Here is a 461,373-nt window from a genome sequence, read left to right on the forward strand (position 1 = left end):
CAATCCGTCGCCAGCTCCACCGCACTCAACGCCCTGGTCGCGATGGCCTCTGCCGCCTCGACCAGCCCCAGTTCATGCGGACGCATCAGCTGCCTCCAGAGCCTCGAGCGCGGCTTGGAAGGGTTTCAGCGGACTGAAGAAGAAACCGCCGTCGAGACGGCCGCACAGCCCCTGCTTGTCCAGCACGCCCAGGCTGATGACCGGCCCCAGCTCCAGGCGACAGACCTGCCGGGCATCCAACCCGGTACGGTACGCCTGCGACTTGAGCAGCCGCGGGTGGGGACACTCGAGCAGCTTGCCCGGGAAGGCCCGACCATGCTCGGAACAGGTTTGCGCCAGGCGCTGCGCGGTAAGCGGGGCGAGGTCACGGGCCATCGCCCCGCTGCCGAAAGCATCGACGATGGCGCTATCGCCAATCGCACCGAGGGCGCGCTGGCGGGTCTGCTCGTCCGCCCCCGGGACCAGCGGCGCATCGGCGGCGGTCACGAACCAACGCCCAGGCATGGCGGAGACCTGGATGCCGAACTGCCTACCGTTGCCGCCGATGGCGGTCACCACGCTGCTATCCGGAACATCTTCCGCGGCGAGGAAGCAGCACTTCACCGCCGCCATCCACAAGTTCAGGAAGAAGGCCGCGGACTGTTCGAGGAAGCGCCTGGCCTCATCATCCAGGCCGTCGGAGCCGGCACGCAGCAGGAGCGCCTGGGCGATCAGCTGGCTGGCGTGCTGTGTCCGGCCGTGGCAATCATCGCCCGCCGCGAGGGCCGCGTCGGCCACCGGCAGCAGGTCGATAGGGCTTCGCGCGACGACGGCCTGGAGCTGCGGCGCCAGATGCCGGTTGATCCAGCGCAGACGCTGCAGGACTTCCTCGCCATATTGCCCGACACGCATGACGGGCCCGTCGCCGCCATTGAGAGTGCTGAAGCCCTGGCGAGACGGGCAGTCTTCATCCTCGATCACCAGCAACTGCATGCTCGGGGAAAGCACATCGGCCAAAGGCACGGCGCAAGCGTGGTCCTGAGCGGCATGCAAGGCCACCTCGGCGGACATCAGCAATTCCTCGGCGCCCTGGCGGTCGGTGGCCCATCCCTCGAACAGGATGGCCATCAGCATCGAGTTCTTCTGCGGCGGCGAGATCAGGCTGCGATCGGTGATCGGTGGCCCGGCATGGAGCAGGTAGCGCCCCTGCAGAGCCACGACATCCTTGGCTGTGGCAATGGCGGTCCAACGCGGCCGACAGCCAAGCATGGCATCGACCGCCAGCGAATCCGCCAGGTGACGGCGCAGGGCAAGGTTCATCACTGGCTCCCCTCTTCCACCCAGGTCTCGGCAAAGGCGAGGAATGCAGAGTTGAGCTTGCCATCGAGGAAGTCGCGCTCCACCACCACACCGTCGAGCCGTTCACCGTTGAGCCGGACCTCGCCCTTTTCCGCCCCCTGGAACAGGCTGTACATCCGGTGCTCGCCGGTTGCGGAAATACCCGGCCCCACGTCCGCGGCGAGGGGGCGCTGCAGCCCCTTCCAGGCCAGCGACAGGCTCACATCGCCGGCCGCAATGGTTTCCACCCATTGGCTCGGGTCCCTGTCGTCGGTGCTGCCGCCGGTTGCCTGCAGCAGCGTGACATGGGGCAGCGCCTCGCGACCGCGGAAGGCGCCGAACTTCGGGACGAAACGGGTCAGCAGGTAATCCATCAGCTCCAGGTTGTCGCCGATGCACAGGTTCCTCGCGGCGGGGTACCCGGCCGCGGCGGTGGGGTCCCCCAGCAGGAGGATGCCGCGACCGCGGCCATGGGCGGACGCGACCACACGGAAATAGAGGGCCAGCACCTGCCAATCGCCCTGGGGATCGGAAGCACTCTTCAGATAGATACCGGGATTCTCCCCCGACCAACTGACGACACCTTTCTGGATGATGGGCATACGTAGACTCCTGATTTCTTGTTATGCGATTTGCAGGGTGTTTTCGAACAGGCCGATCAACACCACATCGTTTTCGACCTTGACCGGATAGCGCCGGGCGCAGGACTTGGCGGGCGCGCAGAGGACCTTGCCGGTTGCGATGTCGAACCGCGCCTGGTGCAGCGGACATTCCACTTCGCCGTTCTCGACCCAGCCCTCGGCCAGCGACGCATCGCCATGGGGGCAACGGTCCGCCAGCGCATGGAAGCAACCACCGAGGTTGAAGACGGCGATCGCCTGATCGCCGATCTGAACTCGCCTGGCCTGCTCGTCGCCGACCTCGTCGACACGACAGGCAACAGCCCAATCCTCTTCGCGCACGGACATCACACGCCCTCCACCACAGACTGCAGCAGTTCGACCCGATAGCCATCCGGGTCGAGTACGAAAGCGATTTCCCGGGTACCGCCCGACATCGGACCGGGCTCGCGCACCACCGGCACGCCGGCGGCGCGCAAGCGCTCCACGAAATCACGCAGCGAACCCACACCGAATGCCAGATGCCCCCAGGCCGTACCCTGTTCGTATGGCTCGGTTCGATCCCAGTTATGCGTCAGCTCCAGGACCGTTCCACACGCCTCCTCTTCGAAACCGATGAAGGTGTTGGTGAAACGGCCGTCGGGATAATCCGTGCTGCGCAGCAGGCGCATCCCCAACTGGCCAACGTAGAAGTCCAGCGAACGCTGCAGGTCCATGACCCGCAGCATCGTGTGCATCAGGCGTACCTGCATGGGTCAGTCCTTCATCGCTTGCAGAACGAGGTTCTGGAACTGATTGGCGCTGTCTTCCCAGTGCGGCGACATCACGCCGCCGTCCTTCATGACCGGGGAACGACGCCCCTCCTGCAGCAACTCGGCAATCCCGTGGTCTTCCTTGTGCACGCTGTACCAGAGGTTGCAGAGGTTCTCCTTGTCGGCGTCGGTGTAGTGCTGCTCGCCCACGCTGTAGAGCACACGGAACTGGCGGGTACGGTCGGCGGAAAGCGGGATGTTCAGGTGCACGCCCGCCTGGTCCGGCAGGTAGATGCCCAGCACGAAGTTGGGGAACAGCGTCAGGTAGCGGGCGCTCATGTCCAGGGCGCTGGATTTCGCGGTGGTTTCCTTCTCCGCTTCCAGGTCGATGGCCGAGCCCAGGCAGCGTCCGTCGATGATGGTGTAGTGGTCCTTGAGCGGCTGGCCCGACGCGGTCTGGTCATGCACGATCGGCACGTGGTAGGGCTCGATGAAGTTCTCCATCAGGAACTTCCAGTTGCACTTCACCTCGCCCAGGTCGATCTTGCCGATCGGCTTGAGCAGCTTCACGTCGAGGATCTTGATCTGCTCGGCGAAGGAGCGGGAGTAGTCTTCGAACGCCTCGGCATCGCCGGACAGGTTGACGAAGATCCAGTCGTTCCACTCCACGTGGCGCACGCGCTTGAGACCATGCTCGGCGCGGGAGAAACCGGGCACGTCCTGCTTGCGGAAACCACCGAAATGCGGGGCGGCTTCCAGCTCGCCGTCCAGCGAATAGGACCAGGCGTGGTAGGGGCAGCTGATCGAGCTCTGGACATTGCAGCGATCGGTTACGAGCTTCAGCCCGCGATGACGGCATATGTTGTGGAAGACGCCGATCTCGCCCTCGTCATTGGAGACGATCAGCAGCGGCTGACCGGCGACCTCGATCGGCGCGCAGGTGCCAGGCTCGACGAACTCGTGGACAAAACCGACGAAGACCCAGCTCTTCGCGAATACCTTGTCCTGTTCGGTGCGATAGAACTCTTCGCTGGTATAGGCCGCCTGGGAAAGGCCCGGAAGAACATTACCGGGCTCATTGGTGCACGACTGCTCACGAATACGGATAACTTCTTCAACGACTGACATGTTTTTATTCCTTCCTGGTCAGGCTGATGGTGAGTTTGATTGACTCGACCTGCATCCTAGAAACGCATTGCCAGGGGAACAAACGATAAGAATTCAACGGCGAATGAGAAAAAATAAAAACCCCCGTCAAATCCCGTTCATGGCCTCGTCACGATTGACGCAACAAGTCTTTTGCTCAACACTCGGAAAGCGCTTAGTGCGTACGTCGATATAGCCTTGCTGCATACAGAACAAGAATCATGACCAATCGACTTCCTCCTCTGAATACCCTGAAGACCTTCGAAGTCGCGGCGCGACACCTCAGCTTCACGCAAGCCTCCCTGGAGCTGAACGTCACGCCCTCGGCGATCAGCCACCAGATCAAGCTGCTCGAGGAAAACCTCGGGGTTCGGCTGTTCCGAAGGGAGAACAACCGCCTGCTGCTCACCGATGCGGGCAGCTACCTGCTACCGGAGTGCAGCCGCTCCTTCGCCCACCTGCTGGAGGTCACCCAGAAGGTCCGCGACCTGGGCAATGGCCGCCCGCTGACCATCGCCTTGCGCCCCTACTTCGCCCAGAAATGGCTGATGCCGCGGGTGTCTTCGTTCTGGCAGCAACACCCCGAGATCGAGCTGAGCCTGCACCACACCATCCAGTTCTCGCCGACCAGCCTCGACACCTGCGACATCGCCATCGCCTGGGCCAGCGGGCACTTTCCGGGCCTCGAATCGCATTTGCTGGTGAATGGCGACCTCACCCCCGTCTGCAGCCCCGCCACCTTGAAAACCCTGGGAAGCCCGCCGACCGCGGCCGCGCTAGCCGGGCAGGTGCTACTGGACGAAGAGGCCCCCGACAACTGGGATCGATGGCTTGAACTGGCCGGGCAACCGCGCCTGAAACCGTTCAAGCGCGTGAGCATCGACGACACCAACGTCAGGCTCCACGCAGCGATCGATGGCCAGGGCCTCATCCTGACGTGCCTGTCGCTGCTGGAGCGGGAGCTGAACGAAGGCACGCTGGTGGCTCCGTTCCCCACGGCGCTGCCGCACTATTCCTACTACCTGCTGTACCGCCCCGACGTCCTGAGCAATCCGCAGGCGCGTATCTTCATCGATTGGCTCAAGGCCCAGGCCGCCTGAGCGGCCTGGGAACTCGGCGACAGCCCCTCCTCCAAAGGCAGAATTGCAGCCGCTTGCACAGCGGCTGCCGCCGGTGAATATGGCTCATCCGGGCCAATGAAAAATTCTCACAGGTGGCCAAGTATTTATACTTCGCGGCCCTGCTGCGAATTGGATACTCTCCTGCCTCATAAATCCAATAATATCCGAGCAGGAGATATGCAGTGCGTGAAACTTCCACTCCCCAGCCGCGCAAAGTTGTAATCACCGGAGGTAGCGGACGTCTCGGTCAATATGTGGTCGAGCAACTTCAAAATAACTTCGAAGTTAAAGTCCTGGATCTTCGCCCGCCCAAACAGAATGTGGAATTCGCAGAGGCGAATGTTCTCGACCTGGATACGCTTCGTAGAGAATTCGTTGGCGCCGACGCGGTAGTTCACCTGGCAGCCATCGACTTCGATCACCAGGCAAAACCCGAGGACTATATTCACGTCAATGTCCAGGGAACCTGGAACGTGCTTCAGGCCGCCAATGAACTGGGCATCAAGCGGGTGGTCCTCTGCTCCAGCGTCTCGGCCTGCGGTCTCTCGGAAGCGAATCCGTCCTTCGTCCCGGAGTACCTTCCGGTCGACGAAGAGCATCCCCATTACCCCGTCCAGGCCTACAGCGTCAGCAAGCAACTGATGGAGAACATGGCCGCCAGCTTCGTGCGCCGCGGCGATATCCAGGTGGTATGCCTGCGCCCGATGATGGTCCTGATCCCCGAAAACATCGCGCCGACCCTCGCCCGCGCCGATGATCGCTCCTCCCGCTGGCTGTTCTACTACATCACGCCCGAGGACTGCGCCCGCGCCTTCGAGGCGGCGCTGCGGGCGACCCACGTCAGCAGCGGCAACTTCTTCATCACCGCCCAGGACAGCTGCCGTGCCGAACCCACCCTGCAATGGGTGGAGCGGGTGCTCGGCAAGCTGCCGGAGATTCGCGACAAGGAGCGCTACGAGCGTGATCCCTACGCTTCGATCTTCTCCGGCGACAAGGCTCGTCAGGAACTCGACTTCGTCGCGGAAAGCCGCTGGCAGGACTTCCTGAAGGCCTGAATTCCCGTTCCGGCCCTCCCGGGCCGGACTCCCCTTCTCTTTCCACGGAGGATTCAGTCCAGTCCGTATATCGACCTACGCGTGCGAAATGACCTTGATCGACGCCGCTCGATAAACGAGCGGGTCGTCGACGAACCCACGAATGAAAACAATTAGAACGGGGTGAATGAAATGACAGTGATCACCGGATCCGGCTCGGCAACGCTCGCTGACTCCTCATCAAGTGCGAACCGTGGTTCCTCCATCATCGACGACAGCCCGATGACCTTCTTCCATTGGCGGCTGCTCTTCCAATCCGCCGGCGGCCCCTTCCTCGACGGTTGGTTGCTGAGCATCATCGGCGTCGCGCTGATCGGCATGACGCCGGCGCTCGGACTGTCCGGCACGGACCTGAGCCTGGCAGGCACGGCGGCGCTCATCGGCATCTTCTTCGGCGGTCTGGTCTTCGGTCGCATGACCGATATCATCGGGCGTCAGCTGATGTACACGATCGACCTCATCGTTCTGGTCGTCGGCTCGGTGCTCTGTGCCTTCGTCGATCACGCCTGGCAGATCATCCTGCTGCGCTTCCTGATCGGCGTCGCCATCGGCGCCGACTACCCCATCGCCACGTCATTGCTCGCCGAATGGCTGCCCACCAAACAGCGCGCGGCGATGCTCGGCTCCCTGGTGGTGGCCTGGTTCCTCGGTGCGACAGTCGCGACCTTCCTCGGTTTCGGCATGGTCGAGTACCTGGGCGAGGACTCCTGGCGCTGGATGTTGGCCAGTTCGGGTGTACCGGGCCTGATCATCCTGCTGATGCGCATCGGTACCCCGGAATCCCCGCGGTGGCTGCTCTCCAAAGGCCGGTTCGAAGAAGCCGAGGCAGTGGTCAGGAAGATCTATGGGCAGGATGCAGACCTTTCTTCCATTCGCGAGGCCGAGTCGGTGCGTCCGAAGCGCCTTGGATACTCGGCGCTTCTCCAGGGCGGGTACCTCAAGCGCACGTTCTTCTGCGGGATGTTCTATCTCTGCGCGGTTACGCCGGTTTTCGCGATCTACACCTTCGGCCCCGTCATGCTTTCGGCATTCGGGCTGAACGAGGGCAACCTCAGCAACATCGGCTACGCGCTGATCAGCCTGCTGTTCCTCCTGGGCTGCCTGCCAGCGCTGCGGCTCTCGGAAACCGTCGGCCGTCGCCCGCTCCTGCTGTGGTCCTTCGCGCTGATGATCCTGCCGTTCCTGGCGCTGGGCATCGCCCCTGAAGCCCCGGTCGCGCTGATCATCTTCTGGTTCTGCCTCTACGCAGTGACCTCGGGTGGCCCGAACATCCTCGAATGGTCCTATCCAAACGAACTGTTCCCCACCGATATCCGCGCCACGGCCATGGGGGTGATCACCGCGGTCAGCCGAATAGGCGCAGCCCTGGGCACCTTCCTGCTGCCGCTCTCGCTGGAGCACTACGGCGACGGCGCCACGATGCTGATCATGGCCGCCATGACGGCGGTGGGCTTCGTGGTCTCGTACTTCCTGGCACCGGAAACCAAGGGACGCTCGCTGTCCGAAGCCAGCGGGGTCTGAGCCTCGGCAAAGTGGCCCTCGGATGATCCGGGGCCACCTTCCTAACCCAGCCCTTGCAGATCGTGGCGGGCACCCTGGCCGGCAGCAATGGATGAGCGATGACCTCCTCGCCCGCGCAGCGTCCCAGGACAAGCACATGCACCTGATCGAGGGCGCCATCACCGACCATCGAATGCGGACTATCTGCCAGGCTCGGTGGAGGCAGGCAGATCGCCTCTTCGTAGGGTCGAGGGGACGCCTGGCTCTTGCTCGTGAATGAGCAGCGCAGTGAAGTGTGTTCGCGAGCAAGCTCGCTCCTGCGAGAAGCCGTGCCCACCCGTATGGCAGGAGCGAACCTTGTCCGCGATGGCCGGAAGCTCCGGCGCGATTCGCGGATGAGATCCGCTACGCTCTCCCGGACAGCATGTAGGAGCGCGCCCTGCGCGCGAAATCGCGGGCAGGGCCCGCTCCTACAGGTTGTGGTGCCGAACTCCCCGAGCATGCCGGGCAGCCCCCTCTCCCGCTTGCGGGAGAGGGCTGGGGAGAGGATGCTCTTCCGCGGCCCTCCACTCCAACCTCAACCTCGGCACGGAACACAGTCCAGTTCCAGGGACACACGAACGTAGCGAGCATGGCTTTTCGTAGGATGGTGTTGAGCGAAGCGATACCCATCAGTGCAACCGCATGGGTTTCGCAAGCTCAACCCATCCTACGGAAAGCGCCTCGGCGCAGACAGTTGTTCCTACAGGTTGGCGCCGACCCCACCGGGCCCGGCCCCACGAAGAACCGATGCCGGAATCAGGGACGTGCGCGATTCACATCGATGAACGGCAGCGTCGAGCCCGGCAGCATGGTTTCCGGCAGCTTGCCGTCCCAGCGTTCGGCCTTGGTCAGTTCGATGAGGTTCTGGTTCGAGGCCAGGGCCTCGGCCTTGGCGCGGATGGCATCGGCCTCGGCCTGGCCGCGCAGGCGGGTGGCCTCGGCGTCGGCCTTGGCCTGGGCCAGCTTGGAGTCGGCCTCGGCTTGCGCCTGGGTGACCTGGATCTGCGCCTGCACCTGCTCGGTGGCGAGGTTCTGCTGGCGGGTCTGGATCGCCACCTCGGCCTTCATGCGCTCCTCGATGGAGCGTTCGTAGGCGTCGGAAAAGTCGATGTTCTCCACCTGCACCCCGTCGATCACCACCGGGCCCTTGACCGCGGCCTTGACCGCGGTGGCCACGTCGGCAACGAACTGCCCCCGGTTCTGCACCGCCTGGATCGCCGTATAGCGGCCGAAGACGTTTTCCACCTGGGTCGGCACCTGGCGGCTGATCAGACGGTCCACCAGCCCCTGCAGGTCACCGTAGCCGGAGTAGACCTTCGCCACCTCGTCCGGCGTCACGTGCCAGGACACCGAGACCACCAGCGCCGCGCTCTGCTGGTCGCGGCTGTAGGCCTGCAGTTGCTCGTAGCGGCTGGTGTGGTTCTGGATCGACAGGGTCTTCACCGTCTCGATGAACGGCACCTTCCAGCCCAGCCCGGGCTCGGCCACGTCCACCAGCTTGCCGTTGCGCAGCACCACGCCGCGCTCCTTCTCGTCGATGGTGTAGAACGAGCCGCCCACGGCGACCAGCACCAGCAGGCCGATCAGGCCGCCGGCGACGAGTTTCAGGGGAAAGGCGCGCGGCAGCGCCTGGGGAATGTTCGCCATGGGGCATCTCCTTGAAAGTGGCGTTCCTGGAGCCCGGCACCTGCGCCGGGAGCGGCAAGCCTAGCGGATTGACCTGGACCGGCACCAGCGTCGAATGTCGCTCGCCTCGAAGGAAGCGAACTCCACCAGCAATCCTTCAGCCCTCGCTCGACAACCTTAACGTCCTGATCAACAGGTTCCGCAGGCTATCCACGGCCTTGGAGCCCTGGGAAGCGCGGCTTCGATAGACGGCGACCTCCATGGGCTCCAGCGGGCCGAGCCCCTGCTCGACGCCCAGTATCTGCAAGTGATCGGGGGCGCTGCATTGCGTCAGCACCGCCACCGCCAGGCCGCTCTCCACCGCGGCGAGCTGCCCGGCGAGGCTGGAGCTGTTGTACACCACCTTGTAGCGCCGGCCCTGCAGCGCCAGGGAGTTGATCGCGCTGCGCCGTGCGAGGCTCGTGCTCTCGTAGACCGCGATCGGCAGCGGGTCGCGCCGCCAAAGCTCGAACTGCGGCGAGCCCACCCAGACCATGGGTTCGTGGAACAGCAGCGTTCCGCGCCGGGAGTGGTCGCGGGAAACCAGGGCCAGGTCCAGATCGCCGCTGGCTACCCGCGGGATGAGCGCCGTCGACTGCTCGCAGTTCAGTTCGATTTCCACGCTGCCATAGCGCTGGGCGAAGCGTTTGAGCACCGGCGTGAGGTACTTGGCCGCGTAGTCGTCGGGCACGCCGAGGCGAACCCGGCCGCTGAGTTCCTCGCCATGGAAGGCGGCCTGGGTTTCGGCGTGCAGGTCGAGCATGCGGCGGGCGAAGCCCAGCAGCGTCTGGCCGTCCGCGGTCAGCTGCAGGCTGCGCGGGCCGCGTACCAGCAGTTGCCGGCCCAGGGCGCTTTCCAGTTTCTTCAGTTGCATGCTGACCGCCGACTGCGAACGATGCACCTCGCCCGCCGCGCTGGACAGCGAGCCCGCATCGACCACGGAAACGAAGCACTTCAGCCAGTCCAGTTGCAGGTCACGCGGCATCATCTTGATCGGCCCTTTAAATTCGTTTATCGAATATTTGCATGCGGCATTATGCGCTTCTCGTTCCAGCGGGCCAGCCCCACACTCGCCGCATGAATACACATGAACAGATAGCGGGGCCGAAGGCATCGGCCGTCAGCCAGCAAACCGCACACGTCCATTCCGACGTCACCGGCGGAACGCTGCCCTTCGTACTGGGCAGCGTCGTCCTGGGCACCATCGGCCTCTTCCTGCACCAGTCCGGCGCCGATCCGCTGACCGCGACCTGGTTCCGCTGCGCCTTCGGCCTGCTGGGGCTGACGCTCTGGGCAGCCTGTCGTCGCCAGTTGCGCGGCCTGCTCCCGGGCAGGAAGGCGACCTTCGCGCTGCTCGCGGCAGGCGGCCTGATGGTGCTGGCCTGGGGCCTGTTCTTCGCCGCCATCGAGCACACCTCCGCAGGCGTGGCCACGGTGCTCTTCCATGTGCAGCCGCTGTGGGTGCTGATCCTGGGTGCCTGGTATCTGAAGGAGCCGATTGCCAAGCGACGCGTGGTATCGGTGCTCGTCGCCATGGCCGGCCTGGTGCTGGCGACCGGCATACTGGAGCACCTTTCGCTGTTCGGCGCGGACCAGGCTTACCCCGCGAGCTACTGGTGGGGCGTGGCGTTCTGCCTGGTCGGCGCCTTCTGCACCGCCTGCGTCACCATCGTCGCCCGGCGGCTACGGCACATGTCGGCCGGCATTCTCGCCTGGTGGCAGTGCGCGATCGGAACGCTGGTCCTGCTGGCGTGGCCCATGCTCCATGGCTGGCCGCAATGGGGCGCGTCCTGGGCCTGGCTCGCGGGCCTGGGGCTGATCCACACCGGGCTCGCCTATTCGCTGATGTACACCGGCATGGCGCGCCTGAACACCGACAGGATCGCGGTCTACCAGTTCATCTACCCGGCCGTGGCCATCGTCATCGACTGGCTGTTCTACGGGCAGCGCCTGGGTGCTCTGCAGTTGACGGGCATCGCGGTGATGGCCGTTGCCATCTGGTTCACCGAGCGCAATGGGGAAAGGGAGCGGACTTGATATCAGCCGATCCTCAATCCCTGGTTTTTGTACCCGCTCTCATGACCCTGCTCACCGCTGCCGAAAACAGAAAGAGCTCTCCGCTTACCGAGGCGGTGAGGTTGCGCGGCGCGCCATAGTTGGCGGTAGTGGTGCTTTCGTACAGCGACAGCAGGTACTTGCGATCGGTGACGTTGTTCAGGTTCAGCGCCGTGCTCCAGTGGCTGTCGATGTCGTAGCTGGCCATCAGGTCCACCAGGGCGTGTAGTAGCCGTTGGCGGCGATGGTGTCGGCGCCGGCCTTGAGGTGCGAGCGGCCGTAGTTGGCGCCGAGGGTCAGCTCGTGCTGGCGGCCGAACAACTCTAAGGGACCGTACAGCTGGTCTTCGCCGATCAGTTGGTGTTCGCGACTGGCGGCGGGAACAAGCGCTCCCGATGAACCGGCAGCAGCAACTCGACAGGGTCGAATAATTCAGGGCCGGTTAGCAGGTTGAAGAAGGCGTAAGCGTCCGTATTCGATGTATACCGACGGGCGCGCTGCTGTTGATGAATGACGGCCTGGCGCCTAGGATTCATCTGGGCTGCTCCTTGGGCTCGGTGTGTTCGCAACCATCACCGTAGACCAAGACCAGCCTTTCATTTCTGAGTCAATTAGTTAGCGCTTAAGTAAGTGCCATTCAAATCCCCTTACGGCCTGCGCCCCCTTCTCACCTCATCAACCAACACCACAAAAAAATAACAAACACCCTTCCCGGCACTTACCACAAACCCCTGCCATAGCCATTAAACGCAAACATCAATAAGTACACACCAAGGGCGAACACCCCAACCAGAATCCTAACTTCCGTTGGATGATCCTTTTCGATCGCCCCTCCAGGCGCCAGATAAATAATTCTATCTGCCAAATAGCAATAAAACCCCCAACCAAAAAAAATCTGACCAGTTACGACCACCCAAAAATTATTCCACTCACCAATAAACCTTAAAGAATTGCCAATACCGCCAAAAACCAACAGAGCAAGCACAGCTAATCTATGCCTCTTCAAAAGTCTTAAAAATCTCATCCAAAGCTATCTCTTCAAAAACCAGAGACGGAAAATTTACACCCGTTATCCTAAGCCCGCCTATTGATAAGACCTAGGTGATAAAATCGAAAAATTAGAAAATCACCTCCTACACTCTAACCCTACATAACCAGTCAGCTTTGATATCAAAATAAATACCCTCCCTTTTGGTCTATAACGAATAGTTTCATCACCACCATGCCCTACCGTAGCCATTAAACGCAAACATCAATAAATATATAAAAAACGCACCTCCACCAACTAACAACCTAACCGCTCCCGGATAGCCTTTCTTGATACCACCTGGAGCCAAACGAATAGTCCTGTTCGCAATGTAACAATAAAATCCCTGGCCAAAAAACGCCTGAACCGTGATAGCAGCCCAAAAATCTTTCCACTCCCCGATAAACCTCAGAGAATTCACAACACTACTTGCCAGCATAAGAAAAAGAATAGCCAGCCTATACTTATAAAGAAAATCAAGCCAAGCCATTTATATAGCTCTCACCCACGCGACACCAAATCCCCATTCCCGCCACAATCACACCTAAAAACTTACTAAAACCTCAAGCGAGCAAAATTCATTTAACATACCAAAATCAACCCGCCAGCCTTATAAAGCAGAAATTAACATTCTTCCTTACACTTACCGCCACTCCCTGCCGTAGCCATTAAATGCGAACATAAATAGATAAATAGATAACGCACCAATTCCAGCCAAAAACCTTATGGACCTTGGATGGTCAGCCTCAATCATTCCTTGAGGACCATAATAAATAGGCTTATTTGCGATATAACAGTAAAACCCTCGACCAAATAGACACTGAGAAGCAACAACACTCCAGAAATTACTCCACTCACCTATAAATCTTAATGAGCTCAATCCACTGCACCCCACCATAACGGCAACAGCAATGAATCCATATCTATACATAAACGCAAGAAATTTCATTTAAATACATCTCTCTCATTTTTAGATTTTTTCATTCCAAGCCCATAACACCTAAAAGAAAAATGGGAAAGTTTTATTTCCTGCACTTTAATTCTGTCCAGCCAACTACTTCTAATAAACATAACAACTTTTTCTATCGAGAGACTCACGACGCCATGAACGTATAATTCCATCAGGAGAAACAAGTATGGAATATCGACAAAACGGCACCGTATAAGTTATATAATAGCGAACTCCTCCACTCTCAATCCTTGAATAGTCGACAGACCTTCTGCTGCTAACCCCCCTAACAAAATAAATTCGCTCTTTTCCCACTAATGACGCGTCAGGATCAAACTTCATTCCGACCAAAGTATCCCTGCTTTTCTCCCAAGCATCATAGGACAGACATCCAGAGAGTCCGGTCAGCATAGAAGAAATTAAGAGCAAACCAGTTATCAACCTACTAATCACCAGAAACATCACGCACACCTTTTATCATCTCCCTGTATTTATCATACAGGGCCCCATAGTTAACCAACATTGCCGGCGGCATACTCCCTAAGTTCTCAATAATACTCATCCCACCTCCCTTAGATGCCTCCAAACTTATCATCCACTGATCATGCAAAGTCGCAAACGCGTTAAAGCCTGGAACTTGATTCAAAGAATTACTTATCGGCGTACCATGACAGATTGAGTAAAAGCTGGAGCATGCAAGATCATCCAGTGGCAGGTTTAACCCAATATTCTTCCCCTCTCGATCAAGAACCATCGGAACAAAACCAGCATCACTATCAAAGGCTGAACCGGTCGGACGATCAACACCAGGCCTTACGTCCGGACTTCGTCCGACCGAGTACTGATACAACTCCATCAACGCCCCTGTAGCAGCAATACTCAGCCACGTATCCTTGTCGCTCCCATTAAGGATGCCTTTTAGTGCAGTATTGGCAGCATAAGCCTTGATCCGGTCTCCATAGCTGATCAGTTTGTAGTTCCCCTCGGCAGTCAACTCCCTACCCCAACCCTCCGTATAGCCAGCGCCGAATCCCGCGATGAGTGCCGCAGCGGCATAACCTTTCAGGCTGCCCTCACTGGTGATGTCCTTGAGTGTTTGCCCCAGATCGCCCTTGTTCCCAACAAAACTGGCAGCCCCAGTTCCAGCGACAGAAGAAATAGCAGTCGCCGCCATCGCGTTCCCCCAACCTGTGGCAGCAGTGCCAACTGCAGCACCAGCCTCAACCATGGCGGCACTACCTGCAGCCGCCATCGTAGTTCCAGAACCGGCCCCAGCTCCTGCAGCCGAACCTATTGCGCCGGTCGCAGCGCCGTAAGTTGCAGCAGCAACGATGATGGCAATGGCAATTGCAGCTCCGGTACCAATGCCCGAACTGCTGTAGCTGAAGGAGTCATGCACCTCCTGCACCCGCCGCCAATCCACATCCCCCCGCGCCTCGGCCTCTTTCAGCCAGGCCAGGTCGGGATCGGCCCGCACCATGGCATCGATGGTCTGCCCGACGCTCTGCTGGTCGATGTGCTTGATATCGATCTTCAGGCCTTCCACGGCCTTGATCGCCAGTTCGCCCTGGGCGATCAGCTGGCTCTGGCGCAGGGTCTCGTCGGTCTGGCCCTTGCCCTTGGCGGACTGCCAGGCTAGGTCGCTCTTGCTCTTCTCGTGGCTTTCCTGGTGCAGGTCCTTGACCGCTTCGAAGGTCACGCTGCCGCCACTGACGATGGCGATGTCGTTGCCGCTTTCCAGCCTGGCGGCCTGGTACTTCTGGTCGCCGCCGCTGAGCAGGGTGATGTCGCCGCCGGCGCTGACCTGGCTGCCCACGGCCTTCACGTCAGTGACTTCGTCGTGCTTGAAGCTCTTGCTACCGAGGCTGCCCTTCTTCTGCTTCTGGTACAGCGAGTGTTCGCTGTCATGACCGGCCAGCAGTTGCAGCTTGTCGCCAGCCACCAGGAAGGCTTCCTTGCCGGCGCCGACCTGGCTCGCTTCGAGGGTCAGGTTCTGGCCAGCGCTGAGGGTGACGTCGCCGGCGGCGTTCAGGGTGGTGCTGCGCTGGCTGACGCGGCTGTCTTCGCTGTCGACCTTCTTGCCGCTGCGCCGGTAGTGGTATTCGCGGCTGCTCTGTTCCTGCGCGGCGCCCAGCAGCAGGTTGCCGGCGGCGGCCAGGTTGGCGTCGCCGCCGGCTTCCAGGTGGCTGGCCAGCACACCGATATCGCGGCCGGCGCTGATCTGCAGGTCACCGCCGGCCTGGACGCCGGCGGCGTGCTGGCGGACCTCGGTCTGTTCCCAGCTATGACGCTTGTCCTGGCGGGCGTTGCTGTCGACGGATTCGACGGCGCCGATCAGCACATCGCGCCCGGCCTGCAGTTGGATGTCGCCCTTGGCCTGCAACTGGCCACCCAGGTTGAGCAGGTCGCGCCCGCTGCTGATCGACAGGTCGCCGCCGGCCTCGATGCGCGCGGCGCTGTCGAGCAGGCTGGTCTGCAGGCTGGCGCCCCTGGCCTGGCCCTGCGCCTGGGTCAGGGTCCGTTCGTTGACGACATCCCCGGTCAGCGCGGCGAGGCTGACATTGCGCCCGCTGATGATGCCGCCGGCGGCGTTACGGATGCTTTGCGTGGCCAGCAGTTGCAGGTGCCGGTTGCTTTCCATCAGGCCGCTGTTGCCGATGTTGGCGGCAGTGGCGCCGAGGTCGTTGCTGGCGCGCAGGGTGCCGGCATTGTTCAGTTCGCCGCCGCTGATCAGCGCCAGATCCTGCCCCTGGATCAGCGCGCCGTTGGGGGCCAGACGATGCTCGGCCTGAGCCAGGTAGAGCACCGGCACCAGCACCTTGCGACCGTTCACCTCGGCCTCTTCCAACCAGACGATGTCGTGGGTCAGCGCCGCCACCTGCTCGGCGCTCAGGGCCACGCCGAGGCTGAGGCCCAGGCGCTCCTTGTAGCCGATGGCGTTGTCCATCAGGTACCTGAACAGCGCTTCGTCGCTGGACAGCCCGGCAATGAAGCGCTGGCCGGTGCGCGCCACCAGCGCCTGGCGGATCAGCCGCTGCTCGTAGAGGCCGTCGCCCAGGCGCTGCTGCGCCTGGGCCGGGTCGTAGCCCAGCTGGGCCAGCAGGTAGTCGGAGCCGAGGAACTGCTTGAGCCCGGCCAGCGCCGGGTTGGTTTCGATCAGGTAGGGGTGGCCGCTGTCCGGGGCGTTGAGCCGGAACAGGCCATGCTCGCCCTGGGGCAGGCGGAAGCCCGGCAGGGTGATGGGGTTGACCGCCTGCTGGGCGAGGTCTGGCGGCAACTGTGGGTTGAGCACCGCGACCAGGGGTTGCGACTGGCCGTCGACCTGAACGGCCTCGATCCGCGCCACCCCACCGTCGTAGGCAATGCCGGGGTGGATGACGCCATTGTCCAGGCGCTCGCCGGCGCTGATCTGCACCGCGCCGGCCGCCTGGATGACGGCATTGGCGGAGGTGGCGCCGCCCGGCCGGTACTCCCAGACATCGCTGAGGAAGCCGAGGTCGTACAGCGCCGACGGCAGTTCCAGCAGGTTGTCCGGGTCGTAGTGGTTGGCCTGGTAGTCCGGCACGTGCATCGGCCGGTGGAGGTTGCCATTGGCGTCGCGGTAGACGTGCAGAAGCAGACCGTTGGCCAGTTCGGTGGGGGTCACCGTGCCCTGGTTGAGCCCGCCGATGAGGTTGTCCCAGTAGCTGAACACCGAGGGATCGGCATTGTTCGCCAGGTTGTAGGGCAGGACGTAATGGCCGACGAAGCGTTCGACGGTGCCGTCGGTGACCCTGCCGCTGTTGAATATCCGCGTGCGGATGCTCTCGCCACCGCTGATGCCCTGGTTGACGAAGCTGCCGGCGCTGATGGCGATGTCGCCACCGGCGGCCAGGGTGCTCGCGGTGTTCTCGAAGTCCTGCGCATCCACCCGCAGGTTGCCGCCGGCCTGGATGAAAGCGGCCGGGGATGCCTCCTGCACCTCGCTGGCATAGACCTCTCGGGCGATGTAGTCGACGTTGTAGTGGTCGCCGGAGCAGTCGTAGCAGCGAACGATGATTTCCCCGGAGATCAGCTTCTGCCCGAGGCGGAAGCTGTCCTGGGTGTTCTTCAGGCTGTCGCTGGCGATCGCCAGGTCGCCCTGCGCCTCCAGGGTGGCCGAACGGTTCTCCACCACACGGGCACGCCCTTGCCGGTCGTCCGCGGCGATGTCCAGGGCGCCCAGGCTGTAGACGTCGGCGTAGCGGTTGACGAAGCGCTCCACGCGCAGCGCCATGTCGCCGCCGCTGAACAGCAGGCCGTTTTCATTGAGCAGGTCCGCGCTCTCGATCCGCAGGTCGGCGGCGCTGCCCAGGGTGCCGGTGTTGTTCAGGCTGGCCGCGCGGGCCAGCAGGTCGCCGGCCGCGGTGATGCGACCGGCGTTGTCCAGGCTGCCGCCAATGCTGATGCGGGTGGCACCACCGCCGATGATGCTGGCGCTGCTATCGAGGGCAAGGCTGGCGGCATCGAGGCCGAGCTCGCCCAGGCTGCTCAGTTGGCCGCTGCCGCTGTAGCGTCCACCCAGGTTCAGCGCCAGGTCGCCGTCGCTGGCGATCAGGCCAGCGTTACGCCAGTCGCCGCCCGTGCCGCGCAGGGCCTGGCTGGCCAGTAGACGTCCCTCGGCCGCTTGTTCCAGTTGGCCGATATCCAGGCTCAGTTCGCGCGCCTGCAGGCTGCTGCGGTTACTCCAACTGGCCGCGCTCAGGCTCAGCGCGGCGTTGGTGACGAAGCTGCCACCCGCAAGGCCCAGTTGCGCCAGATCGATGCCGAACCCGCCATTGCCCAGGTGACGCACGCTGCCGCCGTCGTTGCGCAGATCGCCACTGGCGAGCAGCAGGTCGGCAGCGGCGCTTTCCAGCAGGCCTTCGCGGTTGTCCAGCAGGCCGCCGATGCTCAGGCGCGTGGCGCCCTGCTGGCCGAGGGCGCGCACGCGGCCCTGTGCGTTGGACAGGCCGGCGGCGGTGAGGGTGAGTTGGTTGCCGGCTTCGATCAGGCCGAGGGTGTTGTCCAGCGCGCCGCGCAGGCTGAAGTCGATGTCCCGGGCGCCGACCTGGCCGCCGTGGTTGAGGAAGTCGCCGGCATCCAGGGCCAGGGCCTGGCTGGCGAAGAAGCCGCCGGCGCGGTTGTCGAAGCCGGCGCTGTTCACCCGGGCGTCGCCGTGGGTGGCTGCCAGGTGCCCATCGCTGTTGGCGATGCTGTTGGCGTCGAGCAGCAGCGCGGCGCCCTGGGCGATGCCGGCGCGGTTGTCGAAGTGCCCGGTGGCCAGTTGCAGCAAGCCCCCGGCGCCGCTGAGGATGCCGCCGGCGGAGTTGTCCAGGTTGGCGGTACGCACCTGCACGCCTTGGCCTTCCAGGCGCCCGCCGCGGTTATCCAGGTTGGCGCCGAGGTCCAGCGCCAGTTCGGTCTCGGCGTACAGTTGGCCGCCGCGGTTGTCGAGGCTGTCGCCCTGCAGCTCGACGGCCCGGGCCGTGATGCCGCCCTGCTGGTTGTTCAGGCTGCCGACGCGTCCCGTGAGGCCGCCTTGGCTGCTCAGCAGGCCCTGCTCGCGGTTGTCCAGGCTGGCCAGGTCCAGGCGCAGGCTCTGTTCGGCGGCGAACAGGCCGAGGCGGTTGTCCAGGGCGCCGCCGCTGATATGGATGTGCTGGCCGCCGATCTGGCCGTTGCGGTTATCGAGCACGGCGGCGCGGGCCTGCAGCTGGCGCGTAGCGATCAGGCTGCCGCTGTTGCGCAGGTGCTGCGCATCGATCGCCACGTCGCCGCGGGCGTTGCGGCTGTTGTCGGCATTGACGCCGGCCTCAATCACGCCGCTGTTGCTGAGCTGGTTCGCCGTCAGTTCGATGGTCGAGCCCACCGCCAGGCTCTGCGCATTGCTCAGCGCACCGCTGGCCTGCACGCTGGCACTGCCCCCGGCATAGGCCGGGCCGTTCAGCGCCACGTACTGGCCCTTCAGCGCAAGGTCCCCGCTGGCCGCCACCTGGGCCAGTTCCAGCTTGCCGTTGGCATCGATGCGGATGTCGCCGGCGCTGGCCGCCATGTTGCCGGCCAGTTTCACGCCCACGCCTTGTTCAGTGCCCACCAGGCGAATGGTATTGGCGTACATGCCGCCCAGCGCCGAACTGTCGATGGCCAGTTGCGGTTTGGCGCTGCCGTCGTCGGGCTTAGCGGTGGCGGCCAGGGTCTGCGCGTCCACCGTGTTGCGGCCGGCCACCACGGTGAGCTGCTTGGCGTACAGGTCGGCGTTGAGCTTGGCGCTGCGGGTGATCAGCTCGAACTGGTCGAGGTTGCTGGCGTTGAGTCCGGCGCCTTCGATGGCGATTTCGCCGCCATCCACGTCGTAGCCTTGCAGGCGCTCGCCGGCCAGGATCGGTTTGCCGGTGGTGAGGGTGGCGCGCGGGGTGTTGATGAAGCCGCAGCCGTTGCAGGTGATGCCGTGGGGGTTGGCGACTATGACGTGGGCGCCCTGCCCGGCCACCTCGGTGTAGCCCTTGAGCTGCGAGGGGCCGCCGCCGGTGACTTCGTTGAGGATCTTCTGCGCCGCCTGGTCCTTGAGGTTGGGGTTGCCGATGATGATCCCGCCCAGTTGGGTGCTGGCGGTCTTGCCGGTGGCGTTGTTGAGGATCAGCCCCTGCTGGCCAACGCCGTAGTCGCTGAATTTATTGTGCGAGAGACCGCTGCCGTTGGGCGTGGCGATGTTGACGATGGGCACGCCGTTGCCCGCCGCGCCCAGGCTGGTGTTGCCACCGGCGGCCGCGTCCACCGCCAGTTGCGCGGCGGCTGCGACTATCGGATTGAGGAACAGAAGGCCGGCCAGGGCGCTGGCGATGGCCTGGTGGAGGGGGCGGCGGATGTCCATATCGGGGGGCTCGCGCGGGGTAATCGTTGACCCGGCGGACTCTATTCCCCTACTCGGCGTGAGGCCTTGAGGGTTTCCAGCCCCCTTGCGTAAGCCTTTTCCGAATCAAGCCGCCTGGCGGAACCTCCCGCCCCAGGTGCGCCAGGGCGCACTTCGCATGCGGCTGTGGCGATGGGTATCGCTTCGCTCAACCCATCCTACGGGGCTGGTCGGAACCTACCGCTCGCAATCTACTGAATTCCTGATGGCCTGCGGCCTGGGCAAGCAGAGATGCACTTGCGCGACGCTGTTCGTCGATGCCGGTGATCCCCTCGGCAACGCTTGAGGGTCGGCCAGCGCAAGCTGTCTCAGTTCTTCTCCACCAACCGGGGTGATTGCAATCCCTCAAGGGACAGATGAATCACTCCGGCCCGACTCGGAAAGTTCGTCGCGTCGCCGCTAGTGTTCTCCATCACCGGGATATCTATCAGAACCTGCTCGTTCGCTAGGTTGCTGATCAGCTTGGCGTCCAGCTTTTCGATCGAGCGCCAGCCGCCGGCGCCGATTTTAATGACGTCTAGCAGGCTGTAATGCACCTTGCCTTCTTCGTTTGCATCAGAGGAAAAAGCCGCTAGGTATTGCTGTAGTTGTTACCCAAACCGAAGCCCTCGATGATGAATACCGCCAGGCGACCAACCTGCTCCTCCAGGGACTTTGGAATGGGTTCCGGATTGGCGGCATGGGTCAGGGTGCAAACGAGAAGCAGGCTGGCTGGCAGTAGGCGCAATTTCATGAGGAGGGTCCGCGATATGAGGAAGGCGTTGATCTGTTGGAGAAGTTAGCGGCCGGCGCTGAAATCGATGTAGAAACATTGGCAGTTTCGCAGTGGAGCGCAAGACCATCGGAAGGTACTGCGGGGCCTGACATGATCACTTCCGCAGATATACCCCAGAGGCCGGAAGCGAAGGGACGGAAAAGAGAACCTCATTAGCCGACCTGACCACGTAGACAGCTTTAGAGCAGAAAAAAGTCCGTCTCTTTTTGGCTCACTGGCTCACTGGCTCACTGGCTCACTGGCTCACAATTGCGCGATCACGTTGGCACCCCGGGCAAGAATGAGCCTGCCAAAGTAGAAGGCAATACTCAGTTTCAGCCGAAGGTGCAGACCTAACCATCCTGAGCCATGGGTGCGAGTTACTTCGACACAGTGAGATCAAGCGCTGTCTGCTCTTGAACAGCCAGCACCTTGCAAACCAGTTGGTCTGTTGGCAGTTGGTCGTACCGCTCTTTGAGTACCTCTCGCAGCCTTAGCAGTCGAATGTTCGCAGTATCCACCAAAGAGTCGAAGGTGGTTGCTCTTACGAGACCATAGTCACGACCATTCTCAGCAAGCTTCTTTTCTCTTCCAACACCAGGGGCAATGGACTGCCCGACAACCCACGCTGATATATGTGGAGCGCCTTCCATGAGGCCGCATGACGCTATGTCTTGGACGTAACCATCAGCCTGGAAAACTTCATCCCGTGTGAGCTTGAACCCTCCTTTCTTTAGCTCGATCAGCAGAATGTTCCGCATTTGGATGAGCGTCGTGTCGAAGGGATCGAATGATTCAATCCCGGTCAGTTGAATGGTAGCGTGATCAGGAAGGACAACAATGTCTGGACGGTTCTTCTCGTTGATAAATTGCGCGTCTTTCCGCTGGAACAAGTGCAAGGCAATCGTCTTCAACGTGGCATTCGAACAATACTCCTGCGATTCGTACTCTGGCCCAAATAACCAGCGTGAGCGTAAGATGAGCGGATGCAGGGTATGAAGCTCATCGACCTGAGGATCACTTGCCAGACGGCGAATTGTTTCGATTACGCTAAGCCGATCATCGATTTCGTCTAGCACACGTAGAGCATCCTTGATCGACCACTCTGTGAGGAGGCGATCAAGGCCATCAACGTCATCGGTGTCCAGTGAGGAAAGCTTTAGAAGCAAGGCGGCCCCGCTCTTGGATTTCTCAAGATTGATCACGGCCTTTACGGCAGTGGCGAGAAAATCGGGTGAAATTGTGGGATGAGCTTGAGCAACGGCTTTGGTGAATTCTGCTACTTCTATCCTGGCCCCTTGTCCCAGTGACTTCAACTCGTTTCGGTTCTGAAACAGGGCATCCTCGGATGTTGCTTCGATCACCTCATTCGCCAGATCTAATGCAACTTTGTTAATATGCTCGGCTGCCGCCTCATACAGCTCATCAACTGCTGGCGTTGCATGAAACCCCGTCCAGTCAGCTATCACATGCTGCTCGAAGCCTTCCGTGTCTACAATGATCTTGTATCGCTTGGCAAACCTAGTTCGACCATCAAAGTTGGCTACTGAACCTATGGCCCAAGAAGGATTGCCAACAAGCCTTCTCCCAACCCAGAACGCAATACCCTGGTGAATTGATGAGTGGTTCTGCTTGGTTGAGTCAATAACAATGACAGTTGCCTTGCGACCTCCGCCAAGTATCAGAGTCTGTTCACTCACACGCCCATCAATCACCGCAAAGGTAAGTAGGTTACCGTTTAGCCGAATCTGAAACTCAGGGTCATGAATAAAGCGAGCAGCAAGAACCGTCTGGATTTCTTCCAGATCCGGGAAATGGCGAGATACCGAGACCGTGAGTTTCGTACCAGAGCCGTCACGTTCTCCGAAGGTCTCACTACGTAGTACGAATGGGCTTGGACCAGACTCAGTACCCACTACAAAGGTACTCAGTTGACCGTCTCGCCAAGTATCTACCTGGTACTCATCCGCAAAGCAGAGCAGGCCGTGGCGTCCCACACCGTTCCGCCCATAGGCTTTTCTGGGTCGATGCGCCCGGCCAGTTGGAAACTCAACGTTGGGCCCCTGATGCTTGAGTCGGTCATATCGGAGGGTCATCCAGCGCCGCTTGAAATTCTCCGGGCTCATTCCATGACCATCATCAGTAATGGTGAGAGTGCCTTCGCGCTCTGTCGGCAGGACAATGTCGACTTTCGTCGCCCCTGCATCCCAGGCATTAGCAACAAGCTCTGTCAGCGCAACTTGGGGAACATGTGCCACAGTCCCAAGTTCACGAAGTAGATAGTCCTCTTCAAACAGGGACGTGTGCAGCGGTTGGTCAGACATCGATCCTCTCCCTTGGATCAGTCAACGCTAATAGTTACGCGTAGCGGATCGAAAATACCAGCCGTACGCCGAATGCGATCCTTCCAAAGCATGCCCTGAACGATGTCATAATGACACTTTCTTGTCATCATGCGATTAAGCAACTCACCTTGGCTTTCCTCGACACGATAACCACTCCTGGCCAATTGTTGCCTGTCGTGACCGGCAACAATCGGACGCTTGCAGTAAGCGTATGGCGGCTTCAGGCTCGGCTTGGAGCCACCGCAATCTCGCCATCCTGGCCACCGCCTCGATTCACGCCTACCATACGCCCCATCCCGTATTACCGCGGCTGCTGAACCCGGTATTCACGAGGATATGACCATGGAAAGAACTCGCGCCTGGAGACGCTCGCAGGCCCGTAGACATGCCCCCCAAAAGGCGTTTCGTCCGCCGCGGCCCCGGCCGGAAAAGAACTGGAAGCTGTTATACACCCGTGCCGACAAGCTGTTCAGGGCACGCCAACTTGGCTCGGGTTATCCCATCCGCACTGTCCGACAACTGCTGGATCAAGAGTGACCAACCTGCTTTTCATCTGCAGCCGAAATCAATGGCGCAGCCCTACCGCGGAAGCTATCTGGCGCCGCCGGCCTGGCTTCGATGCCCGTTCGGCAGGCACCAGCCCGAACGCCCGCAAACCCGTCGGCCCGGCGGATATCCGTTGGGCCGATGTGATCTTCGTGATGGAGCGCAAGCACCTGAATCGTCTGCGGGCGGAATATGCCCGTCTGCTTGAACACAAGCGGCTTCACGTTCTGGATATTCCCGATGACTACCGCTTCATGGACCCTGAACTGGTGGACATGCTCGACGATATGGTGACGTCCTGCCTTGCCGTCTGAGGCGCGCACAAAACGAATAGACAGGCTGCCCCCATGTACACCCTCCTCGACTTCAAGGAAGAAGCCCTCGCCGAGTACCTGAACTCGGCGCTGCGCAGGCATGGGCTGGATTCTTATGTCTTCAACACCGGTGTCAGCCCGGAGGGTGAGGCGATGTTTTCCATTGTCTGCCTGAATGCGAGTGAGCTTGGGCAGGCGCGGCATTTGATCTATAGCAGCCAGCAGCTTCTCCGGGACATTCATCCGGAGGCGGCGCGGGAGTTGGTGGAGATACGTCGGCGGAACCGGCAGCTTTTCCTGAGGCTGGTTACGTCCAGGCCGGCTTTTGTGGTGGCGGCTTTGGCCATGACGGCGGCTGTGTTGGGCTACCTCTTCGGCCTGTGACGCGGGCTGCGGATTCACCTGAAATTTCCCACCCACATTCGCCCTTGTGGGCCTACAAAGGCCGTCGCTAGATTCGCTCCCTGTCACGGTCAATCCCGTGACCGGGTGTCGCAGCCCGTCGGATGAATTGCGTGCACGAAGCGCCTCGGCACCTGCAAAGGCGCTTTTTCTTGCCTGCTGCATCGTGCAGTCATGGCGGGTCGTGCGGGGCAGGCCCCGAAGCCTGGCCGGTTCTTTACGCGTTTCGTCCCGGTACTGCGACCCCCGCACGATCCGCCGCCCCTCTTTCCGGGCTGGCGGTTTCTCCCTCCCAGAAGGAGCAACGGAAATGCACTGTCGCTTACATCTTGCTGTGTTCACCTTGCCGTCCCCCCTGCCCTGCGCCCTCGCCCTGGAGGTGTGCCATGGCTGATCCGAAACTGGTGCCACTGCACCATCAGTCCTTCGAGGATGTTCTGTTCGTGAATGCCGGCGCGCCCGCGGCGCATCTGTACGATGCCGCCGCGCGCCGCCTGGCGGCGCTGGAGGACCTGTTGCACGTGCTGGAATGCCACGATGGCGACGACGTGCTGGTGCAGGAAACCTCGCGGTTGGCTTCGGCGCTGGTGCCGCTGGCCGGCGAGGCGCGGCACCTGTACGAGTTGGCCCAGCAACGGGCCGAGCGTAGCGGCGGCTGATCGCGCCGCCTGGATGGCCGAAGGCCGGGGCCTGTGCTTCCTTGTGGAGGCGCGGGCTCCGGCCTTCGGCTTTGATGGGCAATGGGTAGCCGGGTCAGTTCGCTCCGGTGTCGCTCACCAGCCGCTGCTCCACCCGCACCCCCGGCATCATCTGCCGCAGGCCCTCGGCCAGGCGCTCGCCGGCTTCATGCAGGGCCTCCAGCGGCATGGCCGGCAGGCTTTCGAGGATGAACCACATCTGCCGGGCCTCGGCGTCCAGGCGCGTGCGCACGCCCTGGCGCCAGTTCCAGCGGCGGCAGGTGGCGCCCAGGTCGTCGCGCCAGATGACTTCGCCGGGCAGCGGCGGGTCGTTGGCCGGCTGGCCTTCCTTGAAGGTGTCGAACGGCTCGCTGCCGTCGGCGATGGCCAGCCGCGGCGTGCCGACGTAGGCGGCCAGGTTCTCGCCGCCCACCGGCAGCGCGTACCGGATGCTGATGGCGTTGTAGAGGTCCACCAGCGGGTCGATGCTCGGCAGGCTGCCGTCGCGCAGCACGCGCTTGCGCAGGGCTTCCACCGAGCAGGGGGTGCGCTGGGGCTTGGCGCCGAAGCCACGGAACACCTCGGCCCAGGCGGCGATATGCGCCTCGGCCCAGGCCGGGCCGCCGTCGAGCAGCACCCGGCAGGCGTGCTCCACGGCCTGACCGGCCACCTCCGGGCGCAGGATGGGCGCGGCCTCGACCGTCAGGCTCAGGGCGCGGAAGCCGGGGGCCAGGCGGGCGACCTCAGGGTCGATCAGGGGCAGTACGGGTTGCATCGAAGCGTCTCTCTATCGGCGGTCGGAGGGGCTGGCGCGGGCTATTTCTAGCACCGCGGCGGGGCGCACTCCAGATCGACTCCGATGATTTCAGCGAATGCGCGATCAGTTTTCCTAATGCCCGGGGCGTGTGGTTCGCCCGGCTGGCATCGCTGCGGCATGCAGACAGCCAGAAGCGACAGCCCCCTTCCCGCCGAGCTGGCCATTCGGACAAGATAGGCACGCCCCGCCGGGGCGCTTTCGCGCGTGTCCCCTTCCCTTTTCTGCCGGTGCCCCATGCAACCTCGCGATCTCGTCGCCTACCTGTATCTCGCGCTGGCCTGGGGCCTGTCGTTCCTGGTGCTGCTCAAGGCGATAGCCGGCTTCGGCTGGGTGGGCGCGGTGAGCTTCCGCGCGCTGATCGCCAGCCTCACCCTGCTGGCGGCGGCGCGGCTGAGCGGGCGGGCACTGAACTTCCGCGGCCTGTGGCGGCCGCTGTGCGTGCTGGGCGCCACCACGGTGGCCGGCCAACTGATCGGCATGACCTTCGCCACGCCACTGATCGGCACCGCCATGGCGGCGATCTTCGTGGCGGCCATCCCGCTGTTCTCCATGGTCATCGGCCGCCTCTGGGGGCTGGAGCGCATCACCCTGGCCGGAGCCGCCGGGCTGGCCCTGGGGCTGTTGGGCATGCTCCTGCTGGTGGGCTTCCCGGCGGTGCCGGTGACGCCTTCCTTCATGCTCGGCTGCGCGGCCTCGATCTTCGGTGGCGTGTGCGCGGCCTTCGGCAGCAACTACGCGGCGCTGCGCCTGCGCACGGCCGGCCCCTGGGAGGTGACCTGCGGCGCCTTCCTAGTGGGCGGTCTGCTGACCCTCCCATTGCTGTACTGGGTGCCGCCGCCGGGCGTGCCCTCGGCGCTGGACGTGCTCTACCTGCTGCTATGCGGCTGCATGATGAGCGCCTTCAACTACGTGGTGTACTTCCACCTGGTCGCCCGCATCGGCGCCACCCGCACCATCAGCGTGGAGTTCGTGGTGACGGTGGTGGCGGTGCTGGTGGGCGCGCTCTGGCTGCACGAGCCGCTGTCGCTGGTGCAGGGGCTGGGGGCGCTGATCATTCTGGCGGGGTGTGCGTTGGTGCTGGGGTTGGTGCCTGGGGTGAGGCGGCGGGGGGTGGTTTGAGGTTGGGGGTTTGGGCTTTGGGCTTCGGGCTTTGGGCTTCGGGCTTTTGTAGGAGCGAGCTTGCTCGCGAACAGAGTTACCCGGTAGCTGTGGTGCTTCGGATTGACTCCGTACCCTCTCCCCAGCCCTCTCCCTGAAGGGAGAGGGGGCTAGTCCGTGCCGAGAGAGGGAATGGAGTCAGCCGGAAACCTTCGGTGTTGCCGGCTGACTCCAGAACATCCAAACACACCGAACGGTCCCCTCTCCCTTCAGGGAGAGGGTTAGGGAGAGGGCGCTCTTCAGGGCCCACACCATGCCCAATTCGGAGCCCTGTTCGCGAGCAAGCTCACTCCTACAAAAAAGCTCCCCGCCTCAGGACAAACTACGCACCCCCTCCCCCGTCGACGCCACGCCCCTGTCCACCTCTTCCATCTCCAGATACGCCGTCTCGCGCATCACGAACGAACAAACCGCCACCAGCGCCATCGCCGCCGCGCCATACAGCGCCACGTAGACCGGCTGGTGACCACTGGCGATAAGGATCGCAGTAGCCGCGCTGGAAGCAGTCCCACCACCCAGGGCAGCCCCCAGTTGGTAGCTGGCGGAAATACCGGAGTAGCGCATCCGCCGCGGGAACTGTTCGGCGAGGAAGGCCGGGATCGGGCCCTGGGTGGCGCCCATGAAGAAGCCCACGGCCAGGTAGGCCAGCAGGGCCAGCGCCAGGTGGTGGGTGCCCAGCAGCGGGAAGAAGGCGAACAGCCCCAGGGCCATGATGGCCGCGCCGAAGATCATCACCGTGCGGCGGCCATAGCGGTCGGACAGGTGGCCGAAGAACGGCGCCGAGACGACGATGGCGATGGACAGCGCGAAGTCGAACAGCAACGCCTGGCTGCTGCTGTAGCCGATGTCGGTGGCGTAGGCGAGGAAGAAGGTGCTGATGTAGGCCACGGTGATGTAGCCGAAGGCGATGCCGGTGCACAGCAGCAGCTCGCGCGGGTGCTGGCGCAGGGCTTCGAGCAACGGCATGCGCGCCTTGGGCTGGGCCTTGGCCGGTTGCGCCGGCGCCGGGTTCTGCAGGCGCGCGTAGAGGCCGACCAGCACCAGCACGCCGCCGAGCCAGAACGGGATGCGCCAGGCGATGCCGCCCAGGTCGTCGTCGAAGGCCAGGCTGACCAGGGCGAACACCGCGGAGCCGAAGATGCCGCCGATGCCGATGCCCATGCTCGTGAAGCTGCCCCACAGGCCGCGGCGGCCGCGGGGCGCCACCTCGATGCCGAACAGCGCGGCGCCGCCCCACTCCCCGCCCGCGGCGAAGCCCTGCACCAGGCGCAGACCCACCAGCAGGATGGGCGCGGCGATGCCGAGGCTGGCGTAGTCCGGCAAAAAGCCGATCAGCAGGGTGCTCATGCCCATCAGCAGCAGCGTGGCGACCAGCGCCTTCTGCCGCCCGTAGCGGTCGCCCAGGTGGCCGAACACCACGCCGCCCAGGGGCCGGGCGAAGAAGCCGGCGCCGAAGGCGGCGAAGGCCACCAGCACCGCGGTGAGGCGGTCCATGCCGGGGAAGAACAGCTTGGGGAAGACCAGGGCGGCGGCGTAGCCGTAGATGACGAAGTCGTAGAACTCCAGCGCGGTGCCCATGCCGGAGACGCAGAAGGTTTTGAACGCCGAGCGCGAGCCGGGCGTGGGGGTGTGGTCGATCATGGTGGTCTGCTCTTGTTCTTGTGGCAGCAGTGTTCCGCGCGGCGGCCGGGTGGCCGCCGCGGGGGTGGGTCGTTCAGCTCAGAAGCGCAGGAAGCCGTCGCGGGCCAGGGCCTTCGGGTTGCCGGCGTGGTACTCCAGGTTGCAGCCGACGCTGTCCAGGCCGATGGTCAGCAGGGTTTCCCAGCGCTCGGTGTCCGGCTGCGACAGGTCCGGGTGGAAGCACACCACCGCCTGCTCGCCGGCCTCGCCGCAGAAGGCTTCGGCGCGCTGCGCCAGGCCCTCGCGGGCCATGCCCGGGGCCATGGCCGCCAGGTGGTCGAAGCGCGCGTAGGTGGTGGAGACGTCGGCGGTGCGCTCGCCGCGGGCCTGCTGCGGGTCGACGAAGTGGTTGGTGTGCAGCACCCAGCCGTCGGCGCGCGGCGGCACCACGGCGGTGGCCGCCGGGCTCATCTCGATGCTGGCGGCGCGCAGTTCGGCGTCGTCGCGGCTGAAGCAGGTCAGCACGGTGGAGGCGCTGACGCAGGCCGAGCCGACCAGTTCGATGGCCTCGGCCACGCTTGTAGCCTCTTCCAGCACGCGGCGGGCGATGGCGTGCACCGGCACCCCGGCCTCGGCGTTGTCGCCGGCGTGGTGGAGGATGTTGAAGTGCATGCCCAGGCCGGCGCTGTTGACGCCGATCTTGCCGAGCATGCCGAACTCGGTGAACAGCTTGACCGTCAAGCCGCTGCCGGCGGCCAGCTGCAGCAGCAGGCCGTGGGGCACCAGGCTGTCGTGCCAGTCCCAGGTCTGGATGCTCAGCGGCGCGGCGGCGCCGTGGGGCGCGTAGACCGCGGTGGAGCACTCGCCTTCCAGCGGCTGCGCCGGCATCACCGCGAGGATTTCGGTGCGCGCGTTCAGCGCCGCCAGTTGCCACAGCGGCAGTTGCACGCCGGCGGCCAGGCCTTCGACCTCCCGGGCCAGCGCCGGGCACCAGGCGTCCAGCGCGGCCAGGCTGGCCTCGCCGATGCCGCGCACCTGCTCGGCGGGCACGCCCACGCGGGGGAAGAAGTCGAGGTACAGCGCCACGGTGCGATGAATCTGTTCCGCCCACCGCTCTCCAATCTGCCGCCCGCGCTCGAACGGCTCGCGGGTTTCGCTCACGAAGGAATGGATGATCACTGCAAGGCTCCTTTGTCGATTTGGAAAAACGCTGGGCGGGCTTCCCCGCCCGGCTGATCAGCGCTGGGCCGTCAGCGGCCGGCGGTAGACTTCACGGCCGGCGAACCAGGTGGTCAGCACCTGGGTGTCACGCAAGGCTTCGGGTTCCGCGGTGAAGACGTCGCGGTCCAGCACCACCATGTCGGCCTGCTTGCCGGGCTTGAGCGAACCGATGCTGTCTTCCAGGCGGATCATCCGCGCGGCGTTGAGGGTGTAGGCCTGGAACATCACCTGGCGGTCGATGGCTTCGTCGGCGTTGAGCACGCCCTTGGGGCCCTTGCGCGTCACCGCCTGGTAGATGGCCTTCCACGGGTCGGGCGTGGTGATCGGCCAGTCGCTGGCCCCGGCTATCGTGGCGCCGTGCTTGAGCAGGGAATGGGCCGGGTAGGTGTACATGAAGACCATGGCGTCCACGTAGGGTTTGACGAGGTCGATGCTCGATTCATCCGCACTGGCCCAGTAAAGCTGCATGGAGGCGATCACGTCCAACTGCCTGAAGCGCTCGAAGTCCTTGGGGTTGACCATCTGCAGGTGGGTGATGGAGTGCGGGATGCCGCTGTGGCGGTCGCGGCGCGCCTGGGCCATGCCGTTGAGCGACTCGTGGATGGCGCGGTCGCCGATGGCGTGCACGTGCACCAGCCAGCCACGGGCGTCGGCGGCGCTGACCAGTTCGCCGAAGTGCTTGGGGTCGATCAGCAGTTCGCCGAACTTGTGCGAGTTCTTGTAGGGCTCGAGCATGGCCGCGCTCTGCGCCGGCACCTCGGCCACGCCGTCGACGAAAACCTTGATGCCCGGCAGCGTCAGGTTGGGCACGCCGAGGAACTGCTGGCGCACCTTGTCCAGCTCGTCGAGGTCCTTCGGGGTGGCCTTGGAGTCGGCCATCAGCAGTGCGGCGACGTGGGCAGAGAGGTCGCCCTTCTCGGCCAGCGCCTTGTAGATCGGCAGCACGCCGGTGGAGGCGTTGGTGATGTCGGCGCCGGGGATTTCGTTGGCCAGCGGGTCCATCCAGGCGGTGATGCCCAGGCTGTTGTAGTAGCGCAGCGCGGCGTAGGCGCCGCGGGTCAGCTCCTCGGTGCTGGGCAGCGGCAGCAGCGCCTGCAGCGGGTAGAGCCCGGCGTCGACCAGGAAGCCGTTGGGGGTGCCGTCGGCATGGACGCCGATGGTGGCTTTTTCTTCGCCCTCGAGGGTGGCGACTTTCGCCGCGTCCACCTTGGCGAGTTTCAGCATGGCCTGGTTGGCCCAGCCGGTGTGCAGGTCCCAGCCGACGAAGAGGATCGGCACCTGGGTCCATTCGCCCTGGTTGAAGGTCTTCTCCAGCGCCGGGATGTCGCCCCAGTAGGTGGACGGCAGGCCGCCGACGCTGAGGGACTCGCCGCGCTTCGCCTTGCCGTTGTCGCGCCATTCGCGCAGCTTTTTCTCAAGCTCGGGCACCGGCAGCAGCTCGCCGTCGAGGTTGGCCTGGAGCATCTGCAGGCCGCCCTTCACGGTGTGGCTGTGGGAGTCGATGAAGCCGGGCATCAGCACCTTGCCCTGCAGGTCGACGACGCGGGTGCCGGCGGCCTTCAGGCGCAGCACCTGCTCGTCGCTGCCCACCGCCAGGACCTTGCCGTTCTCGATGGCCACCGCCTGCTGCAGGCCCTGGCCGGGCTCGGCGGTGTAGACCTTGCCGCCGTGGAGGATGAGGTCAGCGGCGGCCATACTTTCCGCTGAGGAAAAAACACAGGCCATGGACACCAGCGCCGGAATCAGTATTTTCATGGGTTCGCCCAGGTTCTTGTTGTGTGAACGCAGGTTAACCAAAGCCCGGCACGGCTTTAATGCCGAATTTTTGCACAACTTCTGTGCCTGACAGGAATAGATAAATGGACAAGATGACCGCCCTGACCATGTTCGTCGCCACCGCCGACCACGGCGGCTTCAGCCGCGCCGCCGAACACCTGGGCAAGACGCCCTCGGCGGTGACCAAGGGCGTGGCGCAGCTGGAGGCGGAACTCGGCGCGCGGCTGTTCGAGCGCACCACCCGGCGCATGGCGCTGACCGAGGCCGGGCAGATCTACCTGGAGGGCGCGCGCCAGGCGCTGCTGCACCTGCAGGCGGCCGGCGCGGAAGTGGAGCAGTTGCAGAAGGACCTGCGCGGCACCCTGCGCATCGCCGCCCCGCCCTCCTTCGCCCCGGCCTTCCTCAACCAGGTGTGCGGCGCCTTCCTCGAGGAATACCCGCAGGTGCGCCTGGAGGTGGACCTGCAGGACGAATTCGCCGACCTGGTGGAAGGCGGCTACGACCTGGCCCTGCGCGACGGCCCTGTCGACCTGCCGGGGGTGATCGCCCAGCCGCTGCTGGAGAACCACCTGCTGCTGTGCGCCAGCCCCGCGTACCTGGCGCGCAAGGGCATGAACGTGACCCTGGAGAACTACACCGAGCACGACTGGCTGATCTTCCGCCACCCCATGCTCAATCGGAACTTCTGGTGGGTGAACCGCGACGGCGAGCGCATCCGCCTGAAGCAGCCGGTGCCGCGCCTGGCCAGCGACAACTACGACTTCCTGCTCGCCTGCCTGCTGGCCGGCCGCGGCGTGCAGTTCCTGCCGCAATGGAGCGCCCTGCCCTACCTGGCCCGTGGCGAGCTGGTGGAACAGCTGCCGGACTGCTGGCGCGACCAGAGCGCCTTCGGTGCCACCATCCACGTGCTGTTCCTGCCGCACCGGCGCAACACGCGCAAGGTGCGGGTATTCATCGAGGCCCTGAAGGCGCACCTGCGGGCGCAGGGGTTGGGGTGAGGCTCGGCGCATGACGCTGTTGTAGGAGCGGGCCCTGCCCGCGAATCGCGCGCAGGACGCGCTCCTACAGGGGAACGGCGTAGGTGGGGCAGCGTAGGAGCGGATCTTATCCGCGAACCGCGCCGGGGCATCCGGTTATCGCGGACAAGGTCCGCTTACGGGGGGAGGACTACCGTGCCTGACCTGTAAGCGGGCCCTGCCCGCGAAATCGCGCGCAGGGCGCGCTCCTACAGGGGGCTAAGATAGCGCTGCAGGATCGCCTGGTACTCCCCGCCCTCGACCAGCTCGCGCATCGCCCGGGCATAGCGCTCGACGAACGCCGGCGTGGTGGTGCGCTTGCTGAAGGCGACTTCCGCAGCATCGCTGGAAACCACCACGGCGGTGGGGCCGATGCGTTCGTTCAGGCCCAGTTGCTCCAGCTCGTAGAGGCCGCTGTTCTCGTCGGCGATGATGCCGTCGAGGCGGCCCTTGTCGATCATGTGCCAGAGGTTGCCGCGGCTGGGGTTGAAAAACACTCGGCTGGCGAAGTCATGGTTGGCGAGCAGCTGCTGGTAGGACTCGCCGTAGCTCACGCCGACCTGCGCGCCCAGGCGGAACGAGGTGCCCAACAGGTCCAGCAGGCCATGCAGACCGTCCCGGGCGGGGTCGCCCTTGCGCATGAACAGGATGTTCCGCGAGGGCTGCAGGATGACCCCGGAGAAGTAGGCGTAGACCTCGCGCTCCGGCCGGCGGAAGGCCCCCGGCAATACGTCCAGGCGGCCCAGCTCCAGCTCCTTCAGCGCCCGCGCCCAGGGCAGCTTGACCAGCGTCACCTGGCAGCCCAGGCGCTCCAGGGTGAGCCGGTTGATGTCGACGTTGATGCCGCCGATCTCGCCATTGGGCAGGAGCATGCTGAAGGGCGGGTCGTCGTCCCAGCGCAGGGTCTTGCCGCAGGCCGGCGCCAGGGTCGGCAGCAGCGCGAGGAAGAGCGTCAGGGCCAAGGTCGGGAGTGCACGCGCGAGCGGCGAGGTTCTTGTTACGGCACTGGGCAAGGTCACGACTCGTAGCGATCGGAGCGTAGGACGAGTCTAGAGGCTCGACGGAGCGTCGGCTAGGCAGGCGTATGGCCTTTCCTTCAGCCAATATGACCGGTCCCCTGTTCGCACCAGCCACGGCGATGGGTATCGCTTCGCTCAACCCATCCCACGAGGCTGTTCGCACCGGCCGCGCCGAAGTGCTTTTCGTAGGATGGGTTGAGCCTTGGCGAAACCCATGCGGCCACGGCAATGGGCATCGCCTCGCTGCCTCAGCAGCTCTCCCGCTCCACCACCCGGCACTGCAGCAGGTTCAGGCGCTCCACCGCCCCTTCCGCCGGCTGCGCGCCGATGGCCTGCAGCACCCGCTGCGCGGCGATCTCGCCGATCTCCCGGGCCGGCGGCTTGAGGGTGGTGAGGCTGGGCAGCAGCATGGGCGCGAAGGGGTAGTCGCCGAAGCCGAGCACCGCGCAGTCCTGCGGGATGCGCAGGCCGGCGCGCTGCCCGGCGAGCAGGCCGCCGGCGGCGAGGTTGTCGTTGGCGAAGACGATGGCGTCCGGGCGCTCGCGCCGCGCCATCAGCGCTTCCATCGCCTGCTTGCCGGCCTCGAAGGGGGCGCTGGCGGTGGGCACGAACATCCAGGGTTGCAGGCCCAGGGCGCGCAGAGTGTCGGCGTAGCCGTCGCGGCGGTCCAGGGCGCTGTAGTCGCCCGGCGCGCTGTTCTGCACGAAGGCGATGCGCCGGTAGCCCTTGCCGTGCAGGTAGCGCGCGGCGTCCACGCCCACCTGGTAGTGGGAGAAGCCCACCTGGATGGGCCGGCGCGCCGGCTGGTAGTCCCACATTTCCAATAGCGGGACATCGGCGTCTTCCAGCAGCTTCTCGCAGGTTGGGGTGTGGAAGTGGCTGGTCAGCACCAGGGCCGCCGGGTTCCAGCCGAGGAAGGCGCGCACGGCGCTCTCTTCCTTCTCGCCGTCGAAGTAGCTGGAGGCCAGCAACAGCTGGTAGCCGGCCGCGGCCAGGACGTCGCTGAAGGCCTGGATGGTGTCGGCGAAGATCGGCCCGGAGATGTTCGGTACCACCATGCCGACGATGCGCCCGCGCGCCGAGGCCAGCCCGCCAGCCACCTGGTTGGGCACGTAGCCCAGCGCCGCCACCGCCTCGCCGATGCGCTCGCGCAGCTCCTCGGAAAGGCTCGCCGGCTGGTTGAAGTAGCGCGACACGCTGATGGCCGACACTCCAGCGCGCTCAGCCACGGCGGTGAGGGTGACGCGGCCGGCGCCGCGGCGCTTGCGGGGACTGTCCAGTGACGACCTCCATTTCAGGAATATAAAAGTAATTTTTCAGTATTTGACGCTCTAAAGCGTGATCCGGATACTCGCCGATGTTAGCGCTAACAAACAAGCTTTGCCGCTGACAAAAAGCCTTCTTCATCCATCGGCCACTCGCACGAGCGAGCGCTCGTGAAGTTTTCCGCGAACAGGCGCCGCAGCGGCCCGCACAAGAGGCTGGCGGCGGACCAGGGCAATCCAGGAGTGGCCATGACTCAGCAGTACCGGGCGAACGCCCACGATCAATTCCCCCGGCTCAGCGCCTTGGCGCTGGCCATCGCCACGCTGGTGGGCGGCGTGCAGCTGCCGGCGCAGGCCGCCGATGGCGAGCAGCCCAAGGCCGAGGAAGCGGCCCCCACCCTCAATGCCGTGACCGTCACCGCGACGCGCCGCGAGGAATCGCTGCAGAAGGTGCCGGTGGCGGTCAGCGTGATCAGCGGCGAGCAGCTGCAGCGCGACAACCGCAACAACGTCTCGACCCTCGTCAGCGAAGTGCCGACGCTGAACTACCGCGCCGGCGCCTCGAACAAGGACACCTCGCTGTTCGTCCGCGGCGTGGGCACCATCAGCACCTCGCCGGGCGTCGAGCCGAGCGTTTCCACCGTGGTCGACGGCGTGGTCTACGGCCGCCCCGGCATGGCCACCCTGGACCTGCTCGACCTGGAGCGCATCGAGGTGCTGCGCGGCCCGCAGGGCACGCTGTTCGGCAAGAATGCCTCGGCCGGCGTGCTCAACATCGTCACCCGGGCGGTGCCGGACGAAACCAGCGGCTTCGTCGACTACTCGCACTTCGGCGGCGGCAACGAGAACCGCACCAGCTTCGGCATCGGCGGCACCCTCGTGCCGGGCAAGCTCAAGGCCAGCGTCACTGCCCTGCTGGGCAGCTACGAGGGCAACGTGGAGAACGTTTACAACGGCCACGAGGTCAACGGCTACAACCGCAAGGGCGCGCGCGCCAAGTTCGAGCTGACGCCCAGCGACGATCTGAAGGTGACGCTGATCGCCGACTACATGCAGGCCAACGACGACAGCCCCAGCGGCGTCGTCACCGACACCAGCAGCGCGGCCTTCGCCAATGCCCTGCGCCCGGTGGTGGCCGACAGCGACAACCGCAAGATCAACGCCGACTACCGCACCCATGTCGACGACACCAACAAGGGCCTGTCGGCCCAGTTGGACTGGAGCCTGGGCGACTACACCCTGACCTCGATCAGCGCCTGGCGCGGCTGGGACAACACCCAGTACCAGGACGGCGACCGCCTGTCCCAGGTCAGCGCGGCCTTCCCCAGCTCCCACGACAAGGGCGAGCTGGACTACGACCAGTACTCCCAGGAAATCCGCCTGGCCTCGCCCAAGGGCCGGTTCGCCGAGTACGTCACCGGTCTGTATTACATGCACGCCAAGGACGACGAGACCTACCGCCGCACCCTGACCACCACCGGCTCGGTCGACACCGGCGTGGCCGGCTACGGCACCACCAGCGACAGCTACTCGGCCTTCGGCGAGGCGACGCTGAACTTCACCCCGGCCTTCCGTGGCATCGCCGGCCTGCGCTACACCCACGACGAGCTGGAATACGACCACCGCCGGGTGTCCACCTCGGCCACCGCGGTCACCGGCATCCAGCCGTCCACCCGCAGCTCCGGCTCCACCGACGAAGACGGCTGGTCCGGGCGTTTAGGTGTGCAGTACGACCTGAGCGAGAACCTCACCAGCTACCTGACCTACTCGCGCGGCTACAAGGGCCCGGCCTACAACGTGTTCTTCAACATGCAGCCGCGCGACACCGAGGCGCTCAAGCCGGAAACCTCCAACTCCTGGGAGCTGGGCCTGAAGGCCACCGCCCTGGACAAGCGCCTGAGCGCCAACTTCGCGGTGTTCCACACCGAGTACGACAACTACCAGGCGAACTTCTACGACACCGTGGCCAACCAGGTGGTGACGCGCCTGATCAACGCCGGTTCGGTGAAGACCGAAGGCGCCGAGGCCGACCTGGCCTGGCAGGCCACCCGCCAGTTGAAGCTGTCCGGCTCGGTGGCATACACCCACGCGCGCATCGACGAGTTCAGCTGCCCGCCGGGCGCCGCCGCCAGCTGCAACGTCAACGGCAAGCCGCTGCCCTTCTCGCCGGACTGGAAGAGCTACGTGCGCGCCGACTACGACATCCCGCTGGACAACGGCCTGGATGTGGAGCTGGGCACCGACTACAGCTGGCAGGACAAGGTGCAGTACGACCTGAGCCAGAACCCGGACACCATCCAGGGCGCCTACGGCATCTGGAATGCCAGCGTGGCCCTGGCCGACTACAACGCCGGCTGGCGCGTGGCCTTCCTGGCCAAGAACCTCACCGACAAGTCCTATTCGCCACTGCTGGCCAGCGGCGGGAGCTACGTCTACCGCCTGGTGCCGCGCGACGACGGCCGTTATTTCGGCTTCGAGCTGCGCAAGGACTTCTGAGCCGCGGAACCTGCGCCCCGCCCTCGCCGGCGGGGCGCCAACCAAGAAACCGTCCCGCCCGGCGTGCGCCACCCTTCCGCAGAGGACACCAGCATGACCGCAAGCAACCGCACCCTTTCCCTCGGCGCCTTCCTCATGGCCACCGGGCACCACGTCGCCGCCTGGCGCCACCCGGACGTACCGGCCGACGCCGGGCTGAGCTTCCAGCAGTACAAGCGCCTGGCGCAGATCGCCGAGGCGGCGAAGTTCGATACCCTGTTCGTCGCCGACAGCGTGGCCGCCCCCAGCGCGCCCATCGCCAGCCGCATGGCCCGTTCCGATCACTTCGAACCGCTCACCCTGCTCAGCGCGCTGGCCGCGGTGACCGAGCGCATCGGCCTGATCGCCACCGTCACCACCAGCTACAACGAGCCCTACCACGTGGCGCGCAAGTTCGCCTCGCTGGACCACCTCTCCGGCGGGCGCGCCGGCTGGAACCTGGTGACCTCGGACAACGCCGCCGAGGCGCTGAACTTCAATCGCAGCGAGCACCTCGGCCACGCCGAGCGCTATGCCCGCGCCCGCGAGTTCCACGACGTGGTGAACGGCCTGTGGGACAGCTGGGAGGACGACGCCTTCCTGCGCGACAAGGCCAGCGGCCAATACTACGACCCGGCCAAACTGCACCAGCTCGACCACCAGGGCGAACACTTCCAGGTGCGCGGCCCGCTGAACGTGGCGCGCTCGCCCCAGGGCCGCCCGGTGGTGGTCCAGGCCGGCTCCTCGGAAACCGGCCGCGAGCTGGCCGCGCAGACCGCCGAGGTGGTGTTCACCGCGCAGACCTCGCTGGCCGCCGCCCGCGACTTCTACGCCGACCTCAAGGGCCGCATGGCGCGCCATGGCCGCCGCCCGGACGAACTGAAGGTGATGCCCGGCGTATACGTGGTGGTCGCCGACAGCGAAGCCGAGGCCCAGGAAAAGCAGGAAGCCTTCCAGGAACTGGTGGAGCCGCAAGTGGGTGTCGCCCTGCTCTCGCGCATGCTCGGCAACTTCGACCTGTCCGCCTACCCGCTGGACGGCCCGCTGCCGGAACTGCCGCTGACCGACAGCGGCCAGCGCAGCCGCCAGCTGCTGCTCACCGAACTGGCCGGCAAGGAGAACCTGAGCCTCGCCCAGCTCGGCCGGCGCATCGCCGGCGGGCGCGGCCACTACAGCCTGGTCGGCACCCCGCAACGCATCGCCGACGAGCTGCAGGCCTGGTTCGAACAGGGCGCCGCCGATGGCTTCAATGTGCTGGTGCCGCACCTGCCCGGCGGCCTGGAAGACGTCGCCAACTTGCTGGTGCCGGAGCTGCAGCGGCGCGGGCTGTTCCGTCGCGACTACGCCGGCAGCACCCTGCGCGACCACCTGGGCCTGGCGCGCCCGGCCAACCGATTTGCCTGAACACGGAGTCCCCCATGACCTACCTCGCCACCCCCGAGCGCTACCAGCGCCTTCCCTACCGCCGCGTCGGCCGCAGCGGCCTGGTGCTGCCGGCCCTGTCCCTGGGCCTGTGGCACAACTTCGGCGATGCCACGCCGCTGGACACCCAGCGCGCGCTGCTGCGCACCGCCTTCGACCTGGGCATCAACCACTTCGACCTGGCCAACAACTACGGCCCACCCTACGGCAGCGCCGAGATCAACTTCGGCCGCCTGCTGCGCGAGGACTTCGCCGCCTACCGCGACGAGCTGATCATCTCCACCAAGGCCGGCTGGGACATGTGGCCCGGCCCCTACGGCCAGGGCGGCAGCTCGCGCAAGTACCTGCTGGCCAGCCTGGACCAGAGCCTGCAACGCCTGGGCCTGGACTACGTGGACATCTTCTACTCGCACCGCTTCGACCCGCACACGCCGCTGGAGGAAACCGCCGGCGCCCTGGCCAGCGCCGTGCAGCAGGGCAAGGCGCTGTACGTGGGCATCTCCAGCTACTCCGCAGGCAAGACCCGCGAGCTGGCGGCGCTGCTGCGCGACTGGAAGGTGCCGTTGCTGATCCACCAGCCGGCCTACAACCTGTTCAACCGCTGGGTGGAAAAGGACCTGCTGGCCACCACCGACGAACTCGGCGCCGGCGTCATCGCCTTCACCCCGCTGGCCCAGGGCCTGCTCACCGGCAAGTACCTGAACGGCGTGCCCGAGGACGCGCGGATCAACCGCCCCGGCGGCGCTTCGCTGCGCCCCGAGCACCTGTCCGAGGACAACCTGCGCCGCGCCCGCGCGCTCGACGAGATAGCCGCGCGCCGCGGCCAGAGCCTGGCCCAGCTGGCCCTGGCCTGGACCCTGCGCGATCCGCGGGTGACCTCGGCGCTGATCGGCGCCAGCCACCCGCAGCAGTTGCACGAGAACGTCGCCGCCCTGGACAACCTGGCCTTGAGCGCCGAGGAACTGGCGGAAATCGACCGCCACGCCGTGGAAGGCGGGATCAACCTCTGGGAAAAACCCTCCACCGACTGGCAGGACGCATGACCAAGCACCTGAAGGGCCGCCTGGCGGCCCTGCTCACCCTATTCGCACTGGCCGGCGGCGCCTGGGCCGACGCCCCCGCGCAACTGCGCATCGGCTACCAGAAGGCCTCCACCAGCCAGGTGCTGGCCAAGGAGCACAGGCTGCTGGAGCAGCGCTTCGCGCACACCCGAATCGACTGGGTCGAGTTCCCCGCCGGCCCGCAGATGCTGGAGGCGCTGAACGTGGGTGCCATCGACCTGGGTGGCAGCGGCGACGTCCCGCCGATCTTCGCCCAGGCCGCCGGCGCCGACCTGCTCTACGTGGGCACCGAGCCGGCCAAGCCGCAGGCGGAAACGATCATCGTGCCGCGAGACAGCCCGATCCATGACCTGGCCGGGCTGAAAGGCAGGCGCGTGGCCTTCCAGAAAGGCTCCAGCTCGCACAACACCCTGCTGCGCGCGCTGCAGAAGGCCGGCCTGGGCATCGGCGACATCCAGCCGCTGTACCTGACCCCGGCCGACGCCCGCGCCGCCTTCGAAAGCGGCCAGGTGGATGCCTGGGCCATCTGGGACCCGTGGTATTCGCAACTGGAACTGGAAGGCCGCGCGCGGCTGCTGGCCAACGGCGAGGGCCTGGACCTGTCCGGCCCCTTCTACCTGGCCTCGCGCGCCTTTGCCGAGCGCAACGGCGAGTTCCTGCGCCAGGTGCTGGACACCTTCACCCAGGCCGAAGCCCTGACGCGCAGCGACAAGGCCGGCAGCGTGGCGATCATGGCCCGCGTCACCGGCCTGTCGCCCCAGGTGATCGAACTCACCTTCAGCCACCGCCCGCCGGCCTCGCCGATCCGTCCGCTGAACGACGCCGACGTCGCCGCCCAGCAACGCACCGCCGACCTGTTCTACGCCAACCGCATACTGCCGCGCGCCGTGAGCATCGCCCCGGCGGTCTGGCGGCCGGGGCCGTGAGCGGCGTCAGCCACGGGCATCCGCCACGCCGAGCAGCCGCGCGATCTCCTCGGCCACCAGCGCCGGTTCGCTGAGGATCAGCCCGTGGCCCGAGCGCTCGGCCAGTACGTGGCGGCCCCGGGGCGACTGCCGGGCGCGGTAGGCATGGGCGGCGTTGGCCGCCGCGCGGATGCGCTCGCTCATGCCGAAGTCCGCCAGGGCGCCGGAGATGACTGTCAGTGGGATATCCGGTAGCACCGGCGGTTGGTTGCGATAGGTTTCCAGCGCCGCCACCAGGCCGGCCAGCTCGGCGCCGCGGGTGTGCATCACCGGCATGCTGAAGCCTTCCCGGCGCAGGTCGGCGAGCACGTCCTCGGGCAGTACGGCGATGGCCTTGCGGTAGCAGCGCTCCAGCAAGCCGCAGCGGGCCAGCAGCCAGCTGGCCGCGTGGGCGAACTTCTCCAGGCGGCGGAAGGCCGGGGTGAAGATCAGTTCGCAGGCTTCGTCGGAGACGTCCGCCAGCACCAGGCCGGCGATGCGCTCCGGCCGCGCGGCGGTGGCGGCGCGCACCAGGGGGCCGCCGCCGCTGTGCGCCACCAGCACGAAGGGGCCGGGGCCGAGGTGGTCGAGCAGGTCGTTGAGGTCGTCGGCCATCCGCTGCATGCTGCGCGGCCGGGCGTCCGCCGGGCTGCGGCCGAGGCCGCTGCGGTCGTAGACCACGGCGCGGGTCCACTGCGCCACCAGGGGCTGAACCAGTCCCCAGAAGGAGCGGCTGGCGGCCAGGCCGCTTTCGAACACTACGGTGGGCGCCTGCCCCTCTGCCGGGCCTGGGAGGGCCTGGTAGAACAGCTCGCGGCCGTCGCGGGTGGGGGCTAGGCCGGGGGTGCCCTGGGTGGGTGCGGGGGCTGGGGGCATGGGGTGTCCTGGTGGGGTGTGGCTGTTGGCGAATGATAATCATTATTTGCAGGATGGTGATATGTCGTTGCCTTGGTGTGTCTGGTCGACTCCGCTCCCTCTCCCCAGCCCTCGGCTGCGCGCCCCGCCCTGAAGGGAGAGGGCTGGGGAGAGGGAAAGGCGCCAAACACCGAAGCCACCGGTGAACACAACGCCCCGTAGGATGGCGTTGAGCGAAGCGATACCCATCACCGCCACCGCATGGGTTTCGCAAGCTCAACCCATCCTACGAAAAGCACCTCGGCCCCATCGGTGGAAAGCCCCCTACTTCGCCTTGTTCTCCCGCAACATGCGCCTGGGAATCCCCAGCAGTATGGTCAAGCCCCCCGCGATCAACACCAGCGCAACCGTATACATCCCCCACGACAGGCTCCCCGTCGCCCCACGCACCCAGCCGATGACGATGGGCGCGGTCAGCCCGCCCACCTGCCCCAGGCTGCTGATCAGCGCGATGCCTCCGGCCGCCGCCGTGCCGGACAGGAAGGCAGTGGGAATGGTCCAGAACAGCGCCGTCACCGAGAGATAGCCGACGCACATGATCGACAGCAGGACGATCGACAGCGTCCAGTTCGACGGCAGGTAGCCGATGGCGGCGACGGCCCCGGCCACCACCAGGATGCAGGCCATGAAGTGCCAGCGGCGCTCCACCACCCGGTCGGAGTTCCAGCAGACGATGAGCATGCCGACCGCGCCGACCATCCAGGGCAGCGCGGAGAGCAGGCCGATGTACCAGACGTTGGTCACGCCCGACTGCTTGATCAGCGTGGGGGCCCAGAAGTTCAGCACCGAGCCGGCCCAGGGAATGACGAAGTAGCCGAAGGCGGCGATGTAGACCCAGGGGTTCCGCAGCGCCGCGGAGAAGTCGTGGCCCTTCTCGACGGCGGCCTTGGCGCTGGCGTCCTCGGCCAGGTGCGCCTGGACGATGGCCTTTTCCGTCGGGCTGAGCCACTTCGCCTGCTCCGGCTTGTCGGCCAGGTAGAAGTAGGCGATCACGCCGGCGACGATGGACGGCGAGCCTTCGAGCAGGAACAGCCACTGCCAGGCCTTCAGCCCGTACACGCCGCCCATGTTGTGCATGATCCAGCCGGAGACGATGCCGCCGATGGTGCCGGCCGCGGCGATGCCGAGGATGAACCTGGAGGTGACGCGGGCGCGGCGCCCGGACGGGTACCAGTAGGTCAGGTAGAGAATCACCCCGGGCAGGAAGCCCGCCTCGGCGCAGCCCAGCGCTATGCGCGCGACGTAGAACTGCATGGGGGTCTGCACGAACATCATGCAGGTGGAGATCAGCCCCCAGAGGATCATGATCCGGGAGATGGTGACCCGCGCGCCGAAACGCTGCAGGCACAGGTTGCTCGGCACCTCGAAGAGGATGTAGCCGACGAAGAACAGGCCCACGCCGAAGCCGTAGGCGGCTTCGCTGAGGCCGATGTCGGCGCTGAACTCCAGGTGGGCGAAGCTGATGTTCACCCGGTCGATGAAGCCGAGCACGTAGCAGATGAACAGGAAAGGCAGGATTCTCAGGTTGAGTTTCCGATAGGTCGCGTCGACGTCCGACGGGTTCAGTTCGGCCAGCGTTATTGCGGGGGTTGCTGATTGCATCGTTGTTCTCCACCCGTTGGCTGCCTGCGCAAAGCATGCAAAAGCCCTTGCCCGCTCTTCGCAGAGGGACAGCCGCTATTCGATTGATCGTGCTGGTGAGTGCGGGGTCAGCCTCGCGGCCGGCCCAGGCGCGAAAGACCCGCGGGCAGCCTCAAGGCTCCCGTTCGGCGCCGAATACGCCGCGCTCGGCGAGCGCCTTTATCTGCGCACTGGAAAAGCCACACGCCATGAGCACTTCGTCGCGGTGCTCGTCGAGCCGGGGCGGCCGCCTGCGCAAGGCGCCCGGCGTGCGCGCCAGCTTCACCGGAATGCCCGGGCCGCTGTAGCCCTCCTCGTCCATGACCATCTGGCGATGCAGTGTATGCGGCGCCTGCGCCACCGTCCCGACGTCAAGGATGGCCGCCGCCGGCACGCCCTTGCGCAACAGCTCCTCGCCGAACGCCTCGCCGCGGACCTGCCCGAACAGCCGTTTCAGCTCGACTTCGAGCGCGGCCCGGTTCTCGACGCGCAGCCCGTTGCTGGCGTACCGCGCATCGTCCGCCAGGCCGGGCGCCCCCAGCAGTTGGGCGAGCAGGCGGAACTGCCGGTTGTTCGCCACGGCGACGAATATCGGCGCGCCCGCCGTCTCGAACAGGTCGTAGGGCACGATGTTCGGATGGCCATTGCCGACCGGCTTCGGCGGCACCTTCGAGGCCAGGAAGTTCGCCAGGTACGGGTGCGCCATGCTCACCCCGCTGTCGTACAGGGCAACGTCGGCCATCTGCCCGCGGCCGCTGCCGTTGCGCTCGTGCAGCGCCAGCAGGGCCGCGAGCGCCGCGTTCATGCCGGTGCACATGTCGACGATGGGCGAGCCCAGCCGGACCGGCAGCCGCCCGGGTTCGCCATTGATGCTCATCAGGCCGGAAAGCGCCTGGACCACGGCGTCGTAGCCGGGCAGTTCGCCGAGCGGGCCGTCGTCGCCGAAGCCGGTGATGCGGCAATGCACGAGCCTGGGCAGGCGCCGGGTGATCTCCAGCGGCGACTCGATGCCCCAGGCGCGCAGGGTGCTCACCTTGAAGTTCTCGATGAGCACGTCGGCGCTTTCCAGCAGCGTCCAGAACACCTCGCGGCCGGCCTCGGAGCCCATGTCCAGGGTGATCGCCCGCTTGTTGCGGTTCACCGCGTTGAAATACGCCGCGCTGCCCTCCACGAACGGCGGGCCGAAGCCCCGGCACTCGTCGCCCTCGGGGCCTTCCACCTTGACCACCTCGGCGCCGTGGTCCGCCAGTATCTGCGCGGCGAAGGGCCCGGCGAGAACCCGCGAGGCGTCGATGACGCGCAGTCCTTCCAGTGCGCCGGCCATCACACACCTCCCCCGACATGCCAGGCGAAGCGGCCGTTGGCCAGGTCCTTGTGGGTGACGCTCAGCGCCAGCCGGTGGTTGTGCGCATCGGCGGCGCCTTCCAGCAGGCCGTTCCAGATGTCGAAGACCGCCGGGTGCAGGGCCTGGGCCTGGCCGAACAGCGTCCAGCCGCACTGGCTGATGACGTAGCCGTCGGTGGTTTCCTGCACCCTGACCTCGTCCCCCTGGGCCCGGGCCAGCCTGGCCAGGAAGTCGACGAAGGTGCGCAGCGACTTGTCCTGCGCCACGCCCAGGCGCGCTGCCGTCTCGTGATAACACTGCATGGCGACCTGGCGCGCCGAGAGGCGCAGCACGCTCACCGCCTCGCTGGGGCCAAAGAGGTCGACGGCGGTGGGCAGGGTCGAGCGTACGTATTCCATCGCATAGTTGCGGCTGGCCTTCTCGATGCGCGCCTGCGGCCAATCACTGGAGGGCAGCGTGGGCGCGGCGGCCGGGTCGAAGTCCGGGGCGTCTTCGTGGCGGGCGAAGCGCAGCCGCTCGTGGGGCGCCAGGGGCGCGTCGTATTCGTAGTAGTAGCCTTCGAGGCCGGACTGGCCGTCGGCGGTCTGCTTGGTGCAGACGAAGCCCAGGCGCGGGTTGCCCAGGGTGACGCCGTTCTGCGCATGCCAGCCGCGCAGCATGGCCGCGGAAACCTCCGAGGGGATGCCGCACAGCGCGGTGCCCGACCAGATCCAGCGCGGCGGTGTGTAGCGCACCCAGGCCTTGCGGTCGCTCTCGTACATGTACTCGACGCAGACGCCGCCGATGTTGTTCGACAGGTAGTGATATTGCGCGGCGGCCACCGCGGGCGGGAGCTTGTCGATGCCCAGTTTCGCCAGGCCCTGGAGGAACCGTTCCGAGCGTTGCCGGCAGAACACCTGGTAGACCAGTTCCGCCGCGCGGGATGTGCCTTGCCGGGTCACCGAGGACAGTACCATCCCGGTGAAAAACGAGTGGTACCAGTGCGCTACCGCATGCCATGCCTCGCTGGTTTCTTTATCGACTACCGTATTCATCTCTACTACCTTCTAGTTGTTTTAGGTTTGCCTGAGACCATCTACGACGTAATCCGCAATCTCTTCTGCAACTTTCAGCCGCTGCATATCCGTTTCGCCCGGTTGCCGGCGATACCACATGGTCGTCCAGTTCAATGCCCCCAACAGCGGCTTGACCAACAGGTGCGAATCGACGGACTTGAATATGCCGGCGACGATTCCCTCCTCTATCACTTCGCGAAACAGCGCTTCGTATTCGTCGCGCATGACGATGAGCCGCTGCATCTCGGCGCGCTGGGCATCGGTCAGGCTGCCGGTGAGGTGCATCTCGACGCCCTGCACGGTCACCCGCTGGTAGGACGTGTATTCCATCATCAGCCGGGTATGCTCGACCGCCATCCGCCGCAGCCGCTGGTCCGCGCTCTGGGCTACGTCCGCGGCGATGGGCGCAACGCTTTCCAGGTTCATTTCCATGGCCCGCCGGTGCACGGCGGCGAACAGGTCTCCCTTGCTCCGGTAGTAGTAATAGACACTGCCCTTGGTAGCCTGAATCTGGTCCGCCACGTAATCGATCGAAGTTGCTTCATAACCAACTCTGGAAAACGCCTCTGCCGCGGCATCCAATATCGCCGACTGGCGCAGCGGCATGTTTTCGTAACGGACGGATTTATTGGCCACACTTCATTCCTTCTTGTTCGGGTTTGCACACAACGAATGTTTTACCTGGCGCGCCAGGACCACCCGCTGGATCTCCGAAGTGCCTTCGTAGATTTCGGTGATCCGCTGGTCGCGATAATAACGTTCCATCGCGCTGGGCTTTACGTAGCCCCGGCCACCCAGAATCTGTAGGGCATCGTCCACAATGCGGTGGGAAGATTCGCTGGAGAACAGCTTGGCCATCGCCCCCAGCGCGGTTATGTCCTCGCCACGGTCGTATGCGCGGGCGGCTTCGTAGGTCAGCATGCGGGCCGCGGACAGCGAGGTGACGGCGTCGGCCAGTTTGAAGCCGACGCCCTGGTGGTCGATGATCGGGCGCCCGAAGGTGCTGCGCTCCACAGCATGGGCCGCGGCCTCCTCGAATGCCGCCAGGGCGATGCCGTTGGCCTGGGCGGCGATGACCACGCGGCCCACACCGAGGGTGGCCAGCGCCAGGCCCAGGCCCTTGCCGGCTTCGCCGACGATGGCGTCGTCCTCGACGTAGGTGTCCAGCTTCAGGTTGGTGGTGGTGGTGCCGCGGATGCCCATCTTGTCTTCGTAGTGGTCGATCACCACGCCCTCGGCGTCCCGGGCCACGACGAAGGCGCTGATGGCCTTCCTCCCGGCGTTCTCGCCGGTGGCGGCGAAGACGATGAAGTGCCGGGAGTGGCCGCCGTTGCCCAGCCAGCATTTTTCGCCGCGTATCCGCCAGCCCTTGCCCGTGCGGGTGGCGGTGGTCTGCAGGGCGGCGGGGTCGGAGCCCGCGCCTCGCTCGCTGAGCGCGAAGTTCACCGCGGCCCCGGTTTCGGCGAGCCCGCCCAGCAGCCGGCGCTTCTGCGCGTCGCTGCCGCCGAGCAGCACGGGGAACGCGCCGAGGGACAGGGCCGCCATGATCGCGGCGGTGGAAGCGCAGCCGCGCGCCAGTTCCTCGACCACGGCCACCAGCGCGCACAGCGACGCCCCTTCGCCGCCATGTTCCCGCGGCACGAACATGCCGCTCAGGCGGTTTTCCAGCAGCACGGGCAGGTGTTCCAGCGGGTAGCGCTGGTCGCGGTCGATCTCGGCGGCCAGCGGGCGGAAATGCCGCTCGCCGAGCAGCCGGGCGATCTCCTGCCAGCGGCGCTCGTCAGCGGTCAGCGGTGGGCTCCAGATAATGCTCATGGGAAATACTACCGAGTAGGTTTTCGAAAAGTGACGACGCATCCCGGGCAGGCCGGAATCCCGTCTCGCACTCAACATACTACTCAGTATCTAAAACCGTCATCGCCCCACCGGCAGCCCGCCCCCGCTGCCCGCCAAGCAAGATGCCGCCCCTCTCCACCCCCTTTCCAGCGACGCTTCCCGACCCAGCCTCCACCCCGCAAAGCAGCGCCAACCCTGACGTAGGATGGGTGGAGCAAAGCGATACCCATCACCCTGACAGACACGCCCACCAGGAACACTCCTACAGACATGGATACCGCTTTACCCAGTCCAAACAACCAACGCCCTACCCGTCTATTCCGAGCCTTCCGTCCACCCCGGCGGAACCTTCTGCTATCCTGTGCGTCCTTTCGCTGTCGGTCACTGCCTTGACCGTGCTCCCCGTGACAGCCGCGCCCCGGCGCACCGCATAAGACCAAAGGACCCCTGATGACTACCTCCGCAACCGAACCGCGCAGCCGCGGTGCGGCCCTGGTGCTATTCGCCCTCGCCGTGGGCGGCTTCGCCATCGGCACCACCGAGTTCGCCACCATGAGCCTGCTGCCGCTCTTCGCCCCGGCGCTGGGCATCGATGCGCCCACCGCCGGCCATGTGATCAGCGCCTACGCCTTGGGTGTGGTGGTGGGCGCGCCGCTGCTAGCGGTGCTCGGCGCTCGCCTGCCGCGGCGCACCCTGCTGGTGCTGCTGATGGGGCTGTTCGCCATCGGCAACGGCCTCAGCGCGCTGGCGCCGACCTACCACTGGATGCTGCTGTTCCGCTTCATCAGCGGCCTGCCCCACGGCGCCTATTTCGGCATCGCCGCGCTGGTGGCCGCCTCGCTGGTGCCGCCGCACCGGCGCACGGTGGCGGTCGGGCGGATGTTCCTCGGCCTGACCGTGGCCACCATCGTCGGCGTGCCCCTGGCCAACTGGCTGGGCCAGGCCCTGGGCTGGCGCTGGAGCTTCGCGCTGGTCGCCGCCCTGGGCGTGACCACCATGCTCTGCGTGCGCCTGCTGGCGCCTTACTCGCCGCCCGAGGCCGGCGCCAGCCCGCTGCGCGAGCTGGGCGCGCTCAAGCGCGGCCAGGTGTGGCTGACCCTGGGCATTGGCGCTATCGGCTTCGGCGGCCTGTTCGCGGTGTACACCTACCTGGCCGACATCCTCGGCGCGGTCACCCACGTCTCCCCCGCCGTGGTGCCGCTGGTGCTGGCGGTGTTCGGCGTCGGCATGACCCTCGGCAACATGTTCATCCCGGTGCTCGCCGACCGCGCGCTGATGCCCACCGCCGGCGGCCTGCTGGTGTGGAGCGCGGTGGTGCTGGCGATCTTCCCGTTCACCGCCGGCAACATCTGGAGCATCGCGCTCTGCGTGTTCTTCGTCGGCTTCGGCGGCGCCCTGGGCACGGTGCTGCAGACGCGCCTGATGGACGTGGCCGAGGACGCCCAGGGCCTGGCCGCGGCGCTGAACCACTCGGCCTTCAACTTCGCCAACGCCCTGGGCCCGTTCCTCGGCGGCCTGGCCCTGGCCGCCGGCTACGGCTGGACCTCGCCGGGCTGGGTGGGCAGCCTGCTGGCCATCGGCGGCTTCGTGCTCTGGTCGATCTCTCTGGCCGCCAGCCGCCGCCAGGAAAGGGCCGCCCTGCAGGGCGACTGCTGAGAAAGCGCCGCGCTGCCGTCCGGCTGTGGCCGGCAGCGCCCGCTGCGCGGGGTTGATGCGGATCAAGCCGTCGCCCCCTGCGCGGCGTACAAGTGGTTGCAGTCCACTTCCCCGCCGGCTCCGCCAGGAGGCTTCCATGCGCACGCAACTGCTGCACACCCGCGATGGCCACTGCTACGTCCAGCTCGACCAGTTCCGGGTGCCCTTCCACGACGAAACCCAGGCCCGCGACTACCTGGAGCGCCTGCAGCAGCGCCTGGCGGCGCCCCACGCGCTGGCCGAGGCCCGCCGCCGCGACGCCGAGCAACGGCGCCACGGCAGCTGAGCGCCCACCGTCAGGGACGACGCGCCGTGGGCCCGTCGTCCTTCTGCTGTTCCACCCAGAGCGAGCGCGGGTCGCAGATGATCCGCGACGGGTTGCCGATGGACACCAGGCACACGCGGTTCTCCCAGCGGTCCCAGAGGAACACGTACTGGGCATCGCCGCCGGCGGGGGTGTAGCGCAGCATCATCCAGGCCACCACGGCGATGGCCCAGAGCGACAGCAGCAGGGCGAGGAACGCGACCATCTTCATGGCCGCGCGCCTCAGGGCCGGACCGCGAGAATGCCCGAATGCACCCGGTACAGCGCCTGTTCGGTGGTGCTGCCGATGATCTTCGCCAGGCCCGGGCGGTAGAGGGTGCCCATGACCACCACGTCGAAGCGTTTCTCATTGGCGAATTCGCTGATGACCTGGGTGGCCGCGCCCTTGACCAGGTGCTGGTAGGGCCGGCCGACGCCGAAGCGCTCGCCGATGCGGTCCATGCGCTGGCGCGAACGGCCGCTCATCTGCTCGGCAACCTCCGGCGACCAGGCCACCGGGCCGGCGGCATAGGCCAGGTAGCCGCTGGCCAGGTCATAGGCCTGCAGCAGATGCAGCTCGGCGCCGCATTGCCGGGCCAGGGCCTGCGCCGACTCGACTATATGGTCGTTGAGCTGGTCGACGAGCACGTCGTCCTGGGACAGGTCCAGCGCGGCCAGCACCCGCTGCGGACTCGGGTTGTCGGCGGTGCTGACCAGGTGCAGCGGCACCGGGCAGCGGCGCAGCAGCTGCCAGTCCAGCGGCGTCATGATCGCCCGGCTCAGGGCCGGCTCGTACTGGCTGTCCTTCACCACCAGGTCGATGCCGTGCTGCTCCACCAGGCGCAGCGCCTCCTCCAGCGGGTTCTCGGTCCAGATCGCCTCGACGCCGACCTCGACGCCCTGGGCGCGCAGCTCCACGGCGCGTTCCTCCAGCCAGCGTTCCTGGCGCAGGCGGGTTTCTTCGCGGGCGCGGGTCTGCAGCACGCTGTCGAGCACGCCCAGGCCGACCGGCAGGGCATCCAGGGTGACCATGTGCAACTGGCCGCCACCGGCCAGCGCCAGGGCCTTGGCCCGCGCCATGGCGGCGGAGTCACGGAGCAGGGGATCGCAGATCAGCAGCAGGCGCGTGTAGGCGTTCATGGGGGACCTCCGGAGGGGGACAGGGGTTGTGCCCTAAGCCTGCGCCTTCGCCGTTGCCGGCCCCTTGATGTGCATCAAACGCGCCGCAGCGCCTGCCAACCGGCGGCGAACCCGGCTAGTCGCCGGCCGGCGCCCGGGCGCTGCGCATTTCCCGGGAGACCTGGTTCTGGATGGCGTAGGCCGGGTCTTCCAGGGCGCTGAAGTTGCGCACGTACTGGCGGGCGAAGCCGTCCACGCCCAGCTCGCGGTACTGCTGCACGTGCTTGAGCTCGTGGGCCCAGAGGGCCAGGTTGTGCAGCGCGTCGTCCTCGTTGCGGAACACCACCACGTCGATCAGCGTCACGGCGACCACGTCCTGGTTCTGCAGCATGGCGCTGGCGGCGTCGACGTCCTGGCCCTGGCCGACGCGATAGCGCACCGCCTGCAGCAGGTCGTCCGGGTACCAGGCCTGCAGTTGCACGCGCAGGTCCAGCGGCAGCGGCTGCACGCCGGCGGCCACCATGCGCTCGCGGGACTGGCTGAGCCACTGCGCCAGGGCGGGTGCCGCGACGTTGCGCGCATCTTCCTGGAGCACGCCGAACACCCCATCGGGGTCGGCCACGCAGATGCAGCCGCCCAGGCAGACCTCCGACTGCCCGGCCGGGCAGGCATACAGCGCCGCGCTGGCGCTGAGGCCGGCGGCAAGGAGCAGTGAAAGCAGCGGACGCGACGGACGGGACTTCGACAAGCGGGGCTCCTGGGTTCGGGCAGGCGGGCGAGTATACCCGCCTTGCTTCAGACAACGGCGGCGGGGGGTTAGCTCCCGGGAATGCCCCGGTGGTCAGCGGCGTTTCACGTAGGGCGCATAACGCCTATGGCGTTATCCGCCGTTTGGCCTTGGCTTCCGGCGGCGCCAGGGTTGACCTTGGCGTTGGCTATGGCCCCGGTGTATCGGCGGATAACCGCGAACGGTTATTCGCCCTACGGCTCCATGCAAGTACAGTCGTAGGGCCTTATCCGCGATAACCGGAGCCTCCGGCGCGGATCGCGGATAAGATCCGCTCCTACGCAACCCCACCCACGCCATTCCAATGTAGGAGCGCGCCCTGCGCGCGAATCGCGGGCAGGGCCCGCTCCTACAGGTTGACGCCGAACAGCCCCTCTCCCTCTGGGAGAGGGCTGGGGTGAGGGGTGCTCTAGGTCCCCTCCGGCCGCAACCTCAACGGATCCACCAACCCCGCCGCAATAGCCATCCCCACAAGGTCCGCCAGTGTCTGCGCCTGCATGCGCTTCATCACCCGCGCCCGGTACAGGTCCACGGTCTTCACGCTGATGTCCAGCTGCTCCGCCACCTCGCGGTTGGTGTAGCCGCGCACCAGCGGCAGCAGCACGTCGCGCTCGCGCGGGGTGAGCGCGGCGAGGCGTTCGTCCACCTCGCCCAGGCCGGCCTGCGAGGCGTGCTGGCGGGCGCGGGATTGCAGGGCCTGCTGCACGCTGTCGAGCAACAGTTGCTCGTTGTAGGGCTTCTCGATGAAGTCCAGCGCGCCGGCCTTGAAGGCGCGGATGACGATGGGCACGTCGGCATGGCCGCTGACGAAGATCACCGGCAGCTCCAGGCCGCGCCGGCGCATTTCCTCCTGCACGCTCAGGCCGCCCAGGCCGGGCATGCGCACGTCCAGCAGCACGCAGCCGTGGGCGTCGGCCGGGCAGGCTTCGAGGAAGTCGCGGCCGCTGGTGAAGGGCAGCGCCTTCAGGCCCACCGACTCGAACAGCCAGACGGTGGACTCGAGCATGCCCGGGTCGTCGTCCACCACGTACACCACCGCTTCTTGCGGTACTTCCATGCCCTGCTCCCGTGTTTTTTCCATCATGCCTTGCCCCCTTCGCCGGCCGCCGGCAGCCGGCACTCCAGGCGCAGGCCGTCGGCCGCCGGGCGCGCGTCCAGGGTGCCGCCGAAGCCTTCGACCATGCCGCGGCTCATCGACAGCCCCAGGCCCAGGCCGTCCGGCTTGCTGCTGTAGAAGGGCGTGAACATGCGCCCCAGCGTCTCTTCGTCGGCCCCCGGGCCGTTGTCTTCCACCCACACGCAGAGCCGGCCGTCCGCCTCCAGCGCCGAGCCGATGGCGATGGCCGAAGGCGCGCCGGCGTGGCGCTCGCGGTTGGCCTCGATGGCGTTGCGCAGCAGGTTCAGCAGCACCTGTTGCAGCAATACTCGGTCGGCGTAGACCGGCGGCAGATTCTCCGCCAGCGCCTGGCCGATGGCTACCCCGCCCTGCCCCGCTTCCCAGGCGCACAGGCCGAGGGACTCGCGCACCAGCTCGTTGACGTCCAGCGCCTGCAGGCGGCGCTGGCCCTTGCGCAGGAAGGCGCGCAGGCGGCGGATGACCTCCGAGGCGTGGTTGGCGTGCTCGGTGATGCGCGCCAGGCCCTGGGCCACGCGCTGCGCCGCCTCCGGGTTGCTGCCCAGGGCCGCCAGGTAGCGCTGGCTGGCCCCGGCGTAGTTGACCACCGCGGCCAGCGGCTGGTTGATCTCGTGGGCGATGCCCGAGGCCAGCTCGCCGAGGGTGACCAGGCGCGCGCTGTGGGCCAGTTCGTCCTGGTGGCGGCGCTGCTGGTGCTCGCGCAGTTCGCGCTCGGTCATGTCGCGGGCCACCAGCGAGTAGTAGCGCTCGCCGCCGGCCGCGCGGTGGCCCAGCAGCACCAGCGACACCGGCACCGGCGCACCATCGCCCAGCGGCCGCAACTGGCCCTCGGCGCGCCACACGCCCTGGCTGTCGGCCGCCTTCCAGCCCTCCTCCGCCAGGCGTTGCAGCAGGGCTTCGTCGAACAGCCCGGCAAGGCTTTCCGGCAGGCTATCCTCGCCCAGGTTCAGCGCCTTGCGCGCCGCCGGGTTGGCGTAGTTGGGGCGGGCGCCGGCATCGACGAACAGCACCAGGTCGGCGTTGGCCTCCACCACCTCGGCCAGGCGCCGGCGGTTCTCCTCGGCGCGCACCCGCGCGGTGATGTCGCGGGACACGCTGACCACCTCCACCACGGCACCGGTGTAGGTCTCGCGGATGGCGCGGCTGGCGGTCTCGAACCACAGGTAGTGGCCGTCGCGGTGGCGCAGGCGGTAGGTCAGGGTCGCGTAGCCGTCCTGTTCCAGGGCGTCGCGGGTGTGGCGGGCCACGCGCTTGCGGTCGTCCGGGTGCAGCAGCGGCAGCACCGACTGGCCGCGCATCTCCTCCGGCCAGTAGCCCAGCAGCGGCCAGGACGAGGGCGAGGCGTCGAGAATGACGCCGTCGAGGGTGCGCCGCGAAATCAGGTCGCTGGTGTTCTCGATGATCTGCCGGTACAGCCGCCGCGCCTGGGCCGCCTCGCGCTCGCCCTGGATCTGCGCGCTGGCCTCGCGGCCGCGCACCAGCACCTCGGCCTGGCCGGCGTCGGGGATGAAGCTCCAGAGAAAGTGCCGGCCGCCCTGCTCGCTGGGCGCGTCCTGCACCGCGCGGGCCTGGGCCAGGCAACTGCGCAGCAGCTCGCGGTGGTTGCTCGGCAGCAGCTCGCGCACGTCGTCCAGGCCCAGTTCGGCGGCCAGGCCATGCAGCGCCGGGTTGCCGTCGAGCAACTGCCCGTCGCCATCCAGCAGCAACGCCGGCAGCGGCTCGGCGGCCAGCAGCGGCGCGGTACGGCGTGCGCCGCCGGCCAGGGCCATTACTTCACCCAGCAGCTCGCCGACCCAACCCAGCCAGGGCGTGGCGGCGGCATCCCGCGCGGCCAGCAGCAACAGCCCGGGTTCTCCGCCCAGCGCCAGGTTCAACGCCAGGCCATGGCTCCAGCCGGCGCGGCGCAGGCGCCCGCCCAGCCAGCCGGGCAGCGCCAGCAGTTCGTCCAGGGGCATGTCGCGGCGGCCGGCGAAGGCCGCATGCAGGGCCTCGTCGTTGGCCTGCAGCGGGTCGCCGGCGCCCGGCGGCAGGCGTTCGTCGCCAAGCGCCTCGTAACTGCGCGAACGCGGCCGCCAGGCCAGGTAGAGCGCGCGCTCCAGGGGCGCGCGGGCGCGGCACAGGGCGAGCAGCGCGTCGGCCTGGGCGGCCGCCGGCGCGGGCTCGCGGAGCAGGCGCACCAGGGTGTTGAGTTCAGGCATGGAGGCAGTTCCGGGTGCTTTTATTGGAATATAGTATTTATACCATAAGCATATGGTTGTACTTCCATAACTATCTCGGCATTGCTATAAATCGCCCCATCAGCCGCCCGACCCGCCTGCGGGCAGCCAAGAACAATGAGCTAACAATCAGCCACAGGGTGTCCATATGTCGATCTTCGAACAGGGTCTCGCGCCTGCCTCGGTCAACCATACCGCGCTGACCCCGCTGAGCTTCATCGAACGCACCGCCAGCGTTTACCCCGACCGCACCGCCGTGATCCACGGCAGCCTGCGCCGCACCTGGCGCGAAACCTACCAGCGTTGCCGCCGCCTGGCCTCGGCCCTGGCCTGGCGCGGCATCGGCCGTGGCGACACCGTCGCGGTGATGCTGCCCAACACCCCGCAGATGCTCGAAGCGCACTTCGCCATCCCGATGATCGGCGCGGTGCTCAACACCCTCAACGTGCGCCTGGACGCCGAGGCCATCGCCTTCATGCTGCAGCACGGCGAGGCCAAGGTGCTGATCACCGACCGCGAGTTCCACGACGTGATCCGCGCCGCCCTGGGCATGCTCGACCACCCGCCGCTGGTGATCGACGTCGACGACCCGGAATACGGCGAGGGCGAGCCGGTCAGCAGCCTGGACTACGAGGCCCTGCTGGCCGAGGGCGACCCCGAGTACGCCTGGGCCTGGCCGCGCGACGAGTGGGACGCCATCTCGCTGAACTACACCTCCGGCACCACCGGCAACCCCAAGGGCGTGGTCTACCACCACCGCGGCGCCTACCTGAACTCGCTGGGCAACCAGATGACCTGGTCCATGGGCCAGCACCCGGTGTACCTGTGGACCCTGCCGATGTTCCACTGCAACGGCTGGTGCTACCCCTGGACGGTCACCGCGCTGGCCGGCACCCACGTGTGCCTGCGCCGCGTCGACCCGCAGAAGATTCTCACCCTGATCCGCGAGCACCGCGTCAGCCACATGTGCGGCGCGCCCATTGTGCTCAACGCGCTGATCAACATGCCCGACTCGGCCAAGGCCGCCATCGACCACCCGGTGCACGCCATGGTCGCCGGCGCCGCGCCGCCGGCCAAGGTCATAGGCGCTGTGGAGGAAATGGGCATCCGCGTCACCCACGTCTACGGCCTCACCGAGGTCTACGGCCCGGTCACCGTGTGCGCCTGGCACGAAGAGTGGGACGAACTGCCGCTGGACGAGCGGGCCAGGATCAAGTCGCGCCAGGGCGTGCGCTACCCGACTCTGGAAGGCGTGATGGTCGCCGATCCGAAGACCCTGGAGCCGGTGCCGCGCGACGGCCAGAGCGTCGGCGAGATCTTCATGCGCGGCAACACCGTGATGAAGGGCTACCTGAAGAACCCCAGCGCCACCGAGGAAGCCTTCGCCGGCGGCTGGTTCCACACCGGCGACCTGGCGGTGTGGCACCCCGACGGCTACGTGGAGATCCGCGACCGGCTGAAGGACATCATCATCTCCGGCGGCGAGAACATCTCCACCATCGAGGTCGAGGGCGTGCTGTTCCGCCACCCGGCGGTGCTGGAAGCGGCCGTGGTGGCGCGCCCGGACGAGCGCTGGGGCGAGACGCCGTGCGCCTTCGTCACCCTCAAGGCCGGCCATGCCGACACCGAGGCGGCGCAGGTCATCGCCTTCTGCCGCGAGCACCTGGCCGGCTTCAAGGTGCCCAAGACCGTGGTCTTCACCGAGCTGCCGAAGACCTCCACCGGCAAGGTGCAGAAATTCGTCCTGCGCGACTGGGCCCAGAAGCTCTGACCTCCCCTTCCCACTTGCGATAGCGCCCCGGCCAAACCGGGGCGCCGAGGTACATTCATGCCCGACTACAAGGCTCCGCTGCGCGACATGCGCTTCCTGCTCACCGACGTGTTCGACGCCCCGGCCCTGTGGCGCCGCCTGCCGGCCCTGGCCGAGCGGGTGGACGCCGACACCGCCGAGGCCATCCTCGAAGAAGCGGCGAAGATCACCGGCGGCCTGCTCGCCCCGCTCAACCGCAGCGGCGACGAGCAGGGCGCGCAATGGAAGGACGGCGCGGTGAGCACCCCGGCCGGCTTCCGCGAGGCCTACGCCACCTACGCCGAGGGCGGCTGGGTCGGCCTGGCCGGCAACCCGGACTTCGGCGGCCTGGGCATGCCGAAGATGCTCTCGGTGCAGTTCGAGGAAATGGTCTACGCGGCCAACGCCAGCTTCGCGCTCTACTCCACCCTCTCCGCCGGCGCCTGCCTGGCGCTGGACGCCCACGCCAGCGAGGCGTTGAAGCAGAAGTACCTGCCGGCCATGTACGAAGGCCGCTGGGCCGGCTCCATGTGCCTGACCGAACCCCACGCCGGCACCGACCTGGGGCTGATCCGCACCCGCGCCGAGCCCCAGGCCGACGGCAGCTACAAAATCAGCGGCACCAAGATCTTCATCACCGGCGGCGAGCAGGACCTGACCGAAAACATCATCCACCTGGTGCTGGCCAAGCTGCCCGACGCGCCGGCCGGCTCGCGGGGCATCTCGCTGTTCCTCGTGCCGAAAGTGCTGGTGGGCGACGACGGCTCCCTCGGCGCGCGCAACCCGGTCAGTTGCGGCTCCATCGAGCACAAGATGGGCATCAAGGCCTCGGCCACCTGCGTGATGAACTTCGACGGCGCCACCGGCTGGCTGGTCGGCGAGCCGAACAAGGGCCTGGCGGCGATGTTCACCATGATGAACTACGAGCGCCTGTCCATCGGTATCCAGGGCATCGGCTGCGCCGAGATGTCCTACCAGGCCGCCGTGGGCTACGCCCGCGAGCGCATCCAGAGCCGCGCCCCGACCGGCCCGGTGGCCAAGGACAAGGCGGCCGACCCGATCATCGTCCACCCGGATGTGCGCCGCATGCTGCTGACCATGAAGGCCCTGACCGAGGGCGGCCGCGCCTTCGCCACCTACCTCGGGCAGCAACTGGACATCGCCAAGTACGGCGACGACGCCGCAGAACGCGCCCGCGCCGAAGGCCTGGTGGCGCTGCTCACCCCGGTGGCCAAGGCCTTCTTCACCGACACCGGGCTGGAAAGCTGCGTGTACGGCCAGCAGGTGTTCGGCGGCCACGGCTACATCCGCGAATGGGGCCAGGAACAGCTGGTGCGCGACGTGCGCATCGCGCAGATCTACGAAGGCACCAACGGCATCCAGGCCCTGGACCTGGTCGGGCGCAAGGTGCTGGCCAACGGCGGCGAGCTGCTGGCGCTGTTCGCCGGGGAAATCCGCGCCTTCGCCGAGGCCGCGGCGGATGACGAGTTCAGCGCGCCGCTGCTGGAAGCCCTGGAGCAGTTGGAAGCCCTCACCCGGCAACTCCAGGAGCGCGCCAAGGAAAACCCGCGCGAACCCGGCGCCGCGGCGGTGGACTACCTGCACCTGTTCGGCTACACCGCCTACGCCTACATGTGGGCGCGCATGGCCCGCGCCGCCAGCGGCCACGCCGATGACTTCCACCAGGGCAAGCTGGCCACGGCGCGTTTCTATTTCGCCCGCCTGCTGCCGCGCACCCAGTCCCTGGCCAGCGCGGTGCGGGCTGGCAGTGAAAGCCTTTATGGGCTGGAGGCCGAGCAGTTCTGATTCCCTGTTGAGCGTGTTGCGCGGCCAGTCCTTCGGGGTGTGCCGCGCTTTTTTATTTCGTAGGAGCGAGCTTGCTCGCGAACGGTGTTCTGCCGGTCGTGGGTGGTGCCTGTGCTGAAGAGCACCCTCTCCCTAACCCTCTCCCTGAAGGGAGAGGGGACCGTTCGGCGTGCGTTGGTGTTTCGGCGTTAGCCGGCTAGCACGGAGATTGCCGGTTGAAACCCAGCCTCCTCTCGGCACGGACAAGCCCCCTCTCCCTTCAGGGAGAGGGCTGGGGAGAGGGGACGGCGTTAATCCCGAACACTGTTGTTACCGGCTGGCACCATTCGCGAGCAAGCTCGCTCCTACCCCCCAAACCCCGGCGTAGAATAACCTCCCCAGCGACCCACCGACGCCTCCCATGCCCCTAGACGACCAAACCCTCCGCGACATCTCCCGCCTCACCCTGCAGCACTACCAGGCCACCGCCGAGGCCTTCCGCGAAGGCACCCGCGACCACGACGTCAGCCAGAACATCGCCGCCCTGCTGCGGCACATCCATGGCGAGCCGCCCTTTGCCCTGCTGGATTTCGGCTGCGGCCCCGGCCGCGATCTGTGCACCTTCAAGGCCCTGGGCCATGCGCCGGTGGGCCTGGACGGCTGCCCGAACTTCGTGGAAATGGCCCGCCAGGCCAGCGCTTGCGAGGTGTGGTTGCAGGACTTCCTGGCGCTGGACCTGCCGGCGGCGCGCTTCGATGGCATCTATGCCAACGCCAGCCTGTTCCACGTGCCGCGCCAGGAACTGCCACGGGTACTGGGCGAGTTGCGCGCGGCGCTCAAGCCCGGCGGCGTGCTGTTCGCCTCGAACCCGCGCGGGGACAATGCCGAGGGCTGGAACGGCCCGCGCTACGGTGCCTATCACGACTGGGAAAACTGGAAACAGCTGCTCGAAGCGGCGGGCTTCGAGCAGCTGGAACACTACTACCGGCCCGCCGGGCTGCCACGCGAGCAGCAGCCCTGGCTGGCCAGCGTGTGGCGGCGCGTCGGCTAGCTGCCCTTGGCGGCCCAGGCGTTGAAGCGCAGTTCCAGCTCCTCGCCGTGGTCCACCCAGAAGGCGAAGTCCACCGGCACCGCCTGCTCCAGGTTGGCCGGCGCGGTGTTCAGGCGCTCCACCAGGGCCGGGTCAAGCAGCGCGGTGGTCTTCTTGTTGACCGAGCCATAGCCCAGCTTCACGGTGTGGATCTTCTGCTGCTCCGGGCGCAGCGAGAAGGCGATGAAGTCCTCCGCCGCCTGCTTGTTCGGGCTGCCCTTGGGGATGGCCCAGGAATCGATGGCGTAGAGGCTGTCGTTCCACACCACCTTCATCGGCGCGCCCTCCTCCTGGGCGGCGAACACCCGGCCGTTGTAGACGGTGCTCATCACCACGTCGCCGCTGGCGAGGAACTGCATGGGCTGGGCGCCGGATTCCCACCACTGGATCGACGGCTTGATCTGGTCCAGCTTGCGGAAGGCGCGGTCGACGCCTTCGGGGGTGGCCAGCACCTTGTAGATGTCCTGCCGGGGTACGCCGTCGGCCAGCAGGGCGATCTCCAGGCTGTACTTGGCGCCCTTGCGCAGCGCGCGCTTGCCGGGGAATTTCTGCGTGTCCCAGAAGTCCGCCCAGCCGGTCGGCGCGGTCGTCAGGCGCTTGGCGTCGTAGGCCATGGCCATGGACCACACCAGCAGGCCGGCGCCGCAGTCAGAGATGGTGCCCGGCACATAGTCGGCGACATTGCCCAGGCGCGCCGGGTCCAGTTGTTCGAACAGGCCCTCGTCGCAGCCGCGCAGCAGTTCCGGGCCCTCGACCTGGACCACGTCCCAGTTGACGCTGTGGGTGTCGACCATGGCCTTGATCTTGCCCATCTCGCCGTTGTACTCGCCGGCGATCACCTTGTTGCCGGTGGCCTGCGTGAAGGGCTTGTAGAAGGCTTCGGTCTGCACATCCTTGCTGGTGCCGCCGAAGGAGATCACGCTCAGGTCGGCCGCCATGGCGCCGGACGCCAGGCCCATGAGCAGGGCCGCCGCTATCGGGTTCTTCATTTCCACCTCTTGGCTTTGTTGTTGGCAGATTGCAAGCACGCTAGGCGCCCGGCCTCTGCGGACCGGGACGCACGCAAAAGGGATCAGCTGCGGTAGTCGGCCGCGCCGTCCTCGATCAGGCGCAGGGCCGACTCCCAGGCCAGCAGATGCAGGCCGCCGGCCAGGGCTTCCTCCTCCTGCACGGCGACGCGCTCGCGCACCGCTTCGGGCGGGTAGCGCAGTTGGCGGCCGCCGGCCAGGGCCTGGACCTGGGCCTGGCAGGCGCGTTCGAGGAAGTAGATCTGGTTGAAGGCCTCGGCGATGCAGCGCCCGGTGGCCAGCAGGCCGTGGTTGCGCAGGATCATCGCCATGTGCGGGCCGAGGTCGCGGACCAGGCGCGAGCGCTCGTCCGGGTCCAGGGCGATGCCCTCGTAGTCGTGGTAGCCCAGGCGGTTGTGGTACTTGAGCGCGTGCTGGCTGATCGGCAGCAGGCCCTCTTCCTGGGCCGACACGGCGATGCCGGCGGCGGTGTGGGTGTGGATCACGCAAGCCACGTCCGGGCGCGCGGCGTGCACCGCCGAGTGGATGTTGAAGCCGGCGCGGTTGACGCTGCCCGGGCCGAAGCGCGGGTCGATGACGTCGCCGGCGTGGTCGACCTTGACCAGGTCGGAAGCGCGCATCTCGTGGAACATCACGCCGTAGCGGTTGATCAGGTAGTGCCCCGGCTCGCCCGGTACGCGGGCGGAGATGTGCGTGTCGATGTGGTCGGTCCAGCGGAAGTGCGCAACCAGCCGGTACAGCGCGGCGAGGTCGCAGCGCGCCTGCCACTCTTCGGCGGAAATACTCGCGGGGTCGATGTTGTAAGCTGTGTCGCGCATGGCAATTCCTTGTCATCAGGCTTGCGCGGCTTGGCTGCCGCGTCGTGCCCCGCAGTGTGCTGGGCCGCCCGCCCGGCCGCCATGCACAGGGGCGCTGGAGTGCCTGCAGTGCTGTTATGGCCGCGCGGCCTGTACAGTTTCCGTTTCCCTTCCACCGGACGCTTCGATGCTGTTGCTCGACCCCACTAGCGAAACGCCCCTGGTCACCCAGATCGTCGACGGCATCGCCCAGGCCATCGACGAGCAGCGCCTGCGCCCCGGCGCCAAGCTGCCCTCCATCCGCCGGTTCGCCCAGACCCACGGGGTGAGCCACTTCACCGTGGTCGAGGCCTACGACCGCCTGGTGGCGCGCGGCTGCCTGAACGCCGTGCCCAACGCCGGCTTCTACGTGCGCGGCCCGCTGCCCGGGGAGACGGCCGACGAACAGGCCGCGCCGGAATTCGACTTCGACGCCCACCTGCTGCTGCACAAGGTGTTCCAGCCCCTGGGCATGGAACTGCGCCCCGGCGTCGGCCTGCTGCCCGAGCACTGGCTGGATAGCGAAGGCCTGCTGCGCGGCCTGCGCACCCTGGCCCGGGAGGAACCGGCGCAGTTCGGCAACTACGGGCACAGCAAGGGCAACCCGCGCCTGCGCGGCAAGCTGGCCGACCGCCTGGCCGACGCCGGGGTGGCCGCCAGCCCCGAACAGGTGCTGCTCACCAGCGGCGCCAGCCAGGCCCTGGACCTGGCCGTGCGCTACCTGGTGCAGCGCGGCGACCCGGTGCTGGTGGACGAGCCCGGCTACCACAACCTGTTCCTCAACCTGCGCCTGCAGGGCGCCAACCTGCTGGGCGTGCCGCGCAGCGCCGACGGCCTGGACCTGGAGCGCCTGGAGCAGCTGGTGCGCGAATACCGGCCCAAGGTCTACTTCACCCAGGCGCGGCTGCAAAGCCCCACCGGCGCCAGCCTGTCCCTGGCCGCCAGCCACCGCCTGCTGCAACTGGCGGAGAAGTACGACTTCCTGATCGTCGAGAACGACATCTACGCCGACCTCGACCCCGCCGGCCAGCTGCTGCTGGCCAACCTCGACCAGTTGGCGCGGGTGATCTACATCGGCAGCCTGTCCAAGGTCATCGCCCCGGCGCTGCGGGTGGGCTTCATCGCCGCCCACCCAGAGCTGATCGAGGAACTGCTGCCGCTGAAGATGGTGGCCGGCCTGACCAGCTCGGAACTCACCGAAACCCTGGCCCTGGACATCCTCCTCCAGGGCCGCCAGCGCAAGCACGTGCGCCAACTCCGCGAACAACTCGGCGAGGCCCACGACAGCGTGGCCCGGCGCCTGGAGGCGGCGGGGCTGGAACTGTTCCACGAACCGCGCGCCGGCCTGTTCCTCTGGGCCCGCCACCGCGCGGTGGCCGACGCCACCCAGTTGGCCGAACGGGCCAAGGAAGCGAAGATCCTGCTGTTCCCCGGCCAGTTGTTCATGCCCGACGGCCGCCACGTGCCCTGGCTGCGTTTCAACGTCGCGCACTCCCAGGACGAACGGCTCTACGCCTTCCTCTCCCGCCAGGACGAGCTTTCGTAGGATGGGTTGAGCGGAGCGATACCCATCACCCTGGCCGATGGGTATCGCAAGCTCAACCCATCCTACGAAGAGCGCCCCGGTCCAGCCGCCAAGACACCGGCGGATATCGCCAGGCGCCGCGCCAGCGCTTAGACTTGCCGCCCATCATGAACCAGCCAAGAGAACAGCATGGGCGCCCAGTGGAAAGCCAAACATAAGGAAGCCGCCGCCAACGCCAAGGGCCGCGTCTTCGGCAAACTCGCCAAGGAAATCATGATCGCCGCGCGCAATGGCGCCGATCCGGACATGAACCCGAAACTGCGCCTGGTAGTCGAGCAGGCCAAGAAGGCCTCGATGCCGCGCGACACCCTGGAGCGCGCCATCAAGAAAGGCGCCGGCCTGCTCGACGGCGGCGCCAGCTTCGAGCGCGTGGTCTACGAAGGCTTCGCCCCGCACCGCGTGCCGGTGATCGTCGAATGCCTGACCGACAACGTGAACCGCACCGTGGCGGAAATCCGCGTGCTGTTCCGCAAGGGCCAGCTGGGCGCCTCCGGCTCGGTGGCCTGGGACTTCGACTACCTGGGCCTGGTCGAGGCCACCCCGGCCAGCAGTGACGCCGACGCGGAACTGGCCGCCATCGAGGCCGGCGCCCAGGACTTCGAGCCGGGCGAGGAAGACGGCGACACCCTGTTCCTCACCGACGCCACCGACCTGGACGCCGTCTGCCGCGCCCTGCCTGAGCACGGTTTCACCGTCGCCTCGGCCAAGCTCGGCTACAAGGCGAAGAACCCGGTGAGCCTGTCCGGCGCGGAGCTGGAGGAAGTCGAAGCCTTCCTCGACGCCCTGGACGGCAACGACGACGTGCAGAACCTCTACGTCGGCCTGGCCTGACGCCACACGCCGGGTTCCCGGGGGCGTAGGGCGTATAACCGTTCGCGGTTATACGCCGTTTCACCCTTTTCATCGCCAACGCCATGGCTGAGCCATGGTGATGGGTATCGCTTCGCTCAACCCATCCTACGGGACAAGCGGATCTCATCCGCGAAACGCAGCGCAATGCCCAGGCTCGCCCCCAAGCGGGGTTCGACCAAGGCCAAACGGCGGATAACGCGGAGCGTTATTCGCCCTACGCGCCCCGTCCCATCAGAACCGCCTGGCTCGCCTCGGCCTTCTCGCGGAGGAAGTCCCAGGTGGTGCGCATCCGCGCGATGTCCTTGAGCTCCGTGGGCATCAGCATCCAGAAGGTCCGCACGAACTCGATCTCGCCCGCCAGCACCGGCTGCAGGCTCGGGTCCTCGGCGGCGGCGAACGCCGGCAGGATGGCCAGCCCGGCGCCCTCGGCCACCGCGCGCTGCTGGGCCAGGATGCTGGTGCAGCGCAGGGCCATGTGCAGCGGCCGGCCGATCTCGTCCAGGTACTGCAGCTCCTTGCTGTACAGCAGGTCGTCGACGTAGCCCACCAGCGCGTGCTTGCGCAGGTCGTCGCGGTTGCGGATCGGCCCGCGCTCGGCCAGGTAGTCCCCGGCCGCGTACAGGCGCAGCACGTAGTCGGTCAGCCGGGTGATCAGGTAGGGCCCGCGGCCGGGGCGCTCCAGGGTGATGACGATGTCCGCCTCGTGGCGCGACAGCTGCAGCGCCCGCGGCACCGCCAGCAGGTCCACGCCCAGGTGCGGGTGGCGGCGGTTCAGCTCCACCAGCTGCGAGGTCAGCAGCGTCGAGCCATAGCCTTCTGTGGCGCCGATGCGCACCTTGCCCGAGAGGTTGTCCTCGGCCCCGGCCAGGCGCTTCTCGATCACCTTGCAGGCGCTTTCCATGGCCTCGGCCTGGGGCAGCAGGCCGTGCCCGGCCTCGGTCAGCCGATAGCCGGAGGGCTCGCGCACCAGCAGCTGCGCGCCGATGCTCTTTTCCAGCGCCTGCAGGCGCCGCGCCACCGTGGTGTGGTCCACGCCCAGGCGCCGCGCGGCCACGGTGAGCTTGCCGGCGCGGGAGAGTTCGAGGAAGAAACGCAGGTTGTCCCAGTCCATCGCCGGCTCCGAGTGTGCAAAAACGCAGAGCATGCTTGCACATCACCGCATTGAATTCATCAAAAATGCACTGCTAGGATCAATCCAACCTCCTTGAGGTACGCCCCAAGGCCCATAACAACAAACCGCCGCAGGCTGGGAGTTCCGATGAGTACCACCACTACTGCCGTTCCCACGGTCAAACTCTTCATCGACGGCAAGCCCGTCGAGTCCACCAGCAGCGAATGGCGCGAGGTGATCAACCCCGCCACCCAGGAAGTCCTCGCCCGCGTGCCCTTCGCCACCGCCGAGGAAGTCGAGCGCGCCGTGGCCAGCGCCAAGGCCGCGTTCAAGACCTGGAAGAAAACCCCGATCGGCGCCCGCGCGCGCATCTTCCTCAAGTACCAGCAGCTGATCCGCGAGAACATGAAGGAACTGGCGGCCATCCTCACCGCCGAACAGGGCAAGACCCTGCCCGACGCCGAAGGCGACGTGTTCCGCGGCCTGGAGGTGGTCGAGCACGCCGCGGCCATCGGCAACCTGCAGCTGGGCGAGCTGGCCAACAACGTGGCCGGCGGCGTCGACACCTTCACCCTGCTGCAGCCGCTGGGCGTGTGCGCCGGCATCACCCCGTTCAACTTCCCGGCGATGATCCCGCTGTGGATGTTCCCCATGGCCATCGCCACCGGCAATACCTTCGTCCTCAAGCCCTCCGAGCAGGACCCGATGGTGACCATGCGCCTGGTCGAGCTGGCCCATGAGGCCGGCATCCCGCCGGGTGTGCTCAACGTCATCCACGGCGGCCCGGACGTGGTCAACGCCATCTGCGACCACCCGGACATCAAGGCCGTGTCCTTCGTCGGCTCCACCCGCGTGGGCACCCACGTCTACAACCGCGCCTCGCTGGCCGGCAAGCGCGTGCAGTGCATGATGGGCGCCAAGAACCACGCCGTGATCCTGCCCGACGCCAACAAGGAGCAGACCCTCAACGCCATCGCCGGCGCGGCCTTCGGCGCCGCCGGGCAGCGCTGCATGGCGGTTTCCGTGGCCATCCTGGTGGGCGAGGCCAACGAGTGGATCCCGGACCTGGTGGCCAAGGCCAGGACGCTCAAGGTCAGCGGCGGCACCGAGGCCGGCACCGATGTCGGCCCGCTGGTCTCCTGCGCCGCCCTGGACCGCGTCAGCGGCCTGATCGAGCGCGGCATCCAGGAAGGCGCCAAGCTGGAGCTGGACGGCCGCAACCCGCAGGTGGCCGGCTATCAGAAAGGCAACTTCGTCGCCCCCACCATATTCTCCGGCGTCAGCGCGCAGATGAGCATCTACCGCGAGGAAATCTTCGGCCCGGTGCTCTGCGTGGTCTCGGTGAAGACACTGGACGAGGCCATCGAGCTGATCAACGCCAATCCCAACGGCAACGGCACCGCCATCTTCACCCGCTCCGGCGCCGCCGCGCGGCACTTCAAGGAAGAGATCGACGTCGGCCAGGTGGGCGTCAATGTGCCCATCCCGGTGCCGGTGCCGCTGTTCTCCTTCACCGGCTCGCGCGGCTCCAAGCTGGGCGACCTGGGTCCCTACGGCAAGCAGGTGGTGCAGTTCTACACCCAGACCAAGACGGTCACCGAACGCTGGTTCGACGAGAACGAAGTGGGCGGCGCGGTGAACACCACCATCCACCTCAAGTAAGCCACCCAACCCCGCCCGCGCGCCCCGCCGGCCAGGCCCCCCAGCAGGAAGCAGCGGGGCCACAGGCCACGCGCGGTGCGGGCCCTGTTCCCGACAACGACAACAAGGGGAAACCCCATGCGCATCGGCTTCATCGGACTCGGCAACATGGGCGGCCCCATGGCCGCCAACCTGCTCAAGGCCGGCTTCGACCTGAGCGTCTTCGACCTTTCCAGCGCCGCCGTGCAGGCAGCTGTAGCCCAGGGCGCCAAGGCCGTGGCCTCGCCGGCGGAACTGGCCGGCGCCGACGTGGAAGTGATCATCACCATGCTGCCCGCGGCGGCCCACGTGAAGCAGGTCTACCTCGGCGCTGAGGGCCTGCTGGCCAAGGTGCAGCCCGGCGTGCTGCTGATCGACTCCTCCACCATCGACCCGCACAGCGCCCGCGAGGTCTCGGCGGCGGCCCAGGCCCACGGCAACCCGATGCTCGACGCCCCGGTCTCCGGCGGCACCGCGGGCGCGGCGGCCGGCACCCTGACCTTCATGGTCGGCGGCGAGGCGGCCGACTTCGAACGCGCCAGGCCGGTGCTGGCGGCCATGGGCAAGAACATCGTGCACTGCGGCGGCGCCGGCAACGGCCAGGTGGCCAAGGTGGCGAACAACCTGCTGCTGGGCATCAGCATGATCGGCGTGGCCGAAGCCATGTCCCTGGGCGTGAAGCTGGGCATGGATGCAGAAGTGCTGGCCGGCATCATCAACACCTCCAGCGGCCGCTGCTGGGCCTCGGAAGTGAACAACCCGCTCACCGGCGCCCCGGCGGCGCGCGGCTACAGCGGCGGCTTCGGCACCGACCTGATGCTCAAGGACCTGGGCCTGGCCAGCGAGGCCGCCCGTCAGGTGCGCCAGCCGGTGCTGCTCGGGGCGCTGGCGCAGCAGCTGTTCCAGACGTTCAGCAACCAGGGCAATGGCCAGCTCGACTTCTCGGCGATCGTGAAGCTGTATCAGGAGGGGTGAGATCCTCTGCTCTCGTAGGAGCGAGCTTGCTCGCGAATGGAGTCAACCGGCGGTGGTGGTGCTTTGGGTTGACTCCGCACCCTCTCCCCAGCCCTCGGCTGCGCGCCCCGCCCTGAAGGGAGAGGGGGCTTGTCCGTGCCGAGAGATGGCCTGGTTTCAGCCGGCAATCTCTGCGCTAGCCGGCTGACTCCAGAACATCAACGTCTGCCCAACGGTCCCCTCTCCCTTCAGGGAGAGGGTTAGGGAGAGGGCGCTCTTCAGCCCAGGCACCGCCCCAGCCGGCAAGCACCGTTCGCGAGCAAGCTCGCTCCTACAAAAGCTCCATTCCCCTCCCGCACTCTGCGAAATTTCACACCCGACCTTTCCATTGAGCCCCTACAAAACCAGCCGGTAGGCTCTGCCCGTCACGGTCAATGCCGTGACACGGGTGTAGCAACCCGGATAGCTAAGGCGCGGTAGCGCCAGGCATCTCGATGCGCTGGCGCTTTTTCTCGCTTCTGTGGCGGGCCGCGCGGGGCAGGCTTTGGCCTGGCCGGTTCCTTGGCTCCGGTTTGCTACCCCCGCGCGGCCCGCCTCCCATTCCGGAAGGCGGTTCCTCACCCACTCGAGGAGCAATGGACATGCAATTTCCGGCCATCCGTGTGCATCGCCCTGCTGCCTCTCATCCGGAGGCAGACGATGCCTGACATGATCCCCCTCACCACCCTTTCCCAACCCCACGAGGACGTGCTCTACGTCAACCTGCAGGCCCCGGTGGACCATCTGATGGGCACCGCCGAACGCCGCCTGGAATCCCTCAGCGTGCTGCTGCGCCTGCTGGAAGACAGCGCCGACGAAATGCCCATGCCTTTGGGCGTAGCGCGCCTGTCCGCCAGCCTCGCACCGCTGCTGGAAGAAGCGCGACAGCTGTACGAACTGGCCGAACGCAAGGCCCGGCAGGTACAGACCGGCGCCTGAGCCCACGGCGGAGGGCGCTGCGCCCTCCGCCCCCGCTGCCCCCGGCGGCCATCTCGGCTATGATGCGCGCTCTCCGTGTCCCCGCCTGGAAGCCCGCGCATGATCCTCCGCCCGCAAACCCCGACACTCTGGGTGCTGCTGTTCTCCCTCAAGGGCTCGATCATCCCGGCCATCTGGCGCAAGGTGCTCTACACAGTGCTGCTCAGTTCGCTGGTGGTGGCCACCCACGGTACCCTCTACCACTACAAGGTGGTGATCACCTCCACGCCCTTCACCCTCTGGGGCCTGACCCTGGCGATCTTCCTCGGCTTCCGCAACAACGTGGCCTACCAGCGCTTCTGGGAGGCGCGCACACTCTGGGGCGAACTGCTGGTGGTGTCGCGCAACCTGGCGCGGCAGAGCCTGTCGCTGCTGCCCGGCCTGGACGACGCCGGACGCCGCCTGCTGGCCCAGCGCCTGGCCGCCTTCGCCTACGTGCTGCGCGACCAGTTGCGCGAGCGCCCGCAAAGCGAAGACGCCCGCCGCCTGCTCGGCAGCGAACTGGCCGACGCCCTGGCGCACACGCCCGGCCCGGCCAGCGCCCTGCTCGCCCGCCTGGGCCGCGACTTCGCCGAAGCCGGCCGCCGCGCCAACGCCAGCGACATGCTGCTGGCCAACGTCGACCAGCAGGTCAGCCGCCTGTCCTACGTGCTCGGCGGCTGCGAGCGGATCAAGGGCACGCCCATCCCCTACCCCTACATCCTGATGCTGCACCGCATCGTCCATGTGTACTGCTTCCTGCTGCCGTTCTGCCTGGTCGACAGCATCGGCTGGTTCACCCCGCTGGCGGTGTGCGTGCTGGCCTATACCTTCTTCGGCCTGGATGCCCTCGGCGACCAGATCGCCGACCCGTTCGACACCCAGCCCAACGACCTGCCGCTGGACGCCATGAGCCGCCACCTGGAGATCGCCGTCATGGAGATCCTCGGCGAAAGCGAGCTGCCGGCGCCGCTGGAGCCGGTCGACGGCCTGCTGCTCTGATCCGCGAGGACACTCCATGAACCACCTGCAAGACGTTCCCCTGGCCAAGGCCTACCTGCTGCTCAACCACGGCCCGTCCACGATAGTCACCAGCGAACATGAAGGCGTGGCCAACGTGATGGCCGCGGCCTGGGTGATGCCGCTGGACTTCGACCCGCCCAAGCTGATGCTGGTGCTGGACCGCAACACCTGGTCGCGGCACCTGGTGGAAGGCTCCGGCGCCTTCGTCATCCAGCTGCCCTCGCGGCGCCAGGCCGAACTCACCCTGGCGGTGGGCTCCAGCAACGGCGGCGAACTGGACAAGTTCGCCCGCTACGCCATCGCCACCGGCCGCGCCCGCCAGGTGCAGGCGCCGATCGTCGAAGGCTGCCTGGCCTACCTGGAATGCAAGGTGATCGCCGAGCCGCACAACCAGGAGAAGTACGACCTGTTCATCGCCGAGGTGGTGGCGGCCTATGCGGACGAGCGGGTGTTCTCGAAGGGGCGCTGGCATTTTCCGGACGAGGAGTCGCGGACCATTCATTACCAGGCGGGTGGGGCTTTCTTTGCGACGGGGGAGGCGTTTCAGGTGGTCAAGGCGTGAAGGGCAAGAGCCCCTCACCCCAGCCCTCTCCCAGAGGGAGAGGGGGCCGTTCGGCATGCTCTGATGGCTTGGCTTCAGCCGGTGGTGCAGGAGTGCGCTGATGCTTCAGCAGGCAGAGGACAGCCCCCTCTCCCTTCGGGAGAGGGTTGGGGTGAGGGCAGCCGCGCTCAAACCCCACACCCAGCCCTACCCCCGCACCGCCGCCGAAACCACCCGCCCCCGCAAACTCACCCAGCACCCCGGCGCCCCATCCCCCACGCTCATCGCCAGGTCATGCAACCGCGCCACCGCCGCCACCAGGCTCAGCCCCAGGCCATTGCCCGGCGTATGCCGGCTGCGCTCGGAACGGTAGAAACGCCGCAGCACCGCCTCGCGCTCGTGCTCGGGAATCCCCGGCCCGTTGTCGCGCACCTGCACTTCCACCGAATCCTCGCCCGCTTCCACCCGCACCTCGACACGCCCCTCGGCCGGGGTGAACTTCAGCGCGTTGTCCACCAGGTTGCTCAGGGCGTCGAACAGCAGGTGCGCATCGCCCTGCAGCCAGGCCGGCTGCGCCGGGCCGCTGTAGCTCAGGAGCAGGCCGCGCTCCTCGGCCAGGGGCTCGAACAGCTCGACCACGTCGGCCGCCACCTGGGTCAGGTCCACCGCGACAAAGCCGGTGCGCCGCGCGCTGTCCTCGATCTCGGAGATGCGCAGCAGCGCGCGGAAGGTCAGCAGCAGGCCGTGGGCGTCCTCGATGGCCTGGTCGATGGCCGCGGCATACTCCTCCTTGCTGCAATCGCGCCGCTGGGCGCGCTCCAGGCCGGCGAGCAGGCGCGTCAGGGGCGTGCGCAGGTCGTGGGCGACGTCGTCGCACACGCCCTTCACCTCATGCATCAGCCGCTCGATCTCGTCGAGCATGCGGTTCACCACCACCGCCAGGCGGTCGACGTCGTCGGAGCTGCCGCGCACCGGCAGGCGCTCGCTGAGGTCGCCCTTGACGATGCGCTCGATGGCCCCGGTCACCGCGTCCAGGCGCTGCTGCGAGGTGCGCCCGGCGATGATCGCGCCGGCCAGGCCGAGGATCAGGATCAGCACCCCGCCGGAAGCCATGGCGCTGACCAGCAGTTCGTCGAACTCCAGCAGGTCCTGGATGTCCTGGCCGATCACCAGCACCTCGCCCGAGGGCATGCGGTGGACGATGCCACGCACCCGCCGCTCGCCGCCGGAAAGGCTGCGCCGGCTGAACTCGATGGGCGTGTCCAGCGCCGTGGTCGGCGGCTGCTCGGCGAGGGTGCCGGCCAGGCGCCGGCCGCTGGCGTCGAACAATGCCTGGGGGAAGTGCTGCTCGGGGTCCTTGGCCGCGTGCTCCTGCACCTCGCGCAGCAGTTCGGGCAACTCCAGGCCGGCGCGGTTGTGGATCTGCCGCGTCAGGTTGGCCTGCACCTCGGCGCGCAGGTAGCCGGCGGTGCGCCAGTACACGTAGCCGAACAGCGCCAGCGAGGCCACGCCGAACAGCAGCAGGAACAGCAGCGCCACGCGGAAGCTGGTGGTGCGCGGAATCTCACTCAGGCGCCCGGAGAACATAGCCCGCCCCCCGCACGGTGTGGATCATCGGCGGCTCGCCGTCCACGTCGACCTTGCGCCGCAGGCGGCCGATGTGCACCTCGATGACGTTGGTGCGCTCGTCGTAGCGGTAGTTCCACACCGCCTCGAAGAGCATGGTGCGGGTGACGATCTGCCCGGCGTGGCGCGCCAGGTACTCCAGCAGCTGGTACTCGCGCGGCACCAGGTCGATCGACCGTTCGCCGCGGCGCACCGAACGGCGCAGCAGGTCGATGTCCAGGTTGCCGATCCGCAGGCGGCTGTCGCGCGCCTCGCCACCGCGCGCGGCGCGGCGGGTCAGGGCGTCCAGGCGGGCGGTCAGCTCGATGAACTCGAAGGGCTTGGTCAGGTAGTCGTCGCCGCCGGCGCGCAGGCCGCGCACGCGCTCGTCGAGGTCGGAAAGCGCGCTGAGGATCAGCACCGGCGTCTCCACCCCGGCCGAGCGCAGCGCGGTGAGCATGGCCAGGCCGTCCATGCCGCCGGGCAGCATGCGGTCCAGGACGATCACCGCGAAGCTTTCGCTCAGGGCCCGCACCAGGCCGTCGCGGCCGTTGCCGGCCAGGCTGACCTGGTAGCCGTGGTCGTGCAGCGCGGCGCTGATCTCGGCGGCGGTGGCGGGGTCGTCTTCGACGACGAGAACCTGGGTCATGGGCGCGGTCCGTGGCGGCGGCGGGAGGTGTTCGGCAGTATATTTTGTCTGGCGCGGGCGAACGTCGGCCTCGCGCCAAGATGAACAAAAGTTTAGGTGCAGCCTTGAGAATCCTGGTCATCGAAGACGACCCGCAGGCCGCCGGCTACCTGGTGCGGGGCCTGCGCGAGAGCGGCCACATAGTCGACGCCGCGGGCGATGGCGTCCAGGGCCTGGACCTGGCCCTGGAGAACCTCTACGACGCCCTGGTGGTGGACCGCCGCCTGCCCGGCCTGGACGGCCTGGAACTGGTGCGCCGGCTGCGCGCCGCCGGCTCCGACACCCCGGTGCTGATGCTCAGCGCCCTGGCCTCCACCCACCACCGCGTCGAGGGCCTGCAGGCCGGCTGCGACGACTACCTGGCCAAGCCCTACGCCTTCGTCGAAGCCCACGCCCGCCTGGCCGCCCTGCTGCGCCGCACCGGCCGCCGCCTGCTCGGCGCGCGCCTGCAGGTCGGCGACCTGCAACTGGACTGCGAGGGCCGCGTGGCCCAGCGCCAGGGGCACAGCATCGCGCTGCAGCAGCGCGAGTTCCTGATACTGGAAAAACTCATGCGCCACGCCGACCAGGTGGTGACCCGCGGCATGCTGCTGGAAAGCGCCTGGGACTACGATTTCGACCCGCGCGACAACGTCATCGACAAGCACATCCACCGCCTGCGGCAGAAGGTCGACCAGGGCTTCGGGTGCACGCTGATCCACACGGTCCCCGGCGCCGGCTACATGCTCAGCGAAACGCCGCCGGAACAGGCCGCGCCAAGGCGCTTTTCGTAGAATGGGTTGAGCGAAGCGATACCCATCGCCCCCCCCCCCAACCGAACACCGGCCCTGCCGACGGGATCGCGGACAGAGTCCGCTCGCGCGCCATTCCCATGTAGGAGCGCGCCCTGCGCGCGAATGGCGGGCAGGGCCCCGCTCCTGCAAAAAACACCTCAGCGCAGCTGCAAGCGTGCCTATAAGGACCGCAAGTCCACCACACCTGGCATTCAGGCCGCCCGATTCAATGGCCGAGCCCGCTCTATGCGGGCACGTCGCTCTGGCGAATTCAACGCCGCCCACAGGTCGTTGCGCCGCTGCAGGTTGAGCCAGAACTCCGCGGAGTTGCCGAATACCCGGGCCAGCATCAGGGCGGTATCGGCCGTCACTGCCCTCCGGTCGTTGCACAGTTCGTTGACCAGCTTGCGCTGCACCCCCATCGCTTCGGCGAGGCGGCCTTGGGTCAGGCCTAGCGGATCGAGGAACTCGCTGCTGAGCACCTCGCCGACGCTGACTGGCTTGCGTTCGGTGATGATCACGTTGCACCTCATCGGTACGAATGGTTGTCGAGGTAGACGTCCGAGGCTTCGCCTTTTTCGCCATCCCAATGAAAGACCAGGCGCCATTGGCGATTCACCCGGATCGAGTGGTATGCCCGCAGGCTCCCCTGCAAGCGCTCGAAATGGTTGCTGGGTGGGCTACGCAAGTCCGCGTCCGTGGTGGCGTCGTCGAGCATCTGCAGCTTGCGGAACAGGCGCTCCTGGATATCCGCGGGAATCTGCCGGGGCATCCTGTCCCGCACGAAGAACGCTTCCAGCCACGCATCCCTGAAACTCCCGATCATGGGCCGGCTTCCTTGAAGGGAAATGTACCGCGTCACGGTACAACCGGCAAAGCTCTGGAGTTGTCAGCCAACGGTTAGGCAAAAGCCGCAAAGCCAATCGGAAACCTCCCAAGCGCCACCTAAACTTTTATTCAGCTTGGGAAGAACCGCCCGGTAGCTACCCGGCGCTAGGCTCGTCCATCACAGCAGCCCGCAGCACGCGGGACGCAGAAGGACGAACCCATGCCCCCAACCACCGCCGGCGCCCTGCCCCGGCTGGCCGCCGCCCTTTCCCTGGCCCTGCTCGGGGCCTGTTCGCTGGTGCCGCAGTACCAGCGGCCCACCGTGCCCCTCGCCAGCCGCTGGGACAATGCCGCCGCGCCCGCCGCCCAGATGCCGCAGCAGTGGTGGAAGGACTATGCCAGCGCCGAGCTGGACAGCCTGATCCAGCGCGCCGGCAGCGACAGCCTCACTCTGCAGGCAGCAGTGGCGCGGGTCGACCAGGCCCGGGCCAGCGCCCGCGTCGCCGGGGCCGCGCTGTACCCGGACCTGAGCCTGGGCGGCAGCTACGTCCACGATCACGACAGCAGCAAGAACGCCCACGACCTCTACGCCCAGGCCAGCTACGAGCTGGACTTCTGGGGCCGCAACCGCGCCCTGGCCGATTCCGCCACGGCGCAGGCCCAAGCCACGGCCTACGACCTGGAGACGGCGCGCATCGGCCTGCAGGCGGACATCGCCGACAGCTACTTCCAGGTGCTCTCGCTGGACGAGCGCCTGGCCGTGGCCAAGCGCATCGCCAGCGACGCCGAGAACATCCTGCAACTGGTGCAGACGCAGTCGCGGCTGGGCTCCTCTTCCGACCTGGAAGTGGAGCAGCAACGCAACGCCCTGCAGAACTTCCAGGCCAACGTCAGCGTCCTGGCCCAGCAGCGCGACGCCGCGCTCTACCAGTTGGCGGTGCTGGTGGGCGCCGCGCCCGAGGGCTTCGCTCTGCAGCACAGCGGCCTGGACGGCGTCCAGTTGCCCGAGGCGCGCGCCGGGCTGCCGGCCAGCCTGCTGAGCCAGCGGCCGGATATCCAGGCCGCCGAGGCGCGGCTGGTCTCGGCCAACTTCAATGTCGGCGCGGCGCGCGCGGCCTTCCTGCCGAACATCTCCCTGGGCGCCCTCGCCGGCAGCGACGTGCATACCGGCGGCGGGCTCTGGCAGCTGGCCGCCAGCCTCAGCCAGCCGTTGTTCGACGGCGGCCTGCTGGAAGGCCAGTTGCAGGCCGACCGCGCCCACGCCCGCGAGCTGGTCGCCGACTACCGGCAGAACGTGCTCCAGGCCCTGCAGGACGTGGAGACGCAGCTCAGCGCCAACGCCCGCCTGGCGCAGACCCAGCGCATCGACCAGGCCGCCGTGGACTCGGCGCGCAAGGCCGCCGACCTGGCCCAGGTGCGCTATCGCCTGGGCAGCACCGACTTCCTCACCCTGCTGACCGTGCAGCGCACCCTGTACCAGGCCGAGGACAGCCTGCTGCAGGTGCGCCTGCAACGCCTGCAGGCCTCCGTCGGCCTGAACCGTGCCCTCGGCGGCGGCTTCCAGGCGCCGGCGGGCGCCGAACTGGCCAGTAATCAACCTTCCGCACAGGCGATTCGACCGTGAGCCCGTCCCAGCCCTCCTCCCAACGGCGCTACTGGCGCCTGGCGTTCCTCTTCCTGGCCGTGGCGCTGGCCGTCTTCGCCTGGCGCCACTTCTCCGCCACCACGACGGCCAAGCCGGCCGAGGCGCCGGTGCCCGTGAGCCTGGGCGTGGCCGACCAGCGCGACCTGCCGATCTGGCTGCAAACCATCGGCACGGTGCAGGCGCTGAACGCAGTGGACATCAAGGTGCGGGTGGACGGCGAGCTGCAACAGCTGCACTTCCAGGAGGGCCAGATGGTCAAGGCCGGGCAACTGCTCGCCGAGATCGACCCGCGCCCCTACGCCGCCCAGGTGCTGCAGGCCAAGGCCAACAAGGCGCGCGACGAAGCGCAGCTGGCGGTGGCCAAGGTCAACCTCGAACGCGCCAGCAAGCTGGCCGCCGCCCATGCCGGGCCGAGCCAGGACGTGGACACCCTGCGCGGCCAGGTGGCCTCCCTGCAGGCCACGATCCAGGCCGACCAGGCGGCGCTGGACACCGCCCAGTTGCAGCTCGGCTACACCCGCATCGCCGCGCCCTTCGCCGGGCGCACCGGGCAGCGCCTGGTGGACGCCGGCAGCATCGTCCACGCCAGCGACAACACCGGCCTGCTGACGCTCACCCAGATGGCGCCGATCTCCCTGGCCTTCAGCCTGCCCCAGGAGGACCTGGCCGAAGTGCTGCAGGCCAACGCCGGGCAGGCGCTGCAGGTCGAGGCGCTGAGCCGCGACGGCCGCCAGCACATCGCCACGGGGCGGCTGAGCTTCATCGACAGCCAGGTCTCCAGCGGCAACGGGCAGATCCTGTTCAAGGCCGACTTCGCCAACGCCGACGGCAAGCTCTGGCCCGGCGAACTGCTCAGCGTGCGCCTGCTGCTGCGCACCGAGAAGGCCGCCACCGTGGTGCCGGCCAGCGCCGTGCAGCAGGGCCCGCAAGGCAGCTTCGTGTACGTGGTGGGACGCGACCAGCAGGCCCAGGTGCGTGAGGTGAAGGCCGGCGCGGTGGTCGATGGCCTGCAGTGGATCCACCAGGGCCTGGCGCCCGGCGAAACCGTGGTCACCGGCGGCCAGTACCGCCTGGCCCCTGGGCTGAAGGTCGCGGCCCTGGCAGACGCGCGGCAGACCGCCAGCGCGGAGCAGCATCAATGACACTCTCCGAACCCTTCATCCGCCGCCGGGTGGCGACCACCCTGCTGGCCCTGGGCGTGCTGCTGCTCGGCGCCGCCGCCTACTTCCTGCTACCGGTGGCGCCGCTGCCGCAGGTGGACATGCCGACCATCCAGGTGCAGGCCAAACTGCCCGGCGCCAGTGCCGAGACCATGGCCTCGTCCGTGGCCACGCCGCTGGAGCGGGCCTTCGCCAGCGTTCCCGGGGTCACCCAGATGACCTCCGCCAGTTCCCTCGGGCTGACGCAGATCACCCTGCAGTTCGACCTGGAGCGCAACATCGACGGCGCCGCCCAGGACGTGCAGACGGCGATCAACGCCGCCGGCGGCAACCTGCCGAAGAACCTGCCGGCGCCGCCGACCTTCCATAAGGTCAACCCGGCGGAGTTCACCTTCCTCTCCCTCGCCCTGACCTCGTCCACCCGCACCCTGCCGGAGCTGGACCGCTACGCCGACGACTACCTCGGCCAGCAGCTGTCGCAGATTCCCGGCGTCGGCCTGGTGGACTTCCACGGCGAGCAGCGCCCGGCGGTGCGCGTGCGCATCGACCCGGACGCCCTGGCCGCCCGCGACCTGACCCTCGACGACGTGCGCGAGGTGCTGGGCAACGCCACTGTGGACGCGCCCAAGGGCAACCTCGACGGCGCCGAGCGCGCGGTGACTCTCGACACCACCGACCAGCTCACCCGCGCCGCGCAGTACGGTTCGCTGGTGATCGCCTACCGCAACGGCGTGCCGATCCGCATCAGCGACCTGGGCACGGTGATCGACGGCGCCGAGGACGTGCGCCAGGCCGCCGGCCTGCAGGGCCGGCCGACGGTGATCGTCGACATCCACAAGCAGCCCGGCTACAACGTGCTGGCGGTGACCCAGGCGATCAAGGACCGCCTGCCGGCGCTGCTGGCGCAACTGCCGCGCGACGTGAAAGTCAGCCTGGTGGGCGACCGCACCCAGACCATCGACGCCTCCATCGACGAGGTGCAGTTCAACCTGCTGCTGTCCATCGTCCTGGTGGTGGCGGTGGTCTTCGTATTCCTGCGCAACGTCAGCGCCACTGTGATCCCGGCGCTGACCATCCCGCTGTCGCTGGTGGCCACCTTCGCGGCGATGTACGTGCTGGGCTACAGCCTGGACAACCTGTCGATCATGGCCCTGAGCATCGCCGTGGGCTTCGTGGTGGACGACGCCATCGTGGTGATGGAGAACATCATCCGCCACCTGGAGATGCACAAGCCGCCTCTGCAGGCAGCCATCGAGGGCACTGCCGAGGTGGCCTTCACCATCGTCTCCATGACCGTCTCGCTGGTGGCGGTGTTCATCCCCATCCTGTTCATGGGCGGGGTGATCGGCCGCCTGCTGCGCGAGTTCGCGGTGACCGTGAGCGTGGCGGTGGTGATGTCCGGGGTGGTTTCGCTGACGGTCACGCCGATGCTCTGCGCCTGGTTCATCCGCCACGACCTGCACGGCGTGCAGAACCGCTTCCTGCAATGGAGCGAGCGCACCTTCGACGCCCTGCTCGACGGCTACCGGCGCAGCCTGCGCCGCGTGCTGCGCCACGAACGCCTGACCCTGGCGGTGGCGCTGCTCACCCTGCTGGTCACCGCCGTGCTCTACGTCGAGGTGCCCAAGGGCTTCTTCCCGCAGCAGGACACCGGGGTGATCATGGGCGTGGCCGAGGCCAACGCGGACATTTCCTTCGCCGCGATGCGCGCACGCATGGCCGCGCTCAGCGAGGTGATCCAGCGCGACCCGGACGTGGCCAACGTCTACTACTGGATCGGCCCCAACCCCACCCTCAGCCAGGGCCGGGTGATGATCAACCTCAAGCCCTACGAGCAGCGCGCGGCCAAGGCCGACCAGGTGGTGGCGCGGCTCAAGCGCGAACTCGCCGCGGTTCCGGGCATCGCCCTGTACATGCAGATCCGCCAGGACGTGCAGATCGGCGGGCGGCCGAGCAAGACGCAGTTCCAGTACACCCTGCAGGACCCGGACAGCCATGAGCTGGACCACTGGGCCGCGGTGCTGCTGGCGCGCCTGAAGCAACTGCCGCAACTGCGCGACGTGGCCACCGACCAGCAGCAGGCGGCGCCGCGCGCCACCCTGCACATCGACCGCGACAGCGCCGCGCGCCTGGGCGTGAACGTGCAGGCGATCGACGACGTGCTCTACGACGCCTTCGGCCAGCGCCAGGTGGCGACGCTGTTCACCGCACTGGACCAGTACCACGTGATCCTCGAACTGGACCCGCGCTGGCAGGTGTCGGAGGAAAGCCTCAAGCACCTCTATGCGCGCTCCAGCCTGACCGGCGAGCTGGTGCCGCTGAGCGTGCTCGGCCGCCTGGAGCCGGACCTGGCGCCCATCACCATCAACCACCAGGGGCTGTTCCCGGCGGTCACCCTGTCGTTCAACCTGGCGCCGGGCTACGCCCTGGGCGACGCGGTCGCCGCCATCCAGCAGGCCACCCGCCAGGCCGGCCTGCCGGACAGCGTCAGCGGCACCTTCCAGGGCACCGCCCAGGCCTTCCAGGATTCGCTGCGCAGCCAGCCGTGGCTGATCCTGGCGGCGGTGGTCACGGTGTACATCGTCCTCGGCGTGCTCTACGAGAGCCCGCTGCTGCCGCTGTCGATCCTCTCCACCCTGCCCTCGGCCGGCCTCGGCGCGCTGCTGGCGCTGCTGCTGTGCGGCCAGGACCTGTCGCTGATGGGGATGATCGGCATCATCCTGCTGATCGGCATCGTCAAGAAGAACGCAATCATGATGATCGACTTCGCCCTGGTGGCCGAACGCGGCGGCATGACGCCGGAGCAGGCGACTATCGAGGGCAGCACCCTGCGCTTCCGGCCGATCCTCATGACCACCCTGGCGGCGCTGTTCGGCGCCCTGCCGCTGGCCCTGGGCACCGGCTCCGGCGCCGAGCTGCGCCAGCCGCTGGGCATCGCCATCGTCGGCGGCCTGCTGGTGTCGCAGGTGCTGACGCTGTACACCACGCCAGTGATCTACCTGTGGTTCTCGCGCCTGGCCGCCAGCTTCCGCGCCTGGCGCCAGGTGCGCGGCGGCCTGCTGCTTCCGCCGCAGCGCTGAGCGCCGTTCAGGCGCCCTGCTCGAAGGCCCAGTACGGCTTCGACGAGCCCAGCGCCGCCGCCGGCGAGGCCCACTGCAGCGGCGTGCCTTCCAGCAGCAATGGCGGGCGTAGGCGCTGCGCCGGGCCCCAGGCGGTGGCCTCGATGGCCGGGTCGAGGTCGGCCGGCGCCTCCCCGGCCAGCGCCGGCAAGGCCTCGGCCTGCATCCCCTGCTCCACCAGGAACTGCGCGGTGCGCGCCAGCGACAGGCGCCAGGTGCTGCCGCGCCCGCTGGCCAGGCGCCGGCCCAGGCCGCAGAGCGCGGCGGCGGCCATCAGGTAGCCGGTGGCGTGGTCCAGGGCCTGCACCGGCAGCGGCACCGGCTTGTCGGCCTGGCGCCAGCGCATGCCGGCCTCGGCGATGCCGGTGCTCATCTGCACCAGGCTGTCGAAGCCGCGGCGGTTGCGCCAGGGGCCGCTCCAGCCGTAGGCGTTCAGGCTCACGTCGACCAGCCCCGGCGCCAGGTCCTGGCGCACTTCGGCGTCGAAGCCGAGGTTCTCCAGGGCGTCGCCGCGGTAGCCGTGGATCAGCACGTCGGCGTGACGCAGCAGTTCCTCGAAGCGCTCACGCCCGGGCGGGTCCTTCAGGTCCAGGCGCGCGCAGCGCTTGCCCAGGCAGACCTCGGGAATCACCCCCGGCTCGTCCCAGCCCGGCGGATCGATGCGCAGCACCTCGGCGTCGAGCCCAGCGAGGAAGCGGCTGGCCACCGGCCCGGCGAGCACCCGGGTGAGGTCCAGTACCCGCACGCCGGCCAGCGGCCGCTCCGCCGTCAGGGCCCAGGCCGGCGCGGGGGCGATGGCCTGTTCCTGACACCAGATCAGGTCCTGTTCGGCCAGGGCCTGGCCCTGGGGGTGCGCCTTCCATTCGTCGATGGAGCGCATTTCGGCGGCGCAACCACCGGTAGCCACTACCGCATGCTCCAGTTCGGCCTTGTTCCAGGTGGCGACGCGGGCCGCCGCCTCTTCACGGCTGGCGACCGGGCCCAGCACCCGCACCACGGCGGCACGGTGGTGCGGGGCGTTGGTGTGCAGGCGGATCCAGCCGTCGCGGGTGACGTAGTCGCCGGCGATGTCGCCCCACATGGGCGGCAGCGCCCAGCCCTGGGGCCGCAGCGTCCAGGCGAACCAGAAGGACGCCAGGCGGCGGTCCACCTGCAGCGCCCCCGGCGACTGGCCGGCGCGCTTGAGCAAGGCCGCGGCGGCCAGGCCGGCCGTGGCGATGGAGGCGCCAGCGAGGTCGGTGACGGCGAAGGTCGAGGGCAGCCCGCCCTCGGCCTGGAAGGACAGGGACGCGGGCAGGGCCGCGTTCTCTTCCAGGGCTTGCCACAGGGCCCTGGTCATCTGGCTGGCGAGCATGCTGCACCTCGTCTGAAGAAGTCCGTGAAACGGACCCGCCAGGCAACCTTAGCCCGCCCGCCGCACCGCCGCGAGCCGGCCTTTCGCCGCAGAGGAATCGCGGGCAATAAAAAACCCGCCGATGGCGGGTTCTTTATTGGGGCGCTAGTCCTTTAGCAATGTGCCTACCATCGCCCCACGCGCGTGAAAATTTCGTGAAGAAACTCGGGCTCAGCCGGAATAATCAAGCGCCGTCCAGGCACGGCTGAGGTCGTCGCGGATACGGCAGGCGGACAGGTCGCCGCCCTCCTCGCCCACGCTCAGCAAGCGGGTGGCGCCGGTGCCGTCGTCGTACACCTCGGTCAGCGTCTGCAGGCGGCCGCAGTTGGGCGTGTCGATCACATAGCTGGCCACCATCGCCGAGCGCGAGCGCGGCACGCGGATGGCGTCGCGCACGATGCCGTGTTCCTCCACGCGCTTGCCGTCGGCCACCAGCACCGCCCAGGCCTCGTGGCCGTCGATCACCAGATAGGCGCCATTGGCCTTGGGGCCTTCCGCCGGCGGCTGGGCGCAGCCGCCGAGCAGGGCCAGGAGGGCGAGCACCAGCAGGGCTTTGACTTGCTTCATCACGCGTTCCTCTTCTTTGTCGTCGCCGCGGGGCGGGGCCCGGTTTCGCGGCGGCCATGGATTCTGTGAGCCAGCGAAACCATGGTAGCCACAAAATACTGTTCATGCATACAGTATTTTTCGATTATGCTTCTGTCATCGACGAAAGGCACCCTGGCAACAGGTGGCAGGCAAGGACCCGAACAGGAGCGAAAGCGATGGTGGACATCCGCCAGATGAAATACACCGTGAACCACATGGGCGTGGAGGAAGTCAGCGAAGCGGTCGCCGAGTTGCACCTCGAGGGCCTGGTCACCGAGGGCAAGACGCCCTTCTCGCGCACCCACTTCAACACCTGCTTCGCCGAGATCGAGGCGCTGCTGCAGCGCGCCGGCTACCACCGCCCGCTGGACGTCGTGGGCTACCAGGGCCAGGCCTACGCCATGTTCGACCCCACGCGCTGGGAGGCGGTGCAGGTGCTGCGCTGGCTGAAGGAATACGTGGAGGAGGCCCACAGCGAGGCGGCGGGGGCCTGAGGCCTCCCCCTCCGCGGAGATGGCAAAAGGCCGCAAAGGCTTGCCGCAGAGCGGCCGGACTTGCGCACAAGGGGTTCGGCCACTAATGTCCTTGGGGCAGTTTCGCACCAGCACGCTGAATCAAGGACGAGTCCATGAGCAAGACGCTCCCCAAGGACTGGCTGTGGGCCTACCACAAACTTCGCAGCCTCTCCGTCGGCCGCACCAGTTCCGCCTTCCTCGCCACCCTCTACCACCTGCGCGGCGACACCGGCCCCTTCTACTGCAAGGGCGGGCTGAGCAAGTCGCGCCTGGTGCGCAAGGAGTCCTGAGCCTTCGCGGCACCGAGCCCTTGTAGGAGCGCGCCCTGCGCGCGAATCGCGGACGGAGTCCGCTCCTACACCATCCCACATACCACGCGTGATCGCGATGTAACCCCGTAGGATGGGTTGAGCGAAGCCCATCACCACCACCGCATGGGTTTCGCAAGCTCAACCCATCCTACGAAAAGCATCTCGGCACAGCCGGCAAGACAGTTGTCCTACAGGTAACCCCGCACCCTCCCCCTGTAGGAGCGCGCCCTGCGCGCGAATCGCGGGCAGGGACCGTTCCGGTAGTCCTGCACCGGACCCACTCCGTATGAGCGAACCTGGCTTTTCGTAGGATGGTGTTGAGCGAAGCGATACCCATCACCGCGAGCGCATGGGTTTCGCAAGCTCAACCCATCCTACGAAAAGCATCTCGGCACAGCCGGCAAGACAGTTGTCCTACAGGTAACCCCGCCCCCTCCCCCTGTAGGAGCGCGCCCTGCGCGCGAATCGCGGGCAGGGCCCGCTACGGTAGTCCTGCACCGGGCCCACTCCGTATGAGCGAACCTGGCTTTTCGTAGGATGGTGTTGAGCGAAGCGATACCCATCACCGCGACCGCATGGGTTTCGCAAGCTCAACCCATCCTACGAAAGGCACCTCGGCGCAGCCGGCAACGTAGGAGCGGATTCATCCGCGATCCGGCCGCCAGGCCGGCCACGCCCCGCGAACGCCACACCCTCAGGGATACGACCGCCGCTGCCCGTTCGAACGCGTCGTCCCCGGGGTGACGTCGAACTGCACGCCATTGGGGTATTCGATGCTCTGGCGGATGCCACCGTTGGTGCCACCGCCGCTGTTGTCGATGATCACCCGGCTGGAGCCCTGTTCGTAGCTGCGCGGAACCTGGACGCCACCATAGCCGTCATAGCGCTGCACGCTCGACGAGCTGTCGATGCTGCCGCTGGCACCGGGGCTGACGTAGATGCGCTCGATGCTGCGCACCGGCGGCTGGCCGGCCAGCGCCACCCCGGCCACCAGGCTGGCGAGCAGGCCGCAAAGCGCTCGGCTCTTCATGCGGGTCATGCTGGCTGAACCTCCGGTTAGGCTGGAAATGTTCCCAGTCTAACAACTCCAGTTTCCTACGCACCTGTTCCTTGCCATTCGATTGCCACGATTGGCAGATCGTTTCATATCAGTAAGATGCGACGATTTCTGAAAGAAGTTTCTGATGAATATTCGTCGCCAAGCACTATTCCTCCTGCTCGCGGCCTTGCCCCTGGCCGCCTCCGCCGCCGCCCCGCGCACCTTCCAGGAAGCCAAGAAGATCGGCTGGAAGCTCTATGCCCGCCAGTCGGTGGAGTTCTATTGCGGCTGCCGCTACAAGGGCAACCGCGTCGACCTGGCCAGTTGCGGCTACGTACCGCGCAAGAACGCCAAGCGCGCCGGGCGCATCGAATGGGAGCACATAGTCCCGGCCTGGGTCATCGGCCACCAGCGCCAGTGCTGGCAGAGCGGCGGGCGCAGCAACTGCTCGCGGCACGACCCGGTGTACCAGCGCGCCGAGGCCGACCTGTTCAACCTGGTGCCGAGCATCGGCGAGGTCAACGGCGACCGCAACAACTTCGGCTACGGCTGGCTGCCGCAGCAGGCGCCGCAGTATGGCGCCTGCCCGATGGTCATCGACTTCAAAGCGAAGAAGGCCATGCCGCGCCCGCAGATCCGCGGGATGATCGCCCGCACCTACTTCTACATGAGCGACCGCTACGGCCTGAGGCTGTCCAAGCAGGACCGCCAGCTGTACCAGGCCTGGAGCAAGCAGTACCCGGTGGAAAGCTGGGAGCGCCAGCGCAACCAGATGGTCGGCTGCGTGATGGGCTGGGGCAATCCCTACGTGGGCAAGATCGACCTGCAGGGCTGCGGCAGCGCGGGCAGCGTCGCCGGGCGCTGAAAGCCAGGCGACGGCCGCCGCGCCCGGCAGTAGACTCAGCGGGCGCGCCCTGTCGCGCAGGCCTCATTTTCCCTGTCTGGAGTACCTCGCATGTCCCTGTCGATCTACCAGATTTCCGTTCCGGTGTTCATCCGCATGCTCGGCAACCTCTCGGCCATCCTGGCCAAGGCCGAGGCCCATGCCCAGGCCAGGTCCATCGACCCGACGGTGCTGCTGAACGCCCGCCTGGCCCCGGACATGTTCCCGCTGGCGCGCCAGGTGCAGATCGCCAGCGACGCCGCCAAGGGCTGCGCCGCCCGCCTGGCCGGCGTGGAGATTCCCAGCTACGCCGACGACGAACAGAGCTTCGCCGACCTGCAGGCGCGCATCGCGAAGACCGTCGACTACCTCAAGGGCTTCAAGCCCGAGCAGTTCGAAGGCGCCGAGAACCGCGACATCCACATCAAGACGCCGAGCCGCGAGCTGCAGTTCAAGGGCCTGGACTTCCTGCTCGGCTTCGCCAACGCCAACTTCTACTTCCACGTCACCACCGCCTACGCCATCCTCCGCCACAACGGCGTGGAGCTGGGCAAGATGGACTTCCTCGGCGGCGCCTGAGCCCGCCCGCGGGCGCCGGCCTGGCCGGCGCCCTCCTCCCGTCAGCGTCCCGGCAGCGGCAGGCTGGTGGTCGACTTGATCTCCGACAGCGCGACTATGGAGTTGATCTCCTGGATGCCCGGCACCTGCGACAGGCGCTCGAAGAAGAAGCGCTCGTAGGCCTCGATGTCCTCGGTGACGATGCGCAGCATGAAGTCCACTGCGCCCATCAGCACATGGCATTCCAGCACCTCGGGGAACTCGCGGATGGCCGCGGCGAACTCGGTGAGGTTGTTGCGGCCGTGGGTGTTCAGCTTCACCTGGGCGAAAATCTGCGTGTTGAGGCCGATCTTCTTGCGGTCCAGCAGGGTCACCTGGCGGCGGATCACCCCTTCTTCCTTCAGACGCTGGATACGCCGCCAACACGGGGATTGCGACAGGCCGATGCGCTCGGCGATCTCGGCGGTGGAGAAGGTCGCCTCCTCCTGCAGCAGGGCGAGGATGCGTTTGTCATAGGCATCCAGCTCGATCGGCATGATTTATTCTCCAATCCATAAAATCACGCATAGTCTATTCCCAATCCACTCATCTTGGCGCCCATTTCGCAAAGCAAAACCCGGCCGGGCCACCGACAATGAGCCACCTCCCAGCCTTGCCGGTCACCCGCCATGAACCAAGCCGTTTCCCTGCCCAACAGCACCGCCGCCCTGCCCGCCAGCCTGCTCGACGCCGCCCCCGCCGAGCGCCCCGACGGCTGGACCCGCCGCCCGGCCGATATGGCGCGCCAGGCGCACTTCGCCATCCGCGCCGAAGCCGACGCCGACGTGCTGTGCAAGCTGCTGAACCTGTTCGCCCTGCAGGGCTGGCTGCCGGCCGAGGTGCATGCCGTGCAGGCGGGGGAATGGCTGCAGGTGGACCTGCGCATCGCGGGCATGCCGGAGCAGCGTGGCGAGGTGATGGCCGAGCGCATGCGCTCGCTGGTCAGCGTGGCGGCGGTGGAATTGGCGTTCAGCGGCTGCTGACGGAGCGATCTGTCCGTTCAGCGATACAGGCTGGCTTTCTCGCGTTAGCCGGAAGGCCACCGCGGGCATAGAGTCGGAACCGTCATCCGTCCGTCAGAGGCGGCGACCGCATTCTTCGTACCTTGCCCGAGATGATCGCCATGGCTCGCCCACGTCTGCTCCCCGACAACTTCACCCTGGCTCTGGTCGCCACCGTGGCCATCGCCAGCCTGCTGCCCTGCCAGGGGCAGGTGGCCACCGCCTTCGGCTGGATCACCAACCTGGCCATCGGCCTGCTGTTCTTCCTGCACGGCGCCAAGCTGTCGCGCCAGGCCATCATCGCCGGCGCCACCCACTGGCGCCTGCACCTGCTGGTGTTCGCCTGCACCTTCATCCTCTTCCCGATCCTCGGCCTGGCGCTCAAGCCGGTGCTCTCGCCGCTGGTGACCCCGGACCTGTACCTGGGCCTGCTGTACCTGTGCGCCCTGCCGGCCACCGTGCAGTCGTCCATCGCCTTCACCTCGCTGGCCCGCGGCAACATCCCGGCGGCGGTGTGCAGCGCCTCGGCGTCCAGCCTGATCGGCATCTTCCTCACCCCGCTGCTGGTCCAGCTGCTGCTGGGCGTGCATGGCGACACCGGCGTCTCCACCCTCGATGCCATCGGCAAGATCACCCTGCAACTGCTGGTGCCCTTCATCGCCGGCCAGGCCCTGCGCGGCGTGATCGGCGGCTGGGTGGACCGGCACAAGCCGGTGCTGCGCTACGTCGACCAGGGCTCGATCCTGCTGGTGGTCTACACCGCCTTCAGCGCCGCGGTGATCCAGGGCCTGTGGCACCAGGTGCCGCTGACCGCGCTGGCCGGCCTGGTGGTGGTGTGCTGCATCCTGCTGGCCCTGGCGCTGCTGGCCACCAACCAACTCAGCCGCCGCCTGGGCTTCAACAAGGAGGACGAGATCACCATCGTCTTCTGCGGCTCGAAGAAGAGCCTGGCCACCGGCGTGCCCATGGCCCAGGTGCTGTTCGCCACCGGCAGCATCGGCGTGATCCTGCTGCCGCTGATGCTCTTCCACCAGATCCAGCTGATGGTCTGCGCGGTGCTGGCCCAGCGCTACGCCAAGCGCCAGCAGGAAAGCGCAGCGGCGGCGCAGGTGGCGCAGTCGCGCTGAGCCGAGGCGCTTTTCGCAGGATGGGTTGAGCCTTGGCGAAACCCATGCGGCCACGGCGATGGGTATCGCTTCGCTCAACCCATCCTACGGAGTGCCATATTTGCCTGTAGGAGCGCGCCCTGCGCGCGAATCGCGGGCAGGGTCCGCTCCTCCAGGTTGGTGCCCCGCGAAGTCAGGCCACCGGCGAACGCATGGTGACGAACTCCTCGGCCGCCGTCGGGTGGATGCCGATGGTCTCGTCGAACACGCGCTTGGTGGCCCCGGCCTTGAGCGCCACGGCGATGCCCTGGAGGATCTCGCCGGCCTCCGGGCCGACCATGTGGCAGCCCAGCACCTGGTCGCTGTCGGCGTCGACGATCAGCTTCATCAGGGTCTTTTCCTGGGATTCGGTAAGGGTCAGCTTGAGCGCGCGGAAGCGGCTCTCGAACAGCTTGACGCGGTGCCCGGCGGCGCGCGCCTCGTCCTCGGTGAGGCCGACGGTGCCGATGTTCGGCAGGCTGAACACCGCCGTGGGGATCAGCTTGTAGTCCACCGGCCGGTATTCCTCGGGGCGGAACAGGTGGCGCGCCACGGCCATGCCCTCGGCCAGGGCCACCGGCGTCAGCTGCACGCGGCCGATGACGTCGCCGATGGCGCGGATCGACGGCTCGCTGGTGCGGTAGGCCTCGTCGACCTTGACGAAGCCCTTGTCGTTCAAGGCTACATCGACGTTCTCCAGCCCCAGGCCATCGAGCATCGGCCGGCGGCCGATGGCGTAGAACACGCAGTCGGCCTCCAGCAGGCGACCGTCCTTGAGAGTCGCCAGCAGGCTGCCGTCGGCCTGCTTGTCGATGCGCGCGATGTCGGCGTTGAACTGCAGGTCCAGGCCCTTCTTCGTCAGTTCGTCGCGCAGGTGCTCGCGCACGCTGCGGTCGAAGCCGCGCAGGAACAGTTCGCGGCGGTACAGCAGGCTGGTCTGCGCACCCAGGCCATGGAAGATGGAGGCGAACTCCACGGCGATGTAGCCGCCGCCCACCACCAGCACCCGGCGCGGCAGCTGCGGCAGGAAGAAGGCCTCCTGGGAGGTGATGATGTGTTCCTTGCCGGGGATGTCCGGCACCTGGGGCCAGCCGCCGGTGGCGATGAGGATGTTGGCGGCGCGGAAGCGCTGGCCGTCGACTTCCACGGTGTGGGCGTCGACCAGGCGCGCATGGCCTTCGAGCAGGCTCACCCCGCTGTTCACCAGCAGGTTGCGGTAGATGCCGTTGAGGCGGTGGATCTCGCGGTTCTTGTTGGCGATCAGGGTCGGCCAGTCGAAGCGCGCTTCGCCCAGGCTCCAGCCGAAGCCGGCGGCCTGCTCGAAGTCCTCGTGGAAGTGCGCACCGTACACCAGCAGCTTCTTCGGCACGCAGCCGACGTTCACGCAGGTGCCGCCCAGGTAGCGGCTCTCGGCCACCGCCACGCGCGCGCCGAACCCCGCGGCGAACCGCGCGGCGCGCACGCCGCCGGAACCCGCGCCAATCACGAACAGGTCGAAATCGAAAGCCATCGTCGTTCTCCACTGGCAGATGCCCGGCAGCATACCTCATCGCCGCTGGCCTATCCTGCCAGCAGAGCCCACAGGAGGAAGCCGCCATGCGCCCGACCCTGACTCACCTGGCCCTGCACGTACCGGACCTGGAGGCCTGCATCGCCTTCTACGAACGCTTCTGCGGCATGCGCGTGATCCACCAGCGCGAGGGCAAGGGCTCGCGCATCGTGTGGATGGCCGAGCCGGGCAAGGAGCACCAGTTCATCTTCGTCATCATGCCCGGCGGCGAGGCCCGCCACCTGGCCAGCGACGACTACAGCCACTTCGGCTTCGCGGTGGACAGCCACGAGAAGGTCGACGTCATCGCCGCCGAGGCCGAGCGCGCCGGCTGCCTGATCTGGGCGCCACGCCAGGAGCCCTACCCTGTTGGCTATTACTGTGGCCTCAGGGATCCATCAGGCAATTACGTCGAGTTCAGCTACGGCCAACCCCTGGGGCCGGGCTCGGAAGACATGCCGATCCCTCAGGCGCCATAGCTTTGCAGCGCTTTTTGTAGGAGCGAACTTGCTCGCGAACCGCCCACGCACCGGAAACAGCGTTCGCGAGCAAGAACCAGGCGTCCCCCTCGCTCCTACGAAAAGCGTGTGGATCGTGCGGGCGCCGGAAACGAAGAAGCCACCCGCGGGTGGCTTCTTCGACGAACCGGGAACGCGCTGGGGTTACCAGGCCTTGCCGGTCTTGTAGAGGTTCTCGTAGCAGAAGTTGGTCGCCTCGATGTAGCCCTCGGCGCTACCGCAGTCGAAGCGCTTGCCCTTGAACTTGTAGGCCAGCACGCAGCCATCCTGGGCCTGCTTCATCAGGGCGTCGGTGATCTGGATCTCGCCACCCTTGCCCGGCTCGGTCTGCTCGATCAGCTCGAAGATGTCCGGGGTCAGGATGTAGCGGCCGATGATCGCCAGGTTCGACGGCGCTTCTTCCGGCTTGGGCTTCTCGACCATGTTGTTCACGCGGTAGATGTCGTCGCGGATCATCTCGCCGGCGATCACGCCGTACTTGTTGGTCTCTTCCGGCGGCACTTCCTGGATGGCCACGATGGAGCAGCGGAACTGGTTGTACAGCTTGACCATCTGCTTCAGGACGCTGTCGCCTTCCAGGTTCAGGCAGAGGTCGTCGGCCAGGACCACGGCGAAGGGCTCGTCGCCGATCAGCGGACGGCCGGTGAGGATGGCGTGGCCCAGGCCCTTCATCTCGATCTGACGGGTGTAGGAGAAGGTGCACTCGTCGATCAGGCGGCGGATACCGACCAGGTACTTTTCCTTGTCGGTGTTGCGGATCTGGGTTTCCAGCTCGTAGCTGATGTCGAAATGGTCTTCCAGCGAACGCTTGCCGCGGCCGGTGACGATGCCGATCTCCGACAGCCCGGCTTCCAGCGCCTCTTCGACGCCGTACTGGATCAGCGGCTTGTTGACGATCGGCAGCATTTCCTTGGGCATGGCCTTGGTGGCCGGGAGGAAGCGGGTGCCGTAGCCGGCAGCCGGGAACAGACATTTCTTGATCATGGAAGTCCTTCGACATGAACGAGGGTGTGAATGGCGCGCAGTCTAATGAGCCCGCGTGCGGCTTACAATGCCCACGCTGCGCGCCCGCCAGCGGAGGCGCAGGCCCGTCGGGAGATGGGCAACGGCTAGTCAGACCGCCGCGGCGCCGGCAAGTTCGACCGATACTGGCAAAAAGTCAGCACCGGCTGCCCTCGGCGACCGTCTGTCGGCCTCGACCTACACACTCTGAAGGACACCGCCACGCCCCGGGCTGACCTGGCTCAGCCTTCCGGCGGATCGTCGCAGCGGAGCGATCCGGCCGTATTGACCGGATAGGGACGAGACCGGATACTGTATTTACATACAGTATTCTAGGATTCCATCTTGCGTCGCTTCTGCCTTCCCCACCACCGGTGCCGACCATGGGCCTCGCCGTAGACCTGGGTGCGCTGCTCGACCAGCGACGCGTCTGGAAAGGCCAGGCCGGCACCGCGCCCAGCGCGGCCCAGCCCACCGGCCACGCCCGTCTGGACGCCCTGCTGCCCGGCGGCGGCTGGCCGGAGTCGGCGCTGAGCGAGATTCTCCATGGCGCCGAGGGCATCGGTGAACTGCAGCTGCTCTGGCCGACCCTGGCGCGCTTGAGCCGCGCCGGCGAGCGCGTGGTGCTGGTGGCGCCGCCGCACATCCCCTACCCCCGCGCCTGGCTGGCGGCCGGCGTCGACTTGCAACACCTGGTGTGGGTCGAGGCCAGTGGCCGCGATGCGCTCTGGTCGACCGAGCAATGCCTGCGTTCGGGTTGCTGCGGCGCCGTGCTGTGCTGGCCGCAGCAGGCCGACGACCGTGCCCTGCGCCGCCTGCAGGTGGCGGCGGAAAGCGGCCAGACGCTGGCCTTCGCCTTTCGCCCGCTGCGCGAGGCGCTCAACCCCTCGCCGGCCGCCCTGCGCCTGGCCCTCGAAGCCCGCCCGGCACAGCTGCGGGTGCTCAAGTGCCGTGGCGGCCTCGCCCCGGCCAGCCCCCTGCCGCTGGCTGCCCTGAACTGAGGTCGCCATGCTCTGGGCCTGCATTCTCCTGCCACAGCTGGCCATGGACGCCGCCCTGCGCCAGCGCAGCGATCCCGAGGCGCCCCTCGCCCTGCTCGCCGGCCCGCCGCAGCGGCGCGTGCTGCAGGCAGTCAACCCGGCGGCCCGCCGGCTCGGCCTGCGTCCCGGCCTGTCGCTGACCGCGGCGCGCGCCCTGTGCCGCGATTTCGACTGCGCCGAGTACGACCAGGCGGCCATCCAGCGCAGCCAGGACCTGCTCGCCGCCTGGGCCTACGGCTTCAGCTCCCAGGTCAGCCAGCATTACCCGCGCGCGCTGCTGTTGGAGGTCGCCTCCAGCCTGGCGCTGTTCGGCCCCTGGCCGCGCTTCGAGGCCCGTCTGCGCGAGGAGCTGCGGGCCCTGGGCTTCAGCCACCGCATCGGCGTGGCGCCCAATCCCGCCGCCGCGCGGGTACTGGTCAACGTCGGCGACGGCCTGCTGGTGGAACGGCCGCAAGCCCTGCGCAGCGCCCTCGGCCGCCTGCCCCTGGAGCGCTGCGGGCTGCCCCGGGAAAGCGTGGCCAGCCTGGCGCGCATGGGCCTGCGCAGCCTGCAGCAACTGCTCGCCCTGCCCCGCGATGGCCTGGCCCGGCGCTTTCCGGCGGAACTGCTGCGACAGGTCGACAGCCTGCTCGGCCAGCGGCCGCTGGCCCTGGACTTCTACCGGCCGCCGGAGCGCTTCGAAAGCCGCATCGAGCTGAACTTCGACGTCGAATCGACCCAGGCCCTGCTCTTCCCCCTGCGTCGCCTGACCGGCGACCTCACCGCCTTCCTCGCCGGGCGCGACAGCGGCGTGCAGCGCTTCGAGCTGTATCTGGAGCACCACGGCCGCAGCGACACCTGCATGCCGGTCGGCCTGCTCAGCGCCGAACGCGAGCCGGCCATGCTCTTCGAGCTGAGCCGCGGCCGCCTGGAGCATTTGCAGTTGCCCGCCGCGGTACACGCCGTGCGCCTGCAGGCCGACGACCTGCCACCCTTCGCCCCCGAATGGCGCCAGCTGTTCGACGAGCGCCCCCAGCAGACGCAGCCCTGGGAGCAGTTGCGCGAACGCCTGCGCGCCCGCCTCGGCGACGAGGCCGTGCATGGCCTGGGCGCCCTCGCCGAGCACCGCCCGGAGCAGGCCTGGCAACCTCGGGAAAGCCCGCGCGCCCTGCCCTTGCCGCCCTGCGGGCCGCGTCCCGGGTGGCTGCTGTTGCAGCCACAGGCGCTGCGCGAAAGCCTGCCCAGGGTGCTCGCCGGGCCGGAGCGCATCGAGTCCGGCTGGTGGGACGGCGCCGACCTGCGCCGCGACTACTACCGGGTGCAGACCCGCGCCGGCCAGCAGGCCTGGGTCTACCGCGAGGTCGGCAGCGAGGGGCCGTGGCTGATCCACGGCTGGTTCGCATGACTCCCGCCTACGCCGAGCTGCACTGCCTGTCGAACTTCAGTTTCCAGCGCGGCGCCTCCAGCGCCAGCGAGCTCTTCGAACGCGCCGCGCGCCTGGGCTACCGCGCCCTGGCGATCACCGACGAATGCAGCCTGGCCGGCATCGTCCGCGCCTGGCAGGCGGCGAAGGAATGCAAGCTGGCACTGATCGTCGGCAGCGAAGTACGCATCGAGGCCGGCCCCAAGCTGGTGCTGCTGGCCGAGAACCTCGCCGGCTACCAGAACCTCTGCCGGCTCATCACCCACGCCCGGCGCCGGGCCGAAAAGGGCAGCTACCGCCTGTTGCGCGAAGACCTGGAAGCCGGCCTGGATGGCCTGTTGGCGATCTGGCTGCCCGACGCACCAACGGATACGGACGGAACCTGGCTGCGCGAACGCTTCCCGCAACGCCTCTGGCTAGGCGTCGAGCTGCACCGCGGCGCGGATGACAGCTCCCGCCTGCAAGCCCTGCTGGCCCAGGCCACCCGCCATGGCATCGCCGCCGTGGCCTGCGGCGACGTGCACATGCACAGCCGCGGCCGCCGCGCCCTGCAGGACTGCATGACGGCCATCCGTCAGCACCTGCCGGTCAGCGAAGCCGGCGCCTATCTGTTTCCCAACGGCGAACGCCACCTGCGCCCGCGGGAAGTATTGGCCGAGCTGTATCCGGCGCAGTTGCTGGAGGAGACGTTGCGGATTGCGGGGCGCTGCAGTTTCGATTTCGAACAACTGCGCTACCAGTATCCCCGCGAACTGGTGCCCGAGGGGCACACGCCGAAGTCCTGGCTATGCCAGATGACCTATGCCGGCATCCGCAGGCGCTGGCCAGAGGGGGCGCGGAAAAAGGTGCTCAAACGCATCGGCAAGGAACTGCTGCTGATCGCCGAACTGGAGTACGAGAACTACTTCCTCACGGTCCACGACATTGTCCAGTTCGCCCGCAGCCAGGGCATTCTCTGCCAGGGGCGTGGCTCGGCCGCCAACTCCGCGGTGTGCTTCGCCCTGGGCATCACCGAACTGGACCCATCGCGCAGCAAGCTGCTTTTCGGCCGCTTCATCTCCCGCGAACGCAACGAGCCACCGGACATCGACGTCGACTTCGAGCACGAGCGGCGCGAAGAGGTCATCCAGTACGTCTTCCGTCGCTATGGCCGCCAGCGTGCAGCCCTGACCGCCGTGGTCAGCAGCTACCGCGGCGCAGGCGCCATGCGCGACATAGCCAAGGCCCTGGGCTTGCCGCCCGACCAGGTGGACGCCCTGGCCGGATGCTGCGGGCGCTGGAGCGAGCAAACGCCACCCGAAGAGCAACTGCGCGAAGCGGGCTTCGATCCACAGAGCCCGGTCATGCGCAGGGTGCTGGCGCTCACCGCCGAGCTGATCGGCTTTCCCCGCCACCTGTCGCAACATCCCGGCGGCTTCGTCATCTCCGAGCAGCCATTGACCAGCCTGGTCCCGGTCGAGAACGCGTCCATGCCCGAACGCACCGTGATCCAGTGGGACAAGGACGATATCGACGCAGTGAAGCTGCTCAAGGTCGACGTACTCGCCCTCGGAATGCTCAGTGCCCTGCGCCGCTGTTTCGACCTGGTGCATCGACTGCGCGGCACGCCGATGAGCATTGCCAACATCCCCCCGGAAGACGCGGCCACCTACGAAATGATCAGCCGCGCCGACGCCATAGGCGTGTTCCAGATCGAGTCCCGCGCACAGATGGCCATGCTGCCGCGGCTACGGCCGAAAACCTTCTACGACCTGGTGATCGAGGTCGCCATAGTCCGCCCGGGCCCGATACAGGGCGACATGGTCCACCCCTACCTGCGACGGCGTAATGGAGAGGAGCCGATCACCTATCCCTCGCCGGCCCTGGAACAGGTGTTCCGCCGCACCCTGGGCGTGCCGCTGTTCCAGGAACAGGTCATGGAGGTCGCGGTAGTGGCCGCCGACTACACCGCCGGCGAAGCCGACGACCTGCGCCGCTCCATGGCCGCTTGGAAACGCCACGGCGGCCTGGAAAAACACCGCCTGCGCCTGACCGCAGGCATGTTGAAGAATGGCTATACCGCCGAATTCGCCGCGCGCATCTTCGAACAGATCAAAGGCTTCGGCAGCTATGGCTTCCCCGAGTCCCACGCCGCCAGCTTCGCCCTGCTCACCTATGCCAGCAGCTGGCTGAAATGCCACGAGCCGGCAGCCTTCGCCTGTGCCCTGGTCAACAGCTGGCCGATGGGCTTCTACAGCCCCGACCAGGTCCTGCAGGATGCCCGTCGCCACGGCGTCGAGGTGCGGCCGGTGGACGTACGCTACAGCCACTGGGACTGCAGCCTGGAGGACAAGGGCGAGGCACAGCCGGCGATCCGCCTGGGGCTGCGCATGGTCCGCGGCTTCCGCGAGGAGCTGGCCCTGCGCATCGTCCAGGCCCGCGGGCGACGGGCCTTCGAAAGCGTCGAGGACCTCAGCTACCGGGCCGGCCTGGACGCCGCGGCCCGCGAACGCCTGGCCGACGCCGGCGCCCTGCGCGGCCTGGCCGGGCACCGCCACCGGGCGCGCTGGGCCGTGGCCGGGGTGGAGCCGCAGCTACCGCTGTTCGCCGGCCAGGATCTGATGACGGAGACCGCGGTGAGCCTGCCGCTGCCCAGCCTGGGCGAAGAAATGCTCACCGACTACGCCAGCCTGGGCACCACCCTCGGCCCGCACCCGCTGAACCTGCTGCGCGGCCAGTTGAAGGCGCTGCGCTGCCGCAGCTCCCGCGAGTTGCCCGGCCTGGAGCACGGCCGGCCGGTCAGCGTCGCCGGGCTGGTCATCGGCCGGCAGCGGCCGCAGACCGCCAGCGGCGTTACCTTCGTCACCCTGGAAGACGAGTTCGGCCTGGTCAACGTGGTGGTCTGGCGCGACCTGGCCGAGCGCCAGCGCCGCGTCTTCCTGCAAGCGCAACTGCTGCAGGTGCGCGGCCGGCTGGAAAGCGAGAGCGGCGTGCGCCACGTGATCGCCGAGCAACTGGTCGACCTGACGCCCCTGCTCAGCGGCCTGGACGTGCCCAGCCGCGATTTCCGCTAGTGGCTCAGCTGGCCAGGCGGTGCAGGTTCCAGCGCACCACGCCCCAGATCGCCAGTTCGTCGCCCTCGCCGATGCGGATCGGCGGGTAGCGGTCGTTGGCCGGCAGCAGCGCGTAGCCGCCATCGATGATGTCCAGGCGGCGGATCAGCGGCTCGCCGTTCACCGCGGCCACCACCACCTCGCCGGAGCTGGCCAGGCAGGCGCGGTCCACCACCAGCAGGTCGTTGTCGTGGATGCCGGCGCCGGTCATACCATCGCCATGTGCGCGGACTATGTAGGTATGGGGGGTGTGCAGCTCGAGCAGGTCATCCAGCGACCGCGGCTGCGCCTGAAGGAGCGCCGACGGATCGGCGGCGGCAGGAAGGAAAGCGGTATGAGACATGACGGGGCATCCTCGGAATACTGTACATACATACAGATACCAGAAACAATGTGAACCCGGCAAGCCATTCCCCACTCCATTGACAGCCGCCGGCAAGCGCGCCGGCGTGGTCTATCCTTCGTGTGGGGGCGAGGAGTTTCAGCATGAATCCTGGCACGTTCGTCACACTCATGATTTTCGGCTGGCTGCTGCTGGCGGGCGTCACCCTGTGGGCCTTCCTGCGCGTGCCCATGCGCCGGGCCCGGCTGCATTCGCGCAGCGAGGCCCAGGCCCACCCCCACGAGGCGCCGGCGCCCCAGGCGCAGCCGCAGGCGGCCCCGCGCAGGCGCCATGCCGGCTGGCTAACGTGGAGTCATCGCTGAGGCGGCAGCAGGCCGCCGTCATTCAGGCTTTTCGGAAACCCCGCACAGGCCCCTCCCCCGGCTTTCTCGCCCGACGGGCGAGGCTGGACAGCCCCGGAGCAGGCCGGCTCCCCCGGCTACCCGACCTCAGGCCAGGCGAATGTCCGCGCCGGTGACCTCGTCGCGCAGGGCGCGCAATTCGGCTGCATCCTGGTTCAGGTGGTGGATGGCCTTGAGCAACCGCTGGCGCAGCAGTTCGTCGGGCACTTGCTCCACGGCGCGCATCACTTCGATGGCAGTGGCTTCGTTGTTGCTGGCTACCGAGTCCAGCACCTTGCGGATGTTGCGGGCTGCACGTTGCACGTCAGGTCCTCATGACAAAGTGCGAGCACCCTAGGACAACAATATTTCTCAAAGATTTCAGCGAGTTGCATTCTGACCAATGGTCAAGCGCAGGCCCCGTGCGCAAGCCGGCGGATGACGCGGCGGCAGGCATCGGCGGCGCGGCCGATTGTCACGCTGCCGAATCGGGAAGCTGGGAATGCAGAGGGGGATTCTGGTGCTCGGAGCGGGACTCGAACCCGCAAGACCGTGAGGCCGGCGCATTTTAAGTGCGCTGTGTCTACCAATTTCACCATCCGAGCCGGGCGGGCATTGCCGAGGCCGGAAGAGCGCGGCCACCGGGCAATGTGGAAGGGCCGAGACTATACCGAGTCGACTCGTTGCGGTAAAGCCGGGACCACGGGCGTAAGCGCTTGATGGCACAGCCGATTCCTTTCTTTCCGAGCGCCCTGCACAAGGGACTAGTCGGAATTACCGGCTTTTTGCCATCTCCCCTGTCGCATAAGCTGCCCACCCACGGGGCGGAAGGGAAGCCGACTCCGTCTTGGGCCGCATTACCCCGGATGCGGCCGCTTTTTCTTCCGCCACCTTCCCTGGACAGCCGAGCAGCGTGAACCCAATCACATAACCGTCGAAAAGCCAGCACAGAGCCATCATCGGTACAAGACTTTGACGTTCAGTGGATCACGAAACGCCAAACAGGAGAGGTCCGATGAGGCAACGTATTGCCACCCGCGTGGGCAGGTCCCTGGTCGTCATCGAAACCAAGGACATCACGCATTTCAGCGCGGAAGAAAAGTATGTGACGGCCTTCACCGCCAAGGGACGCATCCATTTCGACGCCACCCTGAAGGCCCTGGAAATCGAGTTCGCGGAGGAGTTCATCCGCATCCATCGCAGCCACCTGGTGCGCCGCAGCCTGGTCAGCAACCTGCGCTGGGACGCCTATTCGGCCAGCATCGGCATCGACGGCACGGAAACCCGCCTGCCCCTGAGCCGCCAGCGCGTCGGCGTGGTCCGCAACCTGCTGCGGGCCCGCGGCGGAGCGACCGTGATCGCCACCCTGGACGGGTCGCTGCCACCTTCCATGCTGGCCAGCCCGCAGACAGCCCCTGCCCTGCGGGCTGGCTGACGAAAGAGCGTATCGCTCGACCGCCTGCAATATCAAAGCAACATCACGCTTCTATACTGCATGAAGGCTGACGGACCGGCCCCCATCGGTAGTACGAAGAAGCCTCGCCTCGCCGCGGGGCTTTTTCCTTTCCGCTATCCATCGTTCGAGTGAAAACTTGCATCAGCTCAAGGTATGAGCGATTCGCATACATGCAATCGAGGATGTATGTTTATTTCGCTGTCGCGTAATGGCAATATGCCTGGCCCTCTTGCTGAGGACATGGCCGGCCGAGCAGGGACGCGACGGCCAGCCACTCGCCCTTCTCAGCGCGCCACCCTGCCGCGCAATCCCCAGAGCAGCAGTCCGATGGCGACGATGATCGCCAGGCCGACGCTGACGAAACCAAGGGTCACCAGCAGCTCCTGCCAGGGCTCCCCGCTATGCCCAGCGGCGGTGACGGGCGACATGGCCGCAGTGCCGAAAACCGCGGCGAGCAACGTAAAGGCCCAATTGGCATAGGCGCCGTAGAGCAATGCGCAGAAAGTGACACCCAGCCACCTGCGCGACAGCGCCACCTCACCCCAGATCGCCCCCAGCGCCAGCAACAGCAGGCCATTGAGGATGCCCTCCAGGTGGGCCGCCAGGACCATGCGCGGATTGCTCAACTGCGCCTCGACCAGCCCGGTGAGCAGGCCGAGCAACAGCAGCAGCAAGCCGTGCCAGAGCAACCGCCGATTCACGCCAGCCATGCCGGGCCCCTCCGCGATCGGGCTTTCCCTTCACTCTAGACGGCGCGGCCTAGCGCAGCGGCAACCAGCCGGGCGCGATGTTTTCGTACGGGAGCAACAGGTAGACCGCCAGATAGCAGGCGATGAAAAGACAGGCGGCGGCCACGACGAGCCATTCGAAGCGCGACATCTCTCATCCTTGAGCAGCGCAATTCCAAAGTGCCAGTATGCCACGGCGAACCATGGATGGCATCCGGCATTCAGCGGCAGGCAAGGAAACGAGCGGCGCAGCGCCGGGCCCGGTAGAATTCCGCCGCCCCGGGAACCGGAACGGCTACGGCCGGTCTGACACCGCCAGCGAATTCACATTGCGGATCGCCCTGCGATCCGGACGCTCCATCGACCATCCCGGGCGGCAAGCCTGCCGCCCTTCATCCCTCGAGGTTAGCAATATGCGCAAAGCACTCCCCGCCCTGGCCCTGAGCCTGCTCTTCGCCCAAGCCGCCATGGCTGGCGGCGGTACCCAGGCAGCCGTCGGCGGTGGCCTGGGTGGCGCCCTGGGCAACGTCGTCGGCCAGCAACTGGGCGGCAGCACCGGTGCCGCGATCGGCGCCGGCGTCGGCGGCGCGGCAGGTAGCGCGGCCACCGCCAAGAAAGGCAGGAAGACCAAGGCCGCCATCGGTGGCGGCCTGGGCGCCGCCGGTGGCTCGCTCATCGGCAACAAGCTCGGCGGCAGCACCGGCGCGGCCATCGGCGCCGGCCTGGGCGGCGCGGCGGGCGGCGCCCTCGGCGGCAAGAAGTAAATCCAGCGCCGCACTGGAATGCCGAAGCCCCGTGGGTGCGAACCCACGGGGCTTTTTCGTGTGCGCCGCAAGGGCAGCACGCCTGCTCCGAGGAGACGAAGCCGTGTTCTCTCCGGTGGCCTGATTTTCTGCATCGATCCCAGTTCGACGAGCGGTAGTGGATCATTTCACCCATCACCCAGGCTCGCCGGAATCATCGTTTTCCTCGTCGACCACATACAACCTGACCTTTGGAACGCCCAGGCTGTCGACCTTGCTGTAAATCTCAGCCCAGTGCTCTTTCGTCAGCGAAGGGCACATCACCGGAGCGTGAAGATACATGCCGTGCTTGCGGATAGCCGGCAGGGCCTGAAGTAGCCTTTTGACCTTATGCGCCACTCGCAGAAATGAGCGACCGTCCTGCACCACCTAACAGGCCCAGGAAAGGATATATAAATAGTTTTTTTGAAGCACAGCTTCGTAATGGCCGCGCTCCCTAGACCCTTATGATTTCAGCGCAAAGAAAGGCGGATGTAGAGCTCGCCTCGTCAGTTCGGGATAATGAAGTTTTATTGTTCATAAGAAATCGCAACTTCTTTTCTGTTCAGACTTGGCCTGACGAGGAGAACAACACTGTAAAATCCAGAGCATCCATTGATGGGCAGCGGTGGCGTTACTGGCGGGGAGACACAGGTTACGACTATCTATTTCAGCAATTCTCAGCGGATGCCTAACAGATACTCAATGACCTAGATAGCCGGAACCCTGATTATTAGCGCGCTGCCCACCAAAGCCCCTTTAGCTCCACCGCCGCCACCACAACCACCCAAAAACGACTGATCAAATAATCAAGGATCGGCCATGTACTTCAAAACAGCCACGTTCATCGATCTAGTCCAGTGGCTATGGGACAACGCGGCTTCAGGCATCTGGAGCACCTTCTGCGTCTGGGCCATAGTCCGCTTACTCCGCAAGGCTCAGTGGATCGCAAAATGGCTCACAAATAGAGCTCCTGCTTTCCTCCGCAAGGTGCGACTTAAGCGCTCGAATTGGATTCGCAATTCTTTCAGGCACCTGAAACTAAGAAACCTTAGGTGGATCCGCAAGCATCGCTTCGACACAGCGTGGATCGGACGTGAAGTCAGCCGAGGCCACACCTCTCAGATTCTGTTTTTACTTTGGCTTGGGCTATGGGTTCTCGCAATGGGACTACGAGACTCATTCATTTTTTCCGATGTGCCGCTCGCACGTACACCAGGGGTAGCCGTGTTGGTTGCATGTCCAATGTACCTGTTCGAGATTGCCTGGATACGCTACTCCGGCCGGGCGGAAGAAATCATAAAGTATCGCCAATCCGTTAAAATCTGGCGATTTAGACACTGAACTCCTGAAACAACTAGGTCCACACTAGGCGCTTCAGGCTCGGGCGCAACGCAAAAGGTTGCAGCGTCATCCGAGCAACTTGTCCCACGGAAGATTCCCAGACAGGTATCCAGCAGCAAGCATGATGCCGATCAGCCAGAGCGCCCAGAAGCGCGGCGGCGACAGCTTGTCAGTCATGATTCGCACCTCGCGAATGATCTTGCTAAGATCCACGAATGTTCTGCTCCTTGGGTCTGACAAGGGGTGGAAATAGAAACCCTCGTGAGCCGGCCAGCTCTCGGGGGTTTGTTTTTTGGCCGGTGAGCAAATCGTGCCGTCACGACCTGCCAGGACAAAACCCTACAGGGGGTGACGCTCATTGCCGTGTACTTCACTTTCGCTTCGGTATGCGCCCAGTGTCTTTTGGAAAGGGCGAAAATTCACTCGCCGAACCTTGTAGCTGTGAGAGCTACAGGGCATAGCTTCTCTCTTGATCCGCAACCCGGCTTTTAATCAGGTTTAAAGAACGTATCGCCAGAAACGACGAAGCCCGCGCTAGGCGGGCTTTTCGTTGGGCTTGGGGTTAGGCCGCTTGTGGGTAGATCAGCCGGAGCTGGCCCGGCAGCCCGAACGCCTGCATGCATCTGACTTCGAAGTCCTTGCGGTCAACCGAGCTATCCGCGATCAGCGTGACCTTGCGGATTTGCTGGTCGAGCCAATCACGGCCTCCGTCGGTCAGCCTGCGCTGTCTACGGCAGTACTTTTCGTACAGAACCTAGGCCCAGAGGTTTGGGCCAAGTGCTGATCCAGCAACCATGCGGGCTTCAGCCGAATTTACCCTGCATTCAGGGCCAGGCAGGCCCAGCCTCTAGCCAAAGGTCTACGCTGAAACCTCTGCCCAGGAGGTTGCCATGGCCGACTCCCCCTCCCCGCCCTACTCTACCGCCTCAACCTGAACATCAACGCCATCGGCTCGGCTGTCGAGGAGCTGGCGATTTGGGTTGAGCAACCAGGCTCAACCGAAACCTCGAACGCCGTGAAGCTCCATCTGGAGACGCTGATCGAGAACGCGGACGCCATGGCAGGCGCCATGGCCGATCTGGCAATCCAGGAAGCCAAATCCGATCCTGAGTAGCTGCACAGAAAGCCAGCATTGAATCTAGTGCCACTATTAGCTACAGTTTGCCATACGCCAATGACGCACGAAGAAACGGATGATCTTCATCGAAACGCCAGTCTTCACGAAGCGGATTCTCGCGCTAGTAGACGATGAGACCTATCGCAAGCTTCAGGAAGACCTAACGCTCCACCCGGACGCCGGAGCAGTCATTGAAGGCACAGGTGGCGTGCGCAAGATTCGCATTGCTGCCAATGGCCACGGGAAAAGAGGCGGCGCCCGGGTCATCTACTACCACTTCACATCCGCCTCTCAAATTGCATTCCTGCTGGTCTATGACAAGACATCGCAGGAGGACCTGACTGCCGATCAGAAAAAGGTACTTCGGCAGATCGTTGAGAACTGGAGATAGCCATGGACAAAGAACTCTTCGCTGAACTGGTCGAAAGCGTGACCCAGATGGACGAGATCGTGCGCGGCGAACGTCAACCTTCCCGCGAATTCCACATCGACGCCGTGAAGGTTCGCGAAATCCGCCGCGCCACTGGCCTGTCCCAGGCCAAATTCGCCCGGAAAATCAATGTTGCTGTCGGCACGCTGCGCAATTGGGAGCAAGGGCGCCGCGATCCCGAGGGGCCTGCTCGCGCGCTGCTCCGAGCCATCGATAATGATCCGGTCCATGTTCTAGCTGCCCTGAATGGCGGCCCGCGAGAAGACTAACTCTTCCGCTGCCCCCGCGCCGGCCTAGTGCCGAGCTTTTCGTTTCTGCCAGCCCTTCCCTCCCGGCTCTGCTCTGAGCTGATGACCGCCCTGCCCCGGCTCTGAATCCGTTGTAGAGCCGGCCATAGCAGCCTCACATTAAATTGTAGTGCCACCTTTGGCCCGTAGTTTGCTCGGGAGAGCCGCATGGCTCGCACGAAGGTTCCTTTCGCCAGGGTGGCGATGCTCAGCCTGGCGCTGAGCATTTCGACCTCGTGCGCCCAGTTGGCAGCAGCCCTCAAATTGGACAGCCAGAAGGCCGGCAAGCAGCATCAGCAACAAGAGCTTGCCCAAAAGGCCAAGATTCGTGAGGACATCAAGCGTGCCATGGCCGCTCTCGGCCAATTGTGCGATAAGTGCCGGATTCGCTGCTCAACGAGCAGCCCTTCACCGAGATCGTGCAGACCTTACGCCAGCTAGAAGAGGCCGTGCCTGCCGATAGCACCCTATCTGGCCTACCCGTGATCGGTGAAGAATACGACGCCCTGCGCCGAAACCTGGCCAAAGTCCGCGCCATGGCTGTTCAGAACGAGATCCTCTTCAACACCCTCCCGGAAGTATTCCAGAGCGATGTCAGCAGCGAAGGGCTCAAGGCCTTGGCTGACCTCGGCACCGAACGTCTATATCGCCTGGTGAGTTGATCACCAGGATGGCGGTCATCGTAGGGTTCAATCCCGAAACCTACACCGAACTCTTCCAGGACGTCCTGAAGGATTATCAGCGACAGGATGTTGAGCACCGGATAGGTGCGTTCGATCTTCCGGCGGAGCCGGATGAAGGACATCCGCGACACACGATACTGACAGCGGCTTACGGTGACGATGGTACGCGACGCAATGGACCTAACCTACCTGACCGGCCAGCGTACTGGGCTGGGCACCTTCATTGATGACCTGCTGGAGCGCCGCAAGTTGGCCGGCATCACGAGTTCACGGTTGATCACCAACCCCGACGGGGTGCGGTTGAGCTACGCCATGTTGCGCAATCGGTGGCAGGAGTCTAGAGCGGCCGCCATGCAGGCTGCGATCGATGCTGGAGACTCTCCCCTCGCCCATCGAATCAAGCAGTTCAGGTTCAGCGATATCCAACCGAAGGCGGCAAGCGAAATCGATGACCTGACCGACGCCAGCAAACTACTCGGGCACTCCAAGGAGCAAATTACGAAGACCGTTTATCGGCGTGTCGGCGAGGTTGTCAGCCCGACACGTTGACGCGCGGATAGTGGAAATGATTCTGAAATAGTGGAAATCGCCGGGCTTACAGCAGGCAAAGAAAAAGCCCCGTAGACCTTGATCTACGGGGCTTTTCTATTGGAGGCTGAGGTCGGAATCGAACCGGCGTTCACGGATTTGCAATCCGCTGCATAACCACTCTGCTACTCAGCCTTTTAACCTGGCAAACCGCGCTGCGGCTTGCTGCAATTCTGTTCGGCCTGGCTTTATTTCAAGCTCTAACCTATTGATTACACAGAGTTTTCATCGCTCTGCGCTTTCGATGGGCGGGATTATGGACTAATGGGACAAGGCTGGCAACACCTGAGATTAAATTTCTTCATTGCCGGCTGCAGGGGCGGAAGCGGGCCCATGAAGGCCACAAACTCGACGCAACCCCGAATAGCTGCGGCAGGCCATCCGGCACCGAGCGCCCACCCTGGCGAAGATGGGCACTCTGCTGGAACAGGATCGAAACGGCGGCAGCTACCCTACCCGCCGCCACAGCAACCTGGCGGTACGCGCCTCGGGGGTGCCCTCCTCCAGGCGTGCGCTGAGCGCCAGGACGTCGCCTTCCAGTTGCGCGATGCGCCGTTGGCTGCCGCCCTCCCAGTTGGGGAACAGGCTGTGGCGCACGTGGTGCAGCACGGTGTCGCCCTGCACTTCGTAGCCGCCTGCGTAGGTCAGGTAGCTGCCGTAGGCGGCGGCCTTCTCCGCGTCGCTGGCCGACCATTGTCCGCCGCTGCGGAACGGCTCGCGGTTCTTCCTGGCGACCACGCAGAACATGCCGTGCGGCCCGTATTCGATGAAGCCCTCCAGTTCCACGCCCATCGGGTGGACCACGCGGCCGTCGTCGTAGAGCTGTTCCCAGGCGAGGATTTCCCAGCGGCCGTGGATGTCTGTTGCGTTCATGCGGTCACTCCGCTGCATTGGTGAGGAAGTCGATCAACAGGCGGGTGAAGTCCCGCGCCCGCTCGATCTGCACCCAGTGCCCGCACTCGCCGAACACGTGCAGTTGCGCATGGGGGATCAGGCGCAGCAGGCGCTCGGAGACCTCCAGCGGTATCACCCGGTCGTCGCGGCCATGGATCAGCAGGGTCTGCTGGGGCAGCTCGCGCAGCGCCGCCTCGGGCAGCGCGAGCATCTCCACGCCCTGCTGGCGCGGCGCGGGGAACAGCCGCGCGAAGCGCGTTTGCACGTCGTCGCGGATGCTCGCCTCGTAGCGCATGCGCACCAGGTCGTCGTTGATCAGCGAATGGTCGTAGGCGAACACGCCCATCAGCTCGCCCATGGCCTGCAGCGAGGGCTGGTAGCCCCAGACCTTCTCCAGGCCCTCGGTGATGGGGAACGAGAGCCCCGCCGAACCCATCAGCACCAGGCGCTTCACCCGCTGCGGGTGGCGCTGGGCCAGGGCCAGGGCGATGGCGCCGCCGAAGGAGTTGCCGACCACCGAGACGCTGGCGATGTCCAGGGCGTCGAGCAGGCCGGTCAGCTGGTTGACCCAGGCTTCGGGGTCCAGCCGGCGGCCGGCCGGGCACTGGGTGTAGCCGAAACCGATCATGTCCGGGGCGATCACCCGGGCGCGCGCGGAGAGTTCGGGGATCACCCCGCGCCAGTTGGCCCAGGCGGTGACGCCCGGGCCGGAGCCGTGGATCAGCAGGATCGGTTCGCCCTTGCCCTGGTCGTGGTAGTTGATGGTGCAGTCGCCGATGCGAAGGCTGTTGGCGATTTCTGGCGATGTCCGGGTAGTCATTGTCTGGCCTTTGCGGTCTGGCTGGTGGTAACGACGGGAGCACGCATGCCCTGCGCGGCCAGGCGCTTGAGAATCTGCCTGGCCTCCTCGCGCTTGTCCGGCGGCAGCCAGGTGCGGTCGTGCCCCCACAGGCTCATGCCCTGCAGTTCTTCCACCTCCCAGTCGGGGCCGATGGTGCGCCCGGCCCAGCCGAGTTCGAACATCCAGCCGTCGGGGTTCTTCAGGTAGAAGGAGGTGACGTGGTCGTTGATGTGCCGGCCGAGGGTGACGCCGATGCACTCGGGGTCGGCCAGCGCCATGTCGTAGGCCCGCCCGAGGTCGTCGAAGTCGTTGTACTCCAGCATCATGTGGTAGATCTTCGCCGGCCCGCCGGTGTGGGCGATGCCCAGGGTGTGGTGGCGCGGGTTGACGTGGAGGAACTCGACGCGGAACGGCGCCCGGGCGCGGTCGCTGACCTTGAAGCCCAGCACCTCCTTGTAGAGGTGGCACATCTGCTCGAAGTGCGCGGTGATCAGCGCCACGTGGCCGATGCCCAGCTCGCCGGTGCGGAAACCGCCCAGCGGGCGCCCCGGCACGAAGGGGCTGGCGGCGTCGGCCAGGCCCCAGGCCACCTCGATGCGCACGCCGTCGGGGTCGCGGAAATGCAGCATCCCGGCGACGCCGCGCAGGGCGTTCTCCTGCGCCGTGCCGCGGGTCACCGGGTAGCCCGCCGCCGTCAACGCCTGGGCGGCCTGCTCCAGTTCCTCCGCGTCCCCGACCTCGAAGCCCATGCCCATGCTGGGTTCGCCTTCGCAGGCTTCGAGCAGCAGGCGCTGGACCTTCTGGTCGGCGCGCAGGCGCACGCAGCGCCCCGGCTCGACCACCTCCACCTGCAGGCCGATGTGTTCCGCCGCCTGCTTCTGCCAGGCCGGCAGGTTGGGTGTGCCGACTATCACGTAGCTCAGTGCCCTGATCATGCTTGCGCCTCTCCTGCGCTGGTCCATGTGTGTGTCATTCCGCCGACATCCCGCCATCGACCGAGAGGGTGGCCCCGGTGACGTAGGAGGCCTGCCCGGAAAGCAGCCACAGCAGCGCCGCGCACACCTCCCCGGGCTGGCCGATGCGCCGCATGGGCACGCCGTCGTCGTACAGGTGGTCGTCGCCGCCGGTGACGCGGTCGAAGCTCGGCGTCTTGATCGGCCCGGGGCAGAGGGCGTTGACGCGGATGCCGCGGGTCGCGTAGTCCAGCGCCGCGGCGCGGGTGGCGCCGACGATGCCGTGCTTGGCGGCCACGTAGGCGGCGGTACGCGGCATCGCCTTGAGGCCGAAGATCGAGGCGTTGTTGACGATGGAGCCGCCGCCGGTGCGCAGCATCGCCTCGGCTTCGAACTTCATCATGTAGAGGACGCCCTTGAGGTTGATGTCGACCACCTCGTCGAGTTCTGCCAGGGGCGTTTCGTGGATGTCGTGGAACGCGCGCTGCAGGCCGGCGTTGTTGAAGGCGCCGTCGAGCCGCCCGTAGCGCTCCACGGCCAGCGCCACCAGCGCGCGGCAGTCGGCGGGGCGGGACACGTCGGTGGCCAGGAACAGCGCCTGGCCGCCGGCCGCCGCGATCTCATCGAGCACTTCCGCCCCCGCCTGCGCATCGCGGTTGCCCAGCACCACCCGGGCCCCCGCCCTGGCGAGCGCCAGGCAGGCCTCGCGGCCGATGCCGCTGCCGCCGCCGGTCACGACTATCACCTTGTTGTCCAGATTCATGCTTGCTCCTCCAGGGAAAGCGGCCGGCGTCAGGCCGGCGGGATGCGCCCGAGCACGGCTTCGAGGGCGATGCCCACGGCCAGCAGGCGGCGGTCCGAGCCAAAGGGCGCGTCCAGTTCCAGGCCCACCGGCAGCCCCGTGCGCGGGCCCAGCCCGATGGGCAGCTGGATGCCCGGCAGGCCGGCGCTGGCGGCCGGCTCGGTGTTCTGGATCAGCCGCTCGAAGAACTCCGGCAGGTTGACCTGGTTGCTGGCCGGCGGCGCCACTATGGGCGTGGTGGGGAACACCAGGGCATCCAGCCGGTATTGCTCGAACAAGTCCTGGTAGTGCTCCTTCAGCGCCGGGCGGGCAGTGTTCCGCGCCGCCTCGTAGAGCGGCGCGACGTCCACCAGCCCGCCCTTCCCCGGCGCCTTGCGCGGCAGCACCCACTGCTCGTAGATGGCGCGCACGTCCGGGCTGTGGATGTCCCGGGCCAGTTCCTCGATGCTGATGCCCGGCCCCTCGTCGCGCAGGTAGGCGACCATCGAGTCGTAGGCCTCGTGGATCACCACCGGGAAGCCGACGGCGCGGTTCAGTTCCTGCAGGCGCGTCCCGGGCAGCTCGACGAGGCTCACGCCATGGCTGGAAAGCTTCGCCAGGGCGGCCTCGGCCACCTCGCGGACGTCGTCGTCGAGGTTGCTCCAGAAGTCCTCGACGATGCCCAGGCGCAGCCCGTCCAGGCTCACCGGCGGCAACGCGTATTCGTCACTGATCAAGGCATCGAGCAGGGCGACGTCGGCCATGCACAGGGCCATGGGCCCCACGGTGTCGCGGCTGCGGGCGATGGGGATCACGCCTTCGCTGGAGTAGCGGCCGGCGCTGGGGCGCAGCGAGGAGCAGCCGTTGAGCGCACAGGGGATGCGCATCGAGCCGCCGGTGTCGGTGCCCAGCGCCGCCAGGGCCATGCGCGCGCCCAGTGCCGCGGCGCTGCCGGAGGACGAGCCGCCGGCGATGCGCTCGCTGTCGTAGGCGTTGCGCACGCCGGGCTGGCTGCCGGTGTTGAAGGCGGCGTTGTAGCCGGTGGCGCCGAAGGCCAGCTCGTGCATGTTGGTCTTGCCCAGCAGGATCGCCCCGGCGTCGCGCAGGCGCTGCAGCGTCGGCGCGTCCTGGCGCGGGACGAAGCCGGCCAGCGCCGGCGTGCCGGCGGTGCATGGCAGGCCCGCGGCGTGGATGTTGTCCTTGACCACGATGGGAATGCCGGACAGCGGCTTCTGCCGCCGCCCCGCGCGGCGCGCGGCGTCGGCGGCCTTGGCCTCGGCCAGCGCGCCGTCGCCGTTGAGGGTGACGTAGACGTTCAGCTCGCGGCCGTCCTCGGCGCGGTCCAGGCAGGCGCAGACCAGTTCGGTGCTGCTCAGTACGCCATCGAGGAACGCCGTGACGGCTTCGGCGATGGTCAGGTCGGCAAGGCTCGGGGAGTCTTGGAAGAGTTTCATGCGGTGGCTCCGTTCAACGGCTGAACGCCTCGTCCTTGAGTCGCTCCGGACTGGGATAGGCAAGCTTGCTGTGGGCGAGGCCGAGGTCGAGCAGCACCTCGCACAGCTTGTAGGCGATGACGCCGGGGTTGAGCACCGGGACGTCCAGGTGCTGGCTGAGGAAGGCGTGGGACTGGTGCATGGTGGTGGAGCCCAGCACTATCACCTCGGCGCCGTCCTCGTGGATGGCCAGCCGGGCGGCGTCCAGCAGCTTGGCGAAGACCACCTCTTCCTTGCCCTGCAGCAGGGCCTCGGTGTCCGGGCGCACGTCGATGGAGCGCAGCGAGGCCAGCCGCGATTCGAGGCCGTACTCCCTGAGCGTCTTGCGGTACAGCGGGAACCACCGCGGCCACATGGTCAGGACGCTGAACTTGTGGCCCAGGGCGCAGGCCAGGTGGAAGGCGCTCTGCCCCGGCGCCAGCACCGGGATCGACAGCCGGGCGCGCAGCGCGGCCAGGCCCGAATCGCTGACGGTGTTGATGCACACGGCATCGAAGCCCTCCTCCTCGGCGCGCATGCCGGCCTCGATCACCGCCAGCTCCATCAGCACCATGTCGTAGTAGCTGTCGGCCAGGGTCGAGACGCTGCCGGCGCCGACGAAGCACACCTCGATGTCCGGGCGTTGCAACGCAGCCGGCAGCTGGGACTCGACCAGGGGCCGGGTCTGCTCGCTCAGCGGCACGGGGAAGATCATTTTCACGCGCTTGCGCATCTGCGTTCTCCCTCAGAGGCCCAGTTGCTGGCGTGGACGGGTCAGGGTATCGATCAGCGCGTAGAGGATCTTGCGCGCGCAGGGCATCAGGTCGGGCACGTAGGTCGCGCCCATGCCGCCCAGGCCCTCGGCCACCGGCAAGGGCGCGCCCTGCGCCGGCCACGGCCAGCCGATGCGCGCGGTGGGCACGCCGTAGCGGCGCAGCGCGGCGCCGTCGGTCTGGCCGCCGAGCCAGTCGGGCGTGCCGTGCGGGCGCCGCTCGATGTGCTCCCAGCCGCGCTTGCACGACTGGACGATCCAGTTCTGCGGGTCGGTGCTGCCGCCGGGCACGGAGCCGTACATGTCCCACTCCAGTTCCAGGTCGGGGCGCCGCGCCTGCAGGTCGCGGACGAATGCGGCGAACTGCGCCTTGACGTCGCCCGGGCTGCTGCGCGGGTTGATGCGCACGTCGAAGAAGATTTCGGTGACCGCCGAGGGGAACGCCGGGCGCTCGACGTCGCCGCCGCGGATGCCGGCGATCCAGCCGTGGGGCTTGACCACCCCGGAGGTGTTGCGCTCGGCGTAGTCGATGATCCATTGCTCCAGCTCGCCGACCACCGCCGCCGCCGGCACCACCGAGCTGCGGAAGCCCGGGGTGCCGCGCGGCACCCCGGCATAGCCGAGGCTGCCGTAGACGCGCAGCTTGAACCAGGCCATGCCCGGCTCCTCGTGGTACACCCAGTTCCACGGCTTCATGATGATGGCGAAGTCCGGCGCGGCGCCGCGGTTGAGCAGATGCAGCACGCCGTTGGACATGCCCGAATGCTGGCGCGCCGAGATGTCCACCGGCATGCCGCCGTCGGCCAGCCCCAGCAGCAGGTCGCCGGTCAGCGGCACCCCGGCCTCGATCAGCGCGGTGGCCACTTCGGTCAGGGTGGCGATCATGCCCTTGGGGTTGGAGGCGCCGAGGCCAAACACCCAGTCGTCGACCTGCTGGGCCTTGGGCAGCATGTCGGCCTGCCCGGCTTCGCCGGTCAGCAGCTTCTCGGCCTCGTCGCATTCCAGGTGGGTGTCCAGCGGCGCGTACAGCATCACGCTGGCGCCGCCGCCGCTGCCGCGCAGTTCGCCCAGCACGTTGCCGCTGGTGAAGCTCATCGGCTGGTAGCGGGCGGGCATGCCGATCTGCTTCAGGTGGGCGGTCATGAACTCGCCCACGGCCCGGGCCGAGCCGGTGGGGCTGTGGATGTCGGTGATGGCGAACAGCAGGTCCTGCAGGCGCCTGGCGTCGAGCCTGGCGCAGGCCTGCTCGTACCATTTCATCTGCTCGGCGGAGAACGGCATGGAGGTGGTGGGTTGCATGCTGGCGCCCTCAGTGGCTAGCGACGAACTGTTCGCTGAAGATGTTTTCGGGGGCGACGCCCAGCTCGATCAGCCGCGCCGTGGCGGCATCGATCATCGGCTGGGGGCCGCACAGGTAGGCCACGCAGTCCGGGCCGCTCACGTCGCCCTCGCGCAGGGCGCTGACCGGGCTGCCGTGGTGCAGGCCCTCGCGCGGCTCGCGGTCCACGCAGATGCGCGCTTCCAGGCTCGGCAGCCACTGCTTGCGCAGCTCGATCTCGCCGAGGCCGAACAGCACTTCCGGGGTGGCGCAGCCGAAGCTCAGGAGCATCGGCGGCTTGCGCCCGCCGAGCTTGTGCAGGGTGTCGATCATCGACAGGATCGGCGCCAGGCCGGTGCCGCCGGCGACGAAGATGTGCGGGGCGCGGCGCTTCTCCTCGCGCAGGAAGAAGGCGCCGTAGGGGCCGCTGAGGGTCAGCACCTCGTCGGGCCTGACCTGCTCTTCCAGGTAGCTGGACATGGCGCCGCCGGGCAGCAGGCGGATGAGGAACTCCAGCTTCGGCAGGTCGGCGGGGGTGCTGGACGGCGAGTAGCTACGCAGCACCTCGAAGCCCGGCACCTGGATCTGCATGAACTGCCCGGGACGGAAGTCCAGGCATTCGCCCTCGGCCAGTTCCAGGCGCAGGCGCACCACGTTGCTGGCGATACGCTCGGCCGAGTCGACGAAGGCATGCACCTCCCCGGCCGCGCCCGAGCCGACCTCGCTGCCGTAGGCCAGCTCGAAGGTGCAGTCCGTTTGTGCCTGGCACAGGCACAGCAGGCGCTGGCCGGCGGCGTACTCGCTGGCCAGCAGGGTGGAGCTGGCGCCGGGGCGGGTGACCGCCTCGCCGTCGGCTAGGTGGGCGATGCAGCTGGAGCAGCTGCCGGAACGGCACTGGTACAGCAGCGGCACCTGCGCCTTCAGGGCGGCGTCGAGGATGCTGGCGTCGGCCGCGACGCTGAAGCTGCGGCTGACGCCGTCGGAGAAGTTCACGGTGACTTGGTGTGTCTGGTCTTTCATGAGTGGGGTCCCACGGGATACGTCGATGGTGCGGTGGCCCGGCGCGCCGGCGGCGGTCCGGCCCGCCGGCTCAGTCCTTGTGGAAGAGCGCCAGCTTGTTGCCGTCCGGATCGCGGAAATAGGCCATGTAGAAACCCGGGAAACGCTCGCCGGGCCGTCCTTCGTCGCTGCCGCCCAGCGCCAGGGCCAGCTCGTGCAGCTGCTCCACCCGCTCGCGGGAGCCGGCCGCCAGGGCGACCATGTTGCCGTTGCCCGGCTGCGCGGCCTGTTCGTCATAGGGCGTGCAGACGCCCAGCATCGGCTGCTCCGGGGTCCGCCCGTAGAGGCTCAGGCGCGGGGACTCCAGCAGCGCGGTGGCGCCCATGGCGCCGAGGAAGGCGCCGTAGAAGGCGCGGGCGCGTTCCAGGTGGTTGCTGCCCAACAGCGTGTATCCAATCATTGCAAGGCCTCCGGAGCAGGCAGGGCGTCTTTCGTTGTCATGGCCCGATCATAGGAACCGGGGGTGGCGCCCACACTCCAATGGGTTCCCCGGTTATCCCGCCAGCGCAAATAAACCCAGCGCCGCAGGAGGAGAAACGGCGGCCCCTCCCGGGCCGCCGTGCGGGCCCGCTAGGCGCTCTGCGCGTGGGCCAGGTCCTGGTAGCGCCCGCGGTGGAACAGCAGCGGCCGCATGTCCGGCTCGGGCGCTGCCATGCGCAGCACGCGGCCGACCAGGATCAGGTGGTCGCCGCCGTCGTAGCGGTGCTCGGTGGCGCACTCGAACACCGTCAGGCAGCCCGGCAGCAAGGGCACGCCGCCCACGCCGGTGCCGACCTCCAGGCCGGCGAACTTGTCCGTCGAGGCCTGGGCGAAGCGGTCGGACAGCGCCCGCTGCCCCTCCCCCAGCACGTGCACGGCGAAGTGCTCGGAACCGGCGAACGCGGGGTAGCTGTAGGCGGACTTGCTGATGCTCCACAGCACCAGCGGCGGCTCCAGCGAAACGGCGTTGAAGCTGTTCGCCGTGACGCCGATGGGCCAGCTCTCGCCGTCCAGGGTGGTGACGATGGTGACGCCGGTGGCGAACTGGCCGAGGGCCTGCCGCAGTTGGGCTCTTTCGATCATGGCAATGCCTCCGCTCAGAACGCCACGCCGTAGCTCACCGACAGCCAGTGCTGGCCCATGTACGGCGAGGTGACCGCATCCGGGCCGGCGCCCTCGCCTTCCACCTTGTCCTTGAAGGAACGGGCGTAGGCCAGGGACAGTTCGTGGCCGCCGGTGAAGCGGTAGGTGCCGCCGAAGGTCACGTGCCTGTGGTTGGCGGCCGGCGCCAGGATGCCCAGGTAGGTGTCGTGGCCATCGAGCAGCTGGTTGGCGTCGTTGTAGCCGGCCCGCAGCGTCAGCCGCTGGTTCAGGTCCCAGGCCGCGCCCACCCGCCAGATGCGCTGGTCGCGCCAGCCGAAGCCAGGCCCGTCGGAGTCCCCGGGGGCGCCCGTGGCGCGGCTCACGCCGGGGTTGCCGAGGGACCTGACGTCGCTCCAGTAGACCTTCTGCATGTCCGCGGCGAGGGTCAGCGGGCCATGCTTCCAGGCCACGCCCAGGGCCCAGTTGGACGGCATGTCGAGGTCGCCGCCATCGGCCAGCAGCTTGTCGAAGCGGTGCATCTTCGACATGTAGCCGCGGGTGGCGTAGCTGGCGCCCAGGCTCCACTCAGGCGTCAGCTGGCCCATCCAGCCCAGCCGCAGGCCGGCGCCATAGGACTCGTCGCGCCCCTGGGGCAGGCCGATGCTGGCGGTGCCGTCGATGTCCAGCACCTGGCGCAGCAGCATCAGGCCCACGCCGACGCTGTGCCGCTCGTTGAGCTTGCGCGCGTAGCTGGCGGTGGCGACCATCTGCTGGAACTGCGAGCCGGGGTTGCGCAGCCCGCCGAAGTCGGCGTCGCGGGCGTAGGCGGTGCCCACGCCGTTGCCGACCACCGAGATGCCCAGGCTGCTGACGTCGTCGAGCATTTTGTTGGCGCCGAACTGCGGGATCACGTACAGGTCCCGGTCCTTGGAGCCGCTGATCGTGGTGCCGGCGAACTCGGCGCCGTTGTCGGCCTTGAGGAAGGCGGCGCCGACGTCCAGGCGGTCGCCGACCGCGACCATCCCGGCCGGGTTGGAGGCGCCGGCCAGCGAGTCCTGCGGCAGGGCGATGACCACCCCGCCCATGCCCTCGGACTTGACGCCGTAGCCATGCGGGAAGGTGCCCTGGGTGGCCCAGGCGGCCTGCAGCGGCAGTAGGCAGGCGACGAGCGCGCCGGCCGCTTTGTTGTGCTGTACGGGCATGGCGGTCACCCTCGCGCGGCGCTGAAGGAGGCGATGAAGCGCTCGGCCTCGGCGCTGTCGTAGTACCAGGGCGCCAGGCTCTTCGGGTCGTCGAAGGCATTGGCCACGGCGGCGGCCAGCGCCGGGTCGGCGGCACAGGCGGTGAACACCTTGAGCACCGATTCCGGCGGCGGCAGCAGGTGGGTGTTGGTGAAGCGCGCGACCCACTGGGCGTAGTCCCAGTAGCGTTCGAAGGTGGCGTTCTTCCAGGCGTCGTCGAAGGGCGCCTGCCCCTGTTCGAGAATGGCGTCCAGGTAGACGCGGGCGCACTTGCTGGCGTTGTTCGAACCCTGCCCGGTGATGGGGTCGTTGAGCACCAGCACGTCGGCCATGCCCAGCACGGTGCGCCCGGACGGCAGGTAGCCGATGGGCTTGCGCACGGTGGGCGTGACGCGCCCGACCAGGATGCCAAGGTCGTCGGTCAGCCGCAGGTTGCGGCAGCGCGGGGCCTCCCAGGGAAAGAAGCGCTCGATCAGCTCCACGGCCAGGGCCAGGTGTTCCGCCGGCGTGCTGACTTCCGCCCAGCGGTCCATCGGGCCGCCCTCGATGCATTCGAGGTTGATGATGTCCCCTGCCCCGCTCAAGGTCAGGCAGGGGAAGTTGACGTATTCGCCGATGCCGGGGTTGATGCTGATGTTCAGCGCGCTGTAGTCCTCGCGGGGCAGCATGCCGTGCACGTAGGTCAGCGAGATGGTGCGCATGGGGCGGTCGAAGGTGCTGCGCTCGGCGTCGCGCTCGAACAGCTTGCCGATCTCGCCCTTGCCGCTGGCGACTATCACCAGGTCTGAGGCGGCAGCGTAGCGCTCCAGGTCCTCCAGCCCCGCCTCCTCGATCAGCAGCCGGCCGCCCAGGCGCTCGAACTCGTGCATCCAGCGCGGCATCTTGATCCGCTGGTCGACCGACTGGCCGGGGGCCTTCATCGGCGCGCGCCAGTCGACCATCAGGCCCTCGGCGTTGCCGGCGCGCATGTGCACGCCCACGGTGGGCGGACAGCTGTCGTCCCAGAAAGCCAGGCCCAGCTCGCGTTCGAAGCCCAGGGCCATGTCGTACATCGACTGGCTGGACAGCACCCGGCCGGCGGCGATGTCCGCGGCGCTGCGGTTGGAGACCAGGGTGACGTCATGGCCTTGCTTGAGCAGGCCGATGCCCAGTTGCAGCCCGGCCTGTCCGGCACCGACGATAGTTATTCTTCTCATGCGGTCCTACTCCATCATCAAGTTTGGCGGTGGCTGCGGGTGCAGCCACGGCCGTCAATGTGGAGCAAGGCGGATACAGCGAATATGCAGGCCCTGCAGCGATCATGCGAATACTGCAAGAAGCTCGCGGGGGCCTCAGGCACGGCCCCGGGCCAGGGTCTGGCGTGGCGTCTCGGCGTAGCGCTGGCGGTACTCGATGGCGAAGCGGCCGAACTGGAAGAAGCCCCAGCGGGCGAGTATCTCGGTCACCCGAGCGGGCTGGCGCGGGTCCTTGAGGTCCTGGTGCACGCGCTCCATGCGCACGTCGCGCAGGTAGCGCATGGGGCTGACGCCGAGGAAGCGCTGGAAGCCGTGGTAGATCGAGCGGCCGCTGACGCCGGCGATGGCCGCCAGCGTCTCCACGCTGATCGGCTGCTCGGCGTGGGCCTGGATGTAGTCGACGGCCCGCTTGACGTGGCGCGGCAGGACCTGGGCCGAGGGCTCGCCGAGCCGCTCGCTCAAGGTATTGGGCTGCCAGGTCAGCAGCGTGGTCATCAGCGTCTGCTCGAACTGCGCCCTGACCAGGGGCATCTCGAACAGCTGCGGGGCACGCTGCAGCACGTCGAACAGCTGCCGCGCCGTCTGTCCCCAGACCGCCCCGGCGGGGTTGCGCAGGTCCATCAGCGGATGGAACGCCAGGGGCTGGCGCAGGTCGTGGTCGAGCAGCGCGCCGGCGTGCCGTTCGAGGGCGCCGCGCTCGATGCGCACCACCAGCTTCTGGCAGTCGCCGCTCCAGTTCATCTCCAGGCTCTCGTCAGGCGCGTGGATGCTGCCGTGCAGGCTATCGCTGAGCAGCTCGCGGCGGCCGATCCGCTGGCGGTCGTGGCCGGCGAAGGGCAGCTGCACCAGGTAGAACGAGCCCAGCTCGCCGGGGCGGATGTGCACCTCGGCGCCGTAGCGCATGCTGCTGAAACTCAGTTGTTCGGTACGCAGGTGCTGGTGCCGGTAGTCCAGGCGCGTCGCCGCCTGGCGCAGCTCCAGGCGGTGCTCGCAGAACACCGAGGCCACCAGCCGGCGCGTCTCGTCGAGGTCCTGCGAATGCAGCAGCGCATCGCGGTTCAGGTGGCAGCTGTCGGGCACTGTCGTCATCTTCGCCTCCCAAGGGAAATCGCCATGCCAGGTTCCCGCTTCGCCGCGCCGGCCCGCACGCGCCTACCCTACCCCGCGAAGCGCCCTGCCCGGTATGGGCTGGAAAAAAATCCCGTGCCCAAGGGCACGGGCAAACCAAGGAGCTACATAAGGAGCTACAGAAAACCGGCGGGCGATGGAACTAGGCGCCCGCCGGCAACAACACGATGCAACCCGAGGTGCGCCGGGCCTCCAGGTCACGGTGCGCGGCGGCGGCCTGCTCCAGCGGATAGCGCTGCATGACCGGAATCCGCACGTCGCCCCGCGCCACCCTGGCGAACAGCTCGTCGCTGAGCGCCTGGGCCCGTTCACGGCTCGACACGTGGTGCCACAGGCCCTGGTAGGTGAGGTACAGCGAACCCTTGCTCACCAGTTGCAGCGGCGCGATGGCCGGCGCGGGGCCGGAAGCGTCGCCATAGGCCACCAGCAGCCCGAACGGCGCCAGGCAGTCGAGGGACTTTTCGAAGGTGTCGCGGCCGACCGAGTCGTACACCACCTTGACGCCGCGCCCGCCGGTGATTTCCCGCACCCGCTCGACGAAGTCCTCGCGGCGGTAGTTGATCGCGTGCGCGGCGCCATGCTCCAGCGCCAGCCGGCACTTCTCGTCGCTGCCGGCGGTGGCGATCAGCTGCAGGCCGAGCGCCCTCGCCCACTGGCAGGCGATCAGGCCCACGCCGCCCGCCGCCGCATGGAACAGCACGCTATCGCCGGGGTGCAGCCCTTCCACCGGGGGCAGCGCGTCAGCAGGTAGCAGGCCGTCCAGCCCTTGAGCATCATCGCCGCGCCGGTCTCGAAGCCGATCGCGTCCGGCAGCCGGCAGACCGTCATCGCCGGCATCAGCCGCACGTCGCAGTACGCGCCCGGCGGGAAGCCGGCGTAGGCCACGCGGTCGCCTGCGCGCAGGTGCTCCACGCCGGCGCCGACCGCCTCGACCACGCCGGCCCCTTCCATGCCGAGCTGCAGCGGGAACGGCAGACCGTACAGGCCCTTGCGCTGGTAGATGTCGAGGAAGTTCACGCCGACGGCGTGGTGGCGGATACGCACCTCGCCCGGGCCGGGCTCGCCGACGGCGACCTCGACCACGCGCAGCGCCTCCGGGCCGCCCGGCTGGTCGATGCGGATGACTCTGCCCGTGTGCAGGCCCATGTCTCTCCTCCCCTTCGAAGGTGGGGCGGACGCTCCCTTGCGGGAACCTCCGCCGGGGTACGTTTCAGCGTTTGCCCAGCGCCGCGGCGATTTCGTCGAGCACCCGCGGGTCGTCGATCGTCGCCGGCACCACGGGCGTCTGGCCATCGGCGAGGGCCCGCATGGTGGAGCGCAGCACCTTGCCCGAGCGCGTCTTCGGCAGGCGCGCGACTATCAGCACGGTCTTGAACGAGGCCACCGCGCCGATCTGCTCGCGCACCCGCGCGATCAGCTCCCGTTCGAGGTCCTCCGCCGGGCGCCGGACGCCGGCCTTGAGCACCACCAGGCCCAGGGGCAACTGCCCCTTGAGCGGGTCGGCGACGCCGATGACCGCGCATTCGGCGACGTCCGCGTGCCCGGCCAGCGCCTCCTCCATCGCCCCGGTCGAGAGGCGGTGGCCGGCCACGTTGATGATGTCGTCGATGCGCGACATGATCCAGGCGTAGCCGTCGGCGTCGAGGTAGCCGGCATCGCCGGTCAGGTAGTAGCCGGGGTAGCGCGCCAGGTAGTTGTCGAGGTAACCCTGCACGTCGTTCCACAGCGTCGGCAGGGTGCCCGGCGGCAACGGCAGCTTCAGCACCAGGTTGCCGATCTGCCCGGCGGCGACCGGCGCGCCCTCGGCGTCGAGCGCCTGCAGGTCGAACCCCGGCACCGGTACGCTGGAGGAGCCCGGCTTGACCGGCAGCGCCTCGATGCCCTGGCAGTTGGCGATGGCCGGCCAGCCCAGTTCGGTCTGCCACCAGTGGTCGACCACCGGCACGCCGAGCAGCGACTGGGCCCAGGCGATGGTGTCGGCGTCGGAACGCTCGCCGGCGAGGAACAGCGCCCGCAGGCAGCCGATGTCGTGGTGCCGCAGCCGCTCGCCCTGGGGGTCTTCCTTCTTGATCGCCCGCAGCGCGGTGGGCGCGGTGAAGAAGGTGCTGACGCGGTGCTGGGCGATCACCCGCCAGAACGCCCCGGCATCCGGCGTGCCCACCGGCTTGCCTTCGTAGAGCAGCGTTGTGCAGCCGAGCAGCAGCGGCGCATAGACGATATAGGAATGGCCGACCACCCAGCCGACGTCGGAGGCGGCCCAGAAGACCTCGCCCGGCTTCGCCGCGTACACCGCGCGCATCGAGTAATGCAGGGCCACGGCATGGCCGCCGTGGTCGCGCACCACGCCCTTGGGCTTGCCGGTGGTGCCGGAGGTGTAGAGCACGTACAGCGGGTCGGTGGCCGCGACCGGCACGCAGTCCACCGGCTGCGCGGCGGCCATGGCCGCCTGCCAGTCGAGGTCCCGCCCGGGAACGAGTTCGGCCCGCAGCTGCGGGCGCTGCAGCAGGATGCAGTGCGCGGGCTTGTGCGCCGACAGCACGATGGCCTGGTCCAGCAGCGGCTTGTAGGCCAGCGTGTGGGTCGGCTCGATGCCGCAGGAGGCCGTCACCACCAGCTTCGGCTGCGCGTCCTCGATGCGCTTGGCCAGCTCCGGCGCGGCGAAGCCGCCGAACACCACCGAATGCACCGCGCCGATCCGCGCACAGGCGAGCATGGCGATCAGCGCCTCGGGCACCATCGGCATGTAGATGACCACGCGGTCCGAGCGCTCCACGCCCAGCGCCCGCAGGCAGCCGGCGAAGCGCGCCACCAGGTCGCGCAGCTCGCGGTAGCTGTAGGTTTCGCAGCGGCCGCTGACCGGGCTGTCGTAGATCAGCGCGGCCTGCTCGGCGCGCCCGCCCTCGACGTGGCGGTCGAGGGCGTTGTAGCAGGTGTTGAACTCGGCCCCGGCGAACCAGCGGTACAGGGGCGCCCGGCTTTCGTCGAGCACTTCGTCCCAGGGGCGGTGCCAGTGCAGGTGCCGCGCCTGCTCGGCCCAGAATGCCCGCGGCTCCGCCAGCGAACGGCGGTGCTCCTGGCGGTAGTGGCTGTCGTCTTTCTGCCCGGCGCTGGGGCACGCATGGATTTCGTTCATTTTGTTGTTCTCTGGGTTGCATCCGGGCCCGTACCCGCCGCGAGAAACACGGCGCCGCAGGCTCAGCCCGATCTTATGAACCGCCCTTGCCCCGCACACTCCCGTGGGCGGGGCCTTTATCCCGGCAGCGCAAGAAAGCGCTCAGATGCCCGGCGGGTGCCTGCGGTGCCAGTCGCTCACCTTCTGCAGCGCCATGCCCGCCCGGCACAGCACGGCCTCGCCGCCCTTGCCGGCGATGAACTGGCACCCCAGCGGCAGGCCTTGCGGGGTGAAGCCGCAGGGCAGGCTCAGGCACGGATGGCCGCTGACGTTGAAGGGCGCGGTGAACTGGATCAGCCGGCGATTGGCCTCCGCGTCCAGCGCCAGGGCCGCCAGTTGCTCGTGGCTCGGCGCCGCGTAGGGCTGCACCGGGGCCAGCAGCAGGTCGACCTGGGTCAGCAGGCTTTCCAGCTCGCCGGTGAAGCGTTGCGCGGCGAGCAGGATGCGCTGGTAGTCCATGCCCGAAAGCGCCCGCCCGCCGTCGATCAGGCGGCTCAGCGCCGGCCCGTATTCCGCTGCGTGCTGCGAGTAGGTGGCGGCATGGGCGACGGCGGTCTGCACGCCGCAATGGGCCTCCCAGTTGGCGCTCACCGCGCGGGTGTCGGGCATGCGCACGCGCAGCAGCTTGCCGCCGCCCTGCAGGACGATCTCCATGACCTGTTGCAGCGCCCGCTGGATCAGCGGGTCGACGCCGTCGCTCAGCCAGGCCTCGTCCACGCCGATGCGCAGGCCCTGGAACGACTCGTCCAGGCCGGGAATCTCCAGGCACACGCTGGGCAGCGAGGTGGGGTCCTGCGGGTCGTGGCCGGCGATGGTCGACAGCAGGAACAGCGCATCGCGCGCGCTGCGGGTGATAGGGCCGATGTGGTCGAGGCTGGCGGCCAGCTCGAAGCAGCCATGCCGGCTGACCCGCCCCCAGGTCGGCTTCAGCCCGGTCAGGCCATTGGCCGCGCAGGGGAAGCGGATCGAACCGCCGGTGTCGCTGCCCAGCGAGGCGTAGCAGAGCCCGGCGGCGGTGGCCACCCCGCAGCCGCTGGAGGACGCGCCCGCCCAATGCCCGGCATGCCAGGGGTTGTTCGGCGCGACCAGGCTCGGGTGGTGGATGGCGAAGGCGCCCTCGGTCATCTGCAGCTTGCCGAGCAGCACCGCGCCGGCCTCGCACAGGCGCGCGACCACGGTGGCGTCCTGCTGCGGCACGCGGCCGCGCAGCAGCGGCATGCCGGCGCAGGTCGGCACCCCGGCGGTGTCGAAGAGGTCCTTCACCGCGATGGGGATGCCATGCAGCGGGCTGCGGCATTCGCCGCGCATCAGCTCGCGCTCCGCCTGGCGGGCCTGTTCCAGGGCCAGTTCGGCGGTGACGCAGGCGTAGCTGTGCAGTTGCGGCTCCAGGCGCTCGATGCGCGCCAGCTGCGCCTCGACCACCTCCACCGGCGACAGCTTGCCGCTGCGGATCAGCCGCGACAGCTCGTACATTTCCAGGTAGTGCAGTTCGCTCGAGGCGTTCATTCGTGCCCTCCGATGAAGGTCAGCGCCAGCGCATTGAACTCGTCCGGCGCCTCGCTCTGCAGGTGGTGCGCCAGGTTGCCCAGCACGTGCAGGCGGGCGTCGGCGAACTGGTTGAGCATCAGCATCGGCACGTCGACGCCGCCGAACCAGTCGTGCAGCCCCCAGCAGATCAGCGTCGGCGCCAGCACCCGGGAGAACACCGGCATCAGGTTCTCCCACTCGCCGAAGGCCCCGGGGGTCTGCAGCAGCGCGATGAAGCCGGGGTTGGCGCTGGCCTCGAAGCGCAGGCGCAGGGTCTCCTCGTCGAGGCGGGCGTCGTCATGCAGTTCGTAGCGGCGCATCAGCGCCGCCATCTTGTCCAGGCTCGGCCCGCCGTCGGCCAGGTAGTAGTCGCTTATCAGCCCGGCGGCGTGCTTGCTGAACAGCGGCAGCGGCTGCATCACCCCACGCTCCACCGGTTGCGAGCCGATCAGCAGCAGGCTGCCGACGCGCTCGGGATGCTCGGCGGCGAAGCGGATCGCCACGCAGCCGCCGAAGGACTGGTTGACCAGGTGCGCCCGGGCGATGCCCAGCGCATCCATGAAGCCCAGCAGCTTGCGCGCGTGCCAGCTGAAGACCGGGCCCTGCACCGGCACCATCGCGGACTGGCCGAACTGCGCCAGGTCGAGGAAATAGCAGCGGTGCCGCGCGCAGAAGGCCGCGGCGCTGAGGCGGAAGTTGCTCCAGGCGGTGCAGCCCGGGCCGCCGCCGTGGGTGAAGATCACCGGCGGGCGGTCGCTGGGGCCCTCGACCAGACGGTAGTGCAGGCGCACGCCGTCCAGCGTGACGAAATGGCTGCTGGAGCCGGGTATCTGCGGCATGGGGGTTCCCCTGGGAAGGTGACCCGGCCTGGAGCGCAGGCCGGGTCGGGCTGGCGGTCAGTCCTTGATCTGCTCGACCTTGTACCCCGGGCGCTTGCCGTCGGCGGTCTGCTTGAAGATCAGGCTGGTGTCCTTGACCGCGCCGGCCACGCCGCGGCCGGGCTTGGCGATGCCGCGGTTCCAGCGCGAGGCCAGCTTGCGCCAGGTGATCGGCGAGACGTCGGTGGCGACCAGTTGTTCCTCGTCCCAGCCGGTGCCGTCGTAGTAGAAGTTCTGCATGGCCTCGCGGGCGTACAGGTCGCAGTCGTTGAAGCCGTGCAGGCACAGCGGCTCGTAGACGCGGTCGAAGCGGTACTGGTGCTTGGTCCGCTCTTCCTCGGTGTTGCACACGCGGACGATGATTTCCCAGTACTCGTGGGTGTCGTCGGTGATGGGCACGTACCACTCGTACTGCGCCATGTGGTCGCCCGGCCAGTTCTCCACCATCAGCACGCCCGGCAGCACCACCGAGGTGCGGTAGAAGCGGCCGTTGACGCCCTCGACCTTCAGGCCCAGTTCCTTGTTCTCCAGCACCGGCGCCCACTTGTCGGTGAACAGCCACTGCATCAGGCCTTTCGGGCCGTTCTCCTCCTCCACCACGCTGATGCAGTCGTCGCCGGTGGGCAGCAGGCCCAGCGGCAGGACCCAGTCCATGGCATGGACGATGGTGTTGTCCTTGTGCACCAGGATGTGCGCGTTGTCGAAGCCGTTCTCGCAGGCGATGCGCCAGTTGCCGAAGCCGGTGCGGTGCATGCCCAGCACCACCGCGTTGTCGTCCAGCAGGCTCGGCGAGGCCGGCCACAGCGGGTGCGGGAACTGCTCGCTGCGCTCGGGGAAGCGGAACGGCAGGTCCTGGGCCAGGGGCGGCACGTCCTCGTCCGGGTAGTCGTCCTCGCGGACGAAGACGAAGATCATGCCGTTGACCTCGTGCACCGGGTAGGTGGTGACGCCGGTGGTGCCGATCAGCTTGTCGTCCGGGTTGGCGACGATGGTCACCAGCTTGCCGCTCTCCAGGTCGAAGGTGAAGCCGTGGTACCAGCAGGAGATGGTGTTCTTGGTGAAGCACATGGGTTTTTCCGAGAGCCGCACGCCACGGTGCAGGCACTGGTCCTTGAGGGCGAACACCTTGCCGTTGGCGCGGCGCAGCACGATGGGGATGCCGCAGATCTGGATGCCCTCGACCTGGTCCTCGACCAGCTCGTGGCTGAACAGCGCCGGGTACCAGTGGTTGATGAAGCCCCAGGCCGCATCCTTGTAGGGCTGGTACTGGCTCTGGGTCTTGGCGTTGTTGACGCGGGCATCGCTGATGCCGGTCTTGACCTGGCGGCGGCGGATGATCGGTTGCTCGGACATGAAGGGACTCCCCATTGGCTGACTGGACAGGCGCCGCGCCATGCGGCGCGCTTGCGGGCCATCCTAGAAAGCCGCTCCCCGGCTGACGCTCCCGCAACCGAGGGCGTTATCCCCGCAGCGCAGAAAAAGCACAGGGGTTACAGGGGCATGGGGAAAGGGGCTGGGCGAGACTCAGGTGCGGGCGGGAAGGCAGTGCGGGGAAGGGGGACGTCCGTGTCCGCGGGGTTCAACGGGCCAGGGTTTCCGAGGGGCTTTCGCCGAAGCGGCGCTTGTAGTCGGTGGTGAAGTGGCCGAGGTGGCTGAACCCCCAGCGGAAGGCCACGGCGGTGACCGTGGTGTTGCCCGGGGACTGGCGCTGCAGCTCCTCCTGGACGTGGCGCAGGCGCACTTCCTTCAGGTACAGCATCGGCGAGGTGTTGCGGTAGCGGCGGAAACCGGTGAACAGCGAGCGGCTGCTGACGCCGGCGTGCTCCGCCATGTCGATGATGGAAATCGGCTCGTGGGCGTGCTCCTCGATGTAGCGCTCGACCTTCTTGACGAAGGACGGGGCGATCACCGGCCCCTCGCTGGCGAGCATTTCCGCGCTGTAGTTGTGCGGCTGGCAGGCCAGCAGTACGTTCACCAGCGACTGCTCGAACTGCGCGGCCAGCAGCGGCGAGGGCTCGCCATCGTCGGCGGAAAGGCTGTCGTAGATCCAGCCGACCGTGCGCATCCAGCAGCGCCCCTGGGGCGTGTCCAGCGGCATGGCCGGCTGGAACTCCAGCTCCTTGCGCAACATGCGCCCCAGGTGCTGCTGGCAGTTGCGCTCCAGCAGGCTGGTGTCGATGCGGATGATCAGTTTTTCGGTGCTGTTGCTGTGGTTGATCCGCGACGGCAGGTGGGCGTTGAGCACCGAGCCCATGTGCACGTTGGAAAGCACGCGCTGGTTGCCGCACTCGATCTGTTCCTGCCCGCAGATCGGCATCTGCACCAGGGTGAAGGTGTCGAGTTCGCCGGGCTCGATGGTGATGTCGCCGCCATAGCTCATGCGCCCCATGCCGATGCTGCCCAGGCGCCGGTAGTAGATGCGGGTGTTGACCGGGCTGCTGGCGTCCAGGCTGGACAGGCGGTTCTCGCAGAATATGCGCTCCCCGCACTTGCGGGCCTCCTCCAGGTCCTGGGTGCGACAGACTTCGTAGCGCGACAGGACGACGTCCGGTGGTACCGCGGGGGAAAAGAACAGGCGTTCCATATAGCACCCTCCTCCGCCCGGGCACGCGACCGGGCAGGCTTTCACGTTTTATTCGGTGCGCGGCGTCGGGGACCGCGCACCATTATTGTTATCGCGACCAGGACCGGCCGACCGCTGCGGCGCAGCCCAAGCGGGGTGCGTCACGCATCGCTGCGGTGCGGCGGGCGGCGCCTGGGCGCCGCCCGGCCGGTACGCGGGGCCAGCAGCGCCGGGGCGCGCTGTCACCGCATCGGGTATCCCGGGCCGTCCTCCCATGCAGATGCAATAAGCACGCCCATCGGCCAGGCCGGGCCATGGAAACGGACGGCCGGGAAAGGTCTTGCAGCTACGCGCCGGGGGCCTTTTCCCAGGGCGCTCTAGGATGATGTTCTCTGGCCCAGGGCAGCGCCCTGGGCCGCTTTCGGCGCACCTCGCCGGACGGGCGCGTCAGCGCCGCGCGCCGACCATCACGAAGAGCATTCGCGCCGCAGTGTTACCGGTGTTACGCCAGGCGTGCCGGGTACCCGACTGGACCACCACATCGCCCTGGCGCAGATGGGTACTGCGCCCCTCGTCGAGTTCCAGGAGCAGCTCCCCTTCCAGCACCACGCCGTAGTCGATGCTGTCGGTGCGATGGAAGCCGGGATGCTCGGCCTCGAAGAGCTCCGCCATGCCCGGCAGCCGCGCGCGCATCTCGTCGAGCGCGGCGGCGGCGTCGACTTCTTCGGCAGGCCCCTCCTGCTGCGGCGGGAAGGTCACCAGCATGACGCTGGTGCCGCCCGGCACCGGCAGCACCGAGGCCACGCCCTGGGCCGGGTCCCCGGGGCTGGCGAGGATCCGCGGCTCGGCGCCGGTCTGCCACACCAGCGCCGCGGAAAAGCCCGGGGAGTGGACGAACGGCTCGGTGCCGGCGAGCGGGCCCTGGCTGTCGATCTGCGAAAGGCCGCGGCTGTCGTGGCCGGTCACGATGCGATTTACCTGCATGGTCGAGTCTTCCCTCGGTCGTTCATTCGTGCGCGATGTGGAAGTTGACGAAGCCGCTGGCCTGCGCCTGGATGTCTTCCAGCGCCTCGTTCAGGCGCTCCAGGGGATAGGCCCGCTCCTCCAGCACGGACAGGTCGAGCACGCCCGAGTCGATCATGCTGGCCATCTCCTCGCCTTCGGCCGGGGTGAACCAGAGCGAGCCGATGTACTGCAGCTGCGCGCACATGAAGGGATGCGGGTCGATGGGGATGGGGCCGGCCACGCCGCCGATCTGCACGATGCGCCCGCCGCGGCCGACCGCCTGCATCGCCTCCACCGAGAGCGACGCCGGAGCCTTGGCGCCGAGGGTGTCGAGCATGGCATCGACGCCGCCGGGAAGCTGTTCCAGCACCTGCTCGTGGACGCTGCGCTCGCCGATGCGGATCGGCACGATACGCTGCGGCGCCAGCGCCCGCAGGCGTTCCAGGGCGGCAACGTCACGCGCGACGACCAGCACCTGCGAGGCGCCGAAGGCCAGGGCCAGGAGCGCCGCGCCGACGCCCAGGGTGCCGGAAGCGCCGAGGACCAGGATGCTCTGCCCCGGGCGCAGGCCGGACTTGCGGATCGCCGAGTAGGCGGTGCCCAGGTAGCCGAAGCGGGTGGCCTGGGGGAAGCTCAGGCGTTGCGGCAGGCGCACCAGGTTGTTCGCCGGCGCGGTCATGTACTGGCCATAGCCGGCATAGGGATAGCGCTCGAAGATCGCCTGCGAGCCGGGGCCGAAGCCGAAGTAGCCGAGGAAGGTGTATGCCGAGCAGCGCGGCGTCTCGCCCTGCCGGCAATGGCGGCATTCGCCGCAGCCGACGCCGGGGTTGACGTAGACGCGGTCGCCCGGCTTGAAGGCGCTGACCGCCGAGCCGACCGCGGCGACCACCCCGGCGGAATCCAGGCCGAAGGTCGCCGGCAACGCCGGCAGCGGCAGGAAGGGATACCACTCGGGGAAGTGGGTGGTGACGTTCTTCAGGTTGGGGATGATCCCGCTGGCCTCGACCTTCACCAGCACGTCATGGGGGCCGGGGGCCGGCCGGGGTAGTTCGTCGATGCGGAATCGTCCGCCGATCTCGTGCAGGCGCGCGGCCTTCATGGTCGACATGCTCGTGTTCTCCGAAGGGCCCGGCGCCGCCGTTGCGGCGCATGGCCCGGGGTGGCAGGAAAAAGGGGGCGGCGTCCGTGCCGCACTGAAACCGTTCCGAGCCCGCCGTCAGCGGCCGGCGGCCTGCAGAGTCTGCAGCGAGAAGTTGCTGGCCTTGGCCGGGAAGTTGGTCTTCCAGCTCGCGGTGTCGATCAGCGAGACCGTGGCGTGGTTGCGCTGGAAGTCGATGATCGCGCTGGCGGTGGTGCGCACGTCGCCGTCGGCGATGTTGGAATAGGAATGGAATTCCATGAACTTCCAGAACTCGCCCTTGCGGTCGTAGGCCTCGACGTAATAGAAGCGCGGGTACTTCACGTCCATGTACAGCACCTTCTTGCTGTAGGGGTGGATGGACGGGGTGATGGCTTCGATCACGTAGACCTCGCGCGGCTCGAAGTTGTTGTTGCTCATGTTCCAGTACGGCGGCTGGTCGTCGAGCACCGAGTACTTCTCGACCGGCGTCTTGCCGTCGGTTTTCCACAGGCCGGTCTTGCTGTTGGCCACGGCGAGCACCCAGCGCGTGCCGAGCAGCTTGTACTGCGGATACCAGCAGGGGCGCGCGTTGAACGCGTCCAGATCGTCCTGCAGCTGGTCGGAGGAGCCGACTGGGTCCATCCAGGCGCCGCCGGACAGGCGGCGGACGCGGCGCACCGCGGGGATATAGGCCCAGACGTCGTTGACCTTGTCCGAGTCGTACATCTGCGTGTAGGTCCCCAGCCCCTTCATGTCCGAGGGCGACTTGAAGTACAGCAGCTGGCGGCCGCGCTCGCTGCCGTCGCCTTCCACCGTCTGCTCGCCGGTCAGGCGGCCCTTCATCGAATAGCGGCTGAACTCGGCCACCGGCTCGGCGTGGATGCCCTTCTTGCCGTCGATCAGCAGCTGGGTGAACTGCGGGACCTGGGAGACGTCGCCCACCAGCTGCCCCAGGTGCCAGTTCCAGACCAGCTTTTCCGCGGCCTGCGGGTCCTTGGCGTCGATGTTCGGGAAGGGCTCGCCGGCGCCCCAGTTGTCCACCCGGCAGGCCTCCTTGTTGATCACCGACTTGCCGGCGTTGGCCTGGGACGCCTTGACCCAGCGCGGGTCGAGCTTGACCTCCTGGGACTTGGCCAGCGGCAGCTTCCAGCCGGTGTTGCGGATCCGCCATTCCATCTTTTCGGTCAGCAGGCTGGCGATGCTGTGGCCTTCGAAGGTGTCGTTCTTCACCTGGTCGAGGTTGGCCGCGGAGATCACCGTCCCCGGCGCCAGTTCGGCCGCGCAGGACAGGAGCGGGGCCAGGCAGGCGATGGCCAGGCCCAGGGTGCGTTGCAAAGCGAGTGGTGCGCGTTTCATGGTCAGGTCTCCACTGCGGATCAGAACAGGTAGGTCAGGCTGGTGTAGAGCTGGTCGCGGTTGTGGAAGTAGCCGAACAGCGTGGCCTTGTCGCAGGTGGCGGCGTTGCCCGGGGTGCACTTGTCGCCGTCGCGCCAGGCGTCGTCCCAGAAGGCGTCGTACTCGACCTTCCAGCGCCACTTGCTGGACAGCTCGAAGGTGACCGAGGGCACCGCGAAGCCGCCGTTGTTGCTCAGGTCGGCGCCCAGCACCAGCTGCGGGTGGATGCGCCCGCTGTCGTAGCTGAGGTCGAAGATGGTGGTCGCCAGGATCGAGTGTTCCTTGACCTTGCCGCCCCAGCCGACGCTGTAGAGCAGTTGGTCGTCGGAGTCGTAGTTCTGCACCCATTTGTCGAACAGCTGGACGGAGAAGAACATCGGCTTCTCGGTGCCCAGCAGGCTCTGGGTGGCGGCGATGTTCTTGTCCATGCGCAGCATCAGCGCGACCACGTTCTTGGTCTGGAAGCCGTCGAAGCCCGGGGCGATGTTCTGGCTGAGCGGGGTCGGCACCGGCAGCGCGATCTGGTACGGCGCGTCCTTGATGTACGCCACCTCGGTGCTGAACACCGCATCGGCCGCGTCGGAATAGCGGCTGGCGGTGAAGCCGTAGATGTTGACGATCGGGTAGATGACCTCGCCGGCCAGGCCCTTGGTCTGCTCGGTGCCGACGGTGTCGGCCCCGGACGGCACATTGGGCAGGCCGAACAGCGCCAGGTTGTTGGAGGCGTTGAGGATCGGCGAGTTGTAGAAGGTGCGCAGGTAGGACAGCGAGTAGTTGGTGTCGCCGAGCATGCCGCTCCAGCGCAGGCCGCCGGTCCAGTGGCGGTAGTCACCTTCGTTGTTCTCGTAGTTGTAGGGGTCGATGTTGCGGAAGTCGACGCCGGCATAGGGCTGGCTCGACCAGCGCGCGCCGTAGATGTCCAGCTCGCTGCCGATGTCCTGCTTGCGGTCCAGCCCCGGCCGCACGAAGGCCTCGATGCCACCGTCGGCCTCGGGCACGTCGACGTTCACCTTGACGATGTTGTTGGTCTTGCGCAGTTCCTCGTTGGCCGGCTCGAGGAAGCTGCGCCAGGTGTAGTCGAAGCCGTGCACCAGGTCGTTGGCGGCGAAGAAGTCGGTCTCGCCCCAGGCGATCTGCTGCTTGCCGATGCGGAAGCGGGTGCGTTCGCCGACCGGGAAGTCGATGTACAGCTCGCGGATTTCCTCCTTGTCGTAGAGGTCCATGATGTCGCCGTGCTCGCCGGAGTGGTAATTGTTGGCGCCCATGTCCTCCAGGTGCTTGAGGAAGTCGGTCTTGACCTCGCGCGAGGCGCGCAGCTTGGCCACCACCGAAACCTGGTCGGTCGCCGCCCAGTCCAGGTTCAGGCGCGCGGTGCTGCGCGCCATGGACAGCTTGCCGCCGTCGCTGTAGCCGGGGGTGTCCTCCCAGTTCTTGGTGTTCCAGGACAGTTCCTCGCGCAGGTAGCCATCGACCTTGAGACTGTCGTCGGCCAGGGCCGGCACGGTCACCGGCACCAAGGCGATGGCCAGGGCGAGCTTGTGAAGTGCAACACGCGGTTGCACGCAGGAGTCGACGCTAGAGTTCACCGGATACCTCCCCAGAGGTTAAGAGCGGCCAGAAGCCATGGTTTTGGTTTTGTTGTTGTGCGTTCGCTTTCACACGGCCTGCAGCGGGGCCGGCTCCAGCGCCTGCAAGGCAGCCGCGTGCGGCTGCCCGGCGAAGATGAAACGGGGACGGAAGACGTAGATCAGCGAGGGCATCACGAACAGCGCGGAGATCGCCGACACGCTCAGCCAGATCGCCATCAGCAGGCCCATTTCGGCCTGGAAGCGCAGCGACGAGGCCCACCACAGCAGGGTGCTGAGGATCAGCACGCTGGCGGTGACGATCACCCCCATGCCCGCGGAGTGCAGGGCCTGGCGGATGGCATGCTCGGGGCTGCTGCCGATGGCGATCTCTTCCTTCACGCGGTCGGCGATGTAGAAGGCGTAATCCACCCCCAGGCCGATGCCCAGGGCCGCCACCGGCACCGTGTTGATGTTCATGCCGATGCCCTTCCAGGCCATGAAGCTGAAGGTCAGCATGTTGGAGATGATCACTGGCACCATGAACAGCATGCCGGCGACCGCCGAGCGATAGACCAGGGTGCAGAGCACGGCCAGCACCAGCAGCGCCAGGGCGATGGCCTCGATCTGGCTGGAAAGGATGATCTCGTTGACCGCGGCCATCACCCCGATCACCCCGCCGGCCAGCTGCCAGTGCCCCTGGCTCAGGGGGTTCTCGGCGATGAACTCCTTGATCCGCGCCACCGCGGTGCGGATGGTCTCGCCCTGGCGGTCGCGGAACATCAGGGTCACCGAGCCGTTGGCGTACTGGGTGTCGGTGAAGCGGTCCATGTCGCCCGGCTCGGACACCGAGTCGAGCATGGCCACCAGGCTGCCGTTGATGGCGTCGTCGTCGCCCAGCTCCAGGTAGCGCGGGTTGCCCTCGCGCAGGCTGCTGTTGACGTGGGGCAGCACGTCGGCCAGCGACAGCGAGCCGCCGATCTCCGGCTGGGCCTCGATGAAGCGCTGGAAGCGGTTCATCGCGTGCAGCGCCTCGTTGCTCTTGATCAGCCCGGGGTGGTCGTCGTCGCCGAGCACGATGAACATCCGGTCGACGCCTTCGAAGCGGCCGTTGATCGCCGCGGAATCGAGGTTGTACTGCGCCTGCGGCCAGAGGATCGGCGAACCCGGGTTGGCGTCGCCGATCTTCAGGTTGAACGCGTACCAGCCGGCGCCCAGCACCAGCAGCAGGCTGCCGCCGAGCACCAGGTAGCGGCCGCGGGACAGCGTCACCGCGACGCTCAGGTCGAGCACCTTGCGCAGCGCCGGCAGGCAGTCAAACGGATGGGCGAAGCTGTGCGGACGGCGGATCCACGACAGCATCACCGGCGTCAGGATCACCGCGCTGACGGTCAGCGTCGAGACCCACACCACCGACAGCACCGTGAGCTTCTGCAGCATCGGGATCGGGCTCAGGGCGACCACCGCCATGCACGCGGCGTCGGCGATCACGCCCAGCATGCCCGGGCGGAACAGGTCGGCCAGGGCCACCCGCGCAGCCAGGCGCGAGACCGCCCCCGGCGGCCCGTCCGCTGGCAGCAAGGCCAGCTCGTCATCGAAACGGTTGACGATCTGCACCGAGTGGGAGACCGCCCGCGAGGTGATGAGCATCGCCACCACGATGACCAGTGGCTCGAAGTTGATCCGCAACAGGTGGCAGATGCCCAGCGCCCAGAGCGCGCTGACCACGCCGGCGAGCAGCGGCAGGAACACCCCGCGCCAGGTGCGCAGCAGGACGAACAGCAGGACCAGGGTCACCGCCACGGCGGCCAGCACCAGGTGCAGGGTTTCCGGCACGTGGTGGTTCACCCAGCCATACAGGATGGGGTCGCCGACCAGGCGGATCTTCACGCTGCCGTCGTCGACCTTGGCGACCAGCGCGCGGATCTGCTCGAAGACCTTGGCGTAGTCCACCTGCTGGTCGATGAAGTCCACGGTGATCAGCGTCGCCTGCAGGTCCTTGGACACGTAGGGCCCGTAGACCAGCGGGTTGCGCAGCACCGCCTGCTTGAGTTCCTCCATGCCCTGGGCGCTGTCCGGCACGTCCGGCCACATCAGCGGGCGGCTCTCGATGCCCTCGGTGGAGGCGCGGACCTCCTTGAGCTTCTTCGAGGCCAGCGAGGTGATCTGGTACTGGTTGACCGCGGACACCTCGCGCAGCCCCAGGGTCACCTGGCGCACCTTCTCCAGCAGCGGGCGCTGGAAGATGTCGCCCTGCTCCACCTCGAACATGATGGTGACCATGTTCGAGCCGCCGAAGGTGTCCTTGAATTTCTCGTGGGTGCGCACGTACTCGTGGCGCGAGGGCAGCATGTCCTCGAATACGGTGCGCACCTCGATGTGCAGGGCGGACCAGCCCAGCAGCAGGGTCAGGGCCATGAGGATGCCCGCCACCCAGGCACGCCGGCGGATGCAGAAATCAGCAATGCGTTCGATCATCTCGTTGTCTCGAAGAAGTGGACGAGGCAGGTCAGGGTTTCAGCGGCGACCAGTGGCGGCCGTCCCAGCGGCCGATGCCGTCGCCGGCAAGCCAGGTCTGCTTGCCGCTGGACAGCGCGCCGGTGTGCCAGGACAGGTCGCGCGCATCCAGCGTGCCGCTGCGCCAGGCGATGTCGCCCGCGCCGACGCTGCCGGCGACCCAGCGGCCGAGGGCGCCGAAGGCCAGCCACTGCTGCTGCGCCGGGTTCCAGATCACGCTGAACAGGTGGTCATGCACGCCGAGCCCGACCGGCTGCCACTGGCGGCCGCCGTCGCGGGTCACCAGCAGCGTCCCTTCCACCCCCACCGCGACGCCATTGGCGGCATCGCGGAAGCGCACGGCCATCAGCGAGCCGGGCACCGGCGCGGGAATCTCCTCCCAGTGCGCCCCGAGGTCCTGGCTGAGCAGGATGCGGCCGAACTCGCCGACCACCACCAGGCGGCCGTCGTCCAGCAGCGCGGCATCGTTCCAGGCGACGTCTTCCTCCTCGCGCAGGCGCTGCCAGTGGGCGCCGAAGTCATGGCTGACCAGCAGCGCGCCCATCTCGCCGACGGCGATCGCCAGCCCCGCCGGGCCCACCCGCACCCGGTTGAGCTTGTTGGCCACCGCCGAGCGCGGCACCGCGTCGGCCAGGCGCCAGTGCCGGCCGGCGTCGTCGCTGTGGAGGATGACGCCGTCGTTGCCGACGGCCACCAGGTGGTTCGCGTCCCAGGCGGCGATGTCCTGCAGGGGCTTGTCGCTGGGCGTTTCCTGGCGGCTGATGCGGCCGTCGGCGGAGATGGCCAAGACCTTGCCGTTGGAGCCGCAGGCCAGGACCGTGCCGTCGGGCAGCTGGGCCAGGCCGTAGAACTGGTCGCGGCGCTCCAGGGGCGGCGGCGTGACGCTGCCGCCGACCGGCTGCGGCTTGATGAACAGGCCCGCCCAGAGCAGGCCGCCGATGATCGCCCAGGGCAGCACCACGGCCAGCGCGTTCAGCGCGCGGCGCGGCAGGCCCGGGCCGCGGGCGCCCTGCTGCGGGGAGGATGCTTCGATGTTGATGAGTTTTGTCATAGCGTTGGATTCGCACACAAGGATGGTCTTCTGGCCGACGACCAAGGCGATTCCACTCTAGGGAAGGGGGTGCCGGGGGGACTATCCCGCCACTGCAGGGGTTATCCGCTGTGCGCAGATTAGTGGCCTGGATCAACTGCGCGCCGCGTGCGCCAGGGCTTCCCGGCAACGCACAAGGCCCGGCTTGCGAGGGCCGGGCCATGGGGGCAACGCGGGAACGGCTAAAGGCGGAAGCGGCTGACCAGGGCGCCCAGGCGCTCCGCCAGCGCCTGCAGGTCATGGCTGCGGCGGCGCACCTGGCCGGCGCTGCGCGAGGCATCGTCGGCGGAGCTGGCGATTGAGGCCAGGCTGTGGGACAGCTGCTCGCTGGTGGAGGCCTGCTGGCCGGTCACGCTGGCGATCTGCTGACTCATGTCGCGCACCTGGCCGATCATCCGGGTTATGCGGTGCAAGGCTTCGCTGGCCTCGCGGGCGCTGGCGACGTTGCCCAGGGAGGTGTTGCGGCTCTTCTCGAGCATGCCGACCACGGTTCGCGTGCGCTCCTGGATCAGCGACACGCTGCGGTGCACCTCCTGGGTCGAGGTGTGCGTGCGCCGCGCCAGGGCCCGCACCTCGTCGGCGACTACGGCGAAGCCGCGCCCCTGCTCGCCGGCCCGGGCCGCCTCGATGGCGGCGTTGAGCGCCAGCAGGTTGGTCTGACCGGCGATGTCGCGGATCACCGCCACCACGGTGCCGATGTCCTCGCTGGCCGATTCCAATTGCCCGGTCAGGGTGCAGATCTGCTCCAGCGTCCGCGCATCCTCGGCGATGGCCTCGTTCAGGCAGGCGACCGTGGCCTGCCCGTGGCCCACGGCCTGGTCGCCCTCGCGCGTGGCCTGGGCGGCCTGGTCGGTGTTGCCGGCCACCTCCTCGATGCCCTGGGACATCTGCCGCATGGCGGTGGCCAGCTGGCCGATCTCGTCGCGCTGGGTGTCCACGCCGCGGCCGGTGACCTGGCTTTCCTCCTGCAGCGCCTGGGCGGCGCCCTGCAGGGCCTGGCTGGTCGCGGTTATCTCCTGCACCAGGGCGGCCATGATGTCGAGGAAACGGTTGAACTCCCGGACCAGCACTGCCAGCTCGTCGCGCCCCTCGAACGGCAGGCGCGAGGACAGGTCGGCCTCCCCCGCCACCAGTTGGCGTATGGCCTTGACCACCGCGTCCAGGGGGCGCGTCATGGCGCGGCCGAGCCAGAAGACCAGGCCGCCGATCAGCACCGCGGCCAGGCCGCCCAGCACCAGCAGCTGAATCGCCAGGGCCTTCACCCCGCCCAGCAGGGCTGCGCTGGGCAAGGCGGCGCCGAACGACCAGGGCGCGCCGGTGGCGCCTATGGCGACCGGCACCGCCAGCATGAACACCTCCTCCCCCATCGCCGGCGAGAGGAAGCGGATCGATAGCGGCTTGCCGTTGCGCACCGCGTCGACCATCGTCTGCAGGTGGTCGCCGAGGAAGTCCGACTCGGTCTCGGCGGTGTGCCGCCCGACGCGCCGGGGATCGGGGTGGGCGACCAGGGTGGTGTCGTTGGCCGTCAGCGCCGCCAGGCCGACGCCCAGCGGCCGCAGCTGGGCCACCTTCGCCTGGAGCATCCCGGCGTCGAGGCCCAGCCCCAGGTGCCCCGCCAGGTGGCCGTTCTGGCGCACCGGCAAGAGCACGGGAATCACCGCCCTGGTCAGGCCGGCCCGCGCCGGCGAGCGGGGCGAGGCCACGCTCTCGCGGTCGCCGGCGGCGCCCCCCAGGGTTTCGAGCACGGCCGCGCACTGCTCGGCCGTCGCCGCCTGCACCGCATGCGCGTCACGCAGCCAGCACAGCGCATCCGCCGCGGCGGCGTGCAGCGGCATCCACCAGGCGATGCTGGCCTGGGGGCTGTCCAGCAACAGCGCCTCCAGCAGCTGCTCGCCGAGCCGACGGTCCGGCAGCGCGCCCTCGACCAGCTCGCGGGCGAGCATGTCCGCGCTCACCCTGCCCGAGTGCATGGCGCCATCGAAATACGAGGAAATCTCCGCGGCCTGCTGCTGCACGATGGCCTGCACGGCCACCTCGGCCAGGGCCTCGGTGGAGGTCTTGCTCGACTGGTAGACCAGCACGACCGTCGCCAGGTAGATCAGCGTCGTCAGCGGCAGGACGGTCAGCAGCAGTTTGCTCTTCAGCGACAGGTTGGCCAGCATGGTGGGGCCCGTATTCAATGTCGACGATCATGTCGTCCCGGCCGCCAGCCCAACGCGACGGCGTGCTTTTCGTAGGATGGGTCGAACCTGCGAAACCCATGCGGGCATGGCGATGGGTATCGCTTCGCTCAACCCATCCTACGGTGGTGTTTCCGCCACGGCGCTCCCGTGTAGGAGCGCGCCCTGCGCGCGAATCGCAGGCAGGGCCTGCTCCTACGGTCGAGGTCGAGGTCAGGCGCGGGCGGCCAGCAGGTCCAGGGCCACGTCGACGATCATGTCTTCCTGGCCGCCGACCATGCGGCGCTTGCCCAGTTCGACGAGGATGTCCACGGCCTTGATGCCGTACTTGGCCGAGGCCACCTCGGCGTGGCGCAGGAAGCTCGAATAGACGCCGGCGTAGCCCAGGGCGAGGGTTTCGCGATCGACACGCACCGGGCGGTCCTGCAGCGGTCGCACCAGATCGTCGGCGGCATCCATCAGCGCATACAGGTCGGTGCCGTGGTGCCAGCCGAGCTTGTCGGCGGCAGCGATGAAGACTTCCAGCGGCGCATTGCCGGCGCCCGCGCCCATGCCGGCCAGGCTGGCATCGATGCGGTTGCAGCCCTCCTCCACCGCGGCGATGGAGTTGGCCACGCCAAGGCTGAGGTTGTGGTGGGCGTGGATACCGGTTTCGGTCTCGGGCTTGAGCACGGCTTTCACGGCACGGAAACGCGCGCGGATATCGTCCATGTTCATGGCGCCGCCGGAGTCGACCACGTAGATGCAGGTGGCGCCGTAGCTCTCCATCAGCTTCGCCTGCTGAGCGAGACCTTCGGGCGTCTGCATATGGCTCATCATCAGGAAACCGACGGTGTCCATGCCGAGTTCGCGGGCGTATTCGATGTGCTGCTTGGACACATCGGCTTCGGTGCAATGGGTGGCCACGCGCACCACCCGGGCGCCTGCGTTGTAGGCGTTCTTCAGGTCATGGATGGTGCCAATGCCGGGCAGCAGCAAGGTGGCGATCTTCGCGTGCTTCACCACGTCGGCCGCCGCTTCGATCCACTCCAGATCGGTGTGGGCGCCGAAGCCATAGTTGAAGGACGAGCCTTGCAGACCATCGCCATGGGCCACTTCGATGGAGTCGACTTTCGCCATATCCAGCGCTGCTGCAATCGCACGCACATCGTCCAGCGAATACTGGTGACGAATCGCATGCATGCCATCGCGCAGCGTCACGTCGGAGATATAGAGTTTCTGGGTCATGCCGAAGCCCCCATTGCCTGCGCCATGCGCTCGGCGGTGGCCAGCGCGGCGGAGGTCATGATGTCGAGGTTGCCGGCGTAGGCCGGCAGGTAGTGGGCGGCGCCTTCGACTTCGAGGAAGACGGAGGTCTTCAGCCCGGAGAAACGGCCATGGCCGGGAATGTTCAGGTCGCGGACTTCGTCGAACTGCACCTTCTGCTTGAGGCGATAGCCCGGCACATAGGCCTGAACCGCAGCAGCCATCTCCTCGATGGAGGCTTCGACCTTGGCTTGATCGACCGCTTCGCTCAGCACGTAGACGGTGTCGCGCATGATCAGCGGCGGCTCCGCCGGATTCATGATGATGATCGCCTTGCCCTTCGCCGCCCCACCGATTACCTCGATGGCCTTGCTGGTGGTCTCGGTGAACTCGTCGATATTGGCGCGAGTGCCAGGACCAGCCGATTTCGAAGCGATGGAAGCAATGATCTCGGCGTAATGCACTTTGGCCACCCGCGAAACCGCCGCCACCATCGGAATGGTCGCCTGCCCACCGCAGGTCACCATATTCACGTTCAGCGCCTGCAGGTGCTGCTCCAGATTGACCACCGGCACGCAATACGGACCGATTGCGGCCGGGGTCAGGTCGATCACGCGAAGGTTGGGCTTGTGGCCCCGCAGAAACGCGTCGTTCTTCACGTGGGCGCCGGCTGAAGTGGCATCGAAGACGAAGTCGATCTCATTGAAGATCGGCAGGCGGGTCAGGCCCTCCACGCCTTCGTGGGTGGTGGCCACGCCCATTCGTGATGCGCGGGCCAGACCGTCGGAGGCCGGGTCGATACCGACCATGGCGGCCATTTCCAGATGCTGCGCATTGCGCAGGACTTTGATCATCAAATCGGTGCCGATATTGCCGGAACCGATGATGGCGACTTTGCGTTTATTGCTCATGGCATTCCTCGGAAAGCGTTCGATTAAGAGCGCTGGAGGCTGGAAGGCTGGACGAAAAAGCACCGACCTCCGCCCTGGCAGGGACTGCTTGTCGTTCAGCCTCCAGCCTCCAGCGCTTTTTTCGGCTTTTAGCTCTGGCTGAAGGTCACACCGACGCGGCCCAGGCCGTCGATCTCGGCATCGAAACGGTCGCCCGCGGCTACCGCCACCATCGGCCCGAGGGCGCCGGTAAGGACGATGTCGCCGGCCTTCAGCGGGTCGTCCAGGCGGGCCAGGGTGCGCGCCAGCCATACTGCCGCGTTGAGCGGGTGGCCCAGGCATTCGGCGCCGCTGCCGGCGGAGGCTTCCTCGCCGTTGCGCGTCATGCGCATGGCCGCACCGCGTAGGTCCAGGCCATCCAGGCGCCGCGCCGGGCCGCCGAGCACGAAGCAGCCGCTGGAGGCGTTGTCGGCCACGGTGTCGGCGAAGCGGATGTTCCAGTTGGCGATGCGGCTGCCGACGATTTCCAGGGCCGGCAGCACCCAGCCGGTGGCGTTCAACACGTCGGCGAAGGTGGTGTCGGCGCTGGGCAGGTCGCGCTCCAGCACCAGGGCGATTTCCGCCTCGATCTTCGGTTGCAGCACGCGGTCGAAGGGCACGGTTTCGTTGTCGCCATAGGCCATGTCGGCGAACAGACAGCCGAAGTCCGGCTGGTCCACGCCCAGTTGGGCCTGCACCTTGGGGTTGGTCAGGCCGACCTTGCGGCCGACCAGGCGGCGGCCGGCGGCCAGGGCGTGGGCGACGTTGAGGCGCTGGATGGCGTAGGCGGCCGCGCCGTTTTCCGCGCCGATGGCGTCACGCAGGGGCGCGATGGCCTCGCCCTGCTGTTCCGCGCGGCGCAGGTCGGCGGCCAGGCGTTCGAGGGTCTCTTGGCTGATGGTCATGGGGCACCTCGGGTTCAGTGCTGGAGGAAGTCCAGCACCAGGCGGTTGAAGGGTTCGGCGTGCTCCCACTGGGCCCAGTGGCCGCAGTTGTTGAACACGTGCAGCGATGAGTTCGGGATGCCGGCGAGCAGGCGCAGGCCGGCGTCCATGGGCACGAAGCGGTCGTTGCGGCCCCAGACGATCAGCGTGGGCGCCTGGATCTCGGCCAGGCGCGAGCCGAAGTCGGGGAACTGCCTGGGGTTGGCGGCCAGGCTTTCGACGAAGTTGTCCAGGTGCTCGTGGCGGCTGAGCATGTTGTCCAGGCGCGTCTGGAACAGTTCCTCGGTGAGGTCGCTGGCGTCGTAGACGAAGACGTTCATCATCTTCTTCAGGTTGTCGATGGTCGGCTCGCGGTACAGGCCGTTGAGCAGCTTGATGCCCTCGGTGGGCATCGGCACGAAGGGGCTGGCGCCGCCGGTGCCGCCGCCCATCAACACCAGCTTGCCGACGCGCCGCGGGTTGGCCAGGGCGAAGGCCACGGCGCTGTGGGCGCCCATGGAATTGCCGAGGATGTGCACGCGCTCCAGGCCCAGCACGTCGAGCAGGCCCTTGAGCGCCGTGGCGTTGAGGTCCGAGCGCGAGCCACGGCAGACGATGGGGTCGCTCTTGCTCCAGCCGGGGCAATCCATCAGGACAACCCGGTAACCGGCGGCCAGCAGCGGTTCGAGGTTGCGGCTGAAGTTGGCCCAGCCGCTGGCGCCGGGGCCGGAGCCATGGAGCATCACCACGGTCTCGGCGCCCTCGCCCAGGTCGTTGTAGTGCAGCTGCAGGTCCAGCCCGCCTTCGCGGATGCGCGCGAAGCGGCTGCTGTCGGCGTCGTTCGGCGCCCTGTTCATGGTGGTCATCGGCGGCCTCCTTCAGTTCGGTTCGGGTTCGGCGCCGAGCGCGCCGAAGCCAGCGATCCACTCGGGAATCGGTCGGTAGTAGCGGTCATGCACGCGGTAGGCGCCGAAGACGGAGAGCGCGGCGAAGGCGGCCACCCAGGCTTTCACCTCGTGGGTCGAGCGGCCGGCGATGCTCGACAACTGCTCGTTGCCCAGGGCATCCAGCTCGCCCAGCCGGTTCTGCGCGAGGATGTCGAGGAACTGCTGGTCCCACTCGGGGTTGAGCGGATGCAGCGAGCCGGGGTCCTCGACGAAAAGCCGCGCCGCGCGGATCACCCGCTGCTGCCGCGCCTCCCGCTCATCGGCCGGCAGGTTGCGCCCGCTGCCCATCAGGCGGTCGGCCATATGGGCATCCACCTGGGCCAGCTGAGGCACCGGCGGCTGGTGCGACAGCCCGCCGGAGCCGAGGAACAGCACGCGCTTGCCGGTGGTACGGGCGAAGCGGCCGATGGCCTCGCCGAGCAGGCGGGCGCGCTGGAAGCTGGGCAACGGCGGCGCGACCGCATTGATGAAGACGGGCAGCACCGGGTAGTTCCCGAGCCCGCCCAGCAATTGCTCCAGCGGCTCGGCGAAGCCGTGGTCCACCTGCATGCGGTAGGACACCGCGGCGTCCACGCCGGCCTCCAGCACCGCCCCGGCACAGGCCTCGGCAAGTTCCCTGGGCACGTTGAGCAGGCCGCTCAGGGTGCCGAAGTCGCCAATGGCGTGCGCGGCGACACCGATGCAGAACGACGGCATCACGTCATAGAAGAAACCGTTGTAGTGGTCCGGGGCGAACAGCACCACCAGCTCCGGAGCGAACGCCGCGATCCGTTTACGCGCCAGGGCCACCACGTCATTGACCTCCTGCAGCACCTCCGGCGCGGGGTCCACGTGCCCGATCAGCGGGGAATGCGAAAGGCATTGGAGAAGGACGCTCATCACCGGCACCCGCGGCAGAGGGTCACGGTCATCAGGGTATTCATGGGCAGGCACTCCAGGGGCTCGGCAAGCGGACAACGCCCCGGTCACGCCCGGAACGGGCCTCTGCGGCCGACACGGACGGGCATCCGGGCAATTCGTCCGAATCATAGGAAGCGCGCCGCCGCCCCGCGCTCCCATGGCCGAGGGGCTTATCCCGATAGCGCAGAAACCCGGCCCTGCCGGCCCGAAGCCGGTTGCCGCGGGGCGGGCCAACTGTTGGCCTGGCGACAGTTAGCCGACAGTACAGTTGCAGGCGCAACAGCAAAGGCCCGGCGCCAGCCCGCGGCCCCCGGAATCACCGAGGCGCCCGGTGGCACGGGGATTGCTTCGGGGGCACCACGACGGATTCCCCCAGCTAGCAACGAGGACAGCAACATGAGTCTGGACGCATTCCGCGCCCCACCACTCTCCAGCGACAGCCACCACCCAAGCCTCCCCCACGGCGAGCGGAAACAGGAGCACGGCGCATGAAGATCATCGACATGCGCTGCCGCCCGGCCTTCCTGCATCCGTTCTTCGGCGCCGTGCCCGGCTCGGCCGAGCACGCCACGGCGCGCTGGCTGAACCGGCGCGTCGGCACCCGCGGCGACGATGCCCACTTCGAGCGCTCGCTGACCCAGGAAGGATTCCTCGCCGAAGTACGCGATGCCGGCCTGCACAAGGCCGTGGTGGTCGGCCGGCATACGCCGGCGCAGCACCTGCCCAACGAGCGGATCCACGCCATCGTGGATGGCCACGCACAATTGCTCGGCATCGGCTCGGTGGACCCGGCGCTGCAGGGCGTGGAAGGCGCGCTCGCGGAGATCGACCATGCGATCGACGACCTGGGCCTGGCCGGCATCGACCTGGAGCCCGGCTTCGGCGAACCGGCGCGGCACCCGGACGACGCGCTGTACTGGCCGATCTACGAACACCTGCAGAAGCGCGCCACCCCGTTGTTCCTGATGAGCGGGCCGACCACGCCCGACCCGGCCTACAACGACCCCGGCCGCCTGGCGGCCGTGGCCCGGGCCTTCCCGGACCTGCGGATCGTCGTCTACCACGGCTTCTGGCCCAACGTGCAGCAGGCCATCGGCCTGGCGTTCCGCTACGAGAACGTCCACCTGGTGCCGGACATGTACCTGTTCCTGCCCGGCAGCGAAGCCTACGTGCAGGCCGCCAACGGCTTCCTCGCCGACCAGTTGCTGTTCGGCTCCTCCTACACCTTCAGGCCCATTCGCCAGAGCATCGAGGACGCCCAGCGCCTGGGCTTGAGCGAACACGCCCTGGAGCGCTTCTTCCATGGCAACGCCGCGCGCCTGTTCGGGCTCGACTGAGTAGCGCGAAGCCCGCCGGGGAGCCCGCTCGGCAGCGGGCCCCCGGCGGGCGACGATAGGAAGGCCGCCAGCCAGGGCCGCGCCGTGGCCCGCCTCAGATCGTGCGCGAGAAACGCTCCTGCTGCTCGCCGCCCAGGTAGGCGTCGAAGGCCATCGCCACGCTGCGCATCATCAGCTGGCCCTGGGGCAGCAGGATCAGCGCGTCGTCGCGCAGCTCCACCAGCCCGTCGTCGACCTGCTCCCGCAACTGCCGCAGCGAGCCTGCGAAATACTCGCTGAAGCGGATGCCATGGCGCGCCTCCAGCGGCGCGTAGTCCACGCGGCCATGGCACATCAGCGCGCCTATCACCTCGCGGCGCAGGCGGTCGTCGTCGGTCAGCCGGTAGCCCTTGTGCACCGGCAGCAGGCCCTCGTCGAGGCGCGCGTAGTACTGCGACAGCTCCTTCACGTTCTGCCCGTAGGTGTCGCCGACCTTGCTGATCGACGACACGCCCAGCGCAATCAGGTCGCAGTCGGCATGCGTCGAATAGCCCTGGAAGTTGCGTTGCAGCGTGCCCCTGGCGCGGGCCACGGTGAGTTCGTCGTCGGGCAGCGCGAAGTGGTCCATGCCGATGTACGCATAGCCCTCCCCCGTCAGCCGCCGGATGGTCAGCTCCAGCAGCTCCAGCTTGCGCTCGGGCGGCGGCATGTCCTCGCGGCGGATCAGCCGCTGCGCGCGCACCCGCTCGGGCAGGTGGGCGTAGCTGTAGGCGGCGATGCGGTCCGGGCGCAGCGCGATGATCTTGCCCAGGGTGGCGTCGAAGCTCTCCACCGTCTGCAGCGGCAGGCCGTAGATCAAGTCCACCGAGACCGACTTGAAGCGCGCCTCGCGGGCGGCCTGGACCAGGTCGAAGATCTGCTGCTCGCTCTGCACGCGGTTGACCGCGGCCTGGACCTTCTCGTCGAAGTCCTGCACGCCGAAGCTGAGGCGGTTGAAGCCCTGGGCGCGCAACTCGGCGATGCGCTCGCGGCTGATGGTGCGCGGGTCGACCTCGATGGAGAACTCGTGGTCGTCGCTCTCGTCCAGGTTGAAGTGCTCGCGCAGGCTGTCCATCAGGTCCGACAACTGTTCGCTGGTCAGGTAGGTCGGCGTACCGCCGCCCAGGTGCAGCTGGGTGAGCTTGCGCGAACCCTCGAACAGCGCCGCCTGCATGGCGATCTCGCGCTTGAGGTAGTCCAGGTACTCCACGGCGCGGTGGGTCTTCTGGGTGATGATCTTGTTGCAGGCGCAGTAGTAGCAGAGGCTCTTGCAGAACGGGATGTGGATGTAGACCGACAGCGGCTTGGCCGGCGCCCGGTTGCTCGACCGGGCGGCCTGGCGATAGTCGTCGGCGGCGAACGCGCCATGGAACTGCGGCGCGGTGGGATAGGAGGTATAGCGCGGGCCGGGGCGATCGTACTTCTCGACCAGCGCGCGGTTGAAACTCATCGACTCAGACATGGCACGGCTCCTCGGACGCTGGCAGTCTGTCGCTGCAAGTCGTCCGTCCAAAGATACACCCATGTGGGCGTTGCGCCTCCTGAGCGGGATCAAGAACTTCCGCCGGGCGCAGCTCGGCTTCGCGTATCCAGGGCGGGCTAGACTGTCCGTGCTGGCGGCGCCAGCGGTTAGCGCAACGTCCTGAGGAGCCTGCACGATGACCAGGAGATTCGAGATCGGCGATCATGTGAGCTGGAACTCCGAGGCGGGCCGCGTGTCGGGGACGATCATCGCCATCCATACCCGCGACTTCGACTACAAGGGCCACCGCCATCACGCCTCGGAAGACGATCCGCAGTACGAGATCAAGAGCGACAGGACCGACCACATCGCGGCGCACAAGGGCAGCGCCCTCACCCTTGTGTGATGCTGGCGGCCCGTGAAGCTTCCGTTCTTCACCATCGGCCACTCCAACCGGAGCCTCGACGCCTTCGTCGAGTTGCTGCGCGGGCCCGACGTCGGGCTGCTCGTGGACATCCGCAAGGTCCCGCGCTCCGCGTCCAACCCGCAGTTCAATGCCGATACGCTTCCCGGGGCGCTGGCCGGCCACGCCATCGCCTACGAGCACCTGGCCGCGCTCGGCGGGCTGCGCGGCAAGGCCCGGGGCCTGCCCGCACAGGTCAATGGCTTCTGGGACAACCGCAGCTTCCACAACTATGCCGACTACGCGCTCTCGGAGCAGTTCCACGAGGGACTGGAACACCTGCTGGAAGCCGGGCGCCAGCGCCGCTGCGCGATCATGTGCTCGGAAGCCGTGTGGTGGCGCTGCCACCGCCGCATCGTCAGCGACTACCTCATCGCCAGGGGCGAGGCGGTCTTCCACATCATGGGGGAAGGCCGCCTGGAGCCGGCCCGGTTGACGCCCGGCGCCGTCGTCCAGGCGGATGGCTCGGTGGTCTATCCCGCGACTGGTTCGCCGCCGGCGTGAGCGGCTAGGTACCGCGCTTCAGCAGCATCCTCTCGATATGCCCGATGGCGGCCCGCGGCTTGAGCTTTTTCGGGCAGAAGGCGATGCAGTTGTAGATCGAGCGGCAACGAAACACGCTGAACGGGTCGTCCAGCGCCGCCAGCCGCGCCTCGGTGGCCGTATCGCGGGAGTCGACGAGGAAGCGATAGGCATTCAACAGGCCCGCCGGGCCGATGAAGCGCTCCGGGTTCCACCACCAGGACGGGCACTGCGTCGAGCAGCAGGCGCACAGGATGCACTCGTACAGCCCATCCAGCCTGGCCCGCTCCTCCGGCGACTGCAGCCGCTCGATGGCCGGTGGCGGCTGGTCGTTGATGAGGTAGGGCTTTATCCGCTCGTACTGCCTGTAGAACGTCCGCATGTCGACGACCAGGTCCCGTATCACCGGCAGGCCGGGCAATGGCCGTATGACGATGTCCACGTCGCCGCGCAACGGCCTGATCGCCTGCCCGGATGGCAGTTGCCCGCCGTGGAGCAGGGTCGAGACGCTGGTGATGCAGGCCAGGCAGTTGGCGCCGTTGATGTTCATGCCGTCGGAGCCGCAGACGCCTTCGCGACAGCTGCGCCGGTAGGTCAGCGTCTGGTCCTGGGTTTTCAGGTGCTCCAGTAGGTCGAGCACCATCATGTCCTCGCCCGGCTGCAGGTCATAGGTGTAGTCCTGCAGGCGCGGCGCTGCATCCTGTTCCGGGAGATAACGGTAGATACGGACTTTCATCTCGCTCGCCTCCAAGCCGATCTCCAGCGTGGACCTTCCAGGCGATCTGGCCAAGCCTCTGTCGGCAGCCCAGGAATTATACGACTCATCGATACGAGCAGCGCCGGCAGCGGCGCCGAGTTGCTGGCCAATGGCAAGCTATGTGATGATTAGTATCGATTCTCATTTACCAAAAGACTCTGATGGCCGCGGGACACCACCCGGCGGCGTGGTGACTGTCTGTGAGCTCATCTGCCTATGCCACTCCCCCATCGCTGGAGACGCTGTACTGCGACCATCACGGCTGGCTGCAGGCATGGCTGCGCAGGCGCCTGGGGCACGCCAGCGATGCCGCGGACCTGGCCCACGACACCTTCCTGCGGCTGATCGGCGGGGCCAGCCAGCCGCGTTTCGCCAGCATGGCCGAAGTGCGCGCCTACCTGCGAACCACCGCCAAGAATCTGTGCATCAACCTGTGGCGGCGCCAGGAAATCGAACGCGCCTGGCTCGACACCTTGGCGGCGCTGCCGGAAGAGCAGTGCCCCTCCGCCGAGCGGCAGGCCGCGGTGCTGCAAGCCCTGGAGGAGATCAGCTGCATGCTGCAGACGCTGTCCGCCAAGGCGGCACGGGCTTTTACCCTCGCCGTGGTGTGCGAGATGACCGACGACGAGGTCGGCGCGCAGCTGGGGGTTTCCGGGCGCATGGTGCGCAAGTACGTGGCCCAGGCCATGCTCGCGTGCCTGACGTTGCGCGCCGGCGAGACGGCTGCCGCGTTGCGCCAGGAGCCGCTCTACTGATGGCGAACCCCGGTCACGAAAGCCCCCTGCCCTCGCACGCCGTGCTGGAGCAGGCGGCCTACTGGTACGCCACCCTGCGTGACGGCCAGGCCAGCGCCCAGCAGCGCGCCCACTGGCAGGCATGGCTGGGCGCGGATCAGATGCACGAGCAGGCCTGGCGTTATGTCGAAGGCGTCAGCCGCAACTTCGAGCCGCTGCGCGGCCGGCCCGACACGCACCTGGCCGCCGATGCGCTGGGTATCGCCGCCGAACGCATGCATTCGCGTCGCCGGCTGCTGACCGCAATGGCGGCCGTCAGCACTGGCACCCTGTGCGGCTGGCTGGGCTGGCGGGAAGCGCTGTTGCCGCCCAGCCTGATGGCCTGGGGCGCCGATTACCGCACCGCCACCGGCGAGCAACGTGAAATAACCCTGGCCGATGGCTCCCGCGCCTGGCTCAACACCGCCAGTGCCATCGACCGGGCGTTCAGTGCCCGGGCTCGCCGCGTCACGCTGGTGCGCGGCGAGGTGTTCATCGCCACCGCCAAGGGCGCGCGCCCCTTCTACGTCGAGACCGGACATGGGCGCCTGCAAGCGCTGGGCACGCGCTTCAACGTGCGCTGCGAGGGTGAGCGAACCTGGCTGGCCGTCTATGAAGGCGCTGTGGAAATACGCACTGCCAAGGGCGCCGTCCGCGTGCTGAAGGCCGGCCAGCAGGCGCATTTCAGCGCCAGCCACATCGGTGACAGCCAGGCCGCCGACGCGGCCCGTGAAGCCTGGACCCAGGGCTCGCTGCTGGCCGACAACATCTCCCTGCGCGAGGTGGTGCAGGAGCTGCGCCGCTATCGCCACGGCCACCTCGGCGTTGCCGATGAGGTGGCCGACCTGCGGGTGTATGGCAACTTCCCCATCCAGGACTCCGAGCGCGTGCTGCGCATGCTGGCCTCGGCGTTGCCGATCCGTATCGAACAGCCCCTGCCCTGGTGGGCGAGCATCGAAGCCCGGCGCTGAGCACGGCGGGCAAAAAAAATCGGAAAAAGGGTTCCGGGTTTCGCCCGCTCGCTGGTTTACCCAGTGAGAAGACGTTAAACATCGCCGCATCGGCGCCTCGAGGGGCCGTATGGCATCGGCGGTTGAGGGTCTTCGCTCATCAACCCTTGTCCCCAGAGGAATGCCGTCCATGTCCCTCCGCTGTCACCCGCGCGCTGCCCACCCGGGTGTTGTCGCACACGCTTTTGCCCTGCGCCCGCTGACCCTGGCGCTTCACCTGGCGCTATCGGGCAGCGCCGTGGGCCTGGCGGCCTGGTCGCCGGTCGCCATGGCCGGGGACGGCGTCGTGGCCAGCGCCGAGCGCAGCTACGACATTCCCGCCGGCCCGCTGGCCAGCGCGCTCACGCGTTTTTCCCGCGAGGCAGGCGTGTATCTGGTCGGTGCCGGCAGCGTGGCCGAGGGCGTGACCAGCCCGGGCCTGCAAGGCAGCTACACGGTGTCGGACGGCCTGGCCGCGCTGCTTTCCGGAACCGGCCTGGAAGCCGTTCGGCAGGCCGATGGCAGCTATGGACTGCAGAAGGCGCCAAGCGCGGAGCCCTATCGCCTCGCTCCCGTCATCGTCAACGCCCAGGCGGTAGCGGACGACCCCGCCGCCTCGGTGGTGACCCGGGAACTGTGGGTCGGCGGCAAGGTGGCGACCAACATCCAGAACACCCCGGCCTCGGTTTCCGTCGTGACCCAGAAGGAAATCGAGCAGCGCAGCGCCAGCACGACCGAGGAAATCCTGCAGTACACCCCGGGGACCATCACCGACTACTACGGCACCGATGACCGCAACGACTACTTCCTGATTCGCGGCTTCCAAGCCACCACCTACCGCGATGGCCTGACCCTGGGCTCGATGCGCGGTGTGCGCGAGGAGCCTTTCGCCTATGAGCGCGTCGAGGTGCTGCGCGGCGCCAACTCCACGCTGTTCGGCCCGGCCGACCCGGGCGGCTCGGTGAACTTCGTGACCAAGCAGCCGCGTTTCAACAGGTTCGGCCAGGTCTATGCGACCTACGGCTCGTTCAACCACATGGAGGCCGGCCTGGATACCGGCGATGCGAACGAAGAGAAGACCCTGGCCTACCGCTTCACCGGCAAGTTCCAGGACAGCGATCGCGAATACGACCACTCCCAGGACGACAACAACTTCCTCATGGGCGGCCTGACCTGGGCGCCGACGGCCTATACCTCCGCCACCCTGGTGGTGGACCACCTGCGCCAGGACAACACGCCCAACAGTGGCGGTTACCCGATGGATAGGGAGTATGACCGCGACAAGTTCTTCGGCGAGCCGAGCTACAACTTCCACGATGTCGAGCGCACCAACGTCAGCGCCAACTTCACCCATGATTTCGACAACGGTTTCACCCTGCGCAGCAACCTGCGCCACAGCGACCTGAGCGATGAATACGGCTATGCCTATATCAGCGACGCTGCCGGGCATACCGGAACCCTGGTCGACCGTGGCTACCTGGGTTCCGACAGCGACGCCGAGCAGTTCAACGGCAACCTGATGCTGCAGTACGACGCGCGCTTCGAGAACATCGACAGCAGCAGCATCGTCGGCGTGGAATATCTCGACTCCTTCGCCAAGAACGTCTCCGTCTACGGCTCCGCCGACCCGATAGACGTTGCCAACCCGGTATACCGCGGCGTTTCGCCGGCCATCGTCTACCAGGACAAGGATCAGGACAGCACCATCAAGTCGGTGTTCCTGCAGCAGAACCTGTCGTTCTTCGAGCGTTTCATCGTCACCGCCGGCATGCGCAACGACTCCATGGACGTTTCCGAAACCGACCACCTCTCCGGCATCAAGTCCTCGGACAATTTCTCGGAAAACTCTTTCCGCGGCGCGTTGACCTATATCGTCAACGACGAGGTTTCCACCTACGTCAGCATGGTGGAGTCGGTTTCCCCGCCCGAGGTCGGCGTCACCCCGGAGCGCGGCACCCAGTACGAAGTGGGTGTGAAGTATTCGCCGCAGGAGATGAACGCGCTGTTCTCCGCTGCCGTCTACCAGCTGACCCAGGACGATGTCGCCACCGCAGTCGTGCAGCCGAACGGCGTCATCGACCAGCAGACCGTAGGCTCGCAGCGCGTGCGTGGCCTGGACCTGGAGGTCAAGGCCGAGCTCACGGAGAACCTGAGCCTGGTTGGCGGCTACTCCTACATGGACACCGAGGTGCTTCGCGGTGCGCTGCAGGTATGGGCCGGGACGGGTTACGAGGTCGTGTCGATCAAGGGCAACCAGCTCGTCTCCGCCCCCAGGCACTCGGCTTCGCTCTGGAGCTATTACAGCGTGCCGGGAACGGACGTCAGCGTCGGCCTGGGCGCCCGTTATACGGGGGCCTACTATTTCGGCGACTTCAACGACACCGGCAAGAGCGACGCCACCACCCTGTTCGATGCCGCGTTCAACTACCAGCTCCTCAAGGACACCGACCTGGCCATCAACGTCAGCAACCTGTTCGACGAGCAGCACGTGGTCGGTCGCGGTAGCGCGGACTACTACAACCCGGGCCGCGAGATCACGGCCAAGGTGAGCTACAACTGGTGAGGCGCGGGACGCGCGAGCCGATCGATTCCGCTCGGGTCGCGCGTCCGGCTGCGCCTTGCGCATGGGCGAGACCGCCAATTGAAAAGACCGCCCAGGGCAACCCGGCGGTCTTTTCTGTCCGGGGCTCGGCGGAAGGGAGGGCTGGGCGGGATGATTTCCAGTAGTTTTCGCTGGAACGAAAAAAGGGCCTTTCGGCCCTTTTTTCAGTGACTTGCAAATGCCAGTGGACATTGGCGGCGATGACTTCGATGAGCACTTTTCCCCGCAGACCAATGTCTATCGCTGCACCTCGCCTCAGATCATCGGCTTGTCGTCGATTCGGTCTCGCGCGGCGCTTGCGGCCAGGGCGTCGAAGGTTTCCGCGCTCAGCGCCTCCTCGCCCTGCTCGTCGAGTAGCCGGCGGAACACCAGGTGTTCCGGGAAGCTGCGGCCGATCAGCGTCAGCAGGCGCACGCCACGCGCGGTCAGCTCGAAGTTGTTGCCGGTGCCGCCATGGTCTCGCGGCCGGTCCTGGATGAAGCCGCCGTCGAACAGCACACCCTCCAGGTCGCCGGCCACGCGCTTGATGTGGTCGACGCTGCCGCCCAGCGGCTCGCCCTGGGCCAGGCGTTCCTCGGCCACCTCCTCGCCGTACTCGCGGGCCTTGTAGGGTTCGTCGGCGCATTGCTGGGCGTGCAGCAGCAGTTGTTCGATCAGGTCCCAGTCGTAGCTCATGGCATGTCTCCCGCGCTGTTCGATGGCTTTGCCGGCGGTTCCGCCGGCCCTGCCTGTTGCGACTGCCCGGCCCGCCATGGGTTCGAACGCACCGAGCAGCGGCGCGCTGTTCCGTTGGGCAATTCTTTCGAACTCGCCGCCGCCACGGCTTCCAAAGCCTGGTGAGTGCCGCGCCGCGAGGCGTGGCCGGCCACTGCGCCCGCGTGGCGCTTCAGCGAAGGAGCCCGATCATGAGTGCGAACCTGCAAGGCAAGAAAGTCCTGATCATCACCGCCAACGCCGGCATCGAGCGCGACGAACTGCTGCGCCCGCTGCAGGCCCTGAAGGATCAGGGCGCCAGCGTCAGCCATGCCAGCATCCAGGGCGGCGAAGCCCAGACCTGGCTCAAGGACAGCGAGAAGGACGTGACGGTGAATTCCGATGCCCGGCTCCAGGACCTGAGCGCCGCGGACTACGACGCCCTGGTGATACCCGGCGGCACGGTCAATGCCGACACCCTGCGCCAGGATGCCGATGCGCAGCGCCTGGTCCGCGAGTTCGCCGAGGCCGGCAAGACGGTCGCGGCGATCTGCCATGGCCCCTGGCTGCTGATCGATGCCGGCGTGGTCTCCGGCAAGACGCTGACCTCCTATTCCAGCGTGCGCACCGACCTGGCCAATGCCGGGGCCGAGTGGGTGGACGCGCAGGTCAAGGTCTGCCCGGCCCAGGGCTGGACGCTGATCACCTCGCGCAACCCCGACGACCTGCCGGCCTTCAACGAGGCCATCGGCCAGGCCCTGGCGGCCTGAGGCCCATCCACCCATGCAGACAGAGGGACAACAGATGAGTGCACAGAATCTGGGCCGCTGGGAGCGGCTGTTCTCGGTGGCCCTGGGCCTGGCCGGGATGCGCAACGGTTTTCGTCGCGGCGGCCTGCAGGGCTGGCTGGAAGTGGGCGCCTCGGCGCTGATGGTCAAGCGCGGCCTGACCGGCCATTGTCGGGTCAAGGCGGCGCTGCTCGGCCACGGGGACGGGCATGCCGAGGCAGCGCCTGGCGTCATCCCTGGGCCGGCTCGCGAAAGCCAGGAAAAGCGCGTGGACAACGCCCTGGAGGAAACCTTTCCGGCCAGCGACCCCATCTCGCCCTGAAGGGGCGCGCAAATGAGCGGCGTCCCGGCGCGGTCGAACGGCTGCGCCGGGTGCAATCAGAGTGGGGAAAAAGAAGCTTCATCCCTGAAGCGAGGCATCTGAACAAAGGAACCGAAGTGATTCTAGGTACAAGCCCAGGGCGCTTCCACATTCATTGAAAATACTGTTGAAACCCTTCACAAGCTCCTGATAAGGCGTGCATTTTGCCATGTAATCCGTGTAATTCGCCTGATATCCACTGGCTATCGCGGCGCTGCCATCGGCAACTTTCCTGCTTATAACCGGCAACTTTAAAAAACCTCGCCAAGGTTATATTCAAAATTTCTTCACGCCGGTTTTCCGCCTTGAAACAGCCCGGGGCTTACCTTAGTTTTCCCTTCCGCAACCTGTCGGCGTCTTGCAGAAATCCAACCCCATATCGTGAAGTCGCCCGATGGAAAGATTGCTCTCCCCGCAACAGCAACAAGAGGCGGTCAACGTCTTTCTGCGCCTGGTGCCCACCCTGGCCAGAGAGATAGAACTTTCACAACTCGCAAGCGACGAGGATCTGGACTCCTATCGACTCAGGAAGGGCTGGGGCGAACTTTGCGCGCAAGCCAAGCATTCGGGGCTGGAGCCCTGGTTGTTCGCCCATATGTTGCTCGGCACGCCGAGCGAAGAATTGGAAAGACTCAAGGCGTTGCGCAGACATATGACCTTCCGCTGAAGCCGCTTCTCCGGTCCCGAAGAAGCCTGTTCAACCTGCTGCTGGTAATCGCTGCCCAGGGAGGTCACCGCCTGCTGGCCGACGATGGCCAGCACCGGCTGGTGCTCCTCGTCGTACAGCCCGTTGAGCAGGTGGATGACGGTGGCCAGGCAGATGCCGACCTCAGCAATGCGCCGAAATGCATCGGCAAGGGCGTGAATGGATGCTTGAAAAAAGCACCCCGTCCCTGGGGCGTGCATATCAAGGGGAGTTCGCAATAACTATTCAGGCAGAGCCTGGCAGGTGGCGCAATCGACATTGAAAAATCGAACCGATAAAGCCGATTCCCGCATATTGCATGAAGGATTGCCGGCCCATGACCGCATCATGCTGATATCCAAATGATGCTATCGCTTCTTCGCGCCCAGTGAATCCGCGGCATACGGCGAATTGCTCGAAATTTGCGCGCAACGTCGTATCCATAATTTCAACTGATGGCCTTTTTCGCTTGAGCCACCGCACTTACAGGCGTACTTTTTCGGGTCTTCTGCTACATATTTCCCTGGATGTTCTCGGGGCCTTTCCCTTCACCAGGCTTTTCCTCCCCTCCTCATGCAAATCCTATTGAACTCCGCGCAGCGGCAGGCTGCCGTGGCGGAGTTTCTTCGCCGCGTTCCTGCCCTGGCCCGGGAGATCGAACTGTCCCGCCTCGAGGAAAACGAAGACGTACAGGCCTACCGCCTGCGCAAGGGCTGGGCCGAGCTGTGCATCCACGCCCGCGCCATGGGCGTCGAGCCCTGGCTGTTTGCCCACCTGCTGATCGGCACCCCGGCCGAACAGGTCGAGCGGTTGAAGAACACGCGCAACCCGCTGCTGCCCGACTGAACCTGCCCTGCCCGGGCCGCTCACTCGCCGTGCTCCGCCGAGCCCGGCGGCTGCGCCATGCCGCGGGGCCCGGCGATGCCCCAGATGGCCAGGCCAACCACCGGGAAGATGGCGATCAGCAGCGCCCACAGGGCCTTGGCGTTCACGCCCTTGTCGCTGCGGAACACGCTGACGATGGCCCACAGGTCCAGCAGCACGATGATCACCGCCACGGCGATCAGCATCAGGGAGACGAACGGGGTCATGGCGCACCTCCTCGGCACAGTCGATGTCTGCGGTGGGCCGGCCCGCGCGGCCAAGGTTCCATCGCCTGGACCGGCGCCGCGGCGGCGTACCGTTCGTCCCGGTGGCTGAACATGGCCGCCGCCCTCCAGTCCTCCGAGAGACCGCCGGGGTCATGCCGGCGGCCAGCCATCGACCTACAGGAGGACCGGCACATGGGTTGGAACGACCATCAGGACGCCGCATTCACCGCCGCGCTGCGGCAGTTGTTCGCCCAGGGCAGCCTGGAACCGGACAGCCGCGAGGAGATCCTCGCCCGCTACATCCTCGAGCACGGTTTCGCCGCGCTGTCCGAGGAGCAGCAGCAACGCTTCCGCGACGAACTGCTGCCGCGGCTCAGGGAAGTCTCCGGCGCCGCCGTCCTGCCGATGGACATCCCCCTGCAGGAAACCACCCCGCCGCCCAACGGCGGCATCAGCGATCCGGGCATCAACGACCCGGGCAACGAAGACCCCGGCTCGCTGCTGGAAAGCGAACTGCCGGACGCCGGTAGCAAGAGCAAGCATTCCCGCTGACAGCCCGGCGCAACGGAAGGAGGCTCATCGATGATCCCGTTCACGACCCTGCTGACCCAACCGAAACACGCCTGGGGCGACCTCAGCGCCAGCGTCGACCGTCACCCGCGGGCCTTCGTGCCGCTGTGGCTGGCCCTGCCGCTGATCCCGGCGATCTGCCTGTTCATCGGCACCACCCAGGTGGGCTGGCGACTGCCGGGCAACGACCAGACGCAGTACCTGAGCGCCAGCAGCGGCGCGCTGCTGGCGCTGTGGTGCTACCTGGGCTTTCTCTGCGGGGTGGTGATCATGGCCTACCTGGTGCGCTGGGTGCTGTTCCGCACCGAGAGCCGGCCGGACATCGGCCGCAGCATGGCCTTCACCACCACCATCGCCGTGCCGCTGATGCTGGCCGGGGTGGTGGCGCTGGTGCCCTCGCGCTGGCTGATGCTGCTCGCCGCCGCGCTGGCCACGGCCTGCTCGGCCTTCCTGCTGTTCAGCGGGCTGCCGGTGTTCATGCACCTGCGCCAGCGCAAGGCGGTGTTCTATGCCGGCTGCATCCTCGGCTTCGGCTTCCTGGCGCTACTGACCACGGCCTTCGCCTTCCTCGAACTCTGGGGGCAGAGCATGGCCGGCAGCGGCGAATACCTGGAGCAGTGAGCCCGGAGGCGGCAGCGGCTCCTCCGGGGGCTGCTGCATGGGCACCTCCTCGGGGAAGTCCTCGGGCACCTGGCTTTCCCGCTCGGGCAGCGTCGGCGGCTGCTCGGGCTGGGGCCGCTGGAGTTCGGTGAACGGGGCCATGGCGTACCTCCTGGGCAAGGGTGGCTGTCACCCTTGCTTTGGACGCGGCGCCTCAGTTTGGTTCGGTTTTTCCGGCCTCGGCCTGCACCTCCACCAGCAGCGCCAGCAACTGCTCGCGGTCGAAGGGCTTGGCCAGGCGCCGCAGCGACGCGGGGCAGCCCTCCAGGCGCGCCGAGTAGCCGCTCATCAACACGCAGCACAGCGCCGGGTGCGTCTGCCGGGCGCGCTGGATCAGCTGCATGCCGTCCAGGTCGGGCATGGCGTAGTCGGTCAGCAGCAGGTCGAACGCATCGCCTTCCTTCTCCAGCAGCTCCAGGGCGTGCTGCGAGGAGTCGGCGCGGCGCACTTCGCAGCCCAGCTCCAGCAGCATGGCCGCGGTGCCGGTCAGCACCAGCGGGTCGTCGTCGACGATGAGCACACGCAGTTCCACCGTTTCCGGCAGCGCCGCCTGGGCCGCCGTGTCCTCGGCGTCGTCCGCTTCGCCGTCCGCCGCCGGGAGCACCGCCGGCAGCCAGATTTCCGCGGTGGTGCCCTGCCCAGGCGCGCTGTGCAATATCAGTGCGCCGCCCTGCTGCTGGGCAAGGCCGTGGACGATGGACAGCCCGAGGCCGGTGCCCTTGCCGGTGGCCTTGGTGGTGTAGAAAGGCTCCGCCGCCCGGCGCAGGGTCTCGGCGTCCATGCCCTGGCCGGTGTCGGAGACCGCCAGGCACACGTAGTCGCCGCCGGCCAGGTTGCTGCGCTGGCCGTCCAGCAGCGTCTCGTTGCGCGCCGAGATGGTGATGGCGCCGCCCTGGGGCATGGCGTCGCGGGCGTTGGTCGCCAGGTTGATGATCGACAGTTCCAGCTGGTTCTGGTCGCTCATCACCCGGTTCAGGTGCAGCGGGAAGCGCGTTTCGATAGTGATGGTCGGCCCCAGCGAGCTGAGCAGCAGCTCGCTCATGTCCTGCAGCAGCGTCGGCAGCTCGATCGGCTGCGGGAACAGCCGCTGCTTGCGGGCGAAGGCGAGCATCCGCTGGGTCAGCTGGGCGCCGCGGCGGGTGGCCTCCAGGGCGTTGCGCCAGATGTCCTGGACGCGCTCGGCGTCGGCCGGCAGGTGCCGGTGCAGCAACTGCAGGCCACCGATGATCACCGTGAGCAGGTTGTTGAAGTCGTGGGCGACGCCGCCGGTGAGCTGGCCCAGGGACTCCATCTTCTGCGACTGGACCAGCTCGTTGCGGGCCCGCTCCAGTTCCTCCTGGGCGTAGCGCTTGTCGGTGATGTCGCGGGTGATCTTGGCGAAGCCCAGCAGAGTGCCGGCCTCGTCGTGGACCGGGTCGATCACCAGGTTGGCCCAGAAGCGGCTGCCGTCCTTGCGCACCTGCAGCCTCTCCTCCTCGTAGCGCCCCTCGGCCAGGGCGATGTTCAGGCTGCGTTCGGGCACGCCGTCGTTGCAATCCTCGACGGTGTAGAAGCAGGAGAAGTGCCGGCCGACGATCTCCTCCGGACGGTAGCCCTTGATCCGCTGCGCCCCGGAGTTCCAGCTGGCCACGCGGCCGTCGGGTTCGAGCATGTACAGCGCGTAGTCGGACACGCCGTTGACCAGCAGGCGGAACTGCTCCTCGCTGCGCCGCAGCGCCTGCTCGGTCTCGTGCTGGGCGGTGCGGTCGCGGGTGATCTTCACGTAGCCCAGCAGCTCGCCGCTGTCGTCGCGCACCGCGTCCATCACCACGTGGGCCCAGAAGGTCGAGCCGTCGCGGTGCAGGCGCCAGCCCTCGCTTTCATAGCGGCCCTCGCGCGCCGCGGTGGCCAGCGCCCGCTCGGGCAGCCCGGCCTCGCGGTCGGCGGGCAGGTAGAAACAGGAGAAATGCCGGCCGATGATCTCGCGCGCCTCGTAGCCCTTGAGCCGCTGCGCCCCGGAACTCCAGCTGCCGACCAGGCCGTTGGGGTCGAGCATGTAGATGGCGTAGTCCGTCACTGCCTCCATCAGCAACCGATAGCGGGCGTCCTCCACCAGTTGCGCATTGCTGGCGATCGTTCCTGACATGGCGTTCCTCCACCGAATCGCTTCAGCAAAGCACAGCTTCGCCGGGCGCACCTCCCTGGCCGCCCAAAGGAGCACCCCGGCGTGCGTCAGCCCAGCACCAGGCGGTTGGCGCGCTCGCCCACCACCATCTCGGTGATCCAGCGCACCAGGATGTCGGTATAGGCGTCCTGGGCCAGCTCGGTGCTCAGGGCGTGATCGGCCTGGTCGATGATCCGGTGGGTCAGCGAGTGGGTCTGCTGGAAGGCGGCCCGGTAGCTGAGGATAGTGGCGCGGGGGATGAAGTCGTCGTGCTCCGACTGCACCAGCAGCACGTCGCCGGTGAAGGCCGCGCAGGCGCGCAGGGCGCGGTTGCTCGCCGCCGGTACGCGGCTGGAGCGGTACGCCATCAGGTCGTCGCGGGGCAGCTCGCGCTTGGGCCGGTCCCAGTCCTCGTCGCGGTACAGCGCCGGCACCCGCAGGGCCAGCCAGCGGATGCGGCGCAGCTCGGTGAGGATGCAGGCGAGGTAGCCGCCATAGCTGGTGCCGACCACGGCAATGGCCTCGGGGTCGATCTGCGGGTGCGCGGCCAGGCGGTCGTAGGCGGCCAGCAGGTCGCGCAGGTTGTGCTCGCGGCTGATCCACTCGCGCTGGCGCTCCTCGGCGCCGTGCCCGCGCAGGTCGAAGGTCAGGCACACGCAGCCCAGGCCGGCGATGCCGCGGGCGCGCTTGAGGTCGCGCTGCTGGCTGCCGCCCCAGCCGTGCACGAAGAGCACGCCGGGCACGTGGGTGCGCGGGCTGAGGAAGTTGCCCTGCAGGCGCAGGGAGTCGACATCGATGTCGACACGCTCGTCATAAGGCGTCATAGGTCCTCCACCATGGCGTATTTCAACAGGAAGTCGCCACGCCGGTCGGGGCCGCGGTAGATCACCCGGGCATTGGCCGGCAGCGCCTTGTCCTCGAATATCTCGAAGGACGAAGCACGCACCGCCTGCAACGCCGGATCGGCTACGAAGGCCTGCAACGCGGCCAGTTCCGCGCCGCTGGCGCCGCCGACGCGCCAGGACTGCTCCAGCACGCCGCTGCGCGCGTGGCCGGCGGCATCCACGCCCTGGGCGACGTCGTAGTTGCGCCGCGAGGCGAAGAAGTGCGGCAGGCACTGGCTGGCGGCCCGGTCGAAGGCCCGGCCCTGCTGGATGGCCAGGCGCACCTCGGCGGCCAGGTCCAGCCCCAGCAGGGCGTCGAAGCCGCCGCGCACCACCAGCAGGTCGGAGCCGCCGTAGACCAGCTCGCCGCGGGCGTTGCGGTTCTGCTGCTGGAAGCCGTGGTAGGACAGCAGCACGCCGCTGACCTGGACCTGGCCGACGCTGTGGGTGCGCACCTCGCCGAGGTCGTCCTCGATGGCCAGGCCGGCCAGGTAGTCCGACTCGTCGTAGGCCGCCAGCGCCGCTTCCAGCTCGTCCGCATCGGCCACCACCCGCTGCCCCAGGCCGCCGCGCGCGCCGGCCGGCTTGAGCCGCTGCGGCCCCCGCGGCAGGCGCGCGCTGGCGCAGCGCCAGGCGTCCTGGCGGCAGAACGCGCTGTGGCCGTCCAGCACCACCGGCGCCACCCGCTCGGCGAAACCGGCCGCCCAGCCCTTGGGCGTCAGCGCGGCCTGCTCGATCAGCGGGTGGACGATGGCCTTGCCGGCCTGGTGGGCCTGCTCGACGTAGCCGCCGAACAGGTCCAGCGGCCCCTGCACGCCCAGCTGGCGGGCCTGCTCGCGGCCCACCAGGGTCTCGCTGGGCACCCAGTAGTAGTGGCGCTGCGGGTCGCGTTCCGCGGGCGGGCCGTCGAAGAACTCCAGCCCCTGGATTTCCGCCAGCCAGCGAGCCAGTTCGCGGTTGCTGCAGGCATCCTCGGGCGCCGGTTCGGCCTGCGGCGAGGTGGCGATGACGATACGGCGGTTCTCGGCGTGGATCATGCGGCCGCTCCCTTCGTGCGTGGCACATGAACACTCGACTGTGCCCGCAGTCAGTGGTTCTACACGCCCGATGAAGCGAGGACAGGACGATGGACCAGGACCGCGAAGCGCAGATACGCCAGATGTCTTGCAGGCCGCGCCGAGGTGCTTTTCGTAGGATGGGTTGAGCTTGCGAAACCCATGCGGTCATGGTGATGGGTATCGCTTCGCTCAACCCATCCTACGGGTGTGTTTGCCGGGGAGGTAGGTGCCGGGGATCAAGAGCACCCTCTCCCCAGCCCTCTCCCGCAAGCGGGAGAGGGGGCCATTCGTGCCACCGGGGTGTCCGGCGTGGCCGGTGAATCCAATCGCGGACAAGGTCCGCTCCTACGCCCGTGCTTCCTGGAACCGCGGATCTTGTCCGCGATTCGGACTTCCAGAGAAACCTCCGCGCACTCCGAAACGCCCCTTCAGCAGGCCGAGCGAAACCCGCGCTCAGGAGGTCATGCGACATGGATGTCGCGAGAGCCCCGATGGGCTACAGGGACGTACCCTCGGGGCGGGCCTCCGTGGCGGGGGAATTCGCGAGGGTAGCCCGGCTCCATCGGGCCCGTATGTCGGGGCAAGCCTTTTTGGTTCCTTTTGTGGCGTTTGACAAAAGGGACTCGCCCGAGGGGGCGAAACAAGACGGTCGGGCAGACTCGGTGCGGCGCAGAACACCCAGGTCGAAGCAACCGGCTCCCACGGACCACAAGCCACTCAGAATGCCCCTCCCCACCACCCCTGCAAAATGCGCGGCACCTCCACCTGGGTCGTGCAACACGCCCGCATCACAACGCCATCAAACCCTCGCTTTACCCTTTCGAATCAACGGCCTACCACAAGCGCACCGCCTGGTACGGAGCCTGCTTTCCGCTCTTGCGCAATAGATAGACCGAAAGAATGGCGATCCCCATGCCCCGCCGGCCTGCCCCGGCAGAAAATCGAAACTTCGCGCCGTGCGTTCCGGTCCCCCGGAAGAGGCCGCCCGCGAAGGCGACCACCCCATGCGGCCGGCAGGACTGCCCGGCCCACTGCAAAGAGGAAGCGGAAGATGCAAAACCTGCTGGCCGATGCGCGCCTGGAAGACCCCTGCCCACCCGAGCTGCCACCGTTTTCCCTCACGGCGGAAGTCGCGCCCAGGCGCCGCAGGCGGATCCTCTTCGTCACATCGGAACTCACCGACTTCGTCAAGGCCGGCGGCCTGGGCGACGTTTCCGCGGCCCTGCCGCGGGCGCTGCTGGCCGAGCACGACATCCGCGTGCTGGTGCCCGGCTACCGCCAGGTGCTCAAGGGCGCGGTGGCCTGCAAGGTGGTCGGCCACCTGCCGGGGCTGGCCGCGCTGCCGCCCTGCGACATCGGCGAACTGCAGCTGGACGACGGCCTGCGCGTCTACGTGGTGATCTGCCCCGAACTCTACGACCGCGAGGGCACCCCCTACGGCGACGACGCCGGCAACGAATGGCCGGACAACCACATCCGCTTCGCCCGCCTGAGCCTGGCCGCCGCCGACCTGGCCGCAGGGCTGGCCACCCCCGGCTGGTGCCCTGAGCTGCTCCACGTCAACGACTGGCCCAGCGCCCTGGCTCCGGCCTACATGGCCTGGCGCGGCCAGGCCACGCCCAGCCTGCTGACCATCCACAACCTTGGCTACCAGGGCGCCTGCCCGCTGGGCTGCTGCGCCGAACTGGGCCTGCCCGAGCACGCCGGGCTGCCGGAGAGCATGGAATTCTACGGCCGGCTGTCGTTCCTCAAGGCCGGCCTCAACCATGCCAGCCACATCACCACCGTCAGCGAGACCTACGCCCGCGAGATCACCGGCGAAACCTTCGGCTGCGGCCTGCAGGGCGTGCTCGCCCAGCGCCACCGCGAGGGCCGCCTCAGCGGCATCACCCACGGCATCGACGCCAGCTGGGACGCGCGCAGCGACCCGCACCTCGTCGCACGCTTCGACGCCCGCCACCTGCAGGGCAAGCGGCGCAACGCCGAGTACGTCGAGCGCAGCTTCGGCCTGCTGCCCGGGCGCGGCCCGCTGTTCGCTGTGGTCTCGCGCCTGGTGCAGCAGAAAGGCATCGACCTGACCCTGGCCATCGCCGACCGCATGATCGAGGCCGGCGGCCGCCTGGTGGCGATCGGCCGCGGCGAGCCGCCGCTGGAACAGGCCATGGCCCAATTGGCCGAGCGCTACCCCGGCCGCGTGGGCGTGCGTATCGGCTTCGACGAAACCCAGGCGCGGCGTATCTACGCCGCCAGCGACTTCCTGCTGATGCCCTCGCGCTACGAACCCTGCGGGCTGAGCCAGATGTACGCCCAGCGCTTCGGCTCGCTGCCCATCGCCCGCTGCACCGGCGGCCTGGCCGACACCATCGTCGACGGCGTCACCGGCCTGCTGTTCCGCGAGGGCGACGCGGACAGCTACTTCGAGGCGGTGCAGCGCGCGCTGAACATCTACCGCTACCCCGAGCTGCTCAACGCCATGCGCTGCAAGGCCATGGAGGCCCCGCCGTACTGGAGCGAGGCGGCCCGTCCCTACACCCGGCTGTACCGCGACCTGCTCGCGGAGCTGCCCGCGAGCGTGCGCCGATGAGCCGCCAACTGCCCCGCGCCGGCGCCCTGCCGCAGCCCGACGGGCTGACGCGCTTCGCCCTCTGGGCGCCGGACGCGCGCCGGGTGGACCTGCAACTGGGCGACGGCAGCCGCTTGCCCATGCAGGCCCTGGACGACGGCTGGTACAGCCTGGAAATCCCCTGCGCGGCCGGCAGCGCCTACCGCTTCTGCATCGACGAGCGCCTGTCGCTGGCCGACCCCGCCTCGCGGGCCCAGGCCGGCGGCGTGGAAGCCGACAGCCTGGTGCTGGACCACACCGCCTACGCCTGGCAGAGCCGCGAGTGGCGCGGCCGGCCCTGGCACGAGACGGTGCTCTACGAACTGCACGTGGGCCTGTTCGACGGCTTCACCGCCCTGCTCGACTTCCTCCCGGGCCTGGTCGAGCTGGGCGTCACCGCCATCGAGCTGATGCCGCTGGGCGCCTTCCCCGGGCGCCGCAACTGGGGCTACGACGGCGTGCTGCCCTACGCCCCGGCCGCGGCCTACGGCACGCCGGAAAACCTCAAGCGGCTGATCGACCAGGCCCACCTGCTGGGCCTGATGGTCTTCGTCGACGTGGTCTACAACCACTTCGGCCCCCAGGGCAACTACCTGGGTGAGTACGCCTCGGGCTTCTTCGGCGAGCAGCCCACGCCCTGGGGCCACGCCATCGACTTCGCCCGCCCGGCGGTGCGTGAGTTCTTCATCGGCAATGCCGAGATGTGGGTGCGCGACTACCGCGTCGACGGCCTGCGCCTGGACGCCGTGCACGCCATCGCCGACAAGGATTTCCTGGTCGAGCTGGCCGGGCGCGCCCGCGCCGCCGCCCAGGGCCGCCACCTGCATCTGGTGCTGGAGAACGAGGACAACCAGGCGAGCCTGCTGCGCAAGGGCTTCGACGCCCAGTGGAACGACGACCTGCACCACGTGCTGCACCACCTGCTGACCGGCGAGCGCGAGGGCTACTACGCCGACTACGCCGAGGCCACCACCGCCAAGCTGTGCGCCTGCCTGGGCGAAGGCTTCGTCTTCCAGGGCCAGCGCGACCATCGCGGGCGGGCGCGCGGCGAGCCCAGCGCGGACCTCTCGCCGCTGGCCTTCGTGGCCTTCCTGCAGAACCACGACCAGGTCGGCAACCGTGCCCTGGGCGAACGCCTGGTCGCCCTGAGCCGCCCCGAGCGCCTGCGCGTGGCGGTGGCCCTGGTGCTGCTGGCGCCCATGGTGCCGATGCTGTTCATGGGCGAGGAATGGGGCGAGCGCAACCCCTTCCTGTACTTCACCGACTACCAGGGCGAGCTGGCCAAGGCGGTCAGCGACGGGCGGCGCCAGGAGTTCGCCGCCTTCGGCCGCTTCTCCGGCGCCATCCCCGAGCCCAACGACTACGAGACCTTCGTCGCCTCGCGGCCGCGCCCGGAGCACGCCGACGGCAACTGGCGCGCCCACTACCGGCGCCTGCTGGAGCTGCGCCACGCCTGGCTCATCCCGCGCCTGGGCGGCACCCGCGCGCTGGGCGCGGTGCCCCTGGGCGAGGCGGCGGTCAGCGCGCGCTGGCGCCTGGGCGATGGCAGCCTGTGGCGCATCGAACTCAACCTGGGCGGCGAGCAAGTCTTCGTCGAAGCGCCGGCGGCGCAGGCGCAGATCCTCTTCTGCGAAGGCCAGGAAGTCGCCGACTACCGCGCCGGCCGGCTCGCCCCCGGCAGCCTGGCCCTGAGCCTGGAGGAAAGCCCATGAGCGATGCGCTGCTGCGCGACCTGGCCGGCGAAGTGGGCCTGAAGCCCGACTGGGTGGACGCCGACAACCGCCCGCAGCAGGCCGGCCCCGACGTGTTGCGCCAGGTGCTGGAGGCCCTGGGGCTGCCGGCGCAGAGCCCCGAACAGCTGCGCCAGAGCCTCGCCCTGGTGCGCCAGGAGCGCGCCGCGCCGCCGTCGCTGCTGACCCTCGACCAGGGCCGGCCGCTGCGGTTGGATCGCCTGGCCAGGCCCAACGAGGCCTTCCGGCTGATCCCCGAGCGCGGCGAAGACATCGAAGGACGCCTGGACGAAGCCACCGCCCTGCCCCCGCTGGCGCAATGCGGCTACTACCGCCTGCAACTGGCCGAGCGCGAACTGACTCTGGCCGTCGCCCCGCCGCGCTGCCCCCAGGTGCCGGAACTGTGCGGCGGGCGCCGGCGCGCCTGGGGCCTGGCGGCGCAGCTGTACGCCCTGCGCGAGCCCGGCGACGGCGGCCTGGGCGACCTCGCCGCGCTGGAGGCCCTGGCCCGCAGCGCCGCCGCCAAGGGCGCCGACGCCCTGGCCATCAGCCCGCTGCACGCCATGTTCGCCGCCGCCCGCCAGGCCTACAGCCCCTACTCGCCGTCCAGCCGGCTGTTCTTCAACGAACTGCACGCCGCGCCGCGCCAGGTGTTCGGCCAGGCCGCGGTGGACCGGGCCATCGCCGAGGCCGGGCTCGCCGGGGAACTGCACGAACTGGAAAGCCTGCCCCTGGTGGACTGGCCAGGCAGCGCCCGGGCCCGCGAACGCCTGCTGCGCCAGCTGCACGCCAGCTTCGCCCGGGCCGACGCCGGCCTGCGCCGCGACTTCCAGCGCTTCCGCCGCGACGGCGGCGAGGCCCTGCTGCAGCACTGCTGTTTCCAGGCCCTGCAACGCCGGCGCGACGAAGCCGGCGACGGCCTGGACTGGCGCCACTGGCCGGCGGCCTATGGCCGCCCGGAGGCCGAGGGCGTGCGCCGGTTCCTGCTCGAACAGCCGGAGGAAATCGACTTCCAGCAGTTCTGCCAGTGGCTGCTGGCGCGCAGCCTGCAATACACCCAGCGGGCCGCGCGCGACGCCGGCATGGGCATCGGCCTGATCGCCGACCTGGCGGTGGGCGCCGACCCGCGCGGCAGCCAGGCCTGGATGCGCCAGGACGAACTGCTGGCCGGGGTCAGCGTCGGCGCCCCGCCCGACGTGCTCAACCGCGCCGGGCAGAACTGGGGCATCTGCGCCTTCTCGCCCCACGGCCTGCGCCTGCACGGCTACCGCGCCTTCATCGAGATGCTGCGGGCCAACCTGCGCTACCCCGGCGGCCTGCGCATCGACCACGTGCTGGGGCTGCGCCGCCTCTGGGTGATCCCCGAGGGCGCGCCGCCGCAGGCCGGCGCCTACCTGGAATACCCGCTGGACGACCTGCTCCGGCTCATCTGCCTGGAAGCCTGGCAGGCGCGGGCGCTGATCGTCGGCGAAGACCTCGGCACCATCCCCGAGGGCCTGCGCGAGCGCCTCGCCGAACACGGCATCCTGGGCATGCGGGTGCTGCTCTTCGAACAGGCCGGCGGCCACTTCCACGCCCCGCGGCAGTGGTCCGCCGAGGCCCTGGCCACCACCAGCACCCACGACCTGCCGAGCCTCGAAGGCTGGCGCCAGGGCCACGACATCGACTGGCGCGAACGCCTGGGCCAGCGCAGCGGGGAGCAGGCCCGGCAGGACCGCGAGGAACGCCAGCGCGAGGTCCAGGGCCTGGCCCGGGCGCTGGACGAGGACGGCATCGGTCGCGAAGCGCTGGATGGCGCCATCGAGTTCGTCGGCCGCACCCCGGCGCCACTGGTGCTGCTGCCCCTTGAGGACGCCCTGGGCAGCGTCGAGCAGCCCAACCTGCCCGGCCCCGGCGACGAGCACCCGAACTGGCGCCGGCGCTACCCGGCGCAGGCCGGGCAGATGCTCGACATCCCCGCGGTGGACACACGCCTGCAGCGGCTGGACCAGGCGCGCCGGGAGGGCGAGCGATGAACGCCATCCGCGCCACCCTGCGCCTGCAGTTCAACCGCGACTTCACCCTGGACGACGCCCTGCCCTGGCTGGACTACTTCGCCGAGCTGGGCATCAGCCACCTCTACGCCTCGCCGCTGCTCACCGCCCAGCCCGGCTCCGGCCACGGCTACGACGTGGTCGACCCCACCCGCATCAACCCCGAGCTGGGCGGCGAGGCGGCCCTGCGCCGGCTGGTCGGCGGCCTGCGCCTGCGCGGCATGGGGCTGATCGTCGACAGCGTGGCCAACCACATGCGCATCGGCCAGGCCAACCCCTGGTGGCAGGACGTGCTCAAGTGGGGCCTGGCCAGCCCCTACGCGCACTTCTTCGACATCCACTGGCGCAGCGACGACCCGCTGCTCGATCGCCAGGTGCTGCTGCCCTGCCTGGGCGGCGACTACCTCGACGAGTTGCAGGCCGGGCGCATCCGCCTGGGCTTCGCCGAGCACGCCGGCTGCTTCCAGCTGCACTATGGCGAGCACTGCTTCCCGGTGTGCCCGGCCACCTACGGCATGATCCTGGTGCACGCCGAAGAGGGCCCGCTGTACGAATTGGCGCCGCGCTTCACCGAGCTGCGCGGCCACCCCCAGGCCCGCGTCCTGGCCACCGCCCTGTGTCGGCGCCTGGCCGCGCTGCTGGGCGATGCGGCCCTGCGCGAACGCCTGCTGGGCTTCTACCGGGTGAACGAAGGCCGGGACTGGCGCCCCCTGCACCGCCTGCTGGAACACCAGCACTACCGCCTGGCCAACTGGCGGGTGGCGGCCGACGACATCAACTGGCGGCGCTTCTTCGACATCAACGAACTGGTCGGCCTGCGCGTGGAGCTGCCGGACGTGTTCGGCGCCTGCCACGCCTACCTCCTGCAACTGATGCAGGAAGGCCTGGTGGATGGCCTGCGCATCGACCACGTCGACGGCCTGGCCGACCCGCGCGGCTACTGCCGGCGCCTGCGCCGCGCCTTTTGCGACGGCGCCGCGCCGCTGTACGTGGAAAAGATCCTCGCCCCCGGCGAACACCTGCCGGCGGACTGGCAGGCGGACGGCACCAGCGGCTACGACTTCATGAACCAGGTGTCGCTGCTGCAGCACGACCCGCGCGGCGAAATCCCCTTGCGCGCGCTCTGGGAGCAGGCCAGCGGCCGCCGCCAGGGCTTCGACGAAGAGCGCCTGGCGGCCCGCGAATGGGTGCTGCGCGGCGCCTTCGCCGGCGACCTCGAAGGCATGGCCCAGCAGCTCTGGCAGCTGGCGCGCACCGACCTGGCCAGCCGCGACCTGCCGCTGGGCTCCATCCGCCGCGCACTGTTCCAGCTGCTGCGGGCCTTTCCGGTGTACCGCAGCTACGCCGGCGCCTGCGGCCGCTCCGCGCAGGACCGGCGCTACTTCGAACAGGCCCGCGCGCTGGCGGCCGAACGGCTGGACGAACACGACCGCCGCACCCTGGCCTGGCTCGACCGGGTGCTGGGCGGCGAGCCGCTGCGCGCGGTGCCGCCCGGGCCGCTGCGGCAGAAGCGCCGGCAGGTGCTGGCGCGCTTCCAGCAGCTGACCCCGCCCATCGCCGCCAAGGCCCTGGAAGACACCGCCTGCTACCGCCACGCCGCAGCCCTGGGGCGCAACGACGTGGGCTTCGACCCGCAGCGCCTGGCGGCCCCGCCGGCGGACTTCCACGCCGCCTGCCAGGCGCGCCTGGCCCAGTTCCCCCGCGCCCTGCTGGCCACCGCCACCCACGACCACAAGCGCGGCGAGGACTGCCGCGCCCGCCTGGCCGCGCTGAGCGAGCGCGCGCCCTGGTTCGCCGAACAGGTGGCGCAGTGGCGGCCCCTGGCCGCGGCCCTGCGCCACCCCGAAACGCCCCACGCGCCCAGCGGCGGCGACGAACTGATCCTCTACCAATGCCTGCTGGCCAGCTGGCCCCACGACCTGGCCGAAGACGACGCCGAGGGGCTGCGCGCCTACCACGCGCGCATCGCCCAATGGCAACTCAAGGCCCTGCGCGAAGCCAAGCTGGAAACCGACTGGAGTGCGCCGGTGCAGGCCTATGAAAGGGCCTGCGCGGACTTCCTCGACGCCCTGCTCCTGCAACCCGCCGGCCAGGCGCTGCGCCAGGCCATTGCCGCGGCGGCCCGGGCGCTGATGCCCGCCGGCGCCCTCAACGGCCTGGCGCAGTGCCTGCTGCGCTGCACCACCCCGGGCGTGCCGGACCTGTACCAGGGCTGCGAGTTCTGGGACTTCAGCCTGGTGGACCCGGACAACCGCCGCACGCCGGACTACGCCCGGCGCCAGGCCGCCCTGCAGGCGCAGCCGGACTGGCCGCAGCTGCTGCAGCACTGGCGCGACGGACGCATCAAGCAGGCCCTGCTGCGCCTGGCCCTGCAACTACGCCGGCGCTGGCCGCAGCTGTTCAGCCACGGCAGCTACCAGCCGCTCGAACTGCACGGCGAGCACGCCGATTGCCTTTTCGGCTTCCTGCGCAGCCAGGCCGGCCGGCACCTGCTGGTGCTGGTGCCGCGGCTGTGCGCGGGCCTGCTGGAAGACAGGCCGCAGGTGCCGCCCGAACGCTGGGACGACACCCGAATGCGCCTGCCCGCCGAACTGGCCGGCCGCCAATGGCAGGGCCTGGCCGCCGGCCATCGGGACGACCACGGCGAACTGGCGGTGGCCGAAGTGCTGGGCGAACTGCCGGTCAACCTGCTGATCAGCGTCGACGAGCACCAGGAGGCAAGCCCATGAAGATCGACGAAGCGCGCGTCCGCGAACTGGCCCACCAGATATGGGAATCCGAGGGCCGCCCCGAAGGCCAGGCCGAGCGCCACTGGCGCATGGCCCGCAGCCTGGCCGAGGCCGAGCAGGCACAGCTCGCCCAGCGCGAGCCTCCTGGCGAGCCGCCGGAGAAACCGGCGCTGCTGCAGAAACCGCCACGGCGCAAGGGCAAGCTGCCCGCCGCCGATCCCGAGCGCCCTGACGAGGGCTGATCCCATGCACTCGCCCCGAACCACCGGCCAGCAGAGGAAACCCCCATGAGCAAACGCTCGCACTCGCGAGTCACCGAGGGCCGCCCCTTCCCCCTGGGCGCCACCTGGGACGGCCTGGGCGTCAACTTCGCCCTGTTCTCGGCCCATGCCACCCGCGTCGAACTGTGCCTGTTCGACGCCAGCGGCAAGCGCGAACTGGAACGCATCGAGCTGCCCGAGTACAGCGACGAGATCTGGCACGGCTACCTGCCCGACGCCCACCCCGGGCAGATCTACGGCTACCGCGTGCACGGCCCCTTCGAACCGGACGCCGGGCACCGCTTCAACCCCAACAAGCTGCTGATCGACCCCTACGCCCGCCAACTGGTGGGCCAGCTGCGCTGGTCCGAGGCGCTGTTCGGCTACACCATCGGCTCGGCCGACGCCGACCTGAGCTTCGACACCCGCGACAGCGCGCCCTTCGTGCCCAGGTGCAAGGTCATCGACCCGGCCTTCACCTGGGGCGAGCAGCAGTTCACCCGCATCCCCTGGGACGAGACGCTGATCTACGAGGCGCACCTGCGCGGCATCAGCATGCGCCACCCGGCGGTGCCCGAGCGCCTGCGCGGCACCTGCGCCGGGCTGATGAACGCCGAGCTGATCAAGCACCTGCGCCACCTGGGCATCAGCAGCCTGGAGCTGCTGCCGGTGCACGGCTTCGTCGACGACAAGCACCTGCTGGAAAAGGGCATGAGCAACTACTGGGGCTACAACAGCATCGCCTTCTTCGCGCCCCACGCCCGCTACCTGGCCAGCGGCCATGTCAACGAGTTCAAGGAGATGGTCGCGCACCTGCACGACGCCGGCATCGAGCTGATCCTCGACGTGGTCTACAACCACACCGCCGAGGGCAACGAACTGGGCCCGACGCTGAGCATGCGCGGCATCGACAACGTCTCCTACTACCGCCTGCAGGCCGACGACCGGCGCTACTACGTCAACGACTCCGGCACCGGCAACACCCTCGACCTCAGTCACCCCTGCGTGCTGCAGATGGTCACCGACTCGCTGCGCTACTGGGCCACGGAAATGCGCGTGGACGGCTTCCGCTTCGACCTGGCGTCCATCCTCGGCCGCTACGCCGAAGGCTTCGACGAGCGCCACAGCTTCCTGGTGGCCTGCCGCCAGGATCCGGTGCTCAGCCACCGCAAGCTGATCGCCGAACCCTGGGACTGCGGCCCCGGCGGCTACCAGGTGGGCCGCTTCCCGCCCGGCTGGGTGGAGTGGAACGACCGCTTCCGCGACACCGTGCGCAGCTACTGGCGCGGCGACGAGGGCCAGCTGCCGGACCTGGCGCGGCGCCTCACCGCCTCCGGCGACCTGTACAACCACCGCGGCCGGCGGCCCTACGCCTCGGTCAACTTCATCACCGCCCACGACGGCTTCACCCTGCGCGACGTGGTGTCCTACGACCACAAGCACAACGAGGCCAACGGCGAGGACAACCGCGACGGCCACGACGACAACCGCTCCTGGAACCACGGCGAGGAAGGCCCCACGGGCGATGCGGCGATCCGCCGGCTGCGCCTGCGGCAGATGTGCAACCTGATGGCCACCCTGCTGCTGTCCCAGGGCACCCCCATGCTGCTGGCGGGCGATGAGTTCAGCCGCACCCAGCAGGGCAACAACAACGTCTACTGCCAGGACAACGAACTGGGCTGGATCGACTGGAACCTCGACGACGAGGGCCGCCAGCTGCTGGCCTTCACCCGCTACCTGATCCGCCTGCGGCGGCGCTACCCGATCCTGCGCCGCGGGCGCTTCCTGGTCGGCGAGTACAACGCCGAGCTGGGGGTGAAGGACGTGACCTGGCTGGCCCCCGACGGCCGCGAGATGACCCAGGAGGACTGGGAAACGCCCCAGGCCCGCTGCCTGGGCATGCTCCTCGACGGCCGCGCGCAGCCCACCGGCATCCGCCGCAGCGGCGCCGATGCCACCCTGCTGCTGTTGCTCAATGCCCACCATGAGGCGCTGCAGTTCCAGCTACCCGGCGTGGCCCAGGGGCGCGACTGGCAGTGCCTGCTGGACACCATGGCCGATCCGCCGGCGCTGGACGACGGGCTGGTGCACGGGTTCGATGCGGCCTTCGAGATGGGGCCGCGGTCGTTGGCGTTGTTCGTGTTGCGCAAGGATGGGGATGGCTGAAGGGGCCGCGAGGGCAGCCCGGAGCGCGCGGAAACGGAAGCTTCGGGTTCGGATCCGGCGCGCCCTATGGCCAAGGCCAGGCGGCGGATAACCGCGAACGGTTATGCGCCCTACGATCACCGGCTGACGCTGCGTTATCCAGCCACGCCGAACGGCCCCCTCTCCCTCCGGGAGAGGGCTGGGGTGAGGGTGCTCTTGACCCCGGCACCTACCTCCGGCAAACACACCCGTAGGATGGGTTGAGCGAAGCGATACCCATCACCGCGGCTTCGTAGAGCGAACGCCGTCTGCGATTGGCCTCCTGGTCCAGCCCGGAGCGCGCGGAAACGGAAGCTTCGGGTTCGGATCCGGCGCGCCCTATGGCCAAGGCCAGGCGGCGGATAACCGCGAACGGTTATGCGCCCTACGATCACCGGCTGACGCTGCGTTATCCAGCCACGCCGAACGGCCCCCTCTCCCTCCGGGAGAGGGCTGGGGTGAGGGTGCTCTTGACCCCGGCACCTACCTCCCCGGCAAACACACCCGTAGGATGGGTTGAGCGAAGCGATACCCATCACCACGGCTTCGTAGAGCGAACGCCGCCTGCGACTGGCCTCCTGGTCCAGCCCGGAGCGCGCGGAAACGGAAGCTTCGGGTTCGGATCCGGCGCGCCCTATGGCCAAGGCCAGGCGGCGGATAACCGCGAACGGTTATGCGCCCTACGATCACCGGCTGACGCTGCATTATTCAGCCACGCCGAACGGCCCCCTCTCCCTCCGGGAGAGGGCTGGGGTGAGGGTGCTCTTGACCCCGGCACCTACCTCCCCGGCAAACACACCCGTAGGATGGGTTGAGCGAAGCGATACCCATCACCATGACCGCATGGGTTTCGCAAGCTCAACCCATCCTACGAAAAGCACTTCGCAAGACACGCCGCGATTGGACTCGCAGGCTGACGCTGCGTTATCCGCCCATTCCACCCCGCCCCCAAACAATCCATGAAATCCGCCTGAACGGTGCCCCCACCGCCCAGTCGGAAGCTATAGGCGTCCGCGAAGGCGCCCCAACCGCAACCGCTACGGAGGACAGCATGAAAATCAGCGAAATCATGACGCGCAACGTCCAGACCACCGCCCCCGACACCCCGCTGCACCAGGCGGCCGCGGCCATGGCGCGGATCGACAGCGGCGCGCTGCTGGTCAACGACGGCGACCGCCTGGTGGGCATGGTCACCGACCGCGACATCGTCATCCGCGCGGTGGCCGCCGGCCTGGGCGTGAATACCCCGGTGGCGCGGGTGATGAGCGGCGACATCCACTACTGCTTCGAGGACGAGGACGTGCAGCACGTGGCCAGCAACATGGCGCAGATCCAGATGCGCCGGCTGCCGGTGCTCAGCCGCGAGAAGCGCCTGGTGGGCGTGGTCTCCCTCGGCAACATCGCCGCCTGCCGCGATGCCAAGGCCAGCGACACCGTGCTGCGCGGCGTGGCCCAGGCCCACTGAGCTTCCCCTGGCCACGGCGCCGCCCGGGCCGTGGCCGGCCGGATAGCGGGGAGAACGACATGAAAGCTGTAGTATTCCACGACGTTGGCGACATCCGCCTGGACGAAGTCCCGGAGCCGACGCTGCGCCAGCCCAACGACGCCATCGTGCGCCTCACCGCCTCGGCGATCTGCGGCACCGACCTGCACTTCGTGCGCGGCAGCGTGGGCGGTATGAAGCCCGGCACCATCCTCGGCCACGAGGGCGTGGGCATAGTCGAGGAGTTGGGCGACGAGGTGCGCAACCTGCAGGTGGGCGACCGGGTGGTGATCCCCTCCACCATCGCCTGCGGCAACTGCGTGTACTGCCGCGCCGGCTACTACGCCCAGTGCGACCTCGCCAACCCCGGCGGCCAGCGCGCCGGCACCGCCTTCTTCGGCGGCCCCGAGGCCAACGGCGCCTTCCACGGGCTGCAGGCCGAGAAGGCGCGCATCCCCTACGCCAACATCGGGCTGATCCGCCTGCCCTCGCAGATCGGCGACGACCAGGCGATCCTGCTCTCGGACATCTTCCCCACCGGCTGGTTCGGCGCCGAGCTGGCCGAGGTGGGCATCGGCGACACCGTGGCGGTGTTCGGCTGCGGCCCGGTGGGCCAGTTCGCCATCGCCAGCGCGCTGCTCAAGGGCGCCGCGCGGGTGTTCGCCGTCGACCGCCACCCCGACCGCCTGCACATGGCCCGCCAGCAGGGCGCGGAGGTCATCGACTTCGAACGCGAGGACCCGGTGCAGGCGCTGCTCTGGCTCACCGACGGCATCGGCGTGGACCGCGCCATCGACGCCGTCGGGGTGGACGCCGAGCGCAGCCACGGCGAAGTCACCCCGGCCCCCGGCGCAGGCCACGAGACGCCCTGGACGCCGGGCAACGCGCCGGCCCAGGTACTCGACTGGGCGGTGGCCGGGCTGGCCAAGGCCGGCACCCTGGGCATCATCGGCGTGTACGGGCCGGACTCGCGGACCTTCCCCATCGGCATTGCGATGAACCGTAACCTGACGCTGAAGATGGGCAACTGCCACCACCGCAAGTACATCCCGCAGCTGATCGAACTGGTGCTCGGCGGGCGCATCGACCCGGCCAAGGTGCTCACCCAGGTCAAGCCCATCAGCGACGCCATCGCCGCCTTCGAGGCTTTCGACCAGCGCCAGACCGGCTGGGTGAAGGTGGAGCTGCAGCCGCAGCGCCAACATGCCGCCGAGGGCGACGAGGAACACGTCCGCCCGCCGGCGCCGCCCACCGCGGAGTGACGCCATGGGTACGGACGGCCTGTACATCGGTATTTCCGGCTGGCGCTACGTTCCCTGGCGCGGCGAGTTCTACCCCAGGGGCCTGCCCCAGCGCGAGGAGCTGCGCTACGCCGCCCATGCCTTCGCCAGCATCGAGCTGAACGGCTCCTTCTACGGCCTGCAGACGCCCGGCCGCTACCGCCAGTGGAAGGCGCAGACGCCCGTGGGCTTTCGCTTCAGCGTCAAGGGCCCGCGCTTCATCACCCACCTGCGGCGCCTGCGCGAGCCGCAGCAGGGGCTGGCCAACTTCTTCGCCTCCGGCCCGCTGGAGCTGGACGACAAGCTCGGCGCCTTCCTCTGGCAGTTGCCGCCCAGCCTGGCCTACGACGGCGAGCTGCTGGAGGCCTTCCTCGCCCTGCTGCCGCGCGACAGCCATGCGGCGGCCGAACTGGCCGGCGCGGCGGACGCGCGCCTGCGCCACGAGGCGCCTTCGCCCGGCCGGCGCTTCGCCCTGCGCCATGCCCTGGAGGTGCGCCACAAGAGCTTCTGCAGCGCCGAGTTCACCGACCAGTTGCGCCGGCACGGCGTGGCCCTGGTGATGGCCGACGCGCCCTCGAAGTGGCCCTACGCGGAGGACCTCACCGCCCCGGATTTCACCTACCTGCGCCTGCACGGCGCCGAGCAGTTGTACGCCAGCGGCTATGGCGAGGCGGCGCTGCGCCGCTGGAGCGAGCGCATCCGCCTGTGGCGCAACGGCCTACAGCCCGCCGACGCCGAGCTGATCGACGCGGACAAGCGCGGCGACCGCCGGCACCGCGAGCTGTACTGCTATTTCGACAACGACATCAAGGTGCGCGCGCCCTTCGATGCCTTCCGCCTCATGCAGCTGCTCGACGTGCGCCTGCCGCAGCAGCAGGTGCCGGGCGAACCGGCGGAGGACTGGACATGAACCAGCCGGCCAACACCGGCGCCGGCCCGGCGCTGGCCAGCGGCACGTCGCTGCGGGTGCTGACGGTGAACACCCACAAGGGCTTCAACGCCTTCAACCGCCGCTTCATCCTCCACGAACTGCGCGAGGCGGTGCGCGGCACCGCGGCCGACCTGGTGTTCCTCCAGGAAGTGCACGGCGAGCACCAGTTGCACGCCGGGCGCCACCCCGGCTGGCCGGCCAAGCCGCACTACGAGTTCCTTGCCGACAGCATGTGGCCGGCCTTCGCCTACGGGCGCAACGCGGTGTACCCCGAGGGCCACCACGGCAACGCCCTGCTCTCGCGCTACCCGATCATCAGCCACGACAACCACGACATCTCCATCGCCGGCAACGAGGAGCGCGGCCTGCTGCACGCCTGCATCGACCTGCCGGGCAGCGCCCCGCTGCATGCCGTGTGCGTGCACCTGGGCCTGCGCGAGGCGCAGCGGCGGCAGCAACTGACGCTGCTCTGCCGCCTGCTGGAAGGCTTCCCCGCCCAGGCGCCGCTGATCGTCGCCGGCGACTTCAACGACTGGCGCTGCCAGGCCGGCGCCCTGCTCGCCGGTTGCGGGCTGGAGCCGGCCTTCGCCGACAAGGCCGGCGCGCCGCGCAGCTTCCCGGCGCGCTGGCCGCTGCTGCGCCTGGACCGCATCTACCTGCGCAACCTGCGGGTGCGCAGCAGCCAGGTGCTGGGCAGCCGCCCCTGGCCGCACCTGTCCGACCATCTGCCGCTGCTCGCCGAGGTGAGCCCATGAACGAGCGCTGGCACGCGGGCAATCGCATCGAACTGCTGGTCAACGGCGAGGCCTTCTACCCGCGGGTGTTCGAGGCCATCGCCCGGGCCCGGCGCGAGGTGCTGCTGGAAACCTTCATCATCTACGAGGACAAGGTCGGCCTGGCCCTGCGCAAGGCGCTGCTGGCGGCGGCCCGGCGCGGCGTGCGCGTCGAGCTGATCGTCGACGGCTACGGCACCGCCGACCTGGGCCGGGACTACGTGCGCGGCCTGCTGGAGGCCGGGGTGCGCCTGCACCTGTTCGACCCGCGCCCGCGCCTGCTGGGCCTGCGCACCAACCTGTTCCGCCGCTTGCACCGCAAGCTGCTGGTAGTGGACGGCGGCACCGCCTTCGTCGGCGGCATCAACTTCAGCGCCGACCACCTGGCCGACTTCGGCGCCATGGCCAAGCAGGACTACGCGGTGCAGGTGCAGGGCCCGGTGGCCCGGGACATCCGCCAGGCCAGCCTGGCCCTGCTGCACGAGTACGGCAGCGCGCCGGCTTGGGTGCCGCCCAGCCTGCCGCCGCTGGCCGGCCAGGCCCGCGCCTGCCTGGTGTTGCGCGACAACGGCCCGCGCAGCACGGCCATCGAGCAGCACTACCTGGCGGCGATCCAGGGCGCGCGGCAACGGCTGACCATCGCCAACGCCTACTTCTTCCCCGGCTACCGCCTGCTGCGGGCGCTGCGCCAGGCCGCGCAGCGTGGGGTGAAGGTGCGCCTGATCCTCCAGGGCCTGCCGGACATGCCGCTGGTGCGCCTGTGCAGCAAGCTGCTCTACGACACCCTGCTGCGCGACGGCGTGGAGATCTACGAGTACTGCGACCGCCCGCTGCACGGCAAGGTGGCGGTGGCCGACGGGCGCTGGGCCACGGTGGGGTCGAGCAACCTGGACCCGCTGAGCCTGTCGCTGAACCTGGAAGGCAACCTGATGATCGACGACGCGCGCTTCGCCGACGAACTGCAGGCGCACCTGGACGCCCTGGCCCGCGACAACTGCCGGCGCATCACCCGCAAGGTGGCGCGCCGCGGCTACTGGTGGCGCGCGCCCCTGGTGTTCCTCAGCTTCCACTTCCTGCGGCATTTCCCGGCCATCGCCGGGCAGTTGCCGGCGCACCGCCAGCGCCTGCGCTCGCCGCGGGGCCTGGAAGGCGAACCGGCGGCGGACGCCCCGCGGGTGCGCCCATGAACGCCGCCGCGCCGCGGGAGAAGCACAGGCGCGCCTGGAAGCTGGCCCGGCGCGGCTTCTCCATCGCCCTGCTGGCGCTGCTGCCGGTGCTGCTGTTCCTGCTGATCCGCGCCACCGACTGGGGGGAAGTATTCCACCTGCTCAGCGAGTACCGCGCCACCACCCTGCTCCTGGGCCTGGGCATCAGCCTGGCCAGCTATGCGGTGTTCAGCAGCTTCGACGTGCTCAGCCGCTACTACATCGGCCACCCGCTGCCGGTGCGGCGGGTGTTTACCGTGGCCTTCGTGTGCAACGCCTTCAACCTCAACCTCAGCTCCTGGGTCGGCGGCGTAGCCCTGCGCTACCGGCTGTACGGCCGCCTGGGCATGAGCGTGGCGGACATCACCCGCATCCTCAGCTTCAGCCTGGTGACCAACTGGTACGGCTACCTGCTGCTGGCCGGCGCGCTGTTCGCCAGCGGCTACCCCGACCTGCCGGACGACTGGTCGGTGGGGCGCAACGGCCTGCGCCTGATCGGCGCGCTGCTGCTGGCCCTGGGCGTGGCCTACCCCCTGGCCTGCCGCTACGCCCGGCGCCGCGCCTGGGGTTGGCGGCAGTTCAGCCTGGCCCTGCCGAGCTGGCGCCTGGCGCTGCTGCAGGGCGCCATGGGGGCGGCCAACTGGTCGCTGATGGCGCTGCTGGTGAGCGTGCTGCTGCCGGACAAGGCCAGCTACACCGAGGTGCTGGCCACCCTGCTGATCAGCAGCATCGCCGGGGTGGTGCTGCACGTGCCGGCGGGCCTGGGCGTGCTGGAGGCGGTGTTCATCGCCATCCTCCACGACCACCTGGGCCGCGGCCCCCTGCTGGCGGCGCTGATCGGTTACCGGGTGCTGTACTTCCTGGTGCCGCTGTTCCTGGCCTGCCTGGTCTACCTGTGGCTGGAGCGCCGGGCACGCCGTCTGCGCCGCCGGCAACGGCGCCTGGCGCGGGCGGGTTGATGGGTATCGCTTCGCTCAACGCCATCCTACGAGGGAATGCCAGGCCTCGCGCAAACCTGTAGGAGCGGGCCCTGCCCGCGATTCGCGCGCAGGGCGCGCTCCTACAGGGGAATGGCGCAGGTGGCGCAGCGTAGCGGATCTTATCCGCGAACCGCGCCGGAAGGTCCGGCTATCGCGGATGAATCCGCTCCTACAAGGGCACGCCGTGCCTCGCGCAAACCTGTAGTAGCTGGCCCTGCCCGCGATTCGCGCGCAGGGCGCGCTCCTACAGGGGAATGGCGTGGGTGGCGCAGCGTAGGGGATCTTATCCGCAAACCGCGCCGGGACGTCCGGCTATCGCGGATGAATCCGCTCCTACAAGGGCACGCCGTGCCTCGCGCAAACCTGTAGGAGCGGGCCCTGCCCGCGATTCGCGCGCAGGGCGCGCTCCTACAGGGGAATGGCGTGGGTGGCGCAGCGTAGGAGCGGATCTTATCCGCGAACCGCGCCGGGACGTCCGGCTATCGCGGATGAATCCGCCAGGACATGCCGTGCCTCGCACAAACCCGTAGGAGCGGGCCCTGCCCGCGAATCGCGCGCAGGGCGCGCTCCTACAGGGGAATGGCGCAGGTGGCGCAGCGTAGGCGGATCTCATCCGCGAACCGCGCCGGAAGGTCCGGCTATCGCGGATGAATCCGCCAGGACATGCCGTGCCTCGCGCAAACCTGTAGGAGCGGGCCCTGCCCGCGATTCGCGCGCAGGGCGCGCTCCTACAGGGGAATGGCGCAGGTGGCGCAGCGTAGGAGCGGATTCATCCGCGATTACGCCAGCAGGGCCGGCGCCGGCTCCAGGACCAGGCTCCCCAGCGGCGGCAGGTCCAGCAGCAGCGAGTACGGCTGGCCGTGGGACGGCTCCGGGAGTGTCTCGCAGCGCTCGCGGCTGCCGGCATCGGAGCCGGCATAGCAGGCGCCGTCGGAGTTCAGCCGCACCTGCCAGGCGCCTTGCAGCGGCACCCCTACCCGATAGCCTTCGCGCGGCAGCGGCGTGAAGTTGTGCACCACCAGCAGCGGCGAGCGCTCGCGGTCCAGGCGCAGCCAGGCGTAGACGCTGTTGCGCTGGTCGTCGCCGATCAGCCAGTGGAAGCCTTCGGCGCTGTCGTCCAACTGGTGCAGCGCCGGCAGTTCGCGGTACAGGCGGTTGAGGTCGCGCACCAGCGTCTGCACGCCCAGGTGCTCGGCGTAGCGCAGCAGATACCAGTCCAGTTGGTCGTCGTGGTCCCACTCGCGCCACTGGCCGAACTCGCAGCCCATGAACAGCAGCTTGCGCCCCGGGTGCGTCCACATCAGGCTCAGGTACAGGCGCAGGTTGGCGAACTGGCGCCAGCGGTCGCCGGGCATCTTGCCCAGCAGCGAGCCCTTGCCGTGCACCACCTCGTCGTGGGAGATGGGCAGGATGAAGCGCTCGGTGAAGGCATAGAGCAGGCCGAAGGTCAGGCGGTGGTGGTGGTAGCCGCGGTACAACGGGTCCTCGCGGATGTAGGCCAGGGTGTCGTGCATCCAGCCCATGTTCCACTTGTGCGAGAAGCCCAGCCCGCCCTCGGCCACCGGCCGGCTGACGCCGGGCCAGGCGGTGGACTCCTCGGCGATCACCAGGGCGTCGGGCACCTCGGCGGCGACCACCTCGTTGAGGTGGCGGAGGAACTCGATGGCCTCCAGGTTCTCGCGCCCGCCGTGGCGGTTGGGGATCCACTCGCCTTCCTTGCGCGAGTAGTCGCGGTAGAGCATCGAGGCCACAGCGTCGACGCGCAGGCCGTCGACGTGGTATTCGCGCAGCCAGTGCAGCGCCGAGGCCAGCAGGAAGCCGTGCACCTCGGTGCGGCCGAGGTTGTAGATGTAGGTGTCCCAGTCCGGGTGGAAGCCCTCGAAGGGATGCGCGTATTCGTACAGCGCGGTGCCGTCGAACTGCCCCAGGCCGTGCGCGTCGGTGGGGAAATGCGCCGGCACCCAGTCGAGGATGACGCCGATCCCGGCCTGGTGGCAGCGTTCGACGAAGGCGGCGAACTGCGCCGGGCTGCCGTAGCGCGCGGTGGGGGCGAACAGCGACAGCGGCTGGTAGCCCCAGGAGCCGCCGAAGGGATGCTCCATGATCGGCATCAGCTCGACGTGGGTGAAGCCCATGTCCTGCAGGTAGGGGATCAGCCGCTCGGCCAGCTCGTCCCAGCTCGGCGGGCGGCCGTCGAGGGTCTGCCAGGAGCCGGCGTGCAGTTCGTAGATCGCCAGCGGGCTTTCCGCGCCCTGGCGGCTGCGCCGCTCGCTCATCCAGCGTTCGTCCCGCCAGTGCCGCGGCGCCGGGTCGGCCACCCGCGAGCCGGTGGCTGGCGGCCGTTCCGTGGCCAGCGCCACAGGGTCGGCCTTGAGCGGCAGCAGGCCGCCGGGGCCGAGGATTTCGTACTTGTAGATTTCCCCGGGTTGCAGGCGCGGCACGAACAGTTCCCACACGCCGCTGGGGTAGCGCAGGCGCATGGCGTGGCGGCGCCCGTCCCAGGCGTTGAAGTCGCCCACCACCGACACGCGCCGGGCATTGGGCGCCCACACGGCGAAGCGCACCCCGGCCACGCCGTCCACGCTCATGGCCTGGGCGCCGAAGCACTGGCCCAGGTGGCGGTGGTTGCCTTCGGCGAACAGGTACAGGTCGGTGTCGCCCAGCAGCGGGCCGAAGGCGTAGGGGTCCTCGGTGATCTGCTCGCCCTCGGGCCAGTGGATGCGCAGCAGGTAGGCCTGGCGCGCATCCAGGTGGGCGCTGAACAGGCCGCTGGCGTCCTGCTGCTCCATGGCCGCGAGGAATTCGCCCTCGCGGCCCAGCAGCTCGCAGGCGAAGGCCCCCGGCAACCAGGCGCGCACGCGCCAGCCGTCGCCCTCCGGGTGCGGGCCGAGGAAGGCGAAGGGATCGCCGTGCTCGGCCCGTTGCAGCCCTTGCAGGTGGTTGCGTTCGTCGTCTTGCGACGCCTGTGTCATGTCCTTCCTCCCAGCAGGTGGAGCGTCAGTTCCAGCATTCCCTGCAGCGGCACGGCGACCCAGTCGGGGCGGTGGCCGCTCTCGTAGACCACTTCGTAGGCCGCCTTCTCCAGGCTGAACAGCGCCAGGGCCGCGCCCTCCCCCTCGCGCCCGCGCCATTCGTGGGGCAGCCCGGCGGCGGCCAGGCGGTAGGCGTCGAGGAAGGCGTCGCGGGCGTCCGCGCGGTAGCGCTGGGCCACGGCGCGGCGCACCCGCACCGCTTCTTCCGAGACGTCGGCGCTCTGCAGGCTGCGCTCGGCCATGGCGGCGGCGTAGTCGAAGGAGCGCAGCACCCCGGCCACGTCCTTCATCGGGCTGTTCAGGGCCCGGCGTTCGGCCAGCGAGCGGTTGGGCTCGCCTTCGAAATCGATCAAGTAGGCATCCTCCTGCACCACCAGCACCTGGCCCAGGTGCAGGTCGCCGTGCACGCGGATCATCAGGCCGCCCTCGGCCAGCCGCGCCAGGTTGCCCACCGCCAGCAGCAGCTCGTCGCGCAGCTCCAGCAGGCGCGCGGCCTGGGCGCGGCCGCGCTCGTCCAGCCCCGGGGCGTCGTCCAGCGCCCGCAGGGCCTGCTCGACCTGGGCGCCGACGCCCTCCTGCCAGGCGCGGCTATCGGCCGGGGCGCTGCGCCGCGGGGCGAAGTCCGGCTCGTCCGCGCCGTCGGCCAGCACCTGGTGCATCTCGCCCAGGCGCCGGCCGAGGGTGGCGGCGAAGCCGCGCAGCTCGTCCAGGGCATCGAATTCCGGAGGCTGCGCGGTGCCGGCGGCCAGGGCCTCGCGGATGGCCCGTTCGAGGTTGTTCTGCGTCCAGGTCCAGGCGTCGCCCTGGTTGCTCAGGTAGCCCTGCAGCAGCATCAGGGTGTGCGTCTGCCCCTGCTCGTCCACCCGGCGCACCTCGCCCAGCAGCGGCGCGACGTTGGCGAAGCCGTGGCGGCTCAGGTAGGCGCCCATTTCCGCCTCCGGGTGCAGGCCGGGCGAGACGCGGCGCAGTACCTTGAGCAGCAGGCCGTCGCCGACCAGCGCCGAGGTGTTCGACTGGTCCGCGGCCAGCACCCGCACCGGGATGTCCTCGGCCAGTTCCAGCTCGGCCAGGCCGGGTTGCGGCAGGAACTGCACCTCGCCGCCGTCGCCGGCCAGGGTCGCGTTCTCGCGCAACAGGCGCAGCACCACGCGGCTAAAGCGCGGCAGGCTCAGGGCGTCGGTCAGCAGGCCGACGCGGCGGCCGCGGCGCAGCCGGGCCAGGGCCAGTTGCTGCGGCAGGTCGTAGCCGCTGCTGCTTTTTTCCGGCGCCGCGGCCAGGGGCAACTGGTAGCGCTCGTGCAGCTCGCCGTCGCGGTATTCCAGCTCCGCCAGCAACGGCGCGGCGTCATCCTCCTCCAGCGGCAGCGCGTAGAGCAGGCGCACGCTGCCGGCCTGCGCGCGGGCATGGGGGAACCAGCGTCGGCGCGGCAGGTAGCGCGGCAGCGAATCCTTCTCCAGCAGCTCGCGCGGGGCGCCGGCCATGATCTCTTCCAGGCGCTGGCCCAGCACCAGGGTCGGCAGTTCCGGCAGGCGTTCTTCCGGCTGGCGGTGCCAGGTGGGCATGCGCTGGGAGTCGGCCAGGTAGAACCAGTAGAAGCCGTAGGGCGGCAGGGTCAGCAGGTAGGTCAGCCGGCCGATCGGCGGGAAGGCCGCGCCGCCGAGCATCTCCAGCGGCACGCGGCCGTCGAACTCGGCCAGCTCCAGTTCCACCGCCTGGGCCGCGCCGGACAGGTTGGCCACGCACAGCAGGCTGTCCTCGCCCTCCTCGCCGCGGTACTGCCGCAGGTAGGCGAGGATGCGCCTGTTGCTCGGCGACAGCAGGGTCATGCTGCCGCGGCCGAAGGCCTTCTGCTGCTTGCGCACGGCGAGCATGCGCCGCGTCCAGTTGAGCAGCGAATGCGGGTCGCGCAGCTGCGCCTCGACGTTGACGCTCTGGTAGCCGTACAGCGGATCGAGGATGGCCGGCAGCACCAGGCTCGCCGGGTCGGCGCGGGAGAAGCCGCCGTTGCGGTCCACCGACCATTGCATGGGGGTGCGCACGCCGTCGCGGTCGCCCAGGTAGATATTGTCGCCCATGCCGATCTCGTCGCCGTAGTACAGCGTCGGCGTGCCGGGCATCGACAGCAGCAGGCTGTTGAGCAGCTCGATGCGCCGCCGGTCGCGCTCCACCAGCGGCGCCAGGCGCCGGCGGATGCCCAGGTTGATGCGCGCGCGGCGGTCGGCGGCGTAGTAGTTCCACAGGTAGTCGCGCTCGTCGTCGGTGACCATCTCCAGGGTCAGCTCGTCGTGGTTGCGCAGGAAGATCGCCCACTGGCAGTTGTCGGGGATGGCCGGGGTCTGGCGCAGGATGTCGCTGATGGGGAAGCGGTCTTCCTGGGCGATGGCCATGTACATGCGCGGCATCAGCGGGAAGTGGAAGGCCATGTGGCATTCGTCGCCGGGGCCGCCGTCGTCCATGCCGCCGAAATACGGGCGGGTGTCCTCCGGCCACTGGTTGGCCTCGGCCAGCAGCATGCGGTCGGGGTAGTGGGCGTCCAGCTCGGCGCGGATGCGCTTGAGCACCGCGTGGGTTTCCGGCAGGTTCTCGCTGCTGGTGCCCTCGCGCTCGATCAGGTAGGGAATGGCGTCCAGGCGCAGGCCGTCCACGCCCAGGTCGAGCCAGAAGCGCATCACCCCCAGCACGGCGCGCAGCACCTGCGGGTTGTCGAAGTTCAGGTCCGGCTGGTGCGAGTAGAAGCGGTGCCAGTAGTACTGCCCGGCCAGCGGGTCCCAGGTCCAGTTGGAGGTCTCGCTGTCGACGAAGATGATGCGGGTGCCGGCGTAGCGCTCGTCGCTGTCGGACCACACGTACCACTCCCGCGCCCGCGAGCCCTTCTTCGCCCGCCGCGCGCGCTGGAACCAGGGGTGCTGGTCGGAGGTGTGGTTGATCACAAGCTCGGTGATCACCCGCAGGTTGCGCGCATGGGCGGCGGCGATGAAGCGGCGCACGTCGGCCAGGCTGCCGTAGTCGGGATGCACGCCGCGGTACATGGCGATGTCGTAGCCGTCGTCGCGCCGCGGCGAGGGGTAGAACGGCAGCAGCCAGAGGGTGTTCACCCCCAGGTCGGCGATGTAGTCGAGCTTCTCGATCAGCCCGGGGAAGTCGCCGATGCCGTCGTTGTTGGCGTCGAAGAAGGACTTCACGTGCAACTGGTAGATGACCGCGTCCTTGTACCAGAGCGGGTCGTGCAGGAAGGGACGGGGCTTTCTCAGGCGTCTGGCCATGGGCGGACTCCTAGCGGCGCTGCGGGTGCAGGCGCCAGATGCCGAAGGGAAGGTGCCAGGGCTCGATGCGCATCCGTTGGCGTTTGCCGTACCAGGTCCACTGGTGGCCGTTCATCAGGTCCTCGCCGCCCATGGCGGCGTCGTCCGCCAGGCCGAACTCCCACAGCGGCAGCTCGAAGTCGGCCTCCTGGGCGTTGTCCGGGTCCAGGCACACGGCGACCAGCACGAAGTTGGCCAGGTCCGCGGTGCGCTTGCCGAAATAGAGGATGTTGTCGTTCCAGGCGTTGTAGGCCTGGAAGCCGAGGTGGCTGTGCAGCGCCGGGTTCTCCCGGCGGATGCGGTTGAGCCGGGTGATCTCGCCGACGATGTTGCCCGGCGCGCGGTAGTCGCGCTGGCGCAGCTGGTACTTCTCGGAGTCGGCGTATTCCTCGCGCCCGGGGATGGCCGCCGCCTCGCACAGCTCGAAGCCCGAATACATCCCCCACAGCCCCGAGCCGGTGGCCGCCAGCACGGCGCGGATGAGGAAGCCCGCGCGCCCGCTGCGCTGCAGGAAGAAGGGGTTGATGTCCGGGGTGTTGACGAAGAAGTTGGGCCGGTAGCAGTCGCGCCAGGGCGGCTGGTTCAGCTCGGCGAGGTATTCCTGCAATTCCTGCTTGGTGTTGCGCCAGGTGAAGTAGGTGTAGCTCTGGCTGAAGCCGAGCTTGCCCAGGCGCGCCATCATCGCCGGGCGGGTGAAGGCCTCGGCCAGGAAGATCACCTCGGGGTGCAGGTGGCGCACCTCGGCGATCAGCCATTCCCAGAACGGCAGCGGCTTGGTGTGCGGGTTGTCGACGCGGAACAGCGTCACGCCCTGGGCCACCCAGCCCAGCACCACCTCCAGCAGCGCCAGCCACAGCGAGGGCACGGCGTCGGCGGCGTAGAAATCGACGTTGACGATGTCCTCGTACTTCTTCGGCGGGTTTTCGGCATGGCGGATGCTGCCGTCGGCGCGCCAGCTGAACCAGCCGGGGTGCCGGCGCAGCCAGGGGTGGTCCGGCGAGCACTGGATGGCGAAGTCCAGGGCCACCTCCAGGCCGTGGGCGCGGGCGTCGGCCACCAGCGCGCGGAAGTCCTCCAGGCTGCCCAGCTGCGGGTGCACGGCCTCGTGGCCGCCCTCCTCGGCGCCGATGGCGTAGGGGCTGCCGGGGTCGTCCGGGCCGGCCTGCAGGCTGTTGTTGGGGCCCTTGCGGTGGGTGCGGCCGATGGGGTGGATGGGCGGGAAATACAGCACGTCGAAGCCCATGGCGGCGATTTCCGGCAGGCGCCGGCGCACGTCCTCGAAGCGCCCGTGCACGCCCGGCTGCGCGCCCTCCGAACGCGGGAACAGCTCGTACCAGCTGGCGAAGCCGGCCAGCGGCCGCTCCACCTCCAGGCTCAGCAGCGGGCTGCGCACGCGGTGCAGGCGCGGCTCCACTCGTTGCATCAGTTCCAGGGTGGCCGGGGCCAGCAGCAGGGCCACGCGGCCGTCGCGGGCCTGCTCGGCGGCGAGCTGGCCCAGCAGGGCGTCCAGTTGCGCGGCGGGTTCGCCCTGGGCGCCCTGCCGCGCCTCGCGCAGCAGTTGCTCGCCTTCGCTGAGTTCCAGCTCGACGGCCTGGCCGGCGGCGTACTTCTTCTCCAGGTCGTGGCGGAAGCTGGCGTAGCGGTCCAGCCAGGCCTGGATGACGAACTGGATGCGCCCCTCGTGGGGCGGCAGCAGCTCGGCGCGCCACAGGTCGTTGCCCTGCCAGACCAGCGGCAGGCTGCGCCAGACCTCTTCCGGCTCCAGGCGCCAGGTCACTTCGGCGCCCAGTTGCTCGTGGCCGTCCATGAAGATGCGCGCGCTGACCGGGCAGCCCCGGCCGGCGATGGCCTTGGCGGCGAAGCGCCCGCCCTCGACCTGGGGCTCGATGCCCTCGATGGCGATGCGCGGCGCCTTGGCCGCGGCGCTGGCGCGCCCCTGCAGGTCCGGATTCATCGCTGCGCCCTCCTCGCCAGGCGATCGCATGTTCGTCGTCGGCCGCAACCTGCGGCCCCATGCTTTCCGAGGCCGGGCCCGCCGGCAAGTTCAGACTTTTCGCCGGCGGGCCGGCTCAGCGCGGGGCGCGCCGCCGGCCGCTGCTCTTGCGCGGCGCCGGCGCCTCTCCGGCCTTGCCCCTGGGCGCCGCTTTGCCGCCGCCCCCGGCGTTGCCGCGCAGGCTGCGCCGCAGCAGGTCGGTGAGGTCGATGATGTCGGCGCCCTCCCCGGTTTCCGACGCCTCGGCGCCGGGCACTTCCTCGAGTTGGCCCTTGGCGGCCTTCTGCTCGACCAGGGCGTGGATCTCGTCGCTGAAGCTGTCCTTGAAGGCCGCGTCGTCCCAGGCCTGGCTCATGTCTTCCACCAGGCGCGTGGCCATCTCGCGCTCGCGCTTGTCCAGGTCGACGTCGTCCAGCTCCAGGCCCAGTTCGTCCACCGAGCGCACCTCGCCCGGCCAGCGCAGCGTCATCAGCAGCAGCGCCTCGCCGTCGGCAAGCAGCGCCGCCAGGTGCTGGCGGCTGTGCAGCACCAGCTGGCACACCGCGACCTTGCCGCTGCGCGCCAGGGTCTCGCGCAGCAGCACGTAGACCTTCTCGCCGCGCCGCTCGGGGCTCAGGTAGTAGGGCGTGTCGAAGTACGCCAGCGGAATCTCGCCGCGCTCGACGAAGCGCAGGATGTCGATGGTCTGGGTGGCCCGTGGGCGCGCCGCGCGGATTTCCGCCTCGCTGAGCACCACGTAGCGGCCCTTCTCGTATTCCACGCCTTTGACTATCTGCTCCTTGGGCACCTCCTTGCCGGTCACCTTGTTCACCCGCTTGTAGCCCACCGGCTCCAGGCTGCGGGCGTCCAGCCAGTCGAAGTCGGTGCCGCCGGAGCGGCTGGCGCTGTTCAGCCCCACGGGGATGTGCACCAGGCCGAAACTGATCGCGCCCTTCCAGATCACGCGCGCCATGCATGCCTCCTACAGTGAGATGCCGTCGTCGAAGCGGACGCGGCCGTCCGCCGAAATGTCGCGGATGCGCGCCAGCATGCGCCGGGCCGCATCCTCGGCCTGGGCCTCGTTGCGGCTGCCGGGGGCGAACACCCAGAGCACCTGCACCGCCGCGCCCTCGCGCTTGGGCTGGTATTCGATCAGCCCGACGTAGGCGCCGCCGCTGCGCATGGCGTCGGTCCAGGCGCTGCTGTCGTCGAATTCACGGAACATGGTGATCCTCCGCGGTCTTGTGCGGCGCCCGCGGCCGCTCGAACAGGCGCGGCAGGCTGTGCAGAACCAGCAGCGCCAGCAGGGTGCCGAGCACCGCGGTGGCGGAATGGCCGCGGCCCACGCAGATGCCGATGGCGGTGCTCAGCCACAGCCCCGCCGCCGTGGTCAGCCCCTTCACCCGCGCGGTGTCGGCGCCGCCCTTGAGGATGGTGCCGGCGCAGAGGAAGCCGATGCCCGCGGCAATGCCCTGGATCACCCGGCTGATGGCGTCGTCGCCGGCGCCGCCCTCGCTCATGGCCATGACGAAGAGCGCGGCGCCCAGGGTGACCAGCATGTGCGTGCGCAGCCCGGCGGCCTTGCCCCGGGCCTCGCGCTCGTAGCCCAGCAGGCCGCCGAGCAGCGCGGCGAGCGCCAGGCGGAAGCAGGCGCGGGTGATCTGCTCCAGCTCGCGCAGGTCGGAAAACTCCGCCAGCAGGGCCGCGGCGATGCGCGACAGGGTCTCCATGGGCTTCTCCGCGAAGGGCCGTTGCAGGTGCAGACTGCCGCGCCGGCCGATGGTTTGAACGATTTCCCCGGCGGTAGCGCCGGCACTACCGCCCGGCGGATCGTCCGCGCATTCGCCCGCCGCGCCTGTCCAACCCCGGCAAGCGTCGAACACCAAAGGAATGCGCCATGAACAGCCGCGACGACAACGACTTCGCCCAGGCCTACGAACAGGCCCTGACCGAAGTGGCCCTGCCCGCCTTCGCCGCCGCCGGCGAGTACGCCCGCGCCCACGGCCTGCTCTGCCACGTGGGCCTGCACCGTGGCGCCGGCGGGCTCTCCGAGCTGGGCCTGCACGCCCGCCGCCCCGGCGAGGGCCTGGACTGCCGCTGCCTGATCAGCGCCGAGCCGCAGAGCGCCAGCCTGGTGCACGAGAACCACTACGGCGGGCGCAGCGAGCCGGAGCGCATCGTCGGCCCGCTGGCCTCGCTCAACCGCATGGTGCTGGACACCCGCCTGCAGGCCTTCTTCCAGACCGGCTTCGGCCTCAGCCCGGACTACCTGGCGCGCCGCCACGGCGGCGGCTTCTGGTAGACCCTAGGCGCCGCCCAGCGGCACCTTCCAGATGTCCTCGGCGTACTCGCGGATGGTGCGGTCGGAAGAGAACCAGCCGACCCGCGCGGTGTTCAGCACCGCCGCCCGCCACCAGCGCGCCGGCTCGCGCCACAGCGCCTCGACGCGCTCCTGGGCCTGCCAGTAGGCCTCGAAGTCGGCGCAGAGCATGAACCTGTCGTCGTGGCGCAGCCCCTCCACCAGGGCCGCGTAGCGGTTGGCGTCGTCCGGCGAGAACACCCCCGAGCCGATGGCCTTCAGGGCTTCCTGCAAGCGCGGCGAGGCGGCGATCTCGCCGGCCATCGACAGCTCGCCGGCGTGCTTGCGGGCCTCCACCTGCTGGGCGGTGAGGCCGAAGATGAACAGGTTCTCCAGGCCGATGCGCTCGGACATCTCGACGTTGGCGCCGTCCAGGGTGCCGATGGTCAGCGCGCCGTTCAAGGCGAACTTCATGTTGCTGGTGCCCGAGGCCTCCAGGCCCGCGGTGGAAATCTGCTCGGACAGGTCCGCCGCCGGGATGATGGCCTCGGCCAGGCTGACGTTGTAGTTGGGGATGAACACCACCTTGAGCAGGCCGCGCACGGTGGGGTCGTCGTTGACGATGCGGGCGACGTCGTTGGCCAGCTTGATGATCAGCTTGGCCTGGTGGTAGCTGGGCGCGGCCTTGCCGGCGAAGATCTTCACCCGCGGCACCCGCGGGGTGGCCGGGTCGTTGCGGATGTCCTGGTACAGCGCCACGGCGTGCAGCAGGTTGAGCAGCTGGCGCTTGTACTCGTGGATGCGCTTGACCTGCACGTCGAACAGCGCCTCGACGTCCAGGCGGATGCCCAGGCGCTCCTCCACCAGCCGCGCCAGGCGTGCCTTGTTGTGCCGCCGCTGCTGGGAGAAGCCGCGCTGCACCGCGGCGTCGCCGGCGTGGGCCTCCAGGGCGCGCAGGCGCGTCTCGGGGTCGTCGAGCAGTTCGCGGCCGAGGAACTCGCAGAGCAGCCCGGTCAGCTCCGGGTTGGTCTGGAACAGCCAGCGGCGGAAGGTCACGCCGTTGGTCTTGTTGCTGATGCGCCCCGGGTACAGGCGGTGCAGGTCGCGGAACACCGTCTCGCGCATCAGTTCGGTGTGCAGCGCGGAGACGCCGTTGACGCTGTGCGAGCCGAGGAACGCCAGGTTGCCCATGCGCACCCGCCGGCCGTTGTCTTCCTCGATCAGCGACACCGCGCGCAGCAGGGCGAAGTCGTGGATGTCCTTGGCGCGCAGCGCGTCGATGTGGAAGGCGTTGATCAGGTAGATGATCTGCATGTGCCGCGGCAGCATGCGCTCCATCAGCCCCACCGGCCAGGACTCCAGGGCCTCGGGCAGCAGCGTGTGGTTGGTGTAGGACAGCGTCGCCACGGTCAGCTCCCAGGCCTGCTCCCACTGCAGGTAATGGTCGTCCAGCAGCAGGCGCATCAGTTCGGCCACGGCGATGGCCGGGTGGGTGTCGTTGAGCTGGATGGCCACCCGCGCCGGCAGGCTGGCCAGCGCCAGGCCCTGGCCCAGGTGGCGCTGCAACAGGTCCTGCAGCGAGGCGCTGACGAAGAAGTATTCCTGGCGCAGGCGCAGCTCCTGGCCGGCCTCGGTGCTGTCCGCCGGGTAGAGCACCCGCGAGATGCTCTCGGCGCGCGCCGTGTCGGCCACCGCGCCGAGGTGGTCGCCGGCGTTGAAGCGGTCGAGCTTGAGGGTTTCCTCGCCGCGGGCGCGCCACAGCCGCAGGGTGTTCACCCCGGCCCGCCGCCAGCCGACGATGGGCATGTCGTAGGCCACCGCGCGCAGGCGTTCCATGGGTTCCCAGTGCTGCCGCGCGCTGCCGTCGCCGCCGTCGATGGCGTACACGCTGCCGCCGAAGCCGATGCTGATGCTGCATTCCGGGCGCTCGAACTCCCAGGGGTTGCCGAAGTCCAGCCAGGTCTCCGGCTGCTCCTGCTGCCAGCCGTCGGCGATGCTCTGGCGGAACAGCCCGTGCTCGTAGCGGATGCCGTAGCCGTAGGCGGGGATGTCGAGGGTCGCCATGCTCTCCATGAAGCACGCCGCCAGGCGGCCCAGGCCGCCGTTGCCCAGGGCCGCGTCGGGCTCGGCCAGGCGCACCTGCTCCAGGTCCACGCCCAGTTGCAGCAGGGCCTCGCGGGCGATCTCCAGCAGGCCGAGGTTGCTCAGGTTGTCGATCAGCAGGCGGCCGATGAGGAACTCCAGCGACAGGTAGTAGACGCGCTTGCGCTGGCCGCGGTCGATGCTGCGGCTGGCCTCGTCCCAGCCGTCGACGATGTAGCGCCGCGCGGCCAGCGCCACGGCCTCGAACCAGTCGTGGGCGTAGGCGTCGGCGGCGTCCTTGCCGACGTCGTAGCGCAGTCGCGTCAGCACTTCCTGCTTGAAGGTTTCCACCTGTTCGGGAACGGGGGTGCTGGAGCCGTGCATGGCGTGTTCTCCGTGGTTCGCCTTGGGAAAAGGGCGGCGCCGGCGGCCGCCTCGTGTATCTAGGCCCGGTGCGCCGGCCAGAGTTCAGGTGTTTTCCCCGCCCGGGGCGGCCGTCCGTCCGAATCGCTGAACACCGCCCGGCGCCGCGGCCTCTCCCGAACGAACCCCGCAGTGAAGCGGCCGCGAAAGGAGAAGAGCGATGCCCCGAGGCAGCAAAGACAAGTACACCGACAAGCAGAAGCGCAAGGCCGAACATATCGAGGAAAGCTACGAGGAGCGTGGCGTGTCCAGGGACGAGGCCGAAGCGCGGGCCTGGGCCACCGTCAACAAGCAGTCCGGCGGCGGCGAGCGCGCCGGCGGCTCGGGCCAGAAGAAGAGCCCAACGGCCAAGGCCGAGTCGCGGCGTTCCTCGGCGCGCCGCGCGGTGGCCACCAAGCACGGCGTGCCGCGCCCCGGCCAGCGCCTGGAGGCGATGAACAAGCAGCAGCTGCTGGAGCGCGCGCGCCGGCAGAACATCCGCGGGCGCTCGTCCATGCGCAAGCAGGAGCTGATCGAGGCCTTGCGCAAGGCCTGATCCCTGGCCCCTGGCGCTGCATTGCGCCAGGGGCCGGGCGTCTCAGCCGTTGACCACGGTTCCGCCGTTGACGTGCAGCACCTGGCCGCTCATGTACGAGGAGTCGGAACAGGCCAGGTAGACGTAGGCCGGGGCCAGTTCGTCGGGCTGGCCAGGCCGCCCCATCGGGGTGTTGCTGCCGAACTCCGCCACCTCCTCGGCGCTGAAGGTCGAGGGGATCAGCGGCGTCCAGATCGGCCCCGGGGCTACGGCGTTGACGCGGATGCCGCGCTGCACCAGGTTCAGCGCCAGGGAACGGGTGAAGGAAGTGATGGCGCCCTTGGTCGAGGAATAGTCGATCAGCCTGGGGTTGCCCTTGTAGGCGGTGATCGAGGTGGTGTTGACGATGGCCGCGCCCTCGCCCATCAGCGGCAGCAGCGCCTTGGTCAGCTGGAACATGCCGAAGATGTTGGTGCGGAAGGTGCGCTCCCACTGTTCCTCGCTGATGTCTTCGAGGGAGTCGGCCGGGTGCTGTTCGCCGGCGTTGTTCACCAGCACGTCCAGCCTGCCCCAGCGCGCCTTCAGGCGCCGCGCCACCTCGGCGCAGAAACCGGCATCGGCGACGTCGCCGGCCAGTTCCAGGCAGTGCCGGCCGCAGACCTCGATCAACTGGCAGGTCTTGGTCGCGTCCTCGGTTTCCTCCAGGTACAGCAGCATCACGTCGGCGCCCTCGCGGGCGAAGGTCAGCGCCACGGCGCGGCCGATGCCGCTGTCGCCGCCGGTGACCACCGCCACCTTGCCCTCCAGCTTGCCGGCGGCGCGGTAGCTTTCCGAGGCGAACTCCGGCGGCGGCTGCATGATCTCCTCGCGGCCGGGCTGCCGGTCCTGGTGCTGGGGCGGTAGTTTCTCGCTCATGGTGGCTGTCCTCCGGTGCGTGGGTCGGTAGCGCGGGCCGTCAGCCGCGCGGCGGCAGGGTCTCGCCGCAATGGCAGTGCGGGTCCTGGCAGTGCTTCTCGCCATCGGGATGGCCGTCCGCGCAGGCCTGGCAGCAATAGGCGCGGCCGTCGGCGAACACGGCCGCCGCGCCCAGGCTGCACTGGCAGCCGGGGCAGGCGCAGGGTTGGTCGCTCATGGCAGGTCTCCTCCGCTTCGTGGCGCGGGGCCGCAGCCCCGCCGGTCACTGGGTTCGGCCGGCTGGGGGCGGCGGAGTTCAGCTTTTCCCGCCAGCGGCCCGCCGGCTGCGCGCATTTCGCTGCTGCTATTCGCCTGCCTGTGGAGCCAGGGAGCTTCGTGGTTGCGCATCATGCCGAGCGATCCCCTCTCCCGCTTGCGGGGGAGGGTTAGGGAGGGGGAGCGGAGTCAGGGTTGGCAGAGGTGTGTCGGCGAAGTCCGTTGCCCTCACCCCAGCCCTCTCCCAGAGGGAGAGGGAGCCGTTCGGCGTGGGCGATGAATTCGCAGTCGTCCTGAGACTTCGTCAGTGACGTAGGGCGAATAACCGTTCGCGGTTATCCGCCGATACACCGAGGTCATGGCCAACGCCCAGATCACCCCGGAGCTGCTGGAAACCAAGGCCAAACGGCGGATAACGCCATAGGCGTTATGCGCCCTACAGCCCGGACGTAGGAGCAACTGTGAAGTGCTTTTCGTAGGATGGGTTGAGCCTTGGCGAAACCCATGCGGTCGTGGCGATGGGTATCGCTTCGCTCAACGCCATCCTACGAAAAGCGTGCTTCCTGGAACCGTAGGAGGACGCCTAAGCTTCCTTCGTCAGTGACGTAGGGCGTATAACCGTTCGCGGTTATCCGCCGATACACCGAGGTCATGGCCAACGCCCAGATCACCCCCGGAGCTGCTGGAAACCAAGGCCAAACGGCGGATAACGCCATAGGCGTTATGCGCCCTACAGCCCGGACGTAGGAGCAACTGTGAAGCGCTTTTCGTAGGATGGGTTGAGCCTTGGCGAAACCCATGCGGTCGTGGCGATGGGTATCGCTTCGCTCAACGCCATCCTACGGATTGTGTTTGCGGACGTAGGAGCGGACTCCGTCCGCGGCCCGGCCGGCCTCAGCGCTCCTCGCCCAACTGCTGCCACATCCGCCGCGTCAGGCGTTGCCGGGTCTCGCCCCAGCTCACCCAGGGGTCATCCTCGCCCTTCAGCGCCAGGCGCTCGTCGATGTTGCCCAGGTTCCAGGCATTGGCGCCGCGCAACGCATCCAGCTCGCCCTCGGCCACCGGCACCGACACCGGCAGGCCTTCGCGGGCGCGGACCGACCAGGCGCACACGGTGCTGGCGCCGCGGCTGTTGCGCAGGTAGTCGACGAAGATCCGCCCGACGCGGTTCTTCGGCCCGGATACGGCACTGAAGCGATCCGGCATCTGCCTGGCCAGGTGGCGGGTGATGGCGTGGGCGAAGTCCTTGACCTCGTCCCAGCCATGGCGGCGCTCCAGCGGCACCAGGATGTGCATGCCCTTGCCGCCGCTGGTCTTGAGGAAGCAGGCCAGGCCCAGTTCGTCGAGCACTGCGAGGGTCAGTCTGGTGGCCTCGATCATCCGCGCCCAGGGCAGGCTGGGGTCGGGGTCCAGGTCGAGGACGAAGCGGTCGGGGTGCTCCAGGTCGTCCACCCGGGCGTTCCAGGTGTGCAGCTCGACCACGCCCATCTGCGCGGCGCCGGCCAGGGCCTTGGCGGTGGCGATGCGCAGCAGCGGCGCGTGGCCCGGGTCCAGGCGCGGGTCCAGCTGTTCCACGCCGGGCATGGCGTTGCGCGAGGCGTGGCGCTGGAAGAACACTTCGCCGCCGACGCCGTCCGGGGCGCGCAGCAGCGACACCGGGCGGTCGCCGAGCCAGGGCAGGATGCGCTCGGCGGCCTTCTCGTAGTAGCGCGCCAGGTCCAGCTTGCGCAGGCCGCTGGCGGCGTCGATCACCCGCTCGGGGTGGGTGATGGCCACGCCGGCCACCTTCGCGTCGTCCTTCGCCGCCTTGCGCGGGCGTTTCGCCGCGGGCTGCGCGCTCTCCCCGGCCGCCGGCTTCGCGCGTTCCTCGACTATCGCCTCGGCGGGCTTGTCGTTGCGCAGGCCGTGGAACACCGCGTGGCGCACCAGGCCCTCACGGGTCATTTCGGCGAAAGCCACTTCGCAGAGCCGCTCGGGGCGCAGCCAGGTCACGCCCTGGAAGGCCTGGCCGCGCGGCGGCGAGGCCAGCGGGCAGGTCTTGCTGGCCAGCGGGCGCAGGTTGTCGTGCACCCGCTTGAGGGTGGCGGCATCGAAGCCGGTGCCCACCTTGCCGGCGTAGCGCAGCTCGCCCTGGTCATCGTGCAGGCCCAGCAGCAGCGCGCCGAAATGCCGGCGGCTGCCCTTGGGCGGGGTCAGGCCGAGGATGACGAATTCCTGGCGGCGCTTGCACTTGAGCTTGATCCAGTCGGTGGAGCGGCGCTCGACATAGACGCTGCCGGCGCGCTTGCCAATCAGCCCTTCCAGGCCCAGGCGGCAAGCGCTGTCGAGGATGCTGCGCGGGTCGTCGGTGAAATCCTCCGAGTAGCGCAGGCGGTCGCTGGCATTGTGCTTCAGCAACCCGGCCAGCATGGCGCGGCGCTGCTCCACGGGCTGCCGGCGCAGGTCCTCGCCGTCCAGCCAGAGCAGGTCGAACAGGGTGTAGCGCACCTCGTCGCTGGCGCCGACGTCGAAGGCGTTCTGCAGGCGCTGGAAGTCCGGGCGGCCCTCCTCGTCCACCACCAGGATCTCGCCGTCGAGCCAGGCGGACTGCAGCGGCAGGGCGCGCAGCGCGGCGCAGATGTCCGGCAGGCGCTCAGCCCAGTCGTGGCCGTTGCGCGTCTGCAGGCGCACCTCGCCCTTTTCCACCCGCGCCAGGATGCGGTAGCCATCGAGCTTCAGCTCGTAGCGCCAGTCGCCCTCCGGGGGCGCATCCAGCAACGTGGCCAATTCCGGGGAGATGCGCTCGGGCATGGCGCCGGCCTTGGCGGCCTTGCGGCGCGGCGCCTTGGCCGCGGCGGCGCGCCTGGGCGGCTCGGCCGGCTTTTGCGCCGGCGCCGCCTCGCCGGGCAGCGTCCGCCCGCTGAGCACGCTCTGCGGCGCCTCGGCGAGGATGTCGTGGCGGGGGAAGTCGCGGGCCTGGTCGTCGCGCCCCTTGACCAGGAACCACTGTGGCTTGCGCCCGGCCATGCGGGTGCGGATGAGGTTCCAGCTGCCGTGCAGCTTGCTGCCTTCCAGGCGGAACTTCAGGTGGCCGTTCTCCAGGCCCTGCCGCGGGTCGCCCAGGGGCTGCCAGCGGCCGTGGTCCCAGACGATGACGTCGCCGGCGCCGTAATGGCCCTCGGGAATGTGGCCCTCGAAGCCGGCGTATTCCAGCGGGTGGTCCTCCACCTCGATGGCCAGGCGCTTCACCGAAGGGTCCAGGCAGGGCCCCTTGGGCACCGCCCAGCTCTTGAGCACGCCATCGAGTTCCAGGCGGAAGTCGTAGTGCAGGTGGCTGGCGTCATGCTTCTGGACGACGAATTCCAGTTCCCCGGCCTGGTGTCCGGGGGCCTCGCCGCGCGGCTCCGGCGTGCCGCTGAAGTCACGGCGGCGGGCGTACTCCTCCAGGCTCGGCGTATCACTGGCCATGGGCGTTTCCTCCGCGGCGGGCCGCTTCAGCGTTCTTCCTCGTCAGTGTCCGGCGGCGACACCTGGTCGGTCCAGGGCTTGCCGTCCAAAGGCGCGGAGCGGCCCAACTCGGCCTCGTCCAGGCCGATGCCGCCGCCGATCTCCTCCTCGCCCACCACCCGCAGTTCGCGGTCCACCGGGGTTTCGTCGGCGGGCTCGAGTTCGGACTCGGTGCCCTCGTCCAGCAGCGTCTCCGGGGCCAGGTCGTCGCTGTCCACGTGGTCCTCGTACTCGCCGTCGACCAGGGTCTCGCCGCCGGTCATGCCCATCTCGGCAGCCCGCTGCGGCGGGAACTCCTCGTTCACTTCGCGGCGCGGACGCTCGTCGCCGATGCGGCCCGCGGCGCGCTCGTCCTCGAAATCCAATTCGCGCACCGAGCCCATGCGGTCCTCGGTGTCGTCGATTTCCTGCGGCTGGCTGTGCTTGCGATCGTCGCTCATGGCCTTCTCCTCTTGCTGAGCGCCGCCCTGTCCGGCCACCTACGGGCCGCGCGCGGCGCATGGGCCTCAGGGGGAAATGGGGTCGCTGGCGGGGAAGGTTTCTTCCAGGGAGTGGTCCAGTTGCCGTTCCTGCGCCTTCTTCAGCTTGCCGCTGTCGGCGCAGGGGCATTCGGGGTCCTTGCACTGGCGGTCCCCGGGGTGGCCCTGGGCGCAGGCCTGGCAGCAGAAATAGCGGTCGCCCTCGCGCACGGCGGCGGCGTCCAGCTCGCAGATGCAGTTGGGGCAGGCACAGATATCGGGTTTCATTTCCAGGCTCCTCCGTGCGTCAGCTCTACCTCGGTTGAGCCGGACGCAAGCGGGGAGTTCAGCTTTTCCCGCGGGCGACGCCGCCGCGCCTCAGGCGGCGGCGTAGGTGCGGATCAGCTCCTGACCCAGGCTTTCCACCTGCTCGGCGGTGCAGAGTTCCTCGCCGCTGATGCCCACCACCGTGGTGGGCGCCCTGCCCTGCGACGGGTGGCGCAGGCTGATGGCGTAGCAGCCATCGAGCTGGCGGCAGCAGTTGAAGCGGAACCCCGGATGGTTGTGCTGCAACAAGGCTTCGATTTCGCCACGAGTGAAATGCGTCATACGGATACCCTCCCCGGGAAAAAGCCCCTCTTTGGGGAAAAGGTAGCGCCGGTCGCCAGCGAAAAAAGGCTGGCAGGACGCCATCCTTTGGCCATGCAGAATGCCTGATCGGCGAAAGCGCTCCACGGGTCATCCACTTAGCGCGGGCCGCGGACCTGCGCGCCGCTTTCTTGTCGCCCAAAAAAGCGTCGAGCCCGACGAGCGGTAGGCGCCATGGGGCGTTACCGGTACCCGGGTACCAACCGCCATCGAGGCCCGGCCGGCAGAGGCGCGCCTGGATTGCATTTCGCCACCACCCGGGCATGCAGTAAGGCGCCGGGCGAGCCCGCCGCTTTGCAATGCGCAAGCATCAAAGGGCCATCTATTCAGCTGAAAGTTCAACGTAAACAGCCGCTTAGGAATAGCGGCACGGGCGGAACGATTGCTGCAAAGGCATCGGCTACCCAACCAACACACAGGGAGTACGTCATGCCTGCCATTTCCAACGCCGCCATCGAATACCTGCAGAACCAGTTCCGCGCCTATGCCCCGCAATTCTCCTACCGCCCCGACGGCTCGGTGCTGATGGACCTGCACGACGCCAACGGCGAGCGCATCGCCCTGCGCGTGCTGCACAAGGAAGAGCAGGAAAACGACGTCCTGCTGAACAATCTGGTGGAGCGCATCCGCCGCGACCTGATCACCGAGCAGGGCCCGCTGCAGCCGGACAACGTCGACTGGTTCCTCAAGCGTATCGAGCTGCGCACCTTCGTCCCGGGCAACTACCGGCACCGGCCACGCAAGATAGTGGTAGCCGGCGAGCGCCTGCGCGCCCTGGCCGAGCGCAACCCGCGCTGGTAACCCCCCTGCCCCGCCGCCGGCATGCGCCGGCGGCGGGGCCTGCGCTCAATGCGGCCGCGCCACCGCCCGCAGCAGGTTGGCGCCCAGCTTGTCGGCGTTGCAGCTGGCGACGTTGGCCAGGGACACCACGCCCACCAGGCGTTTCTGCCGGTTCACCACCGCCAGGCGGCGCTTCTCGATCTGCCCCATGTTCCTGGCCACGTGGTCCAGCTCCTCGTCGTCGAAGCAGTAGCAGACGCCGGGACTCATCACCTCGCTGACCGCCGTGCGCCCGTCCAGGCCATCGGCCAGGCCGCGCACCACCAGGTCGCGGTCGGTGACCACGCCGGTCATGCGCTCGCCCTCGCCGACGATCAGGGCGCCGATGTCCGCCTGGCGCATCAGCAGCGCCGCCTCCTGCAGGGTGGTGGCCGGGTCGATGGTGCGGACTTCGCGGCTCATGACTTCGCTGACTTTCATCGCTGTTCTCCTCAAGGGTGGACTCACCTGTGTGGAAAGTCCGTCGCCGCCAGGGTTCGAAGAATCTGCCCGGGCGTCAGGCGTGCACCGTCCACTGGCAGGTGGAATCGGCGATGGGCATGGCGTCCACCCGCTCGACCAGGCCGCAGGCGATGGCTTCCTGCGCCCCGAGGATGCGCGGGTAGGCCATCAGGTAGCTGGGAATGTCCAGGCGCTCCGCCGCGCCGCGGGTGCGCTCGTCGACGATGTCGGCGTAGAGCTTCAGGTCGTAGTCCAGGCTCATGGCGTATTCCGCCATGCGCGCATGGTCCACCGCGCCGTGCAGCGACCAGTGGAAGGGGTGGAACAGGAACTTGCTGTACAGGCATGCGGTGCGCACCTGGCCGGCGAGGAACAGGATGTTGCCCATGGATTCGACTGTGCCGAGGTTGTGGGTGTCCACCTGCACCGGCAGCGAGAGCAGGTAGTTGTAGAGGGTGAAGCCGTAGCTGCAGTCGCCGCCCATGGTGGCGATGTTCAGCTGCAGGTGGCTGGCGCCCTGCTGCAGAGCGCGGGTGCAGGTGCTGATGAGGTTGCCGCAGGTGGAGGAGTTGATCGGGCCGGTGAAGTGGATGATGTGGGTGGACATGGGGGCTCCTGGGGGCGTGGGTCGCTGGGCTGGACTCTCTGGTGAGTCGCGGGGGTGGGTGGGGGAGCCATTGGGGCGACGAATGGTGGTGAGGTGTAGTTCCGTCCTTCACTTCGTCATTCCCGCGAACGCGGAACCCAGTGGCTTGGGGGCTCGGTGTAGCGCGCCGCTCCGAGTCTGCCCGACCGTCTTGTTTCGCCCCCTCGGGCGAGTCCCTTTTGTCAAACGCCACAAAAGGAACCAAAAAGGCTTGCCCCGCCATACGGGCCCGATGGAGCCGGGCTACCCTCACGAACTCCCCCGCCACGGAGGCCCGCCCCGAGGGTACGTCCCTGTAGCCCATCGGGGCTCTCGCGACATCCATGTCGCATGACCTCCTGAGCGCCGGTTTCGCTCGGCCTGCTGAAGGGGCGTTTCGGAGTGCGCGGATGTTTCGCTGGAAATCCGAATCGCGGACAAGGTCCGCTCGGTTCCAGGAAGCACGGGCGTAGGACCTTGTCCGCGATTGGACTCAACGCCCCCGCCGGACACTCCGGTGGCACGAACGGCCCCCTCTCCCGCTTGCGGGAGAGGGCTGGGGTGAGGGTGCTCTTGACCCCGACCGCCGGCGTTATCCGCCGGATCGCGGACAGAGTCCTCCTACGCTGCCCCACCCGCGCCATTCCCATGTAGGAGCGCGCCCTGCGCGCGATTCGCGGGCAGGGCCCGCTCCTACAGTTCCAGGAAAGCCCCGTAGGATGGGTTGAGCGAAGCGATACCCATCACCACGGCAGCATGGGTATCGCAAGCTCAACCCATCCTACGAAGAGCACCTCGGCGCAAGACAGTTGCTCCTACATCTCCGGCAAACACCACACCCCGTAGGATGGGTTGAGCGAAGCGATACCCATCGCCACCACCGCATGGGTTTCGCAGGCTCAACCCATCCTACGAAAAGCGACTCGGTGCAGCAGGCAAGACGGTTGCGCCTACGGCTCCAGGAAGCACCGGCGTAGGAGCGGACCTTGTCCGCGATTGGACTCGTCGGCTACGCCAACCCCACCGGCGCCTGGCTGTTCTCTTCCAGCAACTCGACCACCACCTCCCGCAACGCCTCATCCACATCGCCGCCACGCGCCAGGTGGCGGCGAAAACTGCGAACCTGCCGCACCGCGCTGCCACCCTCGCGGATCAGCCGGCAGGCATGGGCATAGGCCCATTCGTTGCCGGCACGCGCCGCTGTCCCACACTGCCCCCAAGCCAGCGCCAGCCACCGCGCCAGGTCCACGCAATCCCCATCGGCCAGCAGAAAGCGCGCCCGGCAACCGTGGCGCTGGGCCTGCCAGTAGTTCTCCGCCAGCAGCGCCCGCAGCCGGTGCGGCTCCTCTGCGTCGGCATCGGCCATGGCCTGGGTGAGCAGCGCGCGGAACAGCCCGGCGATGCACAGCGCATCGGCCAGGCGCGGGCAGGCGTCGCTGATGCGCAGTTCCAGGGTCGGGTAGCGTGCCGAGGGCCGGACGAACCACCAGGCGTGGCCCGGCTCGCGCATCAGGCCCCGGGTGTGGAGCAGCTTCAGGTAGGCCTGGTAGGCCGGCTCGTCGTCGAACCAGGGCGGGATGTCCATGCGCGGCCACTGCCCGGACAGCGCCCGGCGGTAGCTCGCCAGCCCGGTGTGGCGGCCCTGCCAGAACGGCGACGAGCAGCTCAGCGCCAGCAGCAGCGGCGCCCAGGGCAGCACCCGGTTCATCAGCGCCACCCGGTCCAGCCCCGGCGGCACTTCCACGTGCACGTGCAGGCCGCACAGCAGGCTGTTGCGGGCCGGCTGCACGTAGTCCTCGAACAGGGCGCGGTAATGCGCCGGCTCGCTGGGCGCAGCGTCGGCGAGGCGGCTGAACGGGTGCGCGCCCACCACCAGGCTGCGCAGGCCGTGGGCCTGGGCCAGCTCGGCCAGCTGCGCGCGGCCGCGGGCGAGGAAGGCCGCGGCCTCGCCCAGCTGGCGGAACACCGGGCTGACCAGTTCCGCCTGGCACTGGAACATCTCCTCGGCGAAGCAGTTTCCCAGCGCCCGGCGGCAGGCCTGCACCCATTCGGGCGGGACCTGCCGGGCCAGGTCGAGGCTGGCGCCGTCGACGAGGAAGGCCTCTTCCTCGATGCCGAAGCGGGCCGGTGGGTGGGCGGGCGTCGCGACCATGGGGATCCCTGCCGGAAGGGTTACAGGATCGACGCCGCGGCCCCGTCCGGGGTTCCGTTTTTCCCACGCGCAGCCGCTGGTGCCGATCGTTGAAACCTTCGCCGCCGGCGCCACTCGCAATGTTCAGGAACTATCGCCAGAGGAGCCGCCCCATGAACCTGCCCTGCACTCCGCCCCGCGAAGAGGCGGTCGATGCCCGTTCGCTGCACAGGGCGCTGCTCCATGCGCCCCTGGAGCACCTGACGGCGGCCGAAACCTTCCTCGACCGGCAGCTGCGCCAGGCGGCCGAGCTGCCCGTCGACCTGCCCGACACCCCGGCGGCCTGGCCGCAGTGGCTGGACGCGCGGGCCGCCCGCACCGCGCGGGACTATGCCCGGTACCTGGCCGAGCGGCATGCCGGCGCGCCGCGGCGCTACTTCCGCAACCGCGCCCACGCGCTGCACTTCCTGCGCGGCGTGGCCCCCACCAAGCTGGTGGACGGCGCCTGGCTGTATGGCGTGCTGGGCCATGCCGGCGACGCCCGCCTGCTGCCCCTGCTGCATACCTACCTGGAGGAACTCGGCCGCGGCGTGGCCGCCAGCAACCACGTGCTGATCTACCGCCACCTGCTGGAAAGCCTGGGCTGCGCCGGCGCGGCCGAGCTGTCCGCCGAGCACTACGTGCAGGGCGCGGTGCAACTGGCGCTGGGCTGCCTGGCCGGGCAGCGCCTGCCCGAGCTGATCGGCTACAACCTGGGCTACGAGCTGCCGCCGCTGCACCTGCTGGTGACCACCTGGGAGCTGCAGGAGCTGGGCATCGACGCCACCTACTTCCGCCTCCACGTGACCATCGACAACGCCAGCTGCGGCCACGCCCGCCGGGCCTTGCAGGCGCTCTACAACCACCTGCCGGACAAACCGCGGCGCCGGGCCTTCCTCGCCCGGGTGCGGGCCGGCATGGGGCTGAACGACGTCGGTCTGTCCAGCACCCAGGTGATCGACGGCTTCGACCTCGACCGCGAGCTGCTGGCCATGCTGGAGCGCAAGCAGCCCTTCGCCCGCCACCTGCACAGCGACCGCACGCGCATCCAGGGCCGCACCCTGAACCAGTGGCTGGCCGCGCCCTGGGGCGTGGCCGCGCTGCTGCGGGCGCTGCAGCAGGAGGGCTGGATCCGTCGCGACGCCGACCCGGCGCACAGCCGCTTCTGGCGCCTGGTCAGCGGCCCCGACGCGGCCATGTTCGGCGTCTTCGATGGCTATGAGCAGCAGCTGCTGCACGACTGGATCGCCGGCAGTTGGTCGCCTCCGCACGCCCCTGGCCGGCGCTCGCCGCAGCCGGTGGCGCTGGAAGCGGCGCCGGCCGACCTCGACGAGGAAGAACGCCGGCTGCGCCGCGAACTGGCCCAGCTGGCGCCGCACCAGCGCCGCCGGCACCTGCTGCCGCTGTTGGCCCCGCAGCGCCACTGGACACCGCTGGGCCTGCTGGCCACCCGCCTGTTCAGCCAGGACCTGGGGGTGGCGCCATGACGCCGCTGCCGCCACGCCTGGAAGCCCTGCTGGCGCTGGGGCAGCGCCTGCGCGGGGAAGGCTACGCCTTCGTCACCGTGAGCCCGGCCACCCACGCGCGGGTCAATGCTCGCGAGGAAAACGCCCTGGCCCGCGACCTGCGCGACATCTTCGGCTGGAGCCGGCCCTTCGCCGAGGACCTGCTCGAGCGCTCGCTGTTCTCCCTGCTGGCGGCCGCCGACCTGTTGCAGTGGGACGGCCGCCACTGGCACAGCAAGGTGCGCTGGTCGAGCCTGGAGGACCAGCTGTTCGCCCATTCGGCCTACCCCACCGAGGCGGCCGAGGCGGTGTTCTTCGGCCCCGACACCTACCGCTTCGCCCGCGCCATCGCCCAGCACCTGCGCACGCTGGACAGCCGCGACATCCATCGCGCGGTGGACATCGGCTGCGGCGCCGGGCCCGGCGCCATCCTCCTCGCCGGGGCCTGCCCGCAGGCGGAGATACATGCGGTGGACATCAACCCCCACGCCCTGGCCTTCACCCGCGTCAACGCGCTGCTGGCCGAGGCGCCGCAATTGCAGGTGCGCCGCAGCGACCTGCTGGAGGGCCTGGCCGGCGACTTCGACCTGATGGTCGCCAACCCGCCCTACATGCTCGACGCGGCCCAGCGCACCTACCGCCACGGCGGCGGTTCCCAGGGCGCGGAGCTGTCGTTGCGCATCCTCGAAAACGCCCTCGGCCGCCTGGCGCCCGGCGGCAGCCTGCTGCTCTACACGGGCGCCGCGGTCATCGACGGCGAGGCGCCGCTGTGGCGCCAGGCGAGCCGGCTGCTGGCGGCCCGCCCCGGCTGGGAATGGCGCTACGAGGAACTGGACCCGGACGTGTTCGGCGAAGAGCTGGAAGTGCCCGCCTACCGCCAGGTGGAACGCATCGCCGCGGTGCTGCTGACCTTGCGGCGCCTGGCCTGAAGACCTCAGGGCCGGCGGTAGTGCCCCGGGGTGGTGTCGCGCTCCTGGCTGCGCTTGACTTGGCTCGCCTGTACCAGCGCCTCTTCGGCATCGAGGTCGCCGTAGGCCACCAGCGCGCGGCCCTCGGCTTCGTTCAAGGCTGCCGGCATGCCCTGCACCTTCTTCACAGCCACGGCTGCACGGGCGGGCTGTGCAGCGCCACGTCGATGGCCAGGCCCAGTTCGTCCAGGCCCACCGGCTTGAGCAGCACGGGGTAGGCCCGGGCGTGCAGCGCGGAGCGCTCAGGGTTCTGCGTCAGCACCAGCACCCGCATCAGCGGGCGCAGCGGCAGGCAGGACTCGATCAGCGCGGCGCCGGTGAGCGGCCCGGCGAAAGGCTCGTCCACCAGCATCAGGTCGATCACCACCGGGGACGACAGGTGTTCCAGCGCCTGTTCCGCATCGCCGGCGCCGAGCACCGCATAGCCGCGGTCCAGCAGCAGTTGCTCCAGGCGCCACAACTGGTCGGCCTGCTCGGCGAGCAGCAGCACCACCTTGTTCGTTTCGCTCATGGCTCGTCTCCGTCGGTGAATGGTCCGACTTCCTGGCGAGCAAGAACCACGCCCACCCGCGCGACGATCCAGGCCCCGGCGCAGAGCGCCCGCGCACAGGGTCATGGCAGGACGACATCAGCAAAATGCGCTGGCGGCTCCGCCGTGCGCTGCAAAATGCCCAGCGCAGCCGCCGGTAAGCTGGCCGGCACCAAGCGGCGCCGCCGCAGTCGCAGCAAAGAGCGGCCAAGCGAAGGTACCCGCCATGACAGAGCATCCCCGCCCCCTCCCGGCCGAGCCCGCGGAGGAGTTCGGCGAACGCAGCCACCCGGTCGCCGAGCACATGGCCGGCCAGCGCCGGGCCTGGCGCCTGGAGCGCCTGGGGCTGGCCGTCCTGCTGGGCATAGTGCTGGTGGCCCTGAGCGGCCTGTTCGCCAGCGGCCCGCTGAGTTCGCGCCAGTTGGCCAGCCAGGATGGCCGGCTGCAGGTGGAGTACGAGCGCTTCGGCCGCATCGGCGCCAGCCACAACCTGCACGTGCGCCTGCGGGGCGCCCCGGGCAGCCCGGCCGAGCTGCGCCTGGGCGGCGACTTCCTCGCCCGCCAGAGCGTGCAGAGCCTGCAGCCGATGCAGCGCGGCGACAGCTGGCGCGGCGGGCTGGCCATCCACGGGCGGCACGACGAGCGCGGCGAGTGGCACCTGTTCCTGACCTTGTTGCCCGACGCGCCGGGCCTGCTCGACTACCGGGTGGAAGGCGCCGGCCAGACCCTGGAATTCAACCAGCTCATCTACCCCTGAGGAGGTGCCCCATGGAGTCGGTCCTGCGCGCCGCGGCCATCTACCTGCTGTTGCTGATCCTCTTCCGCATCGCCGGCAGGCGGTCGCTGGCGGACATCACCACCTTCGACCTGCTGCTGTTGATGATCATCGGCGAAGCCACCCAGCAGGCCCTGCTGGGCAACGACTTCTCGCTGATCAATGCGGCGCTGGTGATAGTCACGCTGATCGTCATCGACGTCGGCCTGTCGCTGCTCAAGCTGCGCCACCCGGCGGTGGACCGGCTGATCGAGGGCTCGCCGACGCTCATCGTCGAGTACGGCCGGCCCTTGCGCGCGCGCCTGGCCGAGGCGCGCCTGCGCGAGGAAGACATCCTCCTCGCCGCGCGCCAGACCCAGGGCCTGGAGCGCATGGAGCAGATCCGCTTCGCCATCCTGGAGAAGAACGGCAAGATCTCCATCATTCCCGAAAGCGGCAAATGAGCGGCTGCGAAGTGTTCTGCATGGATCAGCGCGGCGGCGCGTCGCCTTCGGCCTGCTCCTGGTCGGCCACGCGCTGGGGCGTTTCCCCGGCGCCGGCGCTCTCGCCCATGCGCTGGTAGGTGTCGCGCAGCTTCTGCAGCTGCTCGGCGTCCAGTTCGTCCAGCCCCATCAGGGCGTCGTGGGCCGCGTGGGTGGTGCGCAGCAACTCGTCGATCTTGATGTGCAGGGCGTCGGTGTCGCGGTTCTGGGTGTTCTGGATGAGGAACACCATGAGGAAGGTGACGATGGTGGTCGAGGTGTTGATCACCAATTGCCAGGTGTCGTTGAAGTGGAAGAAGGGCCCGCTGACGGCCCAGGCCACCAGCAGCGCGCAGGCCACGGCGAAGGTCGGCGGGCGCCCGGCCCATAGCGACAGCCACTGGGCGAAGCGGGAAAACGACAGCCCGCCGGGCTTTTCCCGCTCGGCGCCAGCCGCGGCCGGGGGCGCCTCGTCGGCCCCCGGCGCGGCCGCCTTCGCACGCTGCCCCGGCCGCTCAGCCCGGGCGCTTCTCATCGCCGATCCCCTGGATGTCGATGTCCTCCGGCGAATACTCCGCCGTCGAAGCCGGGGGCTTCTGCACGCAACCCTCTCTGCCGTCCTCCTCGGGCGTCTCGATGACCGGGCCGGGCCGGCGCGGCTCGCCCTTGCGCTCGCGCACCGGCGCCTTCGGCGGGTCGTCATGTTCGGCCACGGGGCCAGGGCGGGGTTTCTGCACGATGGTGTTCTTCTCGCTCATCACGTTCTCTCCCGGGGCCGAGCCCCCAAAGCCTCTGGTGTCGCCCTCGGTGGAAAAGCGCCGCGGCCGAGAGTTCAGAAGAACTCGCCGGCGGCAGCGCGAGCTTCGCCGTTTTCCTGAACTTCTGCCGCCTCGCCCCGACCAAAACTACTCATACGCATCGATAAGGGGGAACACCATGGCGTCGCTGAATTCCTGGCTCGACCTCGCCTTCCTCGGCCGCCTGCTGCTGGTGGTGGCCGCCGCCCTCGTGGTCGCCGGGCTGCTGCACCTGCTCATCGGCTCCCTGAGAAAGCGCCTGGCGGCCAGGACCAGCCAGTGGGCCCGCTATGCCTCGGCGATCGCCAACAGGACCAGCAACCTGCTGCTATTCGCCTTCTCGCTGATGCTGGCCCTCAAGCTGGTTGCCCTGCCGGGCAACTGGGAGGCGGCGCTGACCCATGGCTGGTTCGTCATCCTGGCGCTGCAGGTGGCCCTGTGGCTCGACGCCTGCGTGCGCCTGTGGACCGGCGAGCTGGCCCGCTCGCGCTTCGGCGGCATCCGCAACCCGGTGATGGCGACCCTCCTCTCGGTGGTGATCCTGATCGTCGTCTGGGCCGTGATGCTGCTGTCCATCCTGGCCAACCTGGGCGTCGACATCACCGCGCTGATCGCCAGCCTGGGCGTGGGCGGCATCGCCGTGGCGCTGGCCGTGCAGACCATCCTCAGCGACGTGTTCGCGTCCCTCTCGATCGGCTTCGACAAGCCCTTCGAGATCGGCGACTTCGTGGTGTTCGGCGACGTGGCCGGCACCATCGAGCACATCGGCCTGAAGACAACGCGCATCCGCAGCCTCAGCGGCGAGCAGATCGTCTGCTCGAACACCGAGCTGCTCAAGCAGACGCTGCATAACTACAAGCGGATGAACACCCGGCGCATCGTCTTCCAGTTCGGCATCAGCTATCGGACCTCGGCCGAGCAGGCCAAGGCGGTGGCGGAGCTGGTGAAGGAAATCATCGACGCCCAGCGCGAGGCGAAGTTCGACCGCGCCCACTTCCTCTGCTTCGACGAGAGCCGCCTGCTCTACGAGGTCGTCTACATCATGCAGACGGCCGACTACAACCGTTACATGGACGTGCAGCAGCAGATCAACCTGGGGCTGCTGGCCGGGGTGCAGGCGCTGGGCGTCGACTTCGCCTTCCCGGTCCGCGAGCTGCGCAACGTCGAGGCGCCGGGCGATGCCCCGCGCGGCCAGGAACGCCATTTCGCCCGCCCGCCGGCGCAGGACGGCGGCCAGGGCTCCACCAGCCATTGAGCGGGCGCCTCAGTCCTCGGGCGCGGAACGCTCGTAGCGCGCGCTGAACGCCTGGATGAAGGCGTTGCGCAGGATGCCGAGGAAGGCCTGGAACGCGCTGACGTCCCGGTCATGGATGTTGCCGCTGAGCTCGACGCGGGTCGCGAACTGGTCCTTGCGCTGGTTCTTCAGCAGCGTCTCGCCGCCGCCCACCAGCGCCTCCCAGATGGAGCGGAACAGGCCTTTGTCCTTCTCCTCCACGTCCTGCTGCCAGTTGAACACGTCGACGTCGCGCAGCAGCGGCTTGATGTAGCCGCTGAGCCGGCCCTCGTCCGCCCTGGCCTCGATCACCAGGGTGCCGTGGCCCTGGTTGAAATCGAACTTGCCGTAGGCCGCGGCGAAGTCGTTCACCCGCCGCAGCTCCACGTCGCTGGCGCGCAGGCGCAGCTCGAAGTCCTCGAAGTTGGCGAAGGGGTCGAAGGACGCCTGCACTTCCAGCGGCGCCTGGCCGAACAGCTGGGCGTGGCCTTCGAAGCGGGCCACCCGTTCGCCCTTCTCGTCCCTCACGTTGGTCAGGTTGTACAGGCTCGCCTGCACCGCGCTGGCGGTAAGGTGCACCGGCGGCCTGGAGCGGTAGTTGCGGAAGTGGATGCGGCCGTCGTCGATGCGCACCTCGTCCAGGGTGATGGGCAGCAGCTTGTCCAGCTGCTCGCGCCAGTCGGTGCCGGCGCCGCTCTGGGAGTCCTGGCGGTCGCCGCCGTCGACGAAGTTCAGCTGCGGCCGCAGGAACACCACCCGCGCCACGATGCCGTGGTCGTACCAGAGCGCGTGCCAGCTCACCGAGAGGTCGATCACCGGCGCGTCCAGCAGCGGCACCGGCACCTTGCCGTTGACCTTGACGATCTTCAGGCCATTGATCCGGTAGGCCCCGCGCCACAGCGCGAGATCGACGTCGGCGAGCTGGCCGTGGTAGTCGCCCATGCGGTCGAGCTTGCCGTTGAGGTAGTCGCGGATCACGTAGGGCAACGCGACATGCGCGACCAGCAGCAACGCCAGGATCGCCAGGACGCTCGACAGGAGCAGGCTGTAGCGTCTTTTCATCACCGCCTCCGGAGCTTCTCTGGCAGTGGACTGGCGCAGCGGACGGCGAGTTCAGTGCGGTGGCGGCCAGTCCGCGATGGGTGCGGCTAGACGAGTGTGGAGTCAGGGTTGGCAGCGGTGTGTGGGCGAAGTCCGCTGCCCTCACCCCAGCCCTCTCCCAGAGGGAGAGGGGGCTGTCCGTGCCACCGGGGTGTCCGGTGCGCTCGGTGAGTCTAATCGCGGACAAAGTCCGCTCCTACGCCCCCGGCAAACACAACCCGTAGGATGGCGTTGAGCGAAGCGATACCCATCACCACAACCGGCAAGACAGTTGCTCCTACGTCCGTGCCTTCTGGCCGTAGGAGCGTCCCCACGTCACGCCGGCACCGCCCCCACCTGCGCCTCCCTCGCCCAGATACGATGCTGCAGCAATGCGTTCTTCAATCCAGCGAACACATCCCCCGCCGCCGCCCCCATCACCAGGCCGTCATCCGGCTGCAGCCCCAGTTGCCCCGGCAACGCCTGCGCATCGCCGCTGAAGACCAGCGGCTTGAGGTGCTTGTAGGCCTCCAGCAGGTAATGCAGACCACGGCCGTCCCCGCCCAGCGTGACCGCCACCCCGCCCGGCACGTAGACCGCGTCGAAGGCCACCGAGGGCAGGCCGTCCCAGGTGCCCTGGGGCGCCAGGCTGGCACCGCTGTCGGCCTTGACCGGCGCCGCCGTGGGGCCGATCAGCTTGGCGCTGGCGCCCTCCGCGCCCAGGGCCTGGAGCATGTCGCCGATCTCGCTTTCGCTGGCGCCGTCGGCCACCAGGATCGCCACCTTGCGCGAACGGATGTCGCCGGCCAGCAGGTTCACCTGGCTGAGCGCCGGCGATGGCTGCGACGCCGGGCGCTGCGGGGCCTTCGCCGTGACCTGCACGCCGATCTGCGCGGCCACCCGCGCGGCCAGCTGGGCATCGATGTTCACCAGCACCTCGTTGACCTCGCGCTCGCGGATCGCCTGGCGCTCCACCTTGCCCAGCTCGAAGGCGTAAGCGGCCACCACGTGATTCTGCTCGGCCTCGCTCAGGCTGTGCCAGAACAGCGCGGCCTGGCTGAAGTGGTCGGCGAAGGACGCCGCGCGCTCGCGCACCTTGCTGCCGGTCATCGGCTCGTGGTAGCTGACGAAGCCGCCCTGGCGCGCCGCCGGCGGGGTTTCCCGGGGCCAGCCGGCGTCGATGGAGTTGGGCTCGTAGGAGGCCCGCCCGCGGTGCAGGCTGTGCTGGTGGTAGGCGTCGCGCTGGTTGTTGTGGAACGGGCACAGCGGCTGGTTGATCGGGATCTGGTTGAAGTTCGGCCCGCCCAGGCGCAGCAGCTGGGTGTCGGTGTAGGAGAACAGCCGGCCCTGCAGCAGCGGGTCGTTGCTGAAATCGATGCCCGGCACTATGTGGCCGACGTGGAAGGCCACCTGCTCGGTCTCGGCGAAGAAGTTGTCCGGGTTGCGGTCCAGTACCATGCGCCCGAGCAGCTGCACCGGCACCTGTTCCTCGGGCACCAGCTTGGTGGCGTCGAGCAGGTCGAAGTCGAACTTGTCCTGATCGTCCTCGGCGATCACCTGCACGCCCAGCTCCCATTCCGGGTAGTCGCCCTTCTCGATGTCCTCCCAGAGCGTGCGGCGGTTGAAGTCCGGGTCCTTGCCGGCGAGCTTCTGCGCCTCGTCCCAGACCAGCGAGCAGGTGCCGGACTTCGGCCGCCAGTGGAACTTCACCAGGTGACTCTCGCCGTTGGCGTTGACCAGGCGGAAGGTATGCACGCCGAAGCCCTGCATGTTGCGGAAGGCGATGGGGATGGCGCGGTCGGACATCAGCCACATGACCATGTGCGCCGACTCCGGCTGCAGCGAGACGAAGTCCCAGAAGGTGTCGTGGGCCGAGGCGCCGGTGGGGATTTCGTTGTGCGGCTCGGGTTTCACCGCGTGGACGAAGTCGGGGAACTTGATCGCGTCCTGGATGAAGAACACCGGCATGTTGTTGCCCACCAGGTCGAAGTTGCCCTCCTCGGTGTAGAACTTCACCGCGAAGCCGCGCACGTCGCGCACGGTGTCGGCCGAGCCGCGCGGGCCCTGCACGGTGGAGAAGCGCACGAACACCGGGGTGCGCTTGCCGGCCTTGCCCAGGAACGCCGCCTTGGTCAGCGCGCTGCAGTCCTCGTAGGCCTCGAAATAGCCGTGGGCCGCCGAGCCGCGGGCATGCACCACGCGCTCGGGGATGCGCTCGTGGTCGAAGTGGGTGATCTTCTCGCGCAGGATGAAGTCTTCGAGCAGCGAGGGGCCGCGCGGGCCGGCCCTGAGGCTGTTCTGGTTGTCGGCGATGCGCGTGCCGGTATTGGTGGTCAGGGCCTGCCCGGTGGCGTCCTCGCGGTAGCGCTCCAACTGCTCCAGCTTCTCGTTGACGTTGCCGCGGTCGGTGGTCTGGGTCCCCGCCAGTTGGCTCTGCTTGCCGGACTCTTTGTTCTGCGTCATCTGTCCATCTCCTGATCAGGTGGGCGGCGCCCATGGGCGCGCTGGCTCTTGGTTGGGGGCGGGCGCGGCGGCGGAGTTCAGGCTTTTTTCCCGGCGGTAGGCCGGCGGCGCGTTCGGCGCTTGGTTTGAACCTCCGGCCTTGCCCGGCAGTCGGCTGGGAAACGACCTCCGCCGGAGCCGCCATGTCCCACGACCTGCCCACCGGCCTGCTACAGGCCCTCGCCGACTTCGAACTCCCCCGCGACCTCAGCCGCCAGCCCGACACGCTGGGCCGGCGCCTGCGCGAGCTGTGCGCCGCCGGCCTCGACCAGTTGCCCCGCCCCGGCGGCGGCCGCACCCTGCAGCGCTGGCAGGCGCTGGCCACGGTGGCCGGCGCCGACCTGTCGCTGCTCAAGCTGTACGAAGGCCACACCGATGCCCTGGCGATCCTCGCCGAGCTGGTCCCCGAAGTGCCGCGGCGCCCCGGCGTCTGGGCGGTGTGGGCCGCCGACCCGCCAAGCCAGCGGGTACGCATCGAGGCGCGCCGGGGCGACGAGGTGCGCATCAGCGGGGTCAAGCCCTGGTGCTCCGGCGCCGCCCAGGTGGACCAGGCGCTGCTCAGCGTCCGGGACGAGAACCAGCGCCCGCAACTGGTGGCGGTGAGCCTCAGGCAGCCGGGCGTGCAGGTCGCCGAGGGCGGCTGGAACGCGGTGGGCATGGCCGCCACCGCCAGCGTCGAGGTCAGCTTCGAGGCAGCCGGGGCGCGTTGCGTGGGCGGGCCGCTGGCCTACCTGGAACGCCCGGGCTTCTGGCACGGCGCGGCGGGCATCGCCGCCTGCTGGTACGGCGCGGCCAGCCGCCTGGCCAGTTACCTGCACCACGGCCACACCGACGACCCGCACGCCATGGCCCACCTGGGCGCGGTGGACGCCGCCCTGGCCGGCGCCGCCGGCGCGCTGCGCGAATGCGCCGGCTGGATCGACGACAACCCCGACGCCTGCGCCGAACTCGGCGCCCGGCGCGTGCGGGCCCAGGTCGAGGGCGCCGTGGAGGCGGTGCAATGGCACGTCGGCCGCGCCCTGGGCGCCACGCCCTTCTGCCGCGACCAGCATTTCGCCCAGTTGGCCGCCGACCTGCCGGTGTTCCTGCGCCAGAGCCATGGCGAGCGCGACCTGGCCTTCCTCGGCCTGCGCCTGGCCGCCCAGGCCGCCGAGGCCTGGGCGCTATGAGCGCGGCGCAGGACCCGATAGCCGCGGCCGGCGCCGGCACCGACCCGCAGGCCTGGCGCGCCTGCCGGGCGCTGCGGCGCTTGCCGCGGATCACCCCGCAGACGCTGCTGGGCGACGGGCGCCTGGTGCTGGTGGCGCCGCACCCCGACGACGAGGTGCTCGGCTGCGGCGGCCTGCTCGCCAGCCTGGGCGACTGGGCCGGCGAGCTGCTGCTGGTGTCGGTCACCGATGGCGAGGCCAGCCACCCCGGCTCGTCCCGCTGGACGCGCGAACGCCTGCGCGAAGTGCGCCCGCAGGAGAGCCGCGAGGCCCTCGCCCGCCTCGGCCTGGACCTGTCGCGCCTGCACTGGCGGCGCCTGGGCATGGCCGACGGCCAGGTCGCTGCGGCCCCCCTCGACACCGCCCTGCGCGGCCTGCTGCGCCCCGGCGACAGGCTGCTCAGCACCTGGCGCCGCGACGCCCACCCGGACCACGAGCAGGTCGGCCTGGCCTGCGCGGCGGCGGCCACTGCCTGCGGCGCACGCCATTGCGAAGTGCCGATCTGGGCCTGGCACTGGGCCGCCCCCGGCGACCCGCGCCTGCCCTGGGCGCGGGCCCGGCGCCTGGACCTGGACGCGCGCGCCCGGGGGCGCAAGCGCCGGGCCATCGCCGCCCACGCCAGCCAGCTGCAAGCGGACCCCGCCCGCGGCGCCGGCCCCATCCTCGGCCCGCACCTGCTGGAAACCCTCAACCACCCCTTCGAGGTGTACTTCCTGTGAGCCTGCCCGCCAGCCATTTCGAGGCGCTGTACGCCGACGATCCCGATCCCTGGGCCTTCCGCACCCGCTGGTACGAACGGCGCAAGCGCGCACTGCTGCTGGCCTGCCTGCCGCGCCCGCGCTTCGCCCGCGGCTTCGAGCCGGCCTGCGCCAACGGCGAACTGAGCATCGAACTGGCCCAGCGCTGCGACGAACTGCTGTGCAGCGACCCCAGCGCCACCGCCGTGAGCCTGGCACGCCAGCGCCTGGCCAGTTGCGACCACGCCCGCGTGCGCCAGGGCGGCCTGCCCCAGGACTGGCCCGCCGGCCGTTTCGACCTGGTGGTGCTCAGCGAGCTGGGCTACTACCTCGATGCGGAGTCCTGGCGCCTGGCCTGCGAACGCGCCGCCGCCAGCCTGGAGCGCGGCGCCGCGCTGGCGGCCTGCCACTGGCGCCATCCGATCCTGGACTGCGAACTGGCCGGCGACGCTGTCCATGCCCTGCTCGCCGAGGCCATGGGCGCGCCGGCGCGGATCTGCCACCTGGAACCGGACTTCCGCCTGGAGCTGTGGTTCGACGACAACGCCGGGGCCGCCCCGTGATCGGCGTGCTGGTGCCGGCGCACAACGAGGAACAGCGCCTGCGTGGCTGCCTGTTGTCACTGCTGGAAGCGGCGCGCCACCCGGCCCTGAACGGCGAGCCGGTAACCGTGCTGGCAGTGCTCGACAGCTGCACCGACGGCAGCGCGGCCATCGCCGCCGAGCTGGGCGTGGCGGTGCTGCCGGTGAGCGCGCGCAACGTCGGCCAGGCCCGCCGCGCCGGCGCCCAGCACCTGCTGGGCCTGGGCGCGCGCTGGCTGGCCTGCACCGACGCCGACAGCCGCGTCGGCCCCGACTGGCTGGCGCGCCAGCTGGCCTTCGACGCCGAGGCGGTGTGCGGCACGGTGCGCCTGGACGACTGGTCAGCCCATGCCCCCGAGGTGCAGGCGCGCTACCTGCGCCACTACCAGTCCCGCGAGGGCCACCGCCACGTGCACGGCGCCAACCTGGGCATCTGCGCCCTGGCCTATCGCCGCGCCGGCGGCTTCCGCCCGCTACCGACCGACGAGGATGTGCACCTGGTGCGCGACCTGGAACGCTGCGGCGCGCGCATCGTCTGGACGCACCAGACCTGCGTGACCACCAGCGCCCGCCGCGACTACCGCGCCCACGGCGGTTTCGGCGCCTACCTGGAGAGCCTCGCCGAACTGCCGCTGGCGCAGGGCGAATGAGCCATCGCCGGCGCACCCGCGAGCGGCCGATCGCCCTCGACCAGCAGCCAGGGGCTCAGGGCAGCTCGGCCGCGGCGGCGTAGCGGTGCGCGCCGCAGCGCCGGCAGCACTGGTGCAGCAGGCGCTCGTGGCCCACTTCCAGCACCTCCCGGCCTTCCCACTCGCAGCCCCTGAGCAGGCACAACAGGGCGGACTTCATGCCGACGGCTCCCCTGCCCGGGGCGGCTTGCAAGGTTTCATCACGCGCCAGCCTCAGGCCACGCCATCCAGGGCGCCGGCCTGCCAGCCGTCGCCGGGGCCGGGCTCGCCCTCGCAGGGCGTCAGCGGGACGATGCGCAGCTCGGTGATGTCCGCCGGGTTGCTGTCCGAATGCAGGCTTTCCAGCTGGAAGCGCGCCTGGTCGGGGGTCAGGTTGCCGCTGGGGGCATCCACCTCGTGGGAGCAGGGCTGGCCTTCGAGCTCGTAATGGATGCGAAAGCGCGGGGGCTGCGCCATGGTCGTGTTCCTCCGTGGTGCGTGGTCTCCGGCTGACCGGCGCTCCGGGCCAAGGTTCAGCCGCGCTCGCCGACCGGCCTACCGCGCCAAGGACGCCGCGGAGGAACAGGATGGTGTTGAGCTTGCGAAACCCATGCGGTTGCGCCGATGGGTATCGCTTCGCTCAACACCATCCTACGAAAAGCCATGCTCGCTCCTACGCAACCCCACCCGCGCCATTCCCCTGTAGGAGCGCGCCCTGCGCGCGAATCGCGGGCAGGGCCTCCTACAATTCCAGGGAGGTACGGTTTTGCCCCCGCACCGAGGCGCTCTTCGTAGGATGGGTTGAGCTTGCGATACCCATGCGGTTGCGCCGATGGGTATCGCTTCGCTCAACACCATCCTACGAAAAGCCGTGCCCGCTCATGCGCCAGGACGCCGTCCGCGAGTTGAAATCCCCCCTGTATAAGAAGAAGTTATAACGACGCTTCGCCAGCCAGTTACCGTCATTTCCTGACGTCGGCTTTTCGGCGCGAGCGGGGCCAGCGGCCCCCTGCCCTGCGCTTCCAACTCTGCCCGCCGCCGCACTGAAAACCTGAACGCCCGCCCCGCTGCCTTCTCAAACCAGAATGAACCACGGGACGAGGTACGCAGCATGTCCTCCTTCGCCAGCGAAGCCGGGCGCGAACGCCTTTGCCACGCCGCCGAACCGTTGCCGGAGCCGGACGCGGCGGACACCATCCCCTTCGGAGTCCGACGATGAACGCATTCGACGACCGCCGGCACGCCGGCAAGGCCCTGGCCGAGGCGCTGCGCGAACGGCCCATGCACGAACCCCTGCTGCTGGCCCTGCCCCGCGGCGGCGTGCCGGTGGCCTATGAAATCTCCCTGGCCCTGCAATACCCCCTGGAGCTGCTGCTGGTGCGCAAGATAGGCGCGCCCGGCCACGAGGAATACGCCGTGGGCGCGGTGGTGGAAGGCGACCCGCCCAGGTGGGTGAAGGACGAGGACCTGCTGCGCCAGCTGCGCCTGGCGCCCGACTGGTTCGAACGCCGCCTGGCCGAACAGCTGCAGGAAATCGAGCGCCGCCGCGCCCGCTACTGTGGGCAGCAACCGCTGGCGTCACGCCGCGGCCGCGACCTGATCCTGGTGGACGACGGACTGGCCACCGGCAACAGCGTGCGCGCGGCGCTGCAGGCCCTGCGCGAGGACGACCCGCGGCGGATCATCCTCGCCGTGCCCGTGGGGCCGCCGGCCACCGTGGAGAAACTGCGGCCGCTGGTGGACGAGCTGGTGTGCCTGCTGACGCCGGAGGATTTCCACAGTGTCGGCCACTACTACCGGGACTTCCACCAGCTCGACGACCAGGAGGTCATCGACCTGCTCCGCCCCTCGCGGACGCCTTCCGGCGCCTGATCCGACGGTGCTTCAACCACTGGCGAAACTTCTTCGAACCATTGTCCGGCGATGCCTTCCCAGTAACTGTGTGGGCCGACTGGCGGCCCACCCAATGGATGCGATGCATCCGAGGAGCACTTTCATGACTTCCAAAAACACCAACCCCGGCAACTTCGCCAACGATCGCGAAAAAGCCTCCGAGGCAGGGAAGAAAGGCGGTCAGCAAAGCGGCGGCAACTTCGCCAACGACCGTGAGAAAGCCTCCGAAGCCGGCCGCAAGGGCGGGCAGCACAGCCATGGAGGCGGGCGCAGCTAAGCCCTCACCCGGTGGAGCCTTTGGCTCCACCGGGGACCCGGTCGGACCGCGTGCCCGAGCTTTGCGGCAAAAAGCGTTTTGAAGGCAAACAGCAACTTGGCCGTGGACTTTCCAGGCGGTCCATCGCTTCCGCTGGCGCGTCCTGCACGAAACATCCACTACGCCGCGGGCCCTCCCGGGTCATGGCTCATTCCTCCTGAGAGGTTTCGCTCAATGGGCAAGGCCCTGTTCGCGAGCCCGGCACTGTCGACTTTCGAAATGGCACAGCTCTTCCTGACGACGGGCCTCGGAGCAGCCGAGCCTCGTAGCGGCGATCCGCGAGAGCGCCTCCGCCCTGCCCCGTCCCATGGCACTCTCGCTGGCGGCCTGCGCAGGGGACAGGCGGCGGTAGGCCAGGGGCACCTTCCAGCCGCCCAGGGCCTCCACCAGCCGGAAGCCCATGTCCACCAGCCAGGTCGGGTAGCGGTCGCCCTGCCGGAAGGGATAGTGGAAGCGGTGGCGGGTCAGGTGGCCGGGCATCTCGCGCACCAGCTCGGCCCGGCACTGCATCACATCGCGCGTGTAGCGCAGCTTCCGGAGCATGTCGAGCGGGCGGAACGGCATCTGCATACCTCGTTGATTGTCGTTGGACGCCAGGTTGCATCTGCATAAAAAGTGCTGCGCACCTTTGCCGGTGGGCAGCACAAGTGGAGATCGTTAAAGCTCAGCCCGCCGCGCGGCAGGCCGGACCGGTGTTCACTTGAGCACCCCGAGGCGTTGCGCGCCGTCGCTCGAGGCGACGAACTCGGCGATGTTGCCGACGCTCTGGTCGATCAGCCGCTGCATCGCATCGTTGCTGCTCCAGGCCACGTGCGGCGTGAGGATGAAGTTGTCCTGCTCGATCAACTGCAGGATCGGGTTGTCCGGCTGCACCGGCTCGTCCACCAGCACGTCCAGCGCGGCGCCGCCGAGGCGCCCGGCGAGCATCGCCTCGATCAGCGCGGCCTCGTTGACCACGCCGCCGCGGCCGGTGTTGACGATCACCGCGTCGGGCTTCATCCGCGCCAGCTCGGCGGCGCCGACCAGGTCGCGGGTCTCGTCGGTCAGCGGGCAGTTGATCATCAGCACGTCGCTGAGCTGCAGCAGCGTGTCCAGCGGTACGTAGCTGGGCCCGGCGTAGCGGCCGCCGCGGTCATGGAAGACCACGTGCATGCCGATGCCCCTGCCCAGTTCGGCCACGCGCTTGCCGATGGGGCCGTTGCCGACGATGCCGAGCACGCGGCCGCGCAGGTCGCGGATCGGGTAGTCGAAGTAGATGTTCCTGGGCTCGGCGGCGCCGCTGCGCACCCGCTGCATCAGGCGGCTGTAGCTGGAGACCTTGCGGAACAGCTCGAACATCATCGCCACGGCATGCTCGGCCACCGAGTAGGTGGCGTAGCCCGGCACGTTGCTGACCTTGATGCCGTGCGCCCGGCAGTAGTCCAGGTCGACGATATCGGTGCCGGTCAGCGCCAGGGAGATCATCCGCAGGTCGGGCAGCCGGGCCAGGTGTTCCTCGCGCAGCGGCACGCTGCAGGTCAGCGCCACGCTGGCGCCGCGCAGGTGCTCCACCACCTGCTCCGGGCGCGTGTAGCGGTGGCTGACCCAGGTGTGCTCGAAAGGCAGCTTCGGCACGCGGACGTCGGGCCCGATGCCTTCGTCGTCGAGGAAGACGATGCGATGCTTCATTGGAATGCTTTCCTATTTCTTCTGGGCGGGAACGTAGCCGGCGGGGGCCAGCGCGGCGAGCTGCGAGGTCAGGAAGCTGGCGTCCAGGTTGCGGTCCTCCAGGGACTCCTTGCGCACCAGCGCGTCACGCACCAGGTGGGCGCCGATGAAGCGGAACGGCTCCGGCGGGAACAGCTTCATCTTCTGGTTGACCAGGCCGCAGTTGGCCCACTCGTCGTTGGCCTCCTCCACCAGCGACTTGATGATCCGGCTGGCGAACACCGTGGTGCCGACGCCATTGCCGGAGAAGCCGATGCCGAACACGATGTTCGGGTGGCCGCCCAGCTGGCCGAAGTTCGGCAGACCCTTCATGGCGCGGTCGATCGGGCCGGTCCAGCTGCTGACGATGGGCACGTCGCTCAGTTGCGGGTAGAAGCTGCGCATCTCGGCAGCCACCTTCTGCGCCGCCGGCGTCGGGCGCTCGTAGAGGTCGCCGATCCTGCCGGCGAAGGCGAACTGCCCCAGCGGCTTGCCGAAGACGATGCGCCCGTCGGGGGTGTTGCGGTAGTAGTTGAGCACGGTGCGCGAGTCGGTGATGCACTCGCCGCCGCTGAAGCCGATCTGATCCAGGCGTTCCTTGACCGGCGCGGTGGCCACCATGTCGCTGGACATGACCGCGATCATCCGGCGCAGCTCGGGGAACTGCGCGCCCCAGGCGTTCATGGCGACGACCACCTTCTTCGCCCGCACGCTACCCTGCGCGGTATGCACCACCGGCTGCTCGGAGCGCTCCAGGGTGGTCAGCGGCGACTTCTCGTAGATCACCACGCCCAGCTCCAGGGCCACCCGGCGCAGGCCGCGGGCCAGCATCGCCGGCTGCACGGTGGCGGCGTTGGGGTCGAAGATGCCGCCCATCATCCGCGCCGAACCGGTGCGCCGGCGCACCTCCTCGCGGGTGAGGTTGCGGAAGGGGTTGACGCCATGGCGTTCGAGGCTGTCGGTGAGCACCTTCCAGGAGTCCACCTGGCGCTGGTTGCTGGCGGTCCACAGCCAGCCGTCCTTGCGGTACTGCGCGTCGATGCCGTGCTCGCGGCAGAAGCTGCCGATCTCGTCGATGGCCGATTCGGCGGCCTCGCAGATGCGCCGCGCTTCCTTCTCGCCGCAGATGCTCATCACCGACAGGTACTTCGCCCACCAGTTGGTGGCGATGCCGCCGTTGCGGCCGCTGGCGCCGGAGCCGCAGCGGTCGCGCTCGACGATGACGATCCGGCGCTCGGGATGCGCCTGCTTCAGGCGGATCGCCGACCACAGGCCAAGGAAACCTCCGCCGACGATGCAGACGTCGGCCTGCTCATTACCCTTGAGCGAGGGGGCGAGGTGACAATCGCGATCCAGCGCCTGCGCATACCAAAAGCCACGGTACATGTGTATTCACCCACTGCGAATGTGATGGTTAGAACACATGTTGCCGAAGGGGACGGCCGGCCACTATCAGGTTACGGACAGATGCTAGAAGCCCGCTGCCGAGTCAATGCCGTTCGCTTGGGAAAGGATGCCGTTTCTCTGGCTGGGGGAACGGGATTTTCATATGCTCTGAAGGGGCGTTCCGGTGCGCTCGGGTATTTCATCGTAGGGCGCATAACGCCTATGGCGTTATCCGCCGAATCGCGGACAGAGTCCCCTACGCAGCCCCACCCGCACCATTCCCATGTAGGAGCGCGCCCTGCGCGCGAAATCGCGGGCAGGGCCCGCTCCTACAGGTTGCCCCGAGGCACGGCATTCCCCCGTAGCGGACCTTGTCCGCGATGGCCGGACATATCGGCGCGGTTCGCGGATGAGATCCTCCTACGCTGCCCCCCGCGCCATTCCCATGTAGGAGCGCGCCCTGCGCGCGATTCGCGGGCAGGGCCCGCTTACGGTTCCAGGAAGCACGGGCATAGGAGCAACTGTCTTGCCGGCTGCACCGAGATGCGCCTCAACGGATGGGTTGAGCCTTGGCGAAACCCATGCGGCCGTGGTGATGGGTATCGCTTCGCTCAACACCATCCTACGAAAAGCCATGCTCGCTCATGCGGTAGGACCTTGTCCGCGATTGGATTCACCGGCCACGCCGGCAACCCCGCTGGTACGGCCAGCTGTCCGAAATCCCCCGGGGGGCGCCGAAATCTTATAGATTCCGAGAGCGTTGTTATATTTAAGACAGCCGGCCGGGATTAAGCTGCTGCCATCGCAGGGCATCGCGCGTGCGGCGCGGCCCCTGGCGATGCGACCTGGAGCGCCCGGCCCCTGCCGCCAGGGCATGAGGTAGAGGACAACAATAATGAAGATGTCCAGTGTGTACGAACCCGGTGGCGACGACGCCGAAGCCCCGGTGGTGAAGCCCGACCTGCGGGTGGGCTTCATCCTGATGAACCAGTTCACCCTGGTGCCCGTCGCCGGCCTGGTGGACTCGCTGCGCTTCGCCGCCGACAAGTCCTTCCGCAGCCAGCAGATCTTCTGCAAGTGGGACTGGATGACCTGCGACGACCAGCCGGTGACCGCCAGCTGCGGCATGCCGATCTCCCCGACCAAGCCGCTGAGCGTCATCGACCAGTACGACTACGTGGTGCTGGCCGGCGGCCTGCTGAGCGAGACGCGCAACCCGCCCGAATCCCTGCTGCAGCTGCTGCGCGAACTGCGCGCGGCCAAGACGCCGATCATCGGCCTGTGCTCAGGCTCCTTCGTGCTGGGCAAGGCCGGCCTGCTCGACGGCCGCCGCTGCGCCGTGCACTTCACCATCCGCGAGGAGTTCATGCAGCGCTTTCCCGAAGCGGAAGTGCTGGTGGACAAGAGCTACGTCGACGACGACGGCATCATCACCTGTCCCGGCGGCACCGCCATCGACCTGGCGGCCAAGCTGATCAGCCGCCACTGCGGGCTGATCCGCGCGCAGAAGGGCCTGGAATACCTGCTGGTGGACGACGAGGAAATCCAGCGCCAGGCCAGCGACGACAAGGCCCCGGTGACCGAGCTGCACGTCTACAAGAACGCCCTGGTGGAGCGCGCCATCGCCTACATGCGCAACCACATGGACTCGCCCACCTCGCTGCGCGAAGTGGCGGAAAGCATCGGCACCAACGAGCGCCAGCTGCACCGCGCCTTCATGTCCAGCACCAACGAGTCGCCCGCCCAGTACTGGCGCAAGCTGCGCCTGGACGAGGCGCGCAAGATGCTGATGAACACCGAGCTGCACGTCACCCAGATCGCCTACCTGACCGGTTTCTCCGACGCCTCGCACTTCATCCTCTGGTTCCGCAAGCAGTTCGGCGAAACGCCCTGCTCGTTCCGCAAGCGCCGCCACGACGTGGAAAAACTGATAAATTCCGGCCACTGAACGGCCCGCTCGCAGCGCCCTGCCGCCCCGGCGGCAGGCGCACGGCAACCCCGCATCTCATCCGCTCCCCCCACACAACCCCAGGGAAGGCCTTTGACGCCAGGTTCGGCGCCCGCCGAGCCGCGCCCCGCCTCCCGCTTTCCGATCAAGGCACAGCATGACCACCGCCGCAGCGTCGCAACAAACCAAAGGCAACCTCCTGGGCATAGGCGCCATCCTGCTCTGGAGCACCATGGCCTCGCTCATGCGCCTGATGAGCGAGGCCTTCGGCCCCCTCGGCGGCGCCGCGCTGATGTACACGGTGGCCACGCTCTTCCTCGCCCTGCTGCTGGGCTGGCCTTCGCTGCGGCACTTCAGCCTGCGCTACCTGGTGGTGGTCGGGAGCCTGTTCGTCACCTACGAGATCGCCCTGTTCCTGGCGCTGGCCTTCGCCCAGAACCGCGCCCAGGCCATCGAGGTGGCCATGCTCAACCACCTGTGGCCCTGCCTGACCGTCCTGCTGGCCGCGCTGCTGCGGCTGCAGCGGGCCAGTCTCTGGCTGATCCCGGGGATGGCGCTGTCGCTGCTGGGCGTGGGCTGGATCCTCAGCGGCGGCCAGGGCCTGTCGGTGCAGAGCATCGCCCGCAACGCCGTGCAGAACCCCCTGAGCTACGGGCTGGGGGTCGGCTGCGCCTGCGTCTGGGCCCTGTACTGCTGCATCTCCAAGCGCATGGCGCCGACCAAGGACGGCACCGTGCCCTTCTTCGCCATGGCCAGCGCGGTGCTCTGGATCAAGTACGCCTTCAGCGACGAGTCCCTGGCCATGCCCGGCCTCGGCGGGGCCGGGCTGCTGGTGGCCACGGCGCTGGTCATCGCCCTGGGCTACGCGGCCTGGAACCAGGCGCTGCGCACCGGCAACCTGATGATGCTGGCCGCCACCTCCTACACCGCGCCGGTGCTGTCCTCGGCCTTCAGCTCGGTGATCCTCAGCACCGCCCTGGGCCTGAGCTTCTGGCAGGGCACGCTGATGGTGACCCTGGGTTCCCTGGTGTGCTGGTGGGCGTCGCGCAGCGGCTGATGCCCGCGCCCTGCCCGGCCGCCCGGCCGCGCACGTGCGCCAGCAGGGCCTGCAGCGGGTGCGGCAGGGCCTTGCCTTCCATGCGCTTGACCTGGCTGCGGCACGAGTAGCCGTCGGCCAGCAGGTTCGCCTCCACGCCATGCTCCGCGATCAACCGTCCCCAGGACTGCGCGTAGATGGCCCTGGAGGTCTGCAGGTTGCGCGTCTCGTGCCCATAGGTGCCGGACATGCCGCAGCAACCCGTGGCCAGCACCGTGAGCTCCAGCCCCAGCCGCTCGAACACCCGCTGCCACTGGCCGACGCTGGCCGGGGCGTTGGTCTTCTCGGTGCAGTGGGCCAGCAGCCGGTAGCCGGGCCGCTCCGCCCCCGTCGGCGCTTGCGTCGCCGGCAGCACGTCGCACAGCCATTCCTGGATGAGTTGCACGCGGGGCGTGTCCTCGCCCAGCAGCTTGGCGTACTCCTGGCGGTACACCAGGGTCATGGCCGGGTCGAGGCCGACCAGGGGCACGCCGCACGCGGCCAGCGCCGCCAGCGCCCCGCCATTGCGCCGCGCGGCCTTCTCGAAGGCGCCGAGGAAGCCCTGCACGTGCAGCGGCTTGCCGTTGGCGGCGAAGGGCGCCAGGTACACGCGGTAGCCCAGGCGCGAGGCCAGCTCGATCCAGTCGATGGCCACCGCCGTCTCGAAGTAGCGGGTGAAGGCGTCCTGCACGAACACCACGCTGCGCCCGCGTTCGGCCGCCGACAGGCCGGCCAGGCGCCGGGGCGTCGCCAGTTGCACGTCCCAGCGCGCGCAGGCCGCGTCGAAGTCCAGGCGGCTGAGCAGCGGGCTGTCGACCATGCCGGCCACCCGGGCGAGGAACAGGCGCACCGGGGCGAAGCCCATCAAACCGTTGTACAGCCGCGGGAAGCGGGCGAAGAAGGGAATGCTGAATTCCAGCGAGCCGATCAGGTAGTCCTTCAGCGGGCGCCCATAGCGGCCGTGGTACAGCTCCAGGAAGCGCGAGCGGAACTCCGGCACGTTGACCTTCACCGGGCACTGCCCCGCGCAGGACTTGCACGCCAGGCAGCCGGCCATGGCGTCGTACACCTGGTGGGAGAAGTCGCTTTCGCCCAGGCGCCGGGCCAGGGCATTGCGCAAGCGCCACAGCGGCGCCAGCGGCCGCCCGCCCCGTCGGATCGCCGCGCTCTGCGCCAGCACGTCGACGCCCTGCTCACCCTGCAGGCGCAGCCACTCGCGGATCAGCGAGGCGCGCCCCTTGGGCGATTGCGTGCGGTCGCGGGTGGCCTTCCACGACGGGCACATGGCGTCGTCCGGGTCGAAGTTGTAGCAGGCGCCGTTGCCGTTGCACTGCACGGCCGTGTCGTAGCTCTGCCAGACGCGCTCGTCGATGCGGCGGTCCAGTTCGCCGCGCAGGGTCACCTCGTCCACGCCGGTCAGCCGTGCCTCCGGCAGGCTCGCCGGTGTGGCGATCTTCCCGGGGTTGAGCTGGTTCCACGGGTCGAAGGTCGCCTTCAGCGCCTGCAACTCGGGGTACAGCTCGCCGAAGTAGGCCGGCGCGTACTCCGAGCGCAGGCCCTTGCCGTGCTCGCCCCAGAGCAACCCGCCGTACTTGCGCGTCAGGGCCGCCACGCCATCGGAGATGGGGCGGATCAGCGCGGCCTGGCGCGCGTCCTTCATGTCCAGCAGCGGGCGCACGTGCAGCACGCCGGCGTCCACGTGGCCGAACATGCCGTACTGCAGGCCGTGGCCGTCGAGCAGGGCGCGGAACTCGGCGATGAAGTCCGCCAGGTGCTCCGGCGGCACCGCCGTGTCCTCGACGAAGGGCTGCGGCCGGGCCTGGCCCTCGACGTTGCCGAGCAGGCCGACGGCGCGCTTGCGCATGGCGTAGACGCGTTTCACCGCCTCGTCGCCGATCGCCAGGGTGTGCCCCAGGCGCTGCACGGAAGTGTCGCTGCGCAGGTGCTCGACGAAGGCGTGGACGCGCTGCTCCAGCTCGGGCCAGTCGTCGCCGCTGAATTCGATCAGGTTGATGCCGAGGGTCGGCGTATCCGCATCCTCGGGGAAATACTCGGCCACGCCGTGCCAGACGATGTCGCGCATGGCCAGCAGCAGCACCTTGGAATCCACCGTCTCGATGGACAGCGGCCGCAGCGCCATCAGCGCCTTGGCGTCGCGCAGCGCGCTCATGAAGCTGGCGTAGCGCACGTTGACCAGCACCGAATGACGGGGGATCGGCAGCACGTTGAGCTTGGCTTCGACGATGAAGCCCAGGGTGCCTTCGGAACCGCACAGCACGCTGTTGAGGTTGAAGCGCCCGTCGGCCTCGCGCAGGTGCGCCAGGTCGTAGCCGGTCAGGCAGCGGTTGAGCCTGGGAAAGCCGGCGGCGATCAGCTCGGCCTTGCTGTCGGCGATGTCGCGCGCGCAGCGCAGCACCTCGGCGCGCCGGTCGCCGCGGGCGATCTGCGCCTGCAGCGCCGGTTCGTCCATGGCCGCGCTGTGCAGCACTTCGCCGCCCAGCAGCACGCTGTGCAGTTCCAGCACGTGGTCGCGGGTCTTGCCGTAGGTGCAACTGCCCTGCCCGCTGGCGTCGGTGTTGATCATGCCGCCGAGGGTGGCGCGGTTGGAGGTCGACAGCTCAGGGGCGAAGAACAGCCCGTGGGGGCGCAGCGCGGCGTTGAGCTGGTCCTTGACCACCCCGCCCTGCACCCGCACCCAGCGCCGCTCGGGGTCGATCTCGAGAATCCGCGTCAGGTGCCGGGACAGGTCGACGACTATGCCCTCGGTCAGCGACTGGCCGTTGGTGCCGGTGCCGCCGCCGCGCGGGGCCAGCAGCACCTCGCGGAACTCGGCACGGCCGGCCAGCTCGGCCAGGCAGACGACGTCCGCCGTATCCAGCGGGAACACCGCCGCCTGCGGCAGGCGCTGGTAGATGGAGTTGTCGGTGGCGAGCACCGTGCGCGTCGCCTGGTCCGGGGTGATCTCGCCGCGGAAGCCGGCGGCGCGCAAGCGCTCCAGGAACGCGCGATAGACCTGGGCGAGCCGGGGTTCGGCGGGGAGACGGGCGATCATCAGCGCTGCGCCCAGGCCTGGATCTCGATGCGGTAGTCGGGGCTGGCCAGCTGCGCGCCGACGCAGGCGCGGGCCGGCTGCAGCACGCCGCCGACCCAGGCGTCGTAGACCTCGTTCATGGCCGCGAAGTCCTGCATGTCGGCAAGCCAGATCTGCACCCGCAGCAGCCCTTCGCGGCCGACGCCGGCCTTGGCCAGCAGGGCGTCGAGCTGGGCCAGCACGTCGCGGGTCTGCCCGGCGATGCCCGCCGCGCAGTCGTTGGCCACCAGGCCCGAGGTTTCGATCCTGTCGCCGGCGATGACCAGTTTGCTGGCCCGGGGCGATGCGTCAATACGGGTAATCATGCTGCGCCGGCGCCTCAGAAGATCACGTAGGTCTTGCGGAAGGGTTCGCGGATGTCCCACACGCCTTCGCAGTTGGCCGGGAAGAACACCGCGTCGCCGGCGCGCAGCTCCAGCGGCTCGCCGCCGTCGGGGGTGAAGATGCACCAGCCGGAAACGACGTGGCTGAACTCGCGGTTCATGATGTGCCGGCGGAATACCCCCGGGCTGCTTTCCCAGACGCCCACCGAGGCGGAGGACGCCTCCAGGGTGACGTCCTGCCCCAGGCGGGCCTGGGCGACGAGGTCGCCGACCGGCAGCTTGGCCGGGGTCGGTTCGCCCATGGGCGATTGCGCGGCGTTCTTGATCAGGGTCGGTTTGACGGCCATGGGTTCGGTTCCTCTTCAAGGGGTGCCCGGGGCCTGCCCGGGCGGATTCGTAAGGGTTGCGCGCCGTCAGCTTTCCAGGCCGGCGCGGTGCTGGCCCCAGCACAGGCTGGCGTTGACGCCGAGGGACAGGAACGGCTGCGGCGGGTTGCGGCTGGGCCCCGCGCTGGCGAGCAGGAAGTCGATCAGTTCGTTGCGCTGGCCGGCCAGCCAGTCGGCCAGCAACGTGCCGGTGCCGGTGCCGCGGGTGATGCCCAGGCCGTTGCAGCCCAGCGCGCCGTAGACGTTGGGCGCCAGCTCGCCGAAGTGGCCGGCGTGGTTGCGCGTCATGCCCATGGCGCCGCCCCAGGTGTAGTCGAACGCCACGCCCGGCAGCATCGGGAAGCGATGCTCGAAGGAGCGCCGCTGGGCCGCCGCGGCCCGTGCCAGCAGGCGCGCGTCGATCTTGCCGCTGGGGTTGAAGCTGAAGCTGTTGCGCACCAGCAGGCGCTGGTCCGGGGTGCGCCGCAGGGTGCTGCCGAAGGGGTCGGCGGGGATGATCCCCCAGACCGGCTTGCCGCCCAGCCGCGCCTGCTCTTCCTCGCTCAGCGGGCGGGTCATGCTGGCGTAGGTGAACACCGGCAGCAGCCGCCCCTTGAGGAAGCCGAACTGGGTGGCGAAGGCGTTGTTGGCGAGCACCAGCTTGTCGGCGACCACGCTGCCCGCGGCATGGCGCAGGGTGATCGGCCCGCGGTAGTCCACCTCGGTGACGGCGCAGCGCTCGAACAGCGAGACGTTGGCCGGCAGGCTGTCGGCCAGGCCCTTCACCAGGCTCGCCGGCTGCAACAGCAGGGTACCGGGGGTGTACAGCGCGCGGCGGTAGAAGGAAGTGCCCAGGTGCGCGGGCAGCGCGTCGGCCTCGATGATCTGGTAGGCCTGGCCGAGCTTCTCCAGGCCGCTCTTGTAGGCTTCCAGCACCCGCAGGCCCTTGTCCTCCACCGCCGCCTGGTACTTGCCCACCGGCTTGAGCTGGCAGTCGATGCCGTGCCGCGCCACCAGCGAGGTGATCACGCCCTGGGCGAACAGGTTCAGCTTCAGGCTCATCCGCGCAATGGCCGGATCGCCGATGTAGTCGGGCGCGCCTATGTCATGGGGCAGGTCGATGGCGAAACCGGAGTTGCGCCCGGACGAGCCGAAGCCCACCTCCTGGGCCTCCAGCAGCACGACCTCGTCGGCCGGGAAGTTCAACGCCAGTTGGCGCGCGGCGGCAAGCCCGGTCAGGCCCGCCCCGACCACCGCCCAGCGCGCCCGCACCTGGCCGCCGCGGGCGGCTCGCGGGGTGCGCGGGGGGCTGAGGTGGAACCAGCCGCAGCCATTATCGTCAGCAGGGGTTTCTTGTATTTTCACGGTGTTCTGCTCTCACAACGGATGGCGAATTCTGGAGCGCGCGCCAGCCCGGCGCCTATAACGAAAAGGACGATTGCCAGCAGGTTTCCCCTCGCCCGCCCACGCCGGCCGTGCCCTGCTCCCCTGCCCGCCGATCCGGCGGCCGCGAACGTCCTATCACTTGTCCCGGTCGTTATATGGCGAGCCGGCGCGCGGGTGAGATAGTGGACCGATCGAATCGAGAGCCAGGCACGCCGCGCGTGCCGCGGCAAAGGGAGGAATCATGCACAGCCTTGGCATACTGGGCGTCGGCGAGCTGACCGAGAAGGTCGTGCGCGGCCTGCGCCGCAGCGGTTTCGACGGGCGCATCCTGCTGTCGCCGCGCAACCACGAGCGCTCCGCCCAACTGGCCGCGGACTGCCGCGCGCAGGTGATGGACAGCAACCAGGCGGTGGTCGACGCGGCCGAACTGCTGGTCGTCGGCGTGCGCCCCGACGCCCTGGCGGCGCTGGCCGACGAGGTGCGGGTGCCGCCGGGGCGCAAGCTGGTTTCGCTGGTCGCCGGCGTCGGCCTGGCGCAACTGGCCGGGCACTTCCCCGGAGCCCGCTGCGTGCGGGCGATGCTTTCCTATGCGGCGCAGTTCAACCAATCCACCGTGGTGGTCTGCCCGCCGGATGCGGCCACCGAGCGGGCGCTGCGAGCGCTCGGGCACCTGGTGGTGCTGCAGGAGGAAGCCGACTTCGAACTGGCCACCGTGGCCGCCTGCATGAACGGCTGGTTCTACTTCTTCCTCCACGACCTGCAGCAATGGCTGGTGGAAAAGGGCCTGCCCGCCGACAAGGCGCGCAGCCTGGTGCTGGACAACATGCAGGACTGCATCGCCAGCGCCCGCCACCACCCCGGCGTCGACCTCAGGACCCTCGGCCAGGCCATCGCCACGCCCGGCACCTACACCGCCAACGGGCTGGACATGCTCAACCACCTGCAGGCCAACGCCCACTGGGGCGCCGCCTGCGAAGTGGTGCTGGACGCGCTGCTGACCCGCTCGAGCGGGCCCGGCGCCTAGCGCCCCGCCCGCGACCGTTTGGCGCAACGCCGCGCCCTTCGCGCCAGCGGGCCTATGCTCCACCGGGTGGCGCCGCGCCGCCGCCCAACCCTCCACTCCCCGAAATACCGAGGTAGCAAGCAAGATGGCCAAGGCCGCCGATGTGGTTGTGCAATGCCTGGAGAACGAAGGCGTCGAATATGTCTTCGGCATTCCCGGCGAGGAGAACCTCGACCTGCTGGAATCCCTGCGCAAGTCGACGATCAGGCTGGTGCTGACGCGCCACGAGCAGTCCGCCGGCTTCATGGCCGCCACCTACGGCCGCCTGACCGGCAAGACCGGGGTGAGCCTGTCGACCCTCGGCCCCGGCGCCACCAACCTGGTCACCGCCGGCGCCTACGCCTACCTGGGCGGCATGCCGATGCTGATGATCACCGGGCAGAAGCCGATCAAGAAGTCCAAGCAGGGCCGCTTCCAGATCCTCGACGTGGTCGGCATGATGCAGCCGCTGACCAAGTACACCCACCAGCTGGCCTCGGCCGACAACATCCCCTCCCGCGTGCGCGAGGCCTTCCGCCTGGCCGAGGAAGAGAAGCCCGGCGCCGTGCACCTGGAGCTGCCCGAGGACGTCGCCGCCGAGCAGACCGACAGCCTGCCCATCCCGCGCAGCCTGTCGCGCCGCCCGCTGGCCGAGCACAAGTCCATCGAGGCCGCGGTGGAGAAACTGCAGGCCGCGCGCAGCCCGATCCTGGTGATCGGCGCCGGGGCCAACCGCAAGATGACCGCCAAGGTCCTCAAGCAGTTGATCGACAAGACCGGCATCCCCTTCGTCACCACCCAGATGGGCAAGGGCGTGGTGGACGAGCGCCACCCGCGCTTTCTCGGCAATGCCACGCTGTCCTCCGGCGACTTCGTGCACCGCGCGGTGGAGGCCGCCGACCTGATCGTCAACATCGGCCACGACGTGATCGAGAAGCCGCCGTTCTTCATGGTCCGCGGCGGCACCGAGGTGATCCACGTGAACTTCCGCTCGGCCGAGGTGGACCCGGTGTACTTCCCGCAGGTGGAAGTGATCGGCGACATCGCCAACGCCGTGTGGCAGATCGGCGAGGCGCTGCGCGACACCTCGCACTGGGACTTCGGCCGCCTGCTGGCGATCCGCGAGGCCAACGAGGCCCAGGTCGCCGAAGGCGCCGACGACGCGCGCTTCCCGCTGTACCCGCAGCGCCTGGTGGCCGACGTGCGCCGCGCGCTGCCGTCGGACGGCATCGTGGCCCTGGACAACGGCATCTACAAGATCTGGTTCGCCCGCAACTACAAGGCGCACATGCCCAACACCGTGCTGCTGGACAACGCCCTGGCGACCATGGGTGCCGGCCTGCCCTCGGCCATGGCCGCACACCTGGTGTACCCGCAGCGGCGCATCCTCGCGGTATGCGGCGACGGCGGCTTCATGATGAACAGCCAGGAGCTGGAAACCGCGGTGCGCCTGGAGATGAACCTCACGGTCGTCATCCTGCGCGACGACGGCTACGGAATGATCCGCTGGAAGCAGGCGAACATGGGCTTCAGCGACTTCGGCCTGGACTACGGCAACCCGGACTTCGTGCAGTACGCCCGAGCCTACGGCGCCCAGGGCCACCGGGTGGAAAGCGCGGAAGGCTTCCTGCCGCTGCTGGAGCGCTGCCTGAGCACGCCCGGGGTGCATGTCATCGACTGCCCGGTGGACTACTCGGAGAACGACCGCATCCTCAACATCGAGCTCAGAACCCGCAGCTCGGAAGTCTGACCCCCATGGACGCAGCGGCCCGCCCCGGGCCGCTGGCCAGCCTTCGCCCACTCGAATCCACAGGAGCATTGCATGCAACTGAAAGACCCTTCGCTCTTCCGCCAGCAGGCCTACATCGACGGCGCCTGGGTGGACGCCGACAACGGCCAGACCCTGAAGGTCAACAACCCGGCCAGCAACGAGATCATCGGCAGCGTGCCGAAGATGGGCGCCGCCGAGACGCGCCGCGCCATCGAGGCCGCCGACCGCGCCCTGCCGGCCTGGCGCGCGCTGACCGCCAAGGAGCGCGCCAACAAGCTGCGCCGCTGGTTCGAACTGATGATCGAGCACCAGGACGACCTGGGCCGCCTGCTGACCCAGGAACAGGGCAAGCCGCTGGCCGAAGCCAAGGGCGAGATCGCCTATGCCGCGTCCTTCTTCGAATGGTTCGGCGAGGAAGCCAAGCGCGTCTACGGCGACATGATCCCCGGCCACCAGCCGGACAAGCGCCTGATGGTGATCAAGCAGCCCATCGGCGTCACCGCCGCCATCACCCCGTGGAACTTCCCTTCGGCGATGATCACCCGCAAAGCCGGCCCGGCCCTGGCCGCCGGCTGCACCATGGTGCTCAAGCCCGCTTCGCAGACGCCGTATTCCGCCCTGGCCCTGGCCGAGCTAGCCGAGCGCGCCGGCATTCCGAAAGGCGTGTTCAGCGTGGTCACCGGCAGCGCCGGCGAGGTCGGCGGCGAGCTGACCGGCAACCCCATCGTGCGCAAGCTGAGCTTCACCGGCTCCACCGAGATCGGCCGCCAACTGATGGCCGAGTGCGCCCAGGACATCAAGAAGGTCTCCCTGGAGCTGGGCGGCAACGCGCCCTTCATCGTCTTCGACGACGCCGACCTGGATGCCGCCGTGGACGGCGCGCTGATCTCCAAGTACCGCAACAACGGCCAGACCTGCGTCTGCGCCAACCGCCTGTACATCCAGGACGGCGTGTACGACGCCTTCGTCGAGAAACTCAAGGCGGCGGTCGCCAAGCTGAACATCGGCAACGGCCTGGAGAACGGCGTGACCACCGGCCCGCTGATCGACGCCAAGGCCGTGGCCAAGGTCGAAGAACACATCGCCGACGCCGTGGGCAAGGGCGCCAGGGTCGTTGCCGGCGGCAAGCCCCACGCCCTGGGCGGCACCTTCTTCGAGCCGACCATTCTGGTCGACGTACCGAAGGATGCCGCCGTGGCCAAGGAAGAGACCTTCGGCCCGCTGGCACCGCTGTTCCGCTTCAAGGACGAGGCCGAGGTCATCGCCATGGCCAACGACACCGAGTTCGGCCTGGCCGCCTACTTCTACGCCCGCGACCTGGGCCGCGTGTTCCGCGTGGCCGAGGCCCTGGAATACGGCATGGTGGGCATCAACACCGGGCTGATCTCCAACGAGGTGGCGCCCTTCGGCGGCATCAAGGCCTCGGGCCTGGGCCGCGAAGGCTCCAGGTACGGCATCGAGGACTATCTGGAGATCAAATACCTGTGCCTGAATATCCAGTGAGCCTTCGGCACAAGTTCAGCTGACAACTTTCCGCCAGTGGCGCACCGGGAGTCGCCACTGGCGTTTTTTATTTTCGGGCCGCCGTTTTCAATATCGCATTAATTGTCTTTGTTCTTATATCCCGCACTCACGCCTCGCTGAATCATGCCCTCTCCGCCGAACCAACGGCAGACAAACCGAGGAACTTGCCCATGCCCGTAATCCGCGTCACCTGGTTCAATGACAAGAGCGACTCCGTGAAGGCGGAAGTCGCCGCGGAGTTCACCCGCGTACTGGCCGAGAAGACCGGCATGGACAGCCAGTGGATCCACGTCGTCTTCGAGAACGTCAGCCCCTGCGACTGGGCGGTGGCCGGCGAGCTGTTCGCCCGGCCCGGCGAGGATCCGGCCTAGCGGGTTGCGCCGCGGCGCCCGGCGTCGCGGCGCCCTTCCCGCCCCCCTGCAGGCCCCGCCCGGCGCGGCCTGCAGCCCGCGAGCCAGAGCACCCGCGGCCCTCCAGAAGGAATCTCCTATAAGTAGTCAGGCCTGTTATATGGCCGCCAAAGCCCTCGGTGAGATAGTGCTGACCAGGCTGTGGTTCGTATCTGTACGCCAGGAAAAGAAAGGATGCAGGGCCGCGCCGGCAAGCGTCGGCGCGACTTCCCGTGGCCGTGCCGGGCCGATGCACTCGTGCAGATAAAGCCACTGAACAATTCCAACAAGAAACAGCTGTTTGTTCCGCCGGCAAGCCTTGTCCGGCCCCCCATGGACAAGCATGCTGAGCGCTGACGGAGGCTCCATGTCCAACAATCACAAGATTTCATTGGAAGATGCATCGCTGAACAGCTTCCACAAGAAGCTGGCGATCTATTCTTCCGGCGCCCCATTCCTCGACGGCTACATACTGAGCATCATCGGCGTGGTGATGGTGCAACTGAGCCAGGCGCTGCAGCTGAGTTCGTTGCAGGAAGGCATGATCGCCGCGGCCTCGCTGGTGGGCATGTTCTTCGGCGGCTTCGTCGGCGGCCTGTTCACCGACCGGCTCGGGCGCAAGACGCTGTACGTGCTGGTGCTGGTGGTCCTGGCGCTGTTCTCCCTGTGCCAGTTCTGGGTCGCCTCCGCCTGGTCGCTGATCGCCCTGCGCCTGATGCTCGGCGTCGCCATCGGCGCCGACCACCCGCTGGCCACCTCCCTGCTGGCCGAGTTCCTGCCGAAGAAACAGCGCGGCTCCATCCTCGCCAGCCTGGTGATGATGTGGTTCGTCGGCGCCGCCGTGGCCTACATCGCCGGCGAGCTGATCCTGCGCAGCGCCGGCCCGGACGCCTGGCGCTGGGCCCTGGCCAGCGCGGTGGTGCCGGCGGTGCTGTTCCTGGTCATGCGCGCCGGCACCCCCGAGTCGGCCCGCTGGCTGCTGAGCAAGGGCCGCGTGCAGGAGGCCGACCAGGTGATCAAGAAGGTCTATGGCGAGCAGTACTCGGTGCGCAACCTGCCGGAGAAGACACCGGAGCAGCACGTCTCGGTCTGGTCGCTGTTCCACTCCAACTACGGCAAGCGCATCTTCTTCGTCAGCATCTTCTGGACCTGCTCGATCATCCCGCAGTTCGCCATCTACGCCTTCGCCCCGAAAATCCTCAGCACCATGGGCCTGACCGGCGAACTGGCGGCCTGGGGCGCGGTGGCCATCACCGTGATGTTCGTCTTCGGCTGCCTGCTGGGCGTCCGCCTGATCAACCCGCTGGGCCGGCGCAACATGCTCATGCACAGCTTCCTCTGGTCGGGCCTGGCCCTGTTGCTGCTGGGCCTGTGCCCGGACGGCGCGGCCCTGCTCACGCTGGTGCTGTTCGGCAGCTACGCGCTGTTCATCGGCGGCGCCCAGGTGCTGCAGTACGTGTACCCCAACGAGCTGTTCCCCACTGCCATCCGCGGTTCGGCGGTGGGCCTGGCGACCTCGCTGTCGCGCATCGGCGCGGCCGTCGGCACCTACCTGGTGCCCCTGTCACTGGATGGCATCGGCATCGCCAACACCATGTTCGTGGCCTTCGGCGTCTCCATGGTGGGCCTCTTCGTCACCTGGCTGATGGCCCCGGAAACCCGTTCCCTGGACCTGCACCAGGCCAGTTCGCTCAGCTACTGAACCCGACCGACAGGCAGCACGGGCCCGCGCACAGCGGGCCTCCTTGCCGTTGGCCGGAACCTCGACCCCGGGCCCCGCCCGCAGACGTACAGGTGGAAAAGATGGCATTCAAGAGAACGATCCACGCGGTGGACACCCACGCCGGCACGCCCATGCGCGTCATCACCGGCGGCGTCCCGCACATCCCCGGCGACAGCGTCTACGAGAAGATGAAGTGGCTGGAGGAAAACGACGACCAGTTGCGCAAGCTGATGCTGCGCGAGCCGCGGGGCTACCCGGCGCACTGCTGCAACATCATAGTGCCGCCGACGCACCCGGAAGCCGACGCCGGCTACATCATCATGGAGCAGATCGAGTACCCGGTGATGTCCGGCGGCAACACCATCTCGGTGGTGACCGTGCTGCTGGAGATGGGCATGCTGCCGATGCGCGAACCGGTCACCGAACTGGTGCTGGAGGCCCCCGCCGGGCTGATCCGGGTGAAGGCCGAGTGCAAGGACGGCAAGGTCAGGGGCGTCACCTTCCAGAACGTGCCGGCCTTCGCCGCGCACCTGGACGCGACCATCGACGTGCCGCACCTGGGCAAGGTCAGGGTCGACGTGGGCTGGGGCGGGATGTTCTACGTCATCGCCGACGTCCGCCAGTTCAAGGGCCTGGAACTGATCCCGCAGCACGGCGCCGAGATCGCCCGCATCTCCTCGATGATCCGCCAGGCGGCCATCGAGCAACTGCCGGTGGCGCACCCCGACTACCCGGGCATCGGCATCACCATCTCGCAGCTGTCCGGGCCCAGCGACGACCCCAGGGCCGACTGGAAGAACGTGGTGACCATGGCCTCGGGCGAGTTCTCCTGGGACGACCCGGCGACCTGGACCGGCGCGCTGGACCGCTGCCCCTGCGGCACCGGCACCTGCGCCAAGATGGCCACCCTGCACGCCAAGGGCGAACTGCCGCTGGAGCGGGACTTCCGCCACCAGGGCATCGTCGGCAACATCTACACCGGCCGGCTGATCGAGGAAACCCGCATCGGCGAGCGCAAGGCGGTGGTCCCCACCATCACCGGCAAGAGCTGGATCTACGGAATCAACACCTTCGTGCTGGACCACGACGATCCCTTCACCGAGGGCTTCACCATAGGTGACATCTGGGCTTAAGTGCCCCCGTCGTTCATGCTCCACCCCGAGGGCGCCTTCCCAGCCGAAGGCGCCCTCGGCGTTTTTCAGCCAGGCATCCAGGAGGATGGAAGAATGCAAATGATCGACGCCGCGCAGATCCGCGCGCTGCTGGACTGGGAAGGCGTGCTGCAGGCGCTGCAGCAGGCGCACCTGGGCGCGCGCCCCGCCGGCGACAGCTACTTCATCGGCGACGCCGAATACGGCCTGTTCAGCCGCGGCGTGGTGCTGCCCGGCTACGGCGCCGGGGTGAAGGTCTGCTCCATCTACCCCGCCGGCAACGCCGCGACGCCGCCGGTGCCGACCGAGCAGGCGGCCTTCATCGTCATCGACGAGGCCACCAAGGCCATTGCCGCCATCCTCGACGGCCCCGAGATCACCCGCTGGAAAACCGCCGCGGATTCGGCGCTGGCCGCCCGCAAGCTGAGCCGCGAGGACAGCGCCGTGCTGCTGGTCATGGGCGCCGGGCCCATCGCCCAGGCCCTGGCGGACGCCTACCTGCACATCCGCCCATCCCTCCGCGAGGTGCTGCTGTGGAACCGCACGGCCGCGAAGCTCATGGCGACCTGCGCCGAACTCCAGGCCAGGGGCGTGAACGCGCGGATCGTCGACGACCTCGACCCGGCCGTGGCCCGCGCCGACATCATCGCCTCCGCCACCAGCGCCCCCACCCCGCTGATCCGCGGCGAGCTGGTGCGCCCCGGCACCCACCTCGACCTCGTCGGCGGCTACCGCGCGGACATGCGCGAGGCGGACGACCAGGCGGTGGCCAACGCGCGTATCTTCGTCGACGACCGGGGCAGCGCGGCCTGCGCGGGCGACATCCTGGGGCCGCTGCAGGCCGGCGTCATCCAGCCCGGGCAGATCGAGGGCGATCTCTACGACCTGTGCCAGCGCTCCCCCTTCGCCCGCGCCGCCACGGAGCGCACGCTGTACAAGAACGCCGGCGGCGCCCACCTGGACCTGGTCGTCGGCCAGTACGCCCTGGGCCGGCTGAAAGCCCGGGCGAAGGGCCTGGGTGCATAGGGCGGAGTCCGCTCGGTTCCAGGAAGCACGGGCGTAGGAGCAACTGTCTTGCCGACTGCGCCGAGGCGCTCTTCGTACGATGGGTTGAGCCTTGGCGAAACCCATGCGGTGGTGGTGATGGGTATCGCTTCGCTCAACGCCATCCTACGGGGTGGTTTGCCGGCGGGCGTAGGAGCGGACTCTGTCCGCGATTGGACTCACCGGCCACGCCGGTCACCCTGGTGGCACAGCTAACGGCGGATAACCGTGATCAGGATGACTCAGCATTCACCGCCCACTCCGAACGGCCCCCTCTCCCTTTGGGAGAGGGTTGGGGTGAGGGGCGGAGCCAGGATTGGAACGCCTTCGCTGAACCAGGGCAGCGCTTGGATGAACAGCATTACGGGCGCAAAGGGACTTGACCTCCCGAGCAGACTCAGCGCACCGCCGCCACCCCCTGGCTGCGCGGGTTCGGCAACTCCCGCGCATTGACCATGGCCTCCGCCAGCCGGCGGAAGGTCACGGTGCCCAGCGGCTTCCCGCCCGGCGAGACCACCATGACGTCGCCGTCCGGCGCCAGCGCCAGCGTGCGCACCGCCTCCTCCACCGTGGTGCCGGCGGGGATGGTCATCCCGCTCGCAGCGGCGCCCGCGCGCGCCGGCGTCATCACCGCCTCGACGTGCAGCACCCGGCCGCGGTTGACCTCCTTGACGAAGTTCGCCACGTAGTCATCCGCGGGGCGCAGGACGATGTCCTGGCTGCTGCCCTGCTGGATGACCTGGCCGTCGCGCAGGATGGCGATCTGGTCGCCCAGGCGCAGGGCCTCGTCGAGGTCGTGAGTGATGAATACTATGGTCTTCCTGATCTCCTTCTGCAGGTCCAGCAGCACGCTTTGCATGTCCATGCGGATCAGCGGGTCGAGCGCCGAATAGGCCTCGTCCATCAGCAGCACGGGCGCGTCGTTGGCCAGCGCGCGGGCCAGGCCCACGCGCTGCTGCATGCCGCCGGACAACTGGTTGGGGTACTTCTTCTCGAAGCCCTTGAGCCCCACCCGCTCGATCCAGCGCATGGCGATGTCCAGGCTCCGGGCGCGGGGCAACTTCTGGATGTCCAGGCCGTAGACGGTGTTCTCGATCACGTTGCGGTGGGGCAGCAGCGCGAACTTCTGGAACACCATCGCGGTCTGCTGGCGGCGGAACCCGCGCAGCTCGGCCTGGCTCATCTTGACCACGTCCACGCCGTTGACCAGCACCTCGCCCGCGGTCGGGTCGATCAGCCGGTTGATGTGGCGGATCAGCGTGGACTTGCCCGAGCCGGACAGCCCCATGATCACCTGGATGCAGCCCGCCGGCATGTCCAGGTTGATGTCCTTCAGGCCCAGGACGTGGCCGAAGCGCTCCATCAGCTCGGTCTTGCCCATGCCCTGCTTCACCGCCTCGACGTGGGCCGCCGCGTCCGGACCGAAGATCTTGTAGAGATTGCGGATGCTGATGCCGTCGAACTGCCGCTCAGCCATGGACCACCTCCAGGTGTTTCTGCAGCCGCTGCCCGTAGGCCTGGCTGATCCGGTCGAAGATGATGGCGATGCCGACGATCGCCAGGCCGTTGAAGATGCCGAGGGTGAAGTACTGGTTGGCGATCGCCTTCAGTACCGGCTGGCCGAGGCCCTGCACGCCGATCATCGAGGCGATGACCACCATGGCCAGGGCCATCATGATCGTCTGGTTGATGCCGGCCATGATGGTCGGCAGCGCCAGGGGCAGTTGGACGTTCCGCAGCTTCTGCCAGCTGGAGGAACCGAAGGCGTCGGCCGCCTCGAGCACATCCTTGTCCACCAGGCGGATGCCCAGGTTGGTCATGCGGATCATCGGCGGGATGGCATAGATGACCACCGCTATCAGCCCCGGCACCCGGCCGATGCCCAGCAGCATGACCACGGGGATCAGGTAGACGAAGCTGGGCATGGTCTGCATCACGTCGAGCACCGGGTTGACCAGGCGCTGGAGGCGTTCCGAGCGCGCCATCAGGATGCCGATCGGCAAGCCCATGGCGATCGACAGCACGGTGCAGACGAAGATCATCGATACCGTGCGCATGGAGTCGTCCCACATGCCGAAGTAACCGATCGCCAGCAGGGTGGCGAGCGCGCCCAGCACCACCTTCAGGCTGCGGCTGGCGACCCAGGCGATGGCCAGGACGATGAGAACGATGATCGGCCAGGGCGTCTGCGTCATGAAACGCTCGGACAGCAGCAGGAACTTCTGCAGGGGGGCGAAGAAGTTCTCGATGCTATCGCCATGGCCACGGGTGAACGAACGGAAGCCCTCGTCGATGACCTGCTTGAGGCTACGCAGGGAGTCATCGTCCATCTGGGGAAAATCCTGAAACCAGCTCATGTGATTGCCCTTTTCCGATATGCCGGGCTCATTCTTGTTTTCTCCCGGCCGAGAGGGCGCAGCGCAATGGGTACGCACCGCGCCATGCTGCGCATTACAGAGCTGACTTGATCTTCTCGGCAGCGTCAGCGTCGACCCACTTCACCCAGACATCCGGGTTCCTCTTCAGGAACGCCTTGGCGCCGTCTTCACCGGTGGCCTGGTTGTCCGCCATCCAGGCCAGCATCCGGTTGACCAGCGCATTGGGCCAGGAGCGGGTCGAGAGGTACTTGTAGGCGGGGCCGGCGTGCTCCGCGAATGTCCTGGTCACGATGGTGTTGACCTCATCGGCCGGCCATTCATTGGGTTTCGGGTCCGGGCACTTCTCCACCTTGTTGCAACGGCTCCACTCGGCCTCGTCGTAGGGAGCACCCGAGGACAGCCGCACCATTTCATATTTGCCAAGCAGCGAAGTGGGTTCCCAGTAGTAGCCGATCCAGCCCTTCTTGCGCTCGTAGGCATGGATGAGAGAGCCGTCGTGGCCGGCCGCCGAGCCGGTGTCCACCAGGTTGAAGCCGGCGTCCCTGGCCTTGTAGGCCTTGTAGTACTGGCTGGCGATGACGGTGCCGCCCCAGCCCTGCTGCCCCGCGGACCAGGCGCCTTTCGACGGGTCTTCCGGGTCGGGGAAGAGTTCGGGGTGCTTCAAGGCATCGGCGATGGTCTTGATGTCGGGATGGGCATCGACGATGAACCTGGGAATGTAGATGCCCTGCACGCCGCCTTCGGTGAAGGCCTTGCCGGCGATCAGCAGCTTCCCTTCCTGGATGTTCTTCTGCGTGATGGGCGGCCGCAGGCTGGTCCAGGATTCGGGCGCCACGTCCGGCTCGCCCTTCTCCGCCATCGAGGTCAGGGTCGGCACGGTATCGCCCAGCACGATGCTGGCATCGCAGCCATAACCGTTCTGCAGAATGAACTTGTCCACCTCGGCGAGCAGCTCGGCGGAGGCCCAGTTCATGCTCGCGATCGTCACCGTGCCGCACTCCGCCGCCTGGGCAAGCGGCGCGAACCCGGCCAGGCCCAACAATAGCGGCGTGCAGGACAGCAGCGCTTTCATCGCGTGCGCCCCCTTACCTGCGGCACCGGCTCCTTGTGCAAAATCCAGGGTCATTTGTTTTGTTGTTTTCATTTACGACCACCCTCTTCTAGTTTCCGAAAGAGCACTTGGGGAACAACTTCACAAGCCACAGCGCCGGCCGCATTCGCTTGGCGCAAACCAGGCATTCCCGGGCCAAGCACTGATGTAACGGCTGACTTTCGATTGGAGTCCATCGACGGGCCGAGCGACCCGCCCCGCTCACGAAATCCTGACCGGAATCGATTCTGAGGCGGCCAGGGCTACGCGGCCTATAAGGAAAAGGACGATTGCCGGCAGAATTCGCACATTGCACCGTGCTGCAGGCCAGATGCGGGGGGCCTGCGGGCGTCGTGGCGCAGTGGCTGCGGTTTGTATGTAAACCCGCTGGGAAGCTCTACTCGCACGATCATCGGTCGAGCATGACGCTCGAGCATCTTGTTCAGGCAGCTTTCGGCTACACGCTCATTGCGCTTGGCTGGTAGCTACGCTTCGGCCCCTGGTCGACGATGTATCAACGGTTCCGTGATTGGCGAGACGAGGGCACGTTTGACCGAGTACTTGAGCGATTGCAAGTCCGGTCGAATCAGGAAGGTCTGTTTGATCTGGACACCTGGATGATCGACTCCAACGCAGTGCGTGCAACCCGAGCCTCTTCAAACGCCGGAAAAAAAGGGGGGATCGGAAGAGCCGCTAGATCATGCGTTGGGGCGTAGCCGAGGTGGCCTGACCACCAAGATTCACCTGATCTGCAGCGCTCCATGAAGCGCAAACCCAAGCCAGGACCGCCCTGGCTGTTTGATCGCCCGAAATACCGGCAGTTCGTATCCCGCACGGTCATCGCTGGCCTCGACCTGGTGCTCTCCAACGATCACCGCGGCGAGCTGAACACCTTGCTGCTGCATGCACCGGACGGGCGTCTGCGGCTGCGGCACCTGCTTCCGATGCTGACACCGCGCTATGACCTGGTGCTGATCGACGCCCAGGGCGCGCGCAGCGTGACCTTGGAAATGGCCGTGCTCGCCTCCGACCTCGCCCTGCCGCCGGTGACACCGGAAATCCTTGCCGCTCGCGAGTTGCGACGCGGCACCATGCAGTTGCTCGAAGACATCGCACCGTACCGGCACCTGGGAATAGTTCCCCCTCCCTTGCATCTGCTGATCAACCGCGTTCATCCCGTTTCATCCAACGCCAAAGTGATTCAACAAGCATTGAGAGACGTGTTCGATGACCATACCGGTGTGTATGTCCTTAATACTGGTATCCCAGCCATCGAGGTGTATCCACGTGCGTCCACGTTAGGTCTGCCAGTGCATCGCGTTGAGTATCGCCAACCCCTTGGTCGAGTTGCTCCGGCGGCACTGGACACCATGCGCACGCTGGCCGTCGAGCTGTTTCCGCAATGGCGTGAACGTCTTGCGCAGGTGACAGGCAAGCCCACAGCATCCACGGGAGCTCGTCATGACAAACGCGCATAAGCTGTCTCGCGGACACAAGCAACTACGCGCATTGGTCGAGTTCGCCCTTGCAGAAGGCTGGCATGCCAGTCGAACTTCCGGTGGTCACATCAAACTCACCAAGCACGGCTATGCGCCGATCTACACCAGCTCAACGGCAAGTGACCACCGGGCTGGCCTCAATGCACGAGCACAGATAAAGCGCGCAACTCGCGAGGCAAGCGTTTCCGGCACGGAGGATATGGAGGCCCTGGATGGCTGAGATAACCCCTCAGAACATGGCTGAGAAGCTACTCGCAGCGGGTTTCCAGCGCACAGAACCGTCTGCCACGGCCTTGAGCGATCCCATCGCCGATACGCCCATGGTCGTGATCCTGGATCAGTTGCGCCCCTACGACCACGGCCCCAGGAAGAAGCGCAAGCCGGCCTACGAGGAAATCAAGGCGTCCAATGGCTTCCACTCAGACACGACATCGCCTACCAGAATGACTTCGTGCGACGCCCGCCCTTGCCGAATGGGCTTGATTCGCAGGGTACCGTGCAACACGACTGCGGCTTCATCTTGCAACACCGTAAGCCCCGGCAGCTCAAACCGGATGCTGGCATCTCCCAGTGCCAATCGCCCGTACAGGCGACAGGGAACGTCTTCGCCGGGTTTGATCCAGTAGTTCAGCTCGCGAGCCAGGCCTTTTACCGAAATCGGCCCTCGCGGTGCGCTGATGCAGAGAATGTCGAGCAGGGAGTCCGGCGTAAGAGCGGTATCACGGGCGTGGAGAGTAGGCGTTTGCATGGCAGAAAGGCCCTCTCTACGAAGTGGTTTGCGCCTGTCTACATGGCAAAGCGCAGCCTTGGAGACTAGAAGGCACAGGTTGGTGCCGTCTGTGGGACTGCTCCGTAACCATCGCGCGATTGTGCTGCTGAAGTCCGCAAATACCGCTCGCAAGACTCTGCTCGACTCAACGACGAAGCAATCGGGCAAAAACTTGCCCGCACGAGCAAGCTCTTGCCCGTTTTTTATTCTTATGCATCAAAGACTTGAAAACAGGCGAGCAAGAGTTCGCTCGAATTCCCGCTCGAAAAAACACTTACGCGGATTTCCCCTTGTTTCTCTGCCACCGCCAGCACCCCAAAAAAATAACGTAAGCCATTGTCATAAAAGAACTTCTCAGCACCAGGAGGTCGATTGGCACGGGTTCTGCTCAAGCGTCTACGCCACCTATTGGCAACAGGGCTACTTCGCCCTTTTCACTTACACCATCCAAGGACAGAACACCATGCCAACTCCCGCGTACATCAGCATCCAAGGCAAGACCCAGGGCAACATCACCCAGGGCGCCTTCACCTCCGATTCCGTCGGCAACGTCTACGTCGAAGGCCATGAAGACGAAATCCTGGTCCAGGAAATCAAGCACCGCATCGCCACCCCGACCGATCCGCAGAGCGGTCAGCCGTCGGGCCAGCGCGTGCACAAACCCTTCGTATTCACCAGCGCGCTGAACAAAGCCACGCCGCTGATGTACCAGGCCCTGGCCTCGGGTGAAATGCTGCCCAAGGTCGAAGTGAAGTGGTACCGCACCTCCACCGAAGGCAAGCAGGAGCACTTCTTCACCACCCATCTGGAAGACGCCACCATCGTTGACATCGTGACGGCGCTGCCGCACGCCCAGGACGCCACCAAGGCCGAGTACACCCAACTGGTCGAAGTCTCCATGGCCTATCGCAAGATCACCTGGACCCACGCCATCGCCGGCACCGAGGCCTCGGACGACTGGCGCAAGCCGCAGGAAGCCTGATCCCGGCCCCCTGCCTACGGCCGGCGGCATAAGCCGCCGGCCGTATCGCGCTCATCTGCCGCAGGGGATTACCCCCGGCCTGCAAGGAGCACCTAATGCCCAGCCAATCCGACCTGCGTTTCACCTTCACCGTGGGCGAGACCGAGTTCGACGTCATCGAGTTCACCCTCGACGAGGGCCTCAGCGAGAGCTACCAACTGGCGCTGGAGTTGGCCAGCCGCGACCCGGCCATCGACTTCGCCAAGATTCTGGATGCGCCGGCACACTTCATCCTCTGGCAGGGCGAGCAACCGGTACGCCATGTCCATGGCCAGGTCAGCCGCTTCGAGCAAGGCACCACCGGCTTCCGTCGCACCCGCTACCGCGCCCTGGTCGAACCGCCCCTGGCACGGCTCGAGCTGTGCGCCGACTGGCGCATCTTCCAGCAAAAAACCGTGCCGGAAATCCTGAACCTGCTGCTCGCCGAGCACGGCATCGACCCCTACCAACAGAACCTCACCGAAGACCACCTCACCCGCGAGTACTGCGTCCAGGCCGGCGACACCGACCTGGACTTCCTCCTGCGCCTGGCCGCCGAGGAAGGTCTCTTCCACCGCTTCGAGCACCGCCCCGACGGCTGCACCCTGATTCACGGCGACCGCCTCTATATCCAGGGCACCATCGCCGGCGGCCCGGTACCCTACAACCCCACGCCCGGCGGCGACCGGCCCGAACCGGCCCTGCGCACCTTCACCTACGCCGAGCACGTGCGCACCACCCGCCAGACCCAGCGCGACTACACCTTCAAATACCCGCAGCACGATCAGCAGCACAGCGCCGTAGCCGAACGTCCACGCGCGGCCGAGCAGGACTACGAGCACTATGCCTATCCCGGCCGCTACAAGCAGGGAGAAAGTGGCGAAGCCTTCTCCCGTGACCGCCTGCGCGGCCTGCGGGGTGACGCGCAGACCGCCACGGTCGAAGGCGACGACCCGCGCCTGGTCCCCGGCCTGGCCTTCGACCTCATCGGCCATCCCCGCCAGGACTGGAACCACGGCTGGCGCCCGGTGCACATCCGCCATGAGGGCCGCCAGCACACCAGCCAGGCCGAAGAGAGCGCCGGGGCCGAGAGTGGCACCTACTACGGCTATACCGCCCAATTGGTGCCCGACCGCATCGAATGGCGCCCCGCGCCGCGGCCGCGGCCACTCATCCCGGGCCCGCAGGTGGCCACCGTCGTCGGCCCCGAGGGCGAAGAGTTCCACGTCGATGAATTCGGCCGCGTGCGCGTGCAGTTCCCCTGGGACCGCGAAGGCGCGCACAACGAACACAGCTCCTGCTGGATTCGCCCGCTGCACGGCTGGGCCGGCAGCGGCTGGGGGCAAATCACCCTGCCGCGCATCGGCCAGGAGGTCATCGTCGACTTCCTCGATGGCGACCCGGACCAACCCGTGGTCGCGGGCCGCAGCTACCGGGTGGGCAACCGCCCGCCCTACGAACTACCCAGGCACCAGGTGCTCAGCACCCTCAAGAGCAAGGAACACAAGGGCCAGCGCGCCAGCGAGCTGCGCCTGGACGACACCACCAGCGAAATCAGCGCCGCGCTGATGAACGACCATGGCCAAAGCCATCTCCACCTGGGCTACCTCACCCACCCGCGGCCCGACGGCGGCCAGCCGCGCGGCGAAGGCTTCGAGCTGCGCACCGACCTGCACGGCGCCTTGCGTGCGGCGCAGGGCATGCTGCTCAGCACCGAGGCACAAGCCAACGCCAACGGCGGCCTGCTCGACCGCGCGCAACTGGTCAGCACCCTGGAGGCGGCGCTGGAGCTGGCCAGGACCCTGGGCGACTACGCCGGTGAACACCAGGGCCTGGCCCACCAGGCCAAGCCCCAGGAAAACCTGACCGAGGCCGTGCGCGCCATGGGCCATGGCGCCAACGACCAGGCCGACGGCGGCGGCAATGGCAGTGAACCGGTCATCGCCCTCTCCGCCCCGGCCGGCATCGCCCTGGCCAGCCCGCGCAGCATCGCCCTGGGCGCCGGCGAGCACATCGATGCCGTCGCGCGCGAGCAGGTGCAACTGACCGCCGGCGAACAGATGCTGCTCAACGCCGGCCAGGGCCTGGGTGCCTTTGCCCAGAGCGGCGACATGCGCCACATCGCTCACCAGGGCCAGTTGCTCCTGCAGGCGCAGCACAACAGCGTTCGTCTGGAGGCCGACCAGAGCGTGGAGGTCTCGGCCAGTCAGCAACATATAGTCGCCACAGCCAAGACGCACCTCACCCTGCTGTGCGGTGGCGCCTACGTGAAGATCGCCGACGGCAATATTGAGATGGGCATGCCGGGCAACTTCACCGTCAAAGCAGCCAAGCACAGTCTTGTTGGACCTGCGAATGCTGATTCCAGCCTGCCGTTGTTCAAATCCCCGTCTACAGGGGAGTTCGAGGGGCGCTACCGCTTACGGAAAACTGATGAGCGTGCCTTCCAGGGCTATCGCTATAAGTTGATGAGCGGCGGTCAGCTGTTAGCAGAAGGCTGGACCAGTGACGAGGGCGAAACCGAACTCATTGAGACCGGAGCGCCGCGCGCTATTCAAGCCTACAAAACCGTCATGCGGGACGACCAACGTATTACTGAAGATTGGGCTTCGCAGCTTGCTACTGTCGACGATGCGCGTCCACACAAGGACTCGCCTTCGCCTTTCGATGACGAGTTCATGGACGAATACCTGCCGGAGGAAGCCTGATGCCTGCTCCCATCGCTGCTGCCCTCATCTGGGGTTATCGTGCCTATCGGATTCATCAGGCGTATGAGGCTGCACAGACAGCCAAGGAAGTCGCGCGAATGGCCAGCGATATCGCCAAGCGCCGGGAAGAGGTCAAGCGTGTCCTCAAAAGCGTCATAGAAAGCTTCTCGAAGGAGATTCACGAGAAAAGTTCAACTTTTGCAAAGGTGGATGCTGGTGGCCGCAGTACCGTTTCACGTCGTGGTGCTGAAGGTGCAACCTACAAGGAATACATCGAACGAAAAATCCCGTTCCGGCCTGCCATCAGCGTTGCGTGCAATTGGGCGCTGTCTTCTCCTCTCAAAGTGCCTCGGCGGATACGCAAGAAGATTCCCGGAAGTGTCATAGAAACGACCATCGAAGTGGCGCTCAAGCAGACCACTGCATCACTGGTATTCGAAGCTATCGACAATGCGCTGGATTGGAAAAGCCCGCTGAAGGCTGAGCCAAACTATCTGAACGGCCAACCACTGTTGGGTGAGCCGGCGACGAAGCCCAAGCGCACCAGTGAGATTTTTCCGTTCTGGCCGCGACCGCGTGGCAGCCTTGCTCCGGATTTGGTGATTGTCGAATATCGGCAGCAGCCGTTCCACGTGCCCAACGTGTTTGTGGTCGTGGAGATTAAATTTCCGAATGATTGGGTTAAACAAAAACAGCTGAGTGAGTACGCAGATCTAATGCAGAAGAACAAAAGAAAAGTCGCTCTTCTGCGAGTGCCAGAGGACTGTACTGGTTACACAGCTTCAGAGGATGGAAAGGGTGGGAGAACATCAGGACAGGCCGGGGGAAAGGGAAGGAGATAAAAATGAATACAACTTATAGATTGTTCTCCCAGGAAATTCTGGACGATTTCATGGCCATGCTTAGAGAGTGGCCAAATTCGTACTATGAAATAGACGGAGCTGAATACGCCATTAGTCCTTTTGTGACGTTCTATTTTAAATACGAATCAGAGCGTTATTTGAATGTTTCGGAGACAATGATCAAAGTGCATGAGGATTTCGAGCGTCTGCTTGGTTATCCGTACAAGGTTGCTACGCATCCGGACTCGGAGCGACCGCACCCTTATGATTCAAAGCGACTCGGGGACCTGCGTCAGTGGGCACAAAAAACTCAATGTGGCAAGAGCTTCGAATTTAACTTTACTGATGAAAATAACCATCGGAGTTCTCCGGCAACCGCTGGTTATTTCTGGCGAGATGCCTCTCGCGCCTGGAGCGAAGACAACTATTCATACTTGCAGTTTTATTACCGTTGGCAGTGGTGGCTAGATAATCAGGATGTATGGCGCCGCTTTGTATGCGACACCATCGAACGACTGGGGCCTGAACAGGTATACAGTGGATTTGCCATGGCTAACCCCCTGGAGTTCGGTGCCCGTTCCGAGGTGGCCGTGTGGGATAGGGCGCTGACACCTTATTTTTATGGGTTAGATACCGACTATCCCTTCGGAATGAATCTAACTCCGGACTTGCCTTCCGGGCTTCGACCTCCAACATGGGGGTTCTTCCTGTCTGACCTCTGGCGTGAAAAGCTCTCGCTGGAACGTGACGCTGTGCGTGCAGTGCTGGTTGATCCCCGCATTCGTATTGACGACCTGAATTGCGGCCAGTGGATCGAATTAGGCGCCCAGCCCGAACTGTATCCGGTAGAAGATGGTGTACCCGAACTCCCGATTCTACTGAACCAATTGCTGCGCCCATTGCGGCATTCTAAGTTGGACTTGCTCGGTTTCGGAGAGTGGGATGGCGACCCCAACGAGCGCTTCACCTTGGCCGACAACCAGCGCTGGCTAGCCCGTTTCGATGAGGATAGCGATTGGCCTACGCCCCAGATTCGCGGGCGAGCACCAGATGCGCCACGCATAGAACCCGCAGCTTCGCATGTCATAGGCGGCGAACCTTGCCCACTCACTGGTTGGTGGCGTACTACAGCTAAGCACGATACCCGAGAGCATTTTGACCAGGGCGAAGTCATGCCTTCGTTCCACACGGACACACTCCATGGTTTAACGCTCTGGCAGTGGGATACGGATCAGCGCGAACCCTCCGCGATGCCACAGGAGCCTGCGCGTATAGCCAACAGTGGCGATCCGGCGCCTCGTACCGGGCAATGGCAGGAGGTCGGTAATCCCAGCGTGCTGTTCTGTGCGCATGACCTTGGTGACCCCTTGCCTGTGCATCAAGAACGTTCGGTGTCATGGCAGTGGATCGAGGCGCCCACGCCGGGCCTGCGTGCCAACTCCGGCCAACCTTGCCCCTATCCGGGCGTGTGGAGTTGCGAAGACTGGCCGACCGGGGAACAGACTTTCATGCATGGTGTGTCTATGCCACAGGTCGGGGGACGTAGTGTGACCTGGAAGTTGGTGCGAGGGATTTGACATGTTATAGGGAGCTATATCGGTTATATCGAGTGACATGAAAATGACCAAGGGAACGGCCCCATGCTCTAGTTGGTCTGATTTCACCAAAGAGTGGCGATAGGAAGAGTTCAAACACCGCGCGCGACGGCACCGTGAAGGCGTGGGAGGGGCCGACCGCCATGCAGCGCATGGGTGGGGACGACTATCTGGAAGGTGGCTTTGACCAAATCGTCATGCACCCCTGGGAGAGCGTGCGCAACATGAAGGGAGACAACCTGGTGGAAGACATCAATTTCCCGGACATGGTCGAAGGCAGCACGCTGCCAAAGCCGGGAAAAATCCGCGTTTCCCCCACCGATTCACGAATCGACGGTCCCCACCCGACAGGCTGGGGATTCAAGGACTTTGTCGATCAGCATGAGCTGATCGGCCTGCCCAATCCCAACAGGTAACTCCCCATGCCCTACCCGCTCATGTTCCGAGACCTGAACACGGAAGCGTATCTTTGGTACACCATCACTTCCCCGGAGTTCGTTGATCAGTCGCTGGTCGGGCTGAAGAAGTTCATCGCCTTCCAGGATGAACTGACCGAAAAGAACACGATAGGGCAGCGCTTTGGCCCAGCCCTGTATTTAAGCCGCGTCCTGGCCGAACTGTTGGATACATACCCGAACGCGCGTGCCCTGCTGGTGCAGGGCGAGTTCGAAGCCATGCTGGAGTGGGGCACCAAGCTGGGCGATATTGGTCGGGAATTAACCGAGTCGGCCCGCTGGATGGACATGGATGAATTCCTGCGCCTTCGCGAAATTCATAATGAAACTTTTCGACCTGTAGCGACCTTCAATGCAGCAACTGAAATAACTCGCGTCTTTTCCGATATAGACTTCACTGGCGGACAGCGACACTGGTCGGAAATACCTGAGGATATGTCTTATCGCGGGGCAAATATTCTACGAAAGCTACAAACATCTCCGGAGTTGTTCAATACATTGGAAACTGTCCCCGAATACCATCCGGATACCTCGGTAACTTGCCATACCGGACTCATCGTACCCTGTACGGGCGTTTGGGTCCCTGCGGGGGGAATGGGGACCACCGCCCTGGCCTTTGCACGACAAGGGCAGGTGATGCAGCCGATGTACCCCGTCACCCACGAGAATGAAAACCGCTACGAATACACCCAGGCCGTGGAAACAGACTGGTATCTGCTCCGATCTACGGGGCGGAAGGTCCCGCTTGCCAGCGCGGAAGCCCGTGTCTCTGTTCGTTTATGCGGGTGAGCCATGCCCCCGCGCGGGGTATTGGCTTACCCACGCCAAACACGACTCACGTCGCCTGTTCGAGTTAGGTGAAGTCTTCCCCGCCATCCCCAGCGACGTCACCCAGGGCCTGACACTGTGGCAATGGGACGATGTCCCGTCGGGCAATGCCGCCGTACTCACCGAAGAGCAGCGTGCTGCGGTGGCGGTCCCCGTCGAGCCATCGCATGAGGCTGAAAGCCTGCAACTGGCGCCGCGAGCTGGGCTCTGGTTGCAGACCGAACATCCGGAAGTGCGCTGCCGCGTCGCCGAAGGCGAGCCGCTGCCTCTGATCGATGGCCTGTCCGTGCACAGGCAATGGGCCGAGCAACCGCCACCCGGCATGCGCGCCACCAGCGGCCAGCCTTGCCCCTATCCGGGCATCTGGTACTGCGAAGACCTGCCCACCGGCCCGCATGCCTTCCTGCACGGCGTGCCTCTGCCGCAGGTGCAGGGCCGCGATGTCACCTGGTTCCTGGTCAGAACGCAATGAGCGCTGGACAGGCCATTGAGTTTCTACCCGAGACAATGCCGAAGGCGACGACCCACGCCTGGTCCCCGGCCTGGCCTTAGACCTCATCGGCCATCCCCGCCAGGACTGGAACCATGGCTGGCGCCCGGTGCACATCCGCCATGAAGGCCGCCAGCACACCAGCCAGGCCGAAGAGAGCGCAGGGGCGCAGAGCGGCACCCACTACCAGTACACCGCCCAACTGGTGCCCGACCGCATCGAATGGCGCGCCGCGCCGCGGCCGCGGCCGCTCATCCCGGGCCCGCAGGTGGCCACCGTCGTCGGCCCCGAGAGCGCGGCTGGGGGCAAATCACCCTGCCGCGCATCGGCCAGGAGGTCATCGTCGACTTCCTCGATGGCGACCCGGACCAACCCGTGGTCACCGGGCGCAGCTACCGCGTGGGCAACCGCCCGCCCTACGAAGGCCCAGGCACCAGGTGCTCAGCACCCTCAAGAGCGCGGCGAAGGCTTCGAGCTGCGCACCGACCTGCACGGCGCCTTGCGCGCGGCGCAGGGCATGCTGCTCAGCACCGAGGCACAAGCCAACGCCAACGGCGGCCTGCTCGACCGCGCCCAACTGGTTAGCACTCTGGAAGCGGCGCTGGAACTGGTCGAGAGCCTGGGAAATTACGCTGGCCAGCACCAGGGCCTGGCGCATGACGCATGACGCAGGGCCAAGGAAGACCCTGACCGACACCGTGCGCGCCATGGGCCATGGCGCCAACGACCAGAAAGAAGGCACGGGCCCCGGCAATGAACCGATCATTGCCCTCTCCGCGCCGGCCGGCATCGCCCTGGCCAGCCCGCGCAGCATCGCCCTGGGCGCCGGCGAGCAGATGCTGCTCAACGCCGGCCAGGGCCTGGGCACCTTTGCCCAGAGCGGCGACATGCGCCACATCGCTCACCAGGGCCAATTGCTCCTGCAGGCGCAGCACAACAGCGCACGCCTGGAAGCCGACCAAAGCGTAGAGATCAGTGCGAGCCAACAGCACGTCCTATTCGCCGCAAAGCAGCACATCACCCTGCTGTGTGGCGGTGCCTACGTGAAGATTGCTGACGGCAACATCGAGTTTGGCATGCCGGGCGACTTCATCGTCAAGGCAGCTAAGCACAGCAATGTAAGTGGAGCCTCCATGAGTCCGCAGCTGGCCAATTGGACTCTCGGTTCGCTGACATTGCCCCGCGCCTTGGAGTTGCGCTACGCCTACAGCGATCTCAAGCCGGTAGCCAACGCTCCGTACCTCATCCAGTTCGAGGACGGCTCACAACAGCAAGGCACGCTCGACGCGCAAGGCTACGCCCGAATCGATAACCCGCCCGCCCCCGGCACCGTGTTCTTCGGCTTCGACCAACGCGAAGCCTTTCCCACGCAGGAACTACCGGCCAACCCCTTCTTCGGCCAACCGGCACAATCCCCCGAACAGGCCAAGGAGCAGCTGGAGCGATACCGCCAACTGGACAAGGAATATTTGGAGGACAACTACTTCCCCGACGAGATAGAGGCACTGGCAGACTCGGACTACGAGGATCTCAGTAACGACTACCTGTACGACAGTGAGCTGGGCGATCACGATCACGACGATGACGACGAAGGCCCTTCTGGAGACCACCAGGAACTAACGCTTACGGACGATGACGAGGCCCACACCGCATGACTGACTACATCGCCAAGGCCGAACAAGACACACTGGCCGAAATCCTCACCTGGGTTCAAGAAGTCGTTGAAGGTCGAGGTCAGTCCATTTCGCAACTGATAATCACGGTAGTGCTAGGCTGCGTGCCAGGTGTGGGCCAAGCCCTGGACGTTTACAACATCCTGCGCGCGCTCTACCAACTCACGCGTAACAACGAAAAATCCGATAACTGGATGGAACTGGCGCTCTGCCTGATTGCCCTGGTTCCAGGCTTTGGTGACGCGCTCAAGAATGTGTTCCGCATGCTGTGCAGCGGCAAGTCCATGGGCCGAATCCTGGACAGCCTATCCACCAAGGTGCGCGGGGAGATCGAAAAATGGTTTCGCCAACTCAACTGGGCGGCCTATACCGCGGAACTCATCGGCCACGCTAACCGAATCCTCGACGGGCTTATCGACCTGCTTGGCGGCCGCGTGGCCCGCTGGGTGCTCGATACCAAAGGTCTGCAACGCCTGATTGCCCAACTCAAAGTACTCAAAGGCAAGGCCAGCCAGAAAATCACCGAGGCGATGGACTCGCTCAAGCATGCACACCAGCAAGCCATGATGCAGCCACTGCCCAACACCACCGCCCACGTACCGGCACGCCCCAGTGCGCCGCCGAGGCCCGCACCAGGCTCAAAGGCACCTGCCCCCGCACCTGCCCCCAAGCCCGCGCCGAGCCCACCCAAACCTTCCACAGGGCCGACCTCCCCCACCCCATCGACCAAACCTGCACAGGCGCCTCACACCACTCCCAGCACCCCGGCCAAGAAACCCGCGGATACGCCCTCCAATCGCAGCTTGCCTGCCAATACCGGAGGCACCGCAACGCCGCGCCAGGGCCAGGCAACCGGGCAGCAACGGCAAAGCCAGCGCTCCAACTACAGCCGACACAAAGTAGGCGTGCAGGGCGAGCACATCGCCGACTACTACTTTGTAAAAAACAAGAAAACACGAGAGAAGATTAACAACAAGGGCGTGCTCTATGAAGGGCGCCAACCTGGCCACCAAGGCATTGACCACGTCTGGTTCAGCAAGACTAACGGCAACACCTACCGTATAAGCGATACTAAGGGCACCAATGAGCCCATTTTCAAGAAGCTGAAAAGCATAGTTGATGTCAAGAATGCCTTGATAGATGGTTTAGAACTTATTGTCGAAGACAAGGACGAAGCCAAAGTTCGTAACTCAGTGGGGAAAACAAAAAGTGATGGGCGCCAGATGAGCCACCTTTGGATTTCTCGCAAGATTGGGAGCGCCAGCTTGGTCGCGGAGCACAGTATGAAGCTCCTCCCAAAAATAAGGGCATGGGAAGGAGATCTTGAAGAGACCGATCCTGCAGCATGCCCTTACGAGCGAAGTTTGATTACCGTTGTTGGCTCCAACTTCATCCAACACGACGGCAATGCCAAATCAAAAAATGCGAATAGCACTCCCCCGGCCGGGAAATGCAGAAAGAATGCAACAAGACATCAAATTGCAACTAAATTCTTAATTCCAGAAAACATTTTAGCGAAGTGAATTAAATGATTGACAGTCCTAACTGGGAACAATGGAAGAATCAAATAGTTCTTGCCTCTAATTTTGAAAAGCGACGAGAGCCGTATCTGCGCCATGCGACGTACAGCGCGCTTTTTCATGAAATTTTCAATCGCATAGAGTCAATCACAAAAAATCTCAAAGACCCATTAAAAAATCCAAATCTAACTCAACTCATGAGAGCGACGCGCCGTCGCCTTTGTGACACATTGGATGGGCTAAGCCTGCAGTATTCTGCGGGAGCGTCCGTGGAACTCTTTTCTGAGGCATTTCCATATGTAATCGCTTGGGCTGAAGAGTTTGCCACTCATAACCAGGCCTACGACAATTCGCCTGATGCCGGTGGTCATACGACGCCACATGCAGCCTTGCGCACGGAAGATTTCTGGCTGATCGCGCTGCGCCTGACTTGTTATGGCTTGCTCACTGGTAATGCCGAACAGATGCCACGGGTCATGCACTTCCTGGACTACTGCAATGAAGACATGGGCGTGCGTGATGGCCTGCTCGAACGCTTGGTCGCTCCCTTCGTTCCCGGCCGCGGCACACCACCGGACACTGCCACCCGCCATCTCCCCTATCGCAAGCTCTTCAAGGTATTCGACGCCGCCCCGGAGAAGCGCCCAGCGCTGATGGCCAAGTACCTGGACGAGTGGTATCACGCGAGTAGGCGCGAACCCTATATCGACCAGCACGGTGAAGGCGATATCAGCTTCTACGGCTACTGGTCATGGGAGGCCGCCGCCGTCACCTGGCTGCTAAACATCGACGACAGCAGCTACCGCGACAAGCCGTTCTACCCGCGTGACCTGGTGGACCTTGCCCGGCGCACACCCAACGATGCCGCCCCGCCGTCGGCACCACCGCCCCAGGTAGCCGGTACGACCTGCTCACAGGCCGGCTTCTGGTCCACTTCGGCACGACATGGTTCCCGCCGGTACTTTGTACAAGGCGAACTCTTCCCCGCCATTCCCAGCGATACGACCGTCGGTGTCACTCAGTGGGACTGGGACCCGGACCAAAGCGAGCCCATCGTGGCAACGATAGAACCAGCACGCGCCGCTGATAGCGGTGAACCCGCCCCACGTGCCGGACTCTGGCTGCAGGCGGGTAATCCGCAAGTACGTTGCCGTATGACACAAGGGCAGCCTATGCCCGAGGTGGACGGTCAGACGGTAGCCTGGACCTGGACCGAACAACCTCCACCCGGTGCCCGCGCGGCCAGTGGCCAGCCGTGCCCCTACCCGGGTATCTGGCACTGCGAGGATCAGCCCATCGGTCCAAAGAAATTCAGGCACAACGAGGTACTTCCTTCACTGCATGGCCGTGACGTTACTTGGTTCCTCGTGCAAGCTTTTTAAACCATCGGCCCGCACAAATTAACGGATAAAACAGTGAGCACGGCATGCAACATCGGTGAGCCAGACTGGGGGAAATGGGCAAGCTTAAAAATATCTGAGTCCCAATTTGAAAAGCGGCGCGAACCATACCTGCGTTATGAAACCTACGCGCATAGAAGTAAAGACATGCTCAACGGCATTAAGTTGGTAGGGGACAGAGTCAGTGACCCGTCACTAAGTCTTTCCTTAGCAGGCTTGATGGCGTCGATGCGGCGGCGCCTATGGTTCACAATGAATTGGTTGAGCCTGCAATACTCTGCTGGTGTGACCGTAGAGTTGTTCGCAGATATATGGCCATACGCAATAAACTGGGCTGAAGAGTTCGCCAAAAATAACGAGGCATACGACAATTCACCTGAAGCCGGCAACCACATGACTCCTCATGCGGCCTTACGCACGGAAGACTACTGGACGGTTGCTCTACGCCTGACCTGCTTCGGACTACTCAGTGGCAACGCTGCAGAAATGCCACGGGTCATACACTTCCTGGACTACTGCAACGAAGACATGGGTGTGCGTGATGGCCTGCTCGAACGCCTGGTCGCTCCCTTCATTCCCGGTCGTGGCACACCACCGGACACCGCTACTCGTCATCTCCCCTATCGCAAGCTCTTCAAGGTATTCGACGCCGCCCCGGAGAAGCGCCCAGCGCTGATAGCCAAGTACCTGGACGAGTGGTATCACGCAAGTAGGCGCGAACCCTATATCGACCAGCACGCACTGGAAAATCGAACCGACCACTATTTCTACGGCTACTGGTCATGGGAAGCCGCCGCCGTCACCTGGCTGCTAAACATCGACGACAGCAGCTACCGCGACAAGCCGTTCTACCCGCGTGACCTGGTGGACTTTGCCCGGCGCACACCCAACGATGCCGCCCCGCCGTCGGTACCACCGCTCTAGCTAGACCACCAGCACCACTCCAGGAAGGCCAGTCGCGCTTATCGAAGCCACGCAGAGCCAGCACGCGCCGCCGGCAGCGGTCGCGCCGCGCACTGGACTTCCGCGTTGCGATATCACACGGCACTCAATGAGCCTGCCAGGCCGCCAGCCGCCCCACCCTGCGGGCGGGGTCGTTACGCATGCACCGAACCTTTGGGGCCGCTGGCAATCAGACTGGCGCCACAGGCGGTCTTCATGCCGTTCAGTGCTACCGGAACACCGTCCACATCATAGCTGCTGCTACCCTCGGTAATGGGGAACACGCCCTTGCACAACGGGCAGGCCACCATGTGCCCTACCCCTGCCATGGGGCGACCATTGAGGTTCGTTTGCTCGAAGCCCTCCAGCACCGTCCCGCCGTGGTCGGTGCTGTCTCCCTTGCGAATGATGTCCATTGAGACCTCCTTGGCGCGCTATCGAATCAGCGGCCTGCCAGTTCTTCAGCATGAGTGGATGGGGGAGTGTTCTGCACAGCCTTGCGCGCACCATCCATCAACAACGTACGCGGCAGGGCAAAGCCACGGAACAGCTGCTGGGTGAAGGGGTTCTCGCGCTTGTCGGCGGTAATCCGGTAACGCATCCCGCCATCGCTGGCGGTGAAGCTCAGATCAACCTCCGTGTCGGTAGCGCCATTCAGGCGGGCCTGGCTGAGCAACCGGAACATTGACCAGGGCCCGCGGTAGACCAGCCCGCTGCTGTTGCCGCCGCTGTTGACCAAGGTGATCCGGCTTTCCCCGCTACCCGTCGCACCACTGAGTGTGTTGGGCCAGATCAGTGGCGTGCTGATGCTAGCGCCATGACTGTAGCTGATCAGTTGGCCGTCAATGTTCAGTACGCTGCTGCGGCGCGTGGGCGTCAACCCAACGGGCTCCACTGCGAACTGCAGACCAAGATTGCCGCGGCTGTTGAAGAAGGCATCACGAATACGGTCGGCGGCCTGCAGTTGCGCCATCACGTCGGTACGCAACAGGTAACCACCCCGCCGCTCCGAGTACAGCGCCTCCAGATTGTCTTCCAAGAAGACCTTCAGATACTGGTCCTTGAATTGCTGCAGCTTGCCCTGCGGGCCGAAGAAGGCAGCAAAGTCATCCAGCGAGACTTCTTGTCGACTACTGGGGTTGAACGGATAGCGACCGACCAGGCGCTCGTTGTAGAAACGGTAGACATCCGCATCCCAGCGCCGCTCCAGTTCAGCCAGTGCTTCAATCAGCAGCACCTGGGAGGACTCGTCGGCCAGCTTCTTGACCTGCTGGTTCAGGGGTTGTGGCAAGCCCGAGGCAATGCGCTGCAGGTTGCCGATGGGGTCGGGGCCTTTCAGGGCGAAGCGGTCCAGAACGACGCCCAGCGCGGCCTTGCCGCGGTTGGGGCTATCGTGCACGCCTTTAACCTGGTCCTGCACACTCCCAATAGCCAGCATGGTTTCGTCCAGGTAGGGCGCCTTGTCACCCTTGGCCACCAGCAGATCGGTGAGTGGCGCGAACGCACGCACGATGCTGCCAACCTGCTGCCCGACCGGATCGGCCTCGACGCTGGCGATGACTTTGTCGTCGGCCTTATCCGACGACTTACCCGAGGCGGCTTCGTTGTTCTTGCCGGTATTGGCCACCACGCCCAGCTCGGTGTTTTCGCGGACGGTTTCCACCAGGCGGCGTAACGGCGCAGCCGGGCTGGTCACGCTACCCAGTACGTTGACCGCCTGGGTAATGTCTTCAAAATCGCGCACCTCCAGATGGTTGAGGTTGCGTTGCCAGGTATCGATGTAGTCGCGGGTATAGATGGCCCGAATGCGCTCGGTCAACGCATCCTTGTCCTCCTGGGAATAGTCGATGCTGCTCCGCTCGCCCAACGCCCATTGGTCGATGATCGCCAGATCCGCCAGGTCCTTGCTGTTCGGCTCGAAATAGCCGCGATAGCCCTTGGCGGTCAGCAACGCATCGATCTTGCCATTGGCCTCTGGTATGGCGCCTTGCTCGACCATTCCCGGTGGTTGGTAAACAATGTCGAAGGCCGGGCCGATTTCACTACGCAGCTCCAGGGGAGTACGTAAGGCCTGGCCGGCCTCGCGACGCATGGTCGTGTAGACGCGCTGAGGCATGGGGATCAGCCGTAGCTCACGCTGTATGTCCGCCACTCGCCCGCGGTACTGGGGCAGTTCGGTATCGGCATACTCCATGGCGTAGTCCAGATGGCGCCTCAGGGCCAACTGCACATTGTTCTCGCCGGGGAAAGCAGCCTGCCACCGCTTGGCCATCCACTCTTGGACGATGGGTGAACGACGGTTCGGCCGCTCCTCGATCATGCGATAGACCCGTAGGGCAGCCAGTTGCTCATCGCTGTCGACTTGCGGTGCCTCCATGGTGGCCATGACGCCTCCCGCCAGTTGCGGGAGGAAGCGCTGGGACAGCAGCGTCAAGTAAGCCTCATCGACCTTGGGACCTATCTGCCGCCCTGGATAGAGCCCCATGTCCGACACTGCCGGCCATGCATCTCGGTAGTTGCCAAACACCGCAACCGCGCTACGAATCTGATCGAGCGGCGCCAGCAGATTACGCCCAGTAGGATCGGCACGCCCGTCGATGGCGTGCGTATTGAACCCGCGGCTGCGCTCCAACACGGTCATCGCTTTGTCGCGATTCACCGTGTAGTAGTGATACCACCCAGCCACAACCATCAGGCCCCCAAGCGTGGCCACGCCCGCGCTCAGCGCCAACGCCCGTTTCTTGCTCGCCAGCACCTTGAGATTATCGCTGGCCAGGCCCGCTTCGGGGTAGATGACGCGCTGGAACAGTTGCTGCGCAAAGTACACCACCGATTGCCCGCTGGGCAGCGCATCGGCGACAGAGGGCGCAATGCGATAGGTCTGCGAGGCGTTGCTGACAAAAGCATTGCTGATCAGGCCTTGCTGGTATACGGACGAGAAGTAGAGTCCTCGTGGCAACGCTGGCGTAATGTATCGATCGCAGCCCAGGACATCAGCCATGAAACTGAGCAGCAGTTGGCGCATGCCGGCCAACTGTCGGACCAAGGAAAACAGCGCTTCACGCTCCTCCAGCGACAAGGCGGTGCTGAGCGCATCGAAGGTCCGCTCGTTGAGGCGACTGACCAGCTCGTCGTAGCGCTCGCCCAGTTCCTTCAACCAGGCATCGTAGTCCTGCACCGAGTCCAGGGTGAAGGTGAAACCGAAAATGTCCTCCTTGACTGATTTTGGCAGCCGGGCGAAGAACGTCTCGAACCCCTCAAGCAAGTCGAATTTGCTCAACACCACGTACAGCGGTGGGCGTGTGCCCAGTTGGCGGCTGAGCTCGGCCAAGCGCGAGCGCAGCAGAACGGCCAACGCTTTGCGGTCACTGGCGGGCTGCCCCAGCAATGTCACCAGATCAACCATCAACACCACACCGTTGAGCGGACGGCGGCTGCGGTTACGTGCCAGCCAATCGATGAGATGCGTCCATAGCCGGGCATGGGTTCCCATCGGCATGGCGCCCTGGGGCCTTTCCGATGCCGCTTGTGCCTGCGCTTGATGCTCAGCCGGCGCCTGTTCGACCTCTGCTTCAGTGGGCGCTTCCTTGGGCTGGCTGACGAACTCACCAGGCGGGTCAATCAACACCGCCTCGTTGCCCATCCACCAATCGACGGTATAGGCCAAATCGGGATCGTCCAGCGCATGACCGCTGCCGGCCTTGATCTCGCCGGTCAGGGAGAAGCTCTGGTTGCTGCGATTGATGAAACTGGTCTTGCCCGTATTTTCCTGTCCCAACACCAGATACCAGGGCAGTTGGTACAGGGCGTTGCGACCGTCGAGGTTGCTGCGCAACACCGCCAGGCTACGGTCGAGAGCCCGCTCCTGGGCTTGCACGAAGCGTAGGCAGGGATCTTGCTGCCGCTCGACATCCTGCTGTCGCTCGCTCTCCAGTCGACGATTGCGGCTACGCAGTCGCAGCGCCCAGACCAGTATGGGGATCATGAGCAGGATCACGGTTGCCAACACGCGCGCCGTCAGGCTGCCCAAGGGCTGGTAATCGCGCCAGATCCATTGCGGGCCCACCCACCAGATGGCAACCAACAAGAACGCCAGGGCAAGGACCAACAGCAAGGGGGTTCCTTGCTTGGCCCACCGCAGCAGGGGCTGACCAAAGCGCTTCACGAAAGACCAAATCTTCCACATAGTGAGATTCCTTGCTTAAACCTGTTGTCCCTGCTCACCAGGCACGGTGTTGCCGTCCTTGCGCTTGGCGAGGTGATTGAAAAGTGCCGGCTCCCATCGCTCGATGGTGGAGTCGCTCATGAGATTGAAAGCGGTCTGGTACAACCCGCCGGCGAGCCAGGGGAAACCTCGAGCGCCAAGCAGATCGGCAGCAATGGTCATGACGTGGCACTGATCACGTAGATCACTGGCTGCGCCCTGCAGGGATTCCAGCTGCTGTAGCAGCCGTTCTACTCCACCGCTGTCCAGGTGCGCCGCCAACTCGGTGCGCAGGGAGTCGTATTCCCGGCTCTCGACCGCTGGGCTTTGCGGTTCGTCTACACCGCTGAGCCAGGCCAGGGTCTCCTCATCGACAAAGGGCCGACCGTCCATGAACTGCAGGCTACGTAGGCCCGGGATACGAGCGATAAAGCGCTCAGCCGCCAATCGAATGGCCGCAGCGACCTCCGCCATTTCCAGGCGCTGGGCAATGCTTGCGGCAATGAAACTGCCACGTATCCAGTACGGCGAACTGGTCACGCTTTTTTCCACGCGCTGTAGCAGCACGGGGCTCACGTTGTTCGCAACCAAGGCTTCCTGATAGCTCTCTGCGACATCGGCCGGCACTCCCATCAACTCCGTGCGCTGTTCACGCCGTGTTGCCGGGGCGGCATTCAGGTGCGCCCACAGGGCAAACCGACGCAGCAGGTACCCTGTCGGGTCGTAAGCATTCTGTTGGTTGATGAGTTCAGCTACGGCCAACAGCGAGCGCTTGGTTTCTCGCTCATCGCCCAGCTTCAGGCTCGACTCACCGCTGAAGTACGCTTCGCTTATCGCTGGCCCACCTGCAGGCTGGCGAGATGCCTTGGCCGGTGTGGCGGACGGAAAGCGCGTGTCCTCCACCCTGCGCTGGAACTGGGCCTCCAACCGCGTCAGCATCGGCACATCGAGTTCGGCGGCCGCGGCACATCCCTGCAACCTGTCGATGGCATGGTGCGCCCGTTCCTGATGGGACTTGGCCAAGTCGTCGGGGCCAAGTGCAGGCAAGGCTTCGGACAATCGCTCCACCAACAGAGCGACTTGCCGGCGCTTGGCGGGATAGCCCTTCGGGCCCGGTTTGGGATAGCTCGCCTCCCAGTAGTGCTCGACCATTCCAGCCAGCAGAGCAGCAGCATCCGCCCAGCTACCCCAGCTGCAGTCTCGCAACCGCGCGGCGATGAGATGCCCGGCAATGCGGAAGTGCTTGCACTGCTTGACGAGATACTGACTTGAGGCTTCCTCGATGTAACCCCAGTCCATCGCCGCTTCGTGCAGCCCGCCCAACTTGACCATCTCGTGGTCGATGGCTTGAAACGTCTCGTTCTCCTCATCGAAGACACCTGCTGGCTGCTGGGTGTCCACGGGCGCAAGAAGGACCTCGAGATCCAAGGTTTGAGCACTCACCAGTGACATGCCTTGCGTTGCTGAGTAATCAGTCGGTGCAGGTCGGAAGCCTCGAACTTCAGGCCATCCACCTGCGCGGAGTCGCTCTCTATCCGCAACTGGCTGCCCGCTTGCGCCAATTGACGCAACTGGTCGATGGCGACCAGGCCACGTCCGGCGTCCACTACCTGGCCATCGTCCAGCACCTGCCAGGGGCGCGCATCTCCCAACGGCCGGCCATCCAACAGCAGACGGATGTTCATGCGATCAGCCGCTATCGGGCTATCAGCAACCAATTGCAGCCGGGAAATGTTCGACAAGCAGCTGATGACCAGATGGGCCTGCGACGTTACAGCTCCCAGCGCAGGCGCTGATACCACAACGCGAGTCTGTCCTGGCATCGCATCCGCCTCCTGCAGAAGACGGAATCCACCCTGGCCCTGAATGCGACCGGCCTCGGCGCGACGCATCAGCGCGATGATCTCCGGCTCTGGAGCAGGCTCTGGCGCAGTAGCGACGACGTTCTCTTCCGCCTGGGGCTCGTGCAGGATGGGAGGCGTACCGGCTTGTGCGTCGAAGCAGGCGAGCCGCTCCATCGCCGAGACAATGCGGACGCAATCCTGCGATGCTCCTGCCGCCGCTACCGGCAGGCCCGAGTCACACCCCACCACCGCCAGGGCAAAGAACACAATCAGACCCTTGGATCTCATGTCGTCGAGTCCTCCATATCAATTCGATGGACGTGGCATTTGTGCGCCAGCGTGCGCTTGGGAATGCCCAGGCTTTCGGCAGCCAGGCGGCGGGAGCCTTGGACCTGGCGGAGCCGTTCGCTTAGAAGGTGTCGCTCGAACATGGCCACGGCTTCAGGCAAGTTGTCTGTCCGCCAAAGCTCGCTCAACAGCCCCTGCTCCTCTTCGGCAGATACCTGCTCACCCGACGGCTGTTGCAGCTCTGCCAGCGTTCGGGAACTGATCCACGCACCGGAAGCGGTACGTTCGGCGGCCACCAGTATCAGGCTGCGCAGTTCACGCACGTTGCCCGGAAAGGAGTGTCCTTGCAGTTGCTTCAAGGCCCGCTCGGACAGGCCCATGATGTTGCTCTGTTGCTCACGGTTGAACTTCATGAGGATGTGCGCCACCAACGCGGGAATGTCTTCCTTGCGCTCACGTAGGGGCGGCAGGTGCAGCAGTTGCTGGCGAATTCGGAAATACAAGTCCTCGCGGAACTGCCCGCTATGCACCAGCTCCTGCAGTGGCCGATGGGTCGCACAGATCAGGCGGAAATCTGAACTCTGCTCACGGGTTGCCCCCAGCGGCCTGAACCTCTTCTCGTTGAGCAGACGCAACAAGGTGCCCTGCAATGCCATTGGCATATCGCCGATCTCATCGAGAAACAACGTACCGCCATGGGCTGCTGCGACCAGCCCATCGCGAGCCTGGGTGGCTCCGGTGTACGCTCCACGCACGACACCGAACAGTTCGGATTCGATCAGATCCTTGGGAATCGCCGCACAGTTGACGGGGACGAACTTGCCTTCGCGCGAGGAGGCCTGGTGGATCAGCCAAGCCGCGTGATCCTTGCCAACCCCAGTCTCTCCGGTAACCAACAGCGACAACGACGAGTCTGCCAAGCGCAGCAGGTCGTTGCGCAGGGTCTTGGCAATCGCGCTCACACCGATGAAATCAGCAGCCAACAAGCGTGCAGCACGCACCCGCCCCCGCTCGGTTTCACGCGATGGCTCTACATGCTTTCCTGCCGTCGCGTCACTCTTCTCCTGCAGTCGCGCCAATAACTGTTCATAGGCTTGCAGCAGGTACTGCCAGGTCTTTGATGCCTGCCATGCTTTCAGGGCCTCACGGCTCCCTGCCACGACAAGAACACCACCGGGCCTCTGGCGGACATCGCGCAGGGGGTTGATGTGTATTGCCTCACACACCGGCAAGCAGGCTCGTAGGCGCTCGAAGCTCTCCCCAACATCCACCAGAGCATCCACACGCTCTATCCAGCAAGGCTGGGTAGCCAACACGCTGTAGACCAACGGATTGTCCACCTCGTCCATCGCCATATCCGGGATGGTCTGGGCGTTGTGCAACGTGTCAGCCAACGGCAGCAGCACTTGCCCCCCGGCGTCACGCCAGTAGCACAGTCCCACACTCAGACCGTAAGCCCCCACCGCGCCACGCAAGAACACCGCGGCCAGTTCCACCGGGGACTTGGCCACGCACATATCTCGAATCAGGCAGGCCAGTTCGATGGATTCCGCGTGTTCCTCGCGACTCATTCGAGACTGGCGGCAAAACGGCCGCCCTCCCACACCAACCGGGCATGGTCGAATGCGTCGCCGGACGCGAGACGTTGCAGTACCGCCAACGACAGCGGCGGCAACAGTTCCCCATCCAGGCAGGCATCCAACATACGGGCGCCGTTGAGGTGGCGCGTGCAGCGCGCTCGCAACTCGTCGCGGGCACAATCACCAATGGTCAGGGCCGCATCGTAACGCCGGGAGAATTGCCGCTGCAGGCGCTGCAAACGGCTATCGACAATCTCGGCCAGCACCGCTTCGTCCAGATAGCGATAGGGAACCAATTGCATCCGCGCCAACAACGCAGGCTTGAAGAAGGTCATCAAGCGTTCGCGCAGGGTCTCGGCATCCAAGTCCGACAGGTCATCGTCCCCTTGGTCGAACCCCAGGTTGGAGGTGAGGAAAAACAGGATGTTTCGGCAATCGATGCGGCGCCCCTCGCCATCTGCCAGTTCGCCCTTGTCAAAGGCTTGATAGAAGATGTTGAGCACCTCGGGGTGCGCCTTCTCCACCTCATCCAGCAACACGACCGAGTAGGGCTGCTTGCGAATCGCTTCGGTCAGCACCCCACCCTCGCCATAGCCAACGTAGCCTGGCGGCGCGCCCAACAGTCGCGAAACGGTGTGCCGTTCCTGGTACTCGGACATGTTGATGGTGGTCAGGAACTGCTCGCCGCCAAATAGGGCATCTGCTACCGCCAACGCCGTTTCAGTCTTGCCAACGCCGCTGGGTCCCACCAACAGGAACGCTCCCAGTGGTGTGCCCGGCCGCCGCAAATCCGCCATCGCGGTCAGCAAGTGCCGATGCACCTGCTCAAGCGCCACGTCCTGTCCCTTGACCCGTTCTCGCAAGGTACTGGGTAGGTTTTCCAGACGAGTCATCTGGTCGCTGCTGATAGTGGTGGCCGGAATCCCCGTCCAGTCAGCGATGATCTGAGCGATTTGTTCGGCCCCGACATCCGCGTGCAACAGCGCATCCTCTCGCTGCAATTCCGTCAGCTGCGCGACCTTCTCCGCAATCCTTGCACCGTGCTCGCCCTGTTCGCCACGCAATGCAATGATCTCGTCAATCAATGCCTTCTGCTGCTCCCAGGCCTCACCCAGCGAGACTATCTCGCCTTCCACCTGCTGCTTGTCCGTCTCAAGGCTCTCCAGGCGCTTTGGATCGACCTTGCGCCCAGCCCGTGCGTCCCGAGCCAGGTGCTCGGCCTCAGCGTCAATCTGCCTCCGTCGGTTCTCCAGGGTGGACAAGCGACGTGGCGGCTCTGCCAGAGCGGTCGCAACCCGAGCGCACGCAGTGTCCAGCACATCGATAGCCTTATCCGGCAACTGTCGCCCAGATAGGTAGCGTGCCGACAAAGCAGCTGCGGCCTGCAAAGCATCTTCACCGATGTAGACCTGATGCGCCTTTTCGTAGACAGGCCGTAGGCCGCGCAGGATATGCACCGTCTGTTCGGCCGTAGGCTCTTCAAGCTTGACCAGTTGGAAGCGGCGCGTCAGGGCCGGGTCCTTTTCGAAGTACTTCTTGTATTCGGACCAGGTAGTGGCAGCGATGGTCCGCAGTTCGCCGCGTGCCAGAGCCGGCTTGAGCAGATTGGCTGCATCGCTGCCACCAGCAGCATTGCCGGCACCGATCAGCGTATGGGCTTCATCGATGAACAAGATGATGGGCTCCGGCGAGGCCTTCACCTCGTCGATCACTGCCTTCAGCCGCTTCTCAAATTCACCTTTGACAGAGGCGCCTGCCTGCAGCGCCCCCATGTCCAACCCCCACAGTTGGATGGTACGCAGTGGTTGAGGCACCTGACCCTGGACGATGCGCAACGCCAGTCCTTCGACCATCGCGCTCTTGCCTACGCCGGCGTCCCCCACCACGATGGGGTTGTTCTTTCGTCGACGAGACAGGATATCGATCATCAGGTCGATCTCCGAATCCCGGCATAGCACTGGATCGATCCGGCCCTCACGGGCCTGGGCAGTGAAGTCGTGACCATACTTTTGCAGCGCGGACTCCGACACAGGAGCACTGGCCTGCCGCCCCTCCCCCGTTTCGGTCCCTGGTGTCTCCGCTGAGGTCGCCAACAGCTCGCCGAATCGCTTGCGCAATGCTTCTCGGTTGATGCCATCCAGTAGCTGAATAACGGCGAGCGGCAGATAACGCGCCGGCTTGAGCAAAGCCGCCAGCAGCACAGCCCCACTGCGAATGTTTGCCTGCGCCAGCTCTACTGAACTCAAGAGCCACGCTTCCTGAAGCAACTCGATCAGCAGCGGGGAGAAGGAGGGATAGCTGGCGTTTCCACCGTCATGAGTGGGCAGCACCGGCATCAGCGCTCGTCGTACATCCTCAATGACCAACCCAGCATTCGACAGAGTAATGCGCACATCACACTGAGGTTGCTCAAGCAACTTCACGAGCCAATGCGCGACCGTAACTTCATCACCCCGCTGACTCATGCACAGAGCGCCCGCCTCTTCCAGCGCCTGCCGACAGAACGGATTCAAACGCTCAATTAGTGCAGATATATCAACCACGACCATGACACCTAGTTCCTCTGAGAATTGTGACTTCCATGTAATTCACATTGCGCTCCTGTTCGACAGCGAACAACAATAAACCCAAACGAGGCAACTCTATCCGTATTCCCTGAAACAACAACACCCCTTACGCAGGTAAGAAAACTCCGAAAAATAAGCCGACGCATCTTTCTCTGTATGAATCCTCCAGGTTCGTGATGTAAATTCATCAATGCAATCGGAAAGATCCCACACGAAAACCCCAAGCCACTGTGTGGCGCAAACATGCATGACATGGCTTGATATTTATAGTTCCCATCAGCCTCAAACTGCTTGTAGTCACATCACAAGGTCAGCCCATAACAACTTTTCCAGCAACAACACAACGCTAAGGAGTAAGTCATGGCGCAAAAGGAAGGATCTGTCGCACCGAAAGAACGCATCAACATCAAGTACGTTCCAGCGACTGGCGGACAACAGGAGGAGATCGAACTTCCCCTGAAGTTAATGGTTACCGGCGACTTCAAGGGGCACGAAGAAGCAACTCCCTTGGAAGACCGCGCAGCCGTGCGCATAGACAAGGACAACTTCAACGACGTAATGGAGAAGGCCGGGCTTGCCCTGACCATGGACGTGCCATCGGTGCTTGAGGGAAGCGAAGGCGACACGCTCAAGGTCGATCTTATGTTCTCGAACATCAAGGACTTCAGCCCCGATGCCATCGCCCGACAGGTTCCGGAGTTGAATAAGTTGCTAGAGCTGCGCGAGGCCCTGGTCGCCCTGAAGGGACCGATGGGCAACATCCCAGCTTTCCGTAAGCAACTGCAAACACTTCTTGGCGATGAGGCTGCACGAAGCAAGTTGAGCGAGGAGTTGGAAGTACTTCTCGGAGCGTCCGAATCCTGAAAGCTCCTGCTCTTCCATCCCCTCCCCGCCTTGGTTAGAAGGAATTTAACAGCATGAAAGCGCAATCCGCAGAAAGTACTGCCGTTACGCATCAACCCGACAGTCTACTCGCCAACATCATGGCGCAAACCCGACTTGAACCAAATCAGGAAGGCTATGCCATCGCCGAACGTGGTGTAGCCACCTTCATCACCGAGATGCTGAAGAGCAACGATCGCGAGCAGCCCATCAACAAGCTGCTCGTGGACGGCATGATTGCCGAACTAGATCGCAAACTCAGCAAACAGATGGATGCCATCCTCCATCAACCGGAACTTCAGAATCTGGAGTCCGCCTGGCGTGGGCTCAAACATCTGGTCGATAACACCGACTTCCGCGAAAACATTGAAATTGAAGTGCTCCATGTCACCAAAGCAGAAATGCTGGAGGACTTCGAGAGCGCAGGAGATATCACCCGCAGCGGTCTCTACAAGCACGTCTACACCGCAGGCTACGGGCAGTTCGGCGGTAAGCCCATCGGGTGCATGGTCAGCAACTACACCTTCGGCCCCTCGGCTCCCGACATCAAGCTGCTCAGCTATGTCGCAGCAGTCGGTGCCATGGCCCACGCCCCGTTCCTGGGAGCCGCCGGCCCGGAAATGCTGAACATCGACTCGTTCCAGGAACTGCCCAACCTGAAAGAGATCAAGGACATCTTCGAAGGGCCGCGCTTCGCTAAATGGCGAGGGCTGCGCGAGTCAGAAGACGCCCGCTATCTTGGTCTGACGATGCCACGCTTCCTGCTGCGCTCCCCCTATGACCCACTCGAGAACCCGGTGCGCAGCTTCTGCTACAAGGAAAGCATCGACGGCAATCATGCGAACTACCTTTGGGGCAACACCTCGTACCTGCTCGCCGGCCGCATCACCGACAGCTTCGCCAAATACCGGTGGTGCCCGAACATCATCGGTCCGCAGTCCGGTGGTACCGTCAACGACCTACCAGTCCACCTGTACGAGTCCCTGGGCCAGTTGCAGGCCAAAATCCCGACCGAGATCCTGGTCTCCGACCGTCGCGAGTTCGAACTTTCCGGTGAGGGCTTCATTCCCCTGACCATGCGCAAGGACAGCGACAACGCGGCCTTCTTCTCGGCCAACTCGCTGCAGAAGCCCAAGATGTTCGCCAAGACGCCCGAAGGTGAGGCGGCCCAGACCAACTACATGCTGGGCACTCAACTGCCCTACATGTTCATCATCAATCGCCTGGCGCACTACATCAAAGTGCTGCAGCGCGAGCAGATTGGTAGTTGGAAGGAGCGTCAGGACCTGGAGCGCGAGCTGAACAATTGGCTACGCCAGTACATCGCCGACCAGGAAAACCCTTCGGCTGACGTACGCAGCCGCCGTCCGCTGCGTGCAGCCCGCGTGGTCGTGCAAGACGTGGCAGGCAATCCGGGCTGGTATCAGGTGTCGATGTCGGTGCGCCCACACTTCAAGTACATGGGCGCCAACTTCGAACTGTCGCTGGTTGGACGATTGGACAAGGAGTAGTCCTCCGGGAGCAGCTATGCCACGTATCCCCGGCCGGGGCAGCCTGTTTGAACGGCTGGAACCGGATGTGCAGCCATACCGGTCGCGTTCCCAAAGCGATCTGGCAACGGAGCGCATTACGGCGGTCAAACGGCATCTGGAGTGGATTCTCAACACCCGTCGGGGCAGCGCACCTAGCTGCCCCGACTTGGGGCTTCCGGATTTCAATGACGCCGCCATCGGTAGCGAAGACCTCCGCCTGAATGTCTGTGAAGCCATTCGTCAACTCGTGGCTCGTTACGAACCACGTGTGCGACAGGTCGAAGTGCAACCCCGTCCGGATGCTCAAGGCCTGCCGTTGCTGCAGTTTCGTATCCATTGTGTGCTTCCCGTGAACAACGTGGATGAGCAGGTCGAAATCGACCTGCTCATCCACGGTCAAGACCAGTTCGCAAAAGTAACCTGACGCACCCGCCAGGAGGGCGCGATGCCGCTAAGAACAAAATTCCGCGAGGAAATGGAGTTCCTGCACCGGATAGGAAGGGAGTTCGCGCACGAGAACCCGCAGCTGGCGCACTTCCTCGGAGAAGAAGCAAACGATCCGGACGTCCAGCGGCTACTGGAAGGCGTTGCTTTCCTGACCGCCAAGATGAGCCTGAAGATCGAAGACGACCTTCCCGAGCTCACCCACTCCCTGCTGCAACTGCTATGGCCGAACTACCTGCGTCCGCTGCCCAGCGTCACGATGATGCGGTTCGAGCCCATGGAAAACGAAGTCACCACGTGCAAGCAGGTCCCCAAAGGCACGCCATTGCTGTCTCGACGCGTGGAAGGTGTGCAGTGCCAATTCCGCACCTGCAAAGAGGTGGAGGTTTACCCGCTACGGATCGATGAAGTCAGCGATGCCCATTCCCAGGAGAAGTCGATCATGCGCATCGACTTGGCGCCGACGAGCCTGGATTTTGTCCTCAGCGACATGGATTGTGACCGACTCGACTTTCACCTCAGCGGCGACGACACGACCGCACGCACCTTGTACCTATGGCTTGCCCGCTACCTTGAACATGTCAGGGTGGAGATCGACGGCACCACCAGGCTTCTTCGTCCGAATGCGTTGGAGTTCCCCGGCTTCAGCCCGGAAGAAGCGCTGTTGCCCTACCCGAAGAACGTCTTCGACGGCTACCGCATCCTGCAGGAGTACTTCCTCTTTCCCCAACGCTTCCACTTTTTCACGCTCAACCAGTTGCGTGCCCTGTGGCCCAACCACAAGGCGAGTCAGATTCGACTGGAGTTTCACTTCACCCGCCCTATGCCTGTCGGCATTCGATTGCGCACTACCGATGTGTCGCTCTACTGCACCCCGGCGGTAAACCTCTTCGAGCAAGGCGCCGAGCCAATCGATCTCAACGGGCGAACCATCGACCATCGCCTCCTTCCAATGGGCCTGCGCCCGGATGCCTACGAGGTATTCAGCGTCGATGAGGTCAGCGGTTGGCAACGCGAAGCCGATGGCAAGCGAGGACGCTGGCTGCGCACCTATCATCCTTTCGAGTCTCTACAGCATGAGATTGAGCATAGCCACGGGCGCACTGCACTCTATTACCGCACCCGCCTGGAGCCTGCGCATAGCGCCGAAGGTGTCCAGCATCGAATCGCCTTCATCAGGGCAGACGAGACTGATTACGCTGGCGAGAGCGAAACAGTTTCCCTATCGCTGACCTGTACCAATCGCGATTTGCCCCTATCGCTCGGTGTCGGCGACATCTGCTTTGGGACCGTGGGTGCCATTAGCACACCCAACTTCGTACGCTTCCGCAACATTAGCGTACCTACGCCGTCCTATCGCCCGGTACTGGACGGCGAGTTGCAATGGAATCTTATCTCCAACCTCTCGCTCAACTATCTCTCACTGCTTTCGATTGAGCCACTGCGCGCCGTCATCCGCGCCTATGACTTCGCTGCCTTGCATGATATTCGCCAAGCCAGGACCAGCCGAAAGCGCGTTGAGGCAATCCTTGAAGCCCAGACGGCCCCTGCCGACCGCTTGGTCCGTGGCTTACCTGTTCGCGGAATGCGGACGCGCCTCAAGATGGACCAGTCCGGTTTTCTCTGCGAGGGCGACCTCTACCTGTTCTGTACGGTGCTGAGCCACTTCTTCTCCCTCTACGCCAGCATCAACTCCTTTCACGTGCTGGAAGCTGTCAATGCCAGCAACAACGAGCATTACTCATGGCCAATGCAGATCGGCAAACAGCCGCTGATTTAGCTGACGCCGTACTGGCCGACGCCAACAACTTCAACTTCTTCAGTCTGGTGGAACACCTGCATCGACTGCACGAAGATGACCTTGAAGCGCAGGACCGAACGCGTCCGCAGAGGCAACGGGTACGTCTGTCCGCCTATGCAGGCCTGGGTTTCCCCGCAGCAGACGTCTCATTTGCGCAAAGGCTACCTCCACAGTCGGCCAGCGACTATCTGGTTCAGGCCACCTTCTTCGGCCTGCACGGCCCAGACTCCCCCCTGCCCGGCCACTATCTTGACCGCCTGGCTTACGAGGCAGGCCAAGGCGTAGGCATACGTCCAGCCTTCCTCGACGTCCTGCACCACCGCTTGCTGCTTCTGCTGCATCAAGCCTGGCGAAAATATCGCTACTACGTGCGGTTCCGTCAGGGCGCGCACGACCATTTCTCCCGCTATGTGTTCGCTTTGATCGGCCTGAGCGATAGCCGTCTACGCGGGGAAACGCCCATTGCCTGGAGCCGCCTGCTCAGCTTTGCCGGGGCAGTCGCTGGGCGCAGTCGTTCTCCTAGCATGGTGGCCGGCATCATCGCCCACTGCTTCGACCTGAAATCGGTCCATATCCGCCAGTTCGAGTTGCGCTACACCGATGTCCCCGACGACCAGCGCAACGCCATGGGCCTGCGAAACTGCACCATGGCCCAGGACTTCGTGCTCGGGCGACGGGTCAGGAGCCGCCACAGCAAATTCACCATCTGCATCGCCGGCCTGAGCCAAGCACGCTTCCGTGATTTCCTGCCTAGCGGGGAAGACTTTCCTCGGTTGCGCAAACTCATCGAATTCCTGCTGCGCGACCCGCATGCCTACGACTTGGAGCTGGGCCTGTACATAGACGAAGTACAACCGTTCAACATGGCAAGTGGTATCGGCAGCCATTTGGGATGGACCAGTTTCCTCAAACAACCGGACAACCATCGTCCACCGACGGTTCGAGTCAAGGTGCGCCAATGAAGCCCATTGTCTATACCCGTGTGGCGCTGATCGTCACCAACCCACAGGCACTGCGACTGGGTAGCCTGCCACGTCACCATTTCAACCAGGCTGGCGGAATCATCGGTACCCAAGACGCCGACTGGCCTCTGGACGATGGCCACCAAGGGATAAAGCCCTCGCATTGCCAGATTGTCTGGGACGACGGTGCTTTCTGCCTGGTCGAGCGTAATGGCGACACACGCATAAACGGCAATCAAGCACCGCTCGGCAGAGATGTCAGCGTCAGGCTCAACCAGGGCGATCGCATTCGTATCAGCTCACTTTGCATCGATGTGCACCTGGAGCAGGAACACCACAACCTGCCTGACCCTGAACGCCATCTCGCCGAACACACCGTCGAAGAGCTATTGAACGCCGAGCATACCGATGCTGGTGACCTGCAGAACCTGCCCGCACCACGTGGGTTTGACGTGGGCATACCCGAGCCAGCCGAGCCTTCGGCAGCGCTGCAAACGCTGATGCAGCCTCTGGAACAGACCTCACTCGACCCTCTCCAGGCCTTGGACGCGGCCCAGGCGCAACGAGCGCCCCAGACACCGCCTATCTCGCTTGATCCCAAACACTACGGCCTGTCCGAAGCCCCGACTCCAATGGACCTGGCCAGCACCCGCTTTGAAGCTATTTCCGGCTCACGCTCATCTTCTGGAGAAGACCGAATGTCGCAACACGATACTCCGTCCTACGAATCTGTATCCCCGGCTCCACTGCACAGCACCAGCACACTGCCTGCTGAGCCCCTGCTCGAAGGCTTGGGGGCCTCAGTAGGCAACCTCGACGCCGCGGCGAGCTATCGGCTGATGCTCGAGTCGGGCCAGACAATCCGAGCCTTCATCCAAGGGCTGCTGGCCCTGCGTAATACCACGCATGGACACCAGCGACTCAGCCTGCAAAGCCGCACCCTGCAGCCCATCGAAGACAATCCCTTGCACCTGGGCCAAAGCTACGAGGACACCCTGCGCGCCCTTTTCTCCACTGAGCGCAGTCGCGTTCATCTGTCCCCCAAGGCTGCCGTCGAGGAAAGCCTGGCTGAGCTAAGTCGACATCAGCACGCCCTGCTACAAGGCATCGAGGCCGGGCTATCAGCTCTGCTACAAGCCTTTTCGCCCGCGCAGTTGACGCAGCGCTTCCAGCGCTACGACCCCGATCAGACTAAAGCCGAACAGGCAGGGGACTGGGCCTGGCAGATGTACAACCACTACTACAACGAGCTCAAATCCGATCGCCAACGGGGCTTCGAGAAACTGTTCTGGGAAGTCTTCGAGCAGCACTACGACCGAGCCTTGCGTGCGGAGGCGTGATGAAGCGTACCCTTGGCGTGCTGCTCGCTACTTTGCTGATCGGCGGATGCAGCACGGTTGGCAATGTATTCAAGAAGACGGGGCAAATCCTGATGGACCCGTCCATTCAGATCGGCTCGGCTGCGGACCAGCCAACGCAGATCGCTCTGAGCCTATATGCCGGTTACGACGTCAATCCCAACCCAGAAAGTGCTACCCCCGACATGGCGCCCTCGGAAAAGGCGTGGCCGGCACCCGCGCTGACGGAAGACGAACTGGACGGGCCCTACGCCATTCGTTTGAACAGCGCGAGCCGGGTGGAATTGCTTGAGAGCCTGCGCGCACTTCTCGATCACCTGCAAGGAACTCCCTCATCACCCGGAGTAGCCATCCCCGGTGGTAAGCCCAAGCTCCAAGCGCCACCCGCCACGCCGCTTCCTGCGTTCCCCGGCCTGTATCTTCCCGAGCCGTTTAGGTTGGCGTCTGACGCATCGTTGACATCCACACGGCCTACGCCGCCCTCACCGACTCAGGCCACCTCGGTTGCATCCAGCACACCCTTGCCTGTGGCTGCCGTTCAGGGGCAGAGAGAGGTTCGTGGCTTGGCGCCCGGCCAGTATCAAGCTGGAGCCACCCTGCCGGATGCACCGGTGGCACCACCAGCCTCCAGCGGCACGGCCACACCAATCGCCTTCAAGGTACTGCAGCTCAAGGATGACTCCATGTTCCTCAACGCCGATCCCGAGCAGCTCTGGTACAAAACGAAGAAAGCGCTCGGTAGCACCTACCTGAGCGTTGACGACTACATCCTGCTCCCTGGGCAGTTCAAGTTCATCAACTTCCGCCGTATCGATGAAGACGCCAACTACGTTGCGGTGGTTGCCGACTTCCGTGATCCGAATATCGCCACCTGGAAACAAGTGCTGCGGGTCGACCCGCGCGGGCAGAAATACAACCTGCTGGTCAGCTTCCTGGGCAACCGCGTCTCCATTACTGATGAGCGCTATCCCCCCGCACAGCCATCGCAGTCGAGTAAGCAACCATGAGCAGTAAGAATCCCATCGTTCTCAGCGAAGGCACATTTTTCGAGCCACAGCACTTCCAGCAACTCGTGCGCGTGCTGGAACACCAGATCAACAGCCGCGTCGACAGCATCGGTCCGCATCCCTATGGCTTCACCGATCTGCAAATCAACCAGGAATATCTCGCCTTCGGCAAGATTGCCATTACTCACGCCAAGGGCGTGATGCCGGATGGCACCGTATTCAACATCCCCAACGATCAGCCGCCTCCGGAACCGTTGGTGATAGGCGACAGTGCTGCCGATAACCAGGTGGTCTACCTGACATTGCCGCACCGCTCCGATGGCGTGCTGGAAATCCGTTGGCCCGAGGCGTACGCCAATCATCGCTACATCATGCGTGCCGAAGAACTGCGCGACACCCACAGCCAGATTGGCGACTACCGGCCCATCGATCTGGCCGTCGCCAATCTTCAACTGGCGTTGGAACGCGAGGACCGAAGCGCCTATGCCTGCCTGCCCTTCGCCCGTATTCGCGGGCGTCGCGCAGATGGCAGCTTGCTGCTGGATGACAGTTTCTACCCCACCAGCCTCTCGCTCCAGGCGATTCCACCATTGGGTCGTTTCCTCGGGGAAGTCACCTCGCTCATGCGCGAGCGGGCCCGCACTATCGCCGAGCGGATCGGTAGTCCTGGGCAAGCCGGGGTCGCCGACGTCACCGACTTCCAGCTGCTGCAGTCGCTCAATCGTCTTTACGCCGAACTCTTGCAGCAGTCGCGTCAACCGATGACTCATCCGGTCGACCTGTACCGCGCCTTCCTCATGGCTGCCAGCGAACTGGCGACCTTCATGGAACACGGACGCCTGGCTCCGGAGCTACCCGCCTATCGTCACGAAGACCTGGCGACAAGTTTCCAACCACTGGAAGCCACCCTGCGTCGCTACCTCAGCAACGTGCTTCAACCACGCGCGGTATCCCTCCCCATAGTCACGCAGCAGTATGGGATACGGACCGCATCCGTGGCCGACAGCACCTTGCTGGAGCAGGCGGACTTCGTTCTCGCTGTGTCCGCCCAAATGCCGGTGGAGCGTTTGCGCCAGCTGTTCCTGCAACAGGTCAAGGTCGCTTCCATGGAGCGACTCGGCGAATTGGTCAGCCGCCAGTTGCCCGGGATTCCCCTGGCCCCGCTGCCCGTGGCGCCCCGCCACCTGCCATACCACGCCGGCTTCACCTACTTCCAACTTGATCGGAACCATCCGACCTGGCAGCAGATGATGAAAAACACCGCCGGCTTCGGTTTCCACATCACTGGCGACTACCCCGGACTTGAACTGCAGTTCTGGGCGATCAGAGAGGCAACGCGATGAGCACAACCGTCAACATCAACCACGAGAGTGATTTCCATCGGGAGCAGCCAACCCCGGCAGTGGGCCGCAAGGACGACATCACCTTCGATACCGTCGCCCAGTTGGACCACGACGCCGACCTGGCCTTTCAACTTCGTGGGCACAGCATCAATCCGCTAGTGGACGCGGCCATGCCGTTGTTCGGCCTGGTCATCCGCCTACGCAAGCTGGAATCGTACAGTCAGGTCAACGAACTCCACACGATTGTGCGCGACCAGATCAAAGCCGTGGACGAGGAAGTGCTGCGCCATGGCTACGACAGAGCGGTGCATATGGCCTACCGGTATGCGCTGTGCAGCTTCGTCGATGATGCGGTCATGGCCACGCCTTGGGGCTCCAACTCGCCCTGGGCCGAACGCTCGCTGCTCAGCATCTTCCACAACGAGACATGGGGCGGAGAAAAATTCTTCACCGTGCTCTCGCGCATGCAGATGGAGCCCGAACACTACCGTGACGTGCTTGAGTTCAAGTACCTGTGTCTGTGCCTGGGCTTCAAGGGCAAGTATGGCGTTCAACACAACCAGGCCGAATCGCTCAACAACCTCATCGTCAAACTGCACCGAGTACTCCGCCCGCTACGCGGCGAGCCGCCAGAGAAGCTGACTGACGCCCATTCCAACATAGTCTCCCGGCGCTACCGCATCAGCCATCAGTGGCCCATCTGGATGCCTTGGGCCATCGCACTCGCCGTGCTGGCCGGCATCTATGCGCTCTTCGCCGTCAACCTGGGTAGCACCACCGAATTGGTCCTGCGCTCGTTGGACAACATCCTAAAGCCCTGACTCGGCCCGATACTCACCAGACGAGAGGCATGTCATGCCCAGCCAATCCAATCTGCGCTTCACCTTCACCGTAGGCGAGACCGAGTTCGAGGTCATCGAGTTCACCCTCGACGAGGGCCTCAGCGAGAGCTACCAACTGGCGCTGGAGCTGGCCAGCCGCGACCCGGCCATCGACTTCGCCAAGATTCTGGATGCGCCGGCACACTTCATCCTCTGGCACGGCGAGCAACCGGTACGCCATGTCCATGGCCAGGTCAGCCGCTTCGAGCAAGGCACCACCGGCTTCCGCCGCACCCGCTACCGCGCCCTGGTCGAACCGCCCCTGGCACGGCTCGAGCTGTGCGCCGACTGGCGCATCTTCCAGCAAAAAACCGTGCCCGAAATTCTGAACCTGCTGCTCGCCGAGCACGGCATCGCCCCCTACCAACAGAACCTCACCGAGGACCACCTCACCCGCGAGTACTGCGTCCAGGCCGGCGACACCGACCTGGACTTCCTCCTGCGCCTGGCCGCCGAGGAAGGTCTCTTCCACCGCTTCGACCACCGCCCCGACGGCTGCACCCTGATTCACGGTGACCGCCTCTACATCCAGGGCGCCATCGCCGGCGGCCCGGTGCGCTACAACCCCGCCCCCGGCGGCGACCGGCCCGAACCGGCCCTGCGCACCTTCACCTACGCCGAGCACGTGCGCACCACCCGCCAGACCCAGCGCGACTACACCTTCAAGTACCCGCGCTACGAGCAGGAACACTCCGAAGCCGTCGAACGGCCGGCCGCGGCCGAGCGGGACTACGAGCACTACGCCTACCCCGGCCGCTACAAGCAGGGAGAAACGGGTGAGGCCTTCACCCGCGACCGCCTGCGTGGCCTGCGTGGCGATGCACAAACCGCCACGGTCGAAGGCGACGACCCGCGCCTGGTCCCCGGCCTGGCCTTCGACCTCATCGGCCATCCCCGCCAGGACTGGAACCACGGCTGGCGCCCGGTGCACATCCGCCATGAAGGCCGCCAGCACACCAGCCAGGCCGAAGAGAGCGCCGGGGCGCAGAGCGGCACCCACTACCAGTACACCGCCCAGCTGGTGCCCGACCGCATCGAATGGCGGCCCGTGCCGCGGCCGCGGCCGCTCATCCCGGGTCCGCAGGTGGCCACCGTCGTCGGCCCCGAGGGCGAAGAGTTCCACGTCGATGAATTCGGCCGCGTGCGCGTGCAGTTCCCCTGGGACCGCGAAGGCGCGCACAACGAACACAGCTCCTGCTGGATTCGTCCGCTGCACGGCTGGGCCGGCAGCGGCTGGGGGCAAATCACCCTGCCGCGCATCGGCCAGGAGGTCATCGTCGACTTCCTCGATGGCGACCCGGACCAACCCGTGGTCACGGGCCGCAGCTACCGGGTGGGCAACCGCTCGCCCTACGAACTGCCCAAGCACCAGGTGCTCAGCACCCTCAAGAGCAAGGAACACAAAGGCCAGCGCGCCAGCGAGCTGCGCCTGGACGACACCACCAGCGAAATCAGCGCCGCGCTGATGAACGACCATGGCCAAAGCCATCTCCACCTGGGCTACCTCACCCACCCGCGGCCCGACGGCGGCCAGCCGCGCGGCGAAGGCTTCGAGCTGCGCACCGACCTGCACGGCGCCTTGCGTGCGGCGCAGGGCATGCTGCTCAGCACCGAGGCACAAGCCAACGCCAACGGCGGCCTGCTCGACCGCGCGCAACTGGTCAGCACCCTGGAGGCGGCGCTGGAGCTGGCCAGGACCCTGGGCGACTACGCCGGTGAACACCAGGGCCTGGCCCACCAGGCCAAGCCCCAGGAAAACCTGACCGAGGCCGTGCGCGCCATGGGCCATGGCGCCAACGACCAGGCCGACGGCGGCGGCAATGGCAGTGAACCGGTCATCGCCCTCTCCGCCCCGGCCGGCATCGCCCTGGCCAGCCCGCGCAGCATCGCCCTGGGCGCCGGCGAGCACATCGATGCCGCCGCGCGCGAGCAGGTGCAACTGACCGCCGGCGAGCAGATGCTGCTCAACGCCGGCCAGGGCCTGGGTACCTTTGCCCAGAGCGGCGACATGCGCCACATCGCTCACCAGGGCCAGTTGCTCCTGCAGGCGCAGCACAACAGCGCACGCCTGGAGGCCGACCAAAGCGTGGAGATCAGCGCCAGCAACGAGCACATCCTGGTCAAAGCCCAAGAGCACATCACCCTGCTGTGCGGCGGCGCCTATCTAAAGATGCAAGGTGGGAACATCGAGTTGGGAATGCCCGGCAACTTTACCGCCAAGGCAGCGAACCATCAGTTCATCGCCCCCAGCAGCGCCTCAGAAGCTTTCAATGCTTGGGATCGAGCGCCATTCGACGAGCGCATTCAGCTCAAGCGCAATGGCCGTTCCCTACCGAATTATCGCTATGAAATTGTGCGGAGCGACGGCACCCGCATTCCAGGTGTGACCGACAGCGAAGGCTGGGCTGATCTTCAGCGCAGCCTTACAACGGAAGGTTACGAAATCCAGTTGCTGGGGCCGGCCTGAAAGCGATCGAGCCTTGAATGTTAGGGAAAGGAATTCACCCATGACCGACACCACTCGCCCTATTCCAACGGAAATTGGCCCGGATGGCCGGGTAAGGGCCAGAGTTAGCATGACACCGTCCTCCAACACCCAGCGCGTGGAGGTAGAAGTCCCCCCGGATCAGGCCATTCCCATCGTGTTCGTACCGGGCATCATGGGCAGCCCGTTGCTGGCGACAGGGGAAAACCTTGGCATGGTGCAAGAGAGCCGTTGGGCATGGTTTCCAGACAAAAAGTGGTGGGTCGTAGGGATGGGCAAAAGTTATCGCGCCCTTTCTCCCGAAGAACGAAAAATAGTCTTGTCGCCTGCAGAAACCCGTGCATTCTCAACCCCCGAGGATGCTGATCGTGAAACCGTCGCTAAGTACAGCTCCACGCTCTATGTCGAGGAGGCCCTGCAGCGTGGCTGGGGTTCGGTGATGCTCAACTCATATGGCGGCATCCTCAACTTTCTCGAAGCGCAACTGCGCTACATCCTCACGCCCCAGGGCCAGCCCTACCCAGGTATCCAGGGCACAATGCCCCGCGATCCCGCCTCTTGGGGAGAACTCGAGGGGTACGTGCCGTTGGACCTGAAGAGCCTGCGACAAGCGGCAGAGTTTCGTTACCCAGTCTATGCGGTGGGCTACAACTGGCTGAACTCCAATGCCCAAGCCGCCGCCTATCTAGCCGAACGCATCCGCGCCATCCTTGAACGCTGTCAACGGGACATGCGCGTCAAGTGCCGGCACGGAGTAATTCTGGTCACCCACTCCATGGGCGGGTTGGTAGCACGCCTGTGCGCCAAGCGCTATCCGGAGCTGATCCAGGGCGTCGTGCATGGCGTACAACCGGCCACAGGTGCGGCCACCGCTTACCGACGGGTCCGCGCAGGCTGGGAGGATTGGAAAGGCGCTCTCGGCCTCGGTGGTACCGGGCGCAAGATCATGCCGGTTTTCGCCAATGCCGCCGGCCCACTGGAGCTACTACCCAGTCAGCGCTATGGCGCGGGTTGGCTACGGGTGACTTGCAATGGCAAGGCGGTGTTTCAGTTGCCGAATCCCACCCCCAATGGCGTCGATCCTTACACGCAGATCTATATGAAGAAGCGGGCATGGTGGCGCTTGATGGACCCCGCGTGGGTCGATCCAAGCGAGAGCGATGAGAAGAAAAGCAGTGAAGGATGGAGCAACTACGAGAGCATGCTCAAGAAGGCAAAGTCCTTCCATATGGAACTAGGCGATTACTACCATCCCAATAGCTACGTGCATTACGGCGCAGATGCGGACTACCCGTCTTTCCGTCGCGTCACCTGGGATTTGACAGGTGGATTCATCTCCTCCCAGGTACAGGGGCGTCCTGGAACGAGAGTACTCCCTCCTGCCCCCAAACAAGCCAGCACCCTAAGATTGACAGCAGACAATCACGAAGGGCGCGTCTGGTTGGTCAACGACCATAGCGAGAAGCAGTGGATCAATCAGCATGGTGTAGGCGTGATCCACGACACTCGCGGCGATAGCTATTCAGCTGAATTGCAAGGCCCGGACCAGGGCGGCGATGCCACCGTACCGGCCCATTCGGCCGAGGATGCGGGCAAGCATGCAGTTTTCTCCGCCCGTATGCGGGGGTACGAACACCAAGACTCCTATGACGACACAAGGGTCCAGCGCCTCACGCTCTATTGCGTGCTGAGTATCGGCGCCAGAGCACAGGAATTACCCTCACAATGAGCCGTAAACCTCTCCTCCTTATCCTGGTAGCGACAGTAGTCCTATTCGCCGCCTGCACCTATGGCTGGCGCCAATGGCGCCTGACCCATCCCGACCGGAGCCATGAGATGACCGTTCTGACCCAGAACATGCGTACCCACTGCGTGGGTCGCCTGCTGATCGACCTGCCCGAGGGTAGCGCTTGGGAGCCCAATGCCAGTGGAGCAACCATCGGTAATATCAAATTATCTGTCGTGACGGATACCAGCCTCGAACAGTTTCAAGATCTGGTGGAACAGCGCTGGAAGGAAGTCCGCGAAACAAAAAAAGACGACTACGGCAACCCATATCGAAGTCCTTCCGAAAGTTTTGGAAACTTGGAAAGGGGATTTGTTTTTGCTTATCAGCATGAAACAGTAGATGGCTTGGCTGACGATGACGAAACCGTCATCAAACGAATTTTCCATACTGCCGAAGGTTACTACTGGGACGCTGGCACGCTATTCAAACTAGGCCCCGTACTCAACGGCAAGCAAGGTATCACCGACCTGTTACCCCGCCTGCATGCCCGTAAGCCCGATGAAACGCCCCTACAACCGGGACTATGCCTGAACGGTGCCTTCGTGTCGGGTTACTACGACTTCAATGAAAGCGAACAGGTCAGTTGGAGCTTTTCCCTTCCCCGCAACATAGGCATAACGATACGACACACCAAGGTCTCCGCGCCTGCCACTTCATTGTTCCAGCGTGAGCTCGAGTCACGAGGCGAGGCTGAGGCTTATATCGCTGCTTTTCTAAAGCCAGGCGATACCTTTGAAGAGCATCTGTTTCGTAAAGCAATACGTCAGGTGGGAGAGCTACCCGGCGAGGAATTGGTTGCTGGTAGTGTCGAGAATACTGGAGTCGATAAATATGAAACATTCATAGGAGCCACTTGGGGATATCCAGGGCAAGGCAGTCCATCGTTGCTGCCAAAAATCGAGCTTAGTTCGGGAACGCCAAGGTTCCTGACTACCTACATCCCATCTCCTGCAGGTGGTTTCCCCAGACCTGAGGACACGCCAGATGGTCCAACCGAAGCAGAATTCTTCGAAGTCTGGGATGCTGTAGTAGGCAACATTCGATTCCGCCCCGACGCCCTCATATCGTCACCACCGCCGCCACCCAGCGCACCTCTCCCAATCTCTCGCAAGCAAGCCGAGGAGGATCAGAGAGCGTTGGACGACTTCATTGCCAGTCACCCCAATCAACCCAAGCCTTAGGCATGGTGTTAAAAAAATGAAAGAGCAAGCTGAGGTGCCAAGTCCCGCGCCCAAGGACCTAACCACCACTGCCGCTCCACTGTCCTTTCGAGAAGGAGCGCGCCTCCGCATCAGCGGAGGCGCCAAGCGCGACACATTCGAGCTACTGACGTTGGTATTGCGTGCCTCATTGGCGCTAGGTGGCAAGCCGGTGATCTGCTCGGAGTTACTGCCTGGCGTATCTCTCTGGCTGTCGGTGGGAACCTTGCAGGCAAATGACGAAGCGGAGATAGCGCGCGTTGCCGAGGACATCTGGAGTGCCGTGCGATCCAGCCTGATCGACTGGCTGCGCCTATCGCCCATCCGCCCAGGCATCGCCATGGAATTGAAGGGTGGCACCCGCCTTGAGTTTGTATGGACAGGTATTCGCCCACTACGGCCTGGCCACCTGCAAATCGATGTTGCTCACGACAAGTCCTTCGTCGTCCGCTATATCAAGCACCGCAAGCGGCGCCCCTTGGTCGAATCGGCCGAGCCAGTAGAAGATTCGACTCTTCAGTCCTTCACCGTACTCCGTCGCTCCTTGCTCGACGCCATTGAGAAGAGCATCCAAACCAATCAGGCAAAGTACGCGCGTCTCCCTGCTCCCGTACGTTATCGATTAACCGGCGCCCTCTCGGCCTGGCGCAACTTCCACCAACAGGTGGATGCCACGCTCGCCGACTTATCGATTTCGGCAGCACTGGTTCACGCCCCTCTCAAACGAGTTATCACATCCCTCAACCAGATGACCCTGACGTTGCATCCCGATGGAGCGGCGCCCCACTCTGCCAACGAGTTGTCACTACACGCCTCACATAGTGCCGTTTGGCAAGCATTCGATGCACGTGAGGGCATATTCTACGAACCCAGTGCCGCCTTGCATCGATTGCTCGACAGCACATATATCGCCGATAACGTCCCCATTGGGGTGGTTCAACTTCCCACCGACACACTCTGCATTATTCCTGAACCCTCTCGCTGGAAGACCGGTGGCTACGAGAGCATCGTCTTGTTCAAGCAGGCTCATTCATTGTGTTTCGTCACCTGGGCACACCGTCCAGATACGGAGCGCAGCGTCGTGATGGACGTTCTGACACTTTCCACCGAAGAATCGGACCGTACCATCCGCGACTTGCTAGACGAGGCGTTCCAAACCCCTCAGCCAGGTGACGACCAGATCCGCCAACACTGGCGCAATTCACTCGACTACGCCATCAAAATGCTCCTGTACATGGCCGTACGTGATGCGCATGTCACTCGAGACCTCGCCCGTACCCAAGCCGCCAAGAGCCTCCCCTCTGGCCTGGGACGCCGAAAACGTGAGGCGTACCAGGTACAAGTTGACCACTTGTACGATCGCCATATCGTTGGCCCGGCCATCCTCGACGAGGAACCGGAGACCAAGACGACAGCCAGCGGCGGACGGGAGGTCTCCAGCCATTGGCGCCGCCCCTATTTCAAGATGCAGCACTACGGGCCTGGCGCAGCTCTACGCAAAGTGGTGTTCTTCGGTCCTGCCATCGTGCGTGCCGACCGGCTCTGAGAACAAGGACCGGTTTGGTACGGCCTCTCATGGGCATGGTGGAACAAGGGCATACGAAGGAGGGGCTTTGCTCCCTCCTTCGATGATTGCTGGCGCTAAGCGAGTCCGTTCGACATAAGCGCTGAAGGCGGATAGGAAGGCAAGCTATCGTTCCGAGGCAAATATTGCGACCGCCACAGGATAGATTCGGTGGCGTGTATCCCGGCATCCCACTGGTCAACTAGGTTTGCCCATTTCTGCATCATCGCCCGCCTCTGCTCGACATACTGGGCATGGTTGTAGGCTTTACGCACTGGATTCTTATCGGCATGGGACAGCTGCGCCTCAATCCATTCTCCGGGATAACCCAACTCGTTGAGAGCCGTGGAAATCGTGCCGCGAATGCCGTGGCCAGTGAGCTCATTCTGAAAGCCCATGCGATGCAACGCGTTATTCAGCGTGTTCTCACTGATACCCCGCTTCGGATCGCTCCGATGGGCCAACAGGTACCGCTGAGCCGGCAACATTTCAGCAATCAGGTCCGTGACGATCGCCAAGGCCTGCTGTGACAAGGGAACGATATACGGCGGAATCTCCCGTACATCCTTGCTTGCACGCCGCTGCAACTGCTTTACATTTTCCGGCGGGATGCTCCAAAGGCCACGCTTGAGATCAAATTGTTCCGGTACAGCTTTCCTCAGCTCCCCTGTCCTTACCCCGGTCAACAGCAGCAGGCGCAATCCTTTGCGGGTTTTCGGCTCCCCTTTGTAACTGTTCAATTTGCTCAGAAACGCTGGCAACCGCTTCATTGTCAGATGCGGATTATGCGTTACAGGTGGTTTGGGCATGGCCACAATGTCCAAATCACTCGCAGGATTCCTGTCCAACCCGGCCTCAACCATGGCATAGCGGAAAAACTTGTTGAGCCAGCCCCGGACCTTTTCGGCCGCGGTCATTGCCCCGCGCCGCTCGATACCACGCAACACGTCCAACAGGTCGTGCCGTGTTATCTCCGTGATGACGCGATGCCTCAGCGACGGAAGAACATCCTTCTTGAAGATTCGGTCAATCTGGCTGAGGGTACTCTGGCGCCCCTCCTTAAGCGTGAGGGCACGGAAGGCACGCCAGCGCATGAAGAGTGTTTCAAAGGTGTTGTCAGAGGCATGTTGCGCCAGCATGCGCTCATGCCGCCGCTGGACGCGGGGATCGATCCCTTTGGCAAGCCAACTGCGAGCGGTGTCACGCTGCCCCCGGGCCTCCCTGAGGCTGATTTCCGGGTAACTGCCAAGAGAGAGCCGCTGCTGCTTGCCGAACCAAGAAAAGCGGAAGTGCCAACTTTTTGAGCCCTTGGCACTCACGAAGAGCGCGAGCCCATCCAGATCGTTGAGCACATAGGGTTTACCGGAAGGCTTGGCTTGCCGGACTGCGGTGTCCGTTAAAGGCATGGTGCATCTCCAGTCTCGTCAGGCTGATGAGAGGAGATGACCCTTTTCGATGGGGAGCTTCCACCAAGAAACCGCTCCGCAACCTACCCCGATTGATGTACTAGTTGATGTACTAAAAAATCGTGGCTGGCAGTGAACGGCAGTGGAAGTCAATGGACGAAAAAAGGGACCAAAGGTCCCTAGTTTCAACCAGTTACGGAGTTCTATAGATGACTATGGACTTCCGTAAACCGAAAATTGGAGCGGGAAACGAGACTCGAACTCGCGACCCCGACCTTGGCAAGGTCGTGCTCTACCAACTGAGCTATTCCCGCGTCGTGTTGACGGGCGCCATTCTATCTTTTTCTGGAGCCTCGTCAACCCTTTGATTCAAAAAAAGTTATTTCTCTTTCGGGGTGGTGCTCAGGTGCGGCCAGGCGGCCAGCAGGTAGTGCAGCATGGACCACAGCGTCAGGGCCGCGGCGACGATCAGCAGCCCGTAGCCCAGCAGCACCCAGAAGGTGAACACCGGGGCGTTGGCCAGCAGGATCACCAGCGCGGCCATCTGCGCGGCGGTCTTCCACTTGCCCAGGTTGGATACCGCGACGTGGGCGCGGGCGCCCAGTTCGGCCATCCATTCGCGCAGCGCCGAGACCACGATCTCGCGGCCGATGATGATCACCGCCGGCAGCGTCAGCCAGAGGTTGGCGTGCTCTTCCACCAGCAGCACCAGCGCCACCGCCACCATCAGCTTGTCCGCCACCGGGTCGAGGAAGGCGCCGAAGGGCGTGCTCTGGCCCAGTTTGCGCGCCAGATAACCATCCAGCCAGTCGGTCGCTGCGGCCAGGGCGAATACCGCGCTGGAGGCCAGGTGGCTGCCCGGGAACGGCATGTAGAACAGCAGGATGAAGATCGGGATGAGCAGGACGCGTAGCAGTGTGAGCAGGTTCGGAATATTCATCGGGACCACTGGCCGGTGAGTTGAGCCCGGCATTCTACTCGCTGTGCAGGGCAGCATAAATCTGCTCGGCCAGCTTTTTGCTGATGCCTGGGGCCTTGGCGATCTCATCGATACTGGCGCGGCCCAGTTCCTGCAACCCACCGAAATGCTTGAGCAGCTCGCGGCGGCGCTTGGGCCCTACCCCAGGCACCTCTTCCAGGGTCGAGGTGCGCCGGGCCTTGCCGCGACGGGCGCGGTGGCCGGTGATGGCGAAGCGGTGCGATTCGTCGCGGATCTGCTGGATCAGGTGCAGCGCCGGGGAATTCGCCGGCAGGGTGAATTCGTGCTCGGCATCGTTGAGGTAGAGGGTCTCCAGGCCCGGCTTGCGCGTCACGCCCTTGGCCACGCCGAGCAGGATCAGCCCGCTCACCGCCAGCTCCTGGAGCACTTCCCGGGCCATGGCCAGTTGGCCCTTGCCGCCGTCCACCAGGAGGATGTCGGGCATCTTGCCCTCCCCCTCCTTCAGGCGGCTGAAGCGCCGCGTCAGGGCCTGGTGCATGGCGGCGTAGTCGTCGCCGCCGGTGATGCCCTCGATGTTGAAGCGGCGGTAGTCGGACTTCAGCGGCCCCTCGGGGCCGAACACCACGCAGGAGGCCACCGTGGCCTCGCCACTGGAATGGCTGATGTCGAAGCACTCCAGGCGTTGCGGCGGCTCGTCCAGGTCCAGCGCCTCGGCCAGGGCCTCGAAGCGCGCGGCGACGTGCTGGCGGTTGGCCAGGCGCGCGGCCAGGGCCTGCTCGGCGTTGGTGATCGCCAGCTGCTGCCAGCGCGCGCGGGTGCCGCGCACCCGGTGGCTGATCTCCAGTTCGCGGCCACGGGCGCTGGCGATGGCCTCGATCAGCACCGGGAAGTCCTCGTGCACGGCGTTGACGATCAGTTCAGCCGGCAGCTCGCGCTCGTGGTGGCTCAGGTAGTACTGGCCGAGGAAGGCCAGCAGCACCTCGTCGACCTCCTCTTCTATGCCCACCTGGGGGAAGAAGTTCTTGCTGCCCAGCACGCGCCCGCCGCGCACGCTGATCAGGTGCACGCAGGCGCCGCCGGGGTTGACCATGGCGGCGATGACGTCGACGTCGCCGTTGCCGCCCTCCATGCTCTGCTGGTCCTGCACGCGGCGCAGGATGGCCACCTGGTCGCGCAGCTCGGCGGCGCGCTCGAACTCCAGGCGCATGGCCGCCTGCTCCATGTCGGCGCTCAGCTCATCGGCCAGCTGGTTGCTGCGGCCTTCGAGGAACATCACCGAGTGGCGCACGTCCTGGGCGTATTCCTCGGGGCCGACCAGACCGACGCAGGGTCCTTTGCAGCGCTTGATCTGGTACTGCAGGCAGGGCCGGGTGCGGTTGCGGAAGTAGCTGTCCTCGCACTGCCGCACCAGGAAGGCCTTCTGCAGCAGGGCCAGGCTCTCGCGGATGGCGCCGGCGCTCGGGTAGGGCCCGAAGTAGCGGCCCTTGGCCTTCTTGGCGCCGCGGTGCAGGGCCAGGCGCGGGTATTCGTCCTCGCTGGACAGGTAGACGTAGGGGTAGGACTTGTCGTCGCGCAGGAGGATGTTGTACGGCGGCCGCCATTCCTTGATCAGCGTCTGCTCCAGCAGCAGCGCCTCGGTCTCGTTGGCGGTGATGGTGGTCTCGACCTGGGCGATGCGCGCCACCAGGGCGGCGGTCTTCGGCGCCAGGCCGGTCTTGCGGAAGTAGCTGGCCAGGCGCTTCTTGAGGTTCTTCGCCTTGCCGACGTAGAGCAGCTTGGCGTCCGCATCGAACATCCGGTAGACACCGGGGCGGCCGCTGCAGGTGGCGAGGAAGGCCGCCGGATCGAACACCGCGCTCATCTAGTTGCTGGCATCCACCATGCCGTGGCGCACCGCCAGCAGCGCCAGCTCGACGTCGCTGGTGATGGAGAGCTTCTCGTAGATGCGGTAGCGGTAGGTGTTCACCGTCTTGGGCGACAGGCAGAGCTTGTCGGAGATGCTCTGCACCTTGTGGCAGTTGGCGATCATCAGGGCGATCTGGATTTCGCGCTCGGACAGCGAGTCGAACGGCGAACCGCCCTTCTCCGGCTCGAAGGACTTCAGCGCCAGGCTCTGGGCGATCTGCGGGCTGATGTAGCGCTGCCCGGCGAAGACCTGGCGGATGGCCTGGACCATTTCCTCAAGCGCCGCGCCCTTGGTCAGGTAGCCGGAGGCGCCGGCCTGCATGAGGCGGGTGGGGAACGGGTCTTCCTCGCAGACGGTCACGGCCAGCACGCGCACGTCCGGCTGGCTGCGCATCAGCTTGCGGGTGGCTTCGAGGCCGCCGATGCCGGGCATCTTCACGTCCATCAGGACGACGTCGGGCTTGAGTTCCCGGGCCAGGCGCAGGGCGTCCTCGCCGGATTCGGCCTGGCCCACCACCTGCAGGCCCTCGATGTCGGCCAGCATGCGGGTAATTCCGGTGCGCACCAGATCGTGGTCATCGACCACCAGCACCTTGATCACACAGCACCTCATGCATAACTAGAGTGGAATCCGGCGCTGTGCGCGCCATCGAATCCGCGAACCTTAACAGAAAGCGATGCCCTGACCTAGCTTGGAACACAGCCGTCAAATTGCAAGCGCCAACGAACCAGCAAGCACCCCCGAAGCGCCCGCGCCAAGCTGACCAGGCGCCGAGCGAAGCGTCAAGGATGGGCATCACGACCATTCTTTCGGCTGAGACCGGTTGTCGCGGGGCGAAGCGGAGCTGACAGTGCCAACCCAGGCATCGACGCACGCCGCCGCGGCCACGGCACATCCCCGGCGCCGCCCTGACGAACGTCCGCCCGCGTTACAAAAGTGCCCGCCGTGCATCAACATGACGCACGACGAGCGCCGGACGTTACCGTTCGATGCCCACCCAGCCCCCGCCGCCCGCCCCCATCCCAACCAAATCGCCAGCGAATCAACGGCTTGTGTCTCGATCACCGATCCTGGCACGGCATCTGCTTAATTGCACTTATGGATAATTGGATACAAAAATCCAAAAGGAGCGCCCCATGCGCCTGGTACCCAACTACGACCGCCAACCCGTGACCGCCGAGGAAGAGGCCTACAGCTACCTGCTGGACGCCATCTGCAAGGGCCAGTACCGCACCGGCGACCGCCTGATCGCCGAAGACATCGCCAACGACATCGGCATGAGCCGCATGCCGGTGCGCGAAGCCTTCCGCCGCCTGGCCGCCGAGGGCCTGGTGACGCTGCGGCCGAACCGCGGCGCCATCGTCAGCGGGCTGAACATCGAGGAGATGCGCGAAGTCTTCGAGATGCGCAGCGCCCTGGAAGGCCTGGCCATCCGCCTCGCCGTGCCGAAGCTGGGCGAACGCCAGCTGGCGCGCCTGGAACGCCTGCTCGACGAGATGGACGACTACCGCGACGACAGCACCGAGTGGGTCAGCCGCCACCGCGTCTTCCACGAATACCTCTGCAGCCTCGCCGAGCGCCCGCGCCTGCTGCGCCAGATCAACGCCCTGTACTCGGTGATCGAGCCGCACATGCGCCTGTGGCTGCAGCACGTCGACAAGCCCATGAGCGCCCGCGAGGAGCACGCGGTGATCCTCGACGCCCTGCGCAGCGGCGACGCCCGCGAAGCCGAGCGGGTTCTCTGCGAGCACATCGAGGGCACGGTGCCCTCGCTGCTGAAGTTCCTCGAAGCAAAGGGCGCCTGAGACCCACGCATCGCCTGTCCCGTTGAACTGCCCCGGCAACCTCGCCCACTGGAGCTGAACATGTTCGTACGCAGGATCCCGCAATGCCTTCTCGCCCTCTGCCTGGCCGCCCCGCTGGCCCACGCCGACGCGGTGAAAATCCCCGACCGCCTGAAAACCGCCGACAAGGTGGTGTTCTGCGGCGGCATGGACTCCCCGCCCATGGGCTTCTACGACGCCTCGCAGAAGCTCACCGGGGTCACCGTCGACCTCGGCGAGGCCATCGCCAAGCGCCTGGGCGACAAGAAGATCGAATGGCGGGTGACGCCCTTCTCCGGGCTGATCCCGGCGCTGCTGGCCCGGCAGTGCGACATGCTGGTGGACCAGCTGTTCGACAAGCCCGAGCGGCGCGAAGTGATCGACATGGTCAACTACATGTACTCCAGCCAGGCCGTGGTGGTCGCCAAGGGCAACCCCAAGGGCATCCACACCCTCGACGACCTGTCCGGGAAGAAGGTGGCGGTGCTCAACGGCTCGACCATCCGCACCCTGCTCGACGCCCACAACGAGAAGCTGCAGCAGGCCGGCAAGGCGCCGATGAAAGTCGTCGTCTACAACACCGACACCGACGCCTTCCAGGCCCTGCGCATCCAGCAGGCCGACGCCTACGGCACCACCGTGGAAACCGCCGGCTACTACCAGGGCATGGCCCCGGACCTGTTCGAGACCGGCGTGCCGGCCTTCGCCCGCATCCTCACCGGCCTGGGCATCCGCAAGGAAGACAAGCAGCTCAGCGCGGCGGTGCAGCAGATCATCCAGGACATGCAGGCCGACGGCAGCTACCAGGCGCTGCTCGCCAAGTGGCACATCGAAGGCGACAAGCTCGACTGAGCCGAGGTGACCGACCATGAACTTCAGTTGGGACGTGTTCTGGCAATACCTGCTCAAGCCGAGCGACATCTACCTGTACGGGCTCTGGCTGACCTGCGTGATCGCCGTCAGCGCCATGCTCCTGGGCTGCGTGCTCGGGCTGCTGGCGGCGCTGATGCGGCTGTCGTCCAACCCGCTGCTGCAATACCCGGTGCGCTTCTACGTATGGCTGATGCGCGGCACGCCGCTGCTGGTGCAGATCGTCTTCCTCTACACGGCGCTGGCCGCCGGCGGGGTGTTCCGCTTCGAGGACCTGGACCTGGGGCTGTTCGTCCTGCCCGGCAACATCCAGGCGGCGATCATCGCCCTGGGCCTCAACGAGGGCGCCTATATGGCTGAGATCATCCGCGCCGGCATCGGCGCGGTGGACAAGGGCCAGTACGAGGCCGGCAAGTCCCTGGGCATGACCTTCGCCAAGCTGATGCGGCGCATCGTCCTGCCCCAGGCCTTCCGCGTCATCGTCCCGCCGCTGGGCAACGAGTTCAACGTGATGCTGAAGAACACCACCCTGGTCAGCGTGATCGGCGTGCAGGAACTGCTGCTGAGCACCCAGATGGTCACCTCGGCGACCTTCCGCGTGTTCGAGCTGTACCTGGTGGTGGCCATCTACTTCCTGCTGCTGACCACCCTCTGGGGCTTCTTCCAGCGCTGGCTGGAGAAACGCTTCGGCAAGTCCGAAGGCAACACCCCGGCGGCGCCGAGCCGGATGTTCGGCCAGCAGGCCATGAAACTGCTGAGGGGGCGCTGAGATGATCCCGACCGCGAAAGACGTGGTGATCCAGGCCCGCGACGTGCACAAGGCCTTCGGCGAACTGGAGATCCTCAAGGGCGTGTCCCTGGACGTGCACCGCGGCGAGGTGGTGGTGCTGATCGGCGCCTCCGGCTCGGGCAAGACCACCTTCATCCGCTGCATCAACCACCTGGAAGACATCCAGGGCGGCAGCATCCGCGTCAACGGCGCGCTGATGGGCTACCGCGAGCGCGCCGACGGCAAGCGGGTGCGCGACTCGGAAAGCAACATCGCCCGCCGCCGCCGCGATATCGGCATGGTGTTCCAGCGCTTCAACCTGTTCCCGCACATGACGGTGCTGGAGAACATCATCGAAGCGCCGGTGCAGGTGCTCGGCGTGCCCCGCGGCGAAGCCCTCGAACAGGCGCGCCGCCTGCTCGCCCGGGTGCGCCTGGCGGACAAGGCCGAGCACTACCCGGCGCAGCTCTCCGGCGGCCAGCAGCAGCGCGTGGCCATCGCCCGCGCCCTGGCGATGAAGCCCCAGGCGATGCTCTTCGACGAACCCACCAGCGCGCTGGACCCGGAAACCGTGGGCGAAGTGCTGCAGGTGATGAAGGAACTGGCCGAGGAAGGCATGACCATGGTGGTGGTGACCCACGAGATGGGCTTCGCCCGCGAAGTGGCCGACCGCGTGGTGGTGCTGCACCAGGGCGAGCTCATCGAAGAAGGCCCGCCGGCCCAGGTGTTCGGCAACCCCCATCACCCGCGCACGCGGGAATTCCTCAGCCGCGTACTCTGATTCAAGGACGCCCTCCATGCTGCGTTTCTCCGCCCACGAATACCCCTACGCCTCCCAGCGCCAGAGCGTCTTCGCCCGCAACGGCATGGTCGCCGCCTCGCAGCCGCTGGCCGCCGAAGCCGGCATCGCCATGCTGCGCGCCGGCGGCAACGCCATCGACGCGGCCATCGCCACCGCGGCGGCGCTGACGGTGGTCGAGCCCACCGGCTGCGCCATCGGCGGCGACGCCTTCGCCCTGGTCTGGGTCAAGGACCAGCTGCACGGCCTGGACGCCAGCGGCCATGCCCCCGCCTCGCTGTCCATCGACGCGGTGAAGGCCGCCGGCCACGGGAAGATGCCGGTGCACGGCTGGCTGCCGGTCACGGTGCCGGGCATTCCCTCGGCCTGGGCCGAGCTGTCCGCGCGCTTCGGCAAGCTGCCCTTCGCCGAGCTGCTGCAACCGGCCATCGCCCTGGCCCGCGACGGCTTCCCGGTGTCGCCGGTGGTGGCTCACCAGTGGGAAATCGCCCGCCGCGAATACCAGGCCAGCCGCGCCGCTGAACCGGTGCTGGAAACCTGGTTCGACACCTTCACCCTCGACGGCGAAGCGCCGCGCGCCGGCCAGCTGTTCCGCAACCCGGCCCAGGCGCGGACGCTGGCCGAACTGGCCGAGACCAAGTGCGAGAGCTTCTACCGCGGCGCCATCGCCCAGCGCCTGGCGGCGCACGCCGCGGCCAGCGGCGGCCACCTGGGCGCGGCGGACCTGGCCGGCTACCGGCCGAAATGGGTCGAGCCGATCAAGGCCAACTACCGCGGCTACGACGTCTGGGAAATCCCGCCCAGCGGCCAGGGCCTGATCGCCCTGATGACGCTGAACATCCTCCAGGGCTTCGACTTCGACCAGCGCGACAGCCAGCTCACCTGGCACCGCCAGCTGGAAGCGATGAAGAAGGCCTACGCCGACGGCCTGCACTACATCACCGACCCCGAGCACATGCGCGTGGCCGCTAGCGCCCTGCTGAGCGAAGACTACGCCGCGCGCCGCCGCGCCGAGATCGGCGAGCGCGCCCAGGCGCCGCAACACGGCGACCCGCACGCCAGCGGCACCGTGTACATCGCTACCGCCGACGGCGAAGGCAACATGGTCTCCTTCATCCAGAGCGCCTACCACGGCTTCGGCTCCGGCGTGGTGCTGCCCGACAGCGGCATCGCCTTGCAGAACCGCGGCTCGGAATTCAGCCTCGACCCCGGCCACGCCAACGCCCTGGCCCCGGGCAAGCAGACCTTCCACACCATCATCCCCGGCTTCCTCAGCAAAGACGGCGTGGCGGTCGGCCCCTTCGGCGTGATGGGCGGCTACATGCAGCCCCAGGGTCACGTGCAAGTGGTGATGAACCTGGTGGACTTCGGCCTCAACCCGCAAGCCGCGCTGGACGCCCCGCGCTGGCAGTGGCTGGGCGGGATGAAGGTGGGCATAGAGCAGAGCGCCCCGCGCGACCTCGCCTTCGCCCTGGCCCGCCGCGGCCACGAGGTGGAAGTGGCCTGCGACCTGACCGACTACGGCCGCGGCCAGATCATCGTCCGCGACCCGCAGACCGGCGTGCTCTGCGGCGGCACCGAACCGCGGGCGGACTCGCATATCGCGGTGTGCTGATCGCGGACGGAGTCCGCTCCTACGCGCCATGCCATTCCCATGTAGGGGATTTATCCGCGATTTCGCCGGCAAGGCCGGCGCTCGGTCATTCCCGTAGGATGGGTTGAGCGAAGCGATACCCATCACCGCCACCACATGGATTTCGCAAGCTCAACCCATCCTACGAAAGGCACCTCGGCGCAAGCCGGAACACCGCGCCCCAAAACCGCCCATCCCCCGCCGACCGATCAGAAATTTCCATTGCCCGAATCAGCGGTTTCAAATGGAACGCTGCCTTCCCCCCTGCGTATCCTGCGCGCCGCGCCGGCTGGCGCCGTTCTTGCTTATTTTTTGTGACAAATTCATGACAAGCGTTGTCTGCTATTACAGATGTATGTGGCAAGCAGTATCAGGGGGTGCCCATGGGTAGTGCGATCAAGGAACGGGCGACAGTGATCTGCCGTCAGGACGACAAGATCCTTTTCGTGCGCAAGGCTCGGCGCAAATGGAACCTGCCCGGCGGCCGCATCGAGGCCAACGAGGCGCCGCGCCAGGCGGCCCAGCGCGAGCTGGCCGAAGAAACCGGTCTGCAGGTGGAGGCCATGGCCTACCTCGCTCCGCTGGAGCTGTACCAGACCCTCCACTACGTGTTCGAAACGGCCCTGCCCGAGCCGCAGAACCCTCAGCCGCAGAACGAAATCGCCGACTGCCGCTGGTTCTCCCTGGACGAACTGGCCAAGCGCAACGTCAACAAGGCCATCAAGCGCCTGCTCAAGGACTGCCAGCGCCCGCCGCAGTGAGGCGGCGGGCCCCTCCGCTCAGAATGGCAGCGTCAGTTTCAGCCAATAGGCGTCACCCTGGGCGCGGTTGCGCACGTCGGTTTCCTTCGACCACTTGGCGGTGACGAACCAGCCGTCCTTGCCGCTGTACTTCAGCGACGGGCCGATGGCGAAGCTGCGGCCCTTGTTGTCCTCGATGCGCTCGCCGTCCTGGCGGTCATCGGTGGTCTGCCGGTAATAGTAGCCGCCCACCCCGGCCACCCAGCCGTTGCCGAAGCCCCAGCCCACCGCGTAGTCGACGTGGAATTCCTGCCCGGAGCGGTAGTCGGTGTCGGGGTTCTTGCGGTTAAAGTCGTACATCACCTTGGCATCCAGGTTCGGCCCGTTCGGGTCGACGTAGCTCATCGCGTACACCGGCTCGAACACCCAGTAATTGCGCCCGGGGTTGGCCAGGTCGTCCTTATCGTAGCGGCCGGTGGGGGCGATCATGTCGAAGGCCAGGATGCTGTGTAACTTCTCGCTGTGATGGAAGCCCAGCGCCGGGCCGAAGATCATGTCGCCCAGGCCGCGGTTGTGCTGCGACTGGCCGTTGAGGTCGACCTTCAGGTCCACCAGCGGGACTATCGCGTGCAGCGCGAAGCTGCCGCCGAGCAAGCTGTAGTCGCTCACCCAGATCAGCCGGGGAACGATGGCGTTGGCGCGCACGCGGAAGTCCACCGGCAGCTTGCGGCCGTCGTTGCCACGAAGGTTGTCGGCCTCGTAGTGGTTGACGAACAGTTGGCCGTAGAAGCCCGGCGGCGGCATGGCGCCGGACATGTAATTCTCCGCGCCCAACGGGTAGGAAGTACCGCCACCCTCGGTGGCGCGGGACAGGTTGGCGACGCCGAACAGCAGGGCGCAGGCGGCGAAGCGGAGCAGGTACGCAAGGGGCTTTTTCATCGGGGCAACCTTTGTTGTTGTTATCGGTCGGGCGCACCCCGGCCCCCGCGCAGGAGCGAGGTGCCGGGCAGCAAGGTTTCAGATGCGCTTGAACAGGGCCGAGCGCTGGCCCTCGGCGGCACCGTCGGCGGCGCTGTAGAAACGCTCCATGAAGATGTCGCGCTCGAACAGTCGGCCCTGCATCAGACAGGTGATGGCCGCGTCGATCATCGGCGGCGGGCCGCACAGGTAGGCCTTGTGGCCGCCGAAGCGACCATCGAAGTGCTTCTTCGCCGCGTCGTGGACGTAGCCGCGAAAGCCGCTCCACTGGCCGTCCTCGGCGGCCTGGCTGAGCGCCGGCACATAGGTGAAGTTGGCGTATCGCGTGGCCAGTTCCTCGAACAGCTCGCGGTTGTACAGCTCGGCGCGGGTGCGCGCGCCCTGGAACAGGGTGATGCGCCGGGCATCGCCCTGCTCCAGCAGGTCGAGGATCATCGATTGCGGGCTGGACAGTCCCGAGCCGCCGGCGATGAAGATCAGGTCGCCGGCCTGGGAGCCGCGCACGAAGAACTGCCCGTAGGGACCGGAGACTTCCACCGCGTCGCCCTCGCGCAGGCCGTCGTGGATGAAGCCGGTGGCGGCGCCGCCCTCGACCAGGCGCACATGCAGCTCGACCTCATCGGGGCGGCTCGGCGGATTGGCCAGGGAAAAGGCACGGGTGCCCTCAATGCCCGGCAGTTGCAGGTTGACGTACTGCCCAGCCTGGAAGGCCATGGGCCGGTCCAGCTTCAGGTGCACGCCCTTGATGGTCGGCGACAGGTCCACCAGGCGGCTGACCACCGCGTGGTAGTCGCGCACCGGGTGGCCGGCAAAGTCGGGGTCGACGTCGATGTCGGCCTCGATCACCAAGTCGCTCTGCGGAATGGCGCAGCAGGCCAGGACCTTGCCCTCGTCGCGCTCCATGTCCATCAGCGCGAAGGACGAGGCGGCGCCCAGGTCCACCTCGCCTTCCAGTACCTGGCATTTGCAGGTGGCGCAGGTGCCATGGCCGCAGGCGAAGGGCAGCCACACGCCCTGGCGCAGGGCGGCCTGGAGGATGGTCTGGCCCTCCTCCACCTCGATCTGCTCGCCGGTGGGTTCGATGGTCACTTGATAGCTCATGGCGGCGCCCTCAGTTACGGCTGCCGCCCAGGCCTTCCAGGCCCGGGGTATGCAGGTGCAGCAGGCTCTTGTGGCCCAGGCCGTTGGCGGCCAGGCCGCGGGCCGGGTCGGGTGCGAAAGGCGCATCGTCCAGGCGCCACTGGGCGGCGGCGAAGTCCACCCGGGCGGCGTCCGGATGCAGGGCGATGGCCGGCTTGACCACCTGCTCGACGAACTCGGCGAAGGGCTGCGCCGGGTCCACCGGCAGGGTGAAGGGCGCGCAGAACAGCAGGTGGTGCTCCCAGCACAGGTAGACCAGTTGGGCGCCGTGGAAATTGGCCTGGCGGTCCAGGGGCTCGGAGATATAGGTGCCGATGGCGGTCACGGACATGGTGGTGTTCCTCTTGTTCTTGTCGAGGGGCGCGGCGGGCGCGCCCGCCTTGTGCTTCAACCGGCTTTCTGCGCCTGCCAGCGCTGTTGCTCGGGGGAGCCCTGGTACTCGAAGTTGTCCTGCCCGGGGGCGATGTTGTAGTAGTCGCGCACCACCGCCTCGACGTCGCCGCCGCCGCAGTTGCCCTGGAGAATCTGGTGCACCGGCAGCCAGGCCTGCACGTACTTCTCCGGTTCATGGGCGAAGATGTCGCAGCAGCCGTCGGAGCAGAAGTGATAGCGCTCGCCCCCGTGCACCAGGCTGCGGTGGCTCAGGCGCGTGGCGTCGTCCGGCTCGGTGAAGGCCAGGGGGATCTGGCAGATCTGGCAGAGCATCGGCAGCGTCGGGTTGTAGAAGCGCTCGCCGCGCGCCTGCAGTTCGCGCCAGTGCTCGTAGCGCGGCCGGTAGTACTTGTCGAAGGTCTCCGGGTACTTGGCCGAGAGCCAGTCCAGCTCCTCGTCGGTGGGTATCCAGGTGTGGAAGTTGGTGGCCTGGCTGTACTGGTAGAAGATCGACCAGGCCTGGTGGCTGATGTGCTCCTTGCCGATGGCGGTCTGCTCGACGTATTTGGGCGGGCGGATGCCATAGCGTTCCAGGTCCTTGAACAGCGCGCCGCCGGCCTGCTCGAAGTACACCTCCCAGGCCTCGGCCCAGGACATGACTTTGTTCGGCAGCATGTAGTCCATCATCATCCCGACCAGGGTCAGCAGGCGGTAGCCGCGCCAGAACCACTTGTCGATCCAGCGCTGGACGATGGGCACGTTGTCCTCGTGCTGCTCCAGCAGGAACTTGATCACCTCCAGGCCCAGGGTCATGTGCCGCGCCTCGTCGGACTGCGCCGAGAAGCCGAAGGTGACCGTGGCCATGTCGCCGTTGTAGGCGGCGCCGGACATGAAGGGCACGAACAGCAGGTTGGTCAGCACGTACTCGAAGGAGAACGAGATGGCCGTGAGGAACTCGAACGGGCCGGCGGTGCGGGCGTCCTCGAAGAACGACTTGGGCACTGAGAGGAACCACACGCGGTCGTGCATGTGGGCGAAGTCGTGCAGGCCGTTGAAGTGCTTGTTGTAGTGGCTCATCGCGTGCACCTGGGTCTGCACGTGGCGCAACTCGTCGATCGCCTGCATCTGGCAGGCGACCCGCGCCCCTGCCCCGCCGAAGTGCCGGCCGACCCGCGCGAAGCCCTGGTAGGCCTGGTATTCCAGGGGCGTGACGCCGCACAGGAACAGCTTCAGGGCGTTGACGTAGCGGGCGTCGGAGATGTTCTGGTGGCCGTTGTTCTGGGCGAAGGCGTCGAAGATGGCGTAGAGCTTCTTCTCCTTCTCGGCCTGGTACTTCCAGTAGGCGTCCATGGTCAGGCGGAAGGGGTCCTCCCACTTGTCCCAGTCGGTGATCTTGATCCCCTCGAAGCGCTCGTAGGGGTAGATGTCTTCCTTGCGCTGGTAGCTCGGCTCCCAGCCCAGGTCGCGGGTCAGGCAGCGGTACTTGTCTTTCTGGTTCAGGCGTTTGGCGGCCATGGCGGCTCTCTCCGGATTCTTGTCGTTGTGCGGATCAGTTCCAGTGCAGGGCGAAGCGGTCCTCGTCCTCCTCGACGTTGCCACCGAGGGTGATCACGTCGATCAGCATTTCCTGCACGTCCCACTCGCGACCGAGCTTCTCCTCCACCGTGGCGCGGTGGATGTCCAGGCGGCCTTCGGCCTGCACGCGGATCATCGCCGGCCGGTGCTGGACCTCGGCGTGGGGGTTGTCCTGGACGATGGCTTCGACGATGTAGCGGGCGGCGTCGTTGTCCTGGAAGGCGATGTAGACGAGGGAAGTCATGCTGCTGCTCCACTGAGGCCGAGTTTCTTCAGGCGTGCGCCGAAGGCGCCGTCGACGGCGTCCAGCGCCTCGTGGCCGGGGCCGATCTCGGCCAGCGGCGCCAGGGCCTGCAAGGCGCGCTCGCGCCAGTGGGCGACCCAGCCCTCGACCAGCGCGCGATTGGCGTCGCTCTCGGCGACCACCGTCTTCACCAGCGCGTCGACCCAGCGCTGGCTCTCGGCGAACCACAGACGCATGAACTCGGTGAGCATGCCCACCTGTCCCGCCCCGGCGGCCACCAGTTGGGCGTCGAAACGCTCGAACAGCAGCGGATACAGCAGGCCGTCGCTGACCAGGTTCTGCGCCAGGCTCAACTCGAACCAATCGCGTACCACCAGCGTGTCCTCCACGTAGCGGCGCAGGCCCTGCCAGGCCGGCTCGTCCAGCCAGCACCGCTTGGCCTCGGCCAGCAGCGCCAGGCCGTCGTCCTCCAGCAGCAGGCCGATACGCGACAGGTACTGGGCGATAGCCAGGCGGTCCATGGCCTGGAACATGTGCATCTGGGTGACGCTGGTGCCAAAGGCGTCGGCGGCAATGCCGCTGTTGTTCATGTTCGCGCCCAGTTCGGCGTGGCGCAGCGGCAGCAGAAGCTGGGCGATCAGCGCACGCTTTTCCCCGGGCAGCTGGGCCAGCAGTTCGCGCTTCTCGCAGAAGGCAAAGTCGTGCTCGGCGTTCTCCTGCATCCGCGCCCGGGCCTGCACGTAGGCGCCGTAGTAGTACTGGCGCGGGTCACTGACGGCGTACCAGTCGGCCATGCGCACGGCAGTGCGGGTGGGGTCGTTGAGCAGCTTGTCCGGCTGCCACAGCGGGCGGTAGTGGAAGTTGGTCGCCGCCTCGATGTCGAAGCTGGCCTCCTGGTAGCGGCTGGCCGGCTTGTCGCCGAAGCGCCGGCGGGTGTGGCTGAAGGTCTGGCGGATGGGCTCCACCGTGGCCGTCTTGATCTCGATGCTCATGCAAGGCGTCCCGTAGTTGTTGTTGTGGGGCGACGCAGCGGAAGGCGCGTCAGTCGTCCTGGCCACGGCTTTCGCCGTAGCGCCATTTCTGCATGTCGGCGTCGATGGCGGCGGCCATCTGCGCGTCCATGTGATGCACCCGGTTGCTCCGGCAGAAGCTGGCGAAGGCCGCACGCGGCAACACCAGCTCGACGAAGAGGTCCGGGTAGCCGATGGCGAAGTCGAACTCGACGAAGGCCGCGTCCGGCTCGCTGCGAACCCGCACGTAGCGGGGCATCTGGTCGAAGGGGGTGGCGTTCATGCTCGGGCTCCGGTGGCGTCGAAGGGACTTGAGCAACGCCTGTGCCAGGACCGTGGAAGACGCTCGAAAAATAAATTTAACCAACTGAAACAAAAGGTTTTTTTAGAAATATCGCGACTTGCGAAGAGGCCCGCCGAAGGGTTGCAGCCTGGCCCGGACGGCTACTGCGATTGATCATTTGCTCAAGCCGGCGGGGGCCATTGCAGCAAATGGCGAAGGCCGGGGCCGGATTGACTTTTCCCGCCCCTTCAGGCGATTTGGAAAAAGAGCGACGCCCCTCCGCCTTGCCTGAACCGCGGCGGCGTCGCCGGCGCGAGCCACCCCGCCACAGCCTGGGCGGGACGCGCCACCACCCCGTACAACGACAATTCAGGGGCGCGATCGATGATTACCCAATACAAGGCGCCGGACCCCGCTCCGGCGCTCAAGGACCTTACCGAGCGGGTCCGCTTCCTCGGCACCGAGGGCAAGGTCTGGCTGGACGAACAGCGCATGTTGCTGGTCCAGGCAGCGATGATGGCCAGCATGCGCCGCGAGCTGATCGAGATGCTCGGTGTGGAGCGGGCCAAGGGCTTCTTCCTGCGCATGGGCTACCAGTCCGGGCTGAAGGACGCCGAGCTGGCGCGCAAGCTGCGCCCGCAGGGCAACCCGGTGGAGATGTTCTTCATCGGCCCGCAGCTGCATTCGCTCAAGGGCATGGTCAAGGTGTGCCCGCTGCAGTTGGAGATCGACCTGGACAGCGGCCATTTCTATGCCGACATCGAATGGCAGGACAGCTTCGAGGTGGAGAACTGCCAGGCCGAAAACCTGCACTCCGAGCAACCGGTGTGCTGGATGCTGCTGGGCTACGCGATCAGCTACAGCTCGTTCTTCCTCGGCCGCCAGGTGCTCTACAAGGAAGTCAGCTGCCGTGGCTGCGGCGGTGCGCAGTGCCGCATCGTCGGCAAGCCGGTGGAGCAATGGGAAGACGCCAACGACTTCCTGCGCTACTTCCAGAGCGACCCCATCATCGACGAACTGCAGGCCCTGCAGGTGCAGGTGGCGAACATGCGCCAGCGCCTGCAACTGCAGGCCGGGCAGTTCTACGGCATCGGCCAGGCCCCGGCCTACAAGCGTTGCTGCGCGCTGATCGACAAGGTTGCCCCCGGCAAGGCCTCGGTGCTGCTGCTGGGCGAGACCGGCACCGGCAAGGAAGTCATCGCCCGTAGCCTGCACCTGCGCAGCGAACGCGCCGGCAGCCCCTTCGTGGCGCTGAACTGCGCGACCATCCCACCGGACCTGATCGAGGCCGAGCTGTTCGGCGTCGAGAAAGGCGCCTACACCGGCGCCCAGCAGTCGCGCATGGGCCGCTTCGAGCGGGCCAACGGCGGCACCCTGTTCCTCGACGAGATCGTCGAGCTGACCCCGCGCGCCCAGGCCAGCCTGCTGCGGGTGCTGCAGGAAGAGGAACTGGAGCGCGTCGGCGACAGCCGCACGCGCCAGGTGGACGTGCGCGTCATCGCCGCCACCCACGAGGACCTGGAGCAGGCGGTGAAGCAAGGCCGCTTCCGCGCCGACCTGTTCTACCGGCTGAACGTGTTCCCGGTGCGCATCCCCGCCCTGCGCGAGCGCCGCGAAGACATCCCGCTGCTGATCGAGCACTTCCTCGCGCGCCTGCACGAAAGCTACGGCAAGAAGACCCTCGGCCTCAGCGACCGCGCCCTGCAGGCCTGCCTGCAGTACGACTGGCCGGGCAACGTGCGCGAGTTGGAGAACCTCATGGAGCGCGGCGTGATCATCACCGACGAGAACCAGAGCATCGGCCTGGACGCCCTCTTCCCCCACGCCCCGCCGGAAGCCGAGAGCATCGGCCTGGCCAGCGACGGGCGCCTGGTGGCCAGCGCCGGGCAGGCGCCGTGGGTCGGGCAGATCATCGACAGCGGCATCGGCCTCGACGCGCTGGAGGAAGCACTGATGCAGGAAGCCATGGCCCGCAGCCAGCAGAATGTCTCCGAGGCCGCTCGCCTGCTGGGCATGACCCGCCCGGCGCTGGCCTACCGGCTGAAGAAGTCGCCGGGCGAAGGCGCCCCCGGGCGGGCTTGAGCATTTGGACGAAGGCCGACCGGGCACTTCACCAAATGCTCGACCGGCCTGCCCCTTTCGCCGTCCAGAAAAAACAGAACTCCTTTTATATCAACAAGTTGAAAGATTGGCACCGTCTTTGCTCAGCCACCTTCGCGGTACCTGACGACAAGACCAACAAGGTGAACCCCATGACCGTGAAGATTTCCCGGACTGCCGAAATCCAGACCTTCTTCGAAGAGGCCGCCGGCCTGCGCAACGAACAGGGCAACCCACGCCTGAAACAAATCGTGCTGCGCATCCTGCAGGACACCGCCAGGCTCGTCGAAGACCTGGAAATCACCGACGACGAATTCTGGACCGCCGTCGACTACCTCAACCGCCTGGGCAACCGCGGCGAAGCCGGCCTGCTGGTGGCGGGCCTTGGCATCGAGCATTTCCTCGACCTGCTCAGCGATGCCCGCGACGCCGAAGCCGGCAGGACCGGCGGTACCCCGCGCACCATCGAGGGCCCGCTGTACGTGGCCGGCGCCCCGCTCAGCGAAGGCGAGGCGCGCATGGACGACGGCAGCGACGCCGGCATCCCGATGTTCCTGGCCGGCCGCGTGCTGGACCTGCGCGGCCAGCCCATCGCCGGCGCCACCGTCGACGTGTGGCACGCCAACACCAAGGGCCTTTACTCCTACTTCGACCCGAGCCAGGCCGAGTACAACCTGCGCCGGCGTATCCGCACCGACGCCGAGGGTCGCTACCGCGCCCGCAGCATCGTGCCCAGCGGCTACGGCTGCCCGGCCGACGGCCCGACCCAGCAATGCCTGGACCAGCTCGGCCGCCACGGCCAGCGCCCGGCGCACATCCACTTCTTCATCTCGGCGCCCGGCCATCGCCACCTGACCACCCAGATCAACCTGGCCGGCGACCGGTACCTGTGGGACGACTTCGCCTACGCCACCCGCGACGGGCTGATCGGCGAGGTCAACTTCGTCGAGAATGCCCACGGCATCGCAGGCCGTTGCGCCGAGGTCGTCTTCGACTTCCAGTTGCAGCCCGCCAGCGAAGCCACCGATGAGCGACGCAGCCAACGCCCACGCGCCCTGCAGGTCCAGGGCGCGTAGGGCTCCTTCGTACCCATTGCCGGGCAAGGCACGGCGCGCACCTTGAGGTACGGCATTTCCCGGAGGGACAACTGCCGACAGCGCCGAGGCGCCCATCGCCCCTGCCCGACCGGGCACCGGCCGTCCCACCCGCACCGTGCCCCTGCAGGAGCGAGCCCTGCGTGCGAAATCGCGGGCAGGCCCCGCTACAGGTAGCTGGGATGTATTGAGCAACGGTCTTGCCGGCCGCGCCGGGGTGCTCGCTCCTACGAGAAGCCGTCCGGCTGCAGCCCACGGATCGCGCTGGGCACCAACCCCGTCCAGCGCTTGAACGAGCGGCGGAAGTTGGTAGTGTCGGTGAAGCGCAGGTACTGCGCCACCTCGTCGTTGCCGTAGCCGCGTGACCAGTACAGGTACAGGGCGACGTGCTTGCGCACTTCGTCGTGCAGGGCCTGGAAGTGCGTGTGGTGCTTCTGCAGCTTGCGCTTGCAGGTCGCCGGGCTCATGCCCAGGCGTGCGGCCAGTTGCTCCAGGCTCAGCGGGTCGTGGGCCTCGCGTTGCAGCAGGCGGTACAGGTGTTCGAGGAAGCCCTCGCGCAGACCCAGCGCCTGGCGTTCGCGCTGGGCGTCGCGCCGGGCCGCCTGGCCGGCGGTGGCGGCGGCCCGTGGCCAGGGTTTCACCAGGTATTCGCGGGGGATCAGCATGGCGTCCACGTGGCTGTCGAACTGCAGTTGCAGGCCCAGGTGCGCCTGGTACTGCTCCAGGTAGCCCGGCTGGGCATGGGCGAACAGGTAGCGCCAGGGCAGGTGCTCGCCGGCCAGCCAGCGGCACAGCGCGGTGACGGCCGTCATGCTGCTCTCCACCAGGAAGCGCCGGGTGCCGCCCAGGCCGCAGGCGTCCACCCAGTACAGGCAGGCGTAGCGCTCCTCCAGCAGCAGGCGCGGCGCCAGCAGCGGGCAGAAGCGCGCGCGGTGCTGCAGCAGCAGGTCCAGCGCCTCCTGCAGGTTGCCGGCCAGGGCCAGGGCGCTGCTCGCCGCACCTCTGCCAACCCTAACTCCGCACCCCCTCCCTAACCCTCCCCCGCAAGCGGGAGAGGGAACCGTTCGGCATGATGCGGAATCACGAAGCTCCCTGGCTCAACGCAGCCATGTTGGGTGCATAACACCCCAAGCATCGCGGTCGTAGGAGCAACCGTCTTGCCGGCTGCGCCGAGGTGCTTTTCGTAGGATGGGTTGAGCTTGCGAAAACCATGTGGCCGGGGTGATGGGTATCGCTTCGCTCAACCCATCCTACGGGGCTGAGCACAGCCGGCAAGACAGTCCGTAGGGCGCATAACACTCCAAGCGTTATCCACCCCACCCGCACCCTCCCCATGTAGGAGCGCGCCCTGCGCGCGATTCACGGGCAGGCCCCGCCGCCTCAGGGCGGGGCCCAATACACTCCCTGGCCGCTCAATCCCCGCCCTGGGCGCGGGCCGCGCGGTAGCGTCCGGGGCTCATGCCGGTCCACTGGCGGAAGGCGCGGTGGAACGCGCTGGGCTCCTGGAAGCCGCAGCGCGCGGCGATCTCGGCGATGCTCAGGCTGGCATCATCCAGGCACTCGAAGGCCAGCGCCCGGCGCACCTCGTGCTTGATCATCTGGTAGGAAAAGCCCTCGCGCTCCAACTGGCGGCGGAAGGCCGATTCGCTCAGCGCCAGCTGCGCGGCCATCTGCGCCTGGGACGGCCAGTCGAGGTCGCCGCCGGCCTTCAGGCGGCGGTAGACCTTGGCCGACAGCCCGGAGCGGTTGCGGAAACGCACCACCACGCCCTCCGGGGCCTGGCGCAGGAACTGCTTGAGGCTGGCGAAGTTGCGGATCACCGGCAGCGCCAGTTGCTGGGCGTTGAATTCCAGCTCGGTGTGATCCGAGTCGAAGCGGATCCACGGCCCCCACAGCAGCGGCTCGGCGCCGTGGGGCGGCTGAGGGTGGCCGAAGCGGGCGCGGTCGGGGTTGATGCGCCGCCCCACCAGCCAGCAGGCCACGCCGATGACCATGCTCAGGTAGATTTCCTCTGCCACGCAGCGCAGGGTGGCGTCGTCGATGCGCGTGTGCAGCACGATGGCCGCGCGGTTGCCGCGCAGCTCCAGGTGCGCGCGGATATCGCGCAGGAACAGGTTGAAGCCGGCCAGGCACTGGCGCAGGGCGCGGCCCAGGTCCGGCTCGTGCAGCACGCTGCGGCAGACCATGGCGAAGGCGCCGCGCGGCAGGCCGGCGGAATCGAAGGCGAAGAACTCGTCGCCCAGCTCCTCGGTGAGTAGCAGCCACAGGCGCGTCACCGCCTCCGCCGGCACCCGGTGCAGCGGCTCGTCCAGCCAGTGCGGCTCGATGCCGGCCTGCGCCAGCAGCTCGGCGGCGCGCTGCGGGCGGTCGGCCAGGCGGTGCAGCGCGGCCTTCACGAAATAGGCCGCCACCGAGTCGCGCCGGCGCGGGGCAGCCGTCCGTTCCTCGGGGCCCAGGGCGGGTTTCATCATCCGATATGTCCAAATTCGTCGGCCGGGACTGCGCAATTCTGGCATAGGACGCCGCCGCATCGCCTTCTAGACTGCTCGCCATTCTGCCAGGAGCCCTTCCCATGCACAGACCAGAAGTCTTCGTCGTCAGCGCGGTGCGCACCGCCATCGGTACCTTCGGCGGCACCCTCAAGGACACCCCGCCCGCCCAGCTCGCCACCCTGGTCACCCAGGCCGCGCTGGCCCGCGCCAACTGCGACGCGCAGCGCGTCGAGCACGTGGTGTTCGGCCACGTCATCCCCACCACGCCCAAGGACGCCTACATCAGCCGCGTGGCGGCGCTGCAGGCCGGCATTCCCAAGGAAGCCCCGGCCTTCACCGTCAACCGCCTGTGCGGCTCGGGCCTGCAGGCCATCGTCAGCGCGGCCCAGGGCCTGATGCTGGGCGACTCGCACATCGCCATCGCCGGCGGCGCCGAGTGCATGAGCCAGTCCGGCTACCTGGTGCCCAGCGCCCGCTGGGGCGCGCGCATGGGCGACGTGAAGATGCTCGACTACATGCTCGGCGCCCTGCAGGACCCGCTGCACGGCATCCACATGGGCATCACCGCCGAGAACATCGCCAAGCAGCACGGCATCACCCGCCAGGACCAGGATGCCCTGGCCCTGCAGAGCCAGCAGCGCGCCGCCCGCGCCACCGCCGAAGGGCGCTTCGCCGGGCAGATCGTGCCGGTGGAAATCCGCAGCCGCAAAGGCACCAGCCTGTTCGAGGTGGACGAGCACGTGCGCGCCGAGGCCAGCCTCGAGCAACTGGCCAAGATGAAACCGGCCTTCCTCGAAGACGGCAGCGTCACCGCCGGCAACGCCTCGGGCCTGAACGACGGCGCCAGCGCCCTGCTGCTGGCCAGCGCCGAGGCGGTGAAGAGCGAGAACCTGCAGCCCATCGCGCGGGTGGTGGCCTATGCCCACGCCGGCGTCGAGCCCACCCTGATGGGCCTCGGCCCGATCCCGGCCACCCGCCTGGCCCTGCAACGCGCCGGCCTGAGCGTGGCCGACCTGGACGTGATCGAGTCCAACGAGGCCTTCGCCGCCCAGGCCTGCGCGGTCAGCCGCGAGCTGGGCTTCGACCCGCAGAAGGTCAACCCCAACGGCTCCGGCATCTCCCTGGGCCACCCCATCGGCGCCTCCGGCGCGATCATCGCCACCAAGGCCATCCACGAGCTGCAGCGCATCCAGGGCCGCTACGCGCTGGCCACCATGTGCATCGGCGGCGGCCAGGGCATCGCCGTGATCTTCGAACGCGTCTGATCGGGCCGGCCGGCCCCGGAGGCGCCCAACCCACGAAACGGGCGCACCGCGGCCGGCCGCCCTTTCGGCGCGCCTTCCCGGCAAGCAGCCCGATACGACGCACAGGTGCCCAGATGACCGCCTCCCCCGGCTCGCGTTTCGCGCGCAACCGCCCCAAGGCCCTGGAGCTCTTCGCCCGGCGCGGCTTCGCCCAGGTCAGCCTGCGCGAGCTGGCGCGCCACCTGGAGCTGACCGCGGGCTCGCTCTACAGCCATTGCGCGAGCAAGGAAGAGCTGCTGCTGGAGTTCATCGAGGAACACTACCTGGCGCTGCTTTCGCTGTTCGACCAGCGCCGGCTGCGCGGCTGCCCCAAGGCCGCCCTGCAACGGGTGGTCGAGGGCCTGGTGGCGTTGTACGAAAGCAACCCCCTGCACTTCCAGCTGGCCACCCGCGACGCCGGCTGCCTCAACGACGAACAGCGCCAGTGCGTCGAACGGCTGCGCCGACAGCTCGGCCAGAAGCTCGATGCGCAGCTGGGCGCCGCCGGCTACGCCAGCCCCGGCCAGGCCTGCCAGCCCACCCTGGAGCTGTTCGAACACCTGCCCCTGTGGCTGGCCCGCTACCCGCTGGACCAGCAGCAGCGCTGCGCCGCCCTGCTGCGCTCGCTGACCGCCGCGCTGGCGCCTGGCGCCTGAAGCGGCGGGGCCGGCACGGCGCCGGCCCCGCGGTGGCTCAGAAGCGCACGGCCACCCCGGCGGTGACGTTGAACGGATCGCCCGGGTAGAAGTTGGCCGAGTCCCGGCCCTTGGCGTCGTAGGCGGTGTTGGCCGCGGTGGCGTAGTGCTCGTTGGTCAGGTTGCGCAGGTCGAGGAACACCTCCCAGCGCCGGCCCGGCGCCTGGTAGCCCAGCTTGGCGCCCCACAGCGTGTACGAAGGCGCGCCCAGGCTGTTGGCGTAGTCCACGTAGTAGCTGGAGGCCGCCCGCGCGTTGAGCTCGGCATAGTAGCCGTCGTGCCGCTGGTAGTTCAGCTGCGCCTGGTACACCTGGCGCGGCAGGCTGGGCAGTTCGTTGTCGCCGAAGGTGCTGTCGCCGCGGTAGTGGAAGTCGTTCAGCGTCCAGGCCTGGCGCAGGTCCAGGCGGTCGCCGTTGGCGCCTTCCCAGAGCTGGATGCCCAGCCCCGCCTCGATGCCCTGGTGGATCGTCGGGCTGGCGTTGGAGTTGGCCACCAGCGCATCCGCCGTGGCGGTGGCCTGGCGCACCACCACCGAGAGCAGTTCGTCCTTCACCCAGGAGCGGTACAGCGTCAGGCTGCCGTCCACTACCCCGACGCTGCCGCGGATGCCCACCTCCAGGGTGTCGGCCTTCTGCGGGGTGAGCGGGCGGATGTAGGGCACACTGGTGCTGCCCAGTTGCCAGGTCACCGGCGGGTCGATGGAGCGGCTGGCGTTGCCGAACAGCTGGATGTCCGGCGTCAGCTGGTAGCGCAGGCCGATGCGCGGCGCGGCGTACCACTTGTTGTAGCTGACCGCGCTGGGGAACTCGCTGGTGTTGGCGCTGCTGCTGTACTCGATGCTCACGTCGCGGTCGATGTTGATCGCCGAGAGCCCGCTCACCAGCCACAGGCGCGGGTCCAGCTGCAGCTCGTTGCCGAAGGCGAACACGGTATCCCGCGAGCCGGTGTAGTCGGTGTGCTGCAGCAGCTGGCCGGTGGCGCGGCTGTGGGACTTCACGTCGGCGAACTGCGAGCGGGTGCTGCTGAAGGTCAGGGTGGTGTCGCTGGGCAGGCCGAACAGGCGGTCCTGGCTGCGCAGGTAGCGCAGCGTCAGGTTGGTGTCGGTGGAGCGCCAGTCCTGCGGCGTGGCCGAGTAACGCCAGCCGTTGAGCAGCGGGTAGTCGTTGACGCTCAGGCCCACCTGCAGCCGCGAGTCGTCGTCGAAGCGGTAGGTGGTGGTGCTGCCGACCCAGGTGGAGCCATCCTTCTTGCGCCCGGTGGGCACCTTGTTGGAATTGGAGTCGTGCTTGATCTGCTCGCGGGTCAGGGTGTTGCCCTGGGTCAGCGTCTCCTCGCGGTAGCGCACGATCAGCCGGGTATCCAGGCGCTCGTTGAAGCGGTGGCCGAGATTGGCCACCAGCTCCTGGCCCTTGTTCGGGGTGTCGTGCTGGTAGCCGTCGCGCTCGTTGTGGAAGATCGACACGTAGTAGTCGCTGTCGTCCACCACCCCGCCGGTGCTCAGCTGCTGCTTGCGGTAGCCGAAGCTGCCAGCCTCCAGGCGCAGGTAGTTGCCCGGCGCGGTGTAGCCGCTGTGGGTGACGAAGTTGATGGCGCCGCCCAGGCTGGTGGCCGCGTAGTCGAAGGCGTTGGCACCGTAGAGCACCTCGGTGTGATCGATGCCGTTCATGCTCAGGTAGTCTTCCTGGGTGCCGCCCGGGCCGGTGATGGGCAGGCCGTCGAACAGGTATCTGATGCCCAGCGCGTAGCCCTGGTAGAAGGTGTTCAGGCCCGAGCCGCGGATGGAAATCTTGTTCGCCCCGCTGCCGCTGGTGGCCTGGGCGAAAATCCCCGGCTGCAGCGCGAACACGTCCTCGGCGTTGGTCGCGCGGCCCTTCTCCACTGCCTTGTTGTCCACCACCACGGCCGCGCCGGGCACCTTCTTCAAACGCTCCTCGGCCTTCTGCGCCTCGCTGCGGGCGGCGCCCTCCACCACCACGGTGGCCAGGCGGGTATCGCCATCCTCCGGCTGGGCCGCCCACAGCGGGCCGCCGGCCAGGCACAGGCCGGCGCCGAGGCTCAGCAGCCGGCCCCCCAGGCCGGCGCGGGTTGTACGGGTTATAGGTTTTCTCGAATGCACGGCAAGGCTCCTTAGGTCCTCCAATGAGTGGGCGAGCCTCTATGCGCATAGTCGTGCTCGACAGCGCTTTCGCAGAATCCATGCCAAGCATTAATTCATTACGAATCAACCAGTTGAGAAAAATCACGCTGTACTCGAAGGAACATCTGTTGCCGCGCTGTTGATCGCTTCACAACCCGCCGCCAACCGCCCGCTGCTCAGCCAGCAACAGCGAATCGACAAACTGCCCGCGCAGCAGCGCGGAATCGCGGCGCAACCCCGCTGAAACGGGCCTTCCAGGCCGGGCATGGCTTGTGCAACGCAGCCTGGGCGGCCGCTCCCGGAGCGTACGCCGCCCCGTCTTCCACCTGCAGAAGGCTGCCCACGCTTGAAGCCCAGACGAACACCCCCACAGCCCCTGGCCCTCGCCCTGCCCTTGCTGCTCGCCGCCGCACTCGGCGGCTGCCGCGACGCGCAGGAGCACCAGGCCCACAGCGACACCCCGGTCAGCGGCGGCACCCTCACCTACGCCACCGACCGCGAACCCATCTGCCTCGACCCCCACGTCGCCGGCGACATGCCCCAGGTGTTCCTCGGCCGGCAGTTCCTCGACTCGCTGGTGTCCATGGACGCACAAGGCCGCATCGGCCCCTGGCTGGCGAAAAGCTGGGAAGTCTCCGCCGACGGCCTGAGCTACACCTTCCACCTGCGCGACGACGTGCGCTTCAGCGACGGCACGCCCTTCGACGCCAACGCGGTGAAGGCCAACCTCGACCACATGGTCGACCCGCGCACCCAGTCCAGCACCGCCGGCGGCTACGTGCGCCAGTACCGCGGCACCGACGTGCCCGACGCGCACACCGCGGTAGTGCACCTGGCCACGCCCTACGCGGCCTTCCTCGAAGTGCTGGCCCAGGGCTTCCTCGGCATCCAGTCGCCCACGGCGCTGCGCCGCCCGCGCGACGAGAACTGCGAGAGCCCGGTGGGCAGCGGCCCGTTCAAGGTGGTGCGCTGGGACCGGCAGAGCCAGGTGGTGCTGGAACGCAACCCCGACTACCACTGGGCGCCGCCCACCGCGGGGCACCAGGGGCCGGCGTACCTTGAGCGCATCGTCTGGAAGTTCATCCAGGAACCCTCGGTGCGCTTCGCCTCGCTGCAGGCCGGCGAGGTGGACGTGATCGAGAGCGTGCCGCCGGAATCCCACGCCGCCGCGCGGGCCAACCCGGAGGTGTCGCTGCTGGTCGCCCAGCGCCCCGGCAACCCCACCAACGGCACCCTCAACATGACCCGCGCGCCCTTCGACGATATCCGCGTGCGCGAGGCCTTCATCCGCTCGGCCGACATAGACGCGGCGCTGAAGAGCGTGTACTTCGGCGAATTCCCCCGCGCCGGCGGCCCGCTCAGCCCGGCCACGCCCTTCTACAGCTCGGACTTCGAGCACGCCCAGGACTACGACCCGCTGCGCGCCGAGCAACTGCTCGACGCCTCCGGCTGGACCGGGCGCGACGCCGAGGGCTACCGCAGCCGCGGCGGCAAGCGCCTGCAGGTCCACGTGATCATGGGCAACCGCACGCCGCCCTCGGAATTCAGCCTGTGGGAGCAGGTGCAGGCCACCGCCCGCCGCGCCGGCTTCGAGGTGATCATCGAGCAGATGAGCGACGTGCTCGCCCAGCAGCGCCAGGCCGACTGGGACTACGACATCCGCCTGGGCTACTGGAACACCAACACCCCGGACGTGCTGCGGATCATCTTCGGCTCGGCCTTCCTGCGCCCGGCCGGGGTGCGCGGCTACCACCAGAACACCGCCGGCTTCGACGACCCGCGCTTCGACGCCCTGGTGGAGCAGGCCCTGGCCACCCAGGACGGCGAGCGCCGCCGCGAGCTGTACCACCAGGCCCAGGCCCTCGCCTCCAGCCAGTACCTGCAGCTGACCACCTACCCGCAGAGCACCCGCCTGGGCATCTACAAGCGCGCCCACGGCGTGCGCCTGGAGCCGTCGCTGGCGGTCACCTCCCTCTACGACGCCTGGGTGAACCCATGAGCCAGACCCTTACCGCACCCGACCCGCGCCGCGAACGCCTGCTGCGCCTGGCCCGTCACGCCGCCTGGCGCCTGCTCGGCGGCCTGCTGGTGCTGTGGGCCGCCGCCAGCCTGACCTTCTTCGCCCTGCGCCTGATGCCCGGCGACCCGGTGCTGGCCATCCTCGGCGGCCCCAGCGGCAACCCCACCCCGGAAACCATCGCCGAGGCCACCCGCGAATACGGCCTGGACCGGCCGCTGGCGGTGCAGTACGCCATCCACCTGGGCCACCTGCTGCGCGGCGACCTTGGGGTGTCCTACTCGCAGCACCTGCCGGTGACGCGCATCCTCGCCGAGCAGACCGGACCCACCCTGCAGCTGACCTTCGCCGCCCTGGCCCTGGCCTGGCTCATGGTGCTGGGCTGGACGCTGCTCAGCGCCGGCCGCCGCCACTGGTTCGGCGGCCTGGCCTCGCTGCTGGAGACCCTCGCCGCGGCGCTGCCGCAGTTCTGGCTGGCGATCCTGCTGCTGGCCGCCTTCGCCTTCGGCCTGCAGCTGTTCCCGCCGGCCGGCAGCGACGGCCTGCGCAGCCTGGTGCTGCCGGCCCTGGCGCTGGCGGTGCCGCTGGCCGGGTTCATCGGCCAGGTCACCCGCGAGGCCCTGGAGATCACCCTGGAGCAGCCCTTCATCCTCTCCGCGCGCACCCGCGGCCTCAGCGACCGCGCCGTACGCTACCGCCACGCCCTGCGCCACTCGGTGCTGCCGGCCATCTCGCTGTCGGGCTGGGCGCTGGGCGCGCTGCTCAGCGGCTCAGTGGTGGTGGAGGTGATCTTTTCCCGCAAGGGCGTGGGCCGCCAGCTGTTCCAGGCCGTGCAGAGCCAGGACCTGCCGCTGGTGCTGGGCATCACCCTGGTGGTCGCCGCCGGCTACGTGCTGGCCAACATCCTGGTCGACCTGCTCTACGAGTTGGTCGACCCCCGCCTGCAAAGGAGCGCCCCATGAGCGAACTGGCCCCGACCCTCGAACTGCCCCTGGCGCCGCGCCGGCAGGCCCGCGCGCTGCCCTGGCCGGCTCTGCTGGCGACGACCTTCCTCGCCGCGCTGGTGGCCGCCGCACTGTTCCCGCAGCTGTTCGCCCACGGCGACCCGCTGGCCATCCAGCCGCGCGAGGCGTTCAGCGCGCCGGGCTGGGCCCACTGGTTCGGCACCGACCAGTCCGGCCGCGACATCTACGCGCGGGTCATCTACGGCGCGCGCCAGTCGCTGACCATCGGCCTGGCCGCCACCGCCCTGGCGATGAGCATCGCCATCGGCCTGGGGCTCGCCGCGGGCCTGGCCGGCGGCGCCATGGACCGCGGCATCGGCTGGCTGCTGGAAGTGCTGTTCGCCTTCCCCAGCCTGATCCTCGCGCTGCTCTTCGTGGCCATCTTCGGCAGCGGCATCGGCCCGCTGATCATCGCCACCGGCATCGGCAGCGCGCCGGGCTACGCGCGCATGGTCCGTGGCCAGGTCCTGGCGGTGCGCCACGCCGGCTACATCGAGGCCGCCCGCGCCCTGGGCCACGGCCCGTGGCGCACCATCGCCCGGCAGATACTGCCCAACGCCATGCGCCCGCTGATCGTCACCCTGACCATGGGCGTCGGCCACGCCATCGTCTGGGCCTCGGCGCTGAGCTTCCTCGGCCTGGGCGCGCGGCCGCCGGCGCCGGAATGGGGGACCATGCTCTCCATGGGCCGCGACTTCATCGTCAACGCCTGGTGGCTGACCTTCTTCCCCGGGCTGTTCATCGTCCTCACCACCCTGTCGACCACGGTCGCCGGGCGCTACCTGCAACAACGCCTGGAGGGCCGCCGCTGATGCCGCGCCAACCGCTGATAGTCGAAGACCTGTCCGTGCATTTCGGCGAGCACCGCGTGCTCGACCGCCTGTCCTTCACCCTGCAGCCGGGCCGCGCACTGGCCCTGGTGGGCGAATCCGGCTCGGGCAAGAGCGTGCTGGCGCGCAGCCTGGTGGGCCTGGCCGGCGCCGGCGCACAGGTGCAGGCGCGGCGCCTGGAATACGCCGGGCGCGACCTGCTGGCCCTGGACGAGCGGCGCTGGCGCGAACTGCGCGGCCGCGAGATCGGCTTCGTGCTGCAGGACGCCCTGGTGTCCCTGGACCCGCTGCGCCCGGTGGGCCAGGAAATCCTCGAAGTGCTCGCCACCCACCGCTGGGGCGACCGCCACAGCCGCCAGCAGCGCGTGCTGGAGCTGCTGGAGAAGGTCGGCGTGCCGGAACCGGCATTGCGTGCCCGGCAACGCTCCGAACAACTCTCCGGCGGCCTGCGCCAACGCGCATTGATCGCCAGCGCCCTGGCCCTGGACCCGGGCCTGGTGATCGCCGACGAGCCGACCACCGCGCTGGACGCCACCGTGCAGGCGCAGATTCTCGGCGTGCTGCAGCAGGTGAAGGCGCGCGGCGACTCACTGCTGCTGATCAGCCACGACCTGGCGGTGGTCGCCCAGCTCGCCGACGAGGTGCTGGTGCTGCGCCACGGCGAGGTGGTGGAACAGGGGCCGATCGAACAGATTCTCCACGCGCCGCGCCACCCCTACACCCGCAGCCTGCTGGAAGCGATCCCCGCCAACCGCCCGCGCGGCACGCGGCTGACGCCCGGCGCGGCGCCCGCGGTGCGACGCGCGGAGGTCGCACAGCCACAGGTGCTGCTGGAAGCCCGCGGCCTCGGCAAGCGCTACCGCGGCCCCGACCAGCAATGGCGGCAGGTGCTCGACGACGTCAGCTTCCGCCTGCACGCCGGGCGCACCCTGGGCATCGTCGGCGAATCCGGCTCGGGCAAGAGCACCGCCGCGCGCATCGCCCTCGGCCTGCTGGAGCCGGACGCCGGCAGCGTGGCATTCGCCGGCCAGCCCTGGAACGCGGCCGCCGCGCAGCGCATCGCCGAGCGCGAACGGCGCCCGCGGCGGCGCGACATCAGCGTGATCTACCAGGACCCGCTGAGCTCCTTCGACCCGCGCTGGAGCGTCGGCCAGGTGCTCGACGACGCCCTCCAGGCCGGCGGCCTGGACGCCGCGCGGCGCCCGGCGCGCATCACCGAGCTGCTGCGCCAGGTGCGCCTGCCGGCGGAACTGGCGCAGCGCCGCCCGTTGCAACTCTCCGGCGGGCAGCGGCAGCGCGTGGCCATCGCCCGCGCCCTGGCCAGCCAGCCGAAGGTGATCATCTGCGACGAACCGGTGTCGGCGCTGGACGTCTCGGTGCAGGCCCAGGTGCTCGACCTGCTGGCCGACCTGCAGGACGAACTGGGCCTGGCCTACCTGTTCATCTCCCACGACCTGGGGGTGATCCGCCACCTCAGCGACGAAGTGCTGGTGATGCTGCAAGGCAAGGTGGTCGAGGCCGGCCCCACCGAGGCGGTGCTGCGGAACCCGCAGCATCCCTACACCCAACGCCTGCTGGCCTCGGTGCCGCAACTGCCGGCGGAGGGCCGACCGAAGGTGGCGCAACTGGCACCGGCCAGCGTCGACCTGGCGCCGCCGTTCGAAGAGCGCTGGTTGTGGGGGTTGGCGGTTTGAGGGGGGGTGCTGTTGTAGGAGCGAGCTTGCTCGCGAACGGGGGTTTGCCGGTCGGAGGCGGTGCCTGTCCTGAAGAGCGCCCTCTCCCTAACCCTCTCCCTGAAGGGAGAGGGGACCGTTCGGAGTGTGTTGGTGTTTCGGCGTTAGCCGGCTAGCACGAAGTTGCCGACTGACGCCAAATCCATTCTCGGCACGGACAAGCCCCCTCCCCCTTCAGGGAGAGGGCTGGGGAGAGGGTACGGAGTCAGCCTCCCACACCAGTCTCACCGGCTGACCCCGTCCGCGAGCAAGCCCGCTCCTACAAAAAACACCACAACTTCCCCCGCCCCCGCAATACAACTTCCCGCCACCCAACACCCCGTTATTTGCATATAACCCAAACACTGCGCACAAACCAACAGAACATCAGCACCTGTTGATCCAACGCAAGCAGACAAAAACCCATAAAAACCACCAATACATTGATTTAAAAGGACTTAACTACTTGGCACGAGTCCTGCTCAAGTACAGATGGAGCATGACTATACGAATAGAAAGCCAATTACTTTATCTATTCCATGAGGATTCGAAGTTGGTGGTTAATTATTCTGGGGGTGAGTGGGGGAAACTTGCCGTGGCTATTCGCCGGGCAACATTCTGGTCGGCAAGTTTCGGTTCGGCGGTATTGCTGGTGGGGACCCAGGCAATGGCCGAAACCGCAGGCAGCGATGCCAGCGACAGCAGCAAGCAGAACAGCGGTACCCGCCTGCAGACGGTAGTGGTGCAGGCACAGAAGGAAACCCCGGTGGAGGCGGCGCGCAGCCAGCTCGCCGACGTCCCCGGCGGCGTCAGCGTGGTGGACAGCGAGCAGCTTTCCAGGGGCCGCACCGCCAACCTGCAGGACACCCTGGCCTACCAGCCCGGCGTGTTCGTGCAGTCCACCGGCGGCAACGACGCGGCGAAGATCTCCATCCGCGGCTCGGGCGCCAACACCTCGCCGGGCTATTTCCGCGAGGGCATCAAGTTCCTCTTCGACGGCCTGCCGCTGACCGGCCCGGGCGGTACGCCCTACGAGTTCCTCAACGGCTCGGGGGTGAACTACACCGAGATCCTGCGCGGCGCCAACGCCTTCCAGTACGGCGCGCTGACCCTCGGCGGCGCGGTCAACTTCGTCAACCAGACCGGCTACAGCGCGCCCGGCACCCGCCTGCGGGTGGAGGCCGGCAGCTACGGCTACCAGAAGGAAGTACTCAGCGCCGGCGGCGTGGTCGGCGGCTTCGACTACTACGCCAACGTCGACAACTACCGCAACGACGGCTACCGCGACTACAGCCTGTCGAAGAGCCAGGGCGTGGTGCTCAACCTGGGCTACCGCTTCAACCCGAAGCTGGAGACGCGCCTGCTGGTGCGCTACCGCGACGAGTACCACAACGACCCCAGCGCCATCACCCTCAAGCAGCTCAAGCACGACCCGGACAAGGCCAGCCCCACCGCCACCAGCAGCGGCGCCGGCAGCCGCCGGCCGGGCAGCACCTGGGTCGGCAGCAAGACCACCTACACCTTCGACGACGACTCCAGGCTGGACGTCGGCCTGGTCTACTACGACTACCCGCACAACAACAGCCCGGACAGCCCGACCAACCCCAGCTACTGGGACTGGCACGACCTGAGCTTCGTCCTCAACTACGCGCGCAGCGACCAGTGGTTCGGCCACGAGAGCCGCTCCAGCGCGGCCTTCACCTCCACCGAGCACATCAAGGGCGGAGTCGACTCGACGCGGGCCAACAAGCAGCCGGTGAAGGTGGTGGACTACGGATCGTCCTTCGACCACGTCTTCTCCTTCGGCAACGACCTGGAGCTGACCGAGGACCTCTGGCTGACCACCGGCCTGTCCTTCATCAACGTGCGCCGCAGCACCGACATCAAGTACGTGAACACCAGCAACACCAGCGGCTACCCGAGCAAGGACACCTACGAGAACTGGAGCACCGCGCCGCGCGTCGGCCTGCGCTACCAACTGACCCCGGACCTGCAGCTGTTCGGCAACTTCAGCCGCTCCATCGACCCGCCGGCGTCCTGGCAGTACTCCAACTCGTCGGCTGCCACGCCCTTCGTCAAGCCGCTGGTGGAACAGAAGGCCAACACCCTGGAGGTCGGCATCAAGGGCTCCCACGGCATCTTCGACGGCAGCCTGGCGCTGTACCGCTCGTGGATCCGCGACGAGCTGCTGAACGTGCAGATCATTCCCGCCACGGCCACCACCGCCGCGGTCACCTCGGCCTTCAACGCCGAGAGCCCGACCATCCACCAGGGCGTCGAGGCCGGGCTGAACACCCTGCTCTGGGAAAACAGCGTCGGCGAGAAGATCAGCTGGCGCCAGGCGTACACCTACAACGACTTCTACTACCGCCACGACGACACCTTCGGCGACAACCAGCTGCCGGGCATTCCCAAGCACGTCTACCAGGGCGAACTGCAGTACCAGCACCCCAGCGGCTTCTACGGCGGCGTCAACGTCACCTCCGCCTCGCGCACCGCGGTGGACTATGCCAACAGCTTCTACGCGCCCTCCTACACCATCTTCGGCGCAGGGGTCGGCTACGAGGCGCCGAAGAAGGACTGGAAGGTCTCCCTCGACCTCAAGAACCTCGCCAACGAGAAGTACGTGACCGCCGTGGCGCCGCAGTACGACGCCAAGGGCAAGGACGTCGCCGCCCTCTACCCGGGCGACGGCATCGGCGCCTACGTCGGCCTCGAACTGCGCTACTGACCGGCCGCGCCGCCCGACCGGGGCGGCGCGCACTGACGCGGGCGGCGCGATCCGCCGCCCGCCTGGCAACAGGGACACCGTAGATGCCATCGACACCGCACACCCCACCGGCCCTCCCGCGGAGGCCGGCATGATCGACAGACTCCTGCCCCTGGCGGCCGGCGCCCTGCTGGCCGCCGTGCTGGCCGGCTGCTCGCCGGCCGCCGACGATGGGCCCGGCGCCGGCGGCGCCGCCCTCGACACCGGCACCCTCAAGGACGGCCAGCTCAGCTACCCCGCCGAGGACTTCCACGAGCAGGCCCCCGGCAAGCCCGGCGGCACCCTGCGCGCCAGCGCCGCGCTGGACACCTATTCCTTCGACATCCACGCCCTCTCCCACGGCAACGTGCAGTGGCTGGGGCGCATCCTCTACGACTGCCTGGTGTACCAGGACGAACAGGGCAAGGTGTCGCCCTGGCTGGCCAAATCCTGGGAGATTTCCGCGGACGGCCTGACCTACACCTTCCATCTGCGCGACGACGTCAGCTTCAGCGACGGCACGAAGTTCAACGCCGAAGCGGTGCGGGTGAACCTCGAACACATGCGCGACCCGGCCACCAAGTCGCCGCTGGCCGCGGCCTACATCGCGCCCTACCAGTCGGGCAAGGTGCTCGACGAGTACACCTTCCAGGCCACCCTGCGCGAGCCCTACTCGCCCTTCCTCGACGTGCTGGCGCAGTCCTGGCTGGGCATGATCTCGCCGAAGCAGATCCTCGAAGACCCCAGATCCATCGCCGCCCACCCGGTGGGCTCCGGGCCCTTCGTGCTGGAAAGCTACACCCGCGACCAGGGCGCCAGCTTCGTGCGCCGCGCCGGCTACCACTGGGCGCCGCCGGTGCTGCGCCACCAGGGCCCGGCCTACCTGGAGCGCCTGGAACTGAGCTTCGTGCCCGAGGCGCTGATCCGCTACAGCTCGCTGGTCTCCGGGCAGTACGACTTCACCCTGGACGCGCCGACGCAGAACGCCCAGGCCATCCGCAAGGACCCGCAACTGGTGCTGCGCAGCCGCATCCGCAAGGGCAACCCGGTGCGCAGCCTGACCTTCAACGTCGAACGCTTCCCCTTCGACGACGTGCGCGTGCGCAAGGCCCTGGCCCGCGCCATCGACCGCGAGGGCCTGGCCTGGATCAGCGGCTTCGGCGAATTCCAGGTCAAGGCCGACTTCCTCGCCGCCAACACCCGCTTCTACGACCCGGCCTGGCGCAACGCCCTGGGCTACGACGTGGCCGCGGCCAACGCCCTGCTCGACGAGGCCGGCTGGACCGCGCGCGACACAGAGGGCTACCGCAGCCGCGACGGCCGGCGCCTGGCCGCCACCCTGCTGATGATCGACAGCCCGGCGCTGCCGGCCAACGTGGCGGTGGCCATGCAGGCCGACGCGAAGAAGATCGGCATCGACCTGGGCCTGCGCGTGCTGCCCCAGGCCCAGGTCAACGACCTGCGCTACGCCGGCGACTACCAGGCGCTGGTCGGCGGCTACTGGCACACCAACACCCCGGACGGGCTGTACATCCTCTACCACAGCAACTCCATCGCCACGCCGAAGCTGATCGGGCAGAACAGCGCGCGCCTGCGCGACGCCCAGCTCGACGACCTGCTCGCCCGCGCCCGCCGCAGCACCGACGCGGCCGAGCAGCAGCGCCTGTACAGCGCCGCCCAGCAACGCCTCACCGAAGTGGTGCCGGCGGTGCCGGTGTACGAAAGCCAGCTGACCATCGCCTACCGCCGCGACGTCAAGGGCGTGGTGTTCGACAGCTCGCACAACGTGCCCTTCTTCACCAGCGTCTGGCTGGACCGGGAGCCGCAACCATGAATGCCCTGCGCCGCGTCCTCTGGCGTTTCCTCGGCGGCCTGGCGGTGCTCTGGGGCGCCGCCAGCCTGACCTTCGTCGCCCTCAACGTCAGCGGCGGCGACCCGGCCCTGGCCATCCTCGGTGGACCGGACGCCATGCCCACCGCCGAGGCCATCGCCCAGGTGCGCCGCGACTACGGCCTGGACCAGCCGCTGGCGGTGCAATACGCCCACTACCTGGGGCGCCTGGTCCAGGGCGACCTGGGCGAGTCGTACCGCCTGCGCATCCCGGTGGCCCAGGCCATCGCCGGGCAGGTCGGCGCCACCGCCCAGCTGGCCCTGTGGGCGGCGCTGGCCGCGGTGCTGCTGGCGGTGAGCGCGGCGGTGCTGACCGCCAACCGCGCGCCCTGGGCCCGCGGCCTGGCCTCCGGCGGCGAGCTGCTGCTGTCGTCCATGCCCAGCTTCGTGCTCGGCATCCTCCTGCTGCTGGTGTTCTCCTTCCAGCTGCACTGGCTGCCGCCCACCGGCTCGCGCGGCTGGAAGAGCCTGGTGCTGCCGATCCTCACCCTGGCCCTGCCGGTGGCCGCGGTGCTGGCCCAGGTGCTGCGCCAGGAGCTGGAGGAAATCCTCGAACAGCCCTTCATCGCCATGGCCCGCGCCCGCGGCCTGTCCGAGGCCGGCGTGCGCCTGGGCCACGCCCTGCGTCATGCGCTGACGCCGCTGATCACCCTGTCCGGCTTCGTCTTCGCAGCGCTGCTGGGCGGCGCGGTGATCACCGAGAACCTGTTCGCCCGCCAGGGCATTGGCCGCCTGATGCTCAACGCGGTGAACGACAAGGACGTGCCCGTAGTGCTCGGCATCACCCTGCTGGCGGCGGCGATCTACGTGCTGGTGAACCTGGCCGTGGACCTGCTCAACGCCCTGGTCGACCCGCGGGTGAGCGAGGCATGAGCATGACCGCGAGCATCGCCCTGGCCCAGCTGCGCCAACTGTTCGACGCCCACCAGGCGCCGCCCCCTTCCATCGCCCGCCCCGAGGACACCGCGATGATCTTCCCCGACGACCTTCCCGCCGCCGCGAGTGCGCCGGCGCACCCCGACGACAACGCCCTGCTGCAACGCTTCGAAGCGGTGTTCCAGCGCATCGCCGCCGGCGCCATCGAGCGCGAGCAGCAGCGCGAGCTGGCCTACGAGCCGGTGGCCTGGCTGCGCGCGGCCGGCTTCGGCGCGCTGCGCATCCCCCTGGCCTACGGCGGCCTGGGCGCCAGCCTGCCGCAGCTGTTCCGCCTGGTCCGCCGCCTCGGCGAGGCCGACTCCAATCTGCCGCAGATCTTCCGCGCGCACTTCGGCTTCGTCGAAGGCCGCCTCAACGACGACGACGAAGCCAGCCGCCAGCACTGGTTCCCGCGCATCGTCGGCGGCGAGCTGTTCGGCGCGGCCATGGCCGAGCGCAGCGAAGTCACCGGCAACAGCGTCACCCTCACCCGCGAGGACGACCACTGGCTGCTCGACGGCGAGAAGTACTACTGCACCGGCACCCTCTATGCCGACTGGATCGCCGTGTCGGCCAGCGACGGCGACGAACACGTCGCCGTGGCCGTGGCCACCGACGCGCCCGGCGTCACCCGCCTGGACGACTGGGACGGCTTCGGCCAGCGGCTGACCGGCAGCGGCACCACCCGCTTCGACAAGGTGCGCGTCGAGGAACACCAGTTGTTCCGCCGCTTCAAGCTCGGCGAAGGGCGCAGCGACAGCTACATCACCGCCTTCTACCAGCAGGTGCACCTGGCCACCCTGGCCGGCATCGCCCGGGCGGTGCTGCGCGACGCCGTCGCCTTCGTCCAGGGCCGCACCCGCGCCTTCGGCATTCCCGGCCGCTCCGAGCCGCGCCAGGACCCGCTGGTGCAGCGCGTGGTGGGCCGCCTGGGCAGCCTGGCGTTCTCCGCCGAGGCGCTGGTGGAAGCCGTCTCGGCCACCCTCGAACGCACCTGGCAGGCGCACCGCGCAGGCCAAGCCAGCCGCGAGCTGTACGCCGAGGCCGACATCCACGCCTACCAGGCGCAGCAGATCGTCCTGCCCCAGGTGCTGGAGGCCGCCACCCTGCTCTTCGAGGTCGGCGGCGCCTCGGCCACCAGCAGCGGCCGCCGGCTCGACCGGCACTGGCGCAACGCCCGCACCCTGGCCTCGCACAACCCGGCGATCCTGCGCGAGGCCTACCTGGGCGACTACCACCTCAACGGCACCCTTCCCAGCGAGGCCTGGAGCGAGCGTTTCGCCGCCGCCAAGGCCGCGCAACAGCAAGCCCCCGATACCGAGGAGACCCCGGCATGAGCAACGCACAGCGGCAAATGAGCATCGGCATGAACATCCTCGGCTTCGGCGCCCACGCCGCGGCCTGGCGCACCGGCGAGGCGCCGCCCACCGCCTACCTGGACGTGGGCTACTACCAGAACATCGCGCGCATCTCCGAGCGCGGCACCCTGGACGCCATCTTCCTCGCCGACGGCCCGGCCCTGGCCGGCGACGTCGGCCGCCAGCCGGCCGGGCGCCTGGAGCCCACCGTGCTGCTCACCGCGGTGGCCCTGGCCACCCAGCGCATCGGCGTGATCTCCACCGCCTCCAGCTCCTACAACGAACCCTTCAACCTGGCCCGGCGCATCGCCTCGGTCGACCACATCAGCGGCGGCCGCGCGGCCTGGAACGTGGTGACCAATGCCGGCGACGCCGCTGCGCAGAACTTCGGCCTGGCCGGCGCGCCGCTGCACGTGGACCGCTACGCCCGCGCCGAGGAGTTCGTCGACGTCACCCTCAAGCTGTGGGACAGCTGGGAAGACGGCGCCATCCTCGGCGACGCCGCCTCCGGGCGCTTCGCCGACCCGGCCCGGGTGCACGCCATCGACCACGTCGGCCGCTACTTCTCGGTCAAGGGCCCGCTCAACGTGCCGCGCTCGCCCCAGGGCCGCCCGGTGCTATTCCAGGCCGGCTCCTCGGAGGGCGGCAAGGCCCTGGGCTCGCGCTTCGCCGACGCCATCTTCACCACCCAGACCACCCTCGCCGACGGCCAGGCCTTCTACCGCGAGATGAAGCAGCGCGCCCGCCAGTGGGGGCGCAACCCCGAGCACCTGAAGATCATGCCCGGCCTGTCCACGGTGATCGGCAGCACCGAGGCCGAGGCCCTGGAGCGCTTCGAGCGGCTGAACAGCTACCTGGGCGAAGGCGGCCTGCTGCGGCAGATCGCCCAGCGCATCGGCATCGACGCCAGCGAGCTGGACCCGGACGCGCCGCTGCCCTGGCAGCGCATCGGCCCGGTCAACGAATTCGAGAAGGGCTCCCACGGCTTCCTCGAAGCCCAGCTGAACCTGGCCCGCGCCGAGAACCTCAGCGTGCGCCAGCTGTCGCGGCGCATCCTGGTCGGCCACCGGCTGCTGGTGGGCACCCCCGAGCAGGTCGCCGCCAGCCTGGAGGAATGGTTCCTCGCCGGCGCCGCCGACGGCTTCAACATCATGCCCGACAGCTTCCCCTCGGGCGTGGAGAGCTTCGTCGACGAAGTGGTGCCGCGCCTGCGCAAGCGCGGGCTGTTCCGCCACGAATACCAGGGCAGCACCCTGCGCGAACACCTCGGCCTGCCCTACCCGGCCAGCCGCTACGAACAACCCGCGGCCGCTTCGGCCTGAACCTGCGAGAGACCACCGGCATGAACTACCGCCCACTCGGCAACAGCGACCTCAAGGTCAGCGTCATCGGCCTCGGCAGCATGACCTGGGGCCACCAGAACAGCGAGGCCGACGCCCACCGCCAGCTCGACTACGCGCTCTCGCGCGGCGTCAACCTGGTGGACGCCGCCGAGATGTACCCCACCCCGTCCCGGGCCGACACCTGGGGCGACACCGAGCGCTTCATCGGCACCTGGCTTGCGCGCAGCAAGCGCCGCCAGGACATCGTCCTGACCAGCAAGATCGTCGGCCCGCCGCGCCAGAGCGGGCACATGCAGCACATCCGCGACGGCGCCACGCGCTTCGACCTGGCCACCCTGCGCAGCGCCCTGGACGGCAGCCTCGACCGCCTGCAGACCGACTACCTGGACCTCTACCAGCTGCACTGGCCCAGCCGCAGCACCAACTTCTTCGGCACCCGCGACTACCCCTGGGTGGACGACGAGCAGAGCGACGACATCGGCGAAACCCTCGCCGCCCTGGCCGAACTGGTGAAGTCCGGGCGGGTGCGCCACATCGGCCTGTCCAACGAAACGCCCTGGGGCGTGGCCGAGTTCCTCAAACAGTCCGAGCGCCTGGGCCTGCCGCGCATCCTCAGCGTGCAGAACCCCTACAGCCTGCTCAACCGCCAGTACGAGACGGGCCTGGCGGAGTTCAGCCACCGCGAGCGCATCGGCCTGCTGGCCTATTCGCCGCTGGCCTTCGGCGTACTCACCGGCAAGTACCTGGACGGCGCCCAGCCGGCCGGCGCGCGCCTGAGCGCCGGCTCCGCCTACGGCCGCTTCGCCCGCTACGCCAGCGCCGAGGCGCAGCAGGCCACCCGCGCCTACGTCGAGCTGGCCCGTGAGCTGGACCTGGCGCCGGCGCAACTGGCCCTGGCCTTCGTCATCGCCAAGCCCTTCGTGGCCAGCGCGCTGAACGGCGCCACCAGCCTGGAGCAACTGGCGCAGAACCTCGACGCCGCCGAGCTGCAGCTGACGCCGGAGGCGCTCGCCGCCATCGACGCCATCCACGCGCGCCTGCCGAACCCGGCGCCCTGACAGGAGAACGCCCATGGCCGGTCCGTCGACCGCACTGCCCCGCCTGCTGCCCGCGCCGTCGCGGCGCCGCCAGCTGCCCGCCTTCCTCGGCGCGGCCCTGGCCCGTCCGGGCCTGACGCTGGCCGGGGTGTTCCTGGCGCTGCTGGTGCTCGCCAGCCTGGCGCCGACCTGGCTGGTGGCCACCGACCCGCTGCTGGCCAGCGCCCGCCACGCCTTCCAGGCGCCCAGCGCGGCGCACTGGCTGGGCACCGACGAGAACGGCCGCGACCTGCTCGCGCGCCTGGTCCACGGCGCCCGGCCATCGCTGCTGATGGGCCTGGCGGCCACCGCCATCGGCCTGCTCGGCGGCATCGCCGTGGGCCTGGCCGCCGGGCTCGGGCCGCGCTGGCTGGACGCCGCGGCGATGCGCGGCATCGACGTGCTGCTGGCCTTCCCGGAACTGCTGCTGGCCCTGGTCATCATCACCTTCTGGGGCCAGGGGCTGGTCAACGCCATGCTCGCCGTGGGCATCGCCGGCATCCCGCGCTACGCCCGCCTGGTGCGGGCCCAGGCGAAGGTGGTGCGCGGCGCGGCCTACGTCGAGGCGGCGGTCACCCTGGGCCTGTCGCGGCCGGCGGTGATCTGGCGCCACCTGCTGCCCAACGCCATCCGCCCGGTGCTGATCCTGGCCACCCTGGGCATTGGCGCCAACATCGCCGCCGGCGCCTCGCTGAGCTTCCTCGGCTTCGGCGCGCCGCCGCCGGCGCCCGAATGGGGCTCGATGCTCTCGGTCGGCCGCAACTTCCTCTCCAACGCCTGGTGGCTGGTCGCGGCACCGGGCACGGCGGTGACCCTCACCGTGGTCGCCGTGACCGTGCTCGGCCGCGCCCTGCTGCGCTACAGCGAGGGCAAACGCCCATGACCACTTTGATCAACCCGTTCCGCCCGCTGCTGGAAGTGGCCGACCTGGACGTCGCCTTCGGCCGCGCCCAGCCGGTGCTGCAGCAGGTGTCCTTCAGCCTCTACCCCGGCGAATGCCTGGCCCTGGTCGGCGAGTCCGGCTCGGGCAAGAGCGTCACCTCGCGCACCCTGGCCGGCCTCACCGGCGCCGGCGCGCAGATCCGCGCGCGGCGCCTGGCCTTCGACGGCCAGGACCTGCTGAACCTCGGCGGCCGCCAGTGGCGCGAGCTGCGCGGCTCGCGCATCGGCTTCGTGATGCAGGACGCCCTCGGCTCGCTCGACCCGCTGCGCCAGGTGGGCCGCGAGATCGACGAGCCGCTGCGCCTGCATACGTCCCTGGACCGCGAGCGGCGCCGGCAGAAGGTCATCGAGCTGCTGCGCGCGGTGGGCGTGCCCGAGGCCGAGCTGCGCGCCCGCCAGTACCCGCACCAGCTCTCCGGCGGGCTGCGCCAGCGCGCGCTGATCGCCTCGGCCATCGCCTGCGACCCCGACCTGCTGATCGCCGACGAACCCACCACGGCGCTGGACGCCACCGTCCAGGCGCAGGTCCTCGACCTGCTGGAAAGCCTGCGCCAGCGCAACCGCGCCATGCTGGTGGTGAGCCACGACCTGGCGGTGGTGGCGCGCCTGGCGCACCGCGTGGCGGTGATGCAGCACGGCGTGATAGTCGAGGAAGGCCCGGTCGACCAGGTGCTGGAAGACCCGCGCCACCCCTACACCCGCTCGCTGCTGCGCGCCGCCTCCGCGGTGCACCTCAGCCATGCGCCGCAGCCCGCCGCCAGCGAGCCGCCGCCGGCCAGCCTCGGCACCCAGCCGGTGGTGCTGGAGGCGCAGCAGTTGGCCAAGCACTTCCGCGGCCCGAACGGCGCGGCGCAGCAGGCGGTGGCCAACGCCTCCTTCACCCTGCGCGCCGGCGAGACCCTGGGCATCGTCGGCGAATCCGGCTCGGGCAAGACCACCCTCACCCGCATGATCCTCGGCCTGGAGCGCCCCGACAGCGGCGAGGTGTACCTGCGCGGCCAGGCCTGGAGCGCCCTCGACGCCCTCGCCCAGCGCCGCGAGAGGCGCCGCATCCAAGTGGTGTTCCAGGACCCGCTGGCCTCCTTCGACCCGCGCTACAGCGTGGCCCGCGTCCTCGACGAGGCCCTGGCCCGGGCCGGCGGCAGCCGCGCCGAGCGCCAGCAGCGGGCGCGCGAACTGCTGGAACTGGTGCGCCTGCCGGCGGGCATGCTGCAGCGCCGGCCCATCGAGCTGTCCGGCGGCCAGCGCCAGCGCATCGCCATCGCCCGCGCCCTGGCGGCGCAGCCGGAAATCCTGGTGTGCGACGAGCCGGTGTCGGCGCTGGACGTCTCGGTGCAGGCGCAGATCCTCGACCTGCTCGCCGACCTCAAGCAGCGCCTGGGCCTGGCCTGCCTGTTCATCTCCCACGACCTGGGCGTGGTGCGCCACGTCAGCGACCGCGTGCTGGTGATGAAGGACGGCCACATCGTCGAGAGCGGCCCGGTGCGCGAGGTCTTCGCCCGCCCGCAGCACGACTACACCCGCGCCCTGCTGGGCGCCATCCCCCACCTGCCGCAACCCCGGGAGCGCCGCATCCGTGTCGAAGCCATTGCACGTTAACCTGTTCGAGATGAACTGCGTCAGCCACATCGTCCACGGCCTCTGGGCCCACCCGGAAAACCAGCGGCACCGCTTCAACGACATCGACTACTGGACGGAACTGGCGCAACTGCTGGAGCACGGCACCTTCGACGGCGTCTTCCTGGCCGACGTGGTGGGCGTCTACGACCGCTTCCGCGGCGGCCCCGAGACGGCCCTGCGCGAAGCCGTGCAGGTGCCCAGCAACGACCCGCTGCTGGTCATCCCGGCGATGGCCGCGGTGACCCGCAACCTGGGCTTCGGCGCCACCTTCTCCACCACCTACGAGCCGCCCTTCGCCTTCGCCCGGCGCATGAGCACCCTCGACCACCTGACCCGCGGCCGCGTCGGCTGGAACATCGTCACCTCCTACCTGCCCAACGCCGCGCGCAACTTCGGCCTGGACGATGAGGTGCCCCACGACCGCCGCTACGAGATCGCCGACGAATACCTGGACGTGCTCTACAAGCTCTGGGAAGGCTCCTGGGACGACGACGCGGTGATCGCCGACCGCCAGCGGCGCATCTACACCGACCCGGCCAAGGTGCGCTACATCGACCACGTCGGCGAGCACTTCAGGGTCGCCGGCCCGCACCTCTGCCAGCCCTCGCGGCAGCGCACCCCGGTGCTGTTCCAGGCCACCGGCTCGCCGGCCGGCACCGAGTTCGCCGGGCGCCACGCCGAAGTGGTGTTCACCGGCGGCCCGACGCCGGCGGCGGTGCGCCGCAACATCGCCCACATGCGCGAACGCGCCCGCGCCCACGGGCGCGATCCGGCGGGCATCAAGTTCATCGTCCAGGCGGCGGTGATCGTCGGCCGCAACGACCTGGAAGTGCAGGCCAAGCTGGAAGACTACCGGCGCCTGCAGAGCCTCGACGGCGCCCTGGCGCACATGCAGTCGGGCGTCGACCTGGCCGCCTTCCCGGCGCACACGCCGCTGGCCGAGCTGCCCGGCGGCGGGCCCTGGGCGGCGCTGCTGGCCAGCGACCCGCAGGCCACCGTGGGCCAGCTGGTGAAGCGCCTGGGCGGCTTCGACGAGGGCCGCTTCTTCGTCGCCGGCACGCCGAAGGTGGTGGCCGACGAGATCGAGAAATGGCTCGACGAGGACGGTATCGACGGCATCAACCTGCGCCAGTTCCTCACCCCGCACACCGCGCGCGACTTCATCGAACTGGTGGTGCCCGAGCTGCGCCGCCGCGGCCGCTTCCGCGAGGCCTACAACGACGGCGAGACCCTGCGCGAACGGCTGTTCGGCGCCGGCCACGCGCGCCTGCCCGCCGACCACCATGGCGCCCGCTACCGCGACCCGGCGGCCCTGCACCAGGCCAGCGCGCCGCTGCGCTTCGCCCAGGCGCCGGCCTGATTCCTTTCCCGAGATGGACCTGAAGATGCCTACACCCGCCGCAACCACCCTGCCCCCCGCCCCCCTCGACCTGGCCGAGCTGCGCCGCCGCGCCGTGCCGCGCCTGGCCGCCATCGCCGAGGGCGCCGCCGAACGCGAGCGCCTGCGCCAGCTGCCCCACGAACAGGTGCGCGCCCTGGCCGCCGACCACCTGCTGTGCTTGCGCATCCCCGCCGCATACGGCGGCGCCGGCGCCAGCGTGCGCGACACCGTGCAGTTCGTCATCGACCTGGCGGCGGTGGACTCCAACGTCGCCCAGTCGCTGCGCCCCAGCTTCGCCTTCATCGAGGGCCTGCTCGCCCGCGGCGACCAGGCCGAGCAGCAGCGCTGGTTCCCGCGCTTCCTCGCCGGCGAGGTGTTCGGCAACGCCGGCTGGGAAATCGGCGGCGCCAACGGCGCGGTGAGCGCGCGCCTGCGCCGCGACGGCGAGGCCTTCCGCGCCAGCGGCAGCAAGTTCTACAGCACCGGCTCGCTGTACGCCGACTGGGTCAGCGCGGTGGCCTTGGACGAGGACGACAAGCCGGTGTCCTTCGTGGTCCCGCGCGACCGCGAGGGCCTGGAACTGCTGGACGACTTCGACGCCATGGGCCAGCGCCTCACCGCCAGCGGCACCACGCGCCTGAACGACCTGCTGGTGCAACCGGGGGAAATCCGCCCGCGGGTAGTGGAGGAAGGCCAGCGCTCCATCGTCACGCCCTTCCTGCAACTGTTCCTCGGCGCGGTGGAAGCCGGCATCGCCCGCAACGCCCTGACCGACGCCGTGGCCTTCGCCCGCGACCACGCCCGGCCGATCAAGCACAGCAGCGCGCAGCGCTCGGTGGACGACCCCTACGTGGAATTCGCCGTGGGCGAGATTTCCGCCCGCGCCCTGGCCGCCGAGGCGGTGATCCTGCGCGCCGCCGAGCGCCTCGACGAAGCCTGGGCGGCGGGCCTCGACCACGACGCGGTGAACCTCGCCGCGGTGGAAGTGGCCCAGGCCCAGTACATCGCCGTGGAATCGGCGCTCAAGGCCGCCGAACTGCTGTTCGACGTCGGCGGCGCCTCCACTACCGGCCGCCAGCACAACCTCGACCGCCACTGGCGCAACGCCCGCACCCTGGCCAACCACAACCCGCGCCACTGGAAGGCCGCGGTGGTCGGCGCCTGGCGCCTGAAGGGCAGCGAGCCGCCGACCTCGGGGCTGTTCTGATGCCGGGGAAAGCGCAACTGCAATTCCGCCCCATCGACCCACACGCCCATGCCGAACTGTGCGTTCGCTTCAGAGAAGACACGGCACACTGTGCCTATGGCTCGACCATTCCCTTCCACGGCAACGACGGCAATGGCGCGGCGCGCTACCTGGACTGGCTGCGGGAGCGCCTGCACAAGCTGCCCGGCAGCGCCGTGTTCCTCCACGACGGCGAACAGGTCATCGGGCAGATCGAGATGAGCCTGCTGGAGTCGGCCGAGGGGCCGCAGGGCTACGTCCATCTCTTCTACCTGGTACCGGAAAGGCGCGGCGAAGGGCTGGGCCGAGTCCTGGAATCCTACGCTCGAAGCTTTCTCCAACGACTCGGCTGTCGCACGCTGCGCCTGTCCGTGAGCCCGGCCAACCAGGCGGCCTGGAGGTTCTACCGAAGCAGTGGCTGGCGGGACCTGGGGCCAAGGAACGATGCACCCGCCCTGCACCTGCTGGAGAAGAGCGAAGCGGCCGGCGTCCCGATCGTCGGCAGCGCGGATGGCGATGTCGCGCGATGGCATTTCCGCAAGGCCCTGAAGCTCGACCAGGCCTCGCGGGAAGCCGAGGCCATCGACCATTACCGCAATGCCCTGGCCCTGGGGCTGGACGAACGGGAGGAGGTGATCGCGATACTCGGCCTGGGCTCGTCGCTGAGGGTCATGGGGCGGGCTCAGGAGAGCCTGCAGACGCTCTCGGCGCTGGCGCATACGAACAATGCGGCCTTCCTCTTCCATGCGCTCGCGCTCTACGACAGCGCGCAATACGCGTCCCTCGCCCAGCGACTGCTGGCGAGGCTGCTGCAGGTATTGGTGGAACGGCAGGACGACGACGTTATGCCGTTCCGGGCGCCGCTGGAGCGCTATATCCGCAACCTGGCCACGCCTGGCGACGGTGGCCGGCTATGAGCCTTGCCAAGCAAAACGGCCGCCTGGTGCCGATGATCACCGGCGCCGCGCTGTTCATGGAGCTGCTGGACAGCACCGCGGTGCTCACCGCGCTGCCGCAGATGGCCGCCGACTTCGGCGAGGCCGCGGTGCGCATGAACCTGGTGGTGTCGCTGTACCTGCTGGCGGTGGCGCTGTTCGTGCCGGTCAGCGGCTGGGTGGCCGACCGCTTCGGCCCGCGCCGGGTGCTGCTGGCGGCTATCGGCCTGTTCATGCTCGCCTCGCTGGCCTGCGCGGCGTCCACCTCGCTGCTGCAGCTGTCCCTGGCGCGCCTGGCCCAGGGCGCCGCCGGGGCGCTGATGGCGCCGGTGGGCCAGGTGCTGCTGTTGCGCTGGTCGACGCCCGACACCCTGCTGCGCAACATGGCCGCGCTGGCCATCCCGGCGCTGGTCGGGCCGCTGCTCGGCCCGCCGCTGGGCGGGCTGCTGGTGGACCTGCTGTCGTGGCACTGGATCTTCCTGGTCAACCTGCCCATCGGCGCACTGGGCATCGTCCTGATCCTGCGCTTCGTCCCCGACTTCCCGGGCGATCCGCAGCGGCGCCTGGACCGCCGCGGCTTCCTGCTCAGCGGCTGCGCCCTGGCGGCGCTGGTGTTCGGCTTCGAGGCCCTGGGCCACCGCCTGCTGCCGCTGCCGGCGGTGGCCGCGCTGCTGGCCGCCGGCACCTGCGCCGCGCTGGCCTACTGGCGCCATGCCCGGCGCCACGCGGCGCCGCTGATCGACCTCGGCCTGCTGCGCATCCCCACCTTCGCCACGGCGATCTGGGGCGGCAACCTGTTCCGCCTGGGCAGCGCCGCGCAGCCGTTCCTGATGGTGCTGATGCTGCAGCTGGGCTTCGGCCTGGGGGCGCTGGACGCCGGGCTGCTGACCCTCGCCGGCGGCGCCGGCGCGCTGAGCGTGAAGTTCCTCTCGGTGCGCATCGTCCAGCGCCTGGGTTTCCGCCGCACCCTGGTCGGCAACGCCCTGCTCTGCGCCCTGTCCATCGTCGGTTGCGCCCTGCTGCGCGCCGACACGCCCCTGTGGCTGCTGCTGGGCCTGCTGTACCTGAGCGGCCTGCTGCGCTCGCTGCAGTTCAGCACCCTCGGCGCCCTGACCTTCTGCGAGGTGCCACGCGAGCTGGCCAGCCGCGCCAGCAGCCTGTCGGCGATGTCCATGCAACTGGCCATGAGCCTGGCGGTGGGCCTGGCCGCCAGCCTGCTGGGGCTGGTGATCCACGCCCAGGGCCATGCCCAGCCGCAGGTCGCCGACCTGTCCCTGGCAATGCTCGCCGGGGCGCTGCTGTGCGCCGCCTCGGCGCTGTCGTTCCGCCGCCTGGGCGAAACCGCCGGAGCCTCGATCAGCGGCCACGCCAGGCCCTCGCTCGCCGATAACGCATGCCCCAAGGAGACCGCCCATGGCTGAGCCCATTCCCGCGCTGATCCGTACCGTTCGCCCAGGCGATGCCCGGCCCATCGCCGAAGCTCACGTGCAGAGCTGGCAGGCGACCTACCGCGGGCTGTTGCCGGACAGCTACCTGCAGGGCCTGGCCGACAACCTGCAGCGCCGCGTCGACTTCATCGACAACGCCATCCGCAACGGCAACCGCGACATCCGCGTGGCCGAGCATGAGGGCGTGGTGGTCGGCTGGAGCTCCTTCGGCCCCAGCCGCGACACCGACGTCGAGCCCGGCACCGGCGAGCTCTATTCCATCTACCTGGTGCCGGCGGCCTGGTCCGCCGGCATCGGCCGCGCGCTCTGGCTGGCCTCGCGCCAGGCCCTGGAGGCCGCGGGCTTCGCCCGCATCACCCTGTGGGCGCTGGACGGCAACGCGCGCGCCGAGCGCTTCTACCGCACCGCCGGCTTCACCCCGCAAAGCAACGCCTCGCGGGTCTTCGGGGAGGACGGCACGGCCTTCCCGGTGACCCGCTACCTGCTGCCCCTGACCCATGCCTGAAGGACTTTACCCGCCATGAGCCACACCCCGGACGACACCGCCGGCGAACGCCAGGCCCACGCCTGGAACATCCGTTACCTGCCGGAGGCGCCGGTACCTTTCGTCATCCACTTCGTCAGCCAGTACCGCTGGGCCTACCTGGCGATCCTGCTGCTGCAGATCACCGCGGTGGTCTGCACCGTGCTGATCCCCTGGAGCCTGGGCCAGGTCACCCGCCTGGTGAACGCCAGCGGCACGCCCGAGGCGCTGTTCTGGCCGGTGGCCGGCTTCGCCGTGCTGGTGGCCCTGGAGGTGGTCTTCACCCGCAGCGCCAACACCATCAACATCCGCGTGCTGCCGCGCCAGCGGGCGCGCGTCACCCACACCGTCTACGCCTACCTGCAGCAGCACTCGCACCGCTTCGTCAGCAACGAGTTCGCCGGCGCCCTGGCGCACAAGGTCTCGGAAGTCGCCATGGGGGTGAACCAGACCATGAACATCCTGCTCTTCGACCTGATCCCGCTGCTGGTCACCCTGAGCCTGGCGAGCCTGGTGCTGGCCAGCGCCTCGGGCCTGCTGGCGGCGTTCATGCTGGGCTGGTCGGTGCTGTTCATCGCCGTCTCCTTCCTACTCGCCCGGCGCAGCCACCCGCTGGCGCAGCAGTACTCCGCAGCGCGCAGCATCAGCACCGGCAAGGTGGTGGACGCGGTGACCAACCTGAGCAACGTGCGCCTGTTCGCCCGGCATTCCCACGAGCTGGACTACCTGTCCGGCTACCTGGACCGCGAACTGGCGGCGGCCGGCCGCTCGCTGGGCTACATGGAGAAGATCCGCTGGTTCCAGAACAGCTGCGGCATGGCCCTGAAGATCGGCATGCTGCTGCTCACCCTGTGGCTGTGGCGCAGCGGCGCCATCAGCATCGCCGCCTTCGTCATGGCCACCAGCATGGCGCTGCTGATCATCAACGACGTGGCCAGCCTGTCGCGGCGCTTCCTGGAGCTGTTCGAGGCCACCGGCAACATCGCCAACGGCGTGCGCACCCTGATCCGCCCCCACGAGGTGGTCGACAGCCCCGACGCCCGCCGCCTGGAGGTGCGCCAGGGCAACGTCGAGTTCCGCGGCGTGCGCTTCGGCTACCACCCCGGCCAGCCGATCTTCGAGCAGCTCGACCTGCGCATCCCGGCCGGCCAGCGCGTCGGCCTGGTGGGCTTCTCCGGCTCCGGCAAGTCCACCCTGCTCAACCTGCTGCTGCGCCTGTACGACGTCGACGGCGGCCAGGTGCTGATCGACGGCCAGGACATCCGCGAGGTGACGCAGCACTCGCTGCACCGGCAGATCGGCCTGATCCCCCAGGAGCCGGGGCTGTTCCACCGCAGCATCCGCGAGAACATCCATTACGGGCGCCTGGAGGCCAGCGCCGAGGAACTGGCCGCGGCCATCCACGGCGCCGGCGCCAGCGCCTTCATCGAGCGCATGGAGCACGGCTACGATTCCCTGGTGGGCGAGCGCGGCGTCAAGCTGTCCGGCGGCCAGCGGCAGCGCATCGCCATCGCCCGGGTGCTGCTGAAGAACGCACCCATCCTGGTGATGGACGAGGCCACTTCCAGCCTGGATTCCATCACCGAGCGCTTCATCCAGGACCAGCTGGACAGCATCATGCAGGGCAAGACCGTGATCGTGGTGGCCCACCGCCTGTCGACGGTGGCGCACCTTGACCGCATCATCGTCTTCGACAAGGGCCGCGTGGTCGAGGACGGCAGCCATCAGGAGCTGCTGAAGAAGCGCGGCCAGTACTACCGCCTGTGGAGCCGGCAGTCCGACGGGCTGTTCCAGGAAGAGGCCGAGGCGGTCTGAATTTCCCAACCGGAGAGCGACATGAACTACCGAACCCTGGGCCGCTCCGGCCTGCAGGTCTCCCCCCTGGCGCTGGGCAGCATGATGTTCGGCGGCCAGACCGATGCCGCCGCCTCGCGGCGCATCATCGACCAGGCGCTGGAGCGCGGGATCAACTTCATCGACACCGCCGACGTTTACAACGACGGGCGCTCGGAGGAAATCGTCGGCCAGGCCATCGCCGCGCGCCGCGACGACTGGGTACTGGCCTCCAAGGTCGGCATGGGCCCGGCGGACGCCTGGCCGAACCGCCGCGGCCTGGGCCGCAAGCACATCGCCGCGGCCCTGGATGCCAGCCTGAAACGCCTGGGCACCGACTACCTGGACCTCTACTACCTGCACCGCGAGGACCCGCAGACGCCGCTGGAGGAAACGGTCGCGGCCATCGGCGACGCCATCGCCCAGGGCAAGGTGCGCCACTGGGGGCTGTCCAACTACCGCGGCTGGCGCATCGCCGAGGTGGTCCACGTGGCCGAGCGCCTGGGCGTGCCCCGGCCCATCGCCAGCCAGCCGCTGTACAACCTGGTGAACCGCCAGGCCGAGACCGAGCAGTTCACCGCCGCCGAATTCCACGGCCTGGGCGTGGTGCCCTACAGCCCGCTGGCCCGCGGCGTGCTCAGCGGCAAGTACCTGCCGGGCGTGGAGCCGGCCGCGGACAGCCGCGCCGGGCGCCAGGACAAGCGCATCCTGGAGACCGAATGGCGCGCGGAGTCCCTGGAGATCGCGCAGAAGCTGAAGGCCCACGCCGAGGCGCGTGGCGTCGGCGTGGTGCAGTTCGCCATCGCCTGGGTGCTGAACAACGCCCTGGTCAGCGCGGCCATCGTCGGCCCGCGCACCGAGGAGCAATGGCAGGACTACCTGAAGGCGCTGGACGTGCGCCTGGACGCCGAGGACGAAGCCTTCGTCGACGCCCTGGTCACCCCCGGCCACGCCTCCACGCCGGGCTACAACGACCCGACCCACTTCGTCCCCGGCCGCCGCCCGCGCGGGGCATGACGGGACGCCAGCCGCGCCGAAGCGCCCTTCGTAGGATGGGTTGAGCTTGCGAAACCCATGCGGTTGCGGTGATGGGTATCGCTTCGCTCAACCCATCCTACGGGTGCGTCTTTCCTTGTAGGAGCGGATTTATCCGCGATTGCAGGGAGCGCTACAGGCGTTTCCCGGTTGTGCCGGTGCATTGGGCTGACTCCGCCCCTCTCCCTAACCCTCTCCCTGAAGGGAGAGGGGACCGTTCGGCAGAGCTGGGTAGTCTGGAGTTAGCCGGACACGCCGGTGGTTTCCGGCTGAAGCCATGCTTTCCGCTGGCACAGACAAGCCCCCTCTCCCTTCAGGGAGAGGGCTGGGGAGAGGGTGCTCTTGGTCCTGGCACCGAAGCCACGGGAAGCCCCGTTCGCGAGCAAGCTCGCTCCTACGAAAAGCTGTGCTCGCCCGTCCTCCTCCGCCCAGTTCAGATCGACAACCGCACGATACGGCTGGCCAACGGCGCCGGCGTGCGGCGCTTGTTCACCACCAGTTCGCCGGCGGCGATCAGCCGGGCCCTGACGATGTTGCGGCTGAGCCCCAGCAGGTCGGAGGTGTGCACCTGGTTGGCATGGCAGAACTGGTAGGCCTCGCGCACCAGCAGGCTTTCCACCTGCCCATGCACGTCGCCGCCGCGCTCGCGGAACAGGCGCAGGAAGGCGCGTTCCAGCTGCGCCTCCAGCGGCTCGTCGGCGCCGGCCGCGCCCTCCAGGCGTTCCGGGCGCAGCCCCGGCAGGCGCAGGTCGTCGGCCTCGATGCGGCCGCCCTGGCAGACCAGCAGGGTGTGGTGGATGACGTTCTCCAGCTCGCGGATGTTGCCCGGCCAGTCGTACTCCGCCAGCTTGCGTGACGCTGCGTCGCTCAGGTCGACCGCCTCGAAGCCGAGCTTGCGCCCGTAGGTGCCGATGAAGTGCCGCACCAGCGGCAGGATGTCGCCGCGCCGCTCGCGCAGCGCGGGCAGCTGCAGGGTGACGACGTTGAGGCGGTAGTACAGGTCCTCGCGGAAATGCCCGGCGTTGATCGCCTTCTCCAGTTGCACGTTGGTGGCCGCCAGCACCCGCACGTCGATCGGGATGCCCCTGCGCGAGCCCAGGCGCACCACTTCGCGCTCCTGCAGCACGCGCAGCAGCTTGACCTGGATGGGCATCGGCAAATCGCCGATCTCGTCGAGGAACAGGGTGCCGCCGTTGGCCGCCTCGAACCAGCCAGCCTTGGCACTGAGAGCGCCGGTGAAGGCGCCCTTCTCGTGGCCGAACAGCTCGGCCTCCACCAGGGATTCGGAGAAGGCCCCGCAGTTCACCGCGACGAAGGGCCGGTCGCGCCGGCCGCTCAAATTGTGGATGTGACGTGCGACCAGCTCCTTCCCCGTGCCGGTCTCGCCGATGATCAGGACGCTGGCCTCGCTGGGGGCGACCTGTTGCAAATGGGAGAGAAGCGCCTGCGATTTCGGGTCTTCGAAGACCTGTGCGGTTGCCCGGATCGAGGTGGCCAGTGTCGGGTTGGGTGGGAGGGTCAGCAGTTGCATGGGCTTCCTTACGAGTAGAACGTGGGCGAAGGTCGCTGCCGGTTGAGCGCCCAGGCGCCGAGCTCCTGGACGCGGTAATCGAGGGGGTCGTGCAGGCTCTGGGTGCGCAGGTTGCGCCAGTGCCGGTCCAGCCGCAGCGCGGCGTGGGTGGCGCGGGCGCCGGTGACTTCGAAGAGGCGGCTACAGAGTTCCAGGCCCACGCGGGTGGCGGCGACCTTGGCGGTGCCGATGGCGATGGCCAGCTCCGCGCGCTCCTCGGCACCCAGGCGCTGTTCCTTGCCCCAGGCCGCGTCGAACTGCGCGGCGGCGCGCTCCACCAGCAGGCGCACGCCTTCCAGGCCGACCCAGAAGTCGCCGTAGTGGCGCAGCACGTACGGGTCCTCGCTGATGCTCTCGGCGCTGGAGCGGAACCAGGGCCGCGCCTCCTTGAGGGTGTAGCCGCGGAATTCCTCGAAGGCGCCTTCGGCGATGCCGAGGAACATGTGGGCGAAGATCAGCTGCGCCAGCAGCGGGCGCAGGCAGGCGAAAGGCGTGCTCAGCGGGCCCGGGTCCAGCAGCAGCTCGGAGCGCTCCACGCGCACCCGCTCGAAGGTCACGCTGCCGCTGTCGGTCTGGCGCTGGCCCATGTTGTCCCAGTCGTCGTGCACGCCGATGCCGCTGCGGCCGCTGGGCAGCGCGGCGATCAGCAGCTTGCCGCCGGCGCTTTCGTCCACCGCCGAGGCGATCAGCATCTCCGAGTCGTTGGCGCCGGAACAGAAGCTCTTCTTGCCGGAGAACTCGCACCAGCCGTCGAACCACTTCACCTGGGTGCGGGTGTCCAGCGGGTTCAGGGCATTGCCCCAGAACCAGTTCTTGCGCGCGGTCAGCTCGAACCACGGCTGCCACTGCTCCGGGCGCGAGAACAGGCGCACGGTGGCCAGCATCAGGTGGTGGAAGCCGAACACGTGGGCCACCGAACTGTCGGCCCGGGCGAACTCGCGGACCACCTCCAGGGTCAGCGACCAGTCCGCGCCATGGCCGCCGAAGGCGCCGGGAATGCTCAGGGCCAGCAGGCCGCTGTGGCGGATGGCGTCGCGCTCGGCCTTGGGCGTGCCGCCGCGCTCGTCGCGTTCGGCGGCGTTCTCGGCAAAACCGGCGGCCAGCTGGCGGGCGATCTGCAAAGGGTTGAGGATGCGGCTTTGCTGGTTGGCGCTCACACGGGATCCCTCGTCGGTCGGGGCGGCCTTCAGGCGGGCGCCGCCCCGGCAATGAACCTTCGGCCGCGGCCGCCATGGGCCCGGCCGGCGAAATTGAACTGCACGCAGGGCCGAGCAATAACCATTCCAGCGGCCGCCGGGCCGGTTTGCGCGGCCTGGCGCGGGCGGCTTGTTGTTATCTGAGCAACAACTGTTGATTCGCTGTTGCCCCGGCGCTTCCGCCGATCGGCAACCCCTGGCGCCGCGCCTGCACACCAGCTAAACCCGCTAATAGGGAAGACGCCGGGCCAGGGCGCAGGTCGGTTTCAGGATGCGCCGGGTCGCTTGGGTGCAAACCCCGGGCGAGCAGGATGGCAAGCTTGCAGGATGCCCCCGGACCGGTGCGTCAAGACACCCGGCCGGCGGCAGGGAGGGCGACCGGGTGACCACGCCGCCGTGACGTGGACGGTACGCCGCAGCCGAAGACACCGGAGGTTTGCCGCCAAGGCAGGCCGGTCCGCGATGCCGAGGTACGCTGTATGCCTGATGAGACGCTTCACCTGCCCCTGATCCACGACGTGCTGGCACGCGAGAAGGACACCCCCGGCGCCCTGCTGCCGATCCTCCACGCCATCCAGGACGGCTGCGGGTACGTTCCCGACCTGGCCGTCGCGGAAATCGCCCATGCCCTCAACCTCAGCCAGGCCGAGGTGCGCGGGGTGATCAGCTTCTACCACGACTTCCGCACCGCGCCGCCGGCGCGCCATACCCTGCGCCTGTGCCGCGCCGAGTCCTGCCAGAGCATGGGCGCCGAGCGCCTGGCCGCGCAGCTGCGCGAGCAGCTGGCGCTGGACGACCACGGCACCAGCGCCGACGGCAACATCAGCCTGCGCCCGGTGTACTGCCTGGGCGCCTGCGCCTGCTCGCCGGCCCTGGAGCTGGACGGCCGGCTGCACGCGCGGCTCACCGCCGAGCGCCTGCGCGAGCTGGTCAACGGCTGCCTGGAGGATGGCGCATGCTGAAGCTCTTCCTCCCCCGCGACTCCGTCGCCCGCGCCGTGGGCGCGGAACAAGTGGCCGCCGCCCTGGCCCGCGAGGCCGAGCGCCGGCAACTGCCGCTGGAACTGCGCCGCACCAGCTCCCGCGGCCTCTACTGGCTGGAACCGCTGCTGGAGGTGGAAGACGCCGACGGCCGCCGCCTGGGCTTCGGCCCGCTCAGCGAGCAGGACGTGCCCGCCCTGCTCGACGCCCTGGCCGCCGACGCCACCCCTCACCCGCTGGCCCTGGGGCCGGTGGAGGACATCCCCTACCTGAAGAGCCAGCAGCGCCTGCTGTTCGCCCGCGCCGGCATCACCCGGCCGCTGTCCCTGGAGGACTACCGCGCCCACGGCGGCTTCGAGGGCCTGGCGCGGGCCATCGCCCTGGACGGCGCCGAGGTGGTCGCCGCGGTGCTCGACTCCGGCCTGCGCGGCCGCGGCGGCGCGGCCTTCCCCGCCGGCATCAAGTGGCGCACCGTGCGCGAGGCCCCGGCCACGCCGAAATACGTGGTGTGCAACGCCGACGAAGGCGACTCCGGCACCTTCGCCGACCGCATGCTGATGGAGGGCGACCCCTTCCTGCTGGTCGAGGGCATGGCCATCGCCGGCCTCGCCGTGGGCGCCAGCCTGGGCTACATCTACGTGCGCTCGGAATACCCGGACGCCATCGACACCCTGGAGCAGGCCCTGGCCATCGCTCGCGAGGCCGGCTACCTGGGCGCCGACGTGCTGGGCAGCGGCCGCGCCTTCGACCTGCAGGTGCGGGTGGGCGCCGGCGCCTACATCTGCGGCGAGGAAACCGCCCTGCTCGATTCACTTGAGGGCAAGCGCGGCGTGGTCCGCGCCAAGCCGCCGCTGCCGGCCCTGCAGGGCCTGTTCGGCCAGCCGACGCTGGTGCACAACGTGCTCACCCTGGCCTCGGTGCCGGTGATCCTGGCCCGTGGCGCACAGTTCTACCGCGACTTCGGCATGGGCCGCTCGCTGGGCACCATGCCCTTCCAGCTGGCCGGCAACGTGCGCCACGGCGGCCTGGTGGAACGCGCCTTCGGCCTGAGCCTGCGCGAGCTGGTGGAAGGCTACGGCGGCGGCACCGCCAGCGGCCGCCCGCTGAAGGCGGCGCAGGTGGGCGGCCCGCTGGGCGCCTGGGTGCCGCCGGCGCAGTTCGACACCCCGCTGGATTACGAGGCCTTCGCCGCCATGGGCGCCATGCTCGGCCACGGCGGCGTGGTGGTGGCCGACGACAGCCTGGACATGGCGCGCATGGCCCGCTTCGCCCTGCAGTTCTGCGCCGAGGAATCCTGCGGCAAGTGCACGCCCTGCCGGCTCGGCTCCACCCGCGGCGTGGAGGTGGTGGACCGGCTGATCGCCGCCACCGACCTCGGCACCCGCGAGGAACAGGCGCGGCTGCTCGTGGACCTCTGCGACACCATGCAATACGGCTCGCTCTGCGCCCTGGGCGGAATGACTTCCTACCCGGTGACCAGCGCCCTCAAGCACTTCCCCGCCGACTTCGGTCTGGCGAATACGGAGGCCGACCAGTGATCAACCTCTTCGATCCCTCCACCGACATCGTCGACCTCGGCACCCCGCCCCGCGACAGCGAGGCGCAGGTCAGCCTGAGCATCGACGGCCGCGAGATCAGCGTGCCCGCCGGCACCTCGGTGATGCGCGCCGCCGCGCTGCTGGGCACCAGCATTCCCAAGCTCTGCGCCACCGACAGCCTGGAAGCCTTCGGCTCCTGCCGCATGTGCCTGGTGGAAATCGACGGCATGCGCGGCTACCCCGCCTCCTGCACCACGCCGGTGGCCGAGGGCATGGTGGTGCGCACGCAGACGCCGAAGCTGGCGACGCTGCGGCGCAACGTCATGGAGCTGTACATCTCCGACCACCCGCTGGACTGCCTGACCTGCCCGGCCAACGGCAACTGCGAGCTGCAGACCGTGGCCGGCCAGGTGGGCCTGCGCGAGGTGCGCTACGGCTATGCCGGGGCCAACCACCTGAGCGAGGCCAAGGACGTCTCCAACCCCTACTTCGACTACGACCCGAGCAAGTGCATCGTCTGCAACCGCTGCGTGCGCGCCTGCGAGGAAATCCAGGGCACCTTCGCCCTGACCATCGACGGCCGCGGCTTCGACTCGCGGGTGGCGGCGGCCGGCGGCGACGACTTCCTCGACTCCGAGTGCGTGTCCTGCGGCGCCTGCGTGCAGGCCTGCCCCACCGCCACGCTGATGGAGAAGAGCGTGGTGCAGCTGGGCCAGCCGGAGCGCAGCGTGGTCACCACCTGCGCCTACTGCGGCGTGGGCTGCTCGTTCCGCGCCGAACTCAAGGGCGAGCAGCTGGTGCGCATGGTCCCGGACCGCAACGGCCAGGCCAACCACGGCCACGCCTGCGTCAAGGGCCGCTTCGCCTGGGGCTACGCCACCCACCCCGAGCGCATCACCAAGCCGATGATCCGCCAGCGCATCAGCGATCCCTGGCAGGAGGTCAGCTGGGAAGAAGCGCTCAACCACGCGGCCGGCGAATTCCGCCGCATCCAGCTCAAGTACGGGCGCGACTCCATCGGCGGCATCACCTCCAGCCGCTGCACCAACGAAGAGACCTACCTGGTGCAGAAGCTGGTGCGCGCCGCCTTCGGCAACAACAACGTCGACACCTGCGCCCGCGTCTGCCACTCGCCCACCGGCTACGGCCTGAAGCAGACCCTCGGCGAATCCGCCGGCACCCAGAGCTTCGACTCGGTGATGCAGGCCGACGTCATCCTGGTGATGGGCGCCAACCCCACCGACGCCCACCCGGTGTTCGGCTCCCAGCTCAAGCGCCGCCTGCGCCAGGGCGCGCGGCTGATCGTCATCGACCCGCGGCGCATCGACCTGGTGGATTCGCCCCACGCCCGCGCCGAGCTGCACCTGCAACTGCGCCCGGGCACCAACGTGGCCATGCTCAACGCCCTGGCCCACGTCATCGTCACCGAGGGCCTGGTGAACCAGCGCTTCGTCGAGCAGCGCTGCGAGGCGGCGGACTTCGCCCACTGGCGCGACTTCGTCAGCCAGCCGCAGAACGCCCCCGAAGTGCTCGGCCCGGTGTGCGGCGTGCCCGCCGAACTGATCCGCGCCGCCGCGCGGCTCTACGCCACTGGCGGCAACGCGGCCATCTACTACGGCCTGGGCGTCACCGAGCACAGCCAGGGCAGCACCGCGGTGATGGGCATCGCCAACCTGGCAATGGCCACCGGCAACGTCGGCCGCGAAGGCGTGGGGGTGAACCCGCTGCGCGGGCAGAACAACGTCCAGGGCTCCTGCGACATGGGCTCCTTCCCCCACGAGCTGCCCGGCTACCGGCACATCTCCAACGCCGAGGTGCGCAGCCAGTTCGAGCAGGCCTGGAACGTCACCCTGCAGCCCGACCCGGGCCTGCGCATCCCCAACATGTTCGAGGCGGCCCTGGACGGCAGCTTCAAGGCGCTGTACTGCCAGGGCGAGGACATCGCCCAGAGCGACCCCAACACCCAGCACGTCACCGCCGCCCTGTCGGCCATGGAATGCGTGGTGGTGCAGGACATCTTCCTCAACGAAACCGCCAAGTTCGCCCACGTGTTCCTGCCGGGCAGCTCCTTCCTGGAAAAGGACGGCACCTTCACCAACGCCGAGCGGCGCATCTCGCGGGTGCGCAAGGTGATGGAGCCGCTGGGCGGCAAGGCCGACTGGGAGGCGACCATGGCGCTGTCCAACGCCCTGGGCTACCCGATGAACTACCGCCACCCGTCCGAGATCATGGACGAGATCGCCCGCCTGACGCCCACCTTCGCCCGCGTCAGCTACGCCGAGCTGGACCGCCACGGCAGCCTGCAGTGGCCGTGCAACGACGCCGCGCCCGACGGCACCCCGACCATGCACATCGACCAGTTCGTGCGCGGCAAGGGGCGTTTCATGCTCACCGGCTACGTGCCCACCGACGAGAAGGTCAACAACCGCTACCCGCTGCTGCTGACCACCGGACGCATCCTCAGCCAGTACAACGTCGGCGCCCAGACGCGGCGCACCGGCAACGTCGCCTGGCACCCCGAGGACCGCCTGGAGATCCACCCCAGCGACGCCGAGAGCCGCGGCATCGCCGACGGCGACTGGGTCGGCGTGGGCAGCCGCGCCGGGCAGACGGTGCTGCGCGCCAAGGTCAGCGAGCGGGTGGCGCCGGGGGTGGTCTACACCACCTTCCACTTCCCCGAGTCCGGCGCCAACGTGATCACCACCGACAACTCCGACTGGGCCACCAACTGCCCGGAATACAAGGTCACCGCGGTGGAAGTGGTGCGCGTCTTCCAGCCCTCGGAATGGCAGAAGCGCTACCAGGCGTTCAGCGACGAACAGCGCCGCCTGCTGAAGGAACGCCGCCACGCCGAGAAAGCAGAGGTGCGCCGATGAGCATCGACAACCTGGTCAAGATGGCCAACCAGATCGGCCAGTACTTCGCCAGCGAGGCCGACCGCGAACTGGCCGTGCGCGGCGTGCGCCAGCACCTGCAGAGCTTCTGGACGCCGGCCATGCGCCGCGACCTGGCGGCCTGGATGGCGCAGCATCCCGAGGCCGACCTGCACCCGCTGGTGCAGGAAGCGCTGAAGGAGCCGGCGGAGAGCGCCTAGCGGGCACGCCGGGGACGGCCGGGCTATGATGCCGTCCCCGACCGCTGGCGCGCCGGGTCTTCTTCCACCCCCGGGACGCGTGAACATGAGCGAAACCTTCCACGGCAGCTGCCTCTGCGGCCATATCCGCTACCAGCTGTCGACGCCGCCCAAGGCGGTCTCGCACTGCCATTGCAGCCAGTGCCGCAAGGGCCATGGCGCCGCCTTCGCCACCTACGGCAGCGTGCCGCGCAGCGCCCTGAGCCTGCAGGGCGCCGAGCTGCTGAAGACCTTCCACTCCTCGCCCTCGGTCAGCCGCCAGTTCTGCGGCCAGTGCGGCGCCACGCTGTTCTGGTCGGACAGCCAGGGCGACTACCCGGACTGGATCGCCGTGGCCCTGGGCACCCTGGACAGCGACTTCCACTGCGCCAGCCAGAAGCACATCTACACCGCGTCCAAGGCGAGCTGGTACGAGATCGACGGGCACTGGCCGCAGGAGCCCTGAGCGACCTGCGCCGCGCGGGGCGGCGCAGGCGGGTTTCAGCGCAGGGTGTAGCCGTTGTCGACGACCAGGTCCTGGCCGTGGATGCCGCGGGCCTGGTCCGAGAGCATGAAGAGGATCGCATCGGCGACCGCCTCCGCCTCCAGGAAGCGGCCGTCCAGCAGGCGCCCGTTGACGCTGGCGGCGACCTCGCCCAGGGCCTCGTCGTCCAGCCCCAGGGTGCCCCAGATCGGCGTCGCCGTGGGCCCGGGCGATACGACGTTGACGCGGATGCCCTCGCCCGCCAGCTCCACCGCCAGGGTGCGGGCCTGGGCCTTTAGCGCCGACTTCGAGGCGATGTAGGCGGCCAGCCCCGGGAAGCTCACCTGGGACAGGAAGGTGCCGATGAACACCACCGAAGACGGCCGCGCCATCTGCCCGCGCAGGGCGGCCAGGGTGTTCAGCGCGCCGGCGCCGTTGACCGCCCATTGCCGCTGGAACGCCGCCTGGTCCAGGCCGTCGGCCAGTTGCGCGATGCCGGCGTTGGGCAGCAGGTAGTCCACCGGCCCCAGTTCCCGGGCCAGGTCCGCCAGGCACTGGAGGTCCTCGGCGCGGGTGACGTCGCCGCTCAACCAGCACAAGTGCCCGCCGGCCTCGTCGAGTTCGGCCGGCGGCACCTCGCGCCGGGCCATGGCCACTACCCGGGTGCCCTCGCGCAGCAGCCGCCGGGCCACGGCCAGGCCGATGCCGGAACCGGCGCCGGTGATCACCGCAAGGGGGGACCTGGAATCATTGCTTGGCATGTACATGCTCCTGATGGTCGTCAGTGGGATCGCTCGCCACGTGGGTGCTCCACGTGCCGTCGCCAGGAACCTCCACCAACTTCCGTGCCATGGCGAAACAATCGATTTTTCAAGGTGTTGAAAACCACTGAAGTCATCATGACTCACCGTACAGCGAGTTCTTTCGACTGCAAACGAGGTACTTAGGACTTGACGGCGAGCCCGAGCGTCCATGTCTTTCCTTCACGCCGGGCATTCTGCAACGTAGCGGCAGAAGGCTATCCTTCAGATAATTCGGAAGGATTCTGCGACGTCGCCTGAGGGGGCGTCCGCCGACCGAACGCTCCGGGGCGCGCACCGCCCCTCGGCAAGGGAGCCGCCGACTTCGCCACCCATTCCAGTTCCGGGAGCCGGTATGCCTTGCCAGCCCTTCGCCAGATTCGTCGTGTCCGCTCGCCGCTGGCTGGGCATCGGCCTGCTCGCGCTCGTAGCCGCGGCCGATGCCACTGAATACCCGCCGCTGCGGGTGATGACCGACTACTGGCCGCCCTTCCGCATCGAAGGCGCCGACGGCCGCATCACCGGCCTGGACATGGACCTGCTGGCCGAGCTGGAAAAGCGCACCGGCCTGCGCTTCGAAGTGCACCGCGCGCCCTGGGCCCGCGGCCTGGCCGCCCTGCAGAGCGGCGCGGCGGACCTGATGACGGGCCTTGCGCGCACCCCGGAGCGCGAGCAGTACATCGACTACCTGCCGCAGCCCTACTACGCCTGCGCCCCGCGCCTGTACGCCTCGCCGCAGGAGGCGCCGCGCATTGCCCGCTACGACGACCTGCTCGGCCCCACCATCGGCTACGTGCTGGAGTCCGCCTACTTCGAACCCTTCGACTCCGACAAGCGCCTGAAGAAATTCGGCGTGAACAACGAGACGCAACTGCTGCAGATGCTCTCCCTCGGCCGCCTGCAACTGGTGATCGGCACCGACTGCCAGGTGGACTACGAACTGCGCGACCCGCAACTGGCCCGGCAGATCGTGCGCACCCGCTTCCAGCCGGACAGCCGCACCGAGCTTTACCTCGGCTTCTCCCACCAGCGCCCGCTGACGGCCGAGCGCCAACTGATCGAAGGCGCGCTGCGGCAGATGCTCGACGAGGGCTGGGTGCAACGGGCGGCCGCGCGCTATCAGCGCACGGATGGGCAGTAGCGCGCCGGACGGGCGAACGGGCGGAGCGCTGCGCAAAACGCTTACAATGGCGGGTTATTCATCTCATTTTTTGTCGTGGTAAACCCGCATGGAAATAAAGGTTAATTTCTTAGATAACCTTCGGCTCGAAGCCAAGTTCGACGATTTCACCGTGGTTGCCGACCAGCCCATCCGCTACAAGGGCGATGGCTCCGCACCGGGTCCGTTCGACTACTTCCTGGCTTCGTCGGCGCTGTGCGCGGCCTACTTCGTCAAGCTGTACTGCCAGACGCGCAACATCCCCACCGACAACATCCGCCTGTCGCAGAACAACATCGTCGACCCGGAGAACCGCTACAAGCAGATCTTCAAGATCCAGGTGGAGCTGCCGGCGGACATCTCGGAAAAGGACCGCCAGGGCATCCTGCGCTCCATCGAGCGCTGCACGGTGAAGAAGGTGGTGCAGACCGGGCCCGAGTTCGTCATCGAGGAAGTGGAAAACCTCGACGCCGACGCCCAGGCGCTGCTGATGCCCAGCGCCGATGCGGACTCGCGCACCTACATCGCGGGCAAGGACCTGCCGCTGGAGCAGACCATCGCCAACATGTCGGCGATCCTCGCCGGCCTGGGCATGAAGATCGAGATCGCCTCCTGGCGCAACATCGTGCCCAACGCCTGGTCGCTGCACATCCGCGACGCGCAGTCGCCGATGTGCTTCACCAACGGCAAGGGCGCGACCAAGGAAAGCGCGCTGGCCTCGGCCCTGGGCGAGTTCATCGAGCGGCTGAACTGCAACTTCTTCTACAACGACCAGTTCTGGGGCGAGGACATCGCCAACGCGCCCTTCGTCCACTACCCCGACGAGCGCTGGTTCAAGCCCAGCCGCCAGGACGAGCTGCCGGCGGAAATCCTCGACGCCCACTGCCTGGCGATCTACAACCCCGACGGCGAGCTGCGCGGCTCGCACCTGTACGACACCAACTCGGGCAACGTGCAGCGCGGCATCTGCTCGCTGCCGTTCGTGCGCCAGTCCGACGGCAAGGTGGTGTACTTCCCCTCCAACCTGATCGAGAACCTGTACCTGAGCAACGGCATGAGCGCCGGCAACACCCTGGCCGAAGCCCAGGTGCAATGCCTGTCGGAAATCTTCGAGCGCGCGGTGAAGCGCGAAATCCTCGAAAACGAACTGGCGCTGCCGGACGTGCCGCAGGAAGTGCTGGCCAAGTACCCCGGCATCCTCGCCGGCATCCGCGGCCTGGAGGAACAGGGCTTCCCGGTGCTGGTCAAGGACGCCTCCCTGGGCGGCCGCTTCCCGGTGATGTGCGTGACCCTGATGAACCCGCGCACCGGCGGCGTGTTCGCCTCCTTCGGCGCCCACCCCAGCCTGGAGGTGGCGCTGGAGCGCAGCCTCACCGAACTGCTCCAGGGCCGCAGCTTCGAAGGCCTGAACGACCTGCCGCAACCCACCTTCGAAAGCCAGGCGCTGACCGAGCCGAACAACTTCGTCGAGCACTTCATCGACTCCAGCGGCGTGGTGTCGTGGCGCTTCTTCAGCGCCAGGGCCGACTTCGAATTCGTCGAGTGGGACTTCTCCGGCCGGCGCGGCTCCAGTGAAAGAAAAGAGTCCAACGCCGAGGAAGCCGCCACCCTGTTCGGCATCCTCGAAGACCTGGGCAAGGAAGCGTACATGGCGGTGTACGAGCACCTGGGCGCAACGGCCTGCCGCATCCTGGTGCCCGGTTACTCGGAGATCTACCCGGTGGAGGACCTGGTCTGGGACAACACCAACAAGGCGCTGGCCTTCCGCGAGGACATCCTCAATCTGCACCGCCTGGACGACGCGCGGCTGGAGGCCCTGCTCGAGCGCCTGGAGAACTGCGAGGTCGACGACTACACCGACATCACCACGCTGATCGGCGTGGAGTTCGACGACAACACGGTCTGGGGCCAACTGACCATTCTCGAACTGAAGCTGCTGATCAACCTCGCCCTGCGGCGCTTCGAAGAGGCCAAGGAACTGGTGGAGGCCTTCCTCCAGTACAACGACAACACGGTCGAGCGCGGCCTGTTCTACCAGGCCCTGAACGTGGTGCTGGAGGTGGTGCTGGACGACGAACTGGAGATCGCCGACTACGAAGCCAACTTCCGCCGCATGTTCGGCAACGAGCGGATGGACGCGGCGCTGGGCTCGGTGGACGGCAGCGTGCGCTTCCACGGCCTGACGCCGACCAGCATGAAACTGGAGGGGCTGGACAGGCACCTGCGGCTGATCGACAGCTACAAGAAACTGCACGCGGCGCGCGCCAGGCTGCAGCCCGCGCAGGACAGCGCCGCCGACACGGGAAGCGGCCTCAAGCCGCGGCGCGTGGCGATTCGCAAGCGCTGATGATGGGGCTGCGCCGAGGGGTTCTTCGTAGGATGGGTTGAGCTTGCGATCCCCATGGGATCCCGGTGATGGGTATCGCTGCGCTCAACCCATCCTACGGGTGCGGTGTCGGGCGCCCCGGCGGCACGGCCGACGGTCCGGAAGTATCAGGACAACTCCAGATTTCCCGGCGACTCGGGACGGCCCCCTCTCCCGCTTGCGGGAGAGGGCTGGGGAGAGGGCGCTCTTCGCAGGAGCGAGCAGCAGACCCAGCCGGTCAATACCTCCGATGGCGAAAACCCTCCGGCGCCGAACATTGACCGAGGTCAATCCTTCTCCGGCCGACGCCATTAGATTCCACAACATCTTGTTGTCTTGAAAATTCAAAACACATCATGTTGTGGAATCCAGTCCAATGACCCAGACCCGGAACGTCCCTCTCCCCACCCGCCTGCGCAAGCGCAACGGCGCCGCCGCCCCCTTCGACCCGAGCAAGATCGAACGCGCCATCGCCGCCGCCGGCGAAGCCAGCGGCGAGTTCAGCGCCGCCCATGCCCAGGCGCTGACGCGCCGCGTGCTGTCGCGCCTGCCGGAGGGCGAGCTGGACGTGGAGCAGGTGCAGGACGTGGTCGAACGCATCCTCATGGAAGCCGCGCACTACCCCACCGCGCGGGCCTACATCGTCTACCGCGAGCGCCACGGCCGCCTGCGCCGCGAACGCAAGACGCTGGTGGACGTCGCCGCGTCGATGAACGAGTACCTCTCGCGGGAAGACTGGCGGGTGCGCGCCAACGCCAACCAGGGCTATTCCCTGGGCGGGCTGATCCTCAACGTCTCCGGCAAGGTCACCGCCAACTACTGGCTGGACGAGGTCTACGACGAAGCCATCGCCGCCGCCCACCGCGAAGCCGACCTGCACATCCACGACCTCGACATGCTCGCCGGCTACTGCGCCGGCTGGTCGCTGCGCACCCTGCTCAACGAAGGCCTCAACGGCGTGCCGGGGCGCGTCGAGGCCGGGCCGCCGAAGCACCTGTCCAGCGCCCTCGGGCAGATGGTGAACTTCCTCGGCACCCTGCAGAACGAGTGGGCCGGCGCCCAGGCGTTCAGCTCCTTCGACACCTACCTCGCACCCTACGTGCGCAAGGACGGCCTCGGCTACGACGAAGTGCGCCAGGCCATCCAGGAGTTCATCTACAACCTCAACGTGCCGTCGCGCTGGGGCACCCAGACGCCCTTCACCAACCTGACCTTCGACTGGGTCTGCCCGGAGGACCTGCGCGAGCAGATCCCCTACGTCGGCGGCGAGGAAATGCCCTTCGCCTACGGCGAGCTGCAGGCGGAGATGGACCTGATCAACCGCGCCTACATCGAGGTGATGCAGGCCGGCGACGCCCACGGCCGGGTGTTCACCTTCCCCATCCCCACCTACAACATCACCCACGACTTCCCCTGGCACAGCGACAACGCCACGCGCCTGTTCGAGATGACCGCGCGCTACGGCCTGCCGTACTTCCAGAACTTCCTCAACTCGGACATGCAACCCAACCAGGTGCGCTCCATGTGCTGCCGCCTGCAGTTGGACGTGCGCGAATTGCTCAAGCGCGGCAACGGCCTGTTCGGCTCGGCGGAGCAGACCGGCTCCCTCGGCGTGGTGACGCTCAACTGCGCGCGCCTGGGCTACCGCCACCGCGGCGACCTCGCCGGGCTCTACCGCCAGCTGGACTACCTGCTGGGGCTGGCCTTCGACAGCCTGGAAGTGAAGCGCAAGGTCATCCAGCAGCACATGGACGCCGGGCTCTACCCCTACACCAAGCGCTACCTGGGCACCCTGCGCAACCACTTCTCCACCATCGGCGTGAACGGCCTGCACGAGATGGTGCGCAACTTCACCGGCGACCGCGAAGGCCTGCACAGCGAGGCCGGCCGGCAGATGGCGCTGGAGCTGCTGGACCACGTGCGGGCGCGCCTGGTGAGCTTCCAGGAAGACAGCGGCCACCTCTACAACCTGGAGGCGACGCCCGCCGAGGGCACCACCTACCGCTTCGCCCGCGAGGACCGCAAGCGCCACCCGGACATCCTCCAGGCCGGCACGCCGGAGGCGCCCTACTACACCAACTCCTCGCAGCTGCCGGTGGGCCTCACCGATGACCCCTTCGAGGCGCTGGAGCTGCAGGACGCCCTGCAATGCAAGTACACCGGCGGCACCGTGCTGCACCTATACATGGCCGAGCGCATCTCCAGCGCAGAGGCCTGCAAGACCCTGGTGCGCAACGCCCTCGGGCGCTTCCGCCTGCCCTACCTCACCGTCACGCCGACCTTCTCCATCTGCCCGGTGCACGGCTACCTCGCCGGCGAACACGAGTTCTGCCCGAAGTGCGACGAAGCCCTGCTGCAATAACGCGCCGCCAGTTGCTGCGGCAGCTGCGGCGGCTGAGTCGGCGACACCCCGCTTCACCAACCGCAAGAAAGGAGCTCTACCGATGAAAGCCAACCAACTGCCCGAAAGCCAGCGCCAACGCTGCGAAGTCTGGACCCGCGTGATGGGCTACCACCGCCCGGTGTCGGCCTTCAACGCCGGCAAGCAGTCCGAGCACCGCGAGCGCTGCCACTTCCGCGAGACGCGATGAGCGCTAGGCTCAGGGTCGGGGGCCTGGTGCCCCTGACCACCCTCGACTACCCCGGCCTGCTGGCCTGCGTGCTGTTCTGCCAGGGCTGTGCCTGGCGCTGCCGCTACTGCCACAACCCGCAGCTGATCCCGGCGCGCGGCGAGGTGGAAATCCGCTGGGAGGACGTCCTCGCCTTCCTCCAACGGCGCCAGGGCCTACTGCAGGCCGTGGTGTTCAGCGGCGGCGAAGCGACCCTCCAGGCCGCGCTGCCCGGGGCCATGGCCAGGGTACGCGAGATGGGTTTTCGCACCGGCCTGCACAGCGCCGGCATCCAGCCGCGCGCCTTCGCCCGGGCGCTGCCGCACACGGACTGGGTGGGGTTCGACGTGAAGGCCCTGGCCGAGGACAGCGACGCCATCACCGGCGTGCCCCGCAGCGGCCAGGCCAACTGGCGCAGCCTGGAGCTGCTGCTGGAAAGCGGCGTGGCTTATGAATGCAGGACCACAGTGCATTGGCAGCTGTTCGACCTGGAGCGACTACGGCGCCTGGCCATGCGCCTGCGTGGGGTGGGCGTGGAAAACTTCGTGGTGCAACTGGCCCGCAGCGGACGCCAGCTCGACCCGCAACTCATTGCAACGCCGGCCCCGCAGGGCGCAATGGCATTGTGGCGCGAGCTGGAAGCGCTGTTCCCGCGATTCGAATTGCGGGATGCCTAGCGAGTTCCTGCTCGCGGAGGGAGTTCGCCGGTTGCCGGAAATCGCGGACGGAGTCCGCTCCTACGCTCCCCCACCCACGCCATTCCGATGTAGGAGCGCGCCCTGCGCGCGATTCGCGGGCAGGGCCCGCTCCTACAAGGAGACTCGGCGCAAGAGGCCGAACGGTAGGAGCAACTGTCTTGCCGGCTGCGCCAAGGCGCGCCTCAACGGATGGGTTGAGCCTTGGCGAAACCCATGCGGTCGTGGTGATGGGTATCGCTTCGCTCAACGCCATCCTACGGGTCTTGTGTTTGCCGGAGGGCGTAGGAGCGGACCTTGTCCGCGATAGCCGGGAATTCCGGCGCGGTTCGCGGATGAGATCCGCTCCTAAGCTGCGCCACCCACGCCATTCCGATGTAGGAGCGCGCCCTGCGCGCGATTCGCGGGCAGGGCCCGCTACAGGGAGGCTCGGCGCAAGAGGCCGAACGGTAGGAGCGGATTCATCCGCGATCCGGGGGAAAGCCCCAGCGCCGAGGTAGATGACGAAGCCCGATCATGAGTAAAACTTGATTTCATCGCAAATAAATTGAGTTTGTCTCATGAACCACCGATCCCGAGAATCCCTCCACTGGTTTTTCAATGGAGAGATTCACCCATGGCATTGGCCCACAACCTCGGCTTCCCGCGTATCGGCCGGGACCGCGAACTGAAGAAAGCCCTGGAAGCCTTCTGGAAAGGCGAGCTGGACGAAGCCGGCCTGCGCGCCGTCGGCAAGCAGCTGCGCGCCACCCACTGGCAGGCACAGAAGGATGCCGGCATCGAGCTGCTGCCGGTGGGCGATTTCGCCTGGTACGACCAGGTGCTGACCCACTCGCTGACCTTCGGCGTCATCCCCGAGCGCTTCCGCGGCCATGGCGACGCCAAGCCGACCCTGCAGACCCTCTTCGGCATGGCCCGTGGCGTCACTGACAGCTGCTGCGGCGGCGCCCATGCGCAAGAGATGACCAAGTGGTTCGACACCAACTACCACTACCTGGTCCCCGAGTTCACTGCCGACCAGCAGTTCGCGCTGAGCTGGGAACAGCTGTTCGAAGAGGTCGACGAAGCCAAGGCCCTCGGCCATGACGTCAAGCCCGTGGTGATCGGCCCGCTGACCTACCTGTGGCTGGGCAAGACCAAAGGTGCTGATTCTGAAACGAACAGCTTCAACAAGCTCGACCTGCTCGACCGCCTGCTGCCGCTCTACGGGCAGATCTTCCGCCGCCTGGCCGCACAGGGCGTGGAATGGGTGCAGATCGACGAGCCGATCCTGGTCCTCGACCTGCCGCAGGACTGGAAGAACGCCTTCGAACGCGCCTACAACCTACTGCAGGGCGAGCCGCTGAAAAAGCTGCTGGCCACCTACTTCGGCGGCCTGGAAGACAACCTCGGCCTGGCCGCGAACCTGCCGGTCGATGGCCTGCACATCGACCTGGTGCGCGCGCCGGAACAGTACCCGAGCATCCTCGACCGCCTGCCGGCCTACAAGGTCGTGTCGCTGGGCCTGGTCAACGGCCGCAACGTCTGGCGCTGCGACCTGGAAAAGGCCTTGGACGTGGTGCGCCACGCCCAGGAACGCCTCGGCGAGCGCCTGTGGCTCGCGCCCTCCTGCTCGCTGCTGCACAGCCCGGTGGACCTGGAGCGTGAAGACAAGCTGGATGCCGAGCTGAAGAGCTGGCTGGCCTTCGCCGTGCAGAAGTGCGCCGAAGTGGCCGTGCTGGCCCGCGCCGCCACCGAGCCGCAGGCCGCCGACGTGGTTGCCGCCCTGCAGCAGAGCCGCGCCGTACAGGCCAGCCGCGCCGCCTCGCCGCGCATCCACAAGCCGGCCGTGCAGGCCCGCCTGGCCGCCATCCAGCCGGCCGACGCCCAGCGCCATTCCGCCTTCGCCGAGCGCATCGCCAAGCAGCGCGCCGGCCTGGACCTGCCGGCCTTCCCCACCACCACCATCGGCTCCTTCCCGCAGACCTCGGCCATCCGCCTGGCGCGCCAGTCGTTCAAGCAGGGCAAGCTGAGCGAGGCCGAGTACACCGAGGCCATGCACAGCGAAATCCGCCACGCGGTGCAGATCCAGGAGCAACTGGGCCTGGACGTGCTGGTGCACGGCGAAGCCGAGCGCAACGACATGGTCGAGTACTTCGCCGAGCAGCTCGACGGCTACGTCTTCACCCGCTTCGGCTGGGTGCAGAGCTACGGTTCGCGCTGCGTGAAGCCGGCGGTGATCTATGGCGACCTGAGCCGCCCGAAGGCCATGACCGTGGAGTGGATCACCTACGCCCAGAGCCTCACCGGCAAGGTGATGAAGGGCATGCTGACCGGCCCGGTGACCATGCTGATGTGGTCCTTCCCGCGCGAGGACGTGCCCCGCGAAGTCCAGGCGCGCCAGCTGGCCCTGGCCATCCGCGACGAAGTGGTGGACCTGGAAGCCGCCGGCATCAGGATCGTGCAGATCGACGAAGCCGCCTTCCGCGAAGGCCTGCCGCTGCGCAGGAGCGCCTGGGCGCACTACCTGGACTGGGCCACCGAGGCCTTCCGCCTGTGCGCGTCCGGCGTGCGCGACGAAACCCAGATCCACACCCACATGTGCTACAGCGAGTTCAACGACGTGATCGAGTCCATCGCCGCCATGGACGCCGACGTGATCACCATCGAGACCTCGCGTTCGGACATGGAGCTGCTGGAGGCCTTCGAGAAGTTCGACTACCCGAACGAGATCGGCCCGGGCGTGTACGACATCCACTCGCCGCGCGTGCCGAGCAAGGAAGAGATCGTCGAGCTGCTGCGCAAGGCGGCCCAGCGCATCCCCGCCGAGCGCCTGTGGGTGAACCCGGACTGCGGCCTGAAGACCCGCGCCTGGCCGGAGACCGAAGCGGCGCTGGTGAACATGGTCGCGGCAGCCCGCGAGCTGCGCAACGACCTCGCCGCGCTGGCCTGATCCACCGGTGATGGGTATCGCTTCGCTTGAGCCATCCTACGGTCAATGACGAAACGGGACGCCTGGCGTCCCGTTTCGCTTTGCGCTCCCCGCGCGTTGCAGCCCCCCCTACGGCGGCCAGCCCGAAACGAATTGCCCGTTTCTCGATACCCGACGTCCGAAACTCGCAAGACGGACGGGCACGTACTGCCTAGCATAGGGCCTCCGCCAAAAACGATGGCCGCGCCTGCGCGCCGGCCGCCCCTTGCTGCCCGGAGTCCCATGTCCACTACTGCCGCCCCCACGGCTGCCGCGTCCGTCGCCAGCCAAGCAAGCCCCCTGGTCATGCGCGTGATCGGCGCCTGCGCCCTGGCCCACCTGATCAACGACCTGATCCAGGCGGTGCTGCCGTCGATCTACCCGGTGCTCAAGGCCAACTACGGGCTGAGCTTCACCCAGGTCGGCCTGATCACCCTGACCTTCCAGCTGACCGCCTCGCTGCTGCAGCCCTGGGTGGGCTACCACACCGACCGCCATCCCAAGCCCTGGCTGGCGCCGGCCGGCAGCGTCTGCACGCTGATCGGCATCCTCCTGCTGGCCTTCGTCGGCAGCTTCCCGGCCATCCTCCTGGCCTCGGCGCTGGTGGGCATCGGCTCCTCGACCTTCCACCCGGAAACCTCGCGCATCGCGCGGCTGGCCTCGGGCGGGCGCTACGGCCTGGCGCAGTCCACCTTCCAGGTCGGCGGCAACGCCGGCAGCGCCTTCGGCCCGCTGCTGGCCGCGGCCATCATCGTGCCCTACGGCCAGGGCCACGTGGCCTGGTTCGGCCTGTTCTCGGTGTTCGCCATCGGCGTGCTCTACGGGCTGAGCCGCTGGTACCGCAACCACCTGAACCTGTTCAAGCTCAAGCAGGGCGGCAAGGCCACCCACGGCCTGTCCAGGGGCCGGGTGAACGCCGCGCTGGTGGTGCTGGCGCTGCTGGTGTTCTCCAAGTACTTCTACATGGCCAGCTTCACCAGCTACTTCACCTTCTACCTGATCGAGAAGTTCCAGCTCTCGGTGGCCAGCTCGCAGCTGTACCTGTTCCTGTTCCTCGGCGCGGTGGCCGCCGGCACCTTCTTCGGCGGCCCGGTGGGCGACCGTATCGGGCGCAAGACGGTGATCTGGTTCTCGATCCTCGGCGTGGCCCCCTTCACCCTGGCCCTGCCCTACGTCGACCTGTTCTGGACCGGCGTGCTGAGCATGATCATCGGCTTCATCCTCGCCTCGGCGTTCTCCGCCATCGTGGTCTTCGCCCAGGAGTTGGTGCCCGGCAACGTCGGCATGATCGCCGGGGTGTTCTTCGGCCTGATGTTCGGCTTCGGCGGCATCGGCGCCGCCCTGCTCGGCCACCTGGCCGACATCCACGGCATCGAGTACGTGTACAAGCTGTGCTCCTACCTGCCGCTGCTGGGCTGCCTGACCATCCTGCTGCCCTCCACCAAGCGCGCCTGACGGCGCGAAGGCGCTCGGAGGAGCGCCTGCTGCGCCTGCGGTTCCGCCCTCAGCGCCTTGCGCGCCGCGTGTTCGGCGCGCAGCGCGCCAGTTCCGCGGCGAGATAGGCCGCGGTCCTGCTGCCCTTCGCCCGCGCCAGCTGCTGCGGGGTGCCGCTGGCCACCACGCGGCCGCCGGCCTGGCCGGCGCCCGGGCCGACGTCGATCACCCAGTCGGCCTGGGCCACCACGCGCATGTCGTGTTCGATTATCACCACGCTGTTGCCGGCATCGACCAGCCGCTGCAATTGCAGCATCAACCGGTCGATGTCCGCCACGTGCAGGCCGGTGGTGGGCTCGTCCAGCACATACAGGCTGCGGCCGCGCTGGCTGCGTTGCAGTTCGCTGGCCAGCTTGATGCGCTGCGCCTCGCCGCCGGACAGCTCGGTGGCCGGCTGCCCCAGGCGCAGGTAGCCCAGGCCGATCTCGCGCAGCAGGCGCAGCGGGCGCGCCACCGCCTCCTCCTCGGCGAAGAAGTCGCCGGCCTCCTCCACCGTCATGCGCAGCACCTCGGCGATGTTGCGGCCGTTCCAGCGCACCTGCAGCGTGGCCTCGTTGTAGCGGGCGCCGTGGCAGGCGGGGCATGGCGCGTACACGCTGGGCATGAACAGCAGTTCCACGCTGACGAAGCCCTCGCCCTCGCAGGTGTCGCAGCGCCCCTTGGCCACGTTGAACGAGAAGCGCCCGGCGTCGTAGCGGCGGCGGCGCGCATCGGGCGTGGCGGCGAACAGCTTGCGCACGTGGTCGAACAGGCCGGTGTAGGTGGCCAGGTTGGAACGCGGCGTGCGGCCGATGGGCTTCTGGTCCACCTGCACCACGCGCTGCACCGCCGCCAGGTCGCCGGCCAGGTGGCCGCCGGTGCTTTCGAGGATCGCCGGGCCCTCCTCGGTGGCTTGCGCGCCATCCTCCTCGGGCTCGTGCCCCAGGTGCGCCAGCATCAGCTCGGGCAGCGCCTGGGCGATGAGGCTGGACTTGCCCGAGCCGGAGATGCCGGTGACCGCGGTGAGCACGCCCAGCGGAATGCGCGCGTCCACCCCGCGCAGGTTGTGCCGGTGGATGCCGCGCAGCTCCAGCCAGCCGGCGGCCTCGCGCCCGTGGCTGGGCGGCGCGGGAATCTCGTCGAACAGGTAGCGGGCGGTGCGCGACTCCGCCACCTCGCGCAGGCCCGCCGGGGCGCCGCTGTAGAGCACCCGGCCGCCGCGCTCGCCGGCGTCGGGCCCGACGTCCACCAGCCATTGCGCGCGGCGCATCAGCTCCAGGTCGTGCTCCACCACGAACACCGAGTTGCCGGCGTCGCGCAGCCTGTCCAGGGCGTCGTACAGGGCCTGGCTGTCGGAGGGATGCAGCCCGGCCGAGGGCTCGTCGAGCACATAGACCACGCCGAACAGCATGGAACTCAGCTGCGTGGCCAGCCGCAGGCGCTGCAGCTCGCCGGTGGACAGGCTCGGCGTGGCGCGGTCCAGGCTCAGGTAGCCCAGGCCCAGCTGTTGCAGCGTGCGCAGCCGCGCCACCACGCCCTCGGCCAGGCGCCGCGCCGCCAGTTGCTTCTCTTCCGAGAGCGCGGCGCCGGGCTGGGCGCGGAAGTCGCCCTGGGCGATGGGCTCCAGCAGCGCCGCCACCTGGTCCAGGGGCAACTGCGCCAGCGCGCCTATGTCCACCCCGCCGAAGGTCACCGCCAGCGCCTCGGCCTTGAGCCGCTTGCCGCCGCACGCCGGGCACGGCCGGCCCTCCATGAAGCGCGACACGCGCCTTCTCATCAGGGCGCTCTGGGTGCTGGCGAAGGTGTGCAGCACGTAGCGCCGCGCGCCGGTGAAGGTGCCCATGTAGCTGGGCTCCTGCTTGCGCTTGAGCGCGGCGCGGGTCTCCGCGGGGGTGAGGCCGGCGTACACCGGCGCCGTGGGCGTTTCCTCGGTGAACAGAATCCAGTCGCGGTCCTTCTTCGGCAGGTCGCGCCAGGGCCGGTCGACGTCGTAGCCCAGGGTGACGAGGATGTCGCGCAGGTTCTGCCCGTGCCAGGCCGGCGGCCAGGCGGCGATGGCCTTCTCGCGGATGCTCAGCGACGGGTCCGGCACCATCAGCGCCTCGGTCACCTCGTACACGTGGCCCAGGCCGTGGCAGGCCGGGCAGGCGCCCTGGGGTGTGTTCGGCGAGAAGTCCTCGGCGTACAGCAGCGGCTGGCCCGGCGGGTAGGTGCCGGCGCGCGAGTACATCATCCGCACCAGGCTGGACAGGGTGGTCACGCTGCCCACCGAGGAGCGCGCGTTGCTGGCGCCGCGTTGCTGCTGCAGCGCCACCGCCGGCGGCAGGCCGTCGATGGCGTCGACGTCCGGCACGCCCACCTGGTCGATCAGGCGCCGGGCATAGGGCGCCACCGACTCGAAGTAGCGCCGCTGCGCCTCGGCATACAGGGTGCCGAACGCCAGCGAGGACTTGCCGGAACCCGACACGCCGGAGAACACCACCAGCGCATCGCGCGGGATGGCGACATCCACGTCCTTGAGGTTGTGCTCGCGCGCGCCGCGCACTTCGACGAAACCGCTGGCGCCGGGGGCGCCGGCCGGGGGCTTGCTGTGGGGCATGGGGACGGACTCGGGGCTCTGTTGGCCAGGAGTATGCCTGAGGAGGCCCGCGCTGACCGAGGGCCTCTATCAGGTGGCCGGCCGCCCCGGCGCCGGCGTCAGGCCTCGCGGTAGGTGCCCTTCTGCTTGGCGGCGTGGGTGGCCAGGGCGTCCATCAGCGGCGGCGACAGGCAGTCATAGGGCTCCAGGTTGAGTTCGCGCAGGCGCTGGCGGATGGCGTCCATCTGCGCCGGCGGGGTGCCGCTCTCGATCACCGAAGAGACGAAGGCGGCGAAGCCCGGCGCCGACCAGCCCTCCTGCGGGGACAGTTCGGTATGCACGAAGTCCAGGCCGTAGAAGGCGTGCCCCGGGTTCTCGATGCGCCCGAACAGGTGCGCGCCGCACTCGCGGCAAGCGTGGCGCTGGATGACGGCGCTGTCGTCGACGATATGCAGCTTCTCGGGGTGGGCCACCACGCTGACCTTGTCCCGCGGCACCACCGCCACCACCGAGAAGATCGCCCCCGCGGGCTTCCAGCACTTGGTGCAGCCGCAGGCGTGGTTGTGCAGCGTCTGGGCGCCGACCGCGACCTCCACCTTGTCGGTCGCGCACAGGCATTGCAGGGTGCCGCCGGCAAAATCGGCGCGGGCCGGGCGGATGCCGTTGTCCAGCGAGGGGTGAATGTGAATCGCGCTCATGGGGTTGACCTCCTGGCGTTCGCTGCGCCAGGGCCGGCACGGCGACATGCCATGCCGCGAAGCCCTGGCGGTCGAAATGGGTGGCACGAGGCGTGGACGGTGAGTCCATGGCAGCGGAAACCGTAGGATGGGTTGAGCGAAGCGATACCCATCACCATGGCCCGATGGGTTTCGCAAGCTCAACCCATCCTACGAAAAGCGCTTCGGCATAGCCTGCAGCATAGTTGCCCGGCAGCGGAACCGTAGGATGGGTTGAGCGAAGCGATACCCATCGCCATGGCCCGATGGGTTTCGCAAGCTCAACCCATCCTACGAAAAGCGTCTCGGCATGGCCTACGCCTCGCCGCCGGCCACCAGGCGAATCCTGTCGCGCCCGCCGCGCTTGGATTCGTACAGCGCCGCGTCGCCCTGCTCGATCAGCGCCGCCAGGCTGGCCGGCGGCCGGTCGAACAGGCTGGCGCCGATGCTCAGGGTCACCGCCTCGGGTGTGGCGAAGGCCTGCGCGGCGGCCCGGTGGAACTGCTCGCGCAGCGCGCTGCCCAGCGCCACGACACGCTCGTCGGTCACGTCGCCGAGCAGGATGACGAACTCGTCGCCGCCCAGCCGGGCCGCGAGCGCGCCCCCGGGCAGCAGCGCGCGGATCATCTCGCTCAGCATGACCAGCAGCCGGTCGCCGGCGATGTGGCCGTGCAGGTCGTTGACCAGCTTGAAATTGTCGATGTCGATCAGCAGCAGCGCGCCCGGCCGCGCGCTGCAGACCTCCTCCAGCAACCGCGGCGCGCGCACTTCCAGGGCGCGGCGGTTGTACAGCGCGGTCAGCGGATCGCGGGCGGCCAGCCGGGCCATGCGCTTCTCGCGGCGGTAGCGCTCGGTGCCGGTCATCGACAGCGCGATCAGCATGATCGCCATCGTCCCTTCCACCAGCGAAACCTGGATGATCGCGCCGCGGAAGGCCGTGAGGTCGATCAGCGTGCCCGGCACCAGCGCCGTCAGCGGCTTGGCCAGGTAGAACAGCCCGTGCAGCAGCAACACGTAGCGCAACTGCCCGGCGCCCACGCTCAACGACTTGCCATGGGGCCGCAGCAGCGCGCTGGCGCGCAGCGTCGGCAGCGCCACCAGCAGCGAGTTGGCCAGCAGCATGACCTTCGACCACGCCTGCCCCTCCGGCAACAGCAGCATGGCCGTCCAGGCGACGAAGATCAGGTACCAGGCGCGGGACAGGCGCGCCTCGGTGAAGCGCGCCACGCCCAGCAGGAACAGCCAGTGGGCGGTGACCAGCAGGCCGTTGGCGAACCAGATGCCCAGGAGCGGGAAGCCGCCCATGCGCAACAGGGCGAGGGTCGAGCCCACGGCGATGGTGGAAAAGCCCGCGCTCCAGAACAGCAGCGAGGGTTCGCGAACGTTGCGCCACTCGATGGCCAGGTACAGGGCGGCGGCCGCTGCCAGGGCGATCGAGAGGGTCAACATCGTGGGAGGATCGAGCGCCATGACTTCTGGACGGAGCTGCCTGGACGGTGGGGGGCGGATTCTAAGCGTTCGCGGCGTTTTTTCGCAGGGCCTTTCCCGCCCTGCCGACGGGAAGCCCGCGACAAGCCGAAGCCCGCTCCCACGCGCATAGCCGCTTCGCCGGATCACGCTGGCGAGGCCGCACCTGTCCCGCGGCCTCGGCCAGGGTTCAGAACCGATCCAACCTGTAGGCGTCGAGCCCCGGCAGGCCGTGCGGCGCATTGCCCGTTGCCGGCACGGTTGCCAGCCGGGCGACATGCTCGGCGGTGATCGCCGCCTGGGTCAGGCCCAGGTGCTGGTGGCCGAAGGCGAGCAGCACCCTGCCCTCGCACACCCGGTCGATGATCGGCAGCGAGTCCGGCAGCGACGGGCGCATGCCCATCCAGGGCGTGGCCGCCTCGGCGCTCAGGTCGCGGCCGAACAGGCCCTTGCTGAGCCGGTGCAGTTGCCAGGCGCGCTCCATGCTCGGCGGGCTTTCGAGGCCGGCGAACTCCACGGTGCCGGCCAGCCTCAGGCCGTCGGCCATGGGCGTCATGATGAACCGGCGTTCCAGCGAGGTGACAGCGAACGGCAGACGATCGTGCTCGTGGGGCAGCATCAGGTGATAGCCGCGCTCCGTGTCCAGGGGTACCTTGCGGCCGGTCAGCGCCGCGGTGAGCCCGGCCGAGTGGGCGCCGCAGGCGATCAGCACCTGGCGGGCCCGCAGGCCGCCTTCCGCCGTGGCCAGCGCCACGCCGTCCTGCCGCAGTTGCCCGCCGAGAACCTTGCGCTGGAGGAACTGCACGCCCAGGGCACGGGCGGCGTCCACCAGTTCGCGGACCACGAGGTAGGGGTCGATGAAATGCCCCGTGCGCGGAAAGAACAGCCCGCCCAGCAGGCGCTTGCTGAGTTGCGGGGCGGCGGCGCGCACGGCCTGCGCGGGCCAGAAGTCGACCGGCACCGCCTGCTGGCGCATGCGCGCCTGCAGCGCGTCCAGCGCCTGGCGCGACTCGACGCGCTCGAACACCAGCAAGGAACCGTCCTCCTTCAACAGGCCGGGGCGCCCGATGGCCGCCAACATCCGCCGCCAGGCCTCCAGGCTGCCCTCGTTGAGCGCACGGATACCGGCGACGGTGCGGCGGAACGGCGCCGGGCGCAGGTTCAGCAGCAGCCGCACGAACCATGGCAGAGCATGCGGCAGGTACTTCCAGTCCAGGCGTAGCGGGCCCATGGGGTCCATGAGCATGGCCGGCAGGCGCCTGAGGATCGACAGGTCGGCGATGGGGAACACCTGCTCGGTGGCCAGGTGACCGGCATTGCCGAACGAGGCGCCCTGCCCCGGCGCCTGCTGGTCGACGACCTGCACCCGCAGCCCCTGGCGCGCCAGTTGCAAGGCGCAGGCGACGCCGACGATGCCGGCGCCGATCACGGCGATGTCCGCCTGGGGTTGCGGGCCGTTCGAAGCCTGGACGTCACGCATGTTCCCGGGCTTCCCTCTGGCCATCGAGCAGGCGGCGCAACTGCAGCGGGTTGCCGTGGCGCAGCGCGGCGGGCAGCAGGGCGTCGGGGAAGTCCTGGTAGCAGACCGGGCGCAGGAAACGCAGGATGGCCGCGGTGCCGACCGAGGTGGTGCGCGTATCCGAGGTGGCCGGGAAGGGGCCGCCATGGACCATGGCATCGCACACCTCCACCCCGGTCGGCCAGCCGTTGACCAAGAGGCGACCGGCCTTGCGCTCCAGGGTCGGCAGCAGCGCACGGGCGCTGTCCAGGTCGGCCTCGTCGAGGTGCAGGGTCGCGGTGAGCTGGCCTTCCAGGTGCTCGGCGACCTGGCGCACCTGCTCGTCGTCGGCGCACTCCACGATCAGCGACGCGGCGCCGAACACCTCGGCCTGCAGCGCCGGCTCGGCGAGGAACGCCTGCGCCCGGGTCGCGAACAGATGGGCCTGGCCCTGGTTGGGCCCCTCGCCTCCCAGGCCCTTCGCCAGGACACGCGCCTGGGCCTGCCCGGCCAACGCAGCGACGCCGGCTTCGAAGGCCTGGAAGATCCCCGGCGTCAGCATGGTCTGCGCCGGGCTGCACCGCACCCGCTCGGCGGCCGCGGCGATGAAGCGCTCCAGCGCCGGCCCCTGGCGGGCGACCACCAGGCCCGGGTTGGTGCAAAACTGACCGGCGCCCTGGGTCAGCGAGGCGACGAAGCCCTGCGCCAACGCCTCGCCGCGCGCCTGCAGGGCCGCGGGGAAGAGGAACACCGGGTTGATCGAACTCATCTCCGCATACACCGGGATCGGCTCCGGGCGGGCCTGGGCCACCCGGCACAGGGCCAGGCCGCCGCTGCGCGAGCCGGTGAAGCCCACCGCCTTGATGCGCAGGTCGGCCACCAGGGCAGTGCCGACCTCGCGGCCGGAGCCGAACAGCAGCGAGAAGACGCCATCCGGCAAGGCGCACCTGGCCACGGCGCGGGCCACGGCGCGCCCCACCAGTTCGCTGGTGCCGGGGTGGGCGCCATGGGCCTTGACCACCACCGGGCAGCCAGCGGCCAGGGCCGAGGCGGTATCGCCGCCGGCAACGGAGAAGGCCAGCGGGAAGTTGCTGGCGCCGAACACGGCCACCGGTCCCAGCGGCACCTGGCGCTGGCGCAGGTCCGGGCGCGGCAGCGGCTGGCGCTCGGGCAGCGCCCTGTCCACCCGCACGTCCAGCCACTCGCCGGCGCGCACGGTGCGGGCGAAGGTGCGCAACTGCTGGCAGGTGCGGCCACGCTCGCCCTGGATGCGCTGGCGCGGCAGGCCGGTCTCGGCCATCGCGCGCTCGATCAGTTGCTCGCCCAGGGCCTCGATCTCCTCGGCGATGGTTTCAAGGAAGCCGGCGCGCGCCTCCAGGGAGGTTTCGCGGTAGCGGTCGAAGGCGGCCCAGGCCAGGGCGCAGGCCTGCTCCACCTGCTCGCCGGTGCCGCCGGCATAGGGCGGTTGGAGGGGTTCATTGGTGGCCGGGTCGATGGCCCGGGTCGCCTCGCGGCGCCCGGCAACCACCTGCTGGCCGATCAGCATGCTGCCTGTCAGGTTCATGGTGCGTCCTGGATCAAGAAAGTGGGCCCCCTGCGCGACGCCCGTCGCGCAGGGGGCGGATCGCGGCGGGGCATCGGGCCCCGCCGCCGGCCGGTTCAGGCGAGGTTCTGCTCGGCCGACCAGTTGGCGTACCACTGGCGGAACAGCGCGTACTGGTTCTCGGCGTAGCGGCGCTGGGCCTCGCTGAGCACGTCGGTTTCGTTGAAGTGCAGGCTGTATTCCCTGTCGCCGTTGAGCACCATCAGGTGCTTGTAGTACAGCACCAGGTCGCAGCCCTCGTCGAAGGACGAAAGCACCGCCAGCGCCGCCTCCAGCTCGCCGGCCAGGCGGCGCGCCTTGACGTCGCCCTTGGCGGCCTGCCTGCTCAGGGCCACCAGTTGCAGCACTTCGCGCGGCAGGGCGTTGCCGATGCCGGTGATGGCGCCAGTGGCGTTGCAGTTGACGAAACCGTGGACCACCTGGGTGTCGACACCGACCATGAGCGTCACCTCGTCGTCCTGGGAGGTGATGTTCTCGGCCGCGTAGCGCAGGTCGGCGCCGCCGCCGAACTCCTTGAAGCCAATCAGGTTGGGGAACTCGCGGCGCAGTTCGAAGAACAGGTCGGCGCGGGTGGCGAAGCCGTAGTAGGGGCTGTTGTAGATCACCGCCGGCAGTTCCGGGGCGGCCGCGAGGATGGCGGAGAAGTGGGCCTTCTGCGCAGCCGGCGAGGCGCCGCGGGAGAGCACGCGGGGAATCACCATCAGGCCGTGGGCGCCGACTCTGGCGGCATGCGCCGCGTGGGACACCGCCTCGCGGGTGTTGACCGCGCCGGTGCCGACGATGGTCGGCACGCCGGCGGCCACCAGGCGCGCCACGCCCTCCTGGCGCTCGGCCTCGGTGAGCAGCGGCCAGTCACCCATGGAGCCGCAGTACACCACCGCGCTCATGCCGACGTCGATCAGCTCGCGGCCCTTGGCGACCAGGGCGTCGAAGTCCGGCTTGCGCTGGGCGGTGCAGGGGGTCATCAGCGCGGGGATGCAGCCGGTGAAGATGTTGTCGCTCATTGTTCGGGCTCCTTGAAGCACTCGTTCGGGTAGGGAAAAACGGCGTGGGGGCTCAGATGCCCCACGCGAAGGGGTCCTGTTCGTCGATCAGCAGGGTGCTGTCGGCAGTCATGTAGGCGCGGCCGGTGATGAACGGGCGGATGCGCTCGCCTTCCCATTCGTAGCGGCCTTCGAAACGGCTGCCGGTGATGCCGGCCTGCACCCAGGCCTGCCCGGGGGCCAGCTTGCCGTCGGCGGCCAGGCACGCCAGCTTGGCGCTGGTGCCGGTGCCGCAGGGCGAACGGTCGTAGGCCTTGCCCGGGCACATGACGAAGTTGCGGCTGTCGGCCTCCTCGTCGTCGGCGAACAGCTCGACGTGGTCGATCGGCGCGCCGCCTTCGCCGTGGATGCCCTGGGCCTCCAGGGCCTGGAGCAGCGCCCAGGTGAAGTCGGTCAGCGCCTCGACGTTGTCCAGCGCCAGCCGCTGGCCATGCTCGGATACCAGGAAGAACCAGTTGCCGCCCCAGGCGATGTCGCCGTACACCCGGCCGTGGCCGGGCACCTCCACCGGCACCTGCCGGCGGTAGCGGTAGGCCGGCACGTTGCCGATGGTGACGGCGCCGTCCTCGTGCAGGGTGGCGCTGACCGGGCCCACCGGGGTGTCGATCTTGTGCACGCCCGGGCCGATCAGCCCCAGGTGCTGCAGCGAAGCGACCAGGCCGATGGTGCCGTGGCCGCACATGTTCAGGTAGCCGGCGTTGTTGAAGAAGATCACCCCGCAGGTGGCGCCCGCCGACACCGGCTCGCAATACAGCGCGCCCACCAGCACGTCGTTGCCGCGCGGTTCCAGCAGGCAGGCGCGGCGCCAGTGGTCATGCTGCTCGCGCAGGGCGTTGCGCTTCTCGGCCAGGCTGGCGCCGGCCAGCTCGGGGAAGCCTTTCATCACCAGGCGGGTGGGTTCGCCGCCGGTGTGGGAGTCGATGATGTGTACGCGTTTCATGTAGCCGTCCAGTAAGAGAGCCCGAAGGCGTTGAGGGCGCGGGCCGTCAGGACGAAGCCTGGGCGTAGCCGCCCAGGGGGCGCTGGTCGCCGGCCACGTCGGCCTCGGCGTCGCATTCATCGTCGCCGCTCAGGCGAACCAGGTGGGCAGGCACGCCGGTGGCCGCGCCCCAGTAGTAGATGCCCATGGCGCAGGCGGCCACGGCCAGGGTGTCGAACGGGTGGCCGAGCACGCCGATGCCACCGAAGCTGCCGAGCCAGGACAGCACGATGGTCACGGCATAGAAGCCGATCAGCCAGGCCGAGGAGAGCACCTGCTGGCGCAGGTCCAGGTGGCGGGTCGGCACGAAGCGGCCGCACAGCAGGTACACCACGAACATCAGGATCTGCAGGCCGAGCAGCCAGGACACCGTGCCCCAGCCCGACCAGTAGACGATCAGCGCGGCGATGATGAAGGACAGCGGGCCGAGCACGCCCATGCCCTTGACCAGGAACGGGCGCGGCATGCCGGGCGCGCTGCGGCGCAGGGCGGCCACCGAGACCGGCGCCACGGCGTAGCTGAGCACCAGCGCGGCCGACACCACGTTGATCAGCGCTTCCCAGGAGGGGAACGGTAGGGTCCAGAACACCGACAGGCCGAAGGTCAGCCACAGCGCCGGGCGCGGGATGCCGGACTTCTCGTCGACGCGGGTGAACAGCTTGAAGAAGGTCCCGGTCTGCGCCCAGCCATAGATCACCCGCGGGGTGGCGTTCATGTAGATGTTGCCGCAGCCGCTGGGGGATATCACCGCATCGGCCACCACCAGGTAGGCCAGCCAACCCACCCCAAGGGCCAGGGCAATGTCGCGGTAAGGCAGGGCCAGTTGCCTGGACACGCTGGCCCAGCCGTTGGCCAGCATTTCCGTGGGCACGCCGCCGAGGAAGGCCGTTTGCAGCAGCACGTAGATGGCCGTGGAGAGCAGCACGGAAAGGATCAGCGCGAAGGGGATGGTGCGCTGCGGGTTCTTCACCTCGCTGGCCACCGAGATGATCGGCGTCAGCCCCAGGTAGGCGAAGATGACGCCACCGGCGGAAACCGCCATCTCCACGCCCGACAGGCCGAAGGGCGCGAAGCCCTGGGCCGAGAAGTTCTCCGGCTTGAAGAAGCAGAACAGCACGCCGATGACCAGCAGCGGCACGATGAACTTGAACATGCTGATCAGGTTGTTGGCCTTGGCGAAAGTCTTCACGCTGCGGTAGTTGAGCAGGAAGAACAGACAAAGCAGGCCGAACTGCACCAGCCAGCCGATGGCCGTGGGGTCGCTGGAGCCGGACTTGGTCAGCCCGGGGAACCAGGCGGCCGCGTACTGGCGGGAGGCGACGACCTCGATCGCCACCAGGCTGGAGAAGGCGATCAGGGTGATGAAGCCCATCAGGTAGCCCAGCAGCGGGCCGTGCGAGTACACCGGGTAGCGCACCACGCCACCGGCGCGCGGCAGGGCCGCCCCCAGCTCGCAGTAGACGATGCCCAGCAGCAGCACGGCGAACCCGCCCAGCAGCCAGGAGAAGATCCCTGCCGGGCCGGCGATGGCGGAAACGTGGCTGGCCGCGAACAACCAGCCGGAGCCGAAGATGGCTCCCAGCCCGATAAACGTAAGGTCCATCAACGAGAGTTGCTTCTTGAACTTGCCTGACATGGCGTTGCCTTCTTGTGCGTTGTTGGATAGGCAGATGCATTGCCACTCGACGCTGCGCTCCGGGTGCTGCCCGCAGGGACGAGTCGGCCGGCGGCAACCGCTTGTTCTATGAAGTTCGGCTGCACGCGTTGGCCATAGAGTGGACCGGGGCGGCGCCGGCGCGCTTGATGGTTTTCTTCAGCACGAATGACGAAATCGGCACAATTGCCCCGCTCGTCCGCGCCTGGATCGCGCCGCCTCTGCATACCCTCGACAGGCTGCGAGCCTTGCGGCAAGCTGCCCGGCAGCTTGTTGCCAGGCGGCTTTCAGGAGGCTGGAAACCATGTCGCAGAACGTGCTCGCCATGCTGTGCCAGGGGCATGAACTGCAGCGCCCGGAGAGCATGGAGGCGTTGCTGGCCAGCGTGTCGATGCTGCTGCCGATGCTGGACGTGATCCCCAATGCCGCGATCTTCATCAAGGACACCCAGGCGCGCTACGTCATGGCCAACCGCACGCTGGTCCAGCGCTGCGGCCTGAAGCAGTTGCAGCCGCTGCTGGGCAAGACCAGCGCCGAGGTGTTCCCGGCGCAACTGGGGCCGGGCTATACCGAGCAGGATCGCCGCGTGCTGGAACACGGCCAGGTACTGGAAGACAAACTGGAACTGCACCTGTACGGCAGCCGCGAGCCGGGCTGGTGCCTGACGCACAAGCGGCCGCTGTACAACCGCGACGGCGAGATCATCGGCCTGGTGGGCATCTCGGTGGACCTGCAGTCGGCCAGCGCCACCCACCCGGCCTACCAGCGCCTTGCCGCGGTGGACGAATACATCCGCGCGCACTTCCACCAGCCCATCAGCCTGGACGAACTGACGCGCATCACCGACCTCTCCGTGGCCCAGCTCGAGCGCTACTGCAAGCGCGTGTTCCACCTGACGCCACGGCAGCTGATCCACAAGGTGCGCCTGGAGCACGCCCACCGGCTGCTGCACACCGACCTGCCGATCACCGAAGTCGCCCTGCAGTGCGGCTATACCGACCACAGCGCGTTCAGCCGGCAGTTCAAGCAACTGACCGGTTTCACTCCGCGGCAATACCGCCAGGCGACCGGCCTCGAAGACTAGCGGGCTCGCCGCCGCTCCCCCGCCCGGCAACGAACGTCGGAAGCCGAAACCCGGCGACGGCCCGGCTGCTATTTTTCACGACGGACTTCCGAACCTTCGATTCCAGAGGAGATGCAGCATGGACCAGTTCACCGGCGGTTGCCTGTGCGGCAACGTCCGCTTCGTGGCCTCGGGGCGCCCCTACCGGGTCGGCCTCTGCCACTGCCTCGACTGCCGCAAGCACCATGGCGCGCTGTTCCACGCCTCGGCGATATTCCCCGAGGCGGCGGTAAGCATCGAGGGCGAAACCCGCGACTACGCGGGACGCTTCTTCTGCCCGCGCTGCGGCTCGTCGGTGTTCCTGCGCAGCGCCGACGAGGTGGAAGTGAACCTGGGCGCCCTGGATGCCCCGGACCAGTTCGTGCCGACCTACGAACTCTGGACCCTTCGCCGCGAGTCCTGGCTGCCGGCGTTCCCGCTGGCCAGGCACTATGAGCGCGACCGCGAGGGCACCGGCCGCTTCGAGGAGTAGGCGGCCACACCCACAGCACAACGGACGAAAAACGCAGCCCACGGACAATTCGCGCCGTGATTTTCCCGGCGCCGCGAACTGTAATATCTCGGTTCGCAACGATGCCGATAGTAGCCCCGCCAACCCGCTCGAAGAGGCTACATCGTGCTGCATCGTGTTCTGTTCTCCCTGTCCGCCCTCAGCCTGTCCATCGCCGCCCACGCCGCCGAGACCTACACCCTCGACACCCCGCGGCTGACCGGCATGGACAACTTCCGCGACATCGCCGGAACCACCACCGCCTACACCACCGCCAACGACGGCACCATGCGCTCCGGGGTGTTCTACCGCTCCAACGCGCTGACGCCCACGGCCTCGGACCTGGCCACGCTCGATGGCCTGGGCATCAGCAACGTCTTCGACCTGCGCACCGCCAGCGAAATCGCCGCCACGCCCGACACCCTGCCCGCCGGCGCCGCCTACCGCAACATCGACATCATCGGCAGCACCACCTCCGGGGCGAACGTCACCAACATCTCCTTCGGCAGCGCCGCCGAGGCCGTTGCCATGATGGAAGAAACCAACCGCGCCTTCGTCAGCGACGCCGGCATGCGTAGCCAGTTCGCCGAGCTGTTCAACGAACTGGCCGCGGCCGACGGCGCCGCCCTCTTCCACTGCACTGCCGGCAAGGACCGCACAGGCTGGACCGCCGCCGTGCTGCTGAGCATCGCCGGGGTGGACAACGCCACCATCATGGCCAACTACCTGGCCACCAACGACTACACCGCCGCCCGCGTCGCCGCGACCCTGGCGGCGCTGCCACCGAGCATGGCCGCCATCTACGCGCCCCTGCTCGGCGTGCAGGCCAGCTACCTGCAGGCCGGCCTGGACGAAGTGGTGGCCCGGTACGGCAGCATGGACAACTACCTCAAGCAAGGCCTGGGCCTGTCCCAGGAAACCCTCTACGTGCTGCGCGGCAAGATGGTCTACTACAACAGCCTGCCCGGCATGGAAGGCCTGGCCGGCAACGCCGCCGCCGGCGCGCGACTGCTGCAGCAACTGCAGAACAGCAGCCTCTCCGGCGCCTACAGCGCCTACAACTACTACCTGCAATCGGCCATCGACGCCGGCAGCCTGGGCGGCGTCGAGTCCACCGTCGGCGGCCAGGCCCACGCCGATGCCGCCAGCTACCTGCTGCGCCAGGACGCGCTGATCGACAGGGCCGCCGCGCCCTTCGCCAGCGGCACCGACCTCAAGCCCGGCCAGCGCCGCCTGTGGAGCACCGCCCTGGCCGGCTACCAGGGCAACGACGGCTCGTCCCGGGCCGCCAGCAGCAACGAGCATACCCAGGGCCTGATGATCGGCCTGACCCAGCGCTTCAGCGAGCAGCTCAGCGCCAACGCCGGCTTCGGCTACAGCCGCGGCAGCGTCGGCGGCGCGGGCGGCGAGGTGGACACCGACCTGACCTTCCTCCGCGCTGGCGCGCGCTTCGCCCCGGGCAGCCTGGAGCAGGGCCTGTTCGTCGACGCCGACCTGAGCACCGGCTGGCTCGACTACGACAGCAAGCGCGACCTCGGCGGCGGCCTGGGCACCGCCAAGGGCGACAGCCACGGCACCCTCAGCGGCGCCGGCGTGGCGCTGGGCTACCGCATCCCGGTGCGCGACGCGATCCTCGAACCGAGCCTGGGCCTGCGCATCAGCCACCTGGACCTGTCCGGCTTCCAGGAAAAAGGCAGCGAACTGGCCCTGGACATCGACGGCATCGAGCAGACCCGCCGCAGCGCCGTCGCCAACCTGAAGGTGAGCTTCATGCCCATCGCCCTGAGCGGCGGCTGGCAACTGGTGCCGGGCCTGGACCTGGGCTACGACCACGCGCTGGGCGACTACGAGGTCGACAGCGAAGGTCACCTGCTGGGCCTGGACGTCGCCCAGCGCGCCGCCTTCGACAACCGCGACCAGTTCAGCGGCGCGGTGAACGTCATGGCCAGCCTCGGCGACCTGAGCCTGGGCGCGGAAGTCGGCGCCCTGAGCGGCAGCGGCAGCCATGGCTACAGCGGCAGCCTCAAGGCCAGCTACCAGTTCTGACCGCCCGTCCCTGCCCGGCCGACTGGCCGGGCATCGCTAATGGCGGATACCCTTGCGCACATCCGCCGGGCTCAGCCCGAAGGCGCCCTGGAAGTACTGGCAGAAGCGGCCAACGTTGCTGAAGCCCAGGCACAGGGCGATTTCGCTGACCGAGGGCGAAGCGTCCTGGCGCAGCGCGTCGTACGCCCGCTCCAGGCGGACCTGGCGCTGGTAGGCAACGATGGAGCAGCCGACGAAGCGCCGGAAGCCCTCCTGCAAGGCGCGCAGGCTGACATTCGTCAGCGCCGCCAGCTCGCCGCCGCTGACCAGGGCGTCGGGATGCTCGCGGATGTATTCCACGGCCAGCTTCACGTGGCGCGGCGCAATCAGCGGCCCCGGCCGGCGCAGCGCCTCGCTGTAGTTGTGCGGCCAGGCTTCCAGCACCGAATCCACCAGCATCTCCTGCAGGCGGGCGGGCATCAGCGCGCTGGAACTGGCCAGGGCGTCGAACTCCGCGCCGGTGGCCAGGCCGACGATCGCCTTGATCCCCTGGAAGGCCTCCACCTTCAGGTCCACCACCGGCTGGAAGCGCACCGGGCGCACCACCGGGCGGCCGAGCAGCGTGGCGAGCCGCCTGGCGAACAGCCCGCGGCGCACCGACAGCCCATACTGCGCATGGCCATCGCCGAAGCCCACCGAGCGCACCGCGGCCTTCTCGATGGCCAGGCCGACCTGGGGCACGCCCACGGTCTCGCTCGCCTGGTTGAACACGATGCGCCCGGCGGTGGGAAAGACGAAGGTGATCTCGTCATCCATGTCGGGCAGCGCGGTGAGGAAGTCGCCGCGAAAACTCAGGCACCGGAAGCTGACGCCCTCGTAGCGCCCGTAGACGCCGGCGATGGCGACCTTGCGCCGCAGGGGCGGAAGGCCGGAATAGAGATCGCCGAACATCCGCGTGAACAGCGCGCCGAACTCGTCGGCGTGCATATCCTCGGAACGGATGAGAAACGGTCTGCGCGAAGTACCTGTGTCCACCGTCCTGCCCCATCTGCCGGCAATGCCAGGAAGCCGCCCGCACCGCGGCGGGCAGCATGCGGGCGCCAGGGTAGCGGCCGCGGATTACAACGATGTGATACCGCGCCCTCCTCCCAAAGTCCGCCCCTGCAGCATGAGCGAGCATGGCTTTCGTAGGATGGGTTGAGCTTGCGAAACCCATGCGGTTGCGCTGATGGGTATCGCTTCGCTCAACACCATCCTACGACGACGTTTCTCCTGCACCCGTAGCGGACTCCGTCCGCGATTGCGCCGAACGGCCTAATGGGAAGACACATACACCCCCTCCCCATGCACCGGCGGAATCGCAAAACTCTCCCGCATCCTCCTGGCCTCCACCTGCGGCGAACGCCCGAACAACCGCTTGAACTCCCGGTTGAACTGCGACGGGCTGGCGTAGCCCACGGCATGGCTGGCGGCCTGCGCTGTCATGCCCTGGCGCACGATCAGCAGCCGCGCCTGGTGCAACCGGGTGCACTTCACGTACTGCATGGGCGAGGTCTGGGTGATCGCCTTGAAATGGCTGTGGAACGAAGGAACGCTCATGCCGGCCTCCTCGGCCAGCTGCGGCAAGTCGAGCGGCTGCGCGTAATCGGTGTGGATGCGCCGCAGCGCCCTGGCGATCCGCCCGAACCGCCCCTGCATGGCCAGCGCCGCGCGCATGGCGGTGCCCTGGGCGCCGGTCAGCACGCGGAAATACAGCTCGCGCAGCAAGGCCGGGCCGAGCACCGTCGCCTCCAGCGTGTCGTTCAGCGCCGCCAGGAAGCGCAGGACGGAAGCGGCGAGCGCGTCATCCATGGGGCTCGACATCATGCTGCGCGGCGCCTCCTTCGGCGAGGGCGCCTGCTGCTGGTCGATCTGGATCATCAGCTCGGCGGCGAGCTGAAAATCCAGGTGCAGGTAGATGGCCAGCAGCGGACGCTCGGCCGTCGCGTCCGTTTCCATGGTGAAGGGCACGGGCACGGCGACGGCCAGGTAATGCTGCTCGTCGTACACATACACCTGATCGCCGAAATACCCGCGCTTGCAGCCCTGGCACACGATCACGATGCCGGGGTCGTAGAGCACGGGCGTCCGCACCAGGGGCCGGTCCGACCTCAGGATGCGCACGCTGGCCAGCGACGTGAGGTTGTACCCCTCGTTGGGGGCCAGCGCCTCTAGCAGGGCGACCATGCGTTCTCGCTCCGAGGGATGATGTCGGTTCATAGGATTAGGCAATAAAGTCAGAAGATGCGGTCTCTAAAACAGGCCAGCGGATAAGTATTGTGCGCTCATCCCCACTGAAATGGAGCCACCGCCATGTCACCCCGCAAAACCTTGTTGATCACCGGAGCCAGCAGCGGCTTCGGGCTGGCCCTCGCCCAGGAGGCACTGGCGGACGGCCACCGCGTGGTGGGCACCGTCCGCAGCGAACAGGCCAGGGCCGCGCTGGAAGCCCTGGCCCCCGGCCGGGCGCTGGGGCGCCTGCTGGACGTGACCGACTTCGCGGCCATCGAGCCGCTGGTCGCCGAGATCGAAAAGACCGTCGGCCCGCTGGATGTGCTGGTGAACAGCGCCGGCTACGGTCACGAAGGCATTCTCGAAGAATCCCCGCTGGCGGAAATGCGCCGGCAGTTCGACGTGAACGTGTTCGGCGCCGTGGCGATGATGAAGGCGGTGCTGCCATACATGCGCCAGCGGCGCCGCGGCCACATCCTCAACATCACCTCGATGGGCGGCTTCATCACCCTGCCCGGCATTGCCTACTACTGCGGCAGCAAGTTCGCCCTGGAGGGCATATCAGAAGTGGTGGGCAAGGAGGTCGAAGGCTTCGGCATCGCCGTGACCGCCGTCGCGCCCGGCTCCTTCCGCACCGACTGGGCCGGCCGCTCCATGGTCCGCAGCCCCCGCAGCATCGCCGACTACGACGCACTCTTCGACCCCGTGCGCCAGGCGCGCCAGGAAAAAAGCGGCAAGCAGCTGGGCGACCCGAGGAAAGCGGCCAGGGCCATGCTGGAAGCGATAGCCTCGACGAATCCCCCCGCCCACCTGCTGCTGGGCAGCGATGCACTCGGCCTGGTGCGCCAGAAACTGGAGGCGCTGGAAGAGGAAATAGCGGCCTGGGAAGCCACCACCCGCTCCACGGATGGATGAGGCGTCGGCCTGCACGCGAATCGCGGACAGAGTCCGCTCTTACCCCTTCCGGCAGATATGACACCCCGTAGGATGGGTTGAGCGAAGCGATACCCATCACCACGACCGCATGGTTTCGCCAAGGCTCAACCCATCCTACGAAGAGCGCCCCGGCGCGACCTGTAAGACAGTTGCTCCTACAGGCTGACGCCGAACCTCCCGCCCGCGCCGGACAGCCCCCTCTCCCGCTTGCGGGAGAGGGTTGGGGAGAGGGCGCTCTTGAACCCGACGCCCAAGCCACCGGTAAACCCCATTCGCGAGCAAGCTCGCTCCTACGCCGCCCCACCCACGTCACTCCCCTGTAGGAGCGCGCCCTGCGCGCGAATCTCGGGCAGGGCCCGCTACGGTTCCAAGAAGCACGGCTTTTCGTAGGATGGCGTTGAGCGAAGCGATACCCATCAGCGCAACCGCATGGGTTTCGCAAGCTCAACCCATCCTACGAAGAGCACCTCGGCGCAAGACTGCTGCTCCTACCGGCCAGCCACCAGAGCCTTCTCCCGCGCCAGCCCGTACAACTGCCGCGCCTCGCCCACCAGCGGCACCAGGGCGGAGGCCAGGCGCGACGTCTCGTGCACCAGCACGTCGCCGACGTCATGCACTTCCAGCACCCGCAACAGGTCCTCCAGCGCATTCAGCCGGCGTTCGGCCACATCGTAGATATGTTCCGCCGGCGCGGCGGTATCGACATAGAGCACGCCCTCGGACGCCTGGGCCTGCAACGCAACCAGCCTGCGATCAGCCATGGCGCACCTCCCGGGGGAAGACGAAGGACGAATGGGACAACGGGGGATACACGACAGACACGAAGTGATACGGCATTTCCATTGCTCCTTAGTACGGAGGAAGGAGCCGCCAACCCGGGAATGGGTGGCGGATCGTGCGGGGTCGCAGTACCGGCGAGAGAAGCAAGAACCGGCCAGGCCGAAGCCCGCCCCGCACGACCCGCCATAACTGCATCTCGCAGCAGGCAAGAAAAAGCGCCTGTGCAAGGTGCATCGGCGCTTCGTGCGCTTCTCTACTCGACCGGACTGCGATCCGGGCCACGGGATTGACCGTGGCGGAAGGGAATCTAGCGAGGGGGCTTGTAGGCTCACAAGGGAGAATGTGGGTGGGAAATTTCAGGAGAATCCATGAAGGCCAGGAGCGGGCCGGCGCCGGGCTCCTGGCCGGTGAAGGTGTGCAGCCCATCCGGGCGGGCCGGACCGTCAGTAATCCCAGAAAGCCGCAATCCAACGGAAGGCATCGCCGTCGACGGCCACCCGGCCAACGGAGGGGAACGGCAGGTGCGTGGCCACCAGCAGCTCGCCGCTGGCCGCCGCCTCCTGCATAAGACGGACGCGCACGCGCACCGATTCCTCGGGGTCGTGCTCGAAGCCGTTGTGCCAGTCGGGGTGGTCGAAGGCCACCGGGAACAGGGCGTCGCCGGCGAAGGTCAGGCGCTCGCCGGCGGATGTCACATGGACCACGCTATGCCCCGGCGTGTGGCCGCCGGTGAGCCTGGCGACCACGCCCGGCGCCACCTCGTGCTCATCCTCGAAGGTATGCAGCTTGTCGCGGTATGCCTCCATGAACTGCCCGGCAGTCGCGCGCAGGACGTCCGGCACCGGCGCTGGCATGGAGGTGAGGGAGAAATCGGGCGCCGCCCAGAACGCCACCTCGGTGGCCGCGACGTGAATGCGCACATCCGGGCGCAGCCGGTTCTTCACCTCGTCGACGAGCAGCCCGCCGATGTGGTCCATGTGCATGTGGGTGATCACCACGTCGGTCACCGACGCCAGGTCGATACCGGCCGCCTCCAGGCGCCGGGGGAACTGCCCGGCCCGCGGAAAACCGGGGAACTGCCCGCCCAGGCCGGCGTCGACCAGAATGGTCTGCTCGCCGCTGCGCACCACCAGCACGTTCAGCGCCCAGTCGAACGCCTCCGGGCCCAGGAACATGTCCTTGAACCAGGCCGCGCGGGCAGCCGGCTCGGCATTGGTGGACATGGTCGCGGTCGGCAGCGGCAGCACCCCATCGCTGACCACCAGCACGTCGATCTCGCCGACCCGCAGCGCATAGCGCGAAGGCACCAGCTCTTCCCTCGCCTGGTGTTGTGCATTCTTTTGGGTGGAATTCTTTTGGGCGGAATTCTTTGGGACGGAATAGTTCAGATGCATGTTCATGACGTTTCCTCGGAAGAAGTGGCCAATAACCTGGAAGTCGTTCCTTCGGGCTCGGCTGGGCGATAGGCGAGCACCGAAATGCAGGGCCGTTGCAGCGAATCGTCCGCTGTGAACCCATGCTATTGAGGGGGACTTCCTGGCGCACTTCTCCATCGGGACGGCGGGGCCATACCTCTGTGGCGGGGGGATATACGAAGGTATCTACCGGGACGCAGGCAGATTCCTACCAACACCCCAGACTCGTCCTATCGATTTTTTAATTCCGCTAAATCTAGCCTGGATTTTCCTCTTGCACAGTCGGGCAAACTGACAACTTGCAAAAGGAATGGCCACCAGCACAGTACAACACCGCATTGATATCGGCCGACATGGGTCCTTAAACATCAGGATCAACCTTCAACAACAGCACAAAACAAGGAAACGTTAATGCCTTGGATATTTCAACAAAGCACAGGCAAGCTGATGCGCAATGGCGTATTGGTGGGAACGGGCTACGCTGGCAAGAATGAAGGAAAAAACAACCCTCACATGCAGACAGTACCGAATATTGGCCCCTTACCAAGGGGCGAATACAAAATCATTGGGCACCCCTTCCATCATCCGCACACAGGGAACTATTCAATCAGGCTTGAACCTAAACCCACGACTTCAATGTACGGAAGAAGCGGCTTTCTAATTCATGGCGATAGCGCCTCAAACCCTGGCGGAGCTTCCAGTGGCTGCATAGTGCTCCCGTTCAATATACGCCACCAAATATGGAATAGCGGTGATCGTGACCTAGAGGTAACACAGTGAAGCGATTGATTTTTTCTGCCCTATTCTTGCTTGCCTCGAAGTCCTTTGCAGCTTCGCCAAACTGTCAATCCTGGCCTATGAACATGGCCGAGGTTTGGCTCAAGAACAACAACATAATTGACATACAGAGCATCGACAAAGAAAAGACACGTTCAACCCTGCTTGCCACCGAAAAGAAGAATGGCGACCTGTATACCCAGGTTTACCTCTTCACTTTCTACGGGAAAGATGGGAAATCCTTTGACGTCATCACGCAGAGCGATGCGACCACAGAGGAATGCTCGGCAAGCGAGGTGAATGTCTTCCTGGTTTCGAAGCATGAGATCAACCACTGATCCTAATGGTTGATTCGAAAGCGTCCATGCAGTTCTCCAGATTGGGAGAAGGGATGCGCCGCCAGAACAGCGGCGCTCCGCTCAGTAGCCCAGCCCCGCCAGTATCTCCCCCCCCGACTTGGCGGCCGGGCGCCCGTAGAAGGCCGGCAGGCGGTCGGCGCGGTTGGTGAAGAAGCCGTCCACGCCGGCCTCGGACAGGCGCTTGAAGTCCACGTCGGAATCCACCGTGTAGGAGCGAGCTTGCTCGCGAATGAGCCCCGCAGCGGAGTCTGTTCGCGAGCAAGCTCGCGCCTACAATGCATCCACCTCCGAGCCCTCCTGTAGGAGATTCGCGCGCAGGGCGCGCTCCTACATTTATTGGCGCGCCATGGCTGATGCGGCGGCGCGCCGGGGGGGCAAGGTCAAACGGCGGATACCCGCGAACGGTTATTCGCCCTACCCTCGCCCACCCTTCAACCGCCCTTCTTGTCTTCCTCGTCCTCGGCCTTGATCTCTTCCAGGGCCAGTTCCAGGCCCCAGCTGGAGGCTTCCACCACGGGCGCGGCCGGGGTTGCCGGCTGGGCGCTGGCGGCCTGGGTCTGGGCCGCGGCCGGGTTGTCCCGGTGCAGCTTGAGCTTCAGCCGCAGGTTGTTCGCCGAGTCGGCGTTCTTCACCGCCTCTTCCTCGCTGATCGCGCCTTCCACCGCCAGGTCGAACAGCGCCTGGTCGAAGGTCTGCATGCCCAGGGCGCGGGACTTGTCCATGATCTCCTTGATCGAGCTGAAGTCGCCGCGCTTGATGATGTCGCTGATGGTCGCGGTGCCCAGCAGCACCTCCACCGCGGCGCGGCGCTTGCCATCCTGGGTGCGCACCAGGCGCTGGGAGACGAAGGCCTTGAGGTTGTTGCCCAGGTCGTTGAGCAGCTGCGGCCGGCGCTCTTCCGGGAAGAAGTTGATGATGCGGTCCAGCGCCTGGTTGGCGTTGTTGGCGTGCAGGGTGGAGATCGCCAGGTGCCCGGTGTCGGCGAAGGCCAGGGCGTGCTCCATGGTCTCGCGGTCGCGGATTTCGCCGATCAGGATCACGTCCGGCGCCTGGCGCAGGGTGTTCTTCAGTGCGGCGTGGAAGCTGCGGGTGTCCACCCCCACCTCGCGCTGGTTGATGATCGACTTGCGGTGCCGGTGCACGTACTCGATGGGGTCCTCGATGGTAATGATGTGCCCGCCGCTGTTGCGGTTGCGGTGGTCGATCAGCGCCGCCAGGGAGGTCGACTTGCCCGAGCCGGTGCCGCCGACGAAGAGCACCAGGCCGCGCTTCTCCATCACCACCTTGAGCAGCACCTCGGGCAGCTTCAGGTCTTCGAACAGCGGGATGTCCAGCTTGATGTTGCGCGCGACGATGGACACCTCGTTGCGCTGCTTGAAGATGTTGATGCGGAAGCGCCCGACGCCGGCGACCGAGATCGCCAGGTTCATCTCCAGCTCGCGCTCGAATTCGGCCTTCTGTTCCTCGTCCATGATGGCGTCGGCGATGCGCGCCACGTCGCCGGCCTTCAGCGGTTCGCTGGACAGCGGCTTGAGCACGCCGTTGAACTTGGCGCAAGGCGGCGCGCCGGTGGAAAGGTAAAGGTCGGAACCGTCCTGGCTGGACAGGATCCGCAGCATCGCTTGGATTTCCATCTGTACTGCATCCGCACGCTAGGGGAGGCGCTGCCCACGACAGGCAAGCACTTGTAGGAATAATCATCAGACTCTAGGTAGGCCGTCAGACCGGCACAATGCCAGCCCCGGAAAAATGCGATGTACGTCACTGCCTCGCGGGCGACCGAGCGGGAGTACAATCGGCCATTTCCTTCAGCCGAGAACCTTCCATGCCCGTCGCCATGGCCCGCCACATCCTGGTCAAGACCGCCGCCGAGGCCGAGCAGCTCAAGCAGCGCCTGGCCAAGGGGGAAGACTTCGCCGCCCTGGCGAAGAAGCACTCCACCTGCCCCTCCGGCAAGCGCGGCGGCGACCTCGGCGAGCTGCGCCCCGGGCAACTGGTGCGCAGCGTCGACGCGGTGGTGTTCAAGAAGCCGCTGAACGTCGTCCACGGCCCGGTGAAAAGCCAGTTCGGCTACCATCTGGTGCAGGTCTATTTCCGCGACTGACGCCGGAGAACCCATGACGCCCGACCAGATCGCCCGCTTCTGCCTGCAATTGCCCGGCGCCCGCGAAGACCTCAAGTGGGGCAGCAACCGGGTGTTCTCGGTGGCCGGCAACAAGATGTTCGCCATCCTCGACTTCCTCGACGAGGGCCGCGGCGGCCTGGCCTTCAAGGTCGGCCCGGAACTCTTCCTCGGCTTCGTCGACCGCCCCGGCATCCGCCCCGCGCCCTACCTGGCCCGCGCCCACTGGATCGCCATGCAGCGCCCCTACCCTATGGGCGCCGACGAGTTGCGCGAGGCCCTCACCCGCTCGCACCAACTGGTGGTCGCCCGCCTGCCCAAGCGCCTGCGCCTGGGCCTGCTACTGGACCCGGCATGAACCGCCAGCTCACCTGGGAAGGCCTGTGGCAGGCCCCGCCGGCCAGTTGGGAGCGCCTGCTGCTGCAGGACGGCCGCGCCGACAGCCAACTACGCGTGGCCGCCGCCGACGGCCAGCCGCCCTACCAACTGGAATACCGCCTGGAATGGGACGCCGACTGGCGCCTGCGCGAGGCCGAGCTGCTGGTGGAGGGCGAACACCTGCAACGCCACCTGGCGCTGCTGGCCGACGGCCAGGGCCGCTGGACGCTGGGTGACGGCACTGCGCTGGCAGAGCTGGACGGCTGCCTGGACATCGACATCTGGCCCAGCCCCTTCACCAACACCTTCCCGATCCGCCGCCTGGGCCTGGGCGATGGCCAGTCGGTGGCGCTGGAGGTGGTCTACGTGGAGGCTCCAAGGTTGCAGCCGAGGAAAATGCGCCAGGGTTATACGCGGCAGGATGCCCATCATTATCTGTACCGCAACCTGGAGGGCACGGACTTCCAGGCGTTGCTGGAGGTGGATGGGCAGGGGTTGGTGGTGGATTACCCGACGTTGTTCCGGCGCGTCTGATTCCCCGGTAAACGCGGAGCGCCCCCCGAACAGGCGCTTCGTGCTCGAATCCGGGGCGCGCCGGGGATCACGGTCAAACGGCGGATAACCGCGAACGGTTATCCGCCCTACGCCAAGCTCACCCGTAACGTAGGGCGTACAACCGTTCGCGGTTGTACGCCGATACACCCGGCTTCGTGCAAACCCCTCAGGTAGTTCGTTAGCTAGCTTTCCTACAAGCCGGCGGCGGTTCATCATGCTCCTCCCCTCTCCGCCCCGCTGTTCGTGTCCATGTCCGCCGATACCGCCATGCCCCGTTCCAACGCCGCCATCACGCTCGAGGTGGTGTCGGTGGTGCTGTTCACCTTTCTCGCCTACCTGACCATCGGCATTCCCCTGGCCGTGCTGCCGGGCTACGTGCATGGCGACCTGGGCTTCGGCTCGGTGCTGGCCGGGCTGGTGATCAGCGTGCAGTACCTGGCCACCCTGCTCACCCGGCCCTACGCCGGCAAGGTGATCGACAACCTCGGGCCCAAGCGCGCGGTGCTCTACGGCATGCTCGGCTGCGCCGGCAGCGGCCTGCTGATGCTGCTTTCGGTGTGGCTGCAAGGCATGCCGGCGCTGAGCCTGGGCTGCCTGCTGCTCGGCCGGATGATCCTCGGCACCGCCGAGAGCCTGGTGGGCACCGGCGCCATCAGCTGGGGCATCGACCGCGTCGGCTCGCTGCACACCGCCAAGGTGATCTCCTGGAACGGCATCGCCAGCTACGGCGCGCTGGCCGTGGGCGCGCCTTTCGGCGTCCTGCTGGTGCAGCACCTGGGGCTATGGAGCATGGGCGCGGTGGTGATGCTGCTGGCCGCCATCGGCTTCGCCCTGGCCTGGCCCAAGCGCGCCGCGGCCATCGTCCACGGCGAGCGCCTGCCCTTCCACCACGTGCTCGGCCGCGTGGCGCCCCATGGCACCGGGCTGGCCCTGGGCGGCATCGGCTTCGGCTGCATCGCCACCTTCATCACCCTGTACTACGCCAGCCGCGGCTGGGGCGGCGCGGTGTACTGCCTGAGCGCCTTCGGCGCCTGCTTCATCGGCGCGCGGCTGCTGTTCGCCAACGCCATCAACCGCCACGGCGGCTTCGCCGTGGCCATCGGCTGCCTGCTGGTGGAAAGCCTCGGCCTGCTCCTGCTGTGGCTGGCCCCGGGGCCCTGGTCAGCGCTGGCCGGCGCGGCGCTGACCGGCTTCGGCTTCTCCCTGGTGTTCCCCGCCCTGGGAGTGGAGGCGGTGCGCCTGGTGCCGGCTTCCAGCCGTGGCGCGGCGCTGGGCGCCTACTCGCTGTTCATCGACGTGTCCTTGGGCATCACCGGGCCGGTGGCCGGCGCCATCGCCACTGCCTGGGGCTTCCGTTCGATCTTCCCCTTCGCCTGCGTCGCTGCGCTGCTCGGCTTGGGTCTGAGTCTGTGGTTGCAAAGGCGCAATCGTGAAACGGGCTCGGGCTGAGCGGTGGTGTTGTTCAGTTAAGCGATTCGTTGGTTTGGGGAAGGTGCGCAATGCCGGCTTCGCTCCCTCACCCCGGCCCTCTTCCGGAGGGAGAAGGGGCTGTTCGTGCCACCGGAGCGTCCGGTGTGGCCGGTGAATCCAATCGCGGACGGAGTCCGCTGCTCCACCCACGCCATTCCCATTGTAGGAGCGCGCCCTGCGCGCGATTCGCGGGCAGGGCCCGCTCCTACAGTTTCGCCGTGAGGCATGGCGTATCCCCGTAGGAGCGGACTCTGTCCGCGATAGCCGGACGTATCGGCGCGATTCGCGGATGAGATCCTACACCTCCGGGAAAGCACGTTTTTTCGTAGGATGGCGTTGAGCGAAGCGATACCCATCCGTTGAGGCGCACCCCGGCGCAGTCGGCAAGACAGTTGCTCCTACGCCCGTGCCTCCCTGTAACCGAGCGGACTCCGTCCGCGATTCGGATTTCCAGAGAAACATCCGCGCACGCCGCCCCCCCTTCAGAAGGCCGAGCGAAACCGGCGCTCAGGAGGTCATGCGACATGCTCGGGCGGGCCTCCGTGGCGGGGAGTTCGCGAGGGTGGCCCGGCTCCGTCGGGCCCGTAACCTGCCATCGAAATTCCTGGATTTTATCCACGTTCTGCTATCATCCCGCGCCATCGGGGCCTGTGAGGGGCCTCGAGACATCCAAGAAACGCCAGCACCCACGCGTTGCCAGACCTGGATTGGAGCATCCGGGACGGCAGGCTTTTTCCCACGCTCGGGGGGCTGCGAATAAACAGACTGCAGGAAATAACAAAATGACTAACAAAGCGTTCAGTTTGCTTGCATTGGGGATCCTCGCTGCCAGCACCCAGGCCATGGCCGACGACCAGGCAGCCGCCAAGGGCTTCGTCGAAGACAGCCACCTGGACCTGTTCTTCCGCAACGCCTACATGAACCGTGACTACAAGCACGGTCGCGATGACAAGGCCGAGTGGGGCCAGTCGGCCACCGCCACCTTCACCTCCGGCTTCACCCAGGGCACCGTCGGCTTCGGCGTCGACGCCTTCGGCCTGTATGCCCTGCGCCTGGACGGTGGCAAGGGCCGCACCGGCGCCGCCGGCATCGACTTCTTCAAGCAGGACAGCGACGGCAACCCGGCCGACGACCTGGCCCGCGCCGGTGGCGCGGTCAAGGCGCGCATCTCCAACACCGTGATCAAGTACGGTGACCAGATGCCCAGCCTGCCGGTGCTGAGCTACGACAACTCGCGCCTGCTGCCGGAGAGCTACACCGGCACCCTGATCACCTCCAAGGAGATCGAGGGCCTGGAGCTGAACGTCGGTAGCTTCACCGAAGAAGCCCGCAAGAGCGCCGAAGGGCGCGACAGCGGCGGCCTGAAGCGCATCGACGTGTACGGCGGCAGCTACAAGTTCACCGACAACTTCAGCGGCTCGCTGTACGCCTCGGACAACAAGGACGTGGCGCGCAAGCAGTACATGAACCTGAACTACGTCATCCCGATGCAGGATGAGCAGTCGCTGACCTTCGACTTCAACGGCTACAAGACCAAGCTGAACAAGGACTTCGCCAACCTGAACTTCGGCGGCGACCGCGACAACACCATCTGGAGCCTGGCGGCCACCTACGCCATCGGCGCCCACTCGTTCATGATCGCCCACCAGCGCAACACCGGCGACACCGGCTACAACTACGGCTGGTACCAGAACGCCGGCGGCCTGGGCGACGGCGGCACCACCATCTGGCTGGCCAACTCCTACTGGTCGGACTTCAACGCCGAGGACGAGCGTTCCTGGCAGGCCAACTACAGCATCAACTTCGCTGAGTACGGCATCCCGGGCCTGAGCTACACCGTCGCCTACGTCTACGGCGACAACATCAAGACCTCGCAGACCAACAACGGCCACGAGCGCGAGATCTTCAACCAGGCCAAGTACGTCGTACAGAGCGGCCCGGCCAAGGACCTGTCGGTCAAGCTGCGCGGCTCCTGGGTACGCGTTTCCAACGACGCCCGCGAGTACAACGACGACGGCAACGAAGTGCGCATCTTCGTCGAGTACCCGTTCAGCGTGTTCTGATCGGCTTCGCGACCTGACGTGAACGGAAAAGCCCCGTGGCGCACGCCACGGGGCTTTTTTCATGCTCCCGACCGCGCCTCAGAAGATCGACAGGTTGTCGCTGGCGGTCGGGTGCACCTTATCCACGTCCCGCGCCCACTCCACTATTCGTAGTCGGTGCACTGGCGAGAGTCTTTATAACCTTGTTCCAGAGCGGTTCGCGCCGGATTCCAGAGGCATCGGTGACCTCACCCCGGCACCGCGTCCCTACGATTCACCGCCAAGGAAATTGCTGAAAGCCACCGGCCTCCTTACAATTGATATGAATTATCAATTGCATTTGCCTGCCGACATGCACAAGCCAGCCGATCCGCCGCGTCGCACCGTGCACGAGCTGTACCTCGACCACCATGGCTGGCTGTTCGGCTGGCTGCGGCGCAAGCTCGGCTGTCCGCAGAATGCCGCGGACATTTCCCACGACACCTTCATGCGCATCCTCAGCGCCCCCGACTGCCTGGCCGACATGCGCCAGCCGCGCGCCTACCTCAGCACCACCGCGCGCCGGCTGGTCATCGACGAAGCGCGGCGCAAGCGCCTGGAGGCCGTCTACCTGGAAGAACTGGCGAGGCTGCACGAGCACAACGAGGGTTCGCCCTCCCCGGAGCGGATCAACGCCACCCTGGAGCTGCTGGAAATCCTCGCCTTCGCCCTCGAAGGGCTGGGCGAGAAGGCGCGCCAGGCGTTCCTCATGCGCTACCTGGGCAACCTCTCGCAGGGCGAGATCGCCGAGCGCATGGCGATCTCCGAACGCATGGTGCGGCGCTATCTGGTACAGGCGCTGGTGCACTGCAACCAGGCGATGGACGTCTGAACATGACCGACGAACGCATGCTGGAAGAAGCCGCCGACTGGCTGCTGCGCCTGGAAGAAGACGACTGCTCCGCCGCCGAACGCCAGGCCTTCGCGCACTGGTGCGCCAGCGACCCGCAACGCGGCCGCGCCATCGAGCAGATGCGTGGCCTGATCGGCCAATTGCAGGGCCTGCACGAGGAACGCGATGCGGTCCAGGCGGCCCTCTCCAGTACCCTGGCGGCGCCACGCCGGCGGCGGCCGGGTGCCCTGGCCGGGCTCGGCGCGGCGCTGCTGGGCCTGTCGCTGCTGCTGGCGGCGAGCGGCGACTGGCGCCACTACTGGCTGGCCGACCTGCGCACCGCACCGGGCGAGTGGCGCCGCGAACGGCTGCCGGACGACTCGGTGCTGCTGCTCTCGGGCAACAGCGCGGTGGACCTGCACTACGACGGCGGCCAACGCAGCGTCGAGCTGCTGCGTGGCGAGGTACTGGTGGAAGTGGCGCCGGATACCAAGCGGCCGTTCCGCGTCACCACCGAGGACGGCAGCATGCGCGCGCTGGGCACCCGCTTCGTGGTGCGCCGCGAGGAGCACGACACCCTGCTGAGCATGCTGCACTCCCGCGTTGCGGCGCAAAGCGCCGACGGCTCCCGCACCCTGGAAGTGAGCGCCGGCGAACAGGCGCGGCTGAGCCACGACGACGTCTGGCTGGTCGGCAAGGTGGAGCCGGCGGCGGTCGAACAGGCCTGGCAGCAGCGCCAACTGGTGGTGCACGACGCGCCCCTGGGCGAGGTGCTCGCCCAGCTGTCGCGCCAGCAGCGCGGCTACTGGCGCTACGACGCCGCGGCCCTCGACGGCCTGCGCATCTCCGCGGTGCTGCCGCTGGACGACAGCGAGCGCGCCCTGGCGCTGATCGAGGACAGCCTGCCGGTGAAGGTGCGGCGCTTCACGCCCTGGCTGCTGTGGATCGATGCGAAACAGGCCCGGGAATGATTCGCGGGTGAGAGGGGTTCCGCTTTTTCCGGGCCGTCCGTCAAGGAAGAAGCCAACCCAGAAACGGAGCTTCCACCCAATGTCATCCCTTCGCTATCCCACCCGGCGGGCCGCCCTGGCGCCCCTGGTCCTGGCCATGCAACTGGCGCTGCCGCTGTGCGGCATCGCCGCCCTGCCCCTGGCCGCCCACGCCGAGGCCGCCAGCTTCGACATTCCCGCCGGCGACCTGGGCGAAAGCCTCAACCGCTTCGCCCAGCAGGCCGGCGTCGCCATCCTCTACCGCACCGCCGACCTCAAGGGCCTGCGCTCACCGGGACTCAAGGGCCGCTACGAGGTCGAGGAAGGCTTCGCCCGCCTGCTCGCCGGCAGCGGGTACCAGGCCAGCCAGGGCGAGCACGGCTACCGCCTGGTGAAACAGGGCGAGGTGCTGGAAATGGGCGCCACCAACGTCATCGGCCAGGAGCCTGCCGCCACCACCGAGGGCAGCGGCTCCTACACCTCCGGCGCCGTGACCCTGGGCAAGGGCGTGCAGCGGCTCAAGGACATCCCGCAGTCGGTGACGGTCATCACCCGCAAGCAGATGGACGACCAGAACACCGAGACCATCTCCGACCTGGCCAAGCGCACCCCGGGGCTGACCGCCACCAAGTCGCCCGGCTCGGGGCTGTTCATCTTCTCCCGCGGCTTCAGCATCGACACCATCCAGTACGACGGCGTGCCCATCCCGCGCAACACCTACTCGCTGGGCAGCTACCTGACCGAGGACATGAGCTTCTACGACCGCGCCGAGGTGCTGCGCGGCCCGGCAGCGTTGCTGCAGGGCGGCGACAGCCCCGGCGGCGCGCTCAACCTCGTGCGCAAGCGCGGCCAGCAGAAGACCACCGTCAGCCTGACCGGCAAGGCCGGCTCCTGGGACCGCTACGGCATGCAGCTGGACGCCGGCGGCCCGCTGAACGAAAGCGGCACCCTGCGCGGCCGCACCGTGGTCAGCTACAACGACAGCGACTCCTTCATCGACTACGTGCGCGGCTGGAACCAGACCGTCTACGGCGCCGTGGACTATGACTTCACCCCGGACTTCACCGTCGGCGTCGGCGTGGCCAACCAGAAGGGCCATTCGCGCCCGCCCATGCTCGGCCTGCCGCGCTACGCCGACGGCGGCAACCCCGACTGGTCGCGCTCCACCTACGTCGGCGCCGCCTGGAACCGCTCCGACAACGACCAGACCAGCGTCTTCCTCGACGCCACCTACCGCCTCAACGACGACTGGCGGGTGAAGGCCGCCAGCGTGTACATGAGCGAGCACAACGGCGCCACCTACCAGGCGCTGTGGGACGCGCTGCCCACCGATGGCTCCACCGACAACACCTACATCGACTGGAGCACCGACTTCACCACCCACAGCAAGGGCCTGGACCTCTACCTGGACGGCCAGTTCAGCGGCCTGGGCTTCGAGCAGAGCTTCCTCATCGGCGGCAACTACTCGCGGATCAAGACCGACGACCGCTGGGCCCGCGCGCCCACCTTCGGCGCCGACTCGTCGAACGTCGACCACCACCGCCCGATGCCGGACATCTACGACCTGGCCAGCCGCGGCCTGGGCCGGCTGACCGACTACGACGTGGTGCAGAAGGGCCTCTACTCGCGCTGGTCGATCAACCTCACCGAGCCGCTGAAGCTGATCCTCGGCGCGCGCACCAGCTGGTACGACTACACCTACGGCGCCGAGACCTTCGCCCACAGCGGGCGCAGCGAAAGCACCACCACCAGCACCGGCAAGGTCTCGCCCTATGCCGGCCTGGTCTACGACCTGAACCCGCAGTGGGCGGTCTACGCCAGCTACACCGACGTGTTCCAGCCGCAGACCGACCGCACCGCCTCCGGCTCCATCGTCGAGCCGATCACCGGCAGCAACTACGAGCTGGGCCTGAAGGGCGAACTGTACGACGGCGCGGTCAATACCTCGCTGGCGCTGTTCCGCTACGACCAGGAGAACCGCGCGACTCTCGACCTCAACGGGCCCATGGACTGTGACGGTTGGTACTGCTCCAAGCCCTCGGGCAAGGTGCGCAGCCAGGGCCTGGAAGCGCAGATCAGCGGCGAGGTGCTGAGCGGACTGCAGCTGATGGCCGGCTACGTCTACAACACCACCAAGTACCTCAAGGACAACGACTACAAGGACAAGGTGTTCAGTACCTGGACGCCCAAGCACCAGCTCAAGCTGTGGGGCGACTACACCCTGCCGGGTGACTGGAACCGCGTGTCCCTGGGCCTGGGCACCACTGCCGTCAGCGGCACTACCTCGTACGACCACAAGTTCGACCTGCCCGGCTACGCCATCTGGGATGCGCGGGTTGCGTACAAGCTGAGCGACGAGATCACGGTGGCAGCGAACATGAACAACCTGTTCGACAAGAAATACTACGTGCCCGCGTACAACACCATCGACTACAACAACTACTACGGCGACCCGCGCAACGTGATGTTCAGCGTGAAATACACGCCGCAGCTCTGAGCCATGCCCCACGCCCGCCACGGAGGTCGCCCTGCGTGGCGGGCGCGCTCAGAGGTCGCCGATCCGCGCCAGCTCGCGCTGCAGCCCGTCGCGCTCCAGGCTGGCGAAGGGCAAGGCGAAGAAGGCCCGGCAGCGTCGCTCGATGTGCGCCAGGGTGGCGCGGAAGGCGTCGTCCAGCTGCGCTTCGTCGCCCTGCGCCGTGGAAGGGTCCTGCAGGCCCCAGTGGGCTTTCAGCGCCGGGCCGAAGTACAGCGGGCAGGCTTCGCCCGCGGCCTTGTCGCAGACGGTGATGACGATGTCCGGCGGGTTGTCCGCGAAGGCGTCGTTGCCCTTGCTGCTCAGGCCTGCGGTGGCGATGCCGGCACGCTCCAGCGTCGCCAGGCTGCGCGGCAGCACCTGTCCGCCGGGAAAGCTGCCGGCGCTCACCGCCTCGAAGCCTTCCGGGGCCAGGTGGTTGAACAGCGCTTCGGAAAGGATGCTGCGGCAGCTGTTGGCCGTGCACATGAACAGGACTCGCATGCAGAACTCCTCCGCTTCGTGGCGGACGTCAGAGGCTCAGGCGCAGCGCCAGGGCCGAGAGGGTGACGAGCAGGACCGGCAGGGTCAGCAGGATGCCGACCCTGAAGTAGTAGCCCCAGGTGATGCGGATGCCCTTGCGCGCCAGCACGTGCAGCCAGAGCAGCGTGGCCAGGCTGCCGATGGGGGTGATCTTCGGCCCCAGGTCGCAGCCGATGACGTTGGCGTAGATCATCGCCTCGCGGACCACGCCCTCGGCGGCGCTGGCCTGGATCGCCAGCGCGCCCACCAGCACGCTGGGCATGTTGTTCATCAGCGACGACAGCGCCGCCGACAGCAGGCCGGTGCCCAGGGCTGCGGCCCACACGCCCTGCCCCGCCAGGCCGTCCAGCAGGCGGGTGAGGAAGTCGGTGAGGCCGGCGTTCTTCAGGCCGTAGACCACCAGGTACATGCCCAGGGAGAACACCACCACCTGCCAGGGCGCCTCGCGCAGCACCCGGCGGGTGGAGATCACATGGCCGCGGGCGGCGACGGCGAAGAGCACCGCCGCGCACAGCGCCGCCACCGCGCTGACCGGGATGCCCAGCGGCTCCAGGGCGAACAGCCCGAGCAGCAGCGCCAGCAGCATCCAGGCACCGACCGCGAAGGTGGCCGGGTCGCGAATCGCCTCCCGCGGCGCCGGCAGCTGGTCCACGGCATAGCGCTGCGGCAGGTCGCGGCGGAAGAACAGGTACAGCGCCAGCAGCGTCGCGGCGACGCTGGCCAGGTTCACCGGCACCATCACCGCGGCGTACTCGGCGAAGCCCAGGCCGAAATAGTCGGCGGAAACGATGTTCACCAGGTTCGACACCACCAGCGGCAGGCTGGCGGTGTCGGCGATGAAGCCGGCGGCCATGACGAAGGCCAGGGTCGCCGCCGGCGAGAAGCGCAGCGCCAGCAGCATGGAGATGACGATGGGGGTGAGGATCAGCGCCGCCCCGTCGTTGGCGAACAGCGCGGAAACGGCGGCGCCCAGCAGCACGCAGAAGGCGAACAGGCGCCGGCCGCTGCCGCCCGCCCAGCGCGCCACGTGCAGCGCCGCCCAGGCGAAGAAGCCGGCCTCGTCCAGCAGCAGGCTGATGACGATGACCGCGATGAAGGTGGCGGTGGCGTTCCAGACGATGGCCCAGACGGTGGGGATGTCGTGCAGCGACACCACGCCCAGGGCCAGGGCGACCAGCGCGCCGGCGCTGGCGCTCCAGCCGACGCCCAGCCCCCTGGGCTGCCAGATGACGAGGACGAGGGTGAACAGGAAGACGGCAGCGGCGAGCAGCATCGAGGCGGGTTCCGGGAGGGGTTCAGCAGCAGCTGGCGCGCACGGGGCGGCCATCCATGTCGCGCAGGCGGGCGGCGCTTTCCTTCAGCCAGTCGGCGTTGGCCTGCAGGGTGACGCGCAGCACCTCGTGGACCCAGGCGGGCAGCGCCGGGTTGAGGCGGTAGTACACCCACTGCCCCTGGCGGCGGTCGAGCAGCAGCCCGGCAGCACGCAGCTGCGCCAGGTGGCGGCTGACCTTGGGCTGGCTCTCGCCCAGCGCGCACATCAGCTCGCAGACGCACAGCTCGCCCTGCTCGGCGATCAGCAGGGTGGCGCGGGCGCGGGTCTCGTCGGCCAGGCACTTGAAGACTTCGGGGGGCGCGATCATCGGGGGCACCAGAACATATGGAAATCCGAATATACGGATTTCCATATGTTAAAGACAACTCCGGGCGCGCCTTCAAACGCCCCCGGAGGTTGCCGCCGAGGGCACCCGCCTTGCGTCAGGCCAGCAGGTCCTCGTAGAAGGCCCCGTAGGGCTTGTGCGGGTGGGCGATCTGGATTTCCAGGATCCACAGCCCGCCGTTGGGGTGCTCGGCGTAGTCGCCCAGGTCGCCGGCGCGGTAGATGGCGTGGGGGAAGTCGCTGACGCGGTGGCCCTTGATGTCCAGGTTGAGTTTCCAGCCCAGCGCCTCGGCCTGGGCATGGGCGAAGTCGTACAGCGCCACGCCGCTGCAGCGGGTGTCGCGCCAGTGCGCCTCGACGCGCTGGAACAGCTCCCTGGCCGCCGCCGCGCAGGCCGCCATCTCGGCGTCGTCGCCGACCACGAAGGTGGCCCCGGCGTCGCCTTCGTGGCCGCGCCAGACCACGCCCATGTCGATGAAGAAGATGTCGTTCGCGCCCAGCACAGGGTCGCCGTCGGAGCGCTGCTTGAAGGTCTTCAGGGTATTGGCGCCGAAGCGGATCAGCAGCGGGTGCCAGATGCGCTCCATGCCCAGCTCGGCCAGCACCTGCTTGCCGATGGCGGTGGCCTCGGACTCGCTCATCCCCGGGCGGATGGCCGCGGCGATGGCGTCCACGGCCTCCCAGGTGCGGGCCTGGGCGTATTTCATCAGTTCTGGCGCATAGTTCGCGCCCACGGCTTCCTTGGCGTACACGGCGGTATTCATTCGGGCAGTCTCTGCGGAGTCCTCGGGGTTTCGCTGTATAGAATTGTGCATAGCGAACCCCGGATGCAACCCGCACGGGGTGGACAGCACGCCGCCCGGCTGACAGGCTCTGCCCTTGGCCGGTGCCGAACCCCGTGCCGGCAGCCAGACACCCACGCTCGACGGGAGAAACCCTGCCCATGCACTTCGATCTGCTCCAGGTCCTCAGCCTCGCCGGCAAATTGGACGTTCCCAACGACGACCGCATCGGCTGCGCCGAGCGGCATGCCTGGGTCATCGACGGGGCGACCGACCTCGGCGAACCGGGCCTGCTGGGCGAGCGCGGCGGCGCCGCCTGGCTGGCCGCGTCCGCGCACCGCGCCTTCGCCACGGCCTCCGGCAAGCTGGCGAACCTGTGCGAAAGCGTCTTCGACGCGGTCGCCGACGACTATCGGCGCGACCGCCGCCGCGAACCGGTCGCCGCCTGGGAACTGCCGCGCGCCTCGTTCGCCGCGGTGGCGATAGAGGGCGACAGCCTCGCCTGCGGCTTCCTCGGCGATTGCGTGGTCATCCATCGCAGCGCCACCGGCGTGGCCTTCCTGACACCCGTGCCGGACCGCGCGGAGGAGCTCGCAGAAGCCGCCGCCCTCGGCCCTGGCGCTGGTGCCGGCGGCGTGCGCACGCCTCACGTGCTGGCCGACCGCCGCTCCGCCCGCGAACGTCCCCGGGCCGTGCTGGGCGTGGATGCCGCCCAGGCCAGGGCAGACCTGCGCCAGGCCCGCGCGCCCCTGGCCCGGGGCGACGACCTGCTGCTGATGAGCGACGGTTTCGCCGCGCTGCTCGACACCTACGGCGCCTACGATGCCGCCGGCCTGGTCGCGCGCGTGCTCGAACACGGCCTGGGGCCGCTGGCGGAAGAACTGCGCGGTATCGAGCAGGACGACGCAGCCTGCCTGCGCTACCCGCGCTTCAAGGCCAGCGACGACGCCTCGGCGATCTGGCTGCGGGTCGGCTAGGCGGGCGGCATGATGCGCCTGCTGCCCTGAGCTACCTGGCGAACAGCTGGCCGATGTCCTTGAACGCCTTGAACTCCAGGGCGTTGCCGCAGGGGTCGAGGAGGAACATGGTCGCCTGCTCGCCCACCTGGCCCTTGAAGCGCACGTAGGGCTCGATCACGAAGCGCACGTCGAATGAACGCAGGCGCTCGGCCAGCGCTTCCCACTGCTCCCAATCCAGCACAATGCCGAAGTGCGGCACCGGCACGTCGTGGCCGTCCACCGGGTTGCAGTGGGCGCTTTCCTGGGACGCGGTGCGCGGGTGCTCGTGGATCACCAACTGATGGCCGTAGAAGTCGAAGTCTACCCACTGGTCGCTGGAGCGGCCCTCCTCCAGGCCGAACACCTCGCCGTAGAAACGGCGGGCGGCGGGCAGGTCGTGGACGGGAATGGCGAGGTGGAAGGGGCGAAGGCTCATGGGGGGCTCCTGGCGGTGGCGTGGAATGCTTTCAGCCTAGGCCAATCGTCAGCACGGTTCCGGCAGCGGTAACGACGTGTCGGAGTCCAGGCTGTCCGCCCAGGCCTGGACGGCCTGATGATCGATTACCCGGCCGGCATCCACATCGGCCAGGGCCTCGCGGGTCAGGCGGCTACGCTCGTCCACGCGTTCCGCCGGTTCGACGGGAACCTGGGCGGTGACAGAGCGGGTCTTGCCGGTGGTGGCCATGCCAATTGCCTCCTGCTCAGACAGAGTCGTTTCGATTGAAGATCGATCGTAACCAATAAAGGCAAAGCATCAAGCGCCCCCTACAGGCGAGGGAAATGCTTAGTCCTATAAGTGCTTAATAAATGAAAACTCAGTATTTATGGTTCTAACATTGCCCCGGCTAGGCTAGCCCCATCCTTCACCGCAGTTCCCTGAGGAGTCGCCATGGACCGCACCGACAACGTCATCGACCTCGCCCGCTACCGCACCCGCCGCCAGGCGCGGCGCATGGCCGAGCTGATGTGGGCGATGTACGCGAGCCGCGCCGGCTTCGGCGCCGCCCAGTGGGTGCAGCAGCGCGACAACGGCATCCGCGAGGCCTGAACGTGGGCCTGCCGCTTTCCAGCGACGCCACCGAGGCGGGCCTCGAAACCGCCCCGGCGGCGGCCGACGACCCCATCGGCCAACGCGTGGCCCACAACCTGCTGCGCCTACGCGGCAAGCGCAACCTGTCCCTGGACGGTCTGGCCCGGCTGTCCGGGGTGAGCCGGGCGATGCTGGCGCAGATCGAATCCGGACGCAGCGTTCCCTCGATCAAGGTGCTGTGCAAGATCGCCCAGGGCCTGAAGGTCTCGGTGGCGGCCTTCCTCGACGACCGCGCCTTCGACGGCGTGGCCCTGCTGCCGGCGCGCGAGAGCAAGCGCCTGGTCAGCGGCGACGGCGCCTTCGTCAGCCGCGCGCTGTTCCCCTTCGACGTCTCGCGCCAGGTGGAATTCTACGAACTGCGTCTGGCCGGCCTGGCCATCGAGCACTCCGCCGGCCACGCCCCCGGCACCCAGGAAAACCTGGTGGTGGCCCAGGGCGTGCTGGAGATCGCGGTGAACGAAGAACGCTTCCTGCTCGGCACCGGCGACTCCATCCTGTTCTACGCCGACCAGCCGCACAGCTACCGCAACCCGGCCGACAGCGAGGCCGTGGCCTACCTGGTGACCACCTACGCCGAACGCCTGGACTGAGGCGGCGGCACAAAGCAAAAGGCCCGGCGGGTTTCCCCATCGGGCCTTTGTCGTTCAGCGCGCCGCGGTCAGCAGGTGCAGCACATCATCGGCATGCCGTTGCAACTCATCATCATCGGCATGCCGCATTCCATCATCTTGTTCATCAGCATGCAGCAGTTCTTGAACATCTCCATGTTCATGCCCTGCATCGGCATCATCTTGCACATCATGGCGTCGCCCTGCATGGAGCACTCCATCATGCACTTCATCGACGGCATGGGCATGCCCATCATCATCGGCATCATGTTCATCATGCCCATCATCGGCATCATCGCCATGCCGGTCTGGGACATGCACATCATCGACATGTTGCCGCAGTGCATCATCATCGGCATGCCGCAGTTCATCATCATCGCCATCATTTCCGCATTGTTGCGGAACATGGCCGCGTCCATGCCCATGGCCGGCATCATCTTGCACATCATGCCGTCGTCCTGCATTTCGCACTGCATGGTCGCCATCATCATCGGCATGCCCATCATGGGCATCATCGGGTTGGCGTTCATCGGCATCTGCATTGCATTCATCATGGTGGAACTCCCTGAACTGGACGGAATGGGTAACTGCTGATGAGGCCGATTCTAGGGAGGCCGGCGAACCGGACAAGCTGGCGGCCCAGCGCCGGTTCGCTTCGCCCGCCACGGCGAAACGCCCGGTGCCGCGGAGCCTTTCGGCGTGGTGACGACGGATTCGACGTCATGGCAGCGACAGTTGCTCAAGCGGCAGGGAAAACCACGGGATGGATATGCATTCCAGTGCTTAGCCAATAACCGTAGTGAATAAAGAGTCTAAGCCTCGACCACTTTGGCTGCCTCTGCATCCAGCAACTGTCCTGCCCGCGCCGAAATGCTCTTCGTAGGATGGGTTGAGCCTGCGAAACCCATGCGGTGGCGGTGATGGGTATCGCTTCGCTCGACCCATCCCACGATGGCGTTTCTCCGCACCTTGTAGGAGCGGATTCATCCGCGATTCCGCCGGCAGGGCGGACAAGGCCCAGGCCAACCTCGGCGACGCCGGGGATCACCGCTAAACGGCGGATAACGCGGAGCGTTATTCGCCCTACGTGTGCACCACGAGGCACGGCATGTCCCCGTAGGATGGCGTTTCTCCTGCGCCAGCAGGAGCCAGCTGTCCGTAGACCAACAGCGATCCAGCAATCTGTCTGCCCAGCAACAGCGCGCCACCGCCCGCAGCTCGCCAGGCCCCGCGCCACGGCGCCTGCGTCGCTGGCATGGGGCTTGCCTGACAGCCGCTAGCGCTTCAACGGCTCCCACTGCGAATCCCACGCCCGCATCCCTGCGCGGCGTCGGCGCCTTCCGCGAGCGTTCAGCGTTCGCCCCATTCCAACAAGACTCCCCGCCACGCGTGCACCCATGGGGCCCTGCCCCTTTCGACGATGGCAACGAGGACACATCATGAGTCTGGACATCTTCTGGTTCTTGCCCACTTCCGGCGACACCCGCTACCTGGGCCATTCCGACAGCGGCCGCCCGGCGACCAACGAATACATGCGGCAGATCGCCGTGGCCGCCGACCAGCTCGGCTACGACGGCCTGCTGATCCCCACCGGCGCCAGCTGCCTCGACCCCTGGGTGACCGCCGCCAGCCTGGTGCCGGTGACGCGGCGCATCAAGCTGCTGGTGGCGCTGCGCACTTCCCTGGGCAACCCCACCGCCTCGGCGCGCCAGGCAGCCACCCTCGACCAGGCCAGCGGCGGCCGCCTGCTGCTCAACGTGGTGCCCGGCGGCGACGCCACCGAGCTGGCCGCCGACGGCGTCTTCTATTCCCACGACGAACGCTACGAGGCCTCCGACGAGTTCCTCGGCATCTGGCGGCGCCTGCTCGGCGGCGAGACCGTCGACCACGACGGCAAGCACCTGCAGGTGCGCGGCGCGCAGAACTTCTTCCCGCCCGTGCAGAAGCCCTACCCGCCGCTGTACTTCGGCGGCTCCTCGCCCGCCGCCCATGAACTGGCGGCCAAGCACGTGGACGCCTACCTGACCTGGGGCGAGCCGCCGGCGGCGGTGGCCGAGAAGATCGCCGACGTGCGCCAGCGCGCCGCCCGCCATGGCCGCACGGTGCGCTTCGGCGTGCGCCTGCACGTGATCGTCCGCGAGACCAACGAGAAGGCCTGGGCCGCCGCCGAGGAGCTGATCAGCCACCTGGACGACGCCACCATCGCCGCGGCCCAGGCCAACTACGCGAAGATGGATTCCGAAGGCCAGCGGCGCATGGCCGCGCTGCACGGCGGCGACCGCAAGCGCCTGGAAGTCGCCCCCAACCTGTGGGCCGGCGTCGGCCTGGTGCGCGGCGGCGCCGGCACTGCGCTGGTCGGTGACCCGCAGACGGTAGCGGCGCGCCTGCTGGAGTATGCGGCGCTGGGCGTGGACAGCTTCGTGCTGTCCGGCTACCCGCACCTGGAAGAGGCCTACCGCTTCGCCGAACTGGTGTTCCCGCTGCTGCCGGGCAAGGGCCGGGTGACGGTGGACGGCGTGGTCACCGGCGGCGCCTTCGACGTGCGCGCGGGGCAAGGCAAGGAGCACGCGGCCTGACCGCGCCTCGACGAGCGTAGGCGCCCGCCCGAGCGCGGGGGGCTATCCTGAAGCGGTGACCTTCAGGAAAAGACGAGGAGAGAGCGATGAGCGACCATCCATCGTCCCCGCCCGGCCCCGACTTCGCCCAGGGCGTGCCCCTGGCGGACATCACCGAAGGCAGCCCGCTCGCCGGCCACGTCGGCGGCGAAGCGGCGCTGCTGGTGCGCCAGGCCGGGCAACTGTACGCCATAGGCGCCACCTGCCCGCACTACGGCGCGCCCCTGGCCGAGGGCCTGGTCGACGGCGACACCCTGCGCTGCCCCTGGCACCACGCCTGCTTCCGCCTGCACGACGGGCGCCTGCTCGCCCCGCCGGCGCTGGACGACCTGCCGCGCTGGCAGGTGGACTGCCGCGACGGCAAGGCCTACGTCGGCGCGCCCTTGCCCGTTGCTCCGGCAGACCTGCCAGCCGGCGCCCAGCCACCGGCCTCGGTGGTGATCATCGGCGGCGGCGCCGCCGGCAACGCGGCGGCCCTCGGCCTGCGCCACGAGGGTTACGACGGGCCCATCACCCTGCTCAGCGCCGACCCCGCCGCGCCCTACGACCGGCCCAACCTATCCAAGGACTACCTGGCCGGCAGCGCCGACCCCGCCTGGCTGCCGCTGCGTTCGGCGGACTTCTATACCAGTCAGCGCATCGAGCTGCGCTGCGACACCCGCGTCAGCCACATCGACACGGCGCACAAGAAGCTGACCCTCGCCAGCGGCGAAGAGCTGGACTACGGCGCCCTGGTGCTGGCCACCGGCTCGGCGCCGGCGCGCCTGGACGTGCCCGGCGCCGACCTGCCCCACGTCCGCGTGCTGCGCAGCCTCGCCGACTGCGACGAGCTGATCGCCCGCTGCGCCACGGCCCGCCGCTGCGTGGTGGTGGGCGCCGGCTTCATCGGCCTGGAAGTGGCCGCCTCGCTGCGCAGCCGCGGCCTGGACGTGCAGATAGTGGCGCCCGGCGCGCGGCCCATGGAGAACGTTTTCGGCGAGGCCCTGGGCGACATGCTCCGGGCCTTGCACGAAGCCCATGGCGTGGGCTTCCATTTCGGCGCCGAGGTCACGGCGATCGAGGCGCAGCAGGTCAGGCTGTCCACTGGCGGCACGCTGCCGGTGGACCTGGTGGTGATCGGCATCGGCGCCCGCCCCGAGCTGGAGCTGGCCCGCGACGCCGGCCTGAAGCTGGACAAGGGCGTGCTGGTGGACGCCTGGCTGCGCACCAGCGCCGCGGACGTCTATGCCGTGGGCGACATCGCCCGCTGGCCGGACGCCCGCAGCGGCGAGGCGATCCGCGTGGAGCACTGGGCGGTCGCCGAGCGCCAAGGCATGACCGCGGCGCGCAACATCCTCGGCCACGCCCAGCGCTTCACCGCGGTGCCCTTCTTCTGGACGCACCAGTACGACACCACCATCGACTACGTCGGCCACGCGCAGCACTGGGACCGCGTGGACATCGACGGCGACCCCGCCGCCCACGACTGCCGGGTGACCTACTGGCGCGACGGCAAGGCGCTCGCCGTCGCCACCGTGGGGCGCGACCGGCAGAGCCTGGAAGCCGAGGCCGCCTTCGAGCAGCAGACGCCCGGCTGACGGCTGGCCACCACCGCAAAGCGACCCGCCATGCAAGGACAGGCCCACCTATGAGATAATCCGCGGCCTGTCCGGCATGTCCCCCGCCCTTCAAGCGCAAAAGCCTGGACATCGCGTCCAGATGCTGCCCTTCGCGCACGTCCGCTGGATTCCCCCGGCGCCCATGGTAACGGGCCCGGAAAGCCAACATTGGTATCGAATCGGTATCGGCCCGCTGCCAGACCGGCCCAGCGGCTCGCCAGTCATTGATAGGTAAAACTTTGATTTCCACAGCGAACATCACCATGCAGTTCGGCGCCAAGCCGCTGTTCGAGAACGTTTCCGTCAAGTTCGGCAACGGCAACCGCTACGGCCTGATCGGCGCCAACGGTTGCGGCAAGTCCACCTTCATGAAGATCCTCGGCGGCGAGCTGGAGCCCTCCTCCGGCCAGGTCATGCTGGAAAACGGCGTGCGCCTGGGCAAGCTGCGCCAGGACCAGTTCGCCTACGAGGACTTCTCGGTGATCGACACCGTGATCATGGGCCACGAGGAACTGTGGAAGGTCAAGGCCGAGCGCGACCGCATCTACTCGCTGCCGGAAATGAGCGAGGACGACGGCATGGCCGTGGCCGAGCTGGAAGTGCAGTTCGCCGAGTTCGACGGCTACACCGCCGAGTCCCGCGCCGGCGAGCTGCTGCTGGGCCTGGGCATTCCCCTGGAGCAGCACTTCGGCCCGATGAGCGCCGTGGCCCCGGGCTGGAAGCTGCGCGTGCTGCTGGCCCAGGCGCTGTTCTCCGACCCGGACCTGCTGCTGCTCGACGAGCCGACCAACCACCTGGACATCAACACCATCCGCTGGCTGGAAAACGTCATCACGGCGCGCAACAGCACCATGATCATCATTTCCCACGATCGTCACTTCCTGAACAGCGTCTGCACCCACATGGCCGACCTGGACTACGGCGAGCTGCGCCTGTTCCCGGGCAACTACGACGAGTACATGACCGCCGCCGAACAGGCCCGCGAGCGCCTGCTGTCGGACAACGCCAAGAAGAAGGCGCAGATCGCCGAGCTGCAGACCTTCGTCAGCCGCTTCTCGGCCAACGCCTCCAAGGCCAAGCAGGCCACCAGCCGCGCGCGCCAGATCGACAAGATCCAGCTGGAAGAGGTCAAGCCGTCCAGCCGCGTCAGCCCGTTCATCCGCTTCGAGCAGTTCAAGAAGCTGCACCGCCAGGCGGTGACCCTGGAGAAAGTCAGCCAGGGCTTCGACGGCGTGCCCCTGTTCAAGAACCTGAGCCTGCAGGTGGAAGCCGGCGAGCGCATCGCCATCATCGGCCCCAACGGCATCGGCAAGACCACCCTGCTGCGCACCCTGGTCGGCGAGATGCCGCCGCAGACCGGCGAAGTGAAGTGGACCGACAGCGCCGAGGTCGGCTACTTCGCCCAGGACCACGCCGAGGACTTCGAGGACGACTACAACCTGTTCGACTGGATGGCCCAGTGGACCCAGGGCGGCGAACAACTGGTGCGCGGCACCCTTGGGCGCATGCTGTTCTCCAACGACGACATCAAGAAGTCGGTCAAGGTGATCTCCGGTGGCGAACAGGGCCGCATGCTGTTCGGCAAGCTGATCCTGAAGAAGCCCAACGTGCTGGTGATGGACGAGCCGACCAACCACCTGGACATGGAGTCCATCGAGGCGCTCAACCTGGCCCTGGAAAACTACCCGGGCACGCTGATCTTCGTCAGCCACGACCGCGAGTTCGTGTCCTCCCTGGCCACCCGCATCATCGAGCTGTCGGAAAACGGCGTGACCGACTTCAGCGGCAGCTACGACGACTACCTGCGCAGCCAGGGCGTGATCGTCTGATGCCACCCGCAGGGGATGCCGCGCCGGCATCCCCTGCCCCTCCCCTCCCCGCAACACCCTCTCCCACCGTCGATCCGCCGCCCCGCACGCCGTGAAATTGGCGCGTACCCTGCAAGGATGTCCGCACCGCGGCGGCCGGCCGCGCCCAGGCGCCCGGCAACGCCCGTTCCAGAGGCTGCGTTGGGGGTGGAGAGCACCATGTTGGGGCGATTCGTCTGTTGCGTTGTGCTACTGATCTTCTCACTGGCGGCCGGCGCCGAAACGCTGAGCGTCGGCTTCCATCGCCTGACCCTCGACGACCCGCTGGACCACCAGCCGATGCGCGCCATCGCCTTCTACCCGACGCGGGCGCCAACCGCCCCCACCACCCTCGGCCCGTTCACCCTGCCGCTGGCCGAGGAAGCCCCGGCGGTGGCCGGGCGCCACCCGCTGCTGGTCGTCTCCCACGGCAACGGCGGCACCCCGCTGGCCCTGCGCGACCTGGTGCTGGCCCTGGCCCGGCGCGGCTTCGTGGTGGTCACCCTGCTGCACCCCGGCGACAACCTCCACGACCAGAGCCGCCTGGGCGCCCTGAGCAATCTCTACGGCCGTCCGCTGCAGGTGTCCGAAGCCATCAGCGCGGCCCTGGCCGACGAGCGCCTGGCGCCGCTGCTCGATCCGCGGCGCATCGGCGTGATCGGCTATTCCGCCGGCGGCGAGACGGCGCTGATCCTCGCCGGCGCCCAGCCGCGCCTGGAGCGCCTGCGCCGCTACTGCACGCAACGCCCGGACGACCGCGACGCCTGCAGCGCCGGCGGCGAGCTGCTGGCCGACCGCAACGACCTGGCGCCCATGGCCGACCCGCGGGTGGGCGCGGTGATGCTGCTGGCGCCGCTAGGGCTGATGTTCGGCAGCCGCGAACTGGCCGACGTGAACGTCCCGGTGCTGATCTACAGCGGCGACGCCGACAAGGTGCTGGACTGGACGCGCAACGCCGCCGCCCTGGCCCGCAAGCTGCCACGCAGCGCCGACTTCCACGTGCTGCTGGGCGCCGGCCACTTCGTCTTCATGGCCCCCTGCAACGAAGAGGAAACCGCCGCCACCCCGGGCCTGTGCAAGGACGCCGAAGGGGTGGACCGGGTGGCCATTCATCGCCACCTGATTGGTGATGCACAGCGCTTCTTCGACGAGGCGCTGGAACCGGAGCAGGTGCAGGCGACGTTGCGCTGAGGTGCTCTTCGTAGGATGGGTTGAGCTTGCGATACCCATGCTGCCGTGGTGATGGGTATCGCTTCGCTCAACCCATCCTACGGGGCTTTCCTGGAACTGTAGCGGGCCCTGCCCGCGAATCGCGCGCAGGGCGCGCTCCTACATGGGAATGGCGCGGGTGGGGCAGCGTAGCGGATCTCATCCACGAACCGCGCCGGAACATCCGGCCATCGCGGACAAGGTCCGCTCCTACGCCCGTGCTTTGTGATGGGTATCGCTTCGCTCAACCCATCCTACGGGGCTTTCCTGGAACTGTAGGAGCGGGCCCTGCCCGCGAATCGCGCGCAGGGCGCGCTCCTACATGGGAATGGCGCGGGTGGGGCAGCGTAGGAGCGGATCTTATCCGCGAACCGCGCCGGAACATCCGGCCATCGCGGACAAGGTCCGCTCCGCCCGTGCTTCCTGTAGGAGCAACTGTCTTGCGCCGAGGTGCTCTTCGTAGGATGGGTTGAGCTTGCGATACCCATGCTGCCGTGGTGATGGGTATCGCTTCGCTCAACGCCATCCTACGAAAAGCCGTGCTTCCTGGCACCGTAGCGGGCCCTGCCCGCGAATCGCGCGCAGGGCGCGCTCCTACATGGGAATGGCGCGGGTGGGGCAGCGTAGCGGATCTCATCCGCGAACCGCGCCGGGACGTCCGGCCATCGCGGACAAGGTCCGCTCCTACGCCCGTGCTTCCTGTAGGAGCAACTGTCTTGCGCCGAGGTGCTCTTCGTAGGATGGGTTGAGCTTGCGAAACCCATGCTGCCGTGGTGATGGGTATCACTTCGCTCAACGCCATCCTACGAAAAGCCGTGCTTCCTGGCACCGTAGCGGGCCCTGCCCGCGAATCGCGCGCAGGCGCGCTCCTACATGGGAATGGCGCGGGTGGGGCAGCGTAGCGGATCTCATCCGCGAACCGCGCCGGAACATCCGGCCATCGCGGACAAGGTCCGCTCCGCCCGTGCTTCCTGTAGGAGCAACTGTCTTGCGCCGAGGTGCTCTTCGTAGGATGGGTTGAGCTTGCGATACCCATGCTGCCGTGGTGATGGGTATCGCTTCGCTCAACGCCATCCTACGAAAAGCCGTGCTTCCTGGCACCGTAGCGGGCCCTGCCCGAGAATCGCGCGCAGGGCGCGCTCCTACATGGGAATGGCGCGGGTGGGGCAGCGTAGGAGCGGATCTCATCCGCGAACCGCGCCGGAACATCCGGCCATCGCGGACAAGGTCCGCTCCTACGCCCGTGCTTCCTGTAGGAGCAACTGTCTTGCACCGAGGTGCTCTTCGTAGGATGGGTTGAGCTTGCGAAACCCATGCTGCCGTGGTGATGGGTATTGCTTCGCTCAACCCATCCTACGGGGCTTTCCTGGAACTGTAGCGGGCCCTGCCCGCGAATCGCGCGCAGGGCGCGCTCCTACATGGGAATGGCGCGGGTGGGGCAGCGTAGGAGCGGATCTCATCCGCGAACCGCGCCGGGATGGCCGGCTATCGCGGACAAGGTCCGCTCCTACGCCCGTGCTTCCTGTAGAGCAACTGTCTTGCGCCGAGGTGCTCTTCGTAGGATGGGTTGAGCTTGCGATACCCATGCTGCCGTGGTGATGGGTATCGCTTCGCTCAACCCATCCTACGGGGGCTTTCCTGGAACTGTAGGAGCGGGCCCTGCCCGCGAATCGCGCGCAGGGCGCGCTCCTACATGGGAATGGCGCGGGTGGGGCAGCGTAGCGGATCTCATCCGCGAACTGCGCCGGAGCATCCGGCCATCGCGGACAAGGTCCTACGCCCGTGCTTCCTGTAGGACTCCGTCCGCGATTCTCTCAAGCCCTACGACCACCCATAGCGCCGCGCGAACCAGCCCTTCACTGCCTGGGTCAGCCCCATGTAGCCCAGCAGGATCGCCACCAGCCACGGCCAGTAGCCCGGCGGCAGCGGCTGCATGTGGAAGTAGCGCGCCAGCGGCCCCATGGGCAGGAAGATCGCCAGCGCGCCTATGCCCGCGGTCATCGCCAGCAGCGGCCAGGAGGCGCGGCTCTGCAGGAAGGGGATGCGCCGGGTGCGGATCATGTGCACCACCAGCAGCTGCGAGAGCAGCCCCTCGACGAACCAGCCGGACTGGAACAGCGCCTGGTGGGCAGGGGCGTTGGCGCCGAACACGTGCCACAGCACCAGGAAGGTGGTTATGTCGAAGATCGAACTCAGCGGCCCGAAGAACACCATGAAGCGCCCCAGGCCGTCGGGGTTCCACTGCTGCGGGCGGCTCAGCTGTTCGGCGTCCACGCCGTCGAAGGGGATGGCGATCTGCGAGATGTCGTACAGCAGGTTCTGCACCAGCAGTTGCATCGGCAGCATCGGCAGGAACGGGATGAAGGCGCTGGCCACCAGCACGCTGAACACGTTGCCGAAGTTGGAGCTGGCGGTCATGCGGATGTACTTGAGCATGTTGGCGAAGGTGCGCCGCCCTTCCACCACGCCCTCCTCCAGCACCATCAGGCTCTTTTCCAGGAGGATCAGGTCGGCCGCTTCCTTGGCGATGTCCACCGCCGAGTCCACCGAGATGCCGATGTCCGCGCTGCGCAGCGCCGGGGCGTCGTTGATGCCGTCGCCGAGGAAGCCCACCACGTGGCCGCGCTCGCGCAGCACGCGGACCAGGCGCTCCTTGTGCGTCGGCGTCAGCTTGGCGAACAGTGTGGTGCGCTCGGCCAGTTCGCCCAGCTCCGCATCGGCTATGTCATCCAGCTGCGGGCCCAGCAGCACGCCGTCGACCTGCAGGCCGACGTCGCGGCAGACCTTCAGCGTCACCCGCTCGTTGTCGCCGGTCAGCACCTTCACCGCCACGCCGTTGGCGGCCAGGGCGCGCAGGGCCGGGGCGGTGGTTTCCTTGGGCGGGTCGAGGAAGGCGATGTAGCCGTCCAGGCACAGCCCCTGCTCGTCGGCCAGGCCGTAGGTGTCGCGGTTGGTCGGTAGCTCGCGGGTAGCCACCGCGACCACCCGCAGGCCGTCCTGGTTGAGCGCCTCGGCCACCGCGCGGATGCACGCCAGGCGTTCGCCGGTCAGCGGTTCGACGCGCTCCTGCTCGCGCACCGAGGTACACACCGCCAACACTTCCTCCAGGGCGCCCTTGCAGATCAGCAGGTGGTGGTCGTCGCGCTCGCTGACCACCACCGACATGCGCCGGCGGGCGAAGTCGAAGGGGATTTCGTCGACCTTGCGGTAGCGGCTGTCCACCCGTAGCGCCTGGCGCAGTTCCACGTGCTCGAGCACGGCCACGTCCAGCAGGTTCTTAAGCCCCGTCTGGTAGTGGCTGTTGAGGAAGGCCAGCTGCAGCACCCGGTCCTCCACCTCGCCGAAGGCGTCGGTGTGGCGTTCCAGGACGATGCGGTCCTGGGTCAGGGTGCCGGTCTTGTCGGTGCAGAGGATGTCCATGGCGCCGAAGTTCTGGATGGCGTCCAGGCGCTTGACGATGACCTTGCGCCGGCTCAGTACCACCGCGCCCTTGGCCAGGGTCGAGGTGACGATCATCGGCAGCATTTCCGGGGTCAGGCCCACGGCGATGGACAGCGCGAACAGCGCCGCCTGCAGCCAGTCGCCCTTGGTGAAGCCGTTGAGCAGCAGGACGATGGGCGCCATCACCAGCATGAAGCGGATCAGCAGCCAGCTGACCTTGTTGACCCCGGCCTGGAAGGCGGTGGGCGTGTGGTCGCTGGCGATCACCCGTTCGGCCAGGGAGCCGAAGTAGGTCTGCGCGCCGGTGCCGACCACCACCGCGCGGGCCGAGCCGCTGACCACGGTGGTGCCCATGAAGCACAGGCTGTCGCGCTCCAGCGGGTTACCCTGGCGGGCGTCGCGGACCTGGGCGAACTTCTCCACCGGCAGCGACTCGCCGGTGAGCGCCGCCTGGCTGACGAACAGGTCCTTGGCGCTGAACAGGCGCACGTCCGCCGGCACCATGTCGCCGGCCGACAGCCACAGCACCTCGCCGGGCACCAGCTGGCGGATCGGCACCTCCAGGCGCTGCGCCGCACCCTGCCCGCCCTCGGGGTAGCGGAACACGGTGGCGGTGTTGCTGACCATGGCCTTGAGCTGTTCGGCGGCATCGTTGGAGCGTTTCTCCTGGACGAAGCGCAGCAGCGTGGAAATGCCCACCATGGCGCCGATCACCACCGCCGCCTCGCTGTCGCCGGTGAACAACGACACCAGCGCCAGCACGCTGAGCAGCAGGTTGAAGGGGTTGCAGTAGCACAGCCACAGGTGCCGCCACCAGGGCATCGGGCGCTCCTGGTCGACCTCGTTGAGCCCGACGCTCTCCCGCCGCTCGGCGGCCTCGGCCTCGCTCAGGCCCTCGCGGCGGCTGCCCAGGCGCTCGAACAGCGCCTGCGGCTCCAGCACCGACCATTCCAGCATGCCCTGGGCCAGCTGCGCCGGCGCCTGGCGCCCGGCCGCCGAGCCGCGCAGCAGGTCGAGCAGCACCAGCCGGCGCAGCTGCCGGGCGGGCAGGCCCTTGTTGAGGAACTCCAGCAGGTGGGTCCTGATCTGTTCGAAACGCATGACGACTCCCCGATCACTGCCGCCCTGACCGGCGGCAGCGGGAGTCTGCGAGGAGTTCCTTAAGGTGCCATGAAGGCGCGGCCGGCGGCCCTCAGGTCCACCAGTAGCGCACCGCGTGGAAGAAGATAGGCGCGGCGAAGCACACCGAGTCCAGCCGGTCGAGCATGCCGCCATGGCCTTCGATCATGTGCCCCCAGTCCTTGACTCCACGGTCGCGCTTGATCGCCGACATCACCAGGCCGCCGAAGAAGCCCAGCACATTCAGCAGCAGCGCCATCAGCAGCGCCTGCCAGGGCGCGAAGGGGGTGATCCAGTAGAGCGCAGCGCCGATCGCAGTGGCCAGCGCCACGCCGCCGACGAAGCCTTCCACGGTTTTCGACGGCGACAGGTTGGGGGCTATCCTGCGTCTGCCGAACAGCTTGCCGCACACGTACTGCAGCACGTCGGAGAGCTGCACCACTATCACCAGGTAGGCGATCAGCAGCAGGTTGCGTCCCTCGAAGCCGGGTATGTCCAGGGTCAGCAGCGCCGGCACGAAGGAAATGCAGTACACCGCCAGCATCAGCCCCCACTGCACCTTGGAGGCGCGTTCGAGGAAGTGCTTGGCGTCGCCGCCCAGCGAGGCCAGGATCGGCAGCAGGAGGAACACGTAGACCGGGATGAAGATGGAGAACATCCCGTACCAGTCGATGGCGACCAGCAGGTACTGCATCGGCAGCACGAAGTAGAACGCCGCCACCAGCGCCGGGTAATCACTGCGCCGGGTCGGCATCAAGGTCATGAACTCGCGTAGCGCATAGAACGACACCCCGTAGAACAGCAGAACCACCGCCCAGTTGCCAAGGGCGAAGGCGCAGCCGATCACCGCGACCATGGCCCACCAGGCCTTGATCCGCGCATTGAGGTTGTCGATCACCGCGTGTGGCCCGGGAGCCGCGCGCCGGCGCAGGACGGTACCGATTATCGAAGCGCCGAGGAGGATCGCGCCGATGCCGGCAAACAACAGCCAGGTCTGCCCGTCCATTTCAGTACCCCTCCGCCGGCGCCAGGGCCAGTAGCGACTCACGGGCGCGCTCGAGGAAAGCCTCCTTGGCCTCGTCGGCCTGCGCCGCCAGCGGCGTGCCGAAGCTCAGGGTGCACAGCAGCGGCAACGGCAGCGCGCGGCCCTTGGGCATCACCCGGTTGAGGTTGGCGATCCACACCGGCACCAGCTCCACCTGCGGATGGGCGCGGGAAAGGTGGTAGATGCCGCTCTTGAACGGCAGCAGGCGCACCTCGTCGTCCAGGTTGCGCGTGCCCTCGGGGAACAGGATCAGCGAGTCGCCGGCGGCCAGCGCGCGTTCGATCGGCGCCAGCGGGTTGCCATCGGCTTCGCTGCGCTGGCGCTCGATGAGCACGCCGTTGAACACCCGGTTGATGACGAAGCCGCGCAGGCCGGGCTTGCCCCAATAGTCGGCGCCGGCCACCGGCCGGGTACGCGGGCGCAGCTCCGGCGGCAACGAGGCCCAGAGCAGGACGAAGTCGCCATGGCTGCTGTGGTTGGCGTAGAAGATGCGTTGTACCGCCTTCGGCGTGGTGCCCAGCCACAGGCTGCGCAGGCCGGTGACCGTGCGGGCGCTGGCGATGATGGCGTAGGCGAGGAGTTTTTCCAGCATCCGTGGGTTCCTTCAGGGGACCAGGGTGAACCGGCAGACGAGCGCGGCCATCAGTCCTGACGCGGCGCGGCCAGGCCCTGGCTGACGCGGTTGACCACGGTCAGCGCCAGCAGCGCAGCCAGCAACCACATGGCTGGGTCGATCCAGGCCGTCGGCAACAAGCCACTGGCAATTCCGGCGCCGAGCACGCCAAAGCACAGCGCTCGGTCGCTCTTGCCCATGGGGCCGTCGTAGCGCCGCGAGGCACCGACCATATGCCCCAGCACGCCGGCGTATTCGGCGAGCAGCGCCAGCAACACCACCAGCACCACCCAGGCCGGGGTCACCCCAGGCAGCAGGGCGAACGGCAGGTAGAGCGCGGCATCGGCGACCACGTCGGTAAGTTCGTTGAGGTAGGCGCCGAGGGGCGACTGCTGCCCGAATTCGCGGGCCAGCATGCCGTCCATGGCATTGAGTGCCATGCGCAGGAACATCCACAGCGGGATCAGGGCAAACACCCAAGGGTGCGCAGCCAGGCCAGCCACCAAGGAGGCCACCAGCATCGATAGCGCACAGGCCGCCAGTGTCACCTGGTTGGCCGTCGCGCCCCGGGCATGCAGGCGCACCACCAATGGCCGCAGCAGATTCTGGAAGCTCGATTTGAGTTGATAGACCGAAACCATCGCGCCGTCCGTGGAGTTGAGTGGGCGGTCACGATATCCATGTCGCAGTCAGATATGGGCCGAGAATGATGCGCGAAAATTCGCTGACATCATTCGCAACCTGACTGCCTCTCTCAGAAGTCGCGCTTGTAGAAGATGTCCAGCGAACTGGCCAAACCGCTGGCGGCCTCCAGGTAGACCTTCTTGCTCAGCAGGTAGCGCAGGGCGATGGTGTTGGCCGGTTCGAACACGCCCACGCCGTAGCGCAGGCTCAGGCGCTCGGAGAGCTGGCCGCTGGCGACCACGCTGGTGCTGGTGCCGGTGCCTTCGGTGCCCAGTTCGAAGTCCTTGATGCCCAGCTGCTTGGCCACCTCGCCGGTGATCGGCGCGCTGCCGGCCAGGCCCAGGGCCAGGGCGGCCTCGCCGAGCATGTTGCTGTCCTCGCCGGTGGACAGCGGACGGCCCATGACCAGGTAGGACAGCGCCTGCTCCTGGCTCATCGCCGGCTCCGAGAATACCTCGCTGCGTGGCTGCTCGGCGTTGCCGGTCAGGCGCAGGCCGGCGATCACGTCGTCGACCTTGCGGATCGCCTCGATGTCCAGGTACGGCTGGTCGATGGGGCCGGCGAACAGCAGGCGCGCGCGGCGGATGCTGAGTTTCTGCCCGTAGGCCCGGTAGCGGCCCTTGTTCAGGCTCAGCTCGCCGCGGGTGTCCATGTCGTCGCCGATGTGCACCTGGCCGGCCAGCTCGGCGCTCAGGCCGAAGCCGCTGAAGGTCAGCTTGTCCTGGCCGACCAGCACGTCCACGTCCATGGCCAGGTGGGGGCCGCCCTGCTCCTTGGGCGGCGCGCCGACGATCAGGGTGTCGTCGGAGAGCTTCACCGTCGAGGGCGGCAGCTGGCGGATGACGATGGCCCCGCGCGGCACCTGCACCTTGCCGGAAACGCTGAGCTTCTGGTCGGCCATGCGCAGCGCCAGGTCCGGGGTGACTTCGAGGTTGGCGTAGGGCTCGACGCTCACCGGCAGGTCCGTGCCGCGCACCGCCAGGTCCATGTCCAGGCCCTGGCTCCAGGCCAGGTAGCCGCCCAGGCTGCCGTTGCCCTTGTCGCCGCCGCTCCAGGTGCCGCTGAGGTCGACGCGCTCGCCGGCGATGTGCGCCAGCACCTGCAGGTTGGCCAGGCGCGTCGGCAGGTCGCCGCCGGAAAGCTCGCCGCCGGAGAGCCGCAGCTCGCCGTCCAGGCGCGGCTGCATGAGGCCGCCGGAAATGCGCCCGTTGCCGTCCAGGCGGCCCTTGAGCGTCTCGACCATGGGCACGAAGGGCCGCGCCACCGCCAGGTCCAGCCCGGCGAGGGTGAAGCTGCCGCTCAGCGGCTTGTTCTTCGGCCGCGGGTCGAGCACCGCCTGGGCGTCCAGGGTGCCGAGCTTGTTGCCGTGGAACTGCAGGCTGCTGTCGATGCGGGTGGGCGTCAGGCGGCTTTCCAGGCGCAGGCTCTGGTAGGGGAAGTCGAGCCACTGGTCCTGTTCTTTCAGGCGCAGGGTGCCGGCGCCGGCGTCCAGCAGGATGTTGCCGTTGGGGCCGCGGGCCGGCAGGTCGAGCTTGACGTCGCCGTTGAGCTTGCCCTGCCAGGCGAAGTCCTCGGGCAGCCAGCGCGCCAGGCTGTCCAGCGGGAAGTCGCGCAGTTGCCAGCGCAGCTGCGGCTCCGGCAGCAGGCGCTGTTCGCCGCCGCAGAGGCTGGCCGGGCCGGACGCCCAGCAGTGCGCGCCCAGGTTCAGGCGGCCGTCGGCCAGGCGCTCCAGGCGCGCCGGCTGTTGCAGGCGCCAGTCCTGGCCGCCGCTGTGGATTTCGCCCTTAGCCAGGCGGCCGCGCCAGTCGCGGCCGTTCCAGCTGCCGTCGAAGCCCAGCGCCAGCACCAGCGGGCGCCCCTGCAGGGACAGGTCGAGCTGCTGGCGTTGCAGGTCGCCCTGGCCGCTGGCCTTGAACTGGCCCAGGCGCGTGTCGCCGGCGCGCACGCCGTCGGCCAGCAGCTCCAGGCGGCCGCGCTGGGCGGCGTCGAGGCGGGCGCTGAGGTCGAGGCTGCGCACGCCGTTGTCCTGGAAGGCCAGGCGCTGGCCCTTGAGGCTCAGCTCGCCCTGGGGCGCATTGAGACTGCCGGCCAGGTCGAGGCGGCCGTTCAGCTGGCCCTGCAATTGCGGCCAGAGCTGGCCCAGGCGCGCCAGGGCGATGTCCAGGCGCCCGGCCAGGCGCTGGTCGAGGCTGGCCTGGCCACTGATGCGGTTGTCGCCCAGGCGCAGTTCCAGGCCGTCGACCTTCCAGTTCTGGCCCTCGCCGTTGGCGATGGTCTTGAAGACCGCCGGCTGGCCGCGCAGGCGCCCTTGCAGGTCGAGGTTGGCCTGCACGGCGAGCACACCGTTCTTGAAACTGCCCTGGCTGCTCAGCGGCCCGCCGAGCTTGCCCGGCAGTTCGGCGACCCAGTAGGCCGGGTCGAAGTCGCTCAGCTTCAGTTGCGCATCCCAGGCCAGGGTGTCGGCGAACTTCAGGCCCAGGCTGCCCTCGGCCTTGCCCTGCCCGGCGACCAGTTGCAGCGACGGCAGGTGCACCTCGGCGAGGTTGCCGGACACCGGGCTGCTGAGCTGGAAGGCGCCGGCCGGGCCGCTGAGTTCGGCGGCGAAGTTGCCCAGGTAGGCCTCGTCGCGGTATTGCAGGTCGGCTTGCAGGCGGTGCATGGAGACCGGCGGCGGCTCCATGGGGTACAGGCGCAGCCAGGGGAAGTCCAGCCAGTCCAGCTTGGCGTCGGCGGCGAAGCCGTCCTGCCAGTCGAGGCGGCCGCTCAGGCCCAGGCGCTGTTCCGGCGCGGCGATGAGGTTCAGCGCGGCGATGTCCGCACCCTTGGCGTCGACACGCCCCTGCAAGGCCAGGGCGACGTCGCCGCCCTCCCCCGGCAGCACGGCCGAACCATTGATGCGGTAGCCGGCGGCCAGGTCGCCCGCCGCTTGCAGCTGCACCTTGTTCAGCACCAGGGTGTCAGGCAGGTCGGCCGCGCCGCGGAAGCCGTCGGCGCTGATCTTCGCGCTGGCCGGCAGGTTCTCCGCCAGGGGTTGCAGGTCGCCGCTCAGGTGGCCTTGCAGGTAGCCGCTGCTGTCGGCTTCCAGCAGCAGGTGGCCGAGCAGTTCGCCCTTGGCCTTCAGCTTCAATGCCCAGGGCTGCTCGCCGGGCGCCGGCAGGCGCAGGCTGCCCTGGGCCTGCAACGGCCAGTTGCCCTGCGGGGTGAGCAGGCCGCTCAGGTCCACGGCGAGGTCGCCGCGGGCGGCCTTGAGCACGTCGATGTGCAGGCCATCGGCCTCCCAGTGGGCGCTGGCCTGGACGTTGCTGACCTGTTCGTTGCCATCGAGCAGGAAGCTGCCCAGGCGCACTTCGCCCAGGCGCACGGCCAGCGGCAGTTTCAGCGCCGGCAGCTGGATCGGCCCTTCGCTGGGTTCCGCGGGCCCCGGCGCCAGGCGCAGTTGCACGCGCTCGACGATCAGGCGGTCGATGCACAGCGCGCCTTGCAGCAGGCAGGCGGGCGACCAGGCGAACTGCGGCCGCTCGACCTCCAGCTCGGTGGCGCCGTCGCTCCAGGCCAGGCGCTCGGCCTGCCAGGCGCCGCCCAGCCGGCCGGCGTAGCCCTGCACCTGCAGGCCCGGCACCAGGCCCAGGGCCCAGCGGCTGCCGGCCTCGCTGCCGAGGATGGCGGCCAGCGCCACGGCCAGCAGCAGGATCAGGCCGAGCAGCGCGGCCACCAGGTATTTCAACAGGCGCTTCACAGCTCGGGCCCCATGGAGAAGTGGATGCGCCAGCCGCCGCCCTCGTCCAGGCCGTCGGCCAGGTCCAGGCGCAGCGGCCCCACCGGCGACACCCAGCGGATGCCGAAGCCGACGCCGGTCTTGATCGAGGGGAAGTCCAGCGAGTTGAAGGAGTTGCCCTGGTCGATGAAGGTCGCCAGGCGCCATTTTTCGGCCAGCGGGTACTGGTACTCGACGCTGCCGGCGACCATGTAGCGCCCGCCGATGCGGTCGCCCTGGGAGTTCTTCGGCGACAGCGTCTGGTAGTCGTAGCCGCGCACGCTCTGGTCGCCGCCGGCGAAGAAGCGCAGCGACGGCGGGATGCTCGAATAGTCGTTGGTGGCGATGAAGCCGACCTGGGTGCGGCCGAGCAGGCGGTGGCCGCCGGCGAAGGTGGTCAACCCCTTGGCCATGGCGCTGACGTGGGCCAGGTCGGCGTCGGCCAGCAGGCCCTCCTTGGCCACCTTGGTCTCCAGCTGCAGGCGGTAGCCCTGGTGGGGGTCGACCTTGTTGTCGGCGTGCAGGATGGAATAGCCGAAGCCGGGCATGAGGAAGCTGCTGTTGCCCGAGTCGTCGCCCAGCAGGTATTCCTCGTGCAGCCAGCCCAGGGAGAACGAGCGCTGCCAGCCGCTGGGCAGCTTGCGCAGCCACTCGCCGCCGAGGGTGAACTGCTTGCTCTCGGTGTCCACCAGGTCTTCGTTCTGGTAGCCGGTGGTGAAGCGCAGCTTGTCGGTCAGCGGCGGGTCCAGCGGCACCTCGTACCAGGCGCCGACGTTCTGCCGCGGCCCGGAGACTTCGGCCTCGGTGCCCAGGCTGTGGCCCTGGGGGTTGACCCAGTGGCGCGTCCAGCTGAACTTGGCGCGCGGCCCCACGTCGGTGGAGAAGCCCAGGCCGACGCCGAGCGAGCGCGGCTTGCGCGCGCTGAGGTGGACCGCCACCGGGATGCTCTCGCCCTTGGCCTGCAGCGGCGAGGCGTCGACGCGCACGCCGTCGAAGTAGCCGCTGGACTGCAGGGCCTGGTTGAGGTCGGCGATGAGTTCGGAGTCGTAGGCCTCGCCCTGCCGGAAGGGCACCATGCGCCGCAGCAGTTCCTCGTCGAAGGGGTAGTCGCCGCTGAAGCTGACCGCGCCGAGGGCGAAGCGCGGGCCGCTGGCGTAGACCAGCTCGATGTCGGCCACCCCGGCCTCGGGGTCGACGCGCAGTTGCTGGCGGGTGAACTGGCCGCGGAAGAAGCCGAAGCGCGAGGCCTGGTTCTGGATCAGCCGCTTGGCGTCCTCGTAGGTGCCGTGGTTGAGCTGCGCGCCGGGCTTCAAAGTATCGCCGCCGGGCACGCGGAAGTTCGCAAGCTTCGCCGCCGGCCCCTCGATGCGGATGTCGACCGTGCGCAGCTTCACCGGCTCGCCGGGCGAGACGTCGATGCGCAGGCGCGGGTTCTTGTCGTCGCCGCGCACCCGCGCGCGAATGCGCGCCTGGTAGTAGCCCAGCGCCTGGGCGGCCTGCACGGCCTGCTGCTGGACCGTGCGGCGCAGGCGTCGCAGGGCGGTTTCGTCGCGCCCTTCCACGCTGCCCACATAGGCCTCGATATTGGCCTTGAGCGCAGAGTTGGCGGGGTCGATACGTACGTCGAGCTGGCTTTCCGCTGCCACTGCCGCGCCGATCCAGCACAGCAGGCCCATCAGCGCTAGCCGAATCGTTCCTTGGAGTCTCATGGCGCGAGATGCTAGCACGATGGCCGTGACAATCCAGCGCCGCGGCCCCTGCGCCGCGGCTTTGCGCGATGGCGAGGGGCTATCAGCCCTCGCGGGCCAGGCGCGTTTCCGGCTGCGGATTGGGGTGGAACAGCACGTGTTCGCGCAGCGGCCCCAGCGCCACTTCGCCCACCTCCTCGTAGCCGTGGCGGCGGTAGAAATCCAGGTAGCGGGCGTTGCCGGTGTCCAGCACCAGGCCCTGGGAATCCACGTCGTCGACGCACCAGGCATGCAGGGCGTCGAGCAGCTGTTCGCCGAGGTGGCGGCCCTGGAATTCCGGGTGCACGCCCAGCAGCGGCAGCACGTGGTAGGGCCCCGGCGGCAGGCAGCCGAGCACCGCCTCGTGGTAGGCCAGGTAGCGCCGCGTGCAGCGGAAGCCGGTGGTGAGCAGCATGCGCATGCGCCAGGCCCAGCTGTCGGTGATGTCCAGGCGGCGTTGCGGCGGGGCGATCAGCGCCACCGCCACCAGGCGCTCGTCGATCACCAGGCCGAGCACCGGCAGGTCTTCGGACAGGTGCCGGTTGGTCAGCTCGCGCACGGTGGCGCGCACCCGCTGGTCGAAGCCGGGGCGGTCGCTTTCGAACAGGTAGGCGAAGGTCGGCTCGTGGCGGTAGGCGTGGTAGAGCAGCGAGCGGATCTCCCGGGCGTAGGAATCGCCCAGCAGGCGGACTTCGGCGAGCGTCTCAGGCATGCGGACACCTCTTGTTATCGTGTTTGGGCCCAGAGCCGAACCCTAGCAGCGCCGCGCCCGCACCGCCAGCGGCCGCCTCCAGGCCGTCGCGGCATTTGCCGCTGCCGGCGCCAGCGGCTAGTATCGTCACTTTGCCCAGGACGCTGCGGATGAAAATCGTCTCTTTCAATATCAATGGCTTGCGTGCCCGCCCCGCCCAACTCAAGGCGATCGTCGAGACGCACCAGCCCGACGTCATCGGCCTGCAGGAAACCAAGGTCGCCGACGACCAGTTCCCCCGCGAAGAGATCGAGGCCCTGGGCTACCAGGTGCACTTCCACGGCCAGAAGGGCCACTACGGCGTGGCCCTGCTCTCGCGCCAGGCGCCGCTGGAAATCCGCTACGGCTTCCCCAACGACGGCGAGGACGCCCAGCGCCGCTTCATCTGGGGCACCTTCGCCGACGCCGACGGCCAGCCGATCACCGTGATGAACGGCTACTTCCCCCAGGGCGAAAGCCGCGAGCACCCGGTGAAGTTCCCCGCCAAGCAGCGCTTCTACGCCGACCTGCAGCAGTTGCTGGAAAGCCAGTTCAAGCCCGAGCAGCGCCTGGTGATCATGGGCGACATCAACATCTCGCCGGAGGACTGCGACATCGGCATCGGCGAGGAGAACCGCAAGCGCTGGCTGCGCACCGGCAAATGCAGCTTCCTCCCCGAGGAGCGCGAGTGGCTGGGCAAGCTCAAGGCCTGGGGCCTGGTGGACAGCTTCCGCCAGCTGCACCCGCAGGTGAACGACCGCTTCAGCTGGTTCGACTACCGCAGCCGCGGCTTCGAGGACGAGCCCAAGCGCGGCCTGCGCATCGACGTCATCCTCGCCTCCGAGGCGCTGCGCCCGCGCCTGGCCGATGCCGGCATCGACTACCAGATCCGCGGCATGGAAAAACCCTCCGACCACGCGCCCATCTGGCTCAAGCTGAGCTGATCAGCCAGCGGCGCGCGCCAGCCAGTCGGCCAGCGCGCGCTGCAGTTCGGCCAACGCCGCATCGGCCTGGCCCAGGCGCGCTTCCAGTCCTTCCCCATCGCCTTCGCAGATTCGCTGCAGGGCGCGGCAATGTCCTTCCGCCTCGGCGGCGCCGATGATCGCCGCGGCGCCGGCCAGGCGGTGCGCCAGGTCGCCCAGCGCCTTGCGGTCGCCACGGTTGCGGGCCTGGTGCAGCTGCTCGATGTCGCCGGCATTGGCCTGCGCCAGGGTGCGCACGAACTCCCGCGCCGCCTCGCTCTCCAGCGGCTGCGGGCCGAACAGGCCACTGAGGTCGAAGACCGCATCGTCGGCCGGCTCGTCCGGCGCCGCGGCCTGCGCGCCGGCCAGCGCCTGGGCCAGCACCTCGAGGGTCAGCGGCTTGAACAGCACCTGGTCCATGCCGGCGTCGCGGCAGCGCTGCACTTCTTCCTCCTGGGCGTTGGCCGTGGCGCCGATCACCCGGCACGGCCGCCGCCCCTGCTCGCGCTCGTGGGCGCGGATGCGCCGGCTCAGCTCGTAGCCGTCGACGCCGGGCATCCGGCAATCGGTGATGACCGCGGCGAAGTCGCCGGCCAGCCAGGCCTGCCAGCCCTCCTCGCCGCCGGCCGCCAGGGTGGCGCTGTGGCCCAGGTGCGCCAGCTGCTGGCGGAACACCATGCGGTTGGCCGGGTGGTCGTCCACCGCCAGCACCCGCAGGCCGCCCGGGACGCTGGCGCTGGTGCCCGGTTGCGCGGTGTCCGGCGGCGCCTCGGTGAGCGCCAGCGGCAGGCGCACGCTGAAACAGGAGCCTTGGCCGGGCTCGCTGTGCAGGCCGAAGGCGCCGCCCATCAGTTGCACCAGGCGTTGGCTGATGTGCAGGCCCAGGCCGGTGCCCTGGCCCCTGGCGCCCGGCTCCACCTGGACGAAGGGCTGGAACAGCCGGGCCTGGTCCTCGGCGGAAATGCCGATGCCGCTGTCGATCACCTCCACCAGCAGCTCCAGGCGCTCGCCCTGGCGCCGGGCGCTGGCCCGCACGCGCACACCGCCGCGCTCGGTGAACTTCACCGCGTTGTTCAGCAGGTTGAACAGCACCTGCTTGAAGCGCAGCGCATCCAGCAGCACCCAGTGGTCCAGCTCGCCCTCGGTTTCCAGGTCCAGGCCCAGGCCCTTCTGCGTGGCCAGGCCGGCGAACAGCGCCACCGCGCCTTCGATCTCGCGGCGCAGCAGCGCCGGCTGCGGCGTGGAGTCGATGCGCCCGGACTCGATGCGCGCCAGGTCCAGCACGTTGCCGATCAGCATCAGCAGGGCCCGCGCGGCGTCCTGCGCCACCTCCAGCGCCTCGCGGTCGAGCACGCCGTCGCGGGCCTTTTCCAGCACCAGCTCCTGCAGGCCGACGATGGCGTTCATCGGCGTGCGGATCTCGTGGCTCATGGTGGAGAGGAACTGGCTCTTGGCGGCGCTGGCCTGGTCCGCGCGCTGCCGCTCGCGCTCCAGCTGGTTGATCAGTTGCTGGCGCTCGGTCAGGTCGACCCAGCCACCGATTACGCCCTGCACCACGCCGTCGCCATCGTGCTGGGCCACCGCCCAGTGGTAGACGTAGTGATCGCCGTCGCGCAGGCGCAGCACGTAGTCGCCCGGCGCCGGCATCTCGCCGTCGGTCACCTGCTGGCGGTGCACCTGCATCAGGCGCTCGGCCTCCTCCTCGGGGAACCAGCCCAGCTCGCCGATGGCCTTGCCCAGGCAGTCCTCCGGGCGCGCATCGAACATGCGCAGCATGGCCTGGTTACAGAGGTCCAGGTGGCCCTCGCGGTCGAGCCGGTAGACCGGGTTGGGCAGCGCCTCGATCAATTCGTTGAGCAGCCCCACCTGGGCTCCCAGGCGCCGCTCGGCGCGCCGCGTGCGCAGCACCTGGCGGTTGAGGTAGAAGCCCCAGACCAGCGACAGCAGCACCAGCGCGCCGGCCAGCGCGGCGCCGCTGAGGATCGCCTGGCGGTGCTCGGCCCAGAAGTCGCCGCCGCCGGAGGCCAGGCGCGGCTCCCAGCGCCGCACCAGTTCGGCCACCTCCTCCGGGTCCACCGACAGCTGGGCCTTCTCCAGGATGGAGTAGAGTTCCGGCTGGTCCGGGCGCACGCCGATGCTGAAGGGGGTGCTCAGGTCTTCGAGTATGCCGGCGACCTTGAGGCTGTCCTTGAACTCGCCGGCGATCAGCGCGCGGGCGCTGAACAGGGTGCTGACGGCCGCCTCGCTGCGCTGCTCGGCCACCTCGCGCAGGGCCTGGCGCTGGTTGCCCGCCGACTCCAGGCGGGTGTCCGGGTAGCGCTCGATGAGCGCGCGGTTGAGGTAGGGGTCGATGGCGATGGACACGCGCTTGCCGGCCAGGTCGTGGAGGTCGTGGACGGCCGCCGCGTCCTTGCGCATCACCAGGAGCATGGTGGCCCGCAAGTAGGGCGGCAGCAGCGCCAGGCCCTCGTTGCTCGGCGGCACCACCGGCGTCAGCCAGGCGCGCCCGGCGTGCAGCTCGCGGAACACGTCGGCGTAGTCGTCCACCGCGGCATAGGCGAAGCGCAGGCCGGAGCGCTGGCCCAGCAGGTCCAGGTAATCGCGGGCGATGCCGCTGACGCGCCCGTCGGCGTCGGCCTGGGCCAGCGAGCCGCTGTGGCGGTTGACCACCACCGGCACCCGCGGGTGCTCGGCCAGCCAGCGGTTTTCCCGCGGCGTCAGCACCACCCGCTGGCCGCCCAGGCGCAGGCGCTCGCCGGCGCTCCAGCGGCGCAGGATCTCCTCGTTGCGCTGCACGTCGATGCGCGCCAGGCCGCGGTCCACCAGGCCGAGCAGGCGCTCCTCGCCGGGGCGCATGAGGAAGCCGAAGCCGGCGCTCTCCAGCGGCGCGAAGTTGTCGATGCGCAGGTTGAACAGGTAGTTCATGTTGATCAGGTAGTGCACCGACAGCGCATCGCCGAGCATGCCGTCGACGTTGCCCAGGCTCAGCGCCTCCAGGGCCCGCAGCGGCGAGGCGAAGAGCAGGACGCGGCTGTTGGGATAGGCCGCCTGCACCTGGGCCAGGCGCAGGTAGTCGGCCACCAGCGCGAGGGTGGTGCCGGGGCGGCTGGCGTCGAACGGGCGGGCGTCGTCGCTGACCAGCACCGGCTGGTCCTGCAGGTAGGTGCGGCTGAGCAGCAGGCCGCGGGCCTCGGCCTCGCTGGCGGTGCCGCCGCAGACCATGTCGATCTCGCCCTTGCGCAGCGCCTCCAGGGCCGCCTCCCGCGAGGGGTAGGCGTAGACGCGCTGGTAGCCGCCGGCCAGCAGCCCCAGGTAGTCGGCGCTGACGCCCTCCAGGCGGCCGCCGCCGACGATCTGCAGCGGCGGCCGGTCGACCTGCGCCACGCCGACGCGCAGCGGGCCGCGCTGCGCCAGCCAGGCCCGCTCGGCGGGGCTCAGCCAGCTGTCGGGCATGTGCGCGCTGTAGCCGGAGAGGGTCAGCGGCTGCAGCGGCGGCTGGTCGATGGCCAGGGCCGGCGCCGCGCCCAGCAGCAGGGCACAGCAGAAGATGAGGCCGCGTACTGGGGACATGGCGCTCCTTGCGGGAATGGCTCGGCAGCCCGGACAGGCCGCTGCTGAATGACTATAGCCAAAGCGGCGACGCCCACCCGGCGCGCCCGCGAGGCCCGGCGTCACCGCACTGAAACCTTGCCCGCCTATGCTCCCGGCCTCGTCCGCAACCGCCCTGGAATCACCGATGCCGCACTTCACGCGCCACGACAAGGACGCCTGGCCCGTCACCCTCGCCTGGCTGATCATCGCCTTCGTCTGCTACGCCCTGCCCTGGCACGCCTTCGCCGCCCTGCCCGCCGCCCCGGAGGGCCAGCCGGTGCTGCGCATCCAGGGCTCCAACACCATAGGCGCGCACCTGCTGCCGGAACTGGTGAAGGGGCTGCTGCTGGAACAGGGCTACAAGGCCATCCTCGCCGAGCCCGGCCAGGCGCAGAACGAGACGCGGGTCCGCGCCCGCGACGCCCAGGGCCGCGACGTCGTGGTGGAGATCGCCGCCCACGGCAGCAGCACCGGCTTCGCCGCGCTGAAGGACGGCAGCGCCGGGATCGCCGCTGCCTCGCGGCCGATCAAGGACGCCGAGGCCGCGGCGCTGTCCGCCTCGGGCAACCTGCGCGGCGCCAAGGCCGAGCAGGTGATCGGCATCGACGGCCTGGCCATCGTCGTGCACCCGGACAACCCGCTGCGCGAGCTGAGCACCGCCCAGCTGGCCCAGGTCTTCGCCGGCGAGGTGACGACCTGGGAAGATCTCGGCGGCCGCGGCGGCGCCATCCACCTGTACGCCCGCGACGACAACTCCGGCACCTTCGATACCTTCAAGGAACTGGTGCTGGCCAGTCACGGCAAGGCCCTGGCCGCCTCCGCCCAGCGCTTCGAATCCAGCGACGCGCTGTCGGCCCAGGTCGCCGCGGACCCGCAGGGTATCGGCTTCGTCGGCCTGGCCTCGGTGCTCAAGGCGCGCGCCCTGGCCATCGCCGATGGCGAGTCGCGGGCGATGCTGCCCTCCCCCGGCAGCATCGCCACCGAGGACTACCCGCTGTCGCGCCGCCTGTACCTGTACATCAAGCCCAACGAGCGCAACCCCTGGGCCCAGGCCCTGGTGCAGTTCGCCCAGGGCGACCGCGGCCAGGCCCTGGTCAGCGGCAGTGGCTTCGTCGGCCAGCGCGTGCAGGCCATGCGCGTGCAGCCCGCCGAGGGCATGCCCGAGCGGTACAAGGCCCTGGCCCGCGAGGCCCGCCGGCTGTCAGTGAACTTCCGCTTCCACGAGGGCAGCGCCACCCTGGACAACAAGGCTCAGCGCGACGTCGAGCGCCTGCTGGCCTACCTGCGCCAGCACGACAAGCTCGACGGCAAGGCGGTGCTGGTCGGCTTCGGCGACGCCCGCCAGGACCCGGCCCGCGCGCAGCTGCTGTCCAAGCTGCGAGCCATGGCGGTGCGCCGCGAACTGGCCAGGGAAGGCGTGGTCTTCCACGGCATCGAAGGCATGGGCGCGGCCCTGCCGGTGGCGGCCAACGACGACCAGGAAGGCCGGGTGAAGAACCGCCGCGTGGAGGTCTGGGTGTACTGACCCAGGGCAGCCCAGGGCGCTCGCCCCTGGTCTAGGCTGTTACTGTAGGAGTGAATAGGTCGTAGGAACTTGTTACTTTCCCCCGCTTGCCTCGCGACCCTGCTCTGCTATTTTTCCCGCCGTGACGCCGGGCCCCTCTGACGGTCGCTGACCGCCATGTCGGAGTCACTTTCGACAACGACAGCAAGAGAGGGCCCGCATGGCACCCCTATTGGATTTCCTCAACACCCCCTTCCTCGGCACCGCCGCCTGGTTCTGGCTGCTGTTCCTGGCCATCGTCATCCTCCTCCTGTTCCTCGACCTGGGCGTGCTGCAGCGCGACCACCACGAGATCGGCGTGCGCGAGAGCCTGCTGCTTTCGGCCGGCTACTTCAGCTGCGGCCTGGCCTTCGGCGGCTTCGTCTGGTACGAGTTCGGCGCCACCAGCGCCATGGAGTACTACACCGGCTTCCTGGTGGAGCAATCGCTGTCGATGGACAACGTGTTCGTCATGGCGATGATCTTCGGCTTCTTCGGCATCCCCCGCCGCTACCAGCACCAGGTGCTGTTCTGGGGCATCCTCGGCGCCATCGTCATGCGCGCCATCATGATCGGCCTGGGCGCCGCCCTGGTCAGCGAGTTCGAGTGGATCATGTACGTGTTCGGCGCCTTCCTGCTGTTCAGCGGGGTGAAGATGCTCTTCGCCAGGCACGAGGAAGAGCCCGACCTGGCCAACAACCCGGTGCTGCGCTTTTTGCGCAAGCACATCCGCGTCACCGAGCAGCTCCACGAGCACCACTTCTTCGTGCGCAAGCCGGACGCCAGCGGCAAGCTGGTGCGCTTCGCCACCCCGCTGTTCCTGGCGCTGATCCTGATCGAGCTGGCCGACGTGGTGTTCGCGGTGGACAGCGTGCCGGCGATCTTCGCCATCACCAAGGACCCGTTCATCGTCTACACCTCGAACATCTTCGCCATCCTCGGCCTGCGCGCCCTGTACTTCTCGCTGGCGGCGATGATCCACCGCTTCGTCTACCTGAAGTACGCCCTGGCCCTGGTGCTGGTGTTCATCGGCGCGAAGATCTTCGCCCACGGCTTCATCGGCAAGGTTCCCGCCGTGCTCTCGCTTGGGGTAACCTTCGGCCTGCTCGCTGGTGGCATACTGCTGTCACTGCTCAAGACGCGCAAGGCAGGCGAGCAGGAGCTGGAAATCGTCAGCCGGGAGACCCTGCATGCAGGACGAGGTGAAGATCGAGGCCATTGAAGTCCAGGGCCGGCCCTGGTGGCTGGTGCGCCTGGGCCGCCGCGGCCTGCGCTTTTCCCAGGAATCCCTGGCCCGCGCCTTCGCCGCCCAGTTGCATGTGCGCCGCCAATGGTGGCAGCAGCGCGGCGAAGACGAACCCAACGAACGCACCTGAGCCCCCCGCCCGCCGCCGGCGGGGCGCTCGCAGCGGCGCTAGTGGCTGCGCCGGCCCTTGAGCACCTTGACGATCTCGCCGATCAGGTTCACCACCAGCGCCCGCTCGCTCTCCGCCAACCCCTGAAGCAGGTCGCCGATGGCCTCGGCCTGCTCGGCGACGTCGATCGAATCCTTGCGGAAAAGGTCGCTCAGCGGGCATTCGAGGATTTCCGCGATCTGTCCCAGGCGCTGCAAGGTCGGCGATATCACACCGTTCTCCATGCGGCTGATGGTTTCCTTCTCCACCCCTATCCCCTCTGCTATCTGTGCCTGCGTCAGCCCCTTGGCCCTGCGGCGGTTGGCGATGGCTGCGCCGACTTCATGGACCACGCTCCGACCTTTCATGCGAATTGACCTCATACATCATCCGATATAACGCCTCAAGCCATTTTCAGGGGAGCTTGCGTGCGGCTGAAGGACGCATGACGTCTATAAATGTTTCTTAATAGATCATTGACTAATTGACTTTCCTTTTCACGGGGGAACAGGATAGGGCTGATTGCCATCACTTCGCCCCCATGGCGCAGCCGGTCCGATGGTGGTTTGCCACGAAAGGAAGTCCGCAATGTTGTCCAAGCTGAAAATACGCACGGGAATGCTCATCGTCCTGGCCGCCCTGGCCGCCGCCCTCCTGCTTTCGATCCTCACCGGCTGGAACAGCGCCCGCAGCAGCGACCAGCAGATCCAGTCGCTGAACCGCGTGGCGGTGGAGCTCAACGACATGGTGCTGCGCTTCAAGCTCTAGCCCCGTTCCTCGACCACCAGGCCGGAGTGCAAGCATGCCGATCCGCAGTATTCCCGACCTCCCCCGGATGCTCTCCGAAGCCCTGGAGCATGCCGAGACCGCTCTTTGCATCAACGACGACGGGCAGCGCCTGCTGTACTGCAACCGCGCCTTCGGCCGGCTGCTCGGCCATGCCCCGGAAAGCCTGGTGGGCCGCCCGTTCGACGAGCTGGTGGACGCGCGGCCGGCGGCCAACGACCGCGTGGAAGCCCTGGTGCGCTGCCATGACGGCCGGCGCATCTGGTGCGGCATCGCCAGCACCGGGCTGAACCGCGCCACCGGCGAGCCCGACCTGCAGCTGCTGGCGCTCACCGAGATCACCCAGTCGAAAATCCACGAGGTGCTGCTGGACCGCCTGCTCGAAGGCATGGCCCGCGACGAGCCGCCGGAACACCTGATGGAAGCGGCCTGCCTGGAGATCGAACGGCTGCTGCCGCGGACCAGCGCCTCGGTTCTGCGGGTGAACGCAGGCCGCCTGCACCCGCTGGCCGGGCCGAGCCTGCCGCCCACCTACCTGCAGGCCCTGGACGGCCTGCCCCTGGGCGACGGCCCGGGCAGCGAGGACGCCTGGGCCGGCGAGGTCGAGCGCCATCCGCTGTGGTCCGCCTACCGCCACCTGCTGCCGCCGGAGCTGCGCAGTTGCAGCATCACGCCGATCCGCTCCAGCACCGGCCAGCTGATCGGCAGCTTCGTCTGCTACGGCCGGGGGGAACAGGCGCCCTGCGCGACGCAACAATGCCTGCTGGACATCTGCACGCACCTCTGCGCGCTGGTGCTGGAGCGCGACCAGGCGCGCACGCGCATCCACCAGCTCGCCTACTACGACGACCTGACCGGCCTGCCCAACCGCCACCTGCTGCAGAACCTGGCCAGCGCCGAACTGGCCGGCGCCGCCGCGCGCCGGCAGGGCCTGGCGGTGCTGTACATCGGCCTGGACCGCTTCCGCCAGATCAACGACTCCTTCGGCCGCCCCTCCGGCGACGAGCTGCTGCGCACCATCGCCCGGCGCCTGCGCCAGGCCTGCCGCGACGAGGACCACGTCGGGCGCCAGGCCAACGACGAATTCGTCGTCCTGCTGCCGGGCTGCGACCGCGCGGCGGCCAGCGTCCACCTCGCCCGCCTGAAGGCCGCCCTCGACGCGCCCTGGCGCGTCGCCGGCGCGCCCCACAACCCCTCGGCGAGCATCGGCATCAGCCTGTTCCCGGAGGATGGCGAGGACTTCCAGAGCCTGCTGCGCCACGCGGCGATGGCGATGAACCAGGCCAAGGGCAAAGGCAAGAGCCGTGGCGGCCAGGTGTTCTTCAGCGAGGAACTGGAGCGCCTGGCGCAGGAACGCGTGGCGCTGGAGAGCGCCCTGCGCGAAGCCCTCGCCAGGCAGCGCCTGCACCTGAACTACCAGCCGCTGGTGGACATCCGCGCAGGCCGCCTGCGCGGCGCCGAGGTCCTGGCCCGCTGGCACCACCCGCAGTTGGGCAACATCTCCCCGGAGCGCTTCATCCCCCTCTCCGAGGAATGCGGGCTGAGCATCGAACTGGGCCGCTGGGTGCTGCGCGAAGCCTGCCGGCAACTGGCCGAGTGGCGCCACGCGGGCCTGCAGGTGCCGGAGATATCGGTCAACCTGTCCGCCGGCGACTTCCAGGACCCGCAACTGCCCGTCGCGGTGCTGCGCACCCTGGAAGAGCACGGCCTGCACGGCACCGACCTGACCCTGGAAATCACCGAAAGCGCGCTGATGGAAGCCGACAGCGACACCCTGGGCGTGCTCGACCAGCTGCACGAACTGGGCATCCGCCTGGCCCTGGACGACTTCGGCACCGGCTACTCCAGCCTGGCCCGGCTGAACCGCCTGCCGGTGCAGGAACTGAAGCTGGACCGCAGCTTCGTCCGCGACCTGGAGAGCAACAGCACCAGCCGCACCCTCAGCGATGCCGTGCTGAACATCGGCCGCAGCCTGGGCATGACGGTGGTCGCCGAAGGCATCGAGAACCCCGAGCAACTGCGCATCCTCGAAGCCCAGGGCTACAGGGTGGCCCAGGGCTACCTGCTGTCCCCGCCGCTGCCGGCCGAAGGCTTCGCGGCCTGGCTGAAGGCAAGGCAACTGGCGGGGTGATTCTGTAGAAGCGAGCTTGCTCGCGAACCGGGCAGTCACTGGGCTATTCCCCTTCGGGCCAGCGCAAGCGCTGTTCGCGATGGAGCCGCGTCCCGCACGAGGAAGGATAGGCGTTTCAGGATGACGCCGAATTCGCCGCCCACTCCGAACGGCCCCCTCTCCCTCCGGGAGAGGGCTGGGGTGAGGGCGCTCTCAAGCCCAGCACCTACGCCACCTGGAAACCCGTTCGCGAGCAAGCTCGCTCCTACAAAAAACCGCCCGAACGAGACCCACACACAAAAACGCCGCTTCCCCTTCGGAGAAACGGCGTTCCCGCGACCCTCACCGGGCCTCAACTACCAACCAGCACTCACTTGCCCATGTACTTGCCGATCTCGTACTTGCCGACGGCCATGCGGTGCACTTCGTCCGGGCCGTCGGCCAGGCGCAGGGTGCGCTGCATGGAGTACCAGTAGGCCAGCGGGAAGTCGTTGGAGACGCCGGCGCCGCCGTGGATCTGGATGGCGCGGTCGATCACCTGCAGGGCGACGTTGGGCGCCACCACCTTGATCTGGGCGATCTCGCTCTGGGCGATCTTGTTGCCCACGGTGTCCATCATGTACGCGGCGTTGAGGGTCAGCAGGCGGGCCTGGTTGATCTCGATGCGCGAGTTGGCGATATGGTCGATGTTGCCGCCCAGGCGCGCCAGCGGCTTGCCGAAGGCGGTGCGGCTGGTGGCGCGCTTGCACATCAGTTCCAAGGCGCGCTCGGCCATGCCGATGGAGCGCATGCAGTGGTGGATGCGGCCCGGGCCGAGGCGGCCCTGGGCGATCTCGAAGCCGCGGCCCTCGCCCAGCAGCACGTTCTCGTAGGGCACGCGGACGTTCTCGAAGAGCACTTCGGCGTGGCCGTGGGGCGCGTCGTCGTAGCCGAACACCGGCAGCGGGCGGAGGATCTTCACCCCGGGGGCGTCGCTGGGCACCAGGATCATCGAGTGCTGCTGGTGGCGCGGCGCGTCCGGGTTGGTCAGGCCCATGAAGATCATCACCTTGCAACGCGGGTCGCAGGCGCCGGAGGTCCACCACTTGCGGCCGTTGATGACCCACTCGTCACCCTCGCGCACGGCGTTGGCCTGCATGTTGGTGGCGTCGGAGGAAGCCACGCCCGGCTCGGTCATGGCGAAGGCGGAGCGGATTTCGCCGCGCAGCAGCGGTTCCAGCCAGGTGCGCTTCTGTTCCTCGCTGCCGTAGCGGACGAGGGTTTCCATGTTGCCGGTGTCCGGGGCCGAGCAGTTGAACGGCTCGGCGCCGATCAGCGAGCGGCCCATGATTTCCGCCAGCGGGGCGTACTCCATGTTGGTCAGGCCGGCGCCGTATTCGGACTCGGGCAGGAACAGGTTCCACAGGCCCTCGGCCTTGGCGCGGGCCTTGAGGTCCTCCATGACCTGGGTCGGCTGCCAGCGGTCGCCTTCGGCTACCTGTTGCTCGAAGACGCTCTCGGCGGGATATACATAAGCTTCCATGAACGCGGTGACGCGCTCACGCAGGTCCTGGACCTTGGCGGAATAGGCGAAATCCATGGGGGCTACCTTCTGGCAGGGGTTTGTCTTGTGTCGAGGAAGATGCTAGAACAGGCAGCACGATTTACCTAGCCTATTATCCGAATCAATGAACATTCATAACCCGCATGATGGTCCGCCATCCCGGGTATGATCCGGTCACAACAATGACAAGCGGAGCCACGGGATGAACCTGAACAAGGTCGACCTGAATCTGTTCATCGTCTTCGATGCCATCTACACCGAAGCCAACCTCACCCGCGCCGGACAGATCGTCGGCATCACCCAACCCGCGGTGTCCAACGCCCTCGCCCGCCTGCGCGAGACCTTCAACGACCCGCTGTTCGTGCGCACCGCCCAGGGCATGGTGCCCACGCCCATGGCGCAGAACATCATCGGCCCGGTGCGCAACGCCCTGCAGCTGCTGCGCGTATCGGTGCAGGAAAGCCGCACCTTCACCCCGCAGCAGGCGAGCAAGACCTACCGCATCAGCATGACCGACCTCACCGAGGCCATCATCCTGCCGCCGCTGTTCCAGCGCCTGCGCCGCCAGGCGCCCAACGTGCACATCGAGAGCTTCCTCTCCAAGCGCCGCGAGACCACCAAGGAACTGGCCGCCGGGCGCCTGGACTTCGCCGTGGACGCGCCGCTGAACACCGACCCGCAGGTGCGCCACGTCAAGCTGATGGAAGACCGCTACGTCTGCGCCATGCGCCACGGCCACCCGCTGGCCAGGCCGAAGCTGAGCCTGGAGGAGTACCTGTCGCTGACGCACATCCAGATCTCCAGCCGCCGCAGCGGCCTGGGCTATATCGACCTGTCGCTGGGCAAGATGGGCCTGCAGCGCAAGATCGCCCTGCGCTCGCAGCACTACCTGATGGCCTCCAACGTGGTGCAGCAGACCGACATGGCGGTGACGGTGCCCGAGCGCTTCGCCCGCCACCACAACCTGCACTACGTGGACCTGCCGGTGAGCGACGTGCCCAAGCTGGAAACCCACCTGTACTGGCACGAAAGCACCGACCAGGACCCGGCCAACCGCTGGATGCGCGAGCAACTGATCGAGCTGTGCCAGCAGGTCACCGCCCGCGAGGCGCGGGAAGCGCAGCAAGGCTGACCTGCCGCGGGGGCTGTCCGCGAAGTTCCCGCATTCGCCGGAATGACCAGGGTCGCCGGCTGACTCCATTCCCCCCACAGACACCGAACGGCCCCCTCTCCCTTCAGGGCGGGGCGCGCAGCCGAGGGTTGGGGAGAGGGACGGTGTCAACCCGATATACCGTAGCCGCCGGTAAACACCGTTCGCGAGCAAGCTCGCTCCTACAGCCGCGCCCCCTTCCCCCCCTATCCAAGGTCGGGCCGGCCCCTCCTTGGCCGCAAATAACCCTTCCATGGCCGGATCGGACCTCTCCCTTGTCCGACAATCCTTCCAACAATTACATCAACCAATGACACATTCACGTGTCAGGCCCTCCGCCCCGCCGGCGCCGCTGCCTGCCCAAATCGCCGCCGGGGCTCGTCGAACAACAACAAGGAGTCGCCCATGAACGCCCAGACCGAACCGCTCCGCGCCCACTTCCCCGTCCGGCGCATGGATTTCAGCTTCACCGAGACGCCGAAGTACTGGTGGGACGATCAGCCCTTCATGTCGCACTTCATGAACAACCTGTCCTCGCTGTTCCCCTATGGCGAGAAGTTCTTCGTCGACAGCGTGCGCGCCGTGCGCGACCGCATCCAGGACCCGCAGCTGCAGAAGGACGTGTCCGCCTTCATCGGCCAGGAAGCCATGCACTCCAAGGAACACGCGGCCTACAACGAATACGCCGAGGAACACGGCATCGACCTGGAACGCCTGGAGCTGCGCATCAAGCACCTGCTCGGCGCGATCAGCAAGGTCACCACCAAGAAGCAGGACCTGGCCATCACCTGCGCCCTGGAGCACTTCACCGCGACCATGGCCGAGCGCCTGCTGCGCCGCGAGGACCTGAGCACGCAGATGCGCTCGCCGAAGATGTACAAGCTGTGGATGTGGCACGCCATCGAGGAGAACGAGCACAAGGCGGTGGCCTACGACGTCTACCAGCAGGTCTACGGCGGCTACTTCACCCGCACCGCGGTGATGCTGCTGACCACGGTGATCTTCCTCGGCGTGATCGGCGGCTTCCAGATCCACCTGCTGCGCCGCGACCGCCAGCTGTTCAACTGGCGCAGCTGGAAGCACGGCCTGGTCACCCTGTTCGGCCTGCGCAACGGCTACTTCACCCAGCTCGTGCTGCCCTGGCTGGACTACTTCCGCCCTGGCTTCCACCCCTTCGACCACGACACCAAGACGCTGGAGAAGTACTGGAAGGACAAGCTCGACTTCGCGGGTTGAGCCGCCCCCTCACCTGTAGGAGCGGGCCCTGCCCGCGAATCGCGCGCAGGGCGCGCACCTACAGGTGCAGCACGGCTTCTCGTAGGAGCGAGCTTGCTCGCGAACAGACTCTCCCTACTCTCCCTGTGAGGACGGATCTCGGAACAACCGCGTTCCCTCACCCCAGCCCTCTCCCAGAGGGAGAGGGAGCCGTCCGTGCCGGGATGAGCAATGCATTGCGCCGGAAACCTCTGCGGCCGCCGGCTAACGCCATGACAGCCAAGCACACCGAACGGCCCCCTCTCCCTCTGGGAGAGAGAGGGAGCCGTCCGTGCCGGGATGAGCAATGCATTGCGCCGGAAACCTCTGCGGCCGCCGGCTAACGCCATGACAGCCAAGCACACCGAACGGCCCCTCCCCTCTGGGAGGGAGAGGGAGCCGTCCGTGCCGAGATGAGCAATGCATTGCGCCGGAAACCTCTGCGGTCGCCGGCTAACGCCATGACAGCCAAGCACACCGAACGGTCCCCTCTCCCTCTGGGAGAGAGAGGGAGCCGTCTGTGCCGAGATAAGCAATGCATTGCGCCGGAAACCTCTGCGGTCGCCGGCTAACATGACAGCCAAGCACACCGAACGGTCCCCTCTCCCTCTGGGAGAGAGAGGGAGCCGTCTGTGCCGAGATGAGCAATGCATTGCGCCGGAAACCTCTGCGGCCGCCGGCTAACGCCATGACAACCAAGCACACCGAACGGTCCCCTCTCCCTCTGGGAGAGGGTTAGGGTGAGGGAGCAGAGTCGGGTTCCGCACCCTGCACGACAGGAACGCTCCTACACCCCCAACGCCTGCAACACCGCCGCCCCGGTGAACAGCAGCAGCACCTGCCGCTCCGCCAGCGCGCAGACCTCGCCCCGCTGCCCTTCCGGCAATTCCAGGTAATCCAGCGACAGCTGGAACAGCTGCCGGCTGATCAGCCGCGACAGCTGCGCCACCTCCTGCGCCGGCACCTCCGGCAGCAGGCGGAACAGGGCGATGTCCTCGGCCATGTCGGCACCGAAGTCGTCCATCACCTGGCCCAGCGCCTCGCGCAGCACCGCCGAGGGGCCGTGCAGTTCGCGCACGCCGATGATGAAGGCCTCGGGGTGGCGTTCGACGAAGTCGAAGAACAGCCGCACCGTCTCCTCGCACACCCGCTGGCCACGGGCGAAGTCCAGGCCCAGCGGGGTGGCCGCCGCGCCACCCGCCGCCGGCGCGCGCCCGGCCGCTTCGCGGCGCAGTTCGCGCAGCGGCTGGCGCAGCTGGGTGGCGATGTCGCGGATGATCGCCAGGCCCAGGTCGTCGACGTCGGCGAAGTGGCGGTAGAAGGTGTTGGGGTTCAGCCCGGCCTCGCGGGCCAGCTCGCGCAGGCCGATGCTGCTCAGGCTGCGCCGGCTGGAGGCCAGGCGCAGCGCCGCCTCCATCAGCAGGCGCTTGCCCGGTGCATCCTGGCGTTGTGTTACCGCGTCCGGTTCCAGACTCATCCTTGCCCCACCTCGCCCACCCTAAAGATTGGTTGCCCGCGAAGTATACAGATGTCTACATTGGCACTACGTAGACAGTTGTATACGCCTGCACACAAGCATAACAGGAGCCAGGTAAATGGGAACTCAACCTAAGACTGCCGCGGTCAGACACTGCAAGGTGGCCATCATCGGCACCGGTTTCTCCGGCCTGGGCATGGCCATCCGCCTCAGCCAGGAGGGCGAGGACGACTTCCTGCTGTTCGAGAAGGACGCCGGCGTCGGCGGCACCTGGCGGGTCAACAACTACCCCGGCTGCGCCTGCGACGTGCAGTCCCACGTCTACTCCTTCTCCTTCGAGCCGAACCCGGAATGGACGCGCATGTTCGCCCGCCAGCCGGAAATCCGCGGCTACCTGGAGAACTGCTGGAAGAAGTACCGCCTGGAAGGCCGCACCCTGCTGAATACCGAGATCCAGCGCCTGGAGTGGGACGAGGCACGCGACCTCTGGCACCTGCGCGACGCCGCCGGCAACCACTACACCGCCCAGGCGGTGGTCTCCGGCATGGGCGCCCTGTCGATCCCCTCGATCCCCGACCTCAAGGGCCTGGACAGCTTCAAGGGCCACGCCTTCCACTCGCAGCACTGGGACCATGACTACGACCTGAAGGGCAAGCGCGTGGCGGTGATCGGCACCGGCGCCTCGGCCATCCAGTTCGTTCCGGAAATCCAGCCGCTGGTGGCCAGCCTGGACCTCTACCAGCGCACCGCGCCCTGGATCCTGCCCAAGCCCGACCGCGCCATCAGCGACAAGGAACGGGCGCGCTTCAAGCACTTCCCGCTGGTGCAGAAGCTCTGGCGCGGCGCGCTCTACAGCATGCTTGAAGGCCGCGTGCTGGGCTTCACCTTCGCGCCCTGGGCGATGAAGATGATCGGCAAGCTGGCGGTGCGCTACATCCACCAGCAGGTCAAGGACCCGGAACTGCGCCGCAAGCTGACCCCGGACTACACCATCGGCTGCAAGCGCATCCTGATGTCGCCGAACTACTACCCGGCGCTGGCCGCGCCGAACGCCTCGGTGATCACCGACGGCATCCGCGAGATCCGCGAGCACAGCATAGTCACCGCCGACGGCCAGGAGCGCGAGGTGGACGCGATCATCTTCGGCACCGGCTTCACCGCCAACGACCCCATCCCCCGCGGCACCGTGTTCGGCCGCGGCGGCGTGGACCTGCTGGACACCTGGCCGCAGGGCCCGGAGGCCTACAAGGGCACCGTCACCCGCGGCTTCCCCAACCTGTTCTTCCTGATGGGCCCGAACACCGGCCTGGGCCACAACTCCATGGTCTACATGATCGAGTCGCAGATCGCCTACGTGCTCGGCGCGCTGAAGCTGATGCGGCGCCGCGAGCTGCTCAGCCTGGAGGTCAAGGAAGACGAGCAGCAGCGCTGGAACCTCAAGCTGCAGCGCGGGCTCAACCATAGCGTGTGGAACACCGGCGGCTGCAAGAGCTGGTACCTGCACCCGGTGAGCGGGCGCAACTGCACCCTGTGGCCGGGCTTCACCTGGCGCTTCCGCCTGCTCACCCGCAGTTTCGACGCCGCCGCCTATCATCTGAAGGCCAGGCCGTTCGAGGAAACCGCAGTCACCCAGCAACCCCGCGCCGAGGAGGTCCCGGCATGAAGTCCTTCGAGAACAAAGTCGCCGCCATCACCGGCGCAGGTTCCGGCATCGGCCGCGCCCTGGCCCGCGAGCTGGCCTCGCGCGGCTGCCACCTGGCGCTGGCCGACGTCAACGCCGCAGGGCTGGAAGAAACCCGCCAGGCCCTGGCCTCCTACGGCGTGCGCATCTCCACCGAGGTGGTCAACGTCGCCGAGCGCGAGCAGGTCCACGCCTGGGCCGACAAGGTGGTGGCCGAGCACGGCAAGGTCAACCTGGTCTTCAACAACGCCGGGGTGGCCCACGCCGGCACCGTGGAAGGCAGCGAGTACGAAGAGTACGAGTGGATCACCAACATCAACTTCTGGGGCGTGGTGTACGGCACCAAGGCCTTCCTGCCGCACATCAAGGCCAGCGGCGAGGGGCACGTCGTCAACGTCTCCAGCGTGTTCGGGCTGTTCTCGCAGCCGGGCATGAGCGCCTACAACGCCACCAAGTTCGCCGTGCGCGGCTTCACCGAATCGCTGCGCCAGGAGCTGGACATGGAAGGCGGCGCGGTCTCGGCCAGCTGCGTGCACCCCGGCGGGATCAAGACCAACATCGCCCGGACCGCGCGGATGAACGACAGCCTGGCCAAGGTCACCGGGCAGAACGCCAACGCCGCGCGCCAGCAGTTCAACGACCAGCTGCTGCGCACCACCCCGGACAAGGCGGCCCAGGTGATCATCCGCGGCGTGGAGCGCGACGCACGGCGCATCCTCATCGGCGCGGATGCCCATGCCATCGACGTGATGCTGCGGCTGTTGCCGGTCTGGTACCAGAAGGTGGTTACCGTCAGCATGCGTCTGGCGGCGCGTTTTGCGCCGAAGGGCAAGGCGCGGACGGAGGGGTATGAGGCCAAGTAGGGAGTAGTGAAAGGGGAAGCCCGCTTCTTGGAGCGGGCTTTCTTTTTGATGGGTATCGCTTCGCTCAACGCCATCCTACGGGGTGCTTGCTCTTCGCTCTTCGTAGGAGCGAGCTTGCTCGCGAACAATGGCGTTTCCCGGCGGCTGCGGTGTTTGGGATTGACTCCGCTCCCTCTCCCCAGCCCTCTCCCTGAAGGGAGAGGGGGCAGTCCGTGCCGAGAGAAGGAATGGTTTCAACCGGAAACCATCGGAGTTGCCGGCTGACTCCAGAACACCGAACTCTGCCCAACGGTCCCCTCTCCCTTCAGGGCGGGGCGCGCAGCCGAGGGTTAGGGAGAGGGGCGTAGTTGAACCACACACCAGCGCAGCCAGGTAACTCCATGGGTTCGCGAGCAAGCTCGCTCCTACAAACAGCCCGCCCCCTCAGAGCCCCATCTGCTTGGCGATAATTTCGTTCATGATCTCCCGCGTCCCCCCACCGATGGAGAGAATGCGGTTATCGCGATACAACCGCTCCACCAGGCTCTCGCGCATATACCCCATGCCACCCAGCAGTTGCACCGCGTCATAGACCACCCGGTCGGCGACGTCGGTGGCGAAGTTCTTGGCCATGGAGATTTCCTTCACCACGCTCTGCCCGACGACCATCTTCGCCGCCTGGCGGTAGGTGAACTCGCGGGACACCTCGACCTGGGTGGCCATCTCCGCCAGGCGGTGCTTGAGCACCTGGAACTTGCCGATGGGCTTGCCGAAGGCTTCGCGCTCGGCGCTCCATTTCAGGGCTTCCTCCAGGGCCAGCTGGGCGGTCATGTTGGCCATGGTGGCCAGGGCCAGGCGCTCGCTCTGGAAGTTGGCCATGATGCAGGCGAAGCCCATGTTCTGCATGCCGATCAGGTTTTCCACCGGCACCTTGCAGTCGTCGAAGAACAGCTCGGCGGTGTCCGAGGCCCACCAGCCCATCTTCTTCAGCTTGCGGCCCACCGTGAAGCCGGGCGTGCCCTTCTCCACCAGCAGCAGGCTGACGCCGCCGTAGCCCTCGCCGCCGGTGCGCACCGCCACCGTGTAGTAGTCGGCGCGCACGCCGCTGGTGATGAAGGTCTTGCTGCCGGTCACGCGGTAGTGGTCGCCGTCGCGCACGGCGCGGGTCTTCAGGCTGGCCACGTCGGAGCCGCCGGAGGGCTCGGTGACCGCCAGGGCCATGATCTTCTCGCCGGCCAGCACCTGCGGCACGATGCGTTCGCGCAGTTCCGCGCGGCCCCACTTGAGCAGCGGCGGCAGGCCGATGTCCAGCGAGCCCAGGCCGGCCACCAGGCCGCCGGAACCGCTGCGCATCAGTTCCTCGCTGGCCGCCAGCTTGGCGAACAGGTCGCCCTCGTGGCTGCCGCCGTAGGCTTCGGGGTAGCCGATGCCGAGGATGCCGGCCTCGCCGGCCTTGCGGTAGAGCTCGCGGGGGAACTCCTCGGCTTCTTCCCAATCGGCGATGTGCGGGAGGATTTCCCGCTCGACGAAGCGCCGCACCGAGTCGCGGACCAGGCGGTGGCTGTCGTCGAAGTATTCGGTGAATGCGGACATGGCGGGCCTCCAGGCGGGTTGCCTGAAAACTTACCGAGCGCTTGCTTGGTTTTCAAGGCGAGACTTGCGCCATCGCCTGGGCCGTTTCGGCCCGATGCCTCTGGACTAGACGATCGGCCGGCGCCCGGCCAGGGCGTGGGCCAGGGTGCCGCCGTCCACCAGCTCCAGTTCGCCGCCCAGGGGCACGCCGTGGGCGATGCGGCTGAGCACCAGGCCGCTGCCGGCCAGCAGCTGGGCGATGTAGTGGGCGGTGGCCTCGCCTTCCACCGTGGGGTTGGTGGCGAGGATGATCTCGGCGAAGTTGCCGGCCTTGATCCGCGCTTCCAGCTCGGGAATGCCGATGGCCTCCGGGCCCAGGCCGTCCAGCGGCGAGAGGTGGCCCTTGAGCACGAAGAAGCGCCCGCGATAGCCGGTCTGCTCCACCGCGAACACGTCCAGCGGGCCTTCCACCACGCACAGCAGCGAGTCGTCGCGGCGCGGGTCGGCGCACTGCGGGCACAGCTCCTCCTCGCTCAACGTGCGGCACTGCTTGCAGTGCCCCACCCCTTCCATGGCCTGGGTCAGCGCCTGGGCCAGGCGCAGCCCGCCCGTGCGGTCACGCTCCAGCAACTGCAGCGCCATGCGCTGGGCGCTCTTCTGCCCCACCCCGGGGAGAATGCGCAGGGCGTCGATGAGTTGGCGGATCAGCGGGCTGAAGCTCATGGAAGTATCTGACTGCAAGGGGTGGAAGAAGGGCTAAAAGCTGGAAGCTGGAAGCTGGAAGCTGGAAGCTGGAAGAGCCTGCGGCTTTTGCTTCTGGCCTCCAGCTTCCAGCCCACTTGCTTAGAACGGCATCTTGAAGCCGGGGGGCAGCTGCATGCCGGCGGTCATGCCCGCCATCTTCTCCTGGTTGTTCTGCTCGATCTTGCGCACGGCGTCGTTCACCGCGGCGGCGATCAGGTCTTCGAGGATTTCCTTGTCCTCCTGCATCAGGCTGTCGTCCAGGCTGACGCGCTTGACGTCGTGCCGGCCGGTCATCACCACGCTCACCAGGCCGGCGCCGGACTGGCCGGTGACTTCGGCGTTGGCCAGCTCTTCCTGCATCTTCTGCATCTTTTCCTGCATCTGCTGGGCCTGCTTCATCAGGCCGGCCATGCCACCTTTCATCATTTCGATCACCTTCTGTCGTTCAGGGTTGGTTGGGCGCCGGCCTTCAGGCCTTCGCCGCCAGGGGTTCGATGGTACCGGCGCGGACCACCGCGCCGAACTGCTGCCGCATCTGCTGCACGTAAGGGTCCGCCTCGATGGAGCGCTCGGCCTCGCGCTGGCGCTCGGCGCGCTTGCGCGCCGCGGCCTGGGCGGGGGTTTCCTGCTCGGGCTTCTGGATGGTCACTTCCAGCTTCAGGGTGCGCCCGTGGTACTGGCTCAGCGCGTCGTTCAGGCGGCGCTGCTGGGTGGCGTTGTACAACGCGCTCTGCCCCGGGTCCAGGTGCAGGTGCCAGGTGTCGTCCTCCACCGCGACCAGGGTGCAGTTGGCGCCGATGCTCGCGGTCAGGCCGCCCAGGCCCAGGCGCGGGAACAGGTCCAGCCACTCGGCGGCAAGGCCCGTGGCCGGCAGGGCCGCCGGTTCCGGTTCGGGCTCGGCCTGGGCGCTGGCCTGCGACTCGTCGCCGCCTTCCAGGTAGCTGAGCGAGTCCATGTCGACTTCATAGTAGTCCTCGGCCGGCGGCGGCTCCTCGTCGCGGTCGTCGTCCTCGCTGTCGGCCATGGCGATGATAGGCGCGGGCTCGGGCAGTGGAGCGGGCTCGGCGGCCGGCTGGGGCGCGGGCGCGACCGGCGGCTGCGCGGCGGCCGGCGCGGCGGGTTCTTCCCAGGGCAGGTCGACGACGGGCGCCGGTTCGGCCGGAACGGCCTGCGCTTCGACCGCCGGCACCTCGACGGGCACGGCCTGCGGGGCGGGCTCGACGGGTGCGGGCGCAGCCTCGACGACAGGCGCCGGCGCAGGTTCGGGCGCAACCTCGGCTACCGGAGCCGGAGCCGGAGCCGGAGCCGGAGCCGGAGCCGCCACAGGCTGCGGCGCGGGTGCCGGTTGCGCAACGGCGGCGGGCACGGTGGACACCACCGGCACGCTGGCCGCGCTGGCAACGGCTGCCGGCGCCGCAACGGCGGCGCCGGCCACTGGGTTGCGGTTGGAATCAGCCGTGGCCGTGCTGATCCCCAGGTCCTTTAGCGGTGACCTCGGTGGCGCCCCGCCATCGGCCGGACGGAAGGCCAGCATGCGCAACAGCACCATTTCGAAGCCGCTGCGCGGGTCCGGCGCCAGGGGCAGGTCGCGGCGGCCGATCAGGCCCATCTGGTAGTAGAACTGCACGTCCTCGCCGGGCAGCGCCTGGGCCAGGGCCAGCACCCTGTCGCGGTCGCCCTGGCCGTTGTCGACGGCGTCCGGCAGCACCTGGGCGATGGCCACGCGGTGCAGCACGTTGAGGATCTCGGCCAGCACCCCGCCCCAGTCCGGGCCCTGTTCGGCCAGGTGGCGCACGGCATCCAGCAGCGCCCGGGCGTCGCCTTCGAGCAGCGCGTGGAGCACGCCGTAGACCTGGCCGTGGTCGAGGGTGCCGAGCATGGCGCGCACGTCGGCGGCCAGCACCTTGCCCTCGCCGAAGGCGATGGCCTGGTCGGTCAGGCTCATGGCGTCGCGCATGGAGCCGTCGGCGGCGCGGCCGAGCAGCCACAGGGCGTCTTCCTCGAAGGGCACGTTCTCGGCGCCGAGCACGTGGGTCAGGTGCTCCACCACGCGCTCCGGCGGCATGTTCTTCAGGCTGAACTGCAGGCAGCGCGAGAGGATGGTCACCGGCAGCTTCTGCGGGTCGGTGGTGGCCAGCAGGAACTTGACGTGGGGCGGCGGCTCTTCGAGGGTCTTGAGCAGGGCGTTGAACGAGTGCGAGGAGAGCATGTGCACTTCGTCGATCAGGTAGACCTTGTAGCGCCCGCGGCTCGGCGCGTACTGCACGTTGTCCAGCAGTTCGCGGGTGTCCTCGACCTTGGTGCGGCTGGCGGCGTCCACTTCGATGAGGTCGACGAAGCGGCCCTCGTCGATCTCCCGGCACACCGAGCACTGGCCGCAGGGGGTGGAGCTGATGCCGGTCTCGCAGTTCAGGCACTTGGCCAGGATGCGCGCGATGGTGGTCTTGCCCACGCCGCGGGTCCCGGTGAACAGGTAGGCGTGGTGCAGGCGCTGGTTGTCGAGCGCGTTGATCAGGGCCTTGAGGACGTGGGTCTGGCCGACCATTTCGCGGAACGAACGCGGACGCCATTTGCGGGCAAGAACCTGATAACTCATTGAAATCCATCGCAGCTGGTAGGCGGAAGTGGGCTAATCCTAGCGAAGAGGACCGGAAATTGCACCCGATGCCGGGCCAGGCTTGGCAAGAACCCTCCGAAACAGGCATTGTGTCCTGCTTCCGCACGTCCGGAGCCCGAATGCGCGCACTCCTCCCCGCCCTCCTGCTGGTAGCCGGCCTGGCCCAGGCCGATCCCCGGCAGCTGAGTTTCTCGGTGATCGAGGGCTGGGCCATGCCGCTGGCGCAGGTCGAGGACGGCCAGCTGACCGGCGGTATCCTCTTCGAGCTGTTCACCCGCACCGCGCACAAGGTCGGCATGGCCCCGTCCTTCCATATCCTGCCGCGGGCCCGGGTGGAACAGGCGCTGCACAGCCACAGCATCGACGTGCGCTGCTACATCGCCCCGGCCTGGCTCAGCGAGGCGTTCAGCGACTACCGCTGGAGCGTGCCGCTGCTGACCCAGCGCGACCTGCTGGTGGCCAGGGAGCGAGCGCCGGTGGAGGTCGCCACGCTGGCCGGGCAGAGTATCGGCACCGTGCTGGGCTACTCCTACCCGCACCTGCAGCGTTCGTTCGCCAACGGGCGCCTGCACCGCGACGATGCGCGCAACCAGGAGCTGGTGCTGAAAAAGCTGGAAGCCGGGCGCTATGACTATGCGGTGTCCAGCGAGGTGGCGCTGAACTGGTTCAACCTCCAGCGGCCGGCCGAGCGCCGCCTCTACCCCGCCGCCAAGCTCGACCAGGCCGAACTGGGCTGCATGGTCCTCGACGATCCGCAATTGCCGACCCAGGCGGTGCTCGACGCCCTGGCCGAGCTCAAGGCCTCCGGGGAAATCGAGCGCATTCTCGATCATTATCGCTGATGGCCGCGCCAGGGCTGGCGATGGCGTTGGCGATGAAAAAGGTGAAACGGCGGATAACCGCGAACGGTTATTCGCCCTACGCTTCCGGGGCCACCCCTATGCGGGCTTCGCCGCGGCGGATCCATTCGGCATAGCGTGCCGGGATGTGCCCTTGCACCCTGCCTGCGCTCACCGTGGCGGCGTACTCGCAGACTGCCTGCTCGCCCTCCCCCTCGCGCCGGTACAGGGTCCAGCGCACCCGGCTGCCTTCGGCCAGGGCGCAGGGCAGTTCGAAGCGGGGCGAGCCTTCGGCGTAGCCGACGTGGAAGTCGTCCGGCATGGGCCCGCCGGGGAAGCCGGCGGCGTCGAGGAAACCGAACATCGAGTCGTGCTGCAGCAGGCTGCGCCGGGCATAGGGCCAGACGTAGCGGCGCAGGAAGTGCTGGTCGGCGAAATGCCGCGAAGCCACCGGTTCGGCGAAGAACAGCCGGGCCAGTTGCGCCAGCGGCGGCAGCGCCCCGCCGACGACGCCCCAGAGCCCGGCCAGCAGCAGTTCGGTATGGGTGCCGTTGTCGCGCAGGGCGTGGAAGTGCTTGTCGCTGGCCAACCACTGGGCCACCGCCTCGGCCTCGCGCTCGCTGATCACCGAGTCGGCGTCGCGGAACAGGATGCGCTGGGCCTGGGCGTCGTCCAGGGCGAGGAAGCGCCACATCGGCCCCGGCCACTGGCGCGCGGCCTCGTCCACCCGCACCACCTGGCCGCCGTTGTCGAGCAGGCGGCGGACGATGGCCTCGGGCACGCTGTCGTCGATATAGAAGCGGCAGGTCCAGTGCGGGTAGATGCGCGGCTGCTCCAGCACGTTGAGCACCGCCGTCTCGCAGTATTTGGCGCTGGCGCCGAACAGCGAGAAGGCGATCAGGTTGCGCTCGCGGGTGGCGGCGCCGGGCGGCGGCGGCAATGCCGGCAGGGCATGGGCGATCGGCGGTTCGACGCCGAACTGGCGCTCGCGCAGGCTCAGCGCGTGCAGGCCATGGCGGCGCACCTGGTCCCACTGGCGCAGGGCGCAATGGGCGTGGGACAGGGCGTCGAACAGCGCCAGGCTGTCGCCGCCGGCGGCCAGGGCGCGGCCGGCATGCTCGATGGCTTCCTGCCAGCGCTCCAGCTTGATGCAGTTCACCGCCGCGTCGGTCCAGGCCACCGCCAACTGCGGCCAGCGCCGGGCGGTCTGCAGGCACAGTTGCAGGGCCTGCTCGTGCTGGCCCTGGGCGTAGAGGGCGCTGGCGCGCCGGCCGGCGGCCTCGACCTCGCGGCGTTCGCGGTAGCTGGGCGTGCGTTGCTTGGCCATGCTTGCCCTCCTCAGCGTTCGCGCAGCGCTTCGCGGGCGCGGTTGAGCGGCTTGGTCAGGTAGTCCCAGACGGTCTTGCTGCCGGTGTGCACGTCCACCGTGGCGACCATGCCGGGGAAGATCGGGAAGCTCTTGCCGTCCTTGTTCTGCAGCGAGTCGGTCTCGGTGCGCACGAACACCCGGTAGTAGTACTGGTCGCGGCGCACCTCGTCCTGGATGGTGTCCGGCGAGATGTGCGTCACCTTGCCCTCCAGGCCGCCGTAGATGGCGTAGTCGTAGGCGCTGATCTTCACCGTGGCGCGCTGCCCGGGGTGGATGAAGGCCACGTCGCGCGGGGAGATGCGCGCCTCCACCAGCAACTGGTCCTCCACCGGCACTATGACCATGAAGCGGCCGTTGGGCGGGATGACGCCGCCGACGGTGTTCACTTCGATGTCCTTGACGATGCCGCGCACCGGCGAGAGCACGGTCAGGCGCGTCAGCGAGTCGGCGCGCCCGCGCGTCACCGACTGCTGCGCCTCCACTTCGCCGTTGGCCTTGGCCAGCTCCTCGCGGGCCTTGACGTAGTATTGGTTGCGCGTCTCGGTGGCCTTGAGCTCCAGCTCGTTGGCCTGGCGCTTCAGGCGCAGCACCTCGACGTTGCTCGCCGCGCCGATCTCGGCCAGGCGCGTGGTCAGCTTGAGTTCCTTGTCGACCAGGGCCAGGGCCTCGTTGATGCCCTTGAGGCTCTTCTCCAGGCTGTTGCGCCGCGACTTGTACAGGGCGGTCTCGGACTTCACCAGGTCCGGCTCCTCCAGCACTTGCGCGGGAAACACCAGTTCGCCGCCGTCCACTTCCGCCCGCAGGCGCGCGGCCATGGCCAGGGCGGCGCGCAGGCGCGAGGTGCTCTCGCCCACCGAGGATTCGGTCTTGGTGCGGTCGAGCTGGGCGAGCACCTGGCCCGCGTCGACGCGGTCGCCCTCCTTGACCCGCAGCTCGGCGAGGATGCCGCCTTCCAGGGACTGCACCACCTGCTCGCGCGAGCTGGGGATCACCTTGCCGGTGCCGGTGGAAACCTCGTCGAGCTCGAACAGGTAGGCCCAGGCGAACAGCAGCAGCATGCCGCCGAGCACGCTCCAGATCAGCCAGGTGGCGCGCGGCGCGTGCTCCTTCGCCTGGAAGTAGGGGGCCAGGGGCGCGGCCCCGGGCGCTTGAATCGAATTGGCTTGCATGGTCACTCCCGACGCGGGCCTGGGCCCGCGTCCTCTGCGAATTCAGTGGTGGCTCAGGCGACGGCCGGGGCCTTCTCGCCGGGCTTGGCCGCCGGCCCGCCGGCGAGCTTGGCCAGCACCGCCTGCTTGGTGTCGTCGAGGACGACGCGGCCGTTGTCGACCACGATGATGCGGTCGACCCACTTGAGCACCGCCGGGCGGTGCGTCGCCACCACCAGGGTGCGCGAGGCCAGCCAGGGCTCCAGGTGGCGGATCAGGCCCTGCTCGCCGACCTCGTCGAGCCAGGCGGTGGGTTCGTCGAGCAGCAGAACGCGCGGCTGGCGCAGCAGCGTGCGGGCCAGCAGCAGGCTCTGGCGCTGGCCGCCGGAGAGGCCGCGGCCGCCTTCCTGGACCATGTGCTCCAGGCCGTCGGGCAGCGCCTGCACCATGCCCAGGGCGCCGCTCAGGCGCAGGGCCTCGAGCAGTTCCTCGTCGCTGGCGTTGGGCCGGCCCATGGTCAGGTTGTCGCGCAGGGTGCCGAAGAACAGGTTGGCCTGCTGGCTGAGGAAGGCCACGTCGCGGCGCACGTCGTAGGGGTCGATCAGTTCCAGGCGCAGCGAGTCGAGCAGCAGGCTGCCCTCCTGCGGCCGGTACATGCCGGCCAGCAGTTGCAGCAGGCTGGACTTGCCGGCGCCGTTGCGGCCGAGGATGGCCACCTTCTCGCCGGCGGCGATGCGCAGCTGGCCCACTTCGATGGCCGCGCGCTTGTCGTCCTGGCCGTAGCGGAAGCGCACGCCTTCGAGCTGGTAGTCGCCGTGCAGCACCGGGCGGTGCAGGCGCTTGCCGCCCTCGGCGCTTTCCACCGGGCGCTGCATCAGCTCCTCCAGGCCCTCGCGGGCGACCTTGGCCTGCTGCCAGCGCGACATGATCCCGGAGATCTGCGCCAGCGGCGCGATCATCCGCGAGGACAGGATGGACATGCCGATCAGCGCGCCGGTGGTCATGTCGCCGCTCATCACCTGGAAGCAGCCGACCAGCACCACCAGCACGTAGACCAGCGTCTGCACTTCCTGGGTCCAGGCCATGAGCGCGCCGGAGATGAAGCGCTGGCGCATGCTGACGGTGGCCGAGACCTCGTTGAGGTGGTTCCACTGGTTCTGGAAGCGCTGCTCGGCGCGCAGTTGCTTGACGTCCTCGATGCCCTGCACCGCCTCCACCAGGATGGCGTTGCGGATCGCAGACTCGCGCATGCCTTCCTTGGACAGCCGCGCCAGCGGCTTCTGCGCCAGCAGGCCGGGGATCAGCAGCAGCGGCAGCACCGCCAGCGGCACCAGGGCCATGACCCCGCCCACCGACCAGAGCACCACCAGGAACAGGAAGAAGAACGGCAGGTCGGCCAGCGCGCCCAGGGTGGTCGAGGTGATCAGTTCGCGCACCTGCTCCATCTCGCGGATCTGCGAGATGAACGAGCCGGTGGACTTGGACATGGCCTCGTTGCGCAGGCGCAGGGCGTGGCCGAAGACGCGGTCGGAAATGCGCAGGTCGGCGCGCTTGCCGATCAGGTCGGAGATGTGGGTGCGCGCCAGGCGCATGCCGAAGCCGATGAGCACCGCCAGCAGCACCCCGCCGAACAATACCCAGAGGGTCGGCTCGGACTGCGACGGCACCACGCGGTCGTAGACCTGCATGGAGAACAGCATGGAGGCCAGGGCCAGGACGTTGGCCACCAGCGAGGCGAGCATGACGTCGCCGTAGCGCCGCCAGTCGCGCAGCACCAGGCTCCAGAACCAGTTGGGCTGGTAGGGCTTGATGTAGTCGTCGACGCGCACGTCGGCCACCGCGACTTCGGGGCGCAGGCAGTAGACGCGCTCCACCCGCTCGACCACTTCCTCTGCCGGCAGGGCCTGCAGCACGCCCTGCTCGCCGCTCAGGCGCACGCCGACGCGGCCCTGGCCGTCGATGCTTTCGATGACGCCGACCTGGCCGCCGGAGAACTGCGCCAGCACCGGCAGGCGCCAGGGGTCGAGCACGCCCTTGTCCAGGGCTTCGGCGCGCAGCGTCAGGCCCATGTCGCGGGCCATGTGCTGCAGCTGCCCGTCCAGGTCCTGGCCCTGGCGCCATTGCAGGCCGACGCGGACGCGTTCTTCGGAAACGTCCAGGCGGTAATGCCGGGCCACCATCAGCATGGCTTCCAGCCACGGGCTGCTGACGGCATCCGGGCGTTGCGCTTGCGCGGTCATAGGGAATCACTCTCGAGTTGGAAGACGTCGTGCATCCGCCCGGTGGCGTTGATGAAGGCCACCTGGGCGCTCCACAGGTCGTGGCGGGCGTTCACCGAATCGCTCTGCGCCTGGTAGATCTCCTGCTCGGCGTTGAGCAGGTCGAGCAGCGTGCGGGTGCCCAGCGAGAGGTACTGCTCGCGGTACAGGCGCTGGGTGTCGACGATGCTTTTCTGGCGGTCGGCGAGCACGCGCAGGCGCTCGTCGAGGCCGCCCATCTGTTCCTGCAGGGCGACCCACTGGTCGCGGGCCTCCAGCTGCCGGGTGTGCAGGCGTTCCTCGGCCGCCCGCAGCGCCTGGCCGGCGCCGCGCACCCGCGCCGAGGGCGCGCCGCCGGCGAAGAGGTCGTGCTTGACGCCGAGGGTCAGGGTGTAGACGCGTTCGCCGGCCATGTCGCCGGCATTGCCGAAGTACTTGTTGACGCCGCCGTCGACGGTGAAGGTCGGCCGCGTGTTGGAGCGCGCCAGGGACAGCTGGGCCTCGGCCTCCTCGCGCTCGGCCACCGCCATGCGCACGCCGACCGGCATCCGCGGGTTCGGCTCGATCAGCCGCACGGCCTGTTGCAGGCGCTCGGCGGGCACGTCCACGGCGGCCTCGTCCACCTCGCGGCCGATCATGGTGCGCAGCTTGCTCTTCTGCTGGCGCAGCTGCGTCTCGATGGCCAGCAGCGAGGCTTCGGCCGCCTCCACCCGCGACTGCGCCTGGATCAGGTCGGCCTGGGTGCTGGCGCCTTCGCTGGCGCGCTGCCGGGCCAACTGGCGCAGGCGCTGCAGGCCGTCCACCAGGGTCCGGGCGCTGTCGCGCAGGGCGCGGTAGCGGGCCACTTCGATCAGCGCCTGGGCCGACTGCCGGGCGACCTCGTCCACCTCGCTCATCAGCTGGAAGCGCTGCACCTGCACGCCGGCTTCGGCGCCCTTGACCGCGTTGGCCACCTTGCCGAAGTCGTAGATCATCTGCGAGGCGGACAGCGACAGGTTCTGGCCGCTGCCGTAGGCGCCCTGCTTGCCGGTGTTCAGGCCGGTCTGGATGGTCGGCAGGTAGCCGGCCCTGGCCACGTTGATGGCCTCGCGCTGCTGGTCGAGCTGGGCCGCGGCATCGCGGATCGACGGGTAGGTCTGCACCGCCAGGCTGACCGCATGCCACAGGTCCAGGGTACCGCCCTGCCCCGCTCCGGCGTCCGACGACTGCCAGTCGCGGGTCAGGTGGTCGACCGACAGGTCCAGTTTCTTCCGCGGGGCATCCTGCCACCCGCATTCGGGCTGGCAGAGCAGGCGCTTGCCGCCCTTGCCCTCCGGCTCGGCGCCGAGGACCACCAGCGGGGTGAATGCCAGCCAGGCCAGCGCACCCCAATGCAACTTGTTGAGAAACATCTGAACCACCCTGAAAAATCGAGCCACAATGCTACGAGTCAGGTCGTGGACATTCTTCGGGGATATCCTGAAAAAGCCTCGAACCGCTAAAGAATCAGGCAATAGGCTATTACGCGAGCCGAATAGCCAGACAGTGGAGAAATCCAACCTGACCTGTAGGAAATCTCTTATAGATAAAATTAAGAAAATTCCGATTGATATATTTAAGAAATCAACCAGGGACTATCGCCAGACAACAAAAAAAGCCACTACCGAAGTAGTGGCTTCATGGCTTCGATGAAGCCGGGTTCGATCAACGCGGGCCGTTGTTGTTGCTCGGGCCGAAGACGTTGCTGCCGAACATGTCGCCGAGGAAGGACAGCGGGCTGGCGCCGCCGCCGGTGCTGTTCCAGCCCATCGACTCACGGTAGTGGGCGCCGACGGCGGCCATGGTTTCCTTGTTGGTCAGGGCGCCGCCGACGAAGCCGAAGATGGCCCCGACGATCGGACCGACGATGACGCCGACCAGTTGGCCGATCAGGCCGAAGCCCCAGCCGGAACCGGCGGAAATGGAACCGCCGATGGCGGCGCCGGTGGCCAGGCCTTCGCCCAGGCCCCAGATGGCGCCTTCCAGGTCACCGCCGGCGACCACTTCGACTTCGTGCTGCTTGAGTTCTTGCATGAGATGCTCCTTTGCACTTTAAAGTGCTGTTCTAATGTTGACTTGAGTTGCGCTGCCACTTGTGTGGCGCGACAGGGTAATTGTTATGAGCTGGCATATCGCTGACAACCTCAAATCAATGAATAAACCACCATTCAGATTTCCGGGCACAAGGCCATCAAAATACAACTACGAGACCTGGAAATTTCATACAAGACAAATTCACTAAACCCTTTGACGGGGCATATTCGAAAGAGCATTTGGCCCCATAAACGTCCATGTAGGACATATAACCGTTCGCGGTTATACGCCGTCGGCTAAACATTGGTGTCCAAGGACAACAGCCTTTCCAGGCGCGTAAATGACAGAAAGCCGTTCCGGCGGGCACCGGAACGGCTTTCTGTCAACCTGCGCTGGCGCGCCGCTACTGCAACGCCCAGAACCCCAGGCGGCCCAATCCCGCCGCCAGTTGCAGGCGGGCGTTCTGCCAGTCGGCCAGGGCGCGGATGTGCTGCTCCTGGGCATCGGCGTAGGCGCTCAGGGCGTTGAGCAGTTCGATCATGCTGCCGACCCCGGAACGGTAGCGCCCGCGGGTCACCTCCAGGGCCTGGCGCGATTGTTCGACCAGGGCGTCGGTGCTCTTCAGGCTGCGGGTATCGACCATCAGCCGCTGGTAGCTGCCCCACACCAGCAGCGACACCTGCTGCTCGGCGCCGGCCAGGGCCGCGCGGCTGGCCTCGACCTGGGCCCGCGCGCCACGCACCCGGTAGTTGCGTTCGAAGCCCTCGAACAGCGGGATGTTCAGTTGCAGGCCCAGGCTCGAATCGCGCTGCCGGGTGTCGCCGTTCAGCGCCAGCGGCAGGTCGTTGCGCGCATGGCTGAGGCTGCCGGTCAGGGCCAGGGTCGGCCGGCCTTCGGCGCGCGCCTCGCGGACCTTTTCCTGGGCCGCGTCCAGCCGCGCCTGGGCGGCGATCAGCTCGGGGTGATGGCTGCGCGCCTGGGCCAGCAGCCGGTCGATGGCGCCGACGAAGCCGGTATCGGGCATCGGCGTCAGTTCGCTGGACAGCTTCAGCTCGCTGTCCGGCGCCAGCCCCATGCGCAAGGCCAGCGTGCCCAGGGCGTTGTCCAGATTGCCGCGGGCGCGCACCAGGCGCAGCTCGGACTGGGACGCGGCGGTCTGCGCCTGCAGGCGGTCGGAAAGCGCCGCGGCGCCGGCCCGGTACTTGGCGTCGGCGGCCTGGAAGTTCTCCTCGGCCATGTCCTTGACCTGCTGCGCCGCGGCCAGGGCGTCCTGGGCGGCCAGGGCGTCGTAGTAGACCTGGGCGGCGTTGACGAAGGCGTTCTGCAGTATCGCGTCGTGGCTGGCGTTGGCCGCCACCAGCAGGTAGCGGGCGCTGCGCAGCGCGGCGCGGCGCTTGCCGAAGTCGAACAGTACCCAGCTCAGGTCGAGGCGGGCATCGAGGCTCTTCTGGCGGGTCGAGGTCTCGACGCCGTCGAAGTCCAGGTAGTCGGTGCGGCTGCGGCCGTCGCTGGCGCCGACGCTGGCGCCCAGGCGCGGAAGATAGGCCGACCAGGCGACGCCCATCTGCGCCGCCTGGGCCTTGGCCTCGGCCCAGGCCTGGCGGGTCTGCGGGTCCTGGCAGAGCATGCGCTCGATGGCCTCGTCCAGCGCCAGTTCCGCCTGGACGCCGTTGAACAGGCAGGGCACGCCGCCATGCCGCGCCTCGCTGACCGGCGCCTGGGGCAGCGTGCGCTCGGTGCGGAAGACGTCCGGCCCGGCCAGGGCCTCGGGGCCCGCGGCCAGCGCCAGGGCGAACGGGAGGATGCGCTTCATGCCGGCTCGCCCTCCAGCAGCCCGGGGTCGACGGCCCGCTCGCCCACCACCTTGCCGCCGGCGATGACCACCACGCGGTCGGCCGAGGCGATGGTCTCGGGACGGTGGGCGACCATCACCCGGGTGATGTTCAGCGAGCGGATGGCCTCGTTGACGCGGCGTTCGCAGTCCACGTCGAGGTGGCTGGTGGCCTCGTCGAGGAACAGGATCTGCGGCCGCTTGTACAGCGCCCGGGCCAGCAGGATGCGCTGCTTCTGGCCGCCGGAGAGCACCGTGCCCATGTCGCCGACCAGGGTGTTGTAGCCCATGGGCGCGGCCATGATCTCGTCGTGGATGGCCGCCAGGCGCGCGCACTCCATCACCCACTCCATGTCCATCGCCGGGTCGAAGAAGGCGATGTTCTCCGCCAGCGAGCCGGCGAACAGGCTGTCGTCCTGCAGCACCGTGCCGACCACGCTGCGCAGGCCGTCGAGGCCGATCTGCGACAGCTCCATGCCGGCCACGCGGATGGCCCCGTCGGTTGGCGGCAGGATGCCGAGCATGACGTTGACCAGGGTGCTCTTGCCGCAGCCGGAGGGCCCGACGATGGCCACCGACTCGCCGGCGCGGATGTCCAGGTCGATGCCGTCGAGCACGTAGGGCTCGTGTTCCGAGTAGCGGTAGCGCAGGCCGCGCAGCTCGATGCCGAACTCGCGCTGGCGCAGCAGGTCGGGGTCGATGCCGCTGCCGACCTGTTCCGGCGCCTCGAGGACGATGTCGGCCAGGCGCTCGCCCTGCAGCTGCAGCATGCGCAGCTCGAAGAACTTGTCGATCAGGCTGCCCACGCGGCTGTCGAACTGGCCCTTGTAGGACTGGAAGGCCATGAGCACGCCCACGGTGAAGTGGCCGTCCATCACCATGCCCGCGCCCAGGCCGATCACCAGCAGGTTCTCGATGCCGAACAGCAGGCCGTTGACCTGGCTGTAGAACAGCCCCAGCTTCTGCGTGCGCAGGCTGGCGTTGACCTGTTCCACCAGCAGGCTCAGCCAGGTGGCGCGGCGCTCGGTCTGGCGCTGGAACAGCTTCAGCGGGCGCACGCCGCGCATGGTTTCGAGGAAATGGCTCTGCTGCCGCGCGGCGTGGATGATCTCTTCCTCGGTGGCGTTGCGCAGCGGCTGGTACCAGGCCCAACGCACCAGGGCGTAGAGGGTCATGCAGACGATGGCGATGCTGGCCAGCAGCGGGCTGTAGATCAGCATCATGGCCAGGGTGGCGATGGTCATCAGGCCGTCGAGCACCGCCACCAGGAAAGCCGAGGTCAGGGTCGACTGGATGCTGTCGACGGCGCCGAAGCGCGAGACGATGTCGCCCAGGTGGCGCTTCTCGAAATACTGCGTGGGCAGGTTGAGCAGGTGGGTGAAGACATTGGCCCGCCACTGCACGCTGAGCAACGTGCCCATGTGCAGGCCCACCCACTGGCGCACGCCGGTGATTGCTTGCTGCATCAGCAGCATCAGGCCGAAGCCGATCAGCAGCGTGGTCAGCAGGTCGCGGTCGTTGCTGGGGATGACGTTGTCGATGGTCCACTGCATGAAGAACGGGCTGACCAGGGCGAACACCTCCAGGGCCAGCGACAGCAGCAGCACCTGGCCCAGGGAGCGGTACAGGCCGCTGACCTTGCCGAGCATGCCGAGCAGGCGCAGGCTCGGCTTGGCCTCCTTCTTCTCGAAGGCGGCGTCGGGCCACAGCTCCAGGGCCACGCCAGTGAAGGAGCGCGACAGCGCCTCCACGCCCAGCTTGCGGATGCCGTGGGCCGGGTCGTGGATCACCGCGCCGCGGCGGCTCACCGACTTGAGCACGACGAAGTGCTTGAAGTCCCAGTGCAGGATGCACGGGGTGCGCAGCTTGGCCAGGTCGGCCAGGCCCAGCTTCAGCGGGCGCGTGGCCATGCCCAGTTGCTGCGCCGCCTCGATCAGTTGCTTGAGGGTGATGCCCTTGAGCGAGACGCTGAAGCGCTGGCGCATTTCGCGCAGGTCGTAGTGGCTGCCGTGGTAGGCGGCGACCATGGCCAGGCAGGCGATGCCGCACTCGGCGGCCTCGGTCTGCTGGATGCTGGGCAGGCGCCGGCCGAAGCGCAGCGCCAGGGAATCGAAGAAAGCCATGCGGCGTGTCCTCAGAGTTTGCCGGTCAGGCTGTAGAGGGGTTCGAGCACCCATTCGTAGAGCTTGCGGGTTTCCTGCAGCAGATCGGCCTCCAGCAGCATGCCGCTCTGCAGCGGGCGTGGCTGGCCGTAGGCGCGCACCTGTTGCGCGTCGAGCTTCACGCGGATGCGGTAGTACTGCTCACCGGTCTGGCCCATGCCCGGCACGCTGCCGGCCATGACCGCCAGCTCGTTGGCCGCCAGCGAGGTGAGCGAGATGGACTGCACGGTGCCACGGTACTGGCCGAATTTCTGGTAGGGGTAGGCCTGGTAGCGCAGCTGCGCCACGTCGCCGACCTTGATGAAGCCTACCGCGCGGCTCGGCGCGTAGAGCTCGGCCTGCAGTTCGGCGTTCTCGGGGACGATGCTCAGCAGCGGCCGCGAGGGGTCGACCAGTTGGCCGACCTCGGCCAGCACCGCGGTGGCGATGCCCGACTCCGGCGCCACTATGTTCAGGGTGCGCTTGGCTTCGCTTTCGCCCAGTTGCTGGCGCACGCCGTTGAGCTGGCGTTGCAGCTCGGCGCGCTGGTTGGCGTGGCGCGCGTCGAGCCCGTCGAGGGTGGCCTGCTGTTCGCGCAATTGCTGTTGCAGCGCCGTGCGCTCGCGCTCCAGGCGCTGCAGGGTCTGGCGCTGGCCGAGCAGGTCGGCCTGGCGCTGCTGGAACTGATCCATGGAGATGTAGCCCTTCTCCATCAGCCCGCGGTAACGGCCCTCGGCGTCGCTGGCGATGGCCAGCAGCTTGCGCTGGCTCTGCAGCTGGGCGGCCTGGGTGGCCAGCTCCTCGCGCAGGCTGACGACCTTGGCCTGCAGGCTGCGGCGTTCGTCGGCCTGCAGCCGCTGCAGCTTCTCCAGTTGCTGCTCCAGGGACTCGCGGCTGGCCTCCAGCTGATGGCTGATGCCGGCCTGCACCGCCTGGTCCTGGCCGCTGTAGCGTTCGCTGGAAAGGCGCAGGAGGGTCTGGCCGCGCTCGACCTTCTGCCCTTCGCGGACGGATTTCTCGATGATCACGCCCATCTGCGGCGCGTGCACCTTGGCCTGGCCACCGAGCGGCAGCAACTGGCCGACCACGGTGCTGCGCTTGGTGTAGCTGCCCCAGATGAAGAAGCCCGCCACCAGCAGGGCGAACAGGGTGGCCATGGCGGTGAGCACGCTGAAGGACAGCGGGCGCACCAGGATGATCGGGCCCAGCCAGTGGGCGCCCTGCCCTTGCAGGGCCTCGGGGCGGAACAGCGGTGTTTCGGTACTCAAGGTAGCGGGCCTTTGGGTTGTCGTTCGGCGAGGTGTCTTTCTACCGATGGAGCCCGGGCGGAAACACCGGGGATGTCCGAATCTGGGGAAGCAAAACGACCTACATCAGCCAGATTTTTCTGAACTTCGAAGAAAGGCCGCCAGGCCGATGTGGGGTCACGAGCCTGCTCGCGCCCGGAAAGAAAAAAGCGGCGCCACCAAGGGGGAGAGAATTCGGCGCCGCTGAAAACGAATCGGTGCCCCGGCGCAAGCGCCGGGGCGGTTCAGGGCCTCAAACCATGATCTGGTGGTTCTGGATCAGGTTCAGCAGGTCGGTACGCACACCCATCAGGGTGATCAGGTCGGTGGAACCGACCTGTTGGCCGATGCCGTCGCGGTCGACGCTGATGATGGTGTTGTTGCCCTCGACGCGGCTCGACAGGTAGTCCAGCAGCCCCTGGGACGAGGCATCCAGCTGCAGCACGCCGTCATCCCGGACCAGGCTGACCGGGCCGCCGTAGCCGAGCATCCCGCGCAGGTCGATGATGTCGGCGTTGCTGTTGTTCAGCACATTGCCCAGGCCGAAGCCGAACACCATGTCATGGCCGTTGCTGCCATCGGCGGAAACGTCCCAGGCATCGACCGGACGATAGGCCAGGGTGTCGTTGCCACCGCCGAAGAGGTAGTAGACGTCATCGCCACCGCGGCCTTCGAAGCGGTTGCTGGCGGCGTTGTCCATGAAGGCGTCGGCGTACCAGCTACCCTTCACGGCCTCGATGCCGATCAGGGTGTCGTTGCCCATGCCCAGCGACTGGCCGCTCTGCAGGTTGACCTGCACGCCCTGCTTGGCGAACTGGTAGTCCACTTCGTCCAGGCCCTGGGTGGCGCTCCACTGCTTGCTGCCGTCGGCCAGCAGGTTCCAGCCGCCGCCGCCGTTGATGACGTCGTTGCCTTCGGTGGCCATGAAGCTGTCGTTGTAGCCGGTGCCCACGGTGCCGGCGCCCTGGCTGTCGAAGCTCACGGTCGGCTTGCCGGCGGTCAGCACGTAGGCGTGCTCGGCGGCGCCGGTGACCAGGTTGCCCCAGGTCGGGTTGATCAGGCCCAGGTCCTCTTCGAAGCGGCCCGGGACCATGTTGCCGTTGCCGATGGCAGGCTCGGCCAGCAGCTTGGCGCTGTAGGTCTGGTTCGCGTCCAGGCCGTAGAAGTACACCAGGCCGGAGCTGTCGTTGGTCACCCCGGACTGCGGGTTGAGGATCTGGCTGGCGACCAGGCGGCCCGCCGCGTCGAACAGCTGCACGGTGTTGCCGAAGTAGCTGTTCATGCCGTTCTTGTCGAGGATGCGCAGGATCAGGCTGGTGCCTTCCACCACGTGGTTCTCGTTGCGGATCAGCACCGAGGGCGAGGCGTTGGTGTTCATGCCCAGATGCTCCTCGCCGGAGGTGCGGTACAGCAGCAGGTCCACCGCGCCGTCGAAGTCGTAGTCCACCGCCACCGCGCCGGTGACGTTGTCATAAGGCTCGTTGCCCAGCAGCTTGCCGCTGTTCAGCCAATCGCCATTGCCGCGGTTGAGGAACAGCACCGGCGACATGGCGCCGTTGGTGGCGGACCAGGCGGCGTTCTGCCGCGGCGCCTCGATGACGTCCATCTTGCCGTCATGGTTCCAGTCCACGGCGAAGGACGGGCCGCCGTCGAAGTGCACCAGGTTGCCCCTCTGGTCCTGGCCGAGGGCGTCGTTGAAGAACAGCGGGTTGTCGTTGTCCATCCCCAGCCACTTGCCGTTGGCATCGGTGCCCTTGTTCAGGTAGATGCGGCTGTCGTCGGAATTGCCGTTATGGCCGGTGGAGCTGCGAGCACCGCGGGCCAGGAACAGGTCCAGGTCGCCGTCGCCGTCGAAGTCGGCCCAGGTCATGGAGGTGGCCAGGTTGTTGTATTCCGTGCTGCCGGCGCTATCGCTGCGGAACACCCTGCCGAAGGTCTGCTCCTTGCTCCAGCTGCCGTCGCTCTGGGTCAGCAATACGCTCAGGGCGGTGTTGCCGTACTGGTCGTTGTGACCGGCCAGGTCCACGGCGCCGTCGTTGTTGAGGTCGACGCCGCTGATCTCCGAACCCCACCAGGTGTTGCCCTTGCGCTCCCCTTTCAGCACGCCGTTGTCGTTGTGGATGAGGTTGAAGCCCCAGCTACCGATGGTGTTGTCGACCACGATGAAGTCGGTGTAGCCGTCGCCGTTGCCGTCCCAGGCGATCACGCCGCCGATGTTCAGCCGGTTGGGGTTGTTGACCGAGCCTGCGCTGTAGGTGCCGTCCGCCTTGGCGGTCCATACCGGCAGGTCCGCGGAGTTGCCACTCACATTGGCGATGACGTCCATCAGGCCGTCGCGGTTGTAGTCGGCGAAGGTGGCCTTGGAGATCATGTGCCCGTTGCCGTCCGAGGTGACCTTCAGCGGCTCGCTCAGGTAGCTGGCGCGGTACTCGTCACGGTCCAGGCCGCTGTACACGTGGCCGGCGTTCTTGTAGGCGGTGGAGCTCAGGGCGTAGCCGGTGCTCTGGAAGAACGACCAGGTGCCGTCGGCGCTCATGGCCATGGCCGCGGTGTTGGAGCCGCGCACCGAGGCGACCGTGCCGCCCCAGCCGGTGTCATGGACGCTGAAGCCGGCCTCGTTGACCGGGCGGTGGGCGTCGGTCAGCACCTGCGGGCCGAATCCGGAGTTGTTGCCGGCCACGTCCCAGGTGACGAAGCCCAGTTGCTGCTGGCCTTCGGGCAGGATGGCGTCGAAGCTCCAGCGGCCGTCGTTGCCGGCCACGGCGTAGCCGACGATCTTGTCCAGGCCTTCCTGGTAGCGGCCGTCGCGGTTGACGTCCTGCACCAGGGCCACGGTGGCGCCGGCCTCGGCCAGGCCGTACTGGGCGCTGGAGTAGTAGGCGCGCTCGCCGCTCAAGGCCTGCGCACCGAGCTGCGGGGCGAAGGCGAAGGGCACCGGCGAGTCGATGTCGACGACCAGGGTGCGCTCGCCCAGCTCGACGCTGTTGCCGGCGTTGTCGGCCACCCGCAGTTTCACGCCCAGCTGCTGGCTGGCCGACAGCGGTTCGCTGGTGTAGCTCCACAGCTGGCCGCCGTTGGACATCAGCGTCTCCCAGGTCTTGCCGCCGTCCAGGGACAGTTGCAGGTGCTGGCCGATCTGCAGCGCGGCGCTGAGCTTGCCGGACAGGGTGACGCTGTTGTCACGGGTGATGAAGTCGTTGTTCTGCGCGCTCTGCGCGTTGCTGTACTGGCCGGCGATCTCCACCGCGGTGTCGGTGCCCAGCTCGATGCTGGAGTACATGTCCGGCAGCGGGTTGCCGGCGTCGAAGACCACGTCCTGGGCCGCGTAGCTGCTGGCCACCGGGTTGCCCTGGGCGTCCAGCACGCGCATTTCGTAGCGCACCTGGGTGCCGAGGTTGTGCACGCTGGGGTCGATGTAGATCCAGTCGGTGCCGAAGGCCTGCACGGTCTTCCAGCTGTTGCCGCCATCGACGCTGACCTGCAGCTTGGCGCCGGCCGGCAGTTCCTCGCTGAGGGTGCCCAGCAGGGTGATCTTCGAGGCGCTGGTGATGTAGTCGCCTTCCACGCCGGTGTCCGGGGTGATGCCGATGATGCTGACCTTGATGCCTTCCACCGGCTGCGGGGTCACCTCGCGGCTGATGGTGATCTGCTGGGCGGTCATGGCGCCCTGGTTGCCGGCGGCGTCGATGGTGCGCAGCAGGTAGGTGTAGTTGCCGTTCTGCAGCTCGCGCACGTCCTGGTATTGCCAGTAGGCGCCGCTGACAGAGGCGACGTCCTGCCAGGTGGCGCCGGTGTCCAGGCTGATCTGCAGCTTCTCGTTGGCGGCCAGGGCGATGCTCAGGCTGCCGAACAGCATGGGCGTGGAGTCCACGGTGACCAGCGGTTGCTCGGGCAGGGCTTCGGAAACGTTCTGGATGGTGGCCTGGGCGCTGGGCGGGGTCAGGTCGAGGATGAAGCTGAAGGGCGGGCTGAAGTCGCTTTCCAGACCGTTGCTGCTGTCGGTAGCGGTGGCGCGCAGCACTTGCACGCCCTCCTCGCGCAGTTCCTCGGAGGGGGTGAAGCGCCAGGAGCCGTTGCCCTGGACGATGGTGCTGCCGATCACCCGGTCGCCGTGGTAGACCTTGATCAGGTCGCCGGCGGCCGCGCCGTTGCCGATCAGCGTCGGCGTGGTGTCGTCGGTGTAGCCGTTGAGCTGGACGATGCCCTGGTAGGCCGGCGTACCGGCATCGTCGAGCACGTAGCTGATGTGCGGGGCGGGCGGCGCCACGGGCACTTCTAGCGGATCGTTCTGGGCGAGCACGGAAGCGGCCGCCTCGCGGGACAGGTTCTTGCTGACAGTCATGTGGTACTCCTGAGTCTAGTGTCGAACGGCGGCGAGCCGGGCCCGCCGCCGTTCGTTTGGCAGGCCTGCCGCTTGGCCCCGTCTGTGCGGGCGTCCGGCAGGCGAGGGAGGATGCTAAAAGGCCATCGCTGCCGTGTATCTAAGGCGCTCCCTAAAGTCCGGCGGCATTGGTCGGCGGCTGTCGGTGGGGGGCGGAAAAGGTTGTTCGCGGAGGGGGTGGGGCGTTCATGGCGGGATGGGGAGGGCCCCGGTGCCCCCATGGGGAGCGGTGTTCTGGCCGGCGGCGTATAGCCGCGAACGGTTATGCGCCCTACGGTTCCAGGGGCGCATGGTCGTGGCGCGTCCCGTGTTCGCGGGAATGACGAGGGGGCTGGGAGTCTCAGGATGACTCCGAACTCCCCGCCCACTCCGAACGGCCCCCTCTCCCGCTTGCGGGAGAGGGCTGGGGAGAGGGTGCTCTTTTGCAGAGCCTCAACCTTTGTCCCGACCTCAATCCCCGTCATTCCAGCGAACGCGAGGCGCGGCTCCATCGCGAACAGCGCTTGTGCTGGCCCGAAGGGGAATAACCTAGCTGCCTCGGCTTGGGTGTTTCTGCGCCGCTCCGAGTTTGCCCGACCGTCTTGTTTCGCCCCCTCGGGCGAGTCCCTTTTGTCAGACGCCACAAAAGGAACCAAAAAGGCTTGCCCCGACATACGGGCCCGATGGAGCCGGGCTACCCTCACGAACTCCCCCGCCACGGAGGCCCGCCCCGAGGGTACGTCCCTGTAGCCCATCGGGGCTCTCGCGACATCCATGTCGCATGACCTCCTGAGCGGGGGTTTCGCTCGGCCTTCTGAAGGGGCGCTCCGGTGCGCTCGGCTATTTCTCTGGAAGTCCAAGAGCAAACGCGCTTTTGCTTTTGCTTTTCGTAGGAGCGAGCTTGCTCGCGAACCCTGAGTTTGCGTTCTCGGGAATGACGAGAGGAGGCAGGTGTTCCGGGATGACTCCGAACTCCCCGCACGCTCCGAACAGCCCCCCTCTCCCTTCAGGGCGAGGCGCGCAGCCGAGGGCTGGGGAGAGGGTCAAGGACATCAACACGGCTCCGGAGTTGAACCTGGCGCCGTTGTTCGCGAATGGAGTTCCGCCGGGAAGGCATGACGTGGCTTCGAAGAACGCCCTCTCCCTAACCCTCTCCCTGAAGGGAGAGGGGACCGTTGGGCAGGGTCGGGCATTCTGGAGTCAGCCGGCAGCTCCGGCGGTTTCCAGCTGAAACCATTTCCTCTCTCGGCACGGACAAGCCCCCTCTCCCTTCAGGAAGAGGGAACCGTTGGGCAGGGTCGGACGTTCTGGTGTCAGCCGGCTAGCACAGAGATTTCCAGCTGAAACCATTTATCCTCTCGGCACGGACAGCCCCCTCTCCCTCCGGGAGAGGGTTGGGGTGAGGGCAACGGACTTCGCTGATGCTCCATCATTGAACCTCCGCCCGCCGGCCAACCATGGCGATGGGTATCGCTTCGCTCAACCCATCCTACGACAGTATTTTCCCAGCGTCGGTAGGAGCGGACTCTGTCCGCGATTCGCGCGCAGGGCGCGCGCCTACAGGCCCGCTCGATAATGGGCGCAGCGTGTTTTTCAGGCGAAAAAAAACGGCACGGGCTTGCGCCCATGCCGCCTGAAAACCGGGCCGCCCGGCGCCGAAGCGCCGGACGGGCCGGGTCGGTCAGACCAGCTGCTGCTGTTGCAGCGCCAGCAGGTCCTGTTTCACCAGCATGCTGTCGGGCACTGGCGCCTCGGCTGCCGGCGGGGTTGCCGCCACGCCCGGAGCCTGTGCCCCGGCCGGTGCCTGCAGCAGACCCTGCAACGACAGCGGCTGCGCTTGCGCGACCGGCTCCTGGTGCAGTTCCAGCGCCGCGAACAGCCCGGCCATCAGCGCTTCCTCGCCCCCCAGGGGCTCGGCCAGCACCTGCGGTTGCAGCACGCTGTCCTCGAGGAAGATGGTGAACGGACCGGTGGGCGCCAGCCCTTCGGCCTCGGCCACCAGGCTCACGGAACCGTCGGGGTTGGCCAGAAGGCTCAGGTCGCTGGTGGTGATGTACCAGTAACCATCCTCATCCACCGTCTGCGAGCCCACCGCTACGCCGTTGGCATAGAGCGTCACTGTGGTGCCCAGCGGCGAGGAACCCTTGACCGTCAGAGTCACGTCCTCGGTGAAGTCCTCCTTCTGCAGGTAGACGCCAGCGACGTCGTCGCGCACGTTGATGATCGACGGGTCGGCAGCGATCGGCAGGGCGATGGTGAAGTCCCAGGGCTCGCTGAGCGGGCCCACGTTGCCGGCTTCGTCCACCGCGCAGGCCTGCAGGCTGTGCTTGCCCGACTGCAGCGGCAGGCGCGGTTCGAACGCCCACTCCAGGGTGGTCTGGTTGACCGTGGCCGAGCCGAGGAACTTGCCATCGTCGTAGACGTACACGTACTTCACGCCGAAGGTGTCGACCTGGCCATAGAAGTTCGGCCAGGGGTCGTCGGTCTTCCCGCCCTTCGGCACATCGCCCCAGTCCGTCTCGGGGTTCGGTCCGATCATGTCGTACAGCCCCAGGTTGGTGACACGGCCCGGTGCGGTGACATCCACGGTGAAGTTCCAGCCGACGCTGCGCTCGCCTTCGTTGCCGGCCTCATCCACGGCGGCGGCGCTGAAGCGATGCACACCTTCGTAAAGCGCCTCCTCCGGCGTGAAGCTCCAGTTGCCCTCGGCGTCCACCGAGACACTGGCGATCAGCAGGCTGCCGTCGTAGATGTTCACCCACTTGGCGCCGATGGCCTGGCCGCTGAAGGTCGGCGTGGCGTCGTTGGTCAGGCCGCTCTGTTCGATGGTGCCGGTGATCAGCGGCTCGTCGTCGACCAGGTCCAGAGCCGTGACGGCCTCCGGTGCCTGGGTGTCGACGGTGAAGCTCCACTCCAGGCTTTCGCTCGGCGTGCCGCTGGCGGTTTCGGCCACCAGGCTCAGGCTGTACTCGCCGTCGGCCAGTTCCGGCAGCTCGAACTGCCAGTTGCCGTCGCCATCGACCAGTGCGCTGCCCAGCAGCGTCTGGCCGTCATGGATGAGCACCCGCACCGCGCCGTTACCGGCCGTGCCGGAGAGCATCGGCTGGGCGTCGTTGGTCAGCCCGCCCTGGGCGATCTCGCCGAGGATGCCTTCGACATCGTCGTAGACCGAATCGAGGCTGAGGGTCGGCACCTGGGCCTGTACCGTGAAGTCCAGCGACTCGCTGGGCTCGCTGGCATTGCCGGCCGGGTCGGTGACCACCACGCTGAGGCTGTGGTCGCCCTCTTCCAGCGGCTGTTCCGGAGTGAACGCCCACTGGCCGTTCTCGTCGATCACGACCGTGCCGATCACTTCACCGTTGTCGAGGATGCTGACGGTGTCGCCCGGCTCGCCCGAACCGCTGAGGGTCGGCTGGGTTTCGTCGGTCACGCTGCCCGGCTCGATCGGGCCGGTGATGGCGCCGGTGTTGTCCTCGGCGGTCACCATGCCCGGCTGTTCCGGCGCGGTGGTGTCGAGGATGACGCTGACCGGTGCAGTCTCGTCGCTGTGGCGGCCAGCTTCATCCTGCGCCTTGGCGGTGATGACCTGTTCGCCATCGCCGGCCAGCGGCAGTTCGGCGCTCCAGTTGCCCTGCTCGTCGGCCACCACGCTGGCGGCCAGTTCGCCGTCGACGTACAGCAGCACCAGATCGCCCGCGGCAGCGCTGCCGTTGACGGTCAGGCTGGTGTCGTCGGTGACGTCGCCGTCGTTCAGCAGGCCACTGACCGAACCCAGGTCATCGAGGATTTCGCTGATGACCGGTGCCTCCGGCTGTGCGACCTCCGGGCCCACCACTTCGAAGCGGATGCTTTCGCTGGCTTCGCCGGTCTTGCCAAGGGCGTCCACCGGTACGGCGCTGAAGGCGTGCTCGCCGCTTTCCAGCTCCGGCGCCTGGAAGCTCCAGTTGCCCTGGGCGTCCACCGCGGCGGTGCCCAGCAGGGTTTCGCCGTCGTAGATTTCCACGTAGGCGGCATTCGTCCCTTCGACGTGGCCCTGCAGCAGCGGCGTGGTGTCGTCGGTCTTGCCGCCGTCGGCGATAAGGCCCTGGACCTCGCCGAAGTCGTCCACCAGCTCGATGCTGTCGATGACCAGGTCGGCCACCGCGGTGTCCACGGTCAGTTCGAACGGACGGGTCGGCTTGCTTTCGTTGCCCGCGGCATCGCTGGAGGTGACGGTCAGGCTATGGGCGCCATCGGCCAGCTCCGGCAGCTCCAGGCTCCAGTCGCCGTTCTCGTCGGCGAGGGCGCTGCCGACCAGGGTGCCGTTGTCGTAGACCTTGACCAGGCCGTTGGGCTCGGCCTCGCCGCCCTGCAGGGTCGGGGTGGCGTCGTCGGTGGTGTCGCCGCTGGCCAGCGCGCCCTGGACCAGGCCGGCGTTGTCCAGCACGGCGTCGAGGATCGGGCGGTCCGGGGCATTGTTGTCGATCACCAGGACGAAGTCGGCCTGGGCGAACTCGCCGGTGGCGCAACGGACTTCCGCGGTGTAGGTGTGGGGTCCTTCGGACTGGTTACGGTCCAGGGTGATGTTCCAGTTGCCCTCGGCGTCGGCGACCGCGCTGCCGAGCACCAGCCCGGCCTCGGAAAGGACTACCAGCGCGCCGGCGGTGGCGGTGCCCACCAAGGTCGGCTGCAGGTCATTGGTGATGCCGCCGCTGGCCACGTTCTCCAGGCCCGGCTCGACATCGTCCAGGGCGTGGTCGATGCTCACCTGCGGCGCCTCGCTCCAGACGCTGAATTCCAGGGCGTCGCTGGGCTCGCTGAGGTTGCCGGCGGCGTCCTGGGCCTGCACGGTGATGCTGTGCGAACCGTCGGCCAGCGGCGGCTCGGGGGTGTAGCTCCAGTTGCCCTGGGCATCGGCCACCACGCTGCCCAGGGGCACGCCGTTGTCGCTGATGATGACCGTGGAGCCCGGCTCGGCCTGGCCGCTGAATTCCGGGGTGTTGTCGTTGGTGGCGCCATGCTGGGTGATCGGGCCCTGCACCACGCCTTCGTTGTCGTCGGCGCCCACCTGTTCCGGCTTGTCCGGCGCGGTGGCGTCGAGGGTGATGGATACCGGAGCGGTTTCGTCGCTGTGGCGGCCGGCATCGTCCTGGGCCTTGGCGGTGATGACCTGTTCGCCATCGCCGGCCAGCGGCAGTTCGGCGGTCCAGTTGCCCTGCTCGTCGGCCACCACGCTGGCAGCCAGTTCGCCGTTCACGTACAGCAGCACGAGCTTGCCGGCTTCGGCGCTGCCCTTGAGCGACAGGCTGGCGTCGTCGGTAAGGTCGCCATCGTTCAGCAGGCCGGTGAATGTGCCCTGGTCGTCGAGGATTTCATCGATGACCGGCAGTTGCGGCAGCGGCGTCTCGTCACCCACCAGGGTGAAGCCGATGCTGTCGCTGGCTTCGCCTTCCTGGCCGATGGCGCTCACCGGGCGGGCGCTGATGCTGTGCTCGCCGCTCTCCAGTTCCGGCGCCTGGAAGCTCCAGTTGCCGTCGCCGTCCACCAGGGCGGTGCCCAGCAGGGTCTCGCCATCGTAGATTTCCACCCAGGCGGCTTCGCCTTCGACATGGCCCACCACGGTCGGGGTGGCGTCGTCGGTGGAGCTGCCGTTGGCGATGGCGCCGACTACCGGACCGAAGTCGTCCTGCAGTTCGAGATGGTCGATGACCATGGCCGGTACGCTGCTGTCGACGCTGAAGTCCAGCGACTCGCTGGGCTCGCTGGCGTTGCCGGCCGGGTCGGTGACCACCACGCTGATGCTGTGGTCGCCCTCTTCCAGCGGCTGTTCCGGGGTGAATTCCCATTGGCCGTTTTCATCGACCACGACAGTGCCGATCACCTCGCCGTTGTCGAGGATGCTGACGGTGTCGCCCGGCTCGCCCGAACCGCTGAGGGTCGGCTGGGTTTCGTCGGTCACGCTGCCCGGCTCGATGGGGCCGGTGATGGCGCCGGTGTTGTCCTGGGCATCCACCATGCCCGGCTGTTCCGGCGCGATGGTGTCGAGGGTGATGGACACCGGGGCGGTTTCGTCGCTGTGGCGACCGAAGTCGTCCTGGGCCTTGGCGATGATGACATGCTCGCCATCGCCGGCCAGCGGCAGTTCGGCGGTCCAGTTGCCGTTTTCGTCGGCGACTGCGCTGGCGGCCAGTACCCCACCGACATACAGCAATACGAGGTTGCCGGCCTCGGCGTGGCCCTTGAGCGACAGGCTGGTGTCGTCGGTGACGTCGCCATCGTTCAGCAGGCCGCTGACCGAGCCCTGGTCGTCACGGATTTCCTCGATGACCGGCGGCGACAAGG

General features: G+C 67.6%; 381 protein-coding genes, 3 tRNA genes and 11 pseudogenes (2 of these 395 only partly in view). 198 read left to right on the plus strand and 197 right to left on the minus strand.

Features of this window, described 5'->3' with window-relative positions:
- The 6 genes in view from PM1_RS16475 to PM1_RS16500 are tightly spaced (at most 21 nt apart) and all read right to left on the minus strand, a layout consistent with a single transcriptional unit that may run on beyond the window.
- Positions 1-86, minus strand: the 5' end (the start) of a protein-coding gene (locus PM1_RS16475; protein WP_009620082.1) for an amidase. 1,216 nt of this gene lie to the left of the window's left edge; 86 of the gene's 1,302 nt are visible here — the first part of the coding sequence; the start codon lies at positions 84-86; its stop codon lies beyond the left edge, outside the window.
- Positions 73-1,299 carry a DUF1116 domain-containing protein gene (locus tag PM1_RS16480; protein WP_009620079.1) on the minus strand — a complete coding sequence of 409 codons (1,227 nt, stop codon included), beginning with the start codon at positions 1,297-1,299 and terminating at the stop codon, positions 73-75. The genes PM1_RS16475 and PM1_RS16480 overlap by 14 nt, the downstream gene beginning before the upstream one ends.
- Complete coding sequence (locus tag PM1_RS16485; RefSeq protein WP_009620077.1) at positions 1,299-1,919, minus strand: hypothetical protein; 621 nt, start codon at positions 1,917-1,919, stop codon at positions 1,299-1,301. The genes PM1_RS16480 and PM1_RS16485 overlap by 1 nt, the downstream gene beginning before the upstream one ends.
- Before the next feature lie 21 nt (positions 1,920-1,940).
- Complete coding sequence (locus PM1_RS16490) at positions 1,941-2,285, minus strand: non-heme iron oxygenase ferredoxin subunit (protein ID WP_009620075.1); 345 nt, start codon at positions 2,283-2,285, stop codon at positions 1,941-1,943.
- Entirely contained in the window at positions 2,285-2,689 is a 405-nt protein-coding gene (gloA, locus tag PM1_RS16495) for a lactoylglutathione lyase (RefSeq protein WP_009620073.1), read from the minus strand. The genes PM1_RS16490 and gloA overlap by 1 nt, the downstream gene beginning before the upstream one ends.
- 3 nt (positions 2,690-2,692) lie before the next feature.
- Complete coding sequence (locus PM1_RS16500; protein WP_009620071.1) at positions 2,693-3,817, minus strand: aromatic ring-hydroxylating oxygenase subunit alpha; 1,125 nt, start codon at positions 3,815-3,817, stop codon at positions 2,693-2,695.
- A 239-nt stretch (positions 3,818-4,056) separates the two neighbouring features.
- Between PM1_RS16500 and PM1_RS16505 the strand changes: the two genes are divergently transcribed.
- The 3 genes from PM1_RS16505 (at position 4,057) to PM1_RS16515 (ending at position 7,571) form a co-directional block, all read left to right on the plus strand.
- A complete protein-coding gene (locus PM1_RS16505) occupies positions 4,057-4,935 on the plus strand; it encodes a LysR substrate-binding domain-containing protein (RefSeq protein ID WP_009620070.1) in 879 nt (292 codons plus the stop codon).
- A 275-nt stretch (positions 4,936-5,210) separates the two neighbouring features.
- Complete coding sequence (locus PM1_RS16510) at positions 5,211-6,011, plus strand: NAD-dependent epimerase/dehydratase family protein (RefSeq protein WP_242935549.1); 801 nt, start codon at positions 5,211-5,213, stop codon at positions 6,009-6,011.
- Positions 6,012-6,182: 171 nt separating this feature from the next.
- The gene (locus PM1_RS16515; protein ID WP_238603221.1) at positions 6,183-7,571 is read left to right on the plus strand and encodes an MFS transporter; all 1,389 of its coding nucleotides are present in this window, start codon (positions 6,183-6,185) and stop codon (positions 7,569-7,571) included.
- A 777-nt stretch (positions 7,572-8,348) separates the two neighbouring features.
- Here the strand turns inward: PM1_RS16515 and PM1_RS16520 are convergent.
- Together PM1_RS16520 and PM1_RS16525 are read right to left on the minus strand one after the other, a co-directional pair.
- Positions 8,349-9,239: an SPFH domain-containing protein gene (locus tag PM1_RS16520; protein WP_009620067.1), complete on the minus strand. Its 891-nt coding sequence runs from the start codon at positions 9,237-9,239 to the stop codon at positions 8,349-8,351.
- A gap of 136 nt (positions 9,240-9,375) precedes the next feature.
- Positions 9,376-10,245 carry a LysR family transcriptional regulator gene (locus PM1_RS16525; RefSeq protein ID WP_009620066.1) on the minus strand — a complete coding sequence of 290 codons (870 nt, stop codon included), beginning with the start codon at positions 10,243-10,245 and terminating at the stop codon, positions 9,376-9,378.
- Positions 10,246-10,334: 89 nt separating this feature from the next.
- On the opposite strand from PM1_RS16525, the gene PM1_RS16530 reads away from it, so the two are divergent.
- Entirely contained in the window at positions 10,335-11,294 is a 960-nt protein-coding gene (locus PM1_RS16530) for a DMT family transporter (protein WP_009620065.1), read from the plus strand.
- 13 nt (positions 11,295-11,307) lie between these two features.
- Here the strand turns inward: PM1_RS16530 and PM1_RS16535 are convergent, their stop codons facing one another.
- From PM1_RS16535 to PM1_RS16575, 7 genes are all read right to left on the minus strand, one after another.
- Positions 11,308-11,520 (minus strand): TonB-dependent receptor, encoded by a 213-nt coding sequence (locus PM1_RS16535; RefSeq protein WP_009620064.1) that lies wholly within the window; start codon positions 11,518-11,520, stop codon positions 11,308-11,310.
- 510 nt (positions 11,521-12,030) lie between these two features.
- Complete coding sequence (locus tag PM1_RS16545; protein ID WP_152623709.1) at positions 12,031-12,297, minus strand: hypothetical protein; 267 nt, start codon at positions 12,295-12,297, stop codon at positions 12,031-12,033.
- 229 nt (positions 12,298-12,526) lie between these two features.
- A complete protein-coding gene (locus PM1_RS16550; RefSeq protein WP_152604456.1) occupies positions 12,527-12,829 on the minus strand; it encodes a hypothetical protein in 303 nt (100 codons plus the stop codon).
- 904 nt (positions 12,830-13,733) lie between these two features.
- The gene (locus PM1_RS31235; RefSeq protein WP_009620062.1) at positions 13,734-20,159 is read right to left on the minus strand and encodes a two-partner secretion domain-containing protein; all 6,426 of its coding nucleotides are present in this window, start codon (positions 20,157-20,159) and stop codon (positions 13,734-13,736) included.
- Between the two features lie 347 nt (positions 20,160-20,506).
- The gene (locus PM1_RS16565; RefSeq protein WP_009620061.1) at positions 20,507-20,734 is read right to left on the minus strand and encodes a hypothetical protein; all 228 of its coding nucleotides are present in this window, start codon (positions 20,732-20,734) and stop codon (positions 20,507-20,509) included.
- A 35-nt stretch (positions 20,735-20,769) separates the two neighbouring features.
- Positions 20,770-20,931: a hypothetical protein gene (locus tag PM1_RS16570; protein ID WP_009620059.1), complete on the minus strand. Its 162-nt coding sequence runs from the start codon at positions 20,929-20,931 to the stop codon at positions 20,770-20,772.
- Positions 20,932-21,332: 401 nt separating this feature from the next.
- The gene (locus PM1_RS16575) at positions 21,333-23,276 is read right to left on the minus strand and encodes an ATP-binding protein (protein ID WP_009620058.1); all 1,944 of its coding nucleotides are present in this window, start codon (positions 23,274-23,276) and stop codon (positions 21,333-21,335) included.
- Positions 23,277-23,639: 363 nt separating this feature from the next.
- Between PM1_RS16575 and PM1_RS16580 the strand changes: the two genes are divergently transcribed.
- From PM1_RS16580 to PM1_RS16595, 4 genes are all read left to right on the plus strand, one after another.
- Complete coding sequence (locus tag PM1_RS16580; RefSeq protein WP_084229655.1) at positions 23,640-23,834, plus strand: hypothetical protein; 195 nt, start codon at positions 23,640-23,642, stop codon at positions 23,832-23,834.
- On the plus strand, positions 23,831-24,157 hold the full coding sequence (locus PM1_RS16585) for a low molecular weight protein tyrosine phosphatase family protein (RefSeq protein ID WP_024128409.1): 327 nt from the start codon (positions 23,831-23,833) through the stop codon (positions 24,155-24,157). The genes PM1_RS16580 and PM1_RS16585 overlap by 4 nt, the downstream gene beginning before the upstream one ends.
- Positions 24,158-24,190: 33 nt before the next feature.
- Positions 24,191-24,541 carry a hypothetical protein gene (locus tag PM1_RS16590; protein WP_009620056.1) on the plus strand — a complete coding sequence of 117 codons (351 nt, stop codon included), beginning with the start codon at positions 24,191-24,193 and terminating at the stop codon, positions 24,539-24,541.
- 404 nt (positions 24,542-24,945) lie between these two features.
- Positions 24,946-25,218, plus strand: a complete 273-nt coding sequence (locus PM1_RS16595; RefSeq protein ID WP_009620055.1) for a hypothetical protein — start codon at positions 24,946-24,948, stop codon at positions 25,216-25,218.
- 94 nt (positions 25,219-25,312) lie between these two features.
- On the opposite strand, the gene PM1_RS16600 is transcribed toward PM1_RS16595, so the two are convergent.
- Positions 25,313-26,011: a B3/B4 domain-containing protein gene (locus tag PM1_RS16600; protein WP_009620054.1), complete on the minus strand. Its 699-nt coding sequence runs from the start codon at positions 26,009-26,011 to the stop codon at positions 25,313-25,315.
- 276 nt (positions 26,012-26,287) lie between these two features.
- Here PM1_RS16600 and PM1_RS16605 point away from each other — a divergent pair, with 276 nt between their 5' ends.
- Entirely contained in the window at positions 26,288-27,172 is an 885-nt protein-coding gene (locus PM1_RS16605; RefSeq protein ID WP_009620053.1) for a DMT family transporter, read from the plus strand.
- Positions 27,173-27,523: 351 nt separating this feature from the next.
- Here PM1_RS16605 and PM1_RS16610 read toward each other — a convergent pair whose 3' ends face one another.
- The 3 genes from PM1_RS16610 to PM1_RS16620 form a co-directional block, all read right to left on the minus strand.
- A complete protein-coding gene (locus PM1_RS16610) occupies positions 27,524-28,852 on the minus strand; it encodes an MFS transporter (protein ID WP_009620051.1) in 1,329 nt (442 codons plus the stop codon).
- A gap of 78 nt (positions 28,853-28,930) precedes the next feature.
- Entirely contained in the window at positions 28,931-30,010 is a 1,080-nt protein-coding gene (locus tag PM1_RS16615; RefSeq protein ID WP_009620050.1) for a C45 family autoproteolytic acyltransferase/hydolase, read from the minus strand.
- A gap of 57 nt (positions 30,011-30,067) precedes the next feature.
- A complete protein-coding gene (locus PM1_RS16620) occupies positions 30,068-31,807 on the minus strand; it encodes an amidohydrolase (RefSeq protein ID WP_009620048.1) in 1,740 nt (579 codons plus the stop codon).
- Positions 31,808-31,911: 104 nt separating this feature from the next.
- On the opposite strand from PM1_RS16620, the gene PM1_RS16625 reads away from it, so the two are divergent.
- Entirely contained in the window at positions 31,912-32,826 is a 915-nt protein-coding gene (locus PM1_RS16625) for a LysR family transcriptional regulator (protein ID WP_009620046.1), read from the plus strand.
- Between the two features lie 227 nt (positions 32,827-33,053).
- Here the strand turns inward: PM1_RS16625 and PM1_RS16630 are convergent, their stop codons facing one another.
- Positions 33,054-33,806, minus strand: a complete 753-nt coding sequence (locus PM1_RS16630; protein ID WP_009620044.1) for a substrate-binding periplasmic protein — start codon at positions 33,804-33,806, stop codon at positions 33,054-33,056.
- Between the two features lie 305 nt (positions 33,807-34,111).
- Positions 34,112-35,161, minus strand: coding sequence for a LacI family DNA-binding transcriptional regulator (locus PM1_RS16635; protein ID WP_043300100.1), 1,050 nt, complete (start codon positions 35,159-35,161; stop codon positions 34,112-34,114).
- A 216-nt stretch (positions 35,162-35,377) separates the two neighbouring features.
- Between PM1_RS16635 and PM1_RS16640 the strand changes: the two genes are divergently transcribed.
- The 4 genes from PM1_RS16640 (at position 35,378) to PM1_RS16655 (ending at position 41,051) form a co-directional block, all read left to right on the plus strand.
- Positions 35,378-37,624 (plus strand): TonB-dependent receptor, encoded by a 2,247-nt coding sequence (locus PM1_RS16640; protein ID WP_009620040.1) that lies wholly within the window; start codon positions 35,378-35,380, stop codon positions 37,622-37,624.
- Between the two features lie 93 nt (positions 37,625-37,717).
- Positions 37,718-39,046 (plus strand): LLM class flavin-dependent oxidoreductase, encoded by a 1,329-nt coding sequence (locus PM1_RS16645; RefSeq protein WP_009620038.1) that lies wholly within the window; start codon positions 37,718-37,720, stop codon positions 39,044-39,046.
- Positions 39,047-39,060: 14 nt separating this feature from the next.
- A complete protein-coding gene (gene mgrA, locus PM1_RS16650) occupies positions 39,061-40,107 on the plus strand; it encodes an L-glyceraldehyde 3-phosphate reductase (RefSeq protein ID WP_009620036.1) in 1,047 nt (348 codons plus the stop codon).
- Positions 40,104-41,051 carry an aliphatic sulfonate ABC transporter substrate-binding protein gene (locus PM1_RS16655; protein WP_009620034.1) on the plus strand — a complete coding sequence of 316 codons (948 nt, stop codon included), beginning with the start codon at positions 40,104-40,106 and terminating at the stop codon, positions 41,049-41,051. Before mgrA ends, PM1_RS16655 begins: the two co-directional genes overlap by 4 nt.
- 6 nt (positions 41,052-41,057) lie before the next feature.
- On the opposite strand, the gene PM1_RS16660 is transcribed toward PM1_RS16655, so the two are convergent.
- The 6 genes from PM1_RS16660 to PM1_RS16685 form a co-directional block, all read right to left on the minus strand.
- Complete coding sequence (locus tag PM1_RS16660) at positions 41,058-41,945, minus strand: alpha/beta fold hydrolase (protein WP_009620032.1); 888 nt, start codon at positions 41,943-41,945, stop codon at positions 41,058-41,060.
- 303 nt (positions 41,946-42,248) lie between these two features.
- The gene (locus PM1_RS16665) at positions 42,249-43,586 is read right to left on the minus strand and encodes an MFS transporter (protein WP_009620030.1); all 1,338 of its coding nucleotides are present in this window, start codon (positions 43,584-43,586) and stop codon (positions 42,249-42,251) included.
- Positions 43,587-43,737: 151 nt separating this feature from the next.
- The gene (locus tag PM1_RS16670; protein ID WP_009620028.1) at positions 43,738-44,928 is read right to left on the minus strand and encodes a CaiB/BaiF CoA transferase family protein; all 1,191 of its coding nucleotides are present in this window, start codon (positions 44,926-44,928) and stop codon (positions 43,738-43,740) included.
- Positions 44,928-45,983, minus strand: coding sequence for a hypothetical protein (locus tag PM1_RS16675; protein ID WP_009620026.1), 1,056 nt, complete (start codon positions 45,981-45,983; stop codon positions 44,928-44,930). The genes PM1_RS16670 and PM1_RS16675 overlap by 1 nt, the downstream gene beginning before the upstream one ends.
- Positions 45,984-46,004: 21 nt before the next feature.
- The gene (locus tag PM1_RS16680; RefSeq protein WP_009620024.1) at positions 46,005-46,640 is read right to left on the minus strand and encodes a TetR/AcrR family transcriptional regulator; all 636 of its coding nucleotides are present in this window, start codon (positions 46,638-46,640) and stop codon (positions 46,005-46,007) included.
- A gap of 3 nt (positions 46,641-46,643) precedes the next feature.
- Positions 46,644-47,819 (minus strand): acyl-CoA dehydrogenase family protein, encoded by a 1,176-nt coding sequence (locus PM1_RS16685; RefSeq protein WP_009620023.1) that lies wholly within the window; start codon positions 47,817-47,819, stop codon positions 46,644-46,646.
- A 471-nt stretch (positions 47,820-48,290) separates the two neighbouring features.
- Between PM1_RS16685 and PM1_RS16690 the strand changes: the two genes are divergently transcribed.
- Both PM1_RS16690 and PM1_RS16695 read left to right on the plus strand, forming a co-directional pair.
- Entirely contained in the window at positions 48,291-49,496 is a 1,206-nt protein-coding gene (locus tag PM1_RS16690; protein ID WP_009620022.1) for an MFS transporter, read from the plus strand.
- A 136-nt stretch (positions 49,497-49,632) separates the two neighbouring features.
- Positions 49,633-49,821: a hypothetical protein gene (locus PM1_RS16695; protein ID WP_009620021.1), complete on the plus strand. Its 189-nt coding sequence runs from the start codon at positions 49,633-49,635 to the stop codon at positions 49,819-49,821.
- Positions 49,822-49,831: 10 nt separating this feature from the next.
- Here PM1_RS16695 and PM1_RS16700 read toward each other — a convergent pair whose 3' ends face one another.
- The 5 genes from PM1_RS16700 to PM1_RS16720 all read right to left on the minus strand — a co-directional run bounded on the left by PM1_RS16700 (position 49,832) and on the right by PM1_RS16720 (position 55,078).
- Positions 49,832-50,071 carry a hypothetical protein gene (locus PM1_RS16700; RefSeq protein WP_009620020.1) on the minus strand — a complete coding sequence of 80 codons (240 nt, stop codon included), beginning with the start codon at positions 50,069-50,071 and terminating at the stop codon, positions 49,832-49,834.
- A gap of 11 nt (positions 50,072-50,082) precedes the next feature.
- Positions 50,083-50,979, minus strand: a complete 897-nt coding sequence (locus tag PM1_RS16705) for a universal stress protein (RefSeq protein ID WP_009620019.1) — start codon at positions 50,977-50,979, stop codon at positions 50,083-50,085.
- Between the two features lie 115 nt (positions 50,980-51,094).
- The gene (locus PM1_RS16710; protein WP_009620018.1) at positions 51,095-51,706 is read right to left on the minus strand and encodes an eCIS core domain-containing protein; all 612 of its coding nucleotides are present in this window, start codon (positions 51,704-51,706) and stop codon (positions 51,095-51,097) included.
- Between the two features lie 448 nt (positions 51,707-52,154).
- On the minus strand, positions 52,155-52,802 hold the full coding sequence (locus PM1_RS16715; protein WP_009620017.1) for a response regulator transcription factor: 648 nt from the start codon (positions 52,800-52,802) through the stop codon (positions 52,155-52,157).
- Between the two features lie 23 nt (positions 52,803-52,825).
- Entirely contained in the window at positions 52,826-55,078 is a 2,253-nt protein-coding gene (locus PM1_RS16720; protein ID WP_009620015.1) for a PAS domain-containing sensor histidine kinase, read from the minus strand.
- 166 nt (positions 55,079-55,244) lie between these two features.
- On the opposite strand from PM1_RS16720, the gene PM1_RS16725 reads away from it, so the two are divergent.
- The 3 genes from PM1_RS16725 to PM1_RS16735 all read left to right on the plus strand — a co-directional run bounded on the left by PM1_RS16725 (position 55,245) and on the right by PM1_RS16735 (position 59,721).
- Complete coding sequence (locus PM1_RS16725; RefSeq protein WP_009620014.1) at positions 55,245-56,867, plus strand: acyl-CoA synthetase; 1,623 nt, start codon at positions 55,245-55,247, stop codon at positions 56,865-56,867.
- Between the two features lie 57 nt (positions 56,868-56,924).
- Positions 56,925-58,691 (plus strand): acyl-CoA dehydrogenase C-terminal domain-containing protein, encoded by a 1,767-nt coding sequence (locus tag PM1_RS16730; RefSeq protein WP_009620013.1) that lies wholly within the window; start codon positions 56,925-56,927, stop codon positions 58,689-58,691.
- Positions 58,692-59,091: 400 nt separating this feature from the next.
- Positions 59,092-59,721 (plus strand): class I SAM-dependent methyltransferase, encoded by a 630-nt coding sequence (locus tag PM1_RS16735; protein WP_009620011.1) that lies wholly within the window; start codon positions 59,092-59,094, stop codon positions 59,719-59,721.
- Here the strand turns inward: PM1_RS16735 and PM1_RS16740 are convergent.
- Positions 59,718-60,749, minus strand: coding sequence for an ABC transporter substrate-binding protein (locus PM1_RS16740; RefSeq protein WP_009620002.1), 1,032 nt, complete (start codon positions 60,747-60,749; stop codon positions 59,718-59,720). The two genes, PM1_RS16735 and PM1_RS16740, sit on opposite strands and share 4 nt — an antisense overlap.
- Before the next feature lie 83 nt (positions 60,750-60,832).
- Positions 60,833-61,606 carry a class II aldolase/adducin family protein gene (locus tag PM1_RS16745; RefSeq protein ID WP_009620001.1) on the minus strand — a complete coding sequence of 258 codons (774 nt, stop codon included), beginning with the start codon at positions 61,604-61,606 and terminating at the stop codon, positions 60,833-60,835.
- Positions 61,607-61,772: 166 nt separating this feature from the next.
- Between PM1_RS16745 and PM1_RS16750 the strand changes: the two genes are divergently transcribed.
- Both PM1_RS16750 and PM1_RS16755 read left to right on the plus strand, forming a co-directional pair.
- Positions 61,773-63,170 (plus strand): aminotransferase-like domain-containing protein, encoded by a 1,398-nt coding sequence (locus PM1_RS16750; RefSeq protein ID WP_009620000.1) that lies wholly within the window; start codon positions 61,773-61,775, stop codon positions 63,168-63,170.
- Between the two features lie 168 nt (positions 63,171-63,338).
- The gene (locus tag PM1_RS16755; protein ID WP_009619998.1) at positions 63,339-64,040 is read left to right on the plus strand and encodes a YebC/PmpR family DNA-binding transcriptional regulator; all 702 of its coding nucleotides are present in this window, start codon (positions 63,339-63,341) and stop codon (positions 64,038-64,040) included.
- Between the two features lie 235 nt (positions 64,041-64,275).
- Here the strand turns inward: PM1_RS16755 and PM1_RS16760 are convergent, their stop codons facing one another.
- On the minus strand, positions 64,276-65,172 hold the full coding sequence (locus PM1_RS16760; RefSeq protein ID WP_009619997.1) for a LysR family transcriptional regulator: 897 nt from the start codon (positions 65,170-65,172) through the stop codon (positions 64,276-64,278).
- Between the two features lie 147 nt (positions 65,173-65,319).
- Between PM1_RS16760 and PM1_RS16765 the strand changes: the two genes are divergently transcribed.
- The 5 genes from PM1_RS16765 to PM1_RS16785 all read left to right on the plus strand — a co-directional run bounded on the left by PM1_RS16765 (position 65,320) and on the right by PM1_RS16785 (position 70,387).
- Positions 65,320-66,834 carry a CoA-acylating methylmalonate-semialdehyde dehydrogenase gene (locus tag PM1_RS16765; protein WP_009619995.1) on the plus strand — a complete coding sequence of 505 codons (1,515 nt, stop codon included), beginning with the start codon at positions 65,320-65,322 and terminating at the stop codon, positions 66,832-66,834.
- 117 nt (positions 66,835-66,951) lie between these two features.
- A complete protein-coding gene (mmsB, locus tag PM1_RS16770; protein WP_009619993.1) occupies positions 66,952-67,827 on the plus strand; it encodes a 3-hydroxyisobutyrate dehydrogenase in 876 nt (291 codons plus the stop codon).
- Between the two features lie 678 nt (positions 67,828-68,505).
- A complete protein-coding gene (locus tag PM1_RS16775; RefSeq protein ID WP_009619991.1) occupies positions 68,506-68,784 on the plus strand; it encodes a hypothetical protein in 279 nt (92 codons plus the stop codon).
- 99 nt (positions 68,785-68,883) lie between these two features.
- Positions 68,884-69,804: a bestrophin family protein gene (locus tag PM1_RS16780; RefSeq protein ID WP_009619989.1), complete on the plus strand. Its 921-nt coding sequence runs from the start codon at positions 68,884-68,886 to the stop codon at positions 69,802-69,804.
- Between the two features lie 16 nt (positions 69,805-69,820).
- Positions 69,821-70,387, plus strand: coding sequence for a flavin reductase family protein (locus PM1_RS16785; RefSeq protein WP_009619987.1), 567 nt, complete (start codon positions 69,821-69,823; stop codon positions 70,385-70,387).
- A gap of 186 nt (positions 70,388-70,573) precedes the next feature.
- On the opposite strand, the gene PM1_RS16790 is transcribed toward PM1_RS16785, so the two are convergent.
- Both PM1_RS16790 and PM1_RS16795 read right to left on the minus strand, forming a co-directional pair.
- Positions 70,574-71,953 carry a sensor histidine kinase gene (locus tag PM1_RS16790; RefSeq protein ID WP_009619986.1) on the minus strand — a complete coding sequence of 460 codons (1,380 nt, stop codon included), beginning with the start codon at positions 71,951-71,953 and terminating at the stop codon, positions 70,574-70,576.
- Positions 71,931-72,620 (minus strand): response regulator transcription factor, encoded by a 690-nt coding sequence (locus PM1_RS16795; protein ID WP_009619984.1) that lies wholly within the window; start codon positions 72,618-72,620, stop codon positions 71,931-71,933. The genes PM1_RS16790 and PM1_RS16795 overlap by 23 nt, the downstream gene beginning before the upstream one ends.
- Before the next feature lie 104 nt (positions 72,621-72,724).
- On the opposite strand from PM1_RS16795, the gene PM1_RS16800 reads away from it, so the two are divergent.
- Positions 72,725-73,432, plus strand: coding sequence for a response regulator transcription factor (locus tag PM1_RS16800; RefSeq protein ID WP_009619982.1), 708 nt, complete (start codon positions 72,725-72,727; stop codon positions 73,430-73,432).
- A gap of 212 nt (positions 73,433-73,644) precedes the next feature.
- Here PM1_RS16800 and PM1_RS16805 read toward each other — a convergent pair whose 3' ends face one another.
- Entirely contained in the window at positions 73,645-73,953 is a 309-nt protein-coding gene (locus PM1_RS16805) for a HigA family addiction module antitoxin (RefSeq protein ID WP_024128404.1), read from the minus strand.
- An 8-nt stretch (positions 73,954-73,961) separates the two neighbouring features.
- Positions 73,962-74,258, minus strand: coding sequence for a type II toxin-antitoxin system RelE/ParE family toxin (locus tag PM1_RS16810; protein WP_009619978.1), 297 nt, complete (start codon positions 74,256-74,258; stop codon positions 73,962-73,964).
- 222 nt (positions 74,259-74,480) lie between these two features.
- Between PM1_RS16810 and PM1_RS16815 the strand changes: the two genes are divergently transcribed.
- From PM1_RS16815 to PM1_RS16825, 3 genes are read left to right on the plus strand one after another with little or no spacing between them, the layout of a single operon-like run.
- Complete coding sequence (locus PM1_RS16815) at positions 74,481-75,884, plus strand: efflux transporter outer membrane subunit (RefSeq protein ID WP_009619976.1); 1,404 nt, start codon at positions 74,481-74,483, stop codon at positions 75,882-75,884.
- Entirely contained in the window at positions 75,881-77,047 is a 1,167-nt protein-coding gene (locus PM1_RS16820) for an efflux RND transporter periplasmic adaptor subunit (protein WP_009619974.1), read from the plus strand. The genes PM1_RS16815 and PM1_RS16820 overlap by 4 nt, the downstream gene beginning before the upstream one ends.
- Positions 77,044-80,145: an efflux RND transporter permease subunit gene (locus tag PM1_RS16825; RefSeq protein WP_009619973.1), complete on the plus strand. Its 3,102-nt coding sequence runs from the start codon at positions 77,044-77,046 to the stop codon at positions 80,143-80,145. The genes PM1_RS16820 and PM1_RS16825 overlap by 4 nt, the downstream gene beginning before the upstream one ends.
- 7 nt (positions 80,146-80,152) lie before the next feature.
- Here the strand turns inward: PM1_RS16825 and PM1_RS16830 are convergent, their stop codons facing one another.
- Together PM1_RS16830 and PM1_RS16835 are read right to left on the minus strand one after the other, a co-directional pair.
- The gene (locus PM1_RS16830) at positions 80,153-81,523 is read right to left on the minus strand and encodes a CoA transferase (protein WP_024128403.1); all 1,371 of its coding nucleotides are present in this window, start codon (positions 81,521-81,523) and stop codon (positions 80,153-80,155) included.
- Positions 81,524-81,748: 225 nt separating this feature from the next.
- Positions 81,749-82,144 (minus strand): hypothetical protein, encoded by a 396-nt coding sequence (locus tag PM1_RS16835; RefSeq protein ID WP_009619969.1) that lies wholly within the window; start codon positions 82,142-82,144, stop codon positions 81,749-81,751.
- Positions 82,145-82,341: 197 nt separating this feature from the next.
- Here PM1_RS16835 and PM1_RS16840 point away from each other — a divergent pair, with 197 nt between their 5' ends.
- Positions 82,342-82,659, plus strand: a complete 318-nt coding sequence (locus tag PM1_RS16840) for a hypothetical protein (RefSeq protein ID WP_009619967.1) — start codon at positions 82,342-82,344, stop codon at positions 82,657-82,659.
- Between the two features lie 134 nt (positions 82,660-82,793).
- Positions 82,794-82,970 carry a hypothetical protein gene (locus PM1_RS16845; protein ID WP_009619965.1) on the plus strand — a complete coding sequence of 59 codons (177 nt, stop codon included), beginning with the start codon at positions 82,794-82,796 and terminating at the stop codon, positions 82,968-82,970.
- A 715-nt stretch (positions 82,971-83,685) separates the two neighbouring features.
- Here the strand turns inward: PM1_RS16845 and PM1_RS16850 are convergent.
- Positions 83,686-84,021: a hypothetical protein gene (locus PM1_RS16850; RefSeq protein ID WP_043300275.1), complete on the minus strand. Its 336-nt coding sequence runs from the start codon at positions 84,019-84,021 to the stop codon at positions 83,686-83,688.
- Positions 84,022-84,175: 154 nt separating this feature from the next.
- Here PM1_RS16850 and PM1_RS16855 point away from each other — a divergent pair, with 154 nt between their 5' ends.
- Together PM1_RS16855 and PM1_RS16860 are read left to right on the plus strand one after the other, a co-directional pair.
- A complete protein-coding gene (locus tag PM1_RS16855; protein WP_009619962.1) occupies positions 84,176-84,895 on the plus strand; it encodes an endonuclease in 720 nt (239 codons plus the stop codon).
- A gap of 90 nt (positions 84,896-84,985) precedes the next feature.
- Complete coding sequence (locus tag PM1_RS16860; protein WP_009619960.1) at positions 84,986-85,492, plus strand: DUF1993 domain-containing protein; 507 nt, start codon at positions 84,986-84,988, stop codon at positions 85,490-85,492.
- Between the two features lie 41 nt (positions 85,493-85,533).
- On the opposite strand, the gene PM1_RS16865 is transcribed toward PM1_RS16860, so the two are convergent.
- The gene (locus PM1_RS16865; RefSeq protein ID WP_009619958.1) at positions 85,534-86,007 is read right to left on the minus strand and encodes an Lrp/AsnC family transcriptional regulator; all 474 of its coding nucleotides are present in this window, start codon (positions 86,005-86,007) and stop codon (positions 85,534-85,536) included.
- 132 nt (positions 86,008-86,139) lie between these two features.
- On the opposite strand from PM1_RS16865, the gene PM1_RS16870 reads away from it, so the two are divergent.
- Positions 86,140-86,493, plus strand: coding sequence for a hypothetical protein (locus PM1_RS16870; protein ID WP_009619956.1), 354 nt, complete (start codon positions 86,140-86,142; stop codon positions 86,491-86,493).
- A 140-nt stretch (positions 86,494-86,633) separates the two neighbouring features.
- Positions 86,634-87,638, plus strand: coding sequence for a bile acid:sodium symporter family protein (locus tag PM1_RS16875; RefSeq protein ID WP_009619954.1), 1,005 nt, complete (start codon positions 86,634-86,636; stop codon positions 87,636-87,638).
- 172 nt (positions 87,639-87,810) lie between these two features.
- Here the strand turns inward: PM1_RS16875 and gorA are convergent, their stop codons facing one another.
- Positions 87,811-89,166 carry a glutathione-disulfide reductase gene (gene gorA, locus PM1_RS16880; RefSeq protein WP_009619952.1) on the minus strand — a complete coding sequence of 452 codons (1,356 nt, stop codon included), beginning with the start codon at positions 89,164-89,166 and terminating at the stop codon, positions 87,811-87,813.
- 86 nt (positions 89,167-89,252) lie between these two features.
- Here gorA and PM1_RS16885 point away from each other — a divergent pair, with 86 nt between their 5' ends.
- Positions 89,253-89,684 carry a VOC family protein gene (locus PM1_RS16885; RefSeq protein WP_009619950.1) on the plus strand — a complete coding sequence of 144 codons (432 nt, stop codon included), beginning with the start codon at positions 89,253-89,255 and terminating at the stop codon, positions 89,682-89,684.
- Between the two features lie 183 nt (positions 89,685-89,867).
- Here PM1_RS16885 and galU read toward each other — a convergent pair whose 3' ends face one another.
- Positions 89,868-90,707, minus strand: a complete 840-nt coding sequence (galU, locus tag PM1_RS16890) for a UTP--glucose-1-phosphate uridylyltransferase GalU (protein ID WP_009619948.1) — start codon at positions 90,705-90,707, stop codon at positions 89,868-89,870.
- A 401-nt stretch (positions 90,708-91,108) separates the two neighbouring features.
- Here galU and imuA point away from each other — a divergent pair, with 401 nt between their 5' ends.
- Genes imuA through PM1_RS16905 form a run of 3 tightly spaced genes read left to right on the plus strand, consistent with a single transcriptional unit; the run spans position 91,109 to position 96,220 of the window.
- The gene (gene imuA, locus PM1_RS16895; protein ID WP_009619946.1) at positions 91,109-91,726 is read left to right on the plus strand and encodes a translesion DNA synthesis-associated protein ImuA; all 618 of its coding nucleotides are present in this window, start codon (positions 91,109-91,111) and stop codon (positions 91,724-91,726) included.
- 7 nt (positions 91,727-91,733) lie between these two features.
- A complete protein-coding gene (locus PM1_RS16900) occupies positions 91,734-93,149 on the plus strand; it encodes a Y-family DNA polymerase (protein WP_009619944.1) in 1,416 nt (471 codons plus the stop codon).
- Positions 93,146-96,220: an error-prone DNA polymerase gene (locus tag PM1_RS16905; RefSeq protein ID WP_009619941.1), complete on the plus strand. Its 3,075-nt coding sequence runs from the start codon at positions 93,146-93,148 to the stop codon at positions 96,218-96,220. The genes PM1_RS16900 and PM1_RS16905 overlap by 4 nt, the downstream gene beginning before the upstream one ends.
- 4 nt (positions 96,221-96,224) lie before the next feature.
- Here PM1_RS16905 and PM1_RS16910 read toward each other — a convergent pair whose 3' ends face one another.
- Positions 96,225-96,602, minus strand: a complete 378-nt coding sequence (locus tag PM1_RS16910) for a LexA family protein (protein ID WP_009619939.1) — start codon at positions 96,600-96,602, stop codon at positions 96,225-96,227.
- A 143-nt stretch (positions 96,603-96,745) separates the two neighbouring features.
- Here PM1_RS16910 and PM1_RS16915 point away from each other — a divergent pair, with 143 nt between their 5' ends.
- A complete protein-coding gene (locus PM1_RS16915) occupies positions 96,746-96,964 on the plus strand; it encodes a hypothetical protein (RefSeq protein WP_009619937.1) in 219 nt (72 codons plus the stop codon).
- Positions 96,965-97,090: 126 nt separating this feature from the next.
- Here PM1_RS16915 and PM1_RS16920 read toward each other — a convergent pair whose 3' ends face one another.
- The gene (locus PM1_RS16920; RefSeq protein ID WP_009619935.1) at positions 97,091-97,306 is read right to left on the minus strand and encodes a hypothetical protein; all 216 of its coding nucleotides are present in this window, start codon (positions 97,304-97,306) and stop codon (positions 97,091-97,093) included.
- A gap of 194 nt (positions 97,307-97,500) precedes the next feature.
- Positions 97,501-97,587 (minus strand) — tRNA-Leu (locus PM1_RS16925).
- Positions 97,588-97,997: 410 nt separating this feature from the next.
- On the opposite strand from PM1_RS16925, the gene PM1_RS16930 reads away from it, so the two are divergent.
- On the plus strand, positions 97,998-98,417 hold the full coding sequence (locus PM1_RS16930; protein WP_009619934.1) for a LytR/AlgR family response regulator transcription factor: 420 nt from the start codon (positions 97,998-98,000) through the stop codon (positions 98,415-98,417).
- Positions 98,418-98,722: 305 nt separating this feature from the next.
- Here the strand turns inward: PM1_RS16930 and PM1_RS16935 are convergent, their stop codons facing one another.
- Positions 98,723-99,148 carry a hypothetical protein gene (locus PM1_RS16935; RefSeq protein ID WP_009619932.1) on the minus strand — a complete coding sequence of 142 codons (426 nt, stop codon included), beginning with the start codon at positions 99,146-99,148 and terminating at the stop codon, positions 98,723-98,725.
- Positions 99,149-99,579: 431 nt separating this feature from the next.
- Between PM1_RS16935 and PM1_RS16940 the strand changes: the two genes are divergently transcribed.
- Positions 99,580-99,930 (plus strand): hypothetical protein, encoded by a 351-nt coding sequence (locus tag PM1_RS16940; RefSeq protein ID WP_009619928.1) that lies wholly within the window; start codon positions 99,580-99,582, stop codon positions 99,928-99,930.
- A 174-nt stretch (positions 99,931-100,104) separates the two neighbouring features.
- Here the strand turns inward: PM1_RS16940 and PM1_RS16945 are convergent, their stop codons facing one another.
- Positions 100,105-100,308 (minus strand): hypothetical protein, encoded by a 204-nt coding sequence (locus PM1_RS16945; RefSeq protein ID WP_024128400.1) that lies wholly within the window; start codon positions 100,306-100,308, stop codon positions 100,105-100,107.
- A 2,177-nt stretch (positions 100,309-102,485) separates the two neighbouring features.
- On the opposite strand from PM1_RS16945, the gene PM1_RS16950 reads away from it, so the two are divergent.
- From PM1_RS16950 to PM1_RS16965, 4 genes are all read left to right on the plus strand, one after another.
- Positions 102,486-102,800, plus strand: a complete 315-nt coding sequence (locus PM1_RS16950) for a type II toxin-antitoxin system RelE/ParE family toxin (RefSeq protein WP_009619926.1) — start codon at positions 102,486-102,488, stop codon at positions 102,798-102,800.
- A gap of 2 nt (positions 102,801-102,802) precedes the next feature.
- Positions 102,803-103,108, plus strand: a complete 306-nt coding sequence (locus tag PM1_RS16955; RefSeq protein ID WP_009619925.1) for a helix-turn-helix domain-containing protein — start codon at positions 102,803-102,805, stop codon at positions 103,106-103,108.
- A 395-nt stretch (positions 103,109-103,503) separates the two neighbouring features.
- Complete coding sequence (locus PM1_RS16960; RefSeq protein ID WP_009619924.1) at positions 103,504-103,788, plus strand: hypothetical protein; 285 nt, start codon at positions 103,504-103,506, stop codon at positions 103,786-103,788.
- A gap of 195 nt (positions 103,789-103,983) precedes the next feature.
- Positions 103,984-104,358 carry an integrase gene (locus PM1_RS16965; protein ID WP_024128396.1) on the plus strand — a complete coding sequence of 125 codons (375 nt, stop codon included), beginning with the start codon at positions 103,984-103,986 and terminating at the stop codon, positions 104,356-104,358.
- A gap of 100 nt (positions 104,359-104,458) precedes the next feature.
- Here the strand turns inward: PM1_RS16965 and PM1_RS16970 are convergent.
- The 33 genes and pseudogenes from PM1_RS16970 to mhpB all read right to left on the minus strand — a co-directional run bounded on the left by PM1_RS16970 (position 104,459) and on the right by mhpB (position 141,088).
- A tRNA-Cys gene (locus tag PM1_RS16970) sits at positions 104,459-104,532 on the minus strand.
- Positions 104,533-104,844: 312 nt separating this feature from the next.
- Positions 104,845-105,270 carry a lipocalin-like domain-containing protein gene (locus PM1_RS16975; RefSeq protein WP_009619921.1) on the minus strand — a complete coding sequence of 142 codons (426 nt, stop codon included), beginning with the start codon at positions 105,268-105,270 and terminating at the stop codon, positions 104,845-104,847.
- 4 nt (positions 105,271-105,274) lie between these two features.
- Positions 105,275-106,111 (minus strand): alpha/beta fold hydrolase, encoded by an 837-nt coding sequence (locus PM1_RS16980; protein WP_009619920.1) that lies wholly within the window; start codon positions 106,109-106,111, stop codon positions 105,275-105,277.
- Complete coding sequence (locus PM1_RS16985) at positions 106,108-107,067, minus strand: VOC family protein (RefSeq protein WP_009619919.1); 960 nt, start codon at positions 107,065-107,067, stop codon at positions 106,108-106,110. The genes PM1_RS16980 and PM1_RS16985 overlap by 4 nt, the downstream gene beginning before the upstream one ends.
- A 34-nt stretch (positions 107,068-107,101) precedes the next feature.
- Complete coding sequence (locus PM1_RS16990) at positions 107,102-107,848, minus strand: SDR family NAD(P)-dependent oxidoreductase (protein WP_009619918.1); 747 nt, start codon at positions 107,846-107,848, stop codon at positions 107,102-107,104.
- A 29-nt stretch (positions 107,849-107,877) separates the two neighbouring features.
- A complete protein-coding gene (gene iaaH, locus PM1_RS16995) occupies positions 107,878-109,320 on the minus strand; it encodes an indoleacetamide hydrolase (RefSeq protein WP_009619917.1) in 1,443 nt (480 codons plus the stop codon).
- 13 nt (positions 109,321-109,333) lie between these two features.
- A complete protein-coding gene (locus tag PM1_RS17000; RefSeq protein WP_009619916.1) occupies positions 109,334-110,071 on the minus strand; it encodes an aspartate/glutamate racemase family protein in 738 nt (245 codons plus the stop codon).
- 12 nt (positions 110,072-110,083) lie between these two features.
- A complete protein-coding gene (locus PM1_RS17005) occupies positions 110,084-111,409 on the minus strand; it encodes a M20 family metallopeptidase (protein ID WP_009619915.1) in 1,326 nt (441 codons plus the stop codon).
- Between the two features lie 10 nt (positions 111,410-111,419).
- Complete coding sequence (locus PM1_RS17010) at positions 111,420-112,448, minus strand: ring-hydroxylating dioxygenase ferredoxin reductase family protein (RefSeq protein WP_009619914.1); 1,029 nt, start codon at positions 112,446-112,448, stop codon at positions 111,420-111,422.
- Between the two features lie 70 nt (positions 112,449-112,518).
- The gene (locus PM1_RS17015) at positions 112,519-112,887 is read right to left on the minus strand and encodes a VOC family protein (RefSeq protein ID WP_009619913.1); all 369 of its coding nucleotides are present in this window, start codon (positions 112,885-112,887) and stop codon (positions 112,519-112,521) included.
- A gap of 170 nt (positions 112,888-113,057) precedes the next feature.
- On the minus strand, positions 113,058-113,549 hold the full coding sequence (locus PM1_RS17020; protein WP_009619912.1) for a flavin reductase family protein: 492 nt from the start codon (positions 113,547-113,549) through the stop codon (positions 113,058-113,060).
- Between the two features lie 14 nt (positions 113,550-113,563).
- Positions 113,564-114,751 carry an OmpP1/FadL family transporter gene (locus tag PM1_RS17025; RefSeq protein ID WP_009619911.1) on the minus strand — a complete coding sequence of 396 codons (1,188 nt, stop codon included), beginning with the start codon at positions 114,749-114,751 and terminating at the stop codon, positions 113,564-113,566.
- Positions 114,752-114,756: 5 nt separating this feature from the next.
- Entirely contained in the window at positions 114,757-115,986 is a 1,230-nt protein-coding gene (locus PM1_RS17030) for a styrene monooxygenase/indole monooxygenase family protein (RefSeq protein ID WP_009619909.1), read from the minus strand.
- A gap of 135 nt (positions 115,987-116,121) precedes the next feature.
- Positions 116,122-117,114 carry an AraC family transcriptional regulator gene (locus PM1_RS17035; RefSeq protein WP_009619907.1) on the minus strand — a complete coding sequence of 331 codons (993 nt, stop codon included), beginning with the start codon at positions 117,112-117,114 and terminating at the stop codon, positions 116,122-116,124.
- Positions 117,115-117,295: 181 nt separating this feature from the next.
- A pseudogene (locus PM1_RS17040) lies at positions 117,296-118,299 on the minus strand (quinone oxidoreductase family protein).
- A 64-nt stretch (positions 118,300-118,363) separates the two neighbouring features.
- Complete coding sequence (locus PM1_RS17045; RefSeq protein ID WP_009619901.1) at positions 118,364-120,286, minus strand: propionyl-CoA synthetase; 1,923 nt, start codon at positions 120,284-120,286, stop codon at positions 118,364-118,366.
- A gap of 141 nt (positions 120,287-120,427) precedes the next feature.
- Entirely contained in the window at positions 120,428-121,831 is a 1,404-nt protein-coding gene (locus PM1_RS17050) for an amidase (protein ID WP_024128394.1), read from the minus strand.
- Complete coding sequence (locus PM1_RS17055; protein WP_009619899.1) at positions 121,828-122,691, minus strand: alpha/beta fold hydrolase; 864 nt, start codon at positions 122,689-122,691, stop codon at positions 121,828-121,830. The genes PM1_RS17050 and PM1_RS17055 overlap by 4 nt, the downstream gene beginning before the upstream one ends.
- A gap of 57 nt (positions 122,692-122,748) precedes the next feature.
- Positions 122,749-124,083, minus strand: coding sequence for a Rieske 2Fe-2S domain-containing protein (locus PM1_RS17060; RefSeq protein WP_009619897.1), 1,335 nt, complete (start codon positions 124,081-124,083; stop codon positions 122,749-122,751).
- A gap of 226 nt (positions 124,084-124,309) precedes the next feature.
- Entirely contained in the window at positions 124,310-125,314 is a 1,005-nt protein-coding gene (locus PM1_RS17065) for an AraC family transcriptional regulator (RefSeq protein ID WP_009619896.1), read from the minus strand.
- A 426-nt stretch (positions 125,315-125,740) separates the two neighbouring features.
- Entirely contained in the window at positions 125,741-126,277 is a 537-nt protein-coding gene (locus PM1_RS17070) for a cupin domain-containing protein (RefSeq protein WP_009619894.1), read from the minus strand.
- A gap of 22 nt (positions 126,278-126,299) precedes the next feature.
- Positions 126,300-127,406, minus strand: coding sequence for an alcohol dehydrogenase catalytic domain-containing protein (locus PM1_RS17075; protein WP_009619892.1), 1,107 nt, complete (start codon positions 127,404-127,406; stop codon positions 126,300-126,302).
- A gap of 108 nt (positions 127,407-127,514) precedes the next feature.
- A complete protein-coding gene (locus PM1_RS17080) occupies positions 127,515-128,774 on the minus strand; it encodes a DUF1329 domain-containing protein (RefSeq protein WP_009619890.1) in 1,260 nt (419 codons plus the stop codon).
- A gap of 20 nt (positions 128,775-128,794) precedes the next feature.
- Positions 128,795-130,375: a DUF1302 family protein gene (locus tag PM1_RS17085; protein WP_043300269.1), complete on the minus strand. Its 1,581-nt coding sequence runs from the start codon at positions 130,373-130,375 to the stop codon at positions 128,795-128,797.
- Between the two features lie 93 nt (positions 130,376-130,468).
- On the minus strand, positions 130,469-132,856 hold the full coding sequence (locus tag PM1_RS17090) for an efflux RND transporter permease subunit (protein WP_009619886.1): 2,388 nt from the start codon (positions 132,854-132,856) through the stop codon (positions 130,469-130,471).
- 31 nt (positions 132,857-132,887) lie between these two features.
- Positions 132,888-133,946 (minus strand): WD40/YVTN/BNR-like repeat-containing protein, encoded by a 1,059-nt coding sequence (locus PM1_RS17095; RefSeq protein WP_024128391.1) that lies wholly within the window; start codon positions 133,944-133,946, stop codon positions 132,888-132,890.
- A gap of 221 nt (positions 133,947-134,167) precedes the next feature.
- Complete coding sequence (locus PM1_RS31375) at positions 134,168-134,881, minus strand: methyl-accepting chemotaxis protein (protein ID WP_446731349.1); 714 nt, start codon at positions 134,879-134,881, stop codon at positions 134,168-134,170.
- Positions 134,864-136,147, minus strand: a pseudogene (locus PM1_RS31380) (HAMP domain-containing protein); the annotation flags it as partial. The pseudogene PM1_RS31380 and the gene PM1_RS31375, both read right to left, overlap by 18 nt.
- Positions 136,148-136,378: 231 nt before the next feature.
- Positions 136,379-137,392, minus strand: coding sequence for a 4-hydroxy-2-oxovalerate aldolase (gene mhpE, locus PM1_RS17105; protein ID WP_009619879.1), 1,014 nt, complete (start codon positions 137,390-137,392; stop codon positions 136,379-136,381).
- Positions 137,389-138,321, minus strand: coding sequence for an acetaldehyde dehydrogenase (acetylating) (locus PM1_RS17110; protein ID WP_009619877.1), 933 nt, complete (start codon positions 138,319-138,321; stop codon positions 137,389-137,391). The genes mhpE and PM1_RS17110 overlap by 4 nt, the downstream gene beginning before the upstream one ends.
- A 128-nt stretch (positions 138,322-138,449) precedes the next feature.
- Entirely contained in the window at positions 138,450-139,244 is a 795-nt protein-coding gene (mhpD, locus tag PM1_RS17115; protein ID WP_009619875.1) for a 2-keto-4-pentenoate hydratase, read from the minus strand.
- A 14-nt stretch (positions 139,245-139,258) separates the two neighbouring features.
- Positions 139,259-140,128 (minus strand): alpha/beta fold hydrolase, encoded by an 870-nt coding sequence (locus PM1_RS17120; RefSeq protein ID WP_009619873.1) that lies wholly within the window; start codon positions 140,126-140,128, stop codon positions 139,259-139,261.
- A gap of 12 nt (positions 140,129-140,140) precedes the next feature.
- A complete protein-coding gene (gene mhpB / locus PM1_RS17125) occupies positions 140,141-141,088 on the minus strand; it encodes a 3-carboxyethylcatechol 2,3-dioxygenase (protein WP_009619871.1) in 948 nt (315 codons plus the stop codon).
- A gap of 509 nt (positions 141,089-141,597) precedes the next feature.
- On the opposite strand from mhpB, the gene PM1_RS17130 reads away from it, so the two are divergent.
- A complete protein-coding gene (locus PM1_RS17130; RefSeq protein ID WP_009619867.1) occupies positions 141,598-142,446 on the plus strand; it encodes an amidohydrolase family protein in 849 nt (282 codons plus the stop codon).
- Between the two features lie 94 nt (positions 142,447-142,540).
- Here PM1_RS17130 and hemN read toward each other — a convergent pair whose 3' ends face one another.
- Positions 142,541-143,926 (minus strand): oxygen-independent coproporphyrinogen III oxidase, encoded by a 1,386-nt coding sequence (gene hemN / locus PM1_RS17135; RefSeq protein ID WP_009619865.1) that lies wholly within the window; start codon positions 143,924-143,926, stop codon positions 142,541-142,543.
- A 196-nt stretch (positions 143,927-144,122) separates the two neighbouring features.
- Here hemN and PM1_RS17140 point away from each other — a divergent pair, with 196 nt between their 5' ends.
- Both PM1_RS17140 and PM1_RS17145 read left to right on the plus strand, forming a co-directional pair.
- On the plus strand, positions 144,123-144,332 hold the full coding sequence (locus tag PM1_RS17140) for a DUF2945 domain-containing protein (RefSeq protein ID WP_009619863.1): 210 nt from the start codon (positions 144,123-144,125) through the stop codon (positions 144,330-144,332).
- A 12-nt stretch (positions 144,333-144,344) separates the two neighbouring features.
- Entirely contained in the window at positions 144,345-144,893 is a 549-nt protein-coding gene (locus PM1_RS17145) for a DUF488 domain-containing protein (protein ID WP_009619861.1), read from the plus strand.
- A 4-nt stretch (positions 144,894-144,897) separates the two neighbouring features.
- On the opposite strand, the gene PM1_RS17150 is transcribed toward PM1_RS17145, so the two are convergent.
- Positions 144,898-145,647 carry a succinate dehydrogenase iron-sulfur subunit gene (locus PM1_RS17150; RefSeq protein WP_009619859.1) on the minus strand — a complete coding sequence of 250 codons (750 nt, stop codon included), beginning with the start codon at positions 145,645-145,647 and terminating at the stop codon, positions 144,898-144,900.
- Positions 145,648-145,868: 221 nt separating this feature from the next.
- Between PM1_RS17150 and PM1_RS17155 the strand changes: the two genes are divergently transcribed.
- The 3 genes from PM1_RS17155 to PM1_RS17165 all read left to right on the plus strand — a co-directional run bounded on the left by PM1_RS17155 (position 145,869) and on the right by PM1_RS17165 (position 149,993).
- The gene (locus PM1_RS17155; protein WP_009619857.1) at positions 145,869-146,423 is read left to right on the plus strand and encodes a sigma-70 family RNA polymerase sigma factor; all 555 of its coding nucleotides are present in this window, start codon (positions 145,869-145,871) and stop codon (positions 146,421-146,423) included.
- Positions 146,423-147,412, plus strand: a complete 990-nt coding sequence (locus tag PM1_RS17160) for a FecR domain-containing protein (RefSeq protein WP_009619855.1) — start codon at positions 146,423-146,425, stop codon at positions 147,410-147,412. Before PM1_RS17155 ends, PM1_RS17160 begins: the two co-directional genes overlap by 1 nt.
- 169 nt (positions 147,413-147,581) lie before the next feature.
- A complete protein-coding gene (locus tag PM1_RS17165) occupies positions 147,582-149,993 on the plus strand; it encodes a TonB-dependent siderophore receptor (protein ID WP_009619853.1) in 2,412 nt (803 codons plus the stop codon).
- Positions 149,994-150,287: 294 nt separating this feature from the next.
- Here the strand turns inward: PM1_RS17165 and PM1_RS17170 are convergent, their stop codons facing one another.
- Complete coding sequence (locus PM1_RS17170; RefSeq protein WP_009619851.1) at positions 150,288-150,707, minus strand: hypothetical protein; 420 nt, start codon at positions 150,705-150,707, stop codon at positions 150,288-150,290.
- Positions 150,708-150,937: 230 nt separating this feature from the next.
- Between PM1_RS17170 and PM1_RS17175 the strand changes: the two genes are divergently transcribed.
- The 3 genes from PM1_RS17175 to PM1_RS17185 all read left to right on the plus strand — a co-directional run bounded on the left by PM1_RS17175 (position 150,938) and on the right by PM1_RS17185 (position 152,541).
- Entirely contained in the window at positions 150,938-151,495 is a 558-nt protein-coding gene (locus PM1_RS17175; RefSeq protein ID WP_009619849.1) for a type 1 glutamine amidotransferase domain-containing protein, read from the plus strand.
- Between the two features lie 34 nt (positions 151,496-151,529).
- Entirely contained in the window at positions 151,530-151,835 is a 306-nt protein-coding gene (locus PM1_RS17180) for a YgaP-like transmembrane domain (RefSeq protein WP_009619847.1), read from the plus strand.
- Positions 151,836-152,268: 433 nt separating this feature from the next.
- Positions 152,269-152,541, plus strand: coding sequence for a hypothetical protein (locus PM1_RS17185; protein ID WP_009619846.1), 273 nt, complete (start codon positions 152,269-152,271; stop codon positions 152,539-152,541).
- Between the two features lie 20 nt (positions 152,542-152,561).
- On the opposite strand, the pseudogene PM1_RS17190 reads toward PM1_RS17185, so the two are convergent.
- A pseudogene (locus tag PM1_RS17190) lies at positions 152,562-152,753 on the minus strand (thiamine pyrophosphate-requiring protein); the annotation flags it as partial.
- A 418-nt stretch (positions 152,754-153,171) separates the two neighbouring features.
- On the opposite strand from PM1_RS17190, the gene PM1_RS17200 reads away from it, so the two are divergent.
- Positions 153,172-153,405, plus strand: a complete 234-nt coding sequence (locus tag PM1_RS17200; protein WP_173427888.1) for a hypothetical protein — start codon at positions 153,172-153,174, stop codon at positions 153,403-153,405.
- 20 nt (positions 153,406-153,425) lie between these two features.
- Here PM1_RS17200 and PM1_RS17205 read toward each other — a convergent pair whose 3' ends face one another.
- Positions 153,426-153,650 (minus strand): PLD nuclease N-terminal domain-containing protein, encoded by a 225-nt coding sequence (locus PM1_RS17205; RefSeq protein WP_009619843.1) that lies wholly within the window; start codon positions 153,648-153,650, stop codon positions 153,426-153,428.
- A 192-nt stretch (positions 153,651-153,842) separates the two neighbouring features.
- Here PM1_RS17205 and PM1_RS17210 point away from each other — a divergent pair, with 192 nt between their 5' ends.
- Positions 153,843-154,202 carry a hypothetical protein gene (locus tag PM1_RS17210; RefSeq protein ID WP_009619842.1) on the plus strand — a complete coding sequence of 120 codons (360 nt, stop codon included), beginning with the start codon at positions 153,843-153,845 and terminating at the stop codon, positions 154,200-154,202.
- A 30-nt stretch (positions 154,203-154,232) separates the two neighbouring features.
- Positions 154,233-154,841: a Yip1 family protein gene (locus PM1_RS17215; RefSeq protein ID WP_009619841.1), complete on the plus strand. Its 609-nt coding sequence runs from the start codon at positions 154,233-154,235 to the stop codon at positions 154,839-154,841.
- A 193-nt stretch (positions 154,842-155,034) separates the two neighbouring features.
- Here the strand turns inward: PM1_RS17215 and PM1_RS17220 are convergent, their stop codons facing one another.
- The 3 genes from PM1_RS17220 to PM1_RS17230 form a co-directional block, all read right to left on the minus strand.
- Positions 155,035-157,005: a hybrid sensor histidine kinase/response regulator gene (locus PM1_RS17220; RefSeq protein WP_009619839.1), complete on the minus strand. Its 1,971-nt coding sequence runs from the start codon at positions 157,003-157,005 to the stop codon at positions 155,035-155,037.
- 86 nt (positions 157,006-157,091) lie between these two features.
- Positions 157,092-157,847 carry an alpha/beta hydrolase family protein gene (locus PM1_RS17225; RefSeq protein ID WP_009619838.1) on the minus strand — a complete coding sequence of 252 codons (756 nt, stop codon included), beginning with the start codon at positions 157,845-157,847 and terminating at the stop codon, positions 157,092-157,094.
- The gene (locus tag PM1_RS17230) at positions 157,844-158,944 is read right to left on the minus strand and encodes a DUF3182 family protein (RefSeq protein WP_009619837.1); all 1,101 of its coding nucleotides are present in this window, start codon (positions 158,942-158,944) and stop codon (positions 157,844-157,846) included. The genes PM1_RS17225 and PM1_RS17230 overlap by 4 nt, the downstream gene beginning before the upstream one ends.
- A 1,072-nt stretch (positions 158,945-160,016) precedes the next feature.
- Here PM1_RS17230 and glgA point away from each other — a divergent pair.
- The 12 genes from glgA to PM1_RS17290 all read left to right on the plus strand — a co-directional run bounded on the left by glgA (position 160,017) and on the right by PM1_RS17290 (position 177,134).
- Complete coding sequence (gene glgA, locus PM1_RS17235; protein ID WP_009619836.1) at positions 160,017-161,549, plus strand: glycogen synthase GlgA; 1,533 nt, start codon at positions 160,017-160,019, stop codon at positions 161,547-161,549.
- Positions 161,546-163,279: a malto-oligosyltrehalose trehalohydrolase gene (treZ, locus tag PM1_RS17240; protein WP_009619835.1), complete on the plus strand. Its 1,734-nt coding sequence runs from the start codon at positions 161,546-161,548 to the stop codon at positions 163,277-163,279. Before glgA ends, treZ begins: the two co-directional genes overlap by 4 nt.
- Positions 163,276-165,312, plus strand: a complete 2,037-nt coding sequence (gene malQ, locus PM1_RS17245; RefSeq protein ID WP_024128383.1) for a 4-alpha-glucanotransferase — start codon at positions 163,276-163,278, stop codon at positions 165,310-165,312. Before treZ ends, malQ begins: the two co-directional genes overlap by 4 nt.
- On the plus strand, positions 165,309-168,059 hold the full coding sequence (gene treY / locus PM1_RS17250; RefSeq protein WP_009619833.1) for a malto-oligosyltrehalose synthase: 2,751 nt from the start codon (positions 165,309-165,311) through the stop codon (positions 168,057-168,059). The genes malQ and treY overlap by 4 nt, the downstream gene beginning before the upstream one ends.
- On the plus strand, positions 168,056-168,301 hold the full coding sequence (locus PM1_RS17255; RefSeq protein ID WP_009619832.1) for a DUF2934 domain-containing protein: 246 nt from the start codon (positions 168,056-168,058) through the stop codon (positions 168,299-168,301). Before treY ends, PM1_RS17255 begins: the two co-directional genes overlap by 4 nt.
- 45 nt (positions 168,302-168,346) lie before the next feature.
- Positions 168,347-170,485: a glycogen debranching protein GlgX gene (glgX, locus tag PM1_RS17260; protein ID WP_009619831.1), complete on the plus strand. Its 2,139-nt coding sequence runs from the start codon at positions 168,347-168,349 to the stop codon at positions 170,483-170,485.
- Positions 170,486-171,554: 1,069 nt separating this feature from the next.
- The gene (locus tag PM1_RS17265; protein ID WP_009619830.1) at positions 171,555-171,968 is read left to right on the plus strand and encodes a CBS domain-containing protein; all 414 of its coding nucleotides are present in this window, start codon (positions 171,555-171,557) and stop codon (positions 171,966-171,968) included.
- A 59-nt stretch (positions 171,969-172,027) separates the two neighbouring features.
- Positions 172,028-173,248, plus strand: a complete 1,221-nt coding sequence (locus PM1_RS17270; RefSeq protein ID WP_009619829.1) for a zinc-dependent alcohol dehydrogenase — start codon at positions 172,028-172,030, stop codon at positions 173,246-173,248.
- Between the two features lie 4 nt (positions 173,249-173,252).
- Positions 173,253-174,176 carry a DUF72 domain-containing protein gene (locus PM1_RS17275; RefSeq protein WP_009619828.1) on the plus strand — a complete coding sequence of 308 codons (924 nt, stop codon included), beginning with the start codon at positions 173,253-173,255 and terminating at the stop codon, positions 174,174-174,176.
- Positions 174,173-174,952, plus strand: a complete 780-nt coding sequence (locus tag PM1_RS17280) for an endonuclease/exonuclease/phosphatase family protein (RefSeq protein WP_009619826.1) — start codon at positions 174,173-174,175, stop codon at positions 174,950-174,952. Before PM1_RS17275 ends, PM1_RS17280 begins: the two co-directional genes overlap by 4 nt.
- A complete protein-coding gene (gene clsB / locus PM1_RS17285) occupies positions 174,949-176,157 on the plus strand; it encodes a cardiolipin synthase ClsB (RefSeq protein ID WP_009619825.1) in 1,209 nt (402 codons plus the stop codon). The genes PM1_RS17280 and clsB overlap by 4 nt, the downstream gene beginning before the upstream one ends.
- Positions 176,154-177,134 carry a lysylphosphatidylglycerol synthase domain-containing protein gene (locus PM1_RS17290; RefSeq protein ID WP_009619824.1) on the plus strand — a complete coding sequence of 327 codons (981 nt, stop codon included), beginning with the start codon at positions 176,154-176,156 and terminating at the stop codon, positions 177,132-177,134. Before clsB ends, PM1_RS17290 begins: the two co-directional genes overlap by 4 nt.
- An 800-nt stretch (positions 177,135-177,934) precedes the next feature.
- Here the strand turns inward: PM1_RS17290 and glgB are convergent.
- The 6 genes from glgB to PM1_RS17320 all read right to left on the minus strand — a co-directional run bounded on the left by glgB (position 177,935) and on the right by PM1_RS17320 (position 187,191).
- Positions 177,935-180,127 carry a 1,4-alpha-glucan branching protein GlgB gene (gene glgB / locus PM1_RS17295; RefSeq protein WP_009619823.1) on the minus strand — a complete coding sequence of 731 codons (2,193 nt, stop codon included), beginning with the start codon at positions 180,125-180,127 and terminating at the stop codon, positions 177,935-177,937.
- On the minus strand, positions 180,124-183,450 hold the full coding sequence (treS, locus tag PM1_RS17300) for a maltose alpha-D-glucosyltransferase (protein ID WP_009619822.1): 3,327 nt from the start codon (positions 183,448-183,450) through the stop codon (positions 180,124-180,126). The genes glgB and treS overlap by 4 nt, the downstream gene beginning before the upstream one ends.
- Positions 183,451-183,460: 10 nt before the next feature.
- Positions 183,461-185,443 (minus strand): alpha-1,4-glucan--maltose-1-phosphate maltosyltransferase, encoded by a 1,983-nt coding sequence (locus tag PM1_RS17305; protein ID WP_009619821.1) that lies wholly within the window; start codon positions 185,441-185,443, stop codon positions 183,461-183,463.
- Between the two features lie 115 nt (positions 185,444-185,558).
- A complete protein-coding gene (gene ku, locus PM1_RS17310) occupies positions 185,559-186,434 on the minus strand; it encodes a non-homologous end joining protein Ku (protein WP_009619820.1) in 876 nt (291 codons plus the stop codon).
- Positions 186,435-186,443: 9 nt separating this feature from the next.
- On the minus strand, positions 186,444-186,686 hold the full coding sequence (locus PM1_RS17315) for a hypothetical protein (RefSeq protein WP_009619819.1): 243 nt from the start codon (positions 186,684-186,686) through the stop codon (positions 186,444-186,446).
- The gene (locus PM1_RS17320) at positions 186,676-187,191 is read right to left on the minus strand and encodes an MgtC/SapB family protein (protein WP_009619818.1); all 516 of its coding nucleotides are present in this window, start codon (positions 187,189-187,191) and stop codon (positions 186,676-186,678) included. Before PM1_RS17320 ends, PM1_RS17315 begins: the two co-directional genes overlap by 11 nt.
- Positions 187,192-187,358: 167 nt before the next feature.
- Here PM1_RS17320 and PM1_RS17325 point away from each other — a divergent pair, with 167 nt between their 5' ends.
- Entirely contained in the window at positions 187,359-187,763 is a 405-nt protein-coding gene (locus PM1_RS17325) for a hypothetical protein (RefSeq protein WP_009619817.1), read from the plus strand.
- A gap of 3 nt (positions 187,764-187,766) precedes the next feature.
- Here the strand turns inward: PM1_RS17325 and PM1_RS17330 are convergent, their stop codons facing one another.
- Positions 187,767-190,226 (minus strand): glycogen/starch/alpha-glucan phosphorylase, encoded by a 2,460-nt coding sequence (locus PM1_RS17330; RefSeq protein ID WP_009619816.1) that lies wholly within the window; start codon positions 190,224-190,226, stop codon positions 187,767-187,769.
- A gap of 199 nt (positions 190,227-190,425) precedes the next feature.
- Between PM1_RS17330 and PM1_RS17335 the strand changes: the two genes are divergently transcribed.
- Positions 190,426-190,800 carry a Rho termination factor N-terminal domain-containing protein gene (locus PM1_RS17335; RefSeq protein WP_009619815.1) on the plus strand — a complete coding sequence of 125 codons (375 nt, stop codon included), beginning with the start codon at positions 190,426-190,428 and terminating at the stop codon, positions 190,798-190,800.
- Positions 190,801-190,842: 42 nt separating this feature from the next.
- Here the strand turns inward: PM1_RS17335 and PM1_RS17340 are convergent, their stop codons facing one another.
- The 6 genes from PM1_RS17340 to PM1_RS17365 all read right to left on the minus strand — a co-directional run bounded on the left by PM1_RS17340 (position 190,843) and on the right by PM1_RS17365 (position 196,502).
- Positions 190,843-191,694 (minus strand): SDR family oxidoreductase, encoded by an 852-nt coding sequence (locus PM1_RS17340; protein WP_009619814.1) that lies wholly within the window; start codon positions 191,692-191,694, stop codon positions 190,843-190,845.
- A 40-nt stretch (positions 191,695-191,734) separates the two neighbouring features.
- Positions 191,735-191,911 carry a metallothionein gene (locus PM1_RS17345; RefSeq protein ID WP_009619813.1) on the minus strand — a complete coding sequence of 59 codons (177 nt, stop codon included), beginning with the start codon at positions 191,909-191,911 and terminating at the stop codon, positions 191,735-191,737.
- A gap of 932 nt (positions 191,912-192,843) precedes the next feature.
- Positions 192,844-195,396, minus strand: a complete 2,553-nt coding sequence (ligD, locus tag PM1_RS17350) for a DNA ligase D (protein ID WP_009619812.1) — start codon at positions 195,394-195,396, stop codon at positions 192,844-192,846.
- A gap of 26 nt (positions 195,397-195,422) precedes the next feature.
- Complete coding sequence (locus tag PM1_RS17355) at positions 195,423-195,875, minus strand: hypothetical protein (protein WP_009619811.1); 453 nt, start codon at positions 195,873-195,875, stop codon at positions 195,423-195,425.
- A 66-nt stretch (positions 195,876-195,941) separates the two neighbouring features.
- Positions 195,942-196,181, minus strand: coding sequence for a metallothionein (locus PM1_RS17360; protein WP_009619809.1), 240 nt, complete (start codon positions 196,179-196,181; stop codon positions 195,942-195,944).
- A gap of 90 nt (positions 196,182-196,271) precedes the next feature.
- Positions 196,272-196,502: a hypothetical protein gene (locus tag PM1_RS17365; RefSeq protein WP_009619807.1), complete on the minus strand. Its 231-nt coding sequence runs from the start codon at positions 196,500-196,502 to the stop codon at positions 196,272-196,274.
- 468 nt (positions 196,503-196,970) lie between these two features.
- Here PM1_RS17365 and PM1_RS17370 point away from each other — a divergent pair, with 468 nt between their 5' ends.
- A complete protein-coding gene (locus PM1_RS17370; protein WP_009619806.1) occupies positions 196,971-197,342 on the plus strand; it encodes a DUF3509 domain-containing protein in 372 nt (123 codons plus the stop codon).
- A 45-nt stretch (positions 197,343-197,387) separates the two neighbouring features.
- On the opposite strand, the gene PM1_RS17375 is transcribed toward PM1_RS17370, so the two are convergent.
- The 3 genes from PM1_RS17375 to PM1_RS17385 form a co-directional block, all read right to left on the minus strand.
- Positions 197,388-197,801: a CBS domain-containing protein gene (locus PM1_RS17375; RefSeq protein WP_009619804.1), complete on the minus strand. Its 414-nt coding sequence runs from the start codon at positions 197,799-197,801 to the stop codon at positions 197,388-197,390.
- 76 nt (positions 197,802-197,877) lie between these two features.
- Positions 197,878-198,429, minus strand: a complete 552-nt coding sequence (locus PM1_RS17380; protein WP_009619802.1) for an ATP-dependent Clp protease proteolytic subunit — start codon at positions 198,427-198,429, stop codon at positions 197,878-197,880.
- 1,027 nt (positions 198,430-199,456) lie between these two features.
- Positions 199,457-200,599: a carboxylate-amine ligase gene (locus PM1_RS17385; protein WP_009619800.1), complete on the minus strand. Its 1,143-nt coding sequence runs from the start codon at positions 200,597-200,599 to the stop codon at positions 199,457-199,459.
- Between the two features lie 152 nt (positions 200,600-200,751).
- On the opposite strand from PM1_RS17385, the gene PM1_RS17390 reads away from it, so the two are divergent.
- Both PM1_RS17390 and PM1_RS17395 read left to right on the plus strand, forming a co-directional pair.
- Positions 200,752-202,104 carry an iron-containing redox enzyme family protein gene (locus PM1_RS17390; protein WP_009619798.1) on the plus strand — a complete coding sequence of 451 codons (1,353 nt, stop codon included), beginning with the start codon at positions 200,752-200,754 and terminating at the stop codon, positions 202,102-202,104.
- A complete protein-coding gene (locus PM1_RS17395; protein WP_009619797.1) occupies positions 202,101-203,051 on the plus strand; it encodes a N5-glutamine methyltransferase family protein in 951 nt (316 codons plus the stop codon). The genes PM1_RS17390 and PM1_RS17395 overlap by 4 nt, the downstream gene beginning before the upstream one ends.
- Before the next feature lie 5 nt (positions 203,052-203,056).
- On the opposite strand, the gene PM1_RS17400 is transcribed toward PM1_RS17395, so the two are convergent.
- Positions 203,057-203,200, minus strand: coding sequence for a hypothetical protein (locus PM1_RS17400; protein WP_009619795.1), 144 nt, complete (start codon positions 203,198-203,200; stop codon positions 203,057-203,059).
- Positions 203,201-203,214: 14 nt separating this feature from the next.
- Positions 203,215-203,601 carry a response regulator gene (locus PM1_RS17405; RefSeq protein WP_009619793.1) on the minus strand — a complete coding sequence of 129 codons (387 nt, stop codon included), beginning with the start codon at positions 203,599-203,601 and terminating at the stop codon, positions 203,215-203,217.
- A gap of 244 nt (positions 203,602-203,845) precedes the next feature.
- Between PM1_RS17405 and PM1_RS17410 the strand changes: the two genes are divergently transcribed.
- Both PM1_RS17410 and PM1_RS17415 read left to right on the plus strand, forming a co-directional pair.
- Positions 203,846-204,376, plus strand: coding sequence for a hypothetical protein (locus PM1_RS17410; RefSeq protein WP_009619791.1), 531 nt, complete (start codon positions 203,846-203,848; stop codon positions 204,374-204,376).
- Between the two features lie 11 nt (positions 204,377-204,387).
- The gene (locus PM1_RS17415; RefSeq protein WP_009619789.1) at positions 204,388-204,837 is read left to right on the plus strand and encodes a DUF421 domain-containing protein; all 450 of its coding nucleotides are present in this window, start codon (positions 204,388-204,390) and stop codon (positions 204,835-204,837) included.
- 25 nt (positions 204,838-204,862) lie between these two features.
- Here PM1_RS17415 and PM1_RS17420 read toward each other — a convergent pair whose 3' ends face one another.
- Both PM1_RS17420 and PM1_RS17425 read right to left on the minus strand, forming a co-directional pair.
- Positions 204,863-205,279, minus strand: a complete 417-nt coding sequence (locus tag PM1_RS17420) for a low affinity iron permease family protein (protein WP_024128376.1) — start codon at positions 205,277-205,279, stop codon at positions 204,863-204,865.
- Between the two features lie 91 nt (positions 205,280-205,370).
- The gene (locus PM1_RS17425; protein WP_009619785.1) at positions 205,371-205,613 is read right to left on the minus strand and encodes a hypothetical protein; all 243 of its coding nucleotides are present in this window, start codon (positions 205,611-205,613) and stop codon (positions 205,371-205,373) included.
- 178 nt (positions 205,614-205,791) lie between these two features.
- Here PM1_RS17425 and PM1_RS17430 point away from each other — a divergent pair, with 178 nt between their 5' ends.
- Complete coding sequence (locus PM1_RS17430; RefSeq protein ID WP_009619782.1) at positions 205,792-206,907, plus strand: mechanosensitive ion channel family protein; 1,116 nt, start codon at positions 205,792-205,794, stop codon at positions 206,905-206,907.
- A 9-nt stretch (positions 206,908-206,916) separates the two neighbouring features.
- Here the strand turns inward: PM1_RS17430 and PM1_RS17435 are convergent, their stop codons facing one another.
- Both PM1_RS17435 and katE read right to left on the minus strand, forming a co-directional pair.
- On the minus strand, positions 206,917-207,987 hold the full coding sequence (locus PM1_RS17435; RefSeq protein WP_009619780.1) for a DUF748 domain-containing protein: 1,071 nt from the start codon (positions 207,985-207,987) through the stop codon (positions 206,917-206,919).
- A gap of 354 nt (positions 207,988-208,341) precedes the next feature.
- Entirely contained in the window at positions 208,342-210,468 is a 2,127-nt protein-coding gene (gene katE, locus PM1_RS17440) for a catalase HPII (RefSeq protein ID WP_009619778.1), read from the minus strand.
- A gap of 182 nt (positions 210,469-210,650) precedes the next feature.
- Between katE and PM1_RS17445 the strand changes: the two genes are divergently transcribed.
- The 4 genes from PM1_RS17445 to PM1_RS17460 are packed head-to-tail and all read left to right on the plus strand — an operon-like array spanning position 210,651 to position 213,683.
- On the plus strand, positions 210,651-211,676 hold the full coding sequence (locus PM1_RS17445; protein ID WP_043300092.1) for an acyl-CoA dehydrogenase: 1,026 nt from the start codon (positions 210,651-210,653) through the stop codon (positions 211,674-211,676).
- Positions 211,673-212,434, plus strand: a complete 762-nt coding sequence (locus PM1_RS17450) for a PIG-L deacetylase family protein (RefSeq protein WP_043300090.1) — start codon at positions 211,673-211,675, stop codon at positions 212,432-212,434. Before PM1_RS17445 ends, PM1_RS17450 begins: the two co-directional genes overlap by 4 nt.
- Positions 212,431-213,015, plus strand: a complete 585-nt coding sequence (locus tag PM1_RS17455; RefSeq protein WP_009619773.1) for a methyltransferase domain-containing protein — start codon at positions 212,431-212,433, stop codon at positions 213,013-213,015. The genes PM1_RS17450 and PM1_RS17455 overlap by 4 nt, the downstream gene beginning before the upstream one ends.
- A complete protein-coding gene (locus PM1_RS17460) occupies positions 213,012-213,683 on the plus strand; it encodes a glycosyltransferase (RefSeq protein WP_009619771.1) in 672 nt (223 codons plus the stop codon). The genes PM1_RS17455 and PM1_RS17460 overlap by 4 nt, the downstream gene beginning before the upstream one ends.
- 55 nt (positions 213,684-213,738) lie before the next feature.
- Here the strand turns inward: PM1_RS17460 and PM1_RS17465 are convergent, their stop codons facing one another.
- Both PM1_RS17465 and PM1_RS17470 read right to left on the minus strand, forming a co-directional pair.
- Positions 213,739-213,882, minus strand: a complete 144-nt coding sequence (locus PM1_RS17465) for a PSPA7_2676 family Cys-rich small protein (RefSeq protein ID WP_009619769.1) — start codon at positions 213,880-213,882, stop codon at positions 213,739-213,741.
- Positions 213,883-213,935: 53 nt separating this feature from the next.
- Positions 213,936-214,178, minus strand: coding sequence for a hypothetical protein (locus PM1_RS17470; RefSeq protein ID WP_009619767.1), 243 nt, complete (start codon positions 214,176-214,178; stop codon positions 213,936-213,938).
- 738 nt (positions 214,179-214,916) lie between these two features.
- Between PM1_RS17470 and PM1_RS17475 the strand changes: the two genes are divergently transcribed.
- Complete coding sequence (locus tag PM1_RS17475; RefSeq protein ID WP_009619765.1) at positions 214,917-215,573, plus strand: phosphoribosyltransferase; 657 nt, start codon at positions 214,917-214,919, stop codon at positions 215,571-215,573.
- 148 nt (positions 215,574-215,721) lie between these two features.
- Positions 215,722-215,871, plus strand: a pseudogene (locus tag PM1_RS17480) (general stress protein); the annotation flags it as partial.
- A gap of 210 nt (positions 215,872-216,081) precedes the next feature.
- Here the strand turns inward: PM1_RS17480 and PM1_RS17485 are convergent.
- The 3 genes from PM1_RS17485 to PM1_RS17495 all read right to left on the minus strand — a co-directional run bounded on the left by PM1_RS17485 (position 216,082) and on the right by PM1_RS17495 (position 218,982).
- The gene (locus tag PM1_RS17485; RefSeq protein WP_009619763.1) at positions 216,082-216,474 is read right to left on the minus strand and encodes a hypothetical protein; all 393 of its coding nucleotides are present in this window, start codon (positions 216,472-216,474) and stop codon (positions 216,082-216,084) included.
- 132 nt (positions 216,475-216,606) lie between these two features.
- Positions 216,607-217,578 carry a D-2-hydroxyacid dehydrogenase gene (locus PM1_RS17490; protein WP_009619762.1) on the minus strand — a complete coding sequence of 324 codons (972 nt, stop codon included), beginning with the start codon at positions 217,576-217,578 and terminating at the stop codon, positions 216,607-216,609.
- Positions 217,579-217,590: 12 nt separating this feature from the next.
- Positions 217,591-218,982: an NAD(P)/FAD-dependent oxidoreductase gene (locus PM1_RS17495; protein WP_009619761.1), complete on the minus strand. Its 1,392-nt coding sequence runs from the start codon at positions 218,980-218,982 to the stop codon at positions 217,591-217,593.
- A gap of 895 nt (positions 218,983-219,877) precedes the next feature.
- Here PM1_RS17495 and PM1_RS17500 point away from each other — a divergent pair.
- Complete coding sequence (locus PM1_RS17500; RefSeq protein ID WP_009619760.1) at positions 219,878-220,930, plus strand: GlxA family transcriptional regulator; 1,053 nt, start codon at positions 219,878-219,880, stop codon at positions 220,928-220,930.
- A 157-nt stretch (positions 220,931-221,087) separates the two neighbouring features.
- The gene (gene yddG / locus PM1_RS17505; RefSeq protein ID WP_009619759.1) at positions 221,088-221,987 is read left to right on the plus strand and encodes an aromatic amino acid DMT transporter YddG; all 900 of its coding nucleotides are present in this window, start codon (positions 221,088-221,090) and stop codon (positions 221,985-221,987) included.
- Here the strand turns inward: yddG and ydiJ are convergent.
- The 4 genes from ydiJ to PM1_RS17525 form a co-directional block, all read right to left on the minus strand.
- Entirely contained in the window at positions 221,896-225,057 is a 3,162-nt protein-coding gene (gene ydiJ, locus PM1_RS17510) for a D-2-hydroxyglutarate dehydrogenase YdiJ (protein WP_009619758.1), read from the minus strand. The two genes, yddG and ydiJ, sit on opposite strands and share 92 nt — an antisense overlap.
- The gene (locus tag PM1_RS17515) at positions 225,057-225,401 is read right to left on the minus strand and encodes a RidA family protein (RefSeq protein WP_009619757.1); all 345 of its coding nucleotides are present in this window, start codon (positions 225,399-225,401) and stop codon (positions 225,057-225,059) included. Before PM1_RS17515 ends, ydiJ begins: the two co-directional genes overlap by 1 nt.
- Before the next feature lie 14 nt (positions 225,402-225,415).
- Entirely contained in the window at positions 225,416-225,766 is a 351-nt protein-coding gene (locus PM1_RS17520; RefSeq protein WP_009619756.1) for a cupin domain-containing protein, read from the minus strand.
- Between the two features lie 66 nt (positions 225,767-225,832).
- On the minus strand, positions 225,833-227,149 hold the full coding sequence (locus tag PM1_RS17525; RefSeq protein ID WP_009619755.1) for an NAD(P)/FAD-dependent oxidoreductase: 1,317 nt from the start codon (positions 227,147-227,149) through the stop codon (positions 225,833-225,835).
- A 262-nt stretch (positions 227,150-227,411) separates the two neighbouring features.
- Between PM1_RS17525 and PM1_RS17530 the strand changes: the two genes are divergently transcribed.
- The 8 genes from PM1_RS17530 (at position 227,412) to PM1_RS17565 (ending at position 235,796) form a co-directional block, all read left to right on the plus strand.
- Complete coding sequence (locus tag PM1_RS17530) at positions 227,412-228,194, plus strand: NAD(P)-binding domain-containing protein (protein WP_009619754.1); 783 nt, start codon at positions 227,412-227,414, stop codon at positions 228,192-228,194.
- 124 nt (positions 228,195-228,318) lie between these two features.
- Positions 228,319-229,962 carry an acetolactate synthase large subunit gene (locus PM1_RS17535; RefSeq protein ID WP_009619753.1) on the plus strand — a complete coding sequence of 548 codons (1,644 nt, stop codon included), beginning with the start codon at positions 228,319-228,321 and terminating at the stop codon, positions 229,960-229,962.
- A 72-nt stretch (positions 229,963-230,034) separates the two neighbouring features.
- Entirely contained in the window at positions 230,035-231,486 is a 1,452-nt protein-coding gene (gabD, locus tag PM1_RS17540) for an NADP-dependent succinate-semialdehyde dehydrogenase (protein WP_009619752.1), read from the plus strand.
- Between the two features lie 191 nt (positions 231,487-231,677).
- Positions 231,678-231,878 (plus strand): tautomerase family protein, encoded by a 201-nt coding sequence (locus tag PM1_RS17545; RefSeq protein ID WP_009619751.1) that lies wholly within the window; start codon positions 231,678-231,680, stop codon positions 231,876-231,878.
- Between the two features lie 213 nt (positions 231,879-232,091).
- A complete protein-coding gene (locus PM1_RS17550) occupies positions 232,092-232,253 on the plus strand; it encodes a hypothetical protein (protein ID WP_009619750.1) in 162 nt (53 codons plus the stop codon).
- A gap of 10 nt (positions 232,254-232,263) precedes the next feature.
- Positions 232,264-233,598 carry an MFS transporter gene (locus PM1_RS17555; RefSeq protein WP_009619749.1) on the plus strand — a complete coding sequence of 445 codons (1,335 nt, stop codon included), beginning with the start codon at positions 232,264-232,266 and terminating at the stop codon, positions 233,596-233,598.
- A gap of 101 nt (positions 233,599-233,699) precedes the next feature.
- A complete protein-coding gene (locus PM1_RS17560) occupies positions 233,700-234,752 on the plus strand; it encodes a proline racemase family protein (protein WP_009619748.1) in 1,053 nt (350 codons plus the stop codon).
- 93 nt (positions 234,753-234,845) lie between these two features.
- Positions 234,846-235,796 carry an ornithine cyclodeaminase family protein gene (locus PM1_RS17565; protein WP_009619747.1) on the plus strand — a complete coding sequence of 317 codons (951 nt, stop codon included), beginning with the start codon at positions 234,846-234,848 and terminating at the stop codon, positions 235,794-235,796.
- 415 nt (positions 235,797-236,211) lie between these two features.
- Here PM1_RS17565 and PM1_RS17570 read toward each other — a convergent pair whose 3' ends face one another.
- From PM1_RS17570 to PM1_RS17580, 3 genes are all read right to left on the minus strand, one after another.
- A complete protein-coding gene (locus PM1_RS17570; RefSeq protein ID WP_009619745.1) occupies positions 236,212-237,291 on the minus strand; it encodes a quaternary amine ABC transporter ATP-binding protein in 1,080 nt (359 codons plus the stop codon).
- Positions 237,284-238,144: an ABC transporter permease gene (locus tag PM1_RS17575; protein WP_009619743.1), complete on the minus strand. Its 861-nt coding sequence runs from the start codon at positions 238,142-238,144 to the stop codon at positions 237,284-237,286. Before PM1_RS17575 ends, PM1_RS17570 begins: the two co-directional genes overlap by 8 nt.
- Before the next feature lie 121 nt (positions 238,145-238,265).
- Positions 238,266-239,336: an ABC transporter substrate-binding protein gene (locus PM1_RS17580; protein WP_009619742.1), complete on the minus strand. Its 1,071-nt coding sequence runs from the start codon at positions 239,334-239,336 to the stop codon at positions 238,266-238,268.
- Between the two features lie 434 nt (positions 239,337-239,770).
- Here PM1_RS17580 and PM1_RS17585 point away from each other — a divergent pair.
- The 4 genes and pseudogenes from PM1_RS17585 to PM1_RS17600 all read left to right on the plus strand — a co-directional run.
- Positions 239,771-240,041: pseudogene (locus tag PM1_RS17585) on the plus strand (IS5/IS1182 family transposase); the annotation flags it as partial.
- Positions 240,042-240,100: 59 nt separating this feature from the next.
- Positions 240,101-240,760: pseudogene (locus tag PM1_RS17590) on the plus strand (ParA family protein); the annotation flags it as partial.
- Positions 240,744-241,001 (plus strand): hypothetical protein, encoded by a 258-nt coding sequence (locus tag PM1_RS17595; RefSeq protein WP_082033894.1) that lies wholly within the window; start codon positions 240,744-240,746, stop codon positions 240,999-241,001. The pseudogene PM1_RS17590 and the gene PM1_RS17595, both read left to right, overlap by 17 nt.
- Positions 240,994-241,188: pseudogene (locus PM1_RS17600) on the plus strand (ParB family protein); the annotation flags it as partial. The gene PM1_RS17595 and the pseudogene PM1_RS17600, both read left to right, overlap by 8 nt.
- On the opposite strand, the gene PM1_RS17605 reads toward PM1_RS17600, so the two are convergent.
- Positions 241,167-241,529: a hypothetical protein gene (locus tag PM1_RS17605; RefSeq protein ID WP_024128368.1), complete on the minus strand. Its 363-nt coding sequence runs from the start codon at positions 241,527-241,529 to the stop codon at positions 241,167-241,169. The pseudogene PM1_RS17600 and the gene PM1_RS17605 overlap by 22 nt on opposite strands.
- Before the next feature lie 484 nt (positions 241,530-242,013).
- Between PM1_RS17605 and PM1_RS17610 the strand changes: the two genes are divergently transcribed.
- The 13 genes and pseudogenes from PM1_RS17610 to PM1_RS17665 all read left to right on the plus strand — a co-directional run bounded on the left by PM1_RS17610 (position 242,014) and on the right by PM1_RS17665 (position 254,985).
- A complete protein-coding gene (locus PM1_RS17610; protein ID WP_009619740.1) occupies positions 242,014-242,532 on the plus strand; it encodes an Hcp family type VI secretion system effector in 519 nt (172 codons plus the stop codon).
- 95 nt (positions 242,533-242,627) lie between these two features.
- A complete protein-coding gene (locus PM1_RS17615) occupies positions 242,628-245,258 on the plus strand; it encodes a type VI secretion system Vgr family protein (protein ID WP_009619739.1) in 2,631 nt (876 codons plus the stop codon).
- Positions 245,258-246,100, plus strand: a complete 843-nt coding sequence (locus tag PM1_RS17620; RefSeq protein ID WP_009619735.1) for a VRR-NUC domain-containing protein — start codon at positions 245,258-245,260, stop codon at positions 246,098-246,100. The genes PM1_RS17615 and PM1_RS17620 overlap by 1 nt, the downstream gene beginning before the upstream one ends.
- Positions 246,101-246,102: 2 nt before the next feature.
- On the plus strand, positions 246,103-247,677 hold the full coding sequence (locus PM1_RS17625) for a type VI immunity family protein (RefSeq protein WP_009619733.1): 1,575 nt from the start codon (positions 246,103-246,105) through the stop codon (positions 247,675-247,677).
- A gap of 161 nt (positions 247,678-247,838) precedes the next feature.
- Positions 247,839-248,111: a hypothetical protein gene (locus tag PM1_RS17630; protein WP_009619731.1), complete on the plus strand. Its 273-nt coding sequence runs from the start codon at positions 247,839-247,841 to the stop codon at positions 248,109-248,111.
- 6 nt (positions 248,112-248,117) lie between these two features.
- Entirely contained in the window at positions 248,118-248,939 is an 822-nt protein-coding gene (locus PM1_RS17635) for a hypothetical protein (RefSeq protein ID WP_009619729.1), read from the plus strand.
- The gene (locus PM1_RS17640; protein WP_009619727.1) at positions 248,914-249,450 is read left to right on the plus strand and encodes a hypothetical protein; all 537 of its coding nucleotides are present in this window, start codon (positions 248,914-248,916) and stop codon (positions 249,448-249,450) included. The genes PM1_RS17635 and PM1_RS17640 overlap by 26 nt, the downstream gene beginning before the upstream one ends.
- A 240-nt stretch (positions 249,451-249,690) precedes the next feature.
- A pseudogene (locus PM1_RS31385) lies at positions 249,691-249,819 on the plus strand (hypothetical protein); the annotation flags it as partial.
- Between the two features lie 4 nt (positions 249,820-249,823).
- Entirely contained in the window at positions 249,824-250,135 is a 312-nt protein-coding gene (locus PM1_RS31390; RefSeq protein WP_372241102.1) for a type VI secretion system Vgr family protein, read from the plus strand.
- The gene (locus PM1_RS31395; protein WP_009619723.1) at positions 250,125-251,123 is read left to right on the plus strand and encodes a DUF2345 domain-containing protein; all 999 of its coding nucleotides are present in this window, start codon (positions 250,125-250,127) and stop codon (positions 251,121-251,123) included. Before PM1_RS31390 ends, PM1_RS31395 begins: the two co-directional genes overlap by 11 nt.
- On the plus strand, positions 251,120-252,664 hold the full coding sequence (locus PM1_RS17655; RefSeq protein ID WP_009619721.1) for a hypothetical protein: 1,545 nt from the start codon (positions 251,120-251,122) through the stop codon (positions 252,662-252,664). The genes PM1_RS31395 and PM1_RS17655 overlap by 4 nt, the downstream gene beginning before the upstream one ends.
- A gap of 5 nt (positions 252,665-252,669) precedes the next feature.
- Entirely contained in the window at positions 252,670-254,043 is a 1,374-nt protein-coding gene (locus PM1_RS17660) for a PoNe immunity protein domain-containing protein (protein WP_009619719.1), read from the plus strand.
- Between the two features lie 33 nt (positions 254,044-254,076).
- Entirely contained in the window at positions 254,077-254,985 is a 909-nt protein-coding gene (locus tag PM1_RS17665; RefSeq protein WP_052058992.1) for a PoNe immunity protein domain-containing protein, read from the plus strand.
- 173 nt (positions 254,986-255,158) lie between these two features.
- On the opposite strand, the gene PM1_RS17670 is transcribed toward PM1_RS17665, so the two are convergent.
- From PM1_RS17670 to tssH, 6 genes are read right to left on the minus strand one after another with little or no spacing between them, the layout of a single operon-like run.
- Complete coding sequence (locus PM1_RS17670) at positions 255,159-255,419, minus strand: PAAR domain-containing protein (protein WP_009619714.1); 261 nt, start codon at positions 255,417-255,419, stop codon at positions 255,159-255,161.
- A gap of 26 nt (positions 255,420-255,445) precedes the next feature.
- Positions 255,446-259,189 carry a type VI secretion system membrane subunit TssM gene (tssM, locus tag PM1_RS17675; RefSeq protein ID WP_009619712.1) on the minus strand — a complete coding sequence of 1,248 codons (3,744 nt, stop codon included), beginning with the start codon at positions 259,187-259,189 and terminating at the stop codon, positions 255,446-255,448.
- 15 nt (positions 259,190-259,204) lie between these two features.
- Positions 259,205-260,659: a type VI secretion system protein TssA gene (tssA, locus tag PM1_RS17680; protein WP_009619709.1), complete on the minus strand. Its 1,455-nt coding sequence runs from the start codon at positions 260,657-260,659 to the stop codon at positions 259,205-259,207.
- Positions 260,647-261,339, minus strand: a complete 693-nt coding sequence (gene vasI / locus PM1_RS17685; RefSeq protein WP_009619707.1) for a type VI secretion system-associated protein VasI — start codon at positions 261,337-261,339, stop codon at positions 260,647-260,649. The genes tssA and vasI overlap by 13 nt, the downstream gene beginning before the upstream one ends.
- On the minus strand, positions 261,336-262,910 hold the full coding sequence (locus PM1_RS17690; RefSeq protein ID WP_009619706.1) for a sigma-54 interaction domain-containing protein: 1,575 nt from the start codon (positions 262,908-262,910) through the stop codon (positions 261,336-261,338). Before PM1_RS17690 ends, vasI begins: the two co-directional genes overlap by 4 nt.
- Positions 262,907-265,468 (minus strand): type VI secretion system ATPase TssH, encoded by a 2,562-nt coding sequence (tssH, locus tag PM1_RS17695; RefSeq protein WP_024128356.1) that lies wholly within the window; start codon positions 265,466-265,468, stop codon positions 262,907-262,909. Before tssH ends, PM1_RS17690 begins: the two co-directional genes overlap by 4 nt.
- A gap of 378 nt (positions 265,469-265,846) precedes the next feature.
- Here tssH and tssB point away from each other — a divergent pair, with 378 nt between their 5' ends.
- The 13 genes from tssB to PM1_RS17760 all read left to right on the plus strand — a co-directional run bounded on the left by tssB (position 265,847) and on the right by PM1_RS17760 (position 282,715).
- Positions 265,847-266,350: a type VI secretion system contractile sheath small subunit gene (tssB, locus tag PM1_RS17700; RefSeq protein ID WP_009619704.1), complete on the plus strand. Its 504-nt coding sequence runs from the start codon at positions 265,847-265,849 to the stop codon at positions 266,348-266,350.
- A 53-nt stretch (positions 266,351-266,403) separates the two neighbouring features.
- Complete coding sequence (gene tssC / locus PM1_RS17705; RefSeq protein WP_009619703.1) at positions 266,404-267,879, plus strand: type VI secretion system contractile sheath large subunit; 1,476 nt, start codon at positions 266,404-266,406, stop codon at positions 267,877-267,879.
- Between the two features lie 16 nt (positions 267,880-267,895).
- Positions 267,896-268,324, plus strand: a complete 429-nt coding sequence (gene tssE / locus PM1_RS17710; RefSeq protein ID WP_009619702.1) for a type VI secretion system baseplate subunit TssE — start codon at positions 267,896-267,898, stop codon at positions 268,322-268,324.
- Between the two features lie 21 nt (positions 268,325-268,345).
- The gene (tssF, locus tag PM1_RS17715) at positions 268,346-270,124 is read left to right on the plus strand and encodes a type VI secretion system baseplate subunit TssF (RefSeq protein WP_009619701.1); all 1,779 of its coding nucleotides are present in this window, start codon (positions 268,346-268,348) and stop codon (positions 270,122-270,124) included.
- Positions 270,088-271,107, plus strand: coding sequence for a type VI secretion system baseplate subunit TssG (gene tssG, locus PM1_RS17720; protein ID WP_009619699.1), 1,020 nt, complete (start codon positions 270,088-270,090; stop codon positions 271,105-271,107). The genes tssF and tssG overlap by 37 nt, the downstream gene beginning before the upstream one ends.
- A complete protein-coding gene (gene tagH / locus PM1_RS17725) occupies positions 271,104-272,447 on the plus strand; it encodes a type VI secretion system-associated FHA domain protein TagH (protein WP_024128355.1) in 1,344 nt (447 codons plus the stop codon). Before tssG ends, tagH begins: the two co-directional genes overlap by 4 nt.
- The gene (gene tssJ / locus PM1_RS17730; protein WP_024128354.1) at positions 272,447-273,472 is read left to right on the plus strand and encodes a type VI secretion system lipoprotein TssJ; all 1,026 of its coding nucleotides are present in this window, start codon (positions 272,447-272,449) and stop codon (positions 273,470-273,472) included. The genes tagH and tssJ overlap by 1 nt, the downstream gene beginning before the upstream one ends.
- A complete protein-coding gene (gene tssK, locus PM1_RS17735) occupies positions 273,469-274,815 on the plus strand; it encodes a type VI secretion system baseplate subunit TssK (protein WP_009619693.1) in 1,347 nt (448 codons plus the stop codon). The genes tssJ and tssK overlap by 4 nt, the downstream gene beginning before the upstream one ends.
- A complete protein-coding gene (icmH, locus tag PM1_RS17740) occupies positions 274,812-275,636 on the plus strand; it encodes a type IVB secretion system protein IcmH/DotU (RefSeq protein WP_009619691.1) in 825 nt (274 codons plus the stop codon). Before tssK ends, icmH begins: the two co-directional genes overlap by 4 nt.
- Before the next feature lie 34 nt (positions 275,637-275,670).
- Positions 275,671-278,163 carry a type VI secretion system Vgr family protein gene (locus PM1_RS17745; RefSeq protein WP_009619690.1) on the plus strand — a complete coding sequence of 831 codons (2,493 nt, stop codon included), beginning with the start codon at positions 275,671-275,673 and terminating at the stop codon, positions 278,161-278,163.
- 40 nt (positions 278,164-278,203) lie between these two features.
- Positions 278,204-279,910 (plus strand): esterase/lipase family protein, encoded by a 1,707-nt coding sequence (locus tag PM1_RS17750; RefSeq protein ID WP_009619687.1) that lies wholly within the window; start codon positions 278,204-278,206, stop codon positions 279,908-279,910.
- Between the two features lie 107 nt (positions 279,911-280,017).
- Positions 280,018-281,151: a T6SS immunity protein Tli4 family protein gene (locus tag PM1_RS17755; RefSeq protein ID WP_009619685.1), complete on the plus strand. Its 1,134-nt coding sequence runs from the start codon at positions 280,018-280,020 to the stop codon at positions 281,149-281,151.
- Positions 281,152-281,167: 16 nt separating this feature from the next.
- Positions 281,168-282,715: a hypothetical protein gene (locus PM1_RS17760; RefSeq protein WP_024128352.1), complete on the plus strand. Its 1,548-nt coding sequence runs from the start codon at positions 281,168-281,170 to the stop codon at positions 282,713-282,715.
- A gap of 206 nt (positions 282,716-282,921) precedes the next feature.
- Here the strand turns inward: PM1_RS17760 and PM1_RS17765 are convergent.
- The 5 genes and pseudogenes from PM1_RS17765 to gacA all read right to left on the minus strand — a co-directional run.
- Positions 282,922-284,139, minus strand: a pseudogene (locus PM1_RS17765) (tyrosine-type recombinase/integrase); the annotation flags it as partial.
- A gap of 238 nt (positions 284,140-284,377) precedes the next feature.
- Positions 284,378-284,453: transfer RNA gene (locus PM1_RS17770), tRNA-Gly, on the minus strand.
- Positions 284,454-284,518: 65 nt separating this feature from the next.
- Positions 284,519-285,079 (minus strand): CDP-diacylglycerol--glycerol-3-phosphate 3-phosphatidyltransferase, encoded by a 561-nt coding sequence (gene pgsA / locus PM1_RS17775; protein ID WP_009619678.1) that lies wholly within the window; start codon positions 285,077-285,079, stop codon positions 284,519-284,521.
- 34 nt (positions 285,080-285,113) lie between these two features.
- Positions 285,114-286,940 carry an excinuclease ABC subunit UvrC gene (uvrC, locus tag PM1_RS17780; RefSeq protein WP_009619676.1) on the minus strand — a complete coding sequence of 609 codons (1,827 nt, stop codon included), beginning with the start codon at positions 286,938-286,940 and terminating at the stop codon, positions 285,114-285,116.
- Positions 286,941-287,585, minus strand: coding sequence for a response regulator transcription factor GacA (gacA, locus tag PM1_RS17785; RefSeq protein ID WP_009619673.1), 645 nt, complete (start codon positions 287,583-287,585; stop codon positions 286,941-286,943).
- A gap of 536 nt (positions 287,586-288,121) precedes the next feature.
- Between gacA and PM1_RS17790 the strand changes: the two genes are divergently transcribed.
- The 6 genes from PM1_RS17790 to PM1_RS17815 all read left to right on the plus strand — a co-directional run bounded on the left by PM1_RS17790 (position 288,122) and on the right by PM1_RS17815 (position 293,640).
- Positions 288,122-288,790 (plus strand): GntR family transcriptional regulator, encoded by a 669-nt coding sequence (locus tag PM1_RS17790; RefSeq protein ID WP_009619671.1) that lies wholly within the window; start codon positions 288,122-288,124, stop codon positions 288,788-288,790.
- Positions 288,791-288,850: 60 nt separating this feature from the next.
- Positions 288,851-289,660 (plus strand): ABC transporter substrate-binding protein, encoded by an 810-nt coding sequence (locus PM1_RS17795; protein ID WP_009619670.1) that lies wholly within the window; start codon positions 288,851-288,853, stop codon positions 289,658-289,660.
- Positions 289,661-289,676: 16 nt separating this feature from the next.
- Positions 289,677-290,447: an amino acid ABC transporter permease gene (locus PM1_RS17800; RefSeq protein WP_009619669.1), complete on the plus strand. Its 771-nt coding sequence runs from the start codon at positions 289,677-289,679 to the stop codon at positions 290,445-290,447.
- 1 nt (position 290,448) lies between these two features.
- Positions 290,449-291,228 carry an amino acid ABC transporter ATP-binding protein gene (locus tag PM1_RS17805; RefSeq protein ID WP_009619668.1) on the plus strand — a complete coding sequence of 260 codons (780 nt, stop codon included), beginning with the start codon at positions 290,449-290,451 and terminating at the stop codon, positions 291,226-291,228.
- Between the two features lie 16 nt (positions 291,229-291,244).
- Entirely contained in the window at positions 291,245-292,861 is a 1,617-nt protein-coding gene (locus tag PM1_RS17810; RefSeq protein ID WP_009619667.1) for a gamma-glutamyltransferase family protein, read from the plus strand.
- Between the two features lie 401 nt (positions 292,862-293,262).
- Positions 293,263-293,640, plus strand: coding sequence for an NUDIX hydrolase (locus PM1_RS17815; protein WP_009619666.1), 378 nt, complete (start codon positions 293,263-293,265; stop codon positions 293,638-293,640).
- An 18-nt stretch (positions 293,641-293,658) separates the two neighbouring features.
- Here the strand turns inward: PM1_RS17815 and PM1_RS17820 are convergent, their stop codons facing one another.
- The 7 genes from PM1_RS17820 to PM1_RS17850 form a co-directional block, all read right to left on the minus strand.
- Positions 293,659-294,558: a SphA family protein gene (locus tag PM1_RS17820; protein ID WP_009619665.1), complete on the minus strand. Its 900-nt coding sequence runs from the start codon at positions 294,556-294,558 to the stop codon at positions 293,659-293,661.
- 78 nt (positions 294,559-294,636) lie between these two features.
- Positions 294,637-295,698 (minus strand): NADH:ubiquinone reductase (Na(+)-transporting) subunit F, encoded by a 1,062-nt coding sequence (locus PM1_RS17825; RefSeq protein WP_009619663.1) that lies wholly within the window; start codon positions 295,696-295,698, stop codon positions 294,637-294,639.
- A gap of 10 nt (positions 295,699-295,708) precedes the next feature.
- Positions 295,709-296,068: a phenol hydroxylase subunit P4 gene (locus tag PM1_RS17830; RefSeq protein WP_009619661.1), complete on the minus strand. Its 360-nt coding sequence runs from the start codon at positions 296,066-296,068 to the stop codon at positions 295,709-295,711.
- A 56-nt stretch (positions 296,069-296,124) separates the two neighbouring features.
- Positions 296,125-297,624 carry an aromatic/alkene/methane monooxygenase hydroxylase/oxygenase subunit alpha gene (locus PM1_RS17835; protein ID WP_009619659.1) on the minus strand — a complete coding sequence of 500 codons (1,500 nt, stop codon included), beginning with the start codon at positions 297,622-297,624 and terminating at the stop codon, positions 296,125-296,127.
- A gap of 34 nt (positions 297,625-297,658) precedes the next feature.
- Positions 297,659-297,928 carry an MmoB/DmpM family protein gene (locus tag PM1_RS17840; protein WP_009619657.1) on the minus strand — a complete coding sequence of 90 codons (270 nt, stop codon included), beginning with the start codon at positions 297,926-297,928 and terminating at the stop codon, positions 297,659-297,661.
- On the minus strand, positions 297,925-298,920 hold the full coding sequence (locus PM1_RS17845) for an aromatic/alkene monooxygenase hydroxylase subunit beta (protein WP_009619655.1): 996 nt from the start codon (positions 298,918-298,920) through the stop codon (positions 297,925-297,927). The genes PM1_RS17840 and PM1_RS17845 overlap by 4 nt, the downstream gene beginning before the upstream one ends.
- 49 nt (positions 298,921-298,969) lie before the next feature.
- The gene (locus PM1_RS17850) at positions 298,970-299,221 is read right to left on the minus strand and encodes a phenol hydroxylase subunit (RefSeq protein WP_009619653.1); all 252 of its coding nucleotides are present in this window, start codon (positions 299,219-299,221) and stop codon (positions 298,970-298,972) included.
- Between the two features lie 384 nt (positions 299,222-299,605).
- Between PM1_RS17850 and PM1_RS17855 the strand changes: the two genes are divergently transcribed.
- Together PM1_RS17855 and catA are read left to right on the plus strand one after the other, a co-directional pair.
- A complete protein-coding gene (locus PM1_RS17855) occupies positions 299,606-301,303 on the plus strand; it encodes a sigma-54-dependent Fis family transcriptional regulator (protein ID WP_009619650.1) in 1,698 nt (565 codons plus the stop codon).
- 170 nt (positions 301,304-301,473) lie between these two features.
- Positions 301,474-302,397 (plus strand): catechol 1,2-dioxygenase, encoded by a 924-nt coding sequence (gene catA, locus PM1_RS17860; protein ID WP_024128350.1) that lies wholly within the window; start codon positions 301,474-301,476, stop codon positions 302,395-302,397.
- Between the two features lie 245 nt (positions 302,398-302,642).
- Here the strand turns inward: catA and PM1_RS31120 are convergent, their stop codons facing one another.
- The 3 genes and pseudogenes from PM1_RS31120 to PM1_RS17870 form a co-directional block, all read right to left on the minus strand.
- Complete coding sequence (locus PM1_RS31120) at positions 302,643-303,080, minus strand: helix-turn-helix domain-containing protein (RefSeq protein WP_256204832.1); 438 nt, start codon at positions 303,078-303,080, stop codon at positions 302,643-302,645.
- Positions 303,060-303,404 (minus strand): annotated as a pseudogene (locus tag PM1_RS31125) (AraC family transcriptional regulator ligand-binding domain-containing protein); the annotation flags it as partial. The pseudogene PM1_RS31125 and the gene PM1_RS31120, both read right to left, overlap by 21 nt.
- A 423-nt stretch (positions 303,405-303,827) precedes the next feature.
- Positions 303,828-304,886: an AraC family transcriptional regulator gene (locus PM1_RS17870; protein ID WP_009619643.1), complete on the minus strand. Its 1,059-nt coding sequence runs from the start codon at positions 304,884-304,886 to the stop codon at positions 303,828-303,830.
- A gap of 101 nt (positions 304,887-304,987) precedes the next feature.
- Here PM1_RS17870 and PM1_RS17875 point away from each other — a divergent pair, with 101 nt between their 5' ends.
- Positions 304,988-306,172, plus strand: coding sequence for an acetyl-CoA C-acyltransferase family protein (locus PM1_RS17875; protein ID WP_009619642.1), 1,185 nt, complete (start codon positions 304,988-304,990; stop codon positions 306,170-306,172).
- 113 nt (positions 306,173-306,285) lie between these two features.
- Positions 306,286-306,846 (plus strand): TetR/AcrR family transcriptional regulator, encoded by a 561-nt coding sequence (locus PM1_RS17880; protein WP_009619641.1) that lies wholly within the window; start codon positions 306,286-306,288, stop codon positions 306,844-306,846.
- Positions 306,847-306,883: 37 nt separating this feature from the next.
- Here PM1_RS17880 and PM1_RS17885 read toward each other — a convergent pair whose 3' ends face one another.
- Complete coding sequence (locus tag PM1_RS17885; protein WP_009619639.1) at positions 306,884-309,001, minus strand: TonB-dependent receptor family protein; 2,118 nt, start codon at positions 308,999-309,001, stop codon at positions 306,884-306,886.
- A 367-nt stretch (positions 309,002-309,368) separates the two neighbouring features.
- Here PM1_RS17885 and PM1_RS17890 point away from each other — a divergent pair, with 367 nt between their 5' ends.
- The 19 genes from PM1_RS17890 to PM1_RS17980 all read left to right on the plus strand — a co-directional run bounded on the left by PM1_RS17890 (position 309,369) and on the right by PM1_RS17980 (position 334,840).
- Entirely contained in the window at positions 309,369-311,021 is a 1,653-nt protein-coding gene (locus PM1_RS17890) for an ABC transporter substrate-binding protein (RefSeq protein WP_009619637.1), read from the plus strand.
- A complete protein-coding gene (locus tag PM1_RS17895) occupies positions 311,018-312,001 on the plus strand; it encodes an ABC transporter permease (RefSeq protein WP_009619635.1) in 984 nt (327 codons plus the stop codon). Before PM1_RS17890 ends, PM1_RS17895 begins: the two co-directional genes overlap by 4 nt.
- Positions 311,998-312,855 (plus strand): ABC transporter permease, encoded by an 858-nt coding sequence (locus tag PM1_RS17900; protein WP_009619633.1) that lies wholly within the window; start codon positions 311,998-312,000, stop codon positions 312,853-312,855. The genes PM1_RS17895 and PM1_RS17900 overlap by 4 nt, the downstream gene beginning before the upstream one ends.
- Positions 312,855-314,567 (plus strand): dipeptide ABC transporter ATP-binding protein, encoded by a 1,713-nt coding sequence (locus tag PM1_RS17905; RefSeq protein WP_009619631.1) that lies wholly within the window; start codon positions 312,855-312,857, stop codon positions 314,565-314,567. The genes PM1_RS17900 and PM1_RS17905 overlap by 1 nt, the downstream gene beginning before the upstream one ends.
- A 685-nt stretch (positions 314,568-315,252) precedes the next feature.
- Positions 315,253-317,316, plus strand: a complete 2,064-nt coding sequence (locus PM1_RS17910; protein WP_009619628.1) for a TonB-dependent receptor family protein — start codon at positions 315,253-315,255, stop codon at positions 317,314-317,316.
- Positions 317,317-317,446: 130 nt separating this feature from the next.
- The gene (locus tag PM1_RS17915; RefSeq protein ID WP_009619627.1) at positions 317,447-319,168 is read left to right on the plus strand and encodes an ABC transporter substrate-binding protein; all 1,722 of its coding nucleotides are present in this window, start codon (positions 317,447-317,449) and stop codon (positions 319,166-319,168) included.
- Entirely contained in the window at positions 319,165-320,097 is a 933-nt protein-coding gene (locus PM1_RS17920) for an ABC transporter permease (protein WP_009619626.1), read from the plus strand. The genes PM1_RS17915 and PM1_RS17920 overlap by 4 nt, the downstream gene beginning before the upstream one ends.
- Before the next feature lie 2 nt (positions 320,098-320,099).
- Positions 320,100-321,476 (plus strand): acyl-CoA dehydrogenase family protein, encoded by a 1,377-nt coding sequence (locus PM1_RS17925; RefSeq protein WP_009619624.1) that lies wholly within the window; start codon positions 320,100-320,102, stop codon positions 321,474-321,476.
- Positions 321,473-322,819, plus strand: a complete 1,347-nt coding sequence (locus PM1_RS17930; protein WP_009619621.1) for an LLM class flavin-dependent oxidoreductase — start codon at positions 321,473-321,475, stop codon at positions 322,817-322,819. Before PM1_RS17925 ends, PM1_RS17930 begins: the two co-directional genes overlap by 4 nt.
- Positions 322,820-322,839: 20 nt before the next feature.
- Complete coding sequence (locus PM1_RS17935) at positions 322,840-323,898, plus strand: NADP(H)-dependent aldo-keto reductase (protein ID WP_009619618.1); 1,059 nt, start codon at positions 322,840-322,842, stop codon at positions 323,896-323,898.
- 13 nt (positions 323,899-323,911) lie between these two features.
- Positions 323,912-324,799 (plus strand): ABC transporter permease, encoded by an 888-nt coding sequence (locus tag PM1_RS17940; RefSeq protein ID WP_009619616.1) that lies wholly within the window; start codon positions 323,912-323,914, stop codon positions 324,797-324,799.
- Positions 324,796-326,457 (plus strand): dipeptide ABC transporter ATP-binding protein, encoded by a 1,662-nt coding sequence (locus PM1_RS17945; RefSeq protein WP_009619613.1) that lies wholly within the window; start codon positions 324,796-324,798, stop codon positions 326,455-326,457. Before PM1_RS17940 ends, PM1_RS17945 begins: the two co-directional genes overlap by 4 nt.
- Positions 326,435-327,838, plus strand: a complete 1,404-nt coding sequence (locus PM1_RS17950; protein WP_009619611.1) for an LLM class flavin-dependent oxidoreductase — start codon at positions 326,435-326,437, stop codon at positions 327,836-327,838. Before PM1_RS17945 ends, PM1_RS17950 begins: the two co-directional genes overlap by 23 nt.
- Before the next feature lie 25 nt (positions 327,839-327,863).
- Positions 327,864-329,066 (plus strand): acyl-CoA dehydrogenase family protein, encoded by a 1,203-nt coding sequence (locus PM1_RS17955; protein ID WP_024128345.1) that lies wholly within the window; start codon positions 327,864-327,866, stop codon positions 329,064-329,066.
- On the plus strand, positions 329,066-330,001 hold the full coding sequence (locus PM1_RS17960) for a tetratricopeptide repeat protein (protein WP_009619607.1): 936 nt from the start codon (positions 329,066-329,068) through the stop codon (positions 329,999-330,001). The genes PM1_RS17955 and PM1_RS17960 overlap by 1 nt, the downstream gene beginning before the upstream one ends.
- Entirely contained in the window at positions 329,998-331,440 is a 1,443-nt protein-coding gene (locus tag PM1_RS17965; protein WP_009619606.1) for an MFS transporter, read from the plus strand. Before PM1_RS17960 ends, PM1_RS17965 begins: the two co-directional genes overlap by 4 nt.
- Positions 331,433-331,972: a GNAT family N-acetyltransferase gene (locus PM1_RS17970; RefSeq protein ID WP_009619604.1), complete on the plus strand. Its 540-nt coding sequence runs from the start codon at positions 331,433-331,435 to the stop codon at positions 331,970-331,972. Before PM1_RS17965 ends, PM1_RS17970 begins: the two co-directional genes overlap by 8 nt.
- 15 nt (positions 331,973-331,987) lie before the next feature.
- The gene (locus PM1_RS17975; RefSeq protein WP_009619602.1) at positions 331,988-333,805 is read left to right on the plus strand and encodes an ABC transporter ATP-binding protein; all 1,818 of its coding nucleotides are present in this window, start codon (positions 331,988-331,990) and stop codon (positions 333,803-333,805) included.
- A 21-nt stretch (positions 333,806-333,826) separates the two neighbouring features.
- Entirely contained in the window at positions 333,827-334,840 is a 1,014-nt protein-coding gene (locus PM1_RS17980) for an aldo/keto reductase (protein WP_009619600.1), read from the plus strand.
- Positions 334,841-335,291: 451 nt separating this feature from the next.
- On the opposite strand, the gene PM1_RS17985 is transcribed toward PM1_RS17980, so the two are convergent.
- Entirely contained in the window at positions 335,292-336,389 is a 1,098-nt protein-coding gene (locus PM1_RS17985; protein ID WP_009619599.1) for a sigma-54 interaction domain-containing protein, read from the minus strand.
- 8 nt (positions 336,390-336,397) lie between these two features.
- Complete coding sequence (locus tag PM1_RS17990) at positions 336,398-337,585, minus strand: acyl-CoA dehydrogenase family protein (protein ID WP_009619597.1); 1,188 nt, start codon at positions 337,583-337,585, stop codon at positions 336,398-336,400.
- Between the two features lie 518 nt (positions 337,586-338,103).
- Between PM1_RS17990 and PM1_RS17995 the strand changes: the two genes are divergently transcribed.
- The 5 genes from PM1_RS17995 (at position 338,104) to PM1_RS18015 (ending at position 343,720) form a co-directional block, all read left to right on the plus strand.
- Positions 338,104-338,586, plus strand: a complete 483-nt coding sequence (locus PM1_RS17995) for a formate dehydrogenase subunit gamma (RefSeq protein WP_009619595.1) — start codon at positions 338,104-338,106, stop codon at positions 338,584-338,586.
- Positions 338,580-340,142: an NADH-ubiquinone oxidoreductase-F iron-sulfur binding region domain-containing protein gene (locus PM1_RS18000; protein ID WP_009619593.1), complete on the plus strand. Its 1,563-nt coding sequence runs from the start codon at positions 338,580-338,582 to the stop codon at positions 340,140-340,142. The genes PM1_RS17995 and PM1_RS18000 overlap by 7 nt, the downstream gene beginning before the upstream one ends.
- Positions 340,139-343,018 (plus strand): formate dehydrogenase subunit alpha, encoded by a 2,880-nt coding sequence (gene fdhF, locus PM1_RS18005; RefSeq protein ID WP_009619587.1) that lies wholly within the window; start codon positions 340,139-340,141, stop codon positions 343,016-343,018. Before PM1_RS18000 ends, fdhF begins: the two co-directional genes overlap by 4 nt.
- Positions 343,015-343,236, plus strand: a complete 222-nt coding sequence (locus tag PM1_RS18010) for a formate dehydrogenase subunit delta (protein WP_009619585.1) — start codon at positions 343,015-343,017, stop codon at positions 343,234-343,236. Before fdhF ends, PM1_RS18010 begins: the two co-directional genes overlap by 4 nt.
- Positions 343,237-343,321: 85 nt before the next feature.
- Positions 343,322-343,720, plus strand: coding sequence for a GFA family protein (locus PM1_RS18015; RefSeq protein ID WP_009619584.1), 399 nt, complete (start codon positions 343,322-343,324; stop codon positions 343,718-343,720).
- Between the two features lie 35 nt (positions 343,721-343,755).
- Here PM1_RS18015 and PM1_RS18020 read toward each other — a convergent pair whose 3' ends face one another.
- Complete coding sequence (locus PM1_RS18020; RefSeq protein ID WP_009619582.1) at positions 343,756-344,499, minus strand: SDR family NAD(P)-dependent oxidoreductase; 744 nt, start codon at positions 344,497-344,499, stop codon at positions 343,756-343,758.
- Between the two features lie 394 nt (positions 344,500-344,893).
- Here PM1_RS18020 and PM1_RS18025 point away from each other — a divergent pair, with 394 nt between their 5' ends.
- The 7 genes from PM1_RS18025 to PM1_RS18050 all read left to right on the plus strand — a co-directional run bounded on the left by PM1_RS18025 (position 344,894) and on the right by PM1_RS18050 (position 355,771).
- On the plus strand, positions 344,894-345,679 hold the full coding sequence (locus PM1_RS18025; protein ID WP_009619580.1) for a substrate-binding periplasmic protein: 786 nt from the start codon (positions 344,894-344,896) through the stop codon (positions 345,677-345,679).
- 88 nt (positions 345,680-345,767) lie between these two features.
- Entirely contained in the window at positions 345,768-348,044 is a 2,277-nt protein-coding gene (locus PM1_RS18030) for an OsmC domain/YcaO domain-containing protein (protein WP_009619579.1), read from the plus strand.
- 394 nt (positions 348,045-348,438) lie between these two features.
- On the plus strand, positions 348,439-350,424 hold the full coding sequence (locus PM1_RS18035) for a ribonucleoside triphosphate reductase (protein ID WP_009619577.1): 1,986 nt from the start codon (positions 348,439-348,441) through the stop codon (positions 350,422-350,424).
- 82 nt (positions 350,425-350,506) lie between these two features.
- Entirely contained in the window at positions 350,507-350,653 is a 147-nt protein-coding gene (gene nrdD, locus PM1_RS31130; protein ID WP_009619575.1) for an anaerobic ribonucleoside-triphosphate reductase, read from the plus strand.
- Positions 350,650-351,348, plus strand: coding sequence for an anaerobic ribonucleoside-triphosphate reductase activating protein (locus tag PM1_RS18040; RefSeq protein WP_009619573.1), 699 nt, complete (start codon positions 350,650-350,652; stop codon positions 351,346-351,348). The genes nrdD and PM1_RS18040 overlap by 4 nt, the downstream gene beginning before the upstream one ends.
- 634 nt (positions 351,349-351,982) lie before the next feature.
- Positions 351,983-354,298, plus strand: coding sequence for a 5-methyltetrahydropteroyltriglutamate--homocysteine S-methyltransferase (metE, locus tag PM1_RS18045; protein WP_009619571.1), 2,316 nt, complete (start codon positions 351,983-351,985; stop codon positions 354,296-354,298).
- 261 nt (positions 354,299-354,559) lie between these two features.
- Entirely contained in the window at positions 354,560-355,771 is a 1,212-nt protein-coding gene (locus PM1_RS18050; protein WP_009619569.1) for an MFS transporter, read from the plus strand.
- Positions 355,772-355,820: 49 nt separating this feature from the next.
- Here PM1_RS18050 and uvrA read toward each other — a convergent pair whose 3' ends face one another.
- From uvrA to PM1_RS18090, 8 genes are all read right to left on the minus strand, one after another.
- Positions 355,821-358,388, minus strand: coding sequence for an excinuclease ABC subunit UvrA (gene uvrA, locus PM1_RS18055; RefSeq protein ID WP_009619567.1), 2,568 nt, complete (start codon positions 358,386-358,388; stop codon positions 355,821-355,823).
- A gap of 98 nt (positions 358,389-358,486) precedes the next feature.
- Positions 358,487-359,065 carry an S-(hydroxymethyl)glutathione synthase gene (gene gfa / locus PM1_RS18060; RefSeq protein ID WP_009619565.1) on the minus strand — a complete coding sequence of 193 codons (579 nt, stop codon included), beginning with the start codon at positions 359,063-359,065 and terminating at the stop codon, positions 358,487-358,489.
- A 333-nt stretch (positions 359,066-359,398) separates the two neighbouring features.
- Positions 359,399-360,553: a GGDEF domain-containing protein gene (locus PM1_RS18065; protein WP_024128341.1), complete on the minus strand. Its 1,155-nt coding sequence runs from the start codon at positions 360,551-360,553 to the stop codon at positions 359,399-359,401.
- A 187-nt stretch (positions 360,554-360,740) separates the two neighbouring features.
- Positions 360,741-362,030 carry an NAD(P)/FAD-dependent oxidoreductase gene (locus PM1_RS18070; protein ID WP_009619561.1) on the minus strand — a complete coding sequence of 430 codons (1,290 nt, stop codon included), beginning with the start codon at positions 362,028-362,030 and terminating at the stop codon, positions 360,741-360,743.
- Entirely contained in the window at positions 362,023-363,612 is a 1,590-nt protein-coding gene (locus tag PM1_RS18075) for an aldehyde dehydrogenase (NADP(+)) (RefSeq protein WP_009619559.1), read from the minus strand. The genes PM1_RS18070 and PM1_RS18075 overlap by 8 nt, the downstream gene beginning before the upstream one ends.
- 95 nt (positions 363,613-363,707) lie before the next feature.
- Complete coding sequence (locus tag PM1_RS18080) at positions 363,708-364,655, minus strand: dihydrodipicolinate synthase family protein (RefSeq protein ID WP_009619556.1); 948 nt, start codon at positions 364,653-364,655, stop codon at positions 363,708-363,710.
- A gap of 52 nt (positions 364,656-364,707) precedes the next feature.
- Positions 364,708-365,634, minus strand: a complete 927-nt coding sequence (locus PM1_RS18085) for a 4-hydroxyproline epimerase (RefSeq protein WP_009619554.1) — start codon at positions 365,632-365,634, stop codon at positions 364,708-364,710.
- Between the two features lie 46 nt (positions 365,635-365,680).
- The gene (locus PM1_RS18090; protein ID WP_009619552.1) at positions 365,681-367,309 is read right to left on the minus strand and encodes an APC family permease; all 1,629 of its coding nucleotides are present in this window, start codon (positions 367,307-367,309) and stop codon (positions 365,681-365,683) included.
- A gap of 322 nt (positions 367,310-367,631) precedes the next feature.
- Here PM1_RS18090 and PM1_RS18095 point away from each other — a divergent pair, with 322 nt between their 5' ends.
- From PM1_RS18095 to PM1_RS18105, 3 genes are all read left to right on the plus strand, one after another.
- On the plus strand, positions 367,632-368,411 hold the full coding sequence (locus tag PM1_RS18095) for an AraC family transcriptional regulator (protein ID WP_009619550.1): 780 nt from the start codon (positions 367,632-367,634) through the stop codon (positions 368,409-368,411).
- A 118-nt stretch (positions 368,412-368,529) separates the two neighbouring features.
- The gene (locus PM1_RS18100) at positions 368,530-368,922 is read left to right on the plus strand and encodes a GFA family protein (RefSeq protein WP_009619548.1); all 393 of its coding nucleotides are present in this window, start codon (positions 368,530-368,532) and stop codon (positions 368,920-368,922) included.
- 144 nt (positions 368,923-369,066) lie between these two features.
- Complete coding sequence (locus tag PM1_RS18105) at positions 369,067-370,986, plus strand: tyrosine-protein phosphatase (protein WP_009619546.1); 1,920 nt, start codon at positions 369,067-369,069, stop codon at positions 370,984-370,986.
- A 36-nt stretch (positions 370,987-371,022) separates the two neighbouring features.
- On the opposite strand, the gene PM1_RS18110 is transcribed toward PM1_RS18105, so the two are convergent.
- A complete protein-coding gene (locus tag PM1_RS18110) occupies positions 371,023-371,952 on the minus strand; it encodes an AraC family transcriptional regulator (RefSeq protein WP_009619544.1) in 930 nt (309 codons plus the stop codon).
- 327 nt (positions 371,953-372,279) lie between these two features.
- On the minus strand, positions 372,280-373,224 hold the full coding sequence (locus PM1_RS18115) for an AraC family transcriptional regulator (protein ID WP_043300082.1): 945 nt from the start codon (positions 373,222-373,224) through the stop codon (positions 372,280-372,282).
- Between the two features lie 93 nt (positions 373,225-373,317).
- Between PM1_RS18115 and PM1_RS18120 the strand changes: the two genes are divergently transcribed.
- Positions 373,318-374,151, plus strand: a complete 834-nt coding sequence (locus tag PM1_RS18120) for an oxidoreductase (protein WP_009619538.1) — start codon at positions 373,318-373,320, stop codon at positions 374,149-374,151.
- A gap of 509 nt (positions 374,152-374,660) precedes the next feature.
- Here PM1_RS18120 and PM1_RS18125 read toward each other — a convergent pair.
- Together PM1_RS18125 and PM1_RS18130 are read right to left on the minus strand one after the other, a co-directional pair.
- Positions 374,661-374,933: a hypothetical protein gene (locus tag PM1_RS18125; RefSeq protein ID WP_009619536.1), complete on the minus strand. Its 273-nt coding sequence runs from the start codon at positions 374,931-374,933 to the stop codon at positions 374,661-374,663.
- A 462-nt stretch (positions 374,934-375,395) separates the two neighbouring features.
- Positions 375,396-376,352 carry an MBL fold metallo-hydrolase gene (locus PM1_RS18130; RefSeq protein ID WP_009619524.1) on the minus strand — a complete coding sequence of 319 codons (957 nt, stop codon included), beginning with the start codon at positions 376,350-376,352 and terminating at the stop codon, positions 375,396-375,398.
- Positions 376,353-376,814: 462 nt separating this feature from the next.
- Here PM1_RS18130 and PM1_RS31400 point away from each other — a divergent pair, with 462 nt between their 5' ends.
- Positions 376,815-377,147: a tlde1 domain-containing protein gene (locus PM1_RS31400; protein ID WP_352230814.1), complete on the plus strand. Its 333-nt coding sequence runs from the start codon at positions 376,815-376,817 to the stop codon at positions 377,145-377,147.
- Positions 377,144-377,482, plus strand: coding sequence for a hypothetical protein (locus PM1_RS18135; protein ID WP_024128337.1), 339 nt, complete (start codon positions 377,144-377,146; stop codon positions 377,480-377,482). The genes PM1_RS31400 and PM1_RS18135 overlap by 4 nt, the downstream gene beginning before the upstream one ends.
- A gap of 81 nt (positions 377,483-377,563) precedes the next feature.
- Here the strand turns inward: PM1_RS18135 and PM1_RS18140 are convergent, their stop codons facing one another.
- Both PM1_RS18140 and PM1_RS18145 read right to left on the minus strand, forming a co-directional pair.
- Positions 377,564-377,707 (minus strand): hypothetical protein, encoded by a 144-nt coding sequence (locus tag PM1_RS18140; RefSeq protein ID WP_446731344.1) that lies wholly within the window; start codon positions 377,705-377,707, stop codon positions 377,564-377,566.
- A 227-nt stretch (positions 377,708-377,934) separates the two neighbouring features.
- Positions 377,935-379,137 carry a PilT/PilU family type 4a pilus ATPase gene (locus tag PM1_RS18145; protein WP_009619518.1) on the minus strand — a complete coding sequence of 401 codons (1,203 nt, stop codon included), beginning with the start codon at positions 379,135-379,137 and terminating at the stop codon, positions 377,935-377,937.
- Positions 379,138-379,328: 191 nt separating this feature from the next.
- On the opposite strand from PM1_RS18145, the gene PM1_RS18150 reads away from it, so the two are divergent.
- The 8 genes from PM1_RS18150 to PM1_RS18185 all read left to right on the plus strand — a co-directional run bounded on the left by PM1_RS18150 (position 379,329) and on the right by PM1_RS18185 (position 388,427).
- Positions 379,329-379,607 (plus strand): peptidylprolyl isomerase, encoded by a 279-nt coding sequence (locus PM1_RS18150; protein ID WP_009619516.1) that lies wholly within the window; start codon positions 379,329-379,331, stop codon positions 379,605-379,607.
- A gap of 13 nt (positions 379,608-379,620) precedes the next feature.
- Positions 379,621-379,983: an MmcQ/YjbR family DNA-binding protein gene (locus PM1_RS18155; protein WP_009619514.1), complete on the plus strand. Its 363-nt coding sequence runs from the start codon at positions 379,621-379,623 to the stop codon at positions 379,981-379,983.
- On the plus strand, positions 379,980-380,537 hold the full coding sequence (locus PM1_RS18160; protein ID WP_009619499.1) for a putative glycolipid-binding domain-containing protein: 558 nt from the start codon (positions 379,980-379,982) through the stop codon (positions 380,535-380,537). The genes PM1_RS18155 and PM1_RS18160 overlap by 4 nt, the downstream gene beginning before the upstream one ends.
- Before the next feature lie 270 nt (positions 380,538-380,807).
- Entirely contained in the window at positions 380,808-382,007 is a 1,200-nt protein-coding gene (locus PM1_RS18165; protein ID WP_009619497.1) for an MFS transporter, read from the plus strand.
- Positions 382,008-382,810: 803 nt separating this feature from the next.
- Positions 382,811-384,091: an OprD family porin gene (locus PM1_RS18170; RefSeq protein WP_009619496.1), complete on the plus strand. Its 1,281-nt coding sequence runs from the start codon at positions 382,811-382,813 to the stop codon at positions 384,089-384,091.
- Between the two features lie 331 nt (positions 384,092-384,422).
- Positions 384,423-384,941 (plus strand): sigma-70 family RNA polymerase sigma factor, encoded by a 519-nt coding sequence (locus PM1_RS18175; protein ID WP_009619495.1) that lies wholly within the window; start codon positions 384,423-384,425, stop codon positions 384,939-384,941.
- Between the two features lie 2 nt (positions 384,942-384,943).
- Entirely contained in the window at positions 384,944-385,912 is a 969-nt protein-coding gene (locus PM1_RS18180) for a FecR family protein (protein WP_009619494.1), read from the plus strand.
- 79 nt (positions 385,913-385,991) lie between these two features.
- Positions 385,992-388,427 (plus strand): TonB-dependent siderophore receptor, encoded by a 2,436-nt coding sequence (locus tag PM1_RS18185; RefSeq protein ID WP_009619493.1) that lies wholly within the window; start codon positions 385,992-385,994, stop codon positions 388,425-388,427.
- Positions 388,428-388,475: 48 nt separating this feature from the next.
- On the opposite strand, the gene PM1_RS18190 is transcribed toward PM1_RS18185, so the two are convergent.
- From PM1_RS18190 to PM1_RS18205, 4 genes are all read right to left on the minus strand, one after another.
- Positions 388,476-388,946, minus strand: a complete 471-nt coding sequence (locus PM1_RS18190) for an arsenate reductase ArsC (RefSeq protein WP_009619492.1) — start codon at positions 388,944-388,946, stop codon at positions 388,476-388,478.
- A 28-nt stretch (positions 388,947-388,974) separates the two neighbouring features.
- Positions 388,975-390,258, minus strand: coding sequence for an arsenic transporter (locus PM1_RS18195; RefSeq protein ID WP_009619491.1), 1,284 nt, complete (start codon positions 390,256-390,258; stop codon positions 388,975-388,977).
- Positions 390,259-390,280: 22 nt separating this feature from the next.
- On the minus strand, positions 390,281-390,625 hold the full coding sequence (locus tag PM1_RS18200; protein WP_009619489.1) for a metalloregulator ArsR/SmtB family transcription factor: 345 nt from the start codon (positions 390,623-390,625) through the stop codon (positions 390,281-390,283).
- Positions 390,626-390,740: 115 nt separating this feature from the next.
- Complete coding sequence (locus PM1_RS18205; protein WP_009619487.1) at positions 390,741-391,406, minus strand: M24 family metallopeptidase; 666 nt, start codon at positions 391,404-391,406, stop codon at positions 390,741-390,743.
- A 179-nt stretch (positions 391,407-391,585) separates the two neighbouring features.
- Between PM1_RS18205 and PM1_RS18210 the strand changes: the two genes are divergently transcribed.
- The gene (locus tag PM1_RS18210; protein ID WP_009619485.1) at positions 391,586-392,401 is read left to right on the plus strand and encodes a protein phosphatase 2C domain-containing protein; all 816 of its coding nucleotides are present in this window, start codon (positions 391,586-391,588) and stop codon (positions 392,399-392,401) included.
- A 31-nt stretch (positions 392,402-392,432) separates the two neighbouring features.
- Here the strand turns inward: PM1_RS18210 and PM1_RS18215 are convergent, their stop codons facing one another.
- Both PM1_RS18215 and PM1_RS18220 read right to left on the minus strand, forming a co-directional pair.
- Positions 392,433-392,858, minus strand: coding sequence for a VOC family protein (locus PM1_RS18215; RefSeq protein WP_009619483.1), 426 nt, complete (start codon positions 392,856-392,858; stop codon positions 392,433-392,435).
- 48 nt (positions 392,859-392,906) lie between these two features.
- On the minus strand, positions 392,907-393,107 hold the full coding sequence (locus tag PM1_RS18220) for a hypothetical protein (RefSeq protein WP_009619481.1): 201 nt from the start codon (positions 393,105-393,107) through the stop codon (positions 392,907-392,909).
- Positions 393,108-393,311: 204 nt separating this feature from the next.
- Between PM1_RS18220 and PM1_RS18225 the strand changes: the two genes are divergently transcribed.
- Both PM1_RS18225 and PM1_RS18230 read left to right on the plus strand, forming a co-directional pair.
- Complete coding sequence (locus PM1_RS18225) at positions 393,312-393,470, plus strand: hypothetical protein (protein WP_009619479.1); 159 nt, start codon at positions 393,312-393,314, stop codon at positions 393,468-393,470.
- Between the two features lie 8 nt (positions 393,471-393,478).
- Positions 393,479-394,102 carry a helix-turn-helix domain-containing protein gene (locus PM1_RS18230; protein ID WP_051878473.1) on the plus strand — a complete coding sequence of 208 codons (624 nt, stop codon included), beginning with the start codon at positions 393,479-393,481 and terminating at the stop codon, positions 394,100-394,102.
- Positions 394,103-394,170: 68 nt separating this feature from the next.
- On the opposite strand, the gene PM1_RS18235 is transcribed toward PM1_RS18230, so the two are convergent.
- On the minus strand, positions 394,171-394,674 hold the full coding sequence (locus tag PM1_RS18235; RefSeq protein WP_009619475.1) for a hypothetical protein: 504 nt from the start codon (positions 394,672-394,674) through the stop codon (positions 394,171-394,173).
- An 885-nt stretch (positions 394,675-395,559) separates the two neighbouring features.
- On the opposite strand from PM1_RS18235, the gene ssuD reads away from it, so the two are divergent.
- From ssuD to PM1_RS18255, 4 genes are all read left to right on the plus strand, one after another.
- Positions 395,560-396,696 (plus strand): FMNH2-dependent alkanesulfonate monooxygenase, encoded by a 1,137-nt coding sequence (ssuD, locus tag PM1_RS18240; RefSeq protein ID WP_009619473.1) that lies wholly within the window; start codon positions 395,560-395,562, stop codon positions 396,694-396,696.
- Positions 396,697-396,782: 86 nt separating this feature from the next.
- Positions 396,783-398,312: an FAD-dependent oxidoreductase gene (locus PM1_RS18245; protein WP_009619471.1), complete on the plus strand. Its 1,530-nt coding sequence runs from the start codon at positions 396,783-396,785 to the stop codon at positions 398,310-398,312.
- A 260-nt stretch (positions 398,313-398,572) separates the two neighbouring features.
- Positions 398,573-400,162 (plus strand): ABC-F family ATPase, encoded by a 1,590-nt coding sequence (locus PM1_RS18250; protein ID WP_024128333.1) that lies wholly within the window; start codon positions 398,573-398,575, stop codon positions 400,160-400,162.
- A gap of 198 nt (positions 400,163-400,360) precedes the next feature.
- Positions 400,361-401,371, plus strand: a complete 1,011-nt coding sequence (locus PM1_RS18255; protein ID WP_009619468.1) for an alpha/beta hydrolase family protein — start codon at positions 400,361-400,363, stop codon at positions 401,369-401,371.
- Positions 401,372-403,210: 1,839 nt separating this feature from the next.
- Here the strand turns inward: PM1_RS18255 and mgtA are convergent.
- The 7 genes from mgtA to PM1_RS18290 all read right to left on the minus strand — a co-directional run bounded on the left by mgtA (position 403,211) and on the right by PM1_RS18290 (position 414,484).
- Positions 403,211-405,931 carry a magnesium-translocating P-type ATPase gene (gene mgtA / locus PM1_RS18260; protein ID WP_009619466.1) on the minus strand — a complete coding sequence of 907 codons (2,721 nt, stop codon included), beginning with the start codon at positions 405,929-405,931 and terminating at the stop codon, positions 403,211-403,213.
- Between the two features lie 91 nt (positions 405,932-406,022).
- Positions 406,023-406,955, minus strand: coding sequence for a phosphatidate cytidylyltransferase (locus tag PM1_RS18265; RefSeq protein WP_009619464.1), 933 nt, complete (start codon positions 406,953-406,955; stop codon positions 406,023-406,025).
- Between the two features lies 1 nt (position 406,956).
- Positions 406,957-407,586, minus strand: coding sequence for a lysophospholipid acyltransferase family protein (locus PM1_RS18270; RefSeq protein WP_009619462.1), 630 nt, complete (start codon positions 407,584-407,586; stop codon positions 406,957-406,959).
- A gap of 50 nt (positions 407,587-407,636) precedes the next feature.
- Positions 407,637-408,248 (minus strand): CDP-alcohol phosphatidyltransferase family protein, encoded by a 612-nt coding sequence (locus PM1_RS18275; protein ID WP_009619461.1) that lies wholly within the window; start codon positions 408,246-408,248, stop codon positions 407,637-407,639.
- Positions 408,249-408,361: 113 nt separating this feature from the next.
- On the minus strand, positions 408,362-412,027 hold the full coding sequence (locus PM1_RS18280) for a translocation/assembly module TamB domain-containing protein (protein ID WP_009619459.1): 3,666 nt from the start codon (positions 412,025-412,027) through the stop codon (positions 408,362-408,364).
- Positions 412,024-413,721 carry an autotransporter assembly complex protein TamA gene (locus tag PM1_RS18285; RefSeq protein ID WP_009619458.1) on the minus strand — a complete coding sequence of 566 codons (1,698 nt, stop codon included), beginning with the start codon at positions 413,719-413,721 and terminating at the stop codon, positions 412,024-412,026. The genes PM1_RS18280 and PM1_RS18285 overlap by 4 nt, the downstream gene beginning before the upstream one ends.
- 115 nt (positions 413,722-413,836) lie before the next feature.
- On the minus strand, positions 413,837-414,484 hold the full coding sequence (locus PM1_RS18290) for a GNAT family N-acetyltransferase (RefSeq protein ID WP_009619457.1): 648 nt from the start codon (positions 414,482-414,484) through the stop codon (positions 413,837-413,839).
- 149 nt (positions 414,485-414,633) lie between these two features.
- Here PM1_RS18290 and xthA point away from each other — a divergent pair, with 149 nt between their 5' ends.
- Positions 414,634-415,446 carry an exodeoxyribonuclease III gene (gene xthA, locus PM1_RS18295; protein WP_009619456.1) on the plus strand — a complete coding sequence of 271 codons (813 nt, stop codon included), beginning with the start codon at positions 414,634-414,636 and terminating at the stop codon, positions 415,444-415,446.
- On the opposite strand, the gene PM1_RS18300 is transcribed toward xthA, so the two are convergent.
- Complete coding sequence (locus tag PM1_RS18300) at positions 415,447-419,034, minus strand: ATP-binding protein (protein ID WP_009619455.1); 3,588 nt, start codon at positions 419,032-419,034, stop codon at positions 415,447-415,449.
- A 166-nt stretch (positions 419,035-419,200) separates the two neighbouring features.
- Between PM1_RS18300 and PM1_RS18305 the strand changes: the two genes are divergently transcribed.
- From PM1_RS18305 to PM1_RS18315, 3 genes are all read left to right on the plus strand, one after another.
- On the plus strand, positions 419,201-420,580 hold the full coding sequence (locus PM1_RS18305) for a substrate-binding domain-containing protein (protein WP_009619454.1): 1,380 nt from the start codon (positions 419,201-419,203) through the stop codon (positions 420,578-420,580).
- A 199-nt stretch (positions 420,581-420,779) separates the two neighbouring features.
- Positions 420,780-421,820 (plus strand): TerC family protein, encoded by a 1,041-nt coding sequence (locus tag PM1_RS18310; RefSeq protein ID WP_009619453.1) that lies wholly within the window; start codon positions 420,780-420,782, stop codon positions 421,818-421,820.
- Positions 421,789-421,974 (plus strand): hypothetical protein, encoded by a 186-nt coding sequence (locus PM1_RS18315; RefSeq protein ID WP_009619452.1) that lies wholly within the window; start codon positions 421,789-421,791, stop codon positions 421,972-421,974. Before PM1_RS18310 ends, PM1_RS18315 begins: the two co-directional genes overlap by 32 nt.
- 38 nt (positions 421,975-422,012) lie before the next feature.
- Here the strand turns inward: PM1_RS18315 and PM1_RS18320 are convergent, their stop codons facing one another.
- Positions 422,013-422,360: a helix-turn-helix domain-containing protein gene (locus PM1_RS18320; protein ID WP_009619450.1), complete on the minus strand. Its 348-nt coding sequence runs from the start codon at positions 422,358-422,360 to the stop codon at positions 422,013-422,015.
- Between the two features lie 220 nt (positions 422,361-422,580).
- Between PM1_RS18320 and PM1_RS18325 the strand changes: the two genes are divergently transcribed.
- Both PM1_RS18325 and PM1_RS18330 read left to right on the plus strand, forming a co-directional pair.
- Positions 422,581-422,760, plus strand: coding sequence for a Tar ligand binding domain-containing protein (locus PM1_RS18325; RefSeq protein WP_009619449.1), 180 nt, complete (start codon positions 422,581-422,583; stop codon positions 422,758-422,760).
- A gap of 34 nt (positions 422,761-422,794) precedes the next feature.
- Positions 422,795-424,909, plus strand: a complete 2,115-nt coding sequence (locus PM1_RS18330) for a putative bifunctional diguanylate cyclase/phosphodiesterase (RefSeq protein ID WP_009619448.1) — start codon at positions 422,795-422,797, stop codon at positions 424,907-424,909.
- Between the two features lie 349 nt (positions 424,910-425,258).
- Here PM1_RS18330 and PM1_RS18335 read toward each other — a convergent pair whose 3' ends face one another.
- Positions 425,259-426,467, minus strand: coding sequence for an acyl-CoA dehydrogenase (locus PM1_RS18335; protein ID WP_009619447.1), 1,209 nt, complete (start codon positions 426,465-426,467; stop codon positions 425,259-425,261).
- 166 nt (positions 426,468-426,633) lie between these two features.
- On the opposite strand from PM1_RS18335, the gene PM1_RS18340 reads away from it, so the two are divergent.
- Positions 426,634-427,563 (plus strand): LysR family transcriptional regulator, encoded by a 930-nt coding sequence (locus tag PM1_RS18340; protein WP_009619446.1) that lies wholly within the window; start codon positions 426,634-426,636, stop codon positions 427,561-427,563.
- 423 nt (positions 427,564-427,986) lie between these two features.
- A complete protein-coding gene (locus PM1_RS18345) occupies positions 427,987-428,817 on the plus strand; it encodes a metal-dependent hydrolase (RefSeq protein WP_009619445.1) in 831 nt (276 codons plus the stop codon).
- Between the two features lie 805 nt (positions 428,818-429,622).
- On the opposite strand, the gene PM1_RS18350 is transcribed toward PM1_RS18345, so the two are convergent.
- Positions 429,623-430,312, minus strand: a complete 690-nt coding sequence (locus PM1_RS18350) for a TetR family transcriptional regulator (RefSeq protein WP_009619444.1) — start codon at positions 430,310-430,312, stop codon at positions 429,623-429,625.
- A 78-nt stretch (positions 430,313-430,390) separates the two neighbouring features.
- Here PM1_RS18350 and PM1_RS18355 point away from each other — a divergent pair.
- Together PM1_RS18355 and PM1_RS18360 are read left to right on the plus strand one after the other, a co-directional pair.
- Positions 430,391-431,975, plus strand: a pseudogene (locus tag PM1_RS18355) (flavin-containing monooxygenase).
- The gene (locus PM1_RS18360; RefSeq protein WP_009619442.1) at positions 431,972-432,856 is read left to right on the plus strand and encodes an SDR family NAD(P)-dependent oxidoreductase; all 885 of its coding nucleotides are present in this window, start codon (positions 431,972-431,974) and stop codon (positions 432,854-432,856) included. Before PM1_RS18355 ends, PM1_RS18360 begins: the two are co-directional and overlap by 4 nt.
- A gap of 423 nt (positions 432,857-433,279) precedes the next feature.
- On the opposite strand, the gene PM1_RS18365 is transcribed toward PM1_RS18360, so the two are convergent.
- The 4 genes from PM1_RS18365 to dnaX form a co-directional block, all read right to left on the minus strand.
- A complete protein-coding gene (locus PM1_RS18365; RefSeq protein ID WP_009619441.1) occupies positions 433,280-434,428 on the minus strand; it encodes an acyl-CoA dehydrogenase family protein in 1,149 nt (382 codons plus the stop codon).
- 105 nt (positions 434,429-434,533) lie between these two features.
- Positions 434,534-435,130: a recombination mediator RecR gene (gene recR, locus PM1_RS18370; RefSeq protein ID WP_009619440.1), complete on the minus strand. Its 597-nt coding sequence runs from the start codon at positions 435,128-435,130 to the stop codon at positions 434,534-434,536.
- Positions 435,131-435,250: 120 nt separating this feature from the next.
- Positions 435,251-435,577: a YbaB/EbfC family nucleoid-associated protein gene (locus PM1_RS18375; protein ID WP_009619439.1), complete on the minus strand. Its 327-nt coding sequence runs from the start codon at positions 435,575-435,577 to the stop codon at positions 435,251-435,253.
- Between the two features lie 43 nt (positions 435,578-435,620).
- Positions 435,621-437,747, minus strand: a complete 2,127-nt coding sequence (dnaX, locus tag PM1_RS18380; protein ID WP_009619438.1) for a DNA polymerase III subunit gamma/tau — start codon at positions 437,745-437,747, stop codon at positions 435,621-435,623.
- 140 nt (positions 437,748-437,887) lie between these two features.
- Here dnaX and PM1_RS18385 point away from each other — a divergent pair, with 140 nt between their 5' ends.
- Complete coding sequence (locus PM1_RS18385; RefSeq protein ID WP_009619437.1) at positions 437,888-438,610, plus strand: substrate-binding periplasmic protein; 723 nt, start codon at positions 437,888-437,890, stop codon at positions 438,608-438,610.
- A 76-nt stretch (positions 438,611-438,686) separates the two neighbouring features.
- On the opposite strand, the gene PM1_RS18390 is transcribed toward PM1_RS18385, so the two are convergent.
- From PM1_RS18390 to PM1_RS18440, 10 genes are all read right to left on the minus strand, one after another.
- Positions 438,687-439,934 carry a hypothetical protein gene (locus tag PM1_RS18390; protein WP_009619436.1) on the minus strand — a complete coding sequence of 416 codons (1,248 nt, stop codon included), beginning with the start codon at positions 439,932-439,934 and terminating at the stop codon, positions 438,687-438,689.
- 11 nt (positions 439,935-439,945) lie between these two features.
- Complete coding sequence (locus PM1_RS18395; protein WP_009619435.1) at positions 439,946-441,145, minus strand: HlyD family type I secretion periplasmic adaptor subunit; 1,200 nt, start codon at positions 441,143-441,145, stop codon at positions 439,946-439,948.
- Between the two features lie 53 nt (positions 441,146-441,198).
- On the minus strand, positions 441,199-443,364 hold the full coding sequence (locus PM1_RS18400; RefSeq protein ID WP_009619434.1) for a type I secretion system permease/ATPase: 2,166 nt from the start codon (positions 443,362-443,364) through the stop codon (positions 441,199-441,201).
- Positions 443,361-444,773, minus strand: a complete 1,413-nt coding sequence (locus PM1_RS18405; protein WP_009619432.1) for a TolC family outer membrane protein — start codon at positions 444,771-444,773, stop codon at positions 443,361-443,363. Before PM1_RS18405 ends, PM1_RS18400 begins: the two co-directional genes overlap by 4 nt.
- Positions 444,774-445,065: 292 nt before the next feature.
- Entirely contained in the window at positions 445,066-445,434 is a 369-nt protein-coding gene (locus tag PM1_RS18410; RefSeq protein ID WP_009619430.1) for a DUF5862 family protein, read from the minus strand.
- Between the two features lie 403 nt (positions 445,435-445,837).
- On the minus strand, positions 445,838-447,247 hold the full coding sequence (locus tag PM1_RS18415) for a TolC family protein (RefSeq protein ID WP_009619429.1): 1,410 nt from the start codon (positions 447,245-447,247) through the stop codon (positions 445,838-445,840).
- Complete coding sequence (locus PM1_RS18420) at positions 447,244-449,388, minus strand: peptidase domain-containing ABC transporter (protein ID WP_009619428.1); 2,145 nt, start codon at positions 449,386-449,388, stop codon at positions 447,244-447,246. Before PM1_RS18420 ends, PM1_RS18415 begins: the two co-directional genes overlap by 4 nt.
- Positions 449,389-449,399: 11 nt before the next feature.
- Positions 449,400-450,656 carry an HlyD family secretion protein gene (locus PM1_RS18425; RefSeq protein WP_024128328.1) on the minus strand — a complete coding sequence of 419 codons (1,257 nt, stop codon included), beginning with the start codon at positions 450,654-450,656 and terminating at the stop codon, positions 449,400-449,402.
- Between the two features lie 289 nt (positions 450,657-450,945).
- Positions 450,946-455,034 (minus strand): VCBS repeat-containing protein, encoded by a 4,089-nt coding sequence (locus PM1_RS18430; RefSeq protein ID WP_009619426.1) that lies wholly within the window; start codon positions 455,032-455,034, stop codon positions 450,946-450,948.
- 1,699 nt (positions 455,035-456,733) lie between these two features.
- Positions 456,734-461,373: the 3' portion of an Ig-like domain-containing protein gene (locus PM1_RS18440; protein WP_009619424.1), read on the minus strand. Its footprint extends 1,108 nt past the window's final position; 4,640 of the gene's 5,748 nt are visible here — the last part of the coding sequence; the start codon falls outside the window, past its right edge; its stop codon occupies positions 456,734-456,736.

Origin of the sequence: Pseudomonas sp. M1 (assembly GCF_022760135.1) — a bacterium.
Taxonomy (GTDB): domain Bacteria; phylum Pseudomonadota; class Gammaproteobacteria; order Pseudomonadales; family Pseudomonadaceae; genus Pseudomonas; species Pseudomonas citronellolis.

Bases quoted from the DNA above. Each gene is read 5' to 3' on its own strand.
- PM1_RS17970 (WP_009619604.1), top strand. From the start codon at position 331,433: ATGGCTGAGCCCATTCCCGCGCTGATCCGTACCGTTCGCCCAGGCGAT.
- PM1_RS16505 (WP_009620070.1), top strand. From the start codon at position 4,057: ATGACCAATCGACTTCCTCCTCTGAATACCCTGAAGACCTTCGAAGTC.
- PM1_RS17965 (WP_009619606.1), top strand. From the start codon at position 329,998: ATGAGCCTTGCCAAGCAAAACGGCCGCCTGGTGCCGATGATCACCGGC.
- PM1_RS16915 (WP_009619937.1), top strand. From the start codon at position 96,746: ATGAATCCTGGCACGTTCGTCACACTCATGATTTTCGGCTGGCTGCTG.
- PM1_RS17530 (WP_009619754.1), top strand. From the start codon at position 227,412: ATGCACAGCCTTGGCATACTGGGCGTCGGCGAGCTGACCGAGAAGGTC.
- PM1_RS17910 (WP_009619628.1), top strand. From the start codon at position 315,253: ATGGCCGAAACCGCAGGCAGCGATGCCAGCGACAGCAGCAAGCAGAAC.
- PM1_RS16675 (WP_009620026.1), bottom strand. From the start codon at position 45,983: ATGAATACGGTAGTCGATAAAGAAACCAGCGAGGCATGGCATGCGGTA.
- PM1_RS16815 (WP_009619976.1), top strand. From the start codon at position 74,481: ATGCCCCCAACCACCGCCGGCGCCCTGCCCCGGCTGGCCGCCGCCCTT.
- ssuD (WP_009619473.1), top strand. From the start codon at position 395,560: ATGAGTCTGGACATCTTCTGGTTCTTGCCCACTTCCGGCGACACCCGC.
- glgB (WP_009619823.1), bottom strand. From the start codon at position 180,127: ATGACACAGGCGTCGCAAGACGACGAACGCAACCACCTGCAAGGGCTG.
- PM1_RS18075 (WP_009619559.1), bottom strand. From the start codon at position 363,612: ATGAACCTGACAGGCAGCATGCTGATCGGCCAGCAGGTGGTTGCCGGG.
- PM1_RS18310 (WP_009619453.1), top strand. From the start codon at position 420,780: ATGGCACCCCTATTGGATTTCCTCAACACCCCCTTCCTCGGCACCGCC.
- PM1_RS17160 (WP_009619855.1), top strand. From the start codon at position 146,423: ATGGCGAACCCCGGTCACGAAAGCCCCCTGCCCTCGCACGCCGTGCTG.
- tssM (WP_009619712.1), bottom strand. From the start codon at position 259,189: ATGTGGAAGATTTGGTCTTTCGTGAAGCGCTTTGGTCAGCCCCTGCTG.
- PM1_RS16985 (WP_009619919.1), bottom strand. From the start codon at position 107,067: ATGATCAGGGCACTGAGCTACGTGATAGTCGGCACACCCAACCTGCCG.
- PM1_RS18205 (WP_009619487.1), bottom strand. From the start codon at position 391,406: ATGAATACCGCCGTGTACGCCAAGGAAGCCGTGGGCGCGAACTATGCG.
- PM1_RS17690 (WP_009619706.1), bottom strand. From the start codon at position 262,910: ATGAGTCGCGAGGAACACGCGGAATCCATCGAACTGGCCTGCCTGATT.
- PM1_RS16785 (WP_009619987.1), top strand. From the start codon at position 69,821: ATGAACCACCTGCAAGACGTTCCCCTGGCCAAGGCCTACCTGCTGCTC.
- PM1_RS17390 (WP_009619798.1), top strand. From the start codon at position 200,752: ATGAACCTGCCCTGCACTCCGCCCCGCGAAGAGGCGGTCGATGCCCGT.
- PM1_RS16720 (WP_009620015.1), bottom strand. From the start codon at position 55,078: ATGCCTGAACTCAACACCCTGGTGCGCCTGCTCCGCGAGCCCGCGCCG.
- PM1_RS17185 (WP_009619846.1), top strand. From the start codon at position 152,269: ATGGAAAGATTGCTCTCCCCGCAACAGCAACAAGAGGCGGTCAACGTC.
- PM1_RS17575 (WP_009619743.1), bottom strand. From the start codon at position 238,144: ATGGACGATGACTCCCTGCGTAGCCTCAAGCAGGTCATCGACGAGGGC.
- PM1_RS18215 (WP_009619483.1), bottom strand. From the start codon at position 392,858: ATGAGCCTTCGCCCCTTCCACCTCGCCATTCCCGTCCACGACCTGCCC.
- PM1_RS17830 (WP_009619661.1), bottom strand. From the start codon at position 296,068: ATGTCCGTGACCGCCATCGGCACCTATATCTCCGAGCCCCTGGACCGC.
- PM1_RS18385 (WP_009619437.1), top strand. From the start codon at position 437,888: ATGCGCGCACTCCTCCCCGCCCTCCTGCTGGTAGCCGGCCTGGCCCAG.
- PM1_RS16755 (WP_009619998.1), top strand. From the start codon at position 63,339: ATGGGCGCCCAGTGGAAAGCCAAACATAAGGAAGCCGCCGCCAACGCC.
- PM1_RS18110 (WP_009619544.1), bottom strand. From the start codon at position 371,952: ATGCACGCCGACGAGTTCGGCGCGCTGTTCACGCGGATGTTCGGCGAT.
- PM1_RS16620 (WP_009620048.1), bottom strand. From the start codon at position 31,807: ATGAAAATACTGATTCCGGCGCTGGTGTCCATGGCCTGTGTTTTTTCC.
- PM1_RS17360 (WP_009619809.1), bottom strand. From the start codon at position 196,181: ATGAAACCCGATATCTGTGCCTGCCCCAACTGCATCTGCGAGCTGGAC.
- PM1_RS16750 (WP_009620000.1), top strand. From the start codon at position 61,773: ATGCTGTTGCTCGACCCCACTAGCGAAACGCCCCTGGTCACCCAGATC.
- PM1_RS17745 (WP_009619690.1), top strand. From the start codon at position 275,671: ATGCCCAGCCAATCCAATCTGCGCTTCACCTTCACCGTAGGCGAGACC.
- PM1_RS16665 (WP_009620030.1), bottom strand. From the start codon at position 43,586: ATGCAATCAGCAACCCCCGCAATAACGCTGGCCGAACTGAACCCGTCG.
- PM1_RS17070 (WP_009619894.1), bottom strand. From the start codon at position 126,277: ATGCAGGTAAATCGCATCGTGACCGGCCACGACAGCCGCGGCCTTTCG.
- PM1_RS16840 (WP_009619967.1), top strand. From the start codon at position 82,342: ATGGTGGACATCCGCCAGATGAAATACACCGTGAACCACATGGGCGTG.
- PM1_RS18360 (WP_009619442.1), top strand. From the start codon at position 431,972: ATGAAGTCCTTCGAGAACAAAGTCGCCGCCATCACCGGCGCAGGTTCC.
- PM1_RS31395 (WP_009619723.1), top strand. From the start codon at position 250,125: ATGACGCATGACGCAGGGCCAAGGAAGACCCTGACCGACACCGTGCGC.
- PM1_RS18285 (WP_009619458.1), bottom strand. From the start codon at position 413,721: ATGGGCCTGCTGTGCTGGATCGGCGCGGCAGTGGCAGCGGAAAGCCAG.
- PM1_RS18095 (WP_009619550.1), top strand. From the start codon at position 367,632: ATGTCGCAGAACGTGCTCGCCATGCTGTGCCAGGGGCATGAACTGCAG.
- ydiJ (WP_009619758.1), bottom strand. From the start codon at position 225,057: ATGATCGCCCGTCTCCCCGCCGAACCCCGGCTCGCCCAGGTCTATCGC.
- PM1_RS16955 (WP_009619925.1), top strand. From the start codon at position 102,803: ATGGACAAAGAACTCTTCGCTGAACTGGTCGAAAGCGTGACCCAGATG.
- PM1_RS17395 (WP_009619797.1), top strand. From the start codon at position 202,101: ATGACGCCGCTGCCGCCACGCCTGGAAGCCCTGCTGGCGCTGGGGCAG.
- PM1_RS16930 (WP_009619934.1), top strand. From the start codon at position 97,998: ATGAGGCAACGTATTGCCACCCGCGTGGGCAGGTCCCTGGTCGTCATC.
- PM1_RS17290 (WP_009619824.1), top strand. From the start codon at position 176,154: ATGAACGCCGCCGCGCCGCGGGAGAAGCACAGGCGCGCCTGGAAGCTG.
- PM1_RS18275 (WP_009619461.1), bottom strand. From the start codon at position 408,248: ATGGTTTCGGTCTATCAACTCAAATCGAGCTTCCAGAATCTGCTGCGG.
- PM1_RS17095 (WP_024128391.1), bottom strand. From the start codon at position 133,946: ATGACAAAACTCATCAACATCGAAGCATCCTCCCCGCAGCAGGGCGCC.
- PM1_RS16590 (WP_009620056.1), top strand. From the start codon at position 24,191: ATGTACACCCTCCTCGACTTCAAGGAAGAAGCCCTCGCCGAGTACCTG.
- PM1_RS17030 (WP_009619909.1), bottom strand. From the start codon at position 115,986: ATGAGAAGAATAACTATCGTCGGTGCCGGACAGGCCGGGCTGCAACTG.
- PM1_RS16900 (WP_009619944.1), top strand. From the start codon at position 91,734: ATGCTCTGGGCCTGCATTCTCCTGCCACAGCTGGCCATGGACGCCGCC.
- PM1_RS17050 (WP_024128394.1), bottom strand. From the start codon at position 121,831: ATGAACGCCTCGAGCGAACTGCACTACCTGGAAATGTACGAGCTGTCG.
- PM1_RS16625 (WP_009620046.1), top strand. From the start codon at position 31,912: ATGGACAAGATGACCGCCCTGACCATGTTCGTCGCCACCGCCGACCAC.
- PM1_RS18220 (WP_009619481.1), bottom strand. From the start codon at position 393,107: ATGGCCACCACCGGCAAGACCCGCTCTGTCACCGCCCAGGTTCCCGTC.
- PM1_RS16860 (WP_009619960.1), top strand. From the start codon at position 84,986: ATGTCCCTGTCGATCTACCAGATTTCCGTTCCGGTGTTCATCCGCATG.
- PM1_RS18195 (WP_009619491.1), bottom strand. From the start codon at position 390,258: ATGCTGCTCGCCGCTGCCGTCTTCCTGTTCACCCTCGTCCTCGTCATC.
- PM1_RS17405 (WP_009619793.1), bottom strand. From the start codon at position 203,601: ATGAGCGAAACGAACAAGGTGGTGCTGCTGCTCGCCGAGCAGGCCGAC.
- PM1_RS17625 (WP_009619733.1), top strand. From the start codon at position 246,103: ATGAATACAACTTATAGATTGTTCTCCCAGGAAATTCTGGACGATTTC.
- PM1_RS17140 (WP_009619863.1), top strand. From the start codon at position 144,123: ATGACCAGGAGATTCGAGATCGGCGATCATGTGAGCTGGAACTCCGAG.
- PM1_RS16980 (WP_009619920.1), bottom strand. From the start codon at position 106,111: ATGACTACCCGGACATCGCCAGAAATCGCCAACAGCCTTCGCATCGGC.
- nrdD (WP_009619575.1), top strand. From the start codon at position 350,507: ATGAAAGCCAACCAACTGCCCGAAAGCCAGCGCCAACGCTGCGAAGTC.
- tssC (WP_009619703.1), top strand. From the start codon at position 266,404: ATGAAAGCGCAATCCGCAGAAAGTACTGCCGTTACGCATCAACCCGAC.
- PM1_RS17840 (WP_009619657.1), bottom strand. From the start codon at position 297,928: ATGACTTCCCTCGTCTACATCGCCTTCCAGGACAACGACGCCGCCCGC.
- gabD (WP_009619752.1), top strand. From the start codon at position 230,035: ATGCAACTGAAAGACCCTTCGCTCTTCCGCCAGCAGGCCTACATCGAC.
- PM1_RS17165 (WP_009619853.1), top strand. From the start codon at position 147,582: ATGTCCCTCCGCTGTCACCCGCGCGCTGCCCACCCGGGTGTTGTCGCA.
- PM1_RS18300 (WP_009619455.1), bottom strand. From the start codon at position 419,034: ATGTCCCCAGTACGCGGCCTCATCTTCTGCTGTGCCCTGCTGCTGGGC.
- tssJ (WP_024128354.1), top strand. From the start codon at position 272,447: ATGAAGCGTACCCTTGGCGTGCTGCTCGCTACTTTGCTGATCGGCGGA.
- PM1_RS17915 (WP_009619627.1), top strand. From the start codon at position 317,447: ATGATCGACAGACTCCTGCCCCTGGCGGCCGGCGCCCTGCTGGCCGCC.
- xthA (WP_009619456.1), top strand. From the start codon at position 414,634: ATGAAAATCGTCTCTTTCAATATCAATGGCTTGCGTGCCCGCCCCGCC.
- PM1_RS17960 (WP_009619607.1), top strand. From the start codon at position 329,066: ATGCCGGGGAAAGCGCAACTGCAATTCCGCCCCATCGACCCACACGCC.
- PM1_RS18000 (WP_009619593.1), top strand. From the start codon at position 338,580: ATGCTGAAGCTCTTCCTCCCCCGCGACTCCGTCGCCCGCGCCGTGGGC.
- PM1_RS17410 (WP_009619791.1), top strand. From the start codon at position 203,846: ATGACAGAGCATCCCCGCCCCCTCCCGGCCGAGCCCGCGGAGGAGTTC.
- mhpB (WP_009619871.1), bottom strand. From the start codon at position 141,088: ATGAGCGTCCTTCTCCAATGCCTTTCGCATTCCCCGCTGATCGGGCAC.
- PM1_RS17610 (WP_009619740.1), top strand. From the start codon at position 242,014: ATGCCAACTCCCGCGTACATCAGCATCCAAGGCAAGACCCAGGGCAAC.
- PM1_RS16655 (WP_009620034.1), top strand. From the start codon at position 40,104: ATGACCAAGCACCTGAAGGGCCGCCTGGCGGCCCTGCTCACCCTATTC.
- PM1_RS17470 (WP_009619767.1), bottom strand. From the start codon at position 214,178: ATGGCGCAGCCCCCGCGCTTTCGCATCCATTACGAGCTCGAAGGCCAG.
- PM1_RS17825 (WP_009619663.1), bottom strand. From the start codon at position 295,698: ATGAGCTATCAAGTGACCATCGAACCCACCGGCGAGCAGATCGAGGTG.
- PM1_RS17080 (WP_009619890.1), bottom strand. From the start codon at position 128,774: ATGAAACGCGCACCACTCGCTTTGCAACGCACCCTGGGCCTGGCCATC.
- PM1_RS18320 (WP_009619450.1), bottom strand. From the start codon at position 422,360: ATGAAAGGTCGGAGCGTGGTCCATGAAGTCGGCGCAGCCATCGCCAAC.
- PM1_RS16550 (WP_152604456.1), bottom strand. From the start codon at position 12,829: ATGGCTTGGCTTGATTTTCTTTATAAGTATAGGCTGGCTATTCTTTTT.
- mgtA (WP_009619466.1), bottom strand. From the start codon at position 405,931: ATGCGTTTCGAACAGATCAGGACCCACCTGCTGGAGTTCCTCAACAAG.
- PM1_RS18090 (WP_009619552.1), bottom strand. From the start codon at position 367,309: ATGTCAGGCAAGTTCAAGAAGCAACTCTCGTTGATGGACCTTACGTTT.
- PM1_RS31235 (WP_009620062.1), bottom strand. From the start codon at position 20,159: ATGGACATCCGCCGCCCCCTCCACCAGGCCATCGCCAGCGCCCTGGCC.
- PM1_RS17795 (WP_009619670.1), top strand. From the start codon at position 288,851: ATGTTCGTACGCAGGATCCCGCAATGCCTTCTCGCCCTCTGCCTGGCC.
- PM1_RS17305 (WP_009619821.1), bottom strand. From the start codon at position 185,443: ATGAATCCGGACCTGCAGGGGCGCGCCAGCGCCGCGGCCAAGGCGCCG.
- hemN (WP_009619865.1), bottom strand. From the start codon at position 143,926: ATGTCTGAGTCGATGAGTTTCAACCGCGCGCTGGTCGAGAAGTACGAT.
- PM1_RS18350 (WP_009619444.1), bottom strand. From the start codon at position 430,312: ATGAGTCTGGAACCGGACGCGGTAACACAACGCCAGGATGCACCGGGC.
- PM1_RS16950 (WP_009619926.1), top strand. From the start codon at position 102,486: ATGATCTTCATCGAAACGCCAGTCTTCACGAAGCGGATTCTCGCGCTA.
- tssH (WP_024128356.1), bottom strand. From the start codon at position 265,468: ATGGTCGTGGTTGATATATCTGCACTAATTGAGCGTTTGAATCCGTTC.
- PM1_RS16855 (WP_009619962.1), top strand. From the start codon at position 84,176: ATGAATATTCGTCGCCAAGCACTATTCCTCCTGCTCGCGGCCTTGCCC.
- tssF (WP_009619701.1), top strand. From the start codon at position 268,346: ATGCCGCTAAGAACAAAATTCCGCGAGGAAATGGAGTTCCTGCACCGG.
- PM1_RS17560 (WP_009619748.1), top strand. From the start codon at position 233,700: ATGGCATTCAAGAGAACGATCCACGCGGTGGACACCCACGCCGGCACG.
- mmsB (WP_009619993.1), top strand. From the start codon at position 66,952: ATGCGCATCGGCTTCATCGGACTCGGCAACATGGGCGGCCCCATGGCC.
- ku (WP_009619820.1), bottom strand. From the start codon at position 186,434: ATGGCGCGCGTGATCTGGAAGGGCGCGATCAGTTTCGGCCTGGTGCAC.
- PM1_RS31120 (WP_256204832.1), bottom strand. From the start codon at position 303,080: ATGCTGATCCCCCGCGAATACCTGGTGAAACCCTGGCCACGGGCCGCC.
- PM1_RS16705 (WP_009620019.1), bottom strand. From the start codon at position 50,979: ATGAACGCCTACACGCGCCTGCTGCTGATCTGCGATCCCCTGCTCCGT.
- PM1_RS16875 (WP_009619954.1), top strand. From the start codon at position 86,634: ATGGCTCGCCCACGTCTGCTCCCCGACAACTTCACCCTGGCTCTGGTC.
- PM1_RS16535 (WP_009620064.1), bottom strand. From the start codon at position 11,520: ATGGCCAGCTACGACATCGACAGCCACTGGAGCACGGCGCTGAACCTG.
- PM1_RS18170 (WP_009619496.1), top strand. From the start codon at position 382,811: ATGACTAACAAAGCGTTCAGTTTGCTTGCATTGGGGATCCTCGCTGCC.
- PM1_RS16715 (WP_009620017.1), bottom strand. From the start codon at position 52,802: ATGGAAGTACCGCAAGAAGCGGTGGTGTACGTGGTGGACGACGACCCG.
- PM1_RS16745 (WP_009620001.1), bottom strand. From the start codon at position 61,606: ATGCGCGACACAGCTTACAACATCGACCCCGCGAGTATTTCCGCCGAA.
- catA (WP_024128350.1), top strand. From the start codon at position 301,474: ATGACCGTGAAGATTTCCCGGACTGCCGAAATCCAGACCTTCTTCGAA.
- PM1_RS17515 (WP_009619757.1), bottom strand. From the start codon at position 225,401: ATGATTACCCGTATTGACGCATCGCCCCGGGCCAGCAAACTGGTCATC.
- PM1_RS16580 (WP_084229655.1), top strand. From the start codon at position 23,640: ATGGAAAGAACTCGCGCCTGGAGACGCTCGCAGGCCCGTAGACATGCC.
- PM1_RS16760 (WP_009619997.1), bottom strand. From the start codon at position 65,172: ATGGACTGGGACAACCTGCGTTTCTTCCTCGAACTCTCCCGCGCCGGC.
- malQ (WP_024128383.1), top strand. From the start codon at position 163,276: ATGAGCGATGCGCTGCTGCGCGACCTGGCCGGCGAAGTGGGCCTGAAG.
- katE (WP_009619778.1), bottom strand. From the start codon at position 210,468: ATGACGCAGAACAAAGAGTCCGGCAAGCAGAGCCAACTGGCGGGGACC.
- PM1_RS17755 (WP_009619685.1), top strand. From the start codon at position 280,018: ATGACCGTTCTGACCCAGAACATGCGTACCCACTGCGTGGGTCGCCTG.
- PM1_RS17370 (WP_009619806.1), top strand. From the start codon at position 196,971: ATGCCTGCCATTTCCAACGCCGCCATCGAATACCTGCAGAACCAGTTC.
- PM1_RS17555 (WP_009619749.1), top strand. From the start codon at position 232,264: ATGTCCAACAATCACAAGATTTCATTGGAAGATGCATCGCTGAACAGC.
- PM1_RS17110 (WP_009619877.1), bottom strand. From the start codon at position 138,321: ATGAGCAATAAACGCAAAGTCGCCATCATCGGTTCCGGCAATATCGGC.
- PM1_RS18100 (WP_009619548.1), top strand. From the start codon at position 368,530: ATGGACCAGTTCACCGGCGGTTGCCTGTGCGGCAACGTCCGCTTCGTG.
- PM1_RS16660 (WP_009620032.1), bottom strand. From the start codon at position 41,945: ATGCCCCCAGCCCCCGCACCCACCCAGGGCACCCCCGGCCTAGCCCCC.
- PM1_RS17495 (WP_009619761.1), bottom strand. From the start codon at position 218,982: ATGTACCGTGGCTTTTGGTATGCGCAGGCGCTGGATCGCGATTGTCAC.
- PM1_RS18325 (WP_009619449.1), top strand. From the start codon at position 422,581: ATGTTGTCCAAGCTGAAAATACGCACGGGAATGCTCATCGTCCTGGCC.
- PM1_RS18070 (WP_009619561.1), bottom strand. From the start codon at position 362,030: ATGCGTGACGTCCAGGCTTCGAACGGCCCGCAACCCCAGGCGGACATC.
- PM1_RS17230 (WP_009619837.1), bottom strand. From the start codon at position 158,944: ATGATCCACGCCGAGAACCGCCGTATCGTCATCGCCACCTCGCCGCAG.
- PM1_RS17210 (WP_009619842.1), top strand. From the start codon at position 153,843: ATGGGTTGGAACGACCATCAGGACGCCGCATTCACCGCCGCGCTGCGG.
- PM1_RS16835 (WP_009619969.1), bottom strand. From the start codon at position 82,144: ATGAAGCAAGTCAAAGCCCTGCTGGTGCTCGCCCTCCTGGCCCTGCTC.
- PM1_RS17020 (WP_009619912.1), bottom strand. From the start codon at position 113,549: ATGATCGAAAGAGCCCAACTGCGGCAGGCCCTCGGCCAGTTCGCCACC.
- PM1_RS17545 (WP_009619751.1), top strand. From the start codon at position 231,678: ATGCCCGTAATCCGCGTCACCTGGTTCAATGACAAGAGCGACTCCGTG.
- PM1_RS17580 (WP_009619742.1), bottom strand. From the start codon at position 239,336: ATGAAAACAACAAAACAAATGACCCTGGATTTTGCACAAGGAGCCGGT.
- PM1_RS17655 (WP_009619721.1), top strand. From the start codon at position 251,120: ATGACTGACTACATCGCCAAGGCCGAACAAGACACACTGGCCGAAATC.
- PM1_RS17015 (WP_009619913.1), bottom strand. From the start codon at position 112,887: ATGATTGGATACACGCTGTTGGGCAGCAACCACCTGGAACGCGCCCGC.
- PM1_RS17150 (WP_009619859.1), bottom strand. From the start codon at position 145,647: ATGAAAGTCCGTATCTACCGTTATCTCCCGGAACAGGATGCAGCGCCG.
- PM1_RS17535 (WP_009619753.1), top strand. From the start codon at position 228,319: ATGGCCAAGGCCGCCGATGTGGTTGTGCAATGCCTGGAGAACGAAGGC.
- PM1_RS17205 (WP_009619843.1), bottom strand. From the start codon at position 153,650: ATGACCCCGTTCGTCTCCCTGATGCTGATCGCCGTGGCGGTGATCATC.
- PM1_RS16885 (WP_009619950.1), top strand. From the start codon at position 89,253: ATGCGCCCGACCCTGACTCACCTGGCCCTGCACGTACCGGACCTGGAG.
- PM1_RS16935 (WP_009619932.1), bottom strand. From the start codon at position 99,148: ATGGCTGGCGTGAATCGGCGGTTGCTCTGGCACGGCTTGCTGCTGCTG.
- PM1_RS17225 (WP_009619838.1), bottom strand. From the start codon at position 157,847: ATGACGCCTTATGACGAGCGTGTCGACATCGATGTCGACTCCCTGCGC.
- PM1_RS17345 (WP_009619813.1), bottom strand. From the start codon at position 191,911: ATGAGCGACCAACCCTGCGCCTGCCCCGGCTGCCAGTGCAGCCTGGGC.
- PM1_RS16690 (WP_009620022.1), top strand. From the start codon at position 48,291: ATGACTACCTCCGCAACCGAACCGCGCAGCCGCGGTGCGGCCCTGGTG.
- iaaH (WP_009619917.1), bottom strand. From the start codon at position 109,320: ATGAAACTCTTCCAAGACTCCCCGAGCCTTGCCGACCTGACCATCGCC.
- PM1_RS17800 (WP_009619669.1), top strand. From the start codon at position 289,677: ATGAACTTCAGTTGGGACGTGTTCTGGCAATACCTGCTCAAGCCGAGC.
- PM1_RS18120 (WP_009619538.1), top strand. From the start codon at position 373,318: ATGTCACCCCGCAAAACCTTGTTGATCACCGGAGCCAGCAGCGGCTTC.
- treY (WP_009619833.1), top strand. From the start codon at position 165,309: ATGAACGCCATCCGCGCCACCCTGCGCCTGCAGTTCAACCGCGACTTC.
- PM1_RS17385 (WP_009619800.1), bottom strand. From the start codon at position 200,599: ATGGTCGCGACGCCCGCCCACCCACCGGCCCGCTTCGGCATCGAGGAA.
- PM1_RS17270 (WP_009619829.1), top strand. From the start codon at position 172,028: ATGAAAGCTGTAGTATTCCACGACGTTGGCGACATCCGCCTGGACGAA.
- PM1_RS16575 (WP_009620058.1), bottom strand. From the start codon at position 23,276: ATGTCTGACCAACCGCTGCACACGTCCCTGTTTGAAGAGGACTATCTA.
- PM1_RS17980 (WP_009619600.1), top strand. From the start codon at position 333,827: ATGAACTACCGAACCCTGGGCCGCTCCGGCCTGCAGGTCTCCCCCCTG.
- PM1_RS17075 (WP_009619892.1), bottom strand. From the start codon at position 127,406: ATGTCGACCATGAAGGCCGCGCGCCTGCACGAGATCGGCGGACGATTC.
- PM1_RS31400 (WP_352230814.1), top strand. From the start codon at position 376,815: ATGCGCAATGGCGTATTGGTGGGAACGGGCTACGCTGGCAAGAATGAA.
- PM1_RS18410 (WP_009619430.1), bottom strand. From the start codon at position 445,434: ATGCAAGAACTCAAGCAGCACGAAGTCGAAGTGGTCGCCGGCGGTGAC.
- PM1_RS16610 (WP_009620051.1), bottom strand. From the start codon at position 28,852: ATGATCGACCACACCCCCACGCCCGGCTCGCGCTCGGCGTTCAAAACC.
- PM1_RS17280 (WP_009619826.1), top strand. From the start codon at position 174,173: ATGAACCAGCCGGCCAACACCGGCGCCGGCCCGGCGCTGGCCAGCGGC.
- PM1_RS17815 (WP_009619666.1), top strand. From the start codon at position 293,263: ATGGGTAGTGCGATCAAGGAACGGGCGACAGTGATCTGCCGTCAGGAC.
- PM1_RS17750 (WP_009619687.1), top strand. From the start codon at position 278,204: ATGACCGACACCACTCGCCCTATTCCAACGGAAATTGGCCCGGATGGC.
- PM1_RS18340 (WP_009619446.1), top strand. From the start codon at position 426,634: ATGAACCTGAACAAGGTCGACCTGAATCTGTTCATCGTCTTCGATGCC.
- gfa (WP_009619565.1), bottom strand. From the start codon at position 359,065: ATGAGCGCGATTCACATTCACCCCTCGCTGGACAACGGCATCCGCCCG.
- galU (WP_009619948.1), bottom strand. From the start codon at position 90,707: ATGATCAAGAAATGTCTGTTCCCGGCTGCCGGCTACGGCACCCGCTTC.
- PM1_RS18210 (WP_009619485.1), top strand. From the start codon at position 391,586: ATGCACTTCGATCTGCTCCAGGTCCTCAGCCTCGCCGGCAAATTGGAC.
- PM1_RS17065 (WP_009619896.1), bottom strand. From the start codon at position 125,314: ATGGAACGCCTGTTCTTTTCCCCCGCGGTACCACCGGACGTCGTCCTG.
- PM1_RS18365 (WP_009619441.1), bottom strand. From the start codon at position 434,428: ATGTCCGCATTCACCGAATACTTCGACGACAGCCACCGCCTGGTCCGC.
- PM1_RS17415 (WP_009619789.1), top strand. From the start codon at position 204,388: ATGGAGTCGGTCCTGCGCGCCGCGGCCATCTACCTGCTGTTGCTGATC.
- PM1_RS16790 (WP_009619986.1), bottom strand. From the start codon at position 71,953: ATGTTCTCCGGGCGCCTGAGTGAGATTCCGCGCACCACCAGCTTCCGC.
- PM1_RS17450 (WP_043300090.1), top strand. From the start codon at position 211,673: ATGAGCGCGGCGCAGGACCCGATAGCCGCGGCCGGCGCCGGCACCGAC.
- PM1_RS17520 (WP_009619756.1), bottom strand. From the start codon at position 225,766: ATGGCCGTCAAACCGACCCTGATCAAGAACGCCGCGCAATCGCCCATG.
- PM1_RS17170 (WP_009619851.1), bottom strand. From the start codon at position 150,707: ATGAGCTACGACTGGGACCTGATCGAACAACTGCTGCTGCACGCCCAG.
- PM1_RS18085 (WP_009619554.1), bottom strand. From the start codon at position 365,634: ATGAAACGCGTACACATCATCGACTCCCACACCGGCGGCGAACCCACC.
- PM1_RS16685 (WP_009620023.1), bottom strand. From the start codon at position 47,819: ATGAGCATTATCTGGAGCCCACCGCTGACCGCTGACGAGCGCCGCTGG.
- PM1_RS16740 (WP_009620002.1), bottom strand. From the start codon at position 60,749: ATGAAGAACCCGATAGCGGCGGCCCTGCTCATGGGCCTGGCGTCCGGC.
- PM1_RS18200 (WP_009619489.1), bottom strand. From the start codon at position 390,625: ATGATCGCGCCCCCCGAAGTCTTCAAGTGCCTGGCCGACGAGACCCGC.
- PM1_RS17870 (WP_009619643.1), bottom strand. From the start codon at position 304,886: ATGATGAAACCCGCCCTGGGCCCCGAGGAACGGACGGCTGCCCCGCGC.
- PM1_RS18125 (WP_009619536.1), bottom strand. From the start codon at position 374,933: ATGGCTGATCGCAGGCTGGTTGCGTTGCAGGCCCAGGCGTCCGAGGGC.
- icmH (WP_009619691.1), top strand. From the start codon at position 274,812: ATGAGCACAACCGTCAACATCAACCACGAGAGTGATTTCCATCGGGAG.
- PM1_RS17330 (WP_009619816.1), bottom strand. From the start codon at position 190,226: ATGCACGGCTCCAGCACCCCCGTTCCCGAACAGGTGGAAACCTTCAAG.
- uvrC (WP_009619676.1), bottom strand. From the start codon at position 286,940: ATGAGCGCGGTGTTCGATCCGGCGGCCTTCCTCGCCACCTGCAGCGGC.
- PM1_RS18420 (WP_009619428.1), bottom strand. From the start codon at position 449,388: ATGGCTTTCTTCGATTCCCTGGCGCTGCGCTTCGGCCGGCGCCTGCCC.
- PM1_RS17790 (WP_009619671.1), top strand. From the start codon at position 288,122: ATGCGCCTGGTACCCAACTACGACCGCCAACCCGTGACCGCCGAGGAA.
- PM1_RS18265 (WP_009619464.1), bottom strand. From the start codon at position 406,955: ATGGACGGGCAGACCTGGCTGTTGTTTGCCGGCATCGGCGCGATCCTC.
- PM1_RS16780 (WP_009619989.1), top strand. From the start codon at position 68,884: ATGATCCTCCGCCCGCAAACCCCGACACTCTGGGTGCTGCTGTTCTCC.
- PM1_RS18080 (WP_009619556.1), bottom strand. From the start codon at position 364,655: ATGAGCGACAACATCTTCACCGGCTGCATCCCCGCGCTGATGACCCCC.
- PM1_RS16765 (WP_009619995.1), top strand. From the start codon at position 65,320: ATGAGTACCACCACTACTGCCGTTCCCACGGTCAAACTCTTCATCGAC.
- PM1_RS17820 (WP_009619665.1), bottom strand. From the start codon at position 294,558: ATGAAAAAGCCCCTTGCGTACCTGCTCCGCTTCGCCGCCTGCGCCCTG.
- PM1_RS17835 (WP_009619659.1), bottom strand. From the start codon at position 297,624: ATGGCCGCCAAACGCCTGAACCAGAAAGACAAGTACCGCTGCCTGACC.
- PM1_RS18430 (WP_009619426.1), bottom strand. From the start codon at position 455,034: ATGACTGTCAGCAAGAACCTGTCCCGCGAGGCGGCCGCTTCCGTGCTC.
- PM1_RS17315 (WP_009619819.1), bottom strand. From the start codon at position 186,686: ATGTTCCGTGAATTCGACGACAGCAGCGCCTGGACCGACGCCATGCGC.
- mhpD (WP_009619875.1), bottom strand. From the start codon at position 139,244: ATGACCATCAGCCAAGAGACCCTCGAACGCCTGGCCGCCGACCTGCGC.
- PM1_RS16990 (WP_009619918.1), bottom strand. From the start codon at position 107,848: ATGAATCTGGACAACAAGGTGATAGTCGTGACCGGCGGCGGCAGCGGC.
- PM1_RS18375 (WP_009619439.1), bottom strand. From the start codon at position 435,577: ATGATGAAAGGTGGCATGGCCGGCCTGATGAAGCAGGCCCAGCAGATG.
- PM1_RS16730 (WP_009620013.1), top strand. From the start codon at position 56,925: ATGCCCGACTACAAGGCTCCGCTGCGCGACATGCGCTTCCTGCTCACC.
- PM1_RS17940 (WP_009619616.1), top strand. From the start codon at position 323,912: ATGGCCGGTCCGTCGACCGCACTGCCCCGCCTGCTGCCCGCGCCGTCG.
- PM1_RS17500 (WP_009619760.1), top strand. From the start codon at position 219,878: ATGAAGATGTCCAGTGTGTACGAACCCGGTGGCGACGACGCCGAAGCC.
- PM1_RS16975 (WP_009619921.1), bottom strand. From the start codon at position 105,270: ATGAACGCAACAGACATCCACGGCCGCTGGGAAATCCTCGCCTGGGAA.
- PM1_RS18235 (WP_009619475.1), bottom strand. From the start codon at position 394,674: ATGATGAATGCAATGCAGATGCCGATGAACGCCAACCCGATGATGCCC.
- PM1_RS17430 (WP_009619782.1), top strand. From the start codon at position 205,792: ATGGCGTCGCTGAATTCCTGGCTCGACCTCGCCTTCCTCGGCCGCCTG.
- PM1_RS17435 (WP_009619780.1), bottom strand. From the start codon at position 207,987: ATGAAAAGACGCTACAGCCTGCTCCTGTCGAGCGTCCTGGCGATCCTG.
- PM1_RS17045 (WP_009619901.1), bottom strand. From the start codon at position 120,286: ATGAACGAAATCCATGCGTGCCCCAGCGCCGGGCAGAAAGACGACAGC.
- PM1_RS17760 (WP_024128352.1), top strand. From the start codon at position 281,168: ATGAAAGAGCAAGCTGAGGTGCCAAGTCCCGCGCCCAAGGACCTAACC.
- PM1_RS17875 (WP_009619642.1), top strand. From the start codon at position 304,988: ATGCACAGACCAGAAGTCTTCGTCGTCAGCGCGGTGCGCACCGCCATC.
- PM1_RS16775 (WP_009619991.1), top strand. From the start codon at position 68,506: ATGCCTGACATGATCCCCCTCACCACCCTTTCCCAACCCCACGAGGAC.
- PM1_RS16670 (WP_009620028.1), bottom strand. From the start codon at position 44,928: ATGGCCGGCGCACTGGAAGGACTGCGCGTCATCGACGCCTCGCGGGTT.
- PM1_RS17615 (WP_009619739.1), top strand. From the start codon at position 242,628: ATGCCCAGCCAATCCGACCTGCGTTTCACCTTCACCGTGGGCGAGACC.
- PM1_RS17425 (WP_009619785.1), bottom strand. From the start codon at position 205,613: ATGAGCGAGAAGAACACCATCGTGCAGAAACCCCGCCCTGGCCCCGTG.
- uvrA (WP_009619567.1), bottom strand. From the start codon at position 358,388: ATGCCCCACAGCAAGCCCCCGGCCGGCGCCCCCGGCGCCAGCGGTTTC.
- PM1_RS17935 (WP_009619618.1), top strand. From the start codon at position 322,840: ATGAACTACCGCCCACTCGGCAACAGCGACCTCAAGGTCAGCGTCATC.
- PM1_RS16605 (WP_009620053.1), top strand. From the start codon at position 26,288: ATGCAACCTCGCGATCTCGTCGCCTACCTGTATCTCGCGCTGGCCTGG.
- yddG (WP_009619759.1), top strand. From the start codon at position 221,088: ATGACCACCGCCGCAGCGTCGCAACAAACCAAAGGCAACCTCCTGGGC.
- PM1_RS17265 (WP_009619830.1), top strand. From the start codon at position 171,555: ATGAAAATCAGCGAAATCATGACGCGCAACGTCCAGACCACCGCCCCC.
- PM1_RS16645 (WP_009620038.1), top strand. From the start codon at position 37,718: ATGACCGCAAGCAACCGCACCCTTTCCCTCGGCGCCTTCCTCATGGCC.
- PM1_RS17660 (WP_009619719.1), top strand. From the start codon at position 252,670: ATGATTGACAGTCCTAACTGGGAACAATGGAAGAATCAAATAGTTCTT.
- PM1_RS17805 (WP_009619668.1), top strand. From the start codon at position 290,449: ATGATCCCGACCGCGAAAGACGTGGTGATCCAGGCCCGCGACGTGCAC.
- tssE (WP_009619702.1), top strand. From the start codon at position 267,896: ATGCCACGTATCCCCGGCCGGGGCAGCCTGTTTGAACGGCTGGAACCG.
- glgA (WP_009619836.1), top strand. From the start codon at position 160,017: ATGCAAAACCTGCTGGCCGATGCGCGCCTGGAAGACCCCTGCCCACCC.
- PM1_RS18395 (WP_009619435.1), bottom strand. From the start codon at position 441,145: ATGCAAGCCAATTCGATTCAAGCGCCCGGGGCCGCGCCCCTGGCCCCC.
- PM1_RS16600 (WP_009620054.1), bottom strand. From the start codon at position 26,011: ATGCAACCCGTACTGCCCCTGATCGACCCTGAGGTCGCCCGCCTGGCC.
- PM1_RS17400 (WP_009619795.1), bottom strand. From the start codon at position 203,200: ATGCCGGCAGCCTTGAACGAAGCCGAGGGCCGCGCGCTGGTGGCCTAC.
- tssB (WP_009619704.1), top strand. From the start codon at position 265,847: ATGGCGCAAAAGGAAGGATCTGTCGCACCGAAAGAACGCATCAACATC.
- PM1_RS18225 (WP_009619479.1), top strand. From the start codon at position 393,312: ATGGACCGCACCGACAACGTCATCGACCTCGCCCGCTACCGCACCCGC.
- PM1_RS17630 (WP_009619731.1), top strand. From the start codon at position 247,839: ATGCAGCGCATGGGTGGGGACGACTATCTGGAAGGTGGCTTTGACCAA.
- gloA (WP_009620073.1), bottom strand. From the start codon at position 2,689: ATGCAGGTACGCCTGATGCACACGATGCTGCGGGTCATGGACCTGCAG.
- PM1_RS17810 (WP_009619667.1), top strand. From the start codon at position 291,245: ATGCTGCGTTTCTCCGCCCACGAATACCCCTACGCCTCCCAGCGCCAG.
- PM1_RS18035 (WP_009619577.1), top strand. From the start codon at position 348,439: ATGACCCAGACCCGGAACGTCCCTCTCCCCACCCGCCTGCGCAAGCGC.
- PM1_RS18040 (WP_009619573.1), top strand. From the start codon at position 350,650: ATGAGCGCTAGGCTCAGGGTCGGGGGCCTGGTGCCCCTGACCACCCTC.
- PM1_RS18050 (WP_009619569.1), top strand. From the start codon at position 354,560: ATGTCCACTACTGCCGCCCCCACGGCTGCCGCGTCCGTCGCCAGCCAA.
- pgsA (WP_009619678.1), bottom strand. From the start codon at position 285,079: ATGAATATTCCGAACCTGCTCACACTGCTACGCGTCCTGCTCATCCCG.
- PM1_RS17490 (WP_009619762.1), bottom strand. From the start codon at position 217,578: ATGAAGCATCGCATCGTCTTCCTCGACGACGAAGGCATCGGGCCCGAC.
- PM1_RS17005 (WP_009619915.1), bottom strand. From the start codon at position 111,409: ATGCAACCCACCACCTCCATGCCGTTCTCCGCCGAGCAGATGAAATGG.
- PM1_RS18155 (WP_009619514.1), top strand. From the start codon at position 379,621: ATGACGCCCGACCAGATCGCCCGCTTCTGCCTGCAATTGCCCGGCGCC.
- PM1_RS17445 (WP_043300092.1), top strand. From the start codon at position 210,651: ATGTCCCACGACCTGCCCACCGGCCTGCTACAGGCCCTCGCCGACTTC.
- PM1_RS18405 (WP_009619432.1), bottom strand. From the start codon at position 444,773: ATGTTTCTCAACAAGTTGCATTGGGGTGCGCTGGCCTGGCTGGCATTC.
- tssG (WP_009619699.1), top strand. From the start codon at position 270,088: ATGGCCAATGCAGATCGGCAAACAGCCGCTGATTTAGCTGACGCCGTA.
- PM1_RS18065 (WP_024128341.1), bottom strand. From the start codon at position 360,553: ATGGCGCTCGATCCTCCCACGATGTTGACCCTCTCGATCGCCCTGGCA.
- PM1_RS18160 (WP_009619499.1), top strand. From the start codon at position 379,980: ATGAACCGCCAGCTCACCTGGGAAGGCCTGTGGCAGGCCCCGCCGGCC.
- PM1_RS16725 (WP_009620014.1), top strand. From the start codon at position 55,245: ATGTCGATCTTCGAACAGGGTCTCGCGCCTGCCTCGGTCAACCATACC.
- PM1_RS16570 (WP_009620059.1), bottom strand. From the start codon at position 20,931: ATGAAATTGCGCCTACTGCCAGCCAGCCTGCTTCTCGTTTGCACCCTG.
- PM1_RS18115 (WP_043300082.1), bottom strand. From the start codon at position 373,224: ATGAACCGACATCATCCCTCGGAGCGAGAACGCATGGTCGCCCTGCTA.
- PM1_RS16640 (WP_009620040.1), top strand. From the start codon at position 35,378: ATGACTCAGCAGTACCGGGCGAACGCCCACGATCAATTCCCCCGGCTC.
- PM1_RS17355 (WP_009619811.1), bottom strand. From the start codon at position 195,875: ATGAGCGACGATCGCAAGCACAGCCAGCCGCAGGAAATCGACGACACC.
- PM1_RS18330 (WP_009619448.1), top strand. From the start codon at position 422,795: ATGCCGATCCGCAGTATTCCCGACCTCCCCCGGATGCTCTCCGAAGCC.
- PM1_RS17595 (WP_082033894.1), top strand. From the start codon at position 240,744: ATGACAAACGCGCATAAGCTGTCTCGCGGACACAAGCAACTACGCGCA.
- PM1_RS17920 (WP_009619626.1), top strand. From the start codon at position 319,165: ATGAATGCCCTGCGCCGCGTCCTCTGGCGTTTCCTCGGCGGCCTGGCG.
- PM1_RS16825 (WP_009619973.1), top strand. From the start codon at position 77,044: ATGACACTCTCCGAACCCTTCATCCGCCGCCGGGTGGCGACCACCCTG.
- PM1_RS17025 (WP_009619911.1), bottom strand. From the start codon at position 114,751: ATGCCCGTACAGCACAACAAAGCGGCCGGCGCGCTCGTCGCCTGCCTA.
- PM1_RS16595 (WP_009620055.1), top strand. From the start codon at position 24,946: ATGGCTGATCCGAAACTGGTGCCACTGCACCATCAGTCCTTCGAGGAT.
- PM1_RS17215 (WP_009619841.1), top strand. From the start codon at position 154,233: ATGATCCCGTTCACGACCCTGCTGACCCAACCGAAACACGCCTGGGGC.
- PM1_RS16520 (WP_009620067.1), bottom strand. From the start codon at position 9,239: ATGGCGAACATTCCCCAGGCGCTGCCGCGCGCCTTTCCCCTGAAACTC.
- PM1_RS17060 (WP_009619897.1), bottom strand. From the start codon at position 124,083: ATGTCCGAGCAACCGATCATCCGCCGCCGCCAGGTCAAGACCGGCATC.
- PM1_RS17475 (WP_009619765.1), top strand. From the start codon at position 214,917: ATGAACGCATTCGACGACCGCCGGCACGCCGGCAAGGCCCTGGCCGAG.
- PM1_RS17880 (WP_009619641.1), top strand. From the start codon at position 306,286: ATGACCGCCTCCCCCGGCTCGCGTTTCGCGCGCAACCGCCCCAAGGCC.
- PM1_RS17485 (WP_009619763.1), bottom strand. From the start codon at position 216,474: ATGCCGTTCCGCCCGCTCGACATGCTCCGGAAGCTGCGCTACACGCGC.
- PM1_RS18030 (WP_009619579.1), top strand. From the start codon at position 345,768: ATGGAAATAAAGGTTAATTTCTTAGATAACCTTCGGCTCGAAGCCAAG.
- PM1_RS18290 (WP_009619457.1), bottom strand. From the start codon at position 414,484: ATGCCTGAGACGCTCGCCGAAGTCCGCCTGCTGGGCGATTCCTACGCC.
- PM1_RS17055 (WP_009619899.1), bottom strand. From the start codon at position 122,691: ATGCCGCAGATACCCGGCTCCAGCAGCCATTTCGTCACGCTGGACGGC.
- PM1_RS18305 (WP_009619454.1), top strand. From the start codon at position 419,201: ATGCCGCACTTCACGCGCCACGACAAGGACGCCTGGCCCGTCACCCTC.
- PM1_RS18255 (WP_009619468.1), top strand. From the start codon at position 400,361: ATGTTGGGGCGATTCGTCTGTTGCGTTGTGCTACTGATCTTCTCACTG.
- PM1_RS16490 (WP_009620075.1), bottom strand. From the start codon at position 2,285: ATGTCCGTGCGCGAAGAGGATTGGGCTGTTGCCTGTCGTGTCGACGAG.
- PM1_RS18165 (WP_009619497.1), top strand. From the start codon at position 380,808: ATGTCCGCCGATACCGCCATGCCCCGTTCCAACGCCGCCATCACGCTC.
- PM1_RS17550 (WP_009619750.1), top strand. From the start codon at position 232,092: ATGCAGGGCCGCGCCGGCAAGCGTCGGCGCGACTTCCCGTGGCCGTGC.
- PM1_RS18400 (WP_009619434.1), bottom strand. From the start codon at position 443,364: ATGACCGCGCAAGCGCAACGCCCGGATGCCGTCAGCAGCCCGTGGCTG.
- PM1_RS17380 (WP_009619802.1), bottom strand. From the start codon at position 198,429: ATGTCCACCCACATCATCCACTTCACCGGCCCGATCAACTCCTCCACC.
- treS (WP_009619822.1), bottom strand. From the start codon at position 183,450: ATGGCCAGACGCCTGAGAAAGCCCCGTCCCTTCCTGCACGACCCGCTC.
- PM1_RS17175 (WP_009619849.1), top strand. From the start codon at position 150,938: ATGAGTGCGAACCTGCAAGGCAAGAAAGTCCTGATCATCACCGCCAAC.
- PM1_RS18345 (WP_009619445.1), top strand. From the start codon at position 427,987: ATGAACGCCCAGACCGAACCGCTCCGCGCCCACTTCCCCGTCCGGCGC.
- PM1_RS16830 (WP_024128403.1), bottom strand. From the start codon at position 81,523: ATGACCAGGGCCCTGTGGCAAGCCCTGGAAGAGAACGCGGCCCTGCCC.
- PM1_RS16735 (WP_009620011.1), top strand. From the start codon at position 59,092: ATGCCCCTAGACGACCAAACCCTCCGCGACATCTCCCGCCTCACCCTG.
- PM1_RS18190 (WP_009619492.1), bottom strand. From the start codon at position 388,946: ATGCGAGTCCTGTTCATGTGCACGGCCAACAGCTGCCGCAGCATCCTT.
- PM1_RS16700 (WP_009620020.1), bottom strand. From the start codon at position 50,071: ATGAAGATGGTCGCGTTCCTCGCCCTGCTGCTGTCGCTCTGGGCCATC.
- PM1_RS16845 (WP_009619965.1), top strand. From the start codon at position 82,794: ATGAGCAAGACGCTCCCCAAGGACTGGCTGTGGGCCTACCACAAACTT.
- PM1_RS17010 (WP_009619914.1), bottom strand. From the start codon at position 112,448: ATGAAAGACCAGACACACCAAGTCACCGTGAACTTCTCCGACGGCGTC.
- PM1_RS16810 (WP_009619978.1), bottom strand. From the start codon at position 74,258: ATGATCGGGAGTTTCAGGGATGCGTGGCTGGAAGCGTTCTTCGTGCGG.
- PM1_RS17220 (WP_009619839.1), bottom strand. From the start codon at position 157,005: ATGTCAGGAACGATCGCCAGCAATGCGCAACTGGTGGAGGACGCCCGC.
- PM1_RS17945 (WP_009619613.1), top strand. From the start codon at position 324,796: ATGACCACTTTGATCAACCCGTTCCGCCCGCTGCTGGAAGTGGCCGAC.
- PM1_RS17995 (WP_009619595.1), top strand. From the start codon at position 338,104: ATGCCTGATGAGACGCTTCACCTGCCCCTGATCCACGACGTGCTGGCA.
- PM1_RS17570 (WP_009619745.1), bottom strand. From the start codon at position 237,291: ATGGCTGAGCGGCAGTTCGACGGCATCAGCATCCGCAATCTCTACAAG.
- PM1_RS17180 (WP_009619847.1), top strand. From the start codon at position 151,530: ATGAGTGCACAGAATCTGGGCCGCTGGGAGCGGCTGTTCTCGGTGGCC.
- PM1_RS18415 (WP_009619429.1), bottom strand. From the start codon at position 447,247: ATGAAGCGCATCCTCCCGTTCGCCCTGGCGCTGGCCGCGGGCCCCGAG.
- PM1_RS31375 (WP_446731349.1), bottom strand. From the start codon at position 134,881: ATGCGGCAGATGTCCCAGGGCATCGAGGAGGTGGCCGGCAACACCGAC.
- PM1_RS17985 (WP_009619599.1), bottom strand. From the start codon at position 336,389: ATGCAACTGCTGACCCTCCCACCCAACCCGACACTGGCCACCTCGATC.
- imuA (WP_009619946.1), top strand. From the start codon at position 91,109: ATGGGCCTCGCCGTAGACCTGGGTGCGCTGCTCGACCAGCGACGCGTC.
- PM1_RS17335 (WP_009619815.1), top strand. From the start codon at position 190,426: ATGCCCCGAGGCAGCAAAGACAAGTACACCGACAAGCAGAAGCGCAAG.
- PM1_RS17000 (WP_009619916.1), bottom strand. From the start codon at position 110,071: ATGCGCAAGCGCGTGAAAATGATCTTCCCCGTGCCGCTGAGCGAGCAG.
- PM1_RS17855 (WP_009619650.1), top strand. From the start codon at position 299,606: ATGATTACCCAATACAAGGCGCCGGACCCCGCTCCGGCGCTCAAGGAC.
- PM1_RS16905 (WP_009619941.1), top strand. From the start codon at position 93,146: ATGACTCCCGCCTACGCCGAGCTGCACTGCCTGTCGAACTTCAGTTTC.
- PM1_RS17925 (WP_009619624.1), top strand. From the start codon at position 320,100: ATGACCGCGAGCATCGCCCTGGCCCAGCTGCGCCAACTGTTCGACGCC.
- PM1_RS18390 (WP_009619436.1), bottom strand. From the start codon at position 439,934: ATGGCCAAGCAACGCACGCCCAGCTACCGCGAACGCCGCGAGGTCGAG.
- PM1_RS18020 (WP_009619582.1), bottom strand. From the start codon at position 344,499: ATGCCAAGCAATGATTCCAGGTCCCCCCTTGCGGTGATCACCGGCGCC.
- ligD (WP_009619812.1), bottom strand. From the start codon at position 195,396: ATGGCCAGTGATACGCCGAGCCTGGAGGAGTACGCCCGCCGCCGTGAC.
- PM1_RS16500 (WP_009620071.1), bottom strand. From the start codon at position 3,817: ATGTCAGTCGTTGAAGAAGTTATCCGTATTCGTGAGCAGTCGTGCACC.
- dnaX (WP_009619438.1), bottom strand. From the start codon at position 437,747: ATGAGTTATCAGGTTCTTGCCCGCAAATGGCGTCCGCGTTCGTTCCGC.
- PM1_RS18175 (WP_009619495.1), top strand. From the start codon at position 384,423: ATGCACAAGCCAGCCGATCCGCCGCGTCGCACCGTGCACGAGCTGTAC.
- PM1_RS18015 (WP_009619584.1), top strand. From the start codon at position 343,322: ATGAGCGAAACCTTCCACGGCAGCTGCCTCTGCGGCCATATCCGCTAC.
- PM1_RS16525 (WP_009620066.1), bottom strand. From the start codon at position 10,245: ATGATGCCGCGTGACCTGCAACTGGACTGGCTGAAGTGCTTCGTTTCC.
- metE (WP_009619571.1), top strand. From the start codon at position 351,983: ATGGCATTGGCCCACAACCTCGGCTTCCCGCGTATCGGCCGGGACCGC.
- PM1_RS17975 (WP_009619602.1), top strand. From the start codon at position 331,988: ATGAGCCACACCCCGGACGACACCGCCGGCGAACGCCAGGCCCACGCC.
- PM1_RS17565 (WP_009619747.1), top strand. From the start codon at position 234,846: ATGCAAATGATCGACGCCGCGCAGATCCGCGCGCTGCTGGACTGGGAA.
- PM1_RS18315 (WP_009619452.1), top strand. From the start codon at position 421,789: ATGCAGGACGAGGTGAAGATCGAGGCCATTGAAGTCCAGGGCCGGCCC.
- PM1_RS17365 (WP_009619807.1), bottom strand. From the start codon at position 196,502: ATGACGCATTTCACTCGTGGCGAAATCGAAGCCTTGTTGCAGCACAAC.
- PM1_RS17900 (WP_009619633.1), top strand. From the start codon at position 311,998: ATGAGCGAACTGGCCCCGACCCTCGAACTGCCCCTGGCGCCGCGCCGG.
- PM1_RS17850 (WP_009619653.1), bottom strand. From the start codon at position 299,221: ATGAACGCCACCCCCTTCGACCAGATGCCCCGCTACGTGCGGGTTCGC.
- PM1_RS16865 (WP_009619958.1), bottom strand. From the start codon at position 86,007: ATGCCGATCGAGCTGGATGCCTATGACAAACGCATCCTCGCCCTGCTG.
- PM1_RS18145 (WP_009619518.1), bottom strand. From the start codon at position 379,137: ATGGAAATCCAAGCGATGCTGCGGATCCTGTCCAGCCAGGACGGTTCC.
- PM1_RS17605 (WP_024128368.1), bottom strand. From the start codon at position 241,529: ATGCAAACGCCTACTCTCCACGCCCGTGATACCGCTCTTACGCCGGAC.
- PM1_RS17895 (WP_009619635.1), top strand. From the start codon at position 311,018: ATGAGCCAGACCCTTACCGCACCCGACCCGCGCCGCGAACGCCTGCTG.
- PM1_RS18010 (WP_009619585.1), top strand. From the start codon at position 343,015: ATGAGCATCGACAACCTGGTCAAGATGGCCAACCAGATCGGCCAGTAC.
- PM1_RS17670 (WP_009619714.1), bottom strand. From the start codon at position 255,419: ATGGACATCATTCGCAAGGGAGACAGCACCGACCACGGCGGGACGGTG.
- gorA (WP_009619952.1), bottom strand. From the start codon at position 89,166: ATGGCTTTCGATTTCGACCTGTTCGTGATTGGCGCGGGTTCCGGCGGC.
- clsB (WP_009619825.1), top strand. From the start codon at position 174,949: ATGAACGAGCGCTGGCACGCGGGCAATCGCATCGAACTGCTGGTCAAC.
- PM1_RS16965 (WP_024128396.1), top strand. From the start codon at position 103,984: ATGGACCTAACCTACCTGACCGGCCAGCGTACTGGGCTGGGCACCTTC.
- PM1_RS16485 (WP_009620077.1), bottom strand. From the start codon at position 1,919: ATGCCCATCATCCAGAAAGGTGTCGTCAGTTGGTCGGGGGAGAATCCC.
- mhpE (WP_009619879.1), bottom strand. From the start codon at position 137,392: ATGACCCAGAAACTCTATATCTCCGACGTGACGCTGCGCGATGGCATG.
- PM1_RS17930 (WP_009619621.1), top strand. From the start codon at position 321,473: ATGAGCAACGCACAGCGGCAAATGAGCATCGGCATGAACATCCTCGGC.
- PM1_RS16940 (WP_009619928.1), top strand. From the start codon at position 99,580: ATGCGCAAAGCACTCCCCGCCCTGGCCCTGAGCCTGCTCTTCGCCCAA.
- PM1_RS16870 (WP_009619956.1), top strand. From the start codon at position 86,140: ATGAACCAAGCCGTTTCCCTGCCCAACAGCACCGCCGCCCTGCCCGCC.
- PM1_RS17340 (WP_009619814.1), bottom strand. From the start codon at position 191,694: ATGAGCGAGAAACTACCGCCCCAGCACCAGGACCGGCAGCCCGGCCGC.
- PM1_RS18270 (WP_009619462.1), bottom strand. From the start codon at position 407,586: ATGCTGGAAAAACTCCTCGCCTACGCCATCATCGCCAGCGCCCGCACG.
- PM1_RS18130 (WP_009619524.1), bottom strand. From the start codon at position 376,352: ATGAACATGCATCTGAACTATTCCGTCCCAAAGAATTCCGCCCAAAAG.
- glgX (WP_009619831.1), top strand. From the start codon at position 168,347: ATGAGCAAACGCTCGCACTCGCGAGTCACCGAGGGCCGCCCCTTCCCC.
- PM1_RS17635 (WP_009619729.1), top strand. From the start codon at position 248,118: ATGCCCTACCCGCTCATGTTCCGAGACCTGAACACGGAAGCGTATCTT.
- PM1_RS16795 (WP_009619984.1), bottom strand. From the start codon at position 72,620: ATGACCCAGGTTCTCGTCGTCGAAGACGACCCCGCCACCGCCGCCGAG.
- PM1_RS17620 (WP_009619735.1), top strand. From the start codon at position 245,258: ATGCCTGCTCCCATCGCTGCTGCCCTCATCTGGGGTTATCGTGCCTAT.
- PM1_RS17275 (WP_009619828.1), top strand. From the start codon at position 173,253: ATGGGTACGGACGGCCTGTACATCGGTATTTCCGGCTGGCGCTACGTT.
- PM1_RS17035 (WP_009619907.1), bottom strand. From the start codon at position 117,114: ATGACGACAGTGCCCGACAGCTGCCACCTGAACCGCGATGCGCTGCTG.
- PM1_RS17845 (WP_009619655.1), bottom strand. From the start codon at position 298,920: ATGAGCATCGAGATCAAGACGGCCACGGTGGAGCCCATCCGCCAGACC.
- mgrA (WP_009620036.1), top strand. From the start codon at position 39,061: ATGACCTACCTCGCCACCCCCGAGCGCTACCAGCGCCTTCCCTACCGC.
- PM1_RS17325 (WP_009619817.1), top strand. From the start codon at position 187,359: ATGAACAGCCGCGACGACAACGACTTCGCCCAGGCCTACGAACAGGCC.
- PM1_RS17375 (WP_009619804.1), bottom strand. From the start codon at position 197,801: ATGAAAGTCAGCGAAGTCATGAGCCGCGAAGTCCGCACCATCGACCCG.
- tssK (WP_009619693.1), top strand. From the start codon at position 273,469: ATGAGCAGTAAGAATCCCATCGTTCTCAGCGAAGGCACATTTTTCGAG.
- treZ (WP_009619835.1), top strand. From the start codon at position 161,546: ATGAGCCGCCAACTGCCCCGCGCCGGCGCCCTGCCGCAGCCCGACGGG.
- PM1_RS16515 (WP_238603221.1), top strand. From the start codon at position 6,183: ATGACAGTGATCACCGGATCCGGCTCGGCAACGCTCGCTGACTCCTCA.
- PM1_RS18185 (WP_009619493.1), top strand. From the start codon at position 385,992: ATGTCATCCCTTCGCTATCCCACCCGGCGGGCCGCCCTGGCGCCCCTG.
- PM1_RS17905 (WP_009619631.1), top strand. From the start codon at position 312,855: ATGCCGCGCCAACCGCTGATAGTCGAAGACCTGTCCGTGCATTTCGGC.
- PM1_RS18150 (WP_009619516.1), top strand. From the start codon at position 379,329: ATGCCCGTCGCCATGGCCCGCCACATCCTGGTCAAGACCGCCGCCGAG.
- recR (WP_009619440.1), bottom strand. From the start codon at position 435,130: ATGAGCTTCAGCCCGCTGATCCGCCAACTCATCGACGCCCTGCGCATT.
- PM1_RS18025 (WP_009619580.1), top strand. From the start codon at position 344,894: ATGCCTTGCCAGCCCTTCGCCAGATTCGTCGTGTCCGCTCGCCGCTGG.
- tssA (WP_009619709.1), bottom strand. From the start codon at position 260,659: ATGTCACTGGTGAGTGCTCAAACCTTGGATCTCGAGGTCCTTCTTGCG.
- PM1_RS31390 (WP_372241102.1), top strand. From the start codon at position 249,824: ATGGCGACCCGGACCAACCCGTGGTCACCGGGCGCAGCTACCGCGTGG.
- PM1_RS17465 (WP_009619769.1), bottom strand. From the start codon at position 213,882: ATGAAGTCCGCCCTGTTGTGCCTGCTCAGGGGCTGCGAGTGGGAAGGC.
- PM1_RS16695 (WP_009620021.1), top strand. From the start codon at position 49,633: ATGCGCACGCAACTGCTGCACACCCGCGATGGCCACTGCTACGTCCAG.
- PM1_RS16910 (WP_009619939.1), bottom strand. From the start codon at position 96,602: ATGTCTCATACCGCTTTCCTTCCTGCCGCCGCCGATCCGTCGGCGCTC.
- PM1_RS17090 (WP_009619886.1), bottom strand. From the start codon at position 132,856: ATGATCGAACGCATTGCTGATTTCTGCATCCGCCGGCGTGCCTGGGTG.
- PM1_RS16530 (WP_009620065.1), top strand. From the start codon at position 10,335: ATGAATACACATGAACAGATAGCGGGGCCGAAGGCATCGGCCGTCAGC.
- PM1_RS17130 (WP_009619867.1), top strand. From the start codon at position 141,598: ATGAAGATCATCGACATGCGCTGCCGCCCGGCCTTCCTGCATCCGTTC.
- vasI (WP_009619707.1), bottom strand. From the start codon at position 261,339: ATGAGATCCAAGGGTCTGATTGTGTTCTTTGCCCTGGCGGTGGTGGGG.
- PM1_RS18245 (WP_009619471.1), top strand. From the start codon at position 396,783: ATGAGCGACCATCCATCGTCCCCGCCCGGCCCCGACTTCGCCCAGGGC.
- PM1_RS16850 (WP_043300275.1), bottom strand. From the start codon at position 84,021: ATGAAGAGCCGAGCGCTTTGCGGCCTGCTCGCCAGCCTGGTGGCCGGG.
- PM1_RS17955 (WP_024128345.1), top strand. From the start codon at position 327,864: ATGCCTACACCCGCCGCAACCACCCTGCCCCCCGCCCCCCTCGACCTG.
- PM1_RS17255 (WP_009619832.1), top strand. From the start codon at position 168,056: ATGAAGATCGACGAAGCGCGCGTCCGCGAACTGGCCCACCAGATATGG.
- PM1_RS17320 (WP_009619818.1), bottom strand. From the start codon at position 187,191: ATGGAGACCCTGTCGCGCATCGCCGCGGCCCTGCTGGCGGAGTTTTCC.
- PM1_RS18335 (WP_009619447.1), bottom strand. From the start codon at position 426,467: ATGGATTTCGCCTATTCCGCCAAGGTCCAGGACCTGCGTGAGCGCGTC.
- PM1_RS17120 (WP_009619873.1), bottom strand. From the start codon at position 140,128: ATGACCACCATGAACAGGGCGCCGAACGACGCCGACAGCAGCCGCTTC.
- tagH (WP_024128355.1), top strand. From the start codon at position 271,104: ATGAAGCCCATTGTCTATACCCGTGTGGCGCTGATCGTCACCAACCCA.
- PM1_RS18180 (WP_009619494.1), top strand. From the start codon at position 384,944: ATGACCGACGAACGCATGCTGGAAGAAGCCGCCGACTGGCTGCTGCGC.
- PM1_RS16480 (WP_009620079.1), bottom strand. From the start codon at position 1,299: ATGAACCTTGCCCTGCGCCGTCACCTGGCGGATTCGCTGGCGGTCGAT.